The organism is Gordonia sp. SMJS1, from assembly GCF_029866425.1.
GTDB classification, from domain to species: Bacteria; Actinomycetota; Actinomycetes; order Mycobacteriales; family Mycobacteriaceae; genus Gordonia; species Gordonia hongkongensis.
On the sequence record NZ_CP123381.1, the window covers coordinates 3,909,596 to 4,370,968 of the forward strand.

The 461,373-nt window shown below is 68.4% G+C and carries 347 protein-coding genes, 23 pseudogenes and 1 riboswitch (1 of these 371 running past the window's edge); of the genes and pseudogenes, 152 read left to right on the forward strand and 218 right to left on the reverse strand.

Annotated features, from left to right (window positions below):
• Window positions 1-54 precede the first annotated feature (54 nt).
• The 5 genes from QAD21_RS17980 to fdhD are packed head-to-tail and all read left to right on the forward strand — an operon-like array spanning window position 55 to window position 3,025.
• Window positions 55-462, forward strand: a complete 408-nt coding sequence (locus QAD21_RS17980) for a DUF1801 domain-containing protein (RefSeq protein WP_223258815.1) — start codon at window positions 55-57, stop codon at window positions 460-462.
• A gap of 27 nt (window positions 463-489) precedes the next feature.
• A complete protein-coding gene (locus QAD21_RS17985) occupies window positions 490-882 on the forward strand; it encodes a phage holin family protein (protein ID WP_058251965.1) in 393 nt (130 codons plus the stop codon).
• Window positions 879-1,628, forward strand: coding sequence for an SIMPL domain-containing protein (locus tag QAD21_RS17990; protein ID WP_165629741.1), 750 nt, complete (start codon window positions 879-881; stop codon window positions 1,626-1,628). The genes QAD21_RS17985 and QAD21_RS17990 overlap by 4 nt, the downstream gene beginning before the upstream one ends.
• Before the next feature lie 40 nt (window positions 1,629-1,668).
• Entirely contained in the window at window positions 1,669-2,118 is a 450-nt protein-coding gene (gene dtd, locus QAD21_RS17995) for a D-aminoacyl-tRNA deacylase (RefSeq protein WP_065631828.1), read from the forward strand.
• A gap of 40 nt (window positions 2,119-2,158) precedes the next feature.
• On the forward strand, window positions 2,159-3,025 hold the full coding sequence (fdhD, locus tag QAD21_RS18000; protein WP_165629740.1) for a formate dehydrogenase accessory sulfurtransferase FdhD: 867 nt from the start codon (window positions 2,159-2,161) through the stop codon (window positions 3,023-3,025).
• Here fdhD and ugpC read toward each other — a convergent pair.
• The 6 genes from ugpC to QAD21_RS18030 form a co-directional block, all read right to left on the reverse strand.
• Window positions 2,997-4,127, reverse strand: coding sequence for a sn-glycerol-3-phosphate ABC transporter ATP-binding protein UgpC (gene ugpC / locus QAD21_RS18005; protein ID WP_165629739.1), 1,131 nt, complete (start codon window positions 4,125-4,127; stop codon window positions 2,997-2,999). The two genes, fdhD and ugpC, sit on opposite strands and share 29 nt — an antisense overlap.
• Window positions 4,128-4,176: 49 nt before the next feature.
• The gene (locus tag QAD21_RS18010) at window positions 4,177-5,490 is read right to left on the reverse strand and encodes an ABC transporter substrate-binding protein (protein WP_165629738.1); all 1,314 of its coding nucleotides are present in this window, start codon (window positions 5,488-5,490) and stop codon (window positions 4,177-4,179) included.
• 105 nt (window positions 5,491-5,595) lie between these two features.
• The gene (locus tag QAD21_RS18015; RefSeq protein WP_280359921.1) at window positions 5,596-6,432 is read right to left on the reverse strand and encodes a carbohydrate ABC transporter permease; all 837 of its coding nucleotides are present in this window, start codon (window positions 6,430-6,432) and stop codon (window positions 5,596-5,598) included.
• A gap of 116 nt (window positions 6,433-6,548) precedes the next feature.
• The gene (locus QAD21_RS18020; RefSeq protein WP_280359922.1) at window positions 6,549-7,463 is read right to left on the reverse strand and encodes a sugar ABC transporter permease; all 915 of its coding nucleotides are present in this window, start codon (window positions 7,461-7,463) and stop codon (window positions 6,549-6,551) included.
• Between the two features lie 88 nt (window positions 7,464-7,551).
• Window positions 7,552-9,639, reverse strand: coding sequence for a DUF2156 domain-containing protein (locus QAD21_RS18025; RefSeq protein WP_280361787.1), 2,088 nt, complete (start codon window positions 9,637-9,639; stop codon window positions 7,552-7,554).
• A 147-nt stretch (window positions 9,640-9,786) separates the two neighbouring features.
• Window positions 9,787-10,557 carry a hypothetical protein gene (locus tag QAD21_RS18030; protein WP_238994925.1) on the reverse strand — a complete coding sequence of 257 codons (771 nt, stop codon included), beginning with the start codon at window positions 10,555-10,557 and terminating at the stop codon, window positions 9,787-9,789.
• Window positions 10,558-10,940: 383 nt separating this feature from the next.
• On the opposite strand from QAD21_RS18030, the gene QAD21_RS18035 reads away from it, so the two are divergent.
• Entirely contained in the window at window positions 10,941-12,551 is a 1,611-nt protein-coding gene (locus QAD21_RS18035) for an HNH endonuclease signature motif containing protein (protein WP_159371319.1), read from the forward strand.
• A 92-nt stretch (window positions 12,552-12,643) separates the two neighbouring features.
• Here the strand turns inward: QAD21_RS18035 and map are convergent, their stop codons facing one another.
• The 9 genes from map to rpsH all read right to left on the reverse strand — a co-directional run bounded on the left by map (window position 12,644) and on the right by rpsH (window position 18,258).
• The gene (gene map / locus QAD21_RS18040; protein WP_058251973.1) at window positions 12,644-13,441 is read right to left on the reverse strand and encodes a type I methionyl aminopeptidase; all 798 of its coding nucleotides are present in this window, start codon (window positions 13,439-13,441) and stop codon (window positions 12,644-12,646) included.
• Between the two features lie 53 nt (window positions 13,442-13,494).
• Window positions 13,495-14,049 (reverse strand): adenylate kinase, encoded by a 555-nt coding sequence (locus tag QAD21_RS18045; RefSeq protein WP_004023564.1) that lies wholly within the window; start codon window positions 14,047-14,049, stop codon window positions 13,495-13,497.
• Window positions 14,046-15,374: a preprotein translocase subunit SecY gene (gene secY / locus QAD21_RS18050; protein ID WP_058251974.1), complete on the reverse strand. Its 1,329-nt coding sequence runs from the start codon at window positions 15,372-15,374 to the stop codon at window positions 14,046-14,048. The genes QAD21_RS18045 and secY overlap by 4 nt, the downstream gene beginning before the upstream one ends.
• A gap of 206 nt (window positions 15,375-15,580) precedes the next feature.
• Window positions 15,581-16,021: a 50S ribosomal protein L15 gene (gene rplO / locus QAD21_RS18055; protein WP_004023566.1), complete on the reverse strand. Its 441-nt coding sequence runs from the start codon at window positions 16,019-16,021 to the stop codon at window positions 15,581-15,583.
• Window positions 16,018-16,203 (reverse strand): 50S ribosomal protein L30, encoded by a 186-nt coding sequence (gene rpmD, locus QAD21_RS18060; protein ID WP_058251976.1) that lies wholly within the window; start codon window positions 16,201-16,203, stop codon window positions 16,018-16,020. The genes rplO and rpmD overlap by 4 nt, the downstream gene beginning before the upstream one ends.
• A 2-nt stretch (window positions 16,204-16,205) precedes the next feature.
• Window positions 16,206-16,853, reverse strand: a complete 648-nt coding sequence (gene rpsE, locus QAD21_RS18065; protein WP_058251977.1) for a 30S ribosomal protein S5 — start codon at window positions 16,851-16,853, stop codon at window positions 16,206-16,208.
• Between the two features lie 46 nt (window positions 16,854-16,899).
• The gene (gene rplR, locus QAD21_RS18070) at window positions 16,900-17,304 is read right to left on the reverse strand and encodes a 50S ribosomal protein L18 (RefSeq protein ID WP_058251978.1); all 405 of its coding nucleotides are present in this window, start codon (window positions 17,302-17,304) and stop codon (window positions 16,900-16,902) included.
• Between the two features lie 3 nt (window positions 17,305-17,307).
• Complete coding sequence (rplF, locus tag QAD21_RS18075; protein ID WP_058251979.1) at window positions 17,308-17,844, reverse strand: 50S ribosomal protein L6; 537 nt, start codon at window positions 17,842-17,844, stop codon at window positions 17,308-17,310.
• Window positions 17,845-17,859: 15 nt separating this feature from the next.
• Window positions 17,860-18,258 carry a 30S ribosomal protein S8 gene (gene rpsH / locus QAD21_RS18080; protein ID WP_004023571.1) on the reverse strand — a complete coding sequence of 133 codons (399 nt, stop codon included), beginning with the start codon at window positions 18,256-18,258 and terminating at the stop codon, window positions 17,860-17,862.
• A gap of 272 nt (window positions 18,259-18,530) precedes the next feature.
• Between rpsH and QAD21_RS18085 the strand changes: the two genes are divergently transcribed.
• From QAD21_RS18085 to QAD21_RS18135, 12 genes and pseudogenes are all read left to right on the forward strand, one after another.
• Window positions 18,531-19,631, forward strand: a complete 1,101-nt coding sequence (locus QAD21_RS18085; protein WP_068969971.1) for a PQQ-dependent sugar dehydrogenase — start codon at window positions 18,531-18,533, stop codon at window positions 19,629-19,631.
• 285 nt (window positions 19,632-19,916) lie between these two features.
• A complete protein-coding gene (locus QAD21_RS18090) occupies window positions 19,917-20,258 on the forward strand; it encodes a cupin domain-containing protein (protein WP_083229291.1) in 342 nt (113 codons plus the stop codon).
• 124 nt (window positions 20,259-20,382) lie between these two features.
• Entirely contained in the window at window positions 20,383-24,126 is a 3,744-nt protein-coding gene (locus tag QAD21_RS18095; RefSeq protein ID WP_205333224.1) for a nitrate reductase subunit alpha, read from the forward strand.
• Entirely contained in the window at window positions 24,126-25,814 is a 1,689-nt protein-coding gene (gene narH, locus QAD21_RS18100) for a nitrate reductase subunit beta (RefSeq protein ID WP_205333225.1), read from the forward strand. Before QAD21_RS18095 ends, narH begins: the two co-directional genes overlap by 1 nt.
• Window positions 25,811-26,476, forward strand: coding sequence for a nitrate reductase molybdenum cofactor assembly chaperone (narJ, locus tag QAD21_RS18105; protein WP_205333226.1), 666 nt, complete (start codon window positions 25,811-25,813; stop codon window positions 26,474-26,476). The genes narH and narJ overlap by 4 nt, the downstream gene beginning before the upstream one ends.
• A gap of 8 nt (window positions 26,477-26,484) precedes the next feature.
• A complete protein-coding gene (gene narI / locus QAD21_RS18110; protein WP_058251983.1) occupies window positions 26,485-27,234 on the forward strand; it encodes a respiratory nitrate reductase subunit gamma in 750 nt (249 codons plus the stop codon).
• Window positions 27,231-28,439, forward strand: coding sequence for an MFS transporter (locus QAD21_RS18115; RefSeq protein ID WP_078113085.1), 1,209 nt, complete (start codon window positions 27,231-27,233; stop codon window positions 28,437-28,439). The genes narI and QAD21_RS18115 overlap by 4 nt, the downstream gene beginning before the upstream one ends.
• A gap of 85 nt (window positions 28,440-28,524) precedes the next feature.
• A complete protein-coding gene (locus QAD21_RS18120; RefSeq protein ID WP_058251985.1) occupies window positions 28,525-29,136 on the forward strand; it encodes a DUF4262 domain-containing protein in 612 nt (203 codons plus the stop codon).
• Window positions 29,137-29,274: 138 nt separating this feature from the next.
• The gene (locus tag QAD21_RS18125; protein WP_068972027.1) at window positions 29,275-30,675 is read left to right on the forward strand and encodes an O-antigen ligase family protein; all 1,401 of its coding nucleotides are present in this window, start codon (window positions 29,275-29,277) and stop codon (window positions 30,673-30,675) included.
• A 32-nt stretch (window positions 30,676-30,707) separates the two neighbouring features.
• Window positions 30,708-31,334: pseudogene (locus tag QAD21_RS25375) on the forward strand (glycosyltransferase); the annotation flags it as partial.
• A 357-nt stretch (window positions 31,335-31,691) separates the two neighbouring features.
• Window positions 31,692-32,315: a hypothetical protein gene (locus QAD21_RS25380; protein ID WP_348534521.1), complete on the forward strand. Its 624-nt coding sequence runs from the start codon at window positions 31,692-31,694 to the stop codon at window positions 32,313-32,315.
• Complete coding sequence (locus QAD21_RS18135; RefSeq protein WP_280359924.1) at window positions 32,300-32,863, forward strand: sugar transferase; 564 nt, start codon at window positions 32,300-32,302, stop codon at window positions 32,861-32,863. Before QAD21_RS25380 ends, QAD21_RS18135 begins: the two co-directional genes overlap by 16 nt.
• A 22-nt stretch (window positions 32,864-32,885) precedes the next feature.
• Here QAD21_RS18135 and QAD21_RS18140 read toward each other — a convergent pair whose 3' ends face one another.
• Both QAD21_RS18140 and QAD21_RS18145 read right to left on the reverse strand, forming a co-directional pair.
• Window positions 32,886-33,026 (reverse strand): hypothetical protein, encoded by a 141-nt coding sequence (locus tag QAD21_RS18140; RefSeq protein WP_175404324.1) that lies wholly within the window; start codon window positions 33,024-33,026, stop codon window positions 32,886-32,888.
• A gap of 257 nt (window positions 33,027-33,283) precedes the next feature.
• The gene (locus QAD21_RS18145; RefSeq protein ID WP_280359925.1) at window positions 33,284-34,726 is read right to left on the reverse strand and encodes a PLP-dependent aminotransferase family protein; all 1,443 of its coding nucleotides are present in this window, start codon (window positions 34,724-34,726) and stop codon (window positions 33,284-33,286) included.
• Between the two features lie 191 nt (window positions 34,727-34,917).
• Here QAD21_RS18145 and QAD21_RS18150 point away from each other — a divergent pair, with 191 nt between their 5' ends.
• From QAD21_RS18150 to QAD21_RS18170, 5 genes are all read left to right on the forward strand, one after another.
• Complete coding sequence (locus QAD21_RS18150) at window positions 34,918-36,033, forward strand: DUF559 domain-containing protein (RefSeq protein ID WP_068972020.1); 1,116 nt, start codon at window positions 34,918-34,920, stop codon at window positions 36,031-36,033.
• Window positions 36,015-36,695: a hypothetical protein gene (locus QAD21_RS18155; protein ID WP_068972019.1), complete on the forward strand. Its 681-nt coding sequence runs from the start codon at window positions 36,015-36,017 to the stop codon at window positions 36,693-36,695. The genes QAD21_RS18150 and QAD21_RS18155 overlap by 19 nt, the downstream gene beginning before the upstream one ends.
• Window positions 36,696-36,699: 4 nt before the next feature.
• Window positions 36,700-40,098, forward strand: a complete 3,399-nt coding sequence (locus tag QAD21_RS18160; RefSeq protein WP_205333227.1) for a DUF87 domain-containing protein — start codon at window positions 36,700-36,702, stop codon at window positions 40,096-40,098.
• A 46-nt stretch (window positions 40,099-40,144) separates the two neighbouring features.
• Complete coding sequence (locus QAD21_RS18165; RefSeq protein WP_280359926.1) at window positions 40,145-41,572, forward strand: AIM24 family protein; 1,428 nt, start codon at window positions 40,145-40,147, stop codon at window positions 41,570-41,572.
• A gap of 83 nt (window positions 41,573-41,655) precedes the next feature.
• Window positions 41,656-42,108, forward strand: coding sequence for an SRPBCC family protein (locus tag QAD21_RS18170; RefSeq protein ID WP_280359927.1), 453 nt, complete (start codon window positions 41,656-41,658; stop codon window positions 42,106-42,108).
• A gap of 107 nt (window positions 42,109-42,215) precedes the next feature.
• Here QAD21_RS18170 and QAD21_RS18175 read toward each other — a convergent pair whose 3' ends face one another.
• From QAD21_RS18175 to rplN, 4 genes are read right to left on the reverse strand one after another with little or no spacing between them, the layout of a single operon-like run.
• Window positions 42,216-42,401: a type Z 30S ribosomal protein S14 gene (locus QAD21_RS18175; protein ID WP_004019490.1), complete on the reverse strand. Its 186-nt coding sequence runs from the start codon at window positions 42,399-42,401 to the stop codon at window positions 42,216-42,218.
• A 1-nt stretch (window position 42,402) separates the two neighbouring features.
• Complete coding sequence (gene rplE, locus QAD21_RS18180; RefSeq protein ID WP_055475154.1) at window positions 42,403-42,984, reverse strand: 50S ribosomal protein L5; 582 nt, start codon at window positions 42,982-42,984, stop codon at window positions 42,403-42,405.
• Window position 42,985: 1 nt separating this feature from the next.
• Entirely contained in the window at window positions 42,986-43,303 is a 318-nt protein-coding gene (gene rplX / locus QAD21_RS18185; protein ID WP_005197643.1) for a 50S ribosomal protein L24, read from the reverse strand.
• Window position 43,304: 1 nt separating this feature from the next.
• Window positions 43,305-43,673, reverse strand: a complete 369-nt coding sequence (gene rplN, locus QAD21_RS18190; protein WP_004019493.1) for a 50S ribosomal protein L14 — start codon at window positions 43,671-43,673, stop codon at window positions 43,305-43,307.
• Between the two features lie 602 nt (window positions 43,674-44,275).
• Here rplN and QAD21_RS18195 point away from each other — a divergent pair.
• From QAD21_RS18195 to QAD21_RS18225, 7 genes are all read left to right on the forward strand, one after another.
• On the forward strand, window positions 44,276-58,135 hold the full coding sequence (locus QAD21_RS18195; RefSeq protein WP_280359928.1) for a non-ribosomal peptide synthetase: 13,860 nt from the start codon (window positions 44,276-44,278) through the stop codon (window positions 58,133-58,135).
• Window positions 58,132-58,389: an MbtH family protein gene (locus QAD21_RS18200; RefSeq protein ID WP_280359929.1), complete on the forward strand. Its 258-nt coding sequence runs from the start codon at window positions 58,132-58,134 to the stop codon at window positions 58,387-58,389. Before QAD21_RS18195 ends, QAD21_RS18200 begins: the two co-directional genes overlap by 4 nt.
• Window positions 58,382-59,626: an ATP-binding cassette domain-containing protein gene (locus tag QAD21_RS18205; RefSeq protein ID WP_280359930.1), complete on the forward strand. Its 1,245-nt coding sequence runs from the start codon at window positions 58,382-58,384 to the stop codon at window positions 59,624-59,626. Before QAD21_RS18200 ends, QAD21_RS18205 begins: the two co-directional genes overlap by 8 nt.
• A complete protein-coding gene (locus QAD21_RS18210; protein WP_058252001.1) occupies window positions 59,616-60,398 on the forward strand; it encodes an ABC transporter permease in 783 nt (260 codons plus the stop codon). The genes QAD21_RS18205 and QAD21_RS18210 overlap by 11 nt, the downstream gene beginning before the upstream one ends.
• Window positions 60,399-60,489: 91 nt before the next feature.
• Window positions 60,490-61,098: an ECF RNA polymerase sigma factor SigK gene (sigK, locus tag QAD21_RS18215; protein ID WP_280359931.1), complete on the forward strand. Its 609-nt coding sequence runs from the start codon at window positions 60,490-60,492 to the stop codon at window positions 61,096-61,098.
• A 7-nt stretch (window positions 61,099-61,105) separates the two neighbouring features.
• A complete protein-coding gene (locus QAD21_RS18220) occupies window positions 61,106-62,050 on the forward strand; it encodes an anti-sigma factor (RefSeq protein WP_280359932.1) in 945 nt (314 codons plus the stop codon).
• Between the two features lie 152 nt (window positions 62,051-62,202).
• The gene (locus QAD21_RS18225; protein WP_280361789.1) at window positions 62,203-63,243 is read left to right on the forward strand and encodes an alpha/beta hydrolase family protein; all 1,041 of its coding nucleotides are present in this window, start codon (window positions 62,203-62,205) and stop codon (window positions 63,241-63,243) included.
• Window positions 63,244-63,296: 53 nt separating this feature from the next.
• Here the strand turns inward: QAD21_RS18225 and QAD21_RS18230 are convergent, their stop codons facing one another.
• Window positions 63,297-63,662: a helix-turn-helix transcriptional regulator gene (locus QAD21_RS18230; protein ID WP_280359933.1), complete on the reverse strand. Its 366-nt coding sequence runs from the start codon at window positions 63,660-63,662 to the stop codon at window positions 63,297-63,299.
• 222 nt (window positions 63,663-63,884) lie between these two features.
• Window positions 63,885-64,601 carry a LuxR C-terminal-related transcriptional regulator gene (locus QAD21_RS18235; RefSeq protein ID WP_280359934.1) on the reverse strand — a complete coding sequence of 239 codons (717 nt, stop codon included), beginning with the start codon at window positions 64,599-64,601 and terminating at the stop codon, window positions 63,885-63,887.
• A gap of 326 nt (window positions 64,602-64,927) precedes the next feature.
• On the opposite strand from QAD21_RS18235, the gene QAD21_RS18240 reads away from it, so the two are divergent.
• Both QAD21_RS18240 and QAD21_RS18245 read left to right on the forward strand, forming a co-directional pair.
• Complete coding sequence (locus tag QAD21_RS18240; RefSeq protein WP_065631800.1) at window positions 64,928-65,683, forward strand: acetoacetate decarboxylase family protein; 756 nt, start codon at window positions 64,928-64,930, stop codon at window positions 65,681-65,683.
• Window positions 65,684-65,739: 56 nt separating this feature from the next.
• The gene (locus tag QAD21_RS18245; protein ID WP_280359935.1) at window positions 65,740-66,756 is read left to right on the forward strand and encodes a pirin family protein; all 1,017 of its coding nucleotides are present in this window, start codon (window positions 65,740-65,742) and stop codon (window positions 66,754-66,756) included.
• A 7-nt stretch (window positions 66,757-66,763) separates the two neighbouring features.
• Here QAD21_RS18245 and QAD21_RS18250 read toward each other — a convergent pair whose 3' ends face one another.
• Both QAD21_RS18250 and QAD21_RS18255 read right to left on the reverse strand, forming a co-directional pair.
• Window positions 66,764-67,432: a CE1759 family FMN reductase gene (locus tag QAD21_RS18250; RefSeq protein WP_226513844.1), complete on the reverse strand. Its 669-nt coding sequence runs from the start codon at window positions 67,430-67,432 to the stop codon at window positions 66,764-66,766.
• A complete protein-coding gene (locus tag QAD21_RS18255) occupies window positions 67,429-68,529 on the reverse strand; it encodes an LLM class flavin-dependent oxidoreductase (protein ID WP_247449962.1) in 1,101 nt (366 codons plus the stop codon). The genes QAD21_RS18250 and QAD21_RS18255 overlap by 4 nt, the downstream gene beginning before the upstream one ends.
• A gap of 132 nt (window positions 68,530-68,661) precedes the next feature.
• Here QAD21_RS18255 and QAD21_RS18260 point away from each other — a divergent pair, with 132 nt between their 5' ends.
• Both QAD21_RS18260 and QAD21_RS18265 read left to right on the forward strand, forming a co-directional pair.
• Window positions 68,662-69,195, forward strand: a complete 534-nt coding sequence (locus tag QAD21_RS18260) for a DUF4878 domain-containing protein (protein WP_280359936.1) — start codon at window positions 68,662-68,664, stop codon at window positions 69,193-69,195.
• Window positions 69,196-69,275: 80 nt separating this feature from the next.
• Window positions 69,276-69,911, forward strand: a complete 636-nt coding sequence (locus tag QAD21_RS18265; protein ID WP_280359937.1) for a DUF4190 domain-containing protein — start codon at window positions 69,276-69,278, stop codon at window positions 69,909-69,911.
• Between the two features lie 114 nt (window positions 69,912-70,025).
• On the opposite strand, the gene QAD21_RS18270 is transcribed toward QAD21_RS18265, so the two are convergent.
• The 10 genes and pseudogenes from QAD21_RS18270 to QAD21_RS18310 form a co-directional block, all read right to left on the reverse strand.
• Window positions 70,026-70,343: a hypothetical protein gene (locus tag QAD21_RS18270; RefSeq protein ID WP_006360233.1), complete on the reverse strand. Its 318-nt coding sequence runs from the start codon at window positions 70,341-70,343 to the stop codon at window positions 70,026-70,028.
• 305 nt (window positions 70,344-70,648) lie between these two features.
• Window positions 70,649-70,876 (reverse strand): MbtH family protein, encoded by a 228-nt coding sequence (locus tag QAD21_RS18275; protein ID WP_006360234.1) that lies wholly within the window; start codon window positions 70,874-70,876, stop codon window positions 70,649-70,651.
• A gap of 121 nt (window positions 70,877-70,997) precedes the next feature.
• Window positions 70,998-84,891 (reverse strand): annotated as a pseudogene (locus tag QAD21_RS18280) (amino acid adenylation domain-containing protein).
• A gap of 75 nt (window positions 84,892-84,966) precedes the next feature.
• Complete coding sequence (locus QAD21_RS18285; protein ID WP_280359938.1) at window positions 84,967-125,160, reverse strand: non-ribosomal peptide synthase/polyketide synthase; 40,194 nt, start codon at window positions 125,158-125,160, stop codon at window positions 84,967-84,969.
• 57 nt (window positions 125,161-125,217) lie between these two features.
• Complete coding sequence (locus QAD21_RS25385) at window positions 125,218-128,346, reverse strand: amino acid adenylation domain-containing protein (protein ID WP_348534460.1); 3,129 nt, start codon at window positions 128,344-128,346, stop codon at window positions 125,218-125,220.
• 53 nt (window positions 128,347-128,399) lie between these two features.
• Window positions 128,400-133,265, reverse strand: a pseudogene (locus tag QAD21_RS25390) (amino acid adenylation domain-containing protein); the annotation flags it as partial.
• Between the two features lie 459 nt (window positions 133,266-133,724).
• A complete protein-coding gene (locus QAD21_RS18295) occupies window positions 133,725-134,594 on the reverse strand; it encodes an ABC transporter permease (protein WP_280359939.1) in 870 nt (289 codons plus the stop codon).
• Window positions 134,594-135,424, reverse strand: a complete 831-nt coding sequence (locus tag QAD21_RS18300) for an ABC transporter permease (protein ID WP_280359940.1) — start codon at window positions 135,422-135,424, stop codon at window positions 134,594-134,596. Before QAD21_RS18300 ends, QAD21_RS18295 begins: the two co-directional genes overlap by 1 nt.
• A 1-nt stretch (window position 135,425) precedes the next feature.
• Window positions 135,426-136,871 carry an ATP-binding cassette domain-containing protein gene (locus tag QAD21_RS18305; protein ID WP_280359941.1) on the reverse strand — a complete coding sequence of 482 codons (1,446 nt, stop codon included), beginning with the start codon at window positions 136,869-136,871 and terminating at the stop codon, window positions 135,426-135,428.
• 227 nt (window positions 136,872-137,098) lie between these two features.
• Window positions 137,099-137,977: a glycosyltransferase family 2 protein gene (locus tag QAD21_RS18310; protein ID WP_280359942.1), complete on the reverse strand. Its 879-nt coding sequence runs from the start codon at window positions 137,975-137,977 to the stop codon at window positions 137,099-137,101.
• A 428-nt stretch (window positions 137,978-138,405) separates the two neighbouring features.
• Between QAD21_RS18310 and QAD21_RS18315 the strand changes: the two are divergent.
• Both QAD21_RS18315 and QAD21_RS18320 read left to right on the forward strand, forming a co-directional pair.
• Window positions 138,406-138,902, forward strand: a pseudogene (locus QAD21_RS18315) (phosphoribosyltransferase).
• Window positions 138,899-139,279, forward strand: a complete 381-nt coding sequence (locus QAD21_RS18320; protein ID WP_280359944.1) for a GNAT family N-acetyltransferase — start codon at window positions 138,899-138,901, stop codon at window positions 139,277-139,279. Before QAD21_RS18315 ends, QAD21_RS18320 begins: the two are co-directional and overlap by 4 nt.
• Window positions 139,280-139,281: 2 nt before the next feature.
• On the opposite strand, the gene QAD21_RS18325 is transcribed toward QAD21_RS18320, so the two are convergent.
• The 13 genes from QAD21_RS18325 to rpsJ all read right to left on the reverse strand — a co-directional run bounded on the left by QAD21_RS18325 (window position 139,282) and on the right by rpsJ (window position 147,185).
• Window positions 139,282-140,385, reverse strand: a complete 1,104-nt coding sequence (locus tag QAD21_RS18325) for a hypothetical protein (RefSeq protein WP_280359946.1) — start codon at window positions 140,383-140,385, stop codon at window positions 139,282-139,284.
• On the reverse strand, window positions 140,382-141,671 hold the full coding sequence (locus QAD21_RS18330) for an ATP-binding protein (protein ID WP_280359947.1): 1,290 nt from the start codon (window positions 141,669-141,671) through the stop codon (window positions 140,382-140,384). The genes QAD21_RS18325 and QAD21_RS18330 overlap by 4 nt, the downstream gene beginning before the upstream one ends.
• Before the next feature lie 214 nt (window positions 141,672-141,885).
• Entirely contained in the window at window positions 141,886-142,176 is a 291-nt protein-coding gene (gene rpsQ, locus QAD21_RS18335) for a 30S ribosomal protein S17 (RefSeq protein WP_058252339.1), read from the reverse strand.
• A complete protein-coding gene (rpmC, locus tag QAD21_RS18340) occupies window positions 142,173-142,406 on the reverse strand; it encodes a 50S ribosomal protein L29 (RefSeq protein WP_004020547.1) in 234 nt (77 codons plus the stop codon). Before rpmC ends, rpsQ begins: the two co-directional genes overlap by 4 nt.
• Window positions 142,406-142,822, reverse strand: a complete 417-nt coding sequence (gene rplP / locus QAD21_RS18345) for a 50S ribosomal protein L16 (RefSeq protein WP_004020548.1) — start codon at window positions 142,820-142,822, stop codon at window positions 142,406-142,408. Before rplP ends, rpmC begins: the two co-directional genes overlap by 1 nt.
• A gap of 3 nt (window positions 142,823-142,825) precedes the next feature.
• Window positions 142,826-143,632 (reverse strand): 30S ribosomal protein S3, encoded by an 807-nt coding sequence (gene rpsC, locus QAD21_RS18350; RefSeq protein ID WP_004020549.1) that lies wholly within the window; start codon window positions 143,630-143,632, stop codon window positions 142,826-142,828.
• Between the two features lie 2 nt (window positions 143,633-143,634).
• Window positions 143,635-144,045 (reverse strand): 50S ribosomal protein L22, encoded by a 411-nt coding sequence (gene rplV / locus QAD21_RS18355; protein WP_004020550.1) that lies wholly within the window; start codon window positions 144,043-144,045, stop codon window positions 143,635-143,637.
• The gene (gene rpsS, locus QAD21_RS18360; protein ID WP_004020551.1) at window positions 144,045-144,326 is read right to left on the reverse strand and encodes a 30S ribosomal protein S19; all 282 of its coding nucleotides are present in this window, start codon (window positions 144,324-144,326) and stop codon (window positions 144,045-144,047) included. Before rpsS ends, rplV begins: the two co-directional genes overlap by 1 nt.
• Before the next feature lie 17 nt (window positions 144,327-144,343).
• A complete protein-coding gene (gene rplB, locus QAD21_RS18365; RefSeq protein ID WP_004020552.1) occupies window positions 144,344-145,180 on the reverse strand; it encodes a 50S ribosomal protein L2 in 837 nt (278 codons plus the stop codon).
• Window positions 145,181-145,210: 30 nt separating this feature from the next.
• Window positions 145,211-145,516: a 50S ribosomal protein L23 gene (rplW, locus tag QAD21_RS18370; RefSeq protein WP_058252341.1), complete on the reverse strand. Its 306-nt coding sequence runs from the start codon at window positions 145,514-145,516 to the stop codon at window positions 145,211-145,213.
• Between the two features lies 1 nt (window position 145,517).
• Window positions 145,518-146,207: a 50S ribosomal protein L4 gene (gene rplD, locus QAD21_RS18375; RefSeq protein ID WP_058252342.1), complete on the reverse strand. Its 690-nt coding sequence runs from the start codon at window positions 146,205-146,207 to the stop codon at window positions 145,518-145,520.
• Window positions 146,204-146,860: a 50S ribosomal protein L3 gene (gene rplC, locus QAD21_RS18380; RefSeq protein ID WP_058252343.1), complete on the reverse strand. Its 657-nt coding sequence runs from the start codon at window positions 146,858-146,860 to the stop codon at window positions 146,204-146,206. The genes rplD and rplC overlap by 4 nt, the downstream gene beginning before the upstream one ends.
• A gap of 19 nt (window positions 146,861-146,879) precedes the next feature.
• Window positions 146,880-147,185, reverse strand: coding sequence for a 30S ribosomal protein S10 (gene rpsJ / locus QAD21_RS18385; RefSeq protein WP_003938093.1), 306 nt, complete (start codon window positions 147,183-147,185; stop codon window positions 146,880-146,882).
• 405 nt (window positions 147,186-147,590) lie between these two features.
• Here rpsJ and QAD21_RS18390 point away from each other — a divergent pair, with 405 nt between their 5' ends.
• The 10 genes and pseudogenes from QAD21_RS18390 (at window position 147,591) to QAD21_RS18435 (ending at window position 159,693) form a co-directional block, all read left to right on the forward strand.
• Window positions 147,591-148,067 carry a hotdog fold domain-containing protein gene (locus QAD21_RS18390; protein ID WP_277243388.1) on the forward strand — a complete coding sequence of 159 codons (477 nt, stop codon included), beginning with the start codon at window positions 147,591-147,593 and terminating at the stop codon, window positions 148,065-148,067.
• A 121-nt stretch (window positions 148,068-148,188) separates the two neighbouring features.
• Window positions 148,189-149,987, forward strand: a pseudogene (locus QAD21_RS18395) (N-acetylglutaminylglutamine amidotransferase).
• Window positions 149,984-151,896 (forward strand): annotated as a pseudogene (locus QAD21_RS18400) (prolyl oligopeptidase family serine peptidase). Before QAD21_RS18395 ends, QAD21_RS18400 begins: the two co-directional pseudogenes overlap by 4 nt.
• An 8-nt stretch (window positions 151,897-151,904) precedes the next feature.
• Window positions 151,905-152,596 (forward strand): annotated as a pseudogene (locus QAD21_RS18405) (GntR family transcriptional regulator).
• Between the two features lie 123 nt (window positions 152,597-152,719).
• Complete coding sequence (locus QAD21_RS18410) at window positions 152,720-154,363, forward strand: NCS1 family nucleobase:cation symporter-1 (protein WP_280359949.1); 1,644 nt, start codon at window positions 152,720-152,722, stop codon at window positions 154,361-154,363.
• A 138-nt stretch (window positions 154,364-154,501) separates the two neighbouring features.
• On the forward strand, window positions 154,502-155,509 hold the full coding sequence (locus QAD21_RS18415; protein ID WP_226513864.1) for an alpha/beta hydrolase: 1,008 nt from the start codon (window positions 154,502-154,504) through the stop codon (window positions 155,507-155,509).
• On the forward strand, window positions 155,506-156,366 hold the full coding sequence (locus tag QAD21_RS18420; RefSeq protein ID WP_280359950.1) for an SDR family NAD(P)-dependent oxidoreductase: 861 nt from the start codon (window positions 155,506-155,508) through the stop codon (window positions 156,364-156,366). Before QAD21_RS18415 ends, QAD21_RS18420 begins: the two co-directional genes overlap by 4 nt.
• A 43-nt stretch (window positions 156,367-156,409) precedes the next feature.
• Window positions 156,410-157,369 (forward strand): ferritin-like domain-containing protein, encoded by a 960-nt coding sequence (locus tag QAD21_RS18425; protein ID WP_280359951.1) that lies wholly within the window; start codon window positions 156,410-156,412, stop codon window positions 157,367-157,369.
• A gap of 10 nt (window positions 157,370-157,379) precedes the next feature.
• On the forward strand, window positions 157,380-158,873 hold the full coding sequence (locus QAD21_RS18430; RefSeq protein WP_058252352.1) for an NAD(P)/FAD-dependent oxidoreductase: 1,494 nt from the start codon (window positions 157,380-157,382) through the stop codon (window positions 158,871-158,873).
• A gap of 4 nt (window positions 158,874-158,877) precedes the next feature.
• On the forward strand, window positions 158,878-159,693 hold the full coding sequence (locus tag QAD21_RS18435; RefSeq protein ID WP_240199099.1) for a MerR family transcriptional regulator: 816 nt from the start codon (window positions 158,878-158,880) through the stop codon (window positions 159,691-159,693).
• Here the strand turns inward: QAD21_RS18435 and QAD21_RS18440 are convergent.
• The 5 genes and pseudogenes from QAD21_RS18440 to mftE form a co-directional block, all read right to left on the reverse strand.
• Complete coding sequence (locus QAD21_RS18440) at window positions 159,652-160,308, reverse strand: hypothetical protein (RefSeq protein WP_280359953.1); 657 nt, start codon at window positions 160,306-160,308, stop codon at window positions 159,652-159,654. The genes QAD21_RS18435 and QAD21_RS18440 overlap by 42 nt on opposite strands.
• Window positions 160,295-160,726: a PPOX class F420-dependent oxidoreductase gene (locus tag QAD21_RS18445; RefSeq protein ID WP_226513869.1), complete on the reverse strand. Its 432-nt coding sequence runs from the start codon at window positions 160,724-160,726 to the stop codon at window positions 160,295-160,297. The genes QAD21_RS18440 and QAD21_RS18445 overlap by 14 nt, the downstream gene beginning before the upstream one ends.
• Before the next feature lie 56 nt (window positions 160,727-160,782).
• On the reverse strand, window positions 160,783-162,123 hold the full coding sequence (gene mftG / locus QAD21_RS18450) for a mycofactocin system GMC family oxidoreductase MftG (protein ID WP_280359955.1): 1,341 nt from the start codon (window positions 162,121-162,123) through the stop codon (window positions 160,783-160,785).
• On the reverse strand, window positions 162,120-163,649 hold the full coding sequence (gene mftF, locus QAD21_RS18455) for a mycofactocin biosynthesis glycosyltransferase MftF (protein ID WP_280359956.1): 1,530 nt from the start codon (window positions 163,647-163,649) through the stop codon (window positions 162,120-162,122). The genes mftG and mftF overlap by 4 nt, the downstream gene beginning before the upstream one ends.
• A 7-nt stretch (window positions 163,650-163,656) precedes the next feature.
• Window positions 163,657-164,355, reverse strand: a pseudogene (gene mftE / locus QAD21_RS18460) (mycofactocin biosynthesis peptidyl-dipeptidase MftE); the annotation flags it as partial.
• Window positions 164,356-164,535: 180 nt separating this feature from the next.
• Between mftE and QAD21_RS18465 the strand changes: the two are divergent.
• A complete protein-coding gene (locus tag QAD21_RS18465) occupies window positions 164,536-165,648 on the forward strand; it encodes a CaiB/BaiF CoA-transferase family protein (protein WP_058252357.1) in 1,113 nt (370 codons plus the stop codon).
• Window positions 165,649-165,925: 277 nt separating this feature from the next.
• Here the strand turns inward: QAD21_RS18465 and QAD21_RS18470 are convergent, their stop codons facing one another.
• The 5 genes from QAD21_RS18470 to mftA all read right to left on the reverse strand — a co-directional run bounded on the left by QAD21_RS18470 (window position 165,926) and on the right by mftA (window position 170,010).
• The gene (locus tag QAD21_RS18470) at window positions 165,926-166,738 is read right to left on the reverse strand and encodes a mycofactocin-coupled SDR family oxidoreductase (RefSeq protein WP_068970109.1); all 813 of its coding nucleotides are present in this window, start codon (window positions 166,736-166,738) and stop codon (window positions 165,926-165,928) included.
• Window positions 166,739-166,813: 75 nt separating this feature from the next.
• Window positions 166,814-168,013 carry a pre-mycofactocin synthase MftD gene (gene mftD / locus QAD21_RS18475; protein WP_280359957.1) on the reverse strand — a complete coding sequence of 400 codons (1,200 nt, stop codon included), beginning with the start codon at window positions 168,011-168,013 and terminating at the stop codon, window positions 166,814-166,816.
• 102 nt (window positions 168,014-168,115) lie between these two features.
• Window positions 168,116-169,411 carry a mycofactocin radical SAM maturase gene (gene mftC, locus QAD21_RS18480; protein WP_065629655.1) on the reverse strand — a complete coding sequence of 432 codons (1,296 nt, stop codon included), beginning with the start codon at window positions 169,409-169,411 and terminating at the stop codon, window positions 168,116-168,118.
• 138 nt (window positions 169,412-169,549) lie between these two features.
• Window positions 169,550-169,903, reverse strand: a complete 354-nt coding sequence (gene mftB / locus QAD21_RS18485; protein ID WP_280359958.1) for a mycofactocin biosynthesis chaperone MftB — start codon at window positions 169,901-169,903, stop codon at window positions 169,550-169,552.
• Window positions 169,903-170,010, reverse strand: coding sequence for a mycofactocin precursor MftA (gene mftA / locus QAD21_RS18490; protein ID WP_058252362.1), 108 nt, complete (start codon window positions 170,008-170,010; stop codon window positions 169,903-169,905). Before mftA ends, mftB begins: the two co-directional genes overlap by 1 nt.
• Before the next feature lie 158 nt (window positions 170,011-170,168).
• On the opposite strand from mftA, the gene mftR reads away from it, so the two are divergent.
• The 3 genes from mftR (at window position 170,169) to QAD21_RS18505 (ending at window position 172,418) form a co-directional block, all read left to right on the forward strand.
• On the forward strand, window positions 170,169-170,786 hold the full coding sequence (mftR, locus tag QAD21_RS18495; RefSeq protein WP_280359960.1) for a mycofactocin system transcriptional regulator: 618 nt from the start codon (window positions 170,169-170,171) through the stop codon (window positions 170,784-170,786).
• Window positions 170,787-170,917: 131 nt separating this feature from the next.
• Window positions 170,918-171,976 carry a ferredoxin--NADP reductase gene (locus QAD21_RS18500; RefSeq protein WP_211538321.1) on the forward strand — a complete coding sequence of 353 codons (1,059 nt, stop codon included), beginning with the start codon at window positions 170,918-170,920 and terminating at the stop codon, window positions 171,974-171,976.
• A 52-nt stretch (window positions 171,977-172,028) separates the two neighbouring features.
• Window positions 172,029-172,418 (forward strand): hypothetical protein, encoded by a 390-nt coding sequence (locus QAD21_RS18505; RefSeq protein ID WP_065629775.1) that lies wholly within the window; start codon window positions 172,029-172,031, stop codon window positions 172,416-172,418.
• A gap of 86 nt (window positions 172,419-172,504) precedes the next feature.
• Here the strand turns inward: QAD21_RS18505 and QAD21_RS18510 are convergent, their stop codons facing one another.
• The 10 genes from QAD21_RS18510 to QAD21_RS18555 form a co-directional block, all read right to left on the reverse strand.
• The gene (locus QAD21_RS18510) at window positions 172,505-173,236 is read right to left on the reverse strand and encodes a DNA alkylation repair protein (RefSeq protein WP_280359962.1); all 732 of its coding nucleotides are present in this window, start codon (window positions 173,234-173,236) and stop codon (window positions 172,505-172,507) included.
• 7 nt (window positions 173,237-173,243) lie between these two features.
• Window positions 173,244-174,437: an FAD-dependent oxidoreductase gene (locus QAD21_RS18515; RefSeq protein ID WP_280359963.1), complete on the reverse strand. Its 1,194-nt coding sequence runs from the start codon at window positions 174,435-174,437 to the stop codon at window positions 173,244-173,246.
• Window positions 174,438-174,524: 87 nt separating this feature from the next.
• Window positions 174,525-175,097, reverse strand: a complete 573-nt coding sequence (locus QAD21_RS18520) for a hypothetical protein (RefSeq protein WP_211538317.1) — start codon at window positions 175,095-175,097, stop codon at window positions 174,525-174,527.
• A complete protein-coding gene (locus tag QAD21_RS18525; protein WP_211538316.1) occupies window positions 175,094-175,732 on the reverse strand; it encodes a hypothetical protein in 639 nt (212 codons plus the stop codon). Before QAD21_RS18525 ends, QAD21_RS18520 begins: the two co-directional genes overlap by 4 nt.
• 28 nt (window positions 175,733-175,760) lie before the next feature.
• Window positions 175,761-176,300, reverse strand: a complete 540-nt coding sequence (locus QAD21_RS18530; protein ID WP_280359964.1) for a hypothetical protein — start codon at window positions 176,298-176,300, stop codon at window positions 175,761-175,763.
• Window positions 176,297-176,893 carry a hypothetical protein gene (locus QAD21_RS18535; protein WP_280359965.1) on the reverse strand — a complete coding sequence of 199 codons (597 nt, stop codon included), beginning with the start codon at window positions 176,891-176,893 and terminating at the stop codon, window positions 176,297-176,299. Before QAD21_RS18535 ends, QAD21_RS18530 begins: the two co-directional genes overlap by 4 nt.
• Window positions 176,894-176,904: 11 nt before the next feature.
• Window positions 176,905-177,834, reverse strand: coding sequence for an SDR family oxidoreductase (locus tag QAD21_RS18540; protein WP_280359966.1), 930 nt, complete (start codon window positions 177,832-177,834; stop codon window positions 176,905-176,907).
• Window positions 177,835-177,909: 75 nt separating this feature from the next.
• Entirely contained in the window at window positions 177,910-178,542 is a 633-nt protein-coding gene (locus QAD21_RS18545; protein WP_247450014.1) for a TetR/AcrR family transcriptional regulator, read from the reverse strand.
• Window positions 178,539-178,772 (reverse strand): hypothetical protein, encoded by a 234-nt coding sequence (locus tag QAD21_RS18550; protein ID WP_247450016.1) that lies wholly within the window; start codon window positions 178,770-178,772, stop codon window positions 178,539-178,541. Before QAD21_RS18550 ends, QAD21_RS18545 begins: the two co-directional genes overlap by 4 nt.
• Window positions 178,773-178,872: 100 nt before the next feature.
• Window positions 178,873-179,886, reverse strand: a complete 1,014-nt coding sequence (locus QAD21_RS18555) for an o-succinylbenzoate synthase (protein WP_280359967.1) — start codon at window positions 179,884-179,886, stop codon at window positions 178,873-178,875.
• Between the two features lie 84 nt (window positions 179,887-179,970).
• On the opposite strand from QAD21_RS18555, the gene QAD21_RS18560 reads away from it, so the two are divergent.
• The gene (locus QAD21_RS18560) at window positions 179,971-180,906 is read left to right on the forward strand and encodes an oxygenase MpaB family protein (RefSeq protein WP_280359968.1); all 936 of its coding nucleotides are present in this window, start codon (window positions 179,971-179,973) and stop codon (window positions 180,904-180,906) included.
• A gap of 101 nt (window positions 180,907-181,007) precedes the next feature.
• Here the strand turns inward: QAD21_RS18560 and QAD21_RS18565 are convergent, their stop codons facing one another.
• The 12 genes from QAD21_RS18565 to QAD21_RS18620 all read right to left on the reverse strand — a co-directional run bounded on the left by QAD21_RS18565 (window position 181,008) and on the right by QAD21_RS18620 (window position 194,633).
• Window positions 181,008-181,754 (reverse strand): alpha/beta fold hydrolase, encoded by a 747-nt coding sequence (locus QAD21_RS18565; RefSeq protein ID WP_065629777.1) that lies wholly within the window; start codon window positions 181,752-181,754, stop codon window positions 181,008-181,010.
• A gap of 85 nt (window positions 181,755-181,839) precedes the next feature.
• Entirely contained in the window at window positions 181,840-182,811 is a 972-nt protein-coding gene (locus QAD21_RS18570) for an alpha/beta hydrolase family protein (protein ID WP_058252376.1), read from the reverse strand.
• 151 nt (window positions 182,812-182,962) lie between these two features.
• Window positions 182,963-183,856, reverse strand: a complete 894-nt coding sequence (locus tag QAD21_RS18575; RefSeq protein ID WP_231742459.1) for an SHOCT domain-containing protein — start codon at window positions 183,854-183,856, stop codon at window positions 182,963-182,965.
• 194 nt (window positions 183,857-184,050) lie between these two features.
• Window positions 184,051-185,175 carry a substrate-binding domain-containing protein gene (locus QAD21_RS18580; protein WP_277243419.1) on the reverse strand — a complete coding sequence of 375 codons (1,125 nt, stop codon included), beginning with the start codon at window positions 185,173-185,175 and terminating at the stop codon, window positions 184,051-184,053.
• Window positions 185,078-186,184 (reverse strand): ABC transporter permease, encoded by a 1,107-nt coding sequence (locus QAD21_RS18585; protein ID WP_280359970.1) that lies wholly within the window; start codon window positions 186,182-186,184, stop codon window positions 185,078-185,080. Before QAD21_RS18585 ends, QAD21_RS18580 begins: the two co-directional genes overlap by 98 nt.
• A 138-nt stretch (window positions 186,185-186,322) precedes the next feature.
• The gene (locus QAD21_RS18590; protein ID WP_277243421.1) at window positions 186,323-187,867 is read right to left on the reverse strand and encodes a sugar ABC transporter ATP-binding protein; all 1,545 of its coding nucleotides are present in this window, start codon (window positions 187,865-187,867) and stop codon (window positions 186,323-186,325) included.
• A gap of 331 nt (window positions 187,868-188,198) precedes the next feature.
• On the reverse strand, window positions 188,199-189,389 hold the full coding sequence (tuf, locus tag QAD21_RS18595; protein WP_004020593.1) for an elongation factor Tu: 1,191 nt from the start codon (window positions 189,387-189,389) through the stop codon (window positions 188,199-188,201).
• Between the two features lie 105 nt (window positions 189,390-189,494).
• Window positions 189,495-191,600 (reverse strand): elongation factor G, encoded by a 2,106-nt coding sequence (gene fusA, locus QAD21_RS18600; RefSeq protein ID WP_065629671.1) that lies wholly within the window; start codon window positions 191,598-191,600, stop codon window positions 189,495-189,497.
• An 89-nt stretch (window positions 191,601-191,689) separates the two neighbouring features.
• Window positions 191,690-192,160, reverse strand: coding sequence for a 30S ribosomal protein S7 (rpsG, locus tag QAD21_RS18605; protein WP_004020595.1), 471 nt, complete (start codon window positions 192,158-192,160; stop codon window positions 191,690-191,692).
• Window positions 192,161-192,166: 6 nt separating this feature from the next.
• Window positions 192,167-192,538 (reverse strand): 30S ribosomal protein S12, encoded by a 372-nt coding sequence (gene rpsL / locus QAD21_RS18610; protein ID WP_004020596.1) that lies wholly within the window; start codon window positions 192,536-192,538, stop codon window positions 192,167-192,169.
• Between the two features lie 449 nt (window positions 192,539-192,987).
• Entirely contained in the window at window positions 192,988-193,761 is a 774-nt protein-coding gene (locus QAD21_RS18615) for a hypothetical protein (protein ID WP_280359971.1), read from the reverse strand.
• Window positions 193,758-194,633, reverse strand: a complete 876-nt coding sequence (locus QAD21_RS18620) for an exodeoxyribonuclease III (RefSeq protein ID WP_280361791.1) — start codon at window positions 194,631-194,633, stop codon at window positions 193,758-193,760. The genes QAD21_RS18615 and QAD21_RS18620 overlap by 4 nt, the downstream gene beginning before the upstream one ends.
• Before the next feature lie 328 nt (window positions 194,634-194,961).
• Here QAD21_RS18620 and QAD21_RS18625 point away from each other — a divergent pair, with 328 nt between their 5' ends.
• Window positions 194,962-196,359, forward strand: a complete 1,398-nt coding sequence (locus tag QAD21_RS18625; RefSeq protein ID WP_280361793.1) for a helix-turn-helix domain-containing protein — start codon at window positions 194,962-194,964, stop codon at window positions 196,357-196,359.
• An 8-nt stretch (window positions 196,360-196,367) separates the two neighbouring features.
• Here the strand turns inward: QAD21_RS18625 and QAD21_RS18630 are convergent, their stop codons facing one another.
• Window positions 196,368-197,486 carry an HPP family protein gene (locus tag QAD21_RS18630; RefSeq protein ID WP_247450024.1) on the reverse strand — a complete coding sequence of 373 codons (1,119 nt, stop codon included), beginning with the start codon at window positions 197,484-197,486 and terminating at the stop codon, window positions 196,368-196,370.
• A gap of 209 nt (window positions 197,487-197,695) precedes the next feature.
• Between QAD21_RS18630 and QAD21_RS18635 the strand changes: the two genes are divergently transcribed.
• From QAD21_RS18635 to QAD21_RS18645, 3 genes and pseudogenes are all read left to right on the forward strand, one after another.
• Window positions 197,696-199,198 (forward strand): aldehyde dehydrogenase family protein, encoded by a 1,503-nt coding sequence (locus QAD21_RS18635; protein WP_065629673.1) that lies wholly within the window; start codon window positions 197,696-197,698, stop codon window positions 199,196-199,198.
• Window positions 199,199-199,237: 39 nt separating this feature from the next.
• Window positions 199,238-200,355, forward strand: a pseudogene (locus tag QAD21_RS18640) (NDMA-dependent alcohol dehydrogenase).
• A gap of 109 nt (window positions 200,356-200,464) precedes the next feature.
• Window positions 200,465-201,103 (forward strand): Pr6Pr family membrane protein, encoded by a 639-nt coding sequence (locus QAD21_RS18645; protein WP_205333709.1) that lies wholly within the window; start codon window positions 200,465-200,467, stop codon window positions 201,101-201,103.
• Here the strand turns inward: QAD21_RS18645 and QAD21_RS18650 are convergent.
• From QAD21_RS18650 to QAD21_RS18665, 4 genes are all read right to left on the reverse strand, one after another.
• Window positions 201,100-201,753 carry a TetR/AcrR family transcriptional regulator gene (locus QAD21_RS18650; RefSeq protein ID WP_205333708.1) on the reverse strand — a complete coding sequence of 218 codons (654 nt, stop codon included), beginning with the start codon at window positions 201,751-201,753 and terminating at the stop codon, window positions 201,100-201,102. The two genes, QAD21_RS18645 and QAD21_RS18650, sit on opposite strands and share 4 nt — an antisense overlap.
• Window positions 201,754-201,761: 8 nt before the next feature.
• The gene (locus tag QAD21_RS18655; protein WP_205333707.1) at window positions 201,762-202,934 is read right to left on the reverse strand and encodes an acyl-CoA dehydrogenase family protein; all 1,173 of its coding nucleotides are present in this window, start codon (window positions 202,932-202,934) and stop codon (window positions 201,762-201,764) included.
• A 59-nt stretch (window positions 202,935-202,993) separates the two neighbouring features.
• Window positions 202,994-204,154 carry an acyl-CoA dehydrogenase family protein gene (locus tag QAD21_RS18660; RefSeq protein WP_205333706.1) on the reverse strand — a complete coding sequence of 387 codons (1,161 nt, stop codon included), beginning with the start codon at window positions 204,152-204,154 and terminating at the stop codon, window positions 202,994-202,996.
• Between the two features lie 110 nt (window positions 204,155-204,264).
• The gene (locus QAD21_RS18665) at window positions 204,265-205,065 is read right to left on the reverse strand and encodes a TIGR03084 family metal-binding protein (protein ID WP_205333705.1); all 801 of its coding nucleotides are present in this window, start codon (window positions 205,063-205,065) and stop codon (window positions 204,265-204,267) included.
• Between the two features lie 338 nt (window positions 205,066-205,403).
• Here QAD21_RS18665 and QAD21_RS18670 point away from each other — a divergent pair, with 338 nt between their 5' ends.
• Both QAD21_RS18670 and QAD21_RS18675 read left to right on the forward strand, forming a co-directional pair.
• Window positions 205,404-206,465, forward strand: a complete 1,062-nt coding sequence (locus tag QAD21_RS18670; protein WP_159370021.1) for an IS110 family transposase — start codon at window positions 205,404-205,406, stop codon at window positions 206,463-206,465.
• A gap of 345 nt (window positions 206,466-206,810) precedes the next feature.
• Window positions 206,811-207,872 (forward strand): IS110 family transposase, encoded by a 1,062-nt coding sequence (locus QAD21_RS18675; RefSeq protein ID WP_159370021.1) that lies wholly within the window; start codon window positions 206,811-206,813, stop codon window positions 207,870-207,872.
• Window positions 207,873-208,058: 186 nt separating this feature from the next.
• Here the strand turns inward: QAD21_RS18675 and QAD21_RS25395 are convergent.
• Window positions 208,059-208,969: pseudogene (locus QAD21_RS25395) on the reverse strand (hotdog domain-containing protein).
• Window positions 208,970-209,072: 103 nt separating this feature from the next.
• On the opposite strand from QAD21_RS25395, the gene QAD21_RS18690 reads away from it, so the two are divergent.
• From QAD21_RS18690 to QAD21_RS18700, 3 genes are all read left to right on the forward strand, one after another.
• Window positions 209,073-209,534, forward strand: a complete 462-nt coding sequence (locus tag QAD21_RS18690; protein WP_205334412.1) for a hypothetical protein — start codon at window positions 209,073-209,075, stop codon at window positions 209,532-209,534.
• 307 nt (window positions 209,535-209,841) lie between these two features.
• Window positions 209,842-211,431: a fatty-acid--CoA ligase FadD1 gene (gene fadD1, locus QAD21_RS18695; protein ID WP_280359972.1), complete on the forward strand. Its 1,590-nt coding sequence runs from the start codon at window positions 209,842-209,844 to the stop codon at window positions 211,429-211,431.
• Window positions 211,428-212,561: a TIGR03857 family LLM class F420-dependent oxidoreductase gene (locus tag QAD21_RS18700; protein ID WP_280359973.1), complete on the forward strand. Its 1,134-nt coding sequence runs from the start codon at window positions 211,428-211,430 to the stop codon at window positions 212,559-212,561. Before fadD1 ends, QAD21_RS18700 begins: the two co-directional genes overlap by 4 nt.
• A 3-nt stretch (window positions 212,562-212,564) precedes the next feature.
• Here QAD21_RS18700 and QAD21_RS18705 read toward each other — a convergent pair.
• Window positions 212,565-213,428: pseudogene (locus QAD21_RS18705) on the reverse strand (mycofactocin-coupled SDR family oxidoreductase).
• Between the two features lie 255 nt (window positions 213,429-213,683).
• Here QAD21_RS18705 and QAD21_RS18710 point away from each other — a divergent pair.
• Complete coding sequence (locus QAD21_RS18710; protein ID WP_078113135.1) at window positions 213,684-214,730, forward strand: phosphotransferase; 1,047 nt, start codon at window positions 213,684-213,686, stop codon at window positions 214,728-214,730.
• Window positions 214,731-214,733: 3 nt separating this feature from the next.
• Window positions 214,734-215,732: an NAD-dependent epimerase/dehydratase family protein gene (locus tag QAD21_RS18715; RefSeq protein WP_280359974.1), complete on the forward strand. Its 999-nt coding sequence runs from the start codon at window positions 214,734-214,736 to the stop codon at window positions 215,730-215,732.
• 238 nt (window positions 215,733-215,970) lie between these two features.
• Here the strand turns inward: QAD21_RS18715 and QAD21_RS18720 are convergent, their stop codons facing one another.
• From QAD21_RS18720 to QAD21_RS18755, 8 genes and pseudogenes are all read right to left on the reverse strand, one after another.
• Entirely contained in the window at window positions 215,971-216,879 is a 909-nt protein-coding gene (locus QAD21_RS18720; protein WP_078114116.1) for an SDR family oxidoreductase, read from the reverse strand.
• Window positions 216,876-218,144: a hypothetical protein gene (locus tag QAD21_RS18725; RefSeq protein WP_280359975.1), complete on the reverse strand. Its 1,269-nt coding sequence runs from the start codon at window positions 218,142-218,144 to the stop codon at window positions 216,876-216,878. The genes QAD21_RS18720 and QAD21_RS18725 overlap by 4 nt, the downstream gene beginning before the upstream one ends.
• Before the next feature lie 6 nt (window positions 218,145-218,150).
• A pseudogene (locus tag QAD21_RS18730) lies at window positions 218,151-218,695 on the reverse strand (nuclear transport factor 2 family protein).
• Between the two features lie 54 nt (window positions 218,696-218,749).
• The gene (locus tag QAD21_RS18735; protein WP_280359976.1) at window positions 218,750-218,941 is read right to left on the reverse strand and encodes a ferredoxin; all 192 of its coding nucleotides are present in this window, start codon (window positions 218,939-218,941) and stop codon (window positions 218,750-218,752) included.
• Entirely contained in the window at window positions 218,941-220,308 is a 1,368-nt protein-coding gene (locus QAD21_RS18740; RefSeq protein WP_280359977.1) for a cytochrome P450, read from the reverse strand. The genes QAD21_RS18735 and QAD21_RS18740 overlap by 1 nt, the downstream gene beginning before the upstream one ends.
• Window positions 220,305-221,117 carry an SDR family oxidoreductase gene (locus tag QAD21_RS18745; RefSeq protein ID WP_280359979.1) on the reverse strand — a complete coding sequence of 271 codons (813 nt, stop codon included), beginning with the start codon at window positions 221,115-221,117 and terminating at the stop codon, window positions 220,305-220,307. The genes QAD21_RS18740 and QAD21_RS18745 overlap by 4 nt, the downstream gene beginning before the upstream one ends.
• On the reverse strand, window positions 221,117-222,361 hold the full coding sequence (locus tag QAD21_RS18750; RefSeq protein ID WP_159371372.1) for a cytochrome P450: 1,245 nt from the start codon (window positions 222,359-222,361) through the stop codon (window positions 221,117-221,119). Before QAD21_RS18750 ends, QAD21_RS18745 begins: the two co-directional genes overlap by 1 nt.
• Window positions 222,361-222,942 carry a TetR/AcrR family transcriptional regulator gene (locus QAD21_RS18755; protein WP_033206302.1) on the reverse strand — a complete coding sequence of 194 codons (582 nt, stop codon included), beginning with the start codon at window positions 222,940-222,942 and terminating at the stop codon, window positions 222,361-222,363. Before QAD21_RS18755 ends, QAD21_RS18750 begins: the two co-directional genes overlap by 1 nt.
• Window positions 222,943-223,006: 64 nt before the next feature.
• Between QAD21_RS18755 and QAD21_RS18760 the strand changes: the two genes are divergently transcribed.
• From QAD21_RS18760 to QAD21_RS18810, 11 genes are all read left to right on the forward strand, one after another.
• Window positions 223,007-224,473 carry an aldehyde dehydrogenase gene (locus QAD21_RS18760; RefSeq protein ID WP_065629784.1) on the forward strand — a complete coding sequence of 489 codons (1,467 nt, stop codon included), beginning with the start codon at window positions 223,007-223,009 and terminating at the stop codon, window positions 224,471-224,473.
• Window positions 224,474-224,511: 38 nt separating this feature from the next.
• The gene (locus tag QAD21_RS18765; RefSeq protein WP_065629688.1) at window positions 224,512-225,252 is read left to right on the forward strand and encodes an SDR family oxidoreductase; all 741 of its coding nucleotides are present in this window, start codon (window positions 224,512-224,514) and stop codon (window positions 225,250-225,252) included.
• The gene (locus tag QAD21_RS18770) at window positions 225,249-226,130 is read left to right on the forward strand and encodes an NAD(P)-dependent oxidoreductase (protein ID WP_280359980.1); all 882 of its coding nucleotides are present in this window, start codon (window positions 225,249-225,251) and stop codon (window positions 226,128-226,130) included. Before QAD21_RS18765 ends, QAD21_RS18770 begins: the two co-directional genes overlap by 4 nt.
• Window positions 226,127-226,516 (forward strand): carboxymuconolactone decarboxylase family protein, encoded by a 390-nt coding sequence (locus tag QAD21_RS18775; protein WP_065629690.1) that lies wholly within the window; start codon window positions 226,127-226,129, stop codon window positions 226,514-226,516. The genes QAD21_RS18770 and QAD21_RS18775 overlap by 4 nt, the downstream gene beginning before the upstream one ends.
• Before the next feature lie 8 nt (window positions 226,517-226,524).
• A complete protein-coding gene (locus tag QAD21_RS18780; protein WP_280359981.1) occupies window positions 226,525-227,853 on the forward strand; it encodes an alpha/beta hydrolase domain-containing protein in 1,329 nt (442 codons plus the stop codon).
• A gap of 124 nt (window positions 227,854-227,977) precedes the next feature.
• The gene (locus tag QAD21_RS18785) at window positions 227,978-228,853 is read left to right on the forward strand and encodes an ABC transporter permease (protein WP_280359982.1); all 876 of its coding nucleotides are present in this window, start codon (window positions 227,978-227,980) and stop codon (window positions 228,851-228,853) included.
• 5 nt (window positions 228,854-228,858) lie between these two features.
• The gene (locus QAD21_RS18790) at window positions 228,859-229,632 is read left to right on the forward strand and encodes an ABC transporter ATP-binding protein (RefSeq protein ID WP_280359984.1); all 774 of its coding nucleotides are present in this window, start codon (window positions 228,859-228,861) and stop codon (window positions 229,630-229,632) included.
• On the forward strand, window positions 229,625-231,247 hold the full coding sequence (locus tag QAD21_RS18795; RefSeq protein WP_280359986.1) for an FAD-binding protein: 1,623 nt from the start codon (window positions 229,625-229,627) through the stop codon (window positions 231,245-231,247). The genes QAD21_RS18790 and QAD21_RS18795 overlap by 8 nt, the downstream gene beginning before the upstream one ends.
• A complete protein-coding gene (locus QAD21_RS18800) occupies window positions 231,244-231,594 on the forward strand; it encodes a ferredoxin family protein (RefSeq protein WP_280359988.1) in 351 nt (116 codons plus the stop codon). The genes QAD21_RS18795 and QAD21_RS18800 overlap by 4 nt, the downstream gene beginning before the upstream one ends.
• A 46-nt stretch (window positions 231,595-231,640) precedes the next feature.
• The gene (locus QAD21_RS18805; RefSeq protein WP_280359989.1) at window positions 231,641-232,675 is read left to right on the forward strand and encodes an NrtA/SsuA/CpmA family ABC transporter substrate-binding protein; all 1,035 of its coding nucleotides are present in this window, start codon (window positions 231,641-231,643) and stop codon (window positions 232,673-232,675) included.
• On the forward strand, window positions 232,672-232,821 hold the full coding sequence (locus QAD21_RS18810; RefSeq protein ID WP_231742467.1) for a hypothetical protein: 150 nt from the start codon (window positions 232,672-232,674) through the stop codon (window positions 232,819-232,821). Before QAD21_RS18805 ends, QAD21_RS18810 begins: the two co-directional genes overlap by 4 nt.
• A gap of 197 nt (window positions 232,822-233,018) precedes the next feature.
• Here the strand turns inward: QAD21_RS18810 and QAD21_RS18815 are convergent, their stop codons facing one another.
• Genes QAD21_RS18815 through QAD21_RS18830 form a run of 4 tightly spaced genes read right to left on the reverse strand, consistent with a single transcriptional unit; the run spans window position 233,019 to window position 238,115 of the window.
• On the reverse strand, window positions 233,019-234,191 hold the full coding sequence (locus QAD21_RS18815; protein WP_280359990.1) for an alpha/beta hydrolase family protein: 1,173 nt from the start codon (window positions 234,189-234,191) through the stop codon (window positions 233,019-233,021).
• Complete coding sequence (locus QAD21_RS18820; RefSeq protein ID WP_280359991.1) at window positions 234,188-235,645, reverse strand: wax ester/triacylglycerol synthase domain-containing protein; 1,458 nt, start codon at window positions 235,643-235,645, stop codon at window positions 234,188-234,190. The genes QAD21_RS18815 and QAD21_RS18820 overlap by 4 nt, the downstream gene beginning before the upstream one ends.
• A gap of 3 nt (window positions 235,646-235,648) precedes the next feature.
• Window positions 235,649-237,301 (reverse strand): AMP-binding protein, encoded by a 1,653-nt coding sequence (locus QAD21_RS18825; protein WP_280359993.1) that lies wholly within the window; start codon window positions 237,299-237,301, stop codon window positions 235,649-235,651.
• Window positions 237,302-237,317: 16 nt separating this feature from the next.
• Window positions 237,318-238,115 (reverse strand): lysophospholipid acyltransferase family protein, encoded by a 798-nt coding sequence (locus QAD21_RS18830; RefSeq protein WP_280359995.1) that lies wholly within the window; start codon window positions 238,113-238,115, stop codon window positions 237,318-237,320.
• A 196-nt stretch (window positions 238,116-238,311) separates the two neighbouring features.
• Here QAD21_RS18830 and QAD21_RS18835 point away from each other — a divergent pair, with 196 nt between their 5' ends.
• The 3 genes from QAD21_RS18835 to QAD21_RS18845 are packed head-to-tail and all read left to right on the forward strand — an operon-like array spanning window position 238,312 to window position 240,967.
• Complete coding sequence (locus tag QAD21_RS18835) at window positions 238,312-238,953, forward strand: PaaI family thioesterase (RefSeq protein ID WP_280359996.1); 642 nt, start codon at window positions 238,312-238,314, stop codon at window positions 238,951-238,953.
• The gene (locus QAD21_RS18840) at window positions 238,953-240,008 is read left to right on the forward strand and encodes an alcohol dehydrogenase catalytic domain-containing protein (protein WP_068971160.1); all 1,056 of its coding nucleotides are present in this window, start codon (window positions 238,953-238,955) and stop codon (window positions 240,006-240,008) included. The genes QAD21_RS18835 and QAD21_RS18840 overlap by 1 nt, the downstream gene beginning before the upstream one ends.
• Window positions 240,009-240,052: 44 nt before the next feature.
• Window positions 240,053-240,967 (forward strand): amidohydrolase family protein, encoded by a 915-nt coding sequence (locus QAD21_RS18845; protein WP_058252415.1) that lies wholly within the window; start codon window positions 240,053-240,055, stop codon window positions 240,965-240,967.
• Window positions 240,968-240,980: 13 nt separating this feature from the next.
• On the opposite strand, the gene QAD21_RS18850 is transcribed toward QAD21_RS18845, so the two are convergent.
• The 4 genes from QAD21_RS18850 to QAD21_RS18865 form a co-directional block, all read right to left on the reverse strand.
• Window positions 240,981-241,790: an amino acid ABC transporter ATP-binding protein gene (locus tag QAD21_RS18850; protein ID WP_068971161.1), complete on the reverse strand. Its 810-nt coding sequence runs from the start codon at window positions 241,788-241,790 to the stop codon at window positions 240,981-240,983.
• A gap of 4 nt (window positions 241,791-241,794) precedes the next feature.
• Complete coding sequence (locus QAD21_RS18855) at window positions 241,795-243,624, reverse strand: ABC transporter substrate-binding protein/permease (protein WP_280359999.1); 1,830 nt, start codon at window positions 243,622-243,624, stop codon at window positions 241,795-241,797.
• A gap of 576 nt (window positions 243,625-244,200) precedes the next feature.
• Window positions 244,201-244,470 (reverse strand): DUF2277 domain-containing protein, encoded by a 270-nt coding sequence (locus tag QAD21_RS18860; RefSeq protein ID WP_058252418.1) that lies wholly within the window; start codon window positions 244,468-244,470, stop codon window positions 244,201-244,203.
• A gap of 75 nt (window positions 244,471-244,545) precedes the next feature.
• Window positions 244,546-245,520 (reverse strand): NADPH:quinone oxidoreductase family protein, encoded by a 975-nt coding sequence (locus QAD21_RS18865; protein WP_277242992.1) that lies wholly within the window; start codon window positions 245,518-245,520, stop codon window positions 244,546-244,548.
• A 50-nt stretch (window positions 245,521-245,570) separates the two neighbouring features.
• Here QAD21_RS18865 and QAD21_RS18870 point away from each other — a divergent pair, with 50 nt between their 5' ends.
• On the forward strand, window positions 245,571-246,269 hold the full coding sequence (locus tag QAD21_RS18870) for a class I SAM-dependent methyltransferase (protein WP_211538271.1): 699 nt from the start codon (window positions 245,571-245,573) through the stop codon (window positions 246,267-246,269).
• Window positions 246,270-246,290: 21 nt separating this feature from the next.
• Here the strand turns inward: QAD21_RS18870 and QAD21_RS18875 are convergent, their stop codons facing one another.
• Genes QAD21_RS18875 through QAD21_RS18885 form a run of 3 tightly spaced genes read right to left on the reverse strand, consistent with a single transcriptional unit; the run spans window position 246,291 to window position 249,369 of the window.
• Window positions 246,291-247,046 (reverse strand): SDR family NAD(P)-dependent oxidoreductase, encoded by a 756-nt coding sequence (locus QAD21_RS18875; RefSeq protein WP_058252421.1) that lies wholly within the window; start codon window positions 247,044-247,046, stop codon window positions 246,291-246,293.
• A complete protein-coding gene (locus QAD21_RS18880; RefSeq protein WP_058252422.1) occupies window positions 247,043-247,996 on the reverse strand; it encodes an alpha/beta fold hydrolase in 954 nt (317 codons plus the stop codon). Before QAD21_RS18880 ends, QAD21_RS18875 begins: the two co-directional genes overlap by 4 nt.
• Window positions 247,993-249,369: an NAD(P)-binding domain-containing protein gene (locus tag QAD21_RS18885; protein WP_058252423.1), complete on the reverse strand. Its 1,377-nt coding sequence runs from the start codon at window positions 249,367-249,369 to the stop codon at window positions 247,993-247,995. Before QAD21_RS18885 ends, QAD21_RS18880 begins: the two co-directional genes overlap by 4 nt.
• Before the next feature lie 168 nt (window positions 249,370-249,537).
• Between QAD21_RS18885 and QAD21_RS18890 the strand changes: the two genes are divergently transcribed.
• Both QAD21_RS18890 and QAD21_RS18895 read left to right on the forward strand, forming a co-directional pair.
• Complete coding sequence (locus QAD21_RS18890; RefSeq protein ID WP_171011674.1) at window positions 249,538-250,140, forward strand: TetR/AcrR family transcriptional regulator; 603 nt, start codon at window positions 249,538-249,540, stop codon at window positions 250,138-250,140.
• A 112-nt stretch (window positions 250,141-250,252) separates the two neighbouring features.
• Window positions 250,253-251,110 carry an LLM class F420-dependent oxidoreductase gene (locus QAD21_RS18895; protein ID WP_205334102.1) on the forward strand — a complete coding sequence of 286 codons (858 nt, stop codon included), beginning with the start codon at window positions 250,253-250,255 and terminating at the stop codon, window positions 251,108-251,110.
• 231 nt (window positions 251,111-251,341) lie between these two features.
• On the opposite strand, the gene QAD21_RS18900 is transcribed toward QAD21_RS18895, so the two are convergent.
• From QAD21_RS18900 to QAD21_RS18915, 4 genes are read right to left on the reverse strand one after another with little or no spacing between them, the layout of a single operon-like run.
• Window positions 251,342-252,397 (reverse strand): prenyltransferase, encoded by a 1,056-nt coding sequence (locus tag QAD21_RS18900; RefSeq protein WP_068971116.1) that lies wholly within the window; start codon window positions 252,395-252,397, stop codon window positions 251,342-251,344.
• A 25-nt stretch (window positions 252,398-252,422) separates the two neighbouring features.
• Complete coding sequence (locus QAD21_RS18905; RefSeq protein ID WP_205334103.1) at window positions 252,423-253,154, reverse strand: class I SAM-dependent methyltransferase; 732 nt, start codon at window positions 253,152-253,154, stop codon at window positions 252,423-252,425.
• Entirely contained in the window at window positions 253,141-254,415 is a 1,275-nt protein-coding gene (locus QAD21_RS18910) for a glycosyltransferase family 4 protein (RefSeq protein ID WP_269554909.1), read from the reverse strand. The genes QAD21_RS18905 and QAD21_RS18910 overlap by 14 nt, the downstream gene beginning before the upstream one ends.
• Window positions 254,416-254,417: 2 nt before the next feature.
• The gene (locus QAD21_RS18915) at window positions 254,418-256,094 is read right to left on the reverse strand and encodes an FAD-dependent oxidoreductase (protein ID WP_226513936.1); all 1,677 of its coding nucleotides are present in this window, start codon (window positions 256,092-256,094) and stop codon (window positions 254,418-254,420) included.
• A 100-nt stretch (window positions 256,095-256,194) separates the two neighbouring features.
• On the opposite strand from QAD21_RS18915, the gene QAD21_RS18920 reads away from it, so the two are divergent.
• Entirely contained in the window at window positions 256,195-257,022 is an 828-nt protein-coding gene (locus QAD21_RS18920; protein WP_280360016.1) for an acyl-ACP thioesterase domain-containing protein, read from the forward strand.
• A gap of 7 nt (window positions 257,023-257,029) precedes the next feature.
• Here QAD21_RS18920 and QAD21_RS18925 read toward each other — a convergent pair.
• The 3 genes and pseudogenes from QAD21_RS18925 to QAD21_RS18935 all read right to left on the reverse strand — a co-directional run bounded on the left by QAD21_RS18925 (window position 257,030) and on the right by QAD21_RS18935 (window position 258,840).
• A pseudogene (locus tag QAD21_RS18925) lies at window positions 257,030-257,580 on the reverse strand (DUF3558 domain-containing protein).
• A complete protein-coding gene (locus QAD21_RS18930) occupies window positions 257,577-258,464 on the reverse strand; it encodes a DUF3558 family protein (protein ID WP_280360018.1) in 888 nt (295 codons plus the stop codon). The pseudogene QAD21_RS18925 and the gene QAD21_RS18930 overlap by 4 nt, the downstream one beginning before the upstream one ends.
• A gap of 181 nt (window positions 258,465-258,645) precedes the next feature.
• Complete coding sequence (locus QAD21_RS18935; protein ID WP_058252431.1) at window positions 258,646-258,840, reverse strand: hypothetical protein; 195 nt, start codon at window positions 258,838-258,840, stop codon at window positions 258,646-258,648.
• Between the two features lie 525 nt (window positions 258,841-259,365).
• On the opposite strand from QAD21_RS18935, the gene QAD21_RS18940 reads away from it, so the two are divergent.
• Together QAD21_RS18940 and QAD21_RS18945 are read left to right on the forward strand one after the other, a co-directional pair.
• The gene (locus QAD21_RS18940) at window positions 259,366-260,061 is read left to right on the forward strand and encodes a hypothetical protein (protein ID WP_280360020.1); all 696 of its coding nucleotides are present in this window, start codon (window positions 259,366-259,368) and stop codon (window positions 260,059-260,061) included.
• Window positions 260,062-260,444: 383 nt separating this feature from the next.
• The gene (locus QAD21_RS18945; protein WP_280360022.1) at window positions 260,445-261,689 is read left to right on the forward strand and encodes an HNH endonuclease signature motif containing protein; all 1,245 of its coding nucleotides are present in this window, start codon (window positions 260,445-260,447) and stop codon (window positions 261,687-261,689) included.
• Between the two features lie 271 nt (window positions 261,690-261,960).
• Here QAD21_RS18945 and QAD21_RS25400 read toward each other — a convergent pair whose 3' ends face one another.
• The 7 genes from QAD21_RS25400 to QAD21_RS18975 form a co-directional block, all read right to left on the reverse strand.
• Complete coding sequence (locus tag QAD21_RS25400) at window positions 261,961-262,953, reverse strand: hypothetical protein (protein ID WP_307814795.1); 993 nt, start codon at window positions 262,951-262,953, stop codon at window positions 261,961-261,963.
• Complete coding sequence (locus QAD21_RS25405; RefSeq protein ID WP_348534461.1) at window positions 262,950-263,675, reverse strand: hypothetical protein; 726 nt, start codon at window positions 263,673-263,675, stop codon at window positions 262,950-262,952. Before QAD21_RS25405 ends, QAD21_RS25400 begins: the two co-directional genes overlap by 4 nt.
• A 120-nt stretch (window positions 263,676-263,795) precedes the next feature.
• Window positions 263,796-265,469, reverse strand: coding sequence for an allophanate hydrolase (atzF, locus tag QAD21_RS18955; protein ID WP_280360024.1), 1,674 nt, complete (start codon window positions 265,467-265,469; stop codon window positions 263,796-263,798).
• Window positions 265,466-267,535, reverse strand: a complete 2,070-nt coding sequence (locus QAD21_RS18960; RefSeq protein WP_280360026.1) for a 5-oxoprolinase/urea amidolyase family protein — start codon at window positions 267,533-267,535, stop codon at window positions 265,466-265,468. The genes atzF and QAD21_RS18960 overlap by 4 nt, the downstream gene beginning before the upstream one ends.
• 58 nt (window positions 267,536-267,593) lie before the next feature.
• Window positions 267,594-268,274, reverse strand: a complete 681-nt coding sequence (locus tag QAD21_RS18965) for an urea amidolyase associated protein UAAP2 (protein WP_280360028.1) — start codon at window positions 268,272-268,274, stop codon at window positions 267,594-267,596.
• A 27-nt stretch (window positions 268,275-268,301) separates the two neighbouring features.
• Window positions 268,302-269,153: an urea amidolyase associated protein UAAP1 gene (locus tag QAD21_RS18970; protein WP_280360030.1), complete on the reverse strand. Its 852-nt coding sequence runs from the start codon at window positions 269,151-269,153 to the stop codon at window positions 268,302-268,304.
• Window positions 269,154-269,187: 34 nt separating this feature from the next.
• Window positions 269,188-270,777 (reverse strand): amino acid permease, encoded by a 1,590-nt coding sequence (locus QAD21_RS18975; RefSeq protein ID WP_068970462.1) that lies wholly within the window; start codon window positions 270,775-270,777, stop codon window positions 269,188-269,190.
• A 278-nt stretch (window positions 270,778-271,055) separates the two neighbouring features.
• Between QAD21_RS18975 and QAD21_RS18980 the strand changes: the two genes are divergently transcribed.
• Window positions 271,056-271,685: a TetR/AcrR family transcriptional regulator gene (locus tag QAD21_RS18980; RefSeq protein ID WP_137810304.1), complete on the forward strand. Its 630-nt coding sequence runs from the start codon at window positions 271,056-271,058 to the stop codon at window positions 271,683-271,685.
• Window positions 271,686-271,737: 52 nt separating this feature from the next.
• Here the strand turns inward: QAD21_RS18980 and QAD21_RS18985 are convergent, their stop codons facing one another.
• From QAD21_RS18985 to QAD21_RS18995, 3 genes and pseudogenes are all read right to left on the reverse strand, one after another.
• On the reverse strand, window positions 271,738-272,772 hold the full coding sequence (locus QAD21_RS18985) for a hypothetical protein (RefSeq protein WP_280360033.1): 1,035 nt from the start codon (window positions 272,770-272,772) through the stop codon (window positions 271,738-271,740).
• An 8-nt stretch (window positions 272,773-272,780) separates the two neighbouring features.
• Window positions 272,781-291,106: pseudogene (locus QAD21_RS18990) on the reverse strand (amino acid adenylation domain-containing protein).
• Between the two features lie 642 nt (window positions 291,107-291,748).
• The gene (locus QAD21_RS18995; RefSeq protein WP_068970986.1) at window positions 291,749-292,240 is read right to left on the reverse strand and encodes a DUF4188 domain-containing protein; all 492 of its coding nucleotides are present in this window, start codon (window positions 292,238-292,240) and stop codon (window positions 291,749-291,751) included.
• A gap of 51 nt (window positions 292,241-292,291) precedes the next feature.
• Between QAD21_RS18995 and QAD21_RS19000 the strand changes: the two genes are divergently transcribed.
• The 3 genes from QAD21_RS19000 to QAD21_RS19010 all read left to right on the forward strand — a co-directional run bounded on the left by QAD21_RS19000 (window position 292,292) and on the right by QAD21_RS19010 (window position 294,448).
• Window positions 292,292-292,888 carry a TetR/AcrR family transcriptional regulator gene (locus QAD21_RS19000; RefSeq protein WP_068970985.1) on the forward strand — a complete coding sequence of 199 codons (597 nt, stop codon included), beginning with the start codon at window positions 292,292-292,294 and terminating at the stop codon, window positions 292,886-292,888.
• A 72-nt stretch (window positions 292,889-292,960) separates the two neighbouring features.
• A complete protein-coding gene (locus QAD21_RS19005) occupies window positions 292,961-293,464 on the forward strand; it encodes a MarR family transcriptional regulator (RefSeq protein ID WP_058253826.1) in 504 nt (167 codons plus the stop codon).
• Window positions 293,465-293,578: 114 nt separating this feature from the next.
• Complete coding sequence (locus QAD21_RS19010) at window positions 293,579-294,448, forward strand: DUF559 domain-containing protein (RefSeq protein ID WP_277243000.1); 870 nt, start codon at window positions 293,579-293,581, stop codon at window positions 294,446-294,448.
• Window positions 294,449-294,517: 69 nt separating this feature from the next.
• Here QAD21_RS19010 and mmsB read toward each other — a convergent pair whose 3' ends face one another.
• From mmsB to QAD21_RS19025, 3 genes are read right to left on the reverse strand one after another with little or no spacing between them, the layout of a single operon-like run.
• Window positions 294,518-295,387 (reverse strand): 3-hydroxyisobutyrate dehydrogenase, encoded by an 870-nt coding sequence (gene mmsB / locus QAD21_RS19015; protein WP_078113642.1) that lies wholly within the window; start codon window positions 295,385-295,387, stop codon window positions 294,518-294,520.
• Window positions 295,388-295,428: 41 nt separating this feature from the next.
• The gene (locus QAD21_RS19020; RefSeq protein ID WP_280360038.1) at window positions 295,429-296,604 is read right to left on the reverse strand and encodes an acyl-CoA dehydrogenase family protein; all 1,176 of its coding nucleotides are present in this window, start codon (window positions 296,602-296,604) and stop codon (window positions 295,429-295,431) included.
• Window positions 296,605-296,610: 6 nt separating this feature from the next.
• Window positions 296,611-298,143 carry a CoA-acylating methylmalonate-semialdehyde dehydrogenase gene (locus QAD21_RS19025; RefSeq protein ID WP_058253836.1) on the reverse strand — a complete coding sequence of 511 codons (1,533 nt, stop codon included), beginning with the start codon at window positions 298,141-298,143 and terminating at the stop codon, window positions 296,611-296,613.
• A 159-nt stretch (window positions 298,144-298,302) separates the two neighbouring features.
• Here QAD21_RS19025 and QAD21_RS19030 point away from each other — a divergent pair, with 159 nt between their 5' ends.
• Window positions 298,303-298,743, forward strand: coding sequence for a flavodoxin domain-containing protein (locus QAD21_RS19030; protein ID WP_280360041.1), 441 nt, complete (start codon window positions 298,303-298,305; stop codon window positions 298,741-298,743).
• Window positions 298,744-298,768: 25 nt separating this feature from the next.
• Here QAD21_RS19030 and QAD21_RS19035 read toward each other — a convergent pair whose 3' ends face one another.
• Window positions 298,769-299,674, reverse strand: coding sequence for a DMT family transporter (locus QAD21_RS19035; RefSeq protein ID WP_280360043.1), 906 nt, complete (start codon window positions 299,672-299,674; stop codon window positions 298,769-298,771).
• 115 nt (window positions 299,675-299,789) lie between these two features.
• On the opposite strand from QAD21_RS19035, the gene QAD21_RS19040 reads away from it, so the two are divergent.
• The 4 genes from QAD21_RS19040 to QAD21_RS19055 all read left to right on the forward strand — a co-directional run bounded on the left by QAD21_RS19040 (window position 299,790) and on the right by QAD21_RS19055 (window position 303,508).
• Complete coding sequence (locus tag QAD21_RS19040; RefSeq protein WP_280360045.1) at window positions 299,790-300,083, forward strand: hypothetical protein; 294 nt, start codon at window positions 299,790-299,792, stop codon at window positions 300,081-300,083.
• The gene (locus QAD21_RS19045; protein ID WP_280360047.1) at window positions 300,080-300,574 is read left to right on the forward strand and encodes a histidine phosphatase family protein; all 495 of its coding nucleotides are present in this window, start codon (window positions 300,080-300,082) and stop codon (window positions 300,572-300,574) included. The genes QAD21_RS19040 and QAD21_RS19045 overlap by 4 nt, the downstream gene beginning before the upstream one ends.
• Window positions 300,575-300,595: 21 nt before the next feature.
• Complete coding sequence (gene nadE / locus QAD21_RS19050) at window positions 300,596-301,420, forward strand: ammonia-dependent NAD(+) synthetase (protein ID WP_068970977.1); 825 nt, start codon at window positions 300,596-300,598, stop codon at window positions 301,418-301,420.
• 66 nt (window positions 301,421-301,486) lie between these two features.
• On the forward strand, window positions 301,487-303,508 hold the full coding sequence (locus tag QAD21_RS19055; protein ID WP_280360050.1) for an NAD(+) synthase: 2,022 nt from the start codon (window positions 301,487-301,489) through the stop codon (window positions 303,506-303,508).
• A 317-nt stretch (window positions 303,509-303,825) separates the two neighbouring features.
• Here QAD21_RS19055 and QAD21_RS19060 read toward each other — a convergent pair whose 3' ends face one another.
• The 4 genes from QAD21_RS19060 to QAD21_RS19075 all read right to left on the reverse strand — a co-directional run bounded on the left by QAD21_RS19060 (window position 303,826) and on the right by QAD21_RS19075 (window position 308,085).
• Window positions 303,826-305,226, reverse strand: coding sequence for a wax ester/triacylglycerol synthase family O-acyltransferase (locus QAD21_RS19060; protein ID WP_078113636.1), 1,401 nt, complete (start codon window positions 305,224-305,226; stop codon window positions 303,826-303,828).
• A 131-nt stretch (window positions 305,227-305,357) separates the two neighbouring features.
• Window positions 305,358-305,486, reverse strand: a complete 129-nt coding sequence (locus QAD21_RS19065) for a hypothetical protein (protein ID WP_280360053.1) — start codon at window positions 305,484-305,486, stop codon at window positions 305,358-305,360.
• Between the two features lie 62 nt (window positions 305,487-305,548).
• Complete coding sequence (locus QAD21_RS19070; protein ID WP_280360055.1) at window positions 305,549-306,193, reverse strand: hypothetical protein; 645 nt, start codon at window positions 306,191-306,193, stop codon at window positions 305,549-305,551.
• Window positions 306,193-308,085, reverse strand: a complete 1,893-nt coding sequence (locus QAD21_RS19075; protein WP_280360057.1) for a serine/threonine-protein kinase — start codon at window positions 308,083-308,085, stop codon at window positions 306,193-306,195. The genes QAD21_RS19070 and QAD21_RS19075 overlap by 1 nt, the downstream gene beginning before the upstream one ends.
• A 105-nt stretch (window positions 308,086-308,190) precedes the next feature.
• Between QAD21_RS19075 and QAD21_RS19080 the strand changes: the two genes are divergently transcribed.
• From QAD21_RS19080 to QAD21_RS19105, 6 genes are all read left to right on the forward strand, one after another.
• Window positions 308,191-308,742 carry a nuclear transport factor 2 family protein gene (locus QAD21_RS19080; RefSeq protein WP_280360059.1) on the forward strand — a complete coding sequence of 184 codons (552 nt, stop codon included), beginning with the start codon at window positions 308,191-308,193 and terminating at the stop codon, window positions 308,740-308,742.
• 346 nt (window positions 308,743-309,088) lie between these two features.
• The gene (locus QAD21_RS19085; protein WP_226513949.1) at window positions 309,089-310,081 is read left to right on the forward strand and encodes an acyl-ACP desaturase; all 993 of its coding nucleotides are present in this window, start codon (window positions 309,089-309,091) and stop codon (window positions 310,079-310,081) included.
• Window positions 310,082-310,140: 59 nt separating this feature from the next.
• On the forward strand, window positions 310,141-311,307 hold the full coding sequence (gene dusB / locus QAD21_RS19090) for a tRNA dihydrouridine synthase DusB (RefSeq protein WP_280361797.1): 1,167 nt from the start codon (window positions 310,141-310,143) through the stop codon (window positions 311,305-311,307).
• A gap of 176 nt (window positions 311,308-311,483) precedes the next feature.
• The gene (locus QAD21_RS19095; RefSeq protein WP_280360061.1) at window positions 311,484-313,736 is read left to right on the forward strand and encodes an LCP family protein; all 2,253 of its coding nucleotides are present in this window, start codon (window positions 311,484-311,486) and stop codon (window positions 313,734-313,736) included.
• A 106-nt stretch (window positions 313,737-313,842) separates the two neighbouring features.
• On the forward strand, window positions 313,843-314,505 hold the full coding sequence (phoU, locus tag QAD21_RS19100; protein WP_058253532.1) for a phosphate signaling complex protein PhoU: 663 nt from the start codon (window positions 313,843-313,845) through the stop codon (window positions 314,503-314,505).
• A 166-nt stretch (window positions 314,506-314,671) separates the two neighbouring features.
• Window positions 314,672-314,821 carry a hypothetical protein gene (locus QAD21_RS19105; RefSeq protein ID WP_280360064.1) on the forward strand — a complete coding sequence of 50 codons (150 nt, stop codon included), beginning with the start codon at window positions 314,672-314,674 and terminating at the stop codon, window positions 314,819-314,821.
• 79 nt (window positions 314,822-314,900) lie between these two features.
• Here the strand turns inward: QAD21_RS19105 and pstB are convergent, their stop codons facing one another.
• The 4 genes from pstB to pstS form a co-directional block, all read right to left on the reverse strand.
• Complete coding sequence (pstB, locus tag QAD21_RS19110) at window positions 314,901-315,677, reverse strand: phosphate ABC transporter ATP-binding protein PstB (RefSeq protein WP_004022008.1); 777 nt, start codon at window positions 315,675-315,677, stop codon at window positions 314,901-314,903.
• Window positions 315,678-315,722: 45 nt separating this feature from the next.
• Entirely contained in the window at window positions 315,723-316,622 is a 900-nt protein-coding gene (gene pstA / locus QAD21_RS19115) for a phosphate ABC transporter permease PstA (RefSeq protein WP_058253533.1), read from the reverse strand.
• Between the two features lie 2 nt (window positions 316,623-316,624).
• Window positions 316,625-317,653 (reverse strand): phosphate ABC transporter permease subunit PstC, encoded by a 1,029-nt coding sequence (gene pstC / locus QAD21_RS19120; protein WP_068970537.1) that lies wholly within the window; start codon window positions 317,651-317,653, stop codon window positions 316,625-316,627.
• A 141-nt stretch (window positions 317,654-317,794) separates the two neighbouring features.
• A complete protein-coding gene (gene pstS, locus QAD21_RS19125; RefSeq protein WP_137810318.1) occupies window positions 317,795-318,874 on the reverse strand; it encodes a phosphate ABC transporter substrate-binding protein PstS in 1,080 nt (359 codons plus the stop codon).
• Between the two features lie 232 nt (window positions 318,875-319,106).
• On the opposite strand from pstS, the gene QAD21_RS19130 reads away from it, so the two are divergent.
• Together QAD21_RS19130 and QAD21_RS19135 are read left to right on the forward strand one after the other, a co-directional pair.
• Entirely contained in the window at window positions 319,107-320,402 is a 1,296-nt protein-coding gene (locus tag QAD21_RS19130) for a hypothetical protein (RefSeq protein ID WP_280360066.1), read from the forward strand.
• A gap of 105 nt (window positions 320,403-320,507) precedes the next feature.
• On the forward strand, window positions 320,508-321,407 hold the full coding sequence (locus QAD21_RS19135) for an alpha/beta fold hydrolase (RefSeq protein ID WP_280360067.1): 900 nt from the start codon (window positions 320,508-320,510) through the stop codon (window positions 321,405-321,407).
• On the opposite strand, the gene mshD is transcribed toward QAD21_RS19135, so the two are convergent.
• Together mshD and QAD21_RS19145 are read right to left on the reverse strand one after the other, a co-directional pair.
• Window positions 321,398-322,327, reverse strand: coding sequence for a mycothiol synthase (gene mshD / locus QAD21_RS19140; protein ID WP_280360068.1), 930 nt, complete (start codon window positions 322,325-322,327; stop codon window positions 321,398-321,400). The two genes, QAD21_RS19135 and mshD, sit on opposite strands and share 10 nt — an antisense overlap.
• The gene (locus tag QAD21_RS19145) at window positions 322,308-323,114 is read right to left on the reverse strand and encodes a response regulator transcription factor (RefSeq protein ID WP_280360069.1); all 807 of its coding nucleotides are present in this window, start codon (window positions 323,112-323,114) and stop codon (window positions 322,308-322,310) included. Before QAD21_RS19145 ends, mshD begins: the two co-directional genes overlap by 20 nt.
• A gap of 211 nt (window positions 323,115-323,325) precedes the next feature.
• Between QAD21_RS19145 and QAD21_RS19150 the strand changes: the two genes are divergently transcribed.
• The 4 genes from QAD21_RS19150 to QAD21_RS19165 all read left to right on the forward strand — a co-directional run bounded on the left by QAD21_RS19150 (window position 323,326) and on the right by QAD21_RS19165 (window position 326,734).
• Window positions 323,326-324,183, forward strand: coding sequence for a DUF2993 domain-containing protein (locus QAD21_RS19150; RefSeq protein WP_137810430.1), 858 nt, complete (start codon window positions 323,326-323,328; stop codon window positions 324,181-324,183).
• Window positions 324,184-324,571: 388 nt separating this feature from the next.
• Window positions 324,572-325,411 (forward strand): sulfurtransferase, encoded by an 840-nt coding sequence (locus tag QAD21_RS19155; RefSeq protein ID WP_058253541.1) that lies wholly within the window; start codon window positions 324,572-324,574, stop codon window positions 325,409-325,411.
• Window positions 325,412-325,416: 5 nt separating this feature from the next.
• Window positions 325,417-325,722, forward strand: coding sequence for a DUF1416 domain-containing protein (locus QAD21_RS19160; protein ID WP_010840619.1), 306 nt, complete (start codon window positions 325,417-325,419; stop codon window positions 325,720-325,722).
• 310 nt (window positions 325,723-326,032) lie between these two features.
• Window positions 326,033-326,734: an FABP family protein gene (locus tag QAD21_RS19165; protein ID WP_065629744.1), complete on the forward strand. Its 702-nt coding sequence runs from the start codon at window positions 326,033-326,035 to the stop codon at window positions 326,732-326,734.
• A gap of 6 nt (window positions 326,735-326,740) precedes the next feature.
• Here QAD21_RS19165 and QAD21_RS19170 read toward each other — a convergent pair whose 3' ends face one another.
• The 14 genes and pseudogenes from QAD21_RS19170 to QAD21_RS19235 all read right to left on the reverse strand — a co-directional run bounded on the left by QAD21_RS19170 (window position 326,741) and on the right by QAD21_RS19235 (window position 342,273).
• Window positions 326,741-327,787: a hypothetical protein gene (locus QAD21_RS19170; RefSeq protein WP_280360073.1), complete on the reverse strand. Its 1,047-nt coding sequence runs from the start codon at window positions 327,785-327,787 to the stop codon at window positions 326,741-326,743.
• 113 nt (window positions 327,788-327,900) lie between these two features.
• Complete coding sequence (locus QAD21_RS19175) at window positions 327,901-330,024, reverse strand: heavy metal translocating P-type ATPase (protein ID WP_280360074.1); 2,124 nt, start codon at window positions 330,022-330,024, stop codon at window positions 327,901-327,903.
• Between the two features lie 347 nt (window positions 330,025-330,371).
• On the reverse strand, window positions 330,372-331,067 hold the full coding sequence (locus tag QAD21_RS19180) for a hypothetical protein (RefSeq protein ID WP_280360075.1): 696 nt from the start codon (window positions 331,065-331,067) through the stop codon (window positions 330,372-330,374).
• On the reverse strand, window positions 331,067-331,990 hold the full coding sequence (locus QAD21_RS19185) for a hypothetical protein (protein ID WP_280361799.1): 924 nt from the start codon (window positions 331,988-331,990) through the stop codon (window positions 331,067-331,069). The genes QAD21_RS19180 and QAD21_RS19185 overlap by 1 nt, the downstream gene beginning before the upstream one ends.
• Window positions 331,987-333,420 (reverse strand): MlaD family protein, encoded by a 1,434-nt coding sequence (locus QAD21_RS19190; RefSeq protein WP_205334170.1) that lies wholly within the window; start codon window positions 333,418-333,420, stop codon window positions 331,987-331,989. Before QAD21_RS19190 ends, QAD21_RS19185 begins: the two co-directional genes overlap by 4 nt.
• Window positions 333,420-334,702 (reverse strand): annotated as a pseudogene (locus QAD21_RS19195) (MCE family protein). The gene QAD21_RS19190 and the pseudogene QAD21_RS19195 overlap by 1 nt, the downstream one beginning before the upstream one ends.
• Window positions 334,699-335,973 (reverse strand): MlaD family protein, encoded by a 1,275-nt coding sequence (locus QAD21_RS19200; protein ID WP_058253547.1) that lies wholly within the window; start codon window positions 335,971-335,973, stop codon window positions 334,699-334,701. The pseudogene QAD21_RS19195 and the gene QAD21_RS19200 overlap by 4 nt, the downstream one beginning before the upstream one ends.
• 1 nt (window position 335,974) lies before the next feature.
• The gene (locus QAD21_RS19205; protein ID WP_280360076.1) at window positions 335,975-337,195 is read right to left on the reverse strand and encodes an MCE family protein; all 1,221 of its coding nucleotides are present in this window, start codon (window positions 337,193-337,195) and stop codon (window positions 335,975-335,977) included.
• Window positions 337,192-338,250, reverse strand: a complete 1,059-nt coding sequence (locus tag QAD21_RS19210) for an MCE family protein (protein WP_065629748.1) — start codon at window positions 338,248-338,250, stop codon at window positions 337,192-337,194. The genes QAD21_RS19205 and QAD21_RS19210 overlap by 4 nt, the downstream gene beginning before the upstream one ends.
• On the reverse strand, window positions 338,214-339,365 hold the full coding sequence (locus QAD21_RS19215) for an MCE family protein (protein ID WP_226514283.1): 1,152 nt from the start codon (window positions 339,363-339,365) through the stop codon (window positions 338,214-338,216). The genes QAD21_RS19210 and QAD21_RS19215 overlap by 37 nt, the downstream gene beginning before the upstream one ends.
• 57 nt (window positions 339,366-339,422) lie before the next feature.
• Window positions 339,423-340,274 carry an ABC transporter permease gene (locus QAD21_RS19220; RefSeq protein WP_137810434.1) on the reverse strand — a complete coding sequence of 284 codons (852 nt, stop codon included), beginning with the start codon at window positions 340,272-340,274 and terminating at the stop codon, window positions 339,423-339,425.
• A 3-nt stretch (window positions 340,275-340,277) separates the two neighbouring features.
• Entirely contained in the window at window positions 340,278-341,042 is a 765-nt protein-coding gene (locus QAD21_RS19225) for an ABC transporter permease (protein WP_065629749.1), read from the reverse strand.
• 63 nt (window positions 341,043-341,105) lie between these two features.
• Window positions 341,106-341,996, reverse strand: a complete 891-nt coding sequence (locus QAD21_RS19230) for a 3-oxoacyl-ACP reductase (RefSeq protein ID WP_205334171.1) — start codon at window positions 341,994-341,996, stop codon at window positions 341,106-341,108.
• An 82-nt stretch (window positions 341,997-342,078) separates the two neighbouring features.
• The gene (locus QAD21_RS19235) at window positions 342,079-342,273 is read right to left on the reverse strand and encodes a ferredoxin (RefSeq protein ID WP_065629750.1); all 195 of its coding nucleotides are present in this window, start codon (window positions 342,271-342,273) and stop codon (window positions 342,079-342,081) included.
• A 147-nt stretch (window positions 342,274-342,420) separates the two neighbouring features.
• Between QAD21_RS19235 and QAD21_RS19240 the strand changes: the two genes are divergently transcribed.
• The 10 genes from QAD21_RS19240 (at window position 342,421) to QAD21_RS19285 (ending at window position 350,812) form a co-directional block, all read left to right on the forward strand.
• A complete protein-coding gene (locus QAD21_RS19240) occupies window positions 342,421-343,623 on the forward strand; it encodes an acyl-CoA dehydrogenase family protein (RefSeq protein ID WP_058253575.1) in 1,203 nt (400 codons plus the stop codon).
• Between the two features lie 168 nt (window positions 343,624-343,791).
• Window positions 343,792-344,916: an acyl-CoA dehydrogenase family protein gene (locus QAD21_RS19245; RefSeq protein ID WP_205334172.1), complete on the forward strand. Its 1,125-nt coding sequence runs from the start codon at window positions 343,792-343,794 to the stop codon at window positions 344,914-344,916.
• Window positions 344,913-346,445, forward strand: coding sequence for a long-chain-fatty-acid--CoA ligase (locus tag QAD21_RS19250; protein ID WP_205334173.1), 1,533 nt, complete (start codon window positions 344,913-344,915; stop codon window positions 346,443-346,445). Before QAD21_RS19245 ends, QAD21_RS19250 begins: the two co-directional genes overlap by 4 nt.
• Before the next feature lie 645 nt (window positions 346,446-347,090).
• Entirely contained in the window at window positions 347,091-347,501 is a 411-nt protein-coding gene (locus QAD21_RS19255) for a hypothetical protein (RefSeq protein ID WP_205334490.1), read from the forward strand.
• 1 nt (window position 347,502) lies between these two features.
• Window positions 347,503-348,879, forward strand: coding sequence for a hypothetical protein (locus tag QAD21_RS19260; RefSeq protein WP_205334489.1), 1,377 nt, complete (start codon window positions 347,503-347,505; stop codon window positions 348,877-348,879).
• A gap of 50 nt (window positions 348,880-348,929) precedes the next feature.
• On the forward strand, window positions 348,930-349,202 hold the full coding sequence (locus QAD21_RS19265; protein ID WP_205334488.1) for a hypothetical protein: 273 nt from the start codon (window positions 348,930-348,932) through the stop codon (window positions 349,200-349,202).
• Window positions 349,199-349,540, forward strand: a complete 342-nt coding sequence (locus QAD21_RS19270; protein ID WP_205334487.1) for a hypothetical protein — start codon at window positions 349,199-349,201, stop codon at window positions 349,538-349,540. Before QAD21_RS19265 ends, QAD21_RS19270 begins: the two co-directional genes overlap by 4 nt.
• On the forward strand, window positions 349,527-349,817 hold the full coding sequence (locus QAD21_RS19275) for a hypothetical protein (RefSeq protein ID WP_205334486.1): 291 nt from the start codon (window positions 349,527-349,529) through the stop codon (window positions 349,815-349,817). The genes QAD21_RS19270 and QAD21_RS19275 overlap by 14 nt, the downstream gene beginning before the upstream one ends.
• 50 nt (window positions 349,818-349,867) lie before the next feature.
• Window positions 349,868-350,074, forward strand: coding sequence for a hypothetical protein (locus QAD21_RS19280; RefSeq protein WP_205334485.1), 207 nt, complete (start codon window positions 349,868-349,870; stop codon window positions 350,072-350,074).
• Window positions 350,075-350,215: 141 nt separating this feature from the next.
• A complete protein-coding gene (locus QAD21_RS19285) occupies window positions 350,216-350,812 on the forward strand; it encodes a hypothetical protein (RefSeq protein ID WP_205334491.1) in 597 nt (198 codons plus the stop codon).
• Window positions 350,813-350,922: 110 nt separating this feature from the next.
• On the opposite strand, the gene QAD21_RS19290 is transcribed toward QAD21_RS19285, so the two are convergent.
• Window positions 350,923-352,527 (reverse strand): IS1182 family transposase, encoded by a 1,605-nt coding sequence (locus tag QAD21_RS19290; protein ID WP_280360080.1) that lies wholly within the window; start codon window positions 352,525-352,527, stop codon window positions 350,923-350,925.
• Window positions 352,528-353,043: 516 nt separating this feature from the next.
• Here QAD21_RS19290 and QAD21_RS19295 point away from each other — a divergent pair.
• A complete protein-coding gene (locus QAD21_RS19295) occupies window positions 353,044-353,796 on the forward strand; it encodes a DUF1275 family protein (RefSeq protein ID WP_137810441.1) in 753 nt (250 codons plus the stop codon).
• 50 nt (window positions 353,797-353,846) lie between these two features.
• Here the strand turns inward: QAD21_RS19295 and QAD21_RS19300 are convergent.
• Window positions 353,847-354,986, reverse strand: a pseudogene (locus QAD21_RS19300) (nitronate monooxygenase family protein).
• Window positions 354,987-355,008: 22 nt separating this feature from the next.
• Complete coding sequence (locus QAD21_RS19305; protein ID WP_280360082.1) at window positions 355,009-356,634, reverse strand: acyl-CoA synthetase; 1,626 nt, start codon at window positions 356,632-356,634, stop codon at window positions 355,009-355,011.
• A 101-nt stretch (window positions 356,635-356,735) separates the two neighbouring features.
• Between QAD21_RS19305 and QAD21_RS19310 the strand changes: the two genes are divergently transcribed.
• Window positions 356,736-357,557 (forward strand): crotonase/enoyl-CoA hydratase family protein, encoded by an 822-nt coding sequence (locus QAD21_RS19310; protein ID WP_058253560.1) that lies wholly within the window; start codon window positions 356,736-356,738, stop codon window positions 357,555-357,557.
• 47 nt (window positions 357,558-357,604) lie between these two features.
• Here the strand turns inward: QAD21_RS19310 and QAD21_RS19315 are convergent, their stop codons facing one another.
• Together QAD21_RS19315 and QAD21_RS19320 are read right to left on the reverse strand one after the other, a co-directional pair.
• Entirely contained in the window at window positions 357,605-358,234 is a 630-nt protein-coding gene (locus QAD21_RS19315) for a PAS and ANTAR domain-containing protein (protein WP_280360083.1), read from the reverse strand.
• 235 nt (window positions 358,235-358,469) lie between these two features.
• The gene (locus tag QAD21_RS19320; RefSeq protein ID WP_137810444.1) at window positions 358,470-359,507 is read right to left on the reverse strand and encodes an LLM class F420-dependent oxidoreductase; all 1,038 of its coding nucleotides are present in this window, start codon (window positions 359,505-359,507) and stop codon (window positions 358,470-358,472) included.
• A 91-nt stretch (window positions 359,508-359,598) separates the two neighbouring features.
• On the opposite strand from QAD21_RS19320, the gene QAD21_RS19325 reads away from it, so the two are divergent.
• The 3 genes from QAD21_RS19325 to QAD21_RS19335 are packed head-to-tail and all read left to right on the forward strand — an operon-like array spanning window position 359,599 to window position 362,858.
• Complete coding sequence (locus tag QAD21_RS19325) at window positions 359,599-360,630, forward strand: OB-fold nucleic acid binding domain-containing protein (protein ID WP_247450095.1); 1,032 nt, start codon at window positions 359,599-359,601, stop codon at window positions 360,628-360,630.
• A complete protein-coding gene (locus tag QAD21_RS19330; RefSeq protein ID WP_058253562.1) occupies window positions 360,630-361,673 on the forward strand; it encodes a thiolase domain-containing protein in 1,044 nt (347 codons plus the stop codon). The genes QAD21_RS19325 and QAD21_RS19330 overlap by 1 nt, the downstream gene beginning before the upstream one ends.
• Window positions 361,674-361,679: 6 nt before the next feature.
• Window positions 361,680-362,858, forward strand: coding sequence for a thiolase domain-containing protein (locus QAD21_RS19335; protein WP_058253563.1), 1,179 nt, complete (start codon window positions 361,680-361,682; stop codon window positions 362,856-362,858).
• 43 nt (window positions 362,859-362,901) lie between these two features.
• Here the strand turns inward: QAD21_RS19335 and QAD21_RS19340 are convergent, their stop codons facing one another.
• From QAD21_RS19340 to QAD21_RS19360, 5 genes are all read right to left on the reverse strand, one after another.
• A complete protein-coding gene (locus tag QAD21_RS19340; protein WP_137810446.1) occupies window positions 362,902-363,450 on the reverse strand; it encodes a carboxymuconolactone decarboxylase family protein in 549 nt (182 codons plus the stop codon).
• Complete coding sequence (locus tag QAD21_RS19345) at window positions 363,447-364,061, reverse strand: hypothetical protein (protein WP_137810447.1); 615 nt, start codon at window positions 364,059-364,061, stop codon at window positions 363,447-363,449. Before QAD21_RS19345 ends, QAD21_RS19340 begins: the two co-directional genes overlap by 4 nt.
• Complete coding sequence (locus QAD21_RS19350; RefSeq protein WP_058253566.1) at window positions 364,058-364,537, reverse strand: RNA polymerase sigma factor; 480 nt, start codon at window positions 364,535-364,537, stop codon at window positions 364,058-364,060. The genes QAD21_RS19345 and QAD21_RS19350 overlap by 4 nt, the downstream gene beginning before the upstream one ends.
• Before the next feature lie 201 nt (window positions 364,538-364,738).
• Window positions 364,739-365,191, reverse strand: a complete 453-nt coding sequence (locus QAD21_RS19355) for a nuclear transport factor 2 family protein (protein WP_065629762.1) — start codon at window positions 365,189-365,191, stop codon at window positions 364,739-364,741.
• Window positions 365,188-366,507: a cytochrome P450 gene (locus tag QAD21_RS19360; RefSeq protein ID WP_058253568.1), complete on the reverse strand. Its 1,320-nt coding sequence runs from the start codon at window positions 366,505-366,507 to the stop codon at window positions 365,188-365,190. The genes QAD21_RS19355 and QAD21_RS19360 overlap by 4 nt, the downstream gene beginning before the upstream one ends.
• A 337-nt stretch (window positions 366,508-366,844) precedes the next feature.
• Here QAD21_RS19360 and QAD21_RS19365 point away from each other — a divergent pair, with 337 nt between their 5' ends.
• Window positions 366,845-368,008: a steroid 3-ketoacyl-CoA thiolase gene (locus QAD21_RS19365; RefSeq protein ID WP_068970424.1), complete on the forward strand. Its 1,164-nt coding sequence runs from the start codon at window positions 366,845-366,847 to the stop codon at window positions 368,006-368,008.
• Window positions 368,008-368,499, forward strand: coding sequence for a nitroreductase family deazaflavin-dependent oxidoreductase (locus QAD21_RS19370; protein WP_058253570.1), 492 nt, complete (start codon window positions 368,008-368,010; stop codon window positions 368,497-368,499). The genes QAD21_RS19365 and QAD21_RS19370 overlap by 1 nt, the downstream gene beginning before the upstream one ends.
• 50 nt (window positions 368,500-368,549) lie before the next feature.
• On the opposite strand, the gene QAD21_RS19375 is transcribed toward QAD21_RS19370, so the two are convergent.
• Complete coding sequence (locus QAD21_RS19375; protein WP_280360084.1) at window positions 368,550-369,215, reverse strand: TIGR03086 family metal-binding protein; 666 nt, start codon at window positions 369,213-369,215, stop codon at window positions 368,550-368,552.
• Window positions 369,216-369,309: 94 nt separating this feature from the next.
• Between QAD21_RS19375 and QAD21_RS19380 the strand changes: the two genes are divergently transcribed.
• Complete coding sequence (locus QAD21_RS19380; protein WP_065629764.1) at window positions 369,310-370,266, forward strand: YafY family protein; 957 nt, start codon at window positions 369,310-369,312, stop codon at window positions 370,264-370,266.
• A 77-nt stretch (window positions 370,267-370,343) separates the two neighbouring features.
• Window positions 370,344-371,462 carry a DUF5685 family protein gene (locus tag QAD21_RS19385; RefSeq protein WP_137810454.1) on the forward strand — a complete coding sequence of 373 codons (1,119 nt, stop codon included), beginning with the start codon at window positions 370,344-370,346 and terminating at the stop codon, window positions 371,460-371,462.
• Here the strand turns inward: QAD21_RS19385 and fadD8 are convergent.
• Window positions 371,389-373,251, reverse strand: coding sequence for a fatty-acid--CoA ligase FadD8 (gene fadD8 / locus QAD21_RS19390; protein WP_280360085.1), 1,863 nt, complete (start codon window positions 373,249-373,251; stop codon window positions 371,389-371,391). The genes QAD21_RS19385 and fadD8 overlap by 74 nt on opposite strands.
• Window positions 373,252-373,420: 169 nt before the next feature.
• Here fadD8 and QAD21_RS19395 point away from each other — a divergent pair, with 169 nt between their 5' ends.
• Entirely contained in the window at window positions 373,421-374,077 is a 657-nt protein-coding gene (locus QAD21_RS19395) for a GNAT family N-acetyltransferase (protein ID WP_058253927.1), read from the forward strand.
• A 74-nt stretch (window positions 374,078-374,151) separates the two neighbouring features.
• Here QAD21_RS19395 and QAD21_RS19400 read toward each other — a convergent pair whose 3' ends face one another.
• From QAD21_RS19400 to QAD21_RS19410, 3 genes are read right to left on the reverse strand one after another with little or no spacing between them, the layout of a single operon-like run.
• The gene (locus QAD21_RS19400) at window positions 374,152-374,532 is read right to left on the reverse strand and encodes a hypothetical protein (protein WP_065629768.1); all 381 of its coding nucleotides are present in this window, start codon (window positions 374,530-374,532) and stop codon (window positions 374,152-374,154) included.
• A complete protein-coding gene (locus QAD21_RS19405) occupies window positions 374,529-375,425 on the reverse strand; it encodes an SDR family oxidoreductase (protein ID WP_280360086.1) in 897 nt (298 codons plus the stop codon). The genes QAD21_RS19400 and QAD21_RS19405 overlap by 4 nt, the downstream gene beginning before the upstream one ends.
• Before the next feature lie 51 nt (window positions 375,426-375,476).
• Window positions 375,477-376,265, reverse strand: coding sequence for an SDR family oxidoreductase (locus tag QAD21_RS19410; protein ID WP_280360087.1), 789 nt, complete (start codon window positions 376,263-376,265; stop codon window positions 375,477-375,479).
• Window positions 376,266-376,356: 91 nt separating this feature from the next.
• On the opposite strand from QAD21_RS19410, the gene echA20 reads away from it, so the two are divergent.
• From echA20 to QAD21_RS19440, 6 genes and pseudogenes are all read left to right on the forward strand, one after another.
• Complete coding sequence (gene echA20 / locus QAD21_RS19415; RefSeq protein ID WP_065629770.1) at window positions 376,357-377,142, forward strand: (7aS)-7a-methyl-1,5-dioxo-2,3,5,6,7,7a-hexahydro-1H-indene-carboxyl-CoA hydrolase; 786 nt, start codon at window positions 376,357-376,359, stop codon at window positions 377,140-377,142.
• A 1-nt stretch (window position 377,143) separates the two neighbouring features.
• Window positions 377,144-378,037, forward strand: coding sequence for a CoA-transferase (locus QAD21_RS19420; protein WP_280360088.1), 894 nt, complete (start codon window positions 377,144-377,146; stop codon window positions 378,035-378,037).
• A pseudogene (locus QAD21_RS19425) lies at window positions 378,034-378,823 on the forward strand (CoA-transferase). Before QAD21_RS19420 ends, QAD21_RS19425 begins: the two are co-directional and overlap by 4 nt.
• Window positions 378,820-379,931 (forward strand): annotated as a pseudogene (locus QAD21_RS19430) (nitronate monooxygenase). The pseudogenes QAD21_RS19425 and QAD21_RS19430 overlap by 4 nt, the downstream one beginning before the upstream one ends.
• 266 nt (window positions 379,932-380,197) lie before the next feature.
• Window positions 380,198-380,998, forward strand: coding sequence for an ATP-binding cassette domain-containing protein (locus tag QAD21_RS19435; RefSeq protein WP_280360089.1), 801 nt, complete (start codon window positions 380,198-380,200; stop codon window positions 380,996-380,998).
• A gap of 313 nt (window positions 380,999-381,311) precedes the next feature.
• Window positions 381,312-382,555: pseudogene (locus tag QAD21_RS19440) on the forward strand (DUF222 domain-containing protein).
• A gap of 217 nt (window positions 382,556-382,772) precedes the next feature.
• Here the strand turns inward: QAD21_RS19440 and QAD21_RS19445 are convergent.
• The 7 genes from QAD21_RS19445 to QAD21_RS19475 form a co-directional block, all read right to left on the reverse strand.
• Window positions 382,773-384,509, reverse strand: coding sequence for an ABC transporter ATP-binding protein (locus tag QAD21_RS19445; protein ID WP_277243051.1), 1,737 nt, complete (start codon window positions 384,507-384,509; stop codon window positions 382,773-382,775).
• Complete coding sequence (locus tag QAD21_RS19450; protein ID WP_280360091.1) at window positions 384,506-386,410, reverse strand: ABC transporter ATP-binding protein; 1,905 nt, start codon at window positions 386,408-386,410, stop codon at window positions 384,506-384,508. The genes QAD21_RS19445 and QAD21_RS19450 overlap by 4 nt, the downstream gene beginning before the upstream one ends.
• A 61-nt stretch (window positions 386,411-386,471) precedes the next feature.
• Window positions 386,472-387,119 carry a TetR/AcrR family transcriptional regulator gene (locus QAD21_RS19455; RefSeq protein ID WP_058249973.1) on the reverse strand — a complete coding sequence of 216 codons (648 nt, stop codon included), beginning with the start codon at window positions 387,117-387,119 and terminating at the stop codon, window positions 386,472-386,474.
• Between the two features lie 87 nt (window positions 387,120-387,206).
• The gene (locus tag QAD21_RS19460) at window positions 387,207-388,736 is read right to left on the reverse strand and encodes an aldehyde dehydrogenase family protein (RefSeq protein ID WP_280360098.1); all 1,530 of its coding nucleotides are present in this window, start codon (window positions 388,734-388,736) and stop codon (window positions 387,207-387,209) included.
• 187 nt (window positions 388,737-388,923) lie between these two features.
• Window positions 388,924-390,081 (reverse strand): acetyl-CoA C-acetyltransferase, encoded by a 1,158-nt coding sequence (locus QAD21_RS19465; protein ID WP_058249908.1) that lies wholly within the window; start codon window positions 390,079-390,081, stop codon window positions 388,924-388,926.
• Between the two features lie 37 nt (window positions 390,082-390,118).
• A complete protein-coding gene (locus tag QAD21_RS19470; protein WP_226513983.1) occupies window positions 390,119-390,958 on the reverse strand; it encodes an SDR family oxidoreductase in 840 nt (279 codons plus the stop codon).
• 1 nt (window position 390,959) lies between these two features.
• Window positions 390,960-392,219 (reverse strand): acyl-CoA dehydrogenase family protein, encoded by a 1,260-nt coding sequence (locus QAD21_RS19475; RefSeq protein ID WP_277243054.1) that lies wholly within the window; start codon window positions 392,217-392,219, stop codon window positions 390,960-390,962.
• Between the two features lie 42 nt (window positions 392,220-392,261).
• On the opposite strand from QAD21_RS19475, the gene QAD21_RS19480 reads away from it, so the two are divergent.
• The 3 genes and pseudogenes from QAD21_RS19480 to QAD21_RS19490 form a co-directional block, all read left to right on the forward strand.
• Window positions 392,262-393,845: a FadD3 family acyl-CoA ligase gene (locus tag QAD21_RS19480; protein WP_226513985.1), complete on the forward strand. Its 1,584-nt coding sequence runs from the start codon at window positions 392,262-392,264 to the stop codon at window positions 393,843-393,845.
• 98 nt (window positions 393,846-393,943) lie between these two features.
• Window positions 393,944-394,066 carry a hypothetical protein gene (locus QAD21_RS19485; RefSeq protein WP_264186856.1) on the forward strand — a complete coding sequence of 41 codons (123 nt, stop codon included), beginning with the start codon at window positions 393,944-393,946 and terminating at the stop codon, window positions 394,064-394,066.
• Window positions 394,067-394,163: 97 nt separating this feature from the next.
• Window positions 394,164-394,376: pseudogene (locus QAD21_RS19490) on the forward strand (DUF559 domain-containing protein); the annotation flags it as partial.
• A 96-nt stretch (window positions 394,377-394,472) separates the two neighbouring features.
• On the opposite strand, the gene lysS reads toward QAD21_RS19490, so the two are convergent.
• From lysS to QAD21_RS19505, 3 genes are all read right to left on the reverse strand, one after another.
• Complete coding sequence (lysS, locus tag QAD21_RS19495; protein WP_207624940.1) at window positions 394,473-396,041, reverse strand: lysine--tRNA ligase; 1,569 nt, start codon at window positions 396,039-396,041, stop codon at window positions 394,473-394,475.
• 59 nt (window positions 396,042-396,100) lie between these two features.
• A complete protein-coding gene (locus QAD21_RS19500; protein WP_226513987.1) occupies window positions 396,101-396,583 on the reverse strand; it encodes a rhodanese-like domain-containing protein in 483 nt (160 codons plus the stop codon).
• 175 nt (window positions 396,584-396,758) lie between these two features.
• The gene (locus tag QAD21_RS19505) at window positions 396,759-397,901 is read right to left on the reverse strand and encodes an FAD-dependent oxidoreductase (RefSeq protein WP_137809935.1); all 1,143 of its coding nucleotides are present in this window, start codon (window positions 397,899-397,901) and stop codon (window positions 396,759-396,761) included.
• Window positions 397,902-397,949: 48 nt separating this feature from the next.
• Here QAD21_RS19505 and QAD21_RS19510 point away from each other — a divergent pair, with 48 nt between their 5' ends.
• Complete coding sequence (locus tag QAD21_RS19510; RefSeq protein ID WP_137809936.1) at window positions 397,950-398,453, forward strand: TetR/AcrR family transcriptional regulator; 504 nt, start codon at window positions 397,950-397,952, stop codon at window positions 398,451-398,453.
• A gap of 12 nt (window positions 398,454-398,465) precedes the next feature.
• On the opposite strand, the gene QAD21_RS19515 is transcribed toward QAD21_RS19510, so the two are convergent.
• Entirely contained in the window at window positions 398,466-399,431 is a 966-nt protein-coding gene (locus QAD21_RS19515) for an alpha/beta hydrolase (RefSeq protein ID WP_137809937.1), read from the reverse strand.
• 240 nt (window positions 399,432-399,671) lie between these two features.
• On the opposite strand from QAD21_RS19515, the gene QAD21_RS19520 reads away from it, so the two are divergent.
• Both QAD21_RS19520 and QAD21_RS19525 read left to right on the forward strand, forming a co-directional pair.
• Window positions 399,672-400,607, forward strand: a complete 936-nt coding sequence (locus tag QAD21_RS19520) for a hypothetical protein (RefSeq protein ID WP_171011629.1) — start codon at window positions 399,672-399,674, stop codon at window positions 400,605-400,607.
• Between the two features lie 39 nt (window positions 400,608-400,646).
• Window positions 400,647-401,234 (forward strand): TetR/AcrR family transcriptional regulator, encoded by a 588-nt coding sequence (locus tag QAD21_RS19525; RefSeq protein ID WP_137809938.1) that lies wholly within the window; start codon window positions 400,647-400,649, stop codon window positions 401,232-401,234.
• A 39-nt stretch (window positions 401,235-401,273) separates the two neighbouring features.
• On the opposite strand, the gene QAD21_RS19530 is transcribed toward QAD21_RS19525, so the two are convergent.
• Genes QAD21_RS19530 through QAD21_RS19545 form a run of 4 tightly spaced genes read right to left on the reverse strand, consistent with a single transcriptional unit; the run spans window position 401,274 to window position 404,540 of the window.
• Window positions 401,274-402,077: a type III pantothenate kinase gene (locus QAD21_RS19530; protein WP_137809939.1), complete on the reverse strand. Its 804-nt coding sequence runs from the start codon at window positions 402,075-402,077 to the stop codon at window positions 401,274-401,276.
• 17 nt (window positions 402,078-402,094) lie between these two features.
• Window positions 402,095-402,535, reverse strand: a complete 441-nt coding sequence (gene panD / locus QAD21_RS19535; protein WP_065629606.1) for an aspartate 1-decarboxylase — start codon at window positions 402,533-402,535, stop codon at window positions 402,095-402,097.
• Window positions 402,536-402,537: 2 nt separating this feature from the next.
• Window positions 402,538-403,485: a pantoate--beta-alanine ligase gene (panC, locus tag QAD21_RS19540; RefSeq protein WP_137809940.1), complete on the reverse strand. Its 948-nt coding sequence runs from the start codon at window positions 403,483-403,485 to the stop codon at window positions 402,538-402,540.
• A gap of 20 nt (window positions 403,486-403,505) precedes the next feature.
• A complete protein-coding gene (locus QAD21_RS19545) occupies window positions 403,506-404,540 on the reverse strand; it encodes a DUF2520 domain-containing protein (RefSeq protein WP_280360114.1) in 1,035 nt (344 codons plus the stop codon).
• Window positions 404,541-404,852: 312 nt separating this feature from the next.
• On the opposite strand from QAD21_RS19545, the gene QAD21_RS19550 reads away from it, so the two are divergent.
• On the forward strand, window positions 404,853-406,262 hold the full coding sequence (locus QAD21_RS19550; RefSeq protein WP_137809942.1) for a serine/threonine-protein kinase: 1,410 nt from the start codon (window positions 404,853-404,855) through the stop codon (window positions 406,260-406,262).
• 26 nt (window positions 406,263-406,288) lie between these two features.
• Here QAD21_RS19550 and QAD21_RS19555 read toward each other — a convergent pair whose 3' ends face one another.
• The 9 genes from QAD21_RS19555 to hpt all read right to left on the reverse strand — a co-directional run bounded on the left by QAD21_RS19555 (window position 406,289) and on the right by hpt (window position 414,706).
• Entirely contained in the window at window positions 406,289-407,074 is a 786-nt protein-coding gene (locus QAD21_RS19555; RefSeq protein ID WP_065629602.1) for a hypothetical protein, read from the reverse strand.
• Window positions 407,075-407,198: 124 nt separating this feature from the next.
• A complete protein-coding gene (locus QAD21_RS19560) occupies window positions 407,199-408,551 on the reverse strand; it encodes a DUF6779 domain-containing protein (protein WP_280360117.1) in 1,353 nt (450 codons plus the stop codon).
• A 115-nt stretch (window positions 408,552-408,666) separates the two neighbouring features.
• On the reverse strand, window positions 408,667-409,182 hold the full coding sequence (locus tag QAD21_RS19565; RefSeq protein ID WP_068971963.1) for a DUF3180 domain-containing protein: 516 nt from the start codon (window positions 409,180-409,182) through the stop codon (window positions 408,667-408,669).
• Window positions 409,179-409,697, reverse strand: a complete 519-nt coding sequence (gene folK, locus QAD21_RS19570) for a 2-amino-4-hydroxy-6-hydroxymethyldihydropteridine diphosphokinase (protein ID WP_137809945.1) — start codon at window positions 409,695-409,697, stop codon at window positions 409,179-409,181. The genes QAD21_RS19565 and folK overlap by 4 nt, the downstream gene beginning before the upstream one ends.
• On the reverse strand, window positions 409,694-410,065 hold the full coding sequence (folB, locus tag QAD21_RS19575) for a dihydroneopterin aldolase (RefSeq protein ID WP_205333815.1): 372 nt from the start codon (window positions 410,063-410,065) through the stop codon (window positions 409,694-409,696). Before folB ends, folK begins: the two co-directional genes overlap by 4 nt.
• Complete coding sequence (gene folP, locus QAD21_RS19580) at window positions 410,058-410,912, reverse strand: dihydropteroate synthase (protein WP_280361804.1); 855 nt, start codon at window positions 410,910-410,912, stop codon at window positions 410,058-410,060. Before folP ends, folB begins: the two co-directional genes overlap by 8 nt.
• Window positions 410,913-410,962: 50 nt before the next feature.
• Window positions 410,963-411,574: a GTP cyclohydrolase I FolE gene (folE, locus tag QAD21_RS19585; protein ID WP_058249891.1), complete on the reverse strand. Its 612-nt coding sequence runs from the start codon at window positions 411,572-411,574 to the stop codon at window positions 410,963-410,965.
• A 9-nt stretch (window positions 411,575-411,583) separates the two neighbouring features.
• Entirely contained in the window at window positions 411,584-413,971 is a 2,388-nt protein-coding gene (ftsH, locus tag QAD21_RS19590; RefSeq protein WP_280360121.1) for an ATP-dependent zinc metalloprotease FtsH, read from the reverse strand.
• A 171-nt stretch (window positions 413,972-414,142) separates the two neighbouring features.
• Complete coding sequence (gene hpt / locus QAD21_RS19595) at window positions 414,143-414,706, reverse strand: hypoxanthine phosphoribosyltransferase (protein ID WP_137809949.1); 564 nt, start codon at window positions 414,704-414,706, stop codon at window positions 414,143-414,145.
• 334 nt (window positions 414,707-415,040) lie between these two features.
• Here hpt and QAD21_RS19600 point away from each other — a divergent pair, with 334 nt between their 5' ends.
• Window positions 415,041-415,748, forward strand: a complete 708-nt coding sequence (locus tag QAD21_RS19600; RefSeq protein ID WP_137809950.1) for a glycine zipper family protein — start codon at window positions 415,041-415,043, stop codon at window positions 415,746-415,748.
• Window positions 415,749-415,775: 27 nt separating this feature from the next.
• Here the strand turns inward: QAD21_RS19600 and tilS are convergent, their stop codons facing one another.
• The 3 genes from tilS to dacB are packed head-to-tail and all read right to left on the reverse strand — an operon-like array spanning window position 415,776 to window position 419,220.
• Window positions 415,776-416,726: a tRNA lysidine(34) synthetase TilS gene (tilS, locus tag QAD21_RS19605; RefSeq protein ID WP_171011630.1), complete on the reverse strand. Its 951-nt coding sequence runs from the start codon at window positions 416,724-416,726 to the stop codon at window positions 415,776-415,778.
• Entirely contained in the window at window positions 416,705-417,820 is a 1,116-nt protein-coding gene (locus tag QAD21_RS19610; protein WP_137809952.1) for a zinc-dependent metalloprotease, read from the reverse strand. The genes tilS and QAD21_RS19610 overlap by 22 nt, the downstream gene beginning before the upstream one ends.
• Window positions 417,817-419,220, reverse strand: coding sequence for a D-alanyl-D-alanine carboxypeptidase/D-alanyl-D-alanine-endopeptidase (gene dacB, locus QAD21_RS19615; protein ID WP_247450129.1), 1,404 nt, complete (start codon window positions 419,218-419,220; stop codon window positions 417,817-417,819). Before dacB ends, QAD21_RS19610 begins: the two co-directional genes overlap by 4 nt.
• 164 nt (window positions 419,221-419,384) lie before the next feature.
• On the opposite strand from dacB, the gene QAD21_RS19620 reads away from it, so the two are divergent.
• Complete coding sequence (locus QAD21_RS19620) at window positions 419,385-419,897, forward strand: inorganic diphosphatase (RefSeq protein ID WP_058249886.1); 513 nt, start codon at window positions 419,385-419,387, stop codon at window positions 419,895-419,897.
• Between the two features lie 162 nt (window positions 419,898-420,059).
• Here QAD21_RS19620 and QAD21_RS19625 read toward each other — a convergent pair whose 3' ends face one another.
• Complete coding sequence (locus tag QAD21_RS19625) at window positions 420,060-420,560, reverse strand: hypothetical protein (RefSeq protein ID WP_068971131.1); 501 nt, start codon at window positions 420,558-420,560, stop codon at window positions 420,060-420,062.
• Window positions 420,557-421,483 (reverse strand): aminotransferase class V-fold PLP-dependent enzyme, encoded by a 927-nt coding sequence (locus QAD21_RS19630; protein ID WP_277243067.1) that lies wholly within the window; start codon window positions 421,481-421,483, stop codon window positions 420,557-420,559. The genes QAD21_RS19625 and QAD21_RS19630 overlap by 4 nt, the downstream gene beginning before the upstream one ends.
• A 19-nt stretch (window positions 421,484-421,502) precedes the next feature.
• Window positions 421,503-421,616: riboswitch (SAM riboswitch) on the reverse strand.
• Window positions 421,617-421,723: 107 nt separating this feature from the next.
• On the opposite strand from QAD21_RS19630, the gene QAD21_RS19635 reads away from it, so the two are divergent.
• Window positions 421,724-422,800, forward strand: a complete 1,077-nt coding sequence (locus tag QAD21_RS19635; protein WP_280361806.1) for an isochorismate synthase — start codon at window positions 421,724-421,726, stop codon at window positions 422,798-422,800.
• Window positions 422,801-422,861: 61 nt separating this feature from the next.
• Complete coding sequence (locus QAD21_RS19640) at window positions 422,862-423,806, forward strand: ERCC4 domain-containing protein (RefSeq protein ID WP_280360129.1); 945 nt, start codon at window positions 422,862-422,864, stop codon at window positions 423,804-423,806.
• Between the two features lie 73 nt (window positions 423,807-423,879).
• Here QAD21_RS19640 and QAD21_RS19645 read toward each other — a convergent pair whose 3' ends face one another.
• From QAD21_RS19645 to QAD21_RS19655, 3 genes are read right to left on the reverse strand one after another with little or no spacing between them, the layout of a single operon-like run.
• A complete protein-coding gene (locus QAD21_RS19645) occupies window positions 423,880-425,097 on the reverse strand; it encodes an O-succinylhomoserine sulfhydrylase (RefSeq protein WP_280360131.1) in 1,218 nt (405 codons plus the stop codon).
• On the reverse strand, window positions 425,094-425,507 hold the full coding sequence (locus QAD21_RS19650; protein ID WP_058249965.1) for a rhodanese-like domain-containing protein: 414 nt from the start codon (window positions 425,505-425,507) through the stop codon (window positions 425,094-425,096). The genes QAD21_RS19645 and QAD21_RS19650 overlap by 4 nt, the downstream gene beginning before the upstream one ends.
• The gene (locus QAD21_RS19655; protein WP_065629636.1) at window positions 425,504-425,974 is read right to left on the reverse strand and encodes a hypothetical protein; all 471 of its coding nucleotides are present in this window, start codon (window positions 425,972-425,974) and stop codon (window positions 425,504-425,506) included. The genes QAD21_RS19650 and QAD21_RS19655 overlap by 4 nt, the downstream gene beginning before the upstream one ends.
• Before the next feature lie 170 nt (window positions 425,975-426,144).
• On the opposite strand from QAD21_RS19655, the gene QAD21_RS19660 reads away from it, so the two are divergent.
• Together QAD21_RS19660 and QAD21_RS19665 are read left to right on the forward strand one after the other, a co-directional pair.
• Entirely contained in the window at window positions 426,145-427,170 is a 1,026-nt protein-coding gene (locus QAD21_RS19660; RefSeq protein ID WP_280360135.1) for an ABC transporter substrate-binding protein, read from the forward strand.
• 180 nt (window positions 427,171-427,350) lie between these two features.
• Complete coding sequence (locus QAD21_RS19665; RefSeq protein WP_280360137.1) at window positions 427,351-428,748, forward strand: FAD-dependent oxidoreductase; 1,398 nt, start codon at window positions 427,351-427,353, stop codon at window positions 428,746-428,748.
• 227 nt (window positions 428,749-428,975) lie between these two features.
• Here QAD21_RS19665 and QAD21_RS19670 read toward each other — a convergent pair whose 3' ends face one another.
• Window positions 428,976-429,482, reverse strand: a complete 507-nt coding sequence (locus QAD21_RS19670) for a hypothetical protein (protein WP_078112747.1) — start codon at window positions 429,480-429,482, stop codon at window positions 428,976-428,978.
• A gap of 270 nt (window positions 429,483-429,752) precedes the next feature.
• Between QAD21_RS19670 and QAD21_RS19675 the strand changes: the two genes are divergently transcribed.
• Genes QAD21_RS19675 through QAD21_RS19685 form a run of 3 tightly spaced genes read left to right on the forward strand, consistent with a single transcriptional unit; the run spans window position 429,753 to window position 432,762 of the window.
• Window positions 429,753-430,796 (forward strand): iron ABC transporter permease, encoded by a 1,044-nt coding sequence (locus QAD21_RS19675; RefSeq protein WP_280360139.1) that lies wholly within the window; start codon window positions 429,753-429,755, stop codon window positions 430,794-430,796.
• Window positions 430,793-431,926, forward strand: coding sequence for an iron ABC transporter permease (locus QAD21_RS19680; protein ID WP_280360142.1), 1,134 nt, complete (start codon window positions 430,793-430,795; stop codon window positions 431,924-431,926). The genes QAD21_RS19675 and QAD21_RS19680 overlap by 4 nt, the downstream gene beginning before the upstream one ends.
• A complete protein-coding gene (locus tag QAD21_RS19685) occupies window positions 431,923-432,762 on the forward strand; it encodes an ABC transporter ATP-binding protein (RefSeq protein ID WP_280360144.1) in 840 nt (279 codons plus the stop codon). Before QAD21_RS19680 ends, QAD21_RS19685 begins: the two co-directional genes overlap by 4 nt.
• Before the next feature lie 112 nt (window positions 432,763-432,874).
• Here the strand turns inward: QAD21_RS19685 and QAD21_RS19690 are convergent, their stop codons facing one another.
• From QAD21_RS19690 to QAD21_RS19700, 3 genes are all read right to left on the reverse strand, one after another.
• Window positions 432,875-434,092, reverse strand: a complete 1,218-nt coding sequence (locus QAD21_RS19690; protein ID WP_159369979.1) for an IS110 family transposase — start codon at window positions 434,090-434,092, stop codon at window positions 432,875-432,877.
• Between the two features lie 400 nt (window positions 434,093-434,492).
• The gene (locus tag QAD21_RS19695) at window positions 434,493-435,821 is read right to left on the reverse strand and encodes a ClC family H(+)/Cl(-) exchange transporter (protein WP_280360147.1); all 1,329 of its coding nucleotides are present in this window, start codon (window positions 435,819-435,821) and stop codon (window positions 434,493-434,495) included.
• Window positions 435,822-435,847: 26 nt separating this feature from the next.
• Window positions 435,848-436,885 (reverse strand): AsnC family transcriptional regulator, encoded by a 1,038-nt coding sequence (locus tag QAD21_RS19700; protein ID WP_280360149.1) that lies wholly within the window; start codon window positions 436,883-436,885, stop codon window positions 435,848-435,850.
• Window positions 436,886-437,029: 144 nt separating this feature from the next.
• Between QAD21_RS19700 and QAD21_RS19705 the strand changes: the two genes are divergently transcribed.
• Window positions 437,030-438,595 carry an MFS transporter gene (locus tag QAD21_RS19705; protein WP_280360151.1) on the forward strand — a complete coding sequence of 522 codons (1,566 nt, stop codon included), beginning with the start codon at window positions 437,030-437,032 and terminating at the stop codon, window positions 438,593-438,595.
• 15 nt (window positions 438,596-438,610) lie between these two features.
• On the opposite strand, the gene QAD21_RS19710 is transcribed toward QAD21_RS19705, so the two are convergent.
• The 7 genes from QAD21_RS19710 to QAD21_RS19740 form a co-directional block, all read right to left on the reverse strand.
• Window positions 438,611-439,090 (reverse strand): hypothetical protein, encoded by a 480-nt coding sequence (locus QAD21_RS19710; RefSeq protein WP_223258887.1) that lies wholly within the window; start codon window positions 439,088-439,090, stop codon window positions 438,611-438,613.
• Between the two features lie 32 nt (window positions 439,091-439,122).
• Window positions 439,123-440,004, reverse strand: coding sequence for an LLM class flavin-dependent oxidoreductase (locus tag QAD21_RS19715; protein ID WP_277243075.1), 882 nt, complete (start codon window positions 440,002-440,004; stop codon window positions 439,123-439,125).
• A 106-nt stretch (window positions 440,005-440,110) separates the two neighbouring features.
• Window positions 440,111-441,394, reverse strand: a complete 1,284-nt coding sequence (locus QAD21_RS19720; protein WP_280360152.1) for a fatty acid desaturase — start codon at window positions 441,392-441,394, stop codon at window positions 440,111-440,113.
• Between the two features lie 8 nt (window positions 441,395-441,402).
• Window positions 441,403-442,515 carry a ferredoxin reductase gene (locus tag QAD21_RS19725; protein WP_280360153.1) on the reverse strand — a complete coding sequence of 371 codons (1,113 nt, stop codon included), beginning with the start codon at window positions 442,513-442,515 and terminating at the stop codon, window positions 441,403-441,405.
• A 142-nt stretch (window positions 442,516-442,657) separates the two neighbouring features.
• The gene (locus QAD21_RS19730; protein WP_068970718.1) at window positions 442,658-443,137 is read right to left on the reverse strand and encodes a DUF456 domain-containing protein; all 480 of its coding nucleotides are present in this window, start codon (window positions 443,135-443,137) and stop codon (window positions 442,658-442,660) included.
• 15 nt (window positions 443,138-443,152) lie between these two features.
• A complete protein-coding gene (gene purT, locus QAD21_RS19735) occupies window positions 443,153-444,835 on the reverse strand; it encodes a formate-dependent phosphoribosylglycinamide formyltransferase (RefSeq protein WP_280360155.1) in 1,683 nt (560 codons plus the stop codon).
• Between the two features lie 79 nt (window positions 444,836-444,914).
• Window positions 444,915-445,271, reverse strand: coding sequence for a UBP-type zinc finger domain-containing protein (locus QAD21_RS19740; protein WP_280360157.1), 357 nt, complete (start codon window positions 445,269-445,271; stop codon window positions 444,915-444,917).
• A 43-nt stretch (window positions 445,272-445,314) separates the two neighbouring features.
• On the opposite strand from QAD21_RS19740, the pseudogene QAD21_RS19745 reads away from it, so the two are divergent.
• Window positions 445,315-446,905 (forward strand): annotated as a pseudogene (locus QAD21_RS19745) (Na+/H+ antiporter).
• 191 nt (window positions 446,906-447,096) lie between these two features.
• Window positions 447,097-447,495: a hypothetical protein gene (locus tag QAD21_RS19750; RefSeq protein ID WP_068971291.1), complete on the forward strand. Its 399-nt coding sequence runs from the start codon at window positions 447,097-447,099 to the stop codon at window positions 447,493-447,495.
• A gap of 9 nt (window positions 447,496-447,504) precedes the next feature.
• On the opposite strand, the gene QAD21_RS19755 is transcribed toward QAD21_RS19750, so the two are convergent.
• Window positions 447,505-449,058: an adenylate/guanylate cyclase domain-containing protein gene (locus tag QAD21_RS19755; RefSeq protein WP_280360160.1), complete on the reverse strand. Its 1,554-nt coding sequence runs from the start codon at window positions 449,056-449,058 to the stop codon at window positions 447,505-447,507.
• Window positions 449,059-449,385: 327 nt separating this feature from the next.
• Entirely contained in the window at window positions 449,386-450,672 is a 1,287-nt protein-coding gene (locus QAD21_RS19760; RefSeq protein ID WP_068971377.1) for an adenylosuccinate synthase, read from the reverse strand.
• Between the two features lie 81 nt (window positions 450,673-450,753).
• On the opposite strand from QAD21_RS19760, the gene QAD21_RS19765 reads away from it, so the two are divergent.
• Complete coding sequence (locus tag QAD21_RS19765) at window positions 450,754-451,410, forward strand: hypothetical protein (RefSeq protein ID WP_068971378.1); 657 nt, start codon at window positions 450,754-450,756, stop codon at window positions 451,408-451,410.
• Window positions 451,411-451,418: 8 nt separating this feature from the next.
• Here QAD21_RS19765 and QAD21_RS19770 read toward each other — a convergent pair.
• The 5 genes and pseudogenes from QAD21_RS19770 to QAD21_RS19790 form a co-directional block, all read right to left on the reverse strand.
• Window positions 451,419-452,703 (reverse strand): annotated as a pseudogene (locus tag QAD21_RS19770) (MFS transporter); the annotation flags it as partial.
• A 61-nt stretch (window positions 452,704-452,764) separates the two neighbouring features.
• Window positions 452,765-453,588, reverse strand: a pseudogene (locus QAD21_RS19775) (polysaccharide deacetylase family protein).
• Window positions 453,589-453,637: 49 nt separating this feature from the next.
• Window positions 453,638-454,549, reverse strand: a complete 912-nt coding sequence (locus QAD21_RS19780) for a cation diffusion facilitator family transporter (RefSeq protein ID WP_280360164.1) — start codon at window positions 454,547-454,549, stop codon at window positions 453,638-453,640.
• Between the two features lie 48 nt (window positions 454,550-454,597).
• Window positions 454,598-455,722 carry an FUSC family protein gene (locus QAD21_RS19785; protein ID WP_280360166.1) on the reverse strand — a complete coding sequence of 375 codons (1,125 nt, stop codon included), beginning with the start codon at window positions 455,720-455,722 and terminating at the stop codon, window positions 454,598-454,600.
• 42 nt (window positions 455,723-455,764) lie between these two features.
• Window positions 455,765-456,217: a DUF3151 domain-containing protein gene (locus tag QAD21_RS19790; RefSeq protein ID WP_065629570.1), complete on the reverse strand. Its 453-nt coding sequence runs from the start codon at window positions 456,215-456,217 to the stop codon at window positions 455,765-455,767.
• 379 nt (window positions 456,218-456,596) lie between these two features.
• Between QAD21_RS19790 and QAD21_RS19795 the strand changes: the two genes are divergently transcribed.
• Both QAD21_RS19795 and QAD21_RS19800 read left to right on the forward strand, forming a co-directional pair.
• Entirely contained in the window at window positions 456,597-458,387 is a 1,791-nt protein-coding gene (locus QAD21_RS19795) for a hypothetical protein (RefSeq protein WP_280360168.1), read from the forward strand.
• A gap of 81 nt (window positions 458,388-458,468) precedes the next feature.
• Complete coding sequence (locus tag QAD21_RS19800) at window positions 458,469-458,675, forward strand: hypothetical protein (protein WP_280360170.1); 207 nt, start codon at window positions 458,469-458,471, stop codon at window positions 458,673-458,675.
• 90 nt (window positions 458,676-458,765) lie between these two features.
• Here the strand turns inward: QAD21_RS19800 and fbaA are convergent, their stop codons facing one another.
• Window positions 458,766-459,803, reverse strand: coding sequence for a class II fructose-bisphosphate aldolase (fbaA, locus tag QAD21_RS19805; protein ID WP_068971816.1), 1,038 nt, complete (start codon window positions 459,801-459,803; stop codon window positions 458,766-458,768).
• 227 nt (window positions 459,804-460,030) lie between these two features.
• Here fbaA and QAD21_RS19810 point away from each other — a divergent pair, with 227 nt between their 5' ends.
• Complete coding sequence (locus QAD21_RS19810; RefSeq protein ID WP_068971817.1) at window positions 460,031-460,765, forward strand: VTT domain-containing protein; 735 nt, start codon at window positions 460,031-460,033, stop codon at window positions 460,763-460,765.
• Window positions 460,766-460,884: 119 nt separating this feature from the next.
• Here QAD21_RS19810 and QAD21_RS19815 read toward each other — a convergent pair whose 3' ends face one another.
• Window positions 460,885-461,373: the 3' portion of an RNA methyltransferase gene (locus QAD21_RS19815; RefSeq protein ID WP_259936174.1), read on the reverse strand. 213 nt of this gene lie beyond the right edge of the window; 489 of the gene's 702 nt are visible here — the last part of the coding sequence; the start codon falls outside the window, past its right edge — the gene reads right to left on this strand; it ends in the stop codon at window positions 460,885-460,887.

Consider the following 461,373-nt stretch of genomic DNA (forward strand, 5'->3'; position numbering starts at 1 on the left):
CGGACCCACGTGCTGACACGCCGAGGCCCGGCGCGCGATGCGCACCGACGGTCCATGCTACGCGAACAGGCAGGCCAGGCCAAATGCGTGCGCGGCGTCGCAAGGAGGTCCAAGCGGATGGGGACGGTCGACGACTATCTCGACGGGCTCGACCCGGACGACCGCGCGGTCATCTCCCGGATCTATGACGTCGCCCGCGACACGGTCCCCGGCACCGCGCAGGGCAAGGGCTACGGGATGCCGGCCCTGACGTATCGCGGTAGCCCGCTCCTGTCGGTGATGCGCACCAAGAAGCACATCGGGCTGTACCCGTTCAGCCCCGACGCGGTCGACGCCGGGCGGCCGTTCCTCGCGGGATTCGACGTCCAGAAGGGCACCTTACGTTTCCAGCCCGACGCCCCTCCGTCAGACGACGCGATCCGCGCCATGATGACGTTCCGTCGCGATCAGATCGATGGTTGAGGCGAGGGGTGCTGGCACACTGTCGCCATGCTTGCCTTCCTCGTCCGCACCGTACTGACCGCGGTGGCGTTGTGGGTCGCGACGCTGATCGTGCCGGGCATCGACTTCGTGGGCGGTTCGACGACCGCCGAGAAAGTCGGTATCGCCCTGGTGGTCGCCGTGATCTTCGGTGTTCTGAACGCGATCATCAAGCCGATCGTGCAGATCATCGCGATCCCCTTCTACATCCTCACGCTCGGTCTGATCCACATCGTCATCAACGCGTTGATGCTGGAGCTCACCGCATGGATCACCCGTAACACGACGCACTGGGGGCTCGAGGTCGACGATTTCTTCTGGTCGGCGATCTTCGGCGCGATCGTCGTGTCGGTCGTCGGCTGGCTGCTCGCGCTGCTGATGCGGGACCCGGTCGACCGATGACGAGAACACGCGGCGCCGACACACGGCGCCCCGCACTCCGGACGACGTCGGTCCTCGCGGCGTTCGCCGCCGTGGTCCTGGTGGTGGCCGGGTGCGGCAGCGACACCGGCGGGCAGCCACGGTCGGTGACCGTCGTCGGGTCGGGCCAGGTCAGCGGCACCCCGGACACCCTGCGCGCCGACATCGGCGTGGAGGCGACCGCGTCCGATGTGACGACCGCGCTGAACGAGACGAGCGCCAAGGTCACCGCGGTCACCGACGCTGTCGTCGCGGCCGGAGTGGAGCGCAAGGACGTCGCCACGCAGCAGGTGTCGGTGAACCCGCAGTATTCGAGTCCGGCACCCGGCGGTTCGAGCCAGATCAGCGGATACACCGCGACCAACACCATCCGCGTGACCATCCGCGACATCTCGACGGCGTCGACCGTGCTGAGCGCCGCCGCGACCGCCGGTGGGGACAACACGCGCATCAACAACGTCGCCTTCGCCATCGACGACGACTCGGAACTCCTCGAGAAGGCGCGCGAAGCCGCGTTCACCGACGCCCGGGGCCGCGCGCAGCAGTACGCCGGTCTCGCCGGCGACTCACTCGGCGACGTGCTGACCATCAAGGAGAGCACCAGCGGCCAGGAACAGCCGGTCTCGCCCGGTACCTTCGAACGCGACGTGGCGGCCGCGCCCGTACCGGTCGAGCCCGGCCAGCAGGAACTCACCTTCACCGTCACGGTCACGTTCGCGCTCGACTGAACACCCCGTCCGTGCACCGCACCCGGAGATCGGAGGACCGATGCGCGCCGTGCTCCAGCGCGTCAGCCGAGCGAGTGTGAGCGTCGACGGCGAGGTCGTCGGCGAGCTCGACATCCCGCCCGGCGGCGCGGGTCTCGTCGCGCTCGTCGGTGTCACGCACGACGACACCACCGACCACGCGGTCCGGCTCGCCGACAAGATCTGGCGCCTGCGGATCTTCGACGGCGGGGACGGTCCCGAACGCGCGGCCGCCGACCTCGACGCCCCGATCCTGGTGATCAGCCAGTTCACGCTCTATGCCAACACCGCGAAGGGCCGGCGCCCGTCGTGGAATGCCGCCGCGCCCGGGCCCGTCGCCGAACCGCTGGTCGACGCGGTGGTCGACGCGCTCCGGGCCGCCGGCGCCACCGTGGCCACCGGCCGTTTCGGGGCGCACATGGAAGTCGGTCTCGTCAACGACGGCCCGGTCACCCTGGTGCTCGACGTCTGAGACCGCAGCCACGAACAGTCGCAGGACTACCGTGGTGCCGGTGGGACGAATCACCGCACGCCGCCGCGTCACCCGTATCCGACGCGATGCGGAACCGACGCAGCGCGCGGACACCCTGGCCGTCGAGGAGCCGCTCGAGATACGGGTCGGCGGGCGCACACTCGCGGTCACCATGCGCACTCCCGGCCACGACTTCGAACTGGTCGCCGGCTACCTGGTCTCCGAAGGTGTGGTGACCACCGGCGCGGACTACTCGACGGCCCGTTACTGCGCGGGCACCGACGCACAGGGCGCCAACACCTACAACGTCATCGACGCGACGCTCGCCCCGCATGTGCCCCCACCCGGTTCCGAGCTGGTCCGCGCCAACCCCGTCACGAGTGCATGCGGCATTTGCGGCAAGGACAGCATCGCCGCGGTCCACACCGCGTCGGTCCATGATCCCGCCGCCGACACCATGACCGTGGCCGCCGGGACGGTCCTGGACCTCCCCGACCGGTTGCGCGCCGAACAGAGCGTCTTCGACAAGACCGGTGGCCTGCACGCCGCCGCGCTGTTCGACGCGGATGGTCGCCTTCTCGCCGTCCGGGAGGACGTCGGCCGGCACAACGCCGTGGACAAGGTGATCGGGTGGGCGGTTCTCGCCGACCGACTACCCCTGTCGGGCACCGTCCTCCAGGTCTCCGGCCGCGCGAGCTTCGAACTCGTCCAGAAAGCCGCGATGGCGGGAATCCCGATGCTGTGCGCGGTCTCCGCGCCGTCGTCACTGGCGGCCGACGCCGCCGACGATCTCGGCATCACGCTCGTCGGCTTCTCTCGCGGCGAGTCGATGGTGATCTACAGCCGTCCCGATCGGATCTCCCTGTCCGAAGCCGCGATCACCGAAGAGGCTTCGGTCCCGCGCTGAGGTCGTGACGACGCGGGTCGTCGAGGGCGACCCCGCTGATCGGATCGAACCAGTACGTCTCGTCGACCTCCGGGGTCAGCCCGATCACGTCACCGACCTCGATCGTCCGGCGATGATCGACACGGATGACGATGCGACTCCCGCGCAGCCGGACGTCCGCGCTGCAGTAGACGAACTGTTCGGCCCCCAGCTCCTCGACGAGATCGACCGTTGCGGTGAGGTTCCCGGCCTGCGGTGCAGCCGACACCTGCCACGACTCGGCACGCAGACCGACGACGACGTCGCCCGCGGACGCCGACGACAGCACCGACGGCGGAACCCGGACCTCGGCGCCACCGAGGCGTACGATGCCCGCGTCCACCCGGGCGTCGATCAGACACATCTGCGGTGAGCCCATGAACGACGCCACGAACAGGTTCGCGGGCCGTGAGTAGATCGCGCGCGGACTCCCGACCTGTTGCAGCACACCGTGATCGAGCACGGCGACCCGGTGTCCCATGGTCATCGCCTCGACCTGGTCGTGGGTCACGTAGAGCGTCGTGATGCCGAGTTCCCGCTGCATGGCCGCGATCTGGGCACGCGTGCTCACCCGCAACTTGGCGTCGAGGTTCGACAACGGCTCGTCCATGCAGAACACCTTGGGACGCCGCACGATGGCACGCCCCATCGCGACCCGCTGTCGCTGCCCACCGGACAGCTTCGCCGGTTTGCGGTCGAGAAGCGGTGTGAGTTCCAGCATCTCGGCGACCTCACCGACCCGGGACGCGGTGTCCGCCTTGCTCATCCCGGCGTTGCGCAGCGCGAATCCCATGTTGTCGGCGACCGTCATGTTCGGGTAGAGCGCGTAGTTCTGGAAGACCATCGCCACGTCCCTGGCCTTCGGCGCCCTTCCGACGACGTCGACGTCGTCGATCAGGATCGCCCCCGACTCGACGGACTCCAGACCCGCGACCATCCGCAGACTCGTCGACTTCCCGCATCCCGACGGCCCGACGAGGACCATGAACTCGCCGTCGTCCACGGCCAGGTCGAGCGAGTCGACGGCGGGTTTCTGGCCGTCGGCGAAGCGCCGGGTCGCGCCGTCGAAGGTCACCGATGCCACGACCGGCCCCCTCGTCGCCGGCCCACGACCGGCCCCGCCACGTCGCCCGTCATGACGGGAGCTTCGGCGCGATCTGCGCCTCGTAGATCTGCGCGATCTGGCGCTGGGTGTCGGCGAGGGTCGCGGCGACATCGGCGTTCTGCAGGCCGATGCGCTCGTAACCGGTGCCGATGATCTTGTCGCCGCCGGGGACGAAGACCCGCGCGTTGTTCTGCGGTTGTGTCCGCGGAAGCTGCTCGATGGCGGTGGCGAAGTTCGGGTTCTTCTCCAGGAACGCGACCATCGACGGGTCGTCCTGCGCGGACTTGCGCACCGGCATGTAGCCGACATTCTGCGAGAAGTAGGCGGTGTTCTCGGTGTTGGTGATGAACTCGATGAACTTCAGCGCGTTGACCTTGCGCTCGTCGGACAGTTTGGCCGGGACCGCGAGACCGGCACCGCCCGTCGGGCAACCCGAGACCCCCTGCGGCGCGGGCAGGAAGGCAGTACCGAAGTCGAAGGCGGCGTTCTCCGTGATCCCCGACAGATCGCCGGTCGAGGCGATGGTCGAGGCGATGATGCCGGCGCTGAAGTCGCCGGCGATGTCGTTGGAGATCTTCGCGTACCGCTTCGTGTTGATCGACTCGCTCAGATATTGCGCGGCCGCAACGGTCTTCGGATCGGTGAACTTCAGCTCCCAGTCGTTCGAGTAGGCGCCGCCGAATGTCCAGGTCGGCCCCTGGAAGGTCCATCCGAGGTAGTCGGTCGCGTTGCCCCAGCCGTGCGCGCGCTTGTCGCCGCCGACCACGGTCTGGATCCGCGGGCCCCAGTCGTCGAACTCGTCCCAGGTCTGCGGGCCGCGGTCGGGCAGGCCGGCCCGGCGCCACACGTCTTTGTTGTAGTAGAACAGCGGAGTCGACCGCGCGTACGGCAACGCCCACGTCTGGTTGTTCCACTTGTAGTCGCCGACAAGCGAATCGACGTAGTCGGCGGTGTTCACGTTCGCACGGCCGAAGAGGTCGTCGAGGGGGCTGATCGCGCCGATGAGCGCGAAGTTGAACCACCAGACGTCGGACAGGATCATGATGTCGGGCACGGCGCCGCCGGACAGCGCGGCGTTGAACTTCTGGGCCGCCTCCTCGTAGTTCTTGCCGGCGTCGACCAACTGGACGGTGATACCCGGGTTGGCCGCCTCGAAGCGCGAGATGAGTTCTCGTTCGACCTCGACCGACTTGCCGGGGTGGTTCGACCAGAAGCTCAGCTTCGAGGCGTCGCCCGACGACGAACCGCCGTCACCCGAGGTTCCGGCGCATGCGGCCACCAGAGCACCGGCCGCGGCCGTCGCGGACGCGGCGAGGAACCCGCGCCGGGACATGTTCATCATCTGTCGTCTCCTTCGATCGTCTGTGTGTGAGTCGTTCTCGTGCATGGTGGTTCTCGTGCTGGGCGTTCTCGTGCCTGGTGTTCTGGCTTGTGGGGTGCCGGCCGGTCAGCCCTTGACGGCCCCGGAGGTCAGGCCCTTGATCATGTGCCGTTGCAAGGCCAGGAAGAGGACGAGCATCGGCAGCATCGCGAGCACGGTCGCCGCCATGACCGGGCCCCAGTTGGTGAGACCGTCGCTGTTCTGCAGGAGGGTCAATCCCACGGGCAGCGTGGCAACCGAGGCGTCGTCGGCCATCAGGAACGGCCACAGGTACTCGTTCCACTCGTTGACGAGGGTGATCGTCGCGAAGGCGACCATCGTCGGGATCGACAGCGGCAGCACCACTCTGGTGAGCAGGCGGAAGTGACCCGCCCCGTCCATCCGCGCCGCCTCGATGATCTCGGGTGGGATGGACAGGAAGTGATTGCGCATCAGAAAGGTCCCGAATGCGACACCGGCGAGCGGCAGGATGATGCCGATGAAGGTGTTCCGCAGTCCCAGTTGGGCCACCAGGGCGTAGTTGGTGATGACGGTGATCTGGTTGGGCACCATGAGCGCGGCGATGATGACGACGAACACGATGTTCTTGCCCGGGAAGCGCAGGAACACCAGCCCGTACGCGCTCAGCACGCCCAGCACGAACTTGGCCACGCCGAGGATCGAGGTCACGATGACCGAGTTGCGCAGGTAGCTCCAGAACGGTACCGACGTCGTCGCCTCGACGTAGTTCTCGGGACGCCACGTCGACGGCCACCACACGGCCGGTTGCACGTAGATCTCGGTGCGATCCTTGAACGAGGCCAACAGGATCCACACCACCGGCAGCGCGATGATCACCAGCACCACCGTCATCGCCGCGTACCCGCACGCGTCGGCCAGTCGTCGGCGGGTGGCCGGCGTCATCGCCTCACCGTCGGGGCGCCGTCGCTTCTGCCCGGGACCCGCCGGCGGATGTCCGGACTCGTCTGTGTGGCCCGGCTCGGCAACCCGTCTGGACACCGGACTCGTGGTGACGGGCCTCATCGCGCTCCCCTGTCCATCATGCGCACCTGGATCACCGTGATGGCCAGCAGGACGACGAACATGACTGTCGCGACGGTGGCGCCGTAGCCGGCACGGAAGTTGACGAAACTCTCCTCGTAAACCTGGTAGACCATCGTGGTGGTGCCATTGCCCAACGGGCCGCCCCGGGTCATCACGTTGATGATGTCGAACACCTGTAACGAGTTGAGCAGCACGGTGATCGACAGGAAGAACGTCATCGGCCGCAGTTGCGGCAACAGCACCTTGCGGAAGTAGGTCCACCAGTCGGCCCCGTCGATCGCGGCCGCTTCGTCCAGATCGGTCCGTTTACCCTGCAGCGCAGCCAGATAGATGACGAACGCGTAACCGAGGTTCTTCCAGATGTAGGTCACCGTGATCATGAACAGTGCCCACGACGGCTGCTGGTAGAAGTCAGGCGCAGAGCCCAGTCCGAGGCGCACCATCACGTCGTTGACGAGGCCGAAACTGGGGTCGAAGACGAACTGGAAGGCGATGCCGACCGCCGCCCCGGACAGCACGAACGGAGCAAAAGCTGCCGACCGCACCAGATGTCGGCCGCGCAGTTTACGGTCGAGCAACAGTGCGAGCGCCAGGCCGATGACCATGCTGCCGACGACAGCGGCAACCGTGAAGATGACGGTGTTGGCGACGATCATCCGGGTATCGGCACGGGTGAACCATTCGACGTAGTTGTCGATCCCGACGAACGTCGCTCCCGCCTCGGCGATGTTCCAGTCGTAGAACGACATCCGGATGTTCTCGACGAGCGGTCGATACGTGAACACGCCGAGGAGGACGAGGTTCGGCACGACGAGCAGGAGGAACAGCCCATAGCTTCGCCAGGGACGCCGCCCCGTTGCGGGCAGCACATGTTCGTCGACCGATGACACTGGCGAAGTTTCGCCGTAGGAGACGACCGGATGGTGAACTCAGGCGGCGATTCCCGTGAACGATGCCTTCACAGCCGGGGCGGGCGGGTCAGTCCCCTCGTGACGCCGCCAGCCGGATCAGCTGGCCGGTCGTGGCATCCGGCAGGTACGCCCTGGACACAGCCACACCGATACGCGGCAGGTCGGATTCGTCGCGGAAGGCCAGATACACCGGCTCGTAGCGGGGATTGAACTTCTTCTTGAAGGTGTGCAGTGAGCGGAATCCGTAGTAGGGCTCGAGCGCGGCACCCAGCGTGTCGAGCAGTTTGTCGAGCGGCTCGGCGTCGAAGTCGCCCGTTCGCGCCAGCGGTGCGCCAGACAGCGAGATGAACTGCGCTCCCTCGTCTTTGAAGGCGACTGCCGACGACGCGATGAGATACTCGACGACCGGCCCGAACCCGTCCGTTCGGCGTCGCATGATGTCGAGCGTCCATCCCGCGACGTCGCCACCCGGCGCGTACACCGGTAGCCACGAGAGCACGCCGTGCACGTTGCCCGTCGGATCCACCGCGAGTGCCACCCGGACCGCGGGGTCCATCGCCTCCTCGACACTGCCCAGGGTGAACCCCATCTCGGGAAGGCCCTTGTCCCCCACCCACTCCTCCGAGATCGCGCGCACCTGGGTCTTGACGGCGAACGACTCGTCGGCCAGCGAGACCATCCGCATCGAGATGTCCTGCTTGGTGGCCTTGTTCATCGCCGATCGCACGTGCTGCCAGGGCTTGCCCTTGAACTCCAGACCCGGCAGGTCGACGATCGTGTCCTCGGCGATCTGCACACTGAGCCATCCGCGTCCGGTGACGATCTCCGAGGTCGCCGAGCCGATCGAGAACCAGCACGGAGTCGCGCCGGCGCTCTCCGCGAGGTCGACGAAGGCGTCGACGGCGTCGGCCAACCGCTCGGGTGCGCACACCGGGTCGGCCAGGGCCACCATGGTCCCGACGTGCTTTCGGTAGGTCACGACGGACTGGTCGTCGAGATCGCCCGCAGCGCCGGTGAACTGGTAGCTGTTGCCCGGCCAGGTCGTCATCCACGACATCGTGCCGCCGCCGTGCACCCGCAGCAGTTCCTTGACGCGGCCGACCGGATCGTCGTCCGAACCGGACGCACCGACCTGACGCACGCGCCACGGCACCGCGAACGCGAACCGGCCGGGGATCAGGATGGCCAGGACCAGCACCCAGAGCAACGTGGTTCCGAGCGTCACGGCGCCCTCCGACGACACGTCGGTGAAGACCACCAGGATCACCGCCAGGAGGGTCGCGATGACGTTGAGCGCACCGAGGACGACGGCTACCCACCACGCCCACCGCTTACCCCGCCGGAGTTGATCGGCGATGAGCACGTTGACGGCGAGGCCGATGAGCATCGTGAACACCGAGTCGTCCCCGGCGTCGGTCGGCCCGAGCGGTCCGCTGCCCGGGAACAGGAACACCAGGAGGTTCGCGCCCGCGATGACCAGCAGGGCAGCGCAACCCAGCATGCGGACCTCACGCCGGGTACGCGGCACCCAACCGTGTTCGTTGGTGGCGAAGAACTTCTCCCCCACGATCAGCATAATGATCGCGGCGAGGACGTACTCGACCGAGGCGAGGGTCCCCTCGAACAGGAACGCGACCGAGACGATGGCGCCCAACAGGACCCGCACACGTAACCGCCAGGGCGATCGCACGGTCGCCGAGGCCACCGCGACCGCCGAGACCACCAACGCCCCCACCCCGGTGGCGCGCGACTCCGCGAGTTGCTCCGCCCACCGCCACGACGTGACCTCGGAGGAGAGCAACCACAGCAGCAACACCGTCAGCAGGGATGCGATCAGGTGGCCGCCCACACCGACCAGAACGGCCCTCACGGTGCCCAACTGCCATTCGGCCCAACCCATTCCGACGACGACCGCGACCAGCGCCAGCAGGTACAGCCAGGGTCCGGGTTCGACGAACGCGGAGCTGACTGGCGTCCACCACTTGCCCTCTCGGAGCGCCGGAAGCCCGAACGCCACCTCGTGATACCACGACTTGTCGTTCGCCCTACCCCACAGCGATCCGGTCGTCGCGCCGACGATCAGCAGGGCCGCCGCGAGGGCGACAGTGAACGGAAGCCGCCGCACGACGGTGAGCCAGGAGACGTCGGAATGCATGGTCAACGGTACGACGACACGACCCGCCGCACACGGTCATCTGGTTGATCGGTCACGCGCCGGACGCTGGAACCCACCGTTCGTCGTCACGACGCCACAGGACGGGCACATCGCCGATGCAGATGGAACCTGGGTCGAGCCACCACGTCACGTCCGGGCCCATCCGGCCAGCACCGTGGCCCCGTCCCGCTCCTGGAGTGGGATCTCGATCCCCGCGCTCGTCAGATAACCGTTGACGCTCACATGGACGGCATCGAGGTCGGCGGCGACGGCTCGCCAGTCGGGCATGAACCAGCGGCGATGCCGCCCGATGGTGTTGTACCAGTCCCATCTCCTCGACGCGGTCACCTCGAGTGGGTAACGGTCGACCAGCCGAGCACAGTCCGCGGGTGCCGCGATTTCGTACACCCGCGCGAATTCGCTGACGGACACCGTGCAGACTCGGGCCTCATCGCCGATCGAAGTGTCTTCCTCGGCGATGAGCTGCAATGCGCCGAGGCCCGGGCGGGCACGCGTCGTCTGCACCGTCCCCGCGGCATACGGCGTCGACCACCACTCGTCACTGAACGTGCGGTGAGGATTGCGCTCGTACTCCCGTCCCGAGCGCGCCTCGCCGGCTTCGACGTGGGCCCGCCACTCATCCCACCGCACGCGCTCGCTCCGGTACGGCAGGGCGGACTCCGGGAGTGCCTCGTTTCCGAACGGGTAGGCGATCACACGCTGGAGCGCGAGATCGACCGGGTCGTCCCACCACGCACAGACCGGATGGCGGAGCAGCACCCCCGCTATCGGCTCGAGGAGCGCAACGACTTCTGGTGCGGCATAGCGGATGTCCTCCTCGTCGGGAGGCTGCCAGTACCGAGCGAAGTCCACCGCGTACCCGAGTGCACCCAGGAGCTCCCATTCATCCGCCGCCACGAGTCCTTCAACGTCGACGCTCCGAATCGCGGCCTGAACGTCTGGAGATGTCCGAGGTCGCCGATACTGATCGACCCGTTCACCTGTGGCGTAACGGAATGCCATGTTCGCGCAGAGGAATCGTCCGCGTGGCGTAGCGAGGATCTCTTGGGTGCGGGCCATCTCGCCGACGGTATCGGTGACGTATGCCGCACGCCATGGGATCACTGCTCGCGGCCTACCAAACCGCTGAGATGATGCACTCCGCGCTGTGGCGCGAACCGCCTTACCATCCCCCACCGACAACCGTCCGTCACCCACGAGAAGACGAAACTCGTTGCACACCACCCGAATAGCCGGTAGAGTTGGACCCACATTCGATTCACCACAGGGGGGGTGAGGTCGTGTTCGATTCCCGACGAGACGTCGGCACCGACGCGCCGACCCCTCGTGCGGTCGAATTGGTTGCCGATCTCCACCGCACCCTCGACAAGTTGCAGACCGTGGATCTGTCGCCGTGTACCGATGCCGAACTCGCCGACGTGACCGCGGAAACCGAACGCGCCATCGCACGGTTGACCGTCGCCGGTGACCGGCAGATCGATCAGGTCGAGGCCCGCGACCTGCCCCGCAAAGCAGGGTGCCGCACCCTCATGCAGTACATGACCCACCGGCTACGCGTCTCCAACCCGATGCGACGCCGTAAGCAGATGGACGCCACCGCCCACCGCACCAGCCTCGGCGGCGAGGTACTCCCACCCGAATACCCCTACCTCGCCGAAGCTTTCGCACAAGGCGCGGTCGGCACCGCCCACGTACAAGCCACCCTCGACGTCCTCGACCGCATCCCGGGCACCATCGACCACGACATCAAGGTCGCCGCCGAACGACAGATGGCCGAGATCGCCACCGACCACACCCCCGCCGAGATCACCCAACTCGGCGCGCGGCTGCTTGCCCACCTCGACCCCGACGGCACCCTGTCAGACGACACCGACCAGAAACGACGCCGCGGCCTGTGGATAGGACGGCAACGAGCTGACGGCACCGCCAAGATCTCCGGCACCCTGACACCCGCACTCGCCGCCCGACTCACCATGATGTTCGCCGTCTGGGGCAAACCCGGACTCAACAACCCCGACGACCCCGCCTCACCCAGCGGACCGGCCGGAGCCGCCGACCCCGAAGCCCTCACAGCCGCAGCCGACCGCGACGGCCGCACCCTCGCCCAGACGAATCACGACGCCCTCGACGCCGCCCTGGCCGCAGGCTTCGCCGACGGGACTCTCGGCACCTCGCACCGAGGCCTGCCCGTGCAACTGATCGTCAAAGCCGACCTCGGGGACCTGATCCGAGAAGCCGGACTCGCGACCACCGCCACCGGCACCCTGCTGCCCATCCGGGACTTGATCGCGATAGCCGCCGACATGCAACCGTGGCTCGCGATCTTCAAAGACGCCACCACCGTTCCGCTGCACTTCGGACGGGGCAAACGCCTCGCCACCCGCGAACAACGCCTCGTCTCCTTCGCCCGCCCCGACGGGGAAGTGTGCTCGGCACCAGGCTGCGACCAACCCGCCACCCACGTCGACATGCATCACGCCCACAAGGACTGGGCCAAAGGCGGCCTCACCGACATCGACGACCTCGCACCCGCCTGTCCCCGTCATAACCGGATGGTCGGCGACGCACCCGGCCAATACACCACCCGGATCGTCCGATCCGGACCCGACGAAGGCCGCTGCCTCTGGCGACTCAACGCCGAACCCGGCGCACCGCCCAACCCCGAACACATCAACCGCCGACCCGACATACCCAAGCGGTTGCAGGCCCACCTCGAACAAGTGCGGCGAGAGATCCACGGACGCAACACGTCCGGCGATCAGACACGCCCCCAGCAACAACCCGTATGGCCGATCGTCGACTACTGGCCAGCGGCCCTCCCGCCACTGCGCCCGGGCCAGACCTATACGCCGGTCGAGGCGTGTCTCGCCGAACTCCTGGTACGAAACTGACCGCGCAACAACAGGACAGCATCCAAGAACTTCAAGCCCTACAGTGCGGGATTCGTATCGGTTCCCGTTACGAATCCCGCACTGGCGTGGAGTCAGACCGGGCGCGGGGTGAGGATACGGGGTCCGTCGGCGGTCACCGCGACGGTGTGTTCCCAATGGGCGGAACGCGAACCGTCGTCGGTGACGACTGTCCAGTCGTCGTCGAGGACGGTGGTGTCCGTGGTGCCCAGCGTCAGCATCGGCTCGATGGCCAGGGTGGAGCCGATCACGAGCGTCGGCCCCTTGCCGGGTTCACCCTCGTTCGCCAGGAACGGTTCCATGTGCATCTCGCGGCCGATGCCGTGGCCGCCGTAACCGTCGACGATGCCGAAGGGCCGGCCGAACTTCTTCTCCGCGGCGCGCGTGCCGAGTTCGATGGCGTGGGAGATGTCGGTGAGGCGAGCGCCGTCGACCATGGCCGCGATCCCCGCCTCCATCGACAGCCGCGTCGCCTCGGAGAGTTCCTCGTCGGCGGTGGACAGTTCCCCGACCCCGAAGGTCCAGGCCGAGTCCCCGTGCCAGCCGTCGAGGATGGCGCCGCAATCGATCGACACCAGATCGCCGTCGGCGAGAACGACGTCCGCGGACGGGATGCCGTGGACGACGACGTCGTTCACCGAGCTGCAGATGGATCCGGGAAAGCCGTGGTAGCCCTTGAACGAGGGCACCGCCCCGGCCCCCCGGATCACGGATTCGGCGACCTCGTCGAGATCGAGGGTGCTGACCCCCGGCTTCGCCGCATCGCGCACCGCGACGAGCGCGGCCCCGACGACCGCGCCCGCCGCGGCCATGGCATCGAGCTCGCCCGCACTGCGGAAGGGGACGACGCGCTTGCGCTTACGAAAACCCATGCCCTACAGCGATTCCTCGGTTGTCAAAGACTGTGCGGTCAGAACGCAGCGGGTCAGGAGACGCCGGCGCCGAGCGCGCTCAGGACGCGCTGGTGGACGCCCTGGATGTCACCGACCGCGTCGATCGTCTTGACCTGGTCGCCGTAGTACGCGAGCAGCGGCGCGGTCTCCCGGGTGTAGACGTCCATCCGGTTGCGGATGACCTCTTCGGTGTCGTCGGCGCGGCCACGGGCCAGCATGCGCTCCACGACGACGTCGGTGTCGACGACGAACGAGAGCACGGCGTCGAGCGAGGCGTCGAGATTCGCCAGGATGTCGTTCAGCGCGTCGGCCTGCTCGGTCGAGCGCGGGAAACCGTCGAGGATGAAACCCTTCGACGCATCCGGCTCGCCGACGCGGGCGCGGACCATGTCCACCGTGATCTCGGACGGGACGAGGTTGCCGGCGTCGAGGTACTTCTTGGCCTCCACACCCACGGCGGTGCCCTGGGAGATGTTCGCGCGGAAGAGGTCGCCGGTCGAGATGTGGGGGATCCCGAGTGCTTCGCTCAAAAGCTCCGCCTGGGTGCCTTTACCTGCTCCGGGCGGGCCGAGAATGACAAGTCTCACTTCAGGAATCCTTCGTACTTGCGTTGCATCAACTGACTGTTGATCTGCTTCATCGTGTCCAGACCCACGCCGACCATGATCAGTACGGCCGTACCACCGAACGGCAGGTTCTGGACGTTGCCGCTGTTACCGATCTCGAGGAACAGGTTCGGGAGTACCGCGATGATACCGAGGTAGATCGAGCCCGGCAGAGTGATACGACTGAGCACATACCCGAGGTACTCGGCCGTGGGCGCTCCCGGACGGATGCCCGGGATGAATCCACCGTACTTCTTCATCTCGTCGGCGCGCTCCTCCGGATTGAACGTCACCGCCACGTAGAAGTACGTGAAGAAGATGATCATCAGGAAGTAGACGGCGATGTAGACGCCGTTGCTCGGATCGGTCAGGTACCTGGTGACGTATTCCTGCCAGGTCGACTGCGTCCCATCGGGATTGCGCGTGAGTTCGACGATCAGCTGCGGCAGATACAGCAGCGACGAGGCGAAGATCACCGGGATGACGCCGGCCTGGTTGACTTTCAGCGGCAGGTAGGTCGACGACCCGCCGTACATCTTGCGGCCCACCATGCGCTTGGCGTACTGCACCGGGATGCGGCGCTGGCCCTGCTCGATGAACACGACGCCGGCGACGATGATCAGCGCGGCGACACAGACGAGGGCGAAGACGAGTCCGCCGCGGCTGTTGAGGATGGTGCGACCTTCGGCGGGGATACGCGCGGCGATACCGGCGAAGATCAGCAGCGACATTCCGTTGCCGATGCCGCGCTCGGTGATGAGCTCACCGAACCACATGACGACACAGGCGCCGGCGGTCATGACGAGCACGATGATCGACAGACCGAAGATGCTCTGGTCGTTGAGGACTTCACCGCTCTGCGCACAGGACTGCGGAAGGAGCTGGCCACGGTCGGCGAGGGCCACGATGCCCGTCGACTGCAGGAGTGCGAGGGCCACGGCCAGGTAGCGCGTGTACTGCGTCATCTTGGCCTGGCCGGCCTGGCCCTCCTTGCGGAGTTGCTCGAAGCGCGGGATGACCACGGTCAGCAGCTGCACGATGATGGCCGCCGTGATGTACGGCATGATGCCGATCGCGAACACCGACAGCTGCAGCAGCGCGCCGCCGGAGAACAGGTTGATCAGGGAGTAGACCGAGCTCGACTCACCGGACGAGACCTCGTCGAGACACGCCTGCACGGCCTGGTAGTCGACACCCGGCGACGGGACGGTCGCTCCCAGCCGATACAGGATGATGATGCCGAGAACGAAGAGGATCTTCTTCCTCAGATCCGGCGTCCGAATGGCCGCGAAGAGGGGGGAAAGCACTAACTCCTCCTAGTAACGACCACGCGAGGTCTACGTTCCGGGTCGGTGCGACCCGACCCCCGTGTGCTCGGCAATCGACGATGGTCTTTCGGGATGCGGCAGTCTTGGGCGTGTCCGGCAGGACAACCTCTGAGACTCTAACAGTCACACCGAAACGCCCCGGTCGGGCGGCAGCGATGCTGCCGCCCGACCGCGGTGTGTGTCCGTCAGAGTTCGGTGACGCTGCCACCGGCAGCGGCGATCTTCTCCTTGGCGGAGGCGGTGAACTTGTCGGCGGTGATGTCGACCTTGACCGACAGGTCACCGTCGCCGAGAACCTTCACCAGCTTGTTCTTGCGAACGGCGCCGGCCGCGACGAGCTCGTCGACGCCGATGGTGCCGCCCTGCGGGAACAGGCGGGCGATGTCGCCGACGTTGACGACCTGGTACTCGATCCGGTTGCGGTTGGTGAAGCCCTTGAGCTTCGGCAGCCGCATGTGGATCGGCATCTGGCCACCCTCGAAGCCGGCGGGCACGTTCTTGCGTGCCTTGGTGCCCTTGGTGCCGCGACCGGCGGTCTTACCCTTGGACCCCTCACCGCGACCCACGCGGGTCTTGTCGGTCTTCGACCCCGGAGCGGGGCGAAGGTGATGGAGTTTGATGGTCATGCTTGAACCTCTTCGACTGTCACGAGGTGACGAACCGCGTTGATGAGGCCGCGGTTGATCGGCGTGTCCTCGCGGGTGACGGTCTGGCGGATGCCCTTGAGTCCGAGGGTCCGCAGGCTGTCACGCTGGTTGCTCTTGGTACCGATGGTGCCCTTGACCTGAGTGATCTTCAGCTGAGCCATGATCAGACCCCCTGTCCTGCGCGAGCGCGGAGCATACCGGCCGGAGCGACATCCTCGATCGGCAGACCGCGGCGGGCCGCGACCTCTTCGGGACGCTGCAGCATCTTGAGTGCCGCGACGGTGGCGTGCACGACGTTGATGGCGTTGTCCGAGCCGAGGCTCTTGGCGAGGACGTCGTGGACGCCCGCGCACTCGAGCACGGCACGCACCGCGCCACCGGCGATCACACCGGTACCGGGGCTGGCCGGGCGGAGCATGACGACACCGGCGGCGGCCTCACCCTGGACCGGGTGGGTCACGGTGCCGGCGATCAGGGGCACGCGGAAGAAGTTCTTGCGAGCTTCCTCGACACCCTTCTGGATCGCGGCCGGGACTTCCTTGGCCTTGCCGTAGCCGACGCCGACCATGCCCTGGCCGTCGCCGACGACCACGAGAGCGGTGAACGAGAAACGACGTCCACCCTTGACCACCTTCGAGACGCGGTTGATGGTCACCACGCGCTCGAGCTGGTTGCGGTCCTGGTCGCGGCCGCCACGATCGCGGCGGTCGCCGCGGCCACCGCCGCGACGGTCGTTGCCGCCGCCCTGGTTGTTCTGGTTGTTGTCGTTACCGGCGGGTCCGTTTCCGCCGTCACGCTGACGTCCGGGCATCAGAGGTTCCCTCCGGTCATGTGGGTGTAGCTGTTCGAGATGGTCATCAGAAGCTCAGGCCTCCCTCGCGGGCGGCGTCGGCGAGCGCGGCGATCCGGCCGTGGTAGTCCTTGCCACCACGGTCGAACACGACGGCGTCGACGCCGGCAGCCTTGGCGCGGGCGGCGATGAGCTCGCCGACCTTGCGGGCCTGCGCGGACTTGTCGCCGCCGGCCGCACGCACATCGGCCTCGATCGTCGATGCCGCGGCCAGCGTCTTGCCGGCCAGGTCGTCGATCAACTGGACGTGGATGTGGCGCGAGCTGCGCTTGACCGCGAGACGCGGACGGGCCGGGGTTCCGCTGACCTTCTTGCGGAGGCGGAAGTGACGGTTGCCGGTCGCCTTGCGACGACGCGTCGAGACGTCCTTGCCGATCGGCTTGCGCACTGTCTTGGTAGCTGAATCACTCATGGCTTACTTACCCGTCTTTCCGACCTTGCGACGGATCTGCTCACCCTCGTAGCGAATGCCCTTGCCCTTGTAGGGGTCCGGACGACGCAGGCGGCGGATGACCGCCGAGATCTCGCCGACTTGCTGCTTGTCGATACCCGAGACCGAGAACTTCGTCGGGGACTCCACGGCGAACGTGATGCCCGCCGGGGCCTCGATCGGCACGGGATGGCTGTAACCGAGCGCGAACTCGAGGTCGCTGCCCTTGGCCTGCACGCGGTAACCGACACCGAAGATCTCCATCTTCTTGGTGTAGCCCTGCGTGACGCCCACGACGAGGTTGTTCACGAGCGAACGGCTCAGGCCGTGCAGCGCGCGGCTGCGACGCTCGTCGTTGGGGCGGGTCACGACGATGGAGTTGTCCTCCTTGGCGACCGAGATGGGCTCGGAGACGGTGAGCGAGAGCTCACCCTTGGGGCCCTTCACGGTGACGTTCTGGCCGTCGATGGTGACGTCCACGCCCGCGGGGATCTCGATGGGGTTCTTTCCGATACGCGACATGTGTTGTTACCTCCCCTACCAGACGTAGGCGAGGACTTCGCCGCCCACGCCCTGGTTGGCTGCCTGGCGATCGGTGAGCAGGCCCGACGACGTGGAGATGATGGCCACGCCGAGGCCGCCCAGAACCTTGGGCAGGTTGGTGGACTTTGCATAGACCCGGAGACCGGGCTTGGAGACGCGGCGCAGACCGGCGATGGAGCGCTCGCGACTCGGGCCGTACTTCAGGGAGACGACGAGGTTCTTCCCGACCTCCGCGTCTTCGGTGCGGTAGTCGGTGATGTAGCCCTCGCGCTTGAGGATCTCGGCGATGTTCACCTTGATCTTCGACGAGGGCAGTGTCACCTCGTCGTGGTACGCCGAGTTGGCGTTACGCAGACGCGTCAAGAAGTCTGCGATCGGGTCAGTCATGGTCATGGGTGACCGTCAACCTTTCTCGTAGCGGTTCCCATACAGCGCCGGTGGCCGGAAAAATCCCGGTGACCTGCGGTGGGCCTTCCACGAAGTGGATAGTTGTTTCTGAAGGTTCTCGCCGCCGATGCCCTTGGCTTTTCGCCGGCACCGGAGACTATTCAGTTGTGTCCCGGACACCTGAGGTGCACAGGCAACCGGTCTAGTGTAGGGAATCCGCAGCGTAGACCCAAATCGGCACCGGTCGGCAGTGGCGACCATCAGGCACCATCGAGGGTATGGATCGACGCAAACTCCTCAAAACGGGCCTGCTCGGGGCCGGGCTGCTCGGCATCACCGGTACGTCGCTGGTGACCGGGTGCGCCACCGACGATCCGCCGACGCGGGATCGATCCGGCTCGGGTCCGACGGGCACGTCCGCAGACGCCGCGTCGGTCGAGACCGTCGCATCCGGGCTGAACGTGCCGTGGGCGCTGGCCTTCCTCGGTGACGGCGATGCCCTCGTCACCCAGCGCGACGACGCCACGATCGTCCGGGTGTCCCCTGGGGGTGAGGTCCGGACCGTCGGCGAGTTCGCTGACGCCGCTCCCCGCGGCGAAGGCGGGTTGCAGGGCATCGCGGTGGCGCCAGGCGACGAGAGCGCGGTGTTCGTCTACTACACGACCGCCACCGACAATCGGCTGGTGCGCCTGGACTTCGACGGCGACCGGCTCACCCGTCCCCGACCGCTGATCACCGGACTCGACGCGGCCTACAACCATCACGGCGGCGCCCTCGCCTTCGGTTCGGACGGAAGCCTGTTCGTCGCGGTCGGCGATGCCGCCGTACCCGAGGTCGCCCAGGACGTCACCGCGTTGAACGGCAAGATCCTGCGGGTGGACCGGGATGGCCGCCCGTGGCCGGGCAACCCGTTCGGCAACGAGGTCCACTCGTACGGGCACCGCAACGTCGAGGGCCTGGCCTTCGACGGCGCAGGCCGGCTGTGGGCCAGTGAGTTCGGACAGAACCGTCGTGACGAGCTCAATCTGATCCGACCGGGTGGCAACTACGGGTGGCCGGAGGTCGAAGGCGATTCCGATGATCCGCGGTTCGTCGCGCCGGCCGCCACCTGGACCACGCAGGAGGCGTCCCCGGCCGGGCTGGCGATCATCGGCGACCGCGCCTACATGGCCGCGCTCCGCGGCCGGCGGCTGTGGGAGATACCGCTCACGGGGTCGGCCGCCGGCGAGCCGGTGAGCAGGTACGCCGACGAGTTCGGCCGGCTGCGCGTCGTGGCCGCCGCGCCCGACGGCTCACTGTGGTTCGGCACGAGCAACACCGACGGACGCGGCCGGCCGGCCGACGGGGACGATCGTCTGCTCCGGATGCGGCTCGGCTGACCACAGTTCCGGCGCGCGGACCAGAAGCCATCCGACGGGCGCCGATCGGTTCTGTACGGAATCGACAGTTCGATTCTCGAATCATTTCGCGGAACCATTTTCCGAAATCGTCTCATCGCCGGACTCTCATGGGTGCGAGCCCGTCATCACCGGGTGTTTTCGCAACGATTGTGTGGCCTATTCCAGGCGGCAGGATCACCGCGTCGGTCGACAGCGTAACAACGAACTGGCCTCGATCCGCCGAACATCACCTCGTCGCCGCGCCGCGATGTCATGGTGGAACACGTGGATTCGACTCATCTTCCCGAGCTCGTCGACGAGCTCCTGTCCTCGGCCCGCGAAGCGTCGAGCCGACGGGCCTCTCATACGTTGCACGGCAACTCTTCTCGACATCTTCGACAAACGGTGATCGCACTGGTCGCGGGCGCGGCACTGTCGGATCACGACAGTCCCACCGAGGCCACGCTGCAGGTCCTGCGCGGGCGTGTCGTCCTGACCTCGGCGGACGGCGATCCGGCCGGCCGGTGGGAGGGCGCCACCGGCGACCTGGTGACCATTCCGTCGACGCGTCACGGCCTGACCGCACAAGAGGACTCGGCGATCCTGTTGACGGTTGCCACGCGTTGACCTAAGCGACCAGATTGTTTCCCGAATGACCGACGGGTGTATTTCCCACAAACGTTTTCGGCATATCTGATCGACTTTGCGATTCGGGAAGAAACAATTGCCGACCCTCCGTATGGTGTCGCTCATGGCCCGGTCAGAAGATGTACAGGGTTCTGCAGCCACCGCACTGTTGGACATCGGCAGGTTCTTCACCCGATGGGACGAGACCGACGATCGTCGTGTCGTCTTCCGGGACGGCGGTCGGGCGGGTGACGTCTTCTACCGGGATCGATGGAGCCACGACAAGATCGTGCGCTCGACACACGGCGTGAACTGCACGGGCTCCTGCTCGTGGAAGGTCTACGTCAAAGACGGGATCATCACCTGGGAGACCCAGGAGACCGACTACCCCTCGGTGGGCCCGGACCGGCCCGAGTACGAACCCCGCGGGTGCCCGCGGGGCGCGGCCTTCTCCTGGTACACCTACTCCCCCACCCGGGTCCGACACCCGTACGCCCGGGGTGTGCTGGTGGAGATGTTCCGCGAGGCGAAGCGCCGGCTCGGCGATCCCGTGCTGGCGTGGGCCGACGTCGTCGGAGACCCGCTGCGCCGACGCTCCTACCAGCGCGCACGGGGCAAGGGCGGGCTCGTTCGCGTCTCCTGGGACGAGGCCGTCGAGATGGCCGCGGCAGCGCACGTCCACACGATCAAGGCCCACGGTCCGGACCGGTGCGCGGGTTTCTCCCCGATCCCGGCCATGTCGATGGTCAGCCACTGCGTCGGCACCCGGTTCATCCAGCTGATCGGCGGGGTGATGACCTCGTTCTACGACTGGTACGCCGATCTGCCGGTGGCCAGTCCCCAGGTGTTCGGCGACCAGACCGACGTCCCGGAGTCCGGGGACTGGTGGGACGCGACGTACCTGATGATGTGGGGTTCCAACGTCCCGGTGACGCGGACCCCGGACGCGCACTGGATGGCCGAGGTGCGCTACCGCGGCACCAAGGTGGTCTCGGTCAGCCCCGACTACGCCGACAACACCAAGTTCGCCGACGAATGGCTGCCCGCGCAGGCCGGCACCGACGGGGCGCTCGCGATGGCGATGGGACACGTCATCCTCACCGAGTTCTTCGTCCGGCGCTCGACCGGGTTCTTCGACGACTACGTGCGCCGCTACACCGACCTGCCGTTCCTGATCCACTTGGACGAAAAACCGGGCGGGCCGGACGGTGACTCGACCGGCACCGACGTCCCCGGAAAATTCGTCCCTGGGAAGTTCGTGACCGCCGACGAGTTGCCCGGCGCGGAACATGTTGCCTCCGAGGACGTCTGGAAGACGGTGTGCTGGGACGAGGCACGCGATGAGCCGGTGGTGCCCAACGGCTCGATGGGGTTCCGGTACGCCGACTCCGGTGCGGGGCGATGGAATCTCGATCTCGGTGGCGCGCAACCCGCGCTGACACTCATGAGCGATGCGGCCGAATTCGTCGAAGTCGCGTTCCCGGTCTTCGACGCCCCCGACGGCAGCGGCGCCGTGGTCCGCCGAGGTGTCCCCGCGCGGCGGATCGGGGGACGGCTCGTCACGACCGTCTTCGATCTGATACTCGCGCAGTACGGCGTCACCCGGGACGGGCTCCCCGGCGAGTGGCCCACCGGCTACGACGACGCATCGGCGCCGTACACACCGGCGTGGCAGGCCGAGATCACCGGCGTGCCGGCCGCGGCGGCGATTCGCGTCGCGCGCGAATTCGCCGCCAACGCCGAGGAATCCGGCGGCCGCTCGATGATCATCATGGGCGCCGGGATCTGCCAGTGGTTCCACGGCGACGCGACCTATCGGGCGATCCTGTCCCTGCTCATCCTCACCGGATGCATGGGCCGCAACGGCGGCGGTTGGGCGCACTACGTCGGGCAGGAGAAGTGTCGTCCGATCACGGGCTGGATCTCGCTGGCGAACGCGCTGGACTGGACGCGCCCGCCGCGGACCATGACCGGGACCTCGTACTGGTACATGCACACCGGGCAATGGCGCAACGACGGGTACTCGACATCCTCACTCGCCTCCCCGCTGTCGCGCGGCACGATGGACCACGAGCACACCGCCGACGCCATCGCCCAGTCGGCGCGGCTCGGCTGGATGCCCTTCTATCCCCAGTTCTCCACCAACCCTCTCGACGTCGCCGACGAGGCGACCGCCGCCGTGGATCGCGGTGACGCCGCCGATCCGGCGTCCTACGTCGCAGAGCGTCTGCAGAACGGCCAACTGACATCCGCCATCACCGACGTCGACGCACCCGAGAACTGGCCCCGGACCCTCGTGCTGTGGCGGTCCAACCTGCTCGGTTCCTCGGCGAAGGGCAACGAGTACTTCCTCCGGACCCTGCTCGGCACCCACCACAACGTGCTCGGCGCCGAGAAACCCGAGACCCCGAGGCCTGCCGAGATCCGTTGGCACGACGACATTCCGGAGGGGAAGCTCGACCTGCTGCTGTCGGCGGATTTCCGGATGACATCGACCACGCTGCTGTCGGACATCGTCCTGCCTGCTGCGACCTGGTACGAGAAGCACGACCTGTCCTCGACGGACATGCACCCGTTCGTCCACGCGTTCACACCGGCGATCGACCCGCCGTGGGAGGCGAAGTCCGACTTCGACCTGTTCCACCGGCTCGCACGCAAGCTGTCGGACCTGGCACGCACCCACCTCGGTACACGGCGCGATCTCGTCAGCGTCCCCCTGCAGCACGACACCCCCGGCGAGGTTGCACAACCGCACGGCCGGATTCTGGACTGGCGACACGACGGCGTTGTCGGACAGCCAGGCCGGAACATGCCCAACTTCACCGTGGTGGAACGGGATTACACCGCGATCGCGGACAAGCTGGCGTCCATCGGACCGCTCGCGGACACCCTCGGCTTCACCGTCAAGAACGTGACCTACCCGCTCGAGGAACAAACACGCACACTCGCCGAATCCAACGGCGTGATGCTCGGCGGCGCCGGCGACGGACGACCGGCCATCGACACCGACGAGAAACTCGCCGAGGCGATCCTGACGTTGTCGGGCACCACGAACGGCGAACTCGCGGTGGCCGGCTTCGAACAGCTGCAGCAACGCGTCGGCTTCCGCCTCGACGACCTCGCGCGCGGTTCGGAGGAGAAGCGCATCCGCTTCGCCGACACCCAGAAGGCACCCGTGCCGGTGATCACGTCGCCGGAGTGGTCCGGGTCGGAGACCGGCGGCCGCCGGTACGCACCGTTCACGGTGAACATCGAGCGGCTCAAGCCGTTTCACACGCTCACCGGACGGATGCACTTCTATCTGGACCACGACTGGATGATCGACATGGGCGAGTCGCTCCCGATCTACCGGCCGCCGCTGGACATGCACCGCCTGTTCGGCGAACCCAAGCTCGGACCCGACGGCGCCCGGGAGATCACGGTGCGGTACCTGACGCCGCACTCGAAGTGGTCGATCCACTCCGAGTACCAGGACAACCTGTTCATGTTGTCACTCTCCCGCGGCGGGCCGATCGCCTGGCTGAGTCCCCAGGACGCCGCCTCGATCGACGTCGCCGACAACGACTGGATCGAATGCACCAACGCCAACGGCGTTTTCGTGTGCCGTGCAATCGTCAGCCATCGCATGCCGGCCGGGGTCTGCTACGTCCACCACGCCCAGGAACGCACGATCGACGTCCCGAAGTCGGAGGCGACGGGCCGCCGGGGCGGCATCCACAACTCGCCGACGCGGCTGCTGGTGAAACCGACTCATCTGATCGGTGGATATGCCCAGTTGTCCTACGCCTTCAACTATCTCGGACCGACCGGCAACCAACGCGACATGGTGTCGACCATCCGCAAACGCAGCCAGGAGGTGACGTACTGATGCGGGTCATGGCCCAGGTCGGGATGGTGATGAATCTCGACAAGTGCATCGGGTGCCACACCTGCTCAGTGACCTGTAAGCAGGCCTGGACCAACCGGTCCGGCACCGAGTACGTGTGGTTCAACAATGTGGAAACCCGCCCCGGACAGGGATATCCGCGTCGTTACGACGACCAGGACACCTGGCAGGGCGGATGGGTCCTCAACCGCAACGGCAGGCTGCGCCTGCGCGCCGGCGGCCGCGTGCGGAAGCTGTTGACCCTGTTCGCGAGTCCGGTCCAGCCGACCATCGAGGACTATTACGAACCCTGGACCTACGACTACCAGACCCTCATCGACGCCCCGCTCGGCGACGATTTCCCGGTCGCCCGTCCCAAGTCCCTGCTCACCGGCAAGGACACCAAGGTCACCTGGTCGGCGAACTGGGACGACAACCTCGGCGGTGCACCGGAACTCGCCGAGCGCGACCCCATCGTCGAGAAGCTCCGGCGCGATTCCGAAGACGCGGTGAAGTTCGGCTTCGAGCAGACCTTCATGTTCTATCTGCCGCGGATCTGCGAACACTGCCTCAATCCGTCATGCATGGCGTCGTGCCCCTCCGGTGCGATCTACAAACGCAGCGAGGACGGCATCGTGCTCGTCGACCAGGACCGCTGCCGCGGCTGGCGGCAGTGCATCACGGGCTGCCCGTACAAGAAGATCTACTTCAACCACAAATCCGGCAAGGCCGAGAAATGCACGCTGTGTTACCCGCGCATCGAGGTCGGGCAGCCGACGGTGTGTTCCGAGACGTGCGTCGGCCGGCTTCGCTACCTGGGCATCTTCCTCTACGACGCCGACGCCGTGACTGCGGCCGCCTCGGTCCCCGATGATCGCGATCTGTATGAGGCGCAACTCGATCTGATGCTCGACCCCGAGGATCCGGCGGTGATCGCCGCCGCTCGACGCGACGGCATCCCGGACGACTGGCTCGAGGCCGCGCGCCGATCGCCGGTCTACGCGCTGGCGAAGAAGTACCGTGTCGCGCTCCCGCTGCACCCGGAATACCGCACGATGCCGATGGTCTGGTACGTCCCACCGCTGTCGCCGATCGTCGACCTGCTCGCCGAGCAGGGTCACGACGCCGAGGGCGCGGGAACGCTGTTCGGCGCGATCGAGGCCCTTCGGATTCCGGTGGAGTACCTGGCCGAATTGTTCACCGCCGGTGACACGGTCGTCATCGACACGGTGTTGCGCCGCTTGGCCGCCATGCGCTCGTACATGCGCGACGTGACCCTGGGCCGTGAACCCGACGCCGGAATACCGGCCGCGGTGGGGATGACCGAGGAAGAGGTGTACGAGATGTACCGCCTGATGGCGATCGCGAAATATGAAGAGCGATACGTGATCCCCACGGCTCATCTCGAACAGGCCGAGAAACTGGACGAGATGGGGTGTTCGCTCGACTACGACGACGGGCCCGGCATGTTCGACTCGTCGCCGTTCGGCGAGGCCAGCGGTCGTCCCGCGCCGGTGTCGGTGGAGACGTTCCATGCGCTGCGTCAGCGTCAGACCACTGACACGGCGGCCGGCGAGCACACGATGGCGGGCCGGACCAACCTGCTCAACTGGGACGGCAACGGGGCCCCGCCGGGCCTGTTCCCCGAACGCGTACCCGGGCCGTCGACTCCCGACGAGGAAGCACGATGAGGGGACCACGGTTGTTCGCACGTCGCTCGCGGGCGACCGACGAGGGCACCGTCATACGGTTGATCGCGTCCTGGTGTCTGAGCTATCCCGACGACGAGGTCCTCGGCCGCGTCGATCTGATACGGGCCGCCCTCGCCGAACAGGACGACTCCCTGGCGACAGAATTGCTGCGACAGACCGTCGATCACCTCGGCGGTGGCGATCCGGCAGCGCTGCGCCGCGAGTACATCGAGCTCTTCGATCTCTCGAAACGGCACACGCTCTACCTGTCGTACTGGTCCGATGGGGACACCCGGCGTCGGGGCGCGTCGCTGGGCGAGTTCAAGCAGGCCTACCGCGACAGTGGATTTCTCGTGGACCTGCGCGGTGAACTGCCCGACCATCTGCCGATCGTGCTCGAGTTCAGCGCGCGGGCCGATCCGGGCCGCGGCGTCGAGCTGCTCGAGAAGCACCGTGCAGCACTGGAATTGATCCGGTTCGCCCTGCTCGGCGCGGAGTCGCCGTACGCCGGGGCGGTGGCGGCGGTGTGCGCCACCCTGCCCAGTCCCTCCCCACCCGACCGGGCCACGGCGCTCGCGATGTGCGCACCCGCACCGACGGAGACCGTGGGCCTGGAACCCTTCGATCCCCGCCTGCTGCCGATCAACCCGACCCGAGCGTGAGGTGACCCGTGGACATCTTCCTGTGGGGCGTGGTGCCCTACGCGACGCTAGGACTGCTCATCGGTGGAACCATCTGGCGCTATCGCTACGACAAGTTCGGGTGGACGACGCGGTCATCGGAGCTCTACGAGTCCCGCCTCCTGCGGATAGCGTCGCCGCTCTTCCACTACGGCGTGCTCGTGGTGATCATCGGCCACGCGATCGGATTGTTGATCCCGGAGTCGTGGACGGAGGCCATCGGCGTCTCGGAGACGCTGTACCACTGGGGTGCCGGGGGTTTCGGGATCCTGGCGGCCGTCGCCACCCTCGTCGGGGTCGCGATGCTGGTGTACCGCAGACGGACCGTCGGCCCGGTGTTCATGGCCACCACGCGTAACGACAAGGCGATGTACCTGGTGCTGGTCACGGCGCTGGTGGCAGGCACCTACATCACGCTGATCGGCACGCTCGACCCGCACGCGCCCGGCGTGAACTACCGCGAGACCGTCTCGCCCTGGTTCCGTTCACTGTTCGTGCTGCAACCGGACGTCACGGCGATGGCGGCGGCGCCCTTGCGTTTCCACGTGCACATCCTGATCGGGATGCTCCTCTTCGCGATGGTCCCCTTCACCCGGCTGGTGCACATCTTCACCGCGCCGGTGCACTACCTCTTCCGTCCCTACATCGTGTACCGAAGCCGCGACCGACGTGTCGCGCCGGGTAACCAGCCCCATCGGCCGGGGTGGGCGCCCGTCGGAGTGAAGGATCGTGATCGATGAGCACCGACACCACGACGCCCGCCATCAGCTCGCGTGCGCAGACCACGAACCTCGCTCTCGCGACACTCGCGTTCACGATCAGCTTCTGGGCCTGGAACCTCATCGGTCCGCTCGGGGTCGTCTACACCGACCAACTCGACCTGAGCGCCACCCAGAAGTCGATCCTCGTCGCCATCCCGATCCTGGTCGGCTCGCTCGGGCGAATCCTGACCGGCGCACTGACCGACCGCTTCGGCGGCCGCCTCATGTTCACCGTTCTGCTGGTCGCCACCATTCCGTTCGTCCTGCTGGTCGCCGCCGCCGGACATTTCGACAGCTACGCGTTGCTGCTCGTCGCCGGCTTCTTCCTCGGCGTCGGCGGGACGACGTTCGCCGTGGGCATCCCCTTCGTGAACGCCTGGTACGACAAGTCCCGGCGCGGGTTCGCGACCGGCGTCTTCGGAGCCGGGATGGGCGGGACGGCGTTGTCGGCCTTCTTCACCCCCCGGTTCGTGTCGTGGTTCGGATACATCGCGACGCACATCATCATCGCCGTCGCGCTCGCGGTGGTCGCCGTGGTCTGTTGGTTGTTCATGCGCGACTCACCCAGGTGGGCCGCGTCCCACGACTCGGTGGTCCCCAAACTGATCGGTGCGGCCAAACTGCCGATCACCTGGCAGCTCGGTTTTCTCTACGCTGCGGCGTTCGGCGGCTTCGTCGCCTTCAGCACCTACCTGCCGACCTACCTCAAGGACGTCTACGACTTCGACCTCCAGGCGGCCGGCACGCGCACCGCCGGTTTCGCGATCGCGGCCGTCATCGCCCGGCCCGTCGGCGGTGTCCTGTCCGATCGCTTCGGACCGCGCATCATCACCGTGATCTCCTGTGGCGGTGCCGCCGTGCTCGCCGTGTGGATGATCACCAAGCCGCCCCTCGAGATACCCGCCGGTCTCGACTTCGTCCTGATGGCGGTCTGCATGGGACTCGGTTCGGGGTCGGTCTTCAGCTGGGTCGCGCAGGCCGCGCCCGCCGAGCGGGTCGGTTCGGTCACCGGGATCGTGGGTGCCCTCGGCGGGCTCGGCGGCTTCTTCCCGCCCATGGTCATGGGGGCCACCTACGACGCGACCACCCACAGCTACACGATCGGGCTCGCACTGCTGGTCGTCTTCGCCACGTGCGCGGCCCTGTTCACCGTGTTCGGCATCCGACGCACGGCGAACACCTGACGCCCGCCTCCCCGGCTGCGGCGTCGGGAGAATTGTCGGGGCCTCGTGTTCTGATGTTCGCACCCGTCGAACAAAGGAGCGATCCATGTCAGACCACGCTGCCGCGATCCGAGGTCTGCCCCGGTGGCATCCCAATCCGCTCATCCGTTCCACCATCGAGACCATCCGGCGCTGCGGCTGGCAGGTGACCTCGGTCGGCGAGGCGGACGCCGAGTTCGACGCACCGCCTGCAGGTGCTCGAACCGAGTGCGGGTTCTCCTACACCTCCGGACTCTCGCTGCACTCGATCCCGGAGCTCTCGATCTACGGCGTCGATCCCCTGACCGCGACGCACGTGCTGAACGAACTGGGCGCCCTGCTCCACCAGGAGGACTGGCGTGATCTCGTCGCCGCGCAGTCCGACATCCCGTTGCAGACGGTCGCCGTGACCGTCCGACTCATCGAGCAACTCGACCACGACGAGCTGCTCCTGGCGAACCTGTTGTTCCCCGACCACCCGAAACTGCAGGTGGTCTGGCCCGACGACCACGGCCACCTCCCATGGGAAGACGGCTACACCCTGCTCCCGATGCACCAGCCGGTGAAGGGGATGCCGCAACTCCTGGATCCCCCGCGCCCGCAACCACGCCTTCTCACAACCGAATCCGGGCCCGACCGAACCCGCCCGCGACGGGCACGTCGCATCTCGGGTCACTGACCTGCGGCCGGCGGCCTCCCGGCGTGTCCGGGGCGACATGTGTCCGTGTTGCCCCGGACAAACGGAGCCCGGAGATGCCACCATGGTTGGTCTGGGGGCTCGAACAGACCACGGGGGCACGTGGAAAGGCAGGTCGGCGTGGCGCACCTCCCGGTCGTGGTCGCTGCACTCGTCGCCCTCGTCCTCGCGGTCGCCTTCGTCGCCGTCATCTACCGGCGTCCGCAACGCGGTCTCCTGGTCTTGGCCGCGCTCACCCCCCTCGACGGTCTCCTCGACATCGCCCCGTTGCCCGGCGTCGCCTCGGCGTGGAAGGAGGGCGTCCTCGCGCTGACGCTGATCTGCGCGGCCAATCGCCGGGTCCGGCCCGCCGACCGGACGGACCCGCCGTTGCAGCTGCCGTGGTGGCCGGCCGCGGCCGTGCTGGTCGCGTTCGGGGTCGTGTCGGCGCTCTACGTCTACGGCCCCATCGGGCTGTACGGCGTCAAGGTCACCTTCTTCTACCTCTTCGTGGTCCTCGCGCTATGGCTGACGCCGTTCGACGCGCTCGACCGCGACCGACTGGTCTCGATCATCATGGCGCTCGGGGTGCTCACCACCCTCGTGGGCATCGGCCAGCAGCTCCTGGGTCCGGCGCGGCTGGTCGAACTCGGCTACACCTTCGGCGAGCAGGTGCGGACGAGCGGTCCGCTGTTCCGGACGTTCAGCACGTTCAATCAGCCCTTCGGTTTCGGACTCTTCGTCATGCTGGCCCTGCTCGTCGGCGGAGCAGTGGCGCTGTCGGACACCGCCCGCCGGCGCAACCGGTTGTTCCTCGTCTGCTGGCCGGTCATGGCGATCACGATGGCCACGTCGGTGGTGCGGGCGGCGATCCTCGGCCTCATCGTCGGTGTGATCTGGCTTGCGGCCCTTCGCTTCCGCCGCCTCATCGCCCCGCTGCTCGCAGTCGGGGTCGTCGCCGTCATCTCGCTGCCGTTCCTGCCGTCGAACATCACCAAGGTGTTCTTCTCGTCGAGCAGCCTGAGTCAGCGCGGCTCCGGGTGGGGTGAGATCTTCGCGAGCATCTGGGTGCACCCGCTCGGGACCGGCCTGGCGTCGAGCGGATCGGCGGCCGACGCGATGTCGGCGGCCCAGGGCGACACGACGCGGACGATCACCGCCGGCGCCGGCGGTACCGTGCAGCAGTTGTCGAAGAACTACCAGCCGGACAACTACTACGTGAAGCTGCTCATCGAACTCGGGCCGATCGGGTTGTGGTTGTTCCTGGCCCTGATCGTGACCGCGATCATCTGGTGCGTGCAGTACTCGCGCCGGATGCCCGACCCGGATGGAGCCCTCGTCCTGGGTGTCAGTGCGTCCATGGTCGCGGCGATGGTGGCCTGCCTGGTCGCCACCTACTTCGAGATCTTCCCGCTCGACTTCTACTTCTGGTTACTGTTGGGAGCTGCTGGATGCGCGACGGCACAACACGAATCACGTACGGTGCGCTTGCACTTCGTCCCGGAGGCAGCGGCGTCCAGACCTACATCCGCGAACTCCTGAGGGCACTGCCCGGCCACGTCGACGGCACCGCCCTGTCCGCAGTCGTGCAGACCGACGCGGTCGGCGAACTGCCCCCGGCGATCACCCCGGTGGAGCGTCCCGTCGCCGACGGTGTCCGACGGGCGGTGTTCGGCGTACTCCCCACCCGCTCGGGCGGCGTGTTCCACGGTCTCGACGTCGACCTACCAGTCGCCGGCCCCGCCACCACGGTCGCGACCGTGCACGACCTGTCGGTGCTCGACATGTCGTCCGCGTCGAGCCGGTTTCGCGCCGCGGGCGAATCCGTACTCGTCCGCACGACCCTCCGTCGGGCCGACGTGCTGATCGCCGTCTCCGAGTTCACCGCCGAACGAATCCGCGAGACCTGCGGACGGGATGCCCACGTCACCGAACTCGCGCCCGCCGACTGGGCCCGCCCACCCGCGCCGGCCGATGTCGAACGGGTTCGGGCGAAATACGATCTGCCGGAACGCTTCGTGATGCAGATCGGCACCGTCGAACCCCGCAAGAACGTCGAACTCGTCGCGGCGGTCGCCCGGCGCCTCGACATTCCGTGCGTGCTCGGCGGCGCGGGTTCGACCGGCCCGGGTGCCCCGTCGTCGGCGGTCGGGCTCGGTTACGTCGATGTCGGGGACCTGCCGGCGCTCTACGCCGCGGCGACCGGACGGGGGGCTGTTCTTTCGGATGGAGTGGACTTGTCGACCCGTGTATCGCAGGCCGAGTTCCCGCAGACCACGAGGCGCACCCCGGTGTACTCGTCGCCCAACGGTCGGCGCACCTTTCACGAGCTGATCCGCGACGATCCCCTGAGCACGATCGTGACCGTGTCGATCGACGTGTTGTCCGCGACGATCGCGGTGGCCGCCGGGATCTGGTGGGTGAGGAGTGGCAGCGGCGCGAACCCGCCGTTGTGGACACTCGCCACCTTCGTGCCGACCCTCGTGATCGTCTTCTCCTTGCGCGGGGTCTACCGTCGGGGGCTCAATCGCCGGTTCCTCGACGAGGTCGGCCGGGTCATGACCGGATGCACGATCACCGCGATGATCCTGCTGTGTTCTCTGCTCCTCTCCTACTCCGACGACAGACCCGGCGCCGCGGTCACCAAGGTGTGGGTGTCGGCGCTGTTCTGGGTTCCGTTCGGTCGTCTCATCCGCGACATCATCCAGCGGAGTCTGCGCAAGAACGGTCATCTGCTGTCCCCCACGCTGATCATCGGCGACGGGCCGATCACCGCACAGGTGGTCGGCCGCATGGTGGCCGCGCCGGAGCACGGTCTCCGGCCGGTCGGCATCCTGGCCGCCGGCGCGCCACCCCGCGCCGATCGGGACGAGGGACCCACCAACGAGATCGCGCAGCTCGGCGGGGTGGACGAACTCGACGACGCGATCCGGGCGACGAAGGCCGAGGTCCTGGTCGTGGCCTTCGCGGTCACCAATGTCGAAAGGCTCACCGCCGCCGTCCGTATCGCCCACCGGCACGGGGTCAAGGTGTGGATCGTGCCGCGCATGTTCGACGTCGTCGGACGCCGCAGCCGGGTCGACCACATCGGCGGGCTGCCCCTGATGTCCGTCCCGCACACCAACCCGCGCGTTGGCAGTTCCGTACCAAGCACATCGGGGACCGGGTGGTCGGAGCCCTGATCCTCGCCGCGATCTCACCGCTGTTCCTCACGCTCATGCTGCTGGTCCGGCTGAGCTCGCCGGGCCCGATCTTCTTCGCCCAACCGCGGGTGGGTCGCGACGCGCGGGTGTTCAACTGCCTGAAGTTCCGCTCGATGCGGCCCGAGGACCCCGCCGCGGAGAAATTCCGGCCGACCGCGGGCAGCGCACCCGGCGGCGTCGAGGGCGTCGACCGCCGCACCAGGATCGGCAAGATCATGCGCTCGACGTCGATGGACGAACTACCCCAGTTGCTCAACGTGATCCGCGGGGACATGAGTCTCGTGGGTCCACGCCCGGAGCGTCCCGAGTACGTCTCGCTGTTCGAGGTGCAGATCCGGCGATACGGCGAACGCCACCGGGTGAAGGCCGGGGTCACCGGCTGGGCGCAGGTGCACGGCCTGCGCGGTCAGACCTCCATCGCCGACCGCGCCGAGTGGGACAACTACTACATCGAGAACTGGTCACTCTGGCTCGACGTCAAGATCCTGCTCCTGACCGTGCTCGCGGTGCTCAAACGGGCGGAGTAGCCGCGGCCACCCACCCGCCTCGTCACATCGTCGGACGTCGGGTGTCGTACGCGGGGCGATACGGCACCCGTCCCCGCTCGTCGCGGATGGTGACGATCAACGTGCGGGCGATGACGACGAGCAGGATGATGCCGCTGACGATCGCGAGGAGCAGTGCGGTCATGACGACCTCCTGACGCCGGAACATGGTGTGCCGGCATTCAATCGCCGATCACGACCTGGTGGTAGATGCCAACCGCGCATCGGTGGACTCAACTGCCCGCCCATGGTGACGCGACTCCGCCGGGCGGCGCCACTGATTTTCTCCGGCGGGCCGGTGCGGGGGTCTGGCGACGGCATCGCCGACGGACAGCATCATCCGGCACACCGCCGAGAAGTGCGGTGCGGCAACGACACGCAGTCCGCGACGGTCTATATCTCTCACGCCGGGCGCGTCAACGCGTCCGGCGCCCCCGGGCGATCAAGTGATGCCCATACGTCCCGCAACACGTCGACGCCGGCGGCGAGGTCGTCGGCATCCTCGGTGAACGGAACGCGGATGTAGCGTTCGTGCGCCCCGTCGACGCCGAACTTCGGTCCGGCGCTGATTCGCACACCTCGGTTCAGGGCGGCGGCGGCGAGCGCGGAACTCAGCGGCGCCCCGAGCCCGACCCACATCGCCAACCCACCGTTCACATCGGGGATCTCCCACTCCGGCAGATGTTTTCGCAGAAGTCCGGTGAGCGTGTCCCGGCCGATACGAAGCTGCGCGGAACGAACGGCGAGCAGGTCGTCGTAACCGGCCAAGACCTCGGCGGCGATCTGCTGGTCGATGATCGGAGAACCGAGGTCACCGGCGGGTCGCCGTCGGACGATCCGGTCGACGATGTCCTCGTCGGCACGAATCCATCCCACCCGCAATCCACTCCACACCGTCTTGCCCAGCGATCCGATCGTCACCACCGGCACCGAGGACCTCACCGGCGCATGCGCGGCGAACGGGAAATGGTCCGTCCGACGATCGATGTCGAGCTCGGCAGTCGTCTCGTCGACGAGCAGCGCGGTCCCGGCCCGGCGCGCCGCGTCGGCGAGCCGCTCTCGGTGGGCGGACGGCATCGAGGCACCCGTCGGGTTCTGGAAATCCGGTATGCAATAGGCCATCTCGGGTCGCAACCGGCTGAGGACCTCGACGAAGTGGTCCATGTCCCAGCCGGCCGCGGTGACCGGCGTCGACACGAGCCGTCCGCCGGCCTCGGCGATCGCCTCGTAGGCGTGCGGATAGGTCGGGGTCTCGACGACCACCCGGTCGGCTCGTCGGAGCAGGGTCCGCGCGACGAGTGCGATGGCGTGTTGCCCACCGAGGGTCACCACGATCTGCGCCGGGGTCGTGGGCAGTCCGCGGTCGGTGTATCGATCGGCGATTCGTCGGCGTAGCAGCGGATCGCCCACCAGGTCGAGTCCGGGCCGGCGCAGCAGGTCGGGCACATTGCCCGTGACCCGCTCGATGATCGCCTCGAGACCGGGCACCGGTTCGGGAACGGCGTGCGCGAAGTCGATCTCGGCAACCGCGCCCGGACCCCTCCGCGGGAGCATCGCGACGGAGCCGGATCCCCGGACGCTGACCAGATAGCCGGCCTCGCGCAGCGCTCCGTACGCCGACACCACCGTGGTCCGACTCCGCCCGAGCGCATCGGCGAGGATTCGCTCGGCGGGCAACCGCGTGTATGTCGCGATCCGGCCGTCGTCGATGAGGAGTCGGATGCGGGCGGCGAGGGCCGCGTAGGCCGCGTCGCCGCTCTCCCACTCACCGAGCAGCGTGACGAGTTGCTTCACCCCGAGGTTCGAGCGAGCCACCGGCCGGCCGATGGCTCGCGGTGCACCCACAGAATCCTCCTCACCGGTCGCCAGGGTCCAACGACGCCCTGCGGCCGTCGACGTCCAGTCAAACGCAGTGCCCGCGGGCACCACAAGGTCCAATCCGCGGTCGGTGGACTGCCGTCGAGCGGGGGTGGCGGTCCGCAGATCACCCGTGACCACCGGGCGGCTGTCGGGTTCGGGCGATATCGTCGGCGTCGATGAACATCCGCCCGTCAGCTCTCGACGCGGCCGTGCGTCCCGGGCATGTGCTACGTGTCGATGACGTCGACGGCCTCGCCCTGGCCGACCTCGTCGACTCGGTCTCGGCTGACCTACCGGTGTTCCTGGACCATCGCGGACCCGGCGATCGCACCGCCCGGGAGGTCGTCCGGGAGGTCCTCGACGCGCTCGAGGACATCGTCGTCGCCCTCTTCCCGGTCTGGCTCCCGGGCCACGAGCCGGGCCTGCCGGTCGACGCCGACGACGCCGAGGCCACGGCGCGCCTGCTGTGCCGGGACGCCGGCTTCCCCTCGCCCGCCGTCATCCATCTGGCCCGTGCGGCCGCCGGCGCGCGACGTCCCGGCCCCGGCCCCGCCGACGACGCCCGGGCGGCCGCGCTGACGTTTCTCTTACGACGGGGATACGGACGTGGTTCCGTGGTCCTGGCCGTGCGCGCCGACACCGCATTGGGCGAGCGGGCCCAGCACGCGGCCGCCGCCGCGTACGAATGGCTGGCCGACCACGCCGACCTCACCGTGTGGCTCACCGCCGACGCCCTGCCCGCGGTCACGAGGGTGCCGGCCATCCGGATCGGAGTACCCGCGGGGCGGCGATTCCCGCCGCCCGGTCCGGTGGAGGCGCTGCACGATCCGTCGTCGGCCTCGGCGAGGCCCGTCCTCGTCGCCTCCCGTCCGTCGGGGAGACCGGCACCGCACAGCGATGCCGAGCAAACCCTCGAACGCGCCCTCGCGCGTGCACCGTGGGCTCGCGACCGACAGTGGAACCGGAGTCCGCGCGACCTCGATCCGCTCCACCCCGCGGTGATCGTCGACCTGCTGTGGCCGAGTGAACGCGTGGTCGTGGAGGTCGACGGCGCGGATCATCGCGGCCCGGTAAAGTACGCGCGAGATCGACGTCGCGACAACATGCTTCAGCGTGCCGGGTACCTCGTTCTGCGTTACACGAACGACCACGTTCTCGACGACACGTCCCTTGTCGTCGCAGAGCTGGCCGCCGTGATCGCCGAGCGCTCCCGACCACCGGCATCGTCCCGACCGACGCCCGCCCGACCCCCTTCGACCCGCGAGGAGCATCCGTGGACCACGCCCAGCTGACGCCGATCCAGAGTGCGGCGCTGTTCGTCCTGCTGGCCGAGTCCCGAGAGCTCTCCAACCCAGAGTTGAAGGAGTTCGGTGCCGCGCTGGACAAGCCGGCCCGCAACCATCTCAACGCCCTCGGCCTCGTCGACTCGCGACTCGGCGCACGCCGCGCGTACTTCCACACCCTGACCGACCGCGGGTGGGCCTGGTGCGCGGCCGAACTGACATCCGAGCCACCGAAGAGGTCGACTGCACCGACGAAGGCCATGTACGCGGTCCTCGCCGGCCTCGCCCGGTACCTCGACGACGAGGACCTCCGTCTCCACGAGGTGTTCGGCCGTCCCCGACGCCCTACCCACGAGGAGCCCGGGACCCCGATCGCAACGGCTGCGTCCGACCCGGCGTCGTCCACCGTCGATCCCCGGGACCAGATCGCGGCCGCCTACCGCGCCCGGGCCGTCACGGCGGGCGACTTCGTCCTCGTCACCGATCTGCGCGCCGACCTGCCCGGGATGAGCGACGAGGTCTTCGACGCCACGATGGTGGAGTTCCAGCGCGCGCCGGGGGTCAGCCTCATCCCGCAGGAAGACCAGGCGTTGCTGACTCCGGCCGACCGGGCGGCCGCGGTGACGGTGGGCACGCAACCGTGCCATCTGTTCGCGATCGAGGAGAGCTGATCCGATGGACGCCGACGCCCGTCACGCACTGGAATCGATCCGCCTCAACTGGGCCGACACCCCCGACGACGTGTGGGGCACCGCCGACCCCTTCCACGTCGGGGGCCTGCACGAGGACACCATCGTCGACATCATCCGTTCGTTCGACGACGCCCGTCGTTCGCCGTCGGGGAGTCCGATCGGGGTCACGGTGCGCGGTCCGGCCGGATCCGGCAAGACCCATCTCCTGGGCCGGGTCCGGCATCGTGTCCAAGAGGAGGGCGGGTACTTCTTTCTCGTCAAGCTGCTCGACGCCACCGACTTCTGGCGTTCGGTGCTCGTGGCGATCATCGAGGACCTCGGCCGACCGACGCCCCGCCACCGCTCGCAGCTGAATCAGCTCCTCCACCGCCTCGCGATCGACGCCGGGGTCTCGGACGGGACACGTGACGCCGTGACCGGCGGCGCGTCGCTGACACCCGCCGCTCTCGATGACTTCGTCCACGGCGTCTACACCCGCCATTCGCGGCACCGACGCCGGTCGCAGCACATCCTGCGTGCGCTCGTACTGCTGGAGTCCGACGACTTCGCGGCCAAAGACCTCGGCGAGGCGTTTCTGCACCTGGACATCGACGACGCGGAGGAACTCGCCGCCTGGGGCATCCGCAATGCCCGCCTCGGTTATCAGGAGATCGTCGAGAACATCTCGCGGATCATCGCGTTCGACGATGCGGCGGTTCTCGCGATCGACCAGATCGACACCCTGATCGAGGCCGGCAAGACCGCCGAGCCGGGCGAGGAATCACAGGTGGAGAAACTGGCGCACGGCCTGATGTCGGTGCGCGACACCATGAGTCGGACCACATGTGTGGTCTCCTCGATCACCGCCGCGTGGGAGTACCTCGCCGGACACGTCATGCGATCAGCGGTTGATCGGTTCCGGTTGCCACCCACCCTGCAACGGCCCGCGAGTGCGGACTTCGGCCGGCTCCTGCTCGCCCGGCGTTTCGCGCCGGGTTTCGCCGGCGTCGGATTCACGCCGCCCCATCCCACCTGGCCGGTCACCGACACCGCACTGACGGCGGCCACCGATTACACCCCGCGCGAGCTGATGGTGACCGTGGACCGCCAGATCGCCGCGATGCTCCGCAGCGACACGTTCGCCGAGATCACCGACCTCTCCGGCGCCACGTCCAAGACCTCCGCCGGCCAGGGCACACTCCCCCTGATCAACCAGTCCCGCACCACGACAGACGTTCCTGACACGGGGGCGTCCGCTCGGGGGCGCTCGTCGTCTGCTGAATCGTCGTCTGCAGGGTCGTCGTCTGCGGGGTCGTCGTCAACCGACTCGTCGTCGACGACCACCTCGGACGATCCCGCGTTCGCGAAGCTCGACCAGCGGTACGCGGAGTTGATCCGGCGTGCGGACCCGCTACCCGCATTGGTACCCGACACCGAGGACCGGATCGTCCCCTCGCTCCTCCATGCGGGATTGGCGACGTGGATCCAGGCACTGTCCCGCGACGCCGACCGCTGGCAGCTCGATGCCCGGCCGGGACCGAAGAGTCCGCTGCACGGGCGGATCCGACAACTCGTCGACCCGAACCGGGACATCGAGCAGTCCTGGAGCTTCCGTGCCATCGCGGCATCTAACGCGCGTGCCGTCCAGACGCGCCTGTCGAGCGCGACGACGACCTCCGGTTTCACCCTCGGCGACATCGAACGCACCCTGGTGATCCTGCGGCGGGATCCCTGGCCCACGGGGCCCAAGACCCGGCAGATGGTCGAGGAACTGCACGATCGGGGCGGGCGGGTCGTCGCCTGGACCGAACAGGACATCAAACGGCTGAGCGCGCTGGCACAACTGCGGGCCGAACGGCCCTCGCATCTCCGGGAGTGGATCTCCGACCGCAACCCGGCTGCCGAGATCGCCTTTCTCACCGACATCCTGGGCTCCGCGCTCGAAGCGCCTGCGCCAGGCTCGCAGTCACCGGACTCACCCGCAACACCCTTGGTGACGCCTGTCAGACGCCACGAGCCCGGCACCGCGGACGAACGCTCGACCACGCCGCCACCCCGGGAGACGACGACGGAAGAGTTCCGGTCCACCGACCCTCGGTCGGGAACGGCGGGGTCCGACACCGCCGAATCGTCGTCGCGAACCACACCCGCCGACGAACAGTCGATCACCCTCGGGCGAAGTGTCGCCACCGGCGAGGCGGTGACCGTCTCGCTGCTCGCCCTGCGCAAGCACGTGGCGCTGTTCGCCGGATCCGGTTCGGGGAAGACGGTGTTGATTCGGCGCATCGTCGAAGAGGCTGCTTTGCAGGGAGTTTCGTCGATCATCCTCGACGTGAACAACGACCTCGCACGCCTGGGGACACCGTGGCCGGACGCCGACCCGCGTCCGTGGACGTCCGACGACCGCGAGCGCGCCAAGCGCTACCTGCACGACACCGAGGTCGCGGTCTTCACCCCGGGTCGGGCATCGGGGCGGCCATTGAGTTTCCAGCCGCTACCCGACTTCAGCACGGTGGTCGGCAACCCCGACGAGTTCCGTGCCGCGGTCGACTCCGCCGTCGGCGCCCTGATCCCGCATGCCCGGGCCATCGGGACCAGCGCGAAAGCCTATCGGCAGCAAGCAGTCCTGCAACAGTCCATGGAGGCCTTCGGACGACGCGGCGGCGGCGCCCTGCAGGCTTACGTCGGACTGCTGACCGAACTGCCCGACGACGCGAGCACCCTCGCCGACGCCCCGAAGCTCGCCGCCGAACTCGCGGAGAACCTCAAGGCCTCGATGGCGATCGATCCCGTCTTCGGGGGTGACGCCGCCCCGGCCGACCCCGGGTACCTGCTCACTCCCTCACCGGGTTTCCGGGCCCGGGTGTCGGTCGTGAACCTCGCCGGCCTCGGCACCGACGACCGGCGGGCCGGTTTCGTCAATCAGCTCCAGATGGCCCTGTTCGCCTGGATCAAGAAGAATCCGGCCGCCGACCGGCCACTCGGCGGACTGCTCGTCATGGACGAGGCGCAGAACTTCGCCCCGTCCGTCCGGATGACCGCGGCGTCGAAGAGCACGAGCGCATTGGCGTCGCAGGCTCGCAAGTACGGCCTCGGGCTCATCTTCGCGACCCAGTCGCCCACCGGCATCGACAACAAGATCTCGGCCAACTCCTCGACCCAGATCTTCGGCCTGCTCAATCATCCGACGCAGATCGAACGCGCCAAGGAACTCGCCGCCAACAAGGGCAGCAGGATTCCCGACATCGGCAAGCTCCCGGCGGGGACGTTCTACATCGCGAGCGAGGGCGGGCGGTTCGCCAAGGCCGAGACGCCGCTCTGCCTCACCTACCACCCGTCGAGTCCGCCGACCGAGGACGAGGTCGTCGAGCTGGCGCGCTCCACGACACCGCGCCCACGGTGACGGCCGGGCCCGACTTCGCCGACGGCCGAAGACGATGGTTGGCACAATGGACACCGTGCTCACGCTGACCGCCGGAGAGAACCGTCCGCTGCCGTCGACGGCCGTGACCGTCTCGGTGCGCTCGGCATCTCCGGTCAACACCTCGGCGATCCTGCTCACCGATGCCGGTCGCGTCCGCTCCGACGCGGACCTCATCTTCTACAACCAGCCCAGCGGCCCCGGCGTCGGATACCGTTCTGCCGGCTCGGCCGACATCATCTCGGTCGACACCGCCGCCCTCCCTCGGGAGATCGCGACGGTCGTCGTCGCGGCGAGCCTCGACGGGACCGGGCCCACGAGTTTCGCGACCGCCGGCGCCCTCAGCGCGACGCTGACCGGCGGCGGTACGGAACTCGTCTTCAGCCCCTCCGGTCTCACCAGCGAGGCGGCCGTCGTGTGCCTCGAGATCTACCGGCGCAACGACGTCTGGAAGGTCCGTGCCGTCGGCCAGGGATACGCCGCCGGTCTCGCGGGCCTCGCCACCGCCTTCGGCATCGAGGTCGACGACGAGCCCGCGACGCCGCCTCCTGGACGGCCGCCGCGAGTCACCGATCCGCAGCCCTGGCCGCCGGCCGCGTCGACGCCAACCGCGCCGCCGCCGACACCCGAACCACCGGCCCCGCAATGGAATACACCGTCCGCACCGCCGCCTCCGCCCCGGCCCCCGGTCACCGCCCAACCACAGGGAGTTCCCATGCACAGCGATCTGTTCGCGCCGTCCCACGCCGAGGTCACCGGGCAGGGCATCCAGAAGCAGGGCAGCAAGATGTGCCGGGTCGGCCTCGCCGGTGAGGTCATGGCCCGCACCGGCTCGATGGTGGCCTACCAGGGCAACCTGAAGTTCGAGGCGCTCGGCTCGGGCGGCCTCGGACGGATGATGCGTCAGGCGATGACCGGCGAGGGCGTTCCGCTGATGAAGGTCACCGGACAGGGCGACCTGTTCCTGGCCGATGCGGCGTCGGACGTGCACCTCATCGACCTCGACGGTTCCGACGGCCTCACCATCAACGGCGCCAACGTCCTCGCCTTCGACTCCTCGCTGTCCTACGACATCGCCCGTGTGCAGGGTGCCGGCGCGATGAGCAACGCCGGACTGTTCAACTGCGTCTTCACCGGGCGCGGCCGGATCGCCATCACCACCGACGGCACACCCGTCGTCCTCAACGTCGACGCCGCGACCTATGCCGACCCGCAGGCCGCGGTCGCGTGGTCGTCGAGCCTGCGCACCTCGGTGAAGTCCAACGACTCGTTCAATCTCGGCACCCTGATGGGACGCAGCACCGGCGAGCGGTTCACCCTCGAGTTCTCCGGCCGCGGGTTCGTCGTCGTGCAGCCGTCCGAACTCCCGCCCGGCGGATTCGTTGGCGGGACCGGTGGCGGCGGGTCGGCCGGGTCCGGTGCCGGCGGCATGTTGGGTGGCATCCTCGGTCGCTGAGACCTGACGGGATCTCGTAGCGAGAAGCGTTGCCATAGATCGCTTTTCGCCATGCAGTCCGGCGGGCGGGTAACGTCGACGCCATGCCCGAAGCAAGTGCGACCGTCCTCGTCCGACAACCCCTCACCACGGTGTGGGAGTACTGCCTGATCCCGGAGCACGTCGCGGCGCTGACGCCCGGCGTGATCGGCGTCGAGACCGTCACCGACGGACCGGTCTCGGTCGGGACCGTCTGGCGCGGCCAGATGAAGGGGCTCGGCCGCGCCGTCGACTGGACCGGCGAGTTCACGCGCGTGGATGCGCACACGGCCACCGAGTTCTCCTCGACGGAGTCACCGCTCGAGTTCGCCATCTCGGCCACGTTCGCGGAGGTTGGTCGCGGCGTCGAACTCACCTACCGCATCCGCAACGCCGGCGTCGGCGGGGCGGTCGGGAAGCTCACCGACGCGCTGGCGATCCGCGCGTATCAGCGGTCGCTCTCCGCGAACGCGAAGAAGCTGCCGCGCCTCGTCGACGAGTGGCTCGCTCAGCAGTGACACGACAACGGCCCCACCTCGCCGAAGCGAGATGGGGCCGCTGGGGAATCGGTAGCACGAATGCGCTCCATGAGCGCATTCGTGCTACGAAACCCGTGGGGTGAGAGTCACCAGCTGGACTTCTGCACACCCGGCAGCTCGCCGGCGTGTGCCATGTCGCGCAGGCAGATTCGGCACAGGCCGAACTTGCGGAACACCGAGTGCGGGCGACCGCACTTGTTGCACCGGGTGTAGGCCCGCACGGCGAACTTGGGCTTCTTGTTGGCCTTGTTGACCAGAGCCTTCTTTGCCATGTCAGTTGTCCTTAACGTTGTTGTCCTTGAACGGGAAGCCCAGGGCACGCAGCAGCGCCCGGCCTTCGTCGTCCGTGGTGGCCGACGTCACGACGGTGATGTCCATACCGCGGGGCCGGTCGATGTTGTCGATGTTGATCTCGTGGAACATCGACTGCTCGTTCAGGCCGAACGTGTAGTTGCCGTTGCCGTCGAACTGACGGTCCGACAGGCCGCGGAAGTCGCGGATACGCGGGAGGGCGATGGACACGAGACGGTCCAGGAACTCCCACATGCGGTCGCCACGGAGGGTGACGCGCGCACCGATCGGCATGCCCTCGCGCAGCTTGAACTGTGCGATGGACTTGCGAGCGCGACGGATCTCCGGCTTCTGGCCGGTGATCTTGGCCAGATCCTCGACGGCGCCGTTGATCAGCTTCGCGTCACGGGCGGCGTCGCCGACGCCCATGTTCACGACGACCTTCACGACGCCCGGGATCAGCATCACGTTGGGGTATTCGAACTCTTTGTTCAGCGTGTCCTTGATCTCCTCGCGGTAGCGAGTCTTCAGGCGCGGCTGGATCTTGGGTTCAGTAGAGGTCATGTCAGATGTCCTTCCCGCTCTTGCGCGAGATCCGGACCTTCTTGCCCGTTTCCTCGTCGACGCGGTAGCCGACGCGAGTCGGGTTGCCGTCGGAGTCCACGACCATCACGTTCGAGACGTGGATCGAGGCTTCCTGGGTCACGATGCCGCCGGAGGAGGCACCGCGCTCGTTGGCCGACGCGGCGGTGTGCTTCTTGATTCGGTTGACGCCCTCGACGAGGACACGCTGGGTCTTCGGGAAGGCCTGGATGACCTTGCCCTTGGCACCCTTGTCCTTGCCCGAGATGACGATCACGGTGTCACCCTTGTGAACCTTCATGTCAGATCACCTCCGGTGCCAGCGACACGATCTTCATGAACTTCTTCTCACGCAGCTCACGGCCGACCGGGCCGAAGATGCGGGTGCCGCGGGGGTCGCTCTCACCCTTGAGGATGACGGCGGCGTTCTCGTCGAAGCGGATGTAGCTTCCGTCCGCACGACGGCGCTCCTTGGTGGTGCGCACGATGACGGCCTTGACGACCTCACCCTTCTTGACGTTGCCGCCCGGGATGGCGTCCTTGACAGTGGCGACGATGACGTCGCCAATGCCGGCGTAGCGCCGCGAGGAACCGCCGAGCACGCGGATGCACAAGATCTCCTTGGCACCGGTGTTGTCGGCGACTCGCAGGCGGGATTCCTGCTGAATCACTCGTTAGTCTCCTTGACCTGGCTTCTTATGTACGGCGGATTTCCGACCCGACGCACACGGTCCGTTGCCATCGAACACACGCCTGCCTGGGGTTTTGACCAGGTTGTGACACCTGAGCGGTCCGCCCCAGTGGGTTCGTGAGCCGACTCGCGACACAGCGGTGCCGCAGGCAACCCCACAAGTGTAGGGGAATGCCCAGGTCCGGGCCAAATCGATGGCCCCGGCGACCGCGTGGGGTTTCGGAGGACGCCGGGCCGGGAAAGTTTTTCGCGCACTGACCCATCTGGGGTGAACCGCCACGCGAAGCACCCATGAGACGAGATCGACCAGACACAAGCCCGTCCGGCGAGCAATCAGTGCGAGCCGGAAGGGAGCGAAACACGGGGGGGCGTGTCAGCGCCGGGGGTAACTCTCGGCTGCCGATCGTGAGCCGAACGATCACCATGCTCCCCGGCTCCGCAGTTCAGTCCGACAACCGCGGGCCTGACGGCGAGTCCTCGACTCCGGGCCACCCGCCCCGAGTTCGTGGACCGGAGTTCGAATCCCCACGCTCGATCCGGGTTCGACGCTGCCGTGCGGGCGCATTCACAGGGGAGGCACGCGTGACCACAGACGACGCGGTCCGGAACACCGTTGCTACCGACATCGACGCCGGCCTGACGATCCCGATGACCGCCGCACAACGCGGCATCTTCTACGCTCAGCAACTCGAGCCGGACGTGCCGATGACCATCGACGCGTACGTCGAGTTCCGCGGCGACACATCGGGTCCGCAGGCCGAGGACGGTGACGACCCCCTCGTCGACGTCGATCCGGACATCATGCAACGTGCGGTCACCCTGACCGAGCGGGAGACCGAAGCCCCACTGCTGCGGTTGATCCCGACCGACGACGGCGAACCGATGATGGTGCTCGACCGGTCGCAGGGAGTGGTACTCGGGCGACAGGACTTCTCCGACGCCGACGACCCGCGCGCGGCAGCGCTGGCCTGGATCGACCGCCGGCGAAGCGCGAGTTCGGACGTGTTCGAAGACCGCATCCTCGAGACCCACCTGCTCAAGATCGGTCCCGGGCACTCGATCTGGTACTGCCACGGTCACCACATCGGCTTCGACGGCTACGCGGCCATGTACATGATGTTGCGGGTCGCCTCGCACTACACCGCGATCGTGAACGGGACCCCGCCCCCGATCGCGGACACCGCGTCGATGGTCGACATCGCGGAGTTCGACCGTGAGTACCGCGCCTCCGCGAAGTTCGTCGAGGATCGCGAACACTGGGCGTCGCATCTGGCCGACATGCCCGAGATGACCACTCTCACCAGCCTTTCGGCCTCGGCGGCGCCGTTGTCGGACGTACGGTCGGCAGTGCTGGACGACACGCTCGTCGCGCGCATCCGCGATCTCGGCCGCACCCAGCGGGTCCGGCCCGCCTCGGTCATCACCGCCGCCGTCGCCGCCTACGTCGCGCGCTACACCGATCGCGACGAGGCGATGCTGAGCCTGCCGGTCGCCGCCCGCGATCGCGATGTCCTCCGTACCTCGGCGGGCCTGACCTCGAACGTCGTCCCGCTGCGCATCGCGCTCGACGACGACACCGCCACCCTGGCCGATCTGTTGAAGTCGGCCAATTCAGAGATCAAGGTCGCCGTCCGGCATCAGAAGTTCCGGCATGAGGACATCACCTCTCAGATCCTCGGTGCGGCCGGTGCGCGACGAGGATTCTTCGGACCGCTCGTCAACGTCATGCTCTTCTTCCAGCACATCGACTTCGGTCCGCTCAAGGGGGAATTGCACGTCCTGTCCACGGGCCCCATCGAGGACCTGTCGGTGAACGTCTACGACAGCCTCGACGGCGGGATGACCCTCGACCTCGAGGCGAACCCCAACATCTACCCGGCCGAGGAGATCACCACCCACCACCGGCGCCTGGTCGACTTCGTCACCGCCTTCGTCGGCGCGCCGGTCGAGACCAAGGTGTCGGACCTGCACGTTCTCACCTATGCCGAACGAGCCGAACTCCCCGAGCGCATGACCGGGGAGCAGGTCGAGCACGGCGACACCACCCTCGTCGACCTGCTCGACGACGCGGCCCGGGCCCACCCCGACGAGACCGCGATCACCGACGCACAGGACGGACACTCGCTCACCCACCGCGAGTTCGCCTGCGCCGCAACACAGATCGCATCCGCGCTCGCGCGTCGCGGGATCGGCCCCGAGAGCGTCGTCGGCGTTCAGCTGCCCCGCAGCACCGACCAGGTCGTGTCGTTGCACGGCGTCGTCCGGGCCGGTGCCGCGTTCCTGCCGATCGATCCGGCCGAACCGGCCGACCGGCTCGGTCACATCCTCGAGGTGGCCGCCCCCGACCTCGTCATCACCGAGTCGGTGCTCGCCGAACTGCGCGCCGACGACGATTCCGACGTAGCCGCACCGACGCCCCCGAGCCCCGACACGGCCGCCTATGTGCTGTTCACCTCCGGTTCCACCGGCAAGCCGAAGGGCGTGGTCATCACCCACCACGCCATCGTCAACCGCCTCGCGTGGATGCAGGCCCGCTACGAGCTCGCACCGGACGACCGGGTGCTGCAGAAGACCCCGTCCACCTTCGACGTGTCGGTCTGGGAGTTCTTCTGGCCGTTCACCACCGGCGCGGCACTCGTCGTCCCGACTGTCGACGGTCATCGCGACCCCTGGTATCTGCGTGACGTGATCGCCGAACACCGCGTCACGACACTGCATTTCGTGCCATCGATGCTCGCCGCCTTCACCGCGGCACTCGACGCCGACGATGCATCGGAGCTGACGAGCCTACGCCGCATCTTCACCAGCGGTGAGGCTCTGACTCCCGCGACGGTCGGTGCCGCCGCGTCGCTGACGTCCGCTCCGATCCACAACCTCTACGGCCCCACCGAGGCCGCGATCGACGTCACCCACCACGACCACTGTCGCGCCGACGTCCCGGTGATCCCGATCGGCTCCCCGGTGTGGAACACCGGTGTCCACGTGCTCGACCACCGCCTGCGGCCGCAACCGCCCGGCGCGATCGGCGAACTCTATCTCGGCGGCGTCCAGCTGGCCCGGGGCTATCGCAGCCGCGCGGACCTGACGGCATCGCGGTTCGTCGCCTCGCCCGCGGCGCCGGGCGAACGGCTCTACCGCACCGGCGATCTCGTCCGTCTGAACGCCGCCGGCGAGCTGGAATACCTCGGTCGCACCGACTCACAGGTCAAGATCCGCGGCCAGCGGGTCGAACTCGGCGAGATCGAGTCGACCCTCAGCCGGCTGGACGGCGTGACCGCCGCGGGCGTGGTCATCCGGGATGATCTGGTCGCCGGTGAGCCCACGATCGTCGGTTACGTCACCGGCACCGGACTCACCGACAAGGACCTGCGAGCCGAACTCCGAACCGCGCTACCGGATCACATGATCCCCACCGCGATCATGGTCCTCGACTCACTGCCCACCACCGCCAACGGCAAGCTCGACCGCCGTGCGCTGCCTCGGCCCGACCTGCGGACCCACCGCGAGTTCGTCCGGGCCCGCACCGCGCTCGAACGCTTCGTCGTGGCGACCGTCGCCGATGTGCTCGACCTGCACGACGACACGTCCGACGAGGTGGCGAACGAGGCCCACGCCACGGCTCCGGCGTCGATTTCTCTGAGCGACAACTTCTTCGAGATCGGCGGGACGTCACTGTCAGCGACACGGATGGCCTCGCGGCTGTCCCGCGCCACCGGCCATCGGATCGGGATCCGTACGGTGTTCGACGCCGACGACCTCGCCGGCCTCGTCGCGGCCCTGTCCGACCTGGGCGTCGACACCGATGAGCCGGCCGTCGGCTCCGCCTCGGTCCCCTCCGACGACACCGCCGGGCGGACCGTCTCCGGAGCCGTGCCGCTGTCCCCGGCCCAGCATCGGCTGTGGCTCGCGACACGGCTGGACCCCGCGTCCTCGGCGACCTACAACATGCCGTTCACCGTCCGCTTCGTCGGCGCACTCGACACCGACGCACTCCGGACGGCCCTGGTCGACGTCGTCCGGCGACACGAGCCGCTGCGCAGCGTCGTCACCGAGATCGACGGTGTGGCATGCATCTCCGCGATCGACCCGGACGCGGTCGACGTCGACCTGCCGGTCCTCGCGACCGGTGACGTCGCCCAGTGCCCGGACCGCGACTTCGCCTCGCTCCCCTTCGATCTGGCCGCCGAGATCCCCGTCCGTGCGCGCCTCGTCCGAACCGCCGACGACGATCATCGACTCACGATGGTCGTCCATCACATCGCGGCCGACGGCTGGTCGCTGGCCCCCCTCGCCGGCGACCTGGCCACGGCCTACCGCGCCCGCCGCGACGGCATCGAGCCCGAATGGTCGCAGCTGCCGGTCTCCTACTCGCAGACCAGCGCCGCACGTCACGCATGGCTCGACGAGAGTCCGCATGCCGCGGCCGAACTCGAGTTCTGGCGGGACACCCTCGACGGGGCGCCGGGCGAGACCGAGCTGCCCCTGGACCGTCCCCGAGGCCGGGATTCGGAGGTGACCGGTCGGTCCGGATCGTCGGTGACCTCGACCATCGACCCCGACACCTACGGCGCGATCCGGACCATCGCGACCGAGGCCGACGCCACGGTCTTCATGGTGCTCCACGCCTCGGTGGCGCTCCTGCTCCGTTCCCTCGCGCAGTCCTCGGACGTCATCATCGGCACACCGGTGTCCGGACGCGGCGACGCCGACCTCGACGACCTCGTGGGCATGTTCGTCAACACGCTGGCGTTGCGCACCGTCGTCGACAAGGACCTGCCGTTCGCCGACCTGGTGGCACATGTCCGGGACACCGATCTGAACGCGTTCGACAACGCCGACATGCCGTTCGACCGACTGGTGACCGAACTGAACCCGGCCCGTTCGGGCAATGTCCACCCGTACTTCCAGGTGTCGATGGCCCTGGAGGACCGTTCCGCCATCCGGCTCGACTTCGCCGGGCTCTCGGCGACCGCATCCCGCGTGGACACCGGTCGCACCACCTTCGATCTGCAGTTCACGTTCACCGAGGTGCGCGGGGCGACCGGCGAGCCCGCCGGCCTCACCCTCGAGATCGGTTACGCCACCGCTCTCTTCGACCGGGACACGGTGGCCGGACTGGGTTCGCGCCTGGTCCGCATGCTGGAGGCGGCGACCGCGGACCCGAGCGCCCCGATCGGCGACCTGCCGGTGCTCGACCTGCACGAGCGTCTCGATCTCGTCCCGGCAGTCGGCGAAGGCCGCCGTCCGGTCGAACACCTCACCCGGCTGCTGTCGGCGGCCGCGGAGTCCTCGCCACACCGCGTCGCGGTCACCGACGGCACCCGGTCGCTGACCTACCGCGAACTCGACGCGGCGTCGAACCAGCTGGCGCGGGCGCTCATCGACGGTGGCGCCGGGCCTGAAAACCATGTGGCCGTGGCACTTCCGCGCAGTGTCGAGTGGATTGTCGCGATGTGGGCGATCGCCCGCACCGGAGCCGCCTGGCTCCCGGTCGATCCCGCGTATCCGTCCGGCCGCATCGAACACATGCTGACCGACTCGGGCGCACGACTGCTCGTCACCGATCGGTCGTCCGATCCCGGCGCCGGGCCCGCTCTGAGCACAGTCGTCCTCGACGACCCCGCGATCCGCGAATGGATCGACGCCGAATCAACGGAGCCCATCGCGGACTCGGAGCGCCGAGGCGTCCTCGACGTCGACCAGCCCGCCTACCTGATCTACACATCGGGGACCACCGGCACGCCCAAGGGCGTCGTCGTCAGCCACCGCGGACTCGCCGACTTCGGCGCGCAACAGGTCACGCAGTACGGGATCACGCCCACCAGTCGGACGATGCACATGGCGTCGCCGAGTTTCGATGCGTCGGTACTCGAGATCCTGATGGCGATCTCCGCCGGGTCGACCATGCACATCGTGCCGCCGGGCATCGTCGGCGGCACCGAGCTCGCCGAGCTGATGCGCGATGCGCGGATCACGCATGCCTTCCTCACCCCGTCGGTACTGACCACCATGACGCCGGACGACGTCCCCGATCTCGAGGTTCTCGTCATCGGCGGCGAGCACCCGAACTCCGAGGTGGTCCGCACCTGGTCGACCGGCCCGAAGCTGTTCAACGCCTACGGTCCCACCGAGACCACCGTGGTGGCCGCGGTGTCGGCGCCGATCAGCCCCGACTACACGACGCTGACCATCGGCCGGCCCATCCGCGGCATCTCCGCGCTGGTCCTGGACGAGCGCCTGCGCCCGGTCGCCCCCGGCGCGATCGGCGAGTTGTACATCGCCGGTGAGCATCTCGCCCGCGGGTACCACGGCGTCCGACCGCTGACATCCAAACGCTTCATCGCCAACCCCTACGGCGATCCCGGCGAGCGCATGTACCGAACCGGCGACCTCGTCCGATGGACCTCCGATCACGAACTCGAGTTCCGCGGGCGGGCCGACCATCAGACCAAGATCCGCGGGCATCGCATCGAACTCGGTGAGATCGACGCCGCCCTGGTCGCCGACGAGTCGGTGCGGGCGGCGGTCACCACCACGCATGGCGAGGGCGACCGCGCCCATCTCGTGTCCTACGTGACCGTGACCGCGGGCGCCCACGGACAGGCCGCCGCGGTGCGAGACCGGTTGGCGCAGCGCCTGCCCCGGCACATGATCCCGTCGACGATCATCGAGCTCGACGAGATCCCCACGACCCCGATCGGCAAGGTCGACCTCCGGGCACTGCCCGCGCCGGAGCCGGGATCGGTGGACGGCGACGTGGCGTTCGTCGCGCCGCGCAACCGCCTGGAGCAGGCGGTCGCCGATCTGATCGCCGAGCGTCTCGAGCTGGAGCCCGGTACCATCGGCCGCGATCACGACTTCTTCGACCTCGGCGGCAACTCGTTGCTGGCGACCCAGATCGTCGGCGCACTCGAGAATCTCACCGGGCGACGAATCCCCGTCCGCGAGGTCTTCGACCACTCGACCGTCGCCGGCATCGCCCGTCTCGGCGGCGCCGACGCGGGTGACACCGCCCTCGTCGAGGCGCGGACGCTCGCCGACCTCCGGCACGATCCGGACAGCCCGGCGCGACCGGGACCCGCGCAGCAGCAGCTCTGGTTCCTCAACCAGCTCGCGGGCGGTGCCGACGCCGATCCGGGTCGTGCCGACTCCGACAACGGTTCGTCGACAGCCGATTACGCCATCGCCTTCGCGCTGGATCTGCGTGGCGATCTCGACGTGGACGCCCTGTCCGGCGCGCTCCGATACGCCGTCGACCGCCACGAGATGCTGCGCACCGTCTATCCCGAGCACGACGGGCGCCCCGACCTGGACGTACGTCCCACCGACGAGGTGCAGACCGAACTCACCGTCGTCGAGACGACTTCGGCGGAGTGGCCGGCCCAGGCGCAGGCGCTGGCGCGTCGCCCGTTCGACCTGACCGTCGACGTACCGCTGCGCGTCGCGCTGCACCGGATCGACAGTGACACCGCGCATCACAAGCTGACCCTCGTCATCCACCACATCGCGGCCGACGGTTGGTCCATGGTGCCGCTGCACCGCGACATCACCACCGCCTACGCCGAACTGCGGACGGCGGCCGAGAACGGTACCGAAGCCGCGGTCACCGCCACTCCGCCGGCCCTGGACTATCGCGACTACCTGCGGTGGCAGGCCGATCACCTCGAGACCCGGACCGATCTGGCCGACCGGTGGCGACAGGACCTGGACGGGATCGATGTCGGTCCGATCCTCGTGCCCGACGCGCCGAGCGGGTCCGCCCGCACCGCGGGCGTGGTCGAGGTCGACTTCGACGCCGAACTGCGCAGCCGCCTGTCCGCACTGGGCGGCGGCCGGGCGACCGAATTCATGTGCGTGCATGCGGTGTTCGCCGCGCTGCTGCATCGGCTGAACGCCGACCCGGAGGTTCATGTCGCCGGTTCGGCGGCGGACATCGTGATCGGCACCCCCGTCGCCGGACGCGCCGATCCCCGGCTCGCCGACATCGTCGGTATGTTCGTGAACTCGGTCGTCCTCCGGACCCCGGTCGACGGGAGCCAGGGGTTCGCGGCCCTGCTCGACTCCGTCCGCAGCCGCGATCTGGACGCGCTGGCGGGCGCCGACATGCCGTTCGAGCAGATCGTCTCGATGCTCAATCCGCCTCGCACGGACCGGCATCCGATATTCCAGATCGCGCTGGCATTCGACGCCGGGGTCTCTGACACCCTCGAACCTGACCACACCAGGGTGGATCTGCCCGGCCTGCGGGTCGTCGCCGAGGAGATCGAGACCGGGGCCGCCCGGTTCGACCTCGAACTGCGAATCCGCGACGGGCGCGCGCGGTTCACCTATGCGACCGATGTCCACACGCATGACCGCGTCAGCGAACTGGCCCGGATGTTCGTCGATCTCGCACGCGCGGTCGCCGCGGATCCGTCGACACCTCTCGACGACCTCACCGGGGCGGCCGATCTCGCGGCCGCCGCCGAACCCAAGGTCCGCGACCACGGCTCGATCGAGCCGAGGCATCTTGCCGACATCCTCGCCGACACCGTCATCGACCACTCCGATCGCGTGGCGGTCGAGGACGGAGACCGCACGCTCACCTACGCCGAGATCGATCGGCTCTCCGCGCGCTGGGCGCTCACCCTGCGCGAACTCGGGGTCGGAACCGAGGACGTGGTCGCGATCGCCGTCGATCGCAGCCTGGAATCGGTGGTCGCCACATGGGCCGTGACGAAGGCGGGCGCGGCCGCACTCCCGGTCGACATGCGTTACCCGGCCGAGCGGATCGCCCACATGATCGCCGATTCGGGCGCCATCCTCGGCATCAGCAGCGCCGACCACCGTCGCGATGTGCCGCACGACATCTGGTGGCTGACCCCGGAGGATCTGCGCACCGGAGAGCGCGCGGGCTTCCGGCCCCCGGCCCGACACCCGGATTCGATCGCCTACATCGTCTACACCTCCGGCTCCACCGGAAAACCGAAGGGCGTCAGCGTGTCCCATCGCGGCCTGGCCGCGTTCGCCCAGACGCAGCGGGAGCGGTACGAGGTCGGCCCCGGCGATCGCACCCTGCTGTTCGCCTCCCCCTCGTTCGACGCATCGATGCTGGAGTTCCTCCTCGCGGTCGAGTCCGGCGCGACGATGGTGGTGGCACCGACGACGATCTACGGCGGCGACGAACTCGTCGAGTTCCTCGACGAGCGCGAGGTCACCCACGCGTTCATCACGCCGTCGGCCCTCGCCGCCGCGGCACCCCATCCGCTCCCCCACCTGAAGACCCTCGGCGTGGGCGGCGAGGCCAGCACTCCGGAACTCGTGGCGCGCTGGGGAACCGGCCGTCGCTACATCAACTCCTACGGACCGACCGAGACGACCATCGTCGCGACGATGTCGGCGCCGCTGCGCCCGGGTGAGCCGATCACCATCGGCACGCCGGTCCACGAATGCACCGCTCTCGTCCTCGACCATCGGTTGCGCCCGCTGCCCGACCACGTTCCCGGCGAGCTCTACCTCAGCGGGCCGGGAGTGGCACGGGGCTACCTGGGGCGCCGCAGTCTGACCGCCGGCCGGTTCGTGGCCTCCCCCGACGGAAACGGCGCCGTCATGTACCGCACCGGTGACATCGTGCACCGCGACGCCGACGGCGCGCTGACCTACCACGGTCGCAGTGACAACCAGGTGAAGGTCCGCGGTTTCCGCATCGAACTCGACGAGGTGAGTGCGGCACTGGCGGCCGTGGACGGAATCGACTTCGCCACCACCGTCGTCCGCGGCGAGAGCGCATCGGCCACCCTGGTCGGTTACGTGACGCGGTCGGGCGGGGCGGCCGGCACTGCAGACGCCCCGGAAACATTGGACAGCGCAAAGGTGTTGGAGTCGGTCCGCAGCCGCCTGCCGCGCCACATGGTCCCGTCCGCGATCGTCGTGCTGGACGAGATCCCGTTGACCGGCAACGGCAAGCTCGACCGGCGGGCACTGCCGGAGCCGTCGTCGAGCAGCATGTCGTCCGTCGGTCGCGCACCGCGCGGTGATGCCGAGACCGCGCTGGTCGGCATCGTCGCCGACGTGCTCGGCCTCGCTCGCGAGGAGATCGGTGCCACCGACGACTTCTTCCTGCTGGGTGGCACCTCGCTGCAGGCGACCACCCTGGTCAGTCGGATCAACCGGGTGTCGGCCGACGGCCGCCTCCGCGTCCGGGACGTCTTCGACCACCCGACCGCCGAAGCCCTCGCGGACCTGATCAGCCTGCCGGCCGACTGGGCACCGACCGCGGAGTCCGACGAGTCGTCGGGTCGCCCGGTCCGACGGGAGACATTCCCGCTCGCGCCGGTCCAGCGCCGCCTGTGGTCGCTGGCGGCGGCCGACCCCGCGTCGACCGAGTACCTGATGCCCTTCGTCCTGCGACTGACCGGGGACATCGATCTCGAGGCCCTCCGCGGCGCACTCACCGATGTCGTCGCCCGGCACACCAGCCTGCGGACGGTCTTCGAGGCGGTCGACGGGACACCGACGGGCCGGGTGCTCGACGATCCCGCGGCCGTCGTCGGCTCGCTGACCCCCGTCGTCCCCGCGGACTCCGACGCGCTGATGAGCGAGATCGCGCGCCTCGCATCGACGCCCATCGACCCGACCACCGAGGCGCCGCTGCGTGCCACGGTCGTCGCGGACCCCGGTGCGCGTGGCGAGACCGCGACGCACATCCTCCTGCTCGTCGTCCATCACATCGCCGCCGACGGCGCGTCGTTGCCGACCCTCGTCGGCGACCTGGCGCAGGCCTACCGAGAACGACGCGCCGGCCGCGCCGACACCTGGGATGCGGCCGCTCTCGACTACCGCGACCACGCCGTCGAGAGTGCGACAGCGCCCGCGGCGACCGACGAGCTGGGATTCTGGACCGAACACCTCGCGGGTGCGCCCGCCGAGAGCACGGTCGAACCGGTCGGCGGCGGCAGACGCGGTTCCGGTGCCCGGTCGGTGAGTCTGCCGCTCCCGGCACACACCCGGGCGGGACTGACCGCCTTCGCCCGCGAACAGTCGACGACGCCGTTCTCCGTCCTGCACACCGCACTGGCGATCCTGCTGCACCGTCTGGGCGTCGGCGATGACCTGGTCATCGGCAGTCCGGTCGACAACCGCACCGGTATGACCGGCGTCGACCGCGACTACAGCGGTGTGGTCGGCATGTTCGTCAACATGGTGCCGCTGCGCAGCCACCTGCGCAGCGCGGAGACCGTCGCCGCACTGGTCCGCCGGACCCGCGACACCGACATCGACGCCCTCGATCACCGCGGGGTGCCCTTCGACGACATCGTGACCGCGCTCAATCCCGAACGCGCGCACGGTCGACACCCGCTCTTCCAGGTGGCGTTGTCGGTGCACGACTTCGCCGGTGGCGCGCCGACCCCGGTGGGCGGTGCGGATTCCCTCGCCGGGACCGCCGTTCCGATGGACGACGACCTGATGGCCGAGGTGGCCGAATTCGAGTCCCTCGCCGCCAAGTTCGACCTGCAATTCACCGTCACCGGCCTGGGCGCGACCGACTCCGACACCGACGCCGCCGTCCAGATCACCTACGACGCGGCGCGATACGGACACGACGACGCCCAGATGCTGGGAACGCGACTCATGCGCGTGTTGCGCGGCATGCTCGGCGACCCCGGACGCGCGATCGGCGACATCCGCATCACCGACCCCCTCGAGGTTGCCGAGCGCACCCCCGCTCTCGGACCGCGCGGCAACGCACCGACGACGCTGGACGTGCTGATCGCCGATGCGGTGCGGCGGCACCCCGACGGGCTCGCCGCGATCGGGCAGCCCACCGCGGACGGCGAGGGCCCTGAGACGCTCACCTACGCCGAACTCGACGCACGCTCGAACCGGCTGGCCCGGGTCCTCCTGGGCCGCGGGGTGGGGGCCTACTCGCGCTCGGACGACGAGCCGGGGACCGAGGGTCCCGACGTCCGGTCGTCCCGCGAACCGGTGGTCGCGATGGCGATCAGCCGTTCCATCGACTCCCTGGTGGCGATCTGGGCGATCGTGAAGGCCGGCGCCGCATACGTTCCCATCGACCCCGAGTATCCCGCCGACCGCATCGCGCACATGCTCGACGACAGCGGCGCGCAGCTGGTCGTGACGACCTCGTCGTCGTGGGAACGCATCGCGGAGAGCTCGGCCTGGAGCGAGGTACCGACCCTCGTTCTGGACGCCGCGTCGACCCGGACCCGCATGAAGCACTCCTCGCCGGCGCCGATCACCGACGCCGAACGGGCGTCGACGATCCGCCCGGATCAGTTGGCCTACATCATCTACACGTCGGGATCGACCGGCAAGCCCAAGGGCGTCCTGGTCCCGCACAGCGGGTTGCGCGCAGTGCACGACGAACTCGCGGAACGGATGAACCCCGGACCCACGTCCCGCGTGTTGCACTTCGCCTCACCGAGTTTCGACGCCTCCGTGCTGGAGATGCTGCTCGCGCTGGCCGGTTCGTCGGCACTGACCATCGTCGAACCCCACGTCTACGGCGGCACCGCGCTCAGCGATGTGATCAGGGCGCGCCAGGCGACGCATGCGTTCATCACCCCCGCCGCGGTGGCCAGCATGGATCCCGCCGCCGTGCCGTCACTGCGCGCACTCGCGGTCGGGGGCGAGGCCTACGGAACCGACCTCGTACGGCGCTGGTCGCCCGGTCGCACGATGATCAACGTCTACGGACCCACCGAGACGACGATCATCACGACCGGCAGCCGGTCACTGACCCCGAACACGCCGCTGACGATCGGCACGCCGAACAACGGCGTCGGCGCGCTCGTCCTCGACGATCGGCTGCACCCGGTGCCGCCCGGCGTCACCGGCGACCTGTACCTGACCGGCGTGCAGCTCACGCGCGGTTATCACCGTCGACCCGGCCTCACCGCGGTCCGGTTCGTCCCGGCTCCGATGGTCACCGGGCCCCGGTTCGCCGGCCAACGGATGTACCGCACCGGCGACCTGGTCCGCTGGACCGGCGACGGGCAGCTCCTCTACGTCGGCCGCAGCGATTCCCAGGTGCAGGTCCGCGGATTCCGCATCGAACTGGGTGAGATCGACGACGCGCTCGCCGCCGAACCCGACGTCGACTTCGCCGTGACACTCGTGGACGGCACCGGGGCCCAGGCGATCCTGCGCAGCTACGTGACCGCGACGCGCGGGCACGAACCCGATCCCGCCGACCTGCGGCGCCGGGTGGGACGACGGTTGCCGCGGCACATGGTGCCGGTGTCGGTCTCCGTGCTCGAGAACATTCCGCTGACCCCCACCGGCAAACTCGACCGCGCGGCGCTGCCGACCCCGGCCGTCTCCGCCTCGGGCCGGGCGCCGGCCCCCGGGACCGAGACGACCATCGCCCGCGTCTTCGCGGAGGTGCTCGAGGTCGACCTCGACGCCATCGGTGCCGACGACGGATTCTTCGACCTGGGTGGCAACTCGCTGATGGCCACCGCCGTGACCGGCAAGCTGAGCGAGCTCACCGGGCAGCACCTGGCGGCGCAGTCGCTGTTCGGGGCCCCGAGTCCCGCCGAACTCGCCGAGCTGCTCGACGGCGGGGCGCACTCCGACGGGGACACCGGACCGTCGGCCTCCGGTCTCGACACCCTCCTGCCGTTGCGCCGCACCAGCGGCGACGCCGGAAGCGATGCTCCCGCACCGCTCTTCGTGGTCCACCCGGCGATCGGACTGTCCTGGAGCTTCACCTCCCTGCTGCCCCACCTGCCTGCCGACCGCGCGGTCTACGGCCTACAGCACCCGGCGTTCGCCGGTGATCCGTGCCCGCAGACGATCGCCGACCTCGCCCAGGTGTACGTGGCGAAGCTGCGCACGGTGTCACCGGAGGGGCCGTACCACCTGCTCGGGTGGTCGCTGGGCGGGTTGATCGCCCACGAGATGGCCGCGCAACTCCAGGAGGCCGGCGAGACCGTCGAGCAACTCGTCGTGCTCGACAGTTACGTCGTCGCCGAACGGCCCGACCTCGACACCGAGGCGTCGATCGCAGAACTCATGCGCGAGTTCGGACTCGACGTCCCCGACGGTGGCGAGGAGGGCACCGAGCCCTCGGTCGCGGACGCGTTCCGCGTCATCTCCGCGGCGGGCGGCGCGCTCGGCGGCTTGTCCGAGGAGACGCTCACGACCGTGCACGAGGTGTTCCGCCACGCGTCCCCACTCGCCCGGAACTGGCGACCCCGGGTCTTCGACGGCGACCTCACCTTCGTCACCGCGACCGTGGACGCGCACGACGGCCCGCCGGCGATCGCCGACTGGCACGCCAAGGTCACCGGTCGCGTCGTCGAGGTCCAGGCGACCAGCACCCACGCACGCATGTTGCTGCCGGAGAACGTCTCCGAGTGGCTGACCGCGATCGAATCAGGCCCGATCGAATCAGACCCGGGCACACCGGGAATCGCAGCACAGGAGGAGGAATCATGACGAACCCGTTCGACGACACCGAGGGGACCTTCCGCGTCCTCGTCAATTACGAGAACCAGCATTCCTTGTGGCCGGACTTCGCCCCCGTCCCCGATGGTTGGACCGTCGTGTTCGGTCCGTCGGGTCACGACGAGTGCCTCGAGTACGTCGAGGAGAACTGGCGAGACATGCGGCCCGCCAGCCTGATCCGCGCGATGGAACGTTCGCAGAACAGTGAGAGGGAGGTCACACATGGGGCGGCACAGTATGGCTGACACGACGTCGGCCGAAACCACTCCGGGGACCACGGCGTCGCCGTCCGGTCCGGTCACGTCTCCCGGCGAGACATCCACCGATGGCGTCTCCCCCGCCCGCAACGCCCTCGAGCTGCGCGGCCTGCGAAAGACGTTTCGCACCGGGCTGTTCGGCCGGGGGCGCCGCGTCCATGCCCTCAACGGCCTGGACCTGACCGTGCCCGCCGGCACCGTCCACGCGTTGCTCGGCCCCAACGGAGCCGGCAAGACCACCACCGTCCGCGCGGTGGCGACGCTGATGAAGCCCGACGAGGGCAGCGTCGTGGTCGACGGCGTCGACGCCCTCGCCGATCCCGGCGCAGCCCGCAAGATCATCGGCGTGTCCGGGCAGTACGCCGCCGTCGACGGGAACCTGACCGGTTTCGAGAACCTGCGGATGGTCGGTCAGCTGTACGGACTCTCCCGGGGCGAGGCCTCGGCACGGGCGCGCGAACTGATCGCCGACCTCGCCCTGCAGGACGCCGCCGACCGCCCGATGCGTACCTACTCCGGCGGCATGCGCCGGCGACTCGATCTCGCCGGCGCCCTGATCAACCGACCGTCCCTGGTCATCCTCGACGAACCGACGACGGGTCTGGATCCCCGTGGGCGACGCCAGATGTGGGAGGTCATCACCGAACAGGTCGCGAACGGCGCGACGGTCCTCCTCACGACGCAGTACCTGGAAGAGGCCGACGCCCTGGCCGACGAGATCACCGTCATCGACCACGGGACGATCCGGGCCCAGGGCAGTGCCGCCGACCTCAAGGCCTCCACCGGTGCGTCGATCCTCACCATCGAGGTGCGGACGGACGGGACCGCTCACGACGAGCTGGTCGCCACGACCCTCGCCGAGGTCGGACTCGGCATGCCCGAACGACTCGACGAGTCGGATCGCCCCGACCCGGCACACACCGACAACTCACGGTGGTCCCTGCCGGTCAGCGACGGGAGCCGCAGCGCGGTCGCCGCCGTCCGGGCGCTCGACGCCGCCGGAATCGTCGTCGTCGACGCCACCGTCGCCACGCCGACCCTCGACGATGTGTTCCTGGCCCTCACGGAGCGGGACACGCCGGACAGCGATGGCGGCAGTGACCTCGGCGGCGAAACATCGGCCACGGCCGATGCCGAGACCACCGTCATCCCGAGGGTGGCCGACGCCGATCCCGATCTCTCCCACGCCCCGACGACCCGAACGGATCGACTCCATGCTCACTGACACCGCAGTGCTGGTCGAGCGAAACCTGCTCACCGTCAAGCGTATTCCCACCCTGCTGATCAGTGCCACCATCCAGCCGCTGATGTTCGTCTTCCTGTTCGCCTACGTCTTCGGCGCGACCTTCGGCGGGGGTTCCTACCGGGAATTCCTGATGGCCGGCATCTTCACGCAGACCGTCGTCTTCAACGCGGCCTTCACCACGGTCGGTCTGGCCAACGACACCTCCGACGGCATCGTCGACCGGCTGCGGTCGCTACCGATGTCCCGGTTGGGCGTCATCAGCGGCCGTGTCACCTCGGACATGCTCCTGGGCGTCGTCGGCCTCGCGGTGATGGTCGCGTGCGGGCTGGCGATCGGCTGGCGGGTCCAGGGCAGTGCCGGCGACGCCGCCCTCGCCTTCGGCATCATCGGACTGTTCGCGCTCGCCATGGCGTGGGTGGGTGCGGTGACCGGTCTCGCCGCGCCGAATGTCGAAGCCGCGCAGAGCATCGGGTTCCTGTGGATGTTCCCGGTCACGTTCCTGTCGAGCGCGTTCATCTCCGCCCAGAGCCTGCCGGGTCCGCTGCGCGCGATCGCCGAGTGGAATCCGGTGACGGCAGTGGCCACCGCGTCCCGGCAGCTCTTCGGCAACGAGGCGCCGCCGACCTTCCCCGAGGCCACCGGATGGGTCGCCGACCACGCGGTCGGATACTCGGTGGGATCGGCACTGGTCATACTGGCGGTGTGCATACCCGCCTCGCTCATCCTGTACCGCCGCGCCGCCAACCGGTGATCTGCAGGTCAGTGATCCATGTATTCGCGATCGGTAGCCCCGGGATCGACGATCACCCGAGAAATTCCTACGTCTTCGTTACCGTGGAACCGTGACACCGGACGATGGCAGCGCGGCCACCGACGCGCACCACGGACGCGGGGGCGAAGCACAGGTGCTGCGGGAGTTGCTGGCCGCAGCCGCGGCGGGCGACCGGACCGCGTTCTCCACGCTGTACGACCGCACGAGTTCACGGATCTACGGACTCGCGTTCCGCGTCGTGCGGGACCGTCAGTACGCGGAGGAGATCGTCCAGGAGGCGTACCTGCAGTACTGGCAGAAGGCCGGCGAGTACCAGCCCGGGCGCGGTTCGGTCATCACATGGATGATGACCATCGCCCATCGGCGGGCCGTCGACCGCGTCCGATCCGAGGAGCTGCAGCAACAGCGCATGTCGCAGTACGGCGCGGTCTCGGTGGAGACACCGCGGAACATACCGCTCGAGGTCGTTGTGCAGACCGACGAGGCGCGTACGCTACGAACATGCCTCGGCACGCTCACGGAACTGCAACGGAGCTGCATCGAGATGTCGTATTTCGGGGGCCTGACCTATCCCGAGGTCGCCCGGCACACCGATACCCCCTTGCCCACCATCAAATCTCGGATTCGAGATGGCCTGCGTCGGTTGAGAACCTGCCTGAGGACGCACGAGGACGCCTGATCCCACAATGACCACATCCGATACGACCGGGGACCGCGGGGCCACCTGGCTCGACGACCACGTCGAATTGTTCGCCGTCGGCGCGCTGACCCCCGACGAGACCAGACGCGTCGAGTCAGAACTCGCCGCACTTCCACCCCACGAGCGGGCGGAACACGACGCCCAGATCGCCGACATCCAGGCGGCCATGGCGGGTTTCGCGACGACCTATGCGCTCGACGCACCGCCCGAACTCCGGGACCGGGTGCTGCAGCACGTCTTCGAGGGTGCGGCGCTGACCCCGGAGGCCTACGTACCCTCGGGCATCGATCCGGGCCCGCAGAACCCGGCCGCCGCGGTCGATCCCGTCCCGCCGGTCGCACCCGCGGGAACGGGCCGATCCGGCGAGAGCGACCTCGCGCCGCCACCGCCGCCGGTCGAATTGCGGCCCCGCGACTCGCGCCACGGACAGCATCGATCGGGTGGGACCGCGCGGCGCCCGGCACGCGCAACGGCGATCCTGGCGGCCGCGGCGGTGACCGTGGCCGTGGCGCTCGGGGCAGGCGTGCTCATCGGTCGCACCACCGCCCCCGAGTCGTCCACCTCGTCGACGGCGCTCAGCGACTCCCAGCGTGAGGTGCTCGGGGTACTCACCGCCGCAGACGCGTCCGTGAGCGTCGAGCCATTGGCCGACGACCGGGGCACCATCGCGGTGGTGACGTCCGAATCGGCCGACCAGGCGGTCGCGCTCCTGCGGGACCTGCGCACGCCCATCCCGGCCGACAGCACCTATCAGTTGTGGCTGGTGGGTGGCGCACCGCAGCCGGTGCCGGCCGGGCTGATCCCCGGGGACGACACCGCCCCGATCGTGGTGGACGACGTGCGCGGGTCGAGCGTGCTCGCGGTCACCATCGAACCGGCCGGCGGTTCGCCGCAGCCGACGACGCCGATCCTCGCCCAGGTCGCCCTCTAGTCCGGCGAGAATTCGATCCTTCGGGTGACAGCCCTGGCGATCTCCGCTCGTATCGTTCTTCGATGTGCGGGCGATCCATAGACTGTGGGGCCGGGCGTCGGCGCGTCCGAGCCGACGGGATCTCGAGAACGAGTAGGTGCGATGTGAACGGAATCGGTCGTCGGGCACAGCGGCAGCGACATCCCGGCGGGTGGAGAGTCCTCGCCGGATTGCTGACGGTGGGTGCGGTCATCGCGGGCCTCGCGACCGCTCCCGGGGCGCCGGCGACCGCCGCGCCGTCGGCCCCCGACGGTTCCCGCATCGTCGACTCCTACACCGATGACCCGCAGCAGGTCACGCTGCTCGTCCACTCCGCATCGATGAACCGCACAGTCCCGGTCACGGTGCTCACGCCACCGGATCGGACCCGGCCGGCGCCCACCCTGTACCTGCTCAACGGCGCCGGTGGCGGGGAGGACTCCGCGACCTGGGACGCACGGACCACCTACAAGCGGTACTTCGCCGACCGGCACGCTTATGTCGTCACCCCGATCGGTGGCGCCTACTCGTACTACACCGACTGGCAGCGCGACGATCCCGCTCTCGGGCGCAACAAATGGCAGACCTTCCTCACGAAAGAACTGCCGCCCCTGATCGACGACGAATTCGACACCACCGGCGTCAACGCGATCGCCGGGATCTCGATGGCGGGGACATCGGTGCTCAACCTCGCCATCGCCGCCCCCGGGTTGTACCGATCCGTCGCCGCGTTCAGCGGGTGCGCTCGGACCAGCGACCCGGCCGGCCAGCAGTACATCCGGCTGGTGGTCGAGGACCGGGGCCAAGCGGACATGACCAACATGTGGGGCCCGCTCGACGGCCCCGGCTGGCGAGCCAACGATCCCTACCTGAACGCGGCGAAGCTGCGCGGCAGCAAGGTCTACATGACCACCGGTACGGGAGCACCGGGAGTCCACGAGCAGCTGACCGACCCGAGTATCGCGGGCGACGGTTTCACGCTGGCGAACCAGGCGATCCTGGGCGGCGGGATCGAGGTCGCCATCGACATCTGCACCCGGCAGATGGTCGAGCGTATGCGTGCGCTCGACGTCCCGGTCCAGGTGAACTTCCGCCCGACCGGCACCCACTCATGGGGTTACTGGCAGGACGACCTGTACCAGACCTGGCCGCGGATCGAACGCGACCTGCGCTGAGCTCGTCCGCCCACCGGACCGCCCCCTCCGCCCTGACCGATCCGCGGACGAACTCACCACGAGTCGAGGCCGGTGTATCCGTCCTGGAGGGCGCGCGCGAACAGGTGCGTCTTGGTCGGGGCGCCACGGCCGACCGCGGTGTACTTGGCACGGATTCGTGCAAGGTGTGTGCTCACCGTCGACGCCGAGATGAACAGGCGCGCCGCGGCATCCTCCTTGGAGTCGGCGGCCAGCCACGCCAGCAAGACCTCGATCTCCCGGTCGGACAGGCTCGGCCGCGGGATCGCGGCGGTCACCTCCCCGCTCCCCCGATAGTCGGCGAGGCGCGCAACCCTGTTGTGCGCCACCATGTCCGCAGCATCAGCACGGCGTGCCGCCGACGACGCCCCGGTCGTGAAGAGTTCTGTGGTCGCCGTCATTGATCCATCCCCTTTTCGATCGGCGCATCGCTCACGTCCCCGACGCCGCACGCTCCACGCGTTCTCATCGTTGCCCCAACGGTAGGTCGGCCGAGTGTCGGTCGGTAGACCCAGAACTGGGGACCTCGGCACCGGTCGAGTCGGTTTCGTCGCCGCTTCCCCATCGCTCCCCTCCTCTGTCTTCGATGTGTGTCACCGTCGCCGCCTGCGGGCGGGCGCCGTTCACCGTCCGCTTCCGCGCGAGTCGTCGGATACGACTCCGGTCTTTCGCCGAAGTCGCTGCGGCACCGGGAGCCAACCGTCTTCGACGGCACGCTTGAACAGATCAACCTTGGTGTGGGTCGGTCTTCCCGCATCCGCATATTTCTGCCGAATCCGTTTGAGGTACTCGTTGACCGTCTCGGCGGACACTCCCAGGGCGGCTCCGACCCGCGTCGAGGTCTCGCCGGATGCATAGAGCGCCAGAACTTTCTGCAGCTGTGGCGACAGGTCCACCGCTGCGAGTTCGGGGTCGCCGTCGATCGCTGCGGCCCACTCGGTGGTGAGGACCGCCCGACCCCGGGCGGCCGCCCGGATCGCGTCGATGATGACCGACTCGTCGGCCGACTTGAGCACGACGCCGAGCGCTCCGGCGCGAGCCGCCGAGCGCAACAGCGCCGGGTGCTCGCCGGAGGTGTAGACGACGGTGGCCACCCCGGCCGCGGAGAGTGCGTTGACGTTCTCGCGTGGTGTCGTGCCGTCATCGAGACGGAGGTCCAGCAGGACCACGTCGAGCGGCATCCCGCCCAGCACACCATCGACGGTGGACGCCGCGCAGACCAGCGAGATGTCGGCGATCGGGTCGAGCACGCGCTCGATTCCCCAGATCGGCGAACGATGGTCGTCGACCATGCCCACGCGAACGAGAGGTACGCCGTCCGCCGACGTGTCGTCCGCCATCGCGTTCACCCCCTCGGACCCGCCCCCGCGATCGGCGTCGACCCGTGACCTCGATGGTCGACGCTCTCAGCAATCACACAGCAGTTTGCGACCGTGTACTCAGCGAACGGTATCCGACGAGTCGGACACTTCACCTCGTCAGCGGCTCACCAGCGATGATCCGTCCCAATCTGAGACCTGGTGTGTCCACATTCTTGGGGACACCACCCGGATCGGACCCCCCGGGGAGCGAACGCATGCGAGACTAGAACATGTTCTAAAAGGTGATCGTGCCGGCGTGGTCCGGCGACAGACCCGACCCGACCCGACACGCAGGAGCAGAACAGGTGAGCGCACCTTCGACGCACGATGTACTCGGCACCCCGGTGACCATGCCGGTCGAGATCCGGCACGCACGGTGTTTCGTCGCCGGTTTCACCGCCGACACCCGGGCCGTGGCACGAGCCATCGACGCCGAATCGGCACAGCCCGGGACTCTTCGCCCGTTGCGCATCCGACCGGGTCGCACCATGTGCATGCTCGTGTTCGTCGACTACGTCGACGGCGACCTCGGGCCGTACAACGAGTTCGGCGTGTGCTTCCTCGTCGAGGATCCGACCACCCCACCCGCCTCGCCGATCCGGGCAGTGCGCTCACTGCTGAAGGGGGACGCGCGTGCGCTGGTGCACCGGCTCCCCGTCGACGGCGACTTCACCCTGGCCGCCGGGCGCGGCATCTGGGGATTCCCGAAGACACTCGCCGAGTTCGAGGTCGATCACTCCTCCGCCACCAGACGCGGCCGCCTCGTGTCCGACGGCGCACTCGTCGCCGACCTGAGTGTGAAGCCGGGGCTCAAGGTCCCGGACTCCACCGCCGACACCGTGTTGCACGCCTATTCGCAGCTGGACGGGATCACGCGGATGACACCGTGGCGGCTCACCTCGACCACCGGCACCCGCACCCGGATCGGCGGCGCGCGCCTGACCCTCGGCGACCACCCCATCGCCGACGAACTCCGATCCCTGCAGCTGGGGCGGCACGCCCTGATGTCGAGCTCGGTCGATCGGATCACGATGCGTTTCGAGAACCCCACGCTGGTCTGACCGCCATCTCCGCCGGGTTCGCGGACGTCCGTGCCGTCGTCGCGGACAATGGTTCCATGAGCAATCTCGAGACGGACCCGGTCGAGGTCGAGTGCCATGCCGATGCCGGCGTCGCCGCGGGTTCGGGCCTCCTCCACATGGACGTCCTGACCGCGCGCGACGTACCGCTCGGCGGCCCACGCGCGATGACGGTGCACCGGACCCTCCCGCAGCGGTCACGTTCGCTGATCGGAGCCTGGTGCTTCATCGACCACTACGGCCCCGATGACGTCGCGAGCAGCGGCGGGATGGACGTGCCTCCACACCCGCACACCGGACTCCAGACGGTCAGCTGGCTGTTCACCGGCGAGGTCGAGCACCGCGACACGATGGGCAACCACGCGATGGTCCGCCCCGGCGAGATCAACCTCATGACCGCCGGGCACGGCATCGCGCACACCGAGGTCTCGACACCCGACACCACCACCCTGCACGGGGTGCAGCTGTGGGTCGCGTTGCCGGCCGAGAATGCCGACTCCGCACGCGACTTCGCACACCACCGGCCCGATGCTCTCGACCTCGGCGGGGTCACCGCCAAGGTCTTTCTCGGCGAACTGTTCGGCACCCGCTCGCCGGTGCACACGTTCACGCCGTTGACCGGCGCCCAGCTCGACTTCGCACCCGGCGCCGCCGTCGACATCGACGTCGACCCCGAACACGAGCACGGCATTCTCGTCGACACCGGAAGCGTCGAGGTCGCCGGCGCCGACGCCGCACCGCTGGCCCGCACCGAGCTGGGCTACATCGGGTTGGGCGCAAGGCGGATCACGCTCACCAACGTCGCCGAGACCGACGCCCGGGTGATCTTCCTCGGCGGCGCACCGCTGGCGGAGGACATCGTCATGTGGTGGAACTTCATCGGGCGCACACACGACGACATCGTCGGCTTCCGGGACCAGTGGGAGGCGCGCAGCGAACGCTTCGGGCAGGTGCAGGGTTACGTCGGTTCGACGCAGCACCTGCCCGCGCCGCCGCTGCCGCACTCACGGCTGCGCGCCCGGGCCAACACCCCGGGGCGCGCCGCCCCCGAGTGAGAACGCGTCACGCCGTTCCGAGCAACCTCGCGAAGTTCGCGATCCCCGCGGCCTCGACCGCCTGCTGCCTGCCGTCGGCCACGGCCGCGCGCGGCGGTTCCCCGTCGGCGGCATTCCCCGGCCCTGTGCCACCCCTCGGTCCGAGGAGCGAGACGAGTTCGGCTGCGGCACGGCCGATCCGGTCGTTCAACGACGCGGTGTCCCCACCGGCGCCCGCCCAGTCCGCCGACGCGGCGTAGACGCCGGTCGGCAGGACGACGGCACGTAGGTAGGCGAACAACGGTCGCAGCGCGTGGTCGAGCACCATCGAGTGGCGCGGGCTGCCGCCGGTCGCCCCGATCAGCACCGGTTTGCCCGACATGGCGTCGATGTCGACGAGATCGAAGAACATCTTGAACAGGCCGCTGTACGACGCGTTGAAGACCGGGGTCGCCACGATCAGGGCATCGGCCCCCTCGACCGCGTCGAGTGCCGCGCGTGCCCGGCCCGAGGCGAAGCCGACCGTCATCGCCTGTCCCAGGTCGGCGGCGAGGTCACGCAGGTCGACGATCTCGACGTCCGAGCGGCCCGCCCCGAGTCCTTCGGTGACGGCGGCGACCATCCGGTCGACGAGCAGTCGCGTCGACGACGGTTCGGAGAGACCGGCATTCACCGCGACGATCCGCAGGGCGGTCACGAGGACACCTCCACATCCTGATCGGCTTCCTGGCGGGCGGCGACGAGCGAGGCGTGCGTCGGCGCGTCGGGGACGTCGTCAGGACGTCCCTCCGCGAACCCGGCGCGCAGGTCCGGCAGCACCTCGCCCAGCAGGTCGAGCTGCTCCAGCACGGTCTTGAGCGGCAGTCCCGCATGATCGACGAGGAACAGCTGACGCTGGTAGTCGCCGAAGGTCTCCCGGAAGGTCAGCGTCTTGTCGACGAACTCGGCCGGGCTGCCGACGGTCAGCGGCGTCTGCGAGGTGAAGTCCTCGAGCGACGGACCGTGTCCGTACACCGGCGCGTTGTCGAAGTACGGGCGGAACTCGCGCACCGCGTCCTGCGACCTCGGTCGGATGAAGAACTGTCCGCCGAGCCCGACGACGGCCTGGTGGGCCTTGCCGTGGCCGTAGTGCTCGTACCGTTCGCGGTAGAAGTTGATCAGCCGCTGGAAGTGCTCGTTGGGCCAGAAGATGTTGTTCGCGAAGAACCCGTCCCCGTAGTAGGCGGCCTGCTCGGCGATCTCGGGACTGCGGATCGAACCGTGCCAGACGAACGGTGCCACGTCGTCGAGCGGGCGGGGCGTCGAGGTGAAGGACGTCAGCGGGGTCCGGAACTGTCCTTCCCAGTCCACCACGTGCTCGGTCCACAACCGATGCAGGAGGTGGTAGTTCTCGATCGCCAGCGGGATCCCCTGCCGGATGTCCTGGCCGAACCACGGATAGACCGGACCGGTGTTGCCGCGCCCGAGCATCAGGTCGACGCGCCCGTCGGCCAGATGCTGCAGCATCGCGAAGTCCTCGGCGATCTTGACCGGGTCGTTGGTCGTGATCAGCGTGGTCGCGGTACTCAGTTGCAGGCGCTCGGTCTGCGCCGCGATGTAGGCCAGGGTCGTGGTGGGCGACGACGAGAAGAAGGGCTCGTTGTGGTGCTCACCGAGCGCGAACACGTCGAGCCCGATGTCCTCGGCCTTCTTGGCGATCTGCACGATCGCCTTGATCCGCTCGTGTTCTGTGGGCGTCGTGCCCGTGGTCGGGTCGGTGGTGATGTCACTGACGCTGAAGAGTCCGAACTGCATGTCGCGCCTCCTTGTGATGGTTACACCGAGCATAACCGGACCGCGGTCCGATTAATTCCGGTGGCCGGTGAGTTAGTGTTGGCTCACTGCGGAGAAGCGCCGCGGATAGACAACTGCATCGAGGAGAGTCGCATGAAGATCCGGAAGTCCGTCGCTGCCGTCACCCTCGCCGGGGCCGCTTTGTTCGTCGCCACCGGTTGTTCGGAGTCCACCGACACCGTCGACGAGGCGACGAGCGCGGTGTCCACCGCCGTCGAGTCCGCGGCGAGCCAGGTCGAGACCGCCGCCAGCGACGCGGTCGACGAGGTCACCGGGCTCAGTAATGACGACGCAACGGAAACCCTGCGCCAGGCCATCGACCCGAACACCTCCTCCGAGGAGCTCGACCAGGTCATCGACGTCACCAACCCCGCGACCAAGCCGGCCGCGATGGCTTTCGCCAAGGGCGCGTCCGCCGCGGGATACACCCCGGACGCGTTCTCCGTGAAGGAGGTCACCGAGGACGGGGACAAGGCCACCGCGACCGTCGCCGTGAAGAGCCCGCATTCCTCGACGCCGGTCGACATCCAGCTCGGCTTCGTCAAGGTCGACGGCGACTGGAAGCTCAGTGGCGACGCCATTCAGCAGCTGATCAGCATGGGCAGCGGCCAGCAAGAGGGCAACTAGACCCACGGCGTACGTCGCCTCCTCGCCTACACTCGGACGGGTGCGGTTCCGACCCGGAGCCGGGCGGCGAGGAGGTGTACGTGCGTACCGATCAACCCACCCATCCGTTCGCTCCGCCGGTGACCCAGCGGCACGCGCGGTGGCCGCTCGTCAACGATCTCGACGACACCGAGTTGCCGGCTGCGGCCGAACCGACCAGCACGCGGGTCGACGTGCACGTTGGGGTGCCCGCGTCGCCGAAGCTGCCGACCAAGGTCGAGCCCGCGGCGGAATCATCACCGCGGATGGTGACGCGCAACGCCGGCCGGCTGCCGGCACGAGAGCATGCCGCATTGCCGCCGGTGGGCGATTTCTGGGACCTGGAGAACGCCGGCCGGGCACCCCTTGCCGCGATGCCGCTGCCCGCGCGGACCTTCCCGGCGCGCCCGGCGCCGTACCTGACCCGGCCCGTCGGCGGCCGTTCCGTCGCTCCGGCTGCCTCGCTGGCGCTGACCACCGGGCTGATCTCCATACCCCTGACCCTCCTGCTGGGACTGGGCGCGATCCTCGGACTGATCGCAGTCGTCGCCGGCGCGGTCGGAGTCAGGCAGGTTCGACGCGCCCCCGCGGAGCGCAAGGGCACCGGTCGCGCGATCACGGGCATCGTGACCGGCGCCGGCAGCGTGATCGTGGGCGGCCCGATCCTCTTCCTCGTTCTGCTCCTCGCCGGGCTGTAGCCGTACTCTTCGGGGCTTGTCGCCGCCACGCTTGTCGCCGCCACAGTCGCGCGACCGCAGAAACAACGAGACCCGCCTGTCGGCGGGTCTCGTCGGGTATGTCGGTGCCAGTGTCTAGCTGACCGCGCGGAGTCGGGGCCGGACCGAGGCGACCTCGCCGCGCTCGCGGCCGAGCCAGGCCTGGATCTCGCCGATGACCTGCAGTCGGGAATCAACCGGGTCGATGTCCACGAGAGACGGCATGCAGTGCATCAGGGCGGCGTAGAACGCCGAGGTCGGCGACATCCCGTACTCGGCCAGCACGCTGCCGTAGTCCTCGACGCGATCGGCGAGTTCACCGTAGGTGAGAGCGTCATCGCCCAGCCGAACTGCGGTCAGGTGGGGCGTGATCGCCCCTCGTGTCTGGATGTCATCCAGTAGTAGCTGGTCCATGATTACTGCCTTCCCGCCCGTGGAGCGTCGATCGCTGTGTCCCCGCCTCCCCTGACGTTGGTACTCATGCGATCCTTCAACCAAGTGTGCCCTACCTCATTCAACTAGTAGAACACTGACTCAACATGTGTGGGATATTCCACAACAATTTCGGTAACTGTGCTGCAATCCGATGTTACGGCTGTGACTGCAGTTGCGACAGGTCACCACTGGGTTGATTCTTTACCTGTTATCCACGTGCAACTGTCCCGACATTCGAGCACGACCGACTTTCGCGATCGCGAGTGTCGGGGCCCGTCACCGACTCAGGCGTCGCCGCTCTTGTCCGCCTCCATCGCCTCGATGAGGCTCTTGGGCCGGAGGTCGGTCCAGTTCTGCTCCACGTACTCCAGGCACGCGGCGCGGCTGTCCTCGCCGAAGACCTTGGTCCACCCGGCGGGGATGTCGGCGAACGTCGGCCACAGCGAGTGCTGGTTCTCGTCGTTCACGAGCACGTAGAAGCGGCCGTCCTCGTCGTCGAATGGGTTCGTCATGAGTGTCCTTTCTCCATCGGCACGGCGACTGTCGTCACCCGCCTGCTTTGTTGTTGTCGAACGTAGTGGCTCGCCGCGCGGATTCACGCGAGGTCAGGTCGATGATGTCACGCAAATCCCCTCATTCCGGTGTCGGCTCGCCGGCGCCGTCGACCTGCGACAGCTGGGCATCGAGCGCCGGTCCGACGACCGCGAGGGCGTCGGCGTTCGCCATCCCCAGGTGGTGGGTGGCCACGTCGACGTTGTCGATGGCGCCGGTGACGAACGGCCGCCAGGCCGCGGCCAGGGTCGTCGGGTCGTCCTTGTCCTCGGTCGCGGTGAACACGTGTATGTCGCCGGCGAAGACATCGGGCCGGTAGTCGAGGACCACCTGGGTCGAGGACTCGAAGCTGTCCATGATGCGTTCCACCTGATCTTCCGCGAGCAGGCCCATGCCGGAGATCTGCTGCCGGATGATCGCGGTGACCTCCTCGGAGGTGGACGCCTGCACGTCGTCGCCGAGATCGAAGAGATCCCGCCAACCGCCGAGGACGTCGACCACGGTGGACGCGTCCGGCTCGATCGCCGGCCCGGGCTCCGCCGCGGCCGGCTCGACCGGCTCCCCGTGCTGCGGCACGTCGTGGACGATCACCGGTTCGTCCTCCGGCCGGGAGTCCATGATCCCCAGGTAGGCGACCTGCTGCCCAAGTTCCCCGAGGTGGACGGCCATCGCGTGGGCGATCACGCCGCCGACCGACCAGCCGAGCAGATGGTAGGGGCCATGCGGCTGGACCCGCCGGATCTCCTCGACATAGCGCCGGGCCAGCACCCGCGCGTCGGTCACGCTCGGCTCTCCGGTCACCACATGCGGGTCCTGGAGTCCGTAGATGGGCCGATCCCGCAGGTGCGGTGCCAGCCCGCCGTAGAACCACGCCAGGCCGCCGGCCGGGTGCACGCAGAACAGCGGCGGCCGCGAACCCTCGCCGCGGAGGCTGATCACCACGTCGTTGCTCACCGCGTTGTCCTCGGCCAGTCGGCGGGCCAGGCCACGCACCGTCGGATCGCTGAACAACCACGCGAGTTCGATGTCGAAGCCGTTGCGGTCGCGCAGCGTCGCCGCGACCCGGGTGGCCGAGAGGGAGTTGCCGCCCAGGTCGAAGAAGCTGTCGGTGGCACCGATCTGTTCGACGCCGAGGACCTCGGCGTAGGCATCGGCGATCGCCTGCTCGACCGGGGTGGCCGGGGCGACGAATTCGACGGAAGCCACCTCGGGAGCCGGCAGCGCCGCTCGGTCCAGCTTGCCGACCGGGGTCAGCGGGAACTCGTCGAGCACCGTGATCGAGGCAGGCACCATGTGTCCGGGCAGCTGCGCGGCCAGCAGACCACGAAGAGCGTCCACCTCTACACCGTCACCGACGACATAGGCGGCGAGGCTCGACGCCACCGAACTCGGGGCCCCCGACGAGCCGATGCCGACGACGACCGCGGAACGCACCTCGGGCGCCGAGCGCAGCACCGCCTCGATCTCGCCGAGTTCGATGCGCAGGCCACGGAGCTTCACCTGGTCGTCGCTACGACCGGAGTACTCGAGCGTGAGGTCGCCCGACGGTGACTCGCGCCAGCGCACGACGTCGCCGGTCCGGTACATGCGGCGTCCGGCCCCGGCGAGGGGACTGGCGACGAACCGCGCGGCGGTCAGACCGGGCTGGTCGAGATAACCGCGCGAGAGTGCGGGGCCGAGGACGTAGAGCTCGCCGGCCACACCGACCGGCACCGGCCGCAGGTGGGCGTCGAGCACGAGGAACTCGAGTCCGGGCAGCGGACCACCGAGGCGGACCGGGTCGCCGGGCGCCGCCGAGTCGGAGACCGCGACCATGATCGTCGTCTCCGTCGGGCCGTATCCGTTGTGGATGCGGGTGTGCGGCGCCCAGGCGTCCATCACCGACTGCGGCACGGCCTCGCCGCCCACGGAGACCGCCTGCAGGCTGGGCAGCGCGGCCGGGTCGAGCGTCGACAGCACCGAGGGCGTGAGGAAGGTGGTGGCGACCTCATGTCGCTGCATGAACTCCTGCAGCTCCGTACCGCCGACCGCGGTCGACGGCCGGTAGACGAGCGTGCCGCCGTTGACCGTCGCAAGGAGGTACTCGAGCACCGAGGCGTCGAAGCTCGGGGACGCGAATCCCAGGACCACCGCCCCGTCCTCGGTTCCCAGCGCCGTCGACTTCGCCACGGCGAAGTTGCGCAGTCCCGAATGCGACACCGCGACGCCCTTGGGGCGTCCCGTCGACCCCGAGGTGTAGATGACGTAGGCGACGTTGTCGGTTCTGACCGGACCGGTCTGCTCGGCCGGGTCCACCGGGGCATCCGACGTGGCGTCGAGTTCGGCGGCCACCGCGGCGTCGTCGAGGCGGAGCCACTCGAAACCCTCGTCCGGCAACGCGCCGACGGCGTGGACCGACAGCCCCATCCGGGCGCCGGAGTCCTCCACCATCGTCGCGACCCGTTCGGCAGGGTAATCCGGATCGATGGGAACGTAACCGCCGCCGGTCTTCGCGACCGCCCAGATCGCGACCAACAGGTCGACGGACCGGGGAATCGCAAGTGCCACGAGTGTTTCCGCACCGACGCCGCGACCGATCAGCCAGCGCGCCAGGCGGTTGGACCGGCCGTGCAGCGCGGAATACGACAGGGTGGCGCCCGAGGCGTCGACCACCGCGGTACGACGCCGGTACCGCGTGCCGGCCTCGGTGAACAGCTCGCCCAGCAACACGGCCTCGGCGGCCTGGCCGCCGTGTACCGGCACCAGCGACTCGGCCTCACCGGCCAGCAGGATGGGCGCCGCGGCAACCGGGGCGCTCGGGGTCGCGGTGAGCGCGCCGAGCAGGTTGACGAATCGGGCCGTGAAGCCGGTGGCGGTGGATTCCGCGAACAGATCGGTGGCGTATTGCAGTGCCGCCGACCATGTCTCGCCCGCGTCCGCCTTCGCGATCGAGAACAGCAGATCGACCTTCGCCGGCACCTCGCCCGCGTCGAGCGGGCTGACCGAGATGTCGCCGAGATCGGCCGACAGCGACTGTCCGGCGAGCTCGGGGACCACCGCCTGGTCCAGGGTCAACCACACCTGGGTGAGCGGGGCGAACGCCTCGGAACGAACCGGGTTGAGCCGGTCGACGAGGGTCTCGAACGGCAGATCGGCATGGGCGAAGGCATCGAGGTCGACGCGTCGGACGCGACCGAGGACGTCGACGAACGTGTCACCGGCCGCGTGGGCGGTACGCAGCACGAGCGTGTTCACGAACATGCCGACCAGCGGATCGAGTACCGCGGCACCACGTCCGGCGATCGGCGTGCCGATCGCCACGTCGTCGGTTCCCGACAGGTCGGCGAGCAGGACCGCCAGCGCCGCGTGCAGCACCATGAACGGGGTGACCCCGAACTCGTCGGCGACGGTGTCGATCCGGGTGGTGACGTCCGCCGGGATCGTGAAGGGCACGCGGGCGCCCCGCTGCGACGCGACTGCCGGGCGAGGCCGATCCGTCGGCAGTTCCAGGAGATCGGGCATCCCGGCCAGGTGCGCGCTCCAGTACTCCAGCTGGGCACCCATCACCGACGCCGCGTCGTCGACATCGCCGAGGGCGCGGCGCTGCCAGATGGCGTAGTCGGCGTACTGGACGGGTAGTGGCTCGAACGACGGCTGGGTACCGGCGGCCCGTGCCAGGTAGGCGGCGGTGAGATCGGTGACCAGCGGCCCGAGGGATTCGCCGTCGGACGCCACGTGGTGCAGGACCACCGCGAGAATGTACTCGGATGTCCCGGAACCGGTTCCGATCTCGATCAGCCTGGTCCGCACCGGCCAGTCGACGGCGAGGTCGAATCCCGTTGTGGCGGCGGCCAGTACGACCTCTCCCCCGTCGCGCCCGGCCGCGGCCGGCACGAACTCGTGGTCGAGCCGGGTCGCGATGTCGGCCACCGGGGCGATCAGCTGTACCGGCTGACCGCCGGTCTCGGGATAGGTGGTGCGGAGGATGTCATGGCGCGCGACGACGTCGGCGATCGCGGCGCCGAGCGCGGCCGGATCGAGATCGCCGGTCAGGCGCATCACCGCCGGGATGTTGTAGGCCGCCAGCGTCGGATCGAAGCGGTTGATGAACCACATCCGCTGCTGGGCGTACGACAGCGGGATCCGGTCGGGACGAGGCGTCACCGCGACGATGGGCGGGAGTCCGCCGGTACGGTCGCCGAGGCGTTCGGCCAGCAGGCGCGGCGTCGGCGCCTCGAAGACGTCACGCACCGTCACGTCGACATCGAGGGCGTCCCCGAGCCGGGCGGCTGCCCGCATCGCCGACAGCGAATTGCCGCCGATGTCGAAGAAGTTCGTGGTGGCGCCGACGTTCTCCGGCGACATCGACAGCAGCTCGGCGAAGACCGACGCCGCCGCCGCTTCCCGCGGGCCGGCGACCGGCACGATCGCGGCGGTGTCGACGGTCGGCGCCGGCAACTGCTGTCGCACGATCTTGCCCGCGCTGCTCAGCGGCATCTCGTCGAGCAGCATCCACATCCCGGGACGCATGAACTCCGGGAGCGCTTGCGCCACGGAGTGTTTGACCGCGTCGAGGTCCACCGAGGCCGGCGTCAGGTAGGCCACGAGTTGCTGCCCCGCCGGGGTCTCGACGACGGCCGCCGCCGCGTACACGACGCCCGGCGCCGACGTGAGGGCCGACTCGATCTCGCCGAGCTCGATCCGCTGGCCACGCAGCTTCACCTGGAAGTCCGTGCGGCCCTGATATTCCAGCTCACCGTCGGCTCGCCAGCGGACCAGGTCACCGGTCCGGTACAGGCGAGACCCCGGCGCGCCGTAGGGGTTCGGCACGAAGCGTTCGGCCGTGAGCGCGGGTCGCGAGGTGTATCCGCGTGCCAACTGGATGCCGCCGAGGTACAGCTCGCCGGTGAATCCCGGTGCCACCGGGCGCAATCGATGGTCGAGCACCAGCGCGGTGGTGTTCGCGACGGGCCGTCCAATGGAGACCGAGTCGCCCGCGACCCGCGCGACGGTCGCGTAGATGGTCGCCTCGGTCGGTCCGTACTGGTTGCTGACGGGGGCATGCGGGATGAGCTCGCGCACGGTCTCGGCGACGCTCTGCGGGAGCGCCTCGCCGCCCGTGTGCAGGTAGCGCAGCCGTGAGAGACCGCGCAGCTGTTCGGGATCGGCGACCTCGGTGAGCACGGCGAGCATCGAGGGCACCAGCGTCGCCGACGTCACGCCGAAGTCCGCGAGGTAGCGCAGGACGGCGACCGGGTCCCGGTGGGCACCGGGCTCCATCACGACGAGCCGTCCACCCGAGAGCGGCGGGCGCAGGATCTCGCCGACCGACGGATCGAAGGTGAGTTCCAACACCTGCAGGAAGACGTCGTCGGGGCCGAAATCGTAGGCGCCGCGGTCGTAGTCGAGATGGGCGCGCAGGGTTTGGTGACTCACCGTGACGCCCTTGGGACGACCGGTCGAACCCGACGTGAAGATGGTGTAAGCCGGATTCGCGCCGACGACTGCCGACGAACGCTCCGCCGGCGCGAAGAGCGACGCCGGCTCACCGGCGTCCGAGTCGTCGTCGACGGCCACGACGGTCACACCGGGGTCGAGGGCCTCGATGCCCGCCGGGACCAGTCCCGGGCCGATCAGCACCGCCGCGACATCGGCGGTGCGCGCCAGATAGTCGATGCGATCGGCCGGCGCGGCCGGGTCCATCGGCACGAATTGCCCACCGGCGGCGAGAATCGCGTGGACGGCGACGATCATCTCCGTCGACCGCGGGATGCACACGCCGACCGCGACCTCCGGTCCGACCCCCAGACCCACGAGCCGTCGGGCGAGAACGCTCACCCTGCTTCCCAATTCGGCATAGGTCGATTGCGCGCGGGTCGAGGCCCCGGCCGGACTCTCCACCGCGATCGCGCCGGGCGACGCGGCGACGCGCTCGAGAAGGAGATCGGCGACATGGGTGCCGGACGGACTCAGCTCGGGGCCGGTCGACCACGTGTCGAGGCGGGCCTCGTCGTCCTCCGACATCGGCGGGATGTCGGCGATCCGGGTCTGTGCGTCGCCCGCGATGGCCTGCAGGATGCGCTCGAGGGACCGCGCGAAGACGGCGATCTCGTCGGTGGCGAACGCGTCGGGAAGGTAGGTCAACCGGACCGCGATACCCGACGCGGTCGGCGAGGTCGCCAGGTTGAGCGGGTAGTGCGTGGCGTCGGAGACCTCGACCTCCCGGATCGCCAGTCCCACCGCGGCACTGGCGGCACCGCCGGCCAGTGAGTCGTTGTCGACGGGATAGGACTCGTGCACGGTCAGGGTGTCGAACAACTGTGGCCGTCCGACGGCGGTGAGGATCTCGGGCAAGCCGATGTGCTGGTGATCGAGCACGGCGGTCTTGTCCGACTGCAACCGGCCGAGGACCTCGGCGATCGTCGCCTCCGGGTCGACGTCGACGACGGCGGGCAGCGTGTTGATGAACAGGCCGACCATCGACTCGACGCCGTCGAGTCCGGCGGGACGTCCGGACACGGTCTCGCCGAAGGTGACCACCCGGTTGTCGGTCAGCCGGGACAGCAGCACCGCCCAGGCGAGCTGCAACACCGTGGCCGTCGTCGAACCGGATTGCCGCGCCGTCCGCTCCAGGCCCGAGACCAGGTCGGGTTCGAGGACCCAGCGATGCTCGCGCGGCAGATGGTCTGCCGCGGAGTCGTTCTCGGCATCCTCGACGGCGTGGCCGGTGAGTCCGGGGGCGACCAGGGTCGGCTCCTCGACCGGTTCGAGGACCCGCCGCCACGCCGCGAGACCGGCGTCGAGGTCGGTGTCGGCGATGCGGGCCAGGTAGTCGGCGAAGTCGGTGCGTTCGGTCGTTCCCTGACCGGTGAACGGGGTCCCGGTCGCGTAGAGCGCCAGCAGGTCGGCCAACACGAGCGGCCCGGACCAGCCGTCGAACAGGATGTGATGGTTGGTGATGACCACGCTCGTGCCCTGTGCGTGGCGCACGACCACCGCTCGCAGCAGCGGCGGGTCGGCGAGGTCGAACGGCTCGGTGCGCTCGGCCGCCGACACCTCGTCGACGGCAGCCCGGACATCCACCTCGGCGGTGGTCGGCACGTCGAGCACGCGCCAGCGCAGCGGCACCGTCTCGGGCACGACGGTGACCACGTGCCCGCTGGGCACCCGGACGAACCCCGATTTGAGGGTGCGGTGGTGATCGAGCAGTGCGACCACCGCGGTGCGCAACCGCTCGAGGTCGACCTCGCCCTCGAGATGCAGAACTGCCTGCGTCACATACACATCGAGTTCGTCGGTGCCCGCGAGTTGGGACTGGAAGTACAGCCCGCGTTGCAGCGGCGACAGGGCCCAGACCTGCGCGCCGGGGAATCGCTGCGCCACGATGTCCAAGTCATGTTGGGTCACCTCGGCGCCCAGGACATCCGACGGCGAGCGGCCGACGTCGACGCCGTCGGTGACGAGGCGGACGACGTCGGCGAGTTCCGCGGTCCACCGTCGTGCGATGTCGCGGACATCCTCCGGCGACAGGATCGCCGCGGGGAACTGCAGATCGGCCGAGAGCACACGCCCCTTCGAAGACGCACCGGTGCTCGCGTTGACCGTCAGCACGCTCATGGCCGCCACCCCGTCGGACACCGTGGCCGGCAGGAACGGCGCGTCGGGTGCGGGCAGGAAGCCCGCACCGGCCGGTGCTGCGGTGTCGGACGACGGGGCGACCGACGACAGGGGGTCGGCCCCGTCCGGGGTCGTCGGGTCCTCGCTCTGACCGGTCGTACCGCGGGTCCCGAGATAGTTGAACGCGATCGTCGGCAGCGGACGCGAATGCAGTTGCGCGGCCGGGTCGCCGGGGCCGCGGCCGTCGGCGGCATAACGCAGCAGGCCGAAACCGATCCCGGAGTCGGGCATGCCGAGACGTTCTTCCTTGGCCGCCTTGACCGCGTGGACTACGTCGTCGGCCGGATCGAGGGCGAGCGGGGCGATCGAGGTGAACCAGCCGACCGTTCGCGACAGGTCGGCGCGCCGCGGGTCCGGGCCGGTGAGCAGGACGTCCTCGTATCGGCCGTGCCCCTCGGTGAGCACGGTGACGGGAGCGGCGTCGGCGATGCCGCGATCATGTTGCCAGGAGCGGACCGCGCGCGCGAGGGTGCCGAGCAGGACGTCGACGACGGACGCCGAGAACGCCTCGGGCACAGTCGTCGTCAACGGGTCGACGATGGCCGGGTCGACGCGGTGGACGATCGAGGTCAGGGTGCCGTATCGGTCGCGGTCGGGGTCGAGCGGCGCGCCGAAGTCGGTCGGAAGGTCTGGGGACCGGTCGAGCCAGTACCCGGCTTCGCCACGACGGGCGTCGAGCTGCGCGGTGAGTGCCCGCTGCCACGCACGTTGTGAGGTCTCTTCGGCGCGAACCGTCACGGGTTGCCCGGAAACCAGCTGGGCGTGGACGGTCAGCAGATCCTCGATCAGGATCGGCCACGACACCGCGTCGACGGCGAGGTGGTGCAGTACCAGCACTATTCGTACGGGCCGATCCGCCTCGTCGGGAGAACCCCCGGGTGCGGCGCCGCTGACCACCGTCGCGGCGACCAGCCGCCCGGCGGGCCGGGTCGAGGCGGCGCGCCGCCTGCGCATGCGCGTCGACCAGCGCATCGGCGAACCCGGCCTCGCCGGGTACGGTGTCCGTCGCCACCGACACGATCGAGGCGCCGGGATCGAAAGGTGTTCCGGTGGTGAGGGTCCAGGTGTCACCGGTCTGGGTGCCCCCGGTCTGGGTGCCCCCGGTCTGGGTGTCCCCGGCGGACTCCAGGCGCGCACCCAGCATCGGATGCGCGTCGACGACCGCGCCGAGCACCTCGCCGAGGTGGGCGACGGTGAGTCCGGCCGGTGCCGTGAGCACCATCGACTGGTTGAAGTCGGCGAGGTCGGCCGGCGTCCGCGCGGCGTCGACGAGCCAGGACACGATCGGCGGGAGGTCGACCTGTCCGGCCGGATCGTCGGTCGGCTCCGCGAGCATCGGGGCCCGGTCCCCACCTGCCGACGCCACCCGCGCCATCGCGCGAATGGTTCTCTGCTCGAAGATCTCTCGCGGCGACAGCGACAACCCGGCGGCCTTCGCGGCGGACGCGAGCTGGATGGACATGATCGAGTCGCCGCCGAGCGCGAAGAAGGACTCGGTGACCGAGACGGTGTCGAGACCCAGCAGCCCCGCGACGATCGCCGCGAGGGTCTCCTCGGCGGTCGTCGCCGGTGCGACGTATCCGTCGGCGGGCGTGGTGAACTCGGGCACCGGCAGTGCGCGCCGGTCGAGCTTGCCGCCCGGGGTCGCGGGCAGCTCGTCGAGCACCATCGCCGAGTGCGGGATCATGTGTCCGGCAAGCCGATCCGCCGCCCCGGCCAGGACGGCGTCGGCGTCGAGGCGGTCGCCGGCGGTGTCGTCGCCCACGAGGTAGGCGACGAGCCGGGTACGACCGTGGTCGTCGTCGACCCCGGCCACGACGACCGAGCCGACGCCCGGCTGGTCACCGAGGACGGACTCGATCTCGCCGAGTTCGACTCGCTGGCCGTTGATCTTGACCTGGTGGTCGGCGCGCCCGGCGAACTCGATCTCGCCGGTCGCGGTGATCCGCACCAGGTCGCCGGTGGCATACATGCGGTGGCCTGCCTCGCGGGCGAACGGGTCGGCCACGAACGACGACGCGGTGAGGCCGGAGCGGCCGAGGTATCCGCGCGCCAGCGAGTCGCCACTCGACAGGTAGAGCTCACCCACGACGCCCTGGGGTACCGGGTGCAGACGGCCGTCGAGCACGTAGGCGGCGAAGCCGCGGACCGGCCGTCCGATGGTCACGGGCGCGCCGGGCTCGGATCGTCCGGTGGTCGCCCAGACGGTGGCCTCCGACGGGCCGTAGAAGTTGAACATCCGGCGTCCGGATTCCGGTGTGGCCCAACGCGCGATCAGCTCGGGCGGGCACGCCTCGCCACCGGTGACGAGGTTGCGGACGGTGCGGCCCCGGCGCGGGTCGACGGTCGCCAGCACCGTGGGGGTGATGAGGGTGTCGGTGACCCGATCGCGCTCGAGGATGCGGCCCAGTGCATCGCCGGCGTACTCCGACGCGGGCGCTACGACGAGGGTGTGCCCGACCGCGATCGACCACATCATCTCCAGCACCGAGGCGTCGAAGCTCGGGGAGGCGACGTGCAGGACACGGGTGTCGGGGGCCTGCGCCGGCGTTCCGGTGACCTCGGTCAGCGCGGCGACGAAGTTCGCGATGCCGCGATGCGGAACCCCGACCGCCTTCGGCCGTCCGGTGGAACCGGAGGTGTAGACGAGGTAGGCCAGGTCGTCGAGAATGACCGGCCGATGACGCTCGGCGTCGGAGACGGGCCCACCGGTGACGGTCGGATCGTCGAGCGAGGCGAGTTCGAGCCATTCGCAGGATGATTCACCCAACCGGTCCCGCGTCGGCGCATCGGTGATACCGAGGCGCACACCGGAATCGGTCACCATGAACGCGATCCGGTCGCTCGGGTAGGCGGGGTCGATCGGCACGTAGGCGGCACCCGCCTTGATGACACCGAACACGGCGACCACCGACCCGATCGACCGCTCGAGGCCGACGGCGACCACGTCACCGGGCCCGACCCCGCGGGAGATCAACTGGCGAGCCAGACGATTGGTCCGTTCCTCGAACTCCGCGTACGAGATCTCGGTGCCGTCGTGGACCAGTGCCGGACGATGCGGGTCGAGGTCGCGCCGCGCGAGGAGTTCGGTGAGGGTCACCGGCTCGGTGACCCCGCCGTCGGCGGCCGGTGCCGTCTCGCCGACGGAGTTGCGGCTCGGCGCGCTGAGGGCGGCGGCGTCGATGCCGACGATGTCGACGTCTCCGACGGGCAGCGACGGGTCAGTGGCCATCGCGGCGATCACCTGCAGCCAGACCTCGGCGAAGCGGCGGATGGTCGCGGCGTCGAACAACGAGGTGCCGTACAGGAAGTCGGCCCGCATCGGCGACGACCCGGTCCGTTCGGACACCGAGACGGTGAGGTCGAACTTGGCGATCGGGGCGGCGGCCCCGAGCGGTTCGGCACTCAGACCCGAGAGCTCCACCCGGTCGATCTCCTCCGGGCGTCCGCCGGCGGCGACGAGGGTGTAGGCGATCTGGACCAGCGGCGGGTAGGCCGTGGACCGCTCCGGCGCGAGTTCTTCGATCAGATCATCGAATTGCACGTCGGCGTGCGCGAAGGCATCGAGGTCGGTGGCGCGGATCGTGGCGATGAGATCGTCGACGGTCGATGCCGGGTCGACGTCGGTGCGCAGCACGAGCGTGTTGACGAACATGCCGACGAGGTCGTGGAGCGCGGCGTCGGGGCGTCCGGCGATGGGTGTGCCGATGACGACGTCCCGGGTCGAGGCGAGCCGCGCGACGGTGACGGCGAGTGCCGCGTGCAGCACCATGAACACCGTGACGTCGCGATTGCGTGCCAGCTCTTCCAGGGCGGTGGCGAGCGCGTCGTCGACGGTCACGGACTCGATTGCCGCCGCGGTGTCGAGCACGGCCGGCCGCGGGCGATCCATCGGCAGGTCGGTCACTGCGGGCAGATCCGCGAGGACCTCGCGCCAGTGCGCGAGCTGACGCCCCATCGGTGCGCCGGGATCATCTGCGGCGCCCAGGTATTCGCGCTGCCACAGCGCGAAGTCCGCGTACTGGACCGCGGGCGCGGCGACCGGTGGCGCGGCGTTTGTCCGGGCCAGGTACGAGCCGAGCAGGTCGCGCACGAAGACCGGGGTCGACTCACCGTCGAAGGCGATGTGGTGCACGGTGACGACGACGTCCACCACGTCGTCGGCGCGGCGCAGGACGCGGACCCGGAGTGGGAACCCGGCGGCCACGTCGAAACCGGTGGTCGCCGAGACGAACAGGTCCTCCTCGGTCTCCACCGCCTGCCAGTCGAGGCGGGCGCGGGCCGTGTCGGCATCGGTGACGAGCTGGAACGGCCCCTGTTCGTCGCTGGGGTAGGTGGTGCGCAGGATCTCGTGGTTGGCGACCACGTCGCCGACCGCGGCCGCGAGGGCGTCGAGGTCGAGGGCTCCGGTCAGCCGCAGGGCCATCGGGATGTTGTAGGCCGCCGAGGCGGTGTCGAACTGGTTGATGAACCACATGCGACTCTGCGCCGTAGACAACGGCAACCGCGCGGGCCGCGGCATCGCGGTGACCCGCGGGACGCTCCGGCCGCGTCCGGACACCAGGCCGGCCAGATCCCGCACCGACGGCGCGTCGAACAGGTCGCCCACCGACACGTCGACGTCGAGCAGGTCGGCCACACGCGCTGCGACCCGGGCCGCGGACAGCGAGTTGCCGCCGAGGTCGAAGAACGACTGCGTCACGCTGACCCGGTCGGTGCCCAGCACATCGGCAACGATGGCCGCGATCGAGGTCTCGGCGTCGGACTCGGGTGCGGCGAATTCCTCGACGGTGAGTTCGGGGACCGGCAGCTTACGCCGGGCGACCTTGCCCGCACTGTTCAGCGGCAGCTGCTCGAGTGTCATCCACACCGTGGGCCGCATGTAGGCCGGCAGGGTCTGCGCGACAACCGTTTTCACCACGTCGATGTCGACTGACGCCGGCGAGACATAGGCGACGAGGTGTGATTGCCCGGACACCTTCGCCACGGTGGCCGCCGCGTGGAGGACGCCCGGAGCCGACATGAGGACGGACTCGACCTCCCCCAGCTCGAGTCGCTGTCCGCGAAGCTTCACCTGGAAGTCCGTGCGGCCCAGGTATTCCAGCTGGCCACGCGCATTCCAGCGGACGAGATCGCCGGTACGGTACAGACGTTCACCGGGTTCACCGAAACCGTCGGTGTTGTCGGCCGCCTCGCCGCGCGCGGGAGCCGCGAAGGGACTGGCGACGAACCGTTCGGCGGTCAGGCCGGGCTGCGAGGCGTAACCGCGGGCGAGTTGCACGCCCCCCAGATACAGCTCCCCGGGCACGCCCGAGGGCACGAGCTGCAGTCGCGAGTCGAGGACGAAGGTGGTGGTGCTCGGCACCGGGACGCCGATCGGCACCGACGTCTCCCCCGCCCGCACTTGATGAGCGGTCACGTCCACCGCCGCCTCGGTCGGACCGTACAGATTGTGGACCTCGTTGCCCGGCAACGCCGCCACCAACGCCTGCGCCACCGGCGCGGTCAGTGCCTCACCCGAGGTGAACGTCAACCGCAACGACGACAGCTCACCCACCCGGTCGCCCAGGACATCCAGGAACACCGACAACATCGACGGCACGAAATGGATGACCGACACCTTCTCGGCCGTGATCAACTCCGCCAGATACCGCGGATCACCATGCCGCTCCGGTTCCGCCACCACCAGCGTCGCCCCCACCGCGAACGGCAGGAACAACTCCCACACCGACACATCGAACGTCACCGGGGTCTTCTGGACGAAGACATCCGAGTCCTTGATCGAATACCAGTCCCGCATCCACTCCAGGCGGTTCACGATCGCCGCATGCGACACCGTCACACCCTTGGGCCGACCCGTCGACCCCGACGTGAACAGGGTGTACGCCGCATCGGCGGGCTGCAGGGGCGCGAGCCGTTCGTCGTCGGTGACCGGTGCGGTGGCGAGGTCGACCTCGTCGGTCGTGTCGACCACCAGCGCGGTGACGTCCGCCGGCAGCTCGACGGCCGAATCGGCGGCGACGAGGACCAGCCGGGCGTCCGCGGTGTCGAGCATGTACCGGGTGCGGTCAGACGGCGCGTCGATGTCGAGCGGAACGTAGTGACCGCCCGCCGCGACGATGCCGTGGATGGCGACGAGAAGCTCGACCGACCGCGGGATGGCGACCGCGACGGCGACGTCGGGTCCGACACCGATGGAGATCAGATAACGAGCCAGTGAGTCGACCCGTGCACCGAACTCGGCGTAGCTGACGCGACGCGAACCGAACACGATGGCCGGTACGTCGGACCTCGTCGCCACATGCACCACATCGGTCACCGTTGGGCCTCCATCTCGCCTCGTCGCCTGCCGTCTCGTCCTGCGTTCCCCATTCCCCCCGTGTGTTCGCTGCGCTCAGTCATCCCCACCGGGACCACTGCCGTCGGAACCATCGTCACCGTAGCGACCCGCGTCCCCGTTCAGGCCGTTGTACCTGTCAGGATCGTCGAGGCCGTTGTACCCGCCGCGACCGTTGTACCCGACCTCGCGGCCGGTCACACCGTTCTCGCCGACTCCCGGCTCCCCCGCGCCGGGCTGCCGGGATCCGACGATGCCCGGCAGGGTCGCACCGGTCGGCCGCGTCGCGGCACCCGCCGACCAGGCCAGCACGCGATCACGTTCCGCAGGCGTCACGAGCGGACACTCCCCGACCGCGGCATCCGGCCGGGCGGTGAGCCCGTCGAGGAGCGTAACCAGGCGCTGCGCGAACAGCTCGACCGTCCCCTCGTCGAACAGGTCCGTGGCGTACACCATCGACGCCGACCAGGACCGGTCCGGACGGGCGACCACCGCGACCGTCAGGTCGAGCTGGGCGGACGTGACCGGCGACTCGAGTGGCGCGACCCGCAGCCCCTCCGCCTCGAGCACCGGTGAACCGCTGCCGGCGTTGGTCAGCGTGAGCATGACCTGTGCCAGCGGCGAGAACGCCCGCGACCGGGTCGGGTTCAGACGTTCGACCAGTGTCTCGAACGGCACGTCGGCGTTGGTGAAGGCGTCGAGGTCGACGACCCGGGTGTCCTCGAGCAGTTCGGCGAAGCTCATCGACGGGTCGACCTCGGCCCGCAGGACCAGGGTGTTGACGAACATGCCGATCAGTTGGTCGATCTCGGCGCGTCCGCGACCCGCGATGGGCGTGGCCACCGCGATGTCGTCGGTCGCGGTGACCCGGGCGAGCAGCACCGACAGGCCCGCGTGCACCACCATGAACGGCGTCATCCCGCGGTCGCGCGCCAGCGCCGAGATCCGCGTCGCGACCTCGTGTGGGATCTCGAAGTCCACCCGCGCACCCCGCATCGACGCCACCGTCGGGCGAGGCCGGTCGGCGGGTAGCTCCAGCACGTCGGGTACCCCGGCGAGCTGCCTCAGCCAGTACGTCAGCTGCCGGCCGACCACCGACGTCGGGTCGTCGACCGCCCCGAGCTCGCGCTGCTGCCACAGTGCGTAGTCGGCGAACTGGACCGGCAGCGGCGGCAGCTCCGGCGTGCGGCCGGCCGCACGGTCGCGGTAGGCGGTCACGACATCGGCCAACAGCGGCCGCATGGACTCACCGTCACCCACGATGTGATGCAGCACCGCGAGCAGGACCCACGAACCCTCGCCGCGCTGCCACAACCGGATCCGGACGGGCACCTCGGTGGTGACGTCGAACCCGGCCGACAGCGCGTCGAGAAGCTCGGCCTCCGAGGCACATTCGACGAGCCGGGGGAGCGCGGCCGGACCGTCGGCGTCGTGGACGACCTGCGTCGGCCGGCCGTCGACGGCGGGGAAGGTGGTCCGCAGGATCTCGTGCCTGGCGACGACGTCGCCGATCGCCGCGCTCAGGGCCTCGACGTCGAGCTCACCGCCGAGTTCGACACCGATCGGCAGGTTGTACGCCGCCGACGCCGGATCGAGGCGGTTGATGAACCAGATCCGCTGCTGCGCGAACGACAGCGGGATCTCCGCCGGTCTGGGCTCGACCCGGATCACCGGAGCGCGCAACCCGCCGCGGTGTTCTCCGAGAGCGGCCAGGGCCCGCGGGGTGGGCGACTCGAACACGTCCCGGACGCCGATGTCGGCGTTCAACGCGTCGCCGACGCGTGCGGCCAAGCGGGTCGCCGACAGCGAGTTGCCGCCGAGGGCGAAGAAGTCACCCGTCACCGACACCGCGTCGACGCCCAGCAGGTCGGCGAAGACGGCCACGACGCGCGCCTCGGCCGCCGTCTCCGGGGCCACGGGGTCGTCCGCCTCGACCTCCGGGGCGGGCAGGGCCCGCTTGTCCAGCTTGCCCGTCGGGGTGAGCGGCAGGGCGTCGAGCACCGTGATCGTCGCCGGGATCATGTACGACGGCAACCGATCCGCGAGATGGTCGCGCAGATCGCCGACGTCGACGGCAGGCGCCTCCGACGCCGACACCACGTAGGCGGCCAACGACGACGCGACCGACCCGCCCACCCCGAGCACCACGGCCGTCTGGACACCGGAATACGAGGACAGCGCGTTCTCGATCTCGCCCAGTTCGATGCGCAGCCCGCGCAGCTTCACCTGGTCGTCCGAACGTCCCAGGTACTCGAGAACCAGCTCACCCGACGCCGAGCGCACCCACCGGACACGGTCGCCCGTGCGGTACATGCGATCGCCGGGCACCCCGAACGGGGACGCCACGAACCGTTCGGCGGTCAGTTGCGGTCGGCGGAGGTAACCGCGCGCCAGCGAGACGCCGGTGGCGTACAGCTCGCCGGCCATCCCGACGGGCACCGGCGCCAGGCGCTGGTCGAGGACCAGCAGGCCGGTACCCGGCACGGGCGCGCCGATGGTCACCGGTCCGTCCGGATCGAGCGGACCGCTGATGGTGACCGCCACCGACGTCTCCGTCGGACCGTACGCGTTGTGGAACGCGACCCGGTGCGACCACGCGCGGACGAGGGCGGTGGAAACCGCCTCACCACCCGAGGCGAGCATCCGCAGTGCGGGCAGCTCGTCGGGTTCGACCGTCGCCAGCACACTCGGTGTCAGGAAAACGTGCGTCAGCGCGTGCTCGCGGAGGAATCCGGTGAGCACCTCGCCGCCGACGACCTCGTCCGGCCGGTAGACCAGCGTCGAACCCGAGGTCGAGGCGAGCAGCCACTCGAGCACCGAGGCGTCGAAACTCGGTGAGGCGTAACCGAGTACACGTGAACCCGGACGGATAGCGAACCGCTTCGCCTCGGCGACCGCAAAGGCGTGTGCACCACGATGGGTGACCGCGACACCCTTGGGCACACCGGTCGAGCCGGAGGTGTAGATGACGTAGGCGAGCGCGTCGAGACGCGGGGCACCCGACACCTCACCCGGGGTGAGCGGACTGCCGTCGACCTCGCGCACCGCCGCGGCGAGGGTGTGCACATCGATCGACTCGACGCCGCTCGGAACGTCGACGCCCGAATCCGGGCCTCGTCGATCGGACGTGATGACCAGTCGCACACCGGAATCGGTGATCATGTGCGCGATGCGATCGGCGGGCAGCGTCGGGTCGACGGACAGGTACGCCGCACCCAGCTTCGCCAGGGCCCACTGCCCGACCAGACGGTCGACGGTGCGTCCCACCGCGAGCCCCACCACGTGATCGACGCCGATCCCGCGACCGGTCATCCACCGCGCGAGACGATTCGACCGCTCGTCGAGCTCGGCGTAGGTGAGCGATGCGCCGGTGCCGTCGGTGACCGCGACGATCTCGGCATGCGTGGCCGCGACGTCGGCGAAGACCTCGCCCAGCAGTCGCGGCTCCGGCGCCGCCGGACCGTTCACCGGGGCGAGCTCGGCGGCTGCCGCCGCATCGAGCAGGGCGATCGCCGAGGTCGGCCGATCCGCGTCGTCGACGGTCGTCCGTAGGATCTCGCGCAGCGCCGCACCGAACACGCGCACCTGGTCGTCGGCGAAGGCCGACGGCAAGTACTTGAGCTTCAGCAGCAGGCGGTCTCCCGACGGTGACGACGCGAGGTTGAGCGGATAGTGCGTCGAGTCGTCGGCATCCACGCCGACGATCTGCAGACCGCCGGCCAGAGACGTGTCCGCGGTCGACAGCGAGTCGGAGTCCACGGGGAACGACTCGAACACGGTGAGAGTGTCGAACAGCGCACCGATCGCGGCCAGCGCGGTGAGGTCGGCGAGGCCGACGTGCTGATGGTCGAGGACTGCAACCTTGTCGGCCTGCATCGCGGCGAGCACGTCACCGATTGCGGCGGTCGGATCGACGTCGACGACGCTCGGGACCGTGTTGATGAACAGGCCGACCATGCCCTCGACACCGTCGAGGTCCGACGGGCGGCCCGACACGGTCTCACCGAAGGCGACGACCCGGTTGCCGGTCATACGCGACAGCAGTACCGCCCACGCGAACTGCAGGATCGTGCTGACCGTGACCCCGCGCTCGCGGGCGAGCCGGTTGATCGCGGCCGTCGTCTCGGCGTCGATCCACTCCTCGTGATTGCGCGGCAACGAAGTGGTCGTGGCCTCCTCGGCGCCGGACACCAGCGTCGGTTCCTCGAGTGGCGACAGCACCTCCCGCCACGCGGCGAGACCTGCGGCCCGGTCGGTGGCGGCGAGACGCCGGACGTGATCACCGAAGTCGGTCTCCGCGGCGATGGTGGCCGTGTACGGGCCGACCCCGGCGTAGAGCGCGAGCAGGTCCGCGAGAACCAGCGGCCCGGACCAGCCGTCGAGCAGGATGTGGTGGTTGGTCACGATCAGGCTCAGCGTCGTCGCGGAACCGGCGCCGTGCTCGACACCGACGAACCGCACGAGCGGTGGTGCCTCGAGGTCGAACGGCGTGATCCGTTCGGCGTCGGCGATCTCGCGGACCCGCTGCGCGGCATCGTCCGGGTCGAGACCCGGTTCCAGGGTCACCTCGGACCACGGCAGGTCGACGCGCGGGGGCACGACCGCCACCAGCGCACCACCGGGGGTACGCACGTATCCGCTGCGCAGCACGCGATGATGCGCCACCAGTTCCTCTGCGGCCGACCGCAATCGCGATCGGTCGACGTCGCCCCCGAGATGCAGGACGGCCTGGGTGACGTACACGTCCACGCTGCCGGCTCCCGCCGCGGGCACACTCCCGCCGACCGACGGGTCGCGCGTCGCCATCTGCGACTGGAAGTACAGACCCGCCTGCAGCGGCGTGAGCGGCCAGACGTCGGCACCCGGGAAACGCACCGCGAGTGCGTCGAGCTCGGCCTGGGTGACCTGCGTACCCGGCACGTCCGACGGCGAGCGGCCCGGGTCGCCGACCACGGCGACATGCTGTGCGAGGGCGGCGAGTTCATCGGCCCACAGCTCGGCGAGCGCGGTGATGTCGTCGGTCCCGAACAGTGCCGACGGGAACGTGAAGTTGGCAGTGAGACGACGGGCTTCGCCGTCGCTCCGCGTTCCGACGTTGACGCTCAACGGGTTCAGCGCGACCATTGCGCCCGACACCGATGGCGGCATCCCCGGTGTGCCGGGCGCACCGGTGAACGGGATGACGTCCTGCGCGGGCTCGGCCGCGGAGCGTCCGGCTCGGCCGGCGCCGAAGAAGTTGAACCCGATGCTCGGCAGCGGACGCCGGGCCAGCTCGGTGTCGGCGCCATAGCGCAGCACACCGAAACCGAGCCCACCGTCGGGTTGCCCGAGGCGTTCCTCCTTGGCCGACTTCACCGCATGGGCGACGTCGGTGGACGGGTCGACGGCGACCGGGGCGATGGTGGTGAACCAGCCGACCGTGCGGGAAAGGTCGACTGCGCGTTCGCCGTCGTCGGTGAGGATCTCGTCCTTACGGCCGTGTCCCTCGACCAGGACCGTGACGGGTGCGACGTCGGCGATGCCGCGCTCGGCCTGCCACGCCCGCACCGCACGTGCGAACGTACCGAGCAGAACGTCGTTGGCGTTGCCGCGGAACGCTTCCGGCACCGAGGTCAGCGCGGCCTCGGTCACCTGCGCGTCGAATGCGTGGACCACCGACACCTCGGTGGCGAACCGGTCCCGCGACGCGTCGAAGTCGATCCCTAGATCGGTGGGCCGGGCCGGGAGCCGCTCGAGCCAGTACGGCAGCTCGGCGGCGCGCCGGTCGGTCTGTGCGCCGACCGCGTGGGCCCACGCCCGCTCGGACGTCGCCTCGGCCCGCAGCGCGATCGGCTGACCCGCTGCCCGCTGCGCCCATCCGATCACCAGGTCCTCGACGATGATCGGCCAGGACACCGCGTCGACACCGAGATGGTGGATCGCCAGGACGACCCGACCGACGCCGTCGACGTCGGTGACGATGCCGGCCGCGACGAGCACACCGGTCGACGGGTCGAGGTGTGCCAGCGCCTCGGCATGCGCGGCGCGCAGGTCATCGTCGTGGCCGGGGGTACCCACCGGTGCGGCCGACGACCGGGCGAACACGTACGGCGCCGCGCTCGGACTACCGGTGTGCGAACCATCTGGGCTCTTGCCGGAGCCGGCGGCGAGTTGCCAGCGGTCACCGTCGCGGGTGAGACGGGCGGACAGCATCGGGTGCACCGCGATGAGCTCGGACAGCAACTCCGACAACGCGTCCACGGTGAGCCCCGACGGCGCGTGGAGTACCCGGTACTGCGAGAAGTCCGCGAAATCGCCGGGCTCCGACGAATGTTCGATCATCCACGACATCACCGGCAGCAGCGGCAGGTCGCCATGCGCTCCGCCACTGGGTTCGTCGAGCGCCGGCAGGCGATGCGCCTCACCGGCGACCACGCGAGCCATCGCCCGGATGGTGCGTTGCTCGAAGATGTCTCGCGGTGTCAGCGTGAACCCGGCGGCGCGAACCGCCGAGGCGAGCTGGATCGACATGATCGAGTCGCCGCCGAGCGCGAAGAACGACTGGGTGACCGAGACCTGCTCCAGTCCGAGCAGACCCGCCACGATGCTCGCCAGGGTCTCCTCGGACGCGTTGGCGGGCGCGACGTAATCGGCGTCGAGCCCCGCGAAGTCGGGTGCGGGCAGGGCGCGGCGGTCGAGCTTGCCCGCGCTGTTCAGCACGACGTCGTCGATCGGCATCCACAGGGTCGGACGCATGTACTCCGGAAGTGCCTGTGCCACCGCGTCACGCAGGACCTCGAGGTCCACGGTCGACGGCGCGACATAGGCGACCAGATGCTGTCCGCCGCCCGGCGCGGCGGCCACCGTCACCGCGGCGTGCACGACCCCGGGCGCGGCCGCCACGACCGACTCGATCTCGCCGAGCTCGATGCGCTGGCCGCGCAGCTTCACCTGGAAGTCGGTGCGGCCGAGGTACTCGATCTCCCCGTCGGTGTTCCACCGCACGAGGTCGCCGGTGCGGTAGAGCCGCGAGCCGGGCCGGCCGAACGGGTCGGCCACGAAGCGTTCCGCGGACAGTCCCGGTTGCGCGGCGTACCCGCGGGCCACCTGCTCGCCACCGAGATACAGCTCGCCCGGGACTCCCGTAGGGACCGGGTTCAGTCGCGCGTCGAGCACATGGGTGGTCGTGTTCCAGACCGGCACGCCGATCGGCACGACCGACGGTGCCCGGGTGACGTCGGCGTAGGCCACCTCGACCGCTGCCTCGGTGGGACCGAACAGGTTCACGATCTGGACGTGCGGCAGCAGCTCGTGGGCACGGGCCACCACCGCGGGCGGCAGCGCCTCACCGGAGGCGAAGAGCCACCGGAGCGTACCCAGGCGCGAAATCGTCTCGGCCGGAACGACATCGAGGAACACCGACAGCATCGACGGGACGAAGTGCACCGAGGTGGCGCCGCTGGACGCGATCAGATCGGCGATGTAGAGCGGATCGGCGTGGCCGCCCGGTTCGGCGATCACCATCGTCGCACCGGTCAGCAACGGCGCGAACAGCTCCGGCACCGAGACGTCGAAGGTGTAGGGCGTCTTCTGGATGATCCGGTCCCCCGCGGTCCACGGATATTCGTCGAGTCCCCACCACAACCGGTTGGCCACCGCCGCGTGGGACACCGTCACGCCCTTCGGCCGCCCGGTCGAACCGGAGGTGAACAGCGTGTACAGCGCGTCGTCCCCGCGGATCGGGCGGACACGCTCCGCGTCGGTGACCGGCGGTGTCGCCGGGTCCACCTCGCGGGTGGAATCGACGGTGACACGACGGATCCCGTCGTCGAGGCCGGACAGGTCGGCCGCGACGGACCGCGGTCCGACGAGCAGAACCCGCGCGCCGGCCGTGTCCACCATGTAGCGCACCCGGTCCCCCGGGGCAGCGGTGTCGATGGGCACGTATCGGCCACCTGCGGCGGCCACGGCGTGGACGGCAACGACCATCTCCACGCCGCGATCGATGCACACCGCGACCGCGACGTCGGGACCGACGCCCAGACCGAGGAGTTCCCGGGCGAGATCGGCGACGCGAGCGCCGAACTCGCGGTAAGTCAGCTCACGGTCGGCGAAGGTCAGCGCGATCGAGTCGAGCGACCGCGCCCCGCGAAACGAGAGCGCGTCGGCCACCGATCCCGCCGGGACGGCGATCTCGGCGCCGCGAGATCGTCGCAGTATCTCTTCGACCTCGGCGGGTTCGAGGAGCGCCGCCTCGGCCACCGGCGCCTCGGTCCGCGCCGTCAGCTGGTCGAGGAGCGCGACGAACCTGCGGGCCAGCTGCGCCACGGTGTCCTCGTCGAAGAGGTCCCGCGCAAACACGAACTCGAGCGGCCAGTCGCCGTCGCGCTCGGGGACGGTGACACCGACGGTGAGGTCGAGTTTCGCCGGCGGGTCCGCGGGCGACATCGGTTCGATGTCGAGACCGGCGACGGAGGCCGGCGCCGTGTCGGCTCCCATCTCGGGTATTGCGGTCTGGCCGAAGGTCAACATCACCTGCGCGAGTGGTGCGAACGCTTCGGATCGCACGGGGTTGAGTCGCTCGACGAGCGTCTCGAAGGCGACGTCGGCGTTCGCGAAGGCCTCGAGATCGGTCTCGCGCACCTGCTCGAGGAGTTCGGCGAACGTCATCGACGGGGCGATCTGCGCGCGGAGGACGAGAGTGTTGACGAACATACCGACCAGCGGGTCGAGGACACGCTGGCCGCGTCCGGCCACCGGCGTCGCGATCGCGACGTCCTCACCCGCCGACAGACGCGCCAGCAAAACCGCGAGCGCCGCGTGTACCACGATGAACGGCGTCGCGTCGGCCTCGCGGGCGAGATCACGCACGCGGTCGCCGATCTCGGCCGGTATCGCGGCACCGACCCGGCCGCCCCGCTGCGAGGCGACAAGTGGCCTCGGCCGATCGAACGGCAGCGTGAGCACCTCGGGCAGATCGGCGAGTTTGGCTGCCCAGTAGGACAACTGGGCGCCGATGACCGAGTCCGGGTCGGACCCGTCGCCGAGGACGTCGTGCTGCCAGAGCGCGAAGTCGGCGAACTGGACCTCGAGCGGTTCGAAGTCGGGTGCCCGCCCGGCGACCCGCGCGTCGTAGGCGTTCATCACGTCGGCCAAGAGCGGATTCATCGACTCGCCGTCGGCGGCGATGTGATGGACGATCACTGCGACCACGGACCGCCCCGGTTCGACCGGCCAGACCCGCACACGGATCGGCCAGTCTGCGCTCACGTCGAAGCCCTCGACGATCGCGTTCTCCAGTTCGTGCTGATCCGCCACGATTCCCCAGTCGAGGCGTTCGGCGATCTGCTCGCGCGGGTGGATCAGCTGATATGCCGCTCCCTCGACGGAGGGGAAGGTGGTGCGCAGGACCTCATGGCGTCCCACCACGTCGGCCATCGCCTGGTGCAGTGCGTCGGTGTCCAGAGGTCCGGTCACCTGCAACACCACCGGGATGTTGTAGGTCGGCAGCGACGGATCGAACTGGTTGATGAACCACATCCGCTGCTGTGCGAACGACAGCGGGACGAGTTCCGGCCGTTCGGTGTTCGCGACGATCGGGGGCAGCGCCTCGGCGTGTCCGGACACCTCGCCCACCAGCGCACGCACCGTCGGCGCCTCGAACAGGTCGCGCACCGAGGTCTCGACCCCGAGCACCTCGCCCACCCGGGCGGCGACGCGCGTCGCCGACAGCGAGTTGCCACCGAGATCGAAGAAGGACTCGGTCACGCTGACCTGGTCGATGCCCAGCACCTCGGCGAACACCGCGGCGACCGCGGCTTCCTGGTCGGTCTCCGGTGCCACGATCTCGCCGACCTCGATCACCGGTTCGGGTAGCGCCGCCTTGTCGAGCTTGCCGACCGGGGTCAGCGGGAGCTCGTCGAGCACCGCCACCGATGCCGGCACCATGTGCGCCGGAAGTCGTTCGCCGACAAATGCTCTCAGCACTGCCGGATCGACGTCGGCGCCCGTGGCGACCACATAGGCGGCCAGCGCGGTGGCGACCGAACCGCCGACACCGACGACCACGGCCGAGCGGACCGCCGGATGGTCGGCGAGAACCGCCTCGATCTCACCGAGTTCGATGCGCAGACCGCGCAGCTTCACCTGATCGTCACTGCGCCCGGAGTACTCGATGACCGGGGCGCCGGTGGAATCCTGCTTCCAGCGCACGATGTCACCGGTGCGATACATCCGGTCACCCGGGAGACCGTGCGGGTTCGCCACGAACCGATCGGCGGTCAGGCCAGGGCGGTCGAGGTATCCACGCGACAGCGCGCCGCCGTTGACGTACAGCTCACCTGCGACCCCGATGGGGACCGGACGCAACTGCGCGTCGAGCACCATCAGGCCCACGCCGGCGAGCGGGCCGCCGAGCGAGACCGGCTCGCCCACCGCCATGGGCGCACTGATGGTGACGCCGATCGTGGTCTCGGTCGGGCCGTACAGGTTCTGGATCCTCCGGAACGGAGCCCAGCTGTCCTTGAGCGCCTGCGGCACGGCCTCGCCACCGGCGTAGACGACCCGAAGGGCCGGGACTGCCTGCGGTTCGATGGTCGCGAGCACGGTCGGCGTCAGGAATGTGTGGGTGATCGCCTGTCGCATCATCAGGTCCTGCAGCGGCGGGCCGCCGACCGCGTCGGCGGGGCGGTAGATCAACACGCCGCCGGACACGATCGCGAGCAGGTACTCGAGCACCGACGCGTCGAAGCTGGGCGAGGCGAAGCCGAGCACCCGCGAGTACTCGTCGGCGCCCGAGCGCCGGATCTCCTCGGCGGCGAAGTTCGCCAGACCCGAGTGGGTCACGGCGACGCCCTTCGGTCTCCCGGTGGAGCCGGAGGTGTAGATCACGTAGGCGACGTTGTCCACCCGTACCGGCCCGCGACGATCCGCTGCGGTGATCGGCGCGTCGGACAGCGCCTCGATCTCGGCGGACAGCGTGGCGTCGTCGAGACGGAGCCACGAGAAACGTTCTCCGGGAAGAGTTCCGGATGCCTCGACGGCCAGGCCCAGGATCGCACCCGAATCCTCGACCATGTTCGCCACCCGCTCGGCGGGATAGTCCGGGTCGATCGGCACATACCCACCACCGGTCTTGGCCACCGCCCAGATCGCGGTGAGCAGCTGCACGGAGCGGCCGATCGCCAGCGCGACCAGCTTCTCCGGGCCGATGCCCTGACCGATCAGCCAGCGCGCCAGGCGGTTCGACCGCGCGTCGAGATCGGCGTAGGACAGCCAGACGTTGTCGGCGTCGACGACGGCCTGACGCGGACCCCACTTCGCGGCGGCCCGGGCGAACAGATCGCCCAAGACGACCGGCTCGGTTCCCGGTCCCCCGGTGACGACCGCGTCGGAGTCGGCGATCGACACCGTTTTGCGGTCCGGCTCGGGTTGCGCTGCGGCGCGAGCGAGTTCGGCCAGCGACGTCGTGTCGCCGAGGGCGATCTGTGCGAGCGGGGTCTCCAGGTCGGTCAGCGCCCCGTCCAGCAGGGCGGTGAGCTGGTCGGCCATCCGCGAGATCGACGACTCGTCGAACAGATCGGCCGCGTAGGTGATGGTGCCCGCCCAGTCCGTGCCCGACCCGTCCGGGGTGTCGCCCGGCTGGGAGATCCCGACGAGCAGGTCGACGCGTGCCGGGATGCGTTCGGTGGTCACCGGGCTGACCTGCAACCCGGCGATCTCGCCCACCGACAGATCGGACCCGGCCAGTTCGGGCAGAGTGGACTGGTCGAAGGTCAGCCACACCTGGGTGAACGGTGCGAACGCGGCGGACCGCTGCGCCCCGGCGGCGTCGGCGACCACCTCGAAGGGGACGTCGGCGTTGGCGAAGGCCTCGAGGTCCGCGTCCTTCGCCGCCTCGAGCAGGTCAGCGAAACCGCGGTCGCGATTCACCTGTGTGCGCAGGACGAGCGTGTTGACGAACATGCCGATCAGCGGATCCAGCACGCGCTGACCGCGTCCCGCGATCGGGGTGCCGATCGCGATGTCGTCGGTGGCCGACAGCCGTGAGAGCAGTGCGGCCAGCGCCGCGTGCACGACCATGAACGGGGTCGTGCCAGTGTCCTGCGCGATGCTCGCGATCCGGTTGCCGAGTTCGGCGGGCACGGTGAAGGTCACCCGGCCGCCGCGCTGGCTGGCCCGCGCGGGGCGCGGTCGGTCGGTGGGCAGTTCGATCACGTCGGGCAACCCGGCCAGACGGTCGGTCCAATAGGCGAGCTGACGTCCGACCACCGATTCGGGGTCGTCCGGCGAACCGAGCACCTCGTGCTGCCAGATCGCGAAGTCGGCGAACTGCACCTCCAGATCCCCGAACTCGGGATCGGTGTCGGCCGATTCGGCGAGGTAGGCCGTCACCACATCGCTCACCAGCGGCATCATCGACTGACCGTCCGAGGCGATGTGGTGGGTTATGACGGCGAAGACGTGCTCGTCCGGGGCCACCTCCCAGATCCGCGCGCGGATGGGCCAGTCCCGCGAGACATCGAAGCCGGCGGACACCGCAGCCTCGATCTCTGCCTGCGAGGACACCTCCTGCCAGTCCAGACGTGCGGCGACCGACGACGCGCGGTTGATCTTCTGATACGGCGTGCCGTCGGCGGACGGGAACGTGGTCCGCAACGACTCGTGCCGCGACACCACGTCGATCAGTGCGGCATGCAGCGCTTCGGTGTCCAACGCCCCGGACAGCCGCAGCACGACCGGCAGGTTGTACGCAGACGAGGTGGTGTCGGCCTGGTTGACGAACCACATCCGCTGCTGGGCGAACGCCAGCGGGATCCGTTCGGGTCGCGGAACCACCGGGACGATCGGCGCGCGCGCGGCATCGAGATCCGCACTGGCGCTGGCCAGTTCGCGGACGCTAGGTGCGTCGAACAGGTCACGCACCGAGATGTCGGTCCCCGTGACCTCGCCGACCCGCGCGGCCAGTCGCATCGCCGACAACGAATTACCGCCGAGATCGAAGAACGAGTCGGTGACGCTGACCCGCTCCACCCCCAGCACGTCGGCGAATACCGCCGCCACGGCAGCCTCGGCCTCGTCGGCCGGTTCCACATACTCACCGGCAGCGAACACCGGCTCCGGAAGCGAGCGGCGATCGATCTTGCCCGCCGTGTTCAACGCGATGTCCTCCACCGGCATCCACACGCTCGGCCGCATGTACTCCGGCAACGCTTCCGCGACGACGGCCTTCACCGCGTCGATGTCGAGACGCTCACCCGGGACCCCCGCCACGTAACCGACGAGGTGTTCGCCGCCACCGGGTGCCGTGGCCACCGTCGCCGCAGCGTGCACGACGCCGGGCGCCGACGCGATGACCGCCTCGATCTCACCGAGCTCGATACGCTGTCCGCGCAGCTTGACCTGGAAGTCGGTGCGGCCGAGATACTCCAGCACACCATCGGGACGGCGGCGCACCAGGTCACCGGTGCGATACAGACGCGACCCCGGCTCACCGTAGGGGTCGGCGACAAACCGCTCAGCGGTCAGATCGGGCCGGGCGGCGTAACCGCGGGCGAGTTGGACCCCGCCGAGGTAGAGCTCTCCGGGCACGCCGGGAGGGACCCGGCGCAACCGCGAATCCAACACCACTGCAGACGAATTCCAGACCGGAACGCCGATGGGCACCGTCGGATCATCCGCGGCGACGGAGTGAATCCGCTCGAACGTGATCTCCACCGCGGCCTCGGTCGGGCCGTACAGGTTGAAGAACCAGGCATCCGGCCACAGTTCGCGCACCGGTGCCGCGACCGCTGGCGGCAACGCCTCACCCGTGGTCGAGACGATCCGGAGGGTGTCGAGCGCGGCGAGCTGTTCGCGGTCGACGACCTCGAGGAACACCGAGAGCATGGACGGCACGAAGTGCACCATCGTCGTGCCGGTGCGAGCGATCTCGTCGGCCACCTGCCGCGGATTGAGGTGACCACCGTCGGCGAGAACGACCACGCGTGCACCGATCGCCAACGGCGCGAACAGTTCCGGCACCGAGCAGTCGAAGGTGTACGGCGTCTTCTGCATCACGACGTCGTCGGGGCCGATCGGCAGCGCGTCCAGGCCCCACCACAGGCGGTTGAGCACGGCCGCGTGTGAGAGGGTCACACCCTTCGGACGTCCGGTCGACCCGGAGGTGAAGAGGGTGTATGCCGCATCGTCCGGGCGCAGCGGCGCGAGTCGCTCGTCGTCGGACACCGGGGCGGCGGCCGCCGAGTCGACGTCCAGGAGCACCGAGGCGTCCACGGTCATGACACGGACGCCGGCCTCGTGCGCGGCGTTCACCGCGCCGGGTACTCCGTCCGCGTCGGCGACCAGCAGCACTCGCGCACCGGCGGTCTCGTACATGTAGCGGACGCGGTCCGCGGGTGCGGCCACGTCGACGGGTACGTACTGACCACCGGCGGCGACGACGGCATGGATGGCCACCATCATCTCAATCGACCGCGGAACACACAGCGCCACAGCGACATCGGGGCCGACGCCGGCGGCGATCAGTTCACGGGCCAGGTTATTGACCCGGGCCGAGAACTCTCCATAGGACACCTCCCGCTCACCGAAGACGAGCGCGGTTGCGTCGGGGGTGCGCTGCGCCTGCGCGGCCACGGCCTCGCTGACCGTCTGCACCGCGGGCAACGCGACATCCTCGCCCCACTCCGCAGCCTCGATGGCCGCAACCGTCGACGGCGCCACGAACGCCGCATCCCCCACCGCGACCTCGGGCACAGCAGTCAACTCACCCAACAATCGAGTGAACCGATCGACGAACTCCACCACGGTCGACTCGTCGAACAGATCTGTCGCGTAGATTATCGAGACCGGCCAGTTCTCGCCATCGGGTCGCGAGGACACCGTCACCCACAGATCGACTTGCGCGGCGACCGCCACGTCGTCGTACGCGGCGACCGACAACCCACCTGCGTCGCCTATCGCATCCGCCGCCGAAGCAGCCGGGTCGAACGAGAAGATGACCTGCGCCAACGGCGAGAACGCCTCGGAACGGACGGGGTTCAAGCGATCGACCAGGGTTTCGAACGGGATGTCGGCGTGGGCGAAAGCGTTCAGGTCGACCTCGCGGACCTGTGCCAACAGTTGTTCGAACGGCTGCGCGCCGTCGACCGCCGTACGCAGCACCAGCGTGTTGACGAACATGCCCACGAGCGGGTCGAGCACTGCCTGCCCACGACCGGCGATCGGCGTACCGATCGCGATGTCGTCGGTCGCCGACAACCGCGCCAGCAACACCGCGAGCGCCGCATGCACCACCATGAACGGCGTCACATCGGCCCCGCGTGCCACCTCTGAGATACGCGCACCGATCTCAGCCGGAATCCCCACGTCGTACCGAGCACCCCGGCCCGACGCGACCGCCGGACGCGGCCGATCCGCCGGCAGCTCCAGTACGTCCGGGAGACCGGCCAACTGCGCGGTCCAGTACGCCAGCTGCCTGCCGACGATCGACTCCGGATCGTCCGGGTCACCGAGAACGTTGCGCTGCCAGATGGCGAAATCACTGAACTGCACCGCCAGCGGTTCGAACTCGGGCTCACGCCCACCTGTCCGTGCACCGTAGGCGGTGACCAGATCCGACACCAGCGGTGCCATGGATTCTCCGTCCGCACCGATGTGATGCATCACCACCGCGAGCACGTACTCACCGGGTGCGACCGGCCACAGGCGCGCCCGGATCGGCCAGTCCTCGGTGACGTCGAAACCCGCGGTCGCCGCGGCCACGAGAGCGTCTTCGGAGTCGACGATCTGCCAGTCGAGGCGGTCGTCCACGGCGGACTCCGGGTGCACGAGTTGGTACGGCATACCCTCCACGTCCGGGAAGGTCGTACGCAGCACCTCGTGCCGCCGGACGACGTCGACGAGCGCCGCGTGCAGCGCATCGGTGTCGAGGTCGCCCGAAAGACGCAACACGGCCGGCAGATTGTGGGTGGCCGCACCCGGTGCGAATCGGTTGATGAACCAGATCCGCTGCTGCGCGAACGACAGCGGAATCCGCTCCGGCCGTGGGTCGACAACCGTGATCGGGGGCAACGCCTCACCGTGATCGCCGACGGCGGCGATGAGGGACCGAACCGTGGGGGCGTCGAAGACGTCGCGGACCGATACCTGTGTGCCGAGGAGTGCACCGGCGCGCGCGGCCAGGCGCATCGCCGACAGCGAGTTGCCACCGGAGGCGAAGAAGTCCGCGGTGACACCGATCTCGTCGATACCGAGTAGGTCGGCGAAGACCGCGGCAAGCGCGCTCTCCTGCGGCGTGCGTGCCGCTTCCCGGTCGGTGTCGAGGTCCATCGCAGGCGGTTCCGGAAGCGACCGCCGGTCCACCTTGCCCGACGTGGTCAGCGGCATCTCCTCGACCTCGACCCACACCGCGGGACGCATGAAGTCCGGGAGAGCCTGTGCGTGACGCGCGACGTCATCGAGGTCGAGTTCGCCGGCGCGCCGTGGCGACACGTATGCGACGAGGTGGTCGCCTGCGGGCGTGGAGACGAGCGTCACCGCGGCGTGCAGGACGCCGTCGGCTCCGGCGACCACCGACTCGATCTCGCCGAGTTCGACTCGCTGGCCGCGGATCTTGACCTGGAAGTCGGCGCGGCCGAGGTATTCCACCCGTCCGTCGTCTGTCCATCTGGCCAGGTCCCCGGTCCGGTACATCCGGGATCCGGGTCCGCCCAAGGGATTCGCGACGAAAGACTGGGCGGTCAGGTCGGGACGGCCCGCGTACCCACGGGCCAACTGCACACCGCCGAGGTACATCTCGCCGATGAAGCCCGGCGGAACCGGGCGCAACGCGGCGTCGAGGATCTGGACCGTCGAGTTCCACACCGGTCCGCCGATGGGGACCACGGCATCGGTCGCGTCGATGACCCGCTCCCCGGTGATGTCGACGGCAGCCTCGGTGGGGCCGTACACGTTCCAGATATCCGCGCCGGTGCGCGCACGCAGGTCGCGTACGAGACCCGGCGTCAGCGCTTCGCCGCCGGAGAGGATGAAACGCAGTTCCGACAGCGCGGAATCCGCCGCGCCGTCGAGCAGCACCGCAAGCATCGACGGTACGAAATGCACACCGGTGGCCCGGTTTTCCCGAATGAGCCGTTCGAGATAGGCGATGTCGCGGTGCCCCTCCTGCGCGGCGACGACGAGGTCTGCGCCGGCGAGGAACGGAGTGAACAGCTCGCCGACCGACGGATCGAAGGTGTAGGGGATCTTGTGCAGCAGGATGTCGTCGGCGGTCACGCCGAAGGCGTCCACGCCCCAGCGGATGCGGTTGATCAGCGCTCGGTGGTCGATCGTGACGCCCTTGGGACGTCCGGTCGATCCAGAGGTGAACAACGTGTAGGCCGCGTGCTCCGGGCGGAGGTCCGACGGGGCGACGAGTGCTTCGGAACGGCCCGTCGACAGCGACGACGCCAGGTCCACGGCGACCAGCGCCACCCCGGGCAGGTCCGCGTCGGCGACCGCGACCTCGGCCCCCGGTGCGACCAGGACGAGGCGCACATCCGCGGTGGCCAGCACGTAGGCCGTCCGGTCCGCGGGGGCCTCGATGTCGATCGGCACGAACGCGCCGCCCGCGACGATCACGGCGTGGATGGCGGCGACCTCGTCGAGTGACCGAGGCATGCACACCCCGACGGCGACGTCGGGTCCCACACCGCGGTCCCGCAGCTCCGCAGCCAGCGCAGTGACGCGGAGACCGAAGTCCGCGTAGGACAGTTCGGTGGCGTCGTCGCGCACTCGCGCGTCCGCGTGTCGGCGGTAGGCCTGCAGCAGCGCGCCGGCCATGGTCTCGTCGGGCAGTTCGACATGCGGGCCCGAGGAGAAATCCGCGACCGCGTCGCGGTCGGATGCGGAGAGCACCTCGAGCTCGCGCAGCAGTCGTGCGTCGTCCGTCGCGACGGCATCGAGAACACGGGTGATGATCGCGGCGAACCGCATGACCGCCGTCTCGTCGAAGGCGTTCGGGAGGTACTTGATCTTCAGGAGCAGCTCGTCGCCTGCCGGGCCGGTGACGAAATTGAGCGGGTAATGCGTGCCCGTCACCGTGTCGATGCGGGCGACGTCGAGTCCGCCGGTCACCCCGGTGTCGGCGCTCGAGATCGAGTCGGTGTCGATCGGGTACGACTCGTGCACGGTGAGAGTGTCGAACAACGGGCCGGCGACTCCCGTGGACGCCGCGAGCGCGGGCAGTCCGACGTGCTGGTGGTCGAGCACCGACACCTTGGCCTGCTGCAGTGTCGACAGCACGTCGGCGATCGACGCATCGGGGTCGACCTCGACGACGGCGGGCAACGTGTTGATGAACAGACCGATCATCGTGTCGACGCCGTCGAGATCAGCCGGACGTCCGGAGACCGTCTCACCGAAGGTGACGACCCGCTCCCCGGTCAGCTTGGACAACAGGACCGCCCAGGCGAACTGCAGCACGGTCGACGTGGTGACGCCGCGCAGTCGAGACATCTGCTCGAGCGCCGCTGTGGTCTCCGCATCGATCCGGAAGTGGTGTTCGGCGGGCTGCTGATCCGTGGTCGCCACGGCGCCCCCGGGCATGACCAGGGTGGGCGAATCGACCGGAGCGAGCACCCGAGCCCACGCGCGGCGGGCCGCGTCGCCGTCCGCGGTCGCGATGCGCCGCAGATGATCTGCGAAATCGTTTCCGCCCGAGTAGGCCTGGCGGGTGTAGGTCTCGTTCGCCGCGTACAGCGCGAGGAGGTCGGCCAGCACCAGCGGGCCCGACCAGCCATCGAGCAGAATGTGGTGGTTGGTGACTATCAACGAGGTCCCACCGGGATGGTCGACCGCGACGAAGCGGACGAGCGGTGCATGCGCGAGGTCGAAGCCCCGCAGCCGCTCATCGCCCGCGAGTTCGGCGACACGGGCGTCGACGTCCTCTCCGATTCCGAGACTCACGCCGAGCCAGGGCACGTCGACGGACGACGGCACCACGGTGACGACGCGGCCGTCGACCGTGGTGGCGAAAGCCGACCGCAGGACACGGTGGGCGGCGAACAGCTTCTCCGCCGACTCTCGCAGGCGATCCGAATCCACACCGCGCAGGGTGACGACAGCCTGGGTGACATACACGTCCACGACGTCGTCGGATTCGAGTGCTCGGGCAGATTCGACGTAGAGACCCTGCTGCAACGGCGACAGCGGCCAGATGTCCGCGCCCGGGTGGGACGCCGCCAGTGCGTCCAGTTCGTGCTGGGTGAGTCCGGTGCCCGGCACGTCAGACGGCGACAGTCCGATCGACGCGCCCGCCCGGACCAGGTCGACGACGGCCGAGAGCTCGTGCGCCCAGAGGCCGAACAGCGCGTCGATCTCGTCCTCGGTGAAGAGTGCGCCCGGGAAGTTGGCCCCCGCCACCAGCTTTCGCCTACCGTCCGCGTCGTGCGACGTGGTGACGGTGACTCCGAGCGCGGCCAGCGACACCATCGCACCGGACGCGGACGAGCCGAGGACCGGCGCGTCGGGCGCGTTGGTGAACGGCAGGGCGTCGGTCTGGGCGACAGCGGCCCCGCTGCCTGCGCCGAAGTAGTTGAACGAGATGGTCGGCAGCGGTCGTGACGCGAGTTCGGCGTCGGCTCCGGGCCCGTACCGCAACCAGCCGAACCCGATGCCGTTGTCCGGCTGGGCCAGTCGTTCCTCCTTGGCCGCCTTGACCGCGTGCACGACGTCCTCGCCCGGGTCGAGGGACACCGGGACCAGCGTGGTGAACCAGCCCACCGACCGGGACAGGTCGGCGCGGCGCGGCGACGGCCCGGTGGCGAGTACCTCTTCGTATCGCCCGTGCCCCTCGGTGAGGACCGTGACCGGTGCGGTGTCGGCGACCTCGCGATGGGTCTGCCACGATCGGACGGCGCGTGCGAACGCCCCCAGGAGAACGTCGTTGACGTTGCCCCCGAATGCCTCGGGCACCGAGGTCAGCACCGCCGCCGTGACGTCGGCGTCGATCTCGACGGAGACGAGGCGTTCGGTGGACATACGGTCTCGGTCCCGGTCCAGCTCGACGCCCAGCGAGGTGGGCCGGGCAGGCAGCCGGTCGAGCCAGTGGCCGACCTGTCCCGACCACGAATCAGTCCGCGCCGCAAGAGCATTGGTCCAGGCCAGGGCACTCGTCTGTTCCGCTCGCAGATCGATGTCGCGACCAGTGGACAGCTGGGCCCAGCCGGTGACCAGGTCCTCGATCAGGACCGGCCACGACACGGCGTCGACGCCGAGGTGGTGGATCACGACGAGCACGCGTCCAGCGCCGCCGGGGTCCCGGACGACCGCGGCACGCGCGAGACGGCCGGTCGCCGGATCCAGCGTGGCCGAGATGGTCCGGAACGCGGCGCGCAGATCGGCGTCGAACCCGGCGGTGCCGATGGCCGCGGTGCTCGTGACGCCGATGACTGCCTCGGCCGCGTCGAAGCCGTTGCCCGCGACCGACTGCCAGCCGTCTTCGGTCTCGATCAGCGTCGCGGTGAGCATCGGATGCGCGGCGACGACCGCGGCGAGCAGTTCGCTCATCTGCGCGACGTCGAGGTCCTCCGGCGCCAGCAGCACGGCAGCCTGGACGAAGTCGGCGAAGTCGGCCGGCTCCTGGGAATGCTCGATCATCCAGTGGACGACCGGCGACACCGTGACCTGGCCGACGCCGGCCGGTTCGCCCTCCTCGAGCATCTCCAGGCGTGCGGCACCGTTGTCGGCCGTCGCGGCCATCGCCCGGATCGTGCGGAGTTCGAAGATCTCGCGCGGGGACAGGTCGAGACCGGCGGCACGCGCCGCCGAGGCCAGCTGAATCGACATGATCGAGTCGCCACCCAGAGCGAAGAACGACTCGGTGACCGAGACGCGTTCGACACCGATCAGGTGCGCGACGATCGCGGCCAGCGTTTCCTCGGTCGAGCTCGCCGGCGCCACATAGTCCTCGGTGTGCACGCCGAAGTCGGGTTCGGGCAACGCCTTCCGGTCGATCTTGCCCGCGGTGTTCAGCTCCAGGAACGGAACCGTCACCCAGACCGTCGGTCGCATGTACTCCGGCAGCTCCGCCGCCACGGCCGCCTTGACCGAGTCGAGGTCGACGTCCTCAGGTGCCACGTAACCGACCAGATGGTCGGCGCCGGTCGGGGCCTTGGCGACCGTCACGGCGGTGTGCACGACGCCGTCGACGGCAGCGATCACCGACTCGATCTCGCCGAGTTCGATGCGCTGGCCACGCAACTTCACCTGGAAGTCGGTGCGGCCCAGGTATTCCAGCGAGCCGTCGGCCTGCCACCGCACCAGGTCGCCGGTGCGGTACAACCGGGAGCCCGGCGCGCCGAAGGGGTCGGCGACGAAACGCTCGGCGGACAGGTCGGGGCGCGCCGCGTAACCGCGCGCCAGCTGTACGCCACCGAGGTAGAGCTCACCCGGGACACCGGCAGGCACCGGCCGCAGCCGGGCGTCGAGGACCCAGGTGGACGTGTTCGCCACCGGCACGCCGATCGGGATCAGCGCGGGGGCCGAGGTCACGTCCGCGACGGCGACCTCGACCGCCGCCTCGGTCGGACCGAAGAGGTTGACGATCTGCACCTGCGGCAGCAGGGCGTGCAGCCGGGCGACGACGGCCGGGGGCAGCGCCTCGCCGGACGCGAACACCCAACGGAGCGACGAGAACTCGGCGAACCGAGCATCCGGGACGAGGTCGATGAAGATCGACATCATCGAGGGCACGAAGTGCACCGAGGTGGCCCGGGTCTCGACGATCAGGTCGGCCAGGTACTCCGGATCGGTGTGTCCGCCCGGACGGGCGACGACCATCGTCGCGCCGGTCAGGAGCGGGCCGAACAGCTCCGGCACCGAGACGTCGAACGTGTACGGCGTCTTCTGCACGACGCGGTCGCCGACGGCCCAGGCGAACTCACCGAGTCCCCACCAGAGGCGGTTCATCACGGCGGTATGCGACACCGTCACGCCCTTGGGGCGGCCGGTCGAACCGGAGGTGAAGAGCGTGTATGCGGCGTGGTCACCGCGTAACGGCGCCAGACGCTCGGCGTCGGCGACCGGCGCGGCTTCCGTCGGCGGCGTCGAGGTGTCCACCTCGACGACCTGCACGCGGTCGCCGAGGCCGTCGATCGCGGGCGGCCGGGTTCCCCCGGCCACCAGCACGATCCGCGCCTGGGCGGTGTCGACCATGTACTCGACGCGGTCGGTGGGCGCTCCGGGATCGATGGGGACGTATTGGCCACCGGCGGCGAGGACGGCGTGCACGGCGACGACCATCTCCACCGACCGGTCGATGCAGACACCGACGGCGACGTCCGGCCCCACTCCGGATCCGATCAGTAGCCGCGCGAGATCGGCGACGCGGGAACCGAATTCACGGTAGGTGACCTCACGGTCGGCGAACCGCACCGCGATCTGTGCCGCGTGTGCGGCGACACCGTCGGCCACCGCGTCGGCGATCACCGACCGGCCGAAGGTCGCCGACTGCCCCACGGACCACTCGGCGACGCGCGCGCGGTCGTCGGCGGAGACCAGTGCCAGGTCGCCCACCGCACGGGATCGGCGCCCGGCGCCGGCGAGATCGCTCAGCACCGACACCAGCCGGGTCGCGAGTTCGGTCACCGTCTCGGGGTCGAACAGGTCCTGCGCGTAGATGACCGTGCCCGACCACGCGCGGCCGGGGACATCGGCCGCAACGGCGACGGCCAGGTCGAGTTGCGCCGAGACCTGTGGCGGGTCGACCGGCGTGATGGACAGTCCGGCGAGTTCGGGCGTGTCGGCGGAACCGCCGCCGTCGACCGGCAGTACGGCCCCGGACAGCAGCGACTGGTCCATGGTCAGCATGACCTGGGCGAGCGGTGCGAACGCCTCGGAGCGGATCGGATCCAGATGTTCGACGAGGGTCTCGAACGGGATGTCGGCGTTCGTGAAGGCGTCGAGATCGGTGGCCCGGACCTGGGCCAGCAACTCGTCGACCGTCATGCCGGGCACCACGCGCGACCGCAGTACCAGGGTGTTGACGAACATGCCGACGAGCGGATCGAGCACCCGCGATCCGCGCCCCGCGACCGGTGTGGCGATCGCGATGTCGTCGGTGGCCGAGAGGCGCGCGAGGAGCACCGCGAGGGCCGCGTGCACGACCATGAACGGGGTGACACCGTGCGCACGAGCGGCGCCGGCCACCGCCTCGGCGACGTCGGCCGGGATCTCGAAGCCGATGCGGCCGCCCCGGGCGGTGGCGATCGCCGGGCGCGGGCGGTCGGCCGGAAGCTCCAGCACGTCGGGAAGGCCGGCCAGGCGGCCGGTCCAGTGGGCGAGCTGCCGGCCGAGGACGGACTCGGGGTCGTCGGCTGAACCGAGCTGCTCGTGCTGCCAGATCGCGAAGTCGGCGAACTGCACCTCGAGCGGGACGAACGTCGGGGTCTCCCCGGCGCTGCGCGCGACGTAGGCCGTCACCATGTCGGCGACCAGCGGCTGCAGCGACTCGCCGTCGGAGGCGATGTGATGGGTGACGAGGCCCAGGACGTGGGTGTCGGCGTCGATCTGCCACAGGCACGCGCGGACCGGCCACTGGGCGGCCACGTCGAAGCCGCGGGACACCTCGGCCTCGAAGTCGCCCTGGGTATGCACGTGCGCGAAATCGAGATGCGCGGGCACCTGGTCGGCATCGGCGATCACCTGGTGCGGACCCTCGGCGTCCTGCGGGAACGTCGTCCGCAGCACCTCGTGCCGTACCACCACATCGGCGATCGCCGCGCGCAGTGCCTCGACATCGAGCCGGCCCGACATCCGGACGACGGCCGGGATGTTGTAGGTGGGCAGGCTCGGATCGAACTGGTTGATGAACCACATGCGCTGCTGTGCGAACGACAGCGGGATGCGTTCGGGGCGAGGCGACACCGCGACGATCGGGGCGCGTCCGTGGGCGTGCCGCGACCCGGACGCGATCAGATCACGGACGTTCGGCGCATCGAAGAGGTCCCGGACCGTGATCTCGGTGCCGAGCACGTCGCCGACGCGCGCGGCCAGGCGCATCGCCGACAGCGAGTTGCCGCCGAGGTCGAAGAAGCTGTCGGTCACGCCCACCCGGTCGACACCGAGGACATCGGCGAAGACAGCGGCCACCGACTCCTCGACGGGGGTGGTGGGAGCGACGGTCTCGCTGCTGCCGAAGTGCGGCTGCGGCAGGGATTTCCGGTCGATCTTGCCCGAACTGTTGAGCGCGATGTCGGGCAGTGGCATCCACACCGTGGGACGCATGTACTCCGGCAGTTCCCGGACCACGGCCGCCTTGACCGCGTCCGTGGACACGGTGTCGGGAGCGAAGTATGCCACCAGATGCTGTCCCGAGCGAGGCGACTCGGCCACCGTCGCGGCGGCGTGGACCACTCCCGGTACGGACGCCAGAACCGTCTCGACCTCGCCGAGCTCGAGTCGCTGGCCGCGGAGCTTCACCTGGAAGTCCGTGCGGCCCAGATATTCCAGCTGGCCACGCGCATTCCAGCGGACGAGGTCACCGGTCCGGTACATCCGGCCGCCCGGCGCGGCGTACGGATCGGCGACGAAGCGATCCGCAGTGAGATCGGGGCGCGACGCGTATCCCCGCGCCAGCTGGACACCCGACAGGTACAGCTCACCGGGTACGCCGACCGGCACCCGGTGCAGGCGCGAATCCAGAACTCGTACAGCAGTATTGGGCACGGGGACGCCGATCGGCACCGACCTCTCCCCCGCCCGCACCTGATGAGCGGTGACGTCCACCGCCGCCTCGGTCGGACCGTACAGATTGTGGACCTCGTTGCCCGGCAACGCCGCCACCAACGCCTGCGCCACCGACGCGGTCAACGCCTCACCCGAGGTGAACGTCAACCGCAACGACGACAGCTCACCCACCCGATCGCCCAGGACATCCAGGAACACCGACAACATCGACGGCACGAAATGGATGACCGACACCCGCTCAGCCGTGATCAACTCCGCCAGATACCGCGGATCACCATGCCGCTCCGGCTCAGCCACCACCAGCGTCGCCCCCACCGCGAACGGCAGGAACAACTCCCACACCGACACATCGAACGTCACCGGCGTCTTCTGCACGAAGACATCCGAGTCCTTGATCGAATACCAGTCCCGCATCCACTCCAGACGGTTCACGATCGCCGCATGCGACACCGTCACACCCTTGGGCCGCCCCGTCGACCCCGACGTGAACAGCGTGTACGCCGCATCGGCGGGCTGCAGGGGCGCGAGCCGTTCATCGTCGGTGACCGGTGCGATGGCGAGATCGACCTCGGCGGTCGCGTCGACCACGACAACCGAGACCGATTCACTCAGTCCCGCAATTGATTCCGGCACAGGACCGGTCGCGACCAGGACGTGACGCACACCCGCGGTCTCGACCATGTAAGCCGCGCGATCGCGTGGCGCGGCCGGATCGACGGGTACGTAGTGCCCGCCGGCGGCGACGACGGCGTGAATGGCCACCATCATCTCGATCGATCGCGGAAGGCACACGGCGACTGCGTCTCCGGGCTGCACGCCGGAGGCGAGCAGGGTTCGGGCGAGGGTCCACACCCGAGCACCGAACTCCCCGTACCGCACCGACCGGCCGCCGAACGACAGCGCAAGCGCGTCCGGGTTCTCCGCGACCCGGGCGACGAGGGCGTCGGGCAGGGTGACAGCGGGAACGGCGGTCTCGGCGCCCGACTCGGCGCTCTCGATCTGTGCATGCGCGGCATCGTCGAGCAGGGTGATGTCACCCACCGGGGCGGCGGGAGACGTGACGAGCCGGCGCAGTACCTCGACGAAGCGCGCGCCGAATTCGGCGATCGTCGGCTCGTCGAACAGATCGGTCGCGTAGATCAGCGAGACGTCCCACGCGGCATCTGCTGTCGCGGTCACGGTGACCGTCATGTCCATCTGGGCGGCGACCGAGTCCCGCTCGACCGGCGCGATCCCCAGTTCGGTCACCGCGTCGACGACCGCACCGGCCGACATGGCCGGATCGAACGACAGCATCACCTGGGCGAGCGGCGAGAACGCCTCTGAGCGAACCGGATTGATTCGCTCCACCAGGGCCTCGAACGGCACGTCGGCGTGCGCGAACGCGTCCAGGTCGGTGACCCGGACCGCGGCAAGCAGCTCGTCGAAACTCATACCCGGCCGTACCTCGGAGCGAAGGACCAAGGTGTTGACGAACATGCCGACGAGCGGGTCGAGGGCACGCTGACCACGTCCCGCGATCGGGGTGGCGACCGCGATGTCCTCGGTGGCCGACAGCCGGGCGAGGACGACCGCGAGGGCGGCGTGGACCACCATGAAGGAGGTCATCCCCCGCTCGGCGCGCAAGGCGTCGACGGCCGCGGCGACGTCCGCGGGGATCTGCAGGCTGTGGTGTGCACCGTGGTTGGACGCCACCGCCGGACGTGGACGATCCGCCGGGAGTTCGAGGACCTCCGGCAGTCCGGCGAGCTGGGCCGTCCAGTACCCGAGCTGGCGACCGATGATCGAGTCCGGGTCATCGGGGTCGCCGAGGACGTCGTGCTGCCAGATCGCGTAGTCGGCGAACTGCACCGCCAGCGGGCCGAACTCCGGCTCGGACCCCCGGCTGCGCGCCTGGTAAGCCGCAACGACGTCGGAGACCAGCGGCGCCAGCGACTCACCGTCTGCGCCGATGTGGTGGAGGATGATCGCGAGGATCGCCTCGGTGTCGTCGATGCGCCAGAGTCGGGCCCGCAGGGGCCACTGGGCGGTGACGTCGAATCCGGTTCCCGCGGCGAGTTCGAGCTCGTCGGCGGAGTCCACCAGCGCCCAGTCGAGTCGCGTATCGACCTCGCCGGTGGGGTGGATCAGCTGATACGGCTCGCCGGCGTCGTCGGGGAAGGTCGTGCGGAGCACCTCGTGCCGCTCCACCGCGTCGACGATGGCGGCGCGCAGCGCGTGGGTGTCGAGCGGACCCGTCAGGCGCAGTACCGCCGGGATGTTGTAGGCGACCGAGTCGGGCTGGAACCGGTTGATGAACCAGATTCGGCGCTGCGCGAACGACAGCGGGATCCGGTCCGGGCGCGGCGACACCGCCACCACGGGTGGCAGATTCGCGCCGCGTCCGGCGACTGCCTCGACGAGGTCGCGGACGGACGGCGCCTCGAACACGTCTCGCACCGACACCTCGGTACCGAGTGCGTCGGCGACGCGCGAGGCGAGGCGGGTCGCGGACAGCGAGTTGCCGCCGAGGTCGAAGAAGCTTGTCGTGACCCCGATCTCGTCGACTCCGAGCACCTCGGCGAAGACCTGCGCGACCGCGGTCTCCTGCGGGCCGGTGGGCGCGACGATCTCCTCGACCACGGTGGCCGAGTCGGGTACCGGAAGGGCGTCGCGGTCGAGTTTGCCGTTCGCGGTGAGCGGCAGCGTCTCGACGTCGATGATCTGGTCGGGGACCATGTACGACGGCACCGCGCGGCCGGCGATGCGCCGGACCTCGGTCGCGTCGACCGCGTCCTGCTCGTCGCGGACCAGGTAACCGATGAGTTGCTCACCGCGACCGGGGATGTCGACGACACGGGCCGCGGCCGCGCTCACACCCGGCACCGCCAGCAGCGCCGCCTCGATCTCGCCGAACTCGATCCGGTAGCCACGCAACTGGACCTGCGCGTCACCGCGCCCGAGGTACTCGATGTCGTCACCCACGCGACGGGCGAGGTCGCCGGTGCGATACATGCGGGTTCCGGGCTCGCCGTAGGGCGAAGCGACGAAACGCGTCGACGACAGCCCGGCGCGCTTCAGGTAACCCTGCGCCAGTTGCCCACCGGTGACGTACATCTCGCCCACGACACCCTCGGGGACCGGCCGCAGCCGGTCGTCGAGCACGTGGATGGCCAGCGACGACAACGGACGCCCGATGAAGCTCGCGTCATCGGCCGCCACCGAGTGCGGGTCGAGCGGCCGGAAACTGACGTGCACGGTCGTCTCGGTGATGCCGTACATGTTGACCAGCGTCGTGGTCTCGTCCGGATGGTCGTCGAACCAGCGCCGCACCTGCTCGAAGCTGAGCGCCTCGCCGCCGAACACGATGTAGCGCAATGACAGCGGGGTGTCGTGGCGGCGTCGGGTCTCGGCGAGCTGGTAGAACGCCGACGGCGTCTGGCTCAGCACGGTGACCCGTTCGCGGGCGAGCAGGTCGAGGAACTCCTCCGGCGCCCGCGCGAGATCCCGGTCGACCAGGACCAAGCGGCCACCGGTCAGCAGCGGTCCCCACAGCTCCCAGACCGAGAAGTCGAACGCGTACGAGTGGAACATCGTCCACACGTCCGTCTCGTCGATGTCGAAATCATCTGCGGCGGTGTCCATCAGGGTCACCACGTCGCGGTGGGTGACCTCGACACCCTTGGGCCGACCCGTGGAACCCGACGTGTAGATCACGTAGGCACGCGAATCGGGATGAACCGCAACCGGTTCCGAAGTCGCAGCGGCACCTTCAGCGATCAGCTGCGCGACCGGCACCACCGGCGTGGTGCCCAATTGGGACCACAGTTCGAAGTCCGCGGTCGTGTCGTCGATGATCACCGCGCTCGGCGCGGCATCGGAGACGATGAAACGCAGGCGGTCGACCGGATTGGTGGTGTCCAGCGGCAGATAGCCGGCGCCGGAACGCAACACACCCAGGATCGAGGAGACGAGATCGACGCCGCGGGAGGTCGCCACGGCGACGAGATCGCCGGTGGAGACTCCTCGCGCACTCAGGGCCGCGGCGACCGCGGCGGAACGTTCGTCGATCTCGCGGTAGTCGAGTGTGGACGTGGTGTCGGTGACGGCCGGACGATCGGCGTGGGTGCGCGCTGCCCGCGCGAACAACTCGGCGAGCGAGACGTCGGTGTTGCGGGTCCGGGTGACCGGCGGCGTGAGCTCGCTGCGGTACTCGGCGTCGTCGAGCAGGGAGATGGCCCCGACCTCGGTGGCCGGGTCGGCGACGAGGGTCGTGAGGATGCGGATCAACGCATCCGAGTACACCTCCACCTGTCGCTCGTCGAAGGCGGCGGGCAGATACTTCAGTTTCAGCTCGATCTGGTCGCCGACCACGCCGGTCACCAGATTCAGCGGGTAGTGGGTCGAGTCGGTGGCGTCGAGATCCTCGATCCCGATGCCGCCGGCGTCGGCCCCTCGCTTCAGCGACTGGGCGTCGACCGGATAGGACTCGTGCACCGCGAGGGTGTCGAACAGCTGTCCGCGACCGACGAGTGCGGTCAGCTCGGGCAGTCCGAGGTGCTGGTGGTCGAGCACTGCGACCTTCGAGGCCTGCAGCGCGTCCAGGACGTCGGCGGCGCGGGCGCCCGGGTCGACGTCCACGACCGCGGGCAAGGTGTTGATGAAGAGGCCGACCATCGTCTCGACGCCGTCCAGATCGGCCGGACGTCCGGAGACGGTCTCGCCGAAGACGACCGTGCGCTGGCCGGTGATGCGCGAGAGCAGCACCGCCCAGGCGAACTGCATCACCGTCGAGACGGTGACTCCCCGTGCGCGCGTGAGGTCGTCGACGGCGGAGGTGATCTCGGCCGGGAGCAGCACGCTGTGATCGCGCGGAAGCTGATCGGACGTCGCCTCGCGGCCGGAGCCGACGAGGGTCGGCTCGTCGACGGCGGACAGCACCGACCGCCAGGCCGCCAGTCCCGCTTCGGTATCGGAGGCGGCGATGTACCGCAGGTAGTCGAAGTAGTCTCCCCGAGCCCCGGATTCGGCGGCGACGGTGCCGGTGTAGGTCTGACCGGTGGCGTACAGCGCGAACAGGTCGGCCATGATCAGCGGGCTCGACCAGCCGTCGATCAGGATGTGGTGGCTGGTGACGACCAACGTCGAGCGCGTGCCACTGCGGACGAGGACGAACCGCATGAGCGGGCCGGACTCGAGGTCGAACGGCGTCGCGCGTTCGACCTGCGCGACCACGTCGATCGCATCGTCGCCGTTATCGGCATCCACTGTCCGCCAGGGGATCTCGACAGTCTCCGGAACCACCGCGACGACCTCGCCGCTGGGTACCCGGACGAAACTGGAGCGCAGTACCCGATGGCGGGCGAAGACCTCGCGCACGGCCTCGGCGAGACGGGTGGCGTCGACCTCGCCCTTGAGCGTGAGAACCGCCTGCGCGGTATAGACGTCGACCGCCCCGGCTTCGCGGCCCGCCGCGGCGAGTTCGGCCTGGAACTGCAGGCCGCGCTGCAGCGGCGACAGCGGCCACACGTCGGCGCCCGGATACCGCCGGGCCAGGTGATCGAGATCGTCCTGGGTGACGCGCGCACCGAGGACATCCGACGGGGAGAGTCCCGGATCGCCGACGCGGGCGACCTCGTCGACGATGGTCGCGAGCTCGGCGTCCCAGCGCCGCGCGAGGTCGTCGACCGCCTCGGTGTCGATCGCGCCGCGCGGGAACGTGAATCCCGCGACGAACTCGCGACCGCTGTCGCCGATCGCGGTTCCCGCGTTGATGCTCAGCAGGTTCGGCACGACCATGGCGCCCGTGACCGTGCCGGGCAGGCGCGGTGCGGCGGGGTCGGGCAGGAACGGCATGCCCGTCTCGCCGACGTCCGAGGCGTTCTCGCCGCCGGCCCCGGTCCCCGTGACGTTGCCGAGGTAGTTGAAGCCGATGCTCGGCAACGGGCGCCGAGACAGCTCGGTGTCGCCGTAGCGGAGGAGTCCGTAACCGATCCCGTTGTCGGGCTGGCCGACCCGCTCCTCCTTGGCGAGCTTGACCGTGTGGACGGCGTCACCGCGGACGTCGACGGCCATCGGCGCGATGGTCGTGAACCACCCGACGGTCCGGGACAGATCAACGGTCCGCGGATCGGTTCCGCGTAGCAGGGCTTCCTCGTATCGGCCGTGCCCCTCGAGCAGGATGGTCACCGGCCGGTCGTCGGCGATGCCCCGGGCCTGCTGCCACGACCGGACAGCGCGCGCCAGAGCAGCCACGAGAGCGTCGTTGACGTTGCCGCGGAAGGCGGTCGGCACCGACGTCAGCAGCGCCTCGGTCACCGACGAGCCGACCGTGTGCACCACGGTCTCGGTGGTCGACATGCGGTCACGCGTGCGGTCGACCTCCGCCCCGAGGTCGGTGACCCGTTCCGGCGACCGTTCGAGCCAGTAGCGCAGCTCGTCGGATCGCCCGGCCCGCTGGGCGTCGAGCGCGGCGGTGAAGGCGCGCGCCGAGGTGACCTCCGGTCGCAACGAATACGCCTGACCGCCTTGATGTTGCGCCCACGCGGTCAGCAGGTCCTCGATGATGACCCGCCACGAGACGGCGTCGACGCCCAGGTGGTGGATGACGACGACGAGCCGTGCGGCGGCGTCGGGGTCGGTGACCAGAACGGCCGCGACGAGCTGCCCGGTGGTCGGGTCGAGACGCCGCGAGGCGTCCTCGAAGGCCGCGACGACGGTGTCCGAGAAGCCGGGGTCGCCGACGAGCGCGGGAGACGCGAGGGCGGTGACGGCGCCGGGATGCAGTGGCGCGACGCCGGTGCGCATGAGCCATTCGCCATCGGCCTGCCCGGGTTCGACCGCCGCGCTGAGCATCGGATGCACGGACACGACCTGCCCGAGGAGTTCCTGCGCGATCTCGACGGTGAGTCCGGCCGGCGCGGTCAGCACCATGGACTGGGAGAAATCGGCGAAGTCGGTGACCACGTCGGTCTGATCGAGGATCCACGAGACCACCGGCGGCACGGCCATCGGGCCGATCCCGCCGCCGGCCGGTTCCTCGAGGGCGGGCACCCGCTCGCCACGGGCGCCGACGGCGCGGGCAATCGCCCGAACGGTCTTGTGCTCGAAGATGTCTCGAGGCGACACATCGATCCCGGCGGCCCGCGCGGCCGAAGCGACCTGAATGGACATGATGGAATCGCCGCCGAGGGCGAAGAAGGAGTCGCTGACGCTGACGCGTTCGAGACCCAGGAGTCCGGCGATGATCGTGGCGAGCTGCTGCTCGACCGGCGTCTCGGCGTCGACGTGATCGGAGTCGACCTCGATGGTCGGCGCGGGGAGTGCCCGACGATCGAGCTTGCCCACCGGGGTCAGCGGCAGTGCGTCGAGCACGACGATCCCGGCCGGCACCATGAACAACGGCAACCGGTCGGCGAGATGCTCACGCAGCGTGGCGATGTCGACTGCGTCGCGCAACACCACGTAGGCGGCGAGCGCCGCGACGACCGACTGTCCACTCGCGGCGAGCCCGCCGTCGGAGTCGACGCCGACGACGACCGCGGAGGCCACCGCGGGGTGATCGCCGAGCGCACTCTCGATCTCGCCGAGTTCGATACGCAGACCGCGAAGCTTGATCTGGTCGTCGCTACGACCGACATAGTCCACCGAGAGCGACCCGTCGCGGTCACGGGCCCAGCGGACGATGTCCCCGGTGCGATAGATCCGGTCGCCCGGCGCGCCGAAGGGGTTGGCGACGAAGCGCTCCGCGGTCAGACCGCGGCGCGCGAGGTAGCCGCGCGCCAGGGCCGGGCCGCTCACGTACAGTTCGCCCGCCACCCCGACCGGAACTGGGCGGAGCCGGGAGTCGAGCACCAGCAGGTCGACGCCGCCGATCGGCGGTCCGACGAGGACCGGTTCCTCGACCCGCATGGGCGGGCCGATCGCGACACCGATCGTGGTCTCGGTGGGTCCGTAGAGGTTCTGGAAGCGCACCAGTGGTGCCCAGCGGTCACGCAAGGTGTCCGGGACCGCCTCACCGCCCGCGTAGACGGTGTGCAGATCCGGGAGGTCGGCCGGATCGAGGGAGGCGAGCACTGTCGGGGTGAGGAATGTATGGGTCACGCGGTGCTCGCGCATGAAGTCCGCGAGCGGTGCACCGGCCACCGCGTCGCGGTGCCGGTACACGACGGAGGCACCCACGGTGAAGGCGAGCAGATACTCGAGTACGAAGGCGTCGAAACTGGGTGAGGCGAAACCCAGGACGCGTGAGTCCGGGGTGATTCCGGATTTCTCCGCGGCCTCGACGCCGAAGTTGCGCAGGCCGCCCGCGGTGACCTCGACGCCCTTGGGCGTACCGGTCGATCCGGACGTGTAGATCACGTAGGCCGTGTCGTCGGCCCCGACCGCGCTCGGCCGGTCGGCGTCGGTCACAGGCGAATCACTGGCCGCCGCAACGGCTTCGATGAGCTCCGGCGCGTCCAGTTCCAGCCACTCGCTGCCGGGAATCCCGGGCCCGGCCACGTCGCCGAGCGTGAGCCCGAGCCGCGCACCGGAATCGGTGATCATGTGCGACACGCGATCCGCCGGGTAATCCGGGTCGATCGGTACGTACCCGGCCCCGGTCTTGGCCACCGCCCAGATCGCGACCATCAGTTCCGCCGACCGCGGGATGAGCAGCGCGACCAGGGTGCCGCGGCCGATGCCCCGATCCAGCAGGTGACGAGCCAGCCGGTTCGACGCGGCATCGAGCTCGCCGTACGTCAATGACCGCTCGGGGTCGACGACCGCGGTCCGGTCCGCTCCGCCGCGCCGGACCGCGGCGGCGAACAGCTCGGCCAGCGGCACGGCCGGCGTCGCGGGCTGACGGCCCACGGGGGTCAGCAGCTCGCGCTCGTCGGTGTCGAACAGGTCGGCGTCACCCACCGGCACGGTCGCGTCGGTGACCAGCTCGTGCAGCAACCGCGCGAATCGATCCATCATCCGCGCGACCGTCGCCTCGTCGAACAGGTCCGTGGCGTAGTTGACGCGGCCGATCCAGGACCCGGCGCGACCCCCGCGGAGTCCGACCGTCAGGTCCACCTTGGCCGAGTTCTCCTCGGTATCCACCACTTCCACCGCGAGCTCGTCGATGTCGGCGACGAGAGTGGACGGATCCGCGGGAGTGGGGTCGACGGTCAGCAGGATCTGCGTCAGCGGCGCGAAGGCCTCCGAACGTGACGGCGCGAGTGCGTCCACGACCGCCTCGAAGGGGGCATCGGCGTGGGCGAAGGCGTCGAGATCGGTGACCCGCACGGCGTCGAGAAGGTCGGTGAACCGCTGCGCCGGGTCGACCACGGTCCGCAGCACGAGCGTGTTCACGAACATGCCGACCAGCGGATCCAGCGCGGCGTCGCCGCGTCCGGCGATCGGGGTGCCGATGGCGATGTCGTCGGTGGCCGAGAGTCGCGACAGCAGCACCGCCAGTGCCGCATGGATGACCATGAACTCGGTGACACCACGCTCGGTGGCGAGATTTCGGACGAGATCTGCTGTCGCCGAGTCGATCTCGAAACCGACTTCGGCGCCGGCCATCGACGCGACCTTCGGACGCGGACGGTCGGCGGGGAGTTCGAGCACCTCGGGAAGCCCGGCCAGCGCGGTGCGCCAGTAGTCGACCTGCGCCGAGACCCGCGAATCCGGGTCGTCGATCGAACCGAGCTCACGACGTTGCCAGAGCGCGACGTCGGCGAACTGCACCTCCAGCTCCGCGAAGTCGGGCGAACGGCCCTGGGAGCGCGCGACATACGCGGTCACCACGTCGGTGACGAGCGGCCGCATCGATTCGCCGTCGCCGGCGATGTGGTGGATCACGATGAGGACGATGTGTTCGAGGTCGTCGACGCGATGCACGCGGATGCGGATCGGTCGCTGCACCGCGACATCGAAACCCGCGCCGGCGGCGGCGAACAGGTCGGATTCTTCGTCGACGACATCCCAGTCGAGTTCGGCGCCCACACCGGTGGCGTCCCCGATGACCTGTTGCGGTGCGCCGTCGATCGACGGGAACACCGTGCGGAGCACTTCTTGACGCTCGACGACGTCGACCATCGCGGCACGCAGCGCGGCGAGGTCGAGCTTGCCGCGCAGGCGCAGGGCGATCGGGATGTTGTAGGCCGCCGAGCTGGTGTCGAACTGGTTGATGAACCAGATGCGTTGCTGCGCATAGGACAGCGGGATCTCATCCGGGCGCGGGCGCACCGCGGTCACCGGCGGGAGGCCGGGTACGCGGTCGCCGACACGCTGTGCGAGCTCACGCACGCTCGGTGCGTCGAAGAGGTCGCGGACGCTGACCTCGACGCCGAGCGCCGCACCGGCGCGAGCCGCAACCCGCATCGCGGCCAGGGAGTTGCCGCCGAGATCGAAGAAGGAGTCGACGACCGACACCCGCTCGACCCCGAGGACCTCGGCGACGACAGCGGCCAGGGCCTGCTCGGCCGGTGTCGTCGGCTCGACGATCTCGGACTCGGACACGGTGGGCGCCGGCAGCGCGCGCCGGTCGACCTTGCCGGAGGCGTTACGGGGCATCTCGTCGAGGACGACCCACAGTGTCGGGCGCAGGTGGGTGAGCAACCGTTCCGCGGCGAAGGCGCGGACCGTGTCGACGTCCACGGTGTCGCCCGGATGGCCGGTCAGGTAGGCGACGAGCGCATCGCCCGCGGAGGTGGTGGTCACCGCGGCAGCAGCGGCGACCACGCCCGGCGCGGCGGACAGGACTGCCTCGGTCTCGCCGAGTTCGATGCGCTGCCCGTGGATCTTGACCTGGAAGTCGGCGCGACCGAGATACTCGAGTTCACCGTCGGAGCGCCAGCGTGCGAGGTCGCCGGTCCGGTACAACCGCGAGCCCGCTGGGCCGGCCGGGTCGGCGACGAACGCCTGGGCGGTCAGCGCCGGCGCGCCGGCATACCCGCGGGCCATCTGCGCGCCACCCAGGTACAGCTCGCCGGGAACGCCGGGCGGCACCGGGCGGAGGCGGTTGTCGAGGACCCGGGCCGTCACGCCCGGTGCCGGGCGGCCGATGGTGACGACCTCGACCGGTTCGACCAGGGGCCGGATCGTCGCGTCCACCGTCATCTCGGTCGGCCCGTACTGGTTGACGACCACCGCGTGCGGGGCGGCCGCAAGCGTCTGCTGCGTCACCGCGGGGGTGAGTGACTCACCGCCGGTGAAGATCTGACGCACCGAGGACAGACCGGTGGCGGGATCGAAGCTCTCGTCGAGGAACACCGCGAGCAGCGATGGCACGAACTGCACGGAGGTGACCCGCTCGTCGGCGATGACGCGGGCGAGATGCGCCGGATCACGGTGGCCGTCGGGCGCTGCGACCACGGCGGTGGCGCCCGCGACGAACGGCCAGAACAGCTCCCAGACCGAGGCGTCGAAGGTGTAGGGGGTCTTCACCAGCACCCGTTCGTCCGCCGGGTCACCGGTGTAGGCCCCGAACCAGGACAGCATGTCGTGCAGGCCCCGGTGGGTGACCGTCACACCCTTGGGCTGTCCGGTCGAGCCCGAGGTGAACAGCGTGTAGACCGGGTGCCCGGCGCGCAGCGCCACCGGACGATCCGCGGGGGTGAGGGGAGCCGACGCAGCGGTCGCGAGCGCGTCGAGATCGACGGTGACGAAGGTCTCCGGAACGGTGGACGCGGCCTCGGCCCAGCTCGGACGTGCGCCGGCGACGACCACCGTCGACGCACCGGACAGCGCCAGCTGCCGGCGGACGACCTCGGCCGGCGCCTCCGGGTCGATCGGCACGTAGGTTCCGCCGGCGAGCACGATCCCGTGGATCGCGACGAGCATCTCGACCGACCGCGGAACGGCAACCGCGACCGCCACATCCGGCCCGACACCCTGCTCGAGCAGTCGTCGTGCGAACGCGTGGACCAGCGCACCGTACTCGGCATGGTCGTAGGTGCGCCCGCCCGCGCGAACGGCGGGGCGGGAAGCGTTGCGGGCGAACGAGTCCGCCAGCGCATCCGCGACCGTGACGACCTGGCCGGGACCGGCGTCGGTGTCAGCCGCACCGACCCATCGTTCGATCGCCTCGTGCTCGGCCGAGGTCATCAGCTCGGCGTCGCCGACAGGCGCACCCGGGTCCGCGGTCAGGGCGTCGAGAAGGCGGACGAACCGATCGGCGAAGAGGCGCACCGATTCGGCGTCGTACAGGTCGGTCGCATAGAGCACCGAGCCCTGCCAGTTGTCGCCGTTGTCGGCGATGCCGACGGTCAGGTCGACGCGCGCGGAGAGTTCGTCCGGTTCGGCCGGGGTCACGGCCAGGCCGCCGGCCTCGCCGATCGTCCCCCCGCCGATCGTCAACGTCTGCGAGGCCAGGTCGGCGATGGCCGACTGGTCGAAGGCGAGCCACACCTGCGCGAGGGGCGCGTAGGCCTCGGTGCGCAGCGGGTTCACCCGTTCGACGACCGCCTCGAAGGGGATGTCCGCGTTCGCGAAGGCCTCGAGATCGGTGCGGCGGACGTCGTCGAGCAGCTGGCCGAAGCCGGCCGAGGAGTCGACTCCGGTCCGGAGGACCAACGTGTTGACGAACATCCCGACCATCGGGTCGAGGATCGACTGGCCACGACCGGCGATCGGCGTTCCGACGGTGATGTCCTCGGTCGCGGACAGGCGCGACAGCAACACCGCGAGCGCCGCATGCGCGACCATGAACGGGGTCAGCCCGCGATCGCGGGCCAGACGCGCAACACGCTCCGAGACCTCCTGCGGCACACTGAATTCGACGCGTGCACCGCGCTGTGAGGCCACGGCCGGACGTGGGCGGTCGGTGGGCAGCTCGAGCACGTCGGGCGCGCCGTCGAGTTGCCGCGCCCAGTACTGGAGCTGCGCCCCGATGAGCGAGGAGTCGTCGGTGGCGGCGCCGAACCCCCGACGCTGCCACAGCGCGACGTCGGCCATCTGGACCGGCAGCGGTTCGAACGCGGGCGCACGCCCGGCGACCCGTGCGGTGTACGCGGTGATCAGGTCGGTCACCAGCGGCGCCAGTGATTCGCCGTCACACGAGATGTGGTGCACCACCATCCCGAGGACCGCCTCGGTGTCCGAGATCCGGGAGAAGCCGACGCGCACCGGCAGTTCCGCGACCAGGTCGAATCCGCCGAGCATCACCTGCGGCAGTGCCGCTTCCGGCACCTCGCGCCAGTCGAGCATCGCAGCCGCCGCCGACGGCTCGTGGACGAGCTGATAGGCGTCGCCGTCGGCTTCGGGATAGGTGGTTCGCAGGACCTCGTGGCGCGTCATGACGTCGAGCAACGCCGCACGCAGCGCGTCGGCGTCCACGTCGCCCGACAGCCGCAGGACCATCGGGATGTTGTAGGCGGGCGAGGCCGGGTCGAACCGGTTGATGAACCACATGCGCTGCTGTGCGAGCGACAGCGGGATGCGGTCCGGACGGTCGGCGACGGGCTCGATCGGCGGCAGCCCCGGCCGCTTCGACGCCGCGGCCAGCGCGAGGTCGCGAACCGTCGGGGCGTCGAACAGATCACGGACGGTGAGGTCGACGCCGAGCGTCTCCGCGGCGCGGCCGACGATGCGGGCGGCCAGCAGCGAGTTGCCGCCGACGTCGAAGACCGACTCCAGGACGCTGATGTCCTCGAGTCCGAGCACCTCCGCGAAGATGTCCCGCAGGGCTGCCTCGGTGTCGTTCTCGGGCGCGACGAACTCGGTCGTCGAGGCCAGCACCGGCCGCGGCAGTGCGCCGCGATCGAGTTTGCCGTTCTGGGTCAGTGGCAGCCGCTCGACCGTCATGACGACGTCGGGGACCATGTACTCCGGAACCGTGGCCGCGACTCGGCGGCGCACGACCTGTTCGTCGACCTCGGCGCCCTGCTCGGGAACCACGTAGGCGGCGAGGATCTCACCCCGGTCGGGCAGATCCACGACGTTCGCCGCACCCGCCGCGATCCCGTCGACACCGACGAGTGCGGCCTCGATCTCGCCGTACTCGATACGGAATCCGCGGAGCTGGACCTGGGCGTCCGAACGCCCGAGGTACTCGATGTCCCCACCGACGCGACGCGCCAGATCGCCGGTCCGGTACATCCGGTCACCGGAACCGTCGGGCGCGAACGGGTTCGCGACGAAACGCGTGGCACTGAGGCCGGCCCGGCGGAGATAACCCTGCGCGAGTTGCGTTCCGGTGACGTACATCTCGCCGATGACGCCCTCGGGCACCGGCCGCAGCCGCGAATCGAGGATGTGGATGTCCAGCGACGACAGCGGCCGTCCGATGAACGACGCGTCCCCCGCCGACACCGCGTCGCGGTCCAGGGCGCGGTAGCTGACATGCACCGTGGTCTCGGTGATGCCGTACATGTTGACCAGTTGCGCCGGATCGGCCGGGTTGTCGTCGAACCAGCGCCGGACCTGCTCGAAACTCAGCGCCTCGCCACCGAACACGATGTAGCGCAACGCAAGTGCGGCCTGCTTCTGCCGCTGGGCGGTGATGAGCTGGTAGAAGGCCGACGGCGTCTGGCTCAGCACCGTGACCCGCTCGGTCTCGAGCAGCTCGACGAAGGCGTCCGGATCGCGCGTGGTGTCCTGGTCGACCACGACGACGCGCCCGCCGGTGACCAGCGGTCCCCAGATCTCCCAGACCGAGAAGTCGAACGCGTAGGAGTGGAACAGCGTCCACACGTCGTCCGGACCGAACGAGAACTCCTGCGCCGCGGCCTTCATCAGCGCGACGACCTCGTGATGCGAGACGACGACGCCCTTCGGCCGGCCCGTCGAACCCGAGGTGTAGATCAGGTAGGCCGGCAGCCGCTCGTCGAGGGGTTCGGGCTGTGCGCTCACCGCTCCCTGAGGAGTCCCGGCTGCCAACTCCTCGGGCGCCGCGAACCGCACGTCGATGACGCCCCACGCCGCGGCCAGGTCTGCGTCGGCGAGTACCAGCAGCGGCGCGGCGTCGTCGATGATCGACTGCGCGCGCGCAACCGGCTGGGAGCGGTCGAGAGGCAGGTACGCCGCCCCGGTCTTGAGGACGGCGAGCAGGGCCACGATCAGCTCGGCACGGCGCGCGAGCGCGACACCTACGAGGCAACCCGGACCTGCGCCGATGGCGCGGAGCGCGCCGGCCAGCACCTCGGACCGCTCGTCGAGCTCGCGATAGGACAGTACGGTGCCGGTCGCGTCGCTGACCGCGGGCCGGTCGGCGTGGCGGGCCACCGCGGAACGGACGAGACCGGGCAGTGAGCCGAGGTCGGTGCTGCCGATCAGCTCCAGTGCCCGCTCTCGGATCAGCCCGATCGCGCGCCGGGTGGCGTCGGCGATCTCCTCGGGTGCGCGGCCGGCGGCGGCCTCGGTCTGGGTGACCCCGGCGCCGACGGCCGCCTCGGTGTCGAGCCCCTGCGCGACGAAGATCTGGGCCGTAGCCGAGACCCGTGCGTACAGCTCACCGAAGGTGACCGGACCGGACGCCGCCTCGTAGGCGGTCTCGGAGGGTGCGACGCCGGCCGAGAAGGCGATCAGGTGCAATGTCGAAGGCCGCGAGCCCCAGGTGAGAGAGATGTTGGAGGCCGTTGAATCGACATCGGTCACGTCTGAGTCATTCCTTTGGTCGACTGCACTGCTTCGTTCCCGCGGACCCGCCTCCGGTCACGGCGCGCCATCCAGAACCCGGAGGGCGTTGGTGCGGAGCTCTCCCAGCACGTCGCCGAGTGCGTCGGGCCCCGACACCGCGAGGCCGGGCAACAAGCTCATCAGCGCGGTGGTGAGGGCAGAGTCCGGGTCAGGGAGTGCGGCAGCCATCGCATCACTGATCGACGACAGCACCGCGAACGTTACCTGCGCATCCTGATGTGCGGCCGCCACCGCATCCGGCTCCGCGGCGGTGGCACGGGCCACCAGATCGGGGAGCGAGACGGCGCGTTCGGCGTCGGCGATGTCACCGGCCGCCGCCTGTTCGGCCGCGGTGACGATGTCGATGTCGCCCACCAGCACCTGCGGGTTCTCCGACACCTCCTCGAGTACTCGCAGGTACCGCTGCGCATAGCTCTCGACCGTGTTCTTGGTGAAGATGTCGGCGGCATAGATCAACTGGCCCGTCATTGAATCAGCGTCCTTTGCTGCCGGTGCACCGAAGTCGTTCGGGAACAACGTGAGCTGGAGATCCACCTTGGCTGGGGTCAACTGCTCGGATACCGGTGCGATCGTCATCGAGTCCATGTCGAGCGAGGGGATGGTGAAGTTCTGGTAGGCGAACATCACCTGATAGATGGGGTTGTAACTGGTGGGCGGCGAGGAGAGAACAGATGACACGATCGTATCGAACGGGATCTCGGCGTTCGCCATGTCCGCCAGGTCCTCGTCGCGGACCCGCTGGAGGAGCTCGGCGAACTTCTCCTCGTCCTGGAGCCGCGACCGCAGGGCCAGGGTGTTGACGAACATGCCGACCATGCCGTCGAGTTCTGGCTGACCCCGCCCGGCGAACGGGGTGCCGATCACGATGTCGCGCTGGGTGGTCAGCCGGCTCAGGAGCACCACCAGTGCGGTCTGCATCACCATGAACAGTGTCGCGTTGTGCTGGCGCGCGACCGCCTCGAGCTTGTGCACCAGGCCGCCGTCGATGTCGAAGCGCACCTCCTCGCCGACGAAGGACGGCGTCCGCGGGCGGGGACGGTCGGTCGGCAACTCCAGCCGGGCCGGCGCGTTGTGGAGCCGGTCGGCCCAATAGGCGAGCTGTCGGTCCGCCTCGGTCGTCCCGTCGGGCCCGGGGACGGCGAGTGCCTCCTGCTGCCACAGCGTGTAGTCCAGGTACTGGACCGCGAGCGGCTGCCACTCCGGCCGGCGGCCGGCCACCCTCGCCGAATAGGCGGTCATGACATCGGTGGCCAGTGGCAGCATCGAGGCGCCGTCCGCGGTGATGTGGTGGACGACGAAGACCAGGATGTGCTCGGTCTCGGTGAGCCGCAGCAACATCATCCGCAGCGGCGGGGCGATCGTGACGTCGAAGCCACGGCCGGTGAACTCCGCGATCACCGGCACGGGGTCGCCATCGACGTCGACGACGCTGCGCTCCAGCAATTCGAGTGCCGCGTCCCGGTCGAGCACCAGCTGGATCGGCTCGCCGTCGATCAGCGGATAGCGCGTCCGCATCGACTCGTGGCGGTCGATGAGGTCTTCGATGGCGCCGCCGATGGCGTCGGTGTCCAACTGTCCCGACAGTCGCAGCGCCATCGCGACGTTGTAGGCCGGCGACGCCGGATCGGCCCGGTTGATCAACCACATGCCGCGTTGCACGGCGGACAACGGCGCGCGGTCCCCATGCGTGCGAGCCGCCAGACGTGGCCGGCGCGAGGGAGTTCCGTGGTCGCTGGCGAATGTCGCCATCGCGCGCACGGACGGCGCGTCGAACACCGCGGCGACGGGGATGTCGACCTCGAGGTCGGCCGACAACCGGGCGGCGACCTTGGTCGCGCTCAACGAGTTCCCGCCGAGGTCGAAGAACGACTCGGCCACGCTGATCTGGTCCACCCCGAGGACATCGGCGAACACCCGGGCGATGACCCGCTCGGTCTCGGTGCTCGCGGGCACGAATTCGGCGGTCTCGATCACCGGCGCGGGCAACGCTTTTCGATCGACCTTGCCCGCCGAGTTGAGCGGCATGCCCGACAGCGGCATCCAGATCGTCGGCACCATGAACTCCGGCACCGTCCCGGTCAGATGCGACTGGGCCTCGGCCGGGCTGACGGAGTCGGGCGAGTAGTAGGCCACCAGGCTCTGTCCGGCGGCGAGGTCGGCGACCGTGACCGCCGTGTGGACGATGCCCGGCACCGACATCAGCGCCGACTCGATCTCGCCGAGCTCGAGGCGCTGACCCCGGAGCTTGACCTGGAAGTCGTTGCGGCCCAGGTACTCGATCTCTCCCGCGGGGCTCCACTTGCCGAGATCGCCGGTGCGGTAGAGCCGCGACCCGGCCGGACCATACGGGTCGGCCACGAAGCGTTCGGCGGTGAGCCGACCCTGCGAGACGTATCCGCGCGCCAGTTGGACGCCGCCGAGATAGATCTCACCGGGCACGCCGACCGGGAGCGGACGCAGCCGGTGGTCGAGGACGTGGATCGTCGTGTTGGGCACCGGTCGCCCGATCGGCACGACCGTCTCCGAACCGCGGACATTGTGTTCGGTGACGTCGACCGCGGCCTCGGTGGGCCCGTACAGATTGTGCAACCCGACGGCGGGCAGCGCGGTGCGCAGGCCACTCGCGGTCGAGGCGGTCAATGCCTCCCCCGAGGTGAACACCTGACGCAACGAGCTCAGTTCGGCCAGGCGGTCCGCACCGACGACGTCGAGGAACGTCGACAGCATGGACGGCACGAAATGCAGTGTGGTCACGTCCGCGTCCTGGATGATGTCCACGAGGTACGACGGATCCCCGTGCCCGCCGGGCTCGGCGACCACCAGCCGAGATCCGGAGATGAAGGGCCAGAACAGTTCCCACACCGACACATCGAAGGTCACCGGCGTCTTCTGCAGAACCACGTCGCGCTGGGTGAGCGTGTAGTGCTCCTGCATCCAGTCGAGGCGGTTGACGATCGCGCGATGGGACACGACGACACCCTTGGGACGTCCGGTCGACCCGGACGTGAAGATCGTATACGCGGCGTTCTCCGGACCGAGCGGCCCGCGACGCTCGGTCGAGGTGAGCGGTGCCGCGCCCGGGTCGACCTCGGCCGCGGCGTCGACCACGGTGACCGTGACGCGGTCGGCGAGGTCGTCGACCACGGCGGGGCGGGCCCCGGTCCGACGAGTACGCGCCGGGTACCGGCGGTCTCGAGCATGTAGTCGGCGCGGTCGACCGGCGCCTCGGTGTCGAGCGGCACGTACTGCCCGCCGGCGAGGACGATCGCGTGCACCGCGACCAGCAGCTCCACCGACCGCGGGATGCACACCGCCACCGCGACATCGGGACCGACGCCGTCGGCGATCAGCTGGTGGGCCAGAGCCGTTGCGCGGAGAGCGAATTCGAGGTAGGTGACTTCGCGGTCGGCGAAGACCAGTGCAACCGCCTCGGGGTCCTGTCGGTACCCGGTCAGCAGCGCGGCCGCGAGATCGGGTGCGGTCGGCTCGCGACGGGCACCCTGTGACCAGCCCCGGACCGTGTCCACCTCGGCCTCGGGGAACGCGAACAGGTCGTCGACGCGCAGCGCCCGGCCGGCGTCTTCCGCTTCGAGCGACTCCGCGATCGTGCCGAGCACGTCGTGGAAGTAGCGCGCGAACCGTTCGACGGTGGACTCTTCGAACAGATCACGCGCATAGCCGAACGCCACCGAGATCTGACCGGCATGGTCGCCGGAGTCGGCGAACTCGACGACACTGAGCGAGAGGTCGTACTTGGCGAAGGGTGCACGCGCGTCGATGAGGCTGATGCCGGCCTCGTCTTCGAACAGCCGCTCGACCTGATCGTGCTGCATGACCAGCTCGACCTGGAAGAGCGGCGAATGCGAGGTGGAGCGGCGCGCACCCACGGCGTCGACGACCTGCTCGAACGGCACATCGGCATTGCTGAGGGCCTGCGCGCGAGTGTGATTGGCCTCGCGCAGCAGGCTGTTGAGATCGGTGTCGGGGTGCACCCGGGTGCGCAACACGAGCGTGTTGACGAACATGCCGATCAGGTCGGCGAGCTCCGGCTCGTCCCGTCCGGCGATCGCGGTCCCGATGGCGACGTCGTCGCTGCCGCTGAGGCGCGACAACACCACGGCGAGCGCAGCGTGGAAGATCGCGAAGACGGTCACCCCATGCTGTGCGGCCACCGCGTGCAGCCGGGCGACGGTGTCGGAGTCAAGGAGGGTGTCGACGTATCCGCCTGCGCCGGAGGGCCTGATGGGCCGCGCCCGGTCGGTGGGCAGCGAGATGAGCTCGGGCATCCCCGCCAGTTCGGCGCGCCAGAAGTCGAGTTGCGCCGACACGAGCGAGGTGTCGTCGGCGGCCTCCCCCAGGACGTCGCGCTGCCACAGCGCGTAGTCGGCGTACTGTACCGGCAGCGGGCGCCATGCGGGCTGCTCGTGAGCGAGCCGCGCGGCGTAGGCCGTCAGGACGTCGGTGATCAACGGTCCCAGCGAAGCACCGTCGCCGACGATGTGGTGCATGACGACGATCAGGACGTGATCGAGCGTTCCGTCGGTGGCCACGGCGCGGAAAAGTCGGGCGCGGACCGGATATTCGTAGTTCAGGTCGAAACCGGTCACCGCGAAGTCGGCGAGCCTGCGCTCGATGTCCGCGGGTGCCACGTCCACCACGTCGAACAGCCGGGCCGCGGCAGCCGCCTGCGCCGAGTGGATGAACTGGTAGGTCTCCCCGTCCTCGTCGGGGAACGTGGTCCGCAACGGCTCGTGCCGCGCGATGACGTCGTCGATCGCGGCGGCCAGCGCGGCGGCGTCGACGTCGGCGCCGAGCCGCACCGCCCCCGGGATGTTGTAGGCCGGCGAGGTCGGGTCCAGCCGGTTGATGAACCACAGACGACGCTGGCTGAACGCCAACGGAATCCGGTCCGGACGCGGCCGCGGGAGGAGCTCCGGCCGGCGAGCGGCGGCGTCGTCGGTCACCGGTGTCGCGACCCGGATGATGTCGCCGAGGCTCTGGCTCTCGAAGACATTGGCGAGCTTGATGTCGAGGCCGACGACGGTGCGTAGGCGCGACGCCAGCCGGGCCGCGGTGAGCGAGTCAGCGCCGAGGGCGAAGATGTTGTCCTGCAGCCCGATCGGTTCGATGTCGAGCAGCTCTTCGACGATGGCGACCACTTCGCGCTCCCGCGGGGTCGACGGCGCGACGTAGGCGACCCGTTCGTCACGCGCGAACACCGGCGCGGGCAACGCCTGCCGGTTCAGCTTGCCGTTCGCGGTGAGGGGCAGCTCGTCGATCAGCATGACGATGTCGGGCACCATGTATCCGGGCACATGGGCGCGGACCTGCTCGCGGATGGCCGATTCGTCGAGCTCGCAACCGTTTTCGGCGACCGCGTAGCCGATCAGTTTCGCCCCGCCGGCCGATGAGGCGTCGGTGACGACCGCAGCCGCCGCGGTGACGCCGTCGACCGCGCGCAGCGCCGTCTCGACCTCGCCCAGTTCCACCCGGAATCCCCGCAACTGCACCTGGGTGTCGGCGCGTCCCAGGTACTGGACGTCGGTACCGATCCGCCGGCCGAGATCGCCGGACCGGTACATCCGCTCGCCGGTGCCGTGCAGGTCGGCGACGAATCGGGTCGCCGTGAGGCCGCGGCGGTTGCGGTATCCGCGCGCGAGTTGTCCGCCGACGACGTAGATCTCGCCGACCGCACCCTCGGGCACCGGACGCAGGCGGTTGTCGAGGACCCGCAGGCCGAGCGAGTTCAGCGGACGGCCGATGAGGCTTGCACTCTCATCGCGCACCAGATCGGGGTCGAGGGGACGGTAGGTCACGTGGACCGTCGTCTCGGTGATGCCGTACATGTTGACGAGTTCGATCTCGTCACCGAACGCCTCGTACCAGTTGTGCACCTCGTCGAAGCGCAGCTCCTCGCCACCGAAGACGATGTAGCGCAACGCCAACGGCGTTCCGGTCCGGCGCCGGACGTCGGCCACGATGCTGAACGCCGAAGGCGTCAGGGACGCCACGGTGATCTGCTCGTCCGCGAGCAACTGCAGGAACTCGGCGGGCGCGCGGGCGACCATTCGGTCCACGATCACCGCACGACCGCCGGTGAGCAGCGGGCCGAAGATCTCCCACACGGAGAAGTCGAAGGCATAGGAGTGGAAGACCGACCACACGTCCTCGGGCGTGAACTCGAAGTCGGCGGACGCCGCGTCGAGCAGCGTGGCGACGTTCCGATGCACGATCTCGACACCCTTGGGCGCCCCCGTCGACCCGGAGGTGTAGATGACGTAGGCCGTCGCCTCGGGTGTCCGCGGGCCGCGCGGCGCCGGGATGGCGGCGACTTCGGGACTCTCCGCCTCGGCGAGCAGCGTCCCGGTCTCCACGACCTCGCACTCCCCCGCCCACCCGGGCCGGTCGCCGTCGGAGACGATCAGGCACGCCGGGGCGGCGTCGTCGACGATGTAGCGCAGTCGCTCTTCCGGATTGCCGGTGTCGAGTGGCAGGTATCCCGCCCCCGCCTTCAGCACGGCGAGCATCACGACGACGAGACTCGTGTCGCGCGCCGTCGCGACGCCGACCAGGTCGCCTGCTCCGATACCGCGAGCGTGCAACGATCGCGCCATCGCGTCCGAGCGGCTCGAGAGTTCGGCGTAACTGAGGGTCGTGCCGTCGGCGTCGGAGACCGCGCCCCGGTGCCGATGGGCGGTCGCGACCTCGTCGAACATCTCGACGAGGGTCGGTGTGGTCGCTCGCGGTTGCGGCTGTGGAAGGGCTACGAGCAGCCGGCGATCGGTGTCCACGAGCAGGCCGACGTCGGCGACGGGGGTGTCGAGTGCCTCCTCCGACAGGAACCGGTCCAGGAACGTCAGGAATCGCTGGTGCAGTGCGTCGAGTTCGGCTGGTGCGTACAGATGCGGGTTGCCGTGCAGGTCCACGACGAGCGGTGCGCCGGGGCTCGACTGGTACAGGTTGATCAACAGGTCCTCGAGGATGCCCGAGGTCAGGATCCGGTACTCCATCTCGGTCCCGTCGATGGCGACCTGTTCGTCGAAGAACACCATGTTGATGGTGGGTCCGAACGAGACCGAACTCTGGTCGAGACCGGCGTCGCGACGGATGTCGTCGGAGCGGTAGCGCTGGTGCCGCAGCGCGCCGGTCAGTTCGAGCTGCGCGGTCTGGATCAGCTCCCGCACCGACTTCGAAGCCACCTCACGCAACCGGATCGGCAAGATGTTGGACACCATTCCGCCGGAGATCTTGATCTTGGCGGTGGCCCGGCCGGTGACCGGGAGGCTGAGGACGATGTCGTCGTGATTGCTCATGCGCGCCAGGAACGCACCGAACGCCGAGGTCATCAGGACGGCCAGCGAACTGTTCAGCTCACCGGCGAGGGCCTCGTACCGGCGTTGCCGGTCCGGGTCCAGAGCTGCACTGGCCACGACATTGTCGAACGACAGCGAACCGGTGGTGCCGACCTTCGACAGCGTCACCCGCTCCGGCAGGTCCGCGACGCGGTCGAGCCAGTGCGCTCGGTCGGTCTCCCGCCGGGTGCTGCCCTGGTACGCCTCCTCGTAGGCGACGATGTCGGCCATGGTGGCCGGCGGCTTGTCGCGCGGCTCGTCTCCTCGGCGGAGAGCGTTGTAGCGGTCGACCGTGCGCCGGATGATCGACAATGCGGCGTAGCCGTCGATGATGATGTGGTGGGCGCGGTTGTACCAGAACGTGCGGTCGTCGGAGATCAACAGGATCGAGACGATGATGAACTGGTCGGTGAGGAGATCCACCGGCTGGCGGTACTCGGCCTGCATCCAGGCCATCGCCGCGCCGACCGGGTCGGCCTCGGCACGGAAGTCGAGGATGTCGACGGTCTGGTCGAAGTCGACATCGACGTACTGCATGGGGATGCCGTCGATCTCGGTGAGACGGACGAACGGCGACTCGACGAGTTTGCCGACCTCTTCACAACACCGGGCGAAGAGGTCGATGTCCAGTCCGCCCGGCGCGTGGCGGATGTCCACGTACTGGGCGATGTTGACCGAGTACTCGGACGACAGCGATTCGGCGAACCACATGCCGCGCTGCGCCGCGGTGAGCGGGAGGACCTGAATGGTCTCGTCCACGTCACCCGGCGTACCCGCACGGTAATCGGCGATTGCCACGTCCTCTGAACTCTCCCTCGCTAGTCCTGCAGTCGATTAGACCTCACGACACTGCCGTTGGTAATCGTTCAGACCCTCCACATCGGACGCCGACACAGAATCTCCATGCTATTTCACGGGAGGGGGTCTCATGAAACCGGGATGCGGGGCCAGCCTCTGAGAATGCCATCGCCGACGCCACCTTCCTTGTTACCCGCCGCGGCGTGTCCCGGCCCGGCGAGACGACCGCACCCAGCGGACGTCCCTCGCCGCCTGCAGGCGGCTGACCAGCGCCGATGAGCTCAAATCCGATGGTGAGGCGGCCCGACTCGGCGGGGCCGAAGCCATACCGAGTGTCATTCGTTACCCGGACGCCATGGGATCGGTTCGCGATCATCGGTCCCTCGCGGCTTTCCGATAACCGCGAAGAGCTGGATAAAAGGAAATGACCAGAATCACCACGGTCCAAACCGCGACTTTCACCAGATTCTCGGCGAGCGGACCACCCGCGGCCAGTGCCCGCATGGCTTCGATGGCCGGGGTCATCGGTTGATTCGCGACGATCGGTTGCAGCCAGGTCGGATAAGCACTGACCGGCGAGAAACCGGAGTTGAAGAACATTAGTAGGCTCGATGCCAGTCCGAGGTAGGGCACGATCGGCGCGCCCGGTCGGGCGCTGACGGCGAGCGCGAGGGTCAGGGTGGCGAAGGCGGCGCCGTAGGCGAGCGCCACCAGCACCAGCCCGATCGCCGAACCGAACCCCTGGGTGAACCGGAAACCGATCAGGTGACCGGCGGCGAGCAGGATGAGTGTCGTCACGAGGATGCGGACCAGCTCGGCCATCACCCGCGAGGTGAGGTCCGCCGCCCGGTGGATCGGCAGGACGTACAGCCTCGCCAGCAGACCCGTGGCCCGTTCCCGATTCAGTCGGGTCGCCGAGGCGATCGAGCCGAACATCGCACCGACGAGGATCACCAGCGGAACCGTGCCGTAGGCGCTGTTCTGGCCGGTCGCCGACCCGATGGCGTCGCCGAGTACGACCTTGAACATGATCATGCTCAGCGCCGGGAAGAGCAGCGCCTGCATCAGCGTCGGGACGTCGCGGACGAACACCACGATCTGCCGTCCGGCGAGCGGGAGACTCTGACGCCACCACGCCCGGAACGACGACTCCCGCGGCACGTCGGTGACCGCGGTCGTCAAGAATTGTCGCTGGGCGCCCGGTTCCCCGACGGTCGCCGTGCTCACGTCGACGGCGCTCATCAGCGCGCCTTCCGCGTACTGATCGCCAGCAGAAGCAGCGCGGTCGCGGCCAGGCCGGCGCACCACCACAGCGACGGCTGCAACTGGTGCCATGTGGCGGTCCCGGCGTCGAGAGCACGCATCGAATCCGCGAACTGCGAGATCGGCTGGTTGCGCACGAACGGCTGAATCCACTCCGGGAACTGCTGCAGCGGAACGAACCCCGTGGACATCATGCCCAGGATCAGCGTCGGCAGCGCCAGCGCCTGACTGGTGGCCTCCGGACTTCCGGCCACCAGTCCCAGGCCGTCGGCCGCCCACGAGAACAAGGCGCCGATCAGGAACGCCAGACCGAAAAGCCCGACGGTGCCCCACAGACCGCCGCCCGGACGCCACTCGATGATCAGGCAGGCCACCGCCGCGCAGATGAGCGAGATCACCAGCAGGACACCGTTGGTCGCGGTCCGTGCCAGCATCGGGATCACCGGCGACATCGGCATCACCCGGAACCGGGTGTTGATCCCCTGGACGCCGTCGAAGGCCGCACGCATCGCCGCCGAGGACGCAGCGAAGTTCACCGACTGCAGCACGATGATCGGCATCAGGAACTGCCCGTAGTTGATCCCGGGCGTGACCTCGACGATGCTGCGCAGCGGAAGGTAGAAGCAGATCGCCAGAAATGCCGGGGACACGAACGCGAAGATCACCTCGCCGCCACGGAACACCTTCGAGATCCCGCGACCGGACAGCGCCCACCACTGCTGGACGGGCCGCACGCGCGGCTCGGTCAACACGGTGGTGACCGATCCCGACGACGTCGCCCCCGATCGCAGTACGTCAGAAGTAGTCATGTCAGGTCGAACTCCGGTCGCGTCGCGGATCGGTCAACGCCAGGAAGACCTCGTCGAGCGATGGCCGCCGCATCGCGACGTCGGACAGCGGGATGTCGGCTGCTGCCGTTCTCCGAATGACCTCGACGAGGGTCTCGGGACCGTCCGGCGCGGGCACGGCGACGAAATGATCGTCCTCGCCCTGGACGTGACCGGCGATGAGATCGGCCAGGGTGTCGCGGAGCCGGGCCCGGTCCGCGGGGTCGGCGGGTGTGACCTCGCAGTAGGCCGCACCGGTCGACGCCTTCAGCTCGTCGGAGGTGCCCTCGGCGATGACACGCCCCTTGTCGATGACGACGATGTTGTCGGACAGGACGTCGGCTTCTTCGAGGTACTGGGTGGTCAGCAGGATGGTGACACCGGAGTCGCGGAGCTTCTCCACGAGCGACCACACCTCGAGGCGGCTGCGCGGATCGAGCCCGGTCGTGGGCTCGTCGAGAAAGACGATCCGCGGCGCGGTGACCAGGCCACAGGCGATGTCGATCCGTCGGCGCATTCCGCCGGAGTACTCGCGGACCCGCTTGCCGCCGACATCGGTCAGCGAGAAGGCGTCGAGCAGTTCGTCGGCGCGGGCGCGGGCAGCTGTCTTGTCGAGGCCGAGCAGACGGCCGAACAGAACCAGGTTCTCGCGACCGGTCAGGGCCTCGTCGAGAGCGGCGAACTGTCCGGTCAACATGATGGACTTCCGGACCGATGCCGCGTCGTGCGCGACATCGTGACCGTTCACGGTGGCGGTGCCGCCGTCGGGCTTCAACAGGGTGCACAGCATGTTGACCGTCGTGGTCTTGCCCGCGCCGTTGGGCCCGAGCAACGCGACGATGCTGCCGGCCGGGACGGTGAAGCTCACGTCCTCGACGGCGACCATGTCCTTGAATTTCTTGTGCAGGTTCCTGGCCTCGATCGCGAGCCCTGATGGGGCCGCGGGGGTCGGCGGGGGCGGCTCCGGCGACTGAATGGCGACTGTCGGCGAACCGGACACATCGGCCGGGGGACGATGCCACTGCGGAACCGTCCGCGCCGGTGCATCGAACGGCGCCGTCTCGACGACGTGGCCGTTGTGATCCGGGGATGTGAAGTCCTGCTGGCCGGCTCGTTCACCGGCGCCGGGCGCTCCATCGACAGGGCGCTCGTCGACGAGGGGCTGTTCCTCAGGCGGTGCGGCGTCGTAGCGGGCTCGGGCGGCCGGACTTGCGGTATGGCCGTTGGGTGAGATGACGTCCGAATCGGCGTCGTCCGCGGTCGGCGTCGAGGGACTCGCCCGTTCGGCACGCCAGCGCCGAAGTTGCTCCGCTACCGGGTCCGGGAGTACGAACGGGTCCTCGGGCAGTGGCGGAAGGGGCGGGTCGTGCCGTTGATGACGCGGCTCGTAGGAAGCGACTGAGGGTCGCTGACCACTGGCCTCGGACATGTCTTCCTCTACGCGTCGACGACAGGACATCACGGACAGCCCGCTCGTCGGCCGAGACTCCGCAGGGCGGGGCACGACCATCTGAAGCTAGGCATCCACGACAACAAACTTACGCACGATTCGCCGTTTCGGACGAATTTGACCCGGTCCGTCATTCACGAATTTGTCGTCGGACCGGGCGGAAAGGTTACGCGGGCCTTCGTGACCCGCCACACACCTGAGCGAGGTCACCGTGCGACGGCACGCCGTTCACAGGTGACGAGGGTGCGACGCCGTTCGAGCGGCATGAGCAGTCGGTGGGGGCGCCAGTTGCGCTTCTCGTCATCCCAGGGCCGAAACAGCAGCCACATCACAGTGAATCCGAGAAATCGGAACGGCCGGTCCACCCGGAGCACCTTCACCGCCGCGTCGTCACCCCGCCGCGCGGCCGTGCGGACACCACCGGCGATGTAGGACCGGTTCTGCCACGGTGAGTGGCGCAACTGTCGGCACGACGTGTCGACCTGGACGAGTGGGTCGTAGTACATGTCCAGGCCCGAATCGGTCATGGCCAGACTCAGATCGAGCTCCTCCCAGATGTCCGGGTCGGACCTCAGCGAATCCCGCACCTGTTTCCACGCGGACTGACGGATCGCGTAATTGGGACCACTCAGACCCCCGATCTTCCCCCCGTCTGCCAGTGTGCCCAGCGTCAGGGTCACGAGACGATGCTGTAGTGCGCGCGACGGACCGTCCCAGGTGAGCACCAGCCCCGTCAGGCCGTCGTAGGCCTGTCCTTCCTCGGAATCGAAGAACGTCACGATCCGCTCGGCCCAGTCCTCCTGCACGAACGAGTCCGCATCCGTCTTCGCGATGATGTCCGACGTGGCGGAATCGAATCCGCAGTTGCGCGCCGGGATGACACCGGGCCGAGGCTCCACGATGCGCCGGACGTTGTCATTGTGTTCCGCGAACTCGTCGACGATGGCCGCGGTCGCGTCCGTCGACGAGTTGTCGACGACGATGATCTCGTCGACGTGCCTGCTCTGGGTGATCAGATGGTCCAGGCATCGCCCGATCGTGTCGGCCTCGTTGTACGCCGGGACGATCACCGAAAGCGAGCTCATGACTCCCCCACCACAGAGTGCAGACCAACATTCAGCGGCGTTCGCACGCCCGGTCGGTATTCACCAGATTGTTTTCTCGACTTTTGCGAATACGTTTCCCTCGACGCGCCAACACAGCTTCGATGATTACACTTACTAAAAAACCCGCAGATCAACGATTGCAAATCGGGACAGGCGATCAATTCGCGCGAAACAACATTCATCGGACGCAATAATACCGAGAAAGCGTCGATCGTCCACGCACCTCGTTTATTTTTCGAGAATTGTTTTTGATCGACAAAAAGGGAATATCGGGCATTCATCGGATTTCCGCCAGCCGCTCCGACACGCGAGCGATCCCACCGTTCATGTCATGAGCCCACGGAGTGAGCCGCGGCCGGTGTGCCACTCGGCTCCCGGCGCCGCGGGCGCTCTGGAAGAGTGTCCCCATGACCATTCCATCTCCCGAGCGCGAAGTGCTCACCTGGGAGCTCAACGGCGTCGCCTGCCGTGAACTCGCCGAGCAGGTGGCCGCCGACGCGTTCGTCCCGGACATCATCCTCGGCATCGCCCGCGGCGGCCTGATCCCGGCCGGCGCGCTCGCCTACGCCCTGGACTGCAAGCTGATGATCTCGTTGAACGTCGAGTTCTACACCGGCGTCGGCGAGACACTGTCCGAACCGGTGATGCTGCCCTCGCTCCTGGAATCGAGCGGCCTGACCGACCAGCGGGTGCTCGTCGTCGACGACGTGGCCGACACCGGCAAGACCCTCAAACTGGTCAACGATTTCTGCCAGGAGCAGGGACGGGTCGCCGAGGTCCGCAACGCCGTGCTGTACAAGAAGCCGCACACCATCACGATCCCCGACTACAGCTGGCGGACCACCGACAAGTGGATCGACTTCCCCTGTCCGTGCACGGCCCGATCGTGGCGGTTCAGCGATGACCGCGGACAAGACCGGCGCCGAGACCACGGTCCGCGACAACCCCGCCGAACGCCGCTACGACATCCACGTCGACGCGCCCGGTGGTGAGACACTGGCCGGCTTCGCCGAGTACCGCGACCGGGTCTCCGGGACCGATGACGCTCCGACGACCGAGCGGGTGTTCTTCCACACCGAGGTCGACCCGGCATTCGGCGGACGCGGTCTCGCGACGATCCTGGTGCGCGAAGCCCTCGACGACGCCCGCGCACGCACACTCACGATCGTCGGCGTGTGCCCGTTGGTGGCCTCGTTCCTGAAGAAGCATCCGGAATATGCCGAGGCGACCGCTCCGGTCACCCCTGCCGTCCTCGAGTGGTTACGCAACGACGGCGCCTGACCTCACCGGCCCGACGCCGGCATCCCCTGCTCGGTGGCACCGACGAGGACGACCCGTCGATCGAACTCGATGCGGTCGGTCCGTCGGTCGGAGTCCACTCCGACCGACGCGAGCACGTCGCGCCCCGGCGGCTGGATGCGTACCGTCACCCTCCCGTCATCGACCTCGTCCAGCAGTTCGGCGACGGCGTTCGCCAGCCGTTCGCGCGCCACCGCCGCTTGCGCGTCGTCGAGAACGGCCAGCCCGCCGTCGTCGAGCAGAACGACGCGCACACCCCGCTGACGCGCCCGCCACGCCGCGTCCCGGACCATCGGGAGGTCGAGCCCGGACGCGCGGATACCGTCGCGCAACTGCGCCTCGAGCAGTCGGGCCGTGACCACCTCGTCGGCGGTGAAGGCCTCCCGGCGCGCCATGCGTGTGAGGACGGGGCGTGCGCGTTCGTCGAGAGCGGTGAGACGTCGGTCCCGCACCTCGGTGGCCGCCGCGGCAGCGGCGTCGAGCGCCACCTGGCGCTCGTTGGCCTCGCGTAGTTCGTAGATGTTGCGGGCCATCGGGCGCAGCATGACGGAGAACAGCGACCCCATGATCATGATCGCGTATCCCGGCAGGGTGATCGACAGTCCCCAGACCGCTCCCGCGGTCGAGACGGCGCCCCACACGACCGCGATGACGCTGATGCAACCGCTCGCGAGCCACGCCGCCAGGGGACGACCGCGCACCGCGACGAAGGCCAGGATGATCACCGAGGCCCCCATCGGCGGCCCGGTCTGCATCACGTGCGACGGCGGCGACGGCAACGAGAACAGGGTCACGGCCACGGCCGAGACGGTCATCGCGGCGACGACGAAGGTCGTCGACCCGGGCAGCGGATCCCCGGGCGAATCGAGAATCGTCATCCCGGCCACGACGAACAACACGAAACCGGCGAACACCCCGGTCCACTGCCACCACCCGGTGATAGACGAGTCGGCATAGAGCGTCACGGCGAAGTAGCCGCATGCGAACGCGCCCATCATCAGCCACAGGGGCCGCGACCCGATGCCGAACGCATTGACGACCTCGCCGCGTTCGGCGTCGTCGACGCCGCGAGAACACTCTCGTCTCACGACCGCTCCCATCGGATCTGAACCGTGGTCCCCCGCCCGGCGCGACTGTGCACCCGCGCGTGGCCACCGGGCAGCCTCGCGAGACGACCGCGGATGCTCACCGCGATTCCCAGCCGGCCGACCGCCACCGACTCCGGATCGAACCCGACGCCGTCGTCGACGACCGCCATGCTCAGGGCGTCGGATGCCAACTGCACGATGACGGCGCATTCGGCATCGTCCCCGGCGTGGCGCAGCACGTTCCGCAACGACTCCGACATCGCCTCGACGACCGCATCGAGGACCTCGACGGGATACGAGGCCGGCTCGGCACGCCGAACCTCCACGCCGTCCTGGTCACCGGGGTCCTGGCCATCGGCGTTCTGGCCACCCACGACCTCCACGTCGAATCGTTCGGAGATGTCGGCGGCGGCCAGCCTGATGCGCCGGACCACCTCGACAACCGTCACGGTGTCCGCATCCCCGGGTCCCGGCACCCGGGCGAGTTCGTCGAGGGCCGACGCGGCCTGGGCGGCGAGCCGCTCGTCGGGACGCCCCGGCCGGACGGCCAGGAGTGAGGCGATGACCCGGTCGTGCACGATGGCGTCGAACCGCTCTTTCTCCACCTCGCGGGCCGACGCCGCGGCCACGTTGGCCGCGGTGCGGTAGGTCTCCTCACGCGTCTCGTCGAGCTCACGGCCGGTGCGGGTCGCGACCAGCACGACCGCGAGGAAGACACCGGTGAACACCAGCGACCACAGGATCTCCACGGGCGCATCGGAAGTCACCTCACCGAACCGGCCGAGCTGCTGGGAGATGTGCGCCAGGGTCGACGACACGAGCAGACCCGCCACCGCGAGACGCGGCCGCACGAGCATCAGCACCATGCTCGGCATACCGCAGAAGGCGACCATCCACTGCGCCGAGTCGTCGGGATTCGTCAGGGTCGTCCCGTTCCAGGCCACGAACCACAGACCCAGGCCGAGGATGTACCCGGCCCAGGTCGTCAGGGCGAGCGGGGTGAGCCACGCCGTGCCCGGTCGAAAGGTCGCCGCGATCAACAGGATTCCCGGTCCGACCGACAGCAGGATGCTCAGCGGTGGCCACCAGGCGTCGGTCAGCGGCGCCGAGGCGAGGATCGACGCCGCGGAGACCACGGGGTAACCGATGAAACCCAGGCCCAGGAAGCGGGCGCCCACCCGGCGGACGCGGTCCAGATCCGGCTCCGCCGAATCCGATTCGAATGCGCGCCGCACCCACGCGGGTCGTGCGGGGGTGTCGCCGCTCGCGAGATCGGTGGTGGGCATCGCGTCTCAGCCTCACACCGTCCGACTCGACCGGTCAATCCCCTGTTGAGACCAACCCTTCGTGACGCTCCTCCGCAAGCTCCGGAGCTCCTCAGGGATCGGAAAGCAACACGTCCTCCGCAAGCTCCGGAGCTCCTCAGGGATCGGATACACGAAACCGGCCCGCCCCCTGTGGGGAACGGGCCGGTGACGGTAGAACTCGTTGGGAGAGGGCTTACTTGGCCTTCTCCAGCACCTCGACGAGACGCCAGTGCTTGGTCGCCGACAGCGGGCGGGTCTCCATGATCCGCACGCGGTCACCGACGCCGGCATCGCCGTTCTCGTCGTGAGCCTTGACCTTGCTCGTGGTCCGGATGATCTTGCCGTAGAGCGGGTGGCTCTTACGATCTTCCAGCTCGACCACGATGGTCTTCTGCATCTTGTCGCTGACCACGTAGCCGATGCGCTCCTTGCGGCGTGCGCGCACCTCGGTCTGGGTTTCGGTCACCTTCTGGTCCTCACTCATGCGTCATCACCATCCGGTCCGGACGCCAGGCCCAGCTCCCGCTCGCGCATCACGGTGTAGATACGCGCGATCTCGCGACGCACGGTCCGCAGGCGACGGTTGTTGTCGAGCTGGCCGGTGGCCATCTGGAACCGAAGGTTGAACAGTTCTTCCTTCGACTCTTTCAGGCGATCGACCAGATCAGCGTCGTTGAGCTCACGAAGCTCGTTCGCAGCAACTCCGAGTGCCATCAGAACTGCTCCTCTCTGGTCACGATCCTGGTCTTGATGGGGAGCTTGTGCTGCGCGCGACGCAGGGCCTCGCGAGCGATCTCCTCATTCGGGTAGGTCATCTCGAACAGCACGCGACCCGGCTTGACCGGGGCGACCCACCACTCGGGCGAACCCTTACCCGAACCCATGCGGGTCTCGGCCGGCTTCTTGGTCAGCGGGCGGTCCGGGAAGATGTTGATCCAGACCTTGCCGCCACGCTTGATGTGCCGGTTGATCGCGATACGAGCGGACTCGATCTGACGGTTGGTGATGTACGCGCCTTCCAGAGCCTGGATGCCGTAATCGCCGAACGTCACCTTGGTGCCGCCCTTGGCCTGCCCCTTGAGGCTGGGGTGGTGCTGCTTGCGGTGCTTGACCCGACGTGGGATCAACATGGCCTAGCCCTCCTGCTTCTCAGCCGCACCAGCGGTGGCCTCGGCGGGAGCGGCTTCGGCCGCGCGAGCGGCGTCGGTGCTCGTCGCAGTGGTGCCCGAGGCACCGCTACGCCGGGGCCGGCTGGGCCGGCGCGGACGGCGATCCTCGGCCGCCGGAGCGGCCGCGGCCAGCTCACGACGTCCACCGACGATGTCGCCCTTGTAGATCCACACCTTCACGCCGATCCGGCCGAAGGTGGTCTTGGCTTCGTAGAGTCCGTAGTCGATGTCGGCGCGCAGCGTGTGCAGCGGCACGCGACCCTCGCGGTAGAACTCACTGCGGCTCATCTCAGCGCCGCCCAGACGACCCGAGCACTGGACCCGGATGCCCTTCACGTTCGGCTGACGCATCGCCGACTGGATCGCCTTGCGCATCGCGCGGCGGAACGCCACACGGTTGCTCAGCTGCTCGGCGACGCCCTGGGCCACCAGCTGGGCCTCGGACTCGGCGTTCTTGACCTCGAGGATGTTCAGCTGGACCTGCTTACCGGTCAGCTTCTCCAGGTCGCCGCGGATGCGATCGGCCTCGGCGCCGCGGCGACCGATGACGATGCCCGGACGCGCGGTGTGGATGTCGACGCGAACCCGGTCACGGGTGCGCTCGATCTCCACCTTGGCGATGCCGGCCCGCTCGAGCCCCGTGGAGAGGAGCTTGCGGATGGCGACATCCTCTTTGACGTAGTCCGCGTACTGCTTGTCGGCGTACCACCGCGACTTCCAGTCGGTGGTGATGCCCAGACGGAAGCCGTGCGGGTTGATTTTCTGGCCCACTACTAGGCTCCCTTCTTCTTCGGCTGACGCGAACGGCCACGGCCGCCGGCTGCCTTCTCCGGCAGGCTCTCCACGACCACGGTGATGTGGCTGGTGCGCTTGCGGATACGGAACGCACGACCCTGCGCGCGCGGCTGGAAGCGCTTGAGGGTCGGGCCCTCGTCGGCGAACGCGGTGGCGACGACCAGGGTCCGGCGATCCAGATCCAGGTTGTTCTCCGCGTTGGCCACGGCACTCGCCAGGACCTTGTACACGGGCTCGGACGCCGACTGCGGTGCGAACCGCAGGATGTCGAGGGCCTCGTCCACGTTCTTGCCGCGGACCAGGTCCAGGACACGACGCGCCTTCATCGGCGTGACGCGCACGAACTTGGCGGTCGCCTTTGCTGTCGGATTATCGGTCTGCGTAGTCATTACCGGCGCTTCGCTTTCCGGTCATCCTTGATGTGACCCTTGAAGGTACGGGTGGGGGCGAACTCGCCCAGCTTGTGCCCGACCATCGAATCCGAGATGAACACCGGCACGTGCTTGCGGCCGTCGTGGACGGCAAAGGTGTGACCGATGAAGTCGGGAATGATGGTCGAACGACGGGACCAGGTCTTGATGACCTGCTTGGTGCCCTTCTCGTTCTGGACATCCACCTTCTTCAGGAGGTGGTCGTCGACGAACGGGCCCTTCTTGAGGCTGCGTGGCATTCTCTTACCTCCTCCTGTTATCGCTTGTTCTTGCCGGTACGACGGCGGCGGACGATCAGCTTGTCGCTGGCCTTGTTCTTGCGGGTACGGCCCTCGGGCTTGCCCCACGGGCTGACCGGGTGGCGACCACCGGAGGTCTTGCCCTCACCACCACCGTGCGGGTGGTCGACCGGGTTCATGACGACACCACGGACGGTCGGGCGCTTGCCCTTCCAGCGCATACGGCCGGCCTTGCCCCAGTTGATGTTGCTCTGCTCGGCGTTGCCCACCTCGCCGACGGTGGCGCGGCAGCGCACGTCGACGCGACGGATCTCGCCGGAGGGCATACGCAGGGTGGCGTAGGTGCCTTCCTTGCCCAGCAGCTGGATCGACGATCCCGCGCTGCGGGCCATCTTCGCGCCGCCACCCGGACGCAGCTCCACGGCGTGGACCTGGGTACCGGTCGGGATGTTGCGCAGCGGCAGGTTGTTGCCGGGCTTGATGTCGGCGGTCGAGCCGCTCTCGACGACGTCACCCTGCTTCAGGCCCTTGGGCGCGATGATGTAGCGCTTCTCGCCGTCGACGTAGTGCAGCAACGCGATCCGCGCGGTGCGGTTCGGGTCGTACTCGATGTGAGCGACCTTGGCGTTGATGCCGTCCTTGTCGTTGCGACGGAAGTCGATCAGACGGTAGGCGCGCTTGTGGCCGCCACCCTTGTGACGAGTGGTGATGCGGCCGTGAGCGTTTCGGCCACCACGCCCGTGCAGCGGACGCACCAGCGACTTCTCCGGGTGGTCACGGGTGACCTCGGCGAAGTCGGAGCCGCTGGCCCCACGACGACCCGGGGTCGTCGGCTTGTACTTACGAATAGCCATGAGTCTCTAGTCCTTCTCTGGGCGCCCCGGTCAGCTGACCGAGCCCCCGAAGATCTCGATGGGCTTGCTGTCTGCGGTCAGCGACACGATGGCGCGCTTGGTGGACTTGCGCTGGCCGTAGCCGGTGCGGGTCCGCTTGCGCTTGCCCTGTCGGTTCGCGGTGTTGACGCTGGCAACGCTGACACCGAAGATCTTCTCGATCGCGATCTTGATCTCGGTCTTGTTGGACTCCGGGTGCACCAGGAAGGTGTACACGTTGTCCTCCATGAGCCCGTAGGACTTCTCCGAGATCACGGGCGCCAGGATGATGTCGCGCGGGTCGGCAACGGTCGCCATGTCAGGCCTCCTCTGCTGTCTTCTCGACGGCAGCCTTGGCATCCGCCGTGTTCTGCTCGATGAAGGCATTGAGCGTCTCGACGCTGAACACCACCTCGTCCGAATCCAGGACGTCGTAGGTGTTGAGCTGATCCGGCGCGATCGGCAGCACGTTCTGCAGGTTCGCGACACTCAGCCACGCCGTCAGGTCCTCGCGGCCGAGCACAACCAGGAACTTACGACGATCGGAGAGGCTCTCCAGGAACTGACGCGCCGACTTGGTCGAGGGCTTCTGCCCGGAGACCAGTTCGGTGATCACGTGGATGCGCTCGTTACGAGCGCGGTCGCTCAGCGCACCGCGCAGTGCGGCCGCCTTCATCTTCTTGGGGGTGCGCTGGCTGTAGTCGCGCGGCTGCGGGCCGTGGACGGTGCCACCGCCGGCGAACTGCGGCGCGCGGGTCGAACCCTGACGCGCACGGCCGGTGCCCTTCTGGCGGTACGGCTTGGCGCCACCGCCGCGGACCTCGCCGCGGGTCTTGGTGGAGTGCGTGCCCTGGCGTGCCGCGGCCTGCTGGGCCACGACGACCTGGTGCATCAGCGCGATGTTGGCCGGGGCGTCGAAGAGCGCGGCGGGCAGGTCAACGGTTCCGTTGGTCTTGCCGTCGGCGGTCTTGACGTCCAGCGTCAGCTTGGTAGCCGTCTCGGTGCTCATTTGGCACCACCCTTCACTGCGTCGCGAACCATCACGATGCCGCCCTTGCGACCCGGGATCGCTCCCTTGATCAGCAGGAGACCGGCCTCGGCGTCCACCTTGTGGACGGTGAGGTTCTGCGTGGTCACCTTGTCGTTACCCATGCGGCCTGCCATGCGCATGCCCTTGAACACGCGACCCGGGGTGGCGCAGCCACCGATCGAGCCCGGAGCGCGGTGCACGCGGTGGGCACCGTGGCTGGCGCCCAGACCGGCGAAGCCGTGACGCTTCATGACGCCGGCGAAGCCCTTGCCCTTGGAGGTGCCGGTGACGTCGACCAGCGCGCCGTCGGCGAAGATCTCGGCGGTCAGTTCCTGACCGACCTCGAACTCGGCGACGTCGTTGACGCGGATCTCGGCCAGGTGGCGGCGCGGGGTGACCCCGGCCTTGCCGAACTGACCGGCGACCGGCTTGGTCACCTTGCGGGGATCGACGGCACCGTAGGCGAGCTGGACGGCGGTGTAGCCGTCACGGTCCGCGGTGCGGAGCTGGGTGATCACGTTCGGGCCGGCCTGGATGACAGTCACCGGGACGACGCGGTTGTTCTCGTCGAAGACCTGGGTCATGCCGAGCTTGGTGCCCAGGATGCCCTTGGTCGAACTCTGATTGCTCATGTGTTATCTCGCCCCCGTCCTACTGGATGTTGACGTCGACGCTGGCCGGCAGATCGATGCGCATGAGCGCGTCGACCGTCTTCGGTGTCGGGTCGAGGATGTCGATGAGTCGCTTGTGGGTACGCATCTCGAAGTGTTCGCGGCTGTCCTTGTACTTGTGCGGCGAACGGATGACGCAGTACACGTTCTTCTCGGTGGGCAACGGCACCGGGCCGACGACGCGTGCCCCGGTACGGGTCACGGTCTCCACGATCTTGCGCGCCGAAGCGTCGATCGCCTCGTGGTCGTAGGCCTTGAGCCTGATGCGGATCTTTTGTCCCGCCACGCTGTGTCCTCTTCCGTCAGTTGTTCTCGACAGACAAACACCGCGTGATCTGGACCGACCTCTCGCCGGCTGAGCACATGACCACCGTGTGAGATACGGCAATCGACGCTGTTCATCTGTCGTTGTACGTTGGCTCGCACCTGGTACGAGCCGGTTTGCTCCGGCACCCGCGGTCGGGCGTGTCGGGACCGTGAACCGATATCGGGGCACGCGTTACACGCCCAGTCCCCGTAGACCGGGCCTGGGAGTCATTCACCTGATCGCGACCGCGGGTCTGGCACATGGCACAACCTGCGTCCGCCGGTCAAGGCAACCCGAACAGTATGCATCAGGTCGGGAGCACGATCAAATCAGCGCCGATGACCGTCGGCAGAACCTTACCTGACCGATGAGTAAGATACCGCCATGAGTTCCACGAACCCAACCTTCGCCCTGCGCAAGAAGCTGCCCGCCAATCCGCTGGGCAACGTCCTCTTCTCCCTCGGCATGGTCGCGAAGGTCCCGTACTTCGGCACCGTCCTGCCTCTCGTGCAGGAGATGGAGCCCGGCTACTGCAAGGTCACTGCACCCAACTGGTTCGGCGTCCACAACCACATCGGCACCTTCCACGCGATCGCGGCGTGCAACCTCGCCGAGGCCGCGATGGGGATGCTGATGGAGGCCACCACGCCCACCACCCACCGTTGGATTCCCAAGGCGATGCAGACCAGCTATCTGACGAAGGCCACAACGCGCCTGACCGCCGAGGCGCGACTGGCCGACCCCGTCGACTTCGACGCGATCACCACCGGCACCGACGTCACCGTGTCGGTGAGCATCGTCGACACCGAGGGCGTCGAGGTCGTGCACTGCGACATCACCACCTGGGTGACGCCGAAGTAGTCGCCCCGCCCGGGGTGCCGTCCCGACCGGCTGCTCCTAGGGTGGGAGGATGCCTCCGCCCGGGGCACCAGGGCACCAGCGGCATCGGAGTACGACAGCTAACGAGGAGGACCACCGACCCATGTGCGGAATCTGCGGCGAGATCCGGTTCGACGGGACCGCTCCGGATGTCTCGGCGGTCGACGCCATGACCTGCGAGATGACGCGTCGCGGCCCTGACGGCTCGGGCGTCTTCTCGAAAGGCGCTGTGGCGCTCGGTCATCGGCGCCTGAAGATCATCGACCTGACCGAAAAGGGCAGTCAGCCGATGATCGACCCGGCACTCGGCCTGGCGTTGGTCTTCAACGGCTGCATCTACAACCACCACGAACTGCGCGCCGAACTCGAGGGCAAGGGCTACACGTTCTTCTCCCACGCCGACAGCGAGGTCATCCTCAAGGCGTTCCATGCCTGGGGCCCGACTGCGTCGACCATTTCATGGGCATGTTCGCGTTCGCCGTCGTCGACACCGACACCGGCGTGGTCACCCTCGGACGGGACCGGCTCGGCATCAAACCGCTCTACCTCGCCGACACCCCCGGTCGACTCCGGTTCGCCTCGTCGGTGCAGGCACTCCTGCGCGCCGGCGACGTCGACACCTCGATCGACCGGGTGGCGTTGCACCACTACTTCAGCTTCCATGCCGTCGTCCCGGCACCCCACACCATCTACAACGGCATCCGGAAGCTGCCGCCGGCCACCGTCATGACCATCCAGCCCGACGGACGCCGCACCGAACGCCGTTACTGGGAACCGGCTTTCGAACCGCATCCCGACCGCCGGGACTGGGACGAGAAGCGATGGCAGCACGAGCTGCTCGACTCGCTGCGGACGTCCGTGCGCAGGCGGATGGTCGCCGACGTCCCGGTCGGCGTGCTGCTGTCCGGGGGCGTCGACTCCTCGCTGGTGGTCGCGCTGCTCGCCGAGCAGGGTCAGACCGACCTCGCGACCTTCAGCATCGGATTCGATTCCGCGGCCGGGGAATCGGGGGACGAGTACGCCTACTCCGACCTCATCGCCGACACCTTCGGTACCGACCATCACAAGATCCACATCGGGACCGACCGGTTGCTGCCCGCGATCCCGGATACGGTCGCGGCGATGGGCGAACCGATGGTCAGCCACGACTGCGTCGCGTTCTATCTCCTGTCGCAGGAGGTCAGCAAGTCCATCAAGGTGGTCCAGTCCGGTCAGGGCGCCGACGAGATCCTCGGCGGGTACAGCTGGTATCCCCCGCTGCTGGACGTGACGAGGGAGAAGACGACGCGCGCGTACGCCGACGTGTTCTTCGACCGCGACGATGTCGACATCCGCGGCATCCTCGCCGACGACTACCTCACCGAGGCCGGTTACGACCCCAGCTTCGAATTCGCCTGGGCCCACCAGTCCGCACCGGGCGCGGCCACCGCCGTCGACGCCGCCCTCCGCCTGGACACGACCGTCATGCTGGTCGACGACCCGGTCAAACGCGTCGACACCATGACGATGGCCTGGGGCCTGGAGGCCCGCGTCCCGTTCCTCGACCACGAGTTCGTCGAACTGGCCGCCACATGTCCCCCCGATCTCAAACTCGCACATGGCGGCAAGGGGGTCCTCAAGGAGGCGAGCCGGGCGCTGCTGCCGTCGGCGGTCATCGATCGCACGAAGGGGTACTTCCCGGTGCCGGGTATCCGCCATCTGACCGGCGGCGTCCTCGATCTCGTGTCGGACACCCTGCGGTCGGAGGCGGCGCGCGACCGCGGCCTGTACCGGCCCGAGGCCCTCGACCGACTGTTCGCCGATCCCAACGGGATCCGCACGAGACTCGACGGCAACGAGCTGTGGCAGGTCGCCCTGCTGGAGATGTGGTTGCAGACGATGGAAGCGAACGCCCGACGGTGACCGCTCTGCGTTTCGACGACCGCGGCTGGAAGACCTACGGCGCCTCGCTCTCCCCCGACGGGAGTGCCTTCGCCTACATCGTCGACGAGGGCACCGGTTATCCGCGGGCCGCGCAGCGATCGCTCTCGCGGGACGGCGTCGGCGAGTTGCGCTGGGTGCAGCTCCGATCCACCGGTCCGGTCCGAAAGGTGGTGCACTCCACGGACGGTCGCTGGCTCGCAGTGGAGATCGCGCCGAGCGGCGGTGAGCACCACCAGGTGTGGGTCGTCACCACCGATCCCGACGACGACACCGCCCATCGCATCGCCGCGACGCGCCCCGACGGGCGATCGTTCGGCACGGTGGGCCTGGTCGGCTGGGACACCGACTGGGTCCTGATCACCGCCATCGATCAGGACGGCACCTCCCACGCGCTCCGCGTGCATCCGGGGACCGGGACGACACTCACCCTCGATCAGCGCGTCGGCAGCGTGCTGATCGACTCGTGGAAGGGTGCCACCCTCGTCCGAGTAGGTCCGCGGGGCTATCACGACATGCTGCTGTTGCGCCGCCGCCCCGAGTCGGGTGACGACGAGATCACGATGACCCCGCTGCTGCCACAGGATCCGGGCGCGGTCACCGATCAGGGTTACCTCCTCGACCAGGGTTTCGATCACTCATCCCTGGTGTTCGTCCCCGCCCCGAACGAGCCGGCGCGGGACCTCGACAGTGTCCAGGCGCTGGTGCGCAGCGATTTCGACGCCAAGTTCCCGCGGCTTCTGGGAGTCGAGGTCAGCAAGTTCGGCGTGCGCTTCCGCGTGATGGCCCAGCGCGTCGACATCGGGCTCGACGAGTTCGCGGTCAGCCACGACCAGTCGACAGTCGCCCTGCTGTGGAATGTGCGGGGCTGCAGCGAGTTGCAGATCCTGACCCTGCCCGATCAAACCCTGCACCCGCCCATCGAACTGCCCGGCGAGGTGGCCTCCGACCTGTCCATCAGTGCCGCGGGGTCGGTCGTGACGGTGACGGTGTCGAGCCCGCAGCACTCCCCCCTCGTCCATCTCGTGGATGTCGCCAACCGGCAGGTGTTCCCGGTCCGCGACGACGTCGTCGCCGGCGAGGGTCCCTCGTGTCTGCTCCGGCCCGAACTGATGGAGTTCTCGGCGCGCGACGGTATGCCGTTGTCCGGCTTCCTGTTCCGCGCCAAGCGGACCGCCGGCACGGCCGCGCCCGGCCCCACCCTGCTCTACTTCCACGGCGGACCGAGGGCGAGTCGCGCCCGGACTACCAGTTCCTGTTCGGTCCCCTCGTCGACGCCGGGATCACGGTCTTCGCCGCGAACGTCCGCGGGTCGTCGGGATACGGCCGGTTGTTCTCGCACGCCGACGACCGATACGGACGGTATGCCGGGATCGACGACGCCGCGGACTGTGCCGAGTTCCTGTGTCGACAGGGCATCGCCGACCCCGACGCGGTCTACTGCTCCGGCCGTTCGTACGGCGGATATCTGACCCTGGCATGCCTGACCTTCCATCCCGACCTGTTCGCCGCCGGGATCGCCATCTGCGGCATGAGCGACCTGGAGTCGTTCTTCCGCAACACCGAGCCGTGGATCGCGGTGGCGGCCTACACCAAGTACGGACATCCGGAGTTCGACCGTGAACTCCTCGCCGACCTGTCGCCGATCCACCGGATCGACGCGGTGCGCGCGCCGCTGCTCGTCGTCCACGGAGCGCACGACACCAACGTGCCGGTGAGCGAGTCGCAACAGATCGTCGCCGAACTCCAGGCACGCGGCGCCGTGGCCGAGATGCTGATGTTCGACGACGAGGGTCACGAGATCGTCAAGCGGCACAATCAGCATCGGCTCACCGAGGCGGTCGCCGACTGGATCGCGCGTCACCCGTCCCGGACCCGGTCATCTCGATGAACAGGCGGATGACCGACCGCCTGCTCGCCCAGCTCGCCGAGACGCGTTCGCCCAACACACGTGCGAATGTGCTCGAGGAACTACGTCGACTGATCCTGTCCGGTGGCGCGCCCCGGGGACCCAACTCCCGCCGGGCGAGATCGCCGACGCCTTCGATGTCAGCCCGATCCCGGTCCGCGAAGCCCTGAAGACGCTGGTCGGCGAAGGCCTGGTGGTGCACCGTCCCGGAGCGGGGTACCGGGTGAGTCAGCTGTCCACCGAGGAGCTACGCGAGATCTACTTCGTCCGAGGCACTCTCGAACAAGCAGCACTCGCCCGGTCGGTCGGCCTGATCGACGAGTCCTCCCTGGAGACCGCACGCGCACGCCACATCGAGCTGCTCGCGGCGGTGAAGTACAACGACGGCAAGGCTTTTCACGACATCTCCCGCGAGTTCCATCGCGCTCTCACCGAGCCGTGCGCGATGCCGCGCCTGCTCAACATGTTCGAGGCGACCTGGAATCTCACCGAGCCGTTCCAGGTGATGAGATCGGTGACCGCCGAGACCCAGCAGGCACTCAACACCGACCACGCCGACCTGCTCGCGGCGTTCGGCGACCGAGACACCACTTCGGTCCTCGACGTCGCGCACCGTCACCACCAGCGCCTAGAGAGCGCCGTCATCGAGACCGCCGCACTCCTCGACGTCCGCCACGACTGAGCCCCGGCGAAATATATCTGCCCGTTCATCGCGGGGTAACAATCCGTTCTTACATTTCTCCCATCAGCGTGCGCCCCGTACGACTTCCGACCCCGGCCGCTGACCAGGACCAGGAGAACGCCAATGTCCACACCACCCTCCGGGACGCCCGGACCGCAGGTACCCGCGGCCACGTCTCACACCGGCGCCGCCGGTGAGAGCGTCATCAAGTCCACCTACGACGATCGGCTCACCAACACCGATCTCGCGCCACTGAAGGAACAGAAGTGGACGTGGTACAACATCTTCGCCTTCTGGATGTCCGACGTGCACAGCGTCGGCGGCTACGTGTTCGCGGGAAGCCTTTTCGCGCTGGGCATCGCGGCCTGGCAGGTGCTGGTGGCGCTCGTGGTGGGCATCGTGGCCGTCAACATCCTGTGCAACCTGGTCGCGAAGCCGTCCCAGATGGCGGGCGTTCCCTACCCGGTGACGACCCGGGTCTCGTTCGGCGTAAAGGGCGCCAACATCCCGGCGATCATCCGCGGCGTGATCGCGGTCGTCTGGTACGGCATCCAGACCTATCTCGCCTCAGTCGCTTTCGGGCTCCTGGCGCTGAAGTTCTGGCCCGGACTCGAACCCTGGGGCGATGTCGAACAGCATGGTTTCCTCGGCCTGTCCGCGCTCGGCTGGGCGGGTTTCATCCTGATGTGGATCCTGCAGGCGTTCGTGTTCTGGAACGGCATGGAAACCATCCGGAAGTTCATCGACTTCTGCGGTCCCGCAGTGTATGTCGTCATGATCGCGCTGGCGGCCTACCTGGTCGTCGAGGCCGGTTGGGACGACGTGAGTCTCGACCTGTCGGTCGGCGACGGGCTCTCCGGTTGGTCGTCGTTCACGATGATGATCAGCGCGATCGCACTCGTGATCTCCTATTTCTCCGGTCCGATGCTCAACTTCGGTGACTTCTCGCGGTACGGGCGCACTTTCGGCGAGGTGAAAAAGGGCAACTTCTGGGGCCTGCCGGTCAACTTCCTCTTCTTCTCACTCCTCGTGGTGTGCACGGTCTCCGCGGCGGTCACGGTCATCGGCACCGACGAGGACGGCAACATCATCACCGATCCGGTGCACATCGTCGATCGCATCGACAACACGACCGCCGCGGTGCTGGGCGTGCTCACCTTCGCCATCGCCGCGATCGGGATCAACATCGTCGCGAACTTCGTCTCGCCGGCGTTCGACTTCTCAAATGTCGCGCCCACCAAGATCAGCTGGCGAACCGGCGGCATGATCGCGGCGGTCGGCTCGGTGCTCATCACGCCGTGGAACCTCTTCAACAATCCGACCGCGATCCACTACACGATGGACACCCTCGGCGCGGTCATCGGTCCGCTGTTCGGCATCCTCATCGCCGATTTCTACCTCGTCAAGAAGCAGAAGATCGAGGTGGACGAGCTCTTCACCATGAGGCCCGAGGGCGCCTACTGGTACCGCAACGGCTGGAACCCGGTTGCCGTCGGCGCCACCGCCATCGCGTCGATCCTCCCGATCGGTGTCGTCATCTTCGGCACCGTGTATCAGGCCAGCTTCACATGGTTCATCGGCGCGGGCATGGGCATGCTCCTCTACTGGCTCGGGATGAAGTTCGTGCCGACCCGCCTGATCTACGGACCCGCGGCGCTCGCTCGCATGACCGCTGACATCGAAGTGATGTCGGCGGAGCCCGAGACCGCGGGAACGCCGACCACAGAAGCCGCGTCCACCGTGCCCGGGGGCAGCACCCGGAACTGACGGGCGGTGAACCACCGGGCCGCGCGAGCATCTCGCGCGGCCCGGTCTGCTGTGTGTGCGGCTTCCGAACCCACCGCCCACCCCTGACGCATCCATTGTGCCATTGACAAACGGCACGGTTGCTGATGGTGTGAGTTGATGCACACCAGGACGACTCCGACCCCGCTGCCGACCCGCGCGTCGGCACGGGCCACCGCGACCGCCCATGCGACGAGGTGGGGGCTCGGCACGTTCACCGGCGCGATTCCACTGAATCCGCTGGGCATCCGACTCTCGCGCGGTCTCATCGCCGCGATCATGCGCACGCTCGGACGTACGCCATCCGGAACAACCGTGTATCCGGTCCGCGAGAACGGCATTCGCGGCGAGTGGGTTCTCGGACCGGATGTCCGACGGGGGCGCCGCGCGATCTACTACGTCCACGGCAGCGCGTACAGCATCTGCTCGGCTCGCACACATCGGTCGCTGGCCGCGCGGCTCTCTTTCGCGACCGGGATACCGGTGTTCGTCGTCGACTACCGTCTGGCTCCCGAGCACCGATTCCCCACCGCCGCCGAGGACGTCGCCGACGGCTTCGACTGGCTGCTCCGCCAGGGCTTCCTCCCTGCCGACATCGTGGTCGCCGGCGACTCCGCCGGCGGTCATCTGGCCTGCGATCTGACCCTCCGACGCGCGGACGGCGGCGCTGCCCAACCCGCCGCGGTCGTCCTGTTCTCCCCGCTCATCGACCTCACCTTCGAGCTGGCGCGCACCCAGGAACGCATCCGGCGCGACCCGGCGATCACGGCTGCGGCTGCCGCCCGCCTGGTGGCGCTCTACACCCGCGACGTTGCCGCCGACGACCCGCGTCTCGCGCTGGATTTCGCGGCGGCACGGGATCTTCCACCGTTCCTCATCCAGGCGGGCGGCGCCGAGATGCTCAGCGCCGACGCCCGCCACCTGCACGAGCAACTCAGCGCGCACGGCGGTGACAGCCGGCTGGAGATCTGGCCGGGCCTGATGCACGTCTTCCAGGCCCTCCCCCGGCTCGGCCCAGAAGCCGACGCCGCACTGCGCCGGGTGGCCGAGTTCCTGGGCGACCGGGCGGCGGACCGGCCGTCTCCGGCGACGGCCCCGGCCTCACTCACCGAGGCGGACGCGTCATGATCACCGCGGTCGACGGAATACGGCGCCGGTTCCTCCGAAATCCGTTGTCGCAGAACACTCGCGCGCTCGTCACCGGTGCCGGGAGCGGGATCGGCCGTGCGTTCGCGCTCGAACTCGGCCGGCGCGGCGGCGAGGTGATCTGCGCCGACATCGACGAGACACGCGCCGACGAGACCGCGTCGCTGGTCACCTCCCGGACCGGGCGGGTGGCCCATGCGTTCACCTGCGATGTCGCCGACCGGGCCGCGATGGCCTCGCTCGCGGCGTTCACCCGCGACACCTTCGACGGTCCACCGACCCTCGTCGTCAACAACGCCGGAGTCGGCATCGGGGGCCGCCCGGTCGGCGACATCGGGTTCGACGACTGGGACTGGACGCTCGGGATCAACCTCTGGGGTGTGGTGCACGGGTGCGAACTCTTCGCACCGATGCTGCGCGAAGCGGGCCGCGGCGGGATCATCAACGTCGCGTCGGCCGCGGGTTTCGCCGCGGCGCCGGTGATGGCGCCCTACAACGTGTCGAAGGCCGGCGTGGTCTCGCTGAGCGAGACACTCGCCGCCGAGCTGGCCTCCGCCGGCGTCGGTGTCACGGTTCTGTGCCCCACGTTCGTCAAGACCAACGTGGCCCGCGACGGTCGGATCACCTCGGACGCACAGGATCTCGCCGGGACGCTGATGCGCTGGACCGGGGTGTCCCCGGCCGGCGTGGCCGCATCGACACTCGACGCCCACGATCTGGGACGTCTCTACGTCCTGCCGCAACTGGACGCCCGCGTGATCTGGCATCTCAAACGACACTTCCCGGCGTCCTACGTCCGCGGACTCGGACTCCTCAACCGCCTCCTGCCGTCGTCCTGACCCGGCGACCTCAGCGCACCGACCACACGAAAGGACCACTCTCATGGCCATCGACCTCGACAACATGCTGCAGAAGATCAAGGACCGTCAATGGGCCCTGATCGACATCGATTGGGACGCACCGGGCGCCGAGCTCATCGACCCCGACCTCCACGCCAAGCTCAAACCCTTCATGAGTGACCTGATGTGGATCGAGAACGTCGGCGCACGGGGCTTCGCGGCCATGGCCAAGAAGGCGCCGACCCCGACGCTGAAGAGCATCTACGAACACTTCCACGCCGAGGAACAGAAGCATGCCAATGCCGAACTGGCACTGATGCGCAGGTGGGGCATGCTCGGCGGCGCCGGGAGCGGAGCGAGCGGGCCGAACGCAACAGGCGACGAGATCCCGTCACCGAATGTCAACGTGCAGCTGGTGATCAACTGGCTCGACCGACACTCCGACGACATGTCCCTGTCCTTTCTGGGAACCGTGATCCCGATGCTCGAGGTCGCGCTCGACGGCGCGCTGATCAAGTTCATCACCGACGAGGTCAAGGACCCGGTGGCCCAGGAGGTGTTCAGACGGATCAACTCCGATGAATCGCGGCACCTCGCAGTCGACTTCGAGGTGATGGAGATCCTCGGACACGCGGGGTTGCGCAAACGGACGATCGATTTCGTCGGCGGGTGGGTCAAGCCGACCTTCCTGATCGGAGCTCTCAGTTATGTACCGCTCCTGAACAAGATGCGCGACAACATCGTCGCGATGGGGGTCGACGAGGAACGGCTGTACAGCGCGATGAAGCGCTACCGGGCGGTGGGAGATCGAAGTGAGTACGTGCGGCGCCTGCCCATGTTCCAGGTGGTCGCGTACCACGGTGCGGCGGTGATCAATCGAGGCAACGTGCCCTACCACCTGTTCGCCGACTCGATGGTGAAGCTCACCGATCGCATCCCGTTCGGGCTGGTCCACCGAACACCCACGTGGTCGCAGGAACTCACCTACGAGCCGACGGCCTGAGGCGGCGGTGATGCACACCTCGGTGGCCATCATCGGAGCCGGATTCGCCGGTATCGGCGCGGCGATCCGTCTCCGGGAGCACGGAATCGACGACCTCGCGATCTTCGAACGCGACGACCGGGTCGGCGGCACGTGGCGCGACAACACCTATCCGGGTGCCGCGTGCGACATCCCGTCGCGCCTGTACTCCTACAGCTTCGCGCCCAACCCGGACTGGTCGCACACCTACTCGCGCAGTGCCGAGATCCTCGACTACATCCGGTCGATGGTCGACGACTCCGGGATCGGACCGCACATCCGGTTCGGCCACACGGTGACCGGGATGGAGTACAACGCCGACGACGGTCTGTGGACCATCACGTTCGACGAAGGGCACGAACCGGTACGGGCGCGCGCCGTCGTCCTGGCCTCGGGTCCGCTCGCGAACGCCTCCTTCCCCGACATCCCCGGCATCGAGGACTACGAGGGGCACAAGATCCACAGCGCACGTTGGGATCACGACTACGACTTCACCGGCAAGAAGGTCGCTGTCGTGGGCACCGGGGCGAGCGCGGTCCAGATCGTGCCGGAGCTGGTCGAGACCGCCGCGTCGGTGAAGGTCTTCCAGCGCACGCCCGGCTGGGTCCTGCCCCGCGCGAACGTGCGGACCCGTGCGACGACCAAGCGGCTCTATCGGGCGGTGCCCGGCACCCAGCGACTGGCGCGTTCACTCTGGTTCTGGGGTCACGAGACGGTGGCGCTGGGCGTCGTCTGGAACACTCCCCTGACCCGCGTCGTCGAGGCGGTCAGCAAAATGCACCTGCGGTCACAGGTCGACGACCCGTGGCTGCGCCGGCAGCTCACCCCCGACTTCGCCGCGGGATGCAAACGACTGCTCATGACCAGTGACTACTACCCCGCGCTCCAGCGACCGAACTGCACACTGGTGACCTGGCCGATCGCCCGCATCGCCGAACGCGGCATCCGCACCGTCGAAGGTGTTGAGCACCAGTTCGATTGCATCGTGTTCGCGACCGGGTTCGACGTGTCCAAGACCGGGACGCCGATCCCGATCACCGGCCTCGACGGCCGCGACCTCGCGTCCGAGTGGGGCCGGGGCGCGTTCGCGTACCGCAGCGTCGCCGTGTCCGGCTATCCCAATCTGTTCTTCACGTTCGGACCCAACTCCGGCCCGGGCCACAGCTCCGCGCTGGTCTACATGGAGGCCCAGATCGACTACATCACCGAAGCGGTCACCCAGCTGCTCGAGAACGACTGGAAGGCTCTCGACGTGCGCGCCGAGGCGCAGGAGCGATACAACCAGGACATCCAGTGTCGACTGACCTCGACCACCTGGAACTCCGGATGCCAGAGCTGGTACCTGACCGACGACGGGTTCAACGCGACGATGTACCCCGGCTTCGCGACCCAGTACGTCAATCAGCTGCGCCGCGTCGAACTGCGCGACTACCGGATCCTCGTTCACCGGGACGCTCGGACTCCGGCCACCGCAGCGTTACAGTGAGGGGATGACCGAGTACCGGATCGACGACCTGGCGCGCGTGTCCGGAACCACGACCCGGAACATCCGCGGCTATCAGGAACGCGGGCTGCTCCCCCAGCCGCTGCGGCGCGGACGCGTCGCGATCTACACCGAGAAGCACCTGCGTAACCTCCGGGCCATCAACAAACTGCTCGGGAGCGGGTTCACCCTCAAGCACATCGCCACCTTCATGACGAATCCCGGCGCTCGCATCGGGGATGCGTTGGAGCTCAACGAGATCCTCGACGAGCATTGGTCGAGCACGTCACGCCCGGAGATCACCCGCGACGAGCTCGACGAGCGATTCGGTCCGCTGGACGATGCCCAGGTCGCGGCTCTCGTGCGAGCCGGTGTGATCTCGGAGACCCCGCGCGATGGGGTGTACGAGGCCATCGACCCGCGCATCATCGGAAACCTGGCGAAACTCGTGCGACGGGGCGTGCAGATCACCGCGCTGGCAGATGTCCACGAACGGTTCACCGCAAAGATCAACGAGGCCGCCGAGATCCTGCTCGCTGCCGCGCATGACGAGGTGGACCGACGCAAGGGCCCGGGCTGGCTGCCGGAGAACGACGACGACGTCGCCTGGGCGGTGAACCTCCTGGGGATGATGCGCCGCGTCGGAACCGAGAACGCCCACGCCGCACTCGACCGCGCCCTCGACACGGCGCTGGACCGGGAACTCTCGGCCCACCAGAGCGCCGTCGACGAGCGCGCGGACGCCGACGCGCCGCAGCCCGGCCGGGAATCCGTCGAGCCCTCAGCCGGACCCGTTGTGCCGCTTCGGCAGAACGACCGATGAGGCGAGGAAGAAGCAGATCGCTCCCACGAACGTACCGACCGTCGCGGCCACCGCGTCGGCGGTGACGCCACCCCTGGTCACGAATGCTCCGACGGCCGACACCCCGAATGCGACACACCCGATCCAGTTGATCAGCACCGACCACCAGTCCCGATCGCGGAGATCCCACCGGCGTCCGGTGGCGCGGGTGTAGCCGGCGAAGGCGACCGCGCCACTGATGAGGAAGGCGATGGACCCGCCCGCGTCCGGGGTCCAGACCAGGTGCCGGTCGCCCCAGATCGTATGCGCGACCAGAGCTCCCGTGGTCGACACGTTGAACAGGATCGTACCCACCGATTGCGTGGCTGCTGTGAGCCATTCGGCACGGATGACCGAACCGGGCGCCGACGACCGCAGTTCGGCCACGGTACCGCTGCGGATCAGCTGGATGAATCCGGCTGCGGTGAAGAACCAGGCGCCGACAAAGTAGCAGCTGTTGGCGAACCCGGCGCCCATCAAGTGGGCCAGCCCGGGGGCCGACCCCAGCGCGAACAGCGCCGACCCGATCATGAACCCCCAGCACTGCTTGGGCAGCGTCGGCGTCAGGAATGCATGTGTGCGGTCATGCGGTGACATCAAGGCTCGCGATGACCTTGCTCGGCTCGATCCAGATCCCCAGCTCGCCGGGGACCCCGTTTCGGGCTCCGAACTCTTCGGCCCGCTCGGCACCCATGTAGCGCGCCCCGCACATCGTCGCGATGCGACGCACCTCGTCGAGGTCGTCGGTGACCCGCGCGATGCCTTGCACCTGCACGAAACCGAACGGCGGTGCGGGCAGGTCGACTGCCATCACGACACGTGGATCACGCAACAGCGCACGGCCTTTGGCAGTCGTGGCCCCGGTGTTGAACGCGATCCGGTCGCCGTCGAGGACGAACCACACCGGGACGACGAGCGGCCGACCGTCGGCGGCGGTGTATCCGAGGTGCCCGGTCTTCGTGCCGCTGGTGAGGAAGTCGCGGATGGCCGGATCGGACAGCGTGGGCGCAGACATGCCTCTCACCCTAGAGAGACCTGGCCACAACCGCGAGGTGTTCGGACTCGACCGCCTCACCGTTGCGCGAGTACATCACCGATCCGGCATGCCATCATCATGATCGTCGCGTGCGGGCCACTGCGCCCGCTGCTGGGCAGAATGGACCCGTCGACGATCCGGAGTCCGCGAACCCCGTACACCCCGCCGAGCCAATCGGTCCGGACGCCCATCGGCATCGTCCCCCACGCGTGCTGGGAGAACCCCGCCCGATCGGCGATCCGCACGCTCCCCGGGACGACGACGTCGGCGAACTCGGGCGCGCGCAGCATCTCCACGACCTCCGCGGCCGCCGTCCGCAGCGCGACGGCGGTGGCCGGGTCGGGCTCGTCGAACGCCAGCCGTACAGCGGCGCCGTCGGCGACGATCCGTACCGCCGAATGCCTCATCGCGGTCACCTCGACGATCGGACCCCAGGCGCGCAGGCCGCGTATGTACGAGGCGAAATCATCTCGATAACAGCGTATTTCGAGACCGCTGTCGGTGTGCACCACGGTCGGCAACACCATGCCCGGCCCCGCCGGTGTCCGCCTGGCGTACGACACCGCCAGGCCTCGATGCTCCCCGGCACCCAGCGAACGGGCACCTGCGCGACCCCCGATGTCGAGTGCGGGCAACTCCGAACGCAACAGGATCCCCGCGGTGCCGAGGGTGCCCGCGGCGAGGATCATCTCGCCCGCGCCGACCGTGAGCGAGCCCGCGTGCACGCCCGTCACCGTCGTACCCCCGGCCGACGCCACACGGTCCACCGTGCAACCGGTCACGACCCGGAGGTTGGGTCGCGACAGCGCCGGGACGAGGTACGCGTCGGCCGCCGAGCGGCGCGCGAGCCCGCTCCGATTGATCGGCACCCGGTTGAGCCCGACCACCGGCCACCGCTGCGCGAGCGGACGGACCGGCACCCGCGCCGTCCAGTAGCGCTCGAAAGCGGTTCCGGCGTCTCCGAGTTCGTCGTCGGCGACGGGTTCGACACCCATGGTGCCGCCGGGCGCGTCCAGTTCGTCGTACGCATCGGCGATGGCGTCGAGCCCCCACCCGGCCGGCCACGTTCCGAAGTCGTCGCGATGCCACCTGAGGAAGTACCCGCCGTTCACCGCCGACGAACCGCCGAGAGCCGACCCGCGGGCCGCCGACACCCCGAGGTTCGTGTCGTGGCGGACCGCATGCGGGGCGGCGTCGTCGATCGGTAGCCGAGACAGCTCGAGGTCCGCGGGGGTCGGCAGGCCTCCCGGACCGCGTTCCAGCAGCACGACCGTACGGTCGGGGTTCCGCGAGAGCCGCTCGGCGAGCACGCATCCGGCGCTGCCGGCGCCGACGATGACGACGTCGGCGGTGAGCGACCGGTCGGTCGTCGTCATCGAGAGATGACCGGGCGCAACGCTTCCGGGTCTCGGTGGGTGATGACGCCTTGCCACAGGCCCGCACCGTAGGCCAGGTCGTCGAGCCGGTGCATGAGGATGTAGCGCAGCGGGCCGAGCGTGGGCGGACTGGTCGGATCGGCGAGCAGATCCCGGACCCAGGACACCACCCCCTCGACGATCGCCACCTGCACGGCGAGGGTGCGGAAACGCTTGGACACGAGGGCGAGCAACACCGCCACCGGCCAATAGTGACGGCAGATGGCGTCAGCGGCCTGTAGCAGTCCGAACCCGGCCGCTCGTCCGGTCATCTGCGCCGACACCAGCGGGGCCGACGGCAGGTCGCCCAGTCGCCGCCGCATCCGAACCGCCAGATGGGTGAGGATGATCATCGCCAGGGCGGCACCGAACCGCGTCCGCGACAGCAACGCCACCACCGCGGCGGCCATCGGAACCGACATCTTCATCGGCGCCGCCCGGTCACCGTGCCGGGAGGCCAGGTGTGCGGCGCCGGTGCCGTAGAAACAGCGACGCGAGAGCACCGAGCGCAGGTCAGCGCGGTGCTCATGGGCCACACGAGCCACCGGGTCGTAACGGATCCGCCACCCCTCCGCGTGCATCCGCCAGCACGCGTCGACATCCTCGGCCACCCGCAGCGACTCGTCGAAACCGCAGAAAGCGCTGCGCCGCACCACCATCGCGGCGCTGGGCACATACGGGGTCCGGGTCGAGGGCGCCACCGCGGACTCCTCGGGTCCCATGTCCAGGGAGGACCACCCGTTCTCGTACCGCTCGGCCAGCGATGACGCCACCGACGCGTCGGACTGCAATCCGACGATGCGCGGCGCGACGAGCCCGACCGTGGGGTCGGAGAAGTGCGTCAGCAGGATGGTGAGCCAATCCGGGTCGGGCACGACGTCGGAGTCGAGGAATGCGACGAAGTCGGTCGTCGCGGCCTCCGCCCCCGCGTTGCGCGCCGCGGACGGACCACGGTTGTCGTCGAAGCGCAGGACCCGCGCCGTGGGCCGGTCCGCCACGATCGGGGTCGCGGAGCCGTCGTCCACGACGATGACCGTCAGCCCGTCGAGGGCGTCGAGCAGGCGATCGATGCCAGCCTGGTTGTCCCGGACCGGGACGACCACGGTCACGTCCTGCGGCTGCGGCCCGAACATGGGCCGGGGATTGGCGATCCCCGCGTCCAGCAGTGCGCGCGCCAGTCGTCGGGTCACGTTGTCGCACACCTCGATCCGACCGTCCTCGGAGGTCATCCCGAGTGCGGTGTCGGACATGCGCAGCAGCCGCGTCGGCGAACCGCCGACCAAATACCGGAAGTCGCCCGCCTTGGCACAGCGCAGGTCGATCTGCACCTGGAAGCCGTCGGGCAGATCGGTGCGCGGCCCCGGAGTCGCGTCGGCGTCCGAGTGCGCTCCGGGTTCGACGGACTCCGAGTCGTCCCGGGCGGAGGCGTCGTCCGCGTCCTGGTTCCCGGCCCAGCGTCGTGGGGCCGAGTCGTCGAGGGCCGTCATCCCAGGCGCCCAGATCGTCGATCTGCCACGACTCCAGGGCGGCCCACAGGCGGTCGGTCACCCCGTCGACCAGACCCGCCCCCGTCTCGGCGCTCGCGCCCTCCGGGTCGCCGAGGACACCGTTGGGACTCACGGCGGCGACACCGCCCGACCGCATCGCCCCCATCAGCGCCCCCACCGGCTCCCGGTTGCCCGCCACGGCACGGTCGGGATCCACGACGGACGGCGAAACATGCAGCAGCACAGATGTTTCGGTGAATCCCGCGTGGGCGTCGGCGCCGTCGAAAGCGCACGGGAACCAGGCGACGTCCCGGCCCTCGTAGCGGAGTCGGGTCACCGCCTCGATCAGCGTCCGGGTGTTCCCGCCGTGTCCGTTGACGAACACCACGCGCGCCGCCCATCGGCACGCACTGCGGCCGTACTCGACGAGGAGGCCGCGCAACGCCTCGTGCCCGATCGAGATGGTCCCGGCGAAGCCCTCGTGTTCGCCGCTGGCGCCGTAGTTCAGGTCCGGTGCGCACAGGAGTCCGGAGGCCTTCGATCGTCCGCAGACGCGCTCGGCGATCGCCGCCGCGATACGCGTGTCGGTGTCGAGCGGGAGGTGGGGCCCGTGCTGCTCGACCGAACCGAGGGGCACCAGCAGGGTGATCACCTGCCCATCGAGGTCTGGCCAGTTGCACTGCCCCAACGCCGATGGCACCGTCATTCGACCAATGCTAGCGATGGGGCCTGCGAGTGTGTCGGTCTCGCCCGAAAAACGGAGCGAAAAACGCGTCCAGATGTCGCGAACCACCACTCTGACGAGCGTTCGATCGGTTGTGGAATGCTGAGAGCATCCAGTGATACCTGACACAGTGCGCGAACAACGATCGGGAGGACGACACCCATGAGCAGTGCCACACCACACGACAGCGGCAAGCCCGGCCCACTGAGTTCGATCCGGGTCATCGAGTTCGCCGGTATCGGCCCCGGTCCGCATGCCGCCATGCTGCTGGCCGATCTCGGCGCCGACGTCGTGCGCGTTCAGCGTCCGGGGTCGCTGCCCAAGCCCGGCCGCAACGCCGATGCTCTGCTCCGCGGCCGACGCGTCGTCGAGGCCAATCTCAAGGACGACAACGACCGGGAGACCATTCTCGGCCTCGTCGCCAAGGCCGATGTGATCCTCGAGGGTTTCCGTCCCGGCGTGATGGAACGGCTCGGACTCGGACCCGACGACCTCGAGAAGGTCAATCCCGGCCTCGTCTACGGGCGCATGACCGGCTGGGGACAGGACGGACCCCGTGCCAACCTCGCCGGCCACGACATCAACTACATCTCGCTCACGGGCATGCTGCACGCCATCGGACGCAAGGACGATCGTCCCGTGCCCCCGCTCAACCTGGCCGGTGACTTCGGCGGCGGTTCGATGTTCCTCGTCGTCGGTGTGCTCGCGGCACTGCTCGAGCGCGGGGTGTCCGGCCGGGGACAGGTCGTCGACGCGGCCATGGTCGACGGCGCTTCCGTTCTGGGACAGATGATGTGGGCGTTCCGCGGCACCGGACTGTGGAGCGACACCCGGGGTGTGAACATGCTCGACACCGGCGCTCCGTACTACGAGGTCTACGAGACCTCCGACGGCAAGTACATGGCGGTCGGCGCGATCGAGCCGCAGTTCTACGCCGAGCTGCTCAAGGGCCTCGAACTCACCGACGCCGACCTGCCGGACCAGAACGACATCGCCCAGTGGGGGAAGCTGAAGGAGATCTTCACCGAGACCTTCAAGTCGCGTACCCGCGACGAATGGGCCGCGGTCTTCGAGGGCACCGACGCCTGCACCTCGCCGGTCCTCACCTTCGCCGAGGCACCCGCCGACGCCCACATGGCCGCCCGCGCCAACCTCGTCGACATCGACGGCGTGACCCAGGCCCAGGTGGCACCGCGCTTCTCGCGCACCAAGCCGGAGACCCCCACGGGCCCGACCACCGAGGCGACCGATCCGTCGACGCTCTGGGCCGACTGAGGGTCCCGCCACCGCTTCTCCGTGCGGGAGAAGCGGTGGTGACCCGCCCATTGCTCCCCGAGGTTCCAGGAGCGGTCGGACCCGCCCATTGCTCCCCGAGGTGCGAGGAGCGAAAGCCGCCGGGCCGAGCAAGCGACGAAGGAGCGCGTCGAGGTCGACGAGCCACGAAGGGCGACAACTCACGTCGCCCTTCGTGGCTCGCTTCGCTCGCACCTCAGGGAGCAGATGATCGGCCACTCGCCCTCGAACGCAGGGGTTCTTTCGCGGCCGCGCGGCGTCAGACCTTCGAATGCCCCATGTCGATCTGGAACTCGGCCGCGGTGATCCCCTTGGCACTGTCGGACGCGAGGTAGAGGACGGCGTCGGAGATCTCGTCGAGCGCGGCGACCGGATGGTAGTCGAGGATCGACGTGAAATGCGGGTTGACCCAGGGGATTCCGAAGATCCGGTGGGCCTCGGTGTCAGCCACACCCATCGGGGTGTCGACCGCGTACGGGTGCACGCTGTTCACCCGGATGCGGTGATGCCCGAGCTCTTTGGCGGTCGTCTGCGTCAGTCCGACGAGGCCGTACTTCGACGCCGAGTACGACGCCTGCATCGGCATCGCCTTCAGGCCCGCAACCGAGCTGATCACGGTGATCGAGCCGCCGTTGGCCGCTTCGAGCATCGCCGGGATGGTGGCCTTCAGCGTCTTCCACGCACCGACGAGGTTGATGTCGACGACGTCGGTGAACTGTTCTTCACTGAGCTCCCAGACCTTGCCCCAGGTCAGCACGCCGGCGTTGGCGACCACGTGGTCGAGCCGGCCGAACTGCTCGACGGCGTCGGCCACGAGCTGCTGCTGGAAGGCGAGGTCCCGGGTGTCACCCTGTCGCGCAAGGATCTTCCCACCGACGCCCTCGACGAGACGGATCGTCTCGGCGAGGTCGTCGGCGGTGGCCGCGGGGTAGGTCGCATGGTCGATGATCGGACCCGCGATGTCCAGGCCGACGATCGCGGCCCCCTCGCGAGCGAACCGGATCGCGTGGTTGCGACCTTGACCTCGGGCGATGCCGGTGATGTAGACGACCTTGCCGTCGAACTGTCCCATGGCAGAACTGTAACACGTTCTAGTTCTGGTTCCCCAGGGTTCGCGGGCACATCCCCAGCGTCATCTGAAGACGGGTCAGATGCTTCCGAACGAGCGGGTGAAACCGTCGGGAACGACGAGGTCGGCGGCCGACAGCTCGTGCACGCTCTTGTGCCCGAGACCCATCAGCACACCGTCGAGCCCCATGCGCAGGAGATCCAGCACGTTCTCCACACCGGCCTGGCCGTTGGCCGCGAGACCCCAGAGGTACGCACGGCCGATCATGACCGCGCGGGCCCCGAGCGCCAGCGCTTTGGCCACATCGCTGCCGCGTCGGATACCACCGTCGAGCAGGACCTCGATGTCGTTGCCCACGGCCGTCGCGATGTCGGGGAGAAGGCGGATCGTGGCGGGGGTGCCGTCGAGGTTGTTGCCACCGTGGTTGGACACCGACAGTGCGGTCGCGCCGATGTCCACCGCACGCTTGGCATCGTCGAGGCGGGTGATGCCCTTGACCATGAACGGCCCATCCCACTGCTCGCGCAACCACTTCAGGTCTTCCCAGGTGGGCGGCGGGGTGCTCATCCACGACCCGTAGGCGCCGAAGAACGTCGGTCCCGGCACCCCCTGCGGCGTCAGGTTGGGTGCGGTCAGGTCGGGGATGTTGATCTTCCCGCCCTTGACCCAGTCGAGTGCGTACCGTGGCTTGACCGCGATCTCCGGACCCAGGCGCAGCAGCGCCTTGAGGTTGACCTTCTCGGGGATCTCGGGGCTACCCCAGTCGCGCCCGACGTTGAAGACCCAGTCGGTGGTGACGATGAGACCCTTCGCACCGGCCGCCTTGGCGCGCTCGGCTCGGGCGAGGATCTCGTCGCGGCCGCCCAGCCAGTAGATCTGGAAGTGGACCTTGTCGTTGACCGCGGTGACCTCTTCGACCGCGTGCGAGGCGAAGCTCGACAGTCCCATCGCGGTGCCACGGGCGGCCGCCGCGCGGGCCACGGCCACCTCGCCCTCCGGGTCGACGGCCTGCACACCCGTCGGCGAGATCATCACCGGGAACGAGATCTCCTCTCCCATCACCGTTGTCGTCATCTCGCGGTCGGACTGCGCACCGACGACGTGCGGCGCCCAGCCCAGTTCGGAGAACGCGCGGACGTTGTCGTCGACGGTGACACCGGCCTGCGTACCGGCGACCAGCGACGAGTACACCGATTTGGGCAGCCGCTTCTTGGCCCGGCGCTGCGCCTCGGTGACGGTCTCGAACCAGGGATTTCGGGCCCAGGGGTTGGCAGACATGTTCTTCCTACTCATTGATCCATCCATGGAGACCGGTTGGCTCTCATGGAGACGGGGCGCCGGTTCCGACGACGGCGCGCCCCGTGGTGTACCGCGGGCGATCTACCGCGCGGCGGGGGTGAACCCGGCGAGCGGGTTCTCGTCACAGGACTTGGTGGGACGCGAGGCCACCGGGGTCAGGTCGCCGTCGGGCCGCCGGGTCATCAGGGTCAGCGGCGTGCCGCGTGAATGGTCCTTGTTGGCGGTCGGTTTCGTGCGGTCGCCGGCGAGGAGTTCCTCACCGTAACCCTGCACGCACTCCGGGTCCGGACCGGCGAGCGGGAGACCGGTGAAGAACTTCGCGGCCATGCACCCGCCGCGGCAGGCGTCGAAATGCGCGCACTTCGTGCAGGCGCCGGCGTTCTGCGGTTCGCGCAATTCGGTGAACAGGTCCGACCGCTGCCAGATCTCCTGGAATCCGCCGTCGGACAGGATGTTCCCGGCGAGGAAGTTCTCGTGGATCGCGAACGGGCACGCGTACACGTCGCCGACCGGGTCGATGAGGCAGACCACGCGTCCCGCACCACACAGATTGAGGCCGGGGAGGCCGCCGCCGGAATCGGAACCGAACGCCGACAGATGGAAGAACGAGTCACCCGTCAGCACTCGATCACCGTGTGCGACAAGCCAGTCGTAGAGTTCGCGCTGCTGGTGCGGCAACGGATGCAGGTCATCCCACACGTCGGCGCCCCGACCGGAGGGACGCAACCGGGTGATGCGCAGCGTGGCGTTGTAGCGGTCGGCGAGCGCCTTGAACTCGTCGAGTTGCGCGACGTTCTGTCGTGTCATGACGACGCTGATCTTGGCGTCGGCGAAACCCGCCTCGGCCAGGTTCTCCAGCGCACGGACGGCCATGTCGAACGAACCCGGACCGCGGACCGCGTCGTTGACCTCCGCGGTCGCCCCGTCCAGCGAGATCTGGACGTCGACATAATCCGACGCCGCGAGTCTCGCGGCCACCTTCTTGTCGATGCGCAGGCCGTTGGTGGAGAACTTCACCCCCACCTGATGGCTGGTGGCGTAATCGACGAGCTCCCAGAAGTCCGGGCGAACGGTCGGTTCGCCGCCGCCGATGTTGACGTAGAAGACCTGCATCCGCTGCAGCTCGTCGATGATCGCCTTGCACTGTTCGGTGGACAGCTCACGGGGATCGCGTTTGCCCGACGACGACAGGCAGTGCACGCACGCGAGGTTGCACGCATAGGTCAGTTCCCAGGTGAGGCAGATGGGCGCGTCGAGACCCTTCTCGAACTGGTCGACGAGCCGGCCGACCTTCGGAACCTCGCCGGAGGTCGGTGCGGGCGCCCGGAGTGCACTCGCGAATTCGGTTGCTGTGGGCGGCATCTCGATGGTCGTCATCGTTGAGGTCCTTGCATTCGGGGCTGGCAGTTGCGGGCTGGGTGCCGGGGCTCGGGCGATCAGGGGCGGGCGCCGTTCGCACCGATGCGGATCGAACCGGGGGCTGGCCGGTCGGCATCGTCGGGCTGGGCCGGCGGGTCAGGCGGCGCGGGGCACGATCATGCCGCTGTCGGCGAGCGCGGTGAGCGCCTGCAGGTACAGGGGACGTTGGGCGGGCGAGATCCCGGCGGCGAGGAGGGCGGCCTCCGCCGAGTCGTGGTCGGCGAGCGATTGCACGATGCCGACGACGGTGAGGTTCTTGAGGAACGACAGCTTGCGCGTACCGAAGTGGTACAGCAGCGCGCCGAACGGTTCCGGCCGCAGAGCGACCTTCGGATTGAGCCGCCACGGCTCGAGCGTGTCGAAACCGGGCGCCTCGGCTGGGGTGTCGAACCGGACCCCGGCGACCGCGGAACGGTCGCCGGAGATCGGATTCGATGTCGGGGCTGACATCAGTAGACCCCGCACATCCCGTCGATCGAGACCTCTTCGACGAGTGACTCGGCGAGGAGTTCGGTGTCGTTCGAGCTGTGACTGGTCGCAGCGGACTGATCTGCCATGATCCATACCTCCTGGTTGGTGGGTTAGTGATGTGGATCACGACAGACTATAGTGGCACTCGGTGCAGAAATCCAGCGTTCGCGAGCGAACTGTCCGAATGGCCAGGTGGACGGTTCTGTCGATCCGGACGACACCGGTCCCATAGGCTGAGGTCCCGATGACCACGAAGATGCGCGGTGACGAGCCCGCACGCACCCCGCCGGGCCGGCGCCCCATCACGTCGCGTGCGCAGATCAGCGCACTCGCGATCCGCCTCTTCACCACCCAGGGCTTCGAGGACACCAGCGTCGACGACATCGCCGAGGCGGCCGGGATAGCCCGGCGCACACTGTTCCGGTATTACTCGTCGAAGAACGAGATCCCCTGGGGCGAGTTCGACGACCATCTCCTCGAACTACGCACCCTCCTCGCCGGCATCCCGCGCGAGACGCCGATGGCACAGGCCCTCGTCGACGCCCTCGTCTCGTTCAACCGGGTGCCCGCCGAGGAACTCGACAACCATCGCCGACGTATGTCCCTCCTCCTCGGGGTGCCTGCGCTGCAGGCACATTCGATGATCGTCTATGCCGACTGGCGTCAGGTCATCGCCGAGTTCTGCGCGACCCGGCTGGGCGTCGATGTCCGCGATCACCTGCCGCAGACCATCGGCTGGCTGTGTCTCGGTGCCGCCCTCGCCGCGTACGAGAAATGGCTCGACGACCCCGATGCCGACCTGGAGACGCTCATCGAGTCCGGCGCGCGCACCGTGGCCGACGGCGTGGCGGCCCTGGCGTGACTACGCTGGCAACGGCCGCACGGGATCGACCGCAAGCCCCTCGTGGGAACACCGGTCGTTGCGCTAGGCTGAAGTAGAACGTGTTCTAATTTGGGCCGGGGTGCCGGTCCTCGACGGCGGAGACTGCGCACATGTCTGACCTGACCCCTCACGGTTCACGCAGCGTGATCCTCACGGTGTCCGAGGTGATCGACGAGACGGCCGAGGCCAAGTCCATCGCCTTCGAGGTACCCGAGGCCTCGCCGAAGCCGTTCACCGATTACAAACCGGGGCAGTTCCTCACGCTACGGATTCCGAGCGAGCAGACCGGCTCGGTCGCGCGCTGCTACTCCCTCGCGTCGTCGCCGTTCACCGACCCGCGGCCCAAGGTGACCGTGAAGCGCACCGCCGACGGCTACGGATCCAACTGGGTGTGCGACAACCTCTCCCCCGGCACCCAGGTCGAGGTGCTGCCGCCGTCGGGCGTGTTCACCCCGAAGTCCTATGACACCCCATTGCTGCTCATCGCGGCGGGCAGCGGTGTCACGCCGGTGATGTCGATCCTCAAGGCGGCCCTCGAGAAGGGCGGCGCACCGATCGTCTTCTTCTATGCCAACCGGGACGTCGCCGACGTGATCTTCGCCGCCGAACTCCGAGAACTCCTGGCCGCCCACCCGGATCGGCTCACCCTCGTCCACTGGCTCGAATCACTCCAGGGTCTGCCGAGTGCGGCCGCTCTGGCAACGGCTTTCGCGCCCTACGCGACGTCGCACGTCGCCTACATGTGCGGACCAGGCCCGTTCATGGATGCCGTCCACAAGGGTCTGTCGGACGCGAACTTCCCGCACCACAACGTCCACACCGAGGTCTACAACTCGCTCTCCGGCGACCCGTTCGCCGACGTCGAACTCGGCGAGGTGAGTGAGGAGGAGCAGGCGGGTGCCGCCACCGTCGAGGTGGAGCTCGACGGTGAGACCCACACCCTGACCTGGCCTCGCTCACGAACTCTCGTCGACATCATGCTCGCCGCCGGACTCGATGCGCCGTATTCCTGCCAGGAGGGTGAGTGCGGTTCGTGCGCCTGCACTCTCACCGAGGGCAGCGTCGACATGGACAACGCCGGCGCGCTCGACCCCGAGGACATCGAGGACGGGTACATCCTCGGCTGTCAGGCGCATCCGACATCGGACACGCTGAAGATCGAATTCTGAGAGAGTGGTTCGAGTTCGTGCAGTCACCGGTCCATCGAAGGAGAACGACGACGTGAGCACCATCCGCGGTTCCCGGCTCGACCCCGTCCAGCTCGCCCGTGGCCTCGCCGCGATGCTCATCAGCATCGGAGTGCTCCACTTCGTGGCACCCAAACCGTTCGACGAGATCATCCCGGAGGAGATCCCCGGCGACCCCCGCACGCTGACCTACGCTTCCGGTGTTGCCGAGATCGGTTTGGGCGCTGCACTTCTCGCTCCGAAGACCCGACGCGCCGCCGGCGCGGCGTCGGTGCTGCTGTTCCTCGCCGTCTACCCCGCCAACATCAACATGGTCCGGCTGTGGTGGGACCGGCCGCTGCCCTACAGGATCGTCGCCCTGGCCCGGTTGCCGTTCCAGTTCCCGATGATCTGGGCCGCCGCGAAGGTCGCACGCGAGGGCTGACCCTTCGAGGCTCGTCGCTAACGCTCCTCACACCTCAGGGAGCAGAAAGCGCAGCGGCGCCATCGGATTCGAGAGCACGGAGCCGGTCAACGGAGGGCGCGGTAGTGGGCACGCTCCTCCGGGGTCCGGTGCTCGAGCGCGTATGACAGTGCGGTGCGGCCCATCCGGGCAGCGTTGTCGTCCAGGTAGCCGAGCAGGACGGTCTCGTCGACTCGTTTGCCGACCTCCCGCAGCATCCAGCCGAATGCCTTCTGGATGAGATCCCGTCGGTCGTCGCGGACGAGCGGCGCCACCGCGAGCAGTGCCGCCGGGTCGCCGTGCTTGATGAAGGCGAAGGTCGCGATCACCCCCACCCGGCGCCGCCAGAGATCATCGTCCCGTGCGTGTTGCAGGACGAGATCGAGTTCGCCGCTGCGCCGGCAGTATTCGCCGAGGACGGGATCGGCGGACGAGTCGACGAGATCCCAGTTGTTCACCCGGCCGCGGCGCACGGCGTCGAGGTAGAGGTCGACCCAGCCCTTGCCGTCGCCGCCGCGGCGTAGCTCGCGGTCGAACTCCTCACGCAGGAGGAACAATGCGATCAGGCGATGCTCGTGGATCGGTGAGTCGAGCAACTCGACGACCTGATCCGGCGCGATGCCGCGGAACCCCTTCGCGAGCTTCCGTTGTACGGGTACCCGGATTCCGAGGAATTCGTCGCCCTCCCCGTATCCCCCCGGTCGGGCCTGGAAGAACGCGGCCTGGCCGATTGCGAGTTCCGGGTCGGCCACCACGGCTGCCGCATCACGCACCCGCGCAGCGGTGGGCGTATCCGTCATTGCGTCACTACAGCAGATCCGCCACGGGCGTGGGGGTCTGCAGCTTCGGCCGGGTCTTCATCACGGCACCCACCTTGCCGGCGCCCACCACGCCGGTGAGCACGCCGTCCCGGCTGTAGTACGCGACGAACTTCTTGCCGTCGTCGTCGACGACGTGGACCTCGTCATCGGCGCGCGGGGAGCCGAGTACCTGGATCTTGACGTCGAACTGGTCGCTCCAGAAATAGGCGACCGACGCGGTGACCGCGTCGCCACCGGTGATCTGGTGCGCGACGACCGAGGCCTGCTCGACCGTGTGGTTCCAGTGCTCGACGCGTTTCGGCCGCCCGTCCTCGTCGAGCCAGTTCGCCACGTCGCCGAGGGCGTAGACGCTCTCAGCGCTGGTGTGTCCGGTTGCATCACAGGCGATTCCGCCCCCCACCTCGCGTGCGGCGAGCTCGATACCCGACCCGTCCAGGTACCCGGTCACCGGGGTCGAACCGATACCGACGACGACGATGTCGGCGGGCAGGGTGGTGCCGTCGGTGAGTTCGACCGCGCTGACCCGCCCGTCGGACACGTCGATCTTCGCGACCCCGACCCCGGTCCGCAGATCGATGCCGTTGGCCACGTGCAACCGCGACACCAGGGCGCCGATCCGCTCCCCCAGCGCCACGGCGAGCGGCGTCGGAGCCGGTTCGACGAGGCTGACCGCCAGTCCGCGGGCAGAGAGGCCGGCCGCCACCTCGCATCCGATGAAGCCGGCGCCGATGACGACTGCGGTGCTCGCGGAACCGATCTCGCCACGCAGCGCCACCGCGTCGTCGTAGGTGCGGAGCACGTGCGCGCCACGGACGTTCTCTGTGAGACCGGGAAACGGCCGCGGATCGAGCCCGGTCGCCAGTACGAGGGTGTCGTAGGCGACGGTGGCGCCGGAGGCCAGCGTGATCGTCCGGTCCGTCGGTGCCACCGCGGTCGCCGCTTCACCGAGTCGCAGCGTGATGTCGGAGTCCTCGTAGAACTCCGCGGGTTTGAGATCGACGCGGTCGTCCTTGCCCAGCAGCACCGACTTCGACAGCGGCGGACGGTCGTACGGCGGATGCGCTTCGGCTCCGACGAGGGTGATCGGATCGGTGAAGCCGTTGTTCCGCAGGTTCTCCGCGACCCGGATCCCGCCGAGTCCGGCCCCGACTATCACCACACCCGCGCTCGATGCACTCATCTCTCGTCCCCTTTTCGTCATCCCACCCGCGAGCACCCGTCTGCGCCGGCGGTCGCGCGGACCGCCCGGGGCCGGGCATCTCATGTCTCAACGGGTCACGTCGCCGACCGGTTGCAGGTCGGACAGCAGCCAATTCCCGTCGACCTTACGCATAAGTGCCCACCGGGCGATAGAGGTCGTCTCGGCCGGTGGACGGCTCGCGGCACCCGGTGCCGGTGAACCGGACCCGGCTGTCACCCGCTGGTCGGCGAAGACGAGCACCCGGGCGCGTTCCGAGTCGCCCTCCTGCAGTCCGGCACCGACGACCTCGCCGGTCACCGACAACGCTGATGCACGGACGCCGGGAATCACGACGTCGGTGCCGCGGTTCCGGTACTCCAGGCGTAGCGGGTCGGTCAGCAACGCGTCGGTCGCCTGCCGCCGGTCGGCGGGGTCGTCGGGCGAATAGGTCAGAAGCGCACTCACGGCAGCCGCAGCCGCGCTGAGGATCTCGCTGCGTTGCGCCTCGGTCGGGTCGGGATCGGGGCGCAGGGTCGCGGCGCCCGCGATCGCCGCGACCACCAGGGATACCGCCGATGCGGCGATAAGAAGCCGCATGCGGATGCGTTGGGTTCGGGTCGGCCGTGCCGGTAGCAGGACCCGGTCGTCGGCGGCGGTCATGGACGCCTCGCCTCGGCGATCTTCCAGCCGCCGTCGGTGCGCGTCATGGTGATCAGCGCCGTGATCCGCTCTCCGGTGGTGTCGATCTCCGAACCGTCCCCCGACCCGCCCAGGAGCGCCGGGTTCGTCGCGTCGGCGACGACGAGCACGTCCACGCTTCCACCGATGTCGTCGGACGACGGATCGGTGACGAGCCCGGCCGAGATCACTTGCCCGACACTCGAACCCCGTTGCCCGCCCACCTCTGTCACCAGTGCCTCCCGGGCGGCGTCGATCCGTTTCAGCTGCGGTCCGGTGCTCACCTCCGCCACGCGTACCACGTAGCCTTCGGGGTCGGCCGGGTCGGCGGTCAGCATGACGGTGACGGCGCCGCGGGCGGATGCGAGCACGTCGTCCTGCAACTCGGTCGCCGCCTGCTGGCCGCGGATCTGCCAGGCAAGAAAGCCGGCGACGCCAACGAGGACGACCACCGCGATCGCTGCTCCGACGAGAGTCCGGCGCACCGTCTGTGTCCGGCGTGCCGCACGCGCCCGGAGCGCCGGCGCGGCGACGATCCGGGCGGTGCGCGCCCGTCGGGTCGCCGCGTCGACCCGGGCGCGGGCGAGTTCGATTCGCGTGGTGATGTTCTCGGTCATCGCCGCACCCGCAGATTCCTTTGGACGCTCATCCGATCACATCCGCCGCCGCGAGGAGCCATGTGTCGTCCGACCGCGCGTAGCGGGCCAGGACCGTGCGTTGAACGGTCGTCGCCGGCCCCGCGGCCGGACGTACTGTCACCACGACACGCAGCAGCGCCTCCCCCTCCGCGGCGTCGACCGCGACGATGCTGACGACCTCGGGGCGCCAGGTCACCGACGACGTCCCCTCGGGCGGGGGCCGATCGAGCTGGGCCCCGTAGCTGTCGGTGAACTCGTCGGCGACCCGCTCCCGCGCCAGCGTCCGGTCCTGCTGCCAGCGGTCCGCATCGACCGAGAACACGTCCGCGACGATCGTTCCCGCCTGTGCTCGCAACTGGTCTCGGCTCTCCGCGACGTCGGAGCCGGTACGGTGCGAGTTCCACAGGGCGAGCACCACGACGAGCGTCGCGACCAGGACAACCGCCGCGATCGCGAGGCGGATGGCGGCACCTCGCACCCCGATGGGCCGGGTCGTTCCGCGTCCCGGGACCGGCTCGACGCCCGGGGTGTGAGTCGGTGGCGTCATGGAAGGTACTGCACCGCACTCAGTTTCAGCGTGTCGTCGGCCGGTGTGATGAGCACCCGCAACCGGAATCTGCGCGCTCGGTCGCCGGTCTCGGCCGGCGCCGCCCCACCGGTGAAGACGACGGTGGCCGCGACGAGGACCGTGGCGGTGTCGCCGGTCCGGACGGAGATCCCCGTGCCGTCGACGGAGGACTGCGCGACGGTGCCGTTGGCCCGGATGAATTCGGTGTAGCTGTCGGCGGATTGGGCGAACTCGTCGTAGAAGGTGCCGGTGGCGCCGGCCAGGATGCGCTGGGCGCGCCGATCGTCTCGGCTGTTCGGGGCGATGAGCACCGCAACCCGGTCGGCCGCCGCGGACTGGAGTTCGGCATCGGAGTACCGCTCACGGTCTCGCTGCCACGCGGTCACCGCCACCCCCGCGAGCACGAGCGCGACGACGAGGACCACGACCGCGACGACCCAGCGGAGCCGCGACAGGCGCCGACGGAGTCCGGCCTCGACCTCGAGGGTGTGCAGATCGTCCAGTGCCTCGCGCAGCTCGCGCCTCGCGGCCCGGTCGGCGGACACCTCCTGCGCCCCCGACCGAGCACCCATGCCGTCCCTCTTCACGACGACAGGGGCGTGCTCTCCTGGGGCTGCGTCAGATTGTCGCCCGGCGCCCGGGTGTCGATCTTCTCACCGCGGATCCGGCTGGAGTATGCCGCGCGCGCCTGCTGGTCGGGGCTCAGGAAGATCGAGTCCAGCTTGGTCAACCGGCGCGACCACCGCTTCATCGCCTGCGGGAACAACGCGCCCGACTCCGCCCACCGCATCGACCGGGGCGCGTAGACGCGGACCACCGGCCGCGCGATCGTCTGCACGACGATCGACGCCACCTCGCCGGGCTCGACGGTCTGGATGAACTTGTTGGTCTGCAGGCCGGAGATCAGGGCGGTTCGCGTGAACGTGGGGAGTACCGCGCTGACGGCGACGCCCTGCGGCTCCAGCTCGGCGCCCAGCGCCTCGGAGAACTCGATGACGGCTGCCTTGGCGCCGTTGTAGATGGTGAGGCCGGGGGTGGGTATGCGCCCGGCCGTCGATGCGATGTTCACGATGTGGCCGGTCCGGCGGGGCGCCATCCGGCGGGCCGCCTCCTGGCATCCGATGATCACGCCCAGGACGTCGATCTCGTAGGTCCGGCGGATGATCGTGTCGTCGTAGGAGAGGAACGGTCCGACCGGCATGATCCCGGCGTTGTTCACGAGCACGTCGATCGGTCCGAGCCGGTTTTCGACCTCGGTCAGGAACGCATCAAAGGACTCGCGTTTGGTCACGTCCACCTCGATGCCCTCGCAACCGAGGTCGGCGGCGGCCTTGCCCACCGCCTCGGAATCCACATCACCGATCGCGACCCTGGCCCCCGCCTCGGACAGCTGGGTCGCGGTCTCGAATCCGATGCCACGCGCGCCGCCGGTGATGACCACGACCTTGTCCCGTAGCGCGGCGCGGATCGCGTCGTGGTCGGGTGTGCGGGACAGCTTGTCACGCAGACTCATTGGATCTCCTTCGGTGGATGCGGACTTCAGACGAGAGGAACGGGGCCGGCGTGGCCCGTCATCTCCGGTGGGGTTTCACCAGATCATCGGTGCGAGGAACTTGGCGGCGAAATCCCGAACGCGCTGGGGTTCGTTGCGAGCAGGGTCCGACGGCGGCGTCTCCAGCAGTGAGATCACCAGTCGCACATGGATCTCGACGGCTTCCAGCAGATCCTCGACGGGCATCTGCGCACCCTCGTCGCGGAGTGTGGCCGCGACCCGGTCGGTGACCATGTCGATGAACAACGATGTCATCGTCGCCGTGACGCTCTTGATCTCGGAGTCGGTGAGGACGATCCGGCTCAGCAGCGGATCGGAGGTGACCCACTCGGCGCCGACGGCGAACGCCTCCACCAGCGCGGCCTTGGGTCCGAGCCCCTTCACCGAGGCCTCGAGTTTCTGCATGCCCGTCTCGTAGGCGTCGTTGGCCACCGCGTAGAGCAGCGCATCCTTGTTCGGAAAGCGCCGGTACAAGGTGCTGCGGCTCACTCCAGCCCGCGCGGCGACCTCGTCGATGTTCGCGCGTCGGACACCGACCTCGGCGAACTCCGCCCCGGCAGCCGCGAGGATCGCGGCTTCCTGGTCGGCCGGGCTGGCGGTGTTGCGGACCTTACGCGTCGAGGTCCGATTCCTGCTGTCGGCCTTGGTTCCGGTGCCTGCCACGGTCATCGCCGCCCACGGGTGGCGGGCAGCGAGTCCTCGGGTGCCGACCAGTGGTTTTCGTGCAGCCGGCGATGTCTGATCTCCGTGATCTCCATCTGGTCAAAATACAGCCCGGCGGTCCGGTGTCCGCGGACACCGCGACCCCGGCCGACGTGCAACGGGGTTCCGTCGCGGTCGGGAGACGGGACGCCGACCGAATCGACTGCTGCCGGCACTGTCGCCAGAACCGAGGCCATGATCGTCTCCCTCCCGCAACAACCGCCCCGGGTACGGACGGTCGGCATGTGACCCACATCGCATGATAGACCACGTTGAGACAGATCGGAAAATGCGTTCCTATCCTCGCCCGCGACCCGTGGGCGACCCGTCCATCGTCAGCAGGCGGTGACACCGCCGCAGACGCTCGCGCCACCAATGCTGACGCTCTTCTTCGACCGCGAGTCCGCGCACGTCGACCGAGGCGTCGGTGCCGAACCATCGCGTTCCCACCGAGCCGTCGACCATCTGGAAGGACGCGGCGACATCCGCGGCGAGCAACGACCCGGTGCCCAGCCCGCACGCAAGCTCCAGGCGCGGTAGCGCGGCCGCGGCAGCCACGCCGGCGGCCATCCCGATCGCGCTGTCGAGGGCACTCGAGACCACGATGTCGAGTCCCAGGTCCTCAGCGAGCTGGAGGGTTGTGCGCATGCCGCCGAGCGGCGCGACCTTGACCACCGCCACGTCAGCAGCGTCGGCCGCGACGACACGGTACGGGTCCTCGGCCTTCCTGATGGATTCGTCGGCAGCGATCGGCACCTCGACCGCCCGACGCACGGCCGCCAGTTCTTCGACTGTGCGACAGGGCTGTTCGGCATACTCGACCTCACCGATGGCGCGCAGGGCGGCGATGGCCTCGTCGACGGTCCAGCCGCCGTTCGCATCGATGCGCACCCTGCCGATGAGCTCCCGCGTCGCCGCGACCCGGGCGACGTCGTCGTCGAGGGTCTGCCCCGGTTCGGCGACCTTGACCTTCGCGGTTCCCGCGCCGGGGTATCGCTGCAGCAATGCGTCGACCTCGTCGGCGGGGATGGCGGGCACGGTCGCGTTGACCGGGACGGTGTCGCGGACCGCGGCGGGAGGGCCGACCCAGGCGGCCTCGATGCCGGCCCGCAGCCACGAGGCCGCCTCCGGGTCGTCGTACTCGACGAACGGACCGAACTCCCCCCAACCCGCCGGCCCCGCGAAGACCATCGTCTCGCGCGTGGTCAGGCCGCGGAATCTCGTACGCATCGGCAGGCGCACCGCGACAGCGGAAGCGAGGACCTCCTCGACGTCGGGAAGCGCCCAGTCCGGTTGCCTGCCCCGCATCATCCGTCCTCCCTCTCCGCATACAGATCACCCCGCGTCGTTGGAACAACCTTCCAAGTTTGTTCCAAGTGCGATATTCTCGCCGCCATGTCAGTCAACCAGGGATTCGACGCCGGTATCCGCGAGGCAGAGCCGATGATCGTCGACGACACTCCGGACACCGCGGGCGAGATCGCCTCGCCGCGTCTGGGCGCCGACTCGCTCGTGTGGAAGTTCTACGGCGACAACCGCGGACTGCTGGGCTTCCAGCGTCTGGCCGGCACCGAGAACTGCATCGAACAACTCGGCCAGGCCGTGCTCGATCACTCGATCATCTTCAGCGACTTCCTCGGCCGGGCCAAGCGGACCGGCCCCCCGGTCATGCGGACCGTGTACAGCACCGAGCCGGAGAAGTGGGGGCGCACGGTGCGCGACTTCCACCGCGACATCAAGGGCACCATCAGCGACGGATCGCGGTACCACGCACTCAATCCGGAGTTGTTCTACTGGGCGCACGCGACGTTCGTCGACCAGGTCCTCTACATCACCGACACCTTCATCCGACGCCTGAGTTACGCCGAGAAGGTCCAAATTTTCGAGGAGAGCAAGGTCTGGTATCAGCTCTACGGGGTGAGCGATCGCGGGCAGCCGCAGACCTACGAGGAGTTCGTCCAGTATTGGGAAGACATGCTCGACCGGTTCGTGCCGCACAAGACGATCGTCTACGCCACCGGTTACATCCGGCAGGGACTCCCCTGCCCCAAGAAGATCCCCGCGCCCGTGTGGAAGATCCTGTCGCTTCCGTTGAACGCCTTCATCCGCACCGTTGTCGTCGGAACGCTGCCCCAGCAGATGCGGGACGTGTGCGACCTCGAGTGGAACGACAGGCGCGAGAAGAACTTCCAACGGTTCGCCGCCCTCATGCGGGCCGCCAACCCGCTGATCAACCGCCTGCCGCTCAAGTACCTCTACGTCCCCTGGGCCTACGACGCCTGGCGCAAGGTCGGGATCGACCCGCGACCGCTGCACAACAAGCCCGCCTGATAGCGCTTCGCTTCTTTAGGAGCGCCCGAAGCTTGCGGAGGGCGGCGGCCGCTTCCGCTCCCTGAGGAGGCCCGGAGCCTGCGGAGGGCCGTCACGAAGGGTCAGTGCCCGAGGAACCCGTCGACGTGGGTGACGAACTCCTCGGCGCGGTCGCGGTGAACGCTGTGCCCCGCCTCGATGGTGACGAACCGCGAGTTCGGCAGGGCGTCGCTGAGGGTCTGCAGGTGGCGCGGGGGCAGGAAGCTCTTCTCGCCACCCGAGATGACCATGGCGGTGGCCTGCACATCCGGCAGCTCCGACCACCAGCGCGGCGCGCAGACGTCGAATTCGGCGACGATCTGGTCGCCCATCCGGCCGTCGTAGCGGATGACCGGAAAGGGGTTGCGCGCGAGCGCGATCAGCCCACGAATCTGCTCGCCCAGGGTGGCGCGCATGGCGATGCCCTCGGACAGATCGGCCTCGTCGCGGGGCATCGGCGGCACCTCTTCGAGCACCAGGCGTCGGATTCTCGTGGGCTCACGCATGGCCAGTCGCAGCGCGGTGTGGGCACCGAGCGAATGGCCGACCACGTCGGCGACCGCGATCCCGAGGGTGTCGAGGACATAGGCCAGGTCGTCGCGGAAGTCGTCGAGCCGGTAGACCTCACGGGCCCGGCCGCTGCGCCCGTGTCCACGGAGGTCCACGCTGATCACCGCACGCCCGCGGGCGCGGAGTGCCGTCGCGAGCCGGCGCCAGGTCGAATGGTCCGATGCCATCCCGTGCACGAGGACGACCGGTACGCCCCGGTCGGCCTCCCCCGCGATCCGGACCGCGAGGTCGGGGTCGCCGCTTCGACGCAGAACACGCATGACCGTCAGCTTACGAACGTCGGCCGTGCGGGAGCCGTCACACTCCACCCAGCCGTCCGCGCAGACCGCACCTCACCGGTCGTCGTCACCGGTCGCGGAACCAGCCGCTGTTCTTGGCGCGCCACACCATGTCCTCCCAGTACCCCCAAGCGTGTGTCCCGACGGACGGGAAGTCCGTCGTGACCGGGATGCCCTGCAACGCGGCCGCGACTTCGAACGACCGGGTCTGCGCGAGCGACACCACCTCCAGCGGTGTGCCCTTGACCGAGGCCACGGCGTCGGCGTTGTGCGGACCCCATGTCGCCGAACCGGACCCGATGCGGATCTTCATCCCGCGCATCCGCGGCAGTTGGACGAGTGCATCGTTGCGCGTCCACCGGTCACTCCAGGGCGGTCCCCACATGGCGTCCGCGCTGAACGGACCGACCCCCGCCCCGACCCCGGCGTCGATCAACGCGAGCCGAACGGCCTCTCGCATCGTGGGCGCGGACAGGTTCAGGTAGCCGGACATCGAGAAGACGTGCGAGATGCGCTTGCGGTGGTACGCCCCGTAGACCATCGCCGCGTTACCGCCCATGGAGATGCCCATGATCGCGTATTTGCCCAGCGGGCCGACGGCGAGTCCGCGCGCGTCGAGTTCGCGCACGATGGTGTCGAGTCGGCACGTCCACCGATAGCGGTATCCGACCTTGTTGGCCGGGCTCGCCGCTTCCCAATCGGTGTAGAAGCTCGCGAGACCTCCGACCGGTTGGATCACGTTGACGCCGGAGTCGGCGATGCGGTGGACACGCGTGTCGCGACGCCAGCCACTGATGTCACCGGTCGCGCGAAGACCGTCGAGAGCGATGACGGTTTTGCTGTTGCCCCACCGGGTCCAGGTGTCGACCGGGGTGCTCGGCATGCCGCAGCCGGACACGTGGAACCTGCCGAACGCGGCCGACGCGGACGCGTTACCCGACCCGATGGTGACCACGCCGACCACCGCGAGGAGCGCGAGGGCGAACGCGAGGGCTCGACGTCGGCGGGCAAGCCGACGCGGCCGTAGTGAAAGCTGCACCGACGAACTGTAATTCGACGACGATCAGCAATGCCACGGTTGTGACCCTAGGGCATCGACATCGATATCGAGTGGTGACCAGAGCGACTACAGTGAATCGAGTGGCGTATGTGGCAGTGGATTCACCTTGTTACAGACCATCCACGCATCCTCAGAGATCGTCGACGATGCGCTGACGCGCCCGCGCGTACTCCTCCTCGGTGACCGCGCCGGTGCGGCGCAGTTCGTCCAGCGACGCGAGCCGTTCGGCCGGCGAACGGCCCGGGTCACCACCCCGGCCCGACCCGCCACCGGCCTTGGTGAACGACGGGGGGTCCATCCGAGACGAGCTCGCCGAATCCGCCCGGACTCCCGCCCAGCCGCGCACGACCTCCATGACTTCCGCTCGGGCCGCGGGATTGGACCGCAGATCGATCACGCCACTGCCCGCCACCCCGTGACGTCCGAGGATCTGCAGGATCTCCCCCAACGGTTCCGCCTGGCCGGTGAGATCGTAGGTCCGGCCGTCTTCTTCGGAGGTGAACCTGGCCGGCACCGAACCGGCGAGCAAAGCGGTTGCCTGCCAGTCGATCTCGAAGTCCTGGGACTCGGGATCGACCATCACGGCCAACCGACGGGCGTGCAGCAGCGGCTGCTGGTAATGCGGCACGACCTTCCTCGTCGACACCTCGAACGGAGCGAGTCCCTCGGCGTGGATCCGGAGCCCGAGCTTCATCAGCGGCTGGTCGTTGATCTCGACATTCGTCTGACCGATCGAGGTGATCTCGGCGATGCCGAACACTCCGGCGGCGCGCAGGCGTTCCAGCTTGGCGCCACCCCGATAGTTGAACCACGCGATGGCAACGCCGAGAACGATATCCAGCACGGTGATGCCGATCCCGGTCCACAGCATCCACTCCGTGTCGGGTGCATCGATCACGAAGTAGGCGACGAGGAAGATCGGACCGACGATCCCGCACAGCATGACAAACGCGAAAGTGCCCACGGCACTCCACACATGGGCGGGAACACGTGGCCCGGTCCCCGACTCTCCGAACATGGTCATGCGCGAACTCTATGCGTGGACCTGCGGTGACGGAAGCCCTTATGACACAGCGTCCGGCCATGGAACGACAGGCGGGTCGTGAGTGAATGTGTCACGAGAACCAGGGAGCGCGCGCCTCGCTCACTGGCCGTACCACGCGAGACGCTCGGTCACACATGTGACCGAGCGCCTGACGTGACCGCGCCTGGTGCGCGCTACTTGAGCCAGAGCTTTTCGAACTGGTCCTGATAGTCGGCCACGCCGACGTAGAACCCCGTCTTCGGATCGAGAACCGCAGTCCCGATGTTGTCGCTGTTGAGCAACTGGGTCGGCAAGAACGCATCATCGGCTGGTTTCAGATCGTCGCCGTTGAACTGCCTGGCAAGCATGTCGATCACACGCCAGCCGAGGATCTGCACCGGAAAGCCGACCCACACACTGTCGTCTCCGTCTTTCAGTGATGCGAGGTTGGCCGGCGTCGGCGTCTGACCGGCGAATCGCACCTGATCCTGGAGCCCCGCGGCCCGAAGCGCCGCGTCCACGCCCAGCACCAGGTCCCCGAACGAGAAGAGCGCATAGTTGATCTCGGGATCACGTTGCAGCGTGCTGACCACACTCTGAGGCGTCTTGGTACCCAGGTCGGTCACCTGTTGATTGATCATCTCGACACGACAGCCGGGGCAGAGTGTCTTCATCTGTGCGGTGAAAGCATCGGTGAAGACATTGAGGATCGGGTAGTCGGTGATGGTGAAGACGGCGATGTTGGCCTCACCATCGCTGTCGGCGACGACCTGACTCGCGACCATCTTGCCCCATTCCTGGACCTGCTTGGTGCCGTCGAGCGAGGTCGAGATCACCCCGGGCACCGGATCGTCGCCCACACTGTCGGCGATGACCGGGATCCCGGCGTCCGAGGCGCGTTCGATCTGCGTCGACAACATCGACAGCGGCGTGCCCGAGATGTGGATCGCGTCCGGCCCGAGAGCGATCGCCTGGTCCATCGCCTTCGGACCGGCATCGGCGTCAGTACCCTGCAGGATTCGCTGGTAGCGCCACCCCAGGAGATCCGCGGCCTGTTGGATCGCGTCGTCCTTTGCACTCGAGATCGGTTGTGGCGTCTCGATGCTGATCACGTACTTACCCGCTTGCGGAGCGCGACTCAGCGGAGTTGTGAGCACCAATCCGTCAGGGGGACTTTCGTATTGATCCGCGACGCTACGCGCCGCCGAGACATCTGCGGGCTCACCCGAACCCCCACCGTCGGCACTCGAGCAGGCGGTGGCGACGGCACCGACGGCGGCCACCGCGATCATCGTCTGCACCCAGGACTTGGTTCTCACTCGGTTTCCTTTCACGATGGCCTCTCGGCCGATGGGGATCCGCCGCAGCGGCAGAAGGAGGCAGCGAGCGTTCGTCACGAACGTCGTGCCGTACGGGCGGCCAGCGCGACCGCGATGATGAGGGCGAGGCCGTTGAAGAGGTCATTGACGAAGCTCGGCGCGCCCGCGAGCTGGAGTCCCTTGACCCCGGTGGCCAGCAGGTAGATGGCGACGAGGGTGCCCAGCACGTTGACTCGTCCCGCCCGTATCTGTGTCGAGCCCAGGAAGACCGCCGAGAACGCCGGCAACAAGTACGACGGCCGATATCGGGCGCAGCCGTGCCGAGCTTGGCGGCCAGCACGACGCCGGCCAGCGCCGCCACGGTCGCGGACGTGACCAGGGAGCCGAACATGATCCGCTCGACGCGCAGACCCGCGAGCCGGGCTGCCTGCCGATTTCCGCCGGTGGCGTACAGGTACCGCCCCAGCGGGGTCTTCTCGAGAAGGACATACATGACCGCCGCCACCACCACCATGTAGTAGAAGGGCAACGGAAGACCCAGGAACATACCGCTTCCGAGCCCGAGGAAACCGTCGGTGAACCCCTCGGTGATCTGTTTGCCGTCGGTGACCCAGTACGTCCCCGCCAGCATGATGCTCGACATTCCCAGCGTCGCGATGAAGGAGTCCACCTTCAGCCGGACGACCACGAAGCCGTTGACGGCACCGATGAGGGCTCCGCACAGCAGCGTGGTGAGTATCGCGACCGTCGCGCTGATCCCCAGGGACAGTTGATACGAGACCATGGCGACCGAGAAGCCCATCACGCCTGCGATGGAGAGGTCGAAGACCCCGGCCGCCAGCGGCACGATCAGACCGATCGCCAGGATCGCGGTGATGGCCTGATCGCCGGCGATGATCCTGAGGTTGCCCTCGGTGAGGAAAGTGTCCGGGATCCACAGCGCAAACAACACGATGATGGCCACCCACACGTAGATGCCGCTGAACCGATCAAGGCCCAGGGACACCACGCGCCGACGTCGGCCGATTCGGGGCCGAGCCCGCCCGGGCCCGCGGGCGTACCGCCGTCGGCACCACCGCCACGGGACGCGGTCGGCACTTCTTCGGATGACTGTGTGGTCATCGCGGGTCCTTTCGGTTCTGAGGTCTTACGCATGTACGTGAGCGGAGGTCTTGAGCGTCGAGGCGGTCAGCTCGTCGGGATCGATGTTCGGCCGCCGGAGTTCATCGACGATCCGTCCCGCCGCGAGGACGACGACCCGGTCGCACAGACGAGTCAGCGCGGCGTGGTCGGTGGAGACGACGAGCACCGCAGCTCCGGCCGATGCGGCGTCATCGATGAGCGCATGGATGTCGGCTTGCGCGCCGACATCGACACCCTGTGTCGGTTCGTCGAGCAGGAGAACCCGGGGATGGCGGCGAAGCCAACGCGCGAGCATCACCTTCTGCTGGTTGCCACCGCTGAGGGTGCCGAGCTGACGTTCGGTGTCGCCGGCCGGGCGTACCCCGAGCCGGTCGAGCCACGTTGCCACATCGGACTTTTCGCGCTTCAGGCGAAGAAATCCCGCCGTGGCGTGGGCCCAGGGGTCAGCCACGGAAACGTTCTCCCGGAGCGACGCCGTCGCGAACGCGGCGTTCGCCAACCGTTCCGCCGGCACACATCCCATCCCGGCCGCCATCGAGACGTCCGGCCGGTCGGCGCGCACGATCACACCGTCGACTGTCACGGTGCCGACCCGGCCGATCCCGCCGAACAGTGCCGGAACGACCGATTCGCGTCCGGAACCGGTGATTCCGGCGATCCCGACGACCTCACCCGCCCCGTCAGAGAGATCGAACCCGGTGAGATTCCCGCACGACATCTGCGTCACATCGAGCATTGCCGACCGCTCGACACCGCCGGCAGGCGGCGCGGTCGGCGGTCTGACCGGCGCCGCGGATGGGGTTGCGGGCGTTCGGCTCCCGATCATGAGCGCAACCAGCGCGTCCTCGTCGAGGCCCGTCAGCGGACGCGTGGTCACCACGTTGCCGTCCCGCAGGACGGTGACCGTGTCACAGAGGTCGAAGACCTCCGGCAAGTGATGGGAGACGAACAGCACCGCCACGCCGGAGTCGCGGATTCTGCGCACCAGGTCGAACAGCCGAATGGCCTCTGCTGCCGGGAGATTGGCGGTGGGCTCGTCGAGCACCAGCACCTTGGCCGAACCGCTGCCGCCCTGGACCGCGCGCGCCATCGCGAGCATCGTCCGCTCACTCATACTCAGGTCGGACGCGCGCTTCCTGAGGTCGAGGTCGATGCCCAGCTCGTCCAACGCTGATCGTGCGTGCCGACGCTCAGCGCGAAAATCGATGGTGCCCACACGCGTTCGCCGGTAGCCGTGACCGAGGGCCATGTTGTCGACCACGTCCAGGGAGCCGACGAGACCCAGTTCCTGATGGACGAACCGAAGGCCGGCGGTCTCACCGCTGCCGGGCACACCGAGGTGCAGCTCGTTCCCGCCGACGAGGATCGTTGCACCCGGATCCGGCTCGTGGTAACCCGCGAGAACCTTGATCAGAGTCGACTTGCCACACCCGTTCTGACCGACCAGCGCGCGTATCTCGCCGGGGCCGAGGGAGAGCGAGACGTCGGCCAGCGCCCGCTGGCCACCGAAAGATTTGGAGAGGTTCGCAACCTCAAGCGCCTCGACCATCAGCACCTCACGTGATCATAGTTACTTTATCTCGACCTGTGTTATCTGGATCATAGTGAACTATGTACATAGATCTGTCCAGCAGTCTGCGAAACTTTAAAAAGTTGGGGCGCAGCGGCCCTCGAGACGCTAGAGTCCAGCGGGGTCGTCAGACCCTTCGCTGAGGCGTGAATCTTAGTGATCGGCGCGTCAAGAAACGCGGGAGGCCGTGCGCGGTGGTGTCGACGCACGAAAAGTGCCCGGCCACATGGTGACCGGGCATGACAAAGGCGCCCGGCCACTTTCGTGACCGGGCGCCTTCGACTCAGAGAGTCAGTGAGTCAGAACGAGATCACTTGGTGATCTTGGTGACTCGACCCGCACCGACGGTGCGGCCACCCTCGCGGATGGCGAAACGCAGGCCCTCGTCCATGGCGACCGGCTGGATGAGCTTGACGCTCATCTCGGTGTTGTCGCCCGGCATGACCATCTCGGTGCCCTCGGGGAGGGTCACGACGCCGGTCACGTCCGTGGTACGGAAGTAGAACTGCGGACGGTAGTTGTTGAAGAACGGGGTGTGACGGCCGCCCTCGTCCTTGGACAGGATGTACGCCTGGCCCTCGAACTCGGTGTGCGGGGTCGTGGTGCCCGGCTTCACGATGACCTGACCGCGCTCGACGTCCTCACGCTTGAGGCCGCGGAGCAGCAGACCGGCGTTGTCGCCTGCCTGTGCCGAATCGAGGAGCTTGTGGAACATCTCGATACCGGTGACGGTGGTCTTGGTGCTCTTCTCGCGGATGCCGACGATCTCGACTTCCTCGTTCACGTTGACCTCGCCGCGCTCCACACGACCGGTGACCACGGTGCCGCGGCCGGTGATGGTGAAGACGTCCTCGACGGGCATGAGGAACGGCTTCTCGGTCTCGCGGACCGGGTCCGGGATCGACTCGTCGACGGCAGCCATGAGCTCTTCGACCGACTTGGTCCACTCGGGGTCACCCTCGAGGGCCTTGAGAGCCGAGACCTTGACGACCGGGGCTTCCTCGTCGAACTCCTGGGCGGCCAGCAGTTCGCGGACCTCCATCTCGACGAGCTCGATGATCTCGTCGTCGTCGACCATGTCGGCCTTGTTCAGGGCGACCAGGATGTAGGGCACACCGACCTGGCGGGCCAGCAGCACGTGCTCGCGGGTCTGCGGCATCGGGCCGTCGGTGGCGGCGACCACGAGGATCGCGCCGTCCATCTGGGCAGCACCGGTGATCATGTTCTTGATGTAGTCGGCGTGACCGGGGGCGTCGACGTGGGCGTAGTGACGCTTCTCGGTCTCGTACTCGACGTGCGAGATGTTGATCGTGATACCGCGAGCTTTTTCCTCGGGAGCCTTGTCGATCTGATCGAACGCGAAGCTCTTGTTGAGGTCCGGGTACTTGTCGTGCAGCACCTTGGTGATGGCCGCGGTCAGCGTGGTCTTGCCGTGGTCGACGTGACCGATGGTGCCGATGTTCACGTGCGGCTTGGTCCGCTCGAACTTCGCCTTCGCCACTTGATTGTCCTCCTGGACTTGTTGCTCTACTGGGCGGATCCCAGCAGGGGTTTTCTTCTTACGTTGGTGCGCAGAACTGGTCGGCGCATGTCGCTAGGACCGGATTTACTCGCCGGTGGCCTTCGCGATGATTTCCTTCGACACGTTCGCGGGAACCTCCGCGTACGAATCGAACACCATGGAGTAGTTTGCCCGGCCCTGGGTCTTCGACCGGAGGTCTCCGATGTAGCCGAACATCTCCGACAGCGGCACCTGTGCCTTCACGACACGCGCACCACTGCGCTCCTCCATGGCCTGGATCTGGCCACGGCGGGAGTTCAGGTCGCCGATCACGTCACCCATGTAGTCCTCGGGAGTCGTGACCTCGACGGCCATCAGGGGCTCGAGGATGACCGGACCGGCCATCCGCGCAGCTTCCTTCAGGGCCTGCGAGCCGGCGATCTTGAACGCCATCTCCGAGGAGTCGACGTCGTGGTACTGACCGTCGAGCAGGGTGACCTTCAGGTTCACCAGCGGGTATCCGGCGAGGACACCGTACTGCATGGCGTCCTGGGCACCGGCGTCCACCGACGGGATGTACTCGCGCGGGACGCGGCCACCGGTGACGGCGTTGGCGAACTCGTAGGTCGCACCGTCCTCGGCGTCCACCAGGGGCTCGAGCTTGATGATGACCTTTGCGAACTGGCCCGATCCACCGGTCTGCTTCTTGTGGGTGAACTCGTGCTTCTCGACCGTCTTGCGGATGGTCTCGCGGTAGGCCACCTGCGGCTTGCCGACGTTGGCCTCGACCTTGAACTCGCGCTTCATGCGGTCGACGAGGATGTCGAGGTGGAGCTCGCCCATACCGCCGATGACGGTCTGGCCGGTCTCCTCGTCGAGCTGGACCGAGAAGGTCGGGTCCTCTTCGGCGAGCTTCTGGATCGCGGTGCCCAGCTTCTCCTGGTCGGACTTGGTCTTCGGCTCGATCGAGACGTTGATGACCGGGTCCGGGAAGCTCATGGACTCGAGCACGATCGGCGACGCCGAATCGCACAGGGTGTCACCGGTGGTGGTGTCCTTGAGACCGATCATCGCGTAGATGTGGCCCGCGGTGGCGTCCTCGACCGGGTTCTCCTTGTTGGCATGCATCTGGAAGAGCTTGCCGACGCGCTCCTTCTTGCCCTTGGTCGCGTTGAGCACCTGGGTGCCGGCGTTGATCTTGCCGGAGTACACGCGCACGAAGGTGAGCTTGCCGAAGAACGGGTGAGCCGCGATCTTGAACGCGAGAGCCGAGAACGGCTCGTCCGCGGACGGCTTGCGCGAGAGGATCTCCTCCTCGTCGCCCACGGCGTGACCCTCGACCGACGGCACGTCCAGCGGGGACGGCAGGTAGTCGATGATCGCGTCGAGCATGGGCTGCACGCCCTTGTTCTTGAACGCCGAGCCACAGATCACCGGGTAGAACTCACGGGCGATCGTGAGCTTGCGGATCGCGCCCTTGATCTCCTCGGTGGTCAGCTCTTCGCCGCCGAAGTACTTCTCGAGCAGTGCCTCGTCGGTCTCGGCGACCGTCTCGAGGAGCTTCTCGCGGTACTCCGCAGCCTGGTCGACCAGATCGGCGGGGATCTCCTCGATGGTCGGCGCAGCGCCGATCTCGACGGTTCCGCGCCAGGTGATCGCCTTCTGCTCGATGAGGTCGACGACGCCGTCGAAGTTGTCCTCGGCGCCGATCGGCAGCTGCAGGACCAGCGGCTTGGCGCCGAGGCGCTCCTCGATGGTGCGCACGGTGAAGAAGAAGTCCGCACCGAGCTTGTCCATCTTGTTGACGAAGCAGATACGCGGGACGTCGTACTTCTCCGCCTGACGCCAGACCTGCTCGGACTGCGGCTCGACGCCTTCCTTGCCGTCGAACACGGCGACCGCGCCGTCGAGCACGCGGAGGCTGCGCTCCACCTCGACGGTGAAGTCGACGTGGCCGGGGGTGTCGATGATGTTGATCTGGTTCTTGTTCCAGAAACACGTCACCGCCGCGGAGGTGATGGTGATCCCCCGCTCCTTCTCCTGCTCCATCCAGTCGGTGGTCGAGGCACCGTCGTGGGTTTCACCGATCTTGTAGTTCACACCGGTGTAGAAGAGGATTCGCTCGGTGGCGGTGGTCTTGCCGGCATCGATGTGGGCCATGATGCCGATGTTGCGAACCTTGTTCAGGTCGCTGAGCACTTCCTGTGCCACTTAATCGCCTCGCATTTTCGCTAGAGGTGTTGGGTCTGAGGTGGAACCGTCCGCGGCGTCGTGTTCCCCGACGCCGCGGACGGTTGGTGTCACCAGCGGTAGTGCGCGAACGCCCGGTTGGCCTCGGCCATCTTGTGGGTGTCCTCGCGGCGCTTCACCGAAGCACCGAGACCGTTGGACGCGTCCAGCAACTCGTTGGCGAGACGCTCGACCATGGTCTTCTCACGACGCTGGCGGCTGAAGCTGACGAGCCAGCGGAGCGCGAGGGTGTTGGCGCGGTTCGGCTTGACCTCGATCGGCACCTGGTAGGTGGCACCACCGACGCGGCGGCTCTTCACCTCGAGGGTGGGCTTCACGTTGTCGAGAGCGCGCTTGAGGGTGACGACCGGATCGGTGCCGGTCTTGTCGCGAGCCTGCTCGAGGGCGCCGTAGACGATGCGCTCGGCGGTCGACTTCTTGCCGTCCAGCAGGATCTTGTTGACCAGCTGGGTGACCAGCGGCGAACCGTAGACGGGATCGTTGATGAGGGGGCGCTTGGGAGCGGGTCCTTTACGTGGCATGACTTATCAGTTCCCCTTCTTGGCGCCGTAGCGGCTGCGAGCCTGCTTGCGGTCCTTGACACCCTGGGTGTCGAGCGAGCCGCGGATGATCTTGTAGCGCACACCCGGGAGGTCCTTCACACGACCGCCGCGGACGAGCACCATCGAGTGCTCCTGCAGGTTGTGGCCTTCGCCGGGGATGTAGGCGGTGACCTCGACCGAGCTGGTCAGGCGCACACGGGCGACCTTGCGCAGCGCCGAGTTCGGCTTCTTGGGGGTGGTGGTGTAGACGCGGGTGCACACGCCACGACGCTGCGGGCTTCCCTTGAGGGCCGCGGTCTTGGTCTTGGCAGCCTTGTCGTGACGGCCCTTGCGGACCAGCTGATTGATGGTTGGCACTAGGTGTTCGTTCCTCTTTGTCATCGGTTGTGGTTGGTGCTCCGGGCAAGCACGAAGTGGCTCGCAGGCCTGTTTTCGCGGCTTCCACAACTCGCCCCACCAGCACGTATGTGCTGGTCAGTACATTTTCGCTACCCCGAGGTCGGGCGTGTCATACACTCGACAGCGGATTCGCCTGTCAGCCCCTCTGCCGGCCGTACCCCGAGATGCTCGGCGGCTCGAGAGCCGTAGGGCAGGCATGCGGACTGGCCCAGCATGGGCCGGGCACCGACGATCCACTCTACGATCGGGTTTACACAGGTCAAAAAACGGATCCTGCACGCAACCGGCAGGTGAACGGGTCGTACGCGATCGGCTCCAGGCCACGCTCGTGCTCGGCGTGACCCTCCCACTTCTACACCGTGAAACCGCTTGCGTCGAGGGCGCGAGTCGGCGGTGCGACCATTCCGTCACCCGCGCTGCACGGGTCGCCTGAGCTGCTCGATCACGGGTGCGGACGGGCTCTCGGGGTCGCGCGGTCGACGCGTCGGCGAGGACTGGCCGCCGAACCACCGGTCGACGATCGTCGCCTGCCGTTCCACCTCGCCCCGGCGCGGCATGTGGTGGTTCTCACCGGCATCGCGCACGCCGTACACGTCCTCGCCCAGTTCGTACCGGGCCTGGTCGGCCAGCGCACCGGCGAGGAACCCGGCAGGCGAACGGGCAGCGGCGATCTGCCAGGCGTGGACCAATTCGTGGATGAGCAGCTGGCCCGGCACCGGGTATGCCCTGGTCCCCTGCCCCAGGGTCGCGTCGAGGTGCGACCCGAGATTGCAGAGGATGCGGCCGTCGACCGCGGGCACCGTGAATGCGCGCCCGCCCCGACCGGCGAGATCGGTGAGGACGACGTCATCGAGCCACCCCGCGTCCCCGAAGACCGCCACGGCCACGCTTCGCTCGGCCGGGGTCAACCCACGATGACGCACGCGACGGCGGATGACGCTCGACGTGACGAGGCCCGCGCCCAGCACGACGACGAACCCGAGCGGGCCGAGCCAGATCGTCACCGGCACCAGGTGCACCGCGAGGAGCACACCCGCCGTGGCCGCCGGGGCGTCGCCGAGTCGTCCCGCCCCGAGCCGGCGGGCGACGGAGAGCACCGTGCCGAGCAGGCGCCCATAGGCCCGGGCGGCCGCGATGACCGGACGGCGCAGGCGCGTCGCGGACGCCGGGCGGGGCATCATTCCGGCGTCTGCGGCAGTTTCACCTTCGTCGCACCGGGCTTCGCCGGATTCGACGGCGGCGGGACCACCGGTCCGATGTCGCCATCGGGAGCCTCGTCCAGGTCGACGATGACCGGCGCGTGGTCACTCGGCTTGCTGCCCTTGCGTGCTTTCCGGTCGATCCAGGCGGCCGCGACGCGATCGGCAGCGGACGCTCCGGCGAGGATCAGGTCGATGCGCATCCCGAGGTCTTTGTGGAACATGCCGGCGCGGTAGTCCCAGTAGCTGAACACACGCTCGCCCGGCCACCGGTCCCGGACGACGTCGCGCAGGCCCATCGATTCGAAGGTGGCCAGCGCGGCCCGTTCCGCCGGGGTGACGTGGGTGTGTCCCACATACGCGGCGGGGTCGAACAGGTCGGCGTCGGCCGGCGCGATGTTCATGTCGCCGCACAGGAGTGTCGTGGTCGGGTCCTCCACGGCACGGGCCAGCGCCGCGAGCCACTCGAGTTTGTAGGTGTAGTGGTCCGAGTCCGGGGTCCGGCCGTTGGGCACATACAGTGAGTGGATGCGGAGTCCGCCGCACACCGCCGACACCGCCCGTGCCTCGAGAGTCGACGGGTCGGGGTATCCGGGCATGCCGTCGAATCCGATCCGGACGTCGTCGAGTCCGACCCGCGACAACAGCGCCACCCCGTTCCACTGCCCCTGTCCGGCGTGCGCGACCTCGTATCCGCGGTCGGCGAGATCGGCGCCGAGTGACTCGTCGAACGCCGCGTCGGAGAGTTTGGTCTCCTGCAGGCACACCACGTCGGGTCGGCGCTCGTCGAGCCAGGGCAACAGGCGCGGGATGCGCTGCTTCACGGAGTTCACGTTCCAGGTCGCCACGCGCATGCGACCACGGTAGTACCCCGCCATCGGGGCCCGGCCACCGCCGATCGCCGACCCGGCCTTTCGTTCCACGGTGACGTGTGTCACGTTGGTGGGTATCGACACGTTGCACCGCACCTCCGATTCGTCGCCCCGACGGCCCGTCATCGAGTCGTCGTGGCGTCGGTCTGAGCTGTCCGGGGTCCGCCCCGAGGACCCGACGCCGACGCAGGTCCAGGACATCGCTGCCGCCGACCCGCTGCTCGACGCCGCCCGCCCGGTCCTCGATGACGCCGCCGCCCGACTCGCCGACACCGATGTCTCGCTGCTGCTCGTCGACCACGAGTGCCGGATGGTGACGCGGGTGGCGTTCGGCACGACCGTGGAGCGCCGTCTCGACGCGATCGGCGCCTCGCCGGGCGTGCCGTTCGGCGAGGACGTCGTCGGGACGACGGCCCTCGGTACCCCGGCGGAGACCCGGGGCGGGATCGTCGTGAACAGCTCCGAGCACTACCTGGACCAGTTCAAGTCGATCAGTTGCTTCGGACAGCCGATCATCCATCCCGCGACCCGCAGGCTGGCCGGGATCATCTGCATGTCCGAGATCGCCGATCGCATCAACCCCTTGGCGATCCCGGTTGTCAACGGGATCGTCGCCGACATCGCCGACCGCCTGCTGGACCGGTCGCGAGCGCACCAGCGACGCGTCCTCGACGCGTTCCAGCGCGCCGCACCGCGTCGCGACCTCGCCGTCGCGGCCATCGGCGACGACCTCCAGCTCACGAATGCCCTTGCCGCCGAACTGCTCTCCCCCACCGACATCGGCGCGATGCGGATCGTCGCGACCGATCCCGCACTGCGCGCGACGGTGCTGCCGCTGACCCTGGTGTCGGGCGCCGAGGTCGAGGTCGCCGTCGAACCCGTGCCGGGCGCCTGCGGCGCGGCGCTGTTCCGCTTCCGGCCGGTCAGCGAGCCGCCGCCGAGGCGGTCCGCGCCACCGACCGCCCCGTCCCGCACCAGCGTCGCGATCACCGGCGAACCGGGGACCGGACGCAGCACCCACGCCGCTGCGCTCGCCGCCGAAGCCGATTCGCCACCGGTGATCGTCGATGTCGCCGACGAGATCATCAGCGGTCGTCGCCCCGACATCCCCGCGTTCGTCGGACGCGCCCGGTCGATGAGCACGACCCTGGTGATCGACGGCGTCGATCTCCTCGACGCGCAGTCGGTCGCCCTACTCGGGCGCGTGGCGGTGTCGAGCTCGCCGGAGTCGCCGCTGATCGTCGTCGGCGGGCCGCGCGACCAGGCGAGTCCGGGAGTCGCCGCACTCCTCGCCCGGTGCGCCACACGGGTCGATCTCGCTCCACTACGTCATCGGACCTCGGAGCTGGCGTCGATCGCGAGCAGCGCACTGACCGACATCGACCCGGAGCTCACGCTGTCCGGACTGGCGACGGACGCCCTGCTGTGCGACGACTGGCCCGGGAACCTCACCGAGCTCAACTCGGTGCTCCGGCAGGCCGCCCTGGCGTGCCGAGCGCGCGCCGCGCGGGTCGTCGAACCCGCCGACCTGCCACCCGCCTATCGGACGACCAGCCGGGCCGCGCACCTGTCCGGCCGGGAACAGGCCGAGCGCACCGCGATCGTCGAGGCGCTGGACCGCGCCCGCGGCAACAAGGTGCATGCCGCAAGGGATCTCGGCATCAGCCGGACGACGCTGTACTCGCGGATGCGCGCACTGGACATCTGAGCGCGCGGTTACTCCGGCACCGCGGTGCGGGGCACCGGGTCCCGCAGCGTCTGCCGTGCGAGCGCCGCGATGAGGTCGGTCCGGGTCACGATGCCGACCAGGGTGTGCCCCTCCAACACCGGGACCGCGTCGCATCCGCTCTCGGCGAGCAGCGGCAACAGCGCCCCGACCGGCGTGCCCGGGGTCGCGACGGCCGGTTCCGCCGACATCACGTCCGCGGCGCACAACTCGACGTCGTTCGAGCGCATCAACCGCCGCACGAGATGGATCTGGAACACCACACCGACGAACATGCCGTCGTTTGCGGTCACCGGCAGCGAGGTGAAGCCGTACTCGTCGAAGAGGACGGCGACGTCTCGCAGCGGCGTCTCGGGGTTCACGGTCACCAGGTCTCGGGACATCACGTCCGTCGCGGCGAGCGGGCCCGCGCGATGACCGGCAGCCTGCAGTTCGGCGGCCCCGATCAGTCGCGCGAGGTCGGCGACACCGAGGTTGAGCGACTGCTCGTACCGGTCGAGGATGCCGGTCAGTTCGTCCTCGTCCAGACCCAGCCGCGCCGCCGGCGGGGGCGCCGCGTCGAACCGGCGATACGGATAACGCCGTCCGGTCAACCGGGCGTACCCGGCGGCGAGGACCACCAGCAGGAGTGTGCCCGCGAGGACGGGTGCGAGGACGAACCGGAACCCCAGCGACTGGATCGTCTCCGGACTGAGCGCGGCTGTCATCGCCACCGCGCCGGCAGGCGGATGGACCGCGTGGCACCCGATCATCAGGGCCACGGACAGACCGACTGCGAGCGCCACCCGGAGCGCGGGCTGGCCGATGGTGAGGGTGGTCGCCACCCCCACGACTGCCGACACCGCGTTGCCGACGGTCGCGGGCCACGGCTGCGCCAACGGACTGTTCGGCGCGGCGAAGACGAGCACGGCGGTCGCCCCGAACGGCGCGATCAGGAAGAGTCCGAGCCGCAGGTCGACCCCCGACGCGGCGAGCACCAGACCGACGAGTCCGAGCGCCACCCCGGCCCCTGCTCCCGCCCGGAGGGCCTCACGGATCGAGATACCCCCGGTCACCGGGCCGAGGCCACGCAGGGCGGCGCCGACCCTGCCCGCTGGGCGCACGTTCACTCTGCTCCTCCGAAGGTCCCTGACTTGTCCGGCGTCTCACGGTAGCCACGCGGTGACGGCCGGTCGCCGCGACCCCTGTACAGCCCAGGTGTTCAGTTTCTGGACACGGCGACACGTCGGAACGGTGAGAGAAATAAGTCAGGTCGAATATGACCGAGATCACTCCACCGACCACATCACCGCCGGCACCACGCCGACCAGGAGGCCCCATGACCGCCGTCGTTCCCGACACCGCCCTGCATGAGCGCGTTCGCGATTTCATTTCCGCCGACCGTCCGATGCTGATCGGCGGCGAGTGGGTGTGGTCGGCCTCGGGCCGCACCTTCGAGACCATCGATCCCGCGACGGCGCGTCCGCTCACCTCGGTCGCCCACGGCGACGCGGCCGACATCGATCGCGCGGTCCGCGCCGCGCGCCAGGCCTTCGACGACGGCCCGTGGACCCGGATGAAGCCGAATGAACGCGAACGCCTGCTGTGGCGGGTCGGCGACATCCTCACCGAACGCGCCGAGGAGTTCGGCCAGCTGGAGGCGCTCGACAACGGCAAGGCGGCCACCATCGCCGCCGCGGTCGACACCAACTGGTCGGCCGACATCTTCCGCTACAACGCGGGCCTCGCCACCAAGATCACCGGGTCGACGGTCGACGTCTCGATGCCGTTCGTGCCCGGCGGCGAGTTCCACGCGTACACCCTGCGCGAGCCGGTCGGAGTCTGCGGCCTGATCGTGCCGTGGAACTTCCCGCTCCTGATGGCCGCGTTCAAGCTGGCCCCCGCATTGGCGGCCGGCAACACCGTCATCCTCAAGCCGGCCGAACAGACCCCGCTGACGGCCCTGCTCCTCGGCGAGGTGTTCCAAGAGGCCGGCTTCCCACCGGGCGTGGTCAACATCGTCACCGGTTACGGCGAGGCCGGCGCGGCGCTCGCCGCGCACGACGACGTCGACAAGATCGCGTTCACCGGCTCGACGGAGGTCGGCAAGAAGATCGTCGACGCCGCGAAGGGCAACCTCAAGAAGGTGTCGCTGGAACTCGGCGGCAAGAGCCCCAACATCGTCTTCGCCGACGCCGACTTCGAGAAGGCGGTCGCCGGGTCGGTCGCGGCCTGGATGTTCAACCACGGACAGTGCTGTGTCGCCGGAACACGTCTCTTCGTCGAGCGGCCGATCTTCGACGACTTCACCGCGGCCGTCGCGGAGGCGGCCTCGCAGGCCAAGATCGGACCCGGCCTCGACCCGTCGACCGAACTCGGACCGCTGGTCAGCCAAGAGCAGTTCGATCGCGTCTCGGGATACCTGGCGGCGGGCCTCGCCGACGGCGCACGGGCACTGACGGGTGGAAAGCGTTGGGGCGACGAGGGATTCTTCATCGAACCGACCGTCTTCGTCGACGTCGATCCGAGTTTCTCGATCGTGCAGGAGGAGATCTTCGGTCCCGTCGTCGCCGCCATGCCCTTCGATGCCGACACCGGGGTCGCGGCCGCGGCCAACGACTCCATCTACGGTCTCGCAGCAGGCATCTGGACCACGGATCTGTCCAAGGCGCACCGGACGGCCCGACAGATCAAGGCCGGTTCGGTCTGGGTGAACCAGTACAACGGCTTCGACACCGCGATGCCGTTCGGCGGTTACAAGCAGTCGGGCTGGGGACGCGAACTCGGCTCGTCGGCCATCGAGCTCTACACCCAGACCAAGGCCGTCAACATCTCGCTCTGACCCCATCCGCCCTCGAGTACACCCAAGGAGCACGATTTCATGTCTCTCACCACCAAGGCCGCCGTCCTCACCGGACCCGGAAAGCCGTTCGAGATCGTCGAACTCGACCTCGACGAGCCCCGCGAAGGCGAGGTGCTGATCAAGTACACCGCGGCCGGCCTGTGCCACTCCGACCTTCACCTGACCGACGGCGACCTCCCGCCCCGCTATCCCATCGTGGGCGGCCACGAGGGTTCGGGGATCATCGAGGCGGTCGGCCCGGGCGTCACCAAGGTCAAGCCCGGCGACCACGTGGTCTGCAGCTTCATCCCGAACTGCGGCACCTGCCGCTACTGCTCCACCGGCCGGCAGAACCTCTGCGACATGGGCGCCACCATCCTCGAGGGATCGATGCCCGATGGCACATTCCGATTCCACGGTGGCGGTGACGATTTCGGAGCCATGTGCATGCTCGGCACGTTCGCCGAACGCGCGACGATCTCGCAGCACTCGGTCGTCAAGGTCGACGAGTGGTTGCCGCTCGACAAGGCAGTGCTCGTCGGTTGCGGCGTGCCCTCGGGCTGGGCACCTCGGTGTACGCGGGCGGCGTACGTGCCGGCGACACCGTGGTGATCTACGGCATCGGCGGCCTGGGCATCAACGCGGTGCAGGGCGCGGTGTCGGCCGGGGCCAAATACGTCGTGGTGGTCGACCCGGTCGCGCTCAAGCGCGACACGGCGCTCAAATTCGGTGCAACACATGCCTTCGCCGACGCCGCCGAGGCCGCGGAGAAGGTCAACGAACTGACCTGGGGGCAGGGTGCCGACCAGGCCCTCATCCTCGTCGGCACGGTCGACGCGGAGGTCGTGGCCAACGCGACCGCCGTCGTGGGCAAGGGCGGGACGGTCGTCATCACCGGTCTTGCCGATCCGACGAAGCTGACCGTGCAGGTCTCCGGAACCGATCTGACCCTGAACCAGAAAACCATCAAGGGCAGTCTGTTCGGCTCGGCCAATCCGCAGTACGACATCGTCAAACTGCTGCGCCTGTACGACGCGGGGCAGCTCAAGCTCGACGAACTGGTCACGCAGACCTACACCCTCGACCAGGTCAACGAGGGGTACCAGGATCTGCGGGACGGCAAGAACATCCGCGGGGTCATCATCCACGCGGAGTGAATACCCGGTCGGTTCGCCCGAGGTGCCGTCTCCCTCGGGCGAACCGGCCACCCACGTCGCGGCGACGATGCCGGGCCCGACGAGGGACAGAAGTGCTTGAATCGTCGGTGTGACCGCGACCTGGTGGATACGACTGCTCCGCATCGCCTTTGCCGCCCTGGGCGTCACCGCGCTCGTGTATCAGGCGGTGCTGCGCTACGGCGACGCGGGCTTCACGCTCGCGAACTTCTTCAGCTACTTCACGGTGCTGAGCAACATCTTCGCCGCGCTCGTCCTGCTCGTCGGCGGACTGCTGGCCCCGGCAACCCCGGCATGGGAGTGGTGCCGTGGGGCGGCGACCACCTGCATGGTCATCACCGGGATCGTCTACGCCTTACTGCTGCAGGGCATCGACGTCGACGTCACCTACGCCTGGGTGAACGACGTGCTGCATCGCGTCATCCCGCTGGTGATGCTCGTGGACTGGATCGTGGTGCGTGCCCGGCGACTCCCCGAACGGGCGTGGCTGTCCTGGCTGACCATCCCGCTCGTGTACGGCGTCTACACGTTGATCCGCGGGCCGCTCGCGGACTGGTATCCCTACCCGTTCATCGATCCGCGTGGACAGGGTCATCTGTCGATGACGATCTCGCTCGTCGTCGTGTTCGTCGGCATGGCCTTCATGTCGTTCGGCGTCTACTGGGTCGGCACCCGCGGTCGGCGACCCGATGCGCCGGGGCCCGGACACCCCGCCGCCGAACGCGGTTAGTCCGCGCCCGGCGGGTCCGCGGGCTCGCTCCCGAACGCCGCGACGAGCTGCGCCGACCAGGTGTCGACGACCAGCGCACGCCGGGCGGAGTCATCGGACAGCGTGTCCGCCAGGCCGAGTCCGCGCGCCATGTCCAGAGTTGCCTGCACCAGTCGGCAACCGGTCTCGTCGTCCGGGGCCACCCCCATCGCGGCCATCGTCCGCTGATGGGCCGCGCGGGCGAACTTGGCCTCGAGTGGCAGGATGAGCCGCCGCAGTGCCGGGTCGGACGCGGCGGCGGCCCAGACCTGGAGTGCTGCCTTGAATTCGGTGCCGGTATAGACGTCGACGGCCCGCTGGACGGCACGGATGACCCGGTCCGGGGTCACTTCGTCGGCCGCCTCCGGCGATGCGTGCGGATCCCCGACGGCAGCGCGGGTCATGTCCTCGAAGACCTGCTCGAGTGCCGCGGTGATGAGGGCTTCGCGCGTCGGGAAGTGATGTTGCGCCGCACCGCGGGACACGCCGGCACGTTCGGCGACCGCGGCCACGGTCGCGGCGGCCCAGCCGTCCGCGGCCAGCGCGTCGACCGTGGACCGCAACAGGCGCTCGCGGGTCAACCGCGAGCGTTCCTGTTGCGGGGAGCGGGTGTTCGCCGACGACGTGGTCACCGCGAGCCTCAGTAGGACTTCGGCAGCCCGAGGCTGGTCTGCGCGACGAAGTTGAGGATCATCTCCCGGCTCACCGGGGCGATGCGGGCGATCCGGGCGAGGCTCAGCATCGGCGCCAGTCCGTACTCGGTGGTCAGACCGTTGCCGCCCAGGGAGTGCACGGCCTGGTCGACGACCTTCACACAGGCCTCGGCGGCCGCGTACTTCGCCATGTTGGCCGGCTCCGCGGCGCCCCAGTCGTCGCCGGCGTCGTAGAGGGTCGCGGCCTTCTGCATCATCAGCTTGGCCATCTCGAGCTCGACCTTGCCCTGGGCGAGCGGGTGCGCGATCGCCTGGTGCGCACCGATCGGCGTCTTCCACACCGTGCGCTCCTTCACGTACGACACCGCCTTGTCGAGCGCGAACCGGCCCATCCCGACGGCCGACGCCGCGGCCATGATGCGTTCCGGATTGAGCCCGGCGAACAGTTGACTCAGGGCAGCGTCCTCGGAGCCGACGAGCACGTCGGCGGGCAATCGCACATCGTCGAGGAAGAGCTGGAACTGCTTCTCTGGGTTCTGCAGTTCCATGTCGATCATCGTGTACGAGAAGTTCTCGGAGTCGGTGGGGACGATGAAGAGCGCGGGCTTGAGGTTGCCGGTCTTCGCGTCTTCGGTGCGGGCGACGATCAACACGGCCTGCGCCTGGTCGACGCCGGAGATGTAGACCTTCTGGCCGGTGAGCAACCAGTCCGAGCCGTCCCGACGGGCCGTGGTGGTGATCTGGTGGGAATTGGAGCCGGCATCGGGTTCGGTGATACCGAACGCCATCGTGATCGACCCGTCGGCGAGACCCGGCAGCCACCGCTGCTTCTGCTCGTCGGTGCCGAAACGCGCGATGACGTTGCCGCAGATGGCCGGTGAGACGACGAGCATCAGCAGTCCGGTGCCCGATGCGGCGATCTCCTCCATCACGATGGCGAGCTCGTACATACCGGCACCGCCGCCGCCGTACTCCTCGGGGAGATTGACCCCGATGAAGCCGAGCTTGCCCGCCTCGGCCCACAACTCGTCGGTCTTGCGGCCGGTGCGCGCGCACTCACGGAAGTACTCCTGTCCGTACTTCGCGGCGAGTCCGGCGACCGCCGCGCGCAGCTCGGCGCGTTCGGTGGTCTCCACGAACGGATTGGTGTCCACGGTCATGTCGATGCTCCCTGTCTCGGTCTTCGATGTGGTTCGGCGGCAGACGGTTTCGGCGCCGGTCAGGCCTGGTAGCCGAGCCGTTTGGCGGCCAGTCCGTTGAGGATCTCGGTGGTGCCGCCACCGATTCCGATGATGCGCATGTCGCGGTATTGCCGTTCGACCTCGGTGCCGGTCATGTAACCGAGGCCGCCGTGCAGCTGAACGGCTTTGTTGGCCACCCACTCCCCCGCCTCGACCGCGGTGTTCTTGGCGAAGCACACCTCGGCGATGAGGTCGTCGGTGGAGCTGACCTTCCGTTCGACGAGGGCCCGCGTGTAGGTGCGGGCGATGTCGATGCGGCGTGCCATCTCGATCAGGGTGTCCTGCACCGACTGCCGGGCGATGATGGGTTTGCCGAAGGTCTCACGGTCGCGCGCCCACTGCAGGGTGAGGTCGAGGCAGCGTTGCGCACTGGCGTACGCCTGCACCGCCAGACCGGACCGTTCGGTGACGAAAGCGGTTGCTATCTGCGCGAATCCGGAGTTCTCCGGTCCGACCAGGTTGGTGACCGGCACCCGCGCATCGACGAAGGACAGTTCCGCGGTGTCGGAACTGCGCCACCCCATCTTGTCCAGTTTCCGGGTGACCTCGAAACCGGGTGTGCCCTTTTCGACGACGAGCAGTGAGACGCCCGCGGCTCCCGGCCCTCCGGTGCGGACGGCGACGACGACGAAGTCGGCGCGGACCGCGGAGGTGATGTAGGTCTTGGAACCGTTGACGACGTAGTGGTCCCCGTCGCGCTCGGCCTTCGTCGTCAGGTGGCCGACGTCGCTTCCGCCGCCGGGTTCGGTGATCGCCAGACTTCCGATCTTCTCGCCCGCGAGCGTGGGCCGCACCCACCGGTCGATCTGGTCGGGGTCGCCGGCGGCGATCAGGTGCGGCAGGGCGATGCCGTGGGTGAACAGCGACGCGAAGACGCCACCGGCCGCGCCGGCGTAGTGGAGTTCCTCGCCGAGGATCGTGCTGTCGATCAGATCACCGCCGGAGCCACCCACTTCCTCGGGGACCCCGAGCCCGAACAGACCCAGTTTGGCCGCCTCGATGTGCAGTTCACGGGGGATGGCACCCTCGCGCTCCCAGTCGTCCTGGAACGGGAGGATGTGTTTGTCGACGAATCGGCGCACGGTGGAACGCAGTTCGAGGCGTTCGGGTGTCTCCCAGATCGGACTGGCGATGGGCATCGTGTTCTCCTGTCGGACTGCGTGCGACTGCGTGCTGCTGCGATCGGACGATTCGGCGGCGTCTGGGGGTCGGTGGACGTCAGCGGCGGACGGTGACGACGACGGGCGTCTCAGCTCGCCCGCGGTTCGCGACCAGGCCCGGGCGGACCTGCGAAACACTGTGCGATCCCCGACCATTCGACCGCGTCGGGTCCGATGAGGTCGAGGTCGAGGTCGGTGAGTGCGCGGCGCTGGGTCACCAGGAAGCAGAAGTCGAGTGCCGGCCCGCGCACGCTGTTCGACGCGTCGTCCGGGCCCCAGGTCCAGATCTCGCCCGACGGCGCGGTGAGCGCGTAGTGGAACGGCTCGGCCGGCGGCGTACGGCCGTTGACGATGTAGGCGAAGTCGCGTGTGCGGACACCGATGTGGGCGACGCTGCGGATCCGATCGGTCGGCACGACGGGAACACCGAGGGCGTCGGCGACATCGAGGCCGTGTGCCCATGTCTCCATCAGGCGCGCGGTCGCCATCGACGCCGCGGACATCGGTGGCCCGAACCACGGGATCTTGACGCCGGCCGGTACCTCGCGCAGCGCGTCGGCGAGACGGTCGCGCGCCGCCCGCCACCCGGCCAGGATCTCGTCGGCCGGCGCGGCGGCCCCCGCTTCGGCGGCGTCGTCGACATAGGTCGCCGCACCGCTCGCCGCCTCGGAGAGCAAGGCGCCGAACCGGTCCGGGTCGGTGGCCGCGATCGCCGCCACCTCGTCGGTCCACGCCAGATGCGCGATCTGGTGCGCGATCGTCCACCCCGGCGCCGGCGTCGGGGTGGCCCAGCCCGCATCGTCGAGACCCGCGACGAGCGTGTCGAGCTGCGCGGATTCGGCTTCGAGGTCGGCGACGACGCCGATCACGGCTGCTTGTCCCTCAGGCATGCGATCACCCTCACACACGGCATCAGAAGAATCAAGCGCGCTTGATTGTTTTTGATAAGCAATACCGCCGTTTGAGCCGGCCGAGCCCCACCGCTGGTTTCAGTGTCAGGGTTGTCTAGCCACTTCGGTGGTGGTTGGGTTCTGACCATCAGGCATCTGGCTCTACCGCTGGTTACCGCCCCTGGCTGTATTGGGCTGGTGTTGGCTCATTGTGCCGATGCCTGGTGTGTCAGGACCGGCCGGCGTGACTTGATAGGAGCGTGGCATCGCCCCGACTGAGATGTGTCCGCCGACCGGCCCGACTGTCGCCACTCCACTCTGACAGGAAGGCATCTCCCATGATCGTTATCGGTGCCGATGTGCACAAGCGCACACACACCTTCGTCGCGGTCGACGCCGTCGGTAAACAACTCGGATCCACGGTGGTGCCGGCCACGACGGCCGGTCACCGCACAGCCATGCAGTGGGCTCACGCTCGTTTCGGTACCGAGGTGTTGTGGGCCATCGAGGACTGCCGCAACATGTCGGCCCGGCTCGAACGCGACCTGCTGGGCGCGGATCAGAAGGTGGTGCGGGTAGCGCCGCACTTGATGGCCGAACATCGGCGTACCGGACGTGAACGCGGCAAGTCCGATCCGATCGACGCGTTGGCTGTGGCTCGGGCCGCTGCACGCGAACCCGACCTTCCGGTGGCGTCTCACGATGCCGTGTCCTACGAGATGAAAGCCCTCGTGGACTATCGGGATTGCCTTGTGCGCGAACGAACCTCGAAGATCAACCGGGTGTTGTGGCGGGTGCATCAACTCGATCCCGAGTACCACATCAAAAAGGGTGGGTTGACGGCGAAGAAGCATCAGAAAGCGCTGCAAACCTGGCTGGAGCCTCACAGCAGTGTCGATGCCCGCCTGGCAGGCAAGGAAGTCGCCGCCATCTACGACCTGACCGTGGAGATCAATGAGGTCGAAAAGGAGATCACCAAGAAGGTTTCCGACGCGGTGCCCACCCTGTTGGCGATGCCCGGCTGTGGCGCGCTCAGCGCCGCGAAACTCCTCGGCGAATCCGCCGACATCACCCGCTTCCCCGGGGAGGCCCAGTTCGCCCGCCACGCGGGAATCGCCCCAGTGCCGGTGTGGTCGGCCAACCCCGGACGCCATCGACTCACCCGGTCGGGCAACCGCCAGATCAATGCCGCGATCCACCGCATCGCGCTGACCCAGGCACGCATGCCCGACACCCTCGGCCACGCCTATTACGAGAAGAAGAAGGCCGAAAACAAGACCCCTCGCGAGGCGATGCGCTGCCTCAAACGCCGCCTCACCCGCGTCGTCTACAACCACCTCACCACCGACCACCACGCCCGCACCCGCAAAGCCGACAACCCAACACCCGCCGCCGCTTGACATAGGAGCTATGAGCCGGCACCGAGCGCAGCCGCCGGGCCGACCAAGCGACGAAGGAGCGCGTCGAGTCGAAGCCACTCGACAACCCGCGCCCCCACCGCTGGTTTCAGTGTCAGGGTTGTCTAGCCACTTCGGTGGTGGTTGGGTTCTGACCATCAGGCATCTGGCTCTACCGCTGGTTACCGCCCCTGGCTGTATTGGGCTGGTGTTGGCTCATTGTGCCGATGCCTGGTGTGTCAGGACCGGCCGGCGTGACTTGATAGGAGCGTGGCATCGCCCCGACTGAGATGTGTCCGCCGACCGGCCCGACTGTCGCCACTCCACTCTGACAGGAAGGCATCTCCCATGATCGTTATCGGTGCCGATGTGCACAAGCGCACACACACCTTCGTCGCGGTCGACGCCGTCGGTAAACAACTCGGATCCACGGTGGTGCCGGCCACGACGGCCGGTCACCGCACAGCCATGCAGTGGGCTCACGCTCGTTTCGGTACCGAGGTGTTGTGGGCCATCGAGGACTGCCGCAACATGTCGGCCCGGCTCGAACGCGACCTGCTGGGCGCGGATCAGAAGGTGGTGCGGGTAGCGCCGCACTTGATGGCCGAACATCGGCGTACCGGACGTGAACGCGGCAAGTCCGATCCGATCGACGCGTTGGCTGTGGCTCGGGCCGCTGCACGCGAACCCGACCTTCCGGTGGCGTCTCACGATGCCGTGTCCTACGAGATGAAAGCCCTCGTGGACTATCGGGATTGCCTTGTGCGCGAACGAACCTCGAAGATCAACCGGGTGTTGTGGCGGGTGCATCAACTCGATCCCGAGTACCACATCAAAAAGGGTGGGTTGACGGCGAAGAAGCATCAGAAAGCGCTGCAAACCTGGCTGGAGCCTCACAGCAGTGTCGATGCCCGCCTGGCAGGCAAGGAAGTCGCCGCCATCTACGACCTGACCGTGGAGATCAATGAGGTCGAAAAGGAGATCACCAAGAAGGTTTCCGACGCGGTGCCCACCCTGTTGGCGATGCCCGGCTGTGGCGCGCTCAGCGCCGCGAAACTCCTCGGCGAATCCGCCGACATCACCCGCTTCCCCGGGGAGGCCCAGTTCGCCCGCCACGCGGGAATCGCCCCAGTGCCGGTGTGGTCGGCCAACCCCGGACGCCATCGACTCACCCGGTCGGGCAACCGCCAGATCAATGCCGCGATCCACCGCATCGCGCTGACCCAGGCACGCATGCCCGACACCCTCGGCCACGCCTATTACGAGAAGAAGAAGGCCGAAAACAAGACCCCTCGCGAGGCGATGCGCTGCCTCAAACGCCGCCTCACCCGCGTCGTCTACAACCACCTCACCACCGACCACCACGCCCGCACCCGCAAAGCCGACAACCCAACACCCGCCGCCGCTTGACATAGGAGCTATGAGCCGGCACCGAGCGGAGCCGCCGGGCCGAGCAAGCGACGAAGGAGCGCGTCGAGGTCGAGGCGCCGAGTCGAAGCCACTCGGCGACCCGAGCACACGAGGTGACCTCGACGGACGCAGCGACCTCCCTACGCTCGGTCGACGCAGCTCGGCCGGCTGACGGTCCAGCTGCGGTCAGCGGTAGTGGATGTCGACCGTGGCTCGGCTCAGCAGGACGTCATCGTAGGAGGTCATCGTCGCCTCGAAGGACGAGATGCGGCGGCCGAGTTTGATCGGCGTCACCTCGACCACCACTTCACTGCCGTCGACAGCAGGTGAACGGTAGAAACCGATCGCCATGTCCCCGATCGAGTACTCCTGCCCGGCCCCGGCATGCAGATGCCCGGCGAACGATGCCGCCTGGCCGGCGATGGTGGCGATGACGCCGCCGTGCATGGTGCCGAACATGTTGCCCATCCACGGTTCGGTGGCGCTGCGAAAGCGGATGCCGGACTCGCGGTCGGTGGTGCCGTCGATCACCTCGACGCGGCCGTTGAGCATGTCGGTGAGCGGGCCGGGTTCCCGCATCTTCGACGCGATCTCCTCGACCACGGCCCGCCCGGACAGCGCGGCGGGTATGGGCTCGGGCAGGACGGACCCGTCATCGTCGCTGCATCGCGGTGTCGCGACACCGATCTCGGCGGACGGGGTGGCGCCGGTCGGGGCACGCCGACCCGGACGTTGCGCGCGGTCCCGACGCAGCACAGGTCCCCGGTACCGGTGCGGATCTCGACCGACGTCGAGCCCCAGGCGTCGTCGTGCATGACCACCTCGGCCCGTGCGGCGACCAGGTCGCCCACTTCTGCGCGGCCGTGCGTGGACATCGTCAGGCGTGCCTGGAGGGTCGCCGCGGCGGGGTCGTCGTGGATGCGATGGAACGGGATACCACCGCAGTGATCGAACAGCACGGCGAGCGCCGGCAGCTCGATCACGCCCCGATGGTCGGCGAACCGCGGGCACAGCCGCTGCGAGGCCCGCACCCCCGACTCCGACACCGAGATGTCGCCGAGGTGGAACGCGGACAGGGGATCGTGCGGCTGGCTCATGAAATCTCTTGTATCAGCGATGTACCGCCGATCTCACAGTGGAGAGTCCAATCTCACTCCCGTAGTCTGGGTGCGTACGTGTCCAGAGTGACGGGAGAGACAGATGCGACGCACAACTGTGGCGACGATCGGGGCGATTGCGGCAGTGGGAGCGTTCGGCGTAGGAGCAGGCACCGCCTCCGCCGCACCCGCGGAACGACCCCTCAGCGTGAAGCAGGTCCCCAACGCCGGCGTCACCGTCGGCGCCAGCGGCATCACGGGCGGTTTCGTGGCGGGCATCCTCGCCTCGGCCACCGAACCCGGGGTCACGCTGATCACGCTCAACACGACGCCCACCGAGTCCTGCGCCACCAACCTGAAGGATGCGCGCGTCGGGATCACCTGGAAGAACACCTCGACCGGGGCGTCCGGCGACGAGGTCTTCGCCGCATGTGCGGACGGACGTCCGTCCGACGGGGTCGCCGTTGCGACCGGAGCGGGATCGGTCGAGTTCACCACGACGATCCTCGGCCAGGGCGACCAGACCTTCACGGTCGTCCCGGGCAGCGGATCGTTCACGCGCTGACGCCGAGCCGACCACAATACACTCCGCTGAGCGGGAGGGCGCGAGCCACCCACCCTGCTCCCTGATCTGAAAGAAGCCCGTAACCCGTGCTCCCTGAGGTGTGAGGAGCGCAAGCGACGAGCCTCGAAGGGCCGGCGAGACACGTTGTTACACCCTTCGTGGCTCGCTTCGCTCGCACCTCAGGGAGCATGGAGATCAGACGCTCACGAGTGTTCTTTCAAAGGTCACGGCGACCCCCTCCGGTACCGCAGTAGACAATCTCGCAAATCTGTATACACGTGCGGTGAACACGTTCTAGATTTGCCGCATGGCCGAGACAGTCACCCAGCTCCTGCAGGCACGCGCCGACGACGACAACCTCGCGATCACCTACGAGGGTCGGCAATGGACGTGGCGCGAGTACATTCGCAACGCCGAACGCGCCGCGTCGGCGATTCTCGGCATCGCCGACACCGAGCGTCCGCTACATGTGGGCGTGCTGCTCGGAAACACGCCGGACATGCTGATCGCCCTGGCCGCCGGCGCGCTGGGCGGTTACGTGACGGCGGGGATCAACAACACTCGCCGCGGTGAGGGTCTGGCGGCCGACATCGTGCGCGCGGACTGTCAGATCCTGCTCACCGACGCCGAGCACCGCCCTCTCCTCGATGGCTTGGAGCTACCCGGCGTGACGGTGCTGGACACCTCTACTCCGCAGTGGGCCGAGATGCTCTCCGGCGCCGCGGAGTTGACCCCGCATTCGGTACCCGGGGCGATGGACACGTTCATGCTGATCTTCACCTCGGGGACCAGTGGAAACCCCAAGCCGGTCCAGTTCGCGCACATGATGATGCCGTTCGCGGGTCCGGTGCTCGCCGACAAATACGACATCGGCCCCGGCGACGTCTGCTACCTGTCGATGCCCCTGTTCCACAGTGCCGCGCTCATGGGGGGTTACTGCGTCGCACTGTGCGGCGGTGCCGCGATCGCGCCCGCCAAGTTCTCCGCCTCGACCTTCCTGGCCGACATCCGCCGCTACAACGCGACGTACATGAACTACGTGGGCAAACCGCTCGCCTACATCCTGGCCACCGAGGAGAGGCCCGACGACGCCGACAATCCGCTCCGGGTGGCGTTCGGCAACGAGGCCACCGACCGCGACATCGACGATTTCTCGCGCCGGTTCGGTTGCACCGTCTGGGACGGCTTCGGTTCCACCGAGCTGGCGATCATCATCACCCGTGAGCCCGGCACGCCGCACGGTTCGATCGGCAAGGGTTTCCCGAACGTCGCCGTGTACAACTCGTCGACGCTGACCGAATGCCCGCGTGCCGAATTCGACTCCAGCGGAGCGCTTATCAATGCCGACGACGCGATCGGCGAGCTGGTGAACATCGAGGGCGGCGGGATGTTCATGGGCTACTACAACGATTCCGACGCCACCAGCGAGCGTCTCCGCCACGGGATGTACTGGTCGGGCGACCTCGCGTACAAGGACGCCGACGACTGGATCTACCTCGCCGGCCGGACCGGCGACTGGATGCGCGTCGACGGCGAGAACCTCGCCGCCGGACCGATCGAACGGGTGCTGTTGCGCGTTCCCGAGATCAATCGCGTTGCCGTGTATGCCGTTCCGGACGACCACGTCGGCGATGCGGTGATGGTCGCCGTTGTCCTGCAGGACGGCGTCGAGCTGACCCCGGAGTCCTTCGCCGAACAGCTTGCCGCACAGGCCGACCTGTCGCCGAAGGCGTGGCCGACGTATGTCCGGATCGAGGACGACCTGCCCACGACCGCAACGAACAAGATCCTCAAACGCACCCTGAAATCCGAGGGCGCCGTCCCCGGCACGGGCACACTCTGGGTGCGCGAGCCCCGGTCCCGCGTGTATCGACAAGCCGTCGCCGCACAGGCATGACCTCGACCGCGGCCACCACACCGACACCGGAATCCGTCCCGCAGCACACGCTTCCGGAGATCGGCTACTACGCACTCTCGCGCCATCCGGTCGATCCCGCCGAACTCGCCGACGAAGCGGGGCTCGCCGACCGCGCGGGCTTCGGTGCCGCCTTCGTCTCCGAGCGGTTCAACGTGAAGGACGCGGCCGTACTCGCGGGCGGTCTCGCGGCGGCGAGCCGCCGGATGGGCGTCGCCACGGCCGCCACCAACCACAACACCCGTCACCCCATCATCACCGCGTCCATGGCCGCCACGTTGTCGACCATGACGGGTGGTCGCTTCGCGCTCGGCCTCGGTCGTGGATTCGCCGCACAGTGGCAGGTTCTCGGGGTTCCCGATGTCACGAGCGCCCAACTCACCGACGCCGCCTCGGTGTTGCGCACCCTTTGGCGCGGCGAGATGATCCTGGGCCACGACGGCCCGCTCGGCACCTACGACTACCTCAACCTCGGTGTCGCGGTTCCACCGGTCCCCATCCTGCTCGTGACGATGTCGCCCAACACCTTACGTCTTGCCGGGCGCATCGCCGACGGTGTCGTCCTGCATACGTTCTTCTCCGACGAGGCCACCATCGCCGCGGTCGAGACCGTCCGGGCGGCGGCCGCCGAGGCCGGTCGGGACCCCGCTTCGGTGCGCATCTGGTCGGTACTGGCCACCGTGCCCGACCATCTCGATGAAGACGACCGGTTGCGACGTCTGTACGGCCGGCTCGCGACCTATCTCCAGGGGTATCCGGATGTCCTGATGCGTGCCAACGGATGGCGTGGGGATGATCTCGAACGAATCAGAGACAGTCCGGCGTTCGCCGGCGCCCGCGGACCCATCGACGCCACCGCCACGGCCGACGAACTGGGCCGGCTCGCCGAGGTCATCCCGGCGTCGTGGGTCGCCGACAGCGCGGTAGGCAGTGCCGAACAGTGCGCGGCCGCCGTGGCGCGCCAGTTCGACCTGGGAGTCGACTCGGTCATCATGCACGGCGCCGCGCCGTCGGAACTGTTGTCGGTGCTGACGGCGTACCGGTCGATACGACCCGCCTTGCCGGCTCTGCCAGTGAACCCGGGTTCGGTTGCGGGACCACCGGTTCAGTGACCGTCAGTCGGGCACGCCGGGTGGCACCGAGTTCAGCAACGCGCCCGCCTCGACCCGGAGCTGTTGACCGGTCACGTACCGGGCTGCATCGGACACCAGGTAGGGAACCGCCTCGGTGACATCCTCCGGCGCGAGCAGGTCCACCGGCATCGCGTGCAACGACGCGAAGACGTCCTTGACGTCGTCGTAGACCGGCTTCTCGAGGTCGGGCCGGAACAGCCGGTAGATCTCGTCGTGATGCACCATCGCGGTGTCGACGTTGCCGGGATGAATCGCGTTGACGCGGATGCCTTTCGGCGCCAGGTGCCGGGCGAGGTCGTTGACGAGTCGCGCCACCGCTCGTTTCGAATGGCCGTAACCGCCTGCACCCGGGCCGGCCTGCGCGGACTCGAACGACGGCATGAACGCGGCCATCGAACCGATGCAGACGATCGACGCGCCCGCTTCGAGGTGCGGCAGGGACAACTCGAGGGTGTTGATCACCCCACCGAGATTCACCGACACCGTGTTCAGCCAGGTGACCGAGGGACTCTCGGGCCCGAGCGGGCTGATACCGGCGTTGGCCACGACGATGTCGAGTCTGCCGAACTGCGCCACCGCGTCGTCGATCGCGGCCTGCAGGGCGTCCCGGCTGCGGACGTCGGCGATCTTCGCGATCACCCGACTGTCCGTCGCGTCGACCATCTTCGCGGTCTGCTACAGGTCGTCCGGCGTGCTCATGGCGTAATTGACCGTCGTGATCTGATCGCAGATGTCGATGGCGATGATGTCGGCGCCCTGCTCGGCCATCCGCACGGCGTGGCTGCGCCCCTGACCCCGTGCCGCGCCCGTCACGAGGGCGACCTTCCCGTCGAGTCTGGTACTCACTCGCACTCTCCTCGTCCCGGCGACCACGAGTCCGGCCGCCGCGTCTCCGCGCAGCCTAGCCGACGGCCATCCTTCGTGTGGCGGAATGGATTTGCTGTTCGCAAGGTCGCCCGGCGTGGCCGGCCTGCACAGCTGCACACCGCCGCGCCGGTTCCCTGGACACCAGTCCAATTCCTCGGTAGTGTCCGATCAGCGGCCTGGGTGAGCCCGGTCACATCGGCCCGGCCCACGCAGCTCGATCGAAAGGGCGTGCCCGTGCCGGACACCGTTAGAATCCCGACTTGCATAGACGAACTCACCCCGACGTGGTTGACCGCGTTCCTCGCTTCCCACGGTCACGACGTCAGCATCGAGTCGGTGGGTGCCGAACCGGTGGGAACCGGTCAGATGGCCGGTTCCTATCGCCTCCACCTCGGGCACGACAGCCCAGCGACATTGCCCGACACCATGATCGCGAAGCTCGCGACCGGGTCACCGGACCAGCGCGAGTTCGGATCGGGGGTGTTCCGCAACGAGGTGCGCTTCTATCGCGACCTCGCCGCGTCGTTCACGGTGCCGATGCCCGACTGCTTCGCCGCGACCATCTCCGATCGCGGCACCGAGTTCGTACTCTTGCTGGAGGACATGGGCGCAGCCGTGCAGGGCGATCAGATCGCCGGCTGCACACCCGCGCAGGCCGAGGCGGTAGCCGTGGCGACTGCTGGTCTCCACGCTCCCCGGTGGAACGATCCGACCCTGCTGGCCGAGATGCCGTTGCCCACCGACGCCGACCGGGAGGTGATGGAGTCGATCCTCGCTCCGATGGCGGAGGTCTACCGCGAACGCTTTTCCCCTATCGGTCCGTCATCGGCAGCGGTCGACTGGCTCGTCCGTGAAGCCGGCCAGTGGCTGGTCGCCCCGCTGGACAATGCCACCCTGATCCATGGCGACCTCCGGGTCGACAACGTCCTGTTCGGCCCGTCCGGTGAGGTCACGGTGATCGACTGGCAGACGATCACCACCGGTAACCCGCTGCGCGACATCGCCTTCCTGCTGAGTACCAGTCTGACCACCGACGACCGGCGCCGGCACGAGCGCGGCATCGTCGCCTCGTATCATCGGGCGTTGGTCACCGCCGGCGTCGGCGACTACACGCTCGACGACTGCTGGGACGACTACGTCGGCAACCTCATCCAGGCGCCGCTGATCATCGTGTTCGGCTCCGCTGCTGCACAACCCACCGAGCGTGGCAACGCGATGTTCGATGCGATGCTGTCCCGCAGCGCAGCCGCGATCGACGATCTCGCACCCGGAGGGCTGTGAACCGTGCCGTCACTGGTCATCGGGGGCAACGGGTTTCTCGGTTCTCATCTCGTTCGGCAGCTCGTGGACGCGGGCGAGGAGGTGCGGGTGTTCACCCGGCCCACGAGTGACCTCCGGCCCCTGGCCGGTCTCGGCGTCGATCACGTGACGGGCGATCTCTTCGACGCTGACGCCGTCGCGCGGGCGATGACCGGTTGCGACGTGGTGTTCCACTGCGCGGTCGACACGCGCGCCTGGTTGCGCGATCCGGCACCGCTGTACCGGACGAACGTCGAGGCCCTGCGTTCGGTGCTCGACGTCGCAGCCCGGATGCCACTGCGGAAGTTCGTGTTCACCAGCACCGCGGCGACCATCGGGCGGGTGGACGGCCGTCGGGCGACGGAGGACGATGTGTTCAACTGGGCCGCGCGGGCTCCCGAGTATGTGCGCAGTCGCGTGGCCGCCGAGGACCTGGTGCGGCGTCGAGCCCAGGACGGCGCGGTACCCGCGGTCGCGATGTGCGTCGCCAACACCTACGGACCCGACGACTGGCAACCAACTCCCCACGGCGCATTCGTTGCCGGTGCGGCGCTGGGCAAGTTACCGTTCACCGTCCGCGGCTGTCGCGCCGAGTCGGTCGGCATCGACGACGCCGCGCAGGCGCTGCTCCTCGCGGCGGACCGCGGCGAGGTCGGCGAACGCTACATCGTCTCCGAGCGGTCCATCGACACCGGTGAGATCGTGGCCATCGCCGCCGCGACCGCCGGTCGTCAGCCCCCGCGCGTCGTTCTCAACCGCGCTGCGCTGTACACCTTCGGGGCGGTGGGTTCCGCCCGAGCGACGCTGACGCGCAAGCCGGTGCAGTTGACGATCCCCTCGGTCCGGTTGATGCACTTCATGTCCGAGATGGACCACGGCAAGGCCGAACGCGACCTCGGATGGCATCCACGCCCGGTGACCGAGGCCATCGCCGACGGTGCCCGCTTCTGGCTCGAACGACGCGCCGTCCGCCGCGCTGGTTGAGCCGACACAACCACCTCGCTGGTTGAGCCGGCACCGAGCCGCTTCCGCCCTGCTAAATTTAGCCGGCACCGAGCCACCGCTGCTGATCGAGCGCCCCCCGCTGGTTGAGCCGGCTCCGAGCGCAGCGAGGCGCCGAGTCGAAGCCACCTGGTGACCTCGACAGGCTCGGCCGGCGCGGGGAGACGCACCCCGGTATGCGCGGCATGGCGGGCGATGCGAGTGGCTGAATTCTCTGAACTCAGGGAGCCGCCGGCCCGGCCAGGATGCCGGCGAGTTCGTCAAGGCTGTAGGGCGAGGTGCCCTTGTGGTCGCGGTAAGCGACGAAACTCGCCTGCTGCGACTCGAACCGGCCGATGAATCCACCGGCAGCGCTGAAGATCTCGCCGGTGATGTGCTCGGCCGCGTCACTGGCCAGGAACACGTACAGCGGGGCGACGTACTCGGGCGGGGCGGGATCGAGCGCCGCGTCGCGCGTGGGGTCGTCGAGGATCCCGCGACGATGGAGTCCTTCGATGTGGGCGACGTAGTCGTCGCCGGAGGACAACCTCGACTTCGCTCCCGGCATCACCACGTTGACGCGTACGTGATGATCCCGGAGGTCCGCGGCCGCGGCGAGGGCGAGTGCGTTGACGCCGCCCTTCGCCGCGGGATAGCCGCTGCCACCGAACATTCCGAGCGAGGCCGCCGAACCCGTGAGCACGACCGACCCCGATCCTTGTTCGACGAACACCCTCCCCGCGGCCTGTAGGAGATGGAAGGCGCTCATCAGGTGGGCGTCGATCTGCTCGCGGAACTCGTCGGAAGCGATCGTCAGCACCGTCGAACCGGGAGGTTCGGCGATGCCGGCGCAGTTGATGGCGATGTCGAGGGCACCGAACTCCGCCAGCGCCGCCTCGACCATCGCCTGCGCCACTCCGTCGTCACCCGCGGACCCGCGAACGCCCACGGCATATCCGCCGCCGCCGCGGATCTCGGCGACGGTGTCGTCGACGGCCTGTCCGTCGCGACCGTTGACGACGACCGAGACTCCCTGTCCGGCCAGCGCATACGAGACGGCCAGTCCGATACCGCGGGTCGCGCCTGCGACAACGGCGACCCGGCCCCCCAGTCCCGCGCCGCCAGGTGACCAACCGCCGCCCGACGTCACGCCGAGCTGCCCACCGGCGTGATCGGGATCGACCGCCCGCGGTCGACGAATTCGAAACTCGCGCCCCCGCTGAAGCGTGCGACGGCCACCTCACCGTACTCCTTCTGCGGCGTGTCCGCCTTGGTGATCCGGACGACGAGATCGCCGTCGGCCTCGGTCGCGTCCGCGACGACGAGATACGGATCGACGGCGGTCGCCGCCGCCTGCAACGGTTCGACGTGGTCGACATCGAGTATCGACGTCCAACCGCCGTCGGTCATCGCATCGGACTCCCGGGGGATTCGGACGGTGACCGTGTCCCCGTCGGCCTCTGCGGTGAGTCCCGTGTACTGGGTCGGACCGAAACACGGATGCAGTGCCAGTACCTGGGCGAGACCTGCGGCGTCGGCGGACAGATCGAGCGCGACGCGAATCCGGTCGGCAGCGAGTCCGGCGATGCCGATCAGCTGCTTGCGGAAGATCTCGGTGGTCTGCGCCTCGCTCTCGGCATACCTGCGCAGGCTGGCGAGGAAGCCCAGCGACAGCAACTGGTGTTGCAGCGCAACCTCCTCGGCGACCCGCACCAGAGCCGACGTCGACCACTCCGCGAACTGCAGATCCTCGACGAGCGGGCCGCGGTAGTCGACCCAGCCGTCGGTCTCCGTGGTGTCGATGGCCGACAGGACGAGTTGACCGGCCCTCGTCTCGAACATGTCGACCGAATCCGGTGGGAGCGGCAGCTCGTCTCGATCCGGTTCGATCGTGACCGTCCACTCACAGTGCGGCGTGCGATCGACCGGTCGACGCGGGGGGCGATGAACCGGACGGATTCGTGCGCGCCGGTTGGTCGCGATCGCCGTCGCATCGAAGGTGGGGTCCTCGATGTCGTGGCACATGGTGGTCACGTAGTCGTCGCCGAGGGGTTCGACGTCGAGCAGCGCGCCGCAGTGATCGAGCACGAACGACCCGTGGTACTCGTCGTCGATGCGGTATCGGAAGTCCATGAACTGGGGTGGCGCACCGATGTCGAGTTGCAGACACTTGAACATGTCCTCGACACCGTCGCCGTCGATACCCAGGGCCGTGCGCATGCGATGCGTGTAGACCGGACTCGCGGCCATCCACTCCTCGATGGCGACCTTGCCCATCACGTCCCTGCCGAAGGCGCTGATGAGATGCGCCATGCCGCTGCGGTCGATCATCTGACCCGACAGCAGCAGTTCCGGTACGAGCACGGCGAGCTGATCCTGACTCAGACCTTGGTAGGTCGGGGCTGTGGAAGTCATGTCAGTTCACCAGAACGCGACCGGGGCCTTGCCGAAGTCGTACCAACCCGGCAGATCACCCGGCGCCGACTTCTCCACACGCTTGAGCATCGGCTCACTCATCGCGTTGTTCTTCATCATCTCGATGAAGAGAGCCGAGACGTTGCCGTAGTCGAAGAAGTCACGCTGCCAACGGAACTGGAAGTTTCCTCCGTACTTGAACCAGCTACCCTGGATGCCCTCGAGGCGTAGTGGCTGCCGTCGTCGCGTGTGCCCTCGTAGATCTGCTTCCACAGTCCGATCATGTCGCCGGTCTGGTCATCGATGACCCACGCCTGGTACGGGTACTCCCACCCCTGCAGACCCTCCATCTCCTGTCCGAGGGCGAGCTCGCGGATCTCCTCGCGGCCTACGGCCATGAAATCCTTGTTGGGGCCGTAGTTCCACCCGTAGGTGGCGTCTTCGGTGTAGAAGTCGGCCAGGGGCTTCCAGTCCCCCGCCTTCTCGGCCTCGATGTTCGCTGCGAGCCAGCGCTCTTTCATCTCGTCGAGTTCGGCACGGTCAAAAGACATGTGTTCCACCTTTATTCGATCGTTCGGGTATTGCGTGGGCGACGTGGTCGGAGCTCAGTCCTCGATGATCCGAAGGGCCTGAGTCGGGCAGTAGTGCACACCGGCCTCGACCTCGGCGCGCTGGGATTCATCGGGGGTCGCGTCGAGGATCTCCACATGATCGGTGTGCGCGGCGAAGACCTCGGGTGCCTCCATCTCGCACATCCCATGTCCCTGGCAGAGATCCAGGTCCACCTCGACGCGCATCACGCGTCCTGACGCTTGCGATAGGCGACGCGGCAGGGTTGCTGCAGCTGGACCACCATCTTCGAGTGGTCGTTGCGGTAACTCTCCGGCGGCTGCAACATCTCGAACTCGTAGTTCTGGAACAGCACCGAGAAGATGGCCTTCAGTTGCATGATCGCGAATTGCGCACCGACGCAACGGTGACGACCGGCGCCGAAGGGGATCCAGGTCCAGCGATTGACCAGATCCTCCTGCCGCGGTTTGTCGTAACGGTCGGGGTCGAAGGTGTCCGCCTCGGGGAAGTCCTCGGGCAGCCGGTTGGAGATCGCCGGCGAGACGGCGATCGACTGCCCGGCCTTCACCTCGAAGTCCTCGACGTGAAAGTCGTTCTGCACCACGCGCATGAGGATGATGAGCGGCGGGTGCAGCCGCAGCGCTTCTTTGAGCGCGTTCTCGAGCTGTGGCATCTGACGGGTGTGCGCAAAGGTGTATTCCGGGCGCTCGCCGGGCGGGGTCTCGCCGTAGATCTCGTCGAGCTCCTCGTACACGCGTTGCATGTAGTCGGGGTTGCGCAGCAGTTCGATGAGGGTCCACGCGGCGGTGCCCGACGTCGTGTGGTGGCCCGCGAACATCATCGAGATGAACATGCCGGTGATGGTGTTGGCGTCGAAGCCGACCTGGACGAGGACGTCCATCAGGTCGCGATCTTCCTTGTCCTCGGTCGGGTTCGCGATCCGCTCGTCCATCACGCCCTGGATGAACTCGACCAGTTCTGCCCGGGCCTCGTCACGCTTGCGGAAGCTCTCGATGTCGGCGTTGTAGTCAACGTAGGCGATCGGGTCCGTGCCCTTTTCCAGGTCGTGGAAGAGATGGGCGATGTGTCCGCTGAGCCGTTCCCGGAACTTCCGTCCGATGAGACACGACGACGACGTGTAGAGGGTCAGCTCGGCGAAGAAGTCGAGGAGGTCGATCTCCCCCTCGTCCCCCCAGTCGGCGATGATCCGCTCGACCTCGTTGGGGATGGTCACCGCGTGCTGCTTCATGTGTGCGCCCTTGAGCGCCGAGTTGTGGATCGCCTTGGATCGTTCCTCGGGACTGGTGTCGAACACGACGCCCTCGCCGAAGACCGGTGTCATGAACGGGTAGGCGGCGGCCTGGTCGAGGTCCTCCTCGGGGGCGCGGAAGAATTCCTCGTTCGCGGCCGATCCGGAGACGAGAACAACCTCACGGTCGGCGAGTTGGAACATGCCGACGTCCCCGCATTCCTCCCGCACGCGCCAGAACAGTGCGAGCGGATCGGTGGCGAGTTCGTCGAGATGTCCGTGTTCGCCCTCGCCACCCGAGACGCGATTCGGTTGTTTCAGGCCTGATTCGGTGATGGCGGTCATCCATCCGTCCCCTTCTCCTGTGCTGCCTGTCGTTTCTTGTCGCTGACTGCGCCTTCGGCCTCCACCTCGACCGACCGCATGTGCGCACCGCGAGGCATGGTCACCATGGCGGCGACGGCCTGCGCGATGTGTTCGGGCGAGAGGAAGTTGCCATGACGGGCCAGACCGTGTGTGATCCAGTCGTTCAGCATGTTCTCGGTCGTCTTCGGGTCGAGGTTCATCCCCATGCCGGTGAGTGTCTGCCCGGGCCGCACGACTCCCGCACGGACACCGGTTCCCTCGAGCTCGAGCTGAATGGTCGCCACCAGCCCATCGATGCCGGACTTGGCTGCGACGTACGCCGACGACCAGGGCCGCGGATGTATCGCCACATCGGAGCCGATGAACACGAAATCTCCTCGGGCGCGGTCGATCATGCCGGCGATCACGGCGCGGTAGATCCGGTAGGCGCCGGTGAGATGGATGTTGATCTGATCCGCGAAATGGTCGGTACCGGTCTCATAGGATAGTCCGACTGCGAGATCGCCCGCACCGGCGACGACGATCTCCAACGGCCCGAGAGCAGCTTCGGCCTTCGCCACGCAGTCGAGCACGGATTGCTCGTCGGTGACGTCGAGCGGAACTGCGACGGCCTCGCCACCGGCAGCGGTGATCTTGTCGGCGAGTTCCTGCAACTTCTCCACCCGGCGGGCGGCGAGCGCGACGGGATGGCCGGCAGCGGAGAGAAATTCGGCGGTGGCGGCGCCGATGCCCGACGACGCCCCCGCGACGAGGACCGGTCGGCGCTCGGGATGAGGACGGAAAGCCATCAGCGCACCGTCACCTTCACCGGGAGCTCGGCGAAGCCGCGCACGTTCACCGAGTGGACCCGTACCGCCTTGTCGGCATCGACCTCCACTGCCCGGATCGACTTGATCACCTCGGTCAGGCCGATGTTGGCCTCGAGGCGCGCGAGGTGCGCCCCGAGGCAGAAGTGGGCGCCCAGGCCGAAACTCATCAGGGACTGGGCGCAGTCGCGGCCGATCTCGTACCGGTCGGCGTCGGCGCCGAACACCTCGACGTCGCGGTTCGCCGAACCGACGAGCAGGAGTACGCGCTCGCCCGCCGGGATCACGAAGTCGCCATAAGGGGCATCCTCGATCACCCGCCGCACGACGATCTGCGTCGAGTTGTCGTAGCGCAGCGTCTCCTCGGTCCAGTCCGGGACGACGACTTCCGGGTCGGCGAAGACCTTGGCGAGCTCGTCCGGATTGCGCCAGCCCCAATACAGGGCGTTGGCAAGCAGTTTGGTGGTGGTCTCGTTGCCCGCCACCACCATCAGAACCATGAACCCGACGATCTCGTCCTCGGTGAGCTTCGTCTTCTCACCGGTCTCGTCGTCGTCGATCTCGGCCGCGATGAGGGCCGAGACCAGATCCTCGCCGGGGTTCTTGCGACGGTCGGCGATGAGCTCCGAATAGTACTTGTGCAGTTCGATGTACGCGTACACCGCCGCCTCGGGAAGGTCGAGGTCGCCGTCCTCGCGATGCAACAGCAGGTCGGACTGGTGGCGCAGCCGGGTGCGATCGGCTTCGGGCACTCCCAGCAGTTCGGACACGACGTCCATCGGGAGCAGGGCGGCGAAGTCGTGCACGAAGTCGAACTCGCCCTTGTCGAGACATCTGCTCCAATGCTGATGGGTGAGGGCGGTGATCCTGCCGGTGAGTTCGTTGACGCGGCGAGGCGTGAAGCCCTTGGAGACCAGTTTGCGGATACGCATGTGCTTGGGGTCGTCCATGGCGAGGAACGACATCGACTTGTGCGCGTCGGGACCGTACGCCGACGGGTCCATCGACACGCCCCAGCTGTTCGAGAGTCGTTGTGTGTCACGGAATGCGGCACGGACGTCGGCGTGTCCGGCGAGCGCCCAGAAGTTCATCCCGCCGTGGTAGTAGACCGGCGCCTCCGCGCGGAGACGGGAATAGGTCGGGTAGGGATCCTCGTGGAAATCATAGGCATACGGGTCGAAGGGGAGCTCGTGCTCCATCCCGGACACCGCCGTCGTTTCGGTCATCACTTCTCCATCAGTAGATGTGCGGCTGCGACAAGACGTTCGGAGGTCTGCTCGTAGGTCATGTGCCCCATACCGGCATAGACCAGGCCGCCGGAGTAGATCATCTCCAGGGCGTCGAGCAGCGGGCCCGGGTTTTCCGGGTCCTCTTCGAGGGCGGCGGCGAGACGACGCCGGATGAATGCGCCGATCCGCACGCGCAGGTGTTCGACGTCGGGGTCACTGCCCAGCAGGGCCACCGTGACCGCACCACCCAGCTGCCCCTCGCCGGCCACGACCAGCGCGACCTCGCGGAGCACCTGCGCGACGCGCTCACTCCGCGGTGCACCGGGATCCGGTTCGAGCACCCCGGCCGAGAGGCGACGCCAGAACACCTCGGCGACGAGGTGACTCTTCGACGAGAAGTAGGTGTAGGCGGTAGCCGGCGCGACCCCGGCGATCTTGGCCACCGACCGCACGGTCAGACCGTCGAAACCCTCGGCGTTCAGCACGTCGACCGCGGCATCGGTGAGACGTGTGACCGTCTCCGCCTGCTGCTGGGTCAGCCTGCGACGAGTGGATTCCTGAGACACGGGGCTGGACATGTGAGCCACGCTACACTAGGTTTGAACGCGAGTCCAGACACCTGTCCAGATGGAGTTCCAGCTCATGCCTCTTCGCCCCGAATCCGCGTCGGATCTGTTGATCGACGGCAAGCTCACCCCTGGGAGCGGTGGCGTCTTCGACGTCGTCAATCCCGCGACCGAGGAGGTCATCGGGCAGGCGGCCGACGCCACCGCGGCCGACATGGATGCCGCCATCGCCGCCGCTCGCACCGCCTTCGACACCACCGACTGGTCGCGCGATCACGCCTTCCGCGCTCGCTGCCTGCGTCAACTGCGCGACGCACTGCTCGCCCACGGCGACGAGTTCCGAGAGCTCACCATCGCCGAGGTCGGGTGCCCGTCGTTCCTCACCCACGGCCCGCAGTTCGAGGGACCCGTCACCGATCTCGGCTACTTCGCCGACCTCGCCGAGAGCTATGAGTGGACTCGCGACCTCGGCACCGCGAAACCCATGGGACTGAAGAACCACCGTGAGCTGCGCTCGGAGGCGGTCGGCGTCGTCGGCGCGATCACCCCGTGGAACTTCCCGCACCAGATCAATTTCGCCAAGATCGGACCCGCCCTAGCCGCCGGGTGCACGGTGGTGCTCAAGCCCGCGCCCGACACCCCGTGGTGTGCGGCGCTCGTCGGCAAGGTGGTCGCCGAGGAGACGGACTTCCCGCCGGGCGTCCTCAACATCGTCACCTCGACCGACCATCAGCTCGGCGCCCAGCTCAGCACCGACCCTCGCGTCGACCTGGTCTCGTTCACCGGCTCCACGGCGACGGGCAAGAAGGTGATGGCGGCCGCCTCCGAGTCGCTGAAGAAGGTGTTCCTGGAGCTGGGCGGCAAGTCGGCCTTCATCGTCCTCGACGACGCCGACATCGGATCCGCCTGCGCCATGGCCGCGTTCAACGTCGTCACCCATGCCGGCCAGGGGTGCGCGATCACGACGCGTCTCGTGGTTCCGCGCGGCAGCCTCGACGAGGCGATCACCGCTACCCGCGACGCGATGGCCGGCCTGCCCGCCGGGGACCCGACCGACGGCGGCACCATCTGCGGACCGGTCATCTCGGCCCGGCAGCGCCAGCGCATCGAGTCCTACATCGAACTCGCCACCAGTGAGGGCGGCACCATCGAGATCGGTGGCGGCCGTCCCGCCGACAGGCCCGCCGGTTTCTTCGTCGAACCGACCCTGATCTCGGGTCTGGACAACTCGGCGCGGGTGGCGCAGGAGGAGATCTTCGGCCCGGTGCTCGTGATCATCCCCCACGACGGCGACGACGACGCGATCCGCATCGCCAACGACTCGCCGTACGGGTTGTCGGGCATGGTCTACGGGACCGATGAGGACCGGATCGACAAGGTCGTCAACGGAGTTCGCACCGGGACGATGGGCGTCAACGGCGGCATCTGGTATTCCGCCGACGTCCCGTTCGGCGGTTTCAAACAGTCGGGCATCGGCCGCGAGATGGGTGTCGCCGGTTTCGAGGAGTACCTGGAGACCAAGGCCGTCGCCCGCCCGGCGTGACCCTTCGACAACACACTGACCACACAGAAAGCAGGACAATGAGTTCCAAGCGTTTCGAGAACAAGACCATCATCGTCACCGGCGCCGCCGGCGGGATCGGCGAGGCCTATGCGCGTGCCCTCGCCGCGGAGGGCGCGAACGTCGTGGTCGCCGACCTCGCCGACGAGAAGGGCAAGCAGGTAGCGGCCGACATCGGCGGACTGTACGTCAGCACCGATGTCGCGGATGAGGATTCGGCGAAGGCGCTCGCCGCCGCCACCGTCGACGCCTACGGTTCGATCGACGGTCTGGTGAACAACGCCGCGATCTACGGCGGGATGAAACTCGACTTCCTCATCACGGTGCCCTGGGACTATTACAAGAAGTTCATGAGCGTGAACCTCGACGGTGCACTCAACGTGACCCGGGCGGTCTACCCGCACATGACCAATGGCGGCGGCGCCATCGTCAACCAGTCCTCGACCGCCGCATGGCTGTACAGCGGCTTCTACGGGCTGGCCAAGGTCGGTGTCAACGGCCTGACCCAGCAGCTCGCCACCGAGCTCGGCGGGCAGAACATCCGCGTCAATGCGATCGCCCCGGGACCCATCGACACCGAGGCGACCCGGAGCACGACACCCAAGGAGATGGTCGCCGACATCGTGAACCGGTTGCCGCTGAAGCGTTTCGGCACTCCCGAGGATCTCGTCGGCATGTGCCTGTTCCTGCTGTCCGACGAGGCCGGGTGGATCACCGGGCAGATCTTCAACGTCGACGGCGGCCAGGTCATCCGCTCATGAGCGAGTCGTCCCTCATCCGTCTGGGGTATGTCGGACTCGGCAACATCGGTGGGCCGATGGCCGGGAGCCTGGCCGCCTGGGCCGGCGGGCTGACGGTGTTCGACCTGTCGTCCGACGCCGCCGCGAAGGTCGTCGAGAAGGGCGCCACCGCTGCGGAATCGCTTGCCGATCTCGCCGCGTCGGCCGACATCATCGGCATCTGCGTGCTCGACGACGCGCAGGTCCGAACCGTGGTCGCGGGTCCGGACGGCCTGCTGTCGGCAGCTCGCCCGGGCACCGTCATCACCGTCCACTCGACCATCGCGCCGGAGACCGCCGTCGAACTGGCGGATCTGTGCGCGGCGCGCGAGGTGACTCTGCTCGACGCACCGATCTCCGGTGGTGCGATGGGTGCGGCGTCGGGCCGCCTCGCGATCATGGTCGGTGGACCGCGGGACGCGTACGAGAAGCTGAAGGAACCGTTCGCGCTCACCGCCGACATGCTGGTCCACGCGGGGCCCGAGGTCGGCGCGGGTACCCGGATGAAGCTGGCGCGCAACCTCCTCCACTTCATCTCGTTCACCGCGACCACCGAGGCCGCGCGACTGGCCGAGGCCGCCGGCATCGACATCACCAAGCTCGGCAAGGTGGTCCGGCACTCCGACGCCGTGACCGGTGGGGCCGGGGCGATCATGTTGCGCGACACCACCGCTCCCGTCGAGCGCGACGATCCCTGGTACGGAATCCTCGCCGGCGTCCGTACCCTGGGCGAGAAGGACCTGACGCTCGCACTCGCACTCGGTGACGAACTCGGCGTCGACCTGCCCCTCGGGCAGCTCGCGTTGCGGAACCTGGCCACCGGGCTCGGTGTCCCCCACCTCGAAGGAGAACCAGCATGACCCGTTCCAACATCTCCGACGACGCACCCGACGAGGCACGCAAGCGCGGCCTCGCCAAGATGTCAGAGGTCTACGGCTGGGAGGTGAGCGACGGCCCGGGCGACTACTTCGCACACACCGCCGACCAGGTGTTCGGCAATGTGTGGGCGCGAGACGGTCTGTCCAACCGTGATCGTCGGCTGCTCCTGCTCGGCGCGCTCGCCGCGAGCAACAACATCGACGTCGCCGAGATCCAGGCCGGTGCCGCACTCGGGAACGGAGAGCTCACCCCAGAGCAGCTCGAGGAGATCAGCCTCTTCCTCTGCTACTACGTAGGCTGGCCGCAGGGCACCAAGATGCACTTCATGTTCGGTGAGGTGATCAAGCAGCACCGGAAGAAGAAGTGAGTCGACCCATGCGGTTTCGAGTCCTACAGGGCGGCGACGGGTGTTCGTTGCTCAGCGCCTCTCCCCTCCCCGACCTCGCCGCGGCCGGATACACCGACATCGAGTACGCGGCGTCGGGGGTGGCCGAGAAGATCGTCGGGGACCCGCCCGCGCCCGCCGCCGAGTTCACGACCCGGGTCGTCGTCCGACGCCCAGCGGAGCCCGCGACGTTCAGCGGCTGCGTTGTCGTCGAGTGGCTGAACGTCAGCAGTGGCGCCGACGCCGCCCCCGAATACTCCTATGTGGCTGCTGAACTGGTCCGTTCCGGGCACGCCTGGATCGGGGTCTCGGCCCAGTTCGTCGGAGTGGAGGGCGGCACGGGCTCGGTCGGCGTCGCGACCGGTGCGCCGCAGAGTCTCGCCGCCAAGGACCCGGAACGGTATGCCGGACTCCACCATCCTGGTGATGCGTACTGTTACGACATCTTCAGCTCGATCGGACGGGCCGCCCGGGACACCGCTGGGGCCGACCATCCCCTCGCGGGCCTGACGGTCGCCACCGTGCTCGCGATCGGCGAATCACAGTCGGCGATGGCCCTGACGACCTACGTGAACGCCATCGGCCCGGATGCGGCGCCGTTCGACGGATACCTCATCCACAGCCGCGCGGCCGCCGGGTTGCCCGCAGGCGAGGTCGGTTCGGGCATCGACGTGGCGACCGTCTTCGGGCGCGAGCCCACCACGATCCGCGCCGACCTCGACGCACCGGTGTTCGTGGTGCAGACCGAGACCGACGTCCTGACCAACTTCCGTTATCACACTGCGCGGCAACCGGATTCCGACCGGTTACGCGTGTGGGAAATGGCGGGCACGTCCCACGCCGACCTGCACCAGGTCGGCGACTTCGAGGAGTTCCTCGGCTGCCCCGACCCCGTCAACCGGGGTCAGCAGCGTTTCGTCCTGCGGGCTGCGTTGCGGCACCTGCGATCCTGGGCCAACGGTGGCGATCCGCCGCCGGCAGCCGCCCCGCTGGCCCTCCGGGACATCGACGGCGCCGACCCCGTGTTCGAGCTGGACGACATCGGCAACGTCCGGGGCGGGGTCCGGACGCCGTGCGTCGACGCACCGACCCAGGTCCTCAGCGGGATCGTCGCCGACCCCGTCTCCCGCATCTGCCTGCTGTTCGGCACGACATTCCCTGTACCCGCCGACGCGTTGGCGGCCCGGTACGGAACGCGCGACGAATACGAGAAGCACTACCGGAACGCCGCCGACGCCGCCATCGCGGGCGGATTCGTCCTCGCCGAGGACCGTGACGAGCTGCTCGCCGACGCCAATCCGGACCTGATCCCGAACTGACCGTCCGCCGAATCGTCTCGACGCGCGGCGGTTTGAAAATCACCATGACTCCAACGGTGCCGGTGGAGTCGAGTTCTCAGTAGCGTCCCAGAAGTCCTGCCAGCCCTCTCCCAGGCGGATTTCGATGACTCTAGAACTCACGACACCGGTCGGTGTCGCCCCCGTGCCGTCCGCGGCCGGGCCCGTCGACGTGCCGTCCGACGGCCCGGCGGCCCGAGTACGTCGGCGACGGCTCTCCCGTCACGCCGCCACACGCACGCTCCGTCAGTCCATCGGCCTGATCCTGGTCGTCGTCATCTGGCAGGTCGGCGCGCGGGGATGGCTCGGCGCGACCACCCCCGCACCCACCGAGGTGGTCGAGGCGGGCTGGGAACTGATCAGCACCGGTGAACTCTGGACCCATCTGGCCGCGTCGGGGCGGCGCGTCGCGATCGGACTGGCGATCGGGATCGCCATCGGCGCGGTGCTCGGCGCGGCCGCCGGCCTCTTCAAGGTCGCCGAAGACCTGGTCAACGCACCGGTCCAGGTGCTGCGGATGATGCCCGCCGTGGCCCTCGTCCCGGTCTTCATCATCTGGTTCGGGATCGGCGACTCGTTCAAGATCGCCCTGATCATCGTCGCCCCGATCTTCCCCATCTATCTCAACTTCCTCGCCGGCATCCGGGGCGTGGACCAGAAGCTCATCGAAGCCGCCGAATCGCTGGAGCTGACGCGTTTCGAACTCGTGCGATACGTGGTCCTGCCGGGCGCACTACCGCAGATCTTCGTCGGGCTACGACAGGCGCTGGGCATCGGTTGGCTCGTCCTGGTCGTCGCGGAGATGCAGACCACCCCGGTCGGTCTGGGCTTCCTGATGAACGACGCCAAGGAGTACCTACGCACCGATCAGATCTTCCTGGTCCTGGTGATCTACGCGGTACTCGGACTGCTCACCGACATCGGCGTGCGAATACTCGAGCGTCGGTTCCTGTCGTGGCGCAACGGATTCGAAGGTAGGTGAGTGGAATGTCCGCAGATCGAATCGACGGTGTCCGCGTCCTCGGCGCCGGGCGCGAGTTCGACGGCCGGCGGGTTCTCGACCGCGTGGATCTGACCATCGCCCGGGGCGAGTTCGTCGCGCTGCTCGGAGCGAGTGGTTCCGGGAAGAGCACCCTGCTCCGGGGGATCGGCGGGCTCGACCGCGGTTTCACCGGCACGATCGAGGCACCCTCGGCCAAGGCCATCGTGTTCCAGGAGCACCGACTCATCCCCTGGATGTCGGTGTGGCGCAACGTCGCGCTCGGGTTGCGCGGCGGTGACACCGAGGCCCGCGCGCTCCGCGCACTCGACGAGGTGGGGCTGGCGGCCAAGTCCGGCGCCTGGCCGTCCACGCTCTCGGGTGGCGAGGCCCAGCGCACCGCGCTGGCACGCGCACTCGTCCGGGAGCCCGACCTGCTGTTGCTCGACGAACCGTTCGGCGCGCTCGACGCCCTGACCCGGATCAATGCCCAACGCCTGGTGGCCCGGTTGTGGGAAGCGCACCGTCCGGCAACACTGCTGGTGACGCACGACGTCGAGGAAGCCCTTCTGCTCGCGGATCGCGCGCTGATCCTGCGGGCCGGCCGGATCGCACAGGAGATCGTCGTGGATCTACCTCGCCCATGCCAGGTCACCGATCCCGAATTCGTCGCCCTCCGTTCACAACTGCTCGCCGGGCTCGGCGTCGGCGGAACCGACGCCGAATCCACCGGCCGCACAACGACACCGACAACGACACCCCGGGAGTTCACCCATGTCTGACGTACTGACCCTGTCCACGGACGTGCTGGTGATCGGCGGTGGTCCCGCCGCGACCTGGGCCGCCATCCACGCTCGCGACGCCGGAGCCGAGGTGATCATCGTGGACAAGGGTTACTGCGGTGCGTCGGGTACGACGGCCCCGGCCGGGACCGGGGTCTGGTACGTCGTCCCGGACCCGGACAAGCGCTCGGCGGCGAAGGCGAGTCGCGAAGCGCTCGGTGGGTATCTCGCGGACCACGCCTGGATGGACCGGGTTCTCGACAGGACCTACGCGAACATGCACCGGCTGGGCACCGAGGGTCGCTACCCGTTCCCGATCGACGAGCACACCGGGGAGCCCATCCGCACCGGTGTCCAGGGCCCGGAGTACATGCGTCGCATGCGCGCGTGGGTCCGACGCCGCGGTGTACAGATCCTCGATCACTCCCCCGTCCTGGAACTCCTCACCGACAGCCAGGGCGCTGTGCGGGGCGCCGCCGGATACCAGCGGCAGACCGGCCGGGACTTCCGGATCTCGGCCGGCGCCGTCGTCGTGGCGACGGGCGGATGTGCGTTCCTGTCCAAGGCACTGGGCAGCAACGTCGACACCGGCGACGGCGCACTGATGGCGGCGGAGGTGGGTGCCTCGTTCTCCGGGATGGAGTTCGCCAACGCGTACGCGATCGTGCCGAAAGGCTCCACGGTGACCAAGACCGCGTACTACGGCTACGCCACCTTCTTCCACGCCGACGGACGCATCGTCGAGGGTGCGGGATCGACGAAGGGGCGGTCGGTGATCGCACGGACTCTGCTGCAGGAGAAGGTCTACGCACAGCTGGACCGGGCCGATGAGCGGGTGGCGGCACAGATGCGCCAGGGTCAACCCAACTTCTTCCTCCAGTTCGACCGCCGGGGCATCAACCCGTTCACCGACCGGTTCGAGGTCGATCTCCTCGCCGAGGGCACCGTTCGCGGAACCGGTGGCATCGACATCGTCGACGCGGACTGCTGGACCGGCGTCCCGGGTCTCTACGCGGCCGGCGACGCCGCCACCCGCGAGCGGATCTGCGGTGGCTTCACCGGCGGCGGCAGCCACAACTCCGCCTGGGCGATGTCGTCGGGCAGTTTCGCAGGCGCTGCCGCGGCACGAGCGGCCCGCGACGCGGGCGGGGCATCCCCACTCGATCGGCTCTCGGGCGCCGGCACCGTCGGATTGGACTCCGCCCGGAGCGGGATCACACCCGACGAGGTGGTGACCGCCGCACAGGGCGAACTGATCCCCTTCGAGAAGAACTACCTGCGTCACGGCGACCGTATGGCACCGGCGCTGAACGCCCTGGACTCGCTGTGGGACGAGGTCTCCGGCCCGGCCTACGGCGCCCGCACACCGGCGGGGCGCGTCCGCGCGCGGGAGGCGGCTGCAATCACCGCGGTCGGACGGTGGATCTACCGATCCGCACTCGCCCGCACCGAATCCCGCGGGATGAGCAAGCGCGCCGACCACCCCGAGCTCGACCCGGCACTGGGCGATCACGTCCGCACCGGCGGACTCGGCGATGTCTGGGTCGCCGCACCCGGATCGGCTGTCCGCCGGCCAGACCCGGCCCCTCGGCTCGCCGTCAGGATTCCCGCGTGATCGAGCTCGTCGTCGCGTCGGCGTGTATCGCCTGCGACAAATGCGTGAATGCCTGTCCCACCAACGTCTTCGACACCGGACCCGACGGCGTACCGGTCATCGCACGGCAGTCCGACTGCCAGACCTGCTTCATGTGCGAGGCGTACTGCCCCACCGACGCTCTCTACGTCAGCCCGGAGTCGTCCCCACTCGGCACCCGAGAATCGTTGCCGCTCGAGCTGATCGGCAGCTACCGGGAACGGCTCGGCTGGGGCAAGGGGCGCGCACCAGGAAGCCTCACCGCGGTCGGGCCCCCGATCCCGCATGGAGACCCGCCACCCCGGCTCGACGAGCAACACGCCGACTGACCGGCTCACCCCGTTCATCCCTTCAGACCGCCAGAACAGAGAAAACATGCCCACCACATCATCTTTCGGATCACCGCTGCGCCGGATCAGACGCGCCCTCGCCCTCTTGTCGGCGGGCGTGGCATTCGCAGCGGTGGCCGCGTGCGGTTCCGACGATGCGTCGTCGGCGCAGCGCGAGGTCATCGACACACTCCGGATCGGCGTCATCGGCTCGAGCAACGTGATCGCTGGTCCGGTCGGCTTCGCCCACAGTCGAGGCGAACTGCTCGATGCCTTCGCCCCGCTCGGTGTCAACAACGTCGAGGTCTTCAACTTCCCGAACGGTCCCGATCTCAATCAGGCGCTCATCGGCGGACGCCTCGACGTGGCGAGCTACGGTGACACCCCCGCGCTCGTCGCCCGGGGTTCGGGCCTGCAGACCCGCCTGCTGACGATCGGCCAGTTCGACAACGACGCGGGTGTGGTGGCGAAGGACCCGTCGATCCGGTCGCTTGCCGATCTGGCCGGCAAGAACATCGGCGTGCCGAAGGGGTCCTACATCGACCGTTACCTGCAGGGCGCGCTTGCCGAACAGGGCATCACCGCCAACCTGATCCATCTGTATCCCGCCGATCAGGAGGCCCCACTCAACTCCGGGGAGATCGACGGAGCGGCGCTGCCCGGCGTCATCCCGTCGGTGGCGCTGCAGACCTTCGAAGGCAAGGGATTTCACCTGGTGGACTCGGTCTACCGGGACCATCCCGATCTGGCCGGCACCAGCGTGACGGTCAGCAGTGACCAGTTCCTGGAGAAGAATCCGGACTTCGCCGCGACGTGGCAGCAATTGCACGCGTCGTCGGTCCTCTACGCGAAGGCGAATTGGGAGGAGTACCTCCAGTTCGAGCTCGGCAACTCCAAGGCACCCGAAGCCGCCGTCCGTGCCGCCGCCAACCCCGAGGGCTACTCCGAGGAGCCGTTCCCGGCCCGCGCCGTCGAATTGCTCACCGGCACCAAGGCTTTCCTGGTCGAGCAGGGCAGCATCGAAGAAGACTTCGAACTCGACTCCTGGCTGCAGCGTCCCGCGACAGGAGCGAACTCGTGACCGGGCCCCGGTTCGGAGTGTGGACCAATGTGTACGGCACCTGGGCGTCGGCACACCATCCCGACGACCCGGTCGACGCATCCTGGGAACGCAACCTGGCACTGGTCCGCCGCGCGGAGGAACTGGGGTATCACAGCACCCCGTGAGGTGCGAGCGAAACGAACCCACCCCCCTGAGGTGCGAGCCCAACTACTGCTCCCTGAGGAGGCCGGAGCTTGCGGAGGCCGTCACGAAGGGTCCTGGTGAGTCGGGTTGCGAAGACCCGTGACGCGCCCTCCGCAAGCTCCGGGCGCAGGGACAGGGCGTTCTTTCGGATTAGGGAGCAGAAGAGGTCAGCGCTGCCTCACATTAGCGACCGCAGGCCCGGTTCGCTGTCGAACCGCGGGGGCGGGGCGGCGCGGAGGAATTCGTCGGTGGCCTGTCGGATACTGCCCGAGATGGCGTGTCCGACATGGCTACCGGAGTACCAGTGGACTTTCCCACCCCAGTGATTGTGTAGCTGCTGGGCGGCGGTCACGGAGGTCACCCGGTCGTTGAGCGCCGCGACCACCATGCGGCGTTCTGGTGTCGGAACCGGCTCCACGGACAGTGGGTTGATGACCGACGAGACCGCACGAACCGGCTCGCTCCGCATCAACGACGCGAGATGGCGCCCCTTGGACCCGCCGCGCTCCATGTGATGAGCCAGGGTGGCATGCATCTCCAGCATCGGCACGACGGCGAGCACCGAGCTGATACGGGGGTCCATCGAGGCGACCATCGCGGCGATCGGTCCGCCGAGCGACGTGCCCGCGATCGCGATGTCGGCGGGTTCCTGACTCTCGATCCACGTGATGAGCGAACGGATCTCGGCGATCGCCCGGATGGTGATGACGGTGTTGACCAGTGGATCGAACCCCGGATAGGCCACCTTCTCGACTCGCCGCGAGCCGTGGGCCGGAAGAACGGGGAAGACCACGTCGTAACCGAGCTTGTTGTACAGGTTGGCCGCGCGGAACGCGTAGAGATCGTCGGCCCGACCCTGAGCCGCCCCGTGGACCCAGATCAACCAGCGGCGACCGGCGCGTCGTCGTGACAGCACCCGCACCGAGGCGATCCCGTCGGCGTAGGGGTCGGCCGCGGCGATCGATTCCGGGAGCGGCACCGCCACCGAGTAGTCGATGTGGTCGAACGAGGTGGTCCCGAAGGTCTTCCGGTTGCGGGAGACGATGCCGGGTGGGCCGGGGTCGAGGTGGACTCGCGACGGACCGAGGGCAGCCAGTTCATCTGCGACACCGACACATCGGTCGACGCAGTCTTCCACGAAGTCGATCGGCGGGATGTCCCGGATCACCGAGTTGACCGCGATGAACAGCTCGTCGACGGCGGTCTCCCCGACCATCCGCGGACCGCAGTCCGCCGGCGGGACGCCCGTCGCGGGATCCCCGCGGCTGGCCGCACGCGAACTGCCGATCGCACGGGGCAGCACTTTCGCGAACAACCCCAGTCGTGCTGCTCCCGACTCCCAGTCGATCAACTCGCCTCCTGCGCCATCGCGGTACTGTTCTCGTCCTCGTCGGCGGTCGTCCGTCCGAGCGCATCGGCGGCCTCGGCGACCGCGTCGGCCACCCGCCGCAAGAAGCCGGCCGGGTCGGGCATCGACTCCGGTGTCGCGATGAGGCCCATGCTGAGCCTGCCGGCATAGCTGTAGGTGGTGAGGTTGACGTCGGCGGGTGCGATGGCCAGCGCGAACGAGATCCAGTCGACGACCTCGATGTCCCCGACCCACCGCGTGGTGCGCGGACCCGGCATGTTGGCGGTGGTGATGTTGTTCATCACCAGCGGCGCGCGATTCGCGGCCAGACCGCGGAAGGTCGGGCCGAGCCGTCCGGTGTAAGTGGCCAGCGCGTCGGTGAGATCGAAGCCGACCTCGCGCCGGCATCGAACAGTCGCCGCGCAGCTCTCACCGGTGGCCGCGATCCGCTCGATCGGGTCGGCCAGATCCGACCTGAGATAGGCCATCGCGGTGGCGATCTCGTTGCCGTGCACACGGGTGGAGGCCAGGTCCTTGCATACCCCGAAGATCGAGACCGACACTCCCGGCTCCTCGCCGCGAGCGATGAGTTCCGCCCGGATCGCACCGGCGATGACACCGTGCAGAGCCCCGTTCACGGTGTTTCCGGTGGCCAGCGCGAGTCGCTGGACGGCGGCGAGCGGGATGTCGCCGGACGCACACACGCGTTCGGCGCCGCTGCGGGCGTTGAAACTCGTCCGACGGACCGTCAGGGGTTTCGGGATGAGTTCGGCATCGCCGGCCCGGCGTTTCGCGACAACCGCACGCGCCAGTGCCGACGCTGCCGACGGCAGGCGACGAACCATACGCCAGGATTCCGAACGCGCTGCGCGCGTGAGCTCGTCGTCGTCGTGCTCGATGCGGGTCGCGCCGATCGGCGCCTGCTCGACCCGCTCATCCGGACCGGCGGTCGCGGCCATGAACGTGTTGAGTGCGGCGAGACCGTCGGCGACGGCGTGATGGACGCGGACGACGACCGCCTGCCGCCCACCGGCGAGACCGTGCACGAGGGTCAGTCCCCAGAGCGGCCGACTCCGATCGAGTTGCCGGACGGCGAGCTCGGACAGGATCGCGTCCAGCTCGGCACGTCCCCCCGGTGCGGCGGCGGAACGCTCGTCCAGGTGCCGGCGCACGTCGAAGTCGTTGTCGTGCACCCAGAAGGGACGGGCGCCGTGTCCGCGAGCCCACGCGAGCCGCTGGGTTGCGCGCGGGAACATACCGAGGTAGTCGGGCAGGACGTCGGCGATCTCGGTGAGATCGAGGGGCCGGCCACGACGGGAGGTGTCGAGCACCGCGACCTTCAGTGTGTGCATCGGGGTCGACGCCGATTCCATGTTCAGCATCAGCGCGTCGGGACCGGACATCCGTTCGGCGTCCAGAACTTCGGCGGAGCGGTCGATCTGCTTGACAGCGTGCATGATTCAGCTCACCTTTCGTTCGGTCGACGGGGCGGACGGGAGTTCGCGTTTGAGGATCTTGCCGGTGGCATTGCGCGGCAGTTCGTCGAGGAAGTGGACGTCGCGGGGGACCTTGAACCCGGCGAGCTGTTCTCGCACGTGCCGCTGGATGTCCTCGGCGCCGATCTCGGCCTCCGGTGCTCGCACCACATGGGCGACGAGACGCTGGCCGAACCTGTCGTCGTCGACCCCGGTCACCGCGACCTCGACCACCTCGTCGAGAGCCCCGACGACCAACTCGACCTCGAGGGGATACACGTTCTCCCCACCGGAGACGATCATCTCGTCGTCGCGGCCGACGACGAACAGCAGCCCGTTCTCGTCGAAGCGGCCGACATCGCCCGACACCATGTGTCCGTCGCTGAATGCCTTGGTGTCCGAGCTGGTGTAACCGTCGAACCCGGAGTTGTTCGCGACCACGATGCGCCCGACCTCGCCGACGGGGACCTCGCGGTCGTCGTCGTCCAGGATGCGAACACTCGTACCCGCGAGCGGCCGCCCGGCGGTCTCCGGCGCGGTGCGCAGATCGGTTGGGGTGGCGGTGGTGATGAGACCCGCCTCGGTGGCGTTGTAGCTGTTGTAGACCACGTCGCCGTACCGGTCCAGGAATGCGACGAGAGCGTCGGAGCGCATCCGCGATCCGCTCGCGGTGGCGAAGCGCAGTGTCGGCATCGGGTGGTCGTCGAGGACGTCGTCGGGGAGGTCCGTGATGCGTTCGAGCATCACCGGAACCACGGCGAGGCCGGTGGCCCCGTGGTCGCGGACCATGTCGAGCGTCGCCACGGGATCGAAGCGACGGCGCATGATCATCGTGCACGTCATCGTCGCCGCGATGGCCACCTGCCCGAAACCCCATGCGTGGAAGACCGGGGCCGCGATGACGATGGACTCGCCTGCGCGCCAGGGAATCCGGTCGAGCATCGCGGCGAGGGACGCCACGTCGGTGCTTCCGCCTCGGCGCGCACCCTTGGGCGTTCCGGTGGTTCCCGAGGTCAGCAACACGATCCGGCCGGCACGATCGGGCCGCGCGGGTCGCGCGCCGCGATTCGCGCCGATCAGTCCGTTGACGGTGACACCTTGCGACGACTCGTACTCCGTCCATGCACGGATGCGCCGCAGTTCCGGAAGTCGTTGCGCCGCGGCCTCGACGACGGTGTCGAACTCGTCGTCGGCGATGAGCACGTCTGCCTGTTCACGTTCGAGGACGTCGGCGAGCTGGGGTCCGGCGAACCCGGTGTTGAGGAGTACCGCGTCGGCACCGAGCCGGGACGTCGCGGCGAGCGCCTCGATGAGACCGCGGTGGTTGCGGCAAAGGATGGCGACGGTGCCGACGGTCGTGCCGGGTAGATCGCGCAGACCGACGGCGAGCGCGCCACAGCGGGCATCGAGCTCGCGCCAGGTGAGTTGTCCCACCTCGTCGATGAGGGCGAGTCCGCCGGGATCGCGCGCCGCGGCGAGGCCGATCCCGCTCACCGGCGAGGCACCGCCGTGCCGACGGAGGTTGAGCCCCATGCGGACATAGCGATCGACCCGAAGCGAACCGAGAAAGCCGCTGCGGACGAGGGTGCGAACGAGCCACATCTGTGTGGTGACGCGATCGCGGAGTTGCGAGATCATCGTCGTCTCCTGGTGATCAGCCGATGACCGGGAATCGGCGCTTGCGGGCGAGGTCGTCCAGTGCCTGCTGCATGCGTTTGCGGACCATCTGATCCACCTCGTCGTGTTCGGGGTTGTTGCCGAACTCGGCGGTGATGTCGATCGGGTCGAGGACCTCGGTGACCAGCTTCGACGGCAACGGGATGTTCGGCGGGAGGTGCGCGGTCAGACCGAACGGGAAGCCGAGCGCGAACGGAGCGGTGTCGGTGCGGATCAGCTTGTCGAGCCGCAGCACCCGGGCCAGCGTGTCACCGCGGTTGAGGAACAGCTGCGTCTCCTGGCCCCCGATGGTGACGATCGGGACGATCGGGACGCCCGCCTCGAGTGCGGTGCGGATGTACCCGGTCCGACCGTGGAAGTCGATCGTCGCGCTCTGGCTGCTCGGCCGCAACGCCTCCCACTCTCCGCCGGGGAACACGATGGTGGCCGCGCCGGACCGCAGGGCGGCGACCGCGTTCTTCGGGTGAGCCGGCAGGAACCCGACCTTTCCGAAGATCTGTTTGCCCGATCCGGTGAAGATGAGGTCGTGGGCCAGGGTGTACAACGGCCGGTCCGCCCCGAACTCGTCGGCGAAGGCCACGCTGATCACCGGGACGTCGAAGGCCATCAGACCGCCCGAGTGGTTGGACACGAGGAGGGCACCGCCGTCGGGCACCTTGTCCATGCCCCGGACCTCGGAGCGGAAGTAGGTCTTGGCCACGAGCTTGAGCACGGGCAGCACCCGCTTCACCCAGGTCTCGTCGCGTGCGGTGAGGTCGAAGGTCTCGGCACTCATCGGTCCATCTCCTGTGGGATCGATTTCGCGGTTCGCGCGGATCACCGCTGGATTGGTCGGAGCCAGATGTCCGACCGGGGTCGATGTCCTCGGAACCGCAAAATGAGAACACGTTCTAGTGGTTAAATTAGAACACGTTCTACTTTGCGTCGCCACACTTCGTTACCCATGCCACAACTGACTGATCGGTAGCCTTATGGACTTCATACTGGAGGACATCTCCGAAGCGGAGGTCGCGCGTCGCCGCGCGGTCTACACCCCTCTCACCGACACCGTCCGGGACCTCGTCGACGCGGTGATCCGCACCGAGGTCGCCGAGGAGGACCTCGACGAAGCGCGCCGACGGATCGCCGACGTGGTGGCCGATTTGCGGAGAAGCCAGATGGACGGGGCCTTCGGGGTGCGACACACCCGCGAGAACACCGGGATGGCCTGGGGAAATGCGGTCATCGGCGTGCGCAATGCGCTCGCGCCACCGCTCGACGTGGTGCATGTCGCCGACGGGGTCCGCAGTGAGTTCACGCTGGGAGCGGCCTACGAGGGGCCGCCCGGTCAGGTGCACGGCGGGGTGTGCGCGATGGTCCTCGATCACGTCCTCGGCAATGCGGCCAGTGTCGAGGGGCCGTGCTACACCGGCACCCTCACTGTCCGGTACGGGCGACCGACGCCCCTGGGCGCACTGGTCGCGCAGGCGTCGGTGACCGAGCACAGCGGACGCAAACGCATCGTCCGCGGCACGATCTCCGACGCCGACGGGGTCACCTGCGACGCCGAAGGGGTGTTCATCGTGCCGCGCTCCGCGGTCGACGTCCCGTCGGTGCGCTGGTCGGCGGGCTGATGCGAGCCGCGGTGACCGCCCCCGGAGAGTCCGGCCCCGGAGAGTTCGGGCCAGGAGAGTTCGGCCCAGGCGGATTCGTTGTCGAGCATCGTCCGGATCCGACGCCTGGACCCGGCGAACTCGTTCTGCGGGTCGCGGCGAACGGGATCTGCGGTTCCGACCTGTCGATCGCGCCGCTGCTCCCGGCCGGCACGATCATGGGCCACGAGTTCGCCGGCGAGGTCGTCGGCATCGGGCCCGCGGACCCGGACGTCCCCCACGCCTTCCGGGTCGGCGACGCCGTGGCCGCCATGCCGGTCATCGGGTGCCATCGGTGCCGCGCCTGTCTCACCGGTGACGTCGCCCGCTGCCCGTCTGCGCGCACCCTCGGACTCGGCGTCCTACCCGGCGGACTCGCCGAGTTCGCGGTGGTCGGTGCCGCCGAGAGTGTCCTGCTCGACGACATCGACCCGGTCGACGGCGCGCTGGTCGAGCCGCTGGCGGTGGGTCTGCACGCCGTCACCCGCGCGTCCGTCCGGCCCGGCGACCGGGTGCTGGTCCTCGGCGCCGGTCCCGTCGGCCTCGCGGCGTTGCACTGGCTCTCCCGCGGCGTGGCCACCGAACTCGTGTGTTCGGACCCGTCGCCGGGCAGGCGCGCGGCCGCACTCGATCTCGGCGCGTCCGCGGTGTGCGCTCCGGACGAACTCCCCGCCCAGGTCGAATCGGGCTTCGACGTGGTCGTCGAGTGCGTGGGCAAGCCGGGGATGATCGCGTCCGCCCTCGACGCGGTCGCGACCCACGGCACAGTGGTCATCGCGGGCGTCTGCTTGAGCCCGGACACGTTCATGCCGGTGGCCGGAGTCGTCAAGGAGATCACCATGCACTTCGTCTCCTACTACACCAAGCGCGAGTTCGACACCGCCGCAGCGGAGTTGAACAAGGGCGCGATCGGGTCGTCGACGCTGGTCAGCGGGATCGTGGGGCTCGACGAGACCGATCGCGTCGTCCGCGAGCTCTCGGCGCCCAACGACCACCGCAAGGTGCTGATCGCGCCCGGGGTGTCCACGGTCGGCTGATCGGCACTCGCGGCCGCCCGCGCAACCGGCGTACGGTCACTCGGGTGAACAGTGCCGTCCCCGAAGCCCCCGAGCCGTTCAGCACCGACGAGGCGCGGCAGGTGCGCGCGATCTCTGCCGAGCTGGGCCTGCCGGGCATCGTCGACGTCCACACCCACTTCATGCCGCGACCGGTGATGGACAAGGTGTGGGCCTATTTCGATTCCGTCGGGCCGTTGGTCGGACGGGAGTGGCCGATCACCTACCGCGCCGACGAGGACGTCCGCGTCGCCACCCTGCGCGACTTCGGGGTGCGGGCCTACTCGTCCCTGGTCTATCCACACAAACCGAACATGGCCGAGTGGCTGAACGGCTGGGCGCACGACTTCGCCGCCAACCACGACGACTGCCTGCACACGGCGACGTTCTATCCCGAGGAGTCCGCCCACACCTACGTCTCCCGCGCCATCCAAGCCGGCACGCAGGTCTTCAAATGCCACATCCAGGTCGGCGACTTCGCCCCGACGGATTCGCTGCTCGACGGGGTGTGGTCGCAGATCGCCGACTCCCAGGTTCCGGTCATCATCCACTGCGGTTCCGGGCCCGCCCCGGGGACGTACACCGGACCCGACCCCATCCGCGAACTGCTGCACCGGTTTCCATCGTTGCCACTGATCGTCGCGCACATGGGGATGCCCGAGTACACCGCGTTCCTCGACCTCGCGTTGGAGTACCCCAACGTGCGCCTGGACACCACGATGGCGTTCACCGACTTCGCCGAAGAGGACGCCCCGTTCCCGTCGGACTACCTGCCGCGACTGGCCGACGCCGGCGACAAGATCCTGTTCGGCAGCGACTTCCCGAACATCCCCTACGGCTACACCCACGCCCTCGAGGCGATCATCCGCCTCGACCTCGGGGCCGAGTGGCTCCGAGACGTGTTCTACCGCAACGGCTCCAGACTCTTCGGGATCGGCTGACCGGGGCGAGCGCCTACAGCACCTGGGACAGGAAGGCCCGCAGCCGATCCGACGTCGCGTCGTCGAAGACCTGTTCCGGACGCCCGGTCTCCACGACCGCACCGTGATCCATGAACAGCACGTTGTCGGAGACGTTGCGCGCGAAGCCCATCTCGTGGGTGACGACCACCATGGTCATCCCCTCGCTGGCGAGGTCGGCCATGAGCGCGAGGATCCCCTTGACCAGTTCCGGGTCGAGCGCGGAGGTCGCCTCGTCGAAGAACATGACCTCGGGGGTCATGGCGAGCGCACGGGCGATGGCCACCCGCTGCTGCTGGCCGCCGGACAGGCGTGCCGGGCGCACATCGGCCTTGTTGGTCAGCCCGACGATCTCGAGCTGACGGAGCGCGACCTCGCGGGCCTCGTCCTTGCTCAGCCCCTTCAACTTGCGCGGTCCGAGCGCGACGTTGTCGACGACGCTCTTGTGCGGGAACAGGTTGAAGTGCTGGAACACCATGCCGATCCGGCGTCGGAGTTCGTCCGGGTTGTCCTTCAGGACCGACCGGCCGTCGAGCAGGATGTCGCCCTGGTCGGGTTCGTGCAGCCGGTTCAGCACTCGCAGGAGAGTGGACTTGCCCGAGCCCGACGGTCCGATGACCGTCGTCGTGGTGCCGGCGTCGACCTGGATGTCGACGCCCCGCAACACGTGGTGCTTGCCGAAGGACAGGTGCAGGTCGGTGCCGGTGAGCGAGACGGCCGTCCGGGTGGCGGTCGCACTCGGCGTCCGGGAGCCCGGCGTCTGGGAGCCCTCGGTGTCGGTCTCGGACTTGTTGAGATCAGGCATGGACCTATCCCTTCTCGACGACGGTCGGGGGCAGCGGGTCGTCCTGGACGTCGGTGGGACGTCCGGTGCGCAGGCGCCGGTCGATGTAGTTGACCAGGTGCGTCAGCGGGATCGTGAGGATCAGGTACATGATTCCCGCGGCGACGAGGGGCGAGAGGTTGCCCGTCTGCGCGTTCAGGTCGCGGCCGACCGCGAACAGCTCCCGCTGGCTGGCCAACAACCCGAGGAAGTACACCAGCGAGCTGTCCTTGATCAGGCTGATGAACTGGTTCATCAGCGCCGGGAGCACCCGCCGCACGCCCTGCGGCACCACCACCAGACGCATCGACTGCCGATAGCTGAACCCGATGGCCCGCGAGGCCTCGAGTTGCCCGTCGTCGACGCTCTGGATTCCGGACCGGAAGATCTCGCCGATGTAGGCCGCGGCGAGCAGGGCCAGGGCGACCGCCCCGAGCCAGTACGGGTTGTTGCCGGTGATGCCCTTGACCACCGGGCCCACACCGAGTCCGACGATCAGGATGACAACGACGGCGGGCAGTCCGCGGAAGATGTCGGTGTACACACGCGCCGGCCAGCGCAACCACCGCGACCGGGAGATGCCGCAGAGCGCCAGGATCATGCCCAGGATGGTGCCGAGCACCCCGGACACCACGGACAGGATCAAGGTGTTCACGAGCCCGGTCTTGATCAGCTCCGGGAACGACTCCTTGTAGAGATCCCAGTTGAAGAAGGTGTCGCCGAGCTGTTCCAGGGTGCTCTTGGGCGCGGTCTCCTCGGCCGGGCCCGCCTTCTCCGCGTTCTCGGCGGCGATGGCGGCGATGTCGGGGAGTTCGGGCGCGGGCGCGGCCTTGCTGCCCGGCTTCCACCCCTCGGGTAGCTCGCGCGGCACCCAGTCGACGTAGAGGTCGGCATACGTGCCGTCGGCGATGATGGCGTCGAGTCCCGAGTTCAGGGCCTCGGTGAGCCGCGGCTTGTTCTTGCCGACGGCCCACGCGACGAAGTTGTTGACGCTGAAGGTGTTCTCGACGATCGCGGTGCCGTCGCCCTCTCGGACCGCACCCTCCGCCTGCTGCGACGGGGCGACCCAGGCGTCGACCTGACCGCTCCGGAGGTTGGCGTAGGCGGTGGCGTAGTCCGGGAACTTCACCGGGTCGAGGCCCAGGGTGTTGACGACGTAGTCGTCCTGGACGGTGCCCTGGACCACGGCGATGCGCGTCGAGTCGGAGAGGTCGTCGAAGCCCTCGATCGCCCCGTCGGTCGGCGCCACGAGTGAGAAGTAGCCGAAGTCGTAGCCGTTGGTGAAGTCGACGGTCTTGCGCCGGTCGTCGGTGGTGGTGATCGACGACGACCCGACGTCGAAGCGGTTGTTGGCCACCTGGGAAAGCAGGCCGGCGAACTCGGTGCCGTAGAACTCGATCTGCAGACCCAGCTTCGCGGCGACGGCCTTGAGGAGTTCGTTGTCGAAGCCGGTGAAGTCGCCCGCGCCGTTGACGCAGATGCTCGGTCCGGCGTCCGACAGCGTGCCGACGGAGATCTTGCCGGGCGACAGCAACTCGAGACGACTCACATCGATCTGGTCGAGCGGCGTGGTGGACTCGGTGGTGTAGCGGTCCTCACCGCCCTGATCGGCTGCGGCGAGGTTGACCGGCGCGGCCGAGGCCGACGCGAGTCCAGCGGGCGCACAGCTGTCGGCGGGAGCCGCCTGGGCTCGTGGCGCAGGTCCGCCGAGGATGGTCAGCAGGCCGACGATGGCGACCGTCAGTGCCAGCGCGACGACGCGCACGGCGCGCGGCGCGGCCCGTCGGGCGCGATGGGATCGGTGGTTGGACACCATGTCGACACTATCCCCACGCGCAGGAGGTGTCCCAAATTTTTGCTCGCCGGTGGGTTTAACCCGGTTGAGCTGGGGATCGTCGTCGTCACGGGGCGCCTGCGAGGCGCGCTGCGGAGGCCACCGTCGGCCTGGCCATCTCGCGCCGATCATCGGGGACACTTGCGTGGGGTCGACGCCGATACTTCTCTATCGGAATTTGCCAATTGCTTGTCGGAAAACGATTCGCGTGCTACCAATGATACAGGGATTCGGGATTTGTAACATCATTTCTTCACCGCGCCAGAAATCAACCCCCTCTTGATCATCTGGCACCCATCCCGCTATCCCACAGGCCGCCGACGTGCGCCTTTGTTGCGGCCTGCGTCCACTGTCGAATTCGAAGTGAAAGCGGGAAATATCATGCTGTCTGCAATCTTCTACGCAATCGAGGCTTTCGACAATCTGTTGTGGGACTTCGCGGAAACGATCGTCACCGGCAGTGACGAAGCCGCCGGCTCGTAGGCTCCACCACCTCAGGACGAGTTCAGCAGTAGGTATCGCCTCGCGATACCTACTGCTGAACCTGTGTGGGACTCCTCAGCCCCGAGCGGCAATCCGCGCCTGGACCTCGGGGCGCCGGAGCGGGGGCACCGTCTTCGGCGGCTGACGACGCTCGGGCAAGACGTCGAGCAGCGTGCGGGTAGCCGCGGTGACGGCGACCACCGCGGCCTCGAAGGCCTCCGCATTCGCCGGCGACGGATGCCGCACGCCGCTCACCTTGCGCACGTACTGCCGTGCGGCCGCCTCGATCTCGTCCTCGGTGGCCGGCGGTTCGAGCCCGCGGAGTTCGGTGATGTTGCGGCACATGGCAGATCCCCTCGATGACGGATGCGCTGGGCGGAAGGCGATGCGACGTCGCAACCGGGCCGACCCGCCGAGGGCCTACTCGCCGATCTTGACGACCGCTTTCCCCAGAATCCGCCCTTCGGCGAGATCGGTCAACGCTTCCGGCAGCTGATCGAGCGTGTAGGTGACGTTGACCTGAGGTTCCATCCCGTCGGCGATCATCTGCGTCAGCTCTTCATGCAGCTTCGCGGGCAGATTCAGTTCCGGATGGGTGCGCACGTACTCGCCCCACGCGGCCCCGACGACGGCGATGTTGCGGAACAGGACTCGATTGAGTTTGACGGTCGGGATGCCACCGGCCGCGAAGCCCACCACGACGTAGCGGCCATCGGGGGCGACCTGACGGAGCGCCTCGTCGAACACCTCGCCGCCCGCCGGGTCGATCATCACGTCGACGCCCTTGGGGACGATCTCCTTGAGCTTGGTACCCCAGCCCTCCTCGAGCTGGACGATCTCGTCGGCCCCGGCGCTGCGCAGCAGGTCCTCGGCACCCTTCCGGTGGACGATGGCGATGACCTTCGCGCCCATCGCCTTGGCGACCATGATCGACGCGGTCCCGACGCCGCCGGCGGCGCCGAGCACGCCGACCACCTCACCGGGCTGGGTGTGCGCGCGGGTCTTCAGCGCGAACAAGGCGGTCTGGTAGTTGATGCCCATGGCCGAGCCCTGCTCGAAGGTCAGGCCTTCGGGAAGCGGCAGGAGCTGTTCGGGCGCGGCCGCGACCTGTTCGGCGAATCCGCCGACGATCGACGCCACGAGCACCTTGTCCCCGACCTTCACCGACGCCCCGTCGGGAGCCGAGCGCACCACGCCGGCGACCTCGGTGCCCGGCGTGAACGGCGTCGGCACGCGCAGCTGGTACTTGCCCTGACTCATCAGCACGTCGGGGAAGCACACGCCGCACGACTTCACGTCGACGACGACCTGGCCGTCGGCCGGGGTGGGATCGGGAACGTCCTGCAACTCGAGTCCGGACGGGCCTGTCTCTGCGGTGAGTACCTGAGCTTTCATACGGCTCACCCTACGCGGCGACCGTCACACACCCGATAGGATCTGATGCCATGTCACAACCTGCGGCACAGTCGCCGAACGCACCCTCCCCCGACCGCCTCCGCGTCGCGGACGAGGCACCCGGATTCATGCCGCTCGACGAGGCCCAGACGCTCTTCGAGATCGCCGGAGAATATCTGTCCCAACCTGATTCGACGAAGGTCGGCGTGGAGATCGGTACCTACTGCGGGAAATCTACCGTCTTCCTGGGATCGGCCGGCGAAGCGAACGACGCCGTCATCGTGACCGTCGACCATCACCGCGGTTCCGAGGAACACCAGCCCGGTTGGGAGTACCACGACGAATCCCTCGTCGACGCACACACCGGGACGCTCGACACCTCGGCACGCTTCCGCCGCACCATGTTCGACGCCAGGCTCGACAACACCGTCGTCGGGTTGCTCGCCCCGTCGGCCGTCGCCGCTAAGGTCTGGGGCCGACCGGCGGATTTCGTCTTCATCGACGGCGGCCACAGCATGGAGGCGGCGCAGACCGACCTCGACGGCTGGGCGCCGTGGGTGCGCATCGGCGGGGCCCTGCTCATCCACGACGTCTTCCCCGACCCCGCCGACGGCGGCCGCCCGCCGTACGAGATCTACTGCCAGGCACTGGAAACCGGACAGTTCACCGAGGTGCGGGCGGAGGGATCGCTGCGTGTCCTCCGCCGCGACTCGGGCGAGGTGGGCGCACCGCTACCGCGGAAGGCCTGACCGCGTCGGAGGCCGTCAGCGTCAGGCCTCGCCGGCCAGCGCCCGCACCTTGCCGAGCACGTCCGGATAGCGCTTCAGGTGCGCGCCGCCGTTGACGTCGAAGGCGGCACCGGTGATCCAGCGCGCCTTGTCGGAGGCGAGAAAGGCTACGGTGTCGGCGATCTCGGCGGGTTCCCCGCTCCGGCCCAGTGGGGTGTTGTCGAGATAGTCCTCGGTGAGGCCCGGTACGAAGCCGATGCCCTCGGTCAGCGGGGTCATCACAAGCCCCGGCGACACCGCGTTGACCCGCACCCGACGGTCGGCGAGTTCGAGTGCGGCCACCTCGACGAGCATCAGCACACCGGCTTTCGACGCGCAGTACGCCCCCATCCCGGCGCCCGGTTGGCGGCCGTTGAGTGAGGCGATGCAGGTGATCGATCCGCCCTCGGCGATCCGGGCGCCGGCGTGTTTGATCACGAGGAACGTTCCGGTCAGACAGATGTCGACGGTGTTGCGCCAGGCATCGAGTTCGAGTTCGGTCAGCGCACCCGGATTCGACAGTCCGGCACAGTTCACCACCGTGTCGAAGTCGCCGATGCCGGCGAAAGTCGCTGCGACCGAGTCCTCGTCGGTCACGTCCATGTGCACCGCCCGCGCCCCGTCGCGCGTCGCCGCCACCTGCTCGGCACGTTCGACGTCGCGGTCGGCCACCACCACCTGCATCCCCTCGCCGACGAACGCGTCGACGGTGGCCAGTCCGATCCCCGAGGCACCCCCGATCACGACCGCCCGGTTCATCGCGTAGCCGCTTCCACAACGTCGGCGTTCGATGCCAGATGACGGCGCAGGAAACCGATCTCGTGCGTGACGCAGGGCTCGAAGAAGTCGTTGCCCGCGAAGATGTCGAAATGGTCGCACGGGTAGTGGCGCACTTCGGCGTGAGCTTTGAACGCGGTCTTCGACGCCGCGTACGGCGGTGCGGCGGAATCGAAGTCGGCGATCTGGAACAGCACCGGGGCATCGACGCGCGCGGCGTGCTTGTCGACTCGGAACGAGCCGATCTCGAGACCGACCGAGGCGTCGACCTCGTTGCGCCACGACGGCCCCGCGATCGCGCGGTAGCTCTCCAGAAACCCTGGTGCGGTCAGCGCGGCGCCCACGTCGCCGGGTTCGCCGACGACCCGCAACATCTTCGGACCCCGGCCCAGCCGTCGACCCACCGAACTGGCCACTGCCGTGGCGGTCGAGCGGGCGATCGCCGCCCCGCCGACCTGGGCGTAGGCGACGCGACCGGCGGCGAGCCCATTGACCAGTGGCACCACCGCGATCACCGCGGCCACGTCGGTCCGGTCGGCCGCCACGGTCAGCGCATGCCCGCCGGATTGCGACACTCCCCAGAGGATGATCCGTTCCGGGTCCACTCCCGGCTGTTTCTTGGCGGCGCCGATCGCGGCGCGGTAGTCGTCGGCCTGCCGTTCCAGCGAAATCGACTGTCGCGGTTCGCCACCGGACAGCCCGAAGCCGCGGTAGTCGAACGCGAACACGGCCAACCCCGCGTCGGCGAACCGTTGCGCATAGGGCGCCAGACCCGAGTCCTTGGTCCCGGCGAAACCGTGCGCCATCACGACGACGGGGCGCTTGCCGTCGATCTCGAACGGCGAAGACTCCGCGCCCGGAAAGAACCAGGCGTCGCAGTCGGCGTCGGACGATCGGAAGCGTACGGTGGTCGCACCATTTGAAATGGTCATGCGGATGCTCCCTTCGAGACCAGATCGTCGGCCACCCCGGCCCACGTCGGCGGCCCCTGCTGGTGGGCCCGCCGGATCCCCGCCGGAATCTCCTTGGTCCGCATGTTGTGTTCGTAGAGATAGTGATCGAGTTGCTGCGTGTGCCGCGGGCGGTCGAGCATGTGTCCGGTGTAGTACTGCATGTCCGCCTCGATCGTCTGCCGCATCTCCGGTACCGACGGGAGCCGGTAGTGACCCGTGGCGTAGGCCCCGATCAGCCGCGCCTGGCATTCCACGAAGGGAAACAGCGTCGGAACCGCCTGCGCGAAACCGGCGAAGACGAGGTCGTCGATTCCCGGGTAGAACATGCGCTTGTAGAGGTCGATCCGATTGTCGGGCGCACTGATGAAGTTCGGGTCGAAGAACGGGAACGTGATGTTGTAACCCGTTGCGTAGATGATGATGTCGAAGTCGTCGGCGGTCCCGTCGTCGAAGTGGACCGTGGACCCGTCGAACCGGCTGATGTTGGGCTTGGGGGTCACGTCGCCCGAGCCCAGTCGCAGTGGCAGTTCCACCGACTGCGTCGGATGTGCCTCAAAGAACTTGTGATTCGGTGTCGGCAGACCGTAATCCTCCGGCCGGCCGGCGGTCACGGGTTGCATGACCTGGACGAACTTGCGCTGCCACGACGTCGGCAGATACGGCGTCGACCGGTAGTACTTGTCGGCGGGCTTGCCCCCGAAGTATTTCGGCACGATCCACGCTCCCGACCGCGTGGAGAGGGTCAGCTTGTTGTCCAGCGCCTTCGACGACAGTTCGACGGCGATGTCGGCGGCACTGTTACCCAGGCCGACGACGAGGATGCGCTTACCCGTGAAATCGTGCGGGGTACGCGGATCGATGTAGTGGTGGGCGTGCATCTCGATTCCGTCGAACTCGCCCGGGAAATCGGGCCAGCGCGGATCCCAGTGATGGCCGTTCGCCACCACCAGCAGGTCGAACCGCCTGCGCTCACCGCCCTGGGTCTCCAGTTCCCAGCCGCCCCCGTCCAGTCGGGTCGCATGCTCGATTCCGTTGGTGAACTCGATCGAGGAGTAGAGGTCGAAGGCCTCGGCGTAGGAGTCCAGGTAGGCCTTGACCTGGGTGTGGTGCGGGAAGTCGGGATACTCGTCGGGCATCGGGAAGTCGCGGAACGACAACTGGTGTTTCGAGGTGTCGATGTGCAGCGACCGGTAGGCACTGCTGTGACCGTTCGGGTTGCCGAAGGCCCAGTTGCCCCCGACCCGGTCCGAACTCTCGAAGCAGGTGTACGGCACGCCGTAGTCGGTGAGCATCTTGCCGGCGGTCAGCCCGCTGATACCGGCGCCGATGATCGCGGTGGTTGGTAAAGGCACACTGCCCCCTCGGTGGACCCGTTGGATGTAGACACAATCTGATTTGTGTCTACACGATGAGACGTATCGTGTACACAGAATCCGCGAACTGTCTACGCAGCGCCCTCCTGAGCAGACATGTGGATGTGGGGACGCGGCGCGCACCGACCACGACCACAGGAGGAGTCAGTGACCGAGGCCTCGACCACGACGGTCCACGAACGACTACTCGACGCCACGCAGAAGCTGCTCGCCGACAAGGGAATCCGGGCGACCACCATGCAGCAGGTCGCGGAGTCGGCAGGCGTGTCCCGCGCGTGGCTGTATCGGCACTATCCGGACAAACCGTCCATGATCGGCGCGACCATCGTCCGTCTCACCGAGTCGTTCTGGCGCGACGCCCGGGCCGAACTCGACGCCATCCCCGACCTGGTCGGGCAACTCACCGCCGGCGTCCGGATCGGCCGGGGTGCCTACGACGACCCGGGCACGCTGCTGCTCCGACTCCGCACGGAGGAACCCACGGAGTTCGCCGAATGCGCCGGTGTCGGTGTCGTCAAGCTGGTTCCCGACCTGGCAGCGTTCTGGTTTCCGTTCGTCGAACAGGCCGCCGCCCGCGGGGAGATACACCCCGCGCACGATCCGTACGAGGTGTCCGAATGGGTTGCGCGCGTCCTGATCAGCCTCGGCACCTCCCCGGGTGAGGCCCTCGACATCGACGACGCGCGGCAGGTCCGACGCCATCTCGAGCGGTTCGTCATGCCGGGTCTGGCCACCGACCCGCAGGGATGAGTAAATGAGGCCCCCGATGCCCTCTGGCCTGGGTGACGCCGATCACCTAGACTAGTGTCCAGTCAACCGTCCGGAAAACGCGGACGACCGAACGACGCCGTCGGAGGGCCCCATGGATTTCGGGATCGTGCAGTTCACCAGCGACCGCGGGCTCAAGCCCCACGTCCTGGCCCCGCTCATCGAGGACGCAGGTTTCGCGTCGTACTACGTTCCCGAGCACGGCCACATCCCGACTCGACGCGACGCCGCGCATCCCCGCACCGGTGACGAGACCCTGCCCGACGAGCGCTACATGCGCACCCTCGATCCCTGGACGTCACTCGGCGCCGCCGCGGCCGTCACCGAACGCATCCGGCTCGCCACCGCGGTCGCACTGCCGGTGCAGTCCGACCCCATCACGCTCGCCAAGACCATTGCGACGCTCGACCACATCTCGAACGGAAGGGTCACCCTCGGCGTCGGATTCGGTTGGAATCTGGACGAACTCGCCGACCACAACGTCCCGCCGAAGCGCAGGCGGACGATGCTGCGCGAGTACCTCGAGGCGATGACCGCGCTCTGGACTAAGGAAGAGGCCGAGTTCGCGGGCGAGTTCGTGAATTTCGGCCCCAGCTGGGCGTGGCCCAAATCGACGCAGTCGCACATCCCGGTCCAGGTGGGCGCGGCAGGCAACGAGAAGAACTTCAAGTGGATCGCGCGCAGCGCCGACGGCTGGATCACCACACCCGGCGAGGAGGACATCGAGGGGTCGGTGTCGTTGCTCAAGCAGATCTGGTCCGACGCCGGTCGTGCGGGCGACCCCGAGATCGTCGTCCTCGACTTCCGGCCGGTACCCGAGAAGCTCGAGAAGTGGCGCGAGATCGGGGTCACGACAGTGCTGTACGGCCTCCCCGACGACTCGGTCGAGCGCGCGAGCGGCTACCTCGCCAAGCTGGCCGGCAAGCTCGGCATCGCCCCGGCGGTCGTGTAGACCCGTTGGGAGAGGTGTGAGCGAAGCGAGCCACCCCCGCCCCCTGAGGTGCGAGCGAAGCGACCCACGAAGGGTGTAACAACCTGTCTCACCAGGCCCTTCGTGGCTCGTCGACCTCGACGCGCTCCTTCGTCGCTTGCACGGCCCGGCGGCTATCGCTCCTCACACCCCAGGGAGCAAATGGGGGGCGCTCCCCAGGGAGCGGCGATGGGCGCGCCGTCCGCAGTCGGCTCAGGGAGTCGGTGCGACGAGCCGCTGGCGGACGTCCCGGAAGATCCCGTTGGCCACGCTGGTGCGGCTCACCGCATCGGCCGCCAGGATCACAGCCGCTGAGGTCCAGCAACTCTTCTCCACCGGCCAGCGTTTGCCGTCGGCGAAAACCAGTCCGGTCCAATACGATCCGTCCGGGTCGCGCAGATGCTGAATCGACGCGATGAGCTCGATGGCATCGGCGGTGTCACCGAGGGCATCGAGTGCCAGTGCCAGCTCACAGGTCTCGGCGCCGGTGACCCAGGGACGATGGTCGACGCAACGAACGCCCTTGCCGGGGACCACGAACTGTTCCCACCGCCGCGCGATGAGTTCCTGCCCGTCGCGTCCGCGGACGGCGCCGCCGAGGATCGGGTAGTACCAGTCCATGGAGTGTTCGGACGGCGGGGTGAAGGTCTGCCACTCGTCACGCGTGACGTCGGCACGGATCGCGTCGCCGAGCACGCTGTGCGCCGCGATCCAGTCGGCGTCGGGCTGATCCATCTCACCGGCGATCCGGATCGCGCAGTCCAGCGCTTGGAAGATGCTGGCGTTCCCGGTGATCAGCGCTTCACCGAACATCGCTCCGGTCCGGTGGTCGCCGCCCCAGCGGAACGCACCGTCCTCACGCTGGAAGCGCAGCACGCAGTCGATCGCCGACCAGACCACCGGCCACATCTTCTGCAAGAAGGCGTCGTCACCGGTGATCAGATAGTGATGCCAGACCCCGACCGCGATGTAGGCGCAGAAATTGCTGTCTGTGCCGGCGTCCTCCACCTTTCCTACGACGGTGCGGATCGGCCACGACCCGTCGTCGCGCTGTTTACGCCGCGACCACTCGTAAGCCGCCTCTGCCTCGGAGTGAAACCCGGTCACGGACAACGCCATCGCCGATTCGATGTGGTCCCACGGGTCGGTCTGCCCGCCCGGGAACCACGGCAACGCACCGTCGGCCTCCTGCATGCCGACGATCGCGGCACCGGTGGCCCGCATCTGCTCGGCCGTGACCACACCGGGGATCGCCGGGACGGCCGTCATGGGGCTCCCGTCCTGGAGGACCCCGTCATGAAGACGCGGTGGCGGTCTCGGGCTTGCGCAGGTAGAGGGCCACCGACTTGCCGATGAGCGGGTTGAGCACCTGCTCGCCGACCCGGGTCAGCCACGGCTTGCTCATCATGTCCCAGACCAACAGCTGGTGGTAGCCCTTCACCAGGACATTGTCGTTGTTCTCGACTCCCACAGCGCATTTCAGCCACCAGTACGGGGCATGCAGGGCATGGGCGTGGTCGGTGTCGGTGACCTCGAGTCCGGCTCGCTGCAACTTGCCCGCGAGCTCGGATGCCTTGTAGATGCGGACGTGTCCGCCCTCGACCTCGTGGTACTCGTCCGACAGGGCCCAGCACACCTTCTCCGGCCAGTACCGGGGCACGGTGACCGCGGCGACGCCACCCGGCTTCAGCACGCGCACCATCTCACTGATCGCGCCCTCGTCGGTCGGGATGTGCTCGAGGATCTCGCTCATCAGGACGACGTCGAAACTGTTGTCCGCGTACGGGAGTCGAAGCGCATCCCCGACCTCGGCGCGCGCCTTGGCCGACGCGGGCACGTGACCCTCGGCCATCATGGCGTCGAACATCTCACCGACGTCGGACATGTCGCTCTCGGACATGTCGAAGGCGATGACCTCCGCGCCACGACGGAACATCTCGAACGAGTGCCTACCCTGCCCCGCCCCGATGTCGATCGCCTTGGTGCCCGGTCCAACGCCAAGCCGGTCGAAATCAACTGTGAGCACTCGATGTCCCTTCTGTTGCCCGCCGATGTCCGGCGAGCACGGTTTCGTAGTGAGCCGCAGTCTTCGCGGCCACCGCTGCCCAGCTGTAGTTCTCCTCGGCGCGTCGACGACCTCCGTCGCCGAGACGCGTCCGCAGATCGACATCGTCCAGGAGCCGGCCGATAGCCTGCGCCAGACGTCCGGAATCCCGCGGCGGCACCAGCAACGCTGCCTCCTCGGCGGTGCCGACGACCTCGGGGATCGCACCGGCCCGGGTGGCCACCAGCGGCGTACCGCAACTCATGGCCTCGACCGCCGGCAGCGAGAACCCCTCGTACAACGAGGGCACACACGCCACCTCGGCGGAGGCGAGCAGGCCGGCGATCTCGGAGTCCTCGAGGCCGGACACCACCGAGACGCGATCGCCGATCGCCAGATCCTCGATCATCTTGGCCGACGGACCGTTCGGGTCCAACTTGGACACCAGCACCAATTCGACATCCCGCTCGGAGGACAGCTTCGCGACCGCCTCGAGCAGGTACGAGACACCCTTCAGCGGCGCGTCGGCACTGGCGACACACACGATACGACCGGGAACGCGCGTGGCGGCCGGCGTGAAGATCTCGGTGTCCACCCCCAGCGGGATGGTGGTGATCCGACCCGACGGGATGTCGAAGGCCTTGCGGATGTCGACCTCGCTGCTGCGGGAAACGGTGAGCAGCTCGGGGATACGGCGTGAGACGCGCCCCTGCATGCGCAGGAACGAATGCCACCGCCAGGCACTGATCTTGCGCCATCCCTTGGCCGCCTTCACCGCCAGTGTGCGGTCGCGGGTGATGGGGTGGTGGATCGTCGCGATCAGCGGGAACCCGGCCTTCTGGATGTCGAGCAGTCCATAACCGAGGCACTGGTTGTCGTGCACGATGTCGAAGTCGTCGCGGCGCTCTTTGAGAAGGCGCGCCACCCGGAGGCTGAACGTGAGCGGTTCGCCGAAGCTCGCCGTCCACATCGAGCCGACCTCGAGCACGTCGATCCAATCGCGGTACTCCCCCGGACGAGGCGTCCGGAACGGGTCCGGCTCGTCGTAGAGACCGAGGCTCGGCACCTTGGTGACGGTGACCCCGGCGTCGATGGCCACCTGGTCCAGTTCGGGGTAAGGCTGCCCCGAGAAGATCTCGACGCTGTGCCCCAGCAGTGCCAGTTCGCGGGAGAGGTGGCGGACGTAGACGCCCTGGCCACCGCAGTGCGGCTTGCTTCGGTACGAGAGCAGTGCGATGCGCACGGTCACTGCGCCCCGGCGGTGGCAGCCGCCTCGAACTCGGAGATGCTGACGAACTTCGTGCGGACCCGGCCGGTGGCCCTGCCCGCGGACTTCTCGGCGGCGTCGATCGCCTTCCAGCCCGTGAGGTCGATGCGGTTGGCGCCGCGGTCGGCCACGAGTGCGGCGACGTCGTCCCGCGAGGTCGAGGGGTCGTCGAACGCGGCGGCGACGAAGTCCGCGATGACCGCCTGCGCGGTCTCCTGACCGCAGATGCGGTTCATGCCGATACCCCCTGTCGCTCCTCGCTTGATCCAACCCGTGACGTACAGGCCGGGCATCACATCGCCGTCGGCCGCGGTCTGGACCCGCCCCTCGGTGTTGGGGACGACGCCGTGCCCCTCGTCGAACGGTAGGTCGGTGACCGGCACGCCCCGGTAACCGATGGCCCGCAGGACCAGTCCGGTCTCGAGGTCGAACCGATCCTCGGTGGGTGTCACCGCGACTGTCCCGGTCGCGTCGGCGTAGGCGTTGCGCACGCACGTAAGCGTAGCCACTTCCCCGTCACCGGCAATTTCGACGGGAGACGTGAGGAACCGGAACACGATGCGCTTGTTGCCCGGCGTCTGCGGACGCTCGGCGAATTCTCGGGCGAGACGCACCTTGGTGGCTATCGTCGAGTCGAGCGTGTCGTCGGACTGCGCCGCCTCCGAGGCCGGGTCGAGGACCAGCTCGTCGGGGTCGATGACGACGTCGACACCGTCGACGTCACCGAGTGCCAGGAACTCGCTGTTGGTGTATGCCGCCTGCGCCACGCCGCGGCGGCCCAGGAGCACCACCTCGGAGATGTTGGATTCACGCAGCTTCGCGAGGGCGTGGTCGGCGATGTCGGTCTTGGCGAGCTCGTCGGGGTCGGTGACGAGGATGCGCGCGACGTCGAGTGCCACGTTGCCGTTGCCGACCACGACGGCCCGCTCTCCCGACAGATCGACGTCGAGGTCGGCGAAGTCCGGGTGACCGTTGTACCAGGCGACGAACTGGGTCGCGGCGACCGAATTGCGCAGATCCTCGCCTTCGATGCCCAGCCGCTTGTCGGTCGCGGCGCCGACCGCGTAGATCACCGCGTGGTAGCGGGCGACCAGCTCGTCGTGGCTGATGTGCTTGCCGACCTCGACATTGAGGTAGTAGGTGAAGTTCTTCTTCGCCGCGACCGAGGCGAAGGTCTTCTCCACGCCCTTGGTGGCGCTGTGGTCCGGTGCGACTCCGGCGCGCACGAGTCCGTAGGGCGTCGGCAACCGATCGAACATGTCGACCTTGATGGCCGGTTTGCGGACGAGCTCCTCCGCGGCGTAGAAGGCCGCCGGCCCGGCACCCACGACGGCCACGTGCAGTTCCTTCTCGGGCAGCTTGGGTGCCTTGCGCGGTGGCACGAGGCCGCCCTCGACGTCGTGGTCTTTGTAGTAGTCCGCGTTGATCTGGAGATACGGCTCGTCACGCTCGTCCAGCTGATCGTCGGGGATGATCGCCTCCACCGGGCACTCGTCGATGCAGGCGCCGCAATCGATGCAGGTCTCCGGATCGATGTAGAGGGCCTCCGCCGTCAGGAACTCCGGCTCGTCGGGCGTGGGGTGGATGCAGTTCACCGGACACACGCTCACGCAACTGGCATCGTTGCAACATGGGCGGGTAATCACATGCGCCATCTGCTGTTTCCTCGTGATCCGACACGTAGAACGTGTTCTATTTTTCCGATTGAATGTATCTTAGCCGCAAAGATACCGGCGACCTATCGGAGGGACTCGAGTGAGCCAGGTTACGCCAGCAGTGTCGGTTGCATCACTTCCGGATCGCAAGCCTGGTGCTCAGTTCTACGAGGTGGGTTATCGCGTCCGCACCGGCGACGTCGATCAGGACATGCGTGTGCGCCTCGATGCCGTGGCCCGCTACCTGCAGGACGTCGCCAACGACAACCTCGAGGCAACCGAGTTCAGCGCGACCGACCCGTTCTGGATCGTTCGGCGCACCATCATCGATGTCATCGAGCCCATCACCTGGCCGGGTACCGTGACCGCGCAGCGGTGGTGCGGTGCCCTGTCGACGCGCTGGACCAACATGCGCGTGCGCCTGACCGCCGAGCACGAGACCAACCGGTTCAACCCCCGACCGCGTCCCGCGGGCCTGATCGAGACCGAGGCGTTCTGGATCAACGTCAACGAGCAGGGCGTGCCGTCACGCCTGTCCGACGACGCCTTCGCGATGCTGTCGGCGATGACCGACGAGCACCGCCTTCGCTGGCGGTCGATGAACCCCGAGAAGGCCCCCGAAGCCGCCGACATCGACTTCCCAGACCGTGAACACGTTCTCCGGATCACCGACTTCGACCCGTTCAAGCACCTCAACAATGCCGCCTACCTCGAGGCGATCGAGGACGAACTGGTCGAGCATCCCGACCTGGTCGACGCTCCGCACCGGGTGGTCATCGAGTACCTCCGGCCCATCGTGCCGGGCACGCGGCTGGTCCTGCGCCGGGTGCGCGAGGGCGACCGGCTCACCGTGTGGTTGCTGATGCCGGGCACCGGCGACGAACTCGTGGTCGCGGCCAGCGTCGTCGTCGGGCCGCTCCCGGGGTGAGCAACTTCTACTGACCGCCCTGGAGCAGCAACTCCATCAGCTTGATCGGCGCCTCGCACGGATCGCCCTGGGGCGCGCTGCGAGGTTCGACGAACCAGGTGAAGATGCCGCGGCTCGGCGCACGGGCGGTCACACCGCAGACGCCCGGCCGGTCGGGACTGCGCTGGGTGAACGCCGACTGGCTGGCGACCTTGATGTTCTCGGTCTGGAACCCGAGCTTCTTGGCCGTCTCCTTCTCCACGTTGACGTTGCCCCACTCGAACCAGTTGAACGTCACACTCACCACGTCGGTGGTGCCGGAGACCAGCCATCGGCAGATGGCCCCGCTGAACGACCGTTCGGCGAACCCGCCGCCGGCGACGACATCGGCGATCATCGCGTCGGGTAGCACATCGCATTCGAGCAAGAGCCGGTCGAACTGGTCGGTGTCGATGTCGCTGCTGCCGGACTGGTCCGCGGCCCCCAACGGCACCGCCTCACCGTCGACGTGCGCGCACACCCGGCCAGGGCGGTCAGTCCCAGCAGCACCGCGGCGATCACGATGAGGGCGCGCTTCACGACGCACGCTCTATCGACAGCGTCGCCAGCTCGCGTGCGGCGTCACAGATCTCTTCGATCGGCCGTGGTGTCGCCGCGTCGCCGCGGATCGACCATTCGAAGAAGTCCGCGCCGAAACCGATGCCGACCTCACAGATCTGACCTGATTGCGTGTAACCGATGAATCCCTCGTGGCCGTCGATCTCGAGTCTGTTGGTGACGTCGCGCGACAACTTCACGTTCGCCTCCTCACGACCGATCGGCGATCCGCGATACCAGTTGAACGAGGCGACGGCACCCGTCCTCGAACCGGTCGTGTCCCATTCGCACACCGAGGTGTTGTTCACGGTCTCGGTGAGTCCACCGAACCCGGTGATGCGGACCACCTCCTCGAGGGACACGCCGCCGCATTCGCCGAAGAACGGTCCGGAACCGGCCTGGGCGGGCGCCTCGGGCGTGTTCGGAGTGTTTGGATCCGACGTCGGCTCGTCGTCCGAGCAGGCGCCGACGAGAAGCGTGATCGCTGCCAGAACCGCGATGAGGAAGGTGCCGTCGCGCAGCCGATCCAGTTGACGCCGTTCACGTTTCGTCGGCCGACCGGCACCGCGGTCGCGGCGCGGCTGACTCGCGAGGATCTCCTTCGGCGGCGGCGGCGGAGACCGGTCGATGAAGCACTCGGCGGCCATCGGCGCCGACACCCGTTTACTGATCGTCCTGGTGACCTCGACGATGCGCTCGCGTCCGGCGAGCCGTACGCGGACCTCGTCACCCGGCACCACCGGCTGGGCCGGCTTGGCGGTCACCCCGTTCACGCGGACGTGCCCGCCCCGACACGCGGCGCCCGCCGCCGATCGGGTCTTGGTCAGACGGATGGCCCAGATGTAGGCATCGACGCGGGTGGACATGGTCAGCCGCCCAGCCGACTCGTCCGCAACCCGGGAGTCCGTCCGGCGCAGGCGCCCCGACCCGGTTCAGTGCCCACGACGCCGACTCCCTTCACCGCGCTTTCAACCCTGCCGGGTGCTCGTTGGGCACCACTGTAGCGGGGTCGCCCAGCCCGCCGCGGGTGCTGAACAGGCGACACCGTCAGCGCTTGCGCGTCAGCAGGTATGCGCCCCCGCCGACGGCCAGGACGAGGAACAGGATCGCCAGGAAGGTCTGGTCGAGCAGCAGCAACGTCACGAACACCGCGATGCCCGGTGACACCGCGACCAGGCTCATCGCCGGGTGCTGACGCACGACCTCCGACACCGCTCTGCTCTTGTCCCGATCGATGGCCATGATGCCCTCCCTGGTCGGTTGCACCCGGACCGGTCCGTGAACGGCCCGGGGTCGTGTGCCCAGGGTAGTCGCGTATCGCGACAGGCCCGGACAATCGCCCCCGTTCCGGTCAGGGACTCTGCGGCCTGACCCCTGCTCTCAGCTCATCGAACTGCCCGCGAAGCGAATAGCCATATCGTCAGCCACACGCTCCGATGTCGGCAGATGTTTCTGCCCGAGGAGTCGGCCGGGACGTCCAACGCGAACGTGTGAGGGCTGGCGAGGATGCCGGTGACCGCGGCGGAGCCGGCACCGATGTCGGGTCCACCCGATCATGTCTACTCCGTCTGACATGTCTATGCCGTTCAGCGGCTTCCATTCTGGTGGAATGTGGAGGGCCGCGGTTTCTACTTCTTGCTTCGCTCCGAAGTCTGGTCTGACCTGGTTCACCTGGGAAGTGATCGACTGCATACTGCATCAGATGAGACGCCTCGGCGTTCTCACAAAGGATGGCCGCGGCAACCCCGTCCGGCGCATAGTCGTGGCATGCTGCGTTTCTGTGCTGACGTCTCAGCCGCGGACTGGATCACACGAAGTCGCGACGCGACCGACGACGTCGCGTCGGGCCAGGCTTGGAAAGCTCTAGCGCTGTTCGGCCCTCCTGAGTTCGAGGCCTACGCACGGGTCCGTTTCATACCGGATCCAGACCGTCCTCACCAGAGCGTTCCGAGCGAGGACTTCACAGAGCCCGCCTATGAGGGCTACGAGCACGCCATCGTCGCCAGGACGTGTAGAGCCCTGGCTGCGGTGACGCGCAGCTCCGACGAGTGCTACTTCGCGATCTGGGCCGGCTATTCAGGTGTCGTGTCTCCTCTACCGGGTGGCCCTCGGATGTACATCCCCAACCGCGGCTACCACCTCTACGTCGGCACACTGTCCGACCTCAAGGCGTGGGAGGAGCCCTTGACGCACGAAACGCCTGCGCTGTTTCACGACCCGCCGGCCTTTGTATGGCCCGCTGACCATGCCTGGTGCCTGGCAAGCGACACCGATCCTCACTGGGCCGGGATCGGGGCGAACACAGCCACCATCCGCGACCTCACATTGCGAAACGACATCGATGTCGTGACCGCAGACCGCTACGGTCGCCAGCCGTTCTACGACCAACCCACGGAACCGAGGATGGATGAAACGTCGCGGATTCCGCCTACTGACCGTAGGTGTATCGCAAGTTGGCGTTGATCAGGTGGCCGATCCGTGGGCACAGATGACGGAGCTGGCGGTCTTCCGAGTCGCGACCCGCTTTCGTCTGCCAACGCGTCAACATGTGAAACACCCAATTGATGCGGTGCGACTCGGCTGGGCTCAGGGGACATGCGCGGGCAGTCGGCTGCCCCGTTGCGCATCCTCGGCGTTGGACCAGCTCCTGTTGTCGGCTGCGTAGTGGTCATCGACAAACCCTGTTCGATCAACAGGCTGTGACTACTGGGGTTTCTGTTCACCACGGTTCACTGCGGTTCACCACTGGTGTGCGTGTGACATAGACTGCCGCACAGGTCGATTCGAAGGCATATGGGTTGTGGATAAATCTCGTCGTCGAACGTTTTGGCGAGTACCTTGGTGTCATGACCTCGATCACCGAGCTCCGCGACACCCTCATTGCTCTGCAACCCCCGCCCGACGACGGGAGTGGTCGCGCGGTGTACGAGCAACTCGACGAATTACGAGTGCTGCGCAACGTTCTCGATCACCAGATCGCCGTCCACATCGCCCTGTTGGAAGATTCGGGGGCACCGGCGCGTGCAGGGTCGACGACCCGATCCTGGCTGATCGAGATGGGCATGCCCCCGACGGCCGCGCACCGCGGTGCACGCATCGCCACCGGACTGAAGTCGTTGCCCAAAGTCGCCGACTGCGCCGCCGACGGCTACCTGTCTGCCGAGTGCGTTGACGCCGTGGTTCGCGGCATCGCAGTCATCGCAGTCATCGCAGCGACTGCGTTGTCCGACGACGACCTGGCGGCGTTCGAGAGCGAACTGCTCGCGCAGGCGTTCTCCGGTGCCACCCCCGCCGAGATCATCACTCACGCCCGGAGTATCGCCATGCGGGTCGCCGATGACGATCCGAACGCCGTCGCGGCAGCGGATGATGCGTCGCTGAACACTGTGCACACCAGGGTGACCGACGAGGGCCGGGTCGCGATCAGCGCAGACGTCACCGCAGTGATCGGGGAGAAGTTCTTGTCGATGATCGACGAGCGCTCCTGCCCGCGCCCCGAACCCGACGGCGCCGCCGACCGCCGCGATGCCGGACAACGCCGCGCGGACGGTCTGGAACTCCTTCTGGACCAGGCTGCGATCGGTGCATCGATGACCACTGCGGGCGCACCGCGAACGCAGTTGCTCATCACCATTCCTGCTGATGGCGTTGGTCAGGCAAGGTTGCCGTGGGTCGGAGCCGTGTCAGGCTCGACAGCACAACGACTGTCGTGCGACGGCGCGGTGGCCGAGATCGTCCTCGACGGTGAGGGTGTGCCGTTGCGGATGGGAACCACGAAACGACTGTTCCCGCATCACCTGCGGCAAGCAATCACCATCCGCGATATGTGTTGCGTGAAATGTGGTGCGCCAGCGGCACATACGCAAGTTCACCATCTGATCCCCTGGGCTGATGGTGGCGCTACTGATCTGGACAACGGGTGCCTGCTGTGCCAGCGCTGTCACACCCAGGTCCATCACCACGGCTGGCAGGTCGTAATGGGTCCCGACCGTCATCCGTGGCTCATCCCGCCCGCCGACATCGACCCGAAACGCCTACCCCGGCCGGCCTACAACCGGCGCACCATGCGACTCGACGACGCACTCGTGTAGCCGCCCGGCGACCAGATCCTCCGGCGTCGATCCCGACGCCACACGACCTTTGACAAGTCCACAGTGTGAGAACAAACCCCTGCCCACCGGGACCCTGTCGCGGAAGATGATCAGTAGCAATCACTTCGCGAAAGATCCCGGTGGGACGGGGGTCGGATCCTGTACTGCGATCGATCGATATCGCTCTCGACAGCAACAGTCGGCCACGCGGTGAATGAGCCCAGCCCGGTTCCCCTCACCTCAGAGCGCAGCGAGCCTGGAACACTTCGGATCAGGCCGCGGCATCTCCGGAATCACTGCCGGAATCGGAATCGGCGCTCGAGTCCGAGCCGCTACCGGAGTCGTTGCCATCGGAATCAGAGGTGTCGGGATCCGAGGCGGCGGAGTCCGCGGCATCGGAACCGGCTCCGTCGGAATCCGGGCTGTCAGGATCCGGGGTGTCGGAATCCGGGCCGCCGGACTCGGGCGCGTCGGAGTCTCCGGCATCCGAATACTCGACGCCGCTGTCGTCGGAAGCCTCAGGCGCCCGGTGCTTGCCGACGTAGGAATCCTCCGCCGAGCGGTGCTTGCCGACGTAGCTCCCGGCCTCGTCGGCCTCGTCGTCGGTGGCGACCGGCTCCGCAGACGCATCGACGATCGACATGCTCGTGCGCGCCACGGTGTTCGACGCGCCGGTGTCGATCGGTTCGGTCGCGGGCAGACCGAACGGGAACTCGTAACTCGGGATGCGGATCACGGGGACGAGCTCGCCGGTGTCGAGTTGCCCGAACTCGATGACCGGCAGGCCCAGCCGATTCGGCCGGAGCTCGCCGTTGACCTCGACCAGCGGCCGGAAGGTGACGGTTGAACCCAGCCAGTCGACGGTGATCGGAGCCGTGAATCCGTAATCGCTTGTCAGCCGGAGGAAGTTCCCGCTGAACAGGTCGTAATCGCCACCGATGCTCAGGCGGGCGAAATCCTTGGAGAGGGCGAACCACTCGCTGTCGAAGTCGATGTCTTCGCCACCGAGCAGAGCGGACACGAGACCGCTCAGCACTTCACCGCCCACGCCGCCGAGCACACCCCCCGGGTCGGCGAGCAGCGCAGTCGGATCCGTCAGTCCGAATTGGATCTCACCGTTGGTTTCCTTCCATCGGAAGTCAAAGGTACCTGCGACGTTCGCGCACGCGCCGACTCCTTCGGCGTGGGCGGCAGTCAGACCGCCATAGCAACCGACGCCCTTGACCCCGGGGATCTGTCCGACTTCGTTGCCGAGAACCGTCACGTCCAGTGGGTCAGTGTTCCACGCGTGAGCAGTTCCGATGAGAGCGAACGAAAACGCGGCTCGGCGTCACTCGCACCTGCGGTGGCAAGACTGATGGGCAGATAGGAGATCGCCGTGGCGTCTCCGCCGCGATACGCCATGGCGAACTGGAAGCCGTTGCCGCGTACGGTCGACGAGTTTTCCGTCGTGGGCTCATCGGCGATCGAGTCAGGCAGTCCGGACCCGAACAGCGGCACCAGGATAAGGTTCGCACCGTCTTTCACCCAGGAGGGGATAACCGCGTAGGCGTCTTTCACCGTGCCGTAGACGCCGACCGGGACGAGCTCAAGACTCCCCGGCATCACGATGGTGACACCGAAGCCGCCCATGTCCGTGCTCGATTCCGAACAGTCCGCACCTCCGTTGCTCGCACCGGAAGCACACAACTCGATACGCCAAGCTCTGACGATCTCGGCCAGGTCATCATTGCTGAGGTCTGCGAGCACCGTCCCCAGGGGATTGTTGCCGTACATGTTCTGAAGGTTGGTGAAGCTGTTGATGGCGTCAGTTATCGGCGAAGCCTCAGCCACCGCCGGCTCCGCGACCTGCCCCGTTCCGATCGCGGCGACTGTCGCCAGGGCGGCCGCCCCGGCGATCGCGCGGTGCTGCCGCCGCTGCTTCCGGTTCTCACGTCGAGCGACCTTCTCCGATCGCTGAATTCCGCTGCGCCCCAACCTGGTCATCCGTCCCACCCTCTTCTCCCCGACCGCCCGAGCTGAGCAAGTGAATCACCACGCTCGGTGAACAGATGGTCGATCGGAGGAAATGGCACGAATCGGCGGTTCTGGTCAGACGTCCCACTCCTACCAGCGGTCGCGATCGAGACCCTGACCGGTGGCACCGGCGTCGGCGGCGCACCCGAATCCCACGACCCAGCGGGCGGGACCGCTCTCTCCCGCGGCGATCTCGACCTTGCCCAGCATCATCGGCTCGGGCAGGGCGGCCAGGAACTCCCCCAGCGCCGACGGGGCGAGCGTCCACACCTCGCCGCGAATCGCACGGCCGGCCTCGGGATCGCGGATCAGTCCCGGTTTGGGCGGGGTCGTGTCAAGTGCGACCAGACGGTACGACGGGGTCGTGGTGACCTCGCCGGCCCACCGGGCACCCCGTTCGCTCAGCTCGTGCGTCAGAGGCCCACCCCGCATGTGCGCCCCGAAGACCGCGAGTTCGATCGCATCGTCGGGCTCCGCCCAGGAGGACGCCACCGAGTCGTCACCGACGAAGCGACGTGCCACGTCGACGAGCACGGCGTCGGCATGCGCGACGCCCAGGAACGTGACGCCGAACTGTGCTGTGCTGCCGTCTCCTTCGATGACCGTCCCGGCCGGCACCGCGAGTCCGCACAGGTCGAAGAGGTTGCAGAAGTTGGTGTACGTGCCCATTCGTGAGTTCACGCCCACCGGATCGGCGGCCACCTCGGCGAGCGTCGGGTGCGCCGGCGCGGTCGGTACCATCAGGACCGTCGCATCGCCCCACTGCTCCATCGCCGCCACCCGAAGGTCCGCGAGACGACGACGGGCGCGCAACAGGTCGACCGCCGAGAATCGGTCCGCCGCACCGATGATGGCCGACACCGTCGGATCGAGACCGGCGGCGCCGGGATCGGCAACGGAATCGAGGTAGTCCCCCACCGCCTCGTATCGCTCGGCGACGAGCGCGTCGTCGTAGAGGAGCCGGGCGGCCTCGAGGAACGGCGACAAGTCGATGGTCTTGATCATGAGCCCCGCCGCCTCGGCACGATGCACCGCGTCGTCGAACGCGGCGCGCCACCTGTCGTCCAGACCGGGCAGCTCGGTGGGCACGGCGACGACCGGGCGTTCGGGCGCGGCGTAGGGCACGGACTTCGGGAAGGGGCGAGTCCCAGCGGCTTTCGCCATCACCGCAACCGATCGGTCGGCCAGCGCGAGGTCGGCGGCGAAGATCGTGAGGACATCGTAGCTCCGACAGGCGGGTACGACTCCGTCGGTGGAGACGACACCGAGGGTCAGTTTGACGCCGACGATGCCCTGCAGGCCCGCCGGCACCCGACCCGACCCGGCGGTGTCGGTCCCGATGGCGATGTCGGCGAATCCGAGGGCCACCGCCACCGCCGACCCCGAGCTCGATCCACCCGAGATGCGGTCGGGGCGTCGGGAATCCCGCACCGCACCATAGGGACTGCGAGTACCCACCAGTCCGGTCGCGAACTGGTCGAGATTGGTCTTGCCCAGCACCACCGCGCCGGCCGCACGCAGGGCGGCGACCGCGGGCGCATCGGCCTCGGGGGTGAAAGCGAAACCGGGACACCCGGCGGTGGTCGGCAGACCGCCGACGTCGACGTTGTCCTTGACCGCGAGAAGAATGCCCGCCAGCGGGCCGCCGGTCGCGACGGACCGCTCGTATTCGGCACGCACCTCGGCCTCGGGCCGGAGCGTGATGAACACCTCCGGACGATCCGCCTCGGCGATCCGCGCGTACACCTCGTCGATCCTGCTCATGCCACCCGCTCCTCGTCGTCCGCGCGCTCCGACGCGCCGCCGTCGGCCACGCTCACACCGGCCGCTCGCGCAGCGAATTCACCTTGTAACGACCATCTCTCGCGCTCCTCCGCACGGGCGATCTCCATCGTCTCCCGGCGAGCCGCGATGTCGCCGGCGTGCTCGTCGAGGAAGCGCTGGTGCGCGGCCAGCGAGAACTCACCGTCGACGATCTTCGTGCTGTCGCCGCGCCCGGCGGCGACGTCGGCCCGCATGTCCAAGAGCTCTTCGGCGCTGACCGGATACCAGTGGATTCGATCGAAGAACCGCAGGAGCCACGGATGTTCGGGATCGAAACCCGGGGCCGGCAACGGATGCCGGTGATTCCACACCTGGGTTGTCCGTCCGACGAACTGATAACCGCCCGGGCCCTCCATGCCGTAGATGCACAGGTAGGCGCCGCCGATACCCACCGCGTTCTCCGGGGTCCAGGTGCGGGCGGGGTTGTACTTGGTCGTGACCAAGCGGTGGCGTGGATCCAGCGGAACGGCCACCGGCGCACCGAGATAGACGTCGCCGAGGCCGAGCACGAGGTAGCTCGCGTCGAAGACCGTGCGGTACACGTCGTCGACGGAGTCCAGGCCGTTCATCCGGCGGATGAACTCGATGTTCCACGGACACCACGGGGCGTCGGACCGCACGCCGAGCATGTACCGTTCGATCGCTTCGCGAGTGGCCGGGTCGTCCCATGAGAGCGGCAGGTGCACCGTGCGGCTCGGCACCACGAGGTCTTCGGCGGCCGGCAGTTGGCTCTCGCATTCGGTCAGCCACTCCAGCATGTGCGCCTGCGACCACACGTCCGGGTCCGCCTTCACCTGCAGGGAGCGGATTCCCGGCGTGAGATCGACCAGCCCGCGCGGCTTCTCGGCGGCGATCCGCTCGGCCAGCGCATGCACGCGGGCCCGCAGGGCCAGGTCGAGGTGCATCTCGCCGTACTCGACGAGCACGTTGTCGTCGCCGGACCGGCGGTAGGTGACGGTGGTCGACCCGTCGGCGGTCGTCGTGGTGCCCAGGATTCCGTTGTCGGCGTCGCCGCCCGACGACAGGACGTCGACGAAGCACGCCCGCCGGCCCAGCCCCACCTCGGCGGGCGAGGCCGCACGGTCACCGCGCACCGCGACGAACCGGATCGTGTCACCCGGCTTCAGCTGGCCGAGCTTCCAGCGCTGCGCGGTCGTGACCGTCACCGGGCACACGAACCCACCGAGACTCGGGCCGTCCGGGCCGAGCAGAATCGGCGTGTCCCCGGTGAAGTCGAGGGCACCGACCGAGTAGGCGGTGTCATGGATGTTCGACGGGTGCAGGCCGGCCTCGCCACCGTCGTCGCGAGCCCATCGGGGTTTGGGGCCGATCAGCCGGATACCGGTCCGGTCGGAGTTGAAGTGCACCTCGTAGTCGGTCGCGAACAGATCGGCGATGTCGTCCTCGGTGAAGAACTCCGGGGCGCCGTGGGGCCCGACGGTCACCGCCAGTTGCCAGCTGTTGGTGAACGCCGGCTGCTCGTCGGACAGGATGCGCCGGGGCGCGCCGACCGGCGCACCCAGCAACGTGAGATCGTCGCCGGCCACCAGTGCCCGCCCGTCGAGCCCGCCGAACTTGCCCATGGTGAAGGTGGAGCGGCTCCCGAGGTGATCGGCGGCGTCGAACCCGCCCCCCACCGCCAGATACGCCCGCATGCCGAGGGTGCCGATCGATCCGATGTCGAGCACGTCACCTGGTTCGAGTGTCAGCGGAACCCATTGCGGTGCAACCGTTCCGTTGATCGTCACCGGGACCGGCGCCCCGGTGACGGCCACGACCGCGGACCGGTCGAACCGCAGGGCCGGCCCCATCAGCGTGATCTCGAGACCGGCTGCCGTCCCCGGATTGCCGACAGCGATGTTGGCGAGCCGGAAGGACAGGTCGTCCATGGGACCGGAGGGGGGTACGCCGACCTTCCAGTACCCGACCCGGCCGGGCCAGTCCTGGATGGTGGTGAGCGGACCGGACCGCAGCACGGTCACCGCGCCCGTGGTGGTGGCAGACATGATGATGGGATCCTCGTCGGAGTCAGGCGACGCCCGGGGGCGTGGAGGTGAACGGAGGTCAGGACGGCCGGGTGACGATGACGCGCACCGCCGTCGGATCGAATCCGTTGCAGGGGTTGTTGATCTGCGGGCAATTCGAGATGAGTACCAGGGTGTCGACCTCGGCGCGCAGCGCCAGTCGCTTGCCGGGGGCGGACAACCCGTCGACGATCCCCAGCGAGCCGTCGGGATCGACGGGGACGTTCATGAAGAAGTTGACGTTGCCGACGAGGTCGGCCTTGCCGAGGCCGTGCCGGCTGCCCTCGATGAGGAAGTTCTCGACGCATGCGTGCTGGTGCTTGGTGTGGTGGCCGTAGCGCAGCGTGTTGGATTCCTGCGAGCAGGCGCCGCCGAGGGTGTCGTGGTTGCCGACCTCGTCGGCGACGATCGTCATCAGCGGAGTGGAGTCGTGGTCACGGATCACGCTGCCGGTGGTGAGGAAGATGTTGCCCTGCGCGGCGATCGTCGCCTGGGCCGAATACCGCTGGGCAGTGTCGGCGGCGGCGTAGAACAGCGTGTCGACGGCCTGGTTGCCGTGCAGGTCGACGATGGTCAGCACGTCGCCGGCGGCGACGACGCCCGACCACGGAGCCCGGTCGCCCACATGCGCGTCGTCGACGACGGCGCCGGTGACGAGAGCGAGTTCGGCGGCGGGCGCCGAGGCGAAATCGGTGATGAGTGCGGTGTTTGTCTCGGTCACGATGGGTGGTCCTCTCTGTGGGTCGGCTCAGTGATGAGCCGCGGCCCAGACGTCTTCGGAGTTGGCGACCGCGCGCTGGTACTCGGGGTCGGTGCCGGCGACCTCGGCCAGCAGCGTGTCGAGGTCGCTCTTCGCCTGCCACGCCAGCACTTCCAGCGAGGTGGTGTCGAAATGCGGCGACGGGTCGAGCGGATGCGCGGTGTTGGCGATCGCGACCGTGCACGGCAGATGCAGGATCAGATCGACCGAACGCCCGGGGCCCGCGCTGCCGGTCGAGCGCAGTGTCCCGTCGGCGTCGACGGTGACGCCGTGGAAGAACGACAGCGACGGCGCCACATCCGTGGGTGTCAGACCGTGCTTCGCGGCCGCGAGCGTGAACAGCTCACGTCCGGCCGGACTACCCGAATGCACCTCCCCGGCTCCATATCTCGCGGTATTGCCCGCGAGGGTCGAGGTACCGCACAGGGCGTCGTGGTGACCGGAGTCGTCGGCGACCACGGTCGCGAGCACGCGGCCCTGATCGCTGAGGAGCGGATGACCCGCACCCAGGTACGCCTGCCACGGGACCTTCACGGTGTCGGCGACGTTGAGACGCTCCCACGGCGTGTCGGCGCGCCAGAGCAGCAGATGGGCGCAGGCCGCGCCGGCCACATCGGTGAGCCGCAACCGGGTCCCCCGTGCCAGGACCTTGCTGGTGTAGCGGCCACCGGGCACCGTCTCCGCCCAGGTCAGCGAGGTGGCCGGGACGTCGGCGGGCGGGTCGGGCCAGGCCGATGGCGGCACCACCGGCATGCTGTCGGTGATGGCACCGGCCTGCGCACGGGCGTGTTCGCGGGCGCCGGTGGTGGTGCCGGTACCCGCCGCGGTGATCGTGCTCATTCGGAACTCCTTGTTGTAGAGGGTCGCAGCGGCATCAGGCGGACGGGGAGGTCGTCACCGGTCGCGGGTGTTCTTTTCCGCGGGGGTAGCAGGCGATGCCGACGAGGACGGTCGCCACGATGCAGATGGGGCCGGCCCAGCGGAGGATCGGCATCTCGCCGGACGGGTCGAAGACCTCGGCCCGCGGCCACGCCAGATTGATCACCATCAGGACGCCGTAGAGCACCGCGAGGGCGTTCACCACGATACCGAATCGGCCCAGGCTGAACAGCTTTCGGCCACCGGCGTCGACGGCCGGCGTGTCCCGGCCGCCGCGATGCGGCCAGCCCTGGAACCGCCGGTAGAGCATCGGGCCGGTGACGGCCAGGTAGGCGAGGTAGATCAGGATGATGCACACGCTGGCGAGGGTCGCGAAGATCGCCGAGTTGCCGACGTTGACGAGCAGGATGCCGATGCAGAGCACACCGATCAGGATCGACGGCAGGATCGGGGTCCCGGTGCGGCTGTTGACATGTGCCAGTTGCGCCGAGAACGGGAGCCGGCCGTCGCGAGCCATGGAGAACATCAGACGCGAGCAGGCGGTCTGGATGGCGAGGGTGCAGATGAAGATCGCCACGGCCACGTCGGCGAGCAGGACCTTGCCCCAGAAGCTGCCGAGCACGGAATCGAGGACGTACGGCAGACCGCCGGTCGCGAGTTGCTCATCGAGGGTGGGTGCCGCCATCAAGGTGCCGAGCAGCATCAGTCCGCCGCCGATGGCCGAGACGGTCAGCGCCATCCGGATGGTGCGCGGTGCGACGCGGCGCGGGTCCCTCGTCTCTTCGGCCAGCTCACCCGCCGACCCGAAACCGACCATGACGTACGCGGCCATCAGACCGGAGACGATGAACGCCCAGATGTAACCGGGCTGCTGACCGGGAACGCCGGTGTCGAAGACGACGTCGGGACCGCGCTGGGCGTGGGTGAACAGTGCCAGGATCACCGCGACGACACCGACCAGTTCGCAGACGACGCCGATGCTGTTGACCCGGCTCATCCACCGGACGCCGACACAGTTGATGGCGGTCACGACCACGAGCAGAACCGAGCCGAGCAGCACCGCGTTGGCCGCACCGCTCGTGGTGGTGAGGGTTGGGTCGTCGCCGATGATCTGAAAGCCGATCCAGATCGACGGCAGGACGACCTGCAGGGCGATCGCGGCCGCGGCAGCGGTGACGACCTGCGCGATCATCATGAACCAGCCGCCGAACCAACCGACGACCTCGCCGCCCATTCGCCGGGACCACTGGTAGATCGCGCCCGAGATCGGGTATCGCGCCGCGATTTCGGCGAAGCACAGCGCCACCAGGAACTGGCCGGCGTAGACGATCGGCCAGGTCCAGAAGAAGGCCGGGCCGCCGAAACCGAAACCCAGACCGAACAGCTGGAAGATCGTGGTCAGGATCGAGACGAACGAGAACCCGGCGGCGAAGGACGCGAACTTGCCGAGCGAACGATGGAGTTGCTGGTCGTAGCCGAGTGCCGAGAGGTCGTGTGCGTCGGCATCTCCGGCGCCCGGGCCGGACGATGATCCAGCGGCCGAGGAGGGCGATGCCGCGGGAGCCACTTCGGGGGTGGAGGTCATGCGCGGTCTTCCTTTCCGAGAAGAAGCTCCACGTTGAGCACGGATGAGGCAGGCACTGTTTCCTGTCACCTGATAGGTAAGCCCTCGCTGATTTCTATCGATTGACAGAATTGTTCCGGTCGTGAAAACTCCCGTTACGTCCGCGTAACGCGCCTGGGATTTCCCCGGTCGGCGGGTCCGCGAACGGCCGAAGCACGCGGCCTGTCGGCTAGGGTCGAGAAATCCGGGTCACAAGATGCCCGGGTTGCGAGATCTGTTGACGCAATTGAGGAGACGACATGCCGTCCGGCTCGAGTACGGCCCCGACGCCGACCGGCCGCGGCCGCCCGCGCCTGGTACAGGCCCGACGCCGCGGGCAGACCGCGCGCGAGGAGATCCTCGACGCCGCTGCCGAATTGTTCACCCGCCACGGGTACACCGGGACGTCGACACGCATGATCGCCGAGGCGGTCGGCATCAGACAGGCGTCGATGTACCACTACTTCGGCACCAAAGACGACATTCTCGCGACCCTGCTGGAGACGACAGTCGTCGCCTCACTCGACCGCGCGCGGGTACTCCTCGACGGGGATGGACCCGCGCTGGCGCGGCTGCTGGAGCTCGCACGCTTCGACGTCGATCAGCTGGCGCAGTCGCGCTGGAACCTCGGTGCCCTGTACCTGCTGCCCGAGGTCGCTGACCAGCGGTTCGTCGAATTCCGTTCGGCGCGCCAGGAATTGGCCGACTCGTATGCCGCACTGGCGGCCGCGGCACTCGGCGACGCCACCGACAAGCGGACGCTGCTCCCCTTCCGGCTGGTGGAGTCGGTCATCATGATGCGCGCCGACGAACAGCGCGGCGAGCTCGGCGAGCACACGGCTGCCGGTCTCGCCGCCACCGTCGTCGACGCTATCTCGCGAATCCTGTAGCAACAGAGCGCACATGGCCCACGTCGCTACGGGATTCCCGCGAGCGTGACGGCTAGCAGGTTCCGATCACGCCACCCTGCAGCGCCACCTCCATCTTGCGCACGATGGAGCAGTCCGCCGGACCACTCCCGACACTCCGCATGGGTTCGACCTGCTTCACCGCGGGGGTCGGGGCGAGCTGCCGGCCGACCGGCCCGGTGACCTGCGGTACGACCGGCTCCGGGGCGGCATGCCGCGGCTGATGCGGGAGGACGACCCGCTCGGCCGACACCTCGGTGGCGTCCGCGCGCAGGTGTCGCGGCTTGTCGACCGGCACCTTCCAGCCCTTGTCATAGCCGTGCGCGGCGCCGATCGCGACACCGGCGGCGACCGCGGGCAGCGCGACGAGGGTGGCGACCACAGCCGTCCCGACCACGGGTCCGACGACGAGTCCCGTGGGCCACAACGGCAACGTGAGTATCAGACCCAAGGGGGCACCCACCACACCGCCGACCGCGAGGGCGAGGGGTGCTGCCACCCCGGCTCCGATGACGCCACCGACCGCGGCGTCACCGACCATCTGCTCGGCCACCCGGTCGGCGCGCGCGACCGGTACGCCGTTGCTCTGCAACACATCCGAGATTCCTTGGACGATCTCACCGGCTCCCGCCGAGATCTGCGCGGCCAGTTGCGGCGACACCGCTCGCGGACGGGTCAGGTCCAGGTTTCCGACCCGAACCCGGTCCCCTGCATCGGCGACCGGCACCGCCACCGAACCGAGTGGCCGTAGGTGCCGCGGCCCCGGTGTCGGGACGACCGACGTCACGTCCGGCCATGACCCGACCACCACCGGCGCCGCATCCGAGACCAGTGCGGCGTCGATCTGCGCGATTCGTAAAGCGTTGCCGGGCAGCGTTTGTGCGCCCGACGTCGATGAAGACGGAACCACCGGGACGGGCAGGGCCACCCCGGGTGAGGCCGCCTGGGCCACGGCCGGGGCCGTCACCGTGAGCGACGCGGCCAACGCGCAGCCGAGCAAGGCGCCCGCCGGGCGGCGACCGCGCGGACGTGGGCAACGGTGTGCGCCGGATTTGCCGTTCTTGTCCATGGACGACCTCATCTCTTGTTGGTGAACCGATCATCGTGAGAAAACGCTAACCCCGAAGCAGCTTTCCGCGAGGCACTTTCGCGCGTCAGATGATCGTCGAGGACGGTCGCGATCTGTCTGATCGCCTCGTCCTCGGTCATCCCGAGGTGGTGGGTGTCGATGTCGACATTCGTGATGCTCCCCCGGACGTACCGCCCCCATCCGTTGGCGCCCAACGCATCCGGTCGCCGATCGCGCACGGCGGTGAAGTAGAGCACGTCGGTGTCGACGACCGGCGGGTGCCAGTCACCGGTGGCCCGGATCAACAGGTTGTAGGCGTCGGTCAGCCGCTCGATCGTCGCGGCGTCGATGCCGAACCCGGCGCCGAGGCGCTCGGCGATCTGCTCGGCGGCTTGTTCGGCGGTCGCGTCCGCACTGACGTAGTCGATGCCGAGGACCGGGCCGAGGTTGCTGATCAGCTCGCCGGCGGTGACGGTGGTGATCGCCGACGAATCGACACCGTCGGCCTCGGTGTCGAGCATGGCGAGCAGCGCGACCTCGGAACCGGCGGCCCGCATCTCGGCGGCGATCGCGTGCGCGATCACCCCGCCCAGCGACCATCCGAGCAGGTGATACGGGCCCTCGGGCTGGACCGTCCGGATCTCGTCGGCGTACCTGCGTGCGATCTCGGCGATCGTGGTGGGGCCGGGTGTCTCGCCCCCGATCTGGGGCGCCTGCAGGCCGTACACCGGCCGGCCGGGCGGCACCTGCCGGCTCAGCGTCTGGTAGCTCCAGGCCAGGCCGGAGGCCGGGTGGATGCAGAACAGCGGCGGCAGTTCGCCTTCCGGCCGGATCGGGAGCAGGACGTCGAAGCCCACCCCGCCCGGCTCCTCGTCCCCCGGCCCGCGCGCGGCGTCGAACCCGTTGCGCATCCCGTCCTCGATCCGCCTTGCCAGGTCGGCCGGGCTCGAATCGGACAGCATCCACCGGACCGGGATCTCGACGTGCAACTCGGTCTCGAGGTCGTTGACGACCTGGACCGACCGCAGCGAATTGCCGCCGAGCGCGTAGAAGTCGTCGTCGGCGCCGACGCGCGGGACACCGAGCACGTGCTCGAAGGTCCGCGCGATCTCGGTCTCCAGCCACGACGACGGTGCGCGGAACGCCGAGGCGTCACGTGTCGGCTGCGGCAGCCTCGCCCGGTCGAGCTTGCCCGACGCGGTGATCGGCAGCGAGTCGAGCACCATCACCGCCGTCGGCATCATGTACCCCGGGAGCGCCGCCGACGCGAACGCGGTGACCTCGGTGGTGTTCACCGACCTGCCCCCGCCGTCCCCCACGCCGGCCCCCGCCGGCACCAGGTAGACGGTGAGATAGTCGACCGCGTCGGTGGAGGTGACCGCGGCCGCCGCGCGGGCGATGTCCGGGTGCGCGGCGAAGACCGCCTCGATCTCACCGAGTTCGATGCGTAACCCGCGGAGCTTGACCTGGAAGTCGCTGCGTCCCAGATACTCGAGCGCACCGCTTCGGCGACGCCGCACCAGATCACCGGTGCGGTACATCCGGGCGCCGGCCGTGAAGGGATCGGCCACGAAGCGATCGGCGGTCAGAGCCGGTCGTCCGTGATAACCCCGCGCCACCTGCGTCCCGGACAGGTAGAGATCGCCGGTCACCCCCGCCGGCACCGGACGCAGCCGCGAGTCCAGCACGTACGCACGGGCGTTCCACACCGGCACGCCCATCGGCACCGCGCCGTCGTCGGCCGTCCCCACCGCGGAGGAGGTCGCGTGCACCGTGAACTCCGTCGGCCCGTACAGGTTGTACAACTCCACGTCCGGCAGCGCACGGCGGGCGGCGTCCACCACGTCGGGCCCGAAGGCCTCACCCGCGACGAGCAGGGCCCGCAACGACAGCGCCGCGCCGGTGGGCAGGGCATCGGCGAACACCGCCAGCATCGACGGCACGAACGAGGTGATGGTCACCCGATGGGTGGACATGACCTCGGCCAGGTAGCGCGGATCGGTGTGGCCGTCCGGTCGCGCGATCACGAGTCGGGCACCGACGGAGAGGGTCGCGAACAGTTCCCACACCGATACGTCGAAAGTCGCGGGAGTCTTCTGCAGCACCACGTCCGATCGGCTCAGCCCGTACTCGGCGCTGATCCAGCGAAGCTGGTTGACCACCGAACGATGGGACACGGCAACGCCTTTGGGTCGACCCGTGGAGCCTGAGGTGAACAGCACGTACGCGAGGGCGTCCGGGTTCAGCGGCGTGATCCGGTCATCGTCGGTCAGCGGCGAGTCGTCGAACCCCGAGAGGTCGACGGAGTCGAGTGCGGACAGCACCAGCACCGGCTCGGCGCACTCGACCATGTAGTCGATCCGCTCGGCCGGATGGTCCGGGTCGATCGGCACGTAGCCACCGCCGGCGGCGTGCACCGCGTACATCGCCGTGAGCTGGTCGAGCGAGCGTCGCATACGGAGCGCGACCAGCGAGTCCGGCCCCACCCCCTGTGCGATCATCCAGCGGGCCAGCCGGTTCACCCGACCGGAGAAATCGGCGTAGGTCTGCGAGACCGTCCCGCAGATCACCGCGGTGTCCTCGGCGTACGCGACCGCGGCCGCGGCGAACATCGAGGCGAGGGTCTCGGCGGAGTCCACCTCGTGCGACGTCGCGTTCGGACCCTGGAGGGCGGCAGACCGTTCGGCGTCGTCGAGCAGGTCCACGTCGTGGACAGCGCGGTCGGCGTCGATCGTCATCGCCTCGAGCATCGCCACCAATCGTTCGACGAACCGCTCCACGGTCGACGCGTCGAAGAGGTCGGACGCGAAGGTGACACCACCGGCGATGCCGGCCGGCGCCCCGTGCGCGTCGTAGGAGTCGGCGACCGTCACCTGCAGGTCGAACAGGGCGAGTCCGGTGTCCGGTTCCACGGCCCGCACCGACAGATCAGGCAGTTCGATGTCGGTGCTCGAGATGTTCTGGAACGCCAGCATCACCTGGAACAGCGGGTTGTGGGCGTCTGAGCGGACCGGGTTGAGTTCGGAGACGAGCCGTTCGAACGGGACGTCGGCGTGACCGAACGCCGCGAGGTCGGTGGCGCGCACGTCGTCGATCAACTCGGCGAACGACATCCCGCTCCGCACCCGGGTGCGCAGGACGAGGGTGTTGACGAACATCCCGACCAGATCGTCGAGAGCACGTTCCCCGCGTCCGGCGTAGGGGGTCCCGACGGCGACGTCGTCGGTCGCGGCGAGCCGCGCGAGCAGGGCGGCCAGCGCGGCATGGAAGACCATGAACAGGGTCGTGTTGTGGGCACGGGCGACCCGTTGCAACCCGGCGTGCAGATCGGCGTCGACGGTCAGGCCGACGGACTCCCCGGCGTAGGACTGAGTGGCCGGGCGCGGCCGATCGGTGGGCAGTTCGAGCAGCGGCGGTGTATCGGCCAGTTGCTCGGCCCAGTAGTCGATCTGCGCGCGCAGCAACGAGTTCGGGTCCGATTCGGAGCCCAGGACCGCCCGCTGCCAGATCGCGTAGTCGGCGTACTGCACCGGCAACGGCACCCATCCGGGCGCTTCGCCCTGCAGACGCGCGACGTAGGCCGACATGATGTCCCGCGCGAGGGCCCCAACGAGGAGCCGTCACCGCCGATGTGATGCAGGATCACGGCGAGCACCCACTCGTCGCCGCTGAGCTCGAAGAGCACGATCCGGGTCGACGCCCCGGCGGTGAGGTCGAACGGTGCCGCGATCAGCTCCGCGATCGCCTCATCGACATCGGATTCCGCGACCTGGACGACCTCCATCGGGACGGTGTCCGCGGGCAGGATCACCTGGGCCGGTTCGCCTTCGACGAAGGGGTAGACGGTGCGCAGGATCTCGTGGCGCGCGACGACATCACCGATCGCCCGGTGGAGGGCGTCGACATCGAGACTTCCGGACAACCGCACCACGACCGGGATGCTGTACGCCGGCGACTCGGGTTCGATCCGGTTGAGGAACCACATGCGTTGCTGCGCATAGGACAGCGGGATCCGCTCCGGGCGTTCGTGTGCCACCAGGTCGACACGCCCGGTGTCCGTGTGCGACTCGGCGCGGGCGGCCAGCCGCGTCACCGTGGACGCCTCGAAGATCACCGACACCGGGATCGTGGTGTCAAGCGCCGCACCGATTCTCGCCACCACCCGCGTTGCGGCGAGACTGTTGCCGCCGAGGTCGAAGAAGTCGTCGTCGGCACCGACCGCGGCATCGACGGACAGGATGTCGGCGAACACCCCCGCGACGATCTCCTCGACCGGCGTGGCCGGGGCTCGGAAACTCCGGGTGGTGACGACCGGCGCGGGAAGGGCACGCCGGTCGAGCTTGCCACTGGGTGTCAGGGGGATCTCGTCGAGGACCACGACCGCCGCCGGGACCATGTACGTCGGCAACACCTCGCCGAGTTCGGCACGAAGTTTCTCTCCGACGAGGGCGACGCCCGGCGCGGGCACCACGTACGACACCAGGCGCATGCCGATGCCGGAGTCGTGCCGCGGGACGGTGACGGCGTAGGCCACCCGGGCGAGTTCTGCCAGCGCGGCGTCGATCTCCCCGAGCTCGACCCGGAAGCCGTGGACCTTCACCTGGAAGTCGTTGCGTCCGATGAACTCCAGGTCGCCCGAGTGGTTGCGGCGCACGATGTCCCCCGTGCGGTACGCGCGTTCTCCGGCATCGCCGAAGGGGTGGGCGACGAATCGGGCGGCGGACACCCCGGACCTGTTCAGGTAGCCGCGCGCGAGCGCGGGTCCGGACAGATACAGCTCCCCCGCGACCCCGTCCGGCACGGGCTGCAGACGGGTGTCGAGCACGAGCGTCTGCATCCCGGCGAGCGCCGTGCCGATTGTCGACCGTTCTCCCACCCGCAGCGGAGTAGTGGCGGTGGCGACGATGGTGGTCTCGGTGGGGCCGTACAGCACCCGGAATTCCCGGCCAGTAGCCGGATCGGCACCCACCCACCGGCTCACCAGGTCGGTCGGTACCTCGTCACCGCCCGACATCACGACCCGCAGGTCGTCGAGCCCGTCCGGGTCCACCGAGGCCAGCGCGGCCGGGGTGACGAACGCATGGGAGACGCGGTGATCGCGGAGGAAGTCGGCCAGCTCGCGACCACCCCGCATCCCGGTGGGCGCCACGACGAGGGTGGCCGCGGCGCTCACGGCGAGCAGGATCTCCAGCAGCGACGCGTCGAACGAGGGAGAGGCGAAATGCAGTACCCGCGGGCTGGTTCCGGGCTCACGGTCGACGTGCAGCGTGGCGAGGTAGTCGGCGACGCCGGCATGCGTGACGGCGACGCCCTTCGGCACGCCGGTGGAGCCGGAGGTGAAGACCACCCATGCGGTGTTCGCGGGCCGAACCGGGCACACCCGATCGGTCTGTCGGATCGGCGACGACGACAGTTCGGCAACCTCGGCGACGGTGGCGGGGTCGTCGAGCACGATCCACTCGAGCGCCCCGGACAGCGTCGGCCGCGACCCACGTGTCGTGATCCCGAGTGGCGCAGCCGAATCGGACACCATCTGGTCGATGCGCGCGGCCGGGTAGTGCGGGTCCACCGGGACATAGGGGGCACCCGATTTCACGACGGCCCACCACGCGACCAGCGATTCCGCCGACCGCTCCACGGCCACCGCCACCGGCCGCTCCGGTGCCGCACCGTTGTCGATGAGATACCGCGCCAGCCGATTCGAGCGGCGATCGAGCTCGCCGTAGGACAGCTCGACTTCGCCGCTGATCACCGCCGCACCGTCCGGGTCGGCCACGACGGCCGCCGCGAAGATCTCTGGCAGCAGCACGGGCTCCGCGACCGCACCCGGTCCCACCACCGACACCAGTTCGGCGCGCTCGGCTCCGCCGAGCCAGTCGATGTCACCGACGGGTGTTGTCGCGTCGTCGACGATCGCGTCGAGCACACGGTGCAACCGACTGGCGATGCCGGCCACCGTCTCCGGATCGTACAGGTCGCGGGCGAACATCATGGTTCCCGAAAGACCCTGTGCCGTGCCGTCTTCGGTGTAGGACTCGGCGAGGACCATCTGGAGGTCGAACTGGCAGATGCCGGTGTCGGCCTGCGCGCGGGAGACGCGCAGGTCCGGCAGGTCGAGCTCGACGTCGGACAGATTCTGGAAGGCGAGCGCGACCTGGAACAGCGGATGATGCGCGGTGGACCGTTCCGGGTTGAGTTCGGAGACGATCCGCTCGAACGGGACGTCGGAGTGCTCGAAGGCGTCCAGGTCGACCTCGCGCACGCGGTCGAGCAACCCGGCGAACGACTCCGCGGCGTCGAGGTCGGTCCGGAGCGCGAGGGTGTTGACGAACATGCCCACGAGCGGTTCCAGCCCCGGTTCGCCGCGCCCGGCGACCGGGGTGCCGATCACGACGTCGTCGCCGCCGCTCAACCGGCCGAGCACCGCGGCGAGCGCGGCGTGCACGACCATGAACAACGACGCTCCGTGTGCGCGCGCGAGGGCCAGGAGTTGGCCGTGCAGGCGAGCGTCGATCGCCACCGGCACCTGCCCGCCCGCCAGGGTCGCCACCGGCGGACGCGGGCGGTCGGTGGGCAGATCGAGGACGTCCGGGGCACCGGCCATGGCCGACCGCCAGAAGTCCAGCTGGGCGTGCATCAGCGAGGCCGGATCGTCCCCGCTCCCCAGCATGTTTCGCTGCCACAGCGCGTAATCGGCGTACTGGACCGCGAGCGGTTCCCAGGTCGGTTCCGCGCCGGCGATACGGGCGGCGTACGACGTCATCACATCGCGGGCGAGCGGCGCCATGGACTGGCCGTCACCGGCGATGTGATGGACCACGAGGACGAGCAGGAAACGCCCGTCGGTCCCCTCCCGGTCGTCGTGTGCGTCGCGGTTGTCCGGGCCATGGGGATTGTCCGCGCCGTCCGGGTCGATCGCGACGACGGCCACACGCATCGGCACCGACGCGGTCACGTCGAAGCCGCGGCGTACGAACCCGGCGACGACGTCCTCGACCTCGGTGGCCGATGCTCGCATCGACTCCAGGAGCACCGGGGCATGGTCGAGGACGAGTTGCCACGGCTCGCCGTCGGTGTCGGGGTAGATCGTCCGCAGCACCTCGTGCCGCCCGACCACGTCGTCGAGGGCCTGCCCGAGTGCGGCGAGGTCCAGGTGCCCCGTGAGTTCGAGGACCACCGGGATGTTGTAGGCCGGCGACTCCGGCTCCATCCGATTGAGGAACCACATCCGCTGCTGCGCCAGCGACAACGGGATGCGCTCCGGGCGTGCGGTTGCCGTCAACGCGGTGCGCCGGTCGTCGCCCAGCGACCCGACCAGCTCCGCCAGTGCCGCGACGCCGGGCGCGTCGAACACCGACCGCAGCGGAACCCGTACTCCCAGCTCCGCACCCAGCCGCGCCGTCACCACCGAGGCGGTCAGCGAGTCGCCGCCCAGGGCGAAGAAGTCATCGTCGGCGCCCACGCGCGGCACGCCGAGGACATCCTGGAAGACGTGCGCCACGGCGGACTCGGCCGGGCCGGACGGTGCACGGAACCCACGCGGGGCGATCACCGGTTCGGGCAGGCGACTCCGATCCAGCTTGCCGGTCGGGGTGAGGGGTATCTCGTCCAGTACGACCACCGCGGCCGGGACCATGTATGCGGGCAGCGATCGCTCCAGCGACTTACGTAGTTCGTCACCGGAGAGCGACGCCCCCGCGGTGGCGGTCACGTAGGAGACCAGACAGTGCGGCGTTCCGTTCCCGCCACGCGGGACGGTCACGGCGTAGGCGACGTCGGCGCGCGATCCGAGGCGCGCGTCGATCTCGCCCACCTCTACCCGGGTGCCGCGCACCTTCACCTGGAAGTCGTTGCGTCCCACATACTCCAGTGCACCGGACCGGGAGACCCGGACGAGGTCGCCCGTCCGGTACATCCGGGTTCCGGGCGCATCGGCGGGGCAGGCCACGAACCGCGCCGCCGTCGTCGCGGGCCGGCCGACATAACCGTCGGCCAGGCCGGGGCCGACGAGGTACAACTCGCCGACGACGCCCTGCGGAACCGGCCGCATCCACGTGTCGAGCACCATCGTGCCCACCGGTCCCACCGCCGTCCCGATCGTGATCGGATCACCCGCCCGCAGCGGCGTGCCGGCGGTGGCCCAGATGGTCGATTCGGTCGGCCCGTACAGGTTGATCATGTTCCGGCCGTCGGCCCACCGTGAGACCAACTCGGGCCCGACCGGTTCACCTGCGGTCGCCAGTACGCGCAGCGTGTCGAGACCGTCGGCCGGCACGGTGGCCAGTGCCGACGGCGTCAGGACGGCATGCGAGACCTGCTCGCGCCGAATCAGATTCGCGAGCTCGGGGCCGCCGTAGACATCGGGTGGCGCCACCACGAGACGTCCCCCGGAGCCGTGAGCCATCAGGAGTTCGAACACGAAGGCGTCGAAGCTCGGTGAGGCCACCTGCAACACAGTCGACGACTGGTCGACGCCGAGGACCGCGCGCTGCGCCGCGACCACCGGCGCGAGTCCGCGGTGGGAGACGACGACGCCCTTGGGCGTGCCGGTGGAACCGGATGTGTAGATCACGTAGGCGGTGTCCCCGAGCCGGATCGGGCCGCCGGCTTCGTTCGACTGGGGGCCGTCCGTCCGCGGTTCGTCGACGACGAGCCAATCGATGCTGTCGGGCAGTGCGGCCCGGCGCGCGCCGACGGTGATGCCCAACCCGGCGCCGGCGTCGGCCAGCACGAACTCGATGCGCTCGGCGGGCAGGCTCGGATCCAGCGGCAGGAACGGCACTCCCGCCTTGGCCGCCGCCCAGATCGCGATCGCCGCCTCGACGGACCGCGGCAGTGCGCACGCCACGACGCCGGACTGCGCCCGCTGCGAGATCTGCCGCGCCAGGCGATCGGACTCGGCGTCCAGCTGCCGGTACGACAGCGACCGCTCGCCGCAGGTCACCGCGATCGCATCCGGCGCCTGACCGGCTGCGGCGGTGAGGATGTCGGGCAGGGTGGCCGGTTCCGGCATGTCGTCGATCCGTCCGGCGCCTGCCTCGTGCCCGACGTGACGGAGTGCGCCGAGGCGCGAACCCGGCTCGTCGGCGATGCGGGCGAGACATTCCACGAAGTGGTCGACGATCTCCCGTGCGCGGCTCTCGTCGAACTCGTCGCGATGGAACCGTACGGTGATGCCGAGTCCCGGTTCCCCCTCGCCGCCGTCGATCTTCGGCGCCACGACGACGCTCAGCGGGTAGGGCGTGGCGTCGAGCCCGGTGACGCTGTCGACGTGCAAGCCCGCCGCGGTGACCAGTTGTTGCAGCGCGTCCTCGCGCAGCGGGAACGACTGGAAGGCCAGTGCGGTGTCGAACAGATCCGACCGGCCCACCGCGCGGTGGATGGCCGGGAGTCCGACGTAGTGGTGGTCCAGGACCAGCGCATTCGCTTCCTGCACATGGATCAACAGATCGCGCAACGACATCGACGGTTCGAGACGGACCCGGATCGGTACCGTGCTGAGGAACATCCCCAGCGCCCGGTCGGCGCCCGGCAGCTCCGGTGGCCGTCCGGCGACCGCGGAGCCCAGGACCACATCGGTGTCGCCGGTGAGGGTTCGCAGGACGAGGGCCCACGCCGCGGACAACGCGGTCCCGACCGTCACCGCGGACTCCGCGGCGGCCGACCGCAGACGCGCATACTCCTGCCCGGGCAGCTCGGCGATGACCTCACCGGCGTCGAACACGGTGGTCGCGGCACCGAGCCGGGTCACGCGGGTGGGTCCGTCGACGTCGGCGTAGGCCTGCGCCCACGCGGCCGCCGAGGCGTCCTGATCCTGTTCGCCGAGCCACGCGAGGTAGTCCCGGTACGAGGCTGCCGGCCGGCATGCGCCGATCTGCCCCGGGTCGCCGTAGTAGTGGAGGAGTTCGCCGAGCAGCAGGGGCATCGACCAGCCGTCGAGGATCACGTGATGGTTGGTGACGTGCAGGGCGAAGTGGTCGCTGTCGAGCCGCACGAGGGTGAATCGGATCAGCGAGGGTTCGGTCAGATCGAAACCGGCGGCGGCGTCGTCGGCGGCGACCCGCCGGGCGGCCCCGCGGTCCGCGGCAATGGTGAGATCGACTGTCCGGAAGCGCACCTCGACGCCGTCGACGACGACCTGCCGCGGGCCACGCGACGTCTCGACGAAGGCCGTCCGCAAGACGTCGTGGCGGTCCACGAGCGCCTGCGCGGCGCGGCGCAGCAGGCCGGCGTCGACCGGGCCGGAGAGGGCGATCGTCGACTGCACGGTGTAGGTGTCCACTGCATCGGGATCGAGGGTCGAGTGGAAGTGGATACCCGATTGCGTCGGCGACAACGGCCAGACGTCCGATAGCCGTGGGTAGTCGTTCCGCAGCCGGTCGAGATCGTCGTCGGGAAGATCGACGAGCGGCGAATCCTGCTCGGTGACCGCCTGTTCGACGACCGAACCGGTGGCGGGGTCGCCGGTCGCGGAGGCGGTGGTGGCGATCTCGGCGAGCGCGGCGACGGTCTTCGCCTCGAAGACCGCCCGGGGAGTGAGCGATAGTCCGGCGGCCTTCGCCGCCGCGACCAGTTGCATCGAGACGATGCTGTCGCCCCCGAGCGTGAAGAAGTTGTCGTCGGCGGTGACGTCGTCGAGCTCCAGTACCTCGGCGAACAGTGCGGCGATGACGCGCTCGGCCGGTGTCTCCGGCGGGCGGCCGCCTCCGCTCTCGGCACGGAACTCGCACTGCCGCAGCGCTTTCGTGTCGACCTTCCCCGACCGGGTGACCGGCATCGACTCCAGCTCGACGATCGCTGCGGGAACCATGTAATGCGGCAGGGTGTTCGCGAGGTCGTCGTGCAACGCATGCACGTCCATCGGCTCGTCCGGCGTCCCCACGACGTAGGACACGATGACCGGACGACCCGCCGGTCCGCGCTGGAGCACGGTCGCCGCCTGCGCGACGCCGGCGATCCGCGCGAGATGGGCGTCGATGTCCCCGGTCTCGATGCGCAGGCCGTGGACCTTCACCTGCTGGTCGTTGCGCCCCAGATAATCCAGCCGCAGGGCGCCGTCCGTGCGAATCCAGCGCACGGCATCGCCGGTGCGGTAGAGGCGTTCGCCGGCGGAGCGTATGGGATCGGCCACGAACCTCGTCGCGGTGACGCCTGCGCGGTCGAAGTAGCCACGCGCCAGGCCGGGACCACCGAGGTAGAGTTCGCCGACCACTCCGACCGGCACCGGCCGCAACCAGGTGTCGAGCACGAACGCCGAGACTCCCCGGATCGGTTCCCCGATCGTCACCGGCTCCCCGGGCCGGAGATCGTCGGCGCCGGTCGCCCAGATCGTGGTCTCGGTGGGTCCGTAGTGGTTCATCAGCCGACGACCCGGCGACCACCGAGTGACGATGTCCGCGCCCGTCGCCTCGCCGACCACCGCGACGATCCGCAGCTCCGGCAGACGCGACGGGTCCATCGTGTTGAGCACCGTCGGTGTGATGATGGCGTGGGACACCCGCTCGGTCCGCAGCAGGTCCTCGAGGTCGGAACCGCCGTAGATCTCCGGCGGCGCGACGGCCAGGCAGGCGCCGGCGCTGTGCGCGACCAACACTTCCGACACGCAGGCGTCGAAGCCGGGGGACGCGACCTGCAGGACCGTCGAATCGGATTCCACCGCAAAGGATTCCGCGTACTCGACCACCAGGTCGGCGAGGCCGCGATGGGTGACGTGGACGGCCTTCGGCCGGCCGGTGGAGCCGGACGTGAAGATCAGGTAGGCCGCGTTGTCCGGCCGGAGCGGGAGCGAGTCGTCGGTACCGAGCGGGAGCGAGTCGTCGGTACCGAGCGGGAGCGAGCCGGGTCCGGTGAGGGTCAGCCACTCGACCGTGTCCGGGAGGTTCGGGACGACGGCGTCGACGGTCACCCCGATCGTGGACCGCGCGTCGGCGAGCAGTTCGGCGATGCGGTAGGCCGGATTACCCGGGTCGACGGCGACGAAGGCCGCCCCGGTCCGGGCGACCGCCCAGATCGCCACGATGAGCGCCGCCGACCGCGGGATCGCCAGGGCCACCGAGGTCTCCGGTCCGGCGCCGCGGGCGGCGAGCTCGTCGGCGAGCCGGTTGCTGCGGCGCACGAGTTCGCGATATGTCATCGTGACGCCGTCGGCGCGCACCGCCGGTGCCTCGGGGTGTCGTCGCGCGGTGTCGGCGAGGATGTCCCGGAGTAGGCGGGGCGACACTGCGGGCGGCCCCTCGATCGGACAGAGGGCGGTTCGTTCGGTGTCCCAACAGGATGCCAGCGTGGCGACCTTGCGGCCCGGTTCGGCAGCGATCTGGCGCAGCAGCAGCACGAACCGCTCGAGCAGGACCTCGGCCGACTCCCGGTCGAGGCGGTCGACGGCGTACTTCACCACCAGTTCGTAGGTGCCGGGCCGATCGGCGGCCGGTTGGTCGGCCCGTCCGGGCCGGGGCGGCGTGACCTGGAGGCTGACCGGGTACGGGGTCGCGTCGTGGGCCGCCAGGCCGTTCCATCGCAGTCCCGCGTCGCCGAGCATGCGGTTGATCTCGTCCGGGTCGACCGGGTACGACTCCAGCACCGTGGCGGTGTCGAACATGTCGGCCACCCCGGTCACCCGCTGAAGTTCGGCGAGGCCGATGTCGCGGTGGCCGAGCATCGCCGCCTGCTCGGATTGCGCCCTGGCGAGCAGGTCGATCACCCGCTCGTCCGGGTCGAGCCGGATGCGCACCGGAAGGGTGTTGATGAACAGACCGATCATCCGCTCGATGCCCGGGATGGAGGCGGGACGGTCGGACACCGTGTTGCCGAAGACCACGTCGGATCGGCCCGTCATGATCGAGAGCAGCATCGCCCACGCCACCTGGATCGAGGTGTTCGCGGTCACCCCGTGGGCGCGCCCGAGACCCGCGATCGCCTCCGTCGTCGCGATGTCGAGATCGAGCGCGGCCTCGTCTACCTCGGCCGTCGCGTCGCGCTCCGCGGCGCCGGTCAGTCGCGTCGGACTCTCGATGCCGGCCAGGGTCTCCTGCCACGCGCGTGTCGTGGCGTCGTGATCGCGGGTGTGCAGCCACTGCAGGTAGTCCCGAAACGTCCGGGGTGCGGGAAGTACGGCAGCGCCGTCGGCGTCATCGTCGGCCAAGTACAGCTGCAGCAGTTCGGAGATGATGACGGGCATCGACCATCCGTCGAGGACGATGTGATGGTTGGTGATCGACAGCAGGAACTCGTCGCCACCCGGGTTCTCGGTGTCGTGCGTCAACCGGATCAGGTGGAAACGGAGCAGCGGCGGCCGAGCCAGGTCGAAGGGGGCCGCCGACCCGGCGATGAGACGACGCAGTGCACGGTCCCGGTCGTCGGCGTCGGCGATCCCGGTGAGGTCGGAGTCCGACCAGTCGACGGTCACGTCGTCGAGCAGGATCTGCCGCGGCCCGGCGCCGGTCTCGACGAATGCGACGCGGAGACTGTCGTGCCGGGCGATCAGCGCCTGCGCCGCCCGACGCATCCGGTCCGGTTCGAGCCGCCCGCCGAGTCGCAGTTCGGCCTGCACCGTGTACCCGTCGACGGCGTCGTCGTAGGTCGCGTGGAACAGCAGTCCGGACTGCAGCGCGGTCAGCGGCCACACGTCGACCATCGACGGATGGGCGGCGGTCCAGTGATCGATGTCGGCCTGGGTGGTCGAGACCAGCGGGAAGTCCGACGGCGTGTGGCCGCCGGCCGTCCCGGACCGGACGTGCTGGGCGAGACCCTTCAGGGCCTGCACCCACAGGCCGGCCAGCTCCTCGACGTCGACCCGGTCGAGCACCAGCGCGGCGTACTCCCAGCCGACGTCGAGTTCGACGCCGGCCGAACCCGGTTCGGCGATCGCATTGATGTCGATGATGGCGGGCAACGCCATCCACGGGTGCCCGGTCCCGACCAACGCGTCGAAATCGCGCGCCGGCATCCATGGACCGGTGTGATCGCCGGTCCCCATCCGGCCCAGGTAGTTGAGGCTGATCTGGGGTTCGGGTCGGTCGCCCAGTTCGTCGCGGCCGGTCGGGTCGAGATATCGGATCATGCCGTAGCCGATCCCGTGGTCGGGTGCCGCCCGCAGCTGTTCCTTGATCTGTTTGATCGCCAGTCCGGCCGACGGGCCACCGGTGAGGGCGTCCTCGACGTCGACGCCGTGCAATTCGAGCCGGACCGGGAAGCGAGAGGTGAACCACCCCACCGTCGAGGTGAGGTCCGCGCCGGGTACCGCGGCCTCCTCGCGACCGTGGCCTTCGAGGGCGATCAACTCGCTGCCGTCGGACTGCCCGCGCCGACGTCGCCAGTTCGCGAGCGCCAGGGCCAGCGCGGCCAGCAAGGAATCGTTGGCACCGCCGTGGAACCGCGCGGGGATGGTGGTGAGCGCCGCCTCGGTCACGTCCGCCGGTATCCGCATCCGGATGCGTCCGGCGGTGGCGACGATGTCTCGATCCGGGTCGAGCGCGCGGCGTCCGAGCAACCGGTCGCCCGGCTCGAGGATCTCGGTCCATCGGTCGAGTTCGGCAGCGGCACGCACGGGTGCCTGCTCGACGAGGCCGTGGACCCAGCGCCGGACCGACGTCGTCGGCAGGCCGAGGTCGGGCACCGCGCCCCCGCGGATCTGGTGCCAGGCGGTGACGAGGTCGGCGAGGAGGATGCGCCAGGAGACCCCGTCGACGGCCAGATGGTGGATGACCAGCCACATCAGGTCGGGCGCGGTGCGGTCGGGGTGCTGCATCCACACGAACCGCACCAGGACGCCGGCGCGTGGGTCGAGGCGATCGGCCGCGGCCTGGAGGTGGCGGTCGATCTCGTCACCGTCCCGACGGTCGAGCCACACGTGCTCGAGCGCCTCGTCGGCGTCGACCGCACCGGGTGGGCGGACCACCACGTGGGGTTGGTCGGCGAGATCGTCGACCAGCGTGGCCCGGAGGATGTCGTGCCGGTCGAGCACCGCGCGCAGTGTGCGCACCAGTTCGTCGCGCCCGGCGGCATCCGGGAGTTCGACCAGCGCGGCCTGTCCGAAGCGGTCGACGGGACCGCGTTCGAGCATCGCGTGCATGATCGGCGACAGCGGGATGGAGCCGACCGCGCCGCCGGGCAACTCGCGCAGTCCGGCGTCGTCGGAGACATCGGAAGCCATCGCGGCCAGAGCGGCGACGGTCTTGTGCTCGAACACATCCTGGGTCGTGAACGCGAGCCCGCTCGCCTTCGCCCGCGCCACGAGCTGGATGGACAGGATGCTGTCGCCGCCGAGGACGAAGAAGCTGTCGTCGGCACCCACCTCGACCACCCCGAGTACCTCGGAGAAGAGTTGCGCCAGTCGGTATTCCCGGGGAGTCGACGGCGGCCGCCCCGATCGCGCGGATGCGAACACGGGCGCGGGCAGGGCTCGTCGGTCGACCTTGCCGAACGCATTCAGCGGCAGGGTGTCGAGGATCGTGATGACGGACGGGACCAGGTGCGGCGGCAGGCACTCGCGTGCGAATCGCTCCAGCTCCGCCGGTTCGACCCCCTGTCCCGTCGCCGGCACCACGTACGACGCCAGGACGGTCGCGCCGGCGAGGTTGAGCGCGGGCACGGTGACGGACTGGTCCACCTGGGCGTGCCCGGTGAGAGCGGCGTCGATCTCACCGGGCTCGATCCGGTACCCACGGATCTTCAGCTGGAAGTCGGTACGGCCCAACAGCTCCAGCGACGGCGCGGTCCCCGCCCCGACCCAGCGGGCGAGATCGCCGGTCCGGTACATCCGTTCGCCCGGCGCGCCGTGCGGGTGGGCCACGAAACGTGCCGCGGTCTGACCCGGCAGACGCGCGTAGCCGCGAGCCAGCCCCGGGCCGGCAAGGTACAGCTCGCCCGCGGTTCCCATCGGCACCGGTTGCAGGGCGTGGTCGAGAACCATCACCGACGTCCCGCGGATGGGGCCGCCCACGGTGACGTCCGCATCGGGCTCGACCATCGCACTCGCCGCTGTGATCGTCGACTCGGTCGGCCCGTACTCGTTGATCATCGTCGCCGACCGGGTCCACCGTTCGACCACGTGCGGGGCGCATCGGTCGCCGCCGACGACGACGGTCTGCATCCGGGTCAGCGATTCCGGCTCGATGGTCGCCAGCATCGCGGGCGTGAGGGTCAGGTGGGTGACCTCCTCCTCGGCGAGCAACTGGGTGAGCCGCTCGCCGCCGATCACCTCCGGAGGCACAATCACCAGGGCGGATCCGGTTGCGAAGCAGGTCAGCAGCTGTTCCATCGACGCATCGAAGCTCGGGGAGAGCGCGTAGGAGACCCGGGACGCCGGCGCGAGGCCATAGGCGCGGGTGCGATCGGCGATGAGACTCGCCAACCCGGAGTGGGTGACCTGCACGCCCTTCGGCACGCCGGTCGAACCGGAGGTGTAGGTCATGTACGCGACGTTCTCGAGCCGGGCCCGCGACGGAGCCGGCGAGTCGTCGAAGCCGCCGCCCGAGGCGCCGTCGGTGTTCCCGTCGGGCGAGAGGTCGCCGAGGTCGATCCGGACAGCCGACGGGGGCACCCGCTCGGCGAACTCGTCGACGGTGATCGCCGCACGGGCACCGCTGTCGGCGAAGATGTGCTCGATGCGCTTTCGCGGGTATTCCGGATCCACCTGCACGATCGCGGCACCGGTCTTCGCCACCGCCCAGACGGCCACGACGGTGCCCAGGGACCGTCGCAGCAGGATGGCAACCGACTCCTCCGGCGCGCAGCCCGCGGCGAGCAGGCGCCGCGCGAGGCGCGACGAGGCGGCGTCGAGTTCGCGATACGTCATCGAACGCCCGGACGCGCACACCGCGGTAGATTCTCCCTGTCGCGCAACCGTTTCGGCGAGAATGTCGGCGAGTACCCGCGGCGGGGCGCAACGCGCGCCCCGCACGGGGAGCAATGTCGCCCGCTCATGCTCGTCGAGCAACGAGAGCTGTCCCACGCGATCGTCGGACGCCCCGCCGAGGAATGCGTGCAGGAACATCAGGAAGCGACGGTGGTGCCCGGTGAGCTCGTCCGGGGTGTAGATGTTCGGGTTGCCCTGGAAGTCGATGTGCGTGCTGCTCTTTCCCGCGCCCGGGTAGATGTTGACGAACAGATCGGACGTCGGACCCGAGGTCAACACGTGCAACCGCCCGGTGACCTCACCCAGCACCACCTCGCTGTCGACCATCATGAGGTTCACCGCCGGCCCGAAGGACGCCGACTCGTCTCGGGCCATCCCCATGTCGGCGAAGATGTCCTCCTGCCGGTACCGCTGCCGCCGCAGAGCACTCAGCAACTCCCCCTGCACGGAGGTCACCACGTCGCCGAGCGTGCGGCCGGCGACCGGCACACGCAGCGGCACGACGTTGGCCACCATGCCGCCCGACCGGCGCAGCACGGCGGAGTGGCGACCCGAGACCGGAAGGCTGAGAAGGACTTCGGCACTGCCGGTCATCCGCGCGAGGTACGCGGCGAACGCCGCGACGACCACCGGGGTCACGCCACCTCCCTCCTGCGCGGCCGCATCGAGCAGCGCGGCCGTCTCCGCGGGAATCGGCGCGCTCACGAGGATCGGGTGCAGCGTCGGCTTGCCGTGCCGGCCGGCCAGGGTGACGACCGGCGGGGCGCCGTCGAGATGGTCGCTCCAGTACCTGCGGTCGTTGTCGTGACGAGTCGACCCGGGGTAGGACGCGTCCTGGGCGATGATGTCGGCGATGTCGCTCGCCTTCGACGGCGGCGCGGGATCGCCGCGAACGGCCGCGTTGTACAGCTCGGTGATCCGCCGGACCATCGTCACCGCGGCGAATCCGTCGAGCGCGATGTGGTGCGCCCGCAGGTACCACATGTAGTGCGCGTCCCCGACGCGGTAGACGATGCTCGTCATCAGGTCGTCGGTGAGCAGGTCGAGCGGTCTCGTGTAGTCGAGCAGCATCAGCCGGTGCGCTGTCGCGGTCGGATCGGCCTCGCCGCGCAGATCCACGGTGCTCACCGGAGCGCTCTGGGAGGCGACGTATTGCCGCGGTTCGCCATCGACGACGACCAGGCGCAGGTGCCCCGAGCCGAACTCCCGCCCGGTGATCAGGCAGACCTCCGTCAGCAACTCGGTGTCCAGTTCGCCGTCGATGTCGACGTACTGTGCCACCGAGATCGGCAGGTCACCGGCCACATGCTGGGCGAACCAGATGCCGCGCTGCGCGGCGGACAACGGAAGTGAGTCCACACCGGGATCCGGTCTCGCCGACGTGGCGGCTCCGGTCGTCTCCGTGGGATGGTCATCGGCCGGCATCCGGGTCGACGAGGAGTGCGCGGACGGGGTGACGAGATCCTTGTCTGAGATGGTCACGTGGCCTCCATGCGTTCGTATCGATCGCACTCGTCCGGGTATCAGGACCACCCGGGCGCCCCCCGCAGACCACGGGATGGACAATTCACAACCCGCGCGAGATCAAGCCAGATAAGCCCCCCTGGAGAGCTGTCGCCCCGTCGACAAATCGGACCATACTCCCGATTAACATTCGCCGACATCCCTTTTCGGCAAAGGTAAAACGTCAGTAAAGGCGAAGTAAAGACCAGCGAAAAAACGTCTCAGAATGGTCACGGAGAATTCGATGGTTCATTCGGATGAGTTTTCCGAAAGGCGTGGATTTTCGCCCGTGTCTCTGATTTTCAGATCAACTCATTCGGAAAGCGAATGTGGATTCATTACTCACACGGAGGCTGTCAAACCACAAGCAGCAGTTGTTCTTTGGGGCGACCGATCAATCGGTCCATCACGCCCTTCTCACGCAAATCGCCCAGAATGGACGGATCATCTTTAGGTGTCATTGCTAACGAATCGTTTATCCATGTTCAGCGTTTGGCGCCGGGCCGGACTCATCGGGAATGCGATGCCGATGTCGACGACTCGGAACCAGATGATCGTCGACGTCATTCGCTGAGACGACACGACTGATGAACGACAAAAAGCGAACGCAACTGCCCTGGGTCAGCCACGTTGCGGGGCCGGCCGGTTGCGCGTCAACCGAGCCGAGGCGGTTGCGGTTCCCGGCCCCACGGGGTGCCACCCGACCGCCCGGGCCAGGCCCTGCGGGGGCATCCCGCTCGAGATGGTCTCGTGTTCGCCGATGACGTAGGTCTCGTGCCAGATCCCGACCGAGTCGGTGTCGGCGAGCTCGCGATTGAACCACCGCCACATGGACAGATGCGGGGCGTCGGGGTCGGACGCGAACCGTCGGAGATCCTCGGCGCTGCGCCAGTACGACAACACCATCGGCGAACCGCCCAGATAGAGGCGCGCGTCGAGCATGCCCGCATCCGGTCGGCGCCGGAGGTGGATCAGCATCCGGGACATCGACGTAAGCACCGGTAACCAGGCGCGTACCCGCCAGGGTCGCGTCACCCGCATCCCGATCAAGAACACCGTCGTGCCCGGCGGCGGGGCGTCGTTGGTCATGCGGGCGGCTCGGCGAGCGGACATGAGACCTCCAGGACATTTTGTAACGTTGTTACGAAACGATGTTATGAAACGATTGCGGACATGGCAAGACCCCGATCCCACACCGAAGACGTCCGTGTCCGGCTCCTCGACGAGGCGGTTCGCATGGTGGCCGCCGACGGCATCGGTGCGCTGTCGGTGCGGGAGGTCGCTCGCGCCGCCGACACTTCCACCACCGCCGTCTACTCGCTGTTCGGCAACAAGGAGGGCCTGTCCCGCGCGATCCTGGTGCGGGCCTTCGATTCGTTCGCGCGGGCCCAGCGCTCCGCGAGCGTCGCCGCAACCGACCCGGCGACGCTCGCCGGCCTGGGGGTCGCCTACGTCGGGTGGGCGCTCGAGAATCCGCGCCTCTACGAGCTGATGTTCGGGGACGTGCTCGCCGGGGTCGAGCGCACCGAGGAGACCCGCTCGGCCGCGACCCGTGCGATCACGCCGTTGCGCGAGGGAGTCGAGCGAGCCATCTCCTCGGGCGCACTCCGCACCGCGGACATCGACACAGTCGTCGCATCGTTGTGGGCACAGGTGCACGGGACCGCGACGCTGCTCCTGTCCGGCAACTACCCGGCCGGCGCCGACCCGATGGCCGCGGCGACGGCCATCATCGACGGATGGCGAACTCCTGGTGCCTGACCGGCCGGACGAGGGCACGCGCACCGTCGGTACGTCTCGCCTCCTTCGGAGACACCCCACTAGGGTGTCGGTATGGCAGGGCGCAGCATGGATTTCGACCCCATCGCCGAAGCACGGGAGAACTGGACCCAGGCGGGGTGGGGCGAGGTGGCCGACGGCATGGTCGCGGTGACGTCGGTGATGCGCGCCCATCAGATCCTGCTCGCCCGTGTCGAGGCCGCCCTGCGTCCGTTCGATCTCAGCTTCTCCCGCTTCGAACTGCTCCGCCTGCTGGCGTTCTCGCGTCAGGGGTCCCTGCCGATCACCAAGGCCAGTGATCGGCTCCAGGTCCACGTGACCAGCGTGACCCACGCGATCCGTCGCCTCGAGGAGGGCGGGCTCGTCCGCCGCGTCCCGCACCCCACCGATGGACGTACCACGCTCGTCGAGATCACCGACCTCGGCCGCAAGACGGTGGGCGACGCCACGGAGACCCTCAACCGCGAGGTGTTCGGCAACGTCGGCATGTCCGACGACGAGATGACCGGCCTCGTCGGCGCCATCCAGTCGCTTCGCAAGCACAACGGGGACTTCTGAATCGGCGCGCGGAATCCGTATGAGGTTGTGCCCGGAATCCGGGTTCGACGTCATACGGATTCGCACAGCTGCTCGGCGATGGAACCGCGCGGTCATCGTCTGCGTCGAAACCCCATGGATCTCGCCGAACTCACTGCCCGCCGGGACGGCGTGTTCTCCACCAGAGAAGCGCGCGACTGCGGTGCGAGCTCGTCGACGATCCAACGCAAAGTCGCTGCCGGCGAGTGGAAAGCGGTAGCACGGGGGGTGTACCTCGTCGCCGGGCACCACCGCACAGCCCGGGCTCAAGCCCGCATCGCGGTCCTGTCGGTGCACAACACGGCGGTACTCGGCGGACCAGCGGCCGCCTGGTGGCTCGGACTGCACGACACCGAACCCCGAAAACACCTCGTCTACACCCCGACCCGCGGCAGCGCCCGACGCTCGTCCGCGACCGCGGTGGTCCGGTTCCGGCGACTACACGACGACGACATCACCGAGCATCAAGGCCTCCGAACAACGAGCGCCGCGCTGTCCGTCCTCGACGCCTCCCTCGACCTCGGGATCAGCATCCTCGATTCAGCACTACTCGGCACCCGCGTCACCCTCGACGCCCTCCGCGCCGCCCACGACCGCTACCCCAATCGCCACGGAGCACCGCGCGTCGCTGCCTATCTGAAACTCCTCGGCGACGGAGCACGATCGGAAGCCGAACGACTCACCACCGAACTGCTGACCGCCGCTGGGATCTCCGGCTGGATGCCGAACATGCCCGCCTACGGCTACGTCATCGATTTCGCCTTTCCCGACAGGAAGGTCGCAGTCGAAATCGACGGCTTCTCCTTCCACCGCGACGCCGCGGCCTTCCAGCGCGACCGCACCAAGCGCAACCTGCTCACCGCCAACGGATGGACTGTCCTCAACTTCACGTGGACCGACCTCGTCGACCGGCCCGCCCAGGTCGCCGCGGACGTCAGGGCCGTGCTCCGACGAGCGGCCGCCTGAAACGCGTATGACGTTGTGCCCGGAAACCGGGCACAACGTCATACGGATCTCGTGAGGTCGGCGAACGACCTAGTGCAGCGACGTGATGATCGCGCTGAAGTCGAGGTCCGCGTGCTGTTCGGCGAAGCCGCGGTAGAGCTGTGCGGCGTGGGTGCCCAACGGCGCACGGGCGCCGGTGCTGGCGACGGCGTCCATCGCTAGACCGAGGTCCTTGTTCATCAGGGCGGTCGCGAAGCCCGGCTTGAAGTCGTTGTTCGCCGGCGAGGTGGGGACCGGCCCGGGAACGGGGCAGTTGGTCTCGACGGCCCAGCAGTTGCCCGTGGCGCCGGTGATCACGTCGTAGAGCGCCTGGTCGTCGAGGCCCAGCTTCTGGGCGAGCACGAAGGCCTCCCCCACCGCGATCTGCTGGACGGCGAGCACCATGTTGTTGCACACCTTGGCGGCCTGGCCGGCACCCGCGGCACCGCAGTGGATGATCTTGCCCGCCATGGGATCCAGGGTCGTGCGCGCTGCGGCGAAGGCCTCGTCCTCGCCGCCGACCATGAACGCCAGGGTGCCGGCGACCGCACCCTTCACCCCACCCGAGACCGGGGCGTCGACCTGTGCGAAGCCGTGCTCGGTGGCGCGCTGGTGGATGTCCCGCGCGTCGTCGACCGAGATCGTCGACGAGTCGATGAACAGGGCTCCGGTCGGAGTTGCCGGCAGGATCTCGTCATACAGCTTCTTCACGATGCCGCCGTTGGGCAGCATCGTCACCACGACCTCGGCGGCGGACACGGCCTCGATGGCGGCCGGGAAGGTCGCGATGCCGTTGTCCTGCGCGGTCTTCACCGCCTCGGGTACCGGATCGAAACCGCGGACGGTGTGACCGGCTTTCACCAGATTGGCGGCCATCGGGCCACCCATGTTGCCGAGGCCGAGGAAGGCGATCGTCGTCATTGTCTCTGCTTCCTACGAAAGTGGTTGTCTAAAGCGAAGTGTCAGCTGTCCCGGTAGCGGGTCGCGATCGAGCGGCCGAGCACGACCCGCATGATCTCGTTGGTCCCCTCCAGGATGCGGTGCACACGGAGGTCGCGGACGATTTTCTCGATTCCGTACTCGGTGAGATACCCGTATCCGCCGTGCAGCTGTAGCGCCTGGTCGGCGACCTCGTAGCAGGTGTCGGTGACGAAACGCTTCGCCATCGCGCACTGTTCGACCTTGTCGGACGCGCCATCGTCGAGCGCCGTCGCCGCCTGCCACAACATGAGCCGGGACGCCTGCAGCGAGGTGGCCATGTCGGCGAGGGTGAACCGGATGGTCGGCTCGTCGATGAGCGCGTTGCCGAACGCGCGGCGACTCGCGACATAGGCCGCCGCCTTGTCGAAGGCGGCTTGCGCCCCACCGAGCGACGACGCCGCGATGTTGATGCGGCCGCCGTTCAGGCCGTTCATCGCGATGCCGAACCCGATGCCCTCGGTGCCGCCGAGGAGGTTGCCCGCGGGCACCCGCACCTCGTCGAGGATGACCTGGGCGGTGGGCTGCGCATGCCAGCCCATCTTGTGCTCCTGCGCACCGAAACTCAGTCCGGGCGAATCCTTCTCGACCAAGAACGTGGAGATGCCCTTGGGTCCGGCGTCACCGGTGCGCGCCATGATGACGTAGAGGTCCGACGACCCGGCCCCGGAGATGAACTGTTTGACCCCGGTGAGCACGTACTCGTCGCCGGACCGCTCGGCACGCGTGGCGAGCGCCGCCGCGTCGGAGCCGGCACCCGGCTCGGTCAGGCAGTAACTCGCGACCGTCTCCATCGTCGCCAGGCGCGGCACCCACGTCGAACGTTGTTCGTCGGTGCCGTACTCGTCGACCATCCACGTGCACATGTTGTGGATGGACAGGAACGACGCGACGGCCGGATCGGCGTACGCCAGTTGCTCGAAGATGCGCACCCCGTCGAGGCGCCGCAGGCCACTGCCGCCGGAATCCTCGGCACAGTAGATGGCACCCATCCCGAGTTCCGAGGCCTCACGCAACTCGTCGACCGGGAAGTGGTTCGTGGCATCCCATTCGAGCGCGAACGGCGCCAGTTTCTTGGCCGCGAAACCCGCCGCGGTCTCGACGATGACACGTTCGTCACCGTCGAGCCGGGCGAGTGCGGCGTCGGCGAAAGTCGTCAACGCCGATCAGTCCATCGTCGGGATGACGAACTCGGCGCCGTCCTTGATGCCCGAGGGCCACCGCGTCGTGACCGTCTTGGTCTTGGTGTAGAACTGGATCGACGCCGGGCCGTGCTGATTGAGGTCGCCGAAGCCCGAGCGCTTCCATCCGCCGAAGGTGTAGTACGCCACCGGAACCGGGATCGGCACGTTCACGCCGACCATGCCGACGTCGACCCGAGCGGTGAAGTCGCGGGCGGCGTCGCCGTCCTGGGTGAAGATCGCGACGCCGTTGCCGTACTGGTGATCCGACGCCAAGGCGAGGGCCTCCTCGTAGTCGCCGGCGCGCACGATCGACAGGACCGGTCCGAAGATCTCCTCGGTGTAGATGGTCATGTCCTTGGTGACGTGGTCGAACAGGGTCGGGCCGATGAAGAAGCCCTTCGAGATGTCCTCGTCGCCGAAGGTCTGCTCGTTGTTGGCGCGCTCACGTCCGTCGATGACGACCTCGGCACCCTCCTCGGCACCCTTGTCGATGAACCCGCGGACCCGCTCGAGGGCGGCGGCGGTGACCAGGGGGCCGTAGTCGGCCTTGGGGTCCAGGCTGTGACCGACGCGCAGTGCGTTGACCCGGTCGATCAGCTTGGCGCGCAACCGGTCTGCGGTCTGCTCGCCGACCGGGACCGCGACGCTGATCGCCATGCAGCGCTCACCGGCGCTGCCGTAGCCCGCACCGATCAGCGCGTCGACGACCTGGTCGAGGTTGGCGTCGGGCATGATGATCGCGTGGTTCTTGGCGCCACCGAAGCACTGTGAGCGCTTCCCGTGGGCGGCCGCGGTCGAGTAGATGTACTGCGCGATGTCGGAGCTGCCGACGAAGCCGAGGGCCTTGACGTCCGGGTGGGTCAGCAGCGCGTCGACCGCCTCCTTGTCGCCGTGGACGACCTGGAACACACCGTCGGGCAGGCCCGCCTCGGTGAACAGCTCGGCCAGCCGCACCGGCACGGACGGATCGCGCTCGCTGGGCTTGAGGATGAAGGCGTTGCCGCACGCGAGCGCCGGTCCGGCCTTCCACAACGGGATCATCGCTGGGAAGTTGAACGGGGTGATGCCCGCGACGACACCGAGCGGCTGACGGATGGAGTGCACATCGATGCCGCCGCCGGCACCTGCGGTGAACTCACCCTTGATGAGGTGCGGGATGCCGATCGCGAACTCGATCACCTCGACGCCGCGCTGGATGTCGCCGAGCGCATCGGCGTGGGTCTTGCCGTGCTCGAGAGACAGCGTGGTCGCGAGCTCATCGGCGTTCTTGTTGACCAGGTCGACGAACCGCATGAGGACGCGGGCGCGCCGCTGCGGGTTCCAGGCGGCCCACTCCTTCTGCGCGGCCGATGCGGTCGCGATCGCGGCGGCGACCTCGTCGGTGGACGCCAGCGGAACCTGGGACTGCACGGCGCCGGTGCTCGGATTGAAGACGTCAGCAAAGCGGCCGCCCTCGGCGGTGACGCGCTTGCCGTTCAGGTAGTGCGGGATCGAGGGGACAGCAGGAGCGGACACGGAGATCACCTTCGACTTCGTTGGGGGGGTATGGCCGGTGTCACCACATAGTAGGACATCCAAGTATTTCTTCCAACCCCTCTCAACTGGGATTTCGCCTCGACGGGCGGGTTAGGCTACCCTCGCTTAGCGAAAACGCCGACGTCGAGAGGAGTTCACATGTCGGTCGTCATCCTCTACGGAACCGAAACCGGGAACGGTGAGCTCGTCGCCGACGCCATCGCCGACACGCTGGCCGCCGACCACGATCCGTCGATCTACGACATGAGCGAGTACGCGGTCGAGGACCTCGACCCCGAGGACTTCCTCGTCATCGTGTGCTCGACCTACGGCGAAGGCGAGCTGCCGACCGGTGCCGAGCCCTTCGCCGACGAACTCGAGAGCGTGAACCCGGACCTCACCGGTCTCCGCTTCGCGGTCTTCGGTCTCGGGGACTCGATCTACGACACGTTCAACCGCGGCGGCGAGATCGTCGCCGAGATGCTCACCAAGCGCGGCGCGGTCCAGGTCGGCGAGCACGCCCGCCACGACAACTCCTCGCCCATCAAGCCGGCGAAACAGGCCGCCGAGTGGGCCGAGAGCATCTCCCAGGAGATCTGAGCGCGCCTGACGTCGACGCGGCCGGTCAACCCGCCGGTCGTGACGTCGCGCCCGCCGCCGGGCCCGCGTCCGCTGCGGCGTCGGCTGCGGCGGACTCCTCCGCCGCCACCGCCTGCTCGTATCCGCGCACGGCCGACAGCTTCGCGAGTTCACACACGGCGCGCACCATGATCGCGAGCACGATGCCGAGGAACAGCGCGGTCGGTACCGACACCTTCAGGTTCTCACCGAGCAGCAGCACACCGAGCACCATCGCGACGGCCGGCTCGGCGACGGTCATCGACGGGAACGACGTCTGCAGATCACCGGCGCCGAACCCCATCTGCTGGGCGAGGATGGCGCAGACCACCACCAGCACGAAGAGATAGATCTCGGGGTGGACGAAGGTACGCCAGAAGTGGTGCGTGATCTGGTAGATCACGGTCTTCACCAGCAACGCCGACACGCCGAACAGGATGCCGGCGACGAGCCCGTAGAACAGTGCCTTGTAGTGCGGACTCGAGCGGTGGGCGAAGATCACCAGCGCGACCACGACGCCGATGACCGCTCCCACGGTGCCCCACAGCAGGAGAGCATCGGGGCGTCGCATCGACGGTTCGGGACGCGCCACGATCAGGAACGTCACCACGCACGCGACGAGAACCCCGCCCCAGGCCCACTCGATGCGGGCCGGGTGCCGATGATCGGCCCACGCCTCGAGCGGAAGGGCGAACAGCACGGCGAGCACGACGAGCGGTTGCACGAGCAGGATGGAGCCGAGACCCAGTGCCGAGGCCTGCAAACCGAAGCCGCACAGCGCGATCGCCGCACCGGCCCACCATCCCGGGGTGATCGCACCGTTGACCCGGGAGGCGCGCTGACGCAACACGGTACCGGCCGCGATCATCAACGCGGCCAGCACCGCGAGGAGCGCGGGCACCCAGGTGTGCACGATCCCCAGGGTAACGGCGGTGAGCCGCGGTCGCGGTCCCGGCCGGGGTCGTCCCGGGCGACATCGACGGTGTCGTAACACCAACGGCCTGCCCGGACACCGTAGATTCGAACCCATGCGTTATCGGTCAGATCTGGAACGACTGGCCACCCTCGACGCCGCCGCGATCGAGGTGGCCTGCACCGACTGCACCTCGGTGGGTGAGCTCATCGACTGTGCCGTGGACGAGTACCTGGAGTTCGACGTCGCCGCCGACGAGGCCGAGGCCCGCGGTAACGACGAGCACGCGGCCTACCTCCGCCAGGAGGCCGCCGCCTGGCGCGCGACCGTGCGGGTCCTGCGGATGATCAGCGCCGAGTCGGGGTCCGAATCCCACGCCCGGGACCGTGGCCGGCACGGCGCCGCATGAGCCGGACCCGCACGCTGGTCCTGATGCGGCACGGCAAGTCGGGTTATCCACCCGCGACGCCCGACCACGACCGTCCGCTGGCCGAGCGCGGCGATCGGCAGGCCGCCCTCGCCGGGCGCTGGATGGCCGATGAGGGCCTGCGGATCGACGCGGTGCTGTGCTCGACATCGACGCGAACGCGCCAGACGCTCGCCCGAACCGGCATCGATGCGCCCGTGACCTTCGTCGAGGACATCTACGGCGGCGCGCCCGAGGAGATCCTGGAGGCCATCCGCGTCCACGCGCCCGCCGACGCGCGGACGATCCTCGTCGTCGGCCACGAGCCCGGGATGCCGTCGACCGCACTGACGCTCGATCCGCACGGGTCCATCGAACGCTTCCCCACCTCGGCTTATGCGGTCGTCGGCATCTCCCACGAGTGGGACCGGATCGGGATGGCCCCGGACCCCGAAGCCCACCTCGTCGGCGTGCGGATCCCACGCGAGGGGTGACCGATGGCGCACACTGGGACCATGCGTGAGATCCAGCGAACCATCATCGACGCCCTCGCCGTGAAGTCTTCGATCGACCCCGGCGAGGAGGTGGAGCGGCGGGTCGGATTCCTCGTCGACTACCTCCGCGCCACCGGCGCCAAGGGTTACGTACTCGGCATCTCCGGCGGCGTCGACTCCAGCCTGGCCGGGAAGCTCGCCCAGCTCGCCGCCGAACGCATCCGGTCCGACGGCGGTGACGCGACCTTCATGGGCGTGCGGCTGCCCTACCGCGTGCAGCACGACGAGGACGACGCGGCCGCGGCCCTCGAATTCATCGGCGCCGACGAGGTCGTGACCGTCAACGTGGCACCCGGCGTGGATGCCCTCGACGACGAGATCGAACAGGCCACCGGCACCCGGCTCACCGACTTCACCAAGGGCAACGCCAAAGCGCGGCACCGCATGGTCGCGCAGTACGCCCTCGCCGGTGACCGCGGGTTGCTGGTGATCGGCTCCGATCATGCGTCCGAGAACGTCACCGGCTTCTTCACCAAACACGGCGACGGTGCGGCCGACGTGCTGCCGCTCTCCGGCCTGAACAAGCGGCAGGGGCGTGCCCTCCTGCGCCACCTGGATGCGCCGCAGCAGCTGTGGGAAAAGGTCCCGACCGCCGACCTGCTGGACGAGAAGGCCGGACAGACCGACGAGGACGAACTCGGCCTGCGCTACGACGACATCGACGACTACCTCGAGGGGCGCGAGATCCCCGAGGACGCCGCGGAGAAGATCGAGGCGGCCTGGCACCGCAACCGGCACAAGCGCACCACCCCCGTCGAGGTCGACGACACGTGGTGGCGGTCCTAGCGCTGCGCCCAGCCGGCGCGTTCGGCGGACCCCACACGACGGCCTGTCCGCGATTAGGGTGTCGGAGTGTCTGTCTACGCAAACGGATTCGCCCGCGTCGCCGGAGCCGTACCCGTCCTGACGCTCGCCGAACCCGCGGTCAACGCCGCGCGCACAGTCGAACTCGCGACGCAGGCCGCTGACGACGGCGCCTGCCTGGTCGTCTTCCCCGAACTCGGGCTGTGCGGGTACAGCGTCGACGACCTCTTCCACCAGGACGCCCTCCTCGACGGTTGCCGCACCGCGCTCGACGACATCGTGACCGCCAGTGCCGGGCTGAAGCCGGTTCTCTGCGTCGGACTACCGATGCGCGTGGGTGACGGCCTGTACAACTGCGCCGCCGTGATCCACGACGGCGCGGTCCTGGGGGTGGTCCCGAAGTCGTATCTACCGAACTACCGCGAGTTCTACGAGCAGCGCTTCTTCGCCGCGGCGCGCGACGCGATCCCCACGACCGTGCGGATCGGCGACGACGAGGTCCCGTTCGGTGCCGATCTCGTCTTCGAGGCCCGCGATCTGCCGGGTTTCGCATTGTTCGTCGAGATCTGCGAAGACGGTTGGGTGGCGATCCCACCGAGTACCTGGGCAGCTCTCGGCGGCGCGACCGTGCTGGCCAACCTGTCGGGCAGCCCGGTCACCATCGGCAAGGAGAGCTACCGCACCAACCTGTGCACCGGGCATTCCGCGCGGACCATCTCGGCCCACGTGTACGTCGCTGCCGGGTACGGCGAGTCGACCACCGACCTCGCCTGGGACGGCGATGCCCTCATCACCGAGAACGGTTCGCTCCTCGCCCGCAGTGAACAGTTCGCGACGATCGACCAGATCATCACCGCCGACATCGATCTCGACCGCCTGCGGCAGGAACGCATGCGGATGATCAGCCTCCGGGACCAGGTCGGCGATCACTCCGACCGATTGAAGTCGTTGCGTCGCATCGGTTTCGACTTCGGATACCTGTCCGACGACGATGTCGTCCGGCGGGTGGTTCCCCGATTCCCTTATGTCCCAGCGGATTCCGCCGACCGCGACGAACGCTGCGCAGAGGTCCGCTCCATCCAGGTCCAGGGCCTGGCCCAACGACTGCGCTCGACGGGTCTGGAGAAGATCGTCATCGGGGTGTCCGGTGGCCTGGACTCGACGCTCGCACTCCTCGTCGCGGTCGACACCTTCGACCGGCTCGGCCTGCCGCGCACCAACATCCTCGGTTACACGATGCCCGGCTTCGCGACCGGTGGCCCGACGCTGCGGCGCGCCCACGCGCTGATGAACTCGCTCGGCGTGAGCGGCGCGGAGATCGACATCCGGCCGTCCTGCGAGCAGATGCTCGCCGACCTCGACCATCCGTACGCGCGCGGCGAGAAGGTCTACGACGTCACCTTCGAGAACGTGCAGGCCGGTGAGCGGACCTCACACCTGTTCCGGCTCGCGAACGCCAACGGTGCCATCGTGCTCGGGACCGGCGATCTCTCCGAACTCGCGCTCGGATGGTGCACCTACGGCGTCGGCGACCAGATGTCGCACTACAACGTCAACGGGTCGGTGCCGAAAACGCTGATCCAGCACCTGATCCGGTGGATGATCACCAGCGGACACCACACCGCCGAGACCACCGAGACGCTCGTCGAGATCCTCGACGACGTCATCTCCCCCGAACTCGTCCCCGCCGGCGACGACGGCCGGATCCAGAGCACCGAGGACACCGTCGGCCCCTACGAGCTGCACGACTTCTTCCTCTATCACCTGACGCGCTTCGGTTATCGCCCGAGCAAGATCGCCTATCTCGCGCGGCAGGCGTGGGGTGACCGCAGCCGTGGCCCGTGGTCGGATCTGCTGACCGAGGACAAGCGCAACGAGTACGACACCGCGACCATCGAGCACTGGCTCGCGGTGTTCCTGAAGCGGTTCATGGGCAATCAGTTCAAGCGCTCGGCGATGCCCAACGGCCCCAAGATCGGATCGGGCGGGTCGCTGTCCCCGCGCGGCGACTGGCGTTCACCCTCGGATGCGTCGGCGCGGGTCTGGCTGGACCAGCTCGCCGGGGGCTAGTGCGGCGGGTGGTCGCGCCCTGCGCAAGCTCCGGCCGCTCCTCAGTACCTGCGGCCAGGCGGCCGTCGTGGACTACGACAGAACACTCTTGAGCGTCCACATCTCTGCTCCCTGAGGTGCGAGCGAAGCGAGCCACGAAGGGCTCCGCAACCTGTCTCACCAGGCCCTTCGTGGCTCGTCGCTGGCGCTCCTCGCACCTCAGGGAGCAATGGTTATGTCGTTCTTTCGGGTTAGCGAGCAGGGTGGTCGCGCCCTCCGCAAGCTCCGGCCGCTCCTCGGAGAACACACGTGACCAGGGGTCATGCGGTTCTCTCGCCTCAGTCGCAGGCGGCCAGCAGCTGCTTGATCTCGTCGTCGAAGGCGTTCGCGATGGCCCACGGGTCCGGGGTCTGATCGGTACAGCCGACGATGCCGATGTTGAGGTTGCCGTCGGCGGAGAAGACCGTGATGTTGAGTCCCAGGCCATGCATGATCGGGCCCAGCGGGTAGACGCCGGTCACGCGCGCGCCGAGGAAGTACAGCGGGAAATCCGGGCCGGCGACGTTGGACACCAGGACGTTGAACACCGGCGGATGCGCCGACGCCCAGTTGCGGTCGCCGTAGATCTTCATCGCGGTGGACAGTGTCGTACCGGGAGCGAACTGCGCCCAGGACCGCAGGATGTTCGCGTCGATCTCGGCGTGGTGCTCCTTCGAGGTCCGGCTCAGCTCTGCCTGCTTCCGCAGCCGCGCGACCGGGTCGGGCTCGTCGGAGGACAGCAGGGTGAACATGCCGGTCACCTTGTTGGTGCCCTCGACGACGAGGTCCTTCTCGTCGGCGCCGTGCACCGAGACCGGGACCATCCCGACCAGCGGACGATCGGGGAGCTCGTCGTGGCCGAGCAGGTAGGTGCGCAGCGCCCCGCCGACCATCGCGAGCACTACGTCGTTGAGCTTCACCTCGAAGTGGTCTTTCACTCGCTTCACATCGTCGAGCGAGAGCTGGGTGACGGCGATGCTGCGGTGCGGCGTGATGGGCGCGTTGAACCGGGTCCGCGGGGCACGGAACGGTGCGGGCATCGCCGAATCTTGTTGTGCCCGACGGAACCAGCCGACGGGCACGCTCAACGTGCGGGGGAGCAGTTTGGCCATGGCGAGGGGCCGCTGCACGAAGTAGTTGACCGCGCCGCCCGCGGCCATCGCGACGCGCGACGACGGGCCGGCCGACTCCCCCACCTTCTCGGCGTCGAGATCCGGCGGTTCGGGCGTGAGCGTGCACATCTGGGCGAGCATCTCGGCGCCGGTCACACCGTCGGTCCCGGCGTGGTGCATGCGCAGCATCGCGCAGACCCGGCCGTCGGCGAGACCCTCGATGATCCACAGCTCCCACAGCGGCTTGCCGCGGTCGAGCGTCTGCCCGGCCAGGTGACCGCACAGTTCGGCGACCTCGCGGGCGCCGCCGGGGGCCGGCACGCCGACCCGGTGCACGTGCCGCTCGATGTCGAAGTCGTCGTCCTCGATCCACACCGGGTGGTCGATGTTGAACAGCGAGTTGTCGAGTTTCCGCCGGAACGCGGGTATGGCAGCGATGCGTCGTTCCATCTCGGCGCGGAGTTTGTCGAACCGGTAGCCGCCCGGCATGGTGCTCGGATCGATCTCGAACAGACCGATGACATGCATCAATTGCGAGCGCGTCTCGAGGTAGAGAAACGATGCGTCCAGTCCGCTCAAGCGCTGCATGGGATTCGCCTTCCCTCGACGTCGGCACCCGACCCCGTGGGCACCCCACGCCATCATGCCGCACGTGACGACCCCGGCGGGGTCGGTTCCGGCACAGCCGTGACGGCGTCGAGATGCCAGATGATCCCGGCTCAGAGCGGCAGCGAGTCGACCATGTCCAGAATGTCCTGTCCATCCGTTTCGAGGACGACGATCATGGCCAGCTCGCGCGACGGGTCGTCGGTGATCTTGAAGACCCCGCGTCCGTTCTCGTCGATCAACCCCGTCCCGTGCCGCCATCGCACCGGCCGCGACGTCTCCGAGGAACGCGAGTACTCCGCGTTCAGCGCATCTCGGGACGCGAACCAGAACACCCCGAAGGGGCGATCGACCGAGCCCGCGGCACATCGGACGACGAACACGGTGCGCACCTGACCCGCTCCGGTCTCCGACGGCCGACCTCGTCGCGACCGCCGGAGTATCGGCGGATGCACTCGGTGTTCATCCACTGCGCCGCGGTGTCGGGGGCCTGCGGGAGCAGCTCCGGGAACTGCGCCACCAGCGGCGCGAACTCCCCCCAGCTCGCGCCCGTCCGGACCCGCTGCACGGGCCCGGGCTCGGAGTACACACCCGCGCGGATCGCGATGACCCGGTAATCATGTTCTCCGGCAGGCACACTCACGTCCTCGGCGGAGGTCTCGGGTCCCTGGTGGACGACGTAGCCGTCGCCGCGGAGCAGCTGATAGGCCGACGCCCCGGACACCGGGTCCCACGACGCGACCACCCGTCCCGGTCGCGCCTGCAGGGTCAGGCCGCCGGGGGTGTCCGGCGCGTCGGGCGCGGTCACCGACCGGACCACGACGAAGCCGCCGACGGCGACCACCGCGGCGACGAGCACGATCAGCCCGATGAGCCACGGACCCGACTCGAACCGGCGTGGCGAGCGCGGTGTCGTGGTGGGGGACGTCGAGGGTGTCGGCGAGGTCATCAGATCGGCAGCCTTCTCAGGACGTCGCCGGCTGCGGCGGCGGGCTCACCCGGGACGACCACCCACACCACCGAGCGGGCATGGTCGCCGTCGTCGAAGGTGAGGATCGCCTGCCCCTGATCCCGCTGCTTGTCCGACAGGTACAGCGTGCCAGTGTGCCCCTGCGCGGTGGTGTAGTCGACGCCGCGGAGGTCGTGGGCGGTCACCTTCGCCGCCGCGACCGCTTCCTCCGGGGTCTCGTAGGTGTCGACGATCACCTGATACGCCGCCACACCCGGGTCCGACGGCCGCCCGCTGTCGTCGCCGGTCGCGGCGTCGGCGTCGCGGGTACACGACACGGTGCGTTTGCTCGACGAGAACGCGAGATCGCCGTCCTCGCCCCAGCAGCGCATCGCGTCGAAGCCGTTGGTGCTCAGCGGCGTGGCCGGGATCAGGTCGTGGTACAGGTCGGCGATGGGTTGCAGCTCGCCCCACGTCATGAAGACATCGACCTGTTCGGAGTTCCGGGAGAAGTCCGACACCCGGCCGCCGTCGTGCGCCGCGACCTGATACGTGTACATGCCGGGAACCGGCCGGGGCGCCGTGAACTCGGTGGCGGGCCCGGAATAGATCACGTCCTCGTTCTGGGTCACCACGTAGTCGGTGGCCCCGGCCACGCCGTTCCAGGTCAGTTCGACAGCGGTGGTCGTGACCTCCACGTCCGGGGGATCGGGGGTGTCCAGGGAGGTGGCCGACATGCGTGCGAAACCGATTCCGGCGCCGAGGATCCCGGCGACGAGCACCGCCACGATGCCGATCGCGGCGAGGTGGCGAGGCCGACGGACCGAAGTGGGTTGCGTCGCATCGTCATCGGATGGCCAAATCTGCGACGGACCCGGTTGCACAGGCGGTGGCGTGTACCCCGTGCTCCCCGCGATGCCGGCGCCGACGTGCCGGAACCCCGGACTCGGTTCCGGACCGACCGGCGCGGTCCCGGCGGCGGTCCCGGCCGGGGGCTCGGTCGAGGGCTCGGGCCGGATTGCCGGGCCGATGAGCGTTGCGCGGGAATCGAAGACGTCGGCGAGCGCGGCGGCGAACTCCCCCGCCGTCGGGTGACGGCGACCCGGCTCCTTGGCGATCGCCCGCGCGAGCACGGCGTCGACCCCGGCGGGCAACGCCCGATTGCGGGCGCTCGCCGACGGGGGTTCGTGGTGCATGTGCGCGGTCATCAGTCCGTGCAGCGACGGTGAATCGAACGGCGGTGCACCGGTGAGGAGTTCGTACGCAGTGGCAGCGAGGGAATAGATGTCGCTCCGGCCGTCGACGCGCAACCCCTCGATCTGCTCCGGGGAGGCGTAGCGCATGGTCCCGATGGTGATCCCGGTGCCGGTCAGGTGGGTCACCTCGTCGAGGACCTGGGCGATGCCGAAGTCGGTGAGTTTGACGGCCTCCGGGGCGCTGTCGGTGGCGCCGTCCGACCCCGGCGTGATGAGGATGTTGGCGGGTTTGATGTCCCGGTGCATGACGCCGCGCCGGTGCGCCGCGTCCAGGCCCGCCGCCGCCCCGGCGATGATCGTGCACGCGAGACCGGGGTCGAGGGGCGACTCGCGGGCGAGCATCCGGGCCGCGTCGGTGCCCGGCACGTACTCCATCGCGATCCACAGCAACTCGTCGAACACACCACGGTCGTAGACGGCCACGATGTTGGGATGGTGCAGCGGCGCGACGATGTCGGCTTCGCGTTCGAACCGCGCGCGGAAGACCGGGTCCGCGGCGTGGACCGAACGGAGCACCTTCAGGGCGTCGGCGCGCGGCAGCCGGGGATGCGCGGCCTGGTAGACCTCGCCCATGCCGCCGCGTCCGAGCACGTCGAGGACGCGGTACCCCGCGATCAGGTCCCCTACCTGGTACATGACGTCCTCACCGATCCGTGTGCGGTGGCTGTGCTGGGGACGAATGGTACCGAGTGTCGCGAAACGCGGTGGACCACACCGGTGCGGACTCTACGATCGGCGGCGATGGAAACCACCGAGAACCCGACCCCGACGACCGCCGAATTCACCCCGGCAGAGCTCGACGAGGCCTTCGCACAGTTCCAGCGCACGGTCGCCGAGATCGCCGTGAGCCGGGACTGGGATCGCTATGCCGAACTGTTCACCGAAGACGCCGACTACATCGAGCACGCCTTGGGCACCATGCGCGGCCGCGAGGAGATCCGGACCTGGATCTGGCGGACGATGACGTCGTTCCCCGGCAGTCACATGACCGGGTTCCCCTCGCTGTGGCATGTGGTCGACGCGCCGACCGGCCGGGTCATCTGCGAAGTCGACAACCCGATGCGCGATCCGGGCGACTCGACACACATCACCGCCACCAACATCACCATCCTCACCTACGCCGGCGACGGCCGGTGGAGTCGCGAAGAGGACGTCTACAACCCGGTGGAGTTCGGGCGCGCGGCGATGCGCTGGTGTGAGAAGGCACGCGAACTGGGCACCATCGACGAACCAGCCACGGCGTGGATGGAGACGACGGGCGCGATGTTCGCCTCGCGTCCACGTTCCGGTTGAGGGCCCGCCGACCTGCGCGAACACCGGTTCCGGCGTCGCCCGTACCAACGTGACCGACACCACCGGCCGGACGCGTAACGCGACGCGCGGGCGTGAACGACACCCAGGCGACGGACTTGGGACACCGGTGTGCGTGGCGTACGCTAGAACTTTGACCAGTGGCGACGGGGCGGCGCGGGGGACCCGGCCCGACACACCACGGTCCGGTGGGCGGGTGCGCACCTCCCCACGACGACGTCGCGAACCACGGTCGTGGCCGCCGGCCACGCACGCGGATCGATCGACACGACGCACGACGACGACACGCAATGACAACACACGCGGACACCGTTCGGAGGACATCTATATGGCACGCGACCTGACGCAACTCGAGCTACTCAAGGAGCTGGCCCCGGTTGCCGAGGACAACGTCAACCGCCACCTCAAGATCGCCAAGGACTGGAACCCGCACGACTACGTGCCGTGGGACGAGGGCCGTAACTTCGCCGCCCTGGGTGGCGTCGACTACGATCCCGAGCAGTCGCAGCTCGACGAGGTCGCCAAGGCCGCGATGATCACGAACCTCCTCACCGAGGACAACCTGCCGTCGTACCACCGTGTCATCGCCGACAACTTCTCGATGGACTCCGCCTGGGGCCATTGGGTCGGTCGCTGGACCGCCGAGGAGAACCGCCACGGCATCGTCATGCGCGACTACCTCGTGGTCACCCGCGGCGTCGATCCCGTCGCCCTCGAAGAGGCGCGGATGATCCACATGACCAATGGTTTCGACCCGATGCTGGCTGCCGCCGGACGCGTGGACGAGCTCGAGGAGCACGCCGACGAGCTCGGTCTGCTGCATTCCGTGGCGTACGTGACCTTCCAGGAACTCGCGACCCGCGTCAGCCACCGCAACACCGGCAAGGCGTGCAACGACCCGATCGCCGACAAGATGCTGCAGCGCATCGCGGCCGACGAGAACCTGCACATGATCTTCTACCGCAACATCTGCGGTGCGGGCTTCGACATCTCCCCCGACCAGACGCTGCGCGCCGTCACCGACATCGTGACCAACTTCCAGATGCCCGGCGCCGGTATGCCCAACTTCCGTCGCCACGGCGTGCTCATGGCCAAGCACGGCATCTACGACCTGCGTCAGCACCTCGAAGAGGTCGTCATGCCGGTCCTGCGTAAGTGGAACGTCTTCGAACGCGACGACTTCAGCAGCGAGGGCGAGAAGACCCGCGAGGAGCTCGCCGCCTTCCTCGAGCAGCTCGAGAAGGACACCATCCGCTTCGAGGAGATGCGCGACCGTTCGCTCGCCCGCGAGGCCAAGAAGCGGGAGCAGCAGGCATCCTGAGCACCCTCGTCGACAGCCATCCGGCGCCCTCGACCACCGAAGGCTCGCTTCCCAGCTCCCTGAGGAGCGAGCTTGCGAGCGTCTCGAAGGGACTACGTATCGGGTCCATCGAACTGGCCAGCCCGGTCGTACTGGCCCCGATGGCCGGTGTCACCAACGTCGCGTTCCGGACGCTGTGCCGCGAACTCGAGCTCGCCCGTACCGGAACCGTCTCCGGGTTGTACGTCTGTGAGATGGTCACGGCCCGCGCGCTCGTGGAGCGGCACCCGGTCACGATGCACATGACGACCTTCGGACCCGACGAGAATCCGCGGTCGATGCAGCTCTACACCGTCGACCCGGAGTACACGTACCAAGCCGCGAAGATGATCGTCGACGAGAATCTCGCCGACCACATCGACATGAACTTCGGCTGCCCGGTCCCCAAGGTGACCCGCAAGGGCGGGGGGTCGGCGATCCCCTACAAGCGCACGCTGTTCCGCAAGATCGTCGCGGCGGCCGTCCGGGCCACCGAGGGTACCGACATCCCGGTGACGGTCAAGTTCCGGATCGGCATCGACGACGATCACCGCACCCATCTCGACGCCGGCCGGATCGCCGCCGAAGAAGGTGCCGCGGCCGTCGCCCTCCACGCGCGCACCGCATCGCAGCGATACTCCGGTGAGGCCGACTGGGACGAGATCGCCCGCCTGAAGGAGCACGTCACCACCGTGCCGGTTCTCGGCAACGGCGACATCTTCGAACCCGCCGATGCGGTCGCGATGATGCGCCGGACCGGCTGCGACGGCGTCGTCGTCGGCCGCGGTTGCCTCGGCCGGCCCTGGCTGTTCGCCGAACTGGCCGCCGAACTCGGCGGTTTCGACGCGCCGGCGCCGCCGAACCTGGGCGAGGTCGCCGACATCATGGTCCGGCACTGCCAGCTCCTCGTCGATCACCACGGCGAGATGAAGGGTTGCCGCGAGATCCGCAAGCACGTCGCCTGGTACCTCCGCGGTTTCCCGGCCGGCTCGGAGATCCGGCGGCGGATGGCGCTCGTCGGCAGTGTCGACGAACTACGTGAACTGCTCGCCGAGCTGCCGGCCGACGCGCCGTTCCCCTCCGACGGTCACGGCCCGCGCGGCCGGCAGGGTTCGCCGGCGAAGGTCGCGCTGCCGGACGGCTGGCTCGACGACCCCGACGAGGACGTGATCCCCGCAGGCGCCGAGATCATGCACTCCGGCGGTTGAACCGGATTGCGAAAACCGTCACAACCGGTGCCCGGCTGAGACGCTTTCTCAGGTGGGATCAGTACTATTGCGCGGAGGTCCCGGCCGCCGGGGCCTCCATTCTGTGCGCACCGCGCTGGTCGAGCCCCGATCCGCGGTGACTCCGCGACACGACCACGGGGCATGAGGAACGTGCATTGAGTCGTAGGACACCGGGCCCGGACGACCCCGAGGTGGGCGACGCCGGTCGCTCTCGTCGTGGTCGACGCGCCGGACGCTCCCGCGACGACTTCGAGCCCGTCCCCGGTCCGGACGCGCCCGGTTCCACCGACCAGGGCTCCCCTCCCCCGGCGCACCCCAGCCTCCGCGAGCCACGCTCGGCAGATCGCTTCGTCCGGGGACGCACTCGCCTGACGGTCCGCCAGCTCATGGAGCAGATGAACGCGGAGGAGTCGTCGCCGTCGGAGCCCCCCGCCGGCGCCGGCCGGTCCGGCACCCGCCGCGCGACACCGCCGCGTCCGGAGTCGCGGACGTCCGAGCCCCCGTCGTCGACCCGCGGGCGGTCCCGCCGCACCGGACCGCCGTTCGGCGGAAGTGCCACGCCACCGGCGGCCCCGGGCGGGCGGGTCCCCGCAGCTCCGCAGCCGGCGCCCGACGACCGCCCGACGGCCGTCCATCGTTTCGACAACGAGGTCACCCAGAAGATCCCCACCGTCGGCGACGCCGCGCCCGACCTGTCCGATCGCGCCACCGAGCAGCGGGTGATCGAGGAATCCCGCGCCCAGGAGCCGGTCGCCGGCGGCCCGGCCGGACCGCCGGCCCAGCCCCCGCTGGAACGCACACCCGACCTCACCGAACCCCTCGCCCTGCGCTCGGCGCCTCGGCGCCATCCCGGACGCGACGAGGACCGGCAGGGCGCGATGCTGCGCAAGACCGCCGCGACCGGACGCATCCTGGTCGCCATCGCGTGCGTGCTGGCGCTCGTCGGCACCGGCTTCGTCTGGGGTTACCTCCAGTCGTGGAACGGCAACTGGCGCAACGTCACCGCCGTCGACCCCGACGACGAGAACATCCGTAACAAGGATGCCCAGTACGGCGACGAGACGTACCTCATCGTCGGCACGGACACTCGCGGCGGTCAGAACTCCAAGGTCGGCGCCGGCACCACCGCCGACGCCGAGGGCGCCCGTTCGGACACCGTCATCCTGGTGAACATCCCGGCCAACCGCAGTCGCGTCGTCGCGGTGTCCTTCCCGCGCGACCTGCAGGTGGATCAGCCGGCGTGCAACGCGTGGGACAACGAGACCGGTGAGTACGGCGCCGAGATGCCGGCCCAGTCCGGCGTCAAGCTCAACAGCGTCTACTTCTACGGCGGTCCGCAGTGTCTCGTTCGCGTGATCACCGCGATGAGCGGGCTCAACATCAACCACTTCATCGGGATGGACTTCTACGGCTTCGAGAAGGTCGTCCGCGCGATCGGCGGCGTCGAGGTCTGCTCGACGGTCCCGCTCTACGACTACGAGATCGGCCAGATCCTGCGTAAGCCGGGCAAGCAGAAGCTGACCGGCCGGCGCGCACTGAATTACGTTCGTGCCCGCAACATCAGCACGGAGGGCAACGGCGACTACGGCCGGATCAAACGCCAGCAGCTCTTCATGTCGTCGCTGTTGCGGTCGAGCCTGTCGGGCAATGTGCTGTCGAACCCCAACAAACTCAACGGGATCGTCAACACGTTCATCGAATACAGCTACGTCGACGGCGTCGACACCCAGTCGCTGATCAACCTGGCCGAGTCGATGCAGGGCATCGAGGCCGGCCGCGTCTCGTTCCTGACGATCCCGACGTCGGGTACCTCCACCGACGGCGCCAACAACGAGATCCCGCGCACCGACGACATCGACGCGATCTTCGACGCCATCATCGACGACCTGCCACTCCCCGGCGAGCAGGCGCGCAAGAAGCCGCCGTCGTCGTCGAAGGCGCCGACGAGTCCCGGCGCACCGAGCACCGGCTCGAACGCCAGTGCTCCCGGACCCGTGACCGCGACCGCCCAGAACCCCGGCAATGTCGGCGTCCGGGTTCTCAACGGCACGGGCCAGACGGGCCTCGCCACCGAGGTATCCGAGCAGCTCACGCCGTACGGCTTCGACGTGCGGGGTGTCGCCGATGCCTCGGAGAACCGGGACGACACCGTCGTGCGCTACGGGCCGGGACAGCGCGACGCCGCCGCGACGCTGGCCGAGATGTTCCCGAACGCGAGCATCCAGCTCGACCGCACGGTCAAGTCGGGTGTCGAGCTCATCGTCGGTGCGGATTTCACCGGCTCCCTGGAGTCGGTACCGGCCGCCGGGGCGACCCTGACGGCGAACCAGCTCGCACCTGCGGAGAACACCGGCAATCTGCCCAACGACCTGGCCATCACGAACGCGGGCGACACCACCTGTACGTGATCTCAGGTGTCGGTGCACTCGCAGGTGGACGGATCTGCACCCTACGTTCACTGGACGTTCATCGGTCGGAGTCGGTCTGGAGTGATCACGCACGTATCCTGGGACCATGCGTACCGCCTATCAAGAGCAACTCGAGGCGCTGACCTCGGTATTGGGTGAGATGTGCGAGCTCGCCGGCACCGCGATGGCGCGCGCCACGCAGGCACTGCTGCAGGCCGATCTCGCCATCGCCGAAGAGGTCATCGGGGACACCGACCGGATGAGCCGGCTGACGGCTCGCGCGGAGGAACAGTCTTTCGCGCTCCTCGCCCTGCAGGCCCCGGTCGCCGGTGACCTGCGCGGAGTCGTGAGTGGGTTCCAGATCGTCGCCGACGCCGATCGGATGGGTGCTCTCGCGCTGCACGTCGCCAAGGTCGCCCGCCGTCGGCATCCCGCCAAGGCGCTGCCGGAGGAGGTCAACGGCTATTTCGCCGAGATGGGCCGCCTGGCCGTCACCCTGGCGAAGAACGCACATGAGGTTCTCGTGACCAGCGACCCGCAGGCGGCTCTTCGTCTCCAGGAAGACGACGACGCCATGGACGACCTCCACCGCCACCTGTTCACCGTCCTGATGGACCGTGAGTGGAAGCACGGCGTAGCCGCCGCGGTGGACGTGACCCTGCTCGGCCGGTACTACGAACGGTTCGCCGACCATGCCGTGCTCATCGGACGCCGCGTGGTGTTCACCGCGACCGGCAAGACCCCGGAGCAGTTCCAGAGCGTGGGGTGATTTCGCTCGCTCGGTGCCGTTCATCGAGCGAGGGCCACACCGAAAAGGACCGAGAATTCAGTTTCCCACACTGATTCTCGGTCTTTTTTCATGTCTGTGAATATCTGAGCCCGAACGGAGTCGGGGAGATTTCACACGCGCCGAGGTCGTCGTTAGGGTGGCGGGCATGGCCCAGCACTATCCGACCGAGCCCGACGTCAATGCGGTGACCGACGAGGACGCAGAGGCTGCCGCCCACCGCCGCAAGATCCTGGCGTACCTGGGTGTGACCGCTTCGCTGGTCGCCCTGCTGGTGATCCTGCTGCTCAACATGTGACACCCCGACACGACGACCCGACACGACAAGGCCCGCTCCCCCGGGCGGGTGAGCGGGCCCGTTCACGTCGTACGAGTGATCAGCCGAAGCGGCCCGAGATGTAGTCCTCGGTCTCCTTCTTCGTCGGGTTCGAGAACATCGTCTCGGTGTCGTTGATCTCGACGAGCTGTCCGGGCTGGCCGACCGCCTCGAGATTGAAGAACGCGGTCTGGTCGCTGACGCGGGCGGCCTGCTGCATGTTGTGGGTCACGATGACGATGGTGTACTCCTTCTTGAGTTCACCCATCAGGTCCTCGATGGCCAGCGTCGAGATCGGGTCGAGCGCCGAACACGGCTCGTCCATGAGCAGGACGTCGGGAGAGACCGCGATGGCGCGGGCGATGCACAGACGCTGCTGCTGACCACCCGACAGTCCGCCGCCCGGCTTGTCGAGGCGATCCTTGACCTCTTCCCAGAGGTTGGCGCCGCGCAGGCTCTTCTCGGCGACGTCGTCGAGCTGTGAGCGGTTCCGCACACCCTGCAGACGCAGGCCGGCGACGACGTTGTCGCGGATCGACATCGTCGGGAACGGGTTCGGCCGCTGGAACACCATGCCGATGGTCGCGCGCACGCTCACCGGGTCCACGGTCTTGCCGTAGATGTCCTCGCCGTCGAGCAGCACGCTGCCCTTGGCGTAGGCACCCGGGGTGACCTCGTGCATGCGGTTGAGGGTCCGGAGCACGGTCGACTTACCGCAGCCCGACGGGCCGATGAACGCGGTGATGCAGCGCGGCGGCACCTCGAGGGTGACGTCCTTGACCGCGTGGAAGTCGCCGTAATAGATGTTCAGGTCTTTGATGTCGAGGCGCTTTGCCATGTCATTGGTCCGTTCTGGAAAAGATGACCCGAGAAGGGTGGGAGGTCAGGAAGTCTTGGGGGCGAAGATCTTCGACACCGCCTTGGCGCCGAAGTAGACGATGGCAACGAGGATCACCAATGTCAGCGCCGCGCCCCACACCTGATCGAAGGCGCCCGGTCCGTTGTTGTACTGCTGCACCATCATCAGCGGCAGCGACTGCTGGTTGCCGTCGAAGGGATTCCAATTCATCGCGCGGGTGGCACCGACGAGGATGAGGACCGGCGCCGATTCGCCCATGACCCGGGCGATGGCCAGCATCACGCCGGTGACGATGCCCGACAGGGCCGTCGGCAGGACGATCTTCACGATCGTCTTCCACTTCGGGATACCCAGGGCGTACGACGCCTCGCGAAGGTCCTGCGGGACGATCTTCAACATCTCTTCGGTGGCGCGCACCACGAGCGGGACCATCAGCAACACCAGCGCGATCGCGACCACGAATCCCGAGCGGGGCAATCCGAGGGTGGTGCGCCACACCGCGTAGACGAACAACGCGGCGACGATCGAGGGCACACCCGAGAGGATGTCGACCATGAACGTGGTGACACGCGCGAGGAGCGATTTCTTCGTCGCGTACTCCACCAGATAGATGGCGACGAAGATGCCGAGCGGGATGGAGATGACCGCCGCGAGGGCGGTCTGCATCAGCGTGCCGACGATCGCGTTGGCGGCGCCGCCGCGTCGCTCGGCCTGGGTCCACCAGTCGATGTCGATGATCGTCTCGATACCCCGCGACACCAGCGTGAAGACCAGCCAGAGCAGGGGAACCAGCGCCAGCAGCAGGGCGGCCATGACGGCGACACGGACGGTCCCGTCGGTGAAACGCCGACGCCCGGACATCGGGGTGAAGCCGGAGGGCTTCTTGACCGGATCGGCCGCGGAAGTAGTCGTGGTCACAGACATGGTCACTTCTTTCCGGCGACGACCGCGCGGGCGGCGGCGTTGACGATGAAGGTCAGGACGAACAGGGTCAGGCCGGCCGAGATATAGGCGCCGGTCTTGGCGGGCGAGTCGAATTCGGCCGCGTTGTTGGCGATCTTGGTCGCGAAGGTCTCGCCGCTCTCCATGAGGTTGAAGTTCATGGGACCGGCGGTCGAGATGATGAGCAGCAGCGCCATCGTCTCGCCGAGCGCGCGACCCAGACCGAGCATCGAACCGGAGATGTAGCCGGAGAACCCGAAGGGCAGCACGGCGACCTTGACGACCTCGAACTTGGTGGCGCCCAGGGCGAGCGCGGCCTCACGATGACCCTTGGGGGTCTGCATGAAGACCTCGCGGGTCACGGCGGTGATGATCGGCAGGATCATGACGGCGAGCACGATGCCCGCGGTCAGGAGCGTTCCGCCGGTGCTCATGTTGGCGACCTGAGTGGGTTCCTGGAAGAACGGCAGGAAGCCGAGATTGCCGACGAGCCACTCGTTGACCGGCACCAGCGCCGGGCCGAGCACGAGGATGCCCCAGAGGCCGTACACGATCGAGGGGACCGCGGCGAGGAGGTCGACGGTGTAGGTGATCGGTCCGACGAACCGCTTCGGCGCGTATTCGGTCAGGAAGATCGAGATACCGAGCGCGACCGGCATGGCGATCAGCAGCGCGATGACCGACACCACGACTGTCGCGTAGAAGAGCTGCGGGATTCCGAAGGCGAGCTGATCACCGCTGGTGATCCACTGGCCGGTGTAGGTGAAGAAGTTCTCCTCGTTCTTCGCCAGCGACGGGATCGCCTGCGCCAGAAGGAAGAGTGCGATGAGCCCGATGACGATCGAGACCACGAAACCCGAGCCGACGGCCAGGGTGCGGAACACCCGGTCGGCGACGCGGTGATGCGCGGCCGAATGAAGCGAGGATTCGGGCTGGTCGGGCGATGACCCGGTGGGGCGGAACTCGCCGGTGTCCGGCGGAGTCGTGCCACCCTCTTTGCTCAGCGAGGTCATGCGTCCTTCTTGTGATTCGGCTCTGGTCATTGAGTCACTTCCCGCCGTCTCGTGGACACGCGAAATGTCGTGTCAGTGTGTCAACCACACGCGCGGGACCGCAACCGAGGCGGCCCCGCGCACGTGATCAGAGGGGATTGATCAGGCGTTTCCGGACCCACCGGACAGCGAGTCGATGGTCCCCTGCAGCTTGGTCTTGAAGGCGTCGGGTACCGGCACGTAGCCGATCTCCTCGAGGCCGGCCTGGCCGTCGTTCAGGACCGCGGTGAACGCGTCCTTCAGCGTCTGGCTGGTGGCCTCGTCCTCGTAGCCCGCCGAGCAGACGATCGAGTACGGGGTGAGCAGCAGCGGGTAGGCGCCCGGAGCCTTCGAAGCGAACAGGGCGTCGGTGTCGACGACGAGGTCCTTGCTGGCCGGATCGGCGAAGGCCAGCGACTCGAGGGCGTTGCCCGCGCTCTCCGCGTTCAGCGTGACCGGGCCGGCGCCGAAGTCGATCTGAGCGACACCGAGGTCGTTCTCGGTGGCGAAGCCCCACTCGACGTAGGTGATCGAACCCGGGGTCTTCTTGACGGTGTCGCCGACGCCGGTCGACTTCGAGGCACCGGAACCGACACCCTTGGGTGCGAATTCCTTGCTGTGCTCGTACGGCCAGTCAGCGGGGGCCGAGTTCTCCAGGAAGCGCTGGAAGTTGTCGGTGGTGCCCGAGCTGTCCGAGCGGTACACCGGCACGATGTCGGTGGTGGGCAGCGTCACGCCGGGGTTCAGCGCGGCGATCTTGGGATCGTTCCAGGTGGTGATCTTGCCGTTGAAGATCTGCGCGATGACGCTGGGGTTGAGCTTGAGGTCCTCGACACCGTCGAGGTTGTAGGCGACCGCGACGGGGCCGACGACCAGCGGGAGGTGCCAGGGGGCGTTGCCGTTGCAACGTGCGGTGGCGTCGGTGACCTCGTCGTCCTTGAGGGCCGAGTCCGAGCCGGCGAAGTCGACGTCGCCCGCGATGAACTTCTTGATGCCGTCGCCCGAGCCGCTGCCGGTGTAGTCGAGCACGATGTCGCTGTTGTCGGTGAGGACCTGGCTGAAGTGCTCCATGGCCTTCTGCTGCGCGGTCGAGCCCTCGCCGCTGACAGTCTGTTCGCTTCCCCCACCGCCGCACGCCGTGACGAGTGTCAGTGCCGCGATCGCCGACACCGACGCCAGGGCGCCGTTCCGATTGATTTTCACCGCTGGTGTTGCCTTTCCGTTCGCGTTCCCCGCACCGACTGGCGTCGGCTCCGGAGTGTCCGAGTGGAAAGCTATGGGGGCGTGGTGGACTGATCCCCTCCAAAAGATGAACGACAGGTGAACTGGCCAAGGCAGACGGGGTGCGACCTGCCCAGGCGTGATCGTACGTGATCTGCGTAACCCGACATTCGAGACTTAGGCAAGCCTTGCTATAGTTCTGCGGATCGCACTCATGGCAACGCGTTCACCAACCCCGGATTCGACCCCCCGGCACGTCGACCCCCCGGCACCCCGACCCGGCGGGCTCCGGCGTATCCGAAGCGCGGCGATCGACCGGTTGCACGGACACAACCGGGCGGCGCTCGTCATCGGCCCCCTGGCTCTACCGTCCCGCGCGGTCGCCGCCGAACGGATCGTCCGGCTCGCGCGAATCGGTCCACACACCCGGGTCGGGCTCCTGCCCTCGCCGCACCGGCGACTCTGGGTCTTCGATCCGGACGCGGCGGCCGACGCGGTCATCGCCGCACCACCCCCGGCGGCGGGTGCCGATCCGGCCCGCCTGTTCGAGGCCCTGTACTCGCTGCCACACCGGCCGCTTCGGATCGTGCTGGCCGGTGATCACCTCGCGCTGGACTACGACCACGGACTCGGCGACCTCACGCTGCTGAATCTGATCGTCGACGTGATCGTCGGCGCGGTCGACCGTCGGGGTTGCCGCCCCGGGCCCGCCGTCCCCCCACTGCTCGTCGCGGCGGCGGCCACCGTGGCCGATCCACGACGAGCCCTGGCGCTCTTGCGTTTCCGGCGACACCGCGAAATAGTCCAGCCGGTGCCTGCGCGGCGACCGGTGCCTCCCCGACGACCGGCGGCCGCGAATGTCCACATCCCGGCCGACGACGTCGAAGCGATCCGGTCCGGCCGGGCGGCGTCGATGCCGGGAACCGGCCTGTTCGCCGTCTACACGGTCGCCCTGGTCGCCGCACTGACCGAGGCCGGCGTGGCGCTCAACCCGATGGTCACGCTGCCCTTCGACGCGCGCCATCACCTGCCGACGTCGATGCGGACCTACGCCAATTTCTCTGCAGGACTGAGCTTTCCGGTGTCCGACACCACGTCGGCGGCCGCCCTGCAACGGGAGATGACCGCGTCGGCCCGGATGGGCCGGCCGGCTGCCAACCTGGCGCTCGCCAGCGTCAAGACCCTGCGCCGTGCCCGCACGGGCGGATCGGCTTCGCCGGCCCCGTGCGTCCCCGCCGAGGGCCCGGTCCATGCAGAGCTGCTCCATTCGAGTGTCGGTCACCTGCCCGGCCGCCGACGCGGCTGGCAGTGGTCCGACCCGGCGCGTGCCACCGTCATCGCCGTGGCCACGCCACCGTCGGCGGCCGGTATCACGGTCACGACCGGATTCGTGGACGGCGGGATCTCCATGACCGCCGCATTCCGCGACGACGTCTTCGACCCGGCCCGTATCCGCGCGGCCATGGATGCCGTCGCGGGGCACGCCGCCCGGATCGTCGGGGTGCCCTGACGCCCTCCGGTCCCCCGCCTCATCAGCGAACCCCATCCGACCCCGAGCTATCGAAGGCCGAAAAACGTGCTGTCCTCCCATCCTGTCGAGCCACTGGCCGACCCGGTGACCCCAGTCCCCGTCGCGGCCGTGCACGCTGATCCGGTCCCCGACGATGCAGTCCGGACAGAGCCGACCCTCTCGGTGATCGTCTGCTGCTACACGGAGCGTCGACGTCGGCTGCTCGACGCCGCGATCGCCGAGGTCCGCGCGCAACTGGGTCCCGCCGACGAACTGCGCGAGGGCGCCGGGCGACCGGTGTTCTGTTTCACCGGCGCGGGCGCATCCGCGCTCACCTTCGTGCCATTCGCCGATCGCATCGGCGAACTCGACGCCATCGGTTCGGTTTTCGCGTTCGCGCCACATGGCCTGGACACCCGCGGCATCCCCGACTGGACGGTCGACGCCGCCGTCCGGCGTCACCTCCGCGACCTACGTCGCATCCAGCCGGAGGGGCCTTACATCCTCGTGGGCCATTCGCTGGGCGGGTTCATCGCCCTGGAGACCGCGCGACGCCTCGAGGCCGACGGGCACCGTGTCGATCTGGTCGTCGTGGTGGACACGTTCGTCCCACCGCGGGTGCTGCATCGCGCCAAGCGCGCCGACCCGTCTCTCACGACGACCACCACATATGAACCGCTACCCCGAAAAGAACTGTGGCGCCGACGAATTCGTGTTCCACTCGCAGGTGTGGTGAGAACCTCGCCGACCGCCGACGCGCAGGCACTCGAGGAACTCGGTGTCCGGGTGGCGCGGCTGCACCGCCCCCGCCCGTACACCGGTCGCGCGCTCGTGGTGCAGGGCAGCGAGAATCGTGACGGCCCGTCGGTGTGGCGGCGGCACATCGTGACCGGGGACGTCGATGTCCTCCGTCTCGAGTGCAATCACCTGTCCGTGGTCCGCGAGCCCCACATCGGCGACGTCGTCGACGCCATCGGCGCCGCACTCGGGCAGCCTCAGCCGTAGGCGACGTCGACGGCGTATCGGGTGAACCCGAGGCGCTCGTAGGTGTGCAGCGCGGCGACGTTGTCACCCTCCACGTAGAGGTTGATCTCCGAGACGCCCTCGCGCGCAAGATGATGCAGGCCGGCGAGCGTCAACAACCGACCCAGTCCGCGACCCTGCGCCGCAGGATCGACGCCGACGATGTACACCTCGCCGAGGTCCGCGTCGTGCCGCTTCGTCCAGTGGAACCCGAGGAGCTTGCCATCTCCCCCGCCCGATCCGTCGCCGGCACGGTCGAAGGCGAGGAACAAACCCGCCGGATCGAACCAGTCGGCGGCAACCCGTTCACGGATCTGCTCCGGCGACCAGCCACCCTGCTCGGGATGCCAGTCGAAGGCCGCGTTGTTCACCCGCAGGATCTCGGCGTCATCGGCCGGTCCGGCATAGGTCCGCAGGTCGACCGTCGGGTCGACGACGAGTTCGGGGAGTTCGTGGCCGGGCCCGACCGGCCGGCGCAGTTGCAGTAGTTCGCGACGTTTCGTCAGGCCCATCGCCGCAGCGAGCGCCACCGCGCCAGGCAGGTCACCGTGTGCCCACACCCGGACCCCGGACCCCGTTTCGGGCGCGGACGCCGCCGCGAACGACGCGTCGAGCAGCGCCCGGCCGTGTCCCTCCCGGCGGTGCGCCGGGTCGACGACCGCCTCGATCATCGCCGGCTCGCCGTCGCGACCGGGGACGATGACGGCGTACCCGGCCTTCGACCAGACGTGCACGATCGGTGAACCCTGGGGGGCGTCGATCGCGGTGACCGCCCCCTCCGAGAGCGGGGCGACACCATCGGCGGCGTTCGCCTCGCGCACCAGCCGGTGAGCGAAATCAGCGACGTCGTCGGGCAGTGCGCCTCGACGCACCTGCGGGTCCTCAGTTCCCGGCACTGGCACTGAACTCCTCGTCGAACGGATCGGGACCGTCGAGCGCGTCGTCGAAGTCATCGGTGTCGACCGCATCGGGACCGGATGCGTCCTCGGACAGGTCGGCGTCGGCCGCGGACGCCCGGCCGCGCGTCGGACGGACGGCCTTGTATCCGACGTTGCGGACGGTCCCGATCAGCGACTCGTGCTCGCTGCCGAGTTTGGCGCGGAGTCGACGGACGTGGACGTCGACGGTGCGGGTGCCGCCGAAGAAGTCGTACCCCCACACCTCCTGGAGCAGCTGGGCGCGCGTGAACACGCGACCCGCATTCTGCGCCAAGTACTTCAGGAGCTCGAACTCCTTGTAGGTCAGGTCGAGCGGACGTCCGCGCAGGCGTGCGGTGTAGGTCCCCTCGTCGATGACGAGTTCACCCAGCGTGACCTTGCCCGAGGACTCCTCCGCGGCAACTCCGCGGGTACGGACCACGAGCAGGCGCAACCGGGCATCGAGCTCGGCCGGACCGGTACCCGGCAGCAGGAATTCGTCGATGCCCCAGTCCGCGTTGACCGCGACCAGCCCGCCCTCGGTCAGCACCGCCGCGACCGGCACCGAGGAGCCGGTGCTGCCCAACAGGCGGCACAGCCCGCGGGCCGCCGCCAGGTCGGCGCGGGCATCGACCAGCGCAACATCGGCGTTCCCCGCCTCCATGAGTGACGACACCTCGGTCGGAGCGGTCCGCACCGTGTGCGCGAGCAGCGACAACGACGGCAAGACCGACTCCGGATTCGGGTCGGCCGTCAACAACAAGAGATCCACCCAGCACTCCGATCTCGTTCGTCCCCGTCCCGGACCATCCAGATCGCTCACCACGACGTGAACGCCACCCGCGCGTGGCTCGGCGATTGTTTACGCCGCCTTACCAACGTGTGCGAGATAGGTGACAGAATAGCGCCACCGGCGCGCTCACCTGTTAACAAGGCGACCACGACCGCCGGATGACCACGACGGGGAGGGTGATCGGCCGAGCATGCCGCGCATCCGGAAAGTGCTTGTCATCGGTGTGGTCGCCGCCCTGGCCGCCGCGGGGGTCGCGCTCGGCGTCGACGTCGGGGCCGCCGTTCGCGGGGAGCATCAGTTCTCCCGCGCCCTCGCCCAATCCCCCCGCGTGACATTCGATCCCGAGGTCACCATCGCGGGTTTCCCGTTCACCTCGCAGTCGTCCGCCGGCCACTTCGACGGGGCCACGATCGCCGCCCGCGGCGTCGAACTACCCGGATGTCCGCCCGCCCGCGGCGTCTGCCGCGGTGAGCTGGGTGCCTCTCTCGGCCCGTTCGACGTGGCCGACGGCAGCGGATTCTCGGCGAGTGATGTTCTCCACACCGGCTCGATCTCGGCGTACACCCGCCTCGATGCCGTCACCCTGGCCCGATATCTGCGCATCGTCGACCTGACCGTCAGCACCCCGGGACCGGACGACACGGCGGGCGCAGGCGGGCCCCAGGACGGCATCGTCAGTCGCGAGACCGGCGTCGTGCTCACCGGCACGGTCGCACTGCCGCCGGGCGACGGGCTCGATCCCGCCGACCCGCCGTCGGCGTCGTCCTATGACGGCCCCAAGGTGCGCGTGAGTGTCTCCGTCGACCTCTCCGTCGTCGACGGCGCACTGGACATCCGGGCAACCGGCTTCTACACCGGCCCCGAACGCCACGTCGACGCCGAGGTCCCGGCGGAAGTCCGCGCCGCCGTGCTCGATCGGTTCAGCCTGACGCTCCCGCGCCTGCCGATGGCCTGGGATGTCGAACCCGATCGCGCGGAGAGTTTCGGCGGGGACGTCCAACTGGTCGGCGACTCCGGTCCGGCATCGGTGCGCCTCGACCGCTTCTGAGCAGTTCAGACCGTGTTCTCCCGGCCTCGGCCGCAAAGCACCCCGGCCGTTGGGGGCTCGATCGGCTCTGTTGTACCCTCGTGGGCATGCAGCAGCGCCGTGAGTACTTGCTCACACGACGCCGGGCGATCGACTTCTGTCGTGTCGCCGACTGCTGTTGTCGCACTCGCCGTTGACGGTGTGACCAACCCGTGCTGCGTGAGCAGCCGGTCCGCCCACACCGTCGATGAGAACGGGGGCGTCTCCACCGAGGTCTGCGACCTCGTTCCCATGCGCCGTCACCCGTGCTCATCTCCCCGAGACGCGGGCATCCTTCTCGCGCCTCACCGTCTCCACCATCTCCATCTGTTCGACGACCATCACCGATCCACTCCGAAAGGACACCGCCATGGCACGTTCCGACGTCCTGGTCAGCACCGAATGGGCTGAGCAGAACCTCAATGCCGACAAGACCGTCTTCGTCGAGGTCGACGAGGACACCTCGGCCTACGACGGCGGGCACATAGCCGGCGCCGTCAAGCTCGACTGGAAGACCGACCTGCAGGATCCGGTCCGCCGCGACTTCGTCGATGCCGAACAGTTCGGCAAGCTGCTCTCTGAGCGCGGGATCGCGAACGACGACACCGTGATCCTCTACGGCGGCAACAACAACTGGTTCGCTGCATACGCCTACTGGTACTTCAAGCTGTACGGCCACAACGACGTCAAGCTCCTCGACGGCGGCCGCAAGAAGTGGGAGCTCGACGGTCGCCCGCTGTCCAGCGACGCCGTCAGCCGTCCCGCCACGACCTACAAGGCCGGCGAGCCGGATGTCAGCATCCGCGCGTTCCGCGATGAGGTCGTCGACGCCATCGGCACCAAGAACCTCGTCGACGTGCGCAGCCCGGACGAGTTCTCCGGCAAGATCCTCGCGCCGGCCCACCTCCCGCAGGAGCAGAGCCAGCGTCCCGGTCACATCCCGAGCGCGATCAACGTGCCGTGGAGCAAGGCCGCCAACGAGGACGGCACCTTCAAGTCCGACGAGGAACTCAAGGAGCTCTACGGCGAGGCGGGACTCGACGGCTCGAAGGACACCATCGCGTACTGCCGCATCGGCGAGCGGTCGAGCCACACCTGGTTCGTGCTAAAGGAACTGCTCGGCCAGCAGAACGTCAAGAACTACGACGGCAGCTGGACCGAGTACGGCTCGCTGATCGGCGTCCCGATCGAACTCGGAGAAGGAAAGTAAGAGATATGTGTGCTGCACCCAAGCAGGGACAGAAGCTGCCCGCTGGCGTCGACGTGGAGAAGGAGACCGTCCTGACCGGACAGGTCACCGACGGCTCGGGTTCGCCCGTCGCCGGCGCCTTCGTGCGTCTGCTCGACTCGACCGGTGAGTTCACCGCCGAGGTCGTGGCATCGCCCACCGGCGACTTCCGTTTCTTCGCCGCCCCCGGCACCTGGACGCTGCGCGCCCTGTCCGCGGTGGGCAACGGCGACGTGACGATCAGTCCCGAGGGCCCCGGCATCCACGAGAAGGACATCACCGTCTCGAAGTGACGCCACGCTCGACCCGGCAGCCCGGTCACCGCACCCGCGGTGACCGGGCTGTCTCGTTCTCACCGCCCCTGAGGAGGGAGCCTGCGACCGTCACCGCCCCCTGAGGAGGGAGCCTGCGACCGCCACCGCCGCCCCCTGAGGAGGGAGCCTGCGACCGTCACGAAGGGCCCACCCCTCGACGGCGCCCTGACCACGCCGGGGTTAGAATTTCCCTCGTGGTCCTCTTCTTCGAAATCCTGCTGATCCTGGCCGCCGTGCTGATCACCTGGTTCGGTGTCTACACCCTGTACCGTCTGGTGACCGACGAGTCGTGACGTCCTCACCCGGAGATCCGGCCGCGGACGGCCCCGCCGGCGCGGAGTCATCCGGTGACGGGTTCGCCGCCGACGCCCGCCGGTCGGGCGACGAGGCGATCAGTCAGGCCGAGGCCCGGGCGGTGGAGTCCGGCAGCCGTGAACGCAACGTCCCCACATGGGATGATCTGCCGCTCCCGGCCGACACCGCGAACCTCCGCCTCGGCGCGGACCTGCATCCCGGCCTCCTCGCACTCCTGCCGCTCGTCGGCGTATGGCGTGGCGAGGGCGAAGGCCACGATCCCCAGTCGGACACCGACTATCACTTCGCTCAGCAGATCGTCGTGTCCCACGATGGCCAGAACTTCCTCACCTGGGAGTCCCGCTCGTGGGTGATCGACGACGACGCTGCCTACCAGCGGCCCGACCTCCGCGAGTCCGGGTTCTGGCGGATCGGTGAGGACGACACCATCGAATTGCTCCTCGCCCACGCCGAGGGCTCGATCGAACTCTTCTACGGCACTCCCCTGAACCAGACCACCTGGGAACTCGCCACCGACGTCGTCATCAAGGCCGAATCAGGTCAACGCACCGGCGGCGCCAAACGCCTGTACGGACTCGTCGCCGACGGCGACCTCGCCTACGTCGAGGAGCGCGTCGACGCCGACGGGGACCTCACCCCACGGCTCTCCGCCAAGCTGCGCCGCCACGTCGGCTGATCCACCTCATCGACGGAACCCGCGGCAGGGACGCGCGCCCTGCTCCCGACGGCTCGCACATTCGCCCCGCTCGCTTCGCTCCCGGCGGCTCCCACATTCGCCCCGCTCGCTTCGCTCCCGGCGGCTCGCACATTCGCCCCGCTCGCTTCGCTCCCGGCGGCTCGGCCGCCGATCCGAGAACGCAAGGTACAGATTGCGTTTCGGTAGCGCGCTGTACACCAGCGCGCCGAGCATGATGACGACCGAACCGTAGGCGGTGACCTCCCCCGGCCGTCCCGCCCAACCGGGATGCACGGTTCCCGACCTCGACATGTACGGGGCGTGCCCGGCCGTGCCGCCACCCCGGCGACCGACGACCGAGAACACCTCGGCGCGGGCGGACTGCGGGGAGAATTCGAAGACGGCACGCCCACCCGGTGGGCATTCGACGAAGGTGAACTCCGTGCCGGACCGGTGGACCACCCCGATCCAGTCGCTGCCCGAGTTGCCTACGACGAACGTCGAACCGCCCGTCCGGTACTGGTACGAGACACCGGCCGCCGCGGCATCGAGCATGTGCCGACCGGAGACACCGCCGTTCCACTCCGCGCTCCACGGGGTGAGATATCGCTGGTCGAGGAACTCGCGGCGGGTGGGGATCGGAACCGTCACCGGCATCACCCGCCCGTCGCGCACCCACACCGCGCCGTACAGAACCGGCCGGCCGTCCGCGGTGCGGGGGGCCTGGAGGTAGGTGAGCGAATCCGCCTCCGGCAGAGCGATTTCCGAACCGGGAGTCAAGAGTTCGACATACGACCGGCCATCCTCGAGCAGGACCACGGCAGCCACGTCGTGCACACCACGGTTGTGGACGGCGATGCGGTCACCGGCCTCCCGCGACAGGTCCTCGGCGTGGAACAGGCCGGCGGCGTGCGGGTCGGCGAACGCGAATCGGGGTGCCGACGCCGTCCCGAAGTCCGGGTCGCCCGGGGTCCAGTAGTTCTCGCCCACCACGGGTTCGATGCGATCGCGATCCTGCGTCCCGACCGCCGCGGCGACATGCATGGTCACCATCTCTTCTTCTCCCTCTCGACGCCCCGGCGGGCGCCGTGGACTCTGCTCCCAGTCCAGCGGTTTCGCGCCGCGGTTTCGCGAGTACTGCGCTACGCGAATCTCGTAGCGCTGCCCTACCTGCGCCCGGATCGGTTTCGGATGGAACCGGGACGCAGATCGAGTCGACGCAGCAGCTGTGCGTTCAACGCCACGACCACCGTCGAGGCGGACATCAGGATCGCGCCGACACTCATGGGCAGGACGAACCCGATCGGCGCCAGGATCCCGGCCGCCAACGGCACCGAGATCAGGTTGTAACCCGCTGCCCACCAGAGGTTCTGCGCCATCTTCCGATAGCCGGCACGCGACAGCTCGATGACCGACAGGACCGATCGCGGATCAGAGGAGGCGAGGATGACGCCGGCCGAGCCGATGGCCACGTCGGTGCCGGCACCGATCGCGATCCCGACGTCGGCCTGCGCGAGTGCGGGGGCGTCGTTGACGCCGTCGCCGACCATCGCGACACGACGACCTTCGTGCTGCAGGTCCGCGACGATGGCGGCCTTGTCCTCGGGTCGGACCCCGGCGTACACCCGGTCGATGCCCAACCGGCCGGCGACATCGTCGGCCACCGCCTGCGCGTCGCCGGTGATCATCACGACCTGCACGTCGAGAGCGTGGAGTTCGTCCACGGCCACACGCGACTCCGGACGCACCTCGTCGGCGAGCCGGAACGCCCCCACGACACGATCGTCGACGAGCACGTGCAGGATGATCGCCCCCTGCTCCCGCCACGACGACGCGACGGGCAGTTCGTCGAGGCCGTGCTCGGCGAGCAGGTTGGGTCCACCCACCCGGACCCCGTGGCCGTCGACGGATGCAGACACCCCCACCGCGGGCGACGAGGAGAAGTCCTGTGCGACGGGCAGATCGATTCCCTCATCTCGAGCGGCCCGCACGATCGCCGAGGCCAGCGGATGCTCACTGCCCGCCTCCGCGGCGGCCGCGAGGGTCAGCACTCGACGCCGGTCCTGCCCGGGAGCCGGTTCGAGCTCGAGGACGGTCGGTTCTCCCTTCGTCAGTGTGCCGGTCTTGTCGAAGAGCACGGCGTCGACGTTGCGCATCGACTCGAGGGCGAGCCTGTCCTTGATCAGGACCCCGGCACGCGCGGCCCGCTCTGTCGCGATGGAGACGACGAGCGGGATCGCGAGCCCCAACGCGTGGGGGCATGCGATGACCAGCACCGTGATCACGCGAACGACGGCCTCGTCGGGCGATCCGACCGCGGTCCAGGCGATCGCGGTGAGCACCGCGGCGCCGAGTGCGAACCAGAACAGCCACCCGGCCGCGGTATCGGCGAGTCGCTGGGCCCGTGACGACGATGCCTGCGCATCGGCGACGAGGCGTCCGATCCCGGCCAGCGCGGTGTCGTCGCCGGTCGCGGTCACGCGGACCCGCAGTCCGGAATCGGTCGCGACGGTGCCGGCGACCACGACGTCACCGACCTCCCGCCGAACGGGTGCCGACTCCCCGGTGACCATCGACTCGTCCATGCTCGCCGAACCGTCGACGATGGCGCCGTCGGCGGGCACGGACCCGCCGGGCCGGACGACGACCACGTCGCCGACGACCAGTTCCTCGGGAGATACCGAGATGATGTCGCTGCCCACGACCTTCTCGGCCTCGTCCGGAAGGAGCGCGGCGAGTGAGTCGAGAGCCGATGTCGTCCGGGCCAGCGAGCGCATCTCGATCCAGTGGCCGAGCAGCATGATCACGACGAGCAGTGCCAGCTCCCACCAGAAATTCAGGTGGTGGTCGAACAGGTGCAGCGTCGAACCCCAGGAGGCGACGAAGGCCACGGTGAGCGCGAGGGAGATCAGAAGCATCATCCCCGGGCGACGGGCTCGGAGCTCGGCGGCCGCGCCGACGAGGAACGGGCGCCCGCCCCACACATAGAGAACTGTGCCGAGCAGCGGCGACACCCACCGGACCCACTCCGCGTCGGGCAGACCGTAGCCGAGTATGTCGGCGAACATGTCGTTGAAGGCCACGGTCGGGACCGCCAGCACGAGCATGATCCAGAACAGTCGCCGGAACTGCGCGACGTGGTCGCCGTGGCCCGCATGGCCGCCATGTCCGGAATGGCCGGTGTGATCGGCGTGCTCCTCGTGGCCGCCGTGCCCGGGATCGACCTGGGGGCGGTGCGCGTGGTCGGCCGGTGCCGGCGTTGTCGGTGGATGGTCGTGGTGCGTGTTCATGAGGTCGAGGATATACCCCCCTAGGGTATGAACGCCAGGGGTACGTCTACCCTGTAGGGGTATTCCCGGAATGAACCCGTCAGCAGACATGGAACGGCCCCCGCACCGCCCTCGAAGGGCCTGTGCCGACCGGACCGGGTCGGGATGCGGGGGCCGGGTGACCACCTGGTATTCGCTTGCGCCGACCGGCGGGAATCCCGCCTCGGTGCGACACGAATGCCACACGGTCAACTGCTAACGGATGGTCACCTCACATGTCCGATGAGAAATCACTATCAGACCACCTCCTTCCTTGTGTACCCGCGAACGTACGCCCGATTCGGGCGGGCCGCAACGGATTAAGACGGTCAGGGAGTCGGCACCGGCGCCACGGACGGACCGGGAGCCGGGGACGGCGCACCGGAGGGTGCCGAACTCGGGCCGGGCAGCGGCTTCGCATCGGGCGGCAATGACTCGACGACCTCGATCTTCGATCGGAACGTGTCGTCGGTGATCACCTCGATCGAGTTGATCATCCAGCGGTCGCCCTCACGTTTCATGTCGAAGGTCAGCCGCGACGGGTTGATGCTCACGAGTTCCTTGTTGCCGCGGGTCACCGACTGGTTCATGAAGATCAGGACCTGCGAGGTGTCCGCGGTGTTGGTCACCACACCCGCGTCCTGGATCGTCACCTCGGACACCACCGACTGCTTGCGCACCTCGGCGGCGAGATTGTTGTCGGTGATCAGCTTCGTGTACTCCGGCTTCGCCGGCCCGGTGAGCACACTCATCGACTGGTCGATGTGCTCGGTGACGTTCTCGGCGTTGTACCCGAACATCGTCGTCGCGTAGTCCCGGGCCGCCGCCAGCGACGATGCGCGAGCGTCCTCGACCTCGCGGCCCTGGGTGAAGCGAAAGCCGAGAAATGCGGTCACGGCGATCGCGGCGACCAGCACCACGCCGAGTGCGATCAGACCCAGGCGCCCCTTGCGCAGGGCGAATCGAGATCCGGTCGACTTCGGCGCGGGCTCGGATCGGGGCGCGGACTCGGAGCGGGCCGACATCACGCCACCCACTCGAAGTCGGTCATCTTGAGGTCGCCGTTGATCCGCGTCATGTCCACCCGCCAGCGGAACACCTTCTCCTGTGACGGCACCTCGCCGTCGAGCGATCGCTGATGCCAGCCGAACACCATGATGACCGAGCCTTCGTCAGGTTCGGCCTTGGTCACCGCGGACGAGAGGATGAGCGAGCGGGTCTCGAGCTTGCCGTCCCGGACAAGGGCCGCCACCTGCTGGATGTTGTTCTCGACCTCTTGCTTGACCTTGCCGCTCGTGTCCTCCTGGACCGACGTCAGCGTCTGGTCGACGGTGTCGGGATTCATGCTGGTCAGGTTCACGAGAACCTGCGAAGCGAACGCGGAATACTCGGCCCGCAGGTCGTCGGTCCGGTCCTGACGCGCGATGCCGAGCGCGAACACCACCGATGCGATGGCGCACACGACGATGACCACAAGCGCCACGACAACGCCCACGACGGCGCGCGGTGAGCGACGCCCCGACCCGCGATACCTGATGCCGCGCTTGCGTTTCGGCGTGCCCGTGGACGCCGACGCCGCGGCCGTCCGGGCACGCCGGCGCTCCCGATAACTCACCGTCTTCTCGACCTCGGACGGGTCGGGCGCGATCTCCGCGGCGACGGACTCGGAATCCGGCGCGGTGTCAGCCGCCGGGGACGCCGTCGACGTCGCGTCCTGCGTCGGTTCCGCGGATGTCGGTGAGGCGCTGTCGACGTCTTTCACCGCGGTGCCGGGCTCGTCGACCGGCGGCACCGGTTCGGCCGGCTTCGACGGCTTCTTGCCCGCCGGACGTCCACGCCGGATCGGCGCCGACCGCACGGGCCGCTTCGTGTTCCGGCGATCGCCCGAACCCGCACGATCCGCGCCGCTGCGATTCGGGGACGTCGTGCCGGGACCGTCCGGCGTCACGGGGTGACCGTCCCGCTGATCATCGTCTGCCATGTACTGCTCTGTTCCTGCTCATCGCTGCCGGCCCCGGCGTTGTACGTCTTGCCGTCGGGTCCGATGAAGTTGCCCGAATCCGGGTCGTAGGTCGTCGCATACACCGCGGGCTCCGCGTCGAAGTCCTTCGGTGTGCCCGGTGTCACGGTACCGGAGGACGCCGGCTGCCATTTCAGCCCGAAGGGCAACCCGCTCTGGAACGGGTCGACCGAGCCCGGTTTCGGTACGTAGCCTGTGGCACACTCTGCGGGGGTGGGTGCGCGACGGCCCGGAAACTCCGCGCACGGATAGTTACGCGCACCGCGGACGGCGATGTTGGAGTTCTGCGGCACCCGGCACAGCATTCCCGGCGGGAGCTCCCGGGCGGTCTGCACCGACGGCCAACGCCAGTCCTCCTTGGGGAGGAAACCGATGTTGCACGGCGGCCGGTCCTGGAAACCGAGCGAGAAGTTCACGTTCGGACCGAACCGGTTGGTGCCGGTGTTCACCGCCGTGATCAACGAACTGACCAGTCGCGGATAGAGAACGAGCACCTGCTTCCAGTTCGGCAGGTACACCACCTGGGTCTTGGCGATCGTACCGAGGTTCGACACGAGCAACGGGTACGACGCACCGAGGGATTCGAAGAGTTCCTGACTCTTCGACGCGGTCGACGGCCCCTTGCGCAGGATGTCGCCGATCTCGGGCCGGTTCGCCCGCAACTGATCGGTGAACGCGGTGACGTTTCTTGTCCAGGAACGGATGTCGTCGGCCGTACGTGACTGGGTTGCCAGCAGTGGTGCGCCCTGTTCGACGAGTTGGATTGTCGTGTCGGTGTTCTTGTTCGCCTCGTCGACGAACAGCACCATCGAGTCCAGCAGGCGCTGCAACGCCTCCCCGGTGCCGTTGAACGCGATGAACGCCTCGTCCATCAGCGACCGCAAACGGGTGTCACCGATCTCGGCCAGCAGGCGGTCGGCCTGGTCGAGCATCGCCGAGATCTCCACCGGGACCTCGTCGGTCGACACCGTCGCGCCGTCCTGCAGGTATTCGCCGGACTCGCCCGCCTCGGGATCCGGCGTGAACTCGACGAACTGCTCACCGATCGCGGAGACGCTGCGCACCGACGCGGTCGACGAAGCCGGGATCTCCGCGCTGTTCTCGATCGTCAGCACCGCTTCGACGCCGGTGTCGGTCAGCTGCACGGAGTCGACCTTGCCGACGTACACGCCGCGGTAGCTGACGTTCGCGTTCTGGTACAGCCCACCGCTGGTGGGCAGCAGCAGCTGCACCTGGTAACTGCCGACCCCGAACATCGACGGGATGCGGATGTAGAACAGCGCCATCACCACCATCGCGACCACGGTCACGATGGCGAAGATCATCAGCTGCATCCGGACGAATCTCGTGATCTTCATCAGCGGCCACCTCCCGCGGCCGGGACTGCCGCCGGCGTGGTCGGCGAGACCCGCGGGACCATGTTCGCCGGAATCGGTTCGGCCGAGTCGGGCACGCGTTCGCCGCCCGGTTGCAGGGGCGCGATGAACGGGTTCAGTCCGCGCGCGGCGGCGCCTGCGGGCCGTCCGAAGACGCCCTCGGGGCCGGTGACGCCGAGGCTGGCGAACATGCTCTTGCTCAGTCGTTCGACGGTGAGGTCGAGCACCAGATCGGAGTTCACGTAGTCACCCTTGACGATCTGTCGGATCGTCGGCTCGTAGAACGGGAAGGTCAGCAGGATGTTCAGCGATTGAGTCATCGCGGGACCCGCGGCCTGGAGCTGATCGAGGGCCGGTTCGATCCCCTCCACGATCGTCACGATGTCCTCGGAGTTGGCGTCGAGGATGTCGTTGGCGGTCTTCGACAGCGTCGCGACCGAACCGAGAGTGTCGAGGAACTGCTGACGCTGGTCGACGAGCAACTGCAGGATCTGCGGGGCGTCGGCGAGCGCCCGCTCGATGGTGCCCTTCTGCTCGTTCATGGTGCGCGACAACCGGTCGAGTCCCTCGGTCGCGCGGATGATGTTGCCCTTCTGCGCATCCAGATCGGCGACGAGGGTGTTCAACCGCGGGATGAGCTCCTTGATCTGCTCCTCGCGTCCGCCGAAGACGTCGCTCATCTCGTGCACGATGTCGCCGATCTGCGACAACCCACCGCCGTTGAGGACCACCGACAGCGAACTCAGCACCTGCTCGGTACTGGGGTAGGTACACGCCGACACCTGTTGTGCCGCATTGATGTCGGGCACCGCGGGCACCGACGGGTCGGTCACGATGTTGGACTGCTCGGGACACTTGGTCAGGGGGATCTGGTCGCCGGGTTCGAGCCGGCCGCCCTCGGGCTCGGCCGGTTGCACGATCTCGAGGTGCGTCGAACCCAGCACACTGGTCAGCCCGACCATGACATGCGAACCGCGCGGACGATCACCCCGTCGTTGAGCCGCATCGTGACGAGCGCGTTCCAGTCCTGGACCTCGATGTCGCCGATGCTGCCGACCGTCGCGTCGTCGATGAGCACCGGCGCGTTGTTGACCAGTCCGGCCGCCGACGGGATGACCGCGGTGATCTCGTAGGATTCACCGCCGGTACCTTCGGCTCCAGGGACCGGGAGCGAGTTGGGGCCGTCGAAGGAACATCCGGCGAGGACGAGCGCGAGGCTCGCCGCGCCCACGATGAGCGAACCACGGGGTCGTACCGATCTCATCGCTCACCCCCGAACGGCACCAGCAGATCCTCGAGCGGGCTGCCCCGGTTGTCACGACGGGTCTCGTTGTCGAGCCGGGTGACCCCGGCATTCGCACGAGCCCGGACGCTCGCGTTCTGGTACTCGAGCTGGCTCGGCGTGGCGTTGCGACCCTGCACCGGATTGGTCAGGAACGGTGGGTAGTTCATCGAGATCGACGACAGGACCGGAGCCAGGATCTCCACACACTTGTCGACATCCGCCATCGTCGATCCCGGCCGCTTGGTGGATTCCATGGTTCCGCACAACAGAGTGATGAGATTTGTTCCCATCCCCAAACCGAAGACACCCGACAGGGATCCCGAAAGCGGGTTGTAGATGTTGTAGAAGTTCGCGAGCTGGTTGGGCGCCGAATGCAACACGCCACGCACCTGTTCGTCCTTGTCCGCCACGATCTTCGTACTCGCGGCCAGACGCTCCACCGATGACGACAGCGCCGTCTGATTGGTGTCGATGAAGGTCTGCACATCGGTCATCGCCGCGTCGAGACCTTTGAGCGCCTCATCGAGCTCGGTCGTGTTGTCCGCGAGCACGGAACTGACCGAGGCGATCCGGCCGTTGAACTGCACGAGTTGCTCGTGGCTTCCCGACAATGCATCGGTGAGTTTCTGAAGACTCTGGATGGTGGCGAACAGGTCGCCGCTGCCGGCTGCGAGGGTGCCGATCACGTCGGACACCTCCCGGATCGACGCGTTGATCGCCTCGCCGTTGCCCTCGAGATTCTCGTCGAAGACGTTCACCGCCTTGGCCGCCGAGCCCGGATCGGCCCCTTGCGGACCGATGGCCTCGGTGAGTCGGGTGAGCTGGGCCTTGATGTCGTCCCACTCCATCGGCACCGCGGTGCGGTCCATCGGGATGTCGGCGCCGTCGGACATCTCCGGCCCACCGGAGTAGACCGGCGTCAGCTGTACGAACCGACCGGAGACCAGGCTCTGCGCGACGATGACGGCCTTCGCGTCCTGCGGGATGTCGACGCTCTTGTCCACGCGCAGTTCGACTTTCACGTCGTTCTCGCGCGGGGTGATCGCGGAGACGCTACCCACGTTCACACCGAGCACCCGGACCGGGTCCCCCTTGTACAGACTGGCGACCCCGGCGAAGTAGGCGGTGAACGTATTCGTCGTCGACTTGGTGAACACCTTCCAGCCCACGAGGACCAGGGCGACCGCGAGAATCACGGCGAGTACCCCGAAGAGCACCTTGCGTCCGATGGACATACTTCCGACGGTCATGTCACCTCCCCCTCGTGGTCGGCGCGGGCGTGGGATAGGTCGGGCTGGGCAGTGGTCCGCGCGGCGTATCGCTACCCGCTGGAGGTCCCAGGCTCCAGCCCTGTGGAAGCAGCGGGTTGCCCGTGTACATCAGCGACTGCCACAGCTGCGGGTACCGACCGCGCAGGGCGTTGAGGAACACCGCGGTGTAGTCGCCGAAGGTGTTCACGCCGACGAGGGAATCGAAGTTCGGGCCCGACGCCACTGCTTCGCCGAGGGTGTTCGCGAACGGTCCGAGACGGTCGATCGTCTCCTTCAGCTCTTTCTCGTTGTCGGTGAGGATCGTCGCGACGCGGTCGAACTTCTGCAGCACGGGCGTCAGCTGCGCGTTGTTCTCGGCGATGAAGCCCCGCAGCTGAGCGGTGACGTCACCGATCCCCTTGATCAGCTGGTTGAGCGCGTAGCGCCGCATCTCGATCTCCCCGACGAGCGCGTTGGCGTCGATGAGCAACCGGTTGATCTGTTCGTTGCGGTCGCCGACGATCTTGCTCACCTGGTTGGCCTTGGCCAGCAGTGCCCGTAACTCGTTGTCGCGGTCGGCGACCGCTTTCGACAGCCGCGCAACACCGTTGACCGCCCCCTGGACCTGATCCGGTGTCTCGGAGAACGTGATCGTCAGCGTGTTGAGCGCCTCGTTGAGCTGGTCGGTGTCGGTGTCGGCGACGGTGTCGGTCGCTCCTTCGAGTGCGTCCTGCAGCGAATACGGCGAGATCGTGTTGCCGACCGGGATCGACCCACCGGGCTTGATCCGGTCGCCTCCGTGCGGGATGACCGTGAGATTGCGTCGGCCCAGGACGGTCTCGGTCCGGATCGCGGCCTGGGAGTCCGACCCCATCTCGACGGTGTCGTCCATGCGGAACCCGACCTTGACCTTGGTCCCGGCGTCGGTACCGGCCAGTTCGATCGACTCGACGGTGCCCACCTGGACCCCGGACACGGACACGATGTCGCCCTTGGCGAGTCCGCCGGCGTCGTCGAAATAGGCACTGTAGGTGCTGATCGGCGAGAGATAGGGCAACTTGTCCATCTGCATGGCGGTGATCACCACCAGACCGATCACGACGATGCCGATGACGCCGACCTGGGCGCGGCTGCGCTGCCCGCGCTTCACCTCGCGGGCGACGTCGGCCTCGTCGGATTCGGATCTGCGGCTCGAGAACAGGCCCCCGAACGGAAGACTCATGAGCCGTCACACCTTCCGCCGGCCGTCGTGGTATTGCCCATCACGTTGTTCGACGTGTACAGGATCGTCTGGCCACCGGGCGCCGGCAGCATCAGCCGGATGCGGCAGAAGTAGAGTTGAAGCCACGCGCCGTAGGAGCCCAGGTTCGACAACGTCTTGTAGTCCTCGGGGAGTCGTGAGATCAGGTTGCGGACAAAGGGTTCCGCGGCCAGCAGCTCCTCCGAGACCCGACCGGTGTTGGTCACCATCGACTGCAGGGTCGGGCGGGTCGTCCCCAGCAGGTCGGCGAGACCGTTGGTGACACGGGAGGTCTGGGTCAGCGCGTTGCCGATGGTGCCCTTCTGCTCGGCGAGCCCGGTCACCAGTTGTTGCAGGAGGTCGACGCTGGTGTCTAGGCCCTCGCGGTCGCCGTCGAGCGTGGCGAGGGTCGTGTTGAGGTTGTCGATGACGTCGCCGATCAGTTCGTCGCGGTCGGCGAGCGTGTTGGTGAACGACGAGGTGTTCTCCAGCAGCGTGTTCAACGCGCCGCCCTGTCCCTGGAACACCGCGATCAGCGAGCTGGTCAGCGCATTGGCCTCGTCGGCGTCCAGAGTCCGGAACAGCGGTTTGAAGCCACCGACGAGCTTGTCGAGATCGAGCGCGGGCTCGGTCTGGGCGACCGGGATCTGGGCGCCGTCGGCGAGGAAGGTGGAGGTGTCGCCGGTCCCCTGCTGCAGCTCGAGATACCGGTCGCCGGTGAGGTTCTCGTATCGGATCAGCGCGCGGACCGATTCCGGTAGCGGATACTGCTGGTCGACGCTGAAGGTGATGACGGCGTCGTTGTCACGGTTCAGTTCGACGCCACCGACGGACCCGACCTCGACGCCGGCGATCTTGACCTTGCTGCCCGACTGCATCGCCGAGGCGCTCGTGAAGACGGCGCTGTACTCGTTCGACGCCCCGGAGCGGTATCGGCTGAAGACGACCACCAGCGCCACGAACACCAGGACCATCACCACCGTGAAGGCGCCCAGCTTGATCAGGGTCGCGCGGAACGCGCGGGCGCGATTATCCACGGGGGGGGCTCTCCGAACAGGATCTGGAACAGCTTCTGTGAGTTCGCCTTCGGCTTGGTTCTGGGTTGATAGGGCTGCGGCGCATTGTTTCCGACGTAGAACGGCGCGTGCACCTTGGTCGCCGGATCACCCAGCCCGCCCTGGCACGTCGGCGGGCCCTCTACCCCGACACGGGGCAGGTCGTACGGATATTGATACGGATCCTTGCCGGGGAGGATGCTCGCGTCGAGCATCAGCATGCCGTTGCGCTCACCGAGGAACGGTGCCGCGACCTCCGACGCGACCGCACTCGCGGTCAGGAAGCACTTGATCCCGGGCGCGTTGTAACCGAGCAGCGCGGCAATGGGATCGAGGTCGGACAGCGCACCGATGAGCGTGTTCTTCGACGGCGCGATGACCCCGTTGATGGTGTTCGCCATCCCGGTGGCATTGATGAGCAGGGCGTCGAGGTTGGACGTGTTGTCCACCAACGTGTTCCCGACGACGGTGAAGTTGTCGACGGTGCGCAGCAGATCCGGCATCGAGTCCGCGTACACGTTGGTGACGGTCGCACCTTCCCGGAACAGCCGGTTCAGCGCGGGCAGATGGGGATTGGTCTTGCCGAGCAGTGCGGTCAGCTGCTCGAGGGCGACGCCGATCTCCTCACCCTGCCCCTGCAGCGCGGTGTCGATCGCACCGAGCGTCGCGTTGAGCTTCTCCGGCTGCAGCTGTGCGAGCACCGAGACGAGCTGCTGGTACACGGTGTTCAGTTCGACGACGACGCGGTCGGCGGGGATCTCGGCACCCGCGGTCAGGGTGCCCTCCGGCTCGCCGGGCACCACGAAGTTGACGGCCTTGGCGCCGAAGATGGTGTTCGACTTGATGTCGGCGGCCACATTGGCGGGGATCTTCGCCATATCACCGTCGGCGATGTCGAGGGTGAGGATCGCGTCGCCCCCGCGCTCGGTGATCTCCGCGACGCGCCCCACCTCGACGCCGCGCAGCTTGACCTTGGCGTCGGGGTTCATCACCAGGCCGGCCCGGGGAGCCACGAGGGTGACCTGCTGGGTTCCCTGGAAAGCACCGAGGAACGACGCGCTGGCCCCGATGATCAGGGCCAGCAGCACCGCGACCATGACCACCGCCGCCGTCCGGCGGGTCGCCCGTGAACGCTCTTGTCTCCTGCTCATCGCTCAGCCCGCCAGGTTGAACTTGCCGTCGGCGCCATAGATGGCGAGGGAGGTCAGAAGTGTGATCACGACCACAACAACGAGCGATGCGCGGACCGCGTTCCCGACAGCGACACCGACGCCGACCGGCCCGCCCGAGGCGTTGTAGCCGTAGTACGTGTGGATGAGCATGACGGCGACCGCCATACAGATCGCCTGCACGAACGACCACAGGATGTCCGACGGGATGAGGAACGTGTCGAAGTAGTGGTCGTACACGCCGGGCGACTGTCCGTAGAGGAACACCGTCGCCGAGCGGCTCGCGAGGAACGACGCCAGTGACGCCAGCGCGTAGAGCGGGATGATCGCGATCAGCCCGGCGATGATGCGCGTGGACACCAGGTACGGGATGGACGAGATCGCCATCGTCTCGAGCGCGTCGATCTCCTCCGAGACGCGCATGGCACCGAGCTGCGCCGTCGCGCCCGCACCGATGGTCGCGGCGAGGGCGATACCGGAGATCACCGGGACGGCGATGCGCACATTGATGAACGCCGAGAAGAAGCCGGTGAGGGCCTCGACGCCGATGTTGGCCAGCGAGCTGTAACCCTGGACGGCGATGGTGCCGCCGGTGAAGAGGGTCAGGAACCCGACGACCACGACGGTGCCGCCGATCATCGCCAGCGCGCCGGTGCCCATGGAGATCTCGGCGATGAGCCGCAGCGTCTCCTTCTTGTAGTGCTTGATCGCACGCGGGATCGACACGACGCTGTCCCAGTAGAACAGCGCCTGGTCGCCGATCTGATCCCAGTCCTCGCCGGCTCTCTTGGCCGCGACGCGCGCGGTCCGGAACCGGGTGGTGAACGGAAGTACCATCGCTCAGCCCGCCGTTGCCTTGAGACCGACCGCCGTCACCACGACGTTGACGACGAACAACGCCATGAACGAGTACACGACGGTCTCGTTGACGGCATCGCCGACGCCCTTCGCGCCGCCTTTGACGTTGAGTCCCTGGTAGCAGCCGACCATCCCGGCGAACAGACCGAACAGAGCGGCCTTGACCATCGAGATCATCAGCTCGCCGAACCCGGTGAGCAGGGTCAGGTTGGCAACGAACGCACCGGGATTCACATCCTGGAGGTAGACGGAGAAGATGAATCCGCCGCCGATGCCGATCGTGCAGACGAGGCTGTTCAGCAGCAAGGCGACCCCGGTGGAGGCCACGATGCGCGGGACCACCAGCCGGTGGATCGGGTTGATGCCGAGCACCTTCATCGCGTCGATCTCTTCGCGGATGGTCCGGGCGCCGAGGTCGGCGCAGATCGCGGTGGCGCCGGCACCGGCGACGATCAGCACGGTGACGATCGGGCCGATCTGGGTGACGGTGCCGAGAGCGGCACCCGCGCCGGACAGGTCCTGCGCGCCGATCTCGCGCAACAGGATGTTCAGGGTGAAGCTGACGAGAACCGTGAACGGGATGGCGACCAGGAGGGTGGGCACCATCGACACGCGGGCGATCGCCCAGGACTGTTCGACGGTCTCCCGCCACTGGAACGGACGGTGGAACAGCTCGCGCGCCGACTCGACGCCGAGCGCCACGAAATCACCGATTCCACTGAGGGGTGTGGCCAGTTTGCTCAGCATCGCCCAACCCCCTTCACCCTCGCACCATCGCGAAACCTATCACGCACAATCGAGCTGAATTGGTCAGTTGACCAGAGCGCTTGCCGAGAATGTGCGTCCCGGATCGCGGTCGGCGAAGTGTCCCGTCAGGGTCTTCGCGAGGTCCTCGGCGGACCACGCATCACCCTCGGCGACGAAGACCTCGTCGACGGTCGGCGCGGCCATCAGGGTGACCTTGGGACCGTAGACGACGAACACCTGACCGGTGACGGCGTCGGAGTCGGAGCCGGCGAGGTAGGTGACCAGCCGCACGACATGCTCGGGATCGAGAGGGTCCACTCCGTCGGTGGGTGCGTCGCCGAAGACGGCGGCGGTCATCGCGGTCCGCGCCCGCGGGCAGATCGCGTTGGCGCGCACGCCGTATCGCTTGAGGGCACGCGAGGCCGACAGCGTGAGTGCGGTGATACCCGCCTTCGCGGCGCCGTAGTTGGCCTGCCCTTCGGGACCCAGCAGCCCGGCCTCCGAGGCGGTGTTGATGATCCGGCCGAACACCGGGCCGCCCGCCTCCTTGGAGGCCGCGCGCCAGTGCGCCGCCGCATTGCGGGTGAGCAGGAAGTGTCCGCGCAGGTGTACGCGGATCACCAGGTCCCACTCGTCGTCGGTCATGTTGAACAGCATCTTGTCGCGCACCACGCCGGCGTTGTTCAGGACGATGTCGAGCGAGCCGAGCTGGTCGGTCGCCGTCGTCATGATGGCGGCGGCGGTGGCCGAGTCGCCGATGTCGCCGGGCACCGCGACCGCGCGGCCGCCGGCGGCGGTGATCGTGTCGATCACGTCGCTCTGATCAAGCGCCGCGGGGAGGTCGTTCACGACGACCGTGGCCCCCTCGGCCGCCAATCCGATGGCCTCCGCACGACCGAGACCAGCACCTGCACCGGTGACGACCGCGACGCGACCGTCCAACGTGTAACCCACCCGATTTCCTCCTGAGCTAAAACTAGAACCTGTTCTAGCATGATTCGCGGATGGATGGAACATATCGGCGTTTTCGCTCGGGTCAGTCCTCGACGACGGTCAGCGCCGACTTCGGACAGTTGGCGGCGACCTGACGCAGTTCCTCGACACGGTCCGCGGGGATGTCTTCTTGGAGAATCACCAGGTAGTCGTTGTCATCCAGATCGAAGAAGTCCGGAGCCATCCCCACGCAGATGGCGTTGGACTCGCAGAGGTCGAAATCTGCCTTGATACGCATCGGAACCGTCTCCTCGTCGATAAGTCACCTGTTGACTGGGCTGTGAGAACAGGTTAGAACGTGTTTCAGAAGTGCACGAGCACTTCGTCTGTCAACTTGACCATAAGCCGGGACCGGACGCTAGCCGATCCACCCCTTGGAGTGTCGATGCGCATCGCCTATACCGACCAACAAGCCGAGCTCCGAAGGGAACTCCGCGACTACTTCTCCGGCCTCATGACCGAGGAACGTCGTGCCGCTCTGTCCGGCGGCGACGGTGAACTCGGCGAGGGCGACGCGTACCGTGACGTCGTCGCGCAGATGGGCGCCGACGGCTGGCTCGCCCTGGGCTGGCCCACCGAGTTCGGTGGCCAGAACAGGTCGATGATGGACCAGCTGATCTTCACCGACGAGGCTGCGATCGCGGGTGCTCCCGTCCCGTTCCTCACCATCAACTCGGTGGCGCCGACGATCATGAACTACGGGTCGGACGAGCAGAAGGCGTACTTCCTGCCCCGGATCGCGGCGGGCAAACTGCACTTCTCCATCGGGTACTCCGAGCCGGGCGCCGGCACCGACCTCGCCGCACTGCGGACCACCGCGGTCCGCGACGGCGACGACTACGTCATCAACGGCCAGAAGATGTGGACCAGTCTGGTCGCCTACGCCGACTACATCTGGTTGGCCTGTCGCACCGATCCGTCGACGCTGGAACCGGGCGGCAAGAAGCACAAGGGCATCTCGATGCTCATCGTGCCCACCACCGCCGAGGGCTTCAGTTACACGCCGGTGCACACCATGTCGGGGGTGGACACCAGCGCGACGTACTACCAGGACGTCCGGGTCCCCACGTCGTCGATCGTCGGCGAGGAGGGCGGCGGGTGGCCGCTGGTCACCAACCAGCTCAACCATGAGCGGGTCGCGCTCTGCAGCGCGGCGCCGATCCAGACCGCCCTGCGCGAGACGATCGCGTGGGCTCAGCAGACCAAGACCGGCGACGGGCATCGGGTGATCGACGCCCCATGGGTGCAGCAGAACCTGGCCCGCGTCCACGCCAAGGTCGAGTTCCTCAAGCTGATCAACTGGAAGATCGCCTCGGTCGCGAGTTCCGGCGGATCGCCGAGCCCGGCCGACGCCTCCGCGACGAAGGTCTACGGCACGGAGTTCGCCACCGAGGCCTACCGACTTCTCATGGAGGTCGTCGGACCGGCCGCGACGCTGCGAACCGGAAGCACCGGCGCGCACCTGAACGGTCGCCTGGAGCGGTTCCAGCGCACGTCGCTGATCCTCACGTTCGGCGGCGGCACCAACGAGATCCAGCGCGACATCATTGCGATGCTCGCCCTCGGCCTGCCGCACCAGCGCAGATAGCCCCGACCGCTGGTTGAGCAGCCAGCGAGCACGCCCCCGCTGGTTGAGTAGCCCCGAGCGAGCGCAGCGAGCACCCGCCCCACCCGCTGGTTGAGTAGCCCCGAGCGAGCGCAGCGAGCACGCGGCGTATCGAAACCACCAACCGCACCCCGAACCTGGAGACCCACCATGGATTTCTCGCTTCCCGAGTCCGGCGCCGACGTCCGCGGGCTGGCCCGCGACATCGCGACGTCGATCAGCACCCCCGAGCGGGTCGCCGAACTGGAGACGGCTCGTACCGCGCTCGACGCGGACCTGTGGCGCGAACTCGGCGGCGCCGGACTCCTGGGCCTCGAGTTGTCCTCCGAGACCGCCGGGGATGCCGGCGGCGACCTCGGGGTCGTCGAGAATGCGCTCGTGGCCACCGAACTCGGCCGCGTGCTGGCCCGCGTACCGTTCGGTCCGCACGCGATCGCCGCCCTTCCGGTGATCGCCACGCACGGCTCGTCGGCACTCCGGGAGCGGATCCTGGGGTCCGGGGCCACCGGCGACTCGGTGCTCACGGTCGCGGTCGAGGAGGACCTGGCCACCGACTTCACCTCGCCCGCAACCACCTTCTCGTCCGACGGCGGCCTGACCGGCGTGAAGGTCGACGTCCCCTACGCCGAGGCCGCGGACATGTTCGTGGTCACCGCGTCCGGACCCGACGGTGTCGTCGCGGTGGTCGTGGCCGCCGATGCCCCGGGCGTCGTCGTCACCCCGACCCCCGCCACCGGGCTGATCCCTTCGGCGCAGGTCGAATTCGACGGCACGCCGGTGTCCGACGACGCCGTTCTCGACGGCGGTGCCGACACGGCCGCGACGCTCATCGCGCGTGCGACCCTGGCCTGCTGCGCCGAACAGACCGGCGTCGTCGAACGCGGCCTCGAGCTCACCGCCGAGTACGCCCGCGATCGCGAGCAATTCGGCCGCGCCATCGGGTCGTTCCAGGCGGTCGCCCAACGTCTCGCCGACGGGTACATCGATGCCCAGGGGCTGGCACTCACGACGACGCAGGCGGCCTGGTTGCTCGACCATTCGACCGGCCACACCCCGGAACTGCAGAATGCGGTCGCCACCGCCAAGTTCTGGGCCGCCGAGGCCGGGCACCGGGTGGCGCACACGGCCGTACATGTGCACGGTGGTGTCGGCCTCGACACCAGTCACCCGGTCCATCGTTACTTCCTGCGCGCCAAGCACAACGAGTTCGCATTCGGTTCCGCGACCGCCTCGGTGCGGGCCATCGGAGCCGAACTGGCCGCCACGCCGGCGTGAACCGACCGGTCGCGGCGACGCACGCCTCGACGGTCGCCGATCTGCTCGCTCCGCTGATCGAGATCGACGACCGCGGGGTCTGGTTCGAAGACGGATTTCGCTCCTGGACCGATCATCTCGCCGATGCGGCGTTGCTGGCCGGGGTGTTGCGCGGCCGGTTGTCGGATGACCGCCCGCGTCACGTGGGCGTGCTGCTGGCGAATACGCCGGTGTTCAGCGCGCTCTTCGCCGCGGCGGCACGTCACGGATTCGTGCTGGTGGGCCTGACCACCACCCGGCGTGGCGACGCGCTCGCCGCCGACATCGCCCGTGCCGAATGCCAGATGGTGCTGTGCGGCGAGGACACCCGGCATCTGCTGGACGGCCTCGACCTGGGCGGAACCCGCGTTGTCGATGTCGATTCGCCCGAATGGGCGGCCGCGGTGATCGCGGGTAAGCCGGCACCCCTTGCCGACGCGGCGCCGGACGACCTGCTGATGCTGATCTTCACGTCGGGGACGACCGGCGACCCGAAGGCCGTGCGATGTACGCACCGGACCTTCGCGACCAGCGGTCCGATGCTGGCCGAGCGCTTCGATATCGGGCCGGACGATGTCGCGTATCTCTCGATGCCGATGTTCCATTCGAACGCGATGATCGCCGGGTGGTGCGTCGCGGTGGCGGGCGGGGCGTCGATCGCGTTGCGGCGCAGCTTCTCCGCGCGTGGGTTCGTCGAGGACGTCCACCGGTACGGCGTGACATATGCCAACTACGTAGGCAAACCGATGCACTACATCCTCGCGACCGATCCGCGCCCCGACGACGCCGCGAGTCCGCTGCGGATCATGTACGGCAACGAGGCATCCGCCCGCGACCGCCTCCGGTTCTCCGAACGCTTCGGCTGCCGCGTCGTCGACGGATTCGGATCCACCGAGGGCGGCGTGGCCATCACGCGCACCCCTGACACACCCGATGATGCCCTGGGCCCACTGCGCGAACCGACCGCGGTCGTCGACGTCGACACCGCCGAGCCCGTTCCGGCTGGCGTGGTCGGTGAGATCATGAACCTCTCAGGGCCCGGCCTTTTCGCCGGCTACCACAACGATCCCGACGCCACCGCGGACCGCATGCGCGGCGGGATCTACCACACCGGCGACCTCGCCTGGGTCGACGACGCCGGTTACCTGCACTTCGCCGGACGTCTCGGCGACTGGTTGCGCGTCGACGGCGAGAACATCGGCACCGGACCCATCGAGCGAATCCTGCTGCGCCACCCGGCGATACGGCAGGTCGCCGTGCACGGCGTGCCGGTCGACATCGGTGACGAGATCGAGGCGGTCCTCGTCGCCGACGTGCTCACGGCCGACGACTTGAGCCAGTTCCTCTCCGCGCAAGAAGATCTCGGCCCGAAACAGTGGCCGCACCGGGTGCGGCTCGTCGACGAACTCCCCGAGACCGCGACCTTCAAGACCGTCAAGCGGCTCCTGGCCTCCGATGCCACCCCACCGACGTGGGTTCGGGACGGTCGGGTCTACCGCGCCCCGACGTAGGCCGGCCGCCGCCGTTCCCCTGGCCGTGCAGTGCTCTGATCCGAGAGAACCAACAGACCTGCTCCTGCACAGTTCCCTGAGCTGACGAGCGAAGGCGACCCACCCCTGCTACCTGAGGTGCGAGGAACGAAGCGACAGCCCTTCTGCTCCCTGAGGTCTGCGGAGCGCAAGGCGACAGCACCCCTGCTCCCTGAGGTCTGCGGGGCGCAAGGCGACAGCACCCCTGCTCCCTGAGGTCCGCGGAGCGCAAGGCGACAGCACCCCTGCTCCCTGAGGTCCGCGGAGCGCAAGGCGACAGCACCCCTGCTCCCTGAGGTCCGCGGAGCGCAAGGCGACAGCACCCCTGCTCCCTGAGGTCCGCGGAGCGCAAGGCGACAGCACCCCTGCTCCCTGAGGTCCGCGGAGCGCAAGGCGACAGCACCCCTGCTCCCTGAGGTCCGCGGAGCGCAAGCGACGAGCCACGAAGGGCCCCGTTTGCATCCGTATGACGTAACGCCCGGTTTCCGGGCATCACGTCATACGGATCTTCTGCGCCCCTGTGGATACCGTTCCCCATTCGCGATCATCACGCACTACGTTGACAGCGCACAGTTCTGGTATGCGCTGATCGTGCTAGCTTCTACGCACACTCTCGGGGGGGAGACGATGGCAGATCTGACCGTGGATCCGGCGGCGCTAATCACAGCCGCTATCGAGATACAACAGTGCGCCTCGAACATCGGGGGGTTGCACCTCAGTGCAGGACTGGGGACCACCTACGCGACCCAGACGTTCGGTGGGCTCGCCGGCTCATTCCGCGGCGCGACCGACGACATGAGCGATATCGCGAGCTCCGGTGATTCGCAGATCACGAGGTCGATGTCGAATGCTTCGAAGGCAATCTCTGCTTTTGCTGAGTTGGTGATCAACGCCCGCGACACCACCGTCGACACTGATCAATCCGGAGCGAACCGCATTTCGAGCGCGATCGCCTTCCCTTCGAGGACCGGCTCACTGACGGACCACCCAGTTCCGCTCGAAATTCTCCTGGGCGTCACGGAGAGGGGACCGCGGTAGCATGCCGCCGAGCTACAACGAGGTCACGGCATGGACGCCTGATCAACTCCGGTTCATCGCCAATGGACTGTTCGCCATGAAGGCTCGTCTCGACGCCGAGGCACCCAAGGCTGGAAACCCAGTCCTCAACCTGACGGGTGCGGAGTGGACGGGTAAGGCCAGAGGACCAGCCGACGACCGAGCGGAGGCCATCACACGCTGGCTCCGCGGCGTCGCGGACGAATACGGCGATCTCGCCGATGCGATGAACCGCGGCGCGTTTTCCATCGAAGGAGCAGTCACTGCCCTCGAGAACGGGACAACGTCATCAGAGTCCCAGGGTTATGTGCTGAATAGGGGAAGCCGCGAGTACGAGGTGACCTTCGAGAAAGCGAAGGCTCCGCCGGGCGCCGAGTACGACGCGAACGTCGCCTTTCAACATCAAACCGCCTTGCGCAATCTCGGTATCGCCGCGGACCAGGCTGTGAGCGACACGAGCGCAGCCGTCAACTCCGCTTTGGCTGCGCTGAGCGGAATAACACCGGCGTCGATCTCCACATCAAGCGGTTCTATGACACGCGTGTCGAACCAAGTGGACGCATTCCGCGAAGTCTACGATCGAGTTCCGGTCAGCGACAACGACTGGCGGATCGCCGCTGCATTGGACCCGCATAGTTACAATCCGAAGAACAAAGGGGCCCCGCCGGTTGTCAGCGTGATCAAGATCGATCCTGTACCCGGGCAGGGCGTCGTTGCCACGGGGCTGTTCATTCCCTCCGAGCGCGTAGTGTCAGGGCTGAACTTCTCCGAGTTCGAACTCAAGAGGAATCTCGGCGACGCCCGCGGGTTCGATCCGAACTTCGCTCCAGAAGACGCTCGCGTCTCATACTTCATCGATTACGAGAACGGCGTGATCGTGGCACGGCAAAACCCTTCGGTCGATGAGGATGGCAACGTCAAGACCGGAACACCTTCCGTCCATGCGGGCCAACTGCCCGACGGTACCGTGGCAATCAAATATGACGCGTCCGATCCCCTGGCGCCACCTCATACAGAGGACATCGGTTGGAGTGTACGGGGCCAGACCATTGTCACGCCGGGCGCCGACGGTGCCAGCGTATCGGGTGAAAGAACGGACTTTCCCTCGATGGAGACGTACCAGTACATGCCTGACGGTCGTACTCGAATAATGTTCCAGGACGACGCTGGCGATCATACGGAATACGGGCCACTGCGCGACCTCCCCTCTCAGCATCATTATGGGCAATACACCTCAGACTTATCTCGATTCCCCAAGGACGCCGGGTCTGTCGTCTACGGCCCACCGCCCCACCCCATCGACGAGATGACCGAGTTCGGCGGTGCGGACGACCCTCCTAGGGTCAATCAGGCCAAATGACCATTCAAAACAGTTCTTGACAGATACCGCAAAAAATGAGGACGGCGTCCATGACCAACGAATCAAGCAGCAACGCACCACCCGACGACCAGGCTGGTCAACGCGTCTTCGCTGCCCAAACGGCAACCGTCGTTGCGATCCTATGTTCGAGTTTCGGCGTTCCGTTCCTATTCGCCGATAACCGAGTCGTAATAGCCTTGGTGCTGGCCACGACGACGTTGCTGATCGGATGCGCCCTTGCCCTACCTCGTCGCACCCGCTCGTGGGGAGGCGTGGTCATTGCGGCCGCGGTGCCCGTCTACCTCATAACTGGTGTGATGTGACAAATCGCGACGACCGCCAATCGGCCAACCGATTCTTCGGACCGATCACGCCCTACATCTGCGTTGCCGCGATCACCCTCGCTTTGATTGCGGTGAATTACCTGTGGGTGATCGGAATATTGCTCAATATCGTGTTCGTATTCGTCGGCATCGCGCTCATGGCGAATCGGGGGGTGGCTCGTCAAGTCGGTACCGGGATCACTGTCGCGTACCTCACCTTCGTTGCCGCACTTGGCATCCTGATACTCGTTGACTACGTCAAGACTGGCGACGGCCCGTCCACGACATCGTCTTTGTCGGCTCCGCCCAACCCAGAAACGTCACATGGAAGTGACTGACGAAGTCGCCTCTGTGGGCGGAGAATCTGTCAAGCCAACCCAATTGAGCTACGCGGCACAGACACTCGTGTCGTTGCTTCTGTCCGTCGCGATCTTTCTCGCTGCGCTCAACTCCGACACGTCACGCGTTCTCCCCGTCCTCGTAACGATCTCGCTGGCCACCGCGTGTGTCGTCGCCATCGTCAAACGTCCCGCTGCGCGCAGCTGGGTTATCACGATCACGACGGCTACCGTGACCATGAGTGTGGCCGTCATTCCCTACGGGGGTTGGCCGTGAACCCGTGCGATGAGCCACCCGACAACCGATTCTTCGGACCCGCGACTCCGATGACAGTGATCATTACGCTGGCAGCAGCACCGTGCACGTTTCTGTTCGTGTGGGTCGCCAACGTCTTCCTGTTTCTGTTTCTCTTTGTCCTCGGCGCGGAAATGCTCGTCACCGGCACATCCCGCCAGATCGGCACCGGCCTCGTGGCCGGCAGCCTGACTTACGTACTGGTTCTCGCAGGTTTGCTCGTGTACGCCAGCGCCTGAGGAAGCGACCCCGCCGCCTCACAACCCCCCACGGTTCGACACCTGCGCCCGCCGGGACGATGAGGATTCTGTCCATTGGTGGTGGATGCGCTCCGAATGGGTGAGACTGGCACCGGCACGCCCGACGAGAGGCTCGACACCATGACCGGTAGGTACCTGCTCCGCACCCTGGGCATCGCACTCGGATGTGCAACCGCGGCAATCCTCTCCCCCACGATCGCGAACGCCGCACCGGACGACGTGACGATCACACCGTCGGTGTCGGGCAACTCGGTCACCGTGACCGTCACGAACCGGTCCACGGCGGTGATCGGGTGCAAGATGTTCGGGCTCCCGGCCGGGTCCGTGGCCGACAGCGACTCGCGACCACCCTTCGGATACGTCAACCCGGTCGACCCGCGCGCACTGATCGCGCCGGGCGGCACGCGCACCGTGGCGCTCGAGGTGTTCACCGACGAGGGCCCGAGCGGGTCCACCGTCCTGCCCGACGGCGCCTACGACCTGTACTGGGGGTGCACGACGGTGCCGGGGTTCGAAGGCGTCGAACAGTGGGGCACGCTGGGCCCGGCCGGAAAGCCGTCGACCGCACGAACCACGCGGCTGACACTTCCCGCCGAAGTCGGCACCCTGATCGCACCGACCCCCATGCCGCCGGGGCCGTGCCCCAACGCGAGTTGCCTCCCGCCCGACGTTGCCGACATCGTCGACGACCTGTGGGGCGAGTACACCTCGCCCTAGGAGCCTGCTGAATTAGGGTCCAGCCTGGGTTGAGGTTCCTGCTGCGGGGATGTGTCGGTTCCGGGGTGTGGTCGTGGTGATCGATCTAGGTGGGGCGGCGGTGCCGCGGTTCAGGCGGTGGCCAGTGTCCAGGTGCCGTTGGTGGTAGTCAGTCCGAGGGTGATCAGGCGGCGTAGGTTGATCGCGGCGGCGCGGTGGTGCAGCCAGTTGTTGTTGCGTTCGATTCCACGGTAGGGCACCCGCCGGTTACCGCGGGTGAGCCAGGCAATCGTCCGTTCGACCATGGGTCGATGCTGGCGGTAGGTGTCGGCAATAGTGTTGTCAGAGAAGTGTTGTCGGTGTTCGCGCTGGAGTTGGTGGTGTTCGCCGAAACTGATTTTGCGTCCACGAACCGCGGTGGTGCACCGTGCCCGAAGTGGGCAGTCGTGGCAGGCCGCACCGTAGGTGACGTGGCCTTTCGCGCTGACCGGTCGGGTCAGGTTGTTGGGGCAGGTCAATGTGTTCGAGTCGGCGTCGAAGGTGAAATCGTCGACGACGAAACCACCAGCAACCGCCGGCAAGTGTGGCTTGGGTTTGATCACCGCGTTCCATCGTGTCCGCGCCAGCGTGGCCAGCATGTCACCGGAGGCATACGCTGAATCACCCAGCACCTCACGATCGTCGGCGTCGTCGGCGACGGTCGGATCGCTCAGCAACAACCGTGCCCCGACTGCTCCGTCGGAAGTGTCCGGACCAGCGGCTTTGGTCATCTCGATCGCGGTGACCAACCCGGTCTCCGGTTCATTGACGATGTGGCCCTTGAACCCGTCCTGCTGGCGTGCCCGGGTTTTGTGGGCGTGCCGGGTGTCGGTATCGACGGTGGAGATCACCCGGTCCGGGGCGGTCCGGGGCGCGATGCGCCAGCGTCCGTCGGTGCCATCAGAACCTGGTGCCGGTTCCACATCCTGGCCGGTCACCAATGCCAGCAATGCCACCGCCTGCGCCTGGGCCTGGTTACTCGGTTCCTTGTCGATGGCCTCGAGGTCCAGACCGTCGAGCACGGCCAACCCATCTTCGACAAGGGCGCTGATCAGGTCCTGTTGAGCACACTCATCATCCCAGGCGATCCGCGGCTTGCCGGGCCGGTCATAGCCGCCGCCGGTCAACGCGGCCAGACGAGTCGCGTGCTGCTCGACCACCACCGCACCACCGTCGACCTCTCGGGCGACCCGCCGGATCGCCGCGATCACCTGGGTGATGGCGTCCTGGCGGGCCACCGCGTCATCGAAGATCGTCGAATCCAGCGCTCGACGACTCTTACCCGCGAGCACCCCGGTGGTGGTGATGACCTCGCGTACCACCTCGAAAATGCGGTGCGGCCGATCGCTGGCTGCCAGTCGCCGACGCCAGTACGTCAGAGTCGACGGATGAAAACCTTTGTTACCCAACACGAATCCACACGCCGCTTTCCACCGCAGATCGAAAGTGACCGCATCAGCGGCTTCGCGATCGGACAAACCCTGCAGCGTTTGCAGCACGATCACCGACGCCATCGTGGCCGGCGGGATCGACGGACGGCCCCGGCCGCTGGGAAACAGGTCCGCGAACATCTCCGCAGGAAACAACTGCTCGCGATGAGCAGCCAAAAACGCGAACACACTGCCCTCGGCCAGCAAATGCCCGACGACCGAGTTCACATCCAGAAACTCACCCTGACGATCCGGCTCACCCTGCATACCCACCAGGATCCCAGCCCACCAGGCAAACCCGCTCACCCCACACCGAAACGACACCGACTATTTCAGCAGTCTCCTAGCCTGAGCGAAGCGGCGAGGCCGTTGCCGTCGGGGACACTCGCCCGGTCACCCAGTGGCTTCGACTCGGCTCCTCGCTCCGCTCGGTGCCGGCTCAACCAGCGGGGGGGTGGCCGACCGCGCGGGCACCAGCCAGCCGGCTCAACCAGCGCGGGGTGGCCGCTGCCGCGGGATCAAGACGACTGGCGGCCTCGACGCAACGGTCGTGCCGACGCGTTGGTTCCGAAGACAGGTCGATTGGTGACCGATTGCCCGGCTGGTCCCGCATGTGGTCGGACTCACGTGGCGCCGACGGCCGACTTCCGGTGCCCTGGGAGATAGGGAACCGCTCAATTCGGGCTTCCCCGACGGGACAGACCGCCGATGCCGCCGGGACGCACTCCCCCGTTCGAAAGCCGATCACGACCACAGCCCTATCGACAGGACTGGAGCCGACCGATGACCGTAGCCGAACGCACCGCACCCGAATCCGACTCCCGCAGACAGTCAACCCGAACGGAGCTGCTGGGCCCCTTCCACGACGGGCGAGAAATGATTCTCGCCGCCGTCCTCGCCGCGTTGGCCGGGGCCACCGGCGCGGCGGCGTGGCTGTACTCCTCCGGGTGGTACGTGACCTTCATGACGGGCAACAGCGAGCGACTGGTGCTCGAACACGTCAAGGGGGCCCACCAGCTCGGCTTCACCGCTCTGCTGACCGTGGTGGTGTTCGTTCTCGGCGTGTTCGTGGCCACCCTGGCCAGGATGTACGTTTGGCGCAAAGCCCGGCACGGGGCGACGATGCTGACCGCGGGCTCGACGATCGCCGCGTGGCTCATCGACATCAACCTCGACAACGGCAACCGAGAATTCGGCGCCGGCCCGGTGCTCTGCCTGGCCTTCGGTCTCGGCGCACTCAACACCTCGATCAGCCGCAAGGGCGAGGTCGTCATGCCTCTGTCCTACGTGACCGGCACCCTGGTGAAAATTGGCCAGGGCGCCGGGTTGCACGTGTCCGGCGCCAAGCGATGGGGATGGGTCGCTCACCTGAGCACCTACGCGGGATTCCTCGCCGGTGCAGGATTCGGCGGCCTGCTGTTCAACGCCTTCGACGAACGGAACTCGCTACTGACCCTGGCCGTGGTCGCGGTGGTCGCCGCGGCGATCACCTGGCGTCTGGATCATCCCAAGTTCTTGCGTGCCGACGTCCGCTGACATGAGTGGCCGCGTCGTCGGCCGGTCGCGTCGACTGCTGGGCAGGCCGGTCAGCCGCCCAGCGTCTTGTTCATCCGGCCGACGGCCTCCTCGTACTCGCTGACGAGGTCGGCGATGAGGTCGGCGACGGGCGTGATCGCGTTGCAGCGTCCGACGATCTGACCGGCCGGCATCGCGACGACATCGGGATTGTCGGCCTGTGAGATCCGTGCGTGCGCCTCGGCGACGAGCAGGTTCTGCAGCGGCATCGGCAACGGTTCGGGCGCGGACTCGGCGTCCCAGGCATCGGTCCAGGCCGTCTTCAGCAGTCGCGCAGGCTTTCCCGAGTAGATGCGGCGGCGCACGGTGTCCCGCGACGTCGCCTTCAGCAGTGCCTGCTGGACAGTCGACGGCTTGTCGGAACCCTCCGGCACGCCGAGCTTGTACTCCGCCGCCGTCAGCCAGTACGTGCCCATCCACACGCCCTGCGCACCGAGCGCGATCGCCGCGGCGATCTGGCGGCCACTGCCCACGCCACCGGCCGCGAGGACCGGCGCGGTGTCACCGACCGCGTCGACGAGATCCGGCCACAGGATCATCGAGGTGACCTCACCGGTGTGCCCGCCGCCCTCGTAGCCCTGGGCGATGACGATGTCGACGCCCGCCTCGACGTGATGCAGCGCATGCTCTTTCGCGCCCGCGAGCGCGGCGACCAGGACGCCGTTGTCGTGCGCGGTCTAAATGACGTCGGCCGGCGGCGAGCCGAGTGCGTTGGCGATCAGCTTGATCTGTCCGTACTTACGACGATGCTCCATCGCGACGTCGACATGCGAGCGCGCGACCGAGTGCAACCAGCCGAGCACCCCGGCGTCGACCCGGTCTCCACCCGGGAGCGGGGGCACACCCAGATCGTCGAGCGTGCGTTCGACGAACGCGCGGTGCTCCGGCGGGATCATCGAGTCGAGGTCCATCTTCGAGCCCTCGGTCGGGATCTTGGCGGGCATCACCACATCGACGCCGAACGGTTTGCCGTCGGTGTTCTCGTGCATCCACTCCAGGACTTCGTCGAGCTCCTCGGCCTCGTTGAAGCGGACACAACCCAGGACACCGAGGCCACCGGCCCGACTGATCGCCGCCGCCACGTCCTGGCTGGGGGTGAATCCGAAGATCGGATACTCGATGCCGAACTTCTCGACCAGTTCAGTACGCATGTTTCAGCTCCCTTTCGGCGCTCTACTGCGCCTCGTCGGCGGGACGTTCGGTGGTGACCGACGCTCCCCATCGATAGTCGGGTTTGCCTGCGGGAGAACGCTTGATCTCGTCCACGAACCACACGCTGCGCGGACACTTGTAGCCCGCCAACTCTTTTCGGACAACGTCGTTGAGACTCGTGAGCGACGGGTTCGCACCGTCCCGAGTCGCGATGACTGCCGCGACGCGCTGACCCCACCGGTCATCGGCCACACCCACCACGACGGTGTCGAACACGTCCGGGTGGGCCTTGAGCGCCCCCTCCACCTCCTCGGGGAAGACCTTCTCGCCGCCGGTGTTGATCGACACCGACCCACGGCCGAGCATGGTGATCGTGCCATCGGCCTCGAGGACGGCGTTGTCGCCGGGCAGCGAGTAGCGCACGCCGTCGAAGACCTTGAACGTCTTCGCCGACTTCTCCGGGTCGTTGTGGTAGCGCAGCGGTACGTGGCCGGATCGCGCCAGCACACCGACCTCGCCGCTGCCCGGCTCGACCGGCGTACCGTCCTCCCGCAAGACGTGGGTCTCCTTGTCCGCCTTCACCCGCGGACCGCCGGTGTGCGGCGTGTCCTTCGCGACGACGCCCATCCCGCCGAAGCCGGTCTCCGACGATCCGATCGCGTCGATGATGACCGAATTCGGGAACCGGTCGAGGAACTGTTCCTTGACGCTCGGTGAGAACAGGCAGGCCGACGACGCGATCGACAGCACGCTCGACAGGTCACGGTCCCCACCGCTCTCCAGCGCCTCGATCATGGGGCGCCCCATCGCATCTCCGGTGATGAACACGACGTTGACCTTGTGTCGTTCGACGATGTCCCACGCCGACGATCCGCTGAACTCGGGGTACACCACCGCTTTTCCGCCGGCGAAGAGGGACTGGAAGATCGCCCACTGCGAGCCGCCGTGAATGAACGGCGGAATCGGGTACCGGACGAGCTGTCCGCCCTCGGCACCGGTCTTGGCAAGATGCCACTCGTCGGGTACGGGTTCGCTGGTGTACCAGTCGATTCCACCACCGAGGACGCGCCACACGTCTTCCTGCCGCCACACCACGCCCTTCGGCTTCCCGGTGGTACCGCCGGTGTAGAGCATGTACAGGTCGTCGTCGCTGCGTTCCTCGAAGTCGCGTTCGGTCGACGACGCCGCGATCGCCTCCTCGAAACGGATCGCATCGCTGTGGCCCGCGCAGCACAGGTCCTCGTCCGACCCGTCCTCGATGACGACGCGGTACTCGAGATCGGGCGCTTTCGGCAACGTGTTGCACACGCGACCGGCGAAGCTCCGCTCGTGGATCAGCACCTTCATCCCGGAGTCGGTGAAGATGTGTTCCAACTCGGCTTCGACGTAGCGGTAGTTGACGTTGACCATCACCGCGCGAGCCTTGAAGATGGCGACCATCGCCTCGACCGACTCGATGGTGTTCCTGCTGTACAGACCCACTCGGTCGCCCGGTTGTACGCCCAGTTCCCGGAGTTTGTGGGCGAGGGCGTTGGCACGCGCCTCCAGGTCGGCGTAGGAGCGCAAGCGGTCGCCCGACTCGAGCGCGACGCGCTCGGGAACAAGGTCGACGGCATGCTCGATGAGGTCGGCGATTGTGTAGGCCATGGTTCAAAATTAGAACGTGTTATCGTTCTGGGCAAGCGGCAATACGCGCCCGCCACCATCACCTGATCACCACCCGAGCACAGCGACACCGGAGTGCAGCGATGACCACAGCAACCCCCGCCGAGTCCGTCACCGAAAAGGCACCCGAGTGCCTCGTCGAGAAGCGCGGGCACATCCTGATCGTGACGATGAACCGACCGGAGGCGCGCAATGCGCTGTCGACGGAGATGATGCGGATCATGACCGAGGCGTGGGACCAGGTCGATGCCGATCCCGACATCCGGGTGGCCATCCTCACCGGCGCCGGCGGGTACTTCTGCGCGGGCGCCGACCTGAAGAGCATGAACAAGAACGCTCCCGGCGACACCGTCGACTCCGGTGCGTGGAATCCGGCCTCGTTGCCGGCCCTGCTGAAGGGACGCCGTCTCACCAAGCCGCTCATCGCCGCAGTGGAGGGACCCGCCATCGCCGGCGGTACCGAGATCCTGCAGGGCACCGACATCCGGGTCGCCGGCGAGAGCGCGAAGTTCGGTGTCTCCGAGGCCCGTTGGGGCCTGTACCCGATGGGTGGCAGCGCGGTTCGCCTCGTCCGGCAGATCCCGTACACCGTGGCGTGCGACATCCTGCTGACCGGCCGCCACATCACCGCGCGCGAGGCGCTCGAATACGGACTGATCGGCCATGTCGTCGACGACGGGACCGCTCTCGACAAGGCACTCGAACTCGCCGGGAAAATCGCGGCCAACGGTCCGCTCGCGGTGCAGGGCATCCTCAAGACCATCCGCGACACCGAGGGCCTACACGAACTCGACGCCTTCGAGATCGATGCGAAGATCGGCATCTCGGTCTTCAAGTCGAAGGATGCGAAGGTCGGACCCCGCGCGTTCGCGGAGAAGCGCACGCCGGAGTTCACCGGGGAGTAGCGGCACCGGGCGGTCGCGCCGCGCAGCGACTTCCGCGACGCCCCCGGTCAGCGGACGGCGTCCGACGTATCCTCCGACGACCTACGTGGGCGCAGCACGATCTCGTCGAGACGCCGACGATGATGCTCTTCGATGGTCATGCCCGCCTGGATCTCGTCGACGAGGGCTGCGGCGACGTCGCGGATCTTCACGTTCTCCTGCTGTGAGCGCCACCGGAGCACGTCGAACGCCCGGTCGGCGTTGACTCCGTAGACCAGCATGAGCATGCCCTTGGCCTGCTCGATCACGCCGCTGCTGTCGCGGAAGGCTCGTATCTGGTCGTCGACCCGCCGTTGCCACACGGCCATCTCGGCGTCGGTCAGGTCGAGGTAGAAGCCCTCGGTGCCGATGGCGCGCCGCGTGGCGTCGGTGATGGAATGCGCGATGACCGCGACCGGTCGGACCCGCCCGGACGTGTCGACGATGCGGTGCCGACTCGAGAACGGCGCGTGATTGGTGAGCATCTCGGCCAGCACGGCGTCGAAGTGGGCTCGATCGTCGGGGTGCTTGTGGCGGCGCATGAGTTCGGTGGTCGGTTCGACCTCCCCCGGCGCATAACCGTGCAGGGCGGCGACCTCATCGGACCATTCCCACTTCTCGCCCTCGTAGAAGAAGCGGAAGTCGCCGATACGTTGCATGCCCGACGGCATCCGGCCGGACCGGTCGGTCTGCCGACCCGCCGGGAGGCCATCCCGTCCGTGGTCGGCGTCTCCGCAACGGGGCCGTGATCACTTGGCTGCACGCGAGAAATTCTATGTTCGATCGGCATGCACGGCCGCAGGTTCTGCAGTTAGGAAGTCGTCGACGACTGTCGCACGCGGCGGATCACCGATACCGTGTCCCGTCGGGCACACGCCGACACCGGGTGCGTCGTCACACCAACGTCGCGAGTTCCCGGATCGTCTCGGTGTCGCGGGCGGTGACCATGAGCATGGTGACGCCGGCCGCCTCCCACTCCTTGATCTGAGAGCGCACCTCGTCGGCCGTGCCGACGAGCATCGTCTCGCGGACCATCTCGTCGGGCACTGCGGCGATCGCCTCGGCCTTCTTGCCGCTGAGGAACAGGCTCACGATCTCGTCGACGGCGTCGGCGTAACCCATCCGCTTGTACAGCTCGGCATGGAAGTTCTTCTCCTTGGCACCCATTCCGCCGACGTAGAGCGCCGTCGACGGCCGGTAGCGATCGATGGCCGCGGGCACGTCGTCGGTGATCACCACCTGTACCGTCGCGGCCACCTCGAAGTCCTCCCGGGAACGACGCGCACCCGGCCGCGCGAAACCCTCGTCGAGCCACGCGTTGTACTGGTCGGCGAGACCGAGACTGAAGAAGATGGCCAGCCAGCCGTCGGCGATCTCTGCGGTCTGCGCGACGTTCTTCGGGCCCTCGGCACCCAGCCAGATCGGGACGTCGGCGCGAAGCGGATGAGTGATCGGCTTGAGTGGTTTTCCGAGTCCGGTCGCCCCGGGTGCGTCGCCCGGGTACGGCAGCGGATAGTGCGGACCCGCGCTGGTCACCTTGTCCTCTCGGGCCAGCACGTCCCGCACGACGCGCACGTATTCGCGGGTGCGTGCCAACGGTTTTGCGAACGGTTCGCCGTACCAGCCCTCCACCACCTGCGGACCCGACACCCCGAGTCCGACGATGTGCCGGCCGCCGGAGAGATGGTCGAGGGTCAGCGCGTGCATGGCGAGGGAGGTCGGCGGCCGCGCCGACAGCTGGGCCACCGCCGTGCCCAGACGGATGCGCGAGGTCGCCGCGCCCCACCAGGCGAGCGGCGTGTACGCGTCGGAGCCCCACGACTCGGCGGTGAAGACCGCGTCGAACCCGCATTCCTCCGCGGTGGCGATCAACTCCGGCGCTTCGCGAATCGGATCGGTACCCCAGTACCCCAGTTGCAGACCGAGCTTCACAACCACTCCCCTTCTCGCCGGGCCGCGCTTCCCACGGCCTGACATGCATCTTGTGCCCAATACTAGAACGTGTTCTACTCGAGATGTGAGCATGAGCGTAACGTCTCCGGCCGCCCCGAATCCCGTCGCCGAGGTGCCCGAGCCGAAGTCCCCCATCCTGACCGCTCCCCTGACCAACTCCTTCGACTACACACGGTCGCTGGGCCCGGTCCTGAGCCAGTTCGCGCTCGCGTTGCGCGATGGCCGGATCATCGGGTCCAAGGGCAGCGACGGCAAGGTGTCGGTTCCCCCGGTCGAGTTCGACCCCGTCACCGGCACCCAGTCCGCCGAGTTCGTCGAGGTGTCGACCGTCGGCACGGTGACCACGTGGACGTGGAACCCCGAGCCGCTGCCGGGCCAACCGTTGGACACGCCGTTTGCGTGGGCGCTGATCCGTCTCGACGGCGCGGACACCACACTGCTGCACGCGGTTTCGGCCGACTCGCCCGACGACCTGTCGACCGGCCTGCGGGTCCACGCCGTCTTCGGCGCCGCGCGCATCGGCCGGATCGACGACATCGCGTACTTCGCCCCCGGCGAGGAACCCGCCACCGCTCCGGCCAACACCGCCGACGCCCCCCAGGGCGCGGAGGCGGGGCTGCTCGTCATCCCCACCCCGGTCAGCACCGCGATCACGCACTCGGCCAACGAGGAAGAGTCCGTGTACCTCGAAGGACTGAAGGCGGGCAAGCTGATCGGCACCCGCATCGGTTCGGGAGTCGACGCGGGGCGCGTGTACTTCCCGCCCCGCGGCGTCAGCCCCGCCGACGGTTCACCCGCATCCGAGCGCGTCGAGTTGGCCCACACCGGCATCGTCACCACGTTCTGCATCGTCAACGTGCCCTTCCAGGGACAGCGGATCAAGCCGCCCTACGTGGCGGCCTACGTGCTCCTCGACGGGGCGAACATCCCGTTCCTGCACCTGATCCTGGACTGCGAGGCCTCCGAGGTCCGGATGGGCATGCGCGTCAAGGCCGTCTGGCTCCCCGAGGACGAATGGGAGTACTCGATCGGCAACATCAGCCACTTCGCGCCCACCGGAGAGCCCGACGCCGAGTACGAGACCTATAAGGACCACCTCTGATGACACTGCCACCGATCGCGATCATCGGCTTCGCGCACAGCCCGAACATCGCCGGCTCCCACGGCACCACCAACGGCGTCGAGATGCTGATCCCCTGCTTCGACAAGCTCTACGCCGAACTCGGCATCGCCCGCACCGACATCGAGTTCTGGTGCAGCGGTTCCTCCGATTACCTTGCCGGACGGGCATTCTCGTTCATCTCCGCGATCGACTCGATCGGTGCGATGCCGCCGATCAACGAGTCCCACGTCGAGATGGACGGCGCCTGGGCGCTGTACGAGGCGTGGGTGAAGATCGCGACGGGCGAGGTCGATCTCGCCCTCGCCTACGGATTCGGCAAGGCCACCGCGGGCAACGCCGACCAGACGCTCACCCTGCAGACCGATCCGTACACCGTCGCCCCGCTGCATCCGGATGCCCGGTCGCTCGGCGCCCTGCAGGCTCGCGCCGGCCTCGACGCGGGCGTGTGGACCGAGGCCGACATGGCCGCGGTCGGTGCTCGGACCTTCGGCGGTTCCGTCGACGAGCTGCTCGGTCGTGAGTACGTCGCGAACCCGCTGCGACAGCACGACATCGCGCCGTACACCGATGCCGCCGCAGCGGTCGTCATCGCCAGCGAGCGCAAGGCCCGCGAGCTGGTGGCCAACCCTGCCTTCGTCACCGGGTGGGATCACCGCATCGACACACCCAACTTCGGGGCACGCGATCTCACCGTCTCACCGTCGACGAAGCTGGCCGGCGACACCGCCTTCGGCGACCGCAGCCGCGCGGTCGACGTCGCCGAGATCAACGCGTCGTACACGCACCAGGAGATCATCGTCCGCAACGCGCTCGGACTCCCCGACTCGGTGCGCATCAATCCGTCCGGCGGTTCGCTGGCCGGCAACTCGCTGTTCTCCGCAGGTCTCCAGCGGATCGGGTACGCGGCCAACGAGATCCTCGGCGGCAACGCCGGCACCGCGGTCGCCCACGCCTCGAGCGGCCCGCTGCTGCAACAGAACATGGTGGTCACCCTGAGTGCCCAGAACAACGAGGGGGCCTGAGAACTGATGGGACACAACAATCGTGCCGCGGTGCTGGGCACCGGGCAGACACGGTACGTCGCGAAGCGGTCCGACGTCACGATGGCGGGCATGGTCCGCGAGGCCATCGACGCCGCGCTGATCGACTCCAAGGTCTCGCTCGACGACATCGACGCGATCGTCATCGGCAAGGCCCCGGACCTCTTCGAGGGGTCGATGATGCCGGAGCTCGCGATGGCCGAGGCCATCGGCGCGGTCGGCAAACGCCTCATCCGCGTACACACCGCGGGTTCGGTCGGCGGTTCGACGGCCAATGTGGCCGCGTCGCTGGTCTTTGCGGGCGTGCACAAGCGGGTCCTGGCCGTCGCCTGGGAGAAGCAGTCCGAGTCCAACGCGATGTGGGCCCTGTCGATCCCGGTGCCGTTCACCAAGCCGGTGGGCGCCGGCGCGGGTGGCTTCTTCGCCCCGCACGTCCGCGCCTACATCCGGCAGTCCGGCGCGCCCGAGCACATCGGGGCGATGGTCGCCGCCAAGGATCGCCGTAACGGCGCGCTGAATCCGCTTGCGCACCTGCACCAACCGGATCAGACGGTCGAGAAGGTCATGAGCTCGCAGATGCTCTGGGACCCGATCCGTTACGACGAGACCTGCCCGTCGTCGGACGGGGCCTGCGCGGTCGTCATCGGCAGCGAGGATGTCGCCGATGCCGCGATCGCCGCAGGCGATCCGGTGGCGTGGATCCATGCCACCGCGATGCGCACCGAGCCGCTGTCCTACGCGCACCGCAACGTCGTCAGCCCGCAGGCCGGTCGCGATGCCGCGGCCGCGTTGTGGAAGGCCGGCGGCATCAGCAACCCGCTGGAGGAGATCGACGCCGCCGAGATCTACGTGCCCTTCTCCTGGTTCGAGCCGATGTGGCTGGAGAACCTGGGATTCGTGGCCGAGGGCGAGGGGTGGAAGCTCACCGAATCCGGCGACACCGAGATCGGCGGGCGCATCCCGCTCAACGCGTCCGGCGGTGTGTTGTCGTCGAACCCGATCGGGGCGTCGGGCATGATCCGGTTCGCCGAGGCCGCCATCCAGGTCATGGGCAAAGCCGGAGACCACCAGGTCCCGGACGCCCGGAAGGCACTGGGCCACGCCTATGGCGGTGGCTCGCAGTACTTCTCGATGTGGCTCGTCGGCGCCGACAAGCCCCTGCACTGAGCGGAACTTCGTGGCATTCATGCGCCATATGTGCGCATGAATGCTACGAAGTGCGTTCGGGGACAGCGCAGGCGAGGCCGTCGGCCATTCCCGTGGGTCGCACACCCAGCGACTGGTTGAGACGTGCCCGCTGATTCTCCCAGGCCACGGTCATGGCGAGTTCGACGATCTGGGTCTCCGACAGGTGTTCGGCCAGCCGGCGGCGCAGGTCCGCGAGATCGTCGCCGACAGCCGGCGTACGGGTCATCGCCTCGGCGTAGCCGATGACGAGTTTCTCCAGATCGGTGTAGGCCGTCGACTCCTCATAGCGCGGCAGATCGCGGAGTTGCTGCTCGGTGATTCCGGCGCCCGACGCCAGCGCGGAGCCGATGTCGAGGCAGAACTCGCAACTGACCATGCCGGCGGCCTTGAGTTCGGCCAGTTCTTTGAGTTTCGGGTCCATCCGGTTGGACAGCAGCATCGCGCTCTCCATCCCGGCGATCCCGCCCGCCACCAGCGGCCGACGAGCGAGGTGGCCGACGAGTTCGGTGCGATGACGCCGGGCCCGCCGCATCGCGCGTACATAATTCCGGATTCGATGCAGTGCTCTCATACCCGTCCTTCCCGATCCGGCCGAAAACTGTAACGCCGCCCCAGCGCATATGTGACCAGCAGCACCAGGGCAGCCACACCGACCGCACCGTGGGCGACCGCACCCCAGGCGAAGACGCCGATCTCGTGGAGACCGCGTCCGCCCATCACCAGTCCGAGCGGCACGCCCGCGATGACGGCGACGGGTAGCCACCGGCGACGCGTCGAGGCGACCGCGATCGCCGCGCCGACGGCGATGAACGCCAATCCGCCGTCGACCATCGCGTGCTGGTTGAACGGCTCGCCGAGCGACGCCGAGATCCACTCGCCGGCAATCATGTTCCCGACGCCATGGATGATCAGGATCGCGCCGAGCGCGGCCGCGGCCACCTGCGCCGCCGACCACCGTCTTCTCCGACGACCGGCAGGCGCAGGATGCAGTATCCGGTCGACCGAAACGTAGGTCGACGCGGGCGGGTCGGGCCGCAAGCCACCGGCGAGCAACTCGAGTTCCGGGTCCGGAGCATTCGGGACGTCGCGCCCGTCGAGAACTGCCGATATCGCGTCATCGAGTCGTTCGGCCGCAGCGATGTCCACGGGGTCGAACTGTTCACTCGGATCGTGAGGCGTCACCTCGGCATCACCTCCCTCAACTTCGCCACCCCGCGATAGACGAGCATCCGCGCGGCCGTCGCCGAGATCCCCATCGCCGCGCCGATCTCGTCGGAGGTGAGTTCGGTGGCGAATCGCAGGGTCACGGCTTCCCGCTCGCGCGCCGTCAGAACCCACAACCGGCTGCGCACGTCGTCGGCCGCGGCGGCCCGCAGCATCGCGGTCTCGGGATCGCCGTCGTAAACGGACACCCCGGCGTCGCCGAGGTCGACCTCGGCGACCGGCACCTCGCGGGATCGCCGGGCCCACCAGTCCGCGACGACATGCCGCGCGATCCCGATCAGCCAGGCGCCGACGCTGTCGCGCCGGTCGTCGAACCGGTCCCACGAGCGCATCGCCTTCACGAAGACCTCCGCGGTCACGTCGTCGGCGTCGGCGGCCCCGGGCACACGGGTCCGCACGTAGCGCCAGACCCCCGCAACGTGTTCGCGGTACACCGCGTCGAACTGATCGACCGCGCCGGACTCCGAGTCGCTCCCCCTCCGTCGACGACGCCGTGGGGGCGTCGGTGAACCTGTCACCCCATCTTCGGGCCCGGCCGACGCGCTGTAACGACGGATGGGAGAACCCGGCCCACAAACGACCGCGGGCGGGACAGGGTGAGCACCCTGTCCCGCCCGTGGCGGCTCGTGTTGCGACTATCCGGCCTTGCGCACCGAGTTGATCGTCTTCTCGACTTCCCAGAAGGCGCGCAGTGCCGACAGCTTGCCGTCGGCGTCGGCGCGATAGGTGAACACCCCGCGCGCCTCGGAGACATGGCCGGCGATGTGGGTGACGATGCTGCCGATGTAGGCTACCTCGTTCCCGCAGATGATCTCCTCGTCGAAGCGGAACTCGATGCTCTCGGTCGTCCCGATCGATTTGTCCCAGAACTCCGAGATCTGCTCGTGCCCGCGGAATCCGACGCCGTCCGGGTCGAACATCGACGGGCCGACCGGGTCCTCGACCGTGGCGTCTGCCGCGAAGTTGTCGATCCAGGCCTGTTTGTCCCTGGATTCCACGAACTCACGCGAACGACGCCCCGCCACGACTGCGGGATGGTTCTCCCGGTCGATGCCGAGGTAGGCCGGTGTCTGCTCTGCTGCGGTCACTTGGTGCCGTAGTCGACGCGGAGTTCCTTGACGCCGTTGATCCAGCCGTGGCGCAGACGGCGCGGTGCGTCGAGTTTGGTGATGTCGGGCACCATGTCGGCGAGCGCGTTGAACATCAGGTTGATCTCCATCCGCGCGAGGTTCGCACCGACGCAGAAGTGCGCACCGTTGCCGCCGAACCCGACGTGCGGGTTGGGATCGCGCATGATGTTGAACGAGAACGGATCGTCGAAAACGTCCTCGTCGTAGTTCGCCGAACCGTAGAACATGCCGACGCGCTCACCCTTGGCGATGTCGACGCCGCCGATCTGCGTGTCGCGCTTGGCCGTCCGCTGGAAGCAGTTGACCGGGGTCGCCCACCGCACGATCTCGTCGACCGCGGTCGCCGGGCGCTCCTTCTTGAACAGTTCCCACTGATCGGGGTTGTCCAGGAAGGCATTCATCCCGTGGCTGATGGCGTTGCGGGTGGTCTCGTTGCCGGCGACGGTCAGCAGGATGAAGAAGAACCCGAACTCGGTCTCGTCGAGCGACTGCCCGTCGATGTCGGCGTTCACCAGCGTGGTGACGATGTCCTCGCCGGGATTCTTACGCTTCTCCTCGGCCATCGTGTAGCCGTAGCCGAGGATCTCGGCGTTGGCCTGCTGCGGATCCGTCGTGTAATCCGGGTCGTCGGCGTTCATCATCGAGTTCGACCAGTCGAACAGCTTCTCCCGATCCACCTCCGGCACGCCGAGGAGGTCGGCGATGGCCAGCAGCGGCAGGTCGACGGCCACGTCTTTGACGAAGTCACCGCTGCCCTTCTCCGCGGCCTTGGCGACGATGTCGCGGGCGGCGTCGTCGAGCTTCTCCTCGAGTGAATGCACGGCGCGCGGCGTGAACAACTTGGAGACCAGCTTGCGCAGGCGGGTGTGCTCCGGCGGATCGTGGTTGATCAGCAACGCCTTGGTGATCTCGATCTGATCGGCGGTCATGTCGTCTTCGAAACGCATGATGACGCCGTTGGCGTTGGTTTCCCAGTCCTCGTTGTTCTTGGAGATCTCGCGGACATGGGCGTGCTTGGAGATCACCCAGTACCCGCCGTCGTGGAAACCACCGCCCTTGCCGGGCGCCTGGGCATTCCACCATACCGGCGCGGTCTTGCGCAGTTGCGCGAACTCCTTCACGGGGATTCCCTGCTCGAGCAGATCGGGGTTGGTGAAGTCCCACCCCTCCTGCTCCATGAACGGGCACTTCGCGACTACGTCGGAAGGGCTCGTGCGCGCAGAATCCGCCGGGGTCGGCTCGCTGCCGATCGGGGCGCTCTGGGCCTGGGTCACGTCACACCACCTCGCTGTGAGATTTAGAACCTGTTTCAATCACATTGAAGCACACTGTGACGCATACGACACTCTCAGACGAGAACTTGTTCTAGTTTTGTTCCCGACCCGGTATCTTGACCTGCGACCTTCCCTCACAGATTCATTCGCGTTCGTCGCCGTGCAGCGTCGACGCATGGCGTCGAACACCCGTCGAGTGGGCCGCCCTGCCCGCATCATCCACCCCAGCGTAGACGCAAACATAGAACGTGTTCTAGCGTGATCACAGCGGCCTCGACGGACCGTCGGGCCTCATCCGTGGACATCCGGGTTCACCGGTACGAACGAAGGAGTGGCGATGGGCGTTCCCGTCATCGTAGAAGCGGCGCGCACGCCGATCGGCAAGCGCAACGGTTGGCTCTCGGGCCTGCACGCCGAGGAGTTGCTCGGCATCACCCAACGCGGCCTCCTCGAGAAAGCGGGCCTCGACCCCGCCCTCGTCGAGCAGGCGATCGGCGGCTGCGTGACCCAGGCAGGCGCCCAGGCCGGCAACATCACGCGCAAGGCCTGGCTGTCCGCGGGTCTGCCGGAGGCGACCGGAGCCACCACCATCGACGCGCAGTGCGGTTCGGCGCAGCAGGCCAACCATCTGATCGCCGGGCTCATCGCCTCCGACGCGATCGACATCGGCGTCGCCTGCGGAGTGGAGACGATGTCGGTCGTTCCGCTCGGCGCGAACGTCGGCACCAATGCCGGTCCGTATCACGCGGATTCGTGGGACGTCGACATGCCGAACCAGTTCGAGGCCGCCGAACGGATCGCCAAACGCCGCGGTATCACGCGCGCCGACGTCGACGCGCTCGGCGAGCGCAGTCAACGCAACGCCCGTAAGGCATGGGACGAGGGTCGATTCGACCGCGAGGTCCTGAGCCTCAAGGCGCCCGAGCGCACCAAAGAAGGCGAACTGACCGGGAACATCCTCGACGTCAGCCGTGACCAGGGTCTGCGCGACACCACGCTCGAATCCCTGTCCGCGCTCAAACCCGTTCTCGAGGGCGGTATCCACACCGCTGGAACGTCGTCACAGATCTCCGACGGCGCGGCCGCCGTGCTCATCATGGACGAGTCCCGGGCACGCGAGCTGGGCCTGACACCGCGCGCACGCATCAAGGCGCAGGCGCTCGTCGGCGCGGAGCCGTCCTTCCACCTCGACGGTCCGGTCCAGGCGACCGAGCGCGTCCTGGCCAAGTCGGGAATGTCGTTGTCCGACATCGACATCGTCGAGATCAACGAGGCGTTCGCGTCCGTGGTACTCAGCTGGGCCCAGGTCCACGGCGCCGACCTGGACAAGGTCAACGTGAACGGCGGTGCCATCGCCCTGGGACACCCCGTGGGCAGCACCGGCTCTCGCCTGATCACCACCGCGCTGCACGAACTGGAGCGTCGGGACGGTCAGACCGCGCTGGTCACGATGTGCGCCGGCGGCGCCATGGCCACCGGCACCATCATCGAGCGCATCTGATGCCCGCACTCGACCCGAACAACAAGCCCGCGCAACTGGATTCGCCGATCGTCAGCAAGATCATCAAACTGGGGTCGAAGGCGAACACCGCGCTGTACAAGGCCACCGGTGGTCGCGTCGGGGGCACTTGGCGGGTCGGCGCGGGTCTACGCAAGCCCGCGCCGGTGTGCTTGCTGACCACCATCGGCCGCAAGTCGGGACAGCCGCGCACCGCGCCGCTGATCTACCTGCGGCGCGGGGACTCCTTCGTCGTGGTCGCCTCCCAGGGCGGCTCGGCGAAGAACCCCGCCTGGTACCTCAATCTCCGGGACAACCCGCAGGTCACCATCCAGATCGGCAAGGAGAAGCACGACCTCGTGGCGCGCACCGCCACCGATGCCGAGCGTGCCGAGCTCTGGCCTGATCTCGTCGACACCTACGCGGACTACGACACCTACGCCGCCTGGACGGAACGAACGATCCCGGTGGTCATCTGCGAGCCGGCCCGGTAGCGCCGATCGCGTTGCCGCGGTGCCGTTTCCGTCCCGCTTATCGGATCTGATCAGCGGGACGTAAACGGGCTCGCGGGAGTGCCGACCGGCCGGCCGGCTAGACCACCCAGTCGTGCGGAGTCCCGGCCGGTCCAGTTGGCCAGTCGCTCAGTGGGTCCGGCGCCGGGGCGGGGTTCGACGACGACGCCGAACGGCACGTTCGGGTCGGTGCGGATCTCGGCCGGGATGAACTGCTGCGCGACCGCGAGCGTCGCCTCGGCCGTCTCGGGATCGGCCTCCGCGGGTTGGCCCGTCGCGACGGCGAGGTCCCAGCCGTGCACGAGGGTCTCGCTGACATAGCCCCAAAGCGCGCCTGCGCCGGGTACCTCACCCCACGGCACCTGGACCATGCGGGTCAGCGACGCATCATCGGCCCATCCCTCCAGGGCGGCCTCGACCAGCGCAGAGTAGGTGGCAGCGTCGTGCTCCTCGGCGATCGTCCGCATCGTTCGGACGTCGAGTCCGTCGGCGAGGGCCCGGGCACGCTCGGCGGTCGCCACGACGTGCGCCGAGAGTGTCCGGACGTCGAAGTCCTCGCAGGGAGTGGGCGCTTCCAGTTGATCGTCGGTGATCCCGGTCAGCAGTGCCGTCATCCAAGCAGTTGCCACTCGGAATGCGGGACGGGGGTCGGCGGGTGCGGCCGGGGCGGGCACGGCCTCTGGTGTGGTTGCGGTCATGATGACGTCCTCTCCTTGTCGTTGGTCGGTCTGCCACCAGTGAATCCGCAATACACGACATCTCCTGTCATGTATTCGGGAGAGAATCGCATTCGTGCGCGCCGAACGTCTCATCGCCCTGCTGATGGTGCTGAAGAGGCACGAGCGGGTGACCGCCGCCGAGTTGGCCGCCGAGCTCGGGGTCTCCGAACGAACCGTGCTCCGCGACATCGACGCGCTGTCGCTGTCCGGCGTGCCGGTCTACGCCGAGCGCGGCCGGCACGGCGGCTTCGCGTTGTTACCGGGGTATCGCACCGATCTCACCGGACTGACCGTCGACGAGGCCACGTCGTTGCTCGCCGGTACCGGACGGGTCGACTCCCCCGCGTTCACCAGCGCCATGCGCAAGGTGACCGCCGCCCTGCCCGAGGCGCACCGGAGTCATGCCGTGCGCGCCGCGCAGCGGATCCTGGTCCGTCCGGAGGGTTTCGTCAGAACCCCGGAGATCCTCGACGGCCTCCAGGCCGTACAACTCGCCGTGTTCGAGGGCCGACGGATCCGTGTGAGCTACCGGAGCCGGGGTGCGCCCACCCCGCGCGAGCACGTCCTCGACCCGATCGGACTCATCGTGGCGGGCGAGACCTGGTACCTCGTCGCCACCTCACCGCGCAGCACGTCGCACGACGGCGCCGGCTCGGCGGAACGCATGTACCGCGTCTCCCGGATGAGCGACGTGGACGTCCTCGACGAACCCGCGCGCCGGTCCGATGACGTCGACCTCGGCGAGATCTGGGAGCGGCATCGTGACGCGTTCCGACGCTCCTTCGAACCCGTCGACGTGGTGATCGACTGCTCGGCCGACGATGCCGAGCAGATCGAGTCAATCGCCGCCGCAACATATCTCGACCGCTCACCAGAAGGACGATGTCGGCTCGGACTCCGGTTCGCCGACCGTCGCCACGCCACGCGCGCGTTGTGGGCGTCGATGTTCGACCACGACTTCGTGGTCTGCGAGCCGGAATGGCTCCGAACCACGCTCACGGCCCGCGCCCGCGTTGTCGGCGGCGACTGAGGCGAGCACATCGGGCCGCCTGCACCGAACGAATGAATCCTCTGGCGAGGCCCCCCTGCCTGTGGTCTGATTCTCGAATGTTCGGGGTTCTCACTCCATGTCGGCACGCACTCGACGACGACCTGATGGACCAGTGGCGCTCCCACCTGTGCGGGGTCTGTCTGTCGCTGCGCGACAACCACGGCCAGTCGAGCAGGTTGACGGTCAACACCGATGCGGTGATGGTGTCGATCCTCACCGCAGCCCAGTCGACGTCGGAGTGCGCCTCCACCGAGGCCGGTCGGTGTCCCCTACGCGGAATGCGCACGGCGACAGTCGTGTCCGCCGACGAACCGGGTGTCCGCCTCGCCGCGACCGCCTCCCTCACCCTCGCCGCCGCGAAGGCGGCCGACGTCGGCAACGAGCAGCGACACGCGCTGGCGCCCCGTCGGCCGGTACGCGCGAAGCTCGCCGACTATGCCGGGAGCCACCTGCGCCGGAATGCCGCGGCCGACACCGAGGTCGCCCGACGTCTCGATGTCGACGGGATGATGACGACGCTCTCTCGTCAAGCCGAGATCGAGTCGACGAGCGTCGTCCTCGACGACCTCACCCGGGCGTCGGCAGTGGCTGCGGCACAGGTCTTCTCCGCGTCGGCGATACTCGCCGACGCACCCCGCAACGAGGCAGCGCTCTCCGACATCGGTGCCGATTTCGGCCGGATAGCGCACCTCTTGGACGCGGTCGACGACTATGACTCCGACGCCGAGCAGGGACGGTACAACCCACTCCGGTCCACCGGAACGTCGCCGGAGACCGCGCTCGAGCAGTGCCGGCGACTCGCCTCCGCGATCCGGACCCGCTACGCCGACCTCGAACTCGTCGACGACCGACTCCTACGAGTGGTGTTGCTCGACGGACTGCGCCACGCGATCCACAAGCGCATGCACCCGCACGCGGAGGCCCCTTCGGTGGTCGCCGACTCGCGCACCCAGTGGCCGCCGCACCGGCCGTTCGGCTATCCGACCGAGTGGCCGTACCCGCCACCCTTCAAACCGAATCGATCGTTCCACGAACGGATTCTGCCGTTCATCGGCGTCTCGTGCTTCGGCAAGGCCTGCTGCGTCGACCACTGGAATCACTTCACCGACAAGTACAAGGACGCGGTCTGCGACGACTGCGACTGCTGCGATTGTTGCGACTGCTGCGACCTGTGACCCGCCCGGGCGGGTCAATTGAGGAGCGAGCAATGCGCTCCCCCTGTGCTCCCTGAGCTGAGGTGCGGGCGAAGCGCCAACGCTCCTCGCACCTCAGGGGGCAATGGTTATGTCGTTCTTTCGGATCAGGGAGCAGAGGGGATCTAGCCGACCCCGCGGTCGGAGTCGGCCAGTACTGGGACCGCAGCGCCTTCTTGTCCGGCTTGCCGAGCGCGGTCAGTGGCAGGGCATCGGCGAAGATCACCCGCTTGGGTGACTGCACCGCACCCTTGCGGTCTTTCACGGACTGCTGGATCTCGGCGGTGATCCGGTCCTTCGCCGCGTCGTCGGCGTCGGCATCGTTGCGCAGCACCACGATCGCGGTGACCGCCTCGCCCCACTTGTCGTCCGGGACACCGATCACGCCGACCTGACCCACTGCCGGGTGTTCGGCGACGACGTCCTCGACCTCGCGCGGGAACACATTGAAGCCACCGGTGACGATCATGTCCTTGGTGCGGTCGACGATGAACCAGAATCCGTCCTCGTCCTCGCGGGCCACGTCGCCGGTGCGCAGCCAGCCGTCGCGGAAGGTGTCCGCGGTCTGTTCGGGGAGGCCCAGGTACCCGCCGGCGAGAAGTGGTCCCGCGACGCAGATCTCGCCGGGTTCGCCCTGCGGGACGGGCTTGTCGTCGGGCCCGAGCAGGGCGGTACGCAGGAAGGCCGACGGCCGTCCGCAGCTGCTCAGCCGACGCTGGTCCTCACCGGGACCCGGATGGTCACCCTTCGCCAGGTAACTGATGACCATCGGCGCCTCGGACTGGCCGTAGTACTGCGCGAAGATCGGCCCGAAGCGCTCGATCGCCTCGGCGAGCCGGACCGGATTGATCGGCGACGCACCGTAGTACACAGTCTCCAGCGAGGACAGGTCGCGCGTCTTCGAGTCCGGGTGGTCCATCAGTGCGTACAGCATCGACGGCACCAGCATCGTCGCGGTGATCTTCTGCTCCTCGATCGTGCGCAGCACCTCGGCCGGGTCGAACTTGGACAGCACCACCATCGATCCGCCCTTCATGAGGGTCGGGACGAAGAAAGCGGCACCCGCGTGCGAGAGGGGCGTGCAGAGCAGGAACCGCGGGTGTTCGGGCCATTCCCATTCCGCGAGCTGGATCTGCGTCATCGTCGACATCGCGCGGGCTGTCCCGATGACGCCCTTCGGCTTGCCGGTGGTGCCGCCGGTGTAGGTGATGGAGACGACGTGGTCGGGTGAGAGATGCGCGGCGACAAGGGGCTTCGGCTCGAAGCCGTCGGCTTCGGCGATCACGTCCCGCGCGTGGGCGGCGAGTTGCTCCGGCACCGGCCCGAGGGTCAGCACCTGCTTGAGACCGGGAACCCGTTCGAGCAGTGCCGCGGCCCGCTCGACGAACATGGGCACCGGGTCGATGATGAGAGTCGACACGCCGGCGTCCGAGAGCACGTACGCGTGGTCGTCGAGTGAGCCCAGGGGATGCAGAGCGGTGCGGCGCCATCCCTGCGTCTGGCCGGCGCCGATCACGAACAGCACCTCGGGCCGATTCAGCGCAAGTAGGCCGACCGCGGTTCCCGTACCAGCACCCAACCCCTCGAACGCCTGGATGTAGCGGCTGATCGACGCCGCCATCTCACCGCCGGTCATCTCGGTGTCGCCGAGAGACAGCACGGTGCGGTCGGCGTGCCGCCGCAGCGCCGCGACCATCAGGTCGCCCATGTGCGTGCCCCCGCGCAGGTGATCGAAGTCGGCCGGTGCTGTCGTCGTACCCTCGTTCGTCATGACCACCAGACTAGGACGTGTTACAGCTCTAGGGAAGAATCTCCACCAAAACAGGCAGACCCAACGGTAGAACTTGTTCTAGATTCGCATTTCCGAGACGTCGTCCGACCCCCTGCGCACGCGCCGGATGTCCCCCACATGGGAACCACCGGTGACCTAGGATCGAGTCATGACTGATCTCGACCTCGCCACCACCCGGCGTGACATCGCCGACGCCCTGCTGACCGCCCTCGAGCGCCGCCACGAGGTCCTCGATGCCATCGTCGACGCCGAGAATCACGACGAGGCCGTCACCGCGATCGTCGACCTGCTCGGCAAATCCAAGCTCGGCGCCGAGGCCATCCTCGACATGAAGCTCGACCAGCTCACCAAGGACGACCGCCGCAAGAACCAGGCCGAACTCGACGACCTCAACAGCGCCCTCACCTTCACGCTCGCCGAACGTCCGGCCAGCAGTGGGGACACCCTTGATCTCCGTCCGTTCGACCCGTCCGCCGACGCCGAACTGTTCTCGGCGCGCACCAACGAGATCGGCACCGCCGGCGACGGTTCGGGCGCTCCCGCCGGCGATGTCGCGGCCGAGATCGATGCCGCCACCGCCCGGGTCGACGCCGAGGAAGCCGTCTGGCTGGTCGCCGTCGAAGGCGAGTCGAAGGTCGGCTTCGTGTTCGGCGAACTGAAGGACGGCGAGATCGACCTGCGCATCTGGATCCACCCGCAGTTCCGCAAGTCGGGGTACGGCACCGCAGCGCTACGCAAGTCCCGTTCGGAGATGGCGGCGTACTTCCCCGGCGTGCCGATGGTCGTCCGCGCGCCCAGCGCCTGACGGTCCACCTACAGTCGACGAACCCACCAGCCGTTCGGGGTGGTGGGTTCGTCTGTTGGTGGCGTGCCGGACGGTCAGGTCCGTTGGGGCCGCGGGAGGCCGAAGTGGGCGACGATCGCGCGGATCCGGTTGTCCTCGTCGACCACGAAGGTCTCGGACACGGTGGCACCCAGCCGAAGGGTCTTGGGTCGGACGTGGACGATGTAGCGCGTGGTGACGCTGTGCCCGTCCACCGTGGCGGTGAAGTCCGAGATCCGGTGGATGAGGCGGAATTGCGGGCCACGCGCGAGGCTGCGGGCGATGTGGTCGCCGTCGCGCCCGGTCCGCACACCGAACTCCACGCGGGTGCAGTCCGGGTGCAGGACGACCGACGACGGATCGTGACTCACCAAGGCGTCCACATAAGCGCGCGCCGCGGCGATCCGCTCGGCCGAGGGATCTCGGGGCGAGGTCATCGCGCGCCGTACACGGGCATCGGCACCGGCGCCTTGGCCAGGATCTCCTCGATCACCGGGCCGAGCTCGCCGGCCTCCCACCGAGAGCCCTTGTCCCGCTCGATGCTTCGCTGCCATCCATCGGTGATCGAGATCTTGCCGCCCTCGACTTCGAACACCCGGCCGGTCACCGAGCCCGCCGCGGGCGAACCCAGCCAGACCACGAGGGGCGAGACGTTCGCCGGATCCATCGTGTCGAAGGAACCGTCGGCGGGCGCCGCCATCTGAGCGGCCATCGCCTCACCGGCACCCATGGTCATCTGGGTACGGGCGGCCGGAGCGATCGCGTTCACGGTCACACCATACGACCCCAGTTCCGCGGCCGCCTGGATCGTCAGAGCCGCGATGCCGGCCTTCGCCGCGACGTAGTTGCCCTGCCCCACCGAACCGTACAGTCCCGCACCGGAACTCGTGTTGATGATGCGCGCCTGCGGAACGTCGCCGGCCTTCGCCTGGGCACGCCAGTGCGCGGCTGCGTGCCGCAGACCGACGAAGTGCCCTTTGAGATGTACGCGGACGACCGCATCCCACTCGTCCTCCGACAGCGAGACCAGCATACGGTCGCGCACGAAACCCGCGTTGTTGACCAGTACGTCGAGGCGTCCGAACGCGGAGAGTGCGGTCTCGACCATGGCCGCACCCGAATCCCAGTCCGCGACGTCGCCCACCGACGCGACTGCCTGCCCGCCGGCGGCGACGATTTCGTCGACGACCTCACTCGCGGGGTCCTCGGCGTAGTCGTTGACGACGACCTTCGCGCCGTCGGCGGCGAACGCGAGGGCGTGGGCGCGTCCGATGCCCTGGCCGGCACCGGTCACGATGACGACACGACCCTCATTCAACTTGCTGATCACTGATGTTCTTCCTTTCCGAAGTGTCTGCGGCCCCGAACCGCACACCGGGTCTCAGACTGCGTTACCGGCCGTGGCGGCGTCGAGGAATGCCGGCTTCTCGCCACCGCCGTGGACGGTCAGCGTCGACCCGGTGATGTAGCCGGCAAGCGGTGACAAGAGAAAGGCGACCGCGTTGCCGACATCGGCGGGCGTGGCCATCCGCCCCATCGGGATGGTCTCGCCGACGGCTGCCACACCGGCGTCGTCGCCGTAGTGCAGGTGGGACTGCTCGGTGACGACCGGGCCGGCCACGACCGAGTTCACCCGAACCCGCGGCGCCCACTCGACGGCGAGCGAGCTCATCAGGTTGTCGAGTCCGGCCTTCGCCGCACCGTAGGCCGAGGTGCCGGGTGACGGCCGGTGGCCGCTCACGCTCGAGATGTTCACGATGGCACCGCCATCGGGCTGCGTCTGCATCACCGCGTTGGCCGCGCGGGCCACGGCCAGCGGGGCCAGCAGATTGAGGTCGACGATCTTGCTCGCGAACCGGACCGACGCGTCGGCGGCCAACGCGAACGGGGAGCCGCCGGCATTGTTCACGACACCGTCGATGCGTCCGGCCCGCCCGATGATGTCGTCCATCATCGCCACGACCGCATCCGCGTCGCGGACATCGCAGGACACGAAGTCGAGATCGCGGAGGTCGTCGGCGAGATTGTCGGCGTTGCGACCACAGATCACCGGACGGGCGCCGAGCGAACCCAGGACCCGGGTGATCCCGGCACCCACCCCGCGCGCCCCGCCCGTGACCAGGATGACCTTCCCGACCAGGCCCAGCTCGACCTGTGACTGCGTCTGCATGGGTGCTACCCTACCAAACAACCAAGCACTTGCTTGGTGCGCTTCCGCAGTCCCCTCGGACTGTCCGGACCGCCCCATGAGAGGAGCCCGCGTGCCGATCACCACGACACGTTCCGATACCGGGATCGTGACCGTCACCGTCGACTATCCGCCGGTCAACGCGCTGCCATCGGCCGCATGGTTCGAACTCGGCGACGCCATCACCGCCGCCGGCCAGGACCCCTCCACCCACGTGGTGGTGCTCCGTGCAGAGGGTCGGGGCTTCAACGCGGGCGTCGACATCAAGGAGATGCAGGCGACCGACGGCTTCGACGCCCTGATCGGCGCCAACCGCGGATGCGCTGCCGCATTCAGTGCCGTCTACGACTGCGCCGTCCCCGTCGTCGTCGCCGTCAACGGGTTCTGCGTGGGCGGCGGCATCGGCCTCGTCGGCAATGCCGACGTCATCGTGGCCTCCGACGACGCCGTCTTCGGACTACCCGAGGTCGACCGCGGAGCACTCGGCGCCGCAACCCATCTCGCGCGTCTCGTGCCACAGCACATGATGCGCACCCTCTACTTCACCGCCAAGAACGTCACCGCCCAGCAACTCGAGCACTTCGGTTCGGTCTACCGGGTCGTGCCCCGCGAGGACCTGCTCGACGCGGCACTCGAGGTCGCAGAGGCCATCGCCGCCAAAGACACTCGCGTGATCCGCGCGGCGAAGGAGGCGATCAACAACATCGACCCCGTCGACGTCAAGGCGAGTTACCGCCTCGAGCAGGGGTACACCTTCGAGTTGAACCTGGCCGGCGTCGCCGATGAGCACCGCGACGCGTTCGTGTCGACCGGCAAGCCACTTGCCGCGAATTCCGCCTCGGATGGAGGACGTGCCTGACATGCCCACCGACAAGACAAGCACTTTCGACGACGTCATCGCCGAGCTGCGCGACGGCATGACCATCGGCATCGGCGGATGGGGTTCGCGCCGCAAGCCGATGGCGCTGGTCCGTGCGCTCGCCCGCTCCGACGTCAAGGACCTCACCGTGGTGACCTACGGTGGCCCCGACCTCGGATTGCTCTGCGCGGCAGGGAAGGTGCGCCGCGCGTACTACGGCTTCGTCTCCCTCGACTCGGCTCCGTTCTACGATCCGTGGTTCGCCAAGGCGCGCACCAACGGCGAGATCGAGGTACGCGAGATGGACGAGGGCATGGTGAAATGCGGCCTCGAAGCGGCCGCCGCACGCGTGCCGTTCCTGCCCATTCGTGCCGGCCTCGGCTCGGACGTCCTCAACTTCTGGGAGGGTGAGCTGAAGACCGTCACCTCGCCCTATCCCGACGCCGACGGTCGGACGCAGACGCTGGTGGCCATGCCGGCACTGAAGCTCGACGCCACCTTCGTACACCTGGATCTGGCCGATGCCCACGGCAATGCCGCCTACACCGGGGTCGACCCGTACTTCGACGACCTCTACTGCGCGGCCGCGGAACGACGTTATCTCGAGGCCGATCAGATCGTCTCCACCGAGGTGCTCGTCAAAACCGTTCCGCACCAGCGCCTTCTGCTCAACCGCATGGCCGTGGACCGGGTCGTCCACGCGCCCAACGGTGCGCACTTCACGTTCGCCGGTGACTACGGGCGCGACGAGAAGTTCCAGCAGTTCTATGTGGCGTCGGCGAAGGAGCCCGAGACCTGGGACGCGTTCTCGCGCCGATTCCTCCAGGTCGACGAACAGACCTACCAGCGAGAAGTGACCGCCTGGCAGGACGAGCAGAAGGAGACCGGACAGTGAGCACCGCCGAAACCGCGACCACGCCCGGTGAATCGTCCGGTACGGATGAACCCACCCGCGCCGAGTACTGCGTGATCTCCTGCGCCGACATCTTCGCCGGCGCGCGAGATCATGGCCTCGCCGATGGCGCCCACTCCCCTGCTCGGCGCCCGGCTCGCGCGTCTCACCACCGAACCCGACCTGCTGATCACCGACGGCGAGGCGCTGATCCTCGCCGACACCCCGCCGATCGGGAAGACCGGGCCGATCGAGGGGTGGATGCCGTTCCGCAAGGTGTTCGACGTCGTGGCATCGGGTCGGCGCCATGTTGTCATGGGCGCCAACCAGATCGACCGGCACGGCAACCAGAACCTGTCGGCGTTCGGTCCGTTGCAGCACCCCACTCGCCAGATGTTCGGTGTGCGTGGCGCGCCCGGCAACACCATCAACCACCCCACCAGCTACTGGGTGGCCCGCCACACCGCGCGCGTCTTCGGCGAGTCCGTCGACATCGTGTCGGGCGTCGGTTTCGACAAGGTCGATCCGGAGAACCCGGCCTTCGACGACCTGAACATCCATCGCGTGGTCACCAACCTCGGCGTCTTCGACTTCGGCGGACCAGGCCACACCATGCGGGCCCTGTCCCTGCATCCCGGGGTCGGCGCCGACGAGGTCGCCGAGAACACCGGCTTCGAGGTCGAAGGCCTTGCCGACGCACCCGAAACGCGCCGGCCGACAGTAGAGGAACTCGGTCTGATCCGGGACGTCCTCGACCCGAAGGGCGTTCGCAACAAGGAAGTCCGATGAGCAGTCCCACCAGCGCACAACCGAGCCCCGCGCGCGCCGCCGGACTGTCGACGTCGTTCACCGAGCTCGTCGGCATCGAGTACCCGATCGTCCAGACCGGTATGGGATGGGTGTCCGGACCGTCGCTGACCTCGGCCACCTCGAACGCCGGCGGGCTGGGCATCCTGGCATCGGCCACGATGACGTTCGCGGAACTCGAGGCGGCCATCACCAAGACGAAATCGTTGACGGACAGGCCATTCGGTGTGAACATGCGCGCCGACGCGACCGATGCCCCCGAACGCATCGACCTGTTGATCCGAGAGGGCGTCAAGGTCGCCTCCTTCGCGCTGGCCCCGAAACCCGAACTGATCGCGAAGCTCAAGGACAACGGCATCGTCGTGATCCCGTCGATCGGTGCGGCCAAACATGCCGTCAAGGTCGCCTCGTGGGGTGCCGACGCGGTGATCGTCCAGGGCGGCGAGGGCGGTGGTCACACCGGACCTGTCGCCACCACCCTGCTGCTGCCGTCGGTGCTGGATGCGCTGTCCGCCAAGGGTATCGACATGCCGGTGGTCGCCGCGGGCGGGTTCTTCGACGGCCGTGGGCTCGCCGCCGCACTCGCCTACGGGGCGCAGGGCGTGGCCATGGGCACCCGGTTCCTGCTGACGTCGGACAGTGCCGTGCCCGACTCCGTGAAGCAGGAGTACCTCGCCCGCGGTCTCGGCGACACGGTTGTCTCGGTCAAGGTCGACGGCATGCCGCACCGCGTGTTGCGTACCCCGCTGGTGGAGGCGCTCGAGAGCGGGAGCCGGCCCGGGCCCTCGTCGCCGCGGCCCGCAATGCCAACGAGTTCAAGCAGATGACCGGCATGCGCTGGACGACGATGCTCAAAGACGGGCGCACGATGAAGAAGTCGGGCGAACGCACGTGGCAGCAGGTCATCATGGCGGGCAACACCCCCATGCTGCTCAAGGCCGGCCTCGTCGAAGGTGACACCCGCGCCGGCGTGCTCGCCTCCGGCCAGGTCGTCGGCATGATCGACGATCTACCCAGCTGTGACGAGTTGATCCAGTCGATCATGACGCAGGCACACGAACGGCTGAAGGCGCTCGGGTCGTTGGGCTAGGGGCGCCCCGGAGCGTGCGGAGGGCTGTCACCCCCGCCCCCTGAGGAGGCCCGGAGCTTGCGGAGGGCCGTCACCCCCTGCCCCCTGAGGAGGCCCGGAGCTTGCGGAGGGCCGTCACGAAGGGTCCTCGCACCTCAGGCAGCGCAGGGCGGCCCGTCACCCTCCGCTCCCTGAGGAGGCCCGGAGCTTGCGGAGGGCCGTCACCCCCCCTGAGGAGGCCCGGAGCTTGCGGAGGGCCGTCACGAAGGGTCCGGTACCTTCGGACCGTGACGACCCCGGAAGTCCTGCGCCTGAATTCGGTCGACTTCATGCGGCAGTCCCGCGCGATCCTCGCCGACATCGACCTCACCATCCGCGCCGGCGAGCGGTGGGCGCTCATCGGCCCGAACGGCGCCGGCAAGTCGACGATCCTGAGCCTGTGCGGCGCGGAACAGCATCCGACGCGCGGGACCGTCCATGTCCTCGGACACCAACTGGGGCGCGTCGAGACCCGGAAGCTGCGCGAGTCCATCGGCCACGTCAATCCGCGGCATCCGCTGCGGTCGCCGCTGTCGATCCGCGAGGTCGTGCTGACCGGTGCGACCGGCACGACCGAGCTGATGGACCACCGGGAACCCGCACCGGGGACACTGGCCCGCGCCGACGAACTGATCGAGATGCTCGGCTTGAGCGCGCTCGCGTCGGCGCCGTGGACGAACCTGTCGCAGGGCGAACGCGGCCGGACCCTGATCGCCCGCGCGTTGCTGTCCGATCCTCGACTCCTGCTGCTCGACGAACCGTCGACCGGCCTCGATGTGGCTGCCCGCGAGCGTCTTCTGAAGACCGTCGACCGGCTGCACCGGAAACATCCCGATCTCGCGACGGTGCTCGTCACCCATCACCTCGAGGAACTTCCCGAGACGACCACGCATGCCGTGCTGGTGACCGGCGGCCGAATCCTCGCCGCGGGGCCGGTTCACGACATTCTCACCACAGCCCTGGTGACCGAGTGCTTCGACTACCCGATCGAGATCGCCCACCAGGAAGGGCGGTGGTCGGCGCGGGGCGTCGCGACCACTGCTCCCTGAACTCGAGCACCGCGAGTACGGGCCCGCCAATCCCCGAGCAGTTGGCAGAGCGGACACGCTCCTCAGGTCCCCGGTGCGAAGGCCGCCGGCAACGAGATGGCCCTGCAGATTTCGTGCGCTCCGAGGTCGGTGGCGAACCCGGGCCCTCTGCTCGGCTAGCCACCGTGTGACTGGTGGGGTTTCTGTTCACCACGGTTCACTGCGGTTCACCGCTGATGCGTATGTGGCATCGGTTGTCGCGCAGTACAAATCGACGATCTTCGGGCTGTGGAGAAATCTCGTCGTCGAACCTTTTGGCGAGTACCTTGGAGTCATGACCTCGATCACCCAACTCCGCGACACCCTCATCGGTCTGCAACCCCCGCCCGACGACCGGAGTGGTCGCGCGGCGGTCGAGCGACTCAACGAACTACGCGTGCTACGCAACGTCCTCGATCACCAGATCGCCGTCCACATCGCCCTGTTGGAGGATTCGGGAGCACCGGCGCGAGCAGGGTCGACGACCCGATCCTGGCTGATCGAGATGGGCATGCCCCCGACGGCCGCGCACCGCGGTGCACGGATCGCCGCCGGACTGGGATCGTTGCCGAAAGTCGCCGACTGCGCCGCCGACGGGTATCTCGCGGCCGAGTGTGTCGATGCCGTGGTCCGCGGTATCGCTTTCATCGACAAACAGGCAGCGCCGCGCTGACCGACGATGACCGGTCGGAGTTCGAGAGCGAACTACTGGCGCAAGCGTTCTCCGGGGCCACCCCCGCCGAGATCGGCATTCACGCCAGGAGTATCGCCGTTCGGGTCGCCGACACGAATCCGAACGCGGTGACGCCGGCCGATGATGCGTCGTTGAACACGGTGCACGCGCGGTTGACCGACGAGGGCCGGGTCGCGATCACCGGCGATGTGACGGCGGTGATCGGCGAGAAGTTCCTGGCGATGATCGACGAACGCTCCTGTCCGCGTCCCGAACCCGACGGGGCCGAGGACCGCCGTGATGTCGGGCAGCGTCGTGCGGACGGTCTGGAACTCCTACTAGACCAGGCCGCGGTTGGTGCGACGATGACCACCGCAGGTGCACCCCGCACCCAGGTACTGGTGATTATCCCCGCTGATGGTGTGGGCCCGGCGCTTCTGCCGTGGGTGGGCGCAGTCACGGCATCGACAGCACGTAGGTTGTCGTGTGACGGCGGGGTCGCCGATATCGTCCTCGACGACGAGGGGGTGCCGCTCCGGATGGGGACGACGAAGCGGTTGTTTCCGCATCACCTGCGGCAAGCGATCGTCGTGCGGGATGTGTGTTGCGTGAAATGCGGTGCACCAGCGGCGCATACGCAGGTGCATCATCTGGTGCCATGGGCTGACGGCGGACCGACTGATCTGGACAACGGATGTCTACTGTGTCAGCGCTGTCACACCCAGGTGCATCATCATGGGTGGGAGGTGGTGATGGGCCCTGATCGTCATCCGTGGTTGATCCCACCGGCCGATATCGACCCGCGGCGTCTACCTCGGCCAGCTTACAACCGGCGCACCATGCGACTCGACGACGCACTCGTCTAACCGCACCCCGCCCCCACCAGACCCTCCGGCGTCGACACCGACCGACGCCACACGACCTTTGACAACTCCACAGTGTTCAACAAGCCCGGGCCGCCGGGATCTGGTAGCGAAAATCTCTTGCGCGTTGCGCAATTTCGCTCCGAGATCCCGGGGGGCGATCGGCCTCGGAACGAGGTCGACGGGTCCAGCCCGCTCTCACCGCCTCGGAAGGGCGCGCCTAAGCCGACGGCGTCAGCGTCCAGCCGGCAGCTGCGGTCCGCTGGTTCCAGAACTCGGTGTAACGCCCGCCGCGGGTGAGCAGTTCGTCGTGGGTACCGATGTCGTCGACGCCGCCCTGGTCGTCGAGCACGACGATCTGGTCGGCGGCGATCACGGTGGACAGCTTGTGCGCGATGACCAGCACCGTGCTGCAGTCGGCGAGCCGGCGGATGGATTCCGCGACGTGGGACTCGTTCTCGGGATCGAGAGCGCTGGTCGCCTCGTCGAACAGCACGATCGGCGCGTCCTTCAGCAGGGCGCGTGCGATCGAGACTCGTTGCCGCTCACCGCCGGACAGGGCCGAACCGCCCTCACCGACGACGGTCTGCCAGCCATCGGGCAGCCGGTCGACGATCGAGGTGACCCCCGCGGTCTCGGCGGCTGCTCGGATCTCGTCGTCGGTCGCATCTGGCCGTCCGAGTTTGATGTTCTCCCACAGGGTGTCGTCGAACAGGTAGACGTCCTGGAACACCTGGGACAGCTGCCCCATCAGCGCACCCGTCTCCTGCTCGCGAACGTCGACGCCGCCGACCTTCACGACGCCGCCGTCGACGTCGTAGAACCGGGCGATCAGCCGGAAGATCGTCGACTTACCCGACCCCGACGGGCCGACGAGTGCAGTCATCGTGCCGGGGCGGGCTCGCAGGGACACATCGCGCAGTACCTGCGCGCCGGTCTCGTATCCGAAAGCGACACCGTCGAGTTCGACAGCACCCGGTTCGGTGATCGGCGTGGGTTGATCGGGGGTGGGCATCCGGTCGGTGTCGAGCACCCCGGTGATGCGGTTGATCTCATCGGTGGACATACGCAGCGTCGAACCCAGTTCGGCGAGTTCACCGATCGGGCCGAAGAAGCGTGCGGCGAGGCCGAAGACGGCGATCAGCAGGGCCGGCTCGATGTGGCCCGCCACGGCCAGCCCCGCGCCGAGCGCGAGCACGGCACTGAAGACGACCTGCACCGACAGTCCGTTCAGCAGGATGCCGAGGATCGAGCGCCAGAGCATCGACTTGCCCACGCGTGCTTGTTGTCCGAGTGCGTCGGCGAGCGGCTTGTGCGCGGAGTCCGAGTCGCCGAAGGCCCGCAGCACCGCCTGGCAGCGGGCGAACTCCAGGACCCGGTTGTTGACCTTGACGGCCTCGGCACGCTTACGGCCCTCGGACTTCGCGAGGAACGAACTCGACAGCTTGCCGACGTACATCAGCAGCAGCGTCCCGGCGACCATCAGAAGACCGATGCGCCAGTCGAAGAAGCAGATACCGATGACGACCACGACGGAGCTCACCATGTTGACGACGACCGGGGTGATGTAGTGCGCGCCGGTACTGCCCACGAACATCGTTCCCTTGACCGCGATCTGGGAGACGTCACCGACGCGGTCGCGGGTGAACCAGCCGAGCGGCAGCGTGACCATGTGATCGCCGAGACGGTGGTGCAGCATGCGCATCGCGTAGAGCGCCATCGTCATGCCCTTGAGCGACTGCACGTAGGCACTGACCGCACAGATGACGACCAGTACGGCCAACGGCCACAACCACATCGCGGCGGCGGAGAGGTCACCGGTCAGCAGGTGTTCGACGATCGGGACCAGGGTCAGCATCGCCAGACCCTGCGCGACGCCGTAGACGACCACCCAGGTCAGGAAGACGACCATCCGGGCCCGTTCGGAACCCAGGATCGTGTAGAAACCGCGGATCATCGTGCCGCCTCGCTGCTCGTGACCGCGCCCCGCGCAATCTCCTCGTCCTGCCTGGTGGTCCCGGCCTCGTAGGAGGCCCACATCGACGCGTACAACCCGCCGCGGGCGACCAGTTCGTCCTGCCGACCCTGTTCGACGACCCGACCCCGATCCAGGACGACGATGTTGTCCGCGTGCGTGATCGAGCCCAGACGGTGCGCGATGACGAGCACCGTGCGCCCGACCATCAACGCGCCGATGGCCTGCTGGATCTGCGCCTCCGACTCCGGGTCGGCGAAGGCGGTGGCCTCGTCGAGGACGAGGATCGGGGTGTCGGCGAGCAGGGCCCGCGCGATCGAGACACGTTGCGCCTCACCGCCGGAGAAGTGTGCCCCGTCGCCGACCACGGTGTCGTAGCCGTCGGGCAGCTCGAGGATGCGGTCGTGGATCTGGGCGGCGCGGGCGGCGTCGTAGACCTGCTCGTCACTTGCGTCCGGACGGCCGAGCCGGATGTTGTCGCGCACCGACATCGTCAGCAGCTGCACGTCCTGGAGCACGAACCCGACGTGGCGATAGAGCTCGGTGGGCAGGATGTCGCGGACATCGACCCCACCGATGCGCACCGCACCGGAGTCGGGATCGCCGAAGCGGGGCAGCAGCGTCGCAAGCGTCGACTTACCGCTTCCCGACGGCCCGACGAGAGCGGTCACGGTTCCCTCGGCCAGTTCGACACTGACCCCGTCGAGCGCCTTCACCCCGGACGGGACTCCGAGGCGCGGCGGGTAAGTGAAGTGCACGTTCTCGATCCGCACATCGTGCCCGGCGGGCACCTGGGGGTTCTCCGGAACCGTCAGCTCTGGTTCGGCGAGCAACGAGGCGATACGCAGGGCGGCGGCCGAGGCCTGCTGACGGGTGTGCACCGCGGTCGAGACCGTGAGCAGCGCGGTCGGGAGCACCATCGCGATCAGCGTCGACCCGACGAGTTCGATCGGTTGGACCCACCCGTTGTCGACGAGCCAGTACCCGACTCCGAGGTTGACCAGCAGGATCAGCGGCGCGCTGATCAGCACGGTGGTGACCGCCTGTACGCGGAGCATCGGCCCCATGTAGCCGGCGAAGTCGTCGTTGAACTCGTCGGCGGCATCGACGAACCGCCGGTGCGCCTTGCCGGTCTGTCCGAAGGTCTTCACGACGGCGACGCCCGAGATGAACTCGACGATGGTGGCACTGATCCGCGCGACGCCCTTGTCCATCTTCTCCATCTCGGTCGTCAGGTCACGAGCCATGTAGGAGTACGTCAGCGCGTACAGCGGCACCGTCGCGATCGCCAGCAGCCCCAGGCGCCAGTCCAGGTAGAAGCAGTAGATCAGCGCGAAGATCGGCGACAGCATCGCGGCCGTGGCCTCGACGGTCGCGTGCGCGACGAGATAGTGCAGGTCGGCGACATCGTTCTGCACCGACTTGCGGACCGCACCCGAGCTGGTCCGGCTGAACCACCCCAGCGGCAGCCGACCCAGCTTGTCCGCGATGCGGATTCGGAGTTGCGCCTGGAGATCGAGATCGGCGAAGTGGGTGATCGCGAGCGCGAGGAAGCTGAAGGCGGCGCGAGCGCCGAGCCCACCGACCACCAGCCACACGACCAGCCAGACGCGCCCGGAATCGACCGGCCCCGGTTCGAGCAGGATGCGCCCGAGTTCGACGATCCCGATGAACGGCACCACCGTGGCGGCGGAGGCGAAGATCTGGACGAACTGGGCGAGCATCGTGCGCTTCTTCACCGGGGCCAGGACGTCGGCGAGGGCAGCGGCTTTCGCCTTGGACTCGGATCTGGCCTGAGCGCGCGCGGCTTTCGGATCGTCGGGTTCGACGTCGACGTCGGAGACTGGTGCCGGCGCGGCCACATCGGTTCCGCCAATTGTCATACGCGCACAATAACGGCCAGACGCTGGGAAAGGAAAGCTACCCTAACTTCGACGCGCGTGGTCAGCGCGGCAGGATGCCGTCGAGGACCACCGACAGGTACTGATCGGCGATCGAGTCGACCGTCATCGAGCCCCCGGGCCGATACCACCGCACGGCGACCCACACGGTGTCGCGCATGAAGCGGTAGACGAGTTCGACGTCGAGATCGGCCCGGAATTCCCCGTTTTCTACGCCGCGCTGCAGCACCGACTGCCACAGCTGGCGGAATTCGACGTTCAGTTCGGAGATGTAGGCGAAACGTTCCTGGCCGGAAAGACGCTTTGCCTCGTCCTGGTAGATCGCCACCGCGTTGCGTTCGGCATCGATGGACTCGAACGACGCGATGACGAGGCCCCGCAGGGTCTCGGTCGCCGACTTGCTCGACGCCGCGATCTGCCGGTAGCGAGCGAACAGGTCGTCGAGAAAACCCCGCAGGATCTCGTCGACCATCGACTCCTTCGAGTCGAAATGGTGATACAGACTCCCAGAGAGGATTCCGGCCGCGTCGGCGATGTCCCGGACAGTCGTCGAGCGCAGTCCCTGCTCGGCGAACATGCGCCCGGCGGTCGCCAACAACTCGTCCCGGCGCGACGAACGAGTCGGCGCGTCGGCGGTGCTCGCAGCGGTCCGTCCGTTCGCGTCGATCCTGGTCTGACCTCGTGGTGACAAGCGCATCCTCCTGGAAGAGTCTGCGCTCACCCTAGCAAGCGCTTGGCCGGGACCGTCGGACGAAGATCCCGGCCAAGAGCACCGATGTTATGCGCCGAGGCGCTTGCGCGCCTTCTTCATGGCGCGGTTGTTGAAGAACTTCCACAGCTTCAACTGGTTGTTGGTCAGCCTGGTGTCCTTGGGCAGGAACGGTGGCGACATCATCTCGGCAACGCTGACCGGCAGCGTCGAGAACGCGACGGCCCGAGCATGGCTGAAGGTCTCAAAACCGGTGCGGCCGTGATACCCGCCCATTCCGCTGTTACCGACGCCGGCGAACGGCAGTTCGCCACTGAAAAGGTGGATGGCGAAGTCGTTGCCGTTGATCGAACCACTGCGGGTGTTGTCCGCCAGCTTCTGGAACCGCTCGTTCTGATCGCCGCACCAGTACATGGTCAGCGGATGCGGGTGCGAGCCGATCTGGCTGATGACCTCGGACAGATCGCGGTAGGGATACACGGTCAGCACCGGACCGAAGACCTCGTCCTCCTCGATCTTCATGCCCGCCTTGACCCCGGTGAGCAGCGTCGGCGGGATCTTGCGGCGTTCGGCGTCCGGCAGCGGTTCGCCGCCGGGGATCACCTGACGCTTGGTGGCGCCGAGCTGCTCGGCGTCGTCGATGAGCCCGAGGATCCGCTCGTAGTTCTTCTGATTGATCGTCGACGTGAACTGCTCGTTGTCGATGATCGTCGGGAAGTTCTCGGTCCACCGCGCGACGACCTTGTCGGTGAACTCACCGAGCTTGGCCTCGGGAACGAAGACGTAGTCCGGGCACAGGCACACCTGGCCGCCGTTGACCATGCGGGCGTCGGCGAGCATCGCCGCAGCCTTGTCGATGTCGGCGTCGACATCGACGACGGCCGGGTTCTTGCCACCGAGTTCGAGGGTGACCGGGATCAGGTTCTTCGCGGCCTCCTGGGCCACCGAGGCGCCCACGCCGGGCGAGCCGGTGAAGAACATGTGGTCGACCTTGAGCTTGGCGAAGTCCGATCCCGAGCCGTGCTTGGAGGTGGCGATCGCCAGCTCCTCGATCGAAAAGTAGTTCGGTGCGTGCTTCGCGATCACGTCGGTGGTCTTCGCGGTCACCGACGACGGTCGCATGATGACCCGGTTGCCGGCCGCGAACGCCGAACCCGCGGGCACGACCGTCAGCTGCAGCGGGAAGTTCCACGGCCCCATGATGCCGACGACGCCCAGCGGGTCGTGGCGGATGCTCTGCTTGTATCCGAGCAGGCCCTGGACCTTCGCGACCTTGGACTCGGCCATCCACTCCTTGACCCCGCGACGCTGGTGGGCGAGGTCGATCATGCAGCCGGCCACATCGGCGGCGAGCGAGAGTTCGCGCGGGCGGGCACCGAAGTCCTCGGCCAGCGCGGCGGCGATCTCGTCGGCGTTGTCGAGGAGCAGGGCCGCGAGCCGCGTGATGCGGTCGATGCGGGTGTCCGCGTCGGGGATCCCGTCGCGCAAGAACGCCGCGCGCTGGATCTCGACCAGTTCGGTCAAACTATGCGCTTCCGACGAGACGCCACGCGTCGCGCCGGTGGCGCCGGTGCTGGTGTGCTCAGCAGGCTTGGTCATCGAGATCCCCTCAGCTAGGTCGTGCTGCACCTGACGTGCGGCGGTTGGAACGAAATGGTCCGCCTGTGCCACACAATAGTATGCGCCAGATCACACCCGTATGTGGGCACGCCTGTTGTCAGAATGGTACGGCCTCGAGAGGGGAACGTCGAGGGGTGAACTCTGGCTCGAGTAGCAGAGGGGTCGCTCAGCCGAGCCGCTCGATGATCGTGACGTTGGCGGTCCCGCCGCCCTCGCACATCGTCTGGAGTCCGTAGCGCCCGCCGGTGCGCTCGAGTTCGTTGAGGAGGGTGGCGAACAGCTTGGCCCCGGTGGCGCCGAGGGGGTGACCGAGTGCGATGGCGCCACCGTTGGGGTTGACCTTCGCCGGGTCCGCGCCGGTCTCCTTGAGCCACGCGAGCACGACCGGCGCGAACGCCTCGTTGATCTCGACGACGTCGATGTCGTCGATGGACATGCCGGTCTTGTCGAGGGCGTACTTGGTGGCCGGGATCGGCGCGGAGAGCATCATCACGGGGTCGTCGCCGCGCACGGACAGGTGGTGGATGCGGGCTCGCGGTGTCAGATTGTGTTCCTTCAGCGCGCGTTCGGAGACGACGAGGGTCGCCGACGACCCGTCGGCGATCTGCGAGGCGACGGCCGCGGTGAGCCGGGAACCATCGGCGAGGACCTGCAGGCCGGCCATCTTCTCCATCGAGGTCTCGCGCGGGCATTCATCGACGACGCAGTCACCGAGGGCGACGTTCTCGTTGTCGAACTTGCCGTCGGCGATCGCGGCCCGGGCCCGCTCGTGCGACTGCAGCGCCCAGCGCTCCATGTCCTCGCGACTGATGTCCCACTTCTTCGCCATCATGTCGGCGCCGAGGAACTGCGAGATCTGCGCGTCGCCGAAACGTTCCTGCCAGCCGGCGGATTCGGCGGTGGGCGTGGTGAATCCGAACTCCTTGCCGGAGATCATCGCCTGCGAGATCGGGATGGCGCTCATGTTCTGCAGGCCGCCGGCGACGACGATGTCCTGGGTTCCGCTCATGATGCCCTGCGCTGCGAAGTGGATGGCCTGCTGGCTGGACCCGCACTGCCGGTCGACGGTGGTGCCGGGCACCTCGAGCGGGAGACCGGCTGCGAGCCATGCGGTCCGGGCGACGTTGCCCGCCTGGCCACCGATGGTGTCGAGGCAGCCGAACACCACGTCGTCGACGGCCGCGGGGTCGATGCCGGTGCGCTCGACGAGGGCGGAGATGATGTGGGCGCCGAGGTCGGCGGGGTGGGTCTTGGCCAGTGAGCCGTTGCGCTTGCCGACCGGGGTGCGGACGGCGTCGACGATGTAGGCCTGGGGTGTGGTCATGGTCGGTGCTCCTTGGTTCGGTGGAAGTCGTTGTCCGTCAAGCGCGTTGGCTGGAGATCGAGACGACCTCGCCGGTGAGGTAGGTGGTGTAGTCGCTGGCGAGCATCGCGACGGTCGCGGCGACCTCCCAGACCTCGGCGGCACGCCCGTAGGCTTCGCGGGAGGCGAGTTCGTCGAGGAGGTCGTCGCTGGTGACCTTCGCCAGGAACGGGTGTTTGGCGATGGACGGCGCGATCGCGTTGATGCGCACCCCGACGTCGGCGGCTTCGAGTGCGGAGCACCGGGTCAGCGCCATGACGCCCGCCTTGGCCGCGGCGTAGTGCGCCTGTCCGCGCTGGGCACGCCAGCCGAGGACGGAGGCGTTGTTCACGATCACCCCGTTGTGCTCGACCGAGCCGAAGTACCGCAGGGCGGCACGGGTGGCACGGAAGGTGCCGGTGAGGGTGATGTCGAGGACGCGGTCCCATTCCTCGTCGGTCATTTCGGCGACCGGGGTCTCGCCGCCGAGCCCGGCGTTGTTCACCAGGACATCGATGCGTCCGAGTTGGGTTGCGGCGTCGGCGATCAGCGCGTCCACCTCGGCGGTGACCTGGACATTGCAGGTGCGCTGGGTGACCGTGCGGTCGGGGAATTCGGCCGCGAGCTCCTCGGCGGCCTCACCGAGACGCCGCTCGTGCCAGTCGCTGATGAGCACGTCCGCACCCTCGAGCAGTGCGCGTCGTGCCGACGCGAAGCCGATGCCCGTCCCGGCGGCGGCGGTCACCACGACCTTCTTGCCCAGCAGCAGGCCGTGGCCGGCGATCTCGTCCGGCGGTGTGGCCAGCGGAGAGACCGCCCGGCCGCCGGCATGCGCCCCGTTGACGTCGATTCCGGTCATCTCAGCGTGCCTCTCGGGGTAGGCCGAGCACCCGCTCGGCGATGATGTTGCGCTGCACCTCGTTCGAGCCGCCGTAGATCGTGTCGGCACGCGTGAAGAGGTACAGCCGTTGCCATTCGTCCAGTTCGACGTGCTCGGGGTCGGTGATGTCGTTGGCCCGGCCCTCCGCCGTCGCGGCGGGACCGATCAGCGCCGGTGCGCCGACGACGTCCATGGCGAGTTCGCCGAGATCGCGATGCCAGTTCGCCCACAACAGTTTCGAGACCGACGCCGCGCCGGCTTGCGAAGTGACATCGCCGTCGAGTGTCCGCTGGGCGTGGGCGCGCATGACCATCAACCCGATATCCGCCCGGGCCAGCCGCGACGCGATCTCCGGGTCGTCCAGCGCCCCGTTGGCTCGCGCGAGATCGGTGAGATTGCCCAGCTCGCGCGCGAATCCGACCTGCTGACCCAGCGTCGACACCCCGCGCTCGAACTGCAGCAGCCCCATCGCGACCTTCCAGCCGTCGCCCGGGTCACCGACGATGAGATCGGCATCGGTTTCCGCGTCGTCGAAGAACACCTCGTTGAATTCCGAAGTGCCGGTGAGCTGTTGGATCGGACGGACGGTGACGCCCGGTTGGTCGAGCGGCACCAGCAGGAAACTCAGTCCGGCATGGCGCGACGATCCCTTCTCGGTACGCGCGATCACGAACACCCATTGCGCCACGTGGGCGAGCGAGGTCCAGATCTTCTGGCCGTTGATGATCCACTTGCCGTCTTCGAGCCGCGCCGACGTGGACACGCCCGCGAGGTCCGATCCGGCGCCCGGCTCGGAGTAGCCCTGCGACCACAATTCGGTGACATCGACGATGCCGGGCAGGAAACGCCGCTTCTGCTCGTCGGTCCCGTAGGCGATGAGCGTGGGGCCCAACAGTTCCTCACCCAGATGATTCACGCGCGCAGGTGCGTTGGCGCGTGCGTACTCGCGATGGAAGATGATGCGCTGTTCGAGCGTCGCACCACGACCGCCGTACTCGACCGGCCAACCGATGCAGGTCCACCCGGCGCGCGCGAGGTGACGATCCCATTCGAGGCGCTCGGCGAAGAACTCGTGTTCGCTGCCCGGCCCCCCACGACCCTTCAGATCGGCGAAGTCGCCGGCGAGGTTCTCGTCGAGCCACGCACGCACCGCGGCCGCGAACTCGGTGGTGGCGTTCGGTGTCGATTTCGCCCATTCACCCAGGTCGACGGCACGATCGGCGAGATTCGTCGTGGTCATGGGCGCTAGCATAACTCACCAAGCAAGTGCTAGGTTGGGCGCATGGCGCAGACCCCACTGCACGAGGTCCTCCCCACGCCCACGACCCCGGCCGCACTGCGCCGGGCGGCGCAGACCTGGCCCGACCGTATCGCTCTCGTCGACGGTCAGTGGCAGTCTTCGACGCATCCGCGCATCGAGTCGACCTGGACCCGTCTCCACGAGTCCGTCCGGGATTTCGCGGCAGCGTTGGTGTCCTCGGGTATCAAGGCCGGCGACCGGGTCGCCATCTGGTCGCCGAACAGCTTCCACTGGCCGATTGCGGCGCTCGGCGTCCACTACGCGGGTGCCACACTCGTTCCGCTCAACACCCGCTACACCGCGGGCGAGGCGATCGAGATCATCGAACGGTCCGGGGCCAGGGCCGTCGTCGTGTCCGGCGAGTTCCTCGGTGCCGATCATGCGGCCGAGTTGTTGCGCGATCACCACGCCACGATGCCCGACGTCGTGATCCGGGTGTCGCTCACGGACGACGCCGCCCCGCTCGACGGTGCCGTCGACTGGGATGAGTTCCTCACTCGGGCAACCCCCGACGCCCTCGTCGAAGCCGACCGCCGCGCCGATGCCGTCTCCCCCGACGATCTCTCCGACATCCTCTTCACCTCCGGCACGACCGGACAGTCGAAGGGTGTGCTGGCGACCCACCGGCAGACCCTGACCGGCTCGTACGGCTGGGGCGCGAACGCCGGCCTGGGCCCGGACGACCGCTACCTGATGGTCAACCCGTACTTCCACACCTTCGGGTACAAGGCGGGCATCCTGCCGAGCGTGCTGTTCGGCGTGACCATGCTGCCACTCGCCGTCTATTCACCGGACCAGGCGATGAAGCTCGTGTCCGACGAGCGCGCGACGGTCTTCCCGGGCGCGCCCACCATCTTCCAGACCATCCTCGACGACCCAAAGCGCGCCGACCACGATCTCTCGAGCCTGCGCATCGTCATCACCGGCGCGGCGATCGTGCCCGTCGTCCTCGTCGAACGCCTCCAGCACGACCTGGGCGTCGACACCGTCATCACCGCCTACGGCCTGACCGAGGCGAGCGGCTTCGTCTCCACCTGCACCCCCGACGACGACGATCCGACGGTCGCCAACACCTGCGGACGTGCGTTCCCGGGTATGGAGATCACGCTCTCCGACGACGGTGAGGTGCTGGCGCGCGGAGACATGGTGATGGTCGGCTACCTCGACGACCCGGAGGCCACCGCCGCGACGATCGACGCCGACGGGTGGCTGCACACCGGCGACATCGGGACCCTCGACGAGCGCGGCAACCTCAAGATCACCGACCGGCTGAAGGACATGTACATCTGCGGCGGGTTCAACGTCTACCCCGCGGAGATCGAGCAGACCCTCGCGCGGCTCGACGGTGTCACCGAGTCCGCGGTCGTCGGCGTGCCCGACGACCGGCTCGGCGAGGTGGGCCGCGCCTACCTGACGGTCCGGGCGGACGCCGACCTCGACGAGGCGCAGGTCATCGCGTTCGCCAAGGAGCACCTCGCCAACTTCAAGATCCCCCGGTCGGTGGTCTTCGTCGACGAGTTCCCCCGCAACGCGTCGGGCAAGATCCTCAAGCGCAACCTCACCTGACCCCGGGATTTCGTAGCGCCAATGCGCGCTATTCACTTACTGACGCTACGAAATTCGGGGCTGGGAACCGGCCGGACGTGCGGTGCGTCGAAGTGTGTATGACCGACGACCTGCGCGCCATGATCGCTTCCCACGACGGCGTCTTCACCACGCATCAGGCACACTCGCACGGCGTATCGGCCGACGGCATCGGGTCCGGACCGGACAGTGGGTCCGGGTGACGCGAGGTGTCTTCCGGGTGGCCGATCGGACGGTCGACGATCGGATGCGGATGCGGCTCGTCGGGGTTCGCCACGCGCGCGGGCGATGCTGGAGGCGATGTCGTCGGGCGCGAGGTCGGAGGCGGAGCGGATCACCGCGAAGCTACTCGACGGCAGCGGGTTCACGGGGTGGTCGGCCAACACGCCGGCGTGTGGCTACGTCCTCGACTTCGCGTTCGAGGCGTCGAAGATCGCCATCGAGATCGATGGGATGGCTTTCCATAGTGACGCCGTCGCATTCCAGCGAGACCGCACCCGACAGAACGACGTCGTCGCCAACGGCTGGACTGTCCTCCGGTTCACCTGGAACACGGAAATCCGTAGCGTAGATGCGGATATAGCGCGTATCCGCGCTACGAAATCCCGGTCAGGAGCGGGGCTTCACCAGCGGGAACAGGATGGTGTCGCGGATGCCGAGGCCGGTGAGGGCCATCAGCAGGCGGTCGATGCCCATGCCGGTGCCGGTGGTCGGGGGCATGCCGTACTCCATCGCGGCGAGGAACTCTTCGTCGAGGACCATCGCCTCGTCGTCGCCGGCGGCGGCCAGGCGGGCCTGGTCGGCGAAGCGCTCGCGCTGGATGACGGGGTCGACGAGTTCGGAGTATCCGGTCGCCAGCTCGAAGCCGCGTACGTAGAGGTCCCACTTCTCCACGACGCCGATCTGCGACCGGTGTGCGCGGACGAGTGGCGAGGTCTCGACCGGGAAGTCGCGGACGAAGACCGGGCGGTCCAGCTTCGCGCCGACCATGTGCTCCCAGAGTTCCTCGACGAGCTTGCCGTGCCCGTATCCCTTGTCCTTCGGGATCTCGAGGCCGACGCGCGCCGCGATGGCCAGCAGTTGCTCGACGGTGGTCTCCCCGTCGGCGCCGGCCGGGACGATCTGCTCGCCCAGCGCCTCCGACAGCGACGGGTACATCTCGAGTGCGGTCCACTCACCCGAGAGGTCGTAGGTGGAACCGTCCGGCATGGTCGGGGTCTGGGTGCCGAGCGCCGCCTGCGAAACCTCTTGCACGAGTTCGCGGATCATGACGGCGGAGTCGTCGTAGGTGCCGTAGGCCTGATAGGTCTCGAGCATCGCGAACTCGGGCGAGTGCGTGGAGTCGGCACCCTCGTTGCGGAAGTTGCGGTTGATCTCGAAGACGCGCTCGATGCCGCCGACCACACAGCGCTTGAGGAACAGTTCCGGTGCGATGCGCAGGAACAGGTCGATGTCGAAGGCATTGGAGTGCGTGACGAACGGTCGCGCGGCCGCCCCACCGTGCAGGGTCTGCAGCATCGGGGTCTCGACCTCGAGGAAACCCCGACGGCCCAGCGCCGCACGGAGTTCGGCGATCACCGAGATCCGGGTGCGGGCGATGCTGCGGGCCTCCGGGCGCATGATGAGGTCGACGTAGCGCTGCCGGACGCGAGTCTCCTCGTTCATGTCCTTGTGCGCGACGGGCAACGGCCGCAACGACTTCGACGCCATCTGCCAGCCGTCGGCCATCACCGAGAGTTCGCCGGTGCGCGAGCTGATGACCTCGCCCGAGATGAACACGATGTCCCCGAGGTCCACCTCGGACTTCCACCGCGCCAGCGCTTCCTCGCCGACGCCGTTGAAGCTGACCATCGCCTGCAGCTGCGTGCCGTCGCCCTCCTGCAGCGTGGCGAAGCAGAGCTTGCCCTTGTTGCGCAGGAAGATCACGCGTCCGCTCACGCCGACGTGCTGTCCGGTCTCGGTACCGGCCTCGAGGTCGGGGTAGGCCGCGCGGATCTCACCGAGGCTGTGGGTGCGCGGGATGGCGACCGGGTAGGCCTCACGACCCTCGGCCAGGATCCGCTCACGCTTCTCGCGGCGGATGCGCAACTGCTCGGGCGTCTGCTCGTCGGTCGCTTCGGGGGTGGCGGTGCTGGTCGGGCTGTCACTCACCCCACGCACCCTATCGGGGCCGGTCATCGACTCCAACTCACTGCCGCGCGGTGACCGCGGCCACAACCGGGTCGCGCTGGGCGGGTTCAGCTCTCGTGGGCGGAGATGACGGCGAGGTCGTCGGGCCGAATCCGACCGTTGACCCGTGCCGACCGCATCCGACGGTGCCCGCCGACGACGAACACCGCTCCGTGTACCCCGCGCGCCTGCAGGTGCCAGGCGAGCCATTCGGCCTCGTGCCCGTCCTCGCTGACCAGGATCCATCTCGATTCCGGCCGGGCGACGCGCAGCGAGTCCGGGGTGTCCGGAGTGAGCCGGTCGAGGACCTCGACGGCGTCGATGGCCAGGGCCCCGAACAGTGCGCCGTCGAGCTGACGGCGCCGGTGGGAGCGGACGTCGACGGGGGTGGCACCGGCGGCGACGGCGGACGCGTAGTCCTCGACCCGCAACGACAGCGGCGCAGACGGGGCTGGGGCGACGGTCGGGGGTACAGCGGCAAACACCGAAGCAGGGGCGAACACCGTACCGGCGGAAGAAGGACGAACAGAAGAAGCAACCGAAGCGGTCATGAGAGGGAGTCCTCAGGTGATCGAGATCGAGCGGGGAGCGCGAAGGAGGGCAGCCGCAGACGCGGTACTAGCCCTGACAACACTCCCGACAGCTCGTGATCACGGCGACGAGTATGCCACAGCACGCCCCCTCCGGCCAGACCTCCACCCGACCGAGGTCGTCACACCGACGTCGTCACACTTCCGGCGGCTGCCACCGCTGCACGCGTCGCATCTGCGCGTTCAGGACGGCGTCGGGCGTCATGCGCAGAGCGAGGTCGCGCGCCCAGACCGCGGGGCCGGCACGCAGTTGCCCGACCCGGCCGATCATCGACGCCTGCCGCGCGATCTGCTGGGTCCGCGGGCGTCGGAGCCGGTCGTAGGTGCGCAAGGCCTTGTCGAGGTCACCGCGGCCGTGCCGACGTATCAGCGCGGTCAGGGTGGCCGCGTCCTCCATCGCCTGGTTGGCACCTTGCCCCAGGTTCGGGGTCATCGCGTGCGCGGCGTCGCCGATGAGAACACTCGCGCACCCCCGGCCCGCTCTGACGAACGTCGGCAGCGGCTTGGCGAGCTCCTCGATCGGCAGGTATCCGACGGTCGCCGGATCGGTGGCGTCGAGCAGCTGCCCGATCGGTCGATGCCACCCCGAAAACCGTTGCCGCACTGCATCGAGCCCGCCCGCCGCGTCATCCCCGTCGTCCGACACCGAGGCGAACCAGTAGACATGCCCGTCAGGGAGCGGCGCAATCCCGAAACGCGCCCCACGTCCGGTCGTCTCGCCGGCCGCGTCGACCGACACCGGGGTCGTCGTGATGGCCCGCCACGCGGAGTAGCCACATCGCCGGGCGCCGGGGTCCTCGACGACCGCGGCACGCACCCGGCTGCGCAGACCGTCGGCGCCGACGATCAGATCGCAGTCACCGATCTCGGTGCCGTCGGCCAGTCGTATGAGACCACGGTCGGACATGGTGTCATCGACGCCGGAACCGGTCCTGATGTCCACGACGTCGGCCGCGGCCGCGAGGAGGGCCGCGTGGAGATCGGTGCGGCGGACGACGCGCATGTCGGTCAGCGACGCCGGGTCGAACCGACTGAGCCATCGCCCGCCCGGTGTCCGGGTTCCGCTCGCCGGCGGGGTCGGCGCCGCGGCGTCGCCGAGGACCGACCGCATACCCAACGCATCGAGTGCACGGACCCCGTTGGCGAAGATGCTCAGGCCCGCACCCCCGCCGCGTATCTCGGGCGCGCGCTCGACGACCGTTACCCGGGCACCCGTCGATGCCAGTCCGACCGCGGTACACAGGCCGGCGATCCCGGCTCCCACCACGACGACCTTCATGAGACTGTTCTCCACATGGAGAAGAAGTTAGCAGATAAACTTCTCCGCGTGGAGAAATCACCCAACGGGTCGACGCGTGACCTACTGCTTGACACCGGCATCACCCTGATCGGCACCGTCGGCAGCCGGCAGGCGTCGGCACGCGCGGTCGAAGACGCGTCCGGGGTGCCACACGGGAGCGTTCGGCATCATTTCGGCGGTCAGAGCGGTTTTCTCGCGGCTCTCGTCGAGCATGTGTTCAGCGCCGACCGCGCTGCGGAGGGCGAGTCGACCCAGGAGGTGATCGTCCGCTGGTTGGGCACCGACCGCGTCCGCACCAGGGCGCGGTACGAGCTCATGCTCCTGGCGACGCGCGACGAGGACCTGCGACACGTGATGGTCGGGCATCGGGAGCGCTACGTCGACGGACTCGTCGACGGCGGGTTGACCCGTACCGAGGCCCGGCAACTGGTCGCCGCGCTCGACGGCCTCGTCCTCGACGCCCTCCTGCGGAACTCCGACGGCACCGACGCCGACCACGATCCCACTCCCCTGCTGCGCGCGTTCCGCTGACGATCCCGGATGTCACTGCGTCCCGATGAGATCGGCGGCCAGCGCACGGAGGTGTGCCGCGAGCTCGTCGACACCGGGCTGTTCGACCGGGAAGTGCCCGCAGCCGGTCAGCAGATGGATGTCGGCGCGCGCCGCGATCCGCCGCGCGAAGCGCGCACTGACCGCCGGCGGCGTCCACGAGTCGGCCGCCGGATGGACCAGCAGCACCCGTGGACCCCGATACTCCTCAGGGTCCGGCACCTCGTGCGTCATCAGGTCCGCCAGGAATCCCAGCGAGACCGACGATCCGGCACCGAGACGGTCGTCGACGCAGACCCGAGACAGTTCGGGGTCGCGACTCATCGTCGACATCGGCGCCACCCAGCGGATCGGGAAACGCGCGCGGGCCAGAACACCGACCCGGGCGAGCACCGGCATGAGCGGGATCAGCCGCGCGAGCGCCGGCGTGCGCGCGACCGCCCGGCGCGCAGCGGGGTCGCCCGCCAGATCGAGCAGGCATGTCGCGACGACCGCGGTCACCCGTCCGGTCCGGCTCGCGACCTCGTAGGCGAGCATCCCCCCGAGACTCGCACCCAGCACGACGAGCGGACGCGGATCGTCGTCGGTCTCGGCCACCACGAGATCGCAGATCAGATCGACCCAGTCCTGGTAGCGGACCCTCCCCGGATCCGCCACCCGCGTGCGTCCGTACTGCGGCAGATCGGGGGCGAGGACCTCGAACCCCTCGTCCGCGAGGATCGCGCCCAGCGGCCAGACCAGGGCACTGTGTCCGCCACCGCCGTGCAGCAGCAACACGCGCAGCGGTGCCGCGCTCCGGCGCGCCCGCAGGATGTGGACGTCGACCTCCCCGCACGCCCGGCCGGAACTCGACGGCCAGGTCCACCAGGTGGATTCGGCCGCGACCCCGGCGGCGACGGACCGCCACGGCTCGGGCAGGAACCGAAGGTAGGACTCGGGGGTTCCGGATCGGCGGATCATGTATCCATCGTCGAACCCCAGAGGAAGACAGACAACTCGCATTCCACCCGGGTCGAGACGATGAGGAAACGTCTACCGCGCCAACAGCATTCGTTCACCATCGACCTGGTCTCCGGGGCACGCACTCAGCTTCTCGACGCCGAGGGGCACGGAGCCGACGATCCATCACATCGGCGAGAATGTCGGGCGTCGACGAACTGCGACGCGATACGGTGTGGGCCGACGGTGAGGCGGTGTGCGATGCGAGTGTCTTCGCAAGTGGGTGCGGTGGCGGTGGTGGTGATGGTGTCGGCGGTTCTCGGACTCCAGGCGCCGACGGCCGCGGCGGCGCCCGGATGCGCCCACGTGATGGTGACGGAGGTCGTTCCGTCGCCGACGCCGACCGGATGGTCGGAGAACGTCGGCTATGACGCAGCCGGGAACCTGTGGGTGTCGCGGATTCTCGAGAACGTCGTCGAGAGACGTGACCAGCAGGGCCGGGTCACGGCGCGCGTCCGCGTCGAGTCACCCGGCGCCGTTCGCCGAGGCCCGGACGGTCTCCTCTACATCGCCTCGGGCGACTCGCCGGTCAACATGCTGCCGGGGTCCCCGCTGGTCGGCGAGGTGCTGCGGATCGACCCGCGCACGCCCTCTACGCCGGCGACCGTCTTCGCACGCGGACTCGGCATGCCGAACGGGCTGGCCGTGGACCGCACCGGCGACGTGTACGTTTCCGACGGGCGGCTCGGGGTCGTCCGGATCCGCCCGGACGGTTCCATCGATCGCGCCTGGTCGGCCGCGGCGCCGAAGAATCTGAGTCCGAGTGCCACGGTCAACGGAACCGGGGTCAACGGCGCCGTGATCGTCGGTCGGGATCTCTACGTCACGCTGACCGTCAGCGCGACGGGCCGCGTGCTGCGCGTCCCGCTCGACGATCCCGCCGCATACTCGGTGGCGGCCGATCTCGCCGCACCCCTGCCGGGTGTGCTCGACGATCTCACCGAGGTGGCCCCCGGGCGGCTCGCCGTGTCGTCGACCACCGGCCAGGTCCACCTCGTGGACCTCGATTCCGCTCGGATCTGCACCGCGAACGTCGGGCACCCGGTGACCGCCCTCGCAGCGGTACCCGGTTCGGCCGGTCGCCTCGTGGCCGGAACCGAATCGGGGGCCCTGCTGACCCTCTCGATCGGTCGGTGAGTCCACTCCTCCGCCGCGCGAACGCGAGGAACCGAGAAGATGCGCAAAAAGCCACGGCAACAACGCTCTTCGTTCACCGTCGACACGATTCTCGAGGCGGCCACCCAGCTTCTCGACACCGAGGGCGCGGAGATGACGACCAACCGCATCGCCGAGAAGGCCGGGGTGTCGGTGGGCTCGATCTATCAGTACTTCGACGACAAGCAGGCGATCTTCGACGAACTGGCGCTCCGCCATCTCGACGCGGCCGCCGGGGCGATGACGGCCGTTCTCGACGACCACCCGCCCGGTTCGTGCCCGTGGCCGGAGGTGCTTCATGCGGTGATCGAGGTCGCGGTCCGCGAGAACTCGACACACGGCCGCGCCCATGGGCGGCTGCGCGAACTGGCCGACCCGACACGCCTGGCCACGGAGTACACAACCCTGATCGATTCGCTGATCGACCGGTTGAGCGCTCATCTCGTCGCCGACGGCTGGACGGCGCAGTCCGCGGCCGCCGACCTACGGCTCGCCTTCGCCGCTGTCGACGCCCAGATCCACCAGCTGGCCGGCACCGACCTGACCGCCGGCGAACTGACCGACCGCATCACGGCCTACACCGAGGCGGCACTCCGCGCGCACCGATGACACGCCGAATCCCAGTGCCGCCGTTCGGTTCGCCGAGATCTACTTCCCGCGACGCGGACTCGCCTTGGCCCGTTCGTGGACCAGGCGCAGGCCATCCAGGGTCAGGTGCGGGTGATGATCGGTGAGGGAACGACATTCGTCGAACATCAGCGGCGCGAGAAACCCGGTGGCGACCACCGTCACGTCGTCGCCGTCGAATCCCGGGACGGTGTCGCAGACGCGGTCGACCAACCCGTCCACCTGACCGGCGAAGCCGTACAGGATGCCCGACTGGAGCGCTTCGACGGTGTTCTTGCCGAGCACGCTGCGAGGCGGCATCAACTCGACCTTCCGCATGGTCACGGTGTGCTCCGACAGCGCCTCGACCGCGAGGTTGACGCCCGGTGCGATGGCCCCGCCGAGGAACTCGCCCGTCGCGGAGACAGCGTCGACGACCGTTGCGGTACCGAACGCGACCACGATGCAGGGTCCGCCGAATTCCGTGTGCGCGGCAAGGCAATTGGCGACCCGGTCGGTGCCGACCTCTTTCGGGTTGTCGACCAGGAGGGGAACCCCGGTCCGCACACCGGGTTCGAGCAGCACGTGCGGCCCGTTGCCGAAGTAGCGCGGCACCATCACGCGCAGTTCGCGCAGGAGCGACGGAACCGTCGACAGCGCACTCACCCCGGTCACCTGCTCTATGTCGTCGCCGAGCATGCCGCGGAACGCCCACGCCAGTTCGTCGGCGGTGTAATGCGGGTCGGTGTGGATTCGCCAATCACGCACCAGGCGCGCGTGATCCCCGACCCCGGCGTACACGCCGAGATGGATGTTGGTGTTGCCGACGTCGACGGTGAGCAGCATCGAAGGTCGTCGCCGCGTCAGAGCGAGGCGTCGGCGAAGATCGGACCGTCGAGGTGACGCGGGTCGAGCAGGCCCGACCCCGCGGGTACGTCGGCCGGATCGTCGCCCGTGGTCACGATGCGGTTCTGCGCGTCGACGAACACCACGTTCGGCGAGTACTCACGCAGCTCGGCCGCATCGAGCATGCTGTAGGCGATGATGATGACGAGATCGCCCGGGTGGACGAGATGCGCAGCCGCACCGTTGATCCCGATGACACCACTGCCGCGCTCGCCGGCGATCGCGTAGGTCACCAGCCGGGCGCCGTTGTCGATGTCGACGATCGTGACCTGCTCACCCTCGAGCAGGCCCGCGGCGTCGAGCAGATCGGAGTCGATGGTCACCGAGCCGACGTAGTGCAGGTCGGCCTGGGTCACGGTGGCGCGGTGGATCTTCGAGGTCATCATGGTGCGCAACATGGTCATCGTCCCTCTGTCGTGGTTGTGGTGGCATTGGTCCAGGCGATTTCTTCTTCGAGCGCGGCGACGCCGCCGACGGTCACGCCGACGTTGTCGATCAGGCGAGCGCCGCCGAGCCGGGCCGCGACGAGCAGCCGTCCCGCGCCCTTCTCCGGTGGTTCCTCGAGCTGACGCCCGCGCAGGTCCAGGTAGTCGACCTCGATCTCCGGGACCGTGGCGAGCACCGACCGTGCGGCGGCGAGAATGGCATCGCGTCCGCCTTCGGCCGCATGGGCCCCCGCGACGAGCGACGCCGAGAGCGTCGTCGCCAGCTCCCGCTGCTCCGGGGTGAGATAGCGGTTGCGTGACGACATCGCCAGCCCGTCGGACTCGCGGACGGTCGGGACGCCGACGATGTCGACGTCGAGGTTCAGGTCGGTCACCATCTGCTTGATGAGCACCAGCTGCTGATAGTCCTTCTCACCGAAGAACGCCGCATTGGGTCCGACGATGTTGAGCAGCTTGAGGACCACCGTCAGCATTCCGGCGAAGTGTGTCGGCCGCGAGATCCCGTCGAGGATTCGGCCCGCCTCGCCCGGGTGCACCGTCGTCCGCGGGCCGTTCGGGTACATCGACGACGCGGACGGCGCGAACACCAGCTCGACGCCCAGCGGCTCGAGGAGCGCGAGGTCGGCGTCGAGGGTGCGCGGGTAGGCGTCGAGGTCCTCGCCGGCGCCGAACTGCAACGGGTTGACGAAGATGGACACCACCACCACGGTGTTGCCCTTCGCCTTGGCGGCCCGGACGAGCTGCAGATGGCCGGCGTGCAGGGCACCCATGGTCGGGACGAGCACGACACGTTTGCCCGCGGCCCGCAGCGCACGGGTGACGCGGCTCAGCGACGACGGCTCTCGATGCACGGTCATCTTGCCGGCCGAGTAGGTGGGCTGTGCGTCGGACGGGCCGCTCACGCCGTCTCCTCCGCTTGATGTCATCGGTCCTCCAATGCGTCGATCAACGCCTGCGGTGCGTGGCTGTGATCCGCGGCGCGCCGGGCGAGTGTGCGGTACGCCTCGGCGATGCCGTGCGGTCCCGGGCCGGCGGGGACGGTGCGCAACGCCGCCAGGTGTCGGGCGACCGCGGGCGCGTCACCGCGGGCGACGGGCCCGGTCAGCGCCGACGGGCCGAGTTCCAGCACGTTCCGCAGCGACGCCGCGGCCAACGGCCCGAGGATGCGTTCGGCGAGGCGGTTACCGTGTCCGTCGACGGTCGCGGTGTCGCGGCCGGAGTGGTCGATGGCGGCGTTGAGAGCGAGGACCGCGTCGGAGATCAGGGCGATCAGGTGGTTGGCGCCGTGGGCCAGTGCGGCGTGGTAGAGCGTGCGATCGGCTTCGGCGATCCGGACCGGGTCACCGCCCATCTCCAGCACCAGCGACGACGCGATGGCCTCGCCGACCGCATCGACGGCGGTGATGGCGAAACAGGCGTTGGTGAGGCGCGCGGTGTCGTCCTCCGAACCCACGAACGTCATCGCCGGATGCAGTGCGATCCCGAGTGCACCGCGGTCGGTCAGCGGTTGCAGCACGGCCACCCCGTGCGCGCCCGCGGTGTGCGCGACGATCGTCCCCGGACGGAGCGAGTCGGACGCCGCGATCTCGTCGACCACGGCGGCGAGCTCGGAGTCGGGCACGCTGACCAGCAGCAACTCGGATCGCGCGACGACCGCGTCGAGGTCGAGGACCTCGGAATCGGGGAGTCGACTCCCCGCGCGGGCCCGGGACTCGGGCGACCGCGCCACCACGGCTCCGACCACATGCCCGGCCTTCTCGAGCGCCTCGCCCAGAGCGGTCCCGACGCGGCCGGCGGACACGAGGCCGACGGTGAGGCGAGCGGGCGTCGGCAGATTCGTCATGCCGGGAAACTGGTCGGTGAGACCGGAACGGAGGTGCGAGCCATCGACGAAGGCGTCATCGCCACCGGTTCGCCGTGCCGATGGCATACCGGCATCACCGCTCGGTGAGGTCACCGCTGTCCTCCAGAGTGTCGTTCCAGTCCCGCCTCTGCCGAGACGTCCGTCGGATGAGCGGAGTCATCGCGGCGGCGTCGGCACGGGTACCAGACGTTGCAGAGCAAGAGTAGGTCCGACACCGCGACCGGTGCCAACGTCTGTGACAGGTGTCACCTCGAGGGCGCCCGGTTGATCCGCCGGTCGTGCCGACCGATCCACCGAACCACCGGTGACCTGCGCCGACGCGGCGTAGTCTGAGACAGCCGCAGTCCGCCCAGGATTGCCGGCCCGGACGACATCGACACACCCGCGCACACGAAGGTCCCGCCCATGAGCTTGGAACCGGGCACAGAGTTCGCCGGTTACCGGGTCGTGCGCAGGATCGGTGCGGGCGGGATGGGTGAGGTGTACCTCGTCCGCCATCCCCGGCTCCCGCGCCATGACGTGATCAAGGTCCTCGCCGAGCAGGTGTCGAACGATCCGATCTTCCGCGCCCGGTTCACCCGCGAGGCCGACCTCGCCGCCCAGCTGGACCACCCGTGCATCGTCAGTGTCTACGACCGGGGCGAAGTGGACGGACGACTCTGGATCTCGATGCAGTACGTGCCCGGCACGGACGCCGCGGCATTGCTCGCCACCAGCCCCGGCGGGCTCCCGCTCGCCGACGTCGCGGCCGTGGGCGACGCGATTGGCGCCGCTCTCGATCACGCACACCGCTCCGGACTGCTCCACCGCGACGTCAAACCAGCGAACATCCTGATCAGCCCCGAGGAGTCCGATCCGCGACTCCCCCAGCACGTCACACGCCGGCGTATCCGGCTGGCGGACTTCGGGATAGCGCGCCCGACCGACGGTGGTGCCACCTCGCTCACCTCGACGGATCTCGTCATCGGCTCGTTCCCCTATTCGTCACCCGAGCAGCTCTCGGCCGAGACCCTCGATGCCCGCAGCGACGTCTACTCGCTGTCCTGCACCGTCTTCGAATTGATCACGGGCACAGTGCCGTTCGCTGCACGGACGCCCGCCATGATGATCCACCACCACCTCAGCACCCCGCCCCCGGAGCTGTCCGACCTCCGGCCCGACGTGCCGCCGGCGGTGTCCGACGTGGTGCGCTCCGGTCTCGCAAAGAACCGGACGGACCGTCCGTCGTCGGCGGGGGCCTTTGCCGCCGAACTCCGTTCGGCGATCGACTCGACGGTGTTCGCCCCGGCGCCACCGCGGCCGGAGCGCACCGTGCGCGGCCACGCCGCGGCACCGACGTTCGGTCCACCGATGTCCGGACCACGACCGCCGGCGTTGCCCCCGACCGCCTTCGCACCCACCGCTGCGATCCCGGTCGCCGGTGCCACCCAACCGGGAGACGACGGCCCTCGGCCCACCATCGCACGGGGCGCGACGGCGTACTCCGGACTCCCCGGACACGCTGTCCCACAGCATGATCCCGGGTCGTCGACGGTCCGCGCCTCGCGCGATCTACCGGTGCTGGACCCACCTCGGCCCGGCGCGGGTGCGACCCGGCGGACCACCGCGTCGCTCGCATGCGGTGTGGCGGCGATCCCGTTGAGCGTCGTCGGCGGACTGGGCCTGCCGGTCGGCGTGGCCGGTTGGTATCTCGCCGGCCGTGGTCAGCCGGGTTCGGCCGGGCGGTTCGCCCGTGTGCTGTGCGTCTTGGGCGTCGTGCTGAGCCTGGGGTTCATCGCGTTCACCGTCGGACGCGCCGTGGCGATGCAGTTCTGACTTCGACGTCGTGGCAACGGATTTCGTCAGCGCCAGCTCCCCGGCCGGGACTGCTGCGGCTCACGCGCCTGCCTGGACAACGCGCCGAATACGGCGTCGACCACCCACAGGGTCAGGATGCCCGCCACGATGTCGACCACGTCGTCGAACGGTGAACGGAATCTCGGCGAGAACGGGTCCAGTACCTGCGAGGCCGGGACGTCGAGGAGTCTCCCGGTGCCGTCGACGATCGCGTCGACCGGGTTCGACGCCCAGCCCTCGTACGCGTTGATCGCCAGCAGCATGATGACCGGAATGGCCAGCACCCACCAGAATCCACGTCGACGCGCGACCGACCACGCCACGATCAGCATCACGACGAAGGCGGGCATGTGCTCCGAACAGAGCGTGAGCACGGGGTAGTCTCCCGATCGCACCAGGACCGGGACCTGACCACCCCAGAATCCGAGTGCTCCGACCGCGCCGATCACCACCGCGATCCCCGACCGCATCGGATTACGAGCCCAGATCCCCAGCACGAGAACCATGTACAGCGGCATCAGAGCCGTCAGCGACCAGATGAGCAACAGGCTCGCCTCGGGACCGTTGGCCTGGAGGTTCGCGTGGTACTCGGGGAACGGGGTGCCGTCGAGCGGGTCGAAGGTGAAGAGCCACAACACCGTCGGCCACCACGCGATGACCGGCAAGAACACCGCGGTGCTCACCAGCGACTGCTTGACCGCGTTCCCGCGCTCGGTATGGCGGATCGCGGCCATCGACGGATCGGACCCCGGCCCGAGACCGAACTCCCCACCCGCGAGCGTCTCGCTCATACGGGAATACTAGGGCGATCGTCCAACTCGTATCGGCGAATCCGCGGCAACGCCGCAGATGCACCCGGACGGATGACAGGGGCATCGGACCGCGACCCGGCAGTGTCGCAAGCGGCCGGGCGGATCAGCCGTTCCGTCGGCGCCGTCCGCCGCCGGTGGACTCCGTCTGTGACCGCAGCTGGCTCAGGAGTTCGGAGACGGGCAACCCCGCCGAGTGTGCCGATTCCGCGTCGTCGGCAACCGCACGGCGTCGACGACCACCGCCGAAGGACTCCGCGGGCCGACCGCCCGGCTGATTCTCGTGTCGTCCAGCGGACCCGAGGAAGGGCGGGGGCTCCACGTCGTCGGAAGCATCCGCGACGCCCGGGGTCTCATCGCTCTCGGGTGCTTCGCCCGACGCCGCCCGGGTCGACCATTCGTCGGTCGGGGTGTCGTCGGTGTAGAGCGGTTGATTCGCGTCCGCGACCGGCGACTGCGATCCCGGGCCTCGGGTATCCGCCGCGTCGGTGTCGTTCCCGAGGTAGAAGCCCCCGGAGAACGGCAATGACGCGGACTCTCCGGCGCCGGTCGACGCACCGTCCGCACCCGAGGTCTCGGCGCCTGCGGAGGCCTCCGGGCCGTCGGCGTGATCGGTGTCGACGATCTCGGCGTCGGAGACGTCTGAGTCGGACGTCCTCCCGGACGTCCCCGTCGCGGCAGCGGGTTCGGCCGGCGCGCTCGTCGCCGCGGGCTCATCGGGCGATACCTCGGTGGCGATGCGGCCCGAGATCGGATCGTCGGTGACGACCGGGATCACCTCGGTCATCTCGTTGGGATCGACCGGTCCCGTATGCCTGCCGTCGTCCGCGGTCGGAGCCGTCGCCGCGAAGTCGCGCGCGGCGAGCACCCCGTCGTCGGCGTAGGTGGCGCCGTAGGAGGACACGCCACCGATATCACCGGAGAAGCCACCGCCGTAGGGTGCGCCGGATCGACGTCCCGCGCGTGATTCGTCGTTCAGGCCCGAGGCCAGTTCGCGCATCTTCTCACTCGACAGGGCGACCCGCTGATCCGGGAGCGGTTCACCGAGGAGCATCTCCAGGCTGGAACGCAACGCCAGCACCTGGGCCTTGAGCTCGGAGAGTTCTTCGTTCGACTCGGCGGTGACCTCTTTGCGGATGGTCGTCTCGACATCGAGTTCGTACTGCCGACGCGCGGCGATCTCGCGTTCCAGCTGCAGTTCGTAGACCAACCGGAGGTCACGGCTCTTCGCCTCGGCGCTCTCGGCCTGTCGACGGAACTTCGTCACCAGGATCGCGCCGATGACGGCCGCCCACAACGCCGCGATGACTGCCAGCGAGCCGGTGATCGACAGCCTGTCGGTGAAGACCATCAGGATGCTGGCGATCAATGCGAGCACGATCAAGAGGCCGAGCAACCACTGAGCCGTCGACCGACTCGAGCGGCGCGAGTCGGCGGCACGGCCGTTCGAGGTCGTCATGATCGTGAATTTACCCGCTGTGAGTGCATTCGGACCGCAGGCGGGTGCGGAGTTTCTCCGATAGTCGACATGTTAGGCGACGAGTGGGCGGGGCGTCCGACACTCGCCCCGACCCTCACGGACCGCCGACGGCGGACGGATCGTCGGGTGCTCGGCAGCAGTACTCGAGCCACAGCGCGGCACCGACGAGGACCACCCCGCCGATCAGTCCGACGATCGCGCCCGGCCGGTCGTGGTCGGCAGCGGCCAGATCGTGTTGGCCGAGCAGGAAGGCCAGCAGACCCAGCCACACCCCGACGGCGATCGCGCCGAGGATCGCAGAAGCCTTGGCCAGGGCCAGCACTCGCGCGGCCGTGAGTGGATGGAGTTGTCCCCGCGCGCGACCGACATCCCGCGAATCGACCCGGGAACGGACGACGAAGGCGATGACGATCTCGAGTGCGGCAAGCACATACAGCACCACACCGGCGAGCAACGGCAGCGGCGGGAAATCGGAGTAGTTGTACCGCACCAGGATCCACGCGACGATCGCCGTGACCGCTGCGATGACGGCGAGATCGCGGACCCGGGTGGGACCGAGACCGGTTTCCTCGTCGTCCTGATCCGGCCGGCGCGGATCCGGCGCGGTCACGAGTCGACCCCGGTCAGGCGGCCGACCGGACGCACCGCGTCCCGCTCTGCGGCGTCGAGCCCGGCCACGAGATCGGACACCGCGCGCGTACCGTCCGGGGTCCAGAGGGTGGCATCGGGTTCGATCTCGAGCCACGGGACGAGGACGAAAGCCCGTTGCGCGGCACGGGGATGGGGCAGTGTCAGGTCCGGGTCCCCGGACAGGACGACCTGGCCGGACTCGGACACGGTGATCACGTCGACGTCGAGAGTTCTCGGCCCCCAGCGGATCTCGCGCGTCCGTTCGGCCGCCCGCTCGAGTTCGAATCCGCGCTCGAGCCATCCGCGCGCATCGTGCGGGCCGTCGACGACGAGCGTGATGTTGCGGAAGTCCTCCTGCTCGACCCCGCCCCACGGCGGCGTCGAATAGACCGCGGACACCGCGACCAGGTCGTCGGCGAAAGCCTCGACGACCGAACGCAGGTGCGCGGTCGGGTCACCGATGTTGGAACCGGCCGAGAGCACCGCGCGGCTCATCGCGTCCCCTTGCGGGAACGTCTGGTCACCACCGCGACGTCGTCGAAGGTCAGTGGGATCGGCGCCGATGGCTTGTGCACGGTCACCTCGCAGGCATCGATGCGCTCGTCGGTCATGATCGACTCCGCGACCTCGGCCCCCACCTTCTCGATGAGGTTGCGCGGTTCGCCCCCGACGATGCCGGCGACCTGCTGCGCGAGCGCGCCGTAGTCGACGGTGTCGGCGAGGTCGTCGGACTCGCCGGCGGCCCGTAGGTCCAGCCAGAGCACGACGTCGATGTAGAAGTCCTGGCCGTCGGCCCGTTCATGGTCGAACACACCGTGATTGCCGCGGACCTTGAGGCCGCGCAGTTCGATCCGGTCAGCCATTCGTGTCTCCTACCGAGGACGAGGTTCGGGAACCGCCGGTGCGCCAGGCCGCCGCGACCGCGACCGCGTCGCGACTGCTCGCGACGTCGTGGACGCGCACCCCCCATGCGCCCGCGGCGGCGGACAGCGCCGAGACCGACGCGGTGGCGACATCGCGTCCGGCGGGCGGCCGGTCCGCACCGTCGCGACGCAGCAGCGCCCCGAGGAAGCGTTTGCGGGAGGCTCCGACCAGCACCGGGAAGCCGAGATCGGTGATGGTGGGCAGTGCGTTGAGCAGGGCCCAGTTGTGCTCGGCGGTCTTGGCGAAGCCCAGCCCCGGATCCAGGATGAGGCGGTCGGCGTCGACGCCGGCCGACACCGCCGCGTCGACCTGGGCCAGCAGTTCCCCACTCACCTCGGCGACCACGTCCCGGTACCCGTCGACGTCTCCACTGCGGTGCGTGAACCGCCGGTCCGTGCTGTCCCCGGCCGGGCGCCAGTGCATCAGGATCCACGGCAATCCCGCGTCCGCGACGACCCGCGCCATGTCGGCGTCGGCACGCCCGCCGGACACGTCATTGACGATCGCGGCGCCGGCCCGGATCGCGGCGGCCGCGACCGGGGCGCGCATCGTGTCGACCGACACGGTCACCCCGCGCGCGGCGAGTTCGCCGATCACCGAGACCACGCGCTCCGCCTCGAGACCGGGGTCGACCCGGACCGCGCCGGGCCGGGTCGATTCGCCACCGACGTCGATGAGGTCGGCACCCTGCTCGATGAGTTCGAGCCCGTGCGCGATGGCCGCATCGGCGTCGAGGTAGCGGCCGCCGTCGGAGAAGGAGTCGGCGGTGACGTTGAGGACGCCCATCACGAGAGTCCGGTGCACACCGCCGCCGGCGGGGACTGCGTGCGCCTGCGTCACCGGGTGATCAGGTCGAGGGCTTCGCCGCGGGACACCGCACTGGTCTTGAAGATGCCGCGCACCGCCGACGTGGTGGTCGTCGCGCCGGGTTTGCGGATACCGCGCATGGCCATGCACAGGTGCTCGGCCTCGATCACCACGATCACCCCGCGGGGCTCGAGTCTGCGCATCATCGCGTCGGCGATCTGGCTGGTGAGCCGCTCCTGGACCTGCGGACGCTTCGCGTACAGGTCGACCAGGCGCGCCAACTTGGACAGCCCGGTCACCCGGCCTGAGGTGCCAGGGATGTAGCCGACGTGGGCGACACCGTGGAACGACACCAGGTGATGCTCGCAGGTGGAGTACATCGGGATGTCCTTCACCAGCACCAGCTCGTCGTGGTCCTCGTCGAACGTCGTGGCGAGGACCTCGTCGGGCTCGGTATACAGACCGGCGAACATCTCCCGGTAGGCATTCGCCACCCGCGTGGGCGTCCGGATCAGACCCTCCCGATCCGGGTCCTCGCCGACGGCGAGCAGCAACTCGCGGACCGCGGCTTCGGCGCGTGCCTGGTCGAAGTCGGACCGGGGTCCCTCGAGTACGGCGTCCCGCCGCTCGCTGATACTCATCCGGCCACTTTACGAACTCGGACGCGAGTCGTCGTCACCGGCGCGATGACCCCAGCCGTTCGTGTCGCCGTTGCGGCCCGACCGCGGGTCGGGCTCGGGCGGCCAACCGGGTGCGGACCAATCGCGCGGCGCGCCGTAATCCGGGCGCGTGCCGCCCCCGTACGGCCCACCCGACCCGGGTGCCGTCCGGCCGTTGCCCGGGTCCGGATACTGCGGGTTGGGGTAGTTCGGGTTCGGATACTGGGGGTTCGGATACTGGGGATTCGGATAGTGGGGGCCGGGATCGGCCGGCGGATATCCGTGGTCGGGGTACCGCGGTTCCGGATTGCCCTGCGTCGGGGGTGTCGGACCACCCGGCTCGGGATACATCGGCGGGTAGTTCGGCACCTGGCCGGGGACCTGCGGCCCACCGGGATAACCGGCACCCACCGGCTCGGGGATCTTGGCCTGCTCCGGTGGCGGCCACGGCTCACCGCGTTCGATCGCCAGCTCTCCCGGCGTCTTCACCGGCGGTTTGTCACTCGGAGTGCGTTCGCCGAAGTCGTTGAACGCGGTGATCCGCGGACGCTTGTCGACGTCGGCGAAGATCTTCTCGAGGTCCTTGCGGGTCAGCGTCTCCTTCTCGAGGAGCTGCGTCGCGAGCACGTCCAGGGTGTCCCGGTACTCGGTCAGGATGGCCCACGCCTCGGTGTGCGCGGCCTCGATGAGCCGGCGCACCTCGTCGTCGATCTCGCTCGCGATTTCCGCGGAGTAGTCGGTGTGCGAGCCCATGGACCGGCCGAGGAACGGATCGCCCTGGTCCTGGCCGTAGCGCACCGCGCCCAACTTCGAACTCATGCCGTATTCGGTGACCATCGCACGCGCGATCTTCGTCGCCTGGTCGATGTCCGACGACGCGCCGGTCGTCGGCTCGTGGAACACCAGTTCCTCGGCGGCACGGCCGCCCATCGCCATCACCAGCCGCGCGATCATCTCCGAGCGGGTCATCAGGTCCTTGTCCTGCTCGGGGACGGCGAGCGCGTGGCCGCCGGTACGCCCGCGCGCCAGGATCGTGACCTTGTAGATCGGGTCGAGGTCGGGCATCGCCCAGGCGGCGAGGGTATGGCCGCCCTCGTGGTAGGCCACGACCTTGCGCTCGTGTTCGCTGATGATCCGGGACTTGCGGCGCGGACCGCCGATGACCCGGTCGACCGCCTCTTCGAGGGCCTCGGCGGTGATCGTCTGCTTGTTCTCCCGTGCGGTGAGCAGCGCCGCCTCGTTGACGACGTTGGCCAGGTCGGCGCCGGACATACCCGGCGTGCGCTTGGCGAGGCCGTCGAGATCGGCGTCGGCGTCGATCGGCTTGCCCTTGGCGTGCACCTTCAGGATCGCCCGGCGACCCGCCATGTCGGGGTTGCCGACCGGGATCTGCCGGTCGAATCGGCCGGGGCGCAGCAGAGCCGGATCGAGGATGTCGGGGCGGTTGGTGGCCGCGATCAGGATGATGCCCGAGCGGTCGCCGAACCCGTCCATCTCGACGAGGAGCTGGTTGAGCGTCTGCTCACGCTCGTCGTGGCCACCGCCGAGACCCGCGCCGCGCTGTCGGCCGACGGCGTCGATCTCGTCGACGAAGATGATGCACGGACTGTTGTTCTTGGCCTGCTCGAACAGGTCACGCACGCGTGACGCGCCGACGCCGACGAACATCTCGACGAAGTCCGAACCGGAGATCGTGAAGAACGGGACGCCCGCCTCGCCGGCCACCGCGCGGGCCAGCAGCGTCTTGCCGGTTCCGGGAGGGCCGAAGAGCAGCACACCGCGCGGGATCTTGGCGCCCAGCGCCTGATACCGCGTCGGGTTCTGCAGGAAGTCCTTGATCTCGTAGAGCTCTTCGACGGCCTCGTCGGCGCCCGCGACGTCGGCGAAGGTCGTCTTCGGCATGTCCTTGGTGAGCTGCTTGGCCTTCGACTTGCCGAAGCCCATCACGCCGCCGCGGCCACCGCCCTGCATACGGCTCATCACGAAGAAGAACAGACCGAACAGCAGGATCATCGGCAGCACGAAGATGAGGATCTGCCACAGGACGGACTGCTCGTTGACGTTGGTCGTGTACGGGGCGCCGGTGCCCTGGACGGCCTCGAAGACCTGGTCCCCCGCCTGCGCCGGGTACTTGGCGCTGATCTTGTCGGCGTCGGCGTCGTTGACCTTGATCGGGGTGTTCAGCTCGATGCGCAGCTGCTGCTCGCGGTCGTCGATGCTGATGAACTTGGTGTTCTTGTCGTTGAGTTGCTGCAGTGCGACAGAGGTGTCGACGCCGCGGTACTCCCGACCGGAGTCGCTCATCACGCTCCAGCCCCACAGGGCGAGCAGGATGAGCGCCAGGATGGCGAGGTTGCGGAAGACTGTCTTACGGTTCATGCCAGTTGGTGGGGGTCGTGCGGGCTCACGGGATCGAGTCCCGGTGCCGACGCCGTTCCCATGTCCTTCCCGTCGACGTACACATTGAGGCTACCGGTCAACGATCGCGCTGGTGAAACCGTTCCCTCGCAGGTCGGACACGCGGGCGGCGCGTCATGCGCCGGCGATGGATCAGTGCGTGTACACCGACGGCTTCAGTCGTCCGATGTAGGGCAGGTCGCGGTATCGCTCCGCGTAGTCGAGGCCGTACCCGACGACGAACTCGTTGGGGATGTCGAATCCGACATCGGCGACGCGGACCGGGGACCGCACGGCCTCGGGCTTGCGCAGCAGGGCGCACACCTCCAGGCTGCGTGGCGACCGTGTGGCGAGATTCTTCATGAGCCAGGACAGCGTCAGACCGGAGTCGATGATGTCCTCGACGATCAGGACGTCGCGTCCCTCGATGTCGCGGTCGAGGTCCTTGAGGATGCGGACCACACCCGAGGACGAGGTCGACGATCCGTAACTCGACACCGCCATGAACTCCATCTGCGACGGGATCGGCAGCGACCGGGCGAAGTCCGTCATGAACATGATCGCGCCCTTGAGGACACCGATGAGGACCAGATCCTCCTCGATGTCGGCATAGCGCGACGCCACGGACTGGGCGAGTTCGGCGGTGCGCTGTTTGATCTCTTCCTCGGTGATCAGGACAGCGTCGATGTCAGCGGCATACGGATCGGCAAACTGCACGGTCCCAGCTTGTCATGTTTTGCCGATACCGCGGCGAACGGGGGTTGCACCGAGGGCCGCGACCGTCGGTCGGAGAAATGATCGAGCATCGACCTGCGGTTTTATCGAGAAATGCCTGCTCAAATCATTGTTGACCTTTCACACCGACATTTCGCGGAATTGCTATGTGCATAACGGTCCCATAACAACTCATCACACCGGCACCATTCCGAGTGGTTGCGTTTCGAAGTAAATCAAGCGTCTGACATTCTCGGAAACAGAGTGCTGAGCAACAGACCTCTGAATTCCCCTCCCCTTCTCACGCCCTGTCCCGTGCGGACAAGAAGGAGCGCTCGTGTTCCCCACTTCGCGTTCTCCCCTGCGCAAAATACGTTTCAGCGCAATTCTCTGCCTGGTCACCGCGGTCGTCACCGTCTTCGCCGCGACCGCCGAAGCTGCACCTCAGCGGGCCGCGGCTCCGACCTACGACGCGTCGTGGAATGCCTCGGCCCTCACTCTCACGGTGCACAACGCATCGGTCAGCACGGAGAACGGAAATCTGACGATCCGGGACACCGCCGGCGCGGAACTCTTCCGCATGCCGCTCATGTATCGCAGCGAGTATCGGCAGTTCCCGATCGACACGCGGACCACGGGAAACAAGGTGACCCTCATTCCGTCCCGTGAGGTCGCACGTTCGACGGCACTCAATCCGACCGCGGTCGATCAATTACGCGGGGTGGCCCGACACAATGTCGCGGCGCCGCAAACGCGCCAGGAACGTGACGACCAGGCACTCGACCGATTCCGGTCCCAGCTTTCTGCTGGCACGTCCATCGGAACATTGGTGGGAACCGTCGTCGGCGGAATCATCGGCGGCGCGCTCGGCTGCTTCACGGGCGCGCTCGCTGGATTTGGAATCGGATGCCCGATAGCGATCCCGTTCGGCACCGCCGCCGGAGCACTTGCCGGCCTCGCCCTAGCCGGCGGCGGCACGCTCATCGGTGCCGGCATCCACTACTTCCAGACGATCAACTCGCCGTTCACCCCGCCGCGTCGCTGATCGCCAGTAACCACACGACGGTCCGTCTCACCTCGCGGTGAGGCGGACCGTCAGTGTTTCCCCGGCACGTACCACGACGCGTCGTGCTTCGGGGTCGCCGCCGATGGCCACCTGCGACCGGGCGTTCCCGGTGGTCGCCATCAGATCGTCGACGGCCGAGATGACGCGGTGCGTCGGTTCGGTGGCGCCGACGCCGAGCAGCCAGGCTCGCAGGACACGCGTCCGGACCGCGAGCGGCACGGCGAGCAGCGGCGCGATCGCCAGCCCCTCGTCTCGGCCGGCCCCGGCGAGGACACCGGCCGCCCACTCGTCCAGCGCGTCGTTGTCGGCCCGCAGGCCCTCGGCGGTGCGACCCAGCGCGTCGACGACCCCGCCGTGCAGAACCTCCTCCAGCAGCGGCAGCACCTCGGTTCGCAGTCGGACACGGGTGAACCGCGGATCGTCGTTGTGCGGATCGCGATGGGGCGCGAGACCGAGTTCGGTGCAGGCCGCCAGCGTCTGCCGCCGGCGGACGCCGAGCAACGGCCGGGCCCAGGGGTCGTTCCACGCACGCATACCCGCGATCGAGCGGGACCCGGACCCGCGGGCCAACCCGAGCAGCACGGTCTCGGCCTGGTCGTCGGCGGTGTGGCCGAGCAGGACGGGACGATCCGCACGGGCCTCGTCGAGCGCCGCATACCTGGCGTCGCGCGCACCGGCCTCGAGGCCGCCACGGCGCCCGACGCGCACCGGTAGCACCCGGACGCGGGCGCCCAGACCCCCTGCCACCTCTCCCGCCGTCGCGGCGACCTGTGCGGAGTCCGGCTGCAGTCCGTGGTCGACGATCAGCGCGGTGACGTCCAGACCGGCGCCGACGGCGGCTGCGGTCAGCGCGAGCGAGTCCGGTCCGCCGGAGAGGCCCACACAGACCTGCGGCCCCGAGAGATGAGCGGCCGCGAACTCCGCGACCGCCCGTCTCACAAGACCCGCTGAATCCATGCCTGCGGGTCGTCGATCTCGCTCGGCAGCGGCATCGTGTCCGGCGAGGTCCACACGACGTTGAACCGCTCCATCCCGACGGCCTCGACCACCACGTCGACGAAGGCCTTGCCGCGGATGTACTGCGCGAGCTTGGCGTCCATCCCGATGAGCGCCCGGATGAGTCGCTGGACCGGGTTCTGGGGAGCGGTGCGTCGTTTGTCGAACGCGGCTCGGATGCTCGCCACCGACGGCACATGCGCCGGACCCACGGCGTCCATGACATGGTCGGCGTGACCCTCGAGCAGCGTGCCCAGGACCATCATGCGTTGGAAGGCGGCGTGCTGCTCCGGGCTCTGCAGCAGTTGCATCGCCCCGATCACACCCTTTTCGCGCGGACCGTCGGAACCCTTGAGCGCCTTGGTCATCCGCGTGACGATCTCGGTGGTCGACTCGCCGGCGTCGGAGGTCAGCACGGCCACGTTGTCCTGCATGTAGTCGCGCAGCCACGGGTTGGCCGAGAACTGCACCCGGTGGGTGACCTCGTGCAGGCACACCCACAGGCGGAAGTCCGACGGGATCACCTTGAGCTGACGTTCGACGTTGATGATGTTCGGCGTCACCACCATCAGCACACCCGGTTCGCCGGTCTCCGGGTCGGGCGTGAACGGGTCGTACTGGCCGAGGATCGCGGTGGAGAGGAAGGCGAGCAACCCGCCGGCCTGGAGGCCGCCGAATCGGGCCCCGAGTCCGGGCGATCCCGCATCGATCGACTCGTCGGAGCCGAGCATCGAGCGCATCGACCGGGACGCGGCGTCGATCCACCCGGCCCGGTCGAGGACCCGGGTGGTCGGTACGCGCAGGCCGTCGGCGAGCCCGGTGACCTCACGGACCGGGGCTTCGGCCCGGGTCGCGGCGTCGGCCAGTTCCGCACGGGCCGCCTCGTAGGTGTAGGCCGTGGTCTTGGGACCGGGACGGGCGAGACGTTTCGCGGTTGACGCCGCGAGCGACCAGTCGATCTGCGACCCGATGCCCGGTTGACGGTCGGCGGTCTCGGCGACCTCTGTGGTCCCGGCGTCGGTGACGTCCGACCCGGCGGTTCCTGAAGTGGTCATCGGCACCCGCACTCTCTCAGTTGACCCACCACGGCGTCGAGGGCGGGTCGCGCGTCCGCCGGCGAGGTGCCGCCGGACATCAGGGCGAACGACAGCACGCGGCCGTCGACTGTCTGCACTATGCCGGTCAACGAACTGACCCCGGTGAGTGTTCCGGTCTTGGCGCGTGCCCAGCCCGCGCCCGGGTTGCCCGGGGCGTCGAACCGGTCCGCGAGCGTACCGGTGCCACCGGCGATCGGCAGCCCGTCGAGCATCGGGCGCAGCGCCGGCCGGCTGGGCCCGCTGGCGGCCGTCATCACGGCGTCGAGCAGTTCCGGCGTGGTGCGGTTGGCGTAGGAGATCCCCGACGCATCGTGCAGGGTGGTGCCCGCCCACTGGTCCGGGAACATCGACGACAGGACTTGTTCGATCGCCTCCACGCCGCCGGCGTGCGTGGGCGGCCCGCCCCGGTGCACCGACAGTTCGATGGCCAGGGTCTCGGCGAGCACGTTGTCGCTGTAGCGCAGCATGTCGTTGACCCGGGTGACCAGCGGCGCCGACTGGACCTTCGCGATGACGCGGTCGTTCCCCGATGCGGCTGCGCCGGAACCGGTCACCTCCGTGACGGGACCCTCCACGCCGAGAGCCGCGGCCAGCGCCTCGCCGGCCATGATGCCCGGTTCCGCGGTGCGCGGCGAGTACTCGTCGAGCGGTTCGAGCCGGGCGCCGTCGACCATCAGCGATTCGATCGGCGCGATGTCGCCACCCTGGATGTCCCGGCGGTCCCAGGTGGTGTCCATCGTCGGACCCGAGAACGCGCTCAGGTCGACGGCCACCGACGTCACCGGGATCTCGGTGTCCTCGATCTGCCGCGCGAGGTCGGCGATGCGACCGGGGTCGGTGTAGAAGGTGTCGGTGCCGGCGGGCTGTGCGGACAGGGTCGGGTCACCCGCCCCTCGGAGGATGATCTGCCCGTTGCTGCCGGCCACCACCGTCGTGGTCAGTCGCTGATCGTGCGGCACGGCTTCGAGGACGGCCGCGGCCGAGAGGACCTTGGCGTTCGACGCGGGGATCCGCGGACGCTCGGGGTTGCTGGTCCACAGGACCGCGCCGGTCAGCGAGTCGCTGATCATGCCGGTGAGTTCGCCGAGCGCCGGATTCCGCAGTGCCGGCGCGATGGCCCGCGACACACCGCTCGGCGTGGGCTCCGGCGCGGAGGCGACCACCGGGTCGATCCGGGGGTCGACGGCGATCGCGGCGGGCTGCGGGGGAACCCCCGGCGGCAGTTCGGGTTCCCGGTCGAGCCGGAGCGCGATGACCACCGAGGCCGTCGCGACGAGGGCCAGGATCACCACCGCGGTGATCGTCCACCACAGAAGTCTCCGACCGGAACGACCGCCGTTTCGGGTGGATGCGCCCACAAAGCCTCCGGGTCTCTCGCGGTTGACGGTCGATGGAACGGCCCGGACATACGCACAACGAGGGGTACGAACATCGAGGTCGCCGGACCAACAGTATCGTTGGGGCAGCGTGCGGGCGTTTCGGCCCGACGCGGCATCCCCGATCAAGACTGCCAGGAGGAACTGTGGAATTCGATGTGACCATCGAGATCCCCAAAGGTGGCCGCAACAAGTACGAGGTCGACCACGAGACGGGCAAGGTCTACCTCGACCGCTACCTGTACACCTCGATGGGCTACCCGGCCGACTACGGCTACATCGACGGCACCCTCGGTGAGGACGGCGACCCGCTCGACGCGATGGTCCTGCTCCCCGAGTCGGTGTTCCCGGGCATCATCGTGCGGGCACGGGTCGTCGGCATGTACACCATGACCGACGAGGCCGGTGGCGACGACAAGCTCCTCTGCGTCCCGGCCAAGGACGTGCGTTGGGACCACATCAAGGACATCTCCGACGTGTCCGAATACGAGCTGGGACCCATCGCCCACTTCTTCGAGCACTACAAGGACCTCGAGCCGGGCAAGGAGGTCGACCCGGGCGGATGGGTCGGCCGCGACCAGGCCGAGAAGATCGCACAGGAGGCCATCGATCGCCTCGCTGCGCACCCCGACGCGGCCAACGAGCCCTCGCGCGGCTGATCTCTCCCACACACGAGACCGCCGGCACCATCATCCGAGATGGTGTCGGCGGTCTTGTCTGGTCACCAGGTAGCTTCGACTCGGCGCCTCGACCTCGACGCGCTCCTTCGTCGCTTGCTCGGCCCGGCGGCTACGCTCGGTGCCGGCTCAACCAGCAGTGGGTCAGGCCACGCGGTACCGCTGCTCGGCGAGCACCGGCAGGATCTGTTCGCGGATGCGGCGTTCGGTGGCCGCGCCGTCGATCGGGATGAGGATCACGGCGTCGGCGACCTCGGCTGCGTAGATGTCGCGGACCAGCGTGATCAGTCCGTGTGTCGTCCCGATGTAGCGGATGGTCCCCGAACTCGTCTCCGACGACGCGTTCACCGCCGCAGCAGCGGCCGTGCGCGCCGACGCGGCGTCCGGCGCGACGGCCACCTCCACCTCGAGTGCGACCACGAAATTGGCCTGATCGTGGCTGCCGGCCCGGAGCAGGGAGCGGGCGCGCTGCGCCTCGCGGAGGGTCTCCCGCCGCACGACGATCGGAAACGTCTGTGCGAGATCGTCTCCCGCGAGCGCGATCTGGAATCCCGGACGTCCGATGCTGATCGGGGCCGTCGGGGTGGCAGTCGGTGCGGCGATCACGGTGCCGCGGTCAGCACGTGCGTCGAGTTCGATGGTCATCTATTCACCCCTGGTCGAGTTCGGTCGGTCTGTTCGGTTCGCGCCCGGAATGCATCGAGAATCCGGTCGATGTCGTCGACGGTGGTGCCCGCTCCGAAACTCGCGCGCACCGTGTCGGCCGGCGGTGCGAGGCCGTCGACGGTGTAGCCCGCGACTCCCGCGCGGTCGGTGGAATCGGTGAAGATCCGCAGCGGCGTGAAGCCGCCGATCGCGGCCAGGCCGGCGTCGAGACGTTCGGCGAGGCGGCGTTCATGCAGGCCGATCGTCTCGGGTCCGAGATCGGCGAGCACCCGACACGCCTCGGCGACCGCGATCGCCCCGGGAACGCCGTCGGCGTCCGGCGAGGCATCGACATCGGCGGCGTCGAACCAGTCACGACGACCGATGAGAACGCCGGCGCCATCCGTCCTACGACCTGGTTCACCGAACGCCAGGTAGTCGATGCCGTGGCTGACGACGGAGACGGGCCGGTGCCCGACGAGTTGCGCGGCGTCGACCAGGATGCGGGCCCCGGACCGGTGCGCGAGCGAGGCGAGCCGGCCGATCGGCAGCACCTCGCCGGTGATGTCCGATACCGCGGTCACGACCAGGAGCGATGCCGGCGCCGAGGCGAGCTCGGTCTCCAGCGCGACCAAGGTGTCCTCGATGGTCTCGCAGGCCGGGACGAACCGCGCCCGGTCGCGCCCCTGCCGTGGTGAGCACCACCGCAGCAGGTCGGCGCCCTGCCCGACGTCGAGGACGACGACGTCGCCGGGAGTGATGCGCGCCGCGAGGTCGAGGGCAACGGCGGCATCGCGGGTGAAGACGACGGTGTCGTCGACCCGCGCACGGACGAACTGCCGCACCGATTCCCGGGCGGCGTCGAAGCGGACGTCGACTGCGGGCGACAGGCGACCGGCGGGTGCGGACAGGACAGCGGTCACGGCAGGAAACTCCTCAGACAATTCGCGCTTGCCGCGTCCGGTCGGTACGCGGCCGGGTCGTCACCCGGAGCACCCCACCGCGAAGGAGGGTTGCCGACCAGCGAGCCGGGGCTTGTCACTGGCACTCATGACCTACGACCAAGGGTCGTCGATCTCGCGCGGACGTGTCAATTTTCACTCAACGTGATCGGAAGTTAGGGCACACTTACCTGTAGCGTGTCAGGGGTGTCAGCGACTGATGTGTTCGTGTTGTCCCGCCCGCACGGCACCGTGCGGGGCATGGGCGCGGTCCGTGCGTTCACCGACGTCGACGCCGCCTCGGCCGCCCTGCGCGCCGGGACCGTCGACGGTCTGACCGGCGCGATCCCCTTCGACCTCGCCGACCCCGCCGCGCTGGTGGTGCCCGAAGTCCTGCACGTCGACGCGGCGCCGCTGGCGGGCGGGCCGCCACTGACGCGCACGCCGGTGTCGACGACCCTGTACCCCACGGCCGACGAGCACCGCGAACGGGTCGCGCACGCGGTGAAGCGGATCGTCGCCGGCGACGTCGGCAAGGTTGTCCTCGCCCGCAGCGTCGACATCGTGCTCGACGCCGAGGTCGAGCCTCTGCGACTTCTCGACGCATTGGCGGGCGGCAATGCCGGACACAACGCATTCATTGTCGATCTCGGCGCGGCCACCGGCTCGGGTTCGTGGCTGTTGGGCGCGAGTCCCGAAGTGCTGCTGCGCAAGTCGGGTTCCGTCGTCACCTGCCACCCGTACGCGGGATCGGCGCCGCGGTCACCCGACCCGGTCGTCGACCGCGCCGCTGCCGACGGATTGTTCTCCTCGGCGAAGGATCTCGCCGAGCACGCCTTCGTCGTCGACCACCTGCGAGACCGGCTGGGACACCTCTGCGACGACGTCGACGCGCCGTCGACCCCGCAATTGCAGTCGACCGGGGAGGTCTGGCATCTGGCCACCCCGATCCGCGCGCGGCTTCGGGACCCGGCGACCACTGCGCTCGATCTCGCACTCCTGCTCGGCCCCACCCCGGCGGTCTGCGGCACGCCGAGTGATGTTGCTGCGCAGATCATCCGCGAGGTCGAGGGTGAGCGCGGCTTCTATGCGGGGGCGGTCGGCTGGTGCGACGCCGCCGGCGACGGGGAGTGGATGGTCACCATCCGGTGCCTCGAACTCGAGGCCGATCGTCGCAGCCTCCGGACGTGGGCCGGCGGCGGTATCGTCGAACACTCCGACCCGCAGGGCGAACTCGAGGAGACGGCGTTCAAGCTGCGGACGGTCCTGAACGCGTTGGGAATCGACAGCCTCGATTAGCAGAGATGGTTCGGGGTCGAACACGACCGCAGGCGACCGCAGCCCGTTACGCTGACCTTCGATGCCCGACGATCTGATCATCGCCCGAAACCCGGAAGAGGGCTCCTCGCTGCCCTTTCTCGCACGTATCCCGCTCGGCAGCGACGGCATTGTCCTCAAGGTGAGAGAGACGTGGCCGCGGACCAGCAAGGTCTACTGCCACCGCGCTGAGGAGTGGCCGACCACACCGCAGATCGTCGAACGACTCGCAGTACGTTCGGTGACGCGGCGCGGGGCGGCGATCGATCTGGTGCTCGACCGCGCTCGCGAGAATCGGTCACAGTTCGTCGTCACGCGGGCTCGCGGACGCGAGATGATCTTCTGGCAGACGCGCAAAACCACCAAGCAGGCGCGTCCAAACGTCACGCTTCCCAAGGCTCGGGCACACGGCCAGGCGCTCGAGATCGTCGTCGACACAGGCGAGAAGTACGCCTACTCCTTCGGTCATCAACAGGCGACCACCACTCGACACCGCCTCGATGCCGGCGATTACGCGATCGTCGAGGACGACCAGGTGATCGCCGCCGTCGAACGCAAGTCGATCGACGACCTCGGCAACGGTCTCATGAAGGGAACTCTCACCTACCAGTTGGCAGGTCTCGCGGGACTCCGACGCGCCGCGGTGGTCGTCGAAGCCTCATACAGCAAGGTGTTCACGCGCGAATACGTCAGCGGCGCCGCGCTGGCCGAGGCGGTCGCCGAGGCGCAGGTCCGGTTTCCGACCGTGCCGATCGTCTTTTGCGACAACCGCAAACTCGCCGAGGAATGGACCTACCGCTGGCTCGGTGCCGCGCTACACGAATGGCGACTCACCGCCGGCAGCGAGACCATTGTGCACAGCATGCAGGGGCCGCCCGCGACACCATCGGAGATCAGGTCTTGGGCTCGGGCCGAGGGACTCGAGGTGCCCGCGAGGGGCCGTATCCCCGCTCCGGTGCGCGCGGCCTGGGATCGTCGCAACGGCTGAGCTGCCGCGTCTCATGATGCATTCCCGCTCAACGGATTCGGCTGAGCGGGTACGGGAGCCGTGAGCGCGGGCGTCAGCCGAGCGCCTGATCCAGGTCGCCCAACAGGTCGTCGACCCCTTCGAGGCCGACCGACAGCCGCACCACCGAGTCACTCAGACCGATCGCCGCGCGTCCCTCGGGACCCATCGCACGATGAGTAGTGGTCGCCGGATGCGTGATCAGCGACTTCGAATCTCCGAGATTGTTGGAGATGTCGACGATCCGCAGGCCGTTGAGGACCTCGAAGGCGCGCTTCTTGCCGTCGATGCCGTCGTGGTCGTTGAGCTCGAAGGTCACCACCGTGCCGCCGCCGGACATCTGCGACTTCGCCAAGTCGTACTGCGGGTGTGACTGCAGAAAGGGGTATTTGACCCAACGCACGCGCGGATCGCTCTCGAGGAACTCGGCGATCCGCAGCGCCGACGACACCGAGGCGTCGACGCGCAGACGCATCGTCTCCAGCCCCTTCACGAGGGTCCAGGCGTTGAACGGACTGAGTGCCGGACCGGTGTGTCGCATGAGTTGCTGCACCGGACCGTCGATGTACTCCTTGGTTCCGAGTACCGCGCCACCCATGACGCGCCCCTGGCCGTCGATGTGTTTGGTGCCCGAGTAGACGATGACGTCGGCGCCGAGTTCGAGACCCCGCTGCAGCAGCGGGGTGGCGAAGACGTTGTCCAGCACTACCTGTGCGCCCGCGGCGTGCGCCAGTTCCGAGACCTTCACGACGTCGACGAGGCTCTGCATCGGGTTCGACGGTGTCTCGAAGAACACCGCGTCGGTGGGCTTGGACAGGGCCCGCTCCCACTGCTCGAGGTCTTCACCGTCGACGAACTCGGTCTCGATCCCCCAGCGCGGGAGGATCTCGCTGCAGACCACGAAGCAGGAACCGAACAGGCTGCGGGCGGCGACGAGACGGTCGCCGGCCTTCAACAGTGCACCGAGCGCGACGAACACCGCGGCCATGCCGCTCGCGGTGGCGAAACACGCCTCCGCGCCCTCGAGCCGGCGCAACCGCTCCTGGAACATCTCGACGGTCGGATTTCCGTAGCGCGAGTAGACGAATCGTTCGTCCTCGCCGGTGAAGGCTCGCTCGGCGGCCTCCGCGGAGTCGTAGACGTAACCGCTCGTGAGATAGAGCGCCTCGGCCGTCTCGTGGAAACCCGAACGCGCCAGCCCGCCGCGAACCGCGATCGTGTCAGCCGAGAGCCCTTCGGGCAGTTCACGACTGACGGGCAGATCAGAACTCACGATTGCCTCCACGGCAGGTTCTCGGCACGCCAGCCCGACGTCCCGCGGTGGTCGTTCTCGTCGAGGGCGCCTTCGAACCCGTCGATCACGTTGTATGCCTTCGCGATACCGTCGGCGGTCGCGGCCTCCGCAGCGCCGATCGACCGGTGCCCCGAACGGCAGATGAAGATGACCTCCTGGTCGTCGGAGACACCGGAATCACGCAGCTGCGCCACGAAGTCGTCGTTGCGGCGCCCCTCGGGGAAGGTGGTCCACTCGGCGAAGATCGCGCGCTTCCCCAGGACCTCGAGGTCGGGCACGCCGACGAACGACCACTCCGCCTGCGTGCGACAGTCGACCAGCACCGCATCCGGGTTGTTCTCGAGCTTCTCCCACGCCTCGCGCGGGGTCAGGTCACCGGCATAGCTCATGAGGAACACACCTTCCACTCGCCGTTCTCGCGCACCACGATCGTGTCCACGACGTTCACATCATCGGGGGTCTTGTCATAGTGCCAATGAACCTTCGCGGTCGCCCGGTCACCGTCGACCACCAGCTCGGTGATCTCCGGGATCTCGATGTGACCGTTGGCGAGCAGCGACTCCCGGTTGTCGGCGAGGAACTGTTCCTCGGAGACGAAGTCGGCCGCCTCGACGTCGGCCGCGCAGGTGTTCGCCCGGTATTCGCCGAAGTTCGGACCGTTGCGCGCGGTGTAGATGTCGTTGATCGCGTACTGGACCTGAGCCGAGTCGCCGGCCCGGTCCTCGGCCGGACGGGTCACATTCGACAGCACGACGCCGAGCACCACGAGTCCCACGACGCCGGCCGCGACGAAGAACGGCCAGGCGTTCTTCCACGACGGGGGCTTCTGGTCGCCCTCACCTGCAGCTTCGGCCATGGCGGGCAGTCTATCGAGCGTCCCGGCGGCGGTTGAGACCGGCGTCGTCGGACCCCGGACGCACCGGGCAGAGCGCCGAACGACGTCGACATCGAACACGTCCTGCGTAAGGTGGCCCTAAGTTCCGCGGCGAACGACGTCGCCGACCGCAACGACCAGCGAGGACCCGGATGCGCGCTTCCACCCACCGTTCACTCACCCTTCTCGTCGGGCTGCTCGCGGCAGCCGTGGTGGTGACCTCGTGTTCGCCGCCGGACGAGACGGTCGACTCCGGCACGGCCCACGTCCCCGCGCCCGAGGCCGGCGCGATCCCGGTCACCGTGCAGCAGGCCTACGCCCCCGCGACCGTCGACCAGGCACCCAAGCGCGTCGCCGCGATGGGCGTGGGTGACGGCGACACCCTCCTCGCACTCGGCGTCACCCCCACCACGATCGCCCCGTTCGCCGACCCCGACCAGGCGTCGGCGCCGTGGAACGCCGAACTCCTGGCCGACTCCAAGCCGGTGGTGCTGCCGAACGCGTCCGGCGCGTTCGGCGACGAGATCCCCAAGGCGCTGGCCACCGAGCCCGACCTCATCACCGCCGTCGGCGCCGATCCCACCCGCGACCAGTTCGATCTGCTGAGCAAGACCGCCCCGACGATCCTGCGGCCCGCCCAGTTCCAGCCGTGGCAGGTGCCGTGGGACGCGCAGACCCGCCAGATCGGTACCGCCGTCGGACTGCCCGAACTCGCCGATCGCAAGGTGACCGAGACCGAGCAGTTCCTCGCGAACGTGCGGGAGCAGAACCCGCAGCTGGCCGGGAAGACGGCGGTCGTGGTCACCGCCAGCCCCACCGGCGGCGTGTCGATCTACGGCCCCGGCGACGGGCGCGGACAGACCCTCACCGGTTACGGACTCACCTTCCCGCCCGCGCTGCAACCTTCGGTGACCAGCGGTTTCTACGGTGACCTGCCGGCCGAGAGCCTGAACCTGCTGGACTCGGCCGACGTCGTCGTCGCCGTCGACTGGCAGGGTTCCAACGACCAGCTCAAGTCCAACGCGGCGTTCAACCGGCTGGCGGTCGCGCAGTCGGGCCGCGTGGTCTATCTGCCTCAGGAGGTCGGCAGCGCGATGTCGGTGCCGACGGTCCTGACGATCCCGTGGGTCGCCGAGCAGGCCGTCGGACCCATCGCCGCGGCCGCCGGCAAGGCGTAGCGGGCCCGAACCCGCCGGACACCATGCACCCGCCGAGTGAGGGTTACCTCACAGACGGATTTTGGTCGGGGACAGCAAGCGCCTACCGTAGAAGGGATAGGCCTTATCCATACGCGCGGACCTGGGGGTCACCGAGATTTGCTTGTCCTCGCGTGCTGAGCAACGGAAGACACCTACTCCATGAGCGACAACAGCCGCCCGCTGCGGGTTGCGATCGTCGGTGCCGGTCCCGCCGGGATCTACGCCGCCGACGCGTTGATGAAGTCCGACACCGCCAAGGACCGCGGGGTCAGCATCGATCTGTATGAGCGCATGCCTGCTCCGTTCGGTCTGATCCGTTACGGCGTCGCACCCGACCACCCGCGTATCAAGGGCATCATCACCGCCCTGCACAAGGTCCTCGACAAGCCTCAGGTCCGCCTGCTCGGCAACGTCGACTACGGCACCGACATCACCATCGACGAACTACGCGCCCACTACGACGCGGTGATCTTCTCCACCGGCGCCACCGACGACCGCGCCCTCGACATCCCCGGCATCGACCTCGACGGCAGCTACGGCGCCGCCCAGTTCGTCGCCTGGTACGACGGCCACCCCGACTTCCCCCGCACCTGGCCCCTCGAGGCCGAGAAGGTCGCGGTCATCGGCGTGGGCAACGTCGCCCTCGACGTCGCCCGCGTGCTCGCCAAGACCGGCGACGAACTGCTGCCCACCGAGATCCCGGCCAACGTCTACGAGGGACTCAAGGCCAACAAGGCCGTCGAGGTCCACGTGTTCGGCCGCCGCGGTCCCGCCCAGGCGAAGTTCACCCCGCTGGAACTGAAGGAACTCGACCACTCCCCCAACATCGAGGTCATCGTCAACCCCGAGGACATCGACTACGACGAGGGTTCGGCCGTCGCGCGCCGCGGGTCGAAGATCACCGACCAGGTCGCCACCATCATCGAGAACTACGCGATCCGCGAACCCAAGCAGGGCGCGATCCACAAGTTGTTCCTGCACTTCTTCGAAAGCCCCACCGAGATCCTCGGCGCCGACGGCAAGGTCGTCGGTCTGCGCACCGAGCGCACCCAGCTCGACGGCACCGGCAACGTCAAACCCACCGGCAAGACCACCGACTGGGAAGTCGGCGCGGTCTACCGTGCGGTCGGCTACCTCTCGGACAACCTGCCGCAGATCCCGTTCGACTCCCAGGCCGGGGTCATCCCGAACGAGGCCGGACGCGTCTTCGACGAAGGGCAGCAGCTGACCGGTATCTACACCACCGGCTGGGTCAAACGCGGCCCCGTCGGCCTCATCGGCCACACCAAGGGCGACGCCAACGAAACCGTCGACTGCATCCTCAAAGACATGGAAGCCGGCACGCTGCTCGACCCGGCCCACCCCGGCGAAGACGCCATCGTCGAACTCCTCGAGTCCAAGAACATCCCCTTCACCACCTGGGACGGCTGGTACCGCCTCGACGAACACGAACGCGCCCTCGGCGCCGCCGAAGGCCGCGAACGCGTCAAAGTCGTCGAACGCGAAGACATGCTCGCCGCATCGGAGCCGGACAAGGTGTCCCGCCCGTCCGCATGACCCCGCTTCCCGCCGGTTGAGCCACCCTCCGCCGGCTGAGTCCACCCCCGCCGGCTGAGCCCACCCCTTCCGCCGGCTGAGCCTGTCGAAGCCATAAGAGCGGCGGCCGAGTTCTCTCGGTCGCCGCTCTTTCGCATGCGCCCGGCGGGTGCGGGGGCGTCCTCCCCGCACGCCGCCCGGCGCGAATGGCTCAGTTGTGGTGCATTCTCAACTGTCGTCGGATGAGATCAACGGCCCGGAATCGCCGGCACGCCGGCGACGTCGGTGCCACCGCCGGTCAGGGCGGCCGCTGAAGCGGAGGAGCCCGTACCGAATCGGTCCAACGGGTTGTCGATGCGCCGGACGTTCCACCAGAAACCGGCGTTGTCGGTCAGGTTCTCGGCGTAATCGGAGATCGCGTACCCCGCGATGGAGGACGGGAAGCAGCCGAACCAGGTGGTCTTGATGGTGAGCGACTCGTTCTTCTTCAGCAACGACTTGAACTTCGTCGCGCCGTTGATCTCCTGCAGCGTGACGTTACGGAAATCGCCGTCACGCGCGGTGACGCGCATGAACCGGGTCATGCTCCACGCCTGATTCCACGGCGTGCCAGGGGCTGCGAACTGGCAGTAGACCCCGCCCGTCATCTGGAGGTTGGGAACGGCGGCCTGTGCCGGCGCGGCACCCACCAACGATCCACCGGCGATTCCTGCAGCGACCAGAACCCCTGTGAGAGCCCGTTTCAGCGATTTCATCGATCCTCCTCGTTCGTAGGCGACACTGTGTTTCCCGACGTCGCCGTCGTGGGAGCGGTTCACGCCATCCCACCCGACGACCGGTCTTGCTGCGGTCGGCCCGAGATGCCCACCGACACCGGGACTATCGACCCAGCCTGAGCGAAGTGTTACCGCGCGCACAGCGATCCCTCAGGTTTCGTCGACAATTCGTTATACGAACGACACCGACGACCGAGCTCGACGCCGCGCATGACGAATCATCCAAGAAGGTTGGTAAGGTTTACCTTCGTGCGCCGATCCCTCCGACTTCTCGGAATCCCGCTGCTCCTGGCGGTCCTCGCAGCGCTGGTCGTCGCCTCGGTTCTCTTCGGCACCCGACCGGTCCCGCTCGACGAGATCTGGCCCAGCTTCACCGCCGGTGTCGAAGAGATCCGGAACGCGCTGATCAACCTACGGATGCCGCAGGTGCCCAAGGATTCCGATGTCGACGGCATCGTGTGGGATCTGCGCGTGCCGCGCACTCTGCTAGGCCTCGCCGCCGGACTCGCGATCGGCGCTGCCGGTGCCATCACCCAGGGCCACACCCGCAACCCGATCGCCGATCCCGGCATGCTCGGCGTCAACGCGGGTGCCGCCTGCGCGGTCGTCGGCGGCATCTACCTGCTGGGCATCACCAGTCCTATCGCGTTCATGTTCTTCGGCCTCGTCGGGGCGATCATCGCCGCCACCGTGGTGTTCGGACTGTCGTCGCTGAGCGGCTCGAGCCCACTGACCCTGGTCCTCGCCGGCACCGGCCTGACCGCGATGCTGACCGCCATCACGTCCGCGATCGTGCTCGTCGACACCAATTCGCTGGACCAGTGGCGCTTCTGGAGCGTCGGCTCCACCGCGGGTCGGGGCATCGACGTGTTCTGGGCGAGCCTGCCGTTCATCACGGTGGGCCTCGTCCTCGCGCTGGCGAGCGGCTTCTTCCTGAACGTCCTGAGCCTGGGCGACGACATGACCAAGGCCCTCGGTTCCCGTGTCGTGCTCATCCGCGCCCTCGGCGTCCTGACCATCACGCTGCTCATCGGCGCGGCGACCGCGGCGTGCGGGCCGATCGTGTTCCTGGGCCTGGTCGTACCGCACATCGCCCGCGCCTTCGTAGGCGCCGACTATCGGTGGATCATCCCGTATTCCGCTCTGCTGGGCGCCATCCTGCTCGTCGGATGCGACATCCTCGGCCGGATCGTCGCCCGTCCCGGCGAAGTGCAGGTCGGCGTCATGCTGGCACTGGTCGGCGCACCCTTCCTCATCGTCATGGTCCGCCGACAGAGATTGGGGACCGTGTGAATCCGCCGACCTCCATCAAGACCGACATCACGTCCGGAACCACGACGAAGGGCCGGATCGCACCGCACCCCGGCGGTTATCGGATCGCCGTCGAACCGCTGTCGATGGTGGTGCGGCCACGGATGCTCACCGTCGCGGTCGTGTCCACGGCCGTCACGGTCGTCCTGTTCCTCACGAGCGTCGGTGTCAGCGACTTCCCGCTGACCCCCGTCGACGTCGCCCGCATCCTGCTCGGCGGCGGCACCCGCGTCGAGAACGTGGTGGTCTTCGACGTCGCGCTGCCCCGAGCGCTGGTCGCGCTGCTGGTGGGATTCGGTCTGGGCCTTGCGGGTTCGATGACCCAGCTGACCGCCCAGAATCCCCTGGCGACACCGGACATGCTCGGCATCACCGCCGGCGCGAGCGTGGCGGCGGTGACCGCCATCGCGTTCTCGACCACCAGCTGGGGTGCCTGGCTGGGCGATCTCGGCGTCCCGGCGGCGGCGATGATCGGCGGGTTGCTCACCGCGGTCGCGATGTACGTCCTCGCCTGGCCGGGTCGCAAGGCCAACAACGGCATCAACCCGTTCCGGCTCGTGCTGATCGGCGTCGGGATGACGTGGTTGCTGCAGGCGCTGACCCAGTTCCTCCTCTCGCGCGCCGACATCCGAGATGTGGCTCGTGCGCAGGTGTGGATCGTCGGGTCGGTGTCCAACGTCGGCTGGTCCAACGTGTGGCCGGTCGCCGCCGGTGTCGTCGCGAGCATCATCGTGGTGGTCGTCCTGGCCCGCCAGATCGGGATGCTCAGCCTCGGACCCGATCTCGCCCGCGGACTCGGAGTCCGGACGGGCGCGGTGTCGACGACGCTGCTCCTGACCGCGGTTCTGGTGAGCGCGCTGAGCGTGTCCGCGGCCGGGCCGATCGCCTTCGTCGCGCTGCTGGCCCCGCAGATCGCGCTGCGGCTGGCCGGTACCGCCGTGCCCACGCCGCTCGTGTCCGGTGTCATCGGTGCGTCGTTGGTACTGGGCGGCGACCTGCTGGTGCGTACGGTTCTGCCGGGCGGCCTCCCGGTCGGCATCGTCACCGCGGCGATCGGCGGCCCGTTCCTGATCTACCTGATGATCGTCATGTCCCGAAAGGCGAGCGTATGACCGCGTCATCCCTCGAATCCCCTGCCACCACCGCCCGATTGCGGGGCGTCGGACTGACCGTCGGCTACGACGAACGGATCGTCATCGACGGCCTCGACATCGACATCCCCGATGGTCAGGTCACGACGATCATCGGTTCCAACGGATGTGGCAAGTCGACACTGTTGCGTTGTCTCGCACGGCTGTTGCCACCCCGGGCCGGTGCGGTCTACCTCGACGGCGACGACATCTCCTCGGTCCGGCCCAAACAGGTCGCCCGCACCCTGGCGATCCTGCCGCAGAATCCCATCGCGCCCGAAGGGCTCACCGTCGCCGATCTGGTGGGGCGGGGACGTCATCCGCACCAGCGCTGGTTCGCGCAGGCCAGCGCGGCCGACGAGGCGGCAGTGGCGCTGGCGATGGAGATGACCGACACCCTCGACCTCGCCGACCGCACCCTCGACGCCCTGTCCGGCGGTCAGCGGCAACGGGTCTGGATCGCGCTGACGCTCGCGCAAGACAGCGATCTCATCCTGCTCGACGAGCCCACCACCTACCTCGACCTCGCGCACTCCATCGACGTCCTCGACCTGGTCCGCCGGCTCCGCGACGAGCACGGCAAGACCGTCGTCATGGTGCTGCACGACCTCAATCTGGCCGCGCGCTACAGCGATTCGCTGTTCGTCATGCGCAACGGAGCCATCGTCACCACCGGCTCGCCCACCGAGGTCATCGACGCCGAGACCCTCGACGCGGCGTTCGGCCTCCGGGCGCACGTCATGACCGATCCGATCACCGGTGGCCCGCTCATCGTGCCGCTGGACTCCCGGACCCGCGCTACCCCCACCGCTCCCTGATCCGAAAGCGCGGCCCCTGCTCCCTGAGATGCGAAGAGCGACAGCGACAGCCCCTCCGCTCCCTGAGGTGCGAGCGAAGCGAGCCACGAAGACATCCCAGGGGTGCAAGGTGTCAAGCGGCGAGGTTGGCGCGGTGGTTCCAGGCGGTGTGTTCGTTGTAGAGGGTGCGGTGTTTGAGGCAGCCGTGGAGGATGCCGATGAGCCGGTTGGCGAGCGCACGCAAGGCTTGGGGGTGGGACTTCTTCTGATCTCGCAGGCTGTCGTAGTAGACGCGGGCGCCGGGACTGCCGGTCAGCGCGCTTTGCGCCATCGCCATGGCGGCGGCGTTGAGGCGGGTGTTGCGGATATGGCGGGCCAGCACGACGTGCCCTTTGCCTGAGGCGATGGTCCGTGGTGAGGTGCCGGCATAGTTTCTGCGAGACTTGGCGGTGGCATAGCGTTCGGGGTCGTCCCCGAACTCGCCAAGCATCCGGGCGCCGGTGATGTCACCGACTCCGGGCATGGACAGGTAGATCTCGGCGTCCGGATGCGCTCTAAAAGACTGGGCCATACTGGTTTCCAGTTGATCAATTTGGGTGTTGAGCGTCGTCAGCATGTTCACCGTCACGGTCACGGTCGCCGCATACGCTGCGGTAAGTGCCTCCGGTGCGCTCAGATGACCGCCCCCACGCAGGGCCTGCTGGATCTCGCGGGCACGGGTATCGGTATTGCGTTGGCGGCCACCCTTTTTCAGAGCTGATCGGATCGCCGCGACCGTCAGTGCCGCTCCCTGTCGTGGGGTGGGAGCGCGACGCAACACCGCCAGGCAGTCTTTGTGGGCGAGGTCGCCGCCGAAGGCATCGACCGCGGCCGGATAGTAGGCGCCCAGTTGAGCGCGCAACACGTTCTGTTGTGCTGAGCGCGCCCACACCAGATTCTGATGCGTACGGGCCATCACCGTGATCGCCTTGACCTCGACGGTGTCGGCGGCGACCAATCGATGATTGTGCCGGTCGGTCCGCACCAGATCAGCCAGCGTTTTCGCGTCAGCCTTATCGGATTTGGTGCCCCCGACATGGTGGCGGTCGCGGTACCGCGACACCGACAACGGGTTGATCGCATACACCTGATAGCCCGCGGCGACCAGGGCGGCGACCCACATGCCGTGATCGGTTTCGATCCCCACCACCACCTCAGAGGGGTCGTGGGCGAACCGGGCGAGCAGGTCATGCATCGCCGTCACGCCGGCCGCGTTCTCGGGTAGTCGGCGGGTGGCCAGGGTGGTGCCGTGTTCATCCATCACGCACACGTCGTGATGATCCGACGCCCAGTCGTTGCCCACACAGATCATGTCGGTCGTTCACCTCGTCTTCGGTCGTCTCGATCGATCGTCGGTGTGAACCTTGGGGTGATCACCCTTGACGCGGCCTAATGGATCAGTGCTCACCCCACATGGTTCAGGGGGCACGACATCCCAGAAGCGTTCTAGCGGGTGATCCTTACCCGGCCGGGCCACGGTCTTCGTGTAGAAATCCGACACCGTTTCAGGGTCTCGGAGTGGTCACCGGCCGGGAAGGCTCACACAAACCAGCATCCCCTGCAGGACGCCGATCCACCCCCATTAGGGTCTCGCAAGGCGTCTCACCAGGCCCTTCGTGGCTCGTCGCTTACGCTCCTCGCACCTCAGGGACCAGTGGGTGTGTGGCTCTTCCGGATTAGGGAGCACGGGCGGCAGCTCGCAAGCTCGCTCCTCAGGGAGCGGGGGGAGGCTCTTCTCGTCCAGCCGGTTTCGCGAGCATCCGCTCGCGAAGAGAGTCGTAGACCGGCGGCGACCCGGACAGATGGGCGACGAGCACCGCGGCGGCCGTTGCGGCCAGCATGGGGAGGGCGACCGTCGTCGTCGCGGTCATCTCCATCACGACGACCATCCCGGTGAGCGGGGCCCGGACGACCGCGCCGAACAGCGCCGCCATCCCGGCGAGGATCATCGCGCCCCGAAATCCCGATGCTCCTGAATCCGGTTGTTGCACAATGATGTCGGCGACCTCGGCGAAGGCGGCACCCCACAGGGCGCCGAGCGCGAGCAGCGGTGCGAACAGGCCACCGGGCGTGCCCGCGGCATAGGAGAGCGGACCCGCGACGAACCGGACGAGGAAGAGCGCGACGAGTGCGGGGAGTACGACACCGCCGTCGACGACCGCCTGGGTGAGGCCGTCCCCGCCGCCCGCGGTGCGCGCGTCGACGGCGAGCAAGGCGCCGATCACCGCACCGATCAGGGCAGCGCGACCGATCGGCGGTATCCGCGAGAATCGACCGACCCAGCCGAGGGTGCCGAGAACCATTCGGCTGTAGGCGATCCCGATGAGTCCGGAGACGAGACCGAAGACCACGAAGACGGGCAGCACCGTCACCGACGGCACGTCGAGCGAGGGCACGTCGAAATCCGGGCGGTCGCCCAGGATGACCCGGCCGGCGGCGACGGCGGCCACCACGGCGAACACCGTCGGCACCACGAGGCGCAACCGGACCGAGCGGCCGACCTCCTCGAGTGCGAAGAGCGCGCCGCCGATCGGAGCCGTGAACGCCACCGCGAGTCCGGCGCCGCTGAGCGACGTCTGCATCACCCGGACGTCGGCGTCGTCGAGACCGCCGCGCCGGCCGGTCTCCGCACCGACGACCGAACCCATGTGCACCGTCGGACCTTCGCGGCCCAGCACGAGTCCCGACCCGATCGCGGCGAGCGCGCCGAAGAACTTGGCCGGGATGAGGCGCAGGGGCGCCGGTGACGCCTCACCGCGCTCGACGGCCTCCACGTGTTGGATTCCGCTTCCCGCCGCGGTCGGCACCAGCCGGACGGCGAGCGCGCCGAGCGCCGCACCGGTCGCGGTGACCGCGATCGGGAACAGCCACCCGGGGACACCGAGTCCCGCCGACCAGTCGAGCATCTCGACCCGCCAGCGGTCCAGGTGGTCCAGGCACCAGCGGAAGGCTCCACCGAGTACGCCGGTCAGCAGACCGGCGATGGCCGCCAGCAGACACAACCGCACCAGGCCGCGGTCGGCACGCTGTGGCGAGATCACACGTGGACGCTACCCCGCCGCGGGCATCACACCGGCTGAATCAACCGCCCCTGCACCACAAGCGAGGCGTTCTGCTTCAGCCGGCGCATCCGGATGCTGACCGAGTACCCGGTGACGCCGCCGATCGCGGCGACCCGGGTGCGCAGATAGTCGTGGAAATGCGCGGTGTCCCGGCAGATCACCGACACCATGAGGTTCCACTCGCCGCTGACCGCCGCCGCGAACGCCACCTCGTCGTGAGCCGCGAGTTCGGTGCCCACCTGATCGAGAGCCGAAGGGGTCACCGTCAACCACAGCGTGGCGCTCAGGCCGAAGCCGAGCCGGTCGGGGAGGATCTCGACGTCGTAGAACAGCGCACCCCCGCGTTCGAGCGTGCGGAGCCGGCGGCGCACTCGTCCGACCGTCCATCCGCAGATCCGGGCCAGTTCGCGGTGCGCTCGCCGACCGTCCTGGGTCAGCGCGTCGATCAGCACGGCATCGTCGGCCGTCAACCGCGCGCCACCCGCCGGGGCATCGCACGACGGATCGTCCTGCTCGGGGTCCTCCGGCATGTCGTCGACCACAGCAGCCGCAGCGGAAGCGAGGAGGTCGCGGTCCCGATCAGAGAGGTGGCCACCGAATCCGGTCCACCTCGACGCGGGGTGACCGGGATCGAAGGCGTGCAGGACGAGATCGATGCGGACGTCGGTCACCGAGGCTCGGGCGGGGAACGTCTTGGCGATGGCCTCCTCACCGGCCACGCCGAGCGGCGCCCGGATGAGACAGATGATCTCCGCACCACCGGACGCGACATACGCGAAGGCGACATCACGTCGGCGGGCGAGCGAGGACGCGAGCGGTTCCATCCGGTCCGGACGGCACCGCACCCGCGCCACCCACTCCGACTGGCCGCGGACGGATGGCTTGATGATCCCGACGACCTTCATCACGCCGGCCCGCCGCATCGCCTGGTAGCGGCGCGCCGCGGTCTGCTCCGAGATCCCGGCCACCTCACCCAGCTGGCGGAACGTCGCACGCGGCGACATCTGCAGCGCACGGAGGATCGTGCCGTCGATGTCGTCCATGGTGGAGGAAGTGTATCGCCGCGCGACCCACAGTGCCGGATCGATACCGGCACTCGGGATCTGTGCGTGGTTTCGTAGACGCGGACCAGACAATGAACTCCTGCGCCGTTCGGCGACCCTCATCGACCTGCGAAAGCGAGCGCGTTGACCGCGACCATCTCCCCCGTTCCCACCGGCGTACCGACTCCCCCGGCACGTCGGACGGCCACCGTCGTGATGGCCTGCCTCGGCGTCTTCGTCGCCTACCTGCCCATCACGAGCGTCGCCGTCACCCTGCCGGCGATCGGCACCGCCTTCGGCGCCTCGACCGCCCAGTTGTCCTGGGTACAAGACGCGTTCGTCCTGCCGATGGCCGCATTCATCCTCACCGCCGGAGTATTCGGCGACGTGCACGGCCGACGCAAGGTCTATCTGGTGGGGCTCTGCCTCACGGCGTCGGGCGCGTTGGTGGCGCTGTGTGCGCAATCGATCAGCATGGTGTGGATCGGACAGGCGCTCGCCGGAACGGGCGCAGCCGCCCTCCTGCCCACGACCCTGGCACTGATCAGTCACGCGGTCCCCGACTTCCGGGAACGGGGCAAGTTCATCGGCATCTGGGCGTCCGCACTCATGCTCTCGCTGACCGTCGGGCCGCTGGTCGCGGGTCCGGTCGCCGAGTCCGCCGGCTGGCGATGGATCTACCTGCTGCCGATCCCGATCGCCCTCATCGCGCTGGCGGTGGCCGCGACGATGCTCCCGGAATCCCGCGCGCCCCATGCCCGTCGCCTCGACTGGTCCGGCCAGATCTCGGCCGCGATCGCCGTCACGGCACTCGTCTTCGGCGTCATCGAGGCCGGCGTCTACGGCTTCGGCGACCCCCGCGTCGTCGTCGCGTTGCTGGCCGCCGCGGTCGCCGCAGTCGGGTTCGTCGTCATCGAAAAGCGTTCGGCGAGTCCGATGCTCGACCTCGACCTCTTCCGGAGCCGCGCCTTCACCGCCACCACCCTGGTCGCGATGATCGCCTTCCTGGCTCTGATCGGGTTCATCTTCGTGCTGAGCATGTATTTCGGGCTGGTTCAGCAACTCGGCACCGTCGAGGCCGGTTGGCGGCTGGCCCTCATGAACGGCGCCTCGATGCTGGTCGGCGGGCTCGCCGGCAAGATGATGCATCGGATTCACGCCCGGTTCCTGATCGGCGGCGGACTCCTGATGGTCGCCGGCGCCCAGTTCGCGCTGCTGACCCTCGACGCCCACACCTCCTTCGCCGCCATCTCGTGGCGTCTGGTCGTGCTCGGGCTCGGGATGGGACTGGTGATGGCGCCGATGACCGCGACCGCGGTGTCGGCCGTGCCCTACCACCTGTCGGGGATGGCCGCGGCCGGGAACAACGCCTTCCGTCAGGTCGGCGGCGCGCTCGGCCCGGCCGTGCTCGGCGCCCTCCTGACCGCCGGTGCGGTGAACTCGTTGCCGCAGAAGCTGATCGATGCCGGTGTCGCCGAGCCGGTACGTGACCGGGTGATCGGTGCGGTCGACACCGAGGGCCTGGCCGCCGCGAGCGGCCTGAACCTCGGCGCCGACGCCCCGGCCGTGATGAGCGCCGTCGGCGACGCCTTCCTCGACGGAATGCGTCTGTGCCTCACGTTCTCCGGCGTGCTCACCGCGGCCGCTGCGATCCTCGCACTCGTGATGCTGCGCCCCGGGCGGGCCGTCGAGGAGCAGCCGGCGGGCTGACCGCCGGTCGGTCCGTCAGCTCCGGCGGCCCCCGACGAGTGAGGTGACGTAGCGCGCCGGGACGTCGAACCACACCTCGCGCACCGGGGCCTGCTGGAGCACCGAGCCGGGCAGCTCGGTCAAGTAGGTCAGACTCAATGTTCCGCTGAAGTCGGGGTTCACGCGCTCGAGCGCCGGGATCTCGATGACGAGCCCGCCGTCGTCGATGACCGCGCGGACCATCGAACCGCGCGGGGTCGTCCACTCGTGGTCGATGGCACGACCCGCCCGACCGGGCACGCTCGACATCGTCGCGAGGACGCGTCGGGGCGTCAGGACTACAGCACCGGTGAAGGGCCGGACGTTGCCCTGCGCCGATCGACCGGGCACTTGCCCGCTGAATCTCAGTGTCACGGGCACGAATTCGACGATGAGGTACGCGCCGTCGGAGACGACCTGCGCACGGAGGTCGTCTGGGAGCTTGCCGATGCCGAGCATCCGGCGCAGGGAGGCCACCGCCACACCCTAGATCTCGGGACGCCGCGTCGTCAGGAGAACGCCGCCGCCACGTCCGCGGCGCGCCGGAGCTGATCGGGGTCGGTACTCGTCGGGATGAGTTGCACCTCGTCGGTACCGATGTCGGCGAACCGCCGCAGCACCTCGGCGAGCTCGGTCTCGGTGCCCGCCCACCCGGTGGTGGGCGCGATCGCGTCGACGAACTCCGACGGGATCCAGTTCATGTATCGATGCAGGTGCCGGGTCACCTGCGCTCGGGGACCGTCGCCCTCACCGATCGCGAACCAGAAGGACGTCGCGAGATGCGGTGCCGCCCGACCGGCATCCGCCCACGCCGACCGGGCGACGTCGAAGAGCTCGTTCTGCTTGCCGGCATCGAGATCGAGGGTGACCCCGGCGATTCCGTCCGCCCACTCGACCGCACTGCGGATGGTCTTCGGCCCGGTGGTCCCGACGTGCAGTACCGGACCACCCTTACGATGCGGCGGCGGACCGACCGGCAGGACCGACTCGGTGAGTTTCTCCCCGGCCCACACCCGTTTCATCGTCGCGGCGCGTTCGGCCAGTTGGCGCATGGTCTGCGTCGACGGGTCCGCGCCGACGGCCCGGTAGTCCTCGTGTCGCCCGCCGACCCCGAGTGCCACGGTGAGGCGTCCTCCCGACAGCATGTCGCCGGTCGCCAGCGACTTGGCGAGCATCACCGGGTCGTGCAACTGCGGCACGACGACCGTCATCACGAGCGGCACCCGTCGCGTCCACGCCGCCAGCGCGCCGAGGAACGTCAAGCATTCCGGATTGTCGAACGCGATGCGTTCACCCCAGCACAGCGAGCTGAACGGACCGTCGTCGATGGTGGTGGCCCACGAGTGGAGCATCTCGGCGTCGAGATCCGGCTCCATCACAGGCATGGTCATCCCGATGCGCACGTGCGTCATTCTGACACGGACACACCACGCCGGCGCGATTCGCAGATGTCGCGCATCGTCGCGGGATACGCAACGATGCGCGACATCTGTTGTCTCAGTGCTGGTTCCGCCCCGGACTCCCGGACGCGGCCCGCCCCACGTGCGCCGACCGCACCGGCGAGTTCTTCAGTTCGCGCAACGCCGTCCGCAGACCCCGCCGCTTCCCGGTCTCCGGGTCGACGCCGAAGTGGTCACTCATCCCCTCCCGGATCGCGAAGCGCAACTCCGACGCGGTCTCGGGCGCATCATCCGACGTCGCCTTCAACAACGAGTTCGGCAGTGCCAGCTTCGCGATGGTCCGGAACGACTGGGCATACTGACCCAGGAGGGTCCCCGTCGTGTACGGCAGGTCGTATTTGTCACACAACTCGCGGACACGCACACCGATCTCCTCGTACCGGCTGCTCGGCAGGTCGGGGAACAGGTGGTGTTCGATCTGATGACTGAGGTTCCCGCTCATGAACCGCATCAGCGGACCGGCCTTGAAGTTGGCCGATCCCAGCATCTGACGCAGATACCAGCGCGGCTGGTCCTCGTTCTCGAACTCGTCGACCGTGAATTTCTCGGCACCGTCGGGGAAGTGACCGCAGAAGATCACCATGTACGCCCAGTAGTTCCGGATGATGTTCGACGTGAAGTTCGCGGCGAGCGTCGTCTTCCAGTTCGGACCCGCCAGAGCCGGGAAGATCAGATAATCCTTGGCCGCCTGTTTGCCGACCTTGGTGCCGATCACCCGGAGATCCTTGGCCGCCTGACGGTAGGTCTTCTCCTTGTTGCGCAGCTTCTCCGTCTCCAGATGATGCAGCGCGACACCGTATTCGAAGAACGTGCCGAGTGTCAGGTTGTAGATCGGGTTACCGACGTTCCACCACTCCCAGGGCTGGTCCCGGGTGACGCGCAGGATTCCGTAGCCCACGTCGTCGTCCATCCCGACGACGTTCGTGTACTTGTGATGGACGAAGTTGTGCGAGTGCTTCCACTGCACGCTGGGGCAGGTGGTGTCCCACTCCCACGATGCCGAGTGGACCTCCGGATCGTTCATCCAGTCCCACTGGCCGTGCATCACATTGTGGCCCAGCTCCATGTTCTCGATGATCTTGGCCAGCGAGAGCATCGCGGTTCCGGCCGCCCAGGCGACCTTCTTGTCACTGAACATCAGGGCGAGCCGGCCACCGGCAGCGAGGCTGCGCTGCAGGGTGATGGCCCGCCGGATGTACTTGGCATCGGCCTCACCGCGCGATTCCTCGATGTCCCGGCGGATGGCGTCGAGTTCGGCGCCGAGGGTCTCGATGTCGCTCTCGGTGAGATGTGCGTATTGATCGATGTCGGTGATGGCCATGAAGCCTCCTACAGATCGAGGGTGCATTCACCAGACACAGCGCTGATGCATGTCTGGATTCGTTCTCCTTCCCGACGTTCCTCGCCGGTGCGCAGGTCACGCACGTATCCCCCGGCGAGCGGTACGACGCAGGTCTGACAGATACCCATCCGGCAGCCGAACGCCATCTGGATTCCCAGGTTCTCGCCCGCCTCGAGAAGCGTTGTGGCGCCGTCGATCTCAGCTTCCTTGTCCGAGATCGCGAACTTCACGGTCCCGCCTTCGCCACCATGGTCGGTGCGGGCGATGGCGAAGCGCTCCACGTGCAGCCGTTCGCGCAGGCCGCCGTCCTCGTAATGCGACTCCATCGCGTCGAGCAGCGCCACTGGTCCGCAGGCCCAGCACTCGCGTTCGCGCCAGTCCGGTGCCCACTCGTCCATCCGCGAGACGTCGAACTTGCCCATCTCCTTGGTCAGCTGGAGGTTGAGGTCGTAGTCGTCGGCCTCCTCGGCGAGTTTCTCCATTTCGTCGAGGAAGATCACGTCGTCGCGGGTGGGCGCGGAGTGGATGTGCACGATGTCGGGTGTCTGACCGTGCGAACTCAGCTGCCGCAGCATCGCCATGACGGGAGTGATCCCGCTGCCCGCGGTCACGAACAGGATCTTGCCCGGAACCGGCTCGGGCAGATGGAAGTCGCCCTTGGGCGACTGCAGCCGGATGATCGTCCCGGGGCTGACGCCGTCGACGAGATGCGACGACAGGAATCCGTCGGGGTTCGCCTTGACCGTGATCGCGATGGTCTTGTCCTCGTTGGCGCCGAACGACGTCAACGAGTACGACCGCCAGTGCCACTTGCCCTCGATCTGCAGACCGATGCCGACGTACTGGCCCGGTTTGTACGACTCGGGGAACCCCCAGCCCGTCCGGATGGTGACGGTCGCGGTGTCCTCGGTCTCCTTGGACACGTCGAGTACCTTGCCGCGGAGCTCGCGCGCGCTCCACAGCGGATTGATCAGGTGCAGATAGTCGTCGGGCAGCAGTGGGGTGGTCGCTCGGGCCACCAGACCCCGGATGATGTTGACCTCCGGTTTCCGGGCCTCGACCCCGGCCGCCGGCCGCTTGCTCCACTTCAACAGGTTCACTCAGACTCCTCCCCTAGAAATCCCCACGGCTGGAGTTACTGACCAGTACTACCCTTCGGTGCACGACTGTACACATCAATCGGTGACCGCGATCACAAGATCCGATAGTGGCAGGTCACGACCGGTGCCGCGACCCGTTCGGTCACCAGGTGAAGGCGCCGCCGGTCCAGATGCCGGTCGCGATCAGCGCGAAGAGGAGTTCGATGCCGATCGTCTTCACCGCCGCTTTCAGCGCCGAGAAGGCGCCCCGCCACGCGCCGTCGAAGCTGCGCGTGCGGACGAGTTCCGATGCCAGCGCACCCACGATGAAGCCGAGCAGCAGGCCGATGACGGGGACGACGAAGAAGCCGACGATGCCGACCAGGCCGCCGACCACGATCGTGCGGTTCGGGATCGCGTCCGCGCGCAGCGACCGGCCCGCGATCAGGTATTTGAGCACCTCGCCGACGCCGATGACGACGAGAGCCAATGCGAACACCGACCAGGCCCAACCACCCACGACGAGCGCCCAGACGAACAGTGCGCCGACGATGAGCAAGGTGCCGGGCAGGATCGGCACGACGATGCCCACCAGGCCCACCAAGATCACCGCTGCGACCAGCAGCTCACCCCAGAACGGCACCCGGACCTCGTCCGATCACTCGCCGGGCTTCGACGACGCACCGGGGCGCGCGTCGGCGGGCCGGTCGTCGGTCTTGACCATCGAGGTCATCGCCGGGGCCTGATCGTGCGGGGCCTTTTCGTGCGGGGCCGGCCGTGGCGGCGGGCCCGACGGACGCGGCGGGGTCCCCGACGGGGGTATCGGCGCGGGCGGTACCGGGCGCGGACCCCCGGCCGGCCGCGGTACGGGTGGCCGGGGCCCGGGCGGCGGTCCCGGACGACCGGGCGGCGGTCCCAGCGGCGCACCCGGTGGTTTCAGTACACCGGGAGGCGGACCCACGGGTCCGCGCGGCGGGCCGACCGGGCCGGGCGGTGGCCCGGGGCGTCGCGGGGGCGCCGGGGGCGGGGTCGGCGGAAGGGTGGCGGCCTTGCGAACGGCCGGGCGGCCCGGCACGGGTGTGACGAGCGACGCGGCGCGGACGGCACGCTCACGCGCGACCGGCACGTCGTCGGCTGTCGCAGTGACCACGCCCATGCGCCGGCGGTGGAAGCTCTCGGGCTTGCCGAACAGTCGGATGTCGGTCTCGGGTACGGCAAGTGCGGCGGCGACGTTCTCGAAACCGATCGCCGGCTCGTCGAGTTGCCCGTAGATGACGGCCGAGGCACCCGGGGACGCGAGCGTGACGTCGACCGGGAGACCGAGGATCGCCCGCGCGTGCATCTCGAACTCCGACAACCGCTGGGTCGCCATCGTGACGAGACCGGTGTCGTGCGGGCGGGGACTGACCTCGGAGAAGTAGACGTCGTCTCCCTTGACGAACAGTTCGACGCCGAAAACGCCTCGCCCGGCGAGCTTTCCGTCGCCGAGGGCGGTGGCGATCCGCGCCGCGATCGACGTTGCCGACGCGTGCGCGTCGGTGCTCATCTCATGCGGCTGCCAGCTCTCGACGTAGTCGCCGTTGATCTGCCGGTGACCGATGGGCGCGCAGAAGTGGGACGTGAGCCTGCCGGTGGCCGGATCGATCGCACGAACCGTGAGAAGGGTTACCTCGTAGTCGAATTCGACGAAACCCTCGACGATCACGCGGCTACCCTGGACCCGCCCGCCGGTGTTGGCGGTCTCCCACGCCGACGCCAGCTCCTCGGGGCCACGCGCAACGGACTGCCCCTTGCCCGACGACGACATGACCGGCTTGATCACGCACGGGAACCCGATCTGACGCGCCGCGACAGTGAGGTCCTCGAGAGTGTCGGCGAAGAGGTACGGCGACGTCGGCAGGCCGAGTTCCTCGTCGGCGAGACGTCGGATTCCCTCGCGGTTCATGGTGGCGACGACAGCGCTCGCGGTGGGGATGACCTCGGCTATACCGCGTTCGGCGACGTCGACGAGGGCCTCGGTGGCGATCGCCTCGATCTCGGGCACCACGTACGCGGGACGATGCTTGTCGATGACCGCGTGCAGGGCGGCGGGATCGGTCATGTCGATGACCTCGGCATGGTGGGCGACCTGGTGGCCGGGCGCGTCGGCGTAGCGATCGACGGCGACGACCTCGACGCCCAGGCGCTGGAACGCGATCACGACCTCTTTGCCGAGTTCACCTGCTCCGAGGACCATCACCTTGGTCGCGGTCGGACTCAGCGGCGTTCCCATGACGTCCGGCGGCCCGGTCGTCGGCGCCGGCTGGGCTGCGCTGGGCGCACTCTCGCTGTTCGACGTCATCCTCAAATCCTACTTGCCGCCAGCACAGATCCCGGCGCACTCCTCCACCTCGTCGAACGCACCGGGAACCGTCGGGTGATCATCCCGTCACCTCGTGCACGTAGCACCAGCGCCACACCTCGTCCGGCTCGGCCGAACGCATGACCGGGTGCCCGGTCTCGTGGAAGTGACCGGTCGCGTGTCGTCGCGGGCTCGAATCGCAACAACCGATGTGCCCGCACGTCAGGCACTTCCGCAGATGTGCCCAGTGGGTCTCGCCGATCGCGACACAGTCCTGGCAACTGCGGTCGTCGCCCGATACGGGCGCCGGGTCGGCGGCCGGCGCGGCGTCGAACGACTCCAGTTCGACGCAGCGCGCCGTGCTCGAGGCGTCGGAACCGGACCCCGTCGGCCCGGACGCGGCCGCGGACGATGACTTCCGCCGAAAGATCTTCATGCCCGACATTATCCATCGGGCCGGCGCGATTAGAGTCGCTCGAATGGGCGCATCGCTACTGCTGGTCGCGGTCATCGCCGTGGCGGTCGCCGCGTTGTGTCGTCGCTATGGCTGGTCCTCGCCGCTGGTGCTGGTCACCGTCGGTCTCGGGATCGCATGGATTCCCGAGTTGCCCTCGGTGGCCCTGGAACCCGAGCTCGTGCTCTTCCTCATCCTGCCGCCGCTGCTGTACTCGGCCGCGCAGGAGAGTTCGTATCAGGCGTTCCGCGCCAACTGGCGTGCAATCGGATTCCTGGCGGTCGGCCTGCCGCTGGTGACGACCCTGGTGGTCGGATATGTCGCATACCTCGTCGTCCCCAATCTCCCGCTCGCCGCGGCACTGGTCCTCGGTGCGGTCGTCGCGCCGCCGGACGCGGTGTCGGCGCAGGCGATCGGCCGCCGGCTCGGTCTGCCGCGCCGGATGATGACGCTGCTCGGCGGCGAGAGCCTGCTCAACGACGCGACGGCCCTCACCGCGTTCCGGATCGCGCTCGCCGCGGCGGTGGGGGCCACCGCGACGGTCGGCGAAGGCGTCCTGACGTTCGCGGTGGCCGCCCTCGGCGGCCTGGTCGTGGGCCTCCTCGTCGGGGTGGTCGTGTCCTGGGTGCGTGTCTGGCTCACCGACCCGCCGATGGAGACAGCGATCGGCATCATCGTCCCGTTCGCCACGTACTACGCGGCCGAGGAACTGCACGGTTCGGGTGTCATCGCGGTGGTCACCGCCGGTCTCTACCTCGGCCACCGATCGGTGCGCCTGGGCTATGCGACGCGCCTGCAGGACGAGGCGGTGCGCAAGTCGATCGACACCATCCTCGAGTCGTTCGTCTTCTTGCTCATCGGGCTCCAGCTGCCCATGCTCATCGAGGGTGTCGAGAACGAGTCGTGGACGCAGATCGCCATCGACGCCGCGGCGGTCCTGGCAGCGACGATCCTCGTGCGCATCGTCTGGGTGTACCCGGCGACCTATCTGCCCCGACTGCTCGCGACGGATCCGCGACCGCGAGCCGCCGCCGAGTCCGGCGTCGGTGTTCGTCGTCTCCTGGGCCGGTATGCGTGGCGTGGTGTCACTGGCCGCCGCGTTCGCCATCCCCGTCTACACCGAGACGAACGAACCGTTCCCCGCCCGCGCCGAGATCCTGTTCCTGACCTTCGTGGTCGTGGTGGGGACGTTGCTGATCCAGGGCACCACCCTGCCCTGGGTCATCCGCTTCCTCGGGGTGAGCGGCGACGAGCGCGCCCAGGACCGGCTGGCGTATGCGGCCGCGCAGGACCGTGCGTCCCGGGAATCCGAACGGCGCCTCGACGATTACGCCGCGGAACTGTCCGACGACGATCCGCGCCGGCTCCAGGTGGCGATGCTGCGCAAGTGGATCACCACGCAGCGCAATGTGGCCTGGGAGGAACTCGGCCGGGGTCCCGAGGATCTCGGTGAGAGTCCGACGTCCGCCGGGGCACGACTCCGGACGGAGATCCTGCAGATCCAGCGCGCGGTCTTCATCGCCGAACGCGACGCTGGACGCATCGACGACGAGGTCCTGCGAATCGCGTGGCGCCGGCTCGACTTCGCCGAGGGACAGGGCGACCGGGACGCCTAGCTCCCTGAGGAGCCCGGAGCTTGCGGGCGACCCCCCTCGCTCCCTGAGGAGCCCGGGGCTTGCGGGCGACCCCCCTAGCTCCCTGAGGAGCCCGGAGCTTGCGGAGGGCGTCTCGAAGGGTCCCCCATCCGAACGAACCCGGGGAGTTCTGCCCATTCCCACTCGACAAGCCCTGTCCTACCTTCGCTCTCATGAACACGACCATCACCCGCCTGGCCACTGCCGGCGCTTCCCTCGTTCTCACCGCCGGCGCGCTCGCCGTCGGCACCTCGACCGCGGTTGCCGCGCCCTCGGCACCGTCCTGCGATGCCGGACAACGGACCGTCACCTCCGTCGTCACCGACCGGTCGGCGGCGTCGATCTGTCAGTGGCGCGCCGACGGCACCCTCGAGTACCGGGGTGTCGCGCGTTCGAGTGGGAACACCCTGTGCATCCCGGTGTCCGAGGTGCACGTGCAGGAGAACGGCAGCGGCCGTCACTACTACGTCGCCTACAACAACGGGTACAAGTACTCTGTCTTCGACGGACTGGGCCTGAGCATCGTCGGCCCGGACGGGCGGTTGATCAGCTCCGAAGACGCGATCGGCTGAGCGAGACCCTCACTCGTCGTCGACAAATGCGGCGAACACGGTCGTCTCCTCGGTCCGGCCGCGCAGCGAGGTGGTCTCCTGCTCCTCCCACCGCTCGGCCTCGTCCCGCTGCGCGGCCTTGACCGCCCGTCCGGAGGCCAACGGCCGCCGCGGATCCCGTTTGGCCAGTTCCGACAGGCGGGCACTCTCGTTGACCGGGTCACCGATGACGGTGTACTCGAATCTCTCGATGGCACCGACGTTCCCGGCGACCACGGCCCCGTGGCTGACCCCGACCCCGGCCGACAGGTCGGGCACCTCCTCGGCCAGGCCACGGGCGATGTCGCGAGCGGCGGCAAGAGCGCTGCCGGCGGCGTCGTCGAGGTCGATGGGTGCACCGAAGATGGCGAGCACCGCGTCGCCCTCGAATTTGTTCACCAGGCCGTCGTGTTCCTCGACCGCCCGCACGATGACCGCGAAGAACTTGTTGAGGATCTCGACCACCTCGGTCGGACGGCGCTGTGCGGCAAGTGTCGTCGATCCGATGACGTCGACGAACAGCGTGGCGGCGAGGCGTTCGGTCCCACCGAGTTCCGGGTTCGACGACATGGCCGCCTCAGCGACTTCGTGGCCCACGTGCCGCCCGAACAGGTCCCGTATCCGTTCTCGCTCACGGAGTCCGGCGACCATCGAGTTGAAACCGACCTGCAGGTCGCCGAGTTCGGTGCCGTCGTAGACGACGAGGTCGGCGTTGTCGAGGTCACCGTCGCTCACGCGGTTCATCCCGGCGCGCACGCTGCGGATGGGGCCGGTGACGCTCATGCTCGACAGCAGCGTCAGCAGCAGGCCGGTGAGGAGTGCGGTGACCCCGAGGACCGTGGCCCCGACGAACAGGTCGAGCTTGGAGGTCTCGTCCCGCGCGAGCCCGAAGGCCAGCACCAGCAGGATGCCGATGATCGGGATCGCCGAACCCACCATCCACGAGACGACCGAGCGCGCCTTCACACCGGTGCGTTTGCGTCGACGGTGTCCGGCCGAGATCAGTTCCGCCGCAACGGGACGCAGCGTGAAGTCGATGAACAGATACGAGATCGCCACCACCACGACGCCACTGAGGCTCACCACGAACAGCGTCTTCGGGATCAGCTGCGGGTCGACGATCCCGTACATGATGGTGAGCATCACGGTGGCGATGCCCCACAGGAATCCCTGCACCAGTGACAACCGCCACGGCAGCCGCATCGTCCGACGGGCATCGCGCTTGGTCGGCGCGACGTCGCGGATCGCCCAGCGCAGATCACGGACGCCGACGTAGGTGCCCCATCCGATTCCCACGACGAAGGCTGCGGTGATGTAGACGGGCACCACGATGAAGTTGACCCACCACAGTTCAGCGGTGAAGATGGTCGGCTGCGGGATGCCGACCGCGGTGAGCGCGACCGCGACGATCGCCCCGAACAGGTTGGCCACCACGATCGACGCGGTCAGCAGCGTCTGGATGCGGACCCGCTGTTTGACCGAGCTCTCGCCGACGGAGCCGAGCAGGATGGACCCGTAGTCGCGACTCCCCCGCTTGGCACGCATGGGCACTAGCTAATCACGAGCCGACCGCGATTCCGCGACGAGCTCGCCGAGCGGAGCACCCCCCGCCCCAACCCTGCACCCTAATCCGAAAAAGCGACCCCATTGCTCCCTGAGGTGTGAGGAGCGCAAGCAACTGCCCGCCGCCCCACTGGCCCCTGAGGTGCGAGGAGCGCAAGCGACGAGCCACGAAGGGCCTGGTGAGACACGTTGCGAGCCCTTCGTGGCTCGCTTCGCTCGCACCTCAGGGAGCATGAAATCAGACGCTCACGGGTGTTCTTTCGTAGACCTCGACGGCCGCCAAGCCGCCGAAACCCCAGGAGCGAAGGGTCAGACGATCTCGCGCCGCACGATCGTCTGGTCCCGTCCCGGACCCACGCCCACGCACGAGATGTGCGCACCCGAGAGCTCCTCGAGCCGCAGGATGTAGTTCTGCGCGTTCTGGGGCAGTTCGTCGAAGGTCTTGCACTGGGAGATGTCCTCCCACCAGCCGGGCATCTCCTCGTAGATCGGCTTCGCGTGGTGGAAGCCGGTCTGGGTCATCGGCATCTCCTCGACGCGCTCACCGTCGACCTCGTAGGCCACGCAGATCGGCACGGTGTCGAGGCTGGAGAGGACGTCGAGCTTGGTGAGGAAGTAGTCGGTGATGCCGTTGACGCGGGTCGCGTAGCGGGCGATCACGGCGTCGAACCAGCCGCAGCGGCGAGCGCGACCGGTGGTGACACCCACCTCGCCGCCGGTCTTGGCGAGGTAGGCGCCCCACTCGTCGAAGAGTTCGGTGGGGAACGGCCCGGAGCCCACGCGCGTGGTGTAGGCCTTCAGGATGCCCAGGACGGTGGTGATCTTGTTGGGTCCGATGCCGGCGCCGACCGCGGCGCCGCCGGCGGTCGGATTGGACGACGTCACATACGGATAGGTGCCGTGGTCGACATCGAGCAGGGTGCCCTGGGAGCCCTCGAGCAGCACCGTCTCGCCGCTCTCCAGGGCCTGGTTGAGCAGCAGCCGGGTGTCGGCGATGCGGTGCTTGAATCCTTCGGCCTGCCCGAGGACCTCGTCGACGACCTGCGCCGGGTCGAGGGCCTTGCGGTTGTAGATCTTGACCAGGATCTGGTTCTTCAGCTCGAGCGCCGCCTCGACCTTCTGGGTGAGGATCTTCTCGTCGAGGACGTCGGCGACGCGCACGCCGACGCGAGCGATCTTGTCCTGGTAGCAGGGACCGATGCCGCGGCCCGTGGTCCCGATCTTCTTGTTGCCCAGGAAACGCTCGGTGACCTTGTCGATCGCGACGTGGTATGGCATGAGCAGATGCGCATCGGCGGAGATCAGCAGGCCGGAGGTGTCGACGTCGCGGTCCTCGAGGCCACCGAGCTCGGTGAGCAGCACGCCGGGGTCGACGACCACGCCGTTGCCGATGACGTTCTGCACGCCGGGCGTCAGGATGCCGGACGGGATGAGGTGCAGCGCGAAGGATTCCCCGGTGGGGAGTACGACGGTGTGCCCGGCGTTGTTGCCACCCTGGTAGCGGACAACCCAGTTGATCCGGCCTCCGAGGAGGTCGGTCGCTTTGCCTTTGCCCTCGTCACCCCACTGGGCTCCGATAAGCACGATCGCGGCCATGTCCGGTACTCCTTTGTGTGGCGCGCTTGGGACCAAACCTGACCAACACTACTGGGTCGGCGCGCTCGATACGCTATCCGCGTGCCGTTTGCCCTTCTGAGCCAGACCAGCCGCGCCGACGACAAGAAGGCCGTCCGCGCCGCGGTCGCCGACGCCCTCACCGATCCCGACGTCACCCGACTCGTCGTCGAGCCGCGCGTCGCGGAGCGCTTCGCACCGACCGTGGCGCACGAGAACGACATCTTCCTGTCCCAGGTGCTGGCCGCACTGATGGTCACCGAACGACTCGACGTCGAGATCGCATACGTCTCCGCCGAGGCCACGCCCGCGACGCGTCGCTACCGGTTGCCGCACGGGCCGGCGGCCCGCGAGCTCGCCGAGCACGGCACCGCGGTCGCGGTGCCGCTCGTCCGCGACGACGCCGCGACCGTCATCGTCGGCAGCGCGCGTCACCTGGGCGCCGAGGGCGCGAAGCTGCACGGTGAGACCTACGTCGACAACGAGCGCCTCTTCGACGGCGAGGTGCGTTCGATCCTCATCGAACCGACCCTGACCGCACCCGGCCTCCGCGCGCAGGTGGAGCGGATGTTGTTGCCGGGCAAGTGGTTCACCGGGCGCGCGTGTCAGACGGGCGGGACCAACGTCGTCGTCGAGCGCGAGGGCGTCGTGAACCCGCGCGTGCTCAAGCGCTCGACGTTCTACCGCCACGTCACCGATCTCCTGCTGGTGCGCCCCTGATCCGGGACTCAGGCGACCGGCCGCGCCTGGGGGCCCGTCGTGAGGTGGAGATCGTCGCGCCGGATGAGCGTCGTGGCCACGACGCTGATGATCGCGGTCAGCACGAGGTAACCGGCGGCGAGCCACGGTGACCCGCCGGCCGCCCCGATCAGCGCGGTGAGGATCAGCGGCGTCAGACCCGAGGCGTAGATGCCGGAGAACTGGTAGACGACCGACAGTCCGGTGTAGCGCACCGGGGTCGGGTACAGGCTCGCGAACAGGGTGCCCTGCGCGCCGTAGAAGAGTGCGTGGATCACCCCGAAGACGATCACCAGTCCCACGGTGAACCACAGCAGGTTCGAGGTCCCGAACAGCGCGAACACCGGGTAGACCGCGACGCCGTAGGCGGTGATCCCGATCAGGTAGATCGTTTTGGCGCCGTACCTGTCGGTGAGCAGTCCGGAGAACGGGAGCAGGGCCGCCATCACGAGCGAGGCGATGGTCACGGCCACCAGGACCGGGACCTTCTCCATGTCGAGTTCGCTGGTCGCGTAGGCGATCGCGAAGACGCCCCAGGTGTTGAAGGCCGATCCCTCTCCCCATCGGGCGAGGAGGCCGAGAACGGTGTTGCGCGTGTTCGGCGGGACCACGACGTCGCGCAGTGGTGCCGTGGACTTCTTGGCGAGCTCGGCCACTTCGGCGAACGCCGGCGTCTCGTCGACCTTCAACCGCACGACGAACCCGATGACCACCAGGACGATGCTCACTCCGAACGCGATGCGCCAGCCGTAGGTCAGGAACGCCTGCTCGTCCGAGGGCCACCTGCAGCAGCGCGAACACTCCGGTGCCCAAGGCGAGTCCGAGGGCCAGGCCCATCTGCGGGATGCTCCCGAACAGACCGCGCTTGCCGTCTGGGCTGTGCTCGACCGACAGCAGCACCGCACCTGCCCACTCCCCGCCCAGCGCGAAACCCTGCACGATGCGCAGGAGGAGCAGGAGGATCGGGGCGAGCACACCGACCGTCTCGGCGGTGGGCAGCACACCCATCAGGGCGGTCGCGACGCCCATCATCACCATGGTGATCGCGAGCGTGCGCTTGCGGCCGATGCGATCGCCGATGTGCCCGAAGACGACTCCGCCGATCGGGCGCACGACGAAGCCCACCGCGAACGTCGCGAAGGACAGCAGGGTGCCGACGAACGAGCTCTGGTCGGGGAAGAACAACTGGTTGAACACGAGGCTCGCCGCGGTCGCGTAGAGGAAGAAGTCGTACCACTCGACGGTGGTGCCGAGAAGGCTTGCGGCGATCAGCGTGAACGAAAAGTTGCGGTCGGCGTCCGCACCTCGCCGTCGCCACGGGAGGGGCGGTCGGACCTCAGCGGCCCGCGGCGAAGTAGTCGTCGAGTGTCACCATGCGCAGCTTGCGATTTCGGATGATCTCGACGAGTTCCGGATACACCTTGGTCACCGGTTCGTGATTGGCGTGGCCGATGACGATGCTCTGCGGACGGAAGTACTTGCGCGCGCAACGGATGAGGTACTTCTCGGTGATCAGGCCGGAGTCGGACAACGAGCCGTACCAGAGGGTCGGCACCGTGAACCGAGGTCGGCGGCCACCGCGTCGACGCCAGCGTCGTGGTACCCGAACGGCGGGCGATAGTACGGCGTGCCGTCGACACCGAACTGGTTGCTGAGGAACCGTTTGGTCCGGCGCAGTTCGTCGGCCACCCCGCGCGAGGACAGCTCGGTGAGCGCGGGATGACTCCACGTGTGATTGCCCAGCTGGATCTGGCCGGACTCGACGAGCGGCCGCAGGGTGCTGCGGTGGTCGGTCCAGCCGTCGAACGAACCGGTGACGAAGAAGGTGAACCGGGCGCCGGTGTCCCGGGCGAACTTCACATAGGCGCCGATCACCTCCGAGCTCGCGCCGTCGTCGACCGTGAGCGCGAGACACCGGCCGGGACCGGGCAGTGCGGTGATGGCCCCGTCTGGCAGCGGTCGGCGGGTTCCGACCGCCGGCGGCAACAGTCCCGACGACGGGACGGCCGTCGTGCTGGTCGGCCGCGGCGGGGTGGACGGCCCATCGGCCGGGTCGATCTCGGCCGCCGGGACCGGCGTCGCGCAGCCCACGAGGGCGCTCGAGGTCAGAGCCCCCACGGTGCCGGCGGCGAGCACCGCGAGAAAATCGCGTCGTTCCATTCGCCGCAATGTAGGGCATAACCGACATTCACGGCGCCACGACGCACGGTCACCAGGTCATCTCGTCACGACAACGTCGCTGATGGTCGTCGGGGTCGATCTGCACCGTCGCGTGTTCGAGACCGTGGCGGGCCAGGACGGCCTGCGCGGCCGGCAACACCTCACCGTTGGGCCGACTGCTGCCGAGATGCACGGTGGCGACGTCCATCCCGGTCGTCAGCGTCCAGACATGGAGGTCGTGCACGTCGTCGACGACGGGGATGTCGGCCAGATCGGCCCGCAGGGCCTCGACGTCGATGTGGGCCGGCGCCTGCTGGTTGAGGATGCGCAGCGCGTCGAGCGCGAGTCGCACCGCCCGCGGGACCACCCACAGCGCGATCAGCACCGCGACGACGATGTCGGCGTAACCCCACCCGGTCGTCATCGCGACGACGCCGGCGATCAGCACGCCGACGCTGCCCACGGCGTCGGCCAACACCTCCAGGTAGGCGCCGCGAACCGCGATCGACTCCTTGGCGTCCGCCCGCAACAGCAGCATGACCCCGAGATTCACCAGCAGACCGATCAGGGCCACCACGATCAGCGTGAGGCCCGGGACCTGCGGGTCGCTACCGATACGCTCGACCGCCTCGTAGAGCACGAAGACCGCGACGCCCATCAGCAGCACGGCGTTGGCCACGGCGGTGAACACCTCGGCGCGATGCCACCCGAAACTACGGGTGTCGGTGATCCGCCCGTGCCGGCCGAGCAACAGCGCGATCAGCCCCATGACGAGTGCGACGACATCGGTCAGCATGTGCCCGGCGTCGGCGATCAGCGCGAGCGAGTTCACCAGGATGCCGGTCACGAGCTCGACGACGAAGTAGCCGCCGATCAGCCCGACCGCCAGCACCATCGGCCAGAGCCGACGCTGTCCCGCAGCCGCGGCGGGAGCGTGCGAGTGCGAATGTGAGTGCCCCATGATGCCGGTCAATATATGCAGAACTTCGCATATGTGGCAACAGCCGGGTCAGCTCCGCAGGGTCGCCAGCGCGGAGGATCGGCGGAGCCCCGCGGTCATCAGCAGGTCGACGAGCAACGACCGGATCTCGGCCAGCAGGGCGGCCTCCGACAGTTCGCTGTTGGTCACCAGATCGGCACGCGCCTTGCGCACGATGCTGCGGATCACCCGCGCGGCGTCGGCCTGATCGGGTTCCTCGCCGGGGTCCGCCATCATCATCGCGCGTAACACCTCGAACGCCCCGGCGAGATCGTCGATGATCTCGATCAGCTCCGGCTGCACCGCGACACCCCGCTGGGTGAGGCCGAGGGAACGCCGGGCGATGATCCGGAAGTTGCGGACCGCGTTGTCGATGGGGTCGGCCGTTGCCGAGATCCGGTCCAGCCGCATCCTCGATCCCCAGTACAGGGGCGAGATGCGGGTGACCTCGCGGCCGCCGGTCATGTCCGATCGCATCTTGTTGATCTCGGCCTGCGTCCCGCGACCTGCTTCGAGGGCGGCGGCGATCAGCTCCTCGTCGCGTTCGCGGAGTCCGGTGGCCAGCCGGCGAGCGGCATCGCGGACCGTCGCCAGGACGCCCGCCGCGTCGCGTCGCGCTCGGCTGGCCGGGTTCACCGGCAGCAACGCACCCACGAGGATCCCCACCAGCCCGCCGATGAGGGCGTCGATCGCGCGATGGAAACCCGCCACCCCACCGGGCGGGAGGAGTGTCGCGACCAGCGCGGCCGACGAGGCGGCCTGCATGGGGACGAGCGGACCGTCGTCGAGGAAGACCGCCACCAACATCGCCAGCGCGACGACGACCATGATCTGCCAGGCGCCTTCGCCGACGAGACTGATGAAGAGGTCGCCGACGAGGATGCCGATCGCGACGCCGCCCACGAGTTCGGCGGCCCGGCGCCAACGCTGTCCCAGGGAGAGCCCGAGCGAGATCACCGCGGCGATCGGCGCGAAGAACGGATCGGGATGATCGAAGATCTCCACCGCGATCCACCACGACGCCCCCGCCGCCAGCGCGCACTGGACGATCGGGACCAGCGACACGCGTAACCGGCGCAGCCGGTTCTTCAGCGGCGCGGGCATCGCGTTGAACACCCGGCGCGGATACGACGGGTTCGCGGCAGTCGATGCCATCAGGCGGATGTCATCCGCGGGTGACCGGTCGACTCGGTGCGATCACACGAGGCCGAGTTCGGCGGCCGCGCGCGGGTCGCTGTCATTGAGCAGGTCGAGGCAGCGCAGGTGCTCGTCCTCCTCGCCGATCAATTCGGCGGCCCGGGCCAGCGCCCCGACGCAGCGGAGGAAGCCGCGGTTGGGTTCGTGACTCCACGGCACCGGCCCGAAACCCTTCCAGCCGTGGCGTCGGAGCTGGTCGAGGCCGCGGTGGTAACCGGTCCGGGCGTAGGCATAGGCCGCGATGACCGCGGCGGTGTCGATGTCGTCGCCGGCGGAGGCCGTCTTCGACGACTCGAGAGCCGCCTCGGCCAGGTAGGCCCAGGCGATCGAGGCGGTCGGGTGTGCGGCTGCGACCGCGGCCGGCGCGGCGCCGTTGAGCAGGTCCGATTCGGCGTCGTCGTCCCCGGTGAGCAGAACGGGTTGCGGGCCGAGTAGATCTCCGAAAGACGTCATGTCCTCTATTCAAGCACCGCCTGCGGACTCCGACGCCGTGCGCTCGCGGCGGCCGGCGCCCATTCGATCAAATGCCCTAGTGCTGGACCGCCGGGCCGTTCGCTAGGGTGAATGGCGCAATCGGTCCTGCTGCCCGCCGCTGAACGGCGACGCCGGGCGGCCGGGCCGTAGTCGTGCACGGGCGAGATGCGGGGTGATTCAGTCGATGGCGCGATCCGACAGGCCGAGAGCCGCTGTCACCAAGGCACTGTCGACGCTCAAGCAGGTGCGGGACGAGCGCCGGGCTCGTCAGACGGACACGCGGCCGACCCCCGATACTGTTCCGACCGGCACCGACGCCGCTCCACCCAGCACCAGCAGAGAGGGTCACGAGCCACCCGTGGACGATCCCACCGAGAACGAGACCGCCGACGACACGGCCGCCCCGACCGAGGCGACCCCAGCGGAGTCCACGACAGACGCGTCCACGTCCGAGGAGACCACCACGCGCAAGGCAGCGACCGACAAGGACGCGACGGACAAGGACGCGCCGGACAAGGATGCGAAGCAACCCGCGGCACCCACCCCGAGAGGTGGGCGTGGGATCGACGGCGCCACCCAGATCATCAACCGCGACAACCTCCCGTCCGCCGAGGACCTCGAAGACCTGGACGACATCGACCCGCTCAGCGAGGCGCCCGACACCGCGGAGACCGTGTCGACCCAGCCCGACGACGCCGAGGCCGCCCCGCCGGCACCGGCCCGGCTCGGCCCGAGCGACTCCGCGACCACCGTCATCCGTCGCTCGGATCTCCCGGACGCCGCCGAGCTCGAGAACCTCGACGACATCGACCCGACGGCCCCGGAGCCCGAGGCAGCGTCCGCCGGAGAAGAGAGCGCCGACTCCACGACCGAGGGTTCTGACGCCAAGGCCGCGTCCACCGAGTCCGGCTCCGCACCCGAACCCGAGTCGGACCAGGACACCGGTGCGGACGCCGAACCGGTGCTCGCCGACGACGACACGGACCCGTCGACGGGCACCGCGGTCAGCGCCGGTGTGGCCGCGGCGGGCGCTGCGGCCGTGGCAGCCGGAACGACTCGTGACTCCGACGACGAGGCCGAGTCCGAGTCCGTGGATACCGACGTGGCGCCAGACGAGGCAGCGACGGACGAGGCGGCAGCAGACGAGGCAGAGGCGCACCAGGACCCCGTAGCCGACTCGGACGCCGAGAACGAGCCGGCCGAAGCCGAGGGCGTCGAGGCAGAGGGCGCAGAGGCCGACGGCGTCGAGACCGAACCAGCACCGGCGGAGCCGGTCGCGGAACAGCCTGCCCCGGACGAGACCCCCGCGGACGCGGCGACAGCAGACGACTCGACCGCAGACGACTCGGCCGTGACGGAGGTCGACTCGCCGACCGAGACCGACGCTGCCGCCGACGCTGACGCCGACGCCGACTCCCCCACCGAGGCGATCGCCGTCCCGACCGGCGAGAACACCGACGCCACCGAGCCGGACAACGCCGACACCGACACCGAGGACGAGGACGACTCCGGTTCGGACGCGGCGACGGCCGTCATCCCGGCGGCAGTAGCGGCATCCGCCGCCGCCAAAGCCCGGACCGAGCCCGACGCGCCGGCCGACGACGACGCGCGGACGACCCCGGAGCCGGCCGTGGCCGCGTCGACCGCCGGATGGACGACCACCGACCGCGAGCCCCAGGTCATCCCGGGCAGTGACCCCAAGGCACCGCGCAAGAAGCGCGGCAAGGGTCTGCTGATCGCCGCGGCAGCGATCGTGGTGGCCATCGTGGCCGTCGTCGGCGGTATCTTCGCCTACAGCAGCCTGCAGGCACCGGCGCCCGCGGACGAAGCCGCGACCGTGGCCATGGACTACACCACCGCGCTCTACGAGGGCGACCTCGAGACCCTGCGATCGGTCACCTGCGGTGAACTCAATGCGTTCTACACCGACTTCGACGACGCCGCGTACGAGCGGACCTACGAGGCCCAGCGGTCTCGCAACGAGCTCGTACAGACGCAGGGAATCAACGCGGTCCGGGTCGTCGAGGGCGGAGATCAGGCCGTCGTCGAAGTCGTCGCGGTGCACACCAACGCCCCGGACCAGCCCGAAACCGTCACGCTGAACCTGCAGCGCGACGGCGACGACTGGAAGGTGTGCAACCCCACGTGACGAGCGGACACCGGCCGGGCCCGCCGCCCGGAACCGGGTGGCCGCTCCACGCCGGGTTTCTACACCCCGCCGTCCCGTCCGGTGGCACCCGCCGCATCGGCGCCGCGGCCGCGTCCCGCCGCGGACAACCGTCTCGAGGAGAACCGGGTACCGAGCACCCGGATCCGGCCCTATCCGGTCGAACCGCCGCGGCGATCGCGGTCGCGTGTCGACCCGGCCGTCGTGATCGCGGCGCTCGTGATGATCGCTCTCGCGGGTGCGGTCGTCGTCGGACTCGCCATCACCTGAACCCGGCCGCCGCGGGGACCGGGCCTTCCAAGCCTGAAAACAGTTCTGCCCGCACCCCTTTCAGGGTGCGGGCAGAGTGCTGTGCGTCTGTCAGGCAGTCAGGGACTTGCCGTTGGACTTGAGGTCGTTGCACGCCTCGACGACGCGCTCGCTCATGTTGGTCTCGGCCTTCTTGGACCAGCTGCGCGGGTCGTAGACCTTCTTGTTGCCGACGTCGCCGTCGACCTTCAGCACACCGTCGTAGTTGCTGAACATGTGGCCGGCGACCGGGCGGCTGTAGGCGTACTGCGTGTCGGTGTCGACGTTCATCTTCACGACGCCGTAGCTCAGGGCCTCGTCGATCTCGCTCTTCAGCGAGCCCGAACCGCCGTGGAACACGAAGTCGAAGGGCTTGGCGGCATCGCCGAGGCCGAGCTTCTTGGCCGCGACCTCCTGGCCGGTGTTGAGGACGTCGGGACGCAGCTTGACGTTGCCCGGCTTGTAGACGCCGTGCACGTTGCCGAAGGTCGCCGCGAGCAGGTAACGGTTGCCGGAGTCGCTGGCACCGAGCGCCTCGATGGTCTTCTCGAAGTCCTCGGGGGTGGTGAACAACTTGTCGTTGATCTCGTTCTCGACGCCGTCTTCCTCACCGCCGACCACGCCGATCTCGATCTCCAGGATGATGTTGGCCGCGCCCGCCTTGGCCAGCAGTTCCTTGGCGATCTCCAGGTTCTCGTCGAGCGGTACGGCGCTGCCGTCCCACATGTGCGACTGGAAAAGCGGGTTGCGACCGGCGTCGACGCGCTCCTGCGAGATCTGCAGCAGCGGCCGGACGTAGGTGTCGAGCTTGTCCTTGGGGCAGTGATCGGTGTGCAGACCGATCAGGACGTCGTACTTGGCCGCGACGACGTGCGCGAACTCGGCGAGGGCGACCGCTCCGGTCACCATGTCTTTGACACCCTGGCCGGACCCGAACTCGGCGCCACCGGTCGAGAACTGGATGATCCCGTCACTGCCGGCATCGGCGAAACCCTTGATCGCGGCGTTGATCGTCGACGACGAGGTGCAGTTGATCGCGGGGAATGCGTAACCGCCCTTCTTCGCCTTGTCGAACATCTCGGCGTACTGCTCCGGGGTTGCAATGGGCATCGACGAATCCTCCAGGGTGTTGATGTGCTCTGGTGTTCGGGTTCTCTCGCCGTCGACTGATGTTTCGGTGGCGAGCAGCCGGACTTCCCGCGGCCGGACTTCTCCCAGTATGGCAGGTGCCACATCGCCCGGCGCGGGCACCATTCGTGCCCGGACCTGCTGGAAAACGGCGGTGGCGGACCCGTGAGATTCTGTCCTCGACGGACGCGCAGGTACTCTGGCTCCCCGTGATCGACTCCGCACTTGCCACCACGACCACCAACCTGGCGCTGCTACCGGGATTCCTGGATCCGGTGAACCTGCTGAATTCGTTCGGCACGTGGATGCTGGCCGGTCTGCTGCTGGTCGTGTTCATCGAGTCGGGTCTGCTGTTCCCGCTGCTCCCCGGCGACTCGCTGCTCTTCACCGCGGGCCTCATCGTCGCGGCGAAGTCGGCGGAGATCGAGCCCTTCGCCCCGCTGTGGGTGCTGCTCGTCCTGATCCCCATCGCGGCGTTCCTGGGCGACCAGGTCGGCTACTGGATCGGCAAGAAGGCGGGGTACTCGCTGTTCCGGCCGGACGCGAAGATCCTGAAGCAGGTCTACATCGAGGAAGCGCACGAGTTCTTCGAGAAGCACGGCCCGGTGACGATCATCCTCGCGCGTTTCGTCCCGATCGTGCGCACCTATGCGCCGCTCGTCGCCGGCGCCGCGAAGATGCGGTACCCGATCTTCCTCACGTACAACATCGTCGGTGCGATCGCCTGGGGTGCGGGTGTCACCCTGCTCGGCTACTTCCTGGGCCAGATCGAGTTCATCCGCGACAACATCGACTACATCTTCCTGTTCATCGTCTTCATCTCGGTGCTGCCGATCATCTCCGAGATCGTCAAGCGCATCCTGCGCTCGCGGAAGAAGGTCGTCGAGGAGGAGCCCCTCCCCGCCTCCGACGAGGCCAACAACTCCGCCCCTCCCGCTGGTTGAGCTCCGTCACCACGCCTACCCCCGCTGGTTGAGCCGGCCCCGAGCGAAGCCGCCGGGCCGAGCAAGCGACGAAGGAGCGCGTCGAGGTCGCGGCGCCGAGTCGAAGCCACCCGCGCCCGTCACCACGCGGCGTCGAGTTCCGCGTGCTGACGGACCCACGCGTGCATGGCGATCCCGGCCGCGACGCCCGCGTTGATACTGCGCGTCGAACCGAATTGCGCAATCGACACGGTGAGGTCGGCCGCGCGCTGCGCGTCGTCACTGACCCCCGGACCCTCCTGCCCGAAGACCAGCACGCAGTCGCGCGGTAGATCCGCCGTCTCGAGCGGCAGGGCTCCCGGCGTGTTGTCGACCGCCACCACGGTCAGTCCCTCGTCACGAGCCCAGTCGATGAGATCTGCCACCGTCTCGTGGTGCATCAGGTGTTGATAGCGGTCGGTCACCATCGCTCCGCGACGATTCCACCGACGTCGTCCGACGATGTGGACGGCGGCCACCGCGAAGGCGTTGGCGGTGCGCACCACGGTGCCGATGTTGGCGTCGTGGGCGAAGTTCTCGATGGCGACGTGCAGCGGATGCCGCCGGGCATCGATGTCGGCGACGATCGC

Bases quoted from the DNA above. Each gene is read 5' to 3' on its own strand.
- QAD21_RS18880 (WP_058252422.1), bottom strand. From the start codon at position 247,996: ATGACCATTTCAAATGGTGCGACCACCGTACGCTTCCGATCGTCCGAC.
- QAD21_RS18900 (WP_068971116.1), bottom strand. From the start codon at position 252,397: ATGACGGCCGTCCCGGCGATCCCCGGTGTGGTCACGGCCGAGCAGATG.
- rpsQ (WP_058252339.1), bottom strand. From the start codon at position 142,176: ATGAGTGAGGACCAGAAGGTGACCGAAACCCAGACCGAGGTGCGCGCA.
- dtd (WP_065631828.1), top strand. From the start codon at position 1,669: ATGCGCGCCGTGCTCCAGCGCGTCAGCCGAGCGAGTGTGAGCGTCGAC.
- QAD21_RS18430 (WP_058252352.1), top strand. From the start codon at position 157,380: ATGCACACCTCGGTGGCCATCATCGGAGCCGGATTCGCCGGTATCGGC.
- QAD21_RS18210 (WP_058252001.1), top strand. From the start codon at position 59,616: ATGCTCACTGACACCGCAGTGCTGGTCGAGCGAAACCTGCTCACCGTC.
- QAD21_RS17990 (WP_165629741.1), top strand. From the start codon at position 879: ATGACGAGAACACGCGGCGCCGACACACGGCGCCCCGCACTCCGGACG.
- QAD21_RS18160 (WP_205333227.1), top strand. From the start codon at position 36,700: ATGGACGCCGACGCCCGTCACGCACTGGAATCGATCCGCCTCAACTGG.
- QAD21_RS19505 (WP_137809935.1), bottom strand. From the start codon at position 397,901: ATGAAGGTCGTCGTGGTGGGAGCCGGGATCGCCGGCCTGTGTACCGCG.
- QAD21_RS19180 (WP_280360075.1), bottom strand. From the start codon at position 331,067: ATGTCGGCCCGCTCCGAGTCCGCGCCCCGATCCGAGCCCGCGCCGAAG.
- rplE (WP_055475154.1), bottom strand. From the start codon at position 42,984: ATGACCTCTACTGAACCCAAGATCCAGCCGCGCCTGAAGACTCGCTAC.
- QAD21_RS19240 (WP_058253575.1), top strand. From the start codon at position 342,421: ATGCGCATCGCCTATACCGACCAACAAGCCGAGCTCCGAAGGGAACTC.
- QAD21_RS19720 (WP_280360152.1), bottom strand. From the start codon at position 441,394: ATGGCCATCACCGACATCGATCAATACGCACATCTCACCGAGAGCGAC.
- QAD21_RS19190 (WP_205334170.1), bottom strand. From the start codon at position 333,420: ATGAAGATCACGAGATTCGTCCGGATGCAGCTGATGATCTTCGCCATC.
- QAD21_RS19280 (WP_205334485.1), top strand. From the start codon at position 349,868: ATGACAGTGATCATTACGCTGGCAGCAGCACCGTGCACGTTTCTGTTC.
- QAD21_RS25405 (WP_348534461.1), bottom strand. From the start codon at position 263,675: ATGACCAGGTTGGGGCGCAGCGGAATTCAGCGATCGGAGAAGGTCGCT.
- QAD21_RS18575 (WP_231742459.1), bottom strand. From the start codon at position 183,856: ATGACCATGTTCGGAGAGTCGGGGACCGGGCCACGTGTTCCCGCCCAT.
- QAD21_RS19170 (WP_280360073.1), bottom strand. From the start codon at position 327,787: ATGGTGACCATGCATGTCGCCGCGGCGGTCGGGACGCAGGATCGCGAT.
- fadD1 (WP_280359972.1), top strand. From the start codon at position 209,842: ATGGCCGAGACAGTCACCCAGCTCCTGCAGGCACGCGCCGACGACGAC.
- folB (WP_205333815.1), bottom strand. From the start codon at position 410,065: ATGGCTGACCGGATCGAACTGCGCGGCCTCAAGGTCCGCGGCAATCAC.
- QAD21_RS18690 (WP_205334412.1), top strand. From the start codon at position 209,073: ATGCGACGCACAACTGTGGCGACGATCGGGGCGATTGCGGCAGTGGGA.
- QAD21_RS18555 (WP_280359967.1), bottom strand. From the start codon at position 179,886: ATGATGCGGGGCAGGCAACCGGACTGGGCGCTTCCCGACGTCGAGGAG.
- purT (WP_280360155.1), bottom strand. From the start codon at position 444,835: ATGACGTCGAACAGCGAGAGTGCGCCCAGCGCAGCCCAGCCGGCGCCG.
- QAD21_RS18735 (WP_280359976.1), bottom strand. From the start codon at position 218,941: ATGCGCGTCGAGGTGGACCTGGATCTCTGCCAGGGACATGGGATGTGC.
- QAD21_RS19660 (WP_280360135.1), top strand. From the start codon at position 426,145: ATGCGCGCTTCCACCCACCGTTCACTCACCCTTCTCGTCGGGCTGCTC.
- QAD21_RS19005 (WP_058253826.1), top strand. From the start codon at position 292,961: ATGGCAGGGCGCAGCATGGATTTCGACCCCATCGCCGAAGCACGGGAG.
- pstC (WP_068970537.1), bottom strand. From the start codon at position 317,653: ATGACCTCGCTGAGCAAAGAGGGTGGCACGACTCCGCCGGACACCGGC.
- QAD21_RS18675 (WP_159370021.1), top strand. From the start codon at position 206,811: ATGATCGTTATCGGTGCCGATGTGCACAAGCGCACACACACCTTCGTC.
- QAD21_RS18830 (WP_280359995.1), bottom strand. From the start codon at position 238,115: ATGAGTGCCGAGACCTTCGACCTCACCGCACGCGACGAGACCTGGGTG.
- QAD21_RS18525 (WP_211538316.1), bottom strand. From the start codon at position 175,732: ATGACCGAGAACATCACCACGCGAATCGAACTCGCCCGCGCCCGGGTC.
- map (WP_058251973.1), bottom strand. From the start codon at position 13,441: ATGGGTTTTCGTAAGCGCAAGCGCGTCGTCCCCTTCCGCAGTGCGGGC.
- QAD21_RS18015 (WP_280359921.1), bottom strand. From the start codon at position 6,432: ATGACGCCGGCCACCCGCCGACGACTGGCCGACGCGTGCGGGTACGCG.
- QAD21_RS19640 (WP_280360129.1), top strand. From the start codon at position 422,862: ATGCCCGACGATCTGATCATCGCCCGAAACCCGGAAGAGGGCTCCTCG.
- QAD21_RS19335 (WP_058253563.1), top strand. From the start codon at position 361,680: ATGGGACACAACAATCGTGCCGCGGTGCTGGGCACCGGGCAGACACGG.
- atzF (WP_280360024.1), bottom strand. From the start codon at position 265,469: ATGAGCAGGATCGACGAGGTGTACGCGCGGATCGCCGAGGCGGATCGT.
- QAD21_RS18700 (WP_280359973.1), top strand. From the start codon at position 211,428: ATGACCTCGACCGCGGCCACCACACCGACACCGGAATCCGTCCCGCAG.
- QAD21_RS19560 (WP_280360117.1), bottom strand. From the start codon at position 408,551: ATGACGACCTCGAACGGCCGTGCCGCCGACTCGCGCCGCTCGAGTCGG.
- QAD21_RS18655 (WP_205333707.1), bottom strand. From the start codon at position 202,934: ATGACCGTGGACACCAATCCGTTCGTGGAGACCACCGAACGCGCCGAG.
- QAD21_RS19395 (WP_058253927.1), top strand. From the start codon at position 373,421: ATGACTGATCTCGACCTCGCCACCACCCGGCGTGACATCGCCGACGCC.
- ftsH (WP_280360121.1), bottom strand. From the start codon at position 413,971: ATGAACCGTAAGACAGTCTTCCGCAACCTCGCCATCCTGGCGCTCATC.
- QAD21_RS18245 (WP_280359935.1), top strand. From the start codon at position 65,740: ATGAGCAATCTCGAGACGGACCCGGTCGAGGTCGAGTGCCATGCCGAT.
- QAD21_RS19750 (WP_068971291.1), top strand. From the start codon at position 447,097: ATGAACACGACCATCACCCGCCTGGCCACTGCCGGCGCTTCCCTCGTT.
- QAD21_RS18850 (WP_068971161.1), bottom strand. From the start codon at position 241,790: ATGCCTGATCTCAACAAGTCCGAGACCGACACCGAGGGCTCCCAGACG.
- mftG (WP_280359955.1), bottom strand. From the start codon at position 162,123: ATGACGACGACCGACCGGTCGCTCACCGCCGACGTCGTCATCGTCGGC.
- QAD21_RS18260 (WP_280359936.1), top strand. From the start codon at position 68,662: ATGAAGATCCGGAAGTCCGTCGCTGCCGTCACCCTCGCCGGGGCCGCT.
- QAD21_RS19080 (WP_280360059.1), top strand. From the start codon at position 308,191: ATGGAAACCACCGAGAACCCGACCCCGACGACCGCCGAATTCACCCCG.
- QAD21_RS18330 (WP_280359947.1), bottom strand. From the start codon at position 141,671: ATGCCCACCACCGATCTCGCGAGCGGCGACACCCCCGCACGACCCGCG.
- QAD21_RS19160 (WP_010840619.1), top strand. From the start codon at position 325,417: ATGTGTGCTGCACCCAAGCAGGGACAGAAGCTGCCCGCTGGCGTCGAC.
- rplC (WP_058252343.1), bottom strand. From the start codon at position 146,860: ATGAGCAATCAGAGTTCGACCAAGGGCATCCTGGGCACCAAGCTCGGC.
- narJ (WP_205333226.1), top strand. From the start codon at position 25,811: ATGAGGGGACCACGGTTGTTCGCACGTCGCTCGCGGGCGACCGACGAG.
- QAD21_RS18740 (WP_280359977.1), bottom strand. From the start codon at position 220,308: ATGACCGCCATCACCGAATCAGGCCTGAAACAACCGAATCGCGTCTCG.
- QAD21_RS18535 (WP_280359965.1), bottom strand. From the start codon at position 176,893: ATGGGTGCTCGGTCGGGGGCGCAGGAGGTGTCCGCCGACCGGGCCGCG.
- QAD21_RS18500 (WP_211538321.1), top strand. From the start codon at position 170,918: ATGTCTGACCTGACCCCTCACGGTTCACGCAGCGTGATCCTCACGGTG.
- QAD21_RS18620 (WP_280361791.1), bottom strand. From the start codon at position 194,633: ATGCGCGTGGCGACCTGGAACGTGAACTCCGTGAAGCAGCGCATCCCG.
- QAD21_RS18540 (WP_280359966.1), bottom strand. From the start codon at position 177,834: ATGAGTCTGCGTGACAAGCTGTCCCGCACACCCGACCACGACGCGATC.
- QAD21_RS18790 (WP_280359984.1), top strand. From the start codon at position 228,859: ATGTCCGCAGATCGAATCGACGGTGTCCGCGTCCTCGGCGCCGGGCGC.
- QAD21_RS19410 (WP_280360087.1), bottom strand. From the start codon at position 376,265: ATGCAGACGCAGTCACAGGTCGAGCTGGGCCTGGTCGGGAAGGTCATC.
- QAD21_RS19690 (WP_159369979.1), bottom strand. From the start codon at position 434,092: ATGATCTGTGTGGGCAACGACTGGGCGTCGGATCATCACGACGTGTGC.
- mftD (WP_280359957.1), bottom strand. From the start codon at position 168,013: ATGTCTGCCAACCCCTGGGCCCGAAATCCCTGGTTCGAGACCGTCACC.
- rplX (WP_005197643.1), bottom strand. From the start codon at position 43,303: ATGAAGGTTCACAAGGGTGACACCGTGATCGTCATCTCGGGCAAGGAC.
- QAD21_RS19445 (WP_277243051.1), bottom strand. From the start codon at position 384,509: ATGATCCGCGGTTTCTACACGATCCTGGGTTCCGAACGGGCCCGGATG.
- QAD21_RS18320 (WP_280359944.1), top strand. From the start codon at position 138,899: ATGACCGCGGACAAGACCGGCGCCGAGACCACGGTCCGCGACAACCCC.
- QAD21_RS19040 (WP_280360045.1), top strand. From the start codon at position 299,790: ATGCGTTATCGGTCAGATCTGGAACGACTGGCCACCCTCGACGCCGCC.
- QAD21_RS19265 (WP_205334488.1), top strand. From the start codon at position 348,930: ATGACCAACGAATCAAGCAGCAACGCACCACCCGACGACCAGGCTGGT.
- QAD21_RS19655 (WP_065629636.1), bottom strand. From the start codon at position 425,974: ATGGCCGAAGCTGCAGGTGAGGGCGACCAGAAGCCCCCGTCGTGGAAG.
- QAD21_RS19045 (WP_280360047.1), top strand. From the start codon at position 300,080: ATGAGCCGGACCCGCACGCTGGTCCTGATGCGGCACGGCAAGTCGGGT.
- QAD21_RS18635 (WP_065629673.1), top strand. From the start codon at position 197,696: ATGACCGCCGTCGTTCCCGACACCGCCCTGCATGAGCGCGTTCGCGAT.
- rplF (WP_058251979.1), bottom strand. From the start codon at position 17,844: ATGTCGCGTATCGGAAAGAACCCCATCGAGATCCCCGCGGGCGTGGAC.
- QAD21_RS18750 (WP_159371372.1), bottom strand. From the start codon at position 222,361: ATGACCGAAACGACGGCGGTGTCCGGGATGGAGCACGAGCTCCCCTTC.
- QAD21_RS18300 (WP_280359940.1), bottom strand. From the start codon at position 135,424: ATGACTACTTCTGACGTACTGCGATCGGGGGCGACGTCGTCGGGATCG.
- rplV (WP_004020550.1), bottom strand. From the start codon at position 144,045: ATGACTACGCAGACCGATAATCCGACAGCAAAGGCGACCGCCAAGTTC.
- QAD21_RS18175 (WP_004019490.1), bottom strand. From the start codon at position 42,401: ATGGCAAAGAAGGCTCTGGTCAACAAGGCCAACAAGAAGCCCAAGTTC.
- lysS (WP_207624940.1), bottom strand. From the start codon at position 396,041: ATGACCGGCCCCGATAGGGTGCGTGGGGTGAGTGACAGCCCGACCAGC.
- QAD21_RS18295 (WP_280359939.1), bottom strand. From the start codon at position 134,594: ATGAGCGCCGTCGACGTGAGCACGGCGACCGTCGGGGAACCGGGCGCC.
- QAD21_RS18835 (WP_280359996.1), top strand. From the start codon at position 238,312: ATGGACTTCATACTGGAGGACATCTCCGAAGCGGAGGTCGCGCGTCGC.
- QAD21_RS19255 (WP_205334490.1), top strand. From the start codon at position 347,091: ATGGCAGATCTGACCGTGGATCCGGCGGCGCTAATCACAGCCGCTATC.
- QAD21_RS19785 (WP_280360166.1), bottom strand. From the start codon at position 455,722: ATGGCATCGACTGCCGCGAACCCGTCGTATCCGCGCCGGGTGTTCAAC.
- rplO (WP_004023566.1), bottom strand. From the start codon at position 16,021: ATGACCATCAAACTCCATCACCTTCGCCCCGCTCCGGGGTCGAAGACC.
- panD (WP_065629606.1), bottom strand. From the start codon at position 402,535: ATGTTGCGCACCATGATGACCTCGAAGATCCACCGCGCCACCGTGACC.
- mmsB (WP_078113642.1), bottom strand. From the start codon at position 295,387: ATGACGACGATCGCCTTCCTCGGCCTCGGCAACATGGGTGGCCCGATG.
- QAD21_RS18510 (WP_280359962.1), bottom strand. From the start codon at position 173,236: ATGACGGATACGCCCACCGCTGCGCGGGTGCGTGATGCGGCAGCCGTG.
- QAD21_RS19740 (WP_280360157.1), bottom strand. From the start codon at position 445,271: ATGAAGATCTTTCGGCGGAAGTCATCGTCCGCGGCCGCGTCCGGGCCG.
- fbaA (WP_068971816.1), bottom strand. From the start codon at position 459,803: ATGCCCATTGCAACCCCGGAGCAGTACGCCGAGATGTTCGACAAGGCG.
- folE (WP_058249891.1), bottom strand. From the start codon at position 411,574: ATGAGTATCAGCGAGCGGCGGGACGCCGTACTCGAGGGACCCCGGTCC.
- QAD21_RS19550 (WP_137809942.1), top strand. From the start codon at position 404,853: ATGAGCTTGGAACCGGGCACAGAGTTCGCCGGTTACCGGGTCGTGCGC.
- QAD21_RS19650 (WP_058249965.1), bottom strand. From the start codon at position 425,507: ATGAGCTATGCCGGTGACCTGACCCCGCGCGAGGCGTGGGAGAAGCTC.
- QAD21_RS19340 (WP_137810446.1), bottom strand. From the start codon at position 363,450: ATGAGAGCACTGCATCGAATCCGGAATTATGTACGCGCGATGCGGCGG.
- rpmD (WP_058251976.1), bottom strand. From the start codon at position 16,203: ATGGCTCAGCTGAAGATCACTCAGGTCAAGGGCACCATCGGTACCAAG.
- QAD21_RS25380 (WP_348534521.1), top strand. From the start codon at position 31,692: ATGACCGGATGCACGATCACCGCGATGATCCTGCTGTGTTCTCTGCTC.
- QAD21_RS18530 (WP_280359964.1), bottom strand. From the start codon at position 176,300: ATGACGCCACCGACTCACACCCCGGGCGTCGAGCCGGTCCCGGGACGC.
- QAD21_RS18870 (WP_211538271.1), top strand. From the start codon at position 245,571: ATGTCACAACCTGCGGCACAGTCGCCGAACGCACCCTCCCCCGACCGC.
- QAD21_RS18220 (WP_280359932.1), top strand. From the start codon at position 61,106: ATGACCACATCCGATACGACCGGGGACCGCGGGGCCACCTGGCTCGAC.
- QAD21_RS18745 (WP_280359979.1), bottom strand. From the start codon at position 221,117: ATGGCTTTCCGTCCTCATCCCGAGCGCCGACCGGTCCTCGTCGCGGGG.
- QAD21_RS18775 (WP_065629690.1), top strand. From the start codon at position 226,127: ATGACCCGTTCCAACATCTCCGACGACGCACCCGACGAGGCACGCAAG.
- QAD21_RS19715 (WP_277243075.1), bottom strand. From the start codon at position 440,004: ATGACCATGCCTGTGATGGAGCCGGATCTCGACGCCGAGATGCTCCAC.
- QAD21_RS18665 (WP_205333705.1), bottom strand. From the start codon at position 205,065: ATGCCTGAGGGACAAGCAGCCGTGATCGGCGTCGTCGCCGACCTCGAA.
- QAD21_RS18970 (WP_280360030.1), bottom strand. From the start codon at position 269,153: ATGAGCACGATCACCGCGGCGGGTACCGGCACCACCACCGGCGCCCGC.
- QAD21_RS17980 (WP_223258815.1), top strand. From the start codon at position 55: ATGCTACGCGAACAGGCAGGCCAGGCCAAATGCGTGCGCGGCGTCGCA.
- QAD21_RS18520 (WP_211538317.1), bottom strand. From the start codon at position 175,097: ATGACCGCCGCCGACGACCGGGTCCTGCTACCGGCACGGCCGACCCGA.
- QAD21_RS19665 (WP_280360137.1), top strand. From the start codon at position 427,351: ATGAGCGACAACAGCCGCCCGCTGCGGGTTGCGATCGTCGGTGCCGGT.
- QAD21_RS18820 (WP_280359991.1), bottom strand. From the start codon at position 235,645: ATGCACGCTGTCAAGCAGATCGACCGCTCCGCCGAAGTTCTGGACGCC.
- QAD21_RS18560 (WP_280359968.1), top strand. From the start codon at position 179,971: ATGTCAGTCAACCAGGGATTCGACGCCGGTATCCGCGAGGCAGAGCCG.
- QAD21_RS18165 (WP_280359926.1), top strand. From the start codon at position 40,145: ATGGACACCGTGCTCACGCTGACCGCCGGAGAGAACCGTCCGCTGCCG.
- QAD21_RS18170 (WP_280359927.1), top strand. From the start codon at position 41,656: ATGCCCGAAGCAAGTGCGACCGTCCTCGTCCGACAACCCCTCACCACG.
- QAD21_RS18085 (WP_068969971.1), top strand. From the start codon at position 18,531: ATGGATCGACGCAAACTCCTCAAAACGGGCCTGCTCGGGGCCGGGCTG.
- QAD21_RS19060 (WP_078113636.1), bottom strand. From the start codon at position 305,226: ATGCAGCGCTTGAGCGGACTGGACGCATCGTTTCTCTACCTCGAGACG.
- fadD8 (WP_280360085.1), bottom strand. From the start codon at position 373,251: ATGACGAACGAGGGTACGACGACAGCACCGGCCGACTTCGATCACCTG.
- QAD21_RS19700 (WP_280360149.1), bottom strand. From the start codon at position 436,885: ATGGACGACATCGACGGCACGATCCTCCGTGCGCTGCAGATGTCGCCG.
- QAD21_RS18615 (WP_280359971.1), bottom strand. From the start codon at position 193,761: ATGATGCCCCGCCCGGCGTCCGCGACGCGCCTGCGCCGTCCGGTCATC.
- mftB (WP_280359958.1), bottom strand. From the start codon at position 169,903: ATGTCAGCCCCGACATCGAATCCGATCTCCGGCGACCGTTCCGCGGTC.
- QAD21_RS18945 (WP_280360022.1), top strand. From the start codon at position 260,445: ATGACCTCGATCACCGAGCTCCGCGACACCCTCATTGCTCTGCAACCC.
- QAD21_RS19075 (WP_280360057.1), bottom strand. From the start codon at position 308,085: ATGTACCAGGTAGGGGACCTGATCGCGGGGTACCGCGTCCTCGACGTG.
- QAD21_RS18670 (WP_159370021.1), top strand. From the start codon at position 205,404: ATGATCGTTATCGGTGCCGATGTGCACAAGCGCACACACACCTTCGTC.
- rplP (WP_004020548.1), bottom strand. From the start codon at position 142,822: ATGTTGATCCCACGTCGGGTCAAGCACCGCAAGCAGCACCACCCCAGC.
- QAD21_RS18025 (WP_280361787.1), bottom strand. From the start codon at position 9,639: ATGCATTCCGACGTCTCCTGGCTCACCGTCGTGCGGCGGCTTCCGTTC.
- QAD21_RS18120 (WP_058251985.1), top strand. From the start codon at position 28,525: ATGTCAGACCACGCTGCCGCGATCCGAGGTCTGCCCCGGTGGCATCCC.
- QAD21_RS19215 (WP_226514283.1), bottom strand. From the start codon at position 339,365: ATGGTCGCGGTGCTGCTGGCCCTGATCATCGGGGCCAGCGCGTCGTTC.
- QAD21_RS18440 (WP_280359953.1), bottom strand. From the start codon at position 160,308: ATGTCACCGCATGACCGCACACATGCATTCCTGACGCCGACGCTGCCC.
- QAD21_RS18275 (WP_006360234.1), bottom strand. From the start codon at position 70,876: ATGACGAACCCATTCGACGACGAGGACGGCCGCTTCTACGTGCTCGTG.
- QAD21_RS18205 (WP_280359930.1), top strand. From the start codon at position 58,382: ATGGCTGACACGACGTCGGCCGAAACCACTCCGGGGACCACGGCGTCG.
- QAD21_RS18725 (WP_280359975.1), bottom strand. From the start codon at position 218,144: ATGACTTCCACAGCCCCGACCTACCAAGGTCTGAGTCAGGATCAGCTC.
- QAD21_RS19400 (WP_065629768.1), bottom strand. From the start codon at position 374,532: ATGACCTCGCCCCGAGATCCCTCGGCCGAGCGGATCGCCGCGGCGCGC.
- QAD21_RS18865 (WP_277242992.1), bottom strand. From the start codon at position 245,520: ATGAAAGCTCAGGTACTCACCGCAGAGACAGGCCCGTCCGGACTCGAG.
- QAD21_RS18550 (WP_247450016.1), bottom strand. From the start codon at position 178,772: ATGGCCTCGGTTCTGGCGACAGTGCCGGCAGCAGTCGATTCGGTCGGC.
- narH (WP_205333225.1), top strand. From the start codon at position 24,126: ATGCGGGTCATGGCCCAGGTCGGGATGGTGATGAATCTCGACAAGTGC.
- QAD21_RS19325 (WP_247450095.1), top strand. From the start codon at position 359,599: ATGAGCGTAACGTCTCCGGCCGCCCCGAATCCCGTCGCCGAGGTGCCC.
- QAD21_RS18230 (WP_280359933.1), bottom strand. From the start codon at position 63,662: ATGACGGCGACCACAGAACTCTTCACGACCGGGGCGTCGTCGGCGGCA.
- QAD21_RS18765 (WP_065629688.1), top strand. From the start codon at position 224,512: ATGAGTTCCAAGCGTTTCGAGAACAAGACCATCATCGTCACCGGCGCC.
- QAD21_RS18415 (WP_226513864.1), top strand. From the start codon at position 154,502: ATGCACACCAGGACGACTCCGACCCCGCTGCCGACCCGCGCGTCGGCA.
- rpsS (WP_004020551.1), bottom strand. From the start codon at position 144,326: ATGCCACGCAGCCTCAAGAAGGGCCCGTTCGTCGACGACCACCTCCTG.
- QAD21_RS18855 (WP_280359999.1), bottom strand. From the start codon at position 243,624: ATGGTGTCCAACCACCGATCCCATCGCGCCCGACGGGCCGCGCCGCGC.
- QAD21_RS19105 (WP_280360064.1), top strand. From the start codon at position 314,672: ATGGCCCAGCACTATCCGACCGAGCCCGACGTCAATGCGGTGACCGAC.
- QAD21_RS19530 (WP_137809939.1), bottom strand. From the start codon at position 402,077: ATGCTGCTCACCGTCGACGTCGGCAACACCAACATCCATCTCGGCGTG.
- QAD21_RS19465 (WP_058249908.1), bottom strand. From the start codon at position 390,081: ATGACCACACCCCAGGCCTACATCGTCGACGCCGTCCGCACCCCGGTC.
- QAD21_RS19685 (WP_280360144.1), top strand. From the start codon at position 431,923: ATGACCGCGTCATCCCTCGAATCCCCTGCCACCACCGCCCGATTGCGG.
- QAD21_RS18770 (WP_280359980.1), top strand. From the start codon at position 225,249: ATGAGCGAGTCGTCCCTCATCCGTCTGGGGTATGTCGGACTCGGCAAC.
- QAD21_RS19370 (WP_058253570.1), top strand. From the start codon at position 368,008: ATGCCCGCACTCGACCCGAACAACAAGCCCGCGCAACTGGATTCGCCG.
- QAD21_RS19500 (WP_226513987.1), bottom strand. From the start codon at position 396,583: ATGACCGCTTCGGTTGCTTCTTCTGTTCGTCCTTCTTCCGCCGGTACG.
- QAD21_RS19760 (WP_068971377.1), bottom strand. From the start codon at position 450,672: ATGGCCGCGATCGTGCTTATCGGAGCCCAGTGGGGTGACGAGGGCAAA.
- QAD21_RS18895 (WP_205334102.1), top strand. From the start codon at position 250,253: ATGGATTTCGGGATCGTGCAGTTCACCAGCGACCGCGGGCTCAAGCCC.
- QAD21_RS18785 (WP_280359982.1), top strand. From the start codon at position 227,978: ATGACTCTAGAACTCACGACACCGGTCGGTGTCGCCCCCGTGCCGTCC.
- QAD21_RS19295 (WP_137810441.1), top strand. From the start codon at position 353,044: ATGACCGTAGCCGAACGCACCGCACCCGAATCCGACTCCCGCAGACAG.
- QAD21_RS18465 (WP_058252357.1), top strand. From the start codon at position 164,536: ATGAGCAGTGCCACACCACACGACAGCGGCAAGCCCGGCCCACTGAGT.
- QAD21_RS19375 (WP_280360084.1), bottom strand. From the start codon at position 369,215: ATGACCGCAACCACACCAGAGGCCGTGCCCGCCCCGGCCGCACCCGCC.
- QAD21_RS17985 (WP_058251965.1), top strand. From the start codon at position 490: ATGCTTGCCTTCCTCGTCCGCACCGTACTGACCGCGGTGGCGTTGTGG.
- mftC (WP_065629655.1), bottom strand. From the start codon at position 169,411: ATGACGACCATCGAGATGCCGCCCACAGCAACCGAATTCGCGAGTGCA.
- QAD21_RS19460 (WP_280360098.1), bottom strand. From the start codon at position 388,736: ATGACCAAGCCTGCTGAGCACACCAGCACCGGCGCCACCGGCGCGACG.
- QAD21_RS18935 (WP_058252431.1), bottom strand. From the start codon at position 258,840: ATGGCCATCGATCGGGACAAGAGCAGAGCGGTGTCGGAGGTCGTGCGT.
- QAD21_RS19520 (WP_171011629.1), top strand. From the start codon at position 399,672: ATGCGAGTGTCTTCGCAAGTGGGTGCGGTGGCGGTGGTGGTGATGGTG.
- QAD21_RS18840 (WP_068971160.1), top strand. From the start codon at position 238,953: ATGCGAGCCGCGGTGACCGCCCCCGGAGAGTCCGGCCCCGGAGAGTTC.
- QAD21_RS18940 (WP_280360020.1), top strand. From the start codon at position 259,366: ATGCTGCGTTTCTGTGCTGACGTCTCAGCCGCGGACTGGATCACACGA.
- mftA (WP_058252362.1), bottom strand. From the start codon at position 170,010: ATGGCAGATCAGTCCGCTGCGACCAGTCACAGCTCGAACGACACCGAA.
- QAD21_RS18410 (WP_280359949.1), top strand. From the start codon at position 152,720: ATGTCCACACCACCCTCCGGGACGCCCGGACCGCAGGTACCCGCGGCC.
- QAD21_RS19310 (WP_058253560.1), top strand. From the start codon at position 356,736: ATGACCACAGCAACCCCCGCCGAGTCCGTCACCGAAAAGGCACCCGAG.
- QAD21_RS19450 (WP_280360091.1), bottom strand. From the start codon at position 386,410: ATGACAATTGGCGGAACCGATGTGGCCGCGCCGGCACCAGTCTCCGAC.
- rpsH (WP_004023571.1), bottom strand. From the start codon at position 18,258: ATGACCATGACTGACCCGATCGCAGACTTCTTGACGCGTCTGCGTAAC.
- QAD21_RS19480 (WP_226513985.1), top strand. From the start codon at position 392,262: ATGGCGCAGACCCCACTGCACGAGGTCCTCCCCACGCCCACGACCCCG.
- QAD21_RS18795 (WP_280359986.1), top strand. From the start codon at position 229,625: ATGTCTGACGTACTGACCCTGTCCACGGACGTGCTGGTGATCGGCGGT.
- QAD21_RS18235 (WP_280359934.1), bottom strand. From the start codon at position 64,601: ATGGCGGACGACACGTCGGCGGACGGCGTACCTCTCGTTCGCGTGGGC.
- QAD21_RS19485 (WP_264186856.1), top strand. From the start codon at position 393,944: ATGACCGACGACCTGCGCGCCATGATCGCTTCCCACGACGGCGTCTTC.
- QAD21_RS18420 (WP_280359950.1), top strand. From the start codon at position 155,506: ATGATCACCGCGGTCGACGGAATACGGCGCCGGTTCCTCCGAAATCCG.
- QAD21_RS19130 (WP_280360066.1), top strand. From the start codon at position 319,107: ATGGCAACGCGTTCACCAACCCCGGATTCGACCCCCCGGCACGTCGAC.
- QAD21_RS19155 (WP_058253541.1), top strand. From the start codon at position 324,572: ATGGCACGTTCCGACGTCCTGGTCAGCACCGAATGGGCTGAGCAGAAC.
- QAD21_RS19275 (WP_205334486.1), top strand. From the start codon at position 349,527: ATGGAAGTGACTGACGAAGTCGCCTCTGTGGGCGGAGAATCTGTCAAG.
- QAD21_RS19150 (WP_137810430.1), top strand. From the start codon at position 323,326: ATGCCGCGCATCCGGAAAGTGCTTGTCATCGGTGTGGTCGCCGCCCTG.
- QAD21_RS18095 (WP_205333224.1), top strand. From the start codon at position 20,383: ATGGCCCGGTCAGAAGATGTACAGGGTTCTGCAGCCACCGCACTGTTG.
- QAD21_RS19260 (WP_205334489.1), top strand. From the start codon at position 347,503: ATGCCGCCGAGCTACAACGAGGTCACGGCATGGACGCCTGATCAACTC.
- QAD21_RS18390 (WP_277243388.1), top strand. From the start codon at position 147,591: ATGAGTTCCACGAACCCAACCTTCGCCCTGCGCAAGAAGCTGCCCGCC.
- QAD21_RS18545 (WP_247450014.1), bottom strand. From the start codon at position 178,542: ATGACCGTGGCAGGCACCGGAACCAAGGCCGACAGCAGGAATCGGACC.
- QAD21_RS18780 (WP_280359981.1), top strand. From the start codon at position 226,525: ATGCGGTTTCGAGTCCTACAGGGCGGCGACGGGTGTTCGTTGCTCAGC.
- QAD21_RS18755 (WP_033206302.1), bottom strand. From the start codon at position 222,942: ATGTCCAGCCCCGTGTCTCAGGAATCCACTCGTCGCAGGCTGACCCAG.
- rplW (WP_058252341.1), bottom strand. From the start codon at position 145,516: ATGGCGACCGTTGCCGACCCGCGCGACATCATCCTGGCGCCCGTGATC.
- folK (WP_137809945.1), bottom strand. From the start codon at position 409,697: ATGAGCCGCGCGGTGCTCTCGGCCGGTTCCAACATCGGTGACCCGACC.
- pstA (WP_058253533.1), bottom strand. From the start codon at position 316,622: ATGTCTGTGACCACGACTACTTCCGCGGCCGATCCGGTCAAGAAGCCC.
- QAD21_RS19670 (WP_078112747.1), bottom strand. From the start codon at position 429,482: ATGAAATCGCTGAAACGGGCTCTCACAGGGGTTCTGGTCGCTGCAGGA.
- QAD21_RS19790 (WP_065629570.1), bottom strand. From the start codon at position 456,217: ATGACGTCTTTCGGAGATCTACTCGGCCCGCAACCCGTTCTGCTCACC.
- QAD21_RS18270 (WP_006360233.1), bottom strand. From the start codon at position 70,343: ATGGACCAGCTACTACTGGATGACATCCAGACACGAGGGGCGATCACG.
- QAD21_RS19010 (WP_277243000.1), top strand. From the start codon at position 293,579: ATGGATCTCGCCGAACTCACTGCCCGCCGGGACGGCGTGTTCTCCACC.
- nadE (WP_068970977.1), top strand. From the start codon at position 300,596: ATGCGTGAGATCCAGCGAACCATCATCGACGCCCTCGCCGTGAAGTCT.
- QAD21_RS18805 (WP_280359989.1), top strand. From the start codon at position 231,641: ATGCCCACCACATCATCTTTCGGATCACCGCTGCGCCGGATCAGACGC.
- QAD21_RS18115 (WP_078113085.1), top strand. From the start codon at position 27,231: ATGAGCACCGACACCACGACGCCCGCCATCAGCTCGCGTGCGCAGACC.
- QAD21_RS19175 (WP_280360074.1), bottom strand. From the start codon at position 330,024: ATGAACACGCACCACGACCATCCACCGACAACGCCGGCACCGGCCGAC.
- QAD21_RS19555 (WP_065629602.1), bottom strand. From the start codon at position 407,074: ATGAGCGAGACGCTCGCGGGTGGGGAGTTCGGTCTCGGGCCGGGGTCC.
- rplB (WP_004020552.1), bottom strand. From the start codon at position 145,180: ATGGCTATTCGTAAGTACAAGCCGACGACCCCGGGTCGTCGTGGGGCC.
- QAD21_RS19305 (WP_280360082.1), bottom strand. From the start codon at position 356,634: ATGGCCTACACAATCGCCGACCTCATCGAGCATGCCGTCGACCTTGTT.
- QAD21_RS19200 (WP_058253547.1), bottom strand. From the start codon at position 335,973: ATGACCGTCGGAAGTATGTCCATCGGACGCAAGGTGCTCTTCGGGGTA.
- QAD21_RS19225 (WP_065629749.1), bottom strand. From the start codon at position 341,042: ATGCTGAGCAAACTGGCCACACCCCTCAGTGGAATCGGTGATTTCGTG.
- QAD21_RS18660 (WP_205333706.1), bottom strand. From the start codon at position 204,154: ATGCCCATCGCCAGTCCGATCTGGGAGACACCCGAACGCCTCGAACTG.
- QAD21_RS18305 (WP_280359941.1), bottom strand. From the start codon at position 136,871: ATGTCCGAGGCCAGTGGTCAGCGACCCTCAGTCGCTTCCTACGAGCCG.
- QAD21_RS18875 (WP_058252421.1), bottom strand. From the start codon at position 247,046: ATGAACCGGGCGGTCGTGATCGGGGGTGCCTCGGGGATCGGACTGGCC.
- mftR (WP_280359960.1), top strand. From the start codon at position 170,169: ATGACCACGAAGATGCGCGGTGACGAGCCCGCACGCACCCCGCCGGGC.
- QAD21_RS19220 (WP_137810434.1), bottom strand. From the start codon at position 340,274: ATGGTACTTCCGTTCACCACCCGGTTCCGGACCGCGCGCGTCGCGGCC.
- tilS (WP_171011630.1), bottom strand. From the start codon at position 416,726: ATGGATTCAGCGGGTCTTGTGAGACGGGCGGTCGCGGAGTTCGCGGCC.
- QAD21_RS19315 (WP_280360083.1), bottom strand. From the start codon at position 358,234: ATGCAACGTATCGGCGACTTCCGCTTCTTCTACGAGGGCGAGAAGTGG.
- QAD21_RS18425 (WP_280359951.1), top strand. From the start codon at position 156,410: ATGGCCATCGACCTCGACAACATGCTGCAGAAGATCAAGGACCGTCAA.
- QAD21_RS18150 (WP_068972020.1), top strand. From the start codon at position 34,918: ATGAACATCCGCCCGTCAGCTCTCGACGCGGCCGTGCGTCCCGGGCAT.
- pstB (WP_004022008.1), bottom strand. From the start codon at position 315,677: ATGGCAAAGCGCCTCGACATCAAAGACCTGAACATCTATTACGGCGAC.
- QAD21_RS18255 (WP_247449962.1), bottom strand. From the start codon at position 68,529: ATGCAGTTCGGACTCTTCAGCGTCAGTGACATCACCACCGACCCGACC.
- QAD21_RS19420 (WP_280360088.1), top strand. From the start codon at position 377,144: ATGCCCACCGACAAGACAAGCACTTTCGACGACGTCATCGCCGAGCTG.
- QAD21_RS18565 (WP_065629777.1), bottom strand. From the start codon at position 181,754: ATGCGTGTTCTGCGTCGAAGCGGCGACCCCGACCTCGCGGTCCGGATC.
- QAD21_RS19475 (WP_277243054.1), bottom strand. From the start codon at position 392,219: ATGACCACGACGAATCTCGCCGATCGTGCCGTCGACCTGGGTGAATGG.
- QAD21_RS19385 (WP_137810454.1), top strand. From the start codon at position 370,344: ATGTTCGGGGTTCTCACTCCATGTCGGCACGCACTCGACGACGACCTG.
- QAD21_RS18200 (WP_280359929.1), top strand. From the start codon at position 58,132: ATGACGAACCCGTTCGACGACACCGAGGGGACCTTCCGCGTCCTCGTC.
- QAD21_RS19245 (WP_205334172.1), top strand. From the start codon at position 343,792: ATGGATTTCTCGCTTCCCGAGTCCGGCGCCGACGTCCGCGGGCTGGCC.
- QAD21_RS19330 (WP_058253562.1), top strand. From the start codon at position 360,630: ATGACACTGCCACCGATCGCGATCATCGGCTTCGCGCACAGCCCGAAC.
- folP (WP_280361804.1), bottom strand. From the start codon at position 410,912: ATGGGCGTCCTCAACGTCACCGCCGACTCCTTCTCCGACGGCGGCCGC.
- rpmC (WP_004020547.1), bottom strand. From the start codon at position 142,406: ATGGCACTCGGAGTTGCTGCGAACGAGCTTCGTGAGCTCAACGACGCT.
- QAD21_RS18985 (WP_280360033.1), bottom strand. From the start codon at position 272,772: ATGGACAAGAACGGCAAATCCGGCGCACACCGTTGCCCACGTCCGCGC.
- QAD21_RS18760 (WP_065629784.1), top strand. From the start codon at position 223,007: ATGCCTCTTCGCCCCGAATCCGCGTCGGATCTGTTGATCGACGGCAAG.
- QAD21_RS19365 (WP_068970424.1), top strand. From the start codon at position 366,845: ATGGGCGTTCCCGTCATCGTAGAAGCGGCGCGCACGCCGATCGGCAAG.
- QAD21_RS18010 (WP_165629738.1), bottom strand. From the start codon at position 5,490: ATGATGAACATGTCCCGGCGCGGGTTCCTCGCCGCGTCCGCGACGGCC.
- QAD21_RS19525 (WP_137809938.1), top strand. From the start codon at position 400,647: ATGCGCAAAAAGCCACGGCAACAACGCTCTTCGTTCACCGTCGACACG.
- QAD21_RS19205 (WP_280360076.1), bottom strand. From the start codon at position 337,195: ATGAGTCTTCCGTTCGGGGGCCTGTTCTCGAGCCGCAGATCCGAATCC.
- QAD21_RS18140 (WP_175404324.1), bottom strand. From the start codon at position 33,026: ATGACCGCACTGCTCCTCGCGATCGTCAGCGGCATCATCCTGCTCGTC.
- QAD21_RS19515 (WP_137809937.1), bottom strand. From the start codon at position 399,431: ATGATCCGCCGATCCGGAACCCCCGAGTCCTACCTTCGGTTCCTGCCC.
- QAD21_RS18445 (WP_226513869.1), bottom strand. From the start codon at position 160,726: ATGTCTGCGCCCACGCTGTCCGATCCGGCCATCCGCGACTTCCTCACC.
- QAD21_RS18930 (WP_280360018.1), bottom strand. From the start codon at position 258,464: ATGTCCACCCGCGTCGATGCCTACATCTGGGCCATCCGTCTGACCAAG.
- QAD21_RS18915 (WP_226513936.1), bottom strand. From the start codon at position 256,094: ATGGCGCATGTGATTACCCGCCCATGTTGCAACGATGCCAGTTGCGTG.
- rplR (WP_058251978.1), bottom strand. From the start codon at position 17,304: ATGAGTGATTCAGCTACCAAGACAGTGCGCAAGCCGATCGGCAAGGAC.
- QAD21_RS19780 (WP_280360164.1), bottom strand. From the start codon at position 454,549: ATGGGGCACTCACATTCGCACTCGCACGCTCCCGCCGCGGCTGCGGGA.
- mftF (WP_280359956.1), bottom strand. From the start codon at position 163,649: ATGACGGCCCTCGACGACTCGGCCCCACGACGCTGGGCCGGGAACCAG.
- QAD21_RS18960 (WP_280360026.1), bottom strand. From the start codon at position 267,535: ATGTCTGCCACCACCACGGGCGCGGTGACCGTGCTGCGGTCCGGTCCG.
- QAD21_RS19285 (WP_205334491.1), top strand. From the start codon at position 350,216: ATGACCGGTAGGTACCTGCTCCGCACCCTGGGCATCGCACTCGGATGT.
- QAD21_RS19625 (WP_068971131.1), bottom strand. From the start codon at position 420,560: ATGACCATCGAACTCGACGCACGTGCTGACCGCGGCACCGTGATCGCC.
- QAD21_RS18625 (WP_280361793.1), top strand. From the start codon at position 194,962: ATGGTGACGCGGGTGGCGTTCGGCACGACCGTGGAGCGCCGTCTCGAC.
- QAD21_RS18980 (WP_137810304.1), top strand. From the start codon at position 271,056: ATGCCGTCCGGCTCGAGTACGGCCCCGACGCCGACCGGCCGCGGCCGC.
- QAD21_RS18470 (WP_068970109.1), bottom strand. From the start codon at position 166,738: ATGGGACAGTTCGACGGCAAGGTCGTCTACATCACCGGCATCGCCCGA.
- QAD21_RS18435 (WP_240199099.1), top strand. From the start codon at position 158,878: ATGACCGAGTACCGGATCGACGACCTGGCGCGCGTGTCCGGAACCACG.
- QAD21_RS18975 (WP_068970462.1), bottom strand. From the start codon at position 270,777: ATGACCTCCACCCCCGAAGTGGCTCCCGCGGCATCGCCCTCCTCGGCC.
- QAD21_RS19290 (WP_280360080.1), bottom strand. From the start codon at position 352,527: ATGCAGGGTGAGCCGGATCGTCAGGGTGAGTTTCTGGATGTGAACTCG.
- QAD21_RS18860 (WP_058252418.1), bottom strand. From the start codon at position 244,470: ATGTGCCGCAACATCACCGAACTCCGCGGGCTCGAACCGCCGGCCACC.
- QAD21_RS18825 (WP_280359993.1), bottom strand. From the start codon at position 237,301: ATGATCTCGCAACTCCGCGATCGCGTCACCACACAGATGTGGCTCGTT.
- QAD21_RS19030 (WP_280360041.1), top strand. From the start codon at position 298,303: ATGTCGGTCGTCATCCTCTACGGAACCGAAACCGGGAACGGTGAGCTC.
- QAD21_RS19085 (WP_226513949.1), top strand. From the start codon at position 309,089: ATGGCACGCGACCTGACGCAACTCGAGCTACTCAAGGAGCTGGCCCCG.
- QAD21_RS18515 (WP_280359963.1), bottom strand. From the start codon at position 174,437: ATGAGTGCATCGAGCGCGGGTGTGGTGATAGTCGGGGCCGGACTCGGC.
- QAD21_RS19470 (WP_226513983.1), bottom strand. From the start codon at position 390,958: ATGACCGGAATCGACGTCAACGGGGCGCATGCCGGCGGCCGGGCGGTC.
- QAD21_RS18995 (WP_068970986.1), bottom strand. From the start codon at position 292,240: ATGTCCGCTCGCCGAGCCGCCCGCATGACCAACGACGCCCCGCCGCCG.
- rpsG (WP_004020595.1), bottom strand. From the start codon at position 192,160: ATGCCACGTAAAGGACCCGCTCCCAAGCGCCCCCTCATCAACGATCCC.
- phoU (WP_058253532.1), top strand. From the start codon at position 313,843: ATGCGTACCGCCTATCAAGAGCAACTCGAGGCGCTGACCTCGGTATTG.
- QAD21_RS19610 (WP_137809952.1), bottom strand. From the start codon at position 417,820: ATGACCACTTCAGGAACCGCCGGGTCGGACGTCACCGACGCCGGGACC.
- rplD (WP_058252342.1), bottom strand. From the start codon at position 146,207: ATGAGCACCGAGACGGCTACCAAGCTGACGCTGGACGTCAAGACCGCC.
- QAD21_RS18590 (WP_277243421.1), bottom strand. From the start codon at position 187,867: ATGGTCGAGGCGCTTGAGGTTGCGAACCTCTCCAAATCTTTCGGTGGC.
- rpsE (WP_058251977.1), bottom strand. From the start codon at position 16,853: ATGCCCGGACGTCAGCGTGACGGCGGAAACGGACCCGCCGGTAACGAC.
- QAD21_RS19070 (WP_280360055.1), bottom strand. From the start codon at position 306,193: ATGACCTCGCCGACACCCTCGACGTCCCCCACCACGACACCGCGCTCG.
- QAD21_RS18310 (WP_280359942.1), bottom strand. From the start codon at position 137,977: ATGAGCTCGCTTTCGGTGATCGTCCCGGCGTACAACGAGGCCGACACG.
- QAD21_RS19235 (WP_065629750.1), bottom strand. From the start codon at position 342,273: ATGCGTATCAAGGCAGATTTCGACCTCTGCGAGTCCAACGCCATCTGC.
- QAD21_RS19755 (WP_280360160.1), bottom strand. From the start codon at position 449,058: ATGCGTGCCAAGCGGGGGAGTCGCGACTACGGGTCCATCCTGCTCGGC.